The sequence below is a fragment of the Rhizobium sp. BK275 genome (assembly GCF_014193555.1).
In the GTDB taxonomy this organism is placed as follows: Bacteria; Pseudomonadota; Alphaproteobacteria; order Rhizobiales; family Rhizobiaceae; genus Rhizobium.
Window position 1 is genome coordinate 230,531 of record NZ_JACHZL010000005.1, and the last position, 333,612, is coordinate 564,142.

Below are 333,612 nucleotides of genomic sequence, written 5' to 3' on the forward strand. Positions count from 1 at the left end.
CGCCGCAGCCCTTTCCGCCATGCTGCTCGGGCTTTTTGTCGGCATGGCTGCCGGCTTTGCCGGCGGCGCGATCGACGAGTCGCTGATGCGTGTGGTCGATGCCTTCCAGATCGTCCCAGGTTTTTTGCTAGCGCTCGCCTTCGTCAGCATCATCGGTGTGTCGACGCCGGTCGTCGTCTTCGCGATCGCCCTCGGCACTTGGGCCGATCCGGCGCGGCTGACGCGAGCACAAGTGCTGTCCATCCGCGAGCGAGATTATGTGGCGGCCGCGCGGGTGATCGGCATGCATCCGGCCGAGATCGCCTTCAAGGAGATCCTGCCGAACGCATTGCCGCCGGTTCTGGCGTTGTCGGCCACTATCGTCGCCGGCGCGATCCTGACCGAAGCGGCCCTCTCCTTTCTCGGTCTCGGTAATCCCAATCTCGCCACCTGGGGCTCTATGATCGCCGAAGGCCGTAGCGTATTGCGCTCCGCTGCCTATCTTTCGGTTCTCCCCGGTCTGGCGCTGGCGATCACCGTGCTCGGCGTCCACCTTTTCAGCGAGGGCCTGACGAGGGCACTTGGTCATGAGGGAGGCTCCCAATGACTCCGCCCTTCTGCTGCGTGAAAAGCCTGTCGGTCCGCTATGGACTGGAGGTGGCGCTGAAATCCGTCGACCTCGATATTGTCAGGGGTGAGAGGCTGGCGATCATTGGCGAAAGCGGTTCGGGCAAAAGCACGCTTGCGCGGACACTTGCCGGCCTTTTACCGGAGCGGGCCAGAATCGAAGGCGAAATAACGTGGCCGGCGCTCGGCCATGCTCCGCTCCCCGGCCGTGATTTCGGTTTTGTCTTTCAGGACCCCGGCACCAGCCTCAATCCGGTGCTGACCATCGGCGAACAGGTTGCCGAAGTCGCCAGAAGACACCTCCGCCTCGACTGGCGGCAAGCCTATATGCATGCCGAGGAGCTTCTGGATCGCGTCCGCATACCGCAGCCCGCCAGCACCATGCGTGCTTTCCCGCATCAGCTTTCCGGCGGCCTGCGGCAACGCGTGGCGATTGCCGCAGCAATTGCGGCCAAGCCCGCCTTGCTGATCGCCGATGAGGCGACCAGCGCGCTCGATGTCGTGGTTCAGGCAGAAATCGTCAGACTGCTCGAAGGGCTGGTTCGTGAGGAAGGCATGACGCTGCTCTTCATCACCCATGATATCGCGCTCGCCTCCGGCTTCGTCGATCGCGTCGCCGTCTTCCGCAAAGGTGAACTGGTCGAGGCCGGCCCTGTCCGGTCGGTTCTGTCATCGCCAGCCGAGAGCTATACTGCCGCCCTCATCGCCAACCATCGCGATCTTTCCACGCAGCCACTGATTAGCGAGGTTGTGTCATGAATGGGCTTCTGACCGTAGATGCATTGTCCAAGGCCTATTACAGCTCCGGCCGCCAGGTTGCGGCTCTCGACAATGTTTCCCTGACAATCACGGCCGGCGAAACCCTGGGCCTGGTAGGAGCCTCGGGCAGCGGAAAATCGACGCTGTCGCGCGTCCTTCTGCGTCTGCTGAAGCCTGATGCCGGCTCCATCCGGTTCGAAGGGGAAGATTGGCTCGCACTTCGCGGCGTCGACCTGCGGCGCAGACGCGCGCGCATGCAAATGGTATTTCAGGATCCCCTCGGCGCCTTCAATCCGTTGGCCTCCGTCGCCTCGGTTCTCGACGATCCGCTGCGCATTCACGATATCGCGGACAGGAAACAACGGCCGACCGAAATCGCCGCCCTGCTGGAGCGCGTCGGCCTGCCCACCGCCTTTGCCTCCCGCCCAGTCCGCACATTGTCGGGCGGCCAACGACAGCGCGTCGCCATCGCCCGCGCCATCGCGACGCGACCCGCCCTGCTGGTGTTGGATGAGGCCGTCTCCGCACTCGATGTGACGGTTCGGGGCCGCATCCTTGAATTGTTGGTCGAGCTGCAGCGCGAGCGTGGCCTTGCCTATCTCTTCATATCCCACGACCTCGCGGTGGTGCGGGCGATCTCGCATCGCATCGCCGTTATGGATGCCGGCCGCATCGTCGAGGAAGGACCGGCAACCGATGTCGTCACCGCACCGCGATCCGATGCGGCGCGCCGGCTCGTTGCGGCCGTGCCGCGCCTCGTGACCGAACCCGCTTGAAGGAGCCGCCTATGACCGAAGCTTGGAACCCGCTCTACGGCGCGCCGGCCTATCCGGCAGAACGTTACGCCATTCTTGCCCGCCGCATCGGCGCAATCCTGAAGACGGATAACGACGTGCTGCTGGTGCAGGCCGAGGCGGTGGTGGCGCTTGAGGCCGTTGCGACCAGCCTTGCCAGACCCGGTCTTGCGGCGCTGAACATCGTCACCAGTTCCTATGGCGGCTGGTTCGGGCAGTGGCTGCGGCGTGGCGACGCTGACGTCATCGACATCGTCGCCCGACCCGGCCTGCCCATCGAGGTCGAAGCGATTACCGCTGCGCTGGAAGCCAATCCCGGTGTCCGTGTGCTGGCGCTCGTCCACGCGGAATCGGCAAGCGGCATCCTCAATCCACTGCCCAAAATCGTCGCGCTGGCGCGGACACGTGGCGTCGTAACGGTGGTCGATGCCGTAGCGTCCGTTGGCGGTCATGCGCTCGATGTCGCCGGATTGGGCATCGATCTTGCCGTCATCGGCGCGCAGAAGGCGCTTGGCGGACCTGCTGGCGTTTCTGCCCTGTCGGTCAGCCCGCGAGCCTGGGAGCTGATCATGCATGACGATGCGCCGCGCAACTCCATCCTGTCACTCGCCGACCTGAGAGCCTGGGTGGATGGCGGCCGCAGCGCTTTGCCCGGAACGCCCGCGCCGTTGGAATTTTTCGCATTGGAGGCGGCACTCGACCGGGTCGAGGCGGAAGGCATCGAACAGACCGTCGCTCGTCACGAGAAGGCCGCTTTCGCCAGCCGAGCCGGTTTGTCAGCGATGGGAGCAAGCCTTTGGGTGCCTGCCAAACAGGCGTCAAACCTGGTGACAACGATGTCCACACCGACAGGCGTGGAGCCCACATCGGTCATCCGCTTTGCTGCGGGACTGGGTGTCGACCTGACGGCCGGTGTCGGCACCGGCCTGTCGCATCTCATACGATTGAACCACACAGGCCGACGAGCGACGTTCCAGACCGTGCTTGCAAATGTCGTGGCCTATGGCGAAGCCCTGCGTCAAGCCGGTTTGCCGGCGGATCTCGGCGCCGCGTCGGAGGCAGTTGTCAGAGCCTATAGCGGCTGATCCTTAATACCAGGAGAGCGGCGTTGGCTGCCATTCCTCCCGCAGACTGTGCAGACGGTTTTCGAAATCCTCGCCCGTACTTCGAAAACCTCTTGCTCCTGGCTCCGGAAAAGCCTCGCAGAGATATATTGTCTATAAAATAGTGCTCTATTTTGCTGAGCCGCGGTGCACGGAGAGACCGCCGGAAGATTGGCTTGCGAAAAAGGCCTCCTCTCACCGTAGCGCCAATCTTCTGGCACCTCTTGAGAATCGAGCCTTTCCGATGCACGAAGGGAAAATAAAAGACATGCCGAGGATGACGGAATGGCAGACGCACGCGGACTTCGGATCGAGTTTGAGAACCATGCGACCCTGCTGAAATGGCACCGGTTGCGCCGGCGTATGGCCGATCCGCTGTTTTCGGCTGAGGTGATGGCCGAAGGCTTCAAGGCTGGTGCGTCGATGGAGCTCGATCTTCGGGTGCGCGCCGATGGCGGTTTTGTCGTGCTGCATGACAAGGACCTGGAAGGCGAGACGACCGGGCACGGTCTCATTACCCAAAACAGCCTCGCGGATCTGAGCGACCTGCGCATGAAGGACGGCAATCGCCCGCTCCTCTACAGTGAGGATCTGGCGGCCATGCTGCAATCGGCCCATCCGGACGCGTTGCTGCAGTTCGACATGAAGGACGATTACGAGGTGATCGGCGAAAAGGGGATCGCCCATCTGGCCGAACACCTGCAGAAGATTTCCGCCTCCGTCATCGTCAGTGCAGGCAGTCTGGACCTGATCCTGGCCGTCAAGGAGAAGCTGCCGCATCTGCGCCGTGGTATCGACCCCAGCGACAAGCTCGGCGACATCTACAGAACCGAAGGGTGGATAGCAGTTGAAAAGGAGCTGCTTGCCGATCTGCGCGGCCCGACGGAGCCGGAAACAATCTATCTTTACTGGCCGATGCTGCTCGATGCGGCAAAAGCAGGCCTCGATATGATCGCACTCTGCCACAGCGAAGGCAAACTCGTCGATGCCTGGACCTTCACGCTGAAGGATCCCGACGGCGGTTTCAGCGATGCCGAATGGGCGAATTTCTCAACACTGGTGGCGCTGAAGCCCGATCAGATCACCACGGACGAAGCCCCTGCGACCGAACGGGCATGGCTGAAGCGCATGGCGGGCTGATCAGCCCGCCAATCCCTCGAACTCGACGAGGAAAGCGAATTCTTCTGCCAATCCAGGCGAATGGGCGATGACAGGGCCGCCATCCTCCAGCAATCTATCGACTGGTGGAATGGCGACTTTCGCTCCAGCCTCGGCGGCGATCAGCGCACCGGCGAGCATATCCCAGGCATTCAGATGCCGTTCGTAAAAGAGGTCGGAAACACCTTCCGCCACCCGCACGAGATCGACTGCCGCTGCTCCCATGCGGCGATAATCCATGCCACGTTCGTAAAGCCGCTTGGAGAGCGCCGCATAGTCGTCAAAGCTCGTCTTGCGCGAATGACCGAGCACGACGATCGCATTGGCAGGATCGGTGGTCGGGGCGGCATGGATCGGCTCGCCCTCCTTGAAGGCGCCGCAGCCGCGGATAGCGGAAAAGACCTGATCATTGGCCGCATCATAGACCACGCCGATCTCCACCTTGCCATCGACGACGAAGGCGATGGAAACACCCCAGTGGCGGAAGCCACGGATATAATTGGTCGTCCCGTCGATGGGATCGACGACCCAGGTGCCTGCCAAGCCGGACTCACCGCCGGTTTCCTCGCCCATGAAGGTATCCTCAGGGAAGCGCGCGAGCAGTCCCTCGCGGATCGCCTGCTCTGCCTGCCTATCTGCGATAGTGACGAAATCCTGCAATCCCTTATTCTGGACGTTGAGCGCGCCCGGCTTTCCTTCACGCCGGAAGCTCGCAGCCTCGCGTCCAACGTTGCGGGCCACGTCGATTGCGACCTCCGCCCGCGCGGTCAGAGCAGAGGCATCGAATGCGGAATTCATCAAGCAGTCCTTCTTTTGATCAGCGTCACCGGGGTAAATTCGACGCGGGCGGTCATATCCGGTTCGGCTATCCTGGACATCAGCAGATTGACCGTTTGTTCAGCCTGGAAATCGCACGGCTGGCGGATGGTCGTGAGGTCGTAAGCCGCCCAGCTTGCCTGGGGAATATCATCATGGCCGATGATGCGGATCGGTGGCTGCTCCTCGCGGCCGTGCTCCCTCATCATCCGGTCGACCACGCCGCAAGCCATGTAGTCATTGGCGCAGAACAGGCCGTCGATGCCGAGCGAGGCAAGACCGGCAGCTGCGTCATAACCGTTCCGATAGTCGTTGACCTTCAGCTCCACCATGCGTGGATCGAGGCCGCGTTGACGGCAGGTCATCATAAAGGCTTCGCTGCGTCGCCTGGCCGTATAGGAGATTGCGGGCGCGGCCATGACCGCCGGCGCCTTGACGCCGCTTTCGATGAGATGCGTGGCGGCAAGATGCCCGGCCATGCGATCGTCGGAGATGATGCGATCGACGAAGGGAATATCATCGCCCTTGTTGATCAGCACGATCGGTACGCCTTCGGCAGCGCATTGCTCGCAGATTTCCGTCGGCGGTGCGTCCGACGTGACGATGACGCCCGAGACGGCATAGTGCAGCAGCTGGCCGATGACAGCAGAGGTGTCGGCTTCCTTTGAGGTCGGCAACAGGATCGGACGAAAATTGCGGGCGAGCAGAACACGTGCCAGATGCTCGATCTGCAGCGTACGGAACGGATTGTCGAGACCGGCGGCGACAACACCGACGAGATCGGAGCGCTTGTTGGTCAGGCTGCGGGCAAGATAGTTCACCCGATAGCCGAGATCCTTCGCCGCCTGATAGACCTTTTCGCGCGTCTTCGGCGAAACGCTCGCATCCGGCGTGAAGGCGCGCGAAACGGCGGCACGCGAGACGCCTGCCACACGCGCAACGTCGAAGGAGGTGACCTTTCTCGGCCCCTTGTTATCCTTGTCTGCCATGTCTTTCACTCCCAGCGGCCGGGCGCATCAGATCGGGCAGGTCCGTACAGATGCCGAGCACCGGAAGCTTTGTGATGTCGGAAAGAATGGCCGGCCGTTCCTCATGCCACAGCACGATCTCACGGCCTTCGCCGAAAGCCCGCTGCATCAGCTCGTCAGTCACGAGATCCTGCGGCCGTTCGCCGGCCCGCTCCCAGCAGAGATGCAGGATATCGGCACCGGCCTCGTCGCCCGCCGCATGCGGATCGTGTCCGACGCGGATCAACACCGAGAGCGGATAGTCGCAACCGGCATCGCGAAGCTCGCGCACCTGTGCCGTATCGAAGGAGCCGAGGCAGGCGAAGCGCTGGTTCTTTTCGTGAAGGTGCTTCCAGCACAGAAGCCCCGTGCCCGGCGCCTTAAGCTCGATGTAAAGTCCCGTATTGGTCCGCCGGCCGAGAGCTGCGACCGCCTCGAAGGTCGGAACATTGACGCCTTCGAGGACAGCAAGTTCGGCGGCCGTCATCTCGGAAATGCGTCGGTCGATGCCGAAGACACGCTCCAGATGGTCGTCGTGGGAGACCACGACCACGCCGTCCTCGGTGATCTGTGTGTCGAGTTCCCACATTTCCGCGCCAAGTTCAGCAGCCCGATGGAAGGCTTCGAGCGTATTTTCCCGCTCATGGCCGCTCGCGCCGCGATGGCCGATGCAGAAAGGCAGATATCCCTTGTTCGAGGGCCAACCGTAGCGTTCGAAGAAAGTCGAGAAGTCACGCATCGCTCAGAGCCTCCGGCCTTCTTCGTCGAAGACGAACACGCCCTTGCTGTCGATCGCCCACCTCACCTCATCACCGACGGTGATGTCATTGCGGACCGGCTGGATGGAACGCAGCAGCGAGCCGCCGGCAAGCCGTACGTCGTAAAGGTTCTCACGGCCCTGCGTTTCGGCGAAAGTAACCTTGCCGGGCACGGCGATATCGCCGGCCGGATTGAAATGTTCAGGGCGCACGCCGAGCGTCAGCTTGCTGCCCTCGGCAGCCTGGACCGAAACCGGCACGCGGATCTCGCTTTCAGGCATGGCAAAGGTGCCGTCCTTCATGACGCCGCGCAGGAAGGTGATCGGCGGATTGCCGAGGAAACCGGCGACGAAGGCGGTGCGTGGATCACTATACATTTCGGACGGCGTAGCGATCTGCACGATCTCGCCTTCCTTCATGATGGCGATGCGGTCGCACATGCTCATCGCCTCCACCTGATCATGGGTAACGAGGATCGCAGTGATGCCTGTCTCGCGTTGGATGCGGCGAATTTCCGAGCGCATTTCGAGGCGGAGCTTGGCATCGAGATTGGCGAGAGGCTCGTCGAGCAGCAGCACATCCGGCTTGCGGATCAGCGCGCGGGCAAGGGCCACACGTTGCTGCTGGCCGCCGGAAAGCTGTGCCGGTCGGCGCTCCATGAGATTGCCGATCTGCACGAGGCCGGAAATGCGCTCCACTTCCTTGCGGATATTGGCCGCATTGATGCCCTTTACCTTCAGCGGAAAGCCGATGTTTTCGGCAACCGTCATGTGCGGATAGAGCGCGTAGGATTGGAAGACCACACCGACATTGCGCATTTGGCTCGGCAGGTCGGTTACATCGCGATCGCCGAAGAGGATGCGGCCGCCAGTCGGCCGGTGGATGCCGCAGACGGCAAACAACGTCGTCGACTTGCCGCAGCCGGAGGGGCCGAGCAGCGCCAGCATCTCGCCGCTGCCGACTTCGAGTTTCATGTTCTCGATGACCTTGGTGGAGCCGAAGCTCTTCGAGAAATTGTCGAGGAGGATGCGCATCAGCCTTTGCTCCCGCCGCCGTAGATGTTCATGAGGTATTTGTTGAAGAGTGCGTAGGCGATCAGCACCGGAATGAGGTAGAAGAGGCCAACCGCCTTGAACATGTTGAAATCGTAATTGTTGTCGTCGGCAAGGAAGCCGGCGAGATAGACCGACAGCACCTGCACCTGATTGCCCGGCGCCAGCACCTGCGGCAGGATGAACTCGCCCCAGCCGGAGAGGAAGGAGAAAAGGCCGAGCGCCATGATGCCGGGTTTGACCTGCGGCAGCACGAGGCTGCGCCAGACCCGGAACCGCGAAGCGCCGTCGACGACGCCGGCCATTTCGATTTCCCAGGGCACCGTGTCGTAGAAGCCCTTCATCAACCAGATACCGAGCGGCAGATCGATCGCCGCTTTCACTAGGATCACGCCGATCAATGAATTGTAGAGACCGATCATCTGCAGCACGATGAAGATGGCGATGATGAGCGTGACCGACGGAAAAGCGTGCAGCACCATGACACCGGCAAGAAAGAAGCCGCGCGCAGGGACATTGAGCCGCGACAGCACGTAACCTGCCATCGACGAGACGATGAGCACCAGGCTTGTGGTGCAGGCCGAAAACAGCAACGTGTTCAGCGTCACCTGCCAGATGTTCGCCTTGCCCGCCGTCGTCTGCCACAGGAAGCGCCAGTGGTTGAGCGTCAAGCCGGAGGGCAGCAAGGCATCCGGCTGCTTCACCGTCACGGTGTCGAGGAAGAGATAGACATACATCAGGAGCAGCGGCAGACTGACGATGGTCAGTGCCGTTAGGACAGGCCAGCTGCGGTAATTTGCCGAGGGCTGCGAGCGTTCGGCCATGGTCAATCCTCGATCAGGGGCTTGGCGACAAGCGTGCCGTAGTTGAAGACGCGCAGATAAAGAAGCGACAGCGTCACGCCGATGACGACGAGCACCAGCGCCATGGCGGCACCCAGCCCGTATTCGAGATTGCCGGCATAGTTCCTGAGCGCGGTGTGATAGGCGGAGAGAGCCCAGACCTCGGTCGCGTTGCCCGGCCCGCCATTAGTGGCGAGCAGGATTTCATTGAAGGAGGCAAGCAGCGACAGGGTCTGATAGCAGGTGACGAAGAGGATCGGCCAGCGCATCTGCGGCAGGATGATGTAACGGATCTGCTGCCAGCGCGAGGCGCCGTCGACCTCGCTCGCATAGAACTGGCTCTTCGGGATGGCCTTCATCGCCGACGAGAACACCAGCATGCCCATCGAGGCGCCGATGAAGCCGTTGATCAGCACGACGAAGAACCAGGCATTATAAGCGGTATCGAGCAGGTAGTTCTTCGGGGGGTAGCCGAACTTGCCCATCAGGATCGAAATGAAGCCGCTGTCCCAGGCGAGCCACTTCCACAGCATGACATAGATGACGACAGGCGTGATGCGCGGCAGGAGCCAGATGCCGCGAAAGATCGAGGCTGGCGTCGGCGGCATGTAATGTGTCCAGATGGCGAGCAGCAGCGCATAACCGACATTGAAGAGCATCAGCACCAGCGCGACGTAGAGCACGGTATTGAAAAGCACACGCGCCATGTCGGGCGAGTTGGCCATGCGTGAGAAATTGTCGGTCGTCCAGGTCCAGCCGGTATAGGTGGTCTTGGCGACGGTTTCCTTCTGCTCCGGCGTCAGCTTGAAACCAAGCATATCGAGAGCGGAGAAGAGCTGGTTCTTGCTGTCGAAACGGGTGTTGAGGACGGAGCGGTTGAACTGTTCGGAGATCTGCTTGACCTCGCGTGTCGAAGGTCGCTCGGCGAGATCCTTGATCATGCGCTCGACGTCTCGGCGTGCCGGGAAGACCTCGCCTATATGTTTGGCGCGCAATTCCGCGGCAATCCCCGGCGCTATCCCGAGGCTCTCGACGGCCGTGAGGCCCGCCTCGTCGATCGTGTAGCGCGGTTCGGCCATCTCGGCGGCGATGTCGGGCATCGCCGATTTCAGCGCGATCAGGGAGTTGGGCGCGATCTGGTAGACACCGCCTGATATGCCGGTCGCGGTCGTCATGTTGGTCATCGAGAAGACCGCCGTCAGAACCACGGGCATCAGGAAGAACAGGACAATCATGATCGCCGCAGGCGCGATCATCACCAGTCCGAGCGTTCTGGACGATTTCATGGATGCCTCTTATCGCGGACCGACCAGGCGGCGGTGGCCGCCGCCCGGAAGAGTGCTTCGATCTTAGCGGATGACGATCTTGTCGCCGAGCGTGCTCTTCAGCTCGCCCTCAGCATCACTGACCGCGGCGTCTACGGTCTTGGCGCCGGTCCAGGATGCTTCGAGGTTCTTCCACATGATGTTCCAATATTTGCCGAAATCGGAATTATTCGGCATCGCATTGGCATGTGGCAGCAGGCGCTCGGTGGCTTCGCGGGTCCAGCGGTCGGCCGCGTAGAAATCGACGGTGGATTCCGACTTGGAGATGCCGAGATGGGCTGATTTGACCGCATGCAGCGCGTTGGTGCGTGGCTCGGAGGCGATCTTGACCAGCTGGGCGGCGATCTCGGTGTCTTCCTGGTCGTGACCTGCGGTAAGGAGGTAGACGAGCGGGTGGGTCAGCGTGTTGGCCTTGCCGCCTTCGCCGGCCGGGATCAGCGTGAAAACGATATTGCCGAAGAAGTCCTTCAGCCCTTCCTGATTGACCATGCGGGCATAGTGCCAGGTGCCCGCGTCCCAGATGCCGGCCTTGCCCGTGGAAACTTCCTTCCACCACTGGTCGCCCGGCATGCCGATATGGTTCTTCTTGGTAACGCCGGTCGAAACGGCATCGGCGAAGAACTGATAGGTACGGGTCATCGCCGCCTTGTCGAAGACGAGCTTGCCGTCTTCTTCCATCGTGCCGCCGAAGGACGTGTAGAACTGCCAGTAGTCAGGGCCGTTGCTGGTGCGCGGATAGAAGCCGTAGCCGGGCTGGACGAGGCCCTTGTCCTGCATCTTCTTGGCGTCTTCGAGCAGGTTCTTCATCGTGTATTTGCCGTCCTGGACACTCTGCGGCAAGGCATCGAGATCGGCATCGCTGTAGCCGATCGCCTTCATGTAAGGCTTCCAGAAGAACATCGGCCGGGATTCGGCATCCTGCGGAATGCCGTAGACGGTGCCGTTATAGGAGGCGATCTTCAACAGATTTTCATAGATGTCGCTGAGCGGCCAGGAGTCGAGATCGACGTAATCCTCGATCGGAACGATGAGGCCGGCCTGGGACCAGGGCGCGATGTCTTCATGGCCGCTGACGACGATGTTCGGGGCGGTCTTGGCTTCCGCAGCAAGGGTCAGCGCCTGCTTGAAGTCCTCCCAGGCCGAATAGGGCTTCTTCTCGACGGTGATCTTCAGGTCTTCGCCCTTCAGCGCAGCTTCGCGCTGGAGCTGCTGGGCTGCGATCTCGATGGCATCGAGGCGATAGACGTCGTTCGGGCCGGTACCGCCGGCCCAGACGCTGATGTGAACGTCCTTGGCAAGCGCGAGAGCCGAAGTCGAAGCCAGGATTGCGGCGGCGACGGTAAGGGATTTCAGTGTCGGCAAAAGAGTCATTTTCTTCATCTCCCCAGAAGAGCAGTGTGAGGCCTCTTGACGGGTCATCACTGGTGGTGACGGCCGTTCCGATAACCCCACGAAAACGTGGCGTATCCCGCTCTAGGGGGCGAACGTAACGGCCGAATGACAAAATTGAGCACGTGTGCAAAAATTATTATGACGATGTTCTCGGCGCGGTCAATCGTCAATGGAAAGGTGTCGGCGCCGCGCGACATCGCGCGTACCTGCACAGGGGGGGCGAACAGTGTTTTTTTGGAAGCGCAATCCCTCACGCCGCAGGAACTGTCATGCCGTATCCGTGATACCTTCACCTCTCGCGCGGCACCTCTTCCTTCAACCGGTGCAGTGACAGATGCGGCGCCTAGTTGATCCGTCCCACGAACCGTCCGATATGACTCCAGAACCCGCTTGCGGTGGCCGCCCATCTTCCCAGGCACGACAGATCCACTCGAACGATAACGCCGAGGTCACTCCACCGCTGAAGATACCGCAATACCAAACCGCGCCGGCACCGGCCTGCAGCGATTGCGTCAACAATATGCTCACGAAGATGATTTGAGATGACGTCGTGCCATTTGATGCTGGCCTCCACTCCAGCCAGCATCTTGGATCACAAAGCGGCCAAAAGCGGAATCCCTAGCGAGCAGCAGCCAGGGCTGCCACTCGCTGACGATTGTCAGACCTTGGTGCTGGTGGGCGCCGGCAGCAGGACGGGCTCGGCCGACTGCCTGGGCAGCATCAGTTGCGCAAGAATATCGTCGGCCGAATGGCTCGAGCCGCCAATGCCGGCTTCGCGCAGTTGACGATCGAGATCCCCGCCGTTTTCCAGTGCGGCCAGTTCAGCACCGGCTTCGATGCGGCCAGCAGTGATTTCCTGACGTTTCTTGATGCGTTCGAGACTTTCGACGGCGCTGCCGAGACGGGTATTGATGCCCGACTGGTTATGGGCGATCGCCGACTGCGCGCGCAGCAGTGACTCGTTGGCTTTGACGTTCTCCACCTCGCGCTTCATCTGGGCAATGCGTGCTTCGGTGTCCTGGATCGTGCGCAGCATCTGTTGCTGGCGGGGCAGCAGCCGATCGAGTTCTTCCTGGTCGCGCTGCACTTCGGTACGGGTCGTGGCGATGCGCTGGGCAAGGCCCTGAGCGAGATCCGTGCGGCCCGCGGAAATCGCGGCGCGGGCGCTGTCGGTATCCTTGGTCTCCTTCGCGCGATTTTCTTCAAGTCGGCGCATAACGCTCTTGTTGGACGCCATGATGCCGGCCAGGTCGGATCGCGCCCGCCGCAGCGACTGTTCGGCGTCGCGGATTTCCTGGTCAAGAATGCGAATGGACTGGCTGTCGGCGGCAGCTTCCGCTGCCTCGTTAATGCCGCCGCGAATGGCAGTGAAAATCTTTCCCCAGGTGCTCACGCTGCAATCTCCCCACTTTTCCATTCTTCGATCATATGTGCCGCATCGACGGCATTGGCCGCCAGAATTGCGACCTCTTCAACCACCGTGTCGGCAGACGAGCGTGCTGAAAGCGAGCCGAACAATTCATACCATTCCTCACCGTCGATCGCGGTAATGCCGAAACTGGAGAGCGGCACGAACTTGTGCGTCTTGAGCACCATGCGTTCGAAGGCTTCGCGATTGGGTATGTCCTTGCAGGGCACCAGAACGGCGCTGACCAGGATATCGCGCTCCCCGCTCACCGCCACGAAGACGTCGAGATCGCCTTTTTCCTTAAGAGTGACACATAGGACGTCGCCCTGCTCGGGTACGGCGACATCCACATCGCCGAGTGCCTCGGGATCGGCGGCGAACAGGCGCGTTAAGGTGGTGAGGTTCCAGGTCTCCAAAAAAGTCCTCCATCGATTAGAACGTCGAAAAAATATCTGGGTAGTCGAAATGCCACTTAAAGGTGGCGTGCTAAATAAATTTCGCTAGGTTACGCACGGGGAACGGGGACGAATCGCGTGCCATTTATCGCTTCAATACTGCGGCGTGTATATCTCTCGCTCAGCGAATTGGCTTGGTCAGCCCTTTTTCTTATCCTCGTGATCCATCTGGTCGCATCCTACCTGCTCTTTACGCTGGCGGGCGAAGGCGATCTTGTCGGCAGTCCGATCGATTTTCTTTACTACTATATGGTTACAGCAACGACTGTCGGCTATGGCGATCTGTCCCCAAAATCTGGGCTTGGCCGGATCATTGCCGTCCTGTTCGTTCTTCCCGGTGGCATCGCCATCTTCACCGCTGTTCTTGGCAAATTGTTGACAACGATCGGCACGATCTGGAGGAATCGTATGCGCGGCTTAGGCGACTACAGCGAACGCACCGGCCACATCATTATCCTGGGCTGGCAGGAGGGGCAGACATATCAGACGCTCCGGCTGCTGCATGCCGAACGACAGGCCAACGAACCAATGAGCGTTCTGGTTGCCAAGGACCTGTTGGAAAATCCCGCCAGCGACTGCGCCGACTATATCAGAACCGAAAGGCTTTCTGATGCCGATGCTCTGGTGCGAGCCGGAGCGGGGCAGGCGCGGGCGATCATCGCGCGCGGAGCAAATGACGACGAGACGCTGGCCGCGGTCCTGATTGCCGAAGACCATGCACCCAATGCGCATATCGTAGCTTATTTCACCGACGACCGCACGGCACAGATGGTCAAACAACTCCGGCCCCGCGTCGAGGCGGTGGGGTCGCTCGCCGAGGAGCTGCTGTCGCGTGCCGCCCGTGATCCGGGCTCTTCGGAAATCACCGCACGGCTGCTGTCGGCCGCCTCCACCGACACGGCCTTTTCCCTACCAGTACCGCCTTTGCAAACGCCGCTGCTCTATGGGGACGTGTTTTTAAGCCTCAAGCGTGAGCACAATGTGACGCTGGTGGGCTTGCTGAGCCAGGGTATTACCGACCTCAATTGTCGAGACGAGGTGCTGATGCGGGGCGGCGAAACCCTTTACTATATCAGCGGAATGCGGCTAGATCCCGCTGCCATCGCTTGGGCTCGAATGGGAGGCGTATCATGATCGGCTGGTTCAGCGGAGACAAGAACGAAAGGCCCTTGCCCAAAGAACTTGGCCCCTTGAGTGCTGCCATCGGCGGCGCATTGGAGATCGATTTCCTCTCCCTCGAGGCCGAAGCCTTGGGTGGTGAGCCGGCCATGCCACTGCCACGGAGCGGCCCCTTCATCATTGCCGGCTACGGTGAGGTTTCGCTCGATGCCGCGACGGTTCTGTCGCGTTACTACGATGAAGATCACCGGATGATTCAGGTGATGTCGACCTCGGGCCGGCCGGGTGATGCCGTTGACGACATCAGCTTTTATCAGCCTTGGGACAGCGTCGTGCCTGCCGGGCAGAGCGAATGGAACCGCTGGACCGGCCCGGAAGGCCTGATCGGCCAGCCATCCTACGATGCCGACGGTATCCTCTATAGTCGCTTCTGGGGAGAAGGTCCGGAGCGCGCGCCGCTGGCGGAGTTTGTCGAAAAAGTTGACGATGGTGAAGAGCAGCGCTCCATTCACCAGACCTGCATGTTGTATTATCGCCCGCTTGGATCGACGCGCGAAATGCTTCTGATCAATGTCGAACGCGACCTCGATCTCATGCAGAGCCAGGCGGGAAGCTCAGTGGAATTTCTGATCGGCTACGGACTCACTCCACCCGATGTTCGCCGCGTCTGATAGAGCCATCAATTTACAACGGAGAACTTTTTCAATGCTCGATTACGTGGCGGGTCTGCCCGCATTCCTTGGTTATTTTGCCATCGGTCTTGCCGCCTTTGCCGTTTTTTCGGTGATTTACACATGGTTGACGCCGCAAGAGGAAGTCCAGCTCATTCGCGCCGGCAATCTTGCGGCCGTTACCGCATTCCTGGGAGCGCTTGTCGGTTTCAGCCTGCCTCTCGCTTCGGCCGCAGCCAATTCGGTCAGCGTCGTCGACTACATCATATGGGCGGTGATCGGCATCCTGGCGCAGATCCTCGCTTACTACATCGCGAATTTCACTATGACGGACCTGCATAAGAAGATCACGGCCGGCAATATCGCCGCGGGCATATGGGGCGGCGGCATCGCACTGGTCATCGGTATTCTCAATGCCGCCTGCATGACCTATTGAGGGGAGGGAAAGATGCGCAGACGCAAGAGCGGGCACAAACGACCCTTCCTGGCCCTTGGCACCATCGCCGCCTCAACCTTGGCGTTATCCGGTTGCGGCGACCAGACGCCTTCGGAAACAATGTTCACCTCCGTCGACCAATGCGTGGAATCCGGCATGGACCGGCAGGTCTGTCAGGCCGGATATCAGGATGCCATGCGGGCTCATCTCGCCAACGCGCCGCGTTTCAACGGCATGGCCGCGTGCGAGGCCGAGTACGGTTCGGGCCAATGCACTGAACAGTCGGCCAATGCTTCACCTAACAATACCGGCGGAAGCGGCAGCTTCTTTGTGCCGTTCCTGGCAGGCTACATGCTGTCTTCGGCACTGAACAACATTGGCGACTACAACGTTTATCGTCGGCGCCAGGAGGAGAGCGGCAACTACTACGGTTCGACGCCGATTTATCGCAATCGCTCGGGGCAGACAGTAACAACGACGGTTCGCTCAGGCGGCACGCGCAGTGACACGACGCTTGCGCCCTCGCGCCAGAGTGTCAAGCCGGTCAACGTCAATACCCGCACCGTCGCCCGTCAAGGCTTCGGTGGCCGTTCATCCTTCAGTTTCGGCGGCTGATATGAAGCGCATCACTCTTCCGGCGCGTCCCGACTGGCGTGACAAGGCGCGCGCCGTAGGTTTCGGCTTTCATGTTATGTACGGCGAGCCCTATTGGCTCGACGATGCCGCCTATACCTTCACGCTCGATGAGATCGAGATGCAGATCGAAGAGCCGAGCCAGGAACTGCACGACATGTGCATGGATATGGTCGGTGATATCGTCAGCAGCGAAGAGTCACTCGACAGGCTGGCCATTCCGGAGGACCTGCGCGATGTGGTGCAGCGATCCTGGCAGCGCCGCGACAGGCATCTCTATGGCCGATTCGATCTCGCTTACGACGGTACCGGGCCGGCCAAACTGCTCGAATACAATGCCGATACGCCGACTTCGGTGTTCGAGACAGCCTATTTCCAGTTCAATTGGCTGACCGACCAGATGGCTTTGGGTGTCCTGCCCAAGGATGCGGACCAGTACAATTCCTTGCAGGAAAGCCTCGTCGAGGCGTTCGGGCAATTTTCCAAAGAGCCGATCTTCCACTTCGCGGCGATGACCGACAATGAGGAGGATCGAGGCACGACGGTTTACCTGATGGATTGTGCCGTGCAGGCCGGCCATCGCGTCGAGCTTATGGACATGCGCGAGATCGGCATCGATGCGCAGGGCCGCTACACTGACCTCAAGGATCGAGTAATCGACCGGTGCTTCAAACTATACCCATGGGAATTCATGCTGCGCGAGCCGTTCGCCCGCGAACTGGTGCGCTCGGGCGATGTTTTCATCGAGCCCGCCTGGAAAGCCGTCCTCTCCAACAAAGGGCTTCTGCCTCTGCTCTGGCAACGCCACCCCAATCACCCCAACCTCCTGCCCAGCTATTTCGCGGACGACCCGGCAGCCTCGGCCTTGACCGACTATGTGCGCAAACCGCTGCTGTCACGGGAAGGCGAAAACGTCACAATATTCAGAGATGGCCGGGAATTGATTTCCGCTCCCGGCGATTACGGCGACGAAGGCTTCATTGTCCAGGCGTATGCCCCGCTTTTCGAAAGCGATGGCGGCTTCGCCGTGCTCGGCAGCTGGGTCGTCGGCGATCGCGCCTGCGGCCTTGCCGTGCGCGAAGACCGCTCGCGCATAACGGCCAACCTGTCGCGCTTCGTGCCACACGTTATAGTAGAATAAAACGGGACGAATCGCGTCACTAGTTGTGCGACGCTGCCCGATTTTCCCGGCAGTATGCGAACATCAGCACACATTCCCATGATGAATTCTAGCTGTTTGATCCCGGATTTTGATGGCGCAATCTTCTCGCAAGCCTGAAGAGATTCGCTATGGGATGAATTCTACATGGGAGCGCGACGATCACGCTGTCGGCTTTTCGAAGAATGCGAGACCGCGCTCTTGCTTGTATCTTCGCAATCGGCTAAGGGTTGCGGCGGAGTAACTCAACAATGGAGGCGTGCAATGACAGATATTTCTTCGTCCAACGCCTCTTTGGCATAGGCCTTCGAAGCTCCCAACCCTCGATCATATCCGAGACCTTTCAAGCTTCCCCATCCAAAGATGGCATCGTTTCGCACGCAGCGTCTGGGCGCGGTGATGTCCGCGCTATGTCGCTGCGCACTTTCAGCTTGAAAGAAGGGCGGCTCAGGATTCTGACCGCTGATGATCATGACCAATCAACGCGCCGGCGAAAGCCTGTCGGCATCCATGCGCGAGCTTTGCTCGCGGTTCAGTTTCAGACAGATTCTTGTCGCAACCATCATTGCCCGGTGGAGACGTCGTCGCATCGTGAACGGCTTCGATACCTTCCCATCCTGGCTGCGCCGGGACCTCGCTTTATCCGATGAATAGATCGGACTCCTCGCTAAAATTGCCAAGGGAATATCCGGCAGGGAATGGTTTCAAGACGAGATCATCCCTGCCGGTTTTCGGCCAATGCGATATGGTAATCAAATCCTGGCCCAGAGATCGCGAAGTATCTGCCGAAGCAGTAGCGCCTCCTCCCATCGATCGGTGGCCGCGCGGCGATGATGACCTTTTCGACCAGTTCGGGACGAACCCTACCCCGGCCGTTCAGCACCCGTTCGACGGTGGCGGTTCCCACACCTGCCTGGCGGGCGATATCCCGATAGTTCGGCTTGCTCACTGCTCTGTCCCCAATCGCCGAAGGCTGCATCGTCAAAGACGCTTTTCCAGCAATATCCATGACTTAGGAATCGGGAGCAATCCAGATCGCCTTTCGAGACGCACAGAAATGCTTTCTCGGAAACTACGCGATTGAATTTTCTGAGATCTAAATATTAAGTTGGACCGCAAATACATGAATCCCACGTCGCATTCGCATGCGGCTCCAGATTGGCCGTTCATCCAAAAGTATCCCATCCCATGAGCCTTGAATCCGTCCGCGCCTTCTTCGCTGCCAACGCTCCCGACATCGCCATCATCGAAACGGCCGGAAGCTCTTCGACCGTCACGCTCGCGGCCGCGGCGCACGGCGTCGAGCCCGCGCAGATCGCCAAGACGATCTGCCTGCGCGTCGGCGACCGCACCATGCTGATTGTGGCGAGCGGCACGTCGCGTCTCGACAACAGGAAGTTCAAGGATGCCTTCGGCGGCAAGGGGCGCATGCTCGATGCCGAGGAGGTGCTGGCGGTGACGAGCCATCCGGTCGGCGGGGTCTGCCCTTTCGGCCTGCCTGCGCAGCTGCCTGTCTATTGCGATGTGTCGCTGAAGCAGTTCGACGAAGTCGTGCCGGCCGCCGGTTCGACCAATTCTGCGGTGCGTATTTCGACCGGCCGGCTGGCGGAAATCACCGGAGCCGAATGGGTCGACGTCTGCCAGTAGCAACGCACAACTTCACAGAGCGGAAAGAATACCTATATTAGGCCATGACATGCCGTTGAGCGCATGACCAGGAGGTTTGAAAATGCCCAGTGCCGTTTCGCGTTTTGCCAGGTTCGCGGCGATTGCCGTTCTTGCGAGCGCTACCGTTTTTGCTTCGATCGGTGATGCCGATGCGCGCCGCGCAGGCGGCTTTGGCGGATTCGGAAGTCGCGGCACGCGCACCTTCAGCCCACCTCCTGCCACCAGTACCGCCCCTGCCCCGGCTGCGCCCATCGAACGCTCGATGACGCCGCGCCCGCAGACGACCGCGCCCTATAACACGCAGCAGCCCGGCTTTGCCCAGCAGCGCCCCGGTTTGTTCGGCGGCTTCGGCCGTTCGATGATCGGCGGTCTGATTGCCGGCGGTCTTCTCGGCATGCTGCTCGGCCACGGCTTCGGCGGCGGCTTCGGTTTCCTCGGCATGCTCTTGCAGATCGCGCTGATCTTCGGTGCGATCACGCTTGCCATGCGCTTCTTCGCCAACCGCCGCCAGCCGTCCTACGGCGCAGGTGGCCAGAGCTATAGCGGGCCGCAGTCCTACAACATGTCGCCGGCCAATGGCGGTTCGACCTTCCATATTCCGGCCATCGGTTCGGGCTCCGGCTCCCAGCAGCGGAGCAATGCGCGCCCGCGCGATGAGATCGGCCTTGCCCAGGCGGATCTCGATCAGTTCGAGGAATTGCTGACCAAGGTTCAGACCGCCTATGGTGCGGAAGATTATGGTGCGCTGCGCCGCCTGACGACACCGGAAGCCATGTCCTACCTTGCCGAAGAGCTTGGCGAGAACGCCACCAACGGCGTCCGCAACCAGGTTACCGACGTCAAGCTGCTGCAGGGCGACATCGCCGAAGCCTGGCGTGAGAACGGTCAGGAATATGCGACGCTGGCGATGCGCTATTCCTCGATCGACGCGATGGTCGAGCGCGACAGTGGCCGCCTCGTCTCGGGCGACGACCGCCGCGCGAGCGAAAGCACCGAGATCTGGACCTTCGTGCGCAAGTCCGGCGCCGACTGGAAGCTTGCCGCCATCCAGGGCACCGGCCAGCGCGCCGCTTAGTTCACAGAAACGGGTTTGGAGCGCATACGGGACACCGTTTCGCGCTCCGCCCGCTTGCAGCGCATCGGCGGCAGGCCGCGATCCATCAGATCCATATCCTCCAGCACCATATCACCCATTTTCTTGAAGGCGCTGTCGAGCGCACCGGCGCGATGGGCCGAGCGGATAAAACCCTTGAGGCTGCGCACAGCATGGTCTGACGGCAGCGGCTCTTGCGGATAGACATCGCTTGCCGCAACGATATGGCCGGAGGCGACGGCGGCCATCAGCGCATCGAAATCCACCACATCGGCACGGCTGAGCAGGATGAAGGCGGCACCCTTTCGCATGCTGGCGAAGGCATCCGCGCCGAGGAAGCCCCTGTTTTCGCTGGTGACGGAGGCGACGACAAAAACAAAGTCGCTCTGCGTCAGCACGTCACTCAGGCTCGCCGGCTCCACGCCATTTTCCTCCAGGATCGAACGTGGCATCCACGGATCGAACACCCTGATCCTGGCCTTGAAGCCAGACAGGGTCCGCCGCAGTGCCTTGCCGAGATCACCAAAACCGACGATCCCGATCTCGGAGCCCGATATCAGCCGGGCGCTGGTATTGCCTTCGCCGCCCCAGAGTTCATTTCCCTCCCGGAAAGCCACATCGGCATCGACGATGCCGCGCGCGAGGCTCAGCGCAAAGCCGAGGCCGATTTCCGCCACCGGCTCTGCAAACACCTGCCCGGTCGTCACCACATGGATGCCGCGCTGGAAGAGGATGTCGTAGGGCATGTTGTTGAGGAGGTTGCTCTCGACATTGAGGATCGAGCGGAGCTGTGGCATACGATCAAGCGTCTCCGCCGACAGCGGAGGCTGGCCGATGATGTAGCGCGTCCTGCAGAGGATATCATCGCCGAGGCCGGCGATATCATCGGCATCGGCCTCTACGATCTCGTATTTCGCGTTGAGTTCGGCGCGCGCCTTGTCGCTGAAAATCAGGTCCAGCGTGCGCGGCTCCGGCGCGCTGATCGCCAGTGGCCTTTCGGTATTCGTCATGGGATCCTCCTCAAGATGCGGCGGCTCTCGCCTTTGCAAGATGATTGATAATCCGGTTGAGCGCCCCTTGTGAAGCCGCCTTTCAAAAAGGCAATTGCATACGATATAAGCAATTGAAATTCCTATCTATTCCTGTACTTTTCGTTGACGGGAAAATCTCGGTGGACTAGCTTGGTGACGCGACTTGAAACCGTGCCTGAGGTGTCGGCAGCCGCGGGATCTAAAAACTCAGAGGGAATTCCATAATGAAATCAATCTTCAAAAGCGGCGCTCTTGCGCTTGCCGCCGCGGCGCTTCCGGCAGTCGCCTATGCCCATACCGGCATCGGCGAAACGGCCGGCTTTGTGCACGGTTTCAGCCATCCGATTTCCGGCCTCGATCATATCCTTGCCATGATCATGGTCGGTATCCTCGCTTTCCAGCTTGGTGGCCGGGCCGTCTGGGCCGTGCCGACGACCTTCGTGCTCGTCATGGCACTTGGCGGCGCTCTTGGCATCGCCGGCATCAATGTACCCCTCGTTGAAATAGGCATCGCGCTTTCCGTCATCGTGCTCGGCGCAATCGTTGCCCTGAACATCCGCGCCTCCACGGCTGTCGCGATGGGTATCGTCGGCCTGTTTGCGATCTTCCATGGCCATGCGCACGGCGCCGAAATGCCTGAAAACGCCGGAGGTGCTGCCTATGCCGCGGGCTTCATGATCGCCACTGCCCTGCTGCACATGGCAGGTCTCGGTCTCGGTTTTCTGATTGCCCGCTTCGGCGAGCGTCAGGGCGCCTTCGTCACTCGCACCGCAGGCGGCCTTGCTGCCGTTGCCGGCGTCGGCATCCTGACCGGCCTGATCTGAGGCTCGCACCCCTTTCGACTAATTTATCCGAGATAAAACGCCCGGCAGACACTCATCTGCCGGGCGTTTTGTCTTTACGAAATTTGACTTAAATCAATTCCGGGCATGCGGTGTCCGTCTACTAAAAAGGCGGACCATCGAAGCATGCATCCAAATTGCCGCAGCCCTGCCTGCGCAATTGCGGCACAAATGCGAAAGTCTGTATAGTGATTTCAGAAATTTCTGAAATCACAGACGCAACGGAAACGACAATGAACCTTCCACCTCTCGTTCAGTCCTTCGTTCTGCACTTCGGTGAAATGGGCTCCCGCTGGGGAATCAACCGCACGGTCGGCCAGATCTATGCCCTGCTTTACGTCTCGCCCTCGCCGCTTTGCGCCGAAGAGATCGTCGATGCACTCGGAATATCACGCTCGAACGTCTCCATGAGTCTGCGCGAACTGCAGGCCTGGAACCTCGTGCTGCTGCGCCACAAGCCGGATGACCGGCGCGACTTCTTCACAACACCCGACGATGTCTGGCTGATCCTCAGAACGCTTGCCGAAGAGCGCAAGAAGCGCGAGGTCGATCCGACGCTGTCGATGCTGCGCGAGATCCTGATGCAGCGCCCGGCAAGCGAGGCCGAACGCCATGCGCAGGAGCGCATGAGCGAGATGCATACGCTCATCGAACAGCTGACGCACTGGTATGAAGACGTAAAACAACTTGAAACAGAAAGACTTGCAACGTTACTCTCGTTAGGTGCGAAGGTGACCAAACTTCTGGAGGCCAAGGACAAGGTCGTTTCGCTTGGCCGCCGCCGTCCCAATTCTGCCAGCAAGAGCTAGCGCCATGAGCAGTGCTTTCTTCGACGCGAGAGACCGGCAGATGGCGGGGGCGCCCGCCCGCGAGGCCGCGGCGCACAAGCCGAGCGGGACCAGAAGCCGTCTGCGCAGCGCCGCAATGTTACAGGCATTCGCAGCCACGCTCTGGATTCCGCAGGCAGGTCTGCTTGCATGGTCCGTCGGCCGGCTCGCCGATGGCGGCGGCCTTGCCGATATCCTCTGGCCAGCGGTCTTCGTATTGCTGCTCGGCGTCATCAAAAGCTGTCTCGACGCGGCTGGCGGCCGCCTTGCCTTCCGCGCAGCACGAGCCGAACTCAGTAAAAAGCGCGTTGCCGCAGTAGAGCTGCTTGCCCGTCTTTCGCCAGTCGATGCCGGCCGGCATGCATCCGGCGAGGCCGCCAGCGTGCTCGGCGAACAGGCCGAGCTGATCGTGCCCTATCTCTCCCGTTTCCAGCCGGTGCGGATGAAGGCGAGCCTCGTGCCCCTAGTCATCCTCGCCTGCATTTTTTCGATCTCCTGGATCGCTGCGCTCGTCCTGCTGTTTGCAGCGCCACTCATTCCGATCTTCATGGCATTGATTGGTTGGCGGGCGCAGGCTGCAAGCGAAAAGCAGCTTGTCGCAACAGGCGGCCTCAACGCTTTCCTGCTCGATCGCCTGCGGGGGCTTGCAACCATCCGCTCGTTCGATGCAGTCGATGCCACGGCGCTCCGGCTTCGCGCCGAAGCAGAATCACTGCGCATACGCACCATGGCCGTGCTGAAGATCGCCTTCCTGTCCTCGGCCGTACTCGAACTCTTCTCGGCGCTCGGCGTGGCGATGACCGCCGTCTATGTCGGCTTCAGCCTGCTCGGCGAAATCCGGTTCGGCGCCTGGTCCGGCGGTCTCGACCTTTCGCAGGGCCTGTTCGTATTGCTGCTCGCACCTGCCTTCTTCGAGCCATTGCGTGAACTCTCGGCCGTCTGGCATGACCGCGCCTCGGGTGAGGCTGTGCTGAAGGCGCTGGATGGGCTAGCCGCCGGGAGCTTGGTGCTTCCCGATCAGCAGAATGCCCAGGTTACCGCCGTTTCAGAAGCCTTCGATATACGCCTGGAAAATGTCGGCTTCCGCTATAGACCTGAGCACGTACCGATCTTCGACACATTCAACCTCGGTATCGCCGCCGGCGAACACGTGGCACTGCTCGGCGCCAGTGGTACCGGCAAGTCGACCCTCATGTCGCTGATCGCCGGCCTGGCGCCCTGCAATGAAGGCCGGGTTCTGATCGGCGGCGCGAACGAGGGTCGCGGCAAGATGGCCTGGATCGGTCAGAAGCCGCACATTTTCGCGGGCACCATTGCCGGCAATATTGCGCTCGGCAGACCCGACATCAAAAAGACAGACGTCTCCAAGGCACTCGATCTCGCAAAGCTTGGCAGTGTCGCGCAGGCCTATGGCCGTCGCCCGCTCGGCGAGGCCGGCATCGGTCTTTCGGGCGGCGAGGCGCTGCGGCTCGCTATCGCGCGGGCTGCCTGCGATCCCAATATCCGCATCATCCTTGCCGACGAGCCGACCGCCCATCTCGATGCTCAGACGGCGGCCGAGATCACCGAGAGCCTGCTCGCGCTCGCAAAAGGGCGCACGCTGATCGTCGCGACACACGATCCGCTGCTTGCAGCACGCATGCACCGCGCCATCCGCCTTGATGCGGATCGTGTTCAGGAGGCTGCCGAATGACCTCTTTCTTCACCGATATCAAACCGGTCTTGTGTCTCTTCATGCAGACACGCCGCAAAGAGCTGCTGCTTGGCGCCGCATTGTCGGCTGCGACCGTCACGGCTGGCATTGCGCTGCTCGGCCTTTCAGGCTGGTTCATCACCGCGACCGCGCTCGCAGGTCTTTCGGCAACCGTTGCCGCGACCTTTGACGTCTTTGCACCATCGGCCAGCATTCGTTTCCTTGCGATCCTGCGCACCGCGGCGCGTTATGGCGAACGGCTGACAACTCACAATGCAACGCTTGCTGTGCTTGCTGCCCTTCGCGAACGTCTGTTCCGCGGCTGGGCCGCCGCCGGCGCAGCACACGCGCTTCTCAACCGGCCAGCCCGGCTGCTTTTCCGCCTGACGGCCGATATCGATGCGCTGGATTCACTCTATCTTCGCGTTCTCGTGCCGGCAGCCGTGGCAGTCGGCGCGGCACTCGTTGCCAGCGTCACGCTCGGGCTGATGCATCCGCTGTTCGGCCTGCTCTTCGGCCTTTGTCTCGTTTTAGTGGGGCTTGGCCTGCCGCTCGCTGCCGGCCGGCTGGCGTTGAAGTACGCGCGCCGCCGCGCTTACGGCATTGAAACCATCCGGTCCCGGGCCATCGATCTCGTCGCCGGCCAGACCGATCTTCTCATGGCGAACCGACTTGCCGCACAGCAGCAGGCCATCGCCGCTGCTGACGCCTATACTGCAAAGGCCGACGACCGGTTGAACCGCATCGAGAGCGGCGTGACCTTCGGCTTTGGCCTTTTCTCCACCGCCCTGCTGGTCGCGTCTCTGCTGATCGTGGCCATGCTGATGCGGACCGGCGCGATCACCGCGCCTATTGCCGCGCTCGGCGTGCTCGTCGCATTTGCCGCAACCGAACCTTTCGCCGCACTGCGCCGCGGCGCCCTGGAATTCGGCAGGACGATGCTGGCGTCCAAACGCATCGCGCCACGGCTTTCGGCCGTCAAAGCAGACCTCACGCCTAAAGCTCCGGCCCATGAGCTTGCCTTCGCGCTCCAGGATATCACCGTCGCACATGACGGGGCGACACGGTCAGCATTGCGCAACGTGACGCTCGAGTTGCGCCGCGGCGAGCACATCGCCGTGGTCGGCAGCAGCGGCGCCGGCAAATCGACCCTGCTCTCGCTGCTTTCAGGCGAATTGCCGCCGGCAGCCGGCGTGGCCGCAGCACTGGATACAACCTTGCTCACCCAGCGGACCGAGCTTTTCCAGGATACGCTGCGCGGCAACCTGCTGCTCGCGGCAGCCGATGCCGATGACGATCAGTTGCGCGGCGCGCTCGCCGCTGCCGGCCTGCTTGCCGATGTCGACGCGTTGCCATCAGGTCTCGATACGCCGCTCGGCGAAGGCGGCATGGGGCTTTCCGGCGGCCAGTCACGCCGGCTGGCGCTCGCACGTCTCTTCCTGCGCGATACGCCGCTCTGGCTGCTCGACGAGCCGACCGAGGGGCTTGATGGCCGCACCGCGCGTGACGTGCTCCATCGCCTCGCGCTGAGAGCCGAAGGCCGCGCGCTTGTCATCGCCACGCATATCCGCCGTGAAGCGGCACTCGCAGACCGCATTGTCGTCATCGAGGACGGCCGCATCACAGAGGTTTCGCGCCGTGGAGAGGCGGCGTTCGAAAAGGCGCTCGACCGGCTTCGGCCGGATTGAGCGAACAGGCATGCCCTGCATGGCCGGCCGGCCATGCAGAAACTCTTGATACCCCGTGGGACCGTGGGAGAAAGACAATGGAACTAGACATCGTAGCGCTATCGCGCTTCCAATTCGCGCTGACCGCGCTTTATCACTTCCTGTTCGTGCCCCTGACGCTCGGCCTTTCCGTGCTGCTTGCCATCATGGAAACGACCTATGTCATGACCGGTCGCCAGATCTGGCGACAGATGACGAAATTCTGGGGCACGCTCTTCGGCATCAATTTTGCCATCGGCGTCGCGACCGGCATCGTCATGGAATTCCAGTTCGGCATGAACTGGAGCTATTACAGCTATTATGTCGGCGACATCTTCGGTGCGCCGCTGGCGATCGAAGGCCTGATGGCCTTCTTCCTCGAAGCGACTTTCGTCGGCCTTTTCTTCTTCGGCTGGGACAAGCTGTCGAAGGTCGGCCATCTGGTCGCCACCTGGGCGGTGGCCCTTGGGTCGAATTTCTCGGCGCTCTGGATCCTTGTCGCCAATGGCTGGATGCAGAACCCAGTCGGTTCGGCGCTCAATCCGCAGACGATGCGTATGGAGATAACAAGCTTCTTCGACGTGGTCTTCAACCCCGTCGCCCAGGCGAAGTTCGTCCACACGGTTTCGGCGGGTTATGTCTGTGCCTCGATTTTCGTGCTTGGCGTTTCTGCCTGGTACCTGCTCAAGGGCCGGCACGTCGAACTTGCCAAACGCTCGATGACGGTTGCCGCCTCCTTCGGCCTCGCCTCGGCCCTGTCGGTGGTCGTTCTCGGTGACGAAAGCGGTTATCTCGCCACCGAAAACCAGAAGATGAAGCTCGCCGCAATCGAAGCCATGTGGAAGACGGAGCCGGCTCCGGCCGCCTTCACCGCCTTCGGTTTCCCGGATCAGGAAGCGCGCGAAACACATTTCGCCGTCCATATCCCCTGGGTCATGGGCCTCATCGGCACCCGCTCGCTGACGACGGAAATCCCTGGTATCGATCAGTTGGAACAGCAGGCAGAAACCCGCATTCGCGATGGCATCAAGGCCTATGATGCACTGATGCAGATCCGCGCAGCACCTGCCCAGGACCAGGTTGCCCAGGAAGTCCGCAGCTCCTTCGAGGATCTCGGCCACGATCTCGGCTATGCCCTGCTCTTGAAGCGCTATGTCGACGATCCACGTCAGGCAACCGACGAACAGATCGCTCAGGCCGCACGCGACACCATCCCGCATGTGCCGACGCTCTTCTGGTCGTTCCGTATCATGGTCGGCCTCGGCATGTTCTTCATCGTGCTGACGGCAACCTTCTTCTGGCTGTCGGCCCGCCGGCATTTGGACAAATATCCGCTGCTCCTGCGCATCGCGGTATTTGCCATCCCGCTGCCGTGGGTGGCGATCGAACTCGGCTGGATCGTTGCCGAGTTCGGCCGTCAGCCCTGGGTGATCGAAGGCGTGCTGCCGACGGCCGTCGCCGTCTCCAGCCTCGGCGCCAGCACGGTGCTGCTGACGATCTGCGGCTTTGCCGTACTCTACACAACGCTGATCATCATCGAGATGAAGCTGATGCTGAAGGCAATCCAGCAAGGACCGGAACCGGACCACGAGCCGGAAGCAAGGCTTGTTTCCGAAACCCTCGTTCCAGCCGCGGAGTGAACCGTCATGATCCTTCACGAACTTATCGATTATGAAACCCTGCGCATCATCTGGTGGGTGCTGCTCGGCGTGCTCCTGATAGCCTTCGCCACCACCGACGGCTTCGACCTTGGCGTCGGTGCGCTCCTGCCCTTCGTTGCCAAGAACGATGCGGAACGCCGTATCGCTATCAATACGATCGGCGCCACCTGGGAAGGCAACCAAGTGTGGCTCATCCTAGGCGGCGGCGCCATCTTCGCCGCCTGGCCGCCGCTCTATGCGGTCTCCTTCTCGGGCTTTTATCTGGCGATGTTCGCAATTCTGCTTGCGCTCATCCTGCGCCCGGTCGCTTTCAAATACCGCTCCAAGCGCGAGAGCCCTCGGTGGCGCAGCAATTGGGACTGGGCACTCTTCGTCGGCGGTTTCGTGCCGTCGCTGATCTTCGGCGTTGCCGTCGGCAATGTGCTGCAGGGCGTGCCCTTCCGCTTCGCGAACGACATGCGCATCTTCTATGAAGGCTCATTCTTCGCGCTTCTGAACCCCTATGCCCTGCTCTGCGGCCTGCTCTCCGTCGCCATGCTCGTGATGCACGGCGGCGCATGGCTGATGCTGAAGGCAACGGGACCGGTTGCCGAGCGCAGTCGTCGCTACGGCAGTATCGCGGCGCTCGCCGTCATCGTGCTCTTCGCGCTCGGCGGCCTGTTTCTCTGGATGGGTGTCGGCGGTTATCGCATCACCAGCGATATCAACCCGATCGGCCCGTCGAACCCGCTTTTGAAAACCGTGACGCCGGAAGGCGGTGCATGGCTTGCCAATTACCACACCTATCCCTGGATGATTGCAGCACCGATCCTCGGCTTCCTGGGCGCAGGCGCGGCATTCCTTGCCATGCGGGTCCGCCGCGAGGTCGCAACTCTGCTCTTCAGCGACCTCGCGATAACAGGCATCATCTCGACGGTCGGTCTTTCGATGTTCCCGTTCATCCTACCCTCGTCGCTCGATCCAAGGGCGAGCCTGACGGTCTGGGATGCGTCGTCCAGCCACCTGACGCTGTTCATCATGCTGGTGGCCACGATCATCTTCCTGCCGATCATCTTTGCCTACACCGCCTGGGTCTACAAGGTGCTGTGGGGCAAGGTCGACGAGAAGAGCGTCACCGACAAGAACAGCCACGCTTACTGAGGAGACGAAACGATGTGGTATTTCGCATGGATTCTCGGCCTGCCGCTGGCAGCCGCTTTCGCCGTCCTCAACGCCATGTGGTACGAACTGGTGGATGACGAAGCCAAGAAAAAGGCGTCGGGAGAACATAGATAAAAGCCGAGGGCGCGGTTCACACCGCGCCCTTTCCTTTCAGCTCATCGCGATGGGCATGACGCTCTCAGGCGAGCCGGTTCTGCGACCGCTCCGCAAGCTCGACAATGATTCCATCCGGATCGCGGACAAACGCGATCCTGTTCAACATCTCGGAATGGACCGCAAAACGCGGCCGTTCCTTGATTTCTACACCCGCCGCTTCCAGGCGGGCGAAGGTTTCCTCGACGTTTTCGAAATGGAAGGTTATGTGCTTGACGCCGGCCGTTCCATCTTGAAGGTCGACAGCTCTTGCGGCACCGCCAGGCGGCGCAAAAACCTCCAGCATGCCACCGCCGGCGTCGAGGAAGGCGACCTGCATGCCGTCAGGCATCTGCTTGCGCAGATGCAGTTTCAGGCCCAGCAGACCGCAATAGAATTCGATCGCGCGATCCATATTGCTGACCGTCATGCCGATATGTTCGAATGATTTCAGCACGATCTTTGCCCTAAACCCCGGCGGCAAGACGCCGTTCTTCTTCCGGAAGCCAGGAACGATAAAGTGGATGATCGGCCGCAATCGGCATCGGCGTCGGCTGGCCGGTACGCTGCGAGTGATAGGCGGCAGTCACCAGCTCCAGGGAGTTGCGCGCATCCTGCAAGGTCACCGGCGGATCGCGGTCCTCGATGATCGCCTGATGGAAGAGCTCAAACTGACGCGTATAGCCGTCTTCCTTCACTTCGTAGCCGGCAAGCGCGGCGTCGATACGGACCTGATGCTCGTCTGTCCCGGCGATGAAAGTCCAGGGATCGCGGCCCATCGTGTAGGGTTCCAGAATGCTTTCGGCGACGAGATCGCTGAAGCAGAAGCGCAGCCTGGAGATTTCCTTGCGGGAGCCGAGCGTCATGGAGAGCGTGGCGAGCGAGCCGTTCTTCATCTTCACCGACAGCGAGGCAGTGTCCTCGACCTCGATCGGGTTGACGAGCGTCGCACCGTAGGAAAACACCTCGGCGCAGGCGCCGTGCACATAGTTCAACATGTCATGGGCGTGGATCGCATGGCCGAGTAGGCCGCCGCCGAGTTCCGTTGCCCATTTGCCGCGCCACGGCACCGCATAATAATCCGGCCCACGCCACCAATGCGTTTCGATTGTGGTGAGGAACGGCTTGCCGGCGAGGCCGCGCTCGATCAACAGCTTCAGCTTCTGCAGGCCGCTGCCATAGCGATACTGGAAGATCGGCATCAGCTTGCGGCCGTTCGACCGAGCGAGGATGCGCGCCATCTCATCCACTTCGGCAATCGAACCGAAGAGCGGCTTTTCGCAGATCACATGCTTGCCACTCTCGATCGCCTTTCTGCACAGCTCGAAATGCGAACTCGGCGGGGTGGCGATATCGATGACATCGAGATCGTCGCGAGCAAAGAGCGAATCCGTATCCTGCGTATATTCGGGAATCTTGTGCTCTTCGCAGAGCGCCTTGCCGCGATCCGCGTCGAGGGAGCAGAGAACGGGAACCTCGAAGAGATCGCTGTTCCAGCTGAAGCCTGTCAGATGCCGTTCGGCAATGCCCGCGCCGAGGACGCCGACGCGCAGTTTCCGTGTCATGCTGTTTTCCTTAGTGGGTACCGATGCGGGCGGCCTTTGTCTGGGCTTCGAGCGACAGGCGGCAAACCTCGTAAACGTGGCTCTGCGTCATCGCCGTTTCGCTGCGGTCGCGTACATCGGCTGCGAAGGCATCGAAATAGTCGAGCTTCTCGCTGCTGCAATCGATGTGCGTCATCTCCTTGCCGTTGACGAGGAAGAGGTGATCCTTGCCCGGCCGGCCGGCGATATCGATATATTTGCGCAATTCAATATAGCCCTCGGTGCCGAGGATCGTCAGGCGGCCGTCGCCCCAGGTCGGCAGCGCCTCCGGCGTGAACCAGTCGACGCGGATGTAACCGGTTGCCGCATCGGAACGCAGCAACACGTCGCCGAAATCCTGGAAAGCCGGTTTTTCCGGCATGCCGAAATTGCCGATCGAGCTGGCGATCACCTCGCCCGTCGTCGAGCCGGTATAGAAAAGGAACTGATCGACCTGATGCGAGGCGATATCGACGATGATGCCGCCGAAGGCTTCCGGATCGAAGAACCAGTCCGGCCGCGTCGGCAACTGCAACCGATGCGGCCCCGTGCCGAGTGTCTGAATGACCTTGCCGATCGCCCCTTCCCTCACCAGCTTGCCGGCCTTGACCGCGGAGCGCACGCAATGGCGCTCGGAGAAGCAGATGGAGAAGATCTTCCCGGTCTCGGCGGCGGTGCGCTTGACCTCTTCGAGCTGCGCGAAGGTCGTCACACCCGGCTTGTCGGTCATGACGTCCTTGCCGGCCCTCATGGCGCGGATGGCTAAGCCTGCGCGGTCGCGCGGAATGGCGGCAATGCAGATGACGTCGATCGAGGGATCGGCGAAGATCTTTTCCCGGTCGATCTGCGGGGCATCCGGATAGGTCTTCTCGAACATCTCGCGGATCGCGGGTACCGTGGTCTGTGGGCAGTAGCCGACGAATTCGGCGCCCGCGGCCAGCAATCCCTTCACATGATCGGCCGTGTGCCCATGGTCGATCCCGACGACGGCAAATCTCAACATCGCAGTATTATCCTCCTGGGAAAACTCTCGCAGGTCGGCATCCACCGACCCTCCTCCATGGTGCAAAACAGATAACGAAAGAGAGGCCCTGTCAAGACGAGATCCGCGGCAAAAGAGTTTTGCTTCCTTGGTAAATATATGAAATAGAAAGGTTATTTTGTATCTAAATAGTTATAAGTTATGATGAAATGCCGCTTCGGCACTTCGTTGTTTTGGACGAGCATAAAGCAAACACGAACCGCTTTTCGTCTGTTGAGACTTGCTCTTGCCAGACGAATGTGCTCGATTTTCGGGAGCCGTCGGGTAGGAGGACGGCAGCTATCCAATTTTGCAGGAGCGCTCCCGCTCCCCCTGTGACGGAAGATCACCATGTCCCATTTCCCCCTCGATGCTGCCGCTTCGGGCGGTCTCTTTGTCGGTCGCGCCTGGAACCCGGAGGTAGTCGGGCCAAGCATCGTGACACTGCGCGATGGCGCCCTCATCGACATCACCTCTGCCGAGGCCCCGACCCTCAGCGCGCTGCTGGAGCGAGCCGATGCGGCGGAGTTCGTCCGAGCCGCAACCGGCAAGCCGCTTGGCACGCTGGAGGAGATCGCAGCCAACAGCACCGGCAGGCCGGATGCGAGTAAGGCCTATCTTCTGGCGCCGGCAGACCTGCAGGCGATCAAAGCCTGCGGCGTGACCTTCGCCCAGTCGATGATCGAACGCGTCATCGAGGAAAAGGCCGCCGGCAACGCGGATCGGGCCGCTTCCATCCGCGAGCGCGTCAGCACGCTGATCGGAGGCAGCCTCACCAATATCAAGGCCGGTTCGCCGGAAGCCGCCAAGGTCAAGCAGGCGCTGATCGAGGAAGGCATCTGGTCGCAATATCTCGAAGTCGGTATCGGCCCAGACGCGGAAGTCTTCACCAAATCGCCGGTTCTCTCATCGGTCGGCTGGGGTTCCGATGTCGGTCTTCACCCGATCTCGACCTGGAATAATCCGGAGCCGGAAATTGTGCTGGCGGTCAACAGCCGCGGCGAGATCAAGGGCGTCACACTCGGCAACGACGTGAACCTGCGCGACGTCGAGGGCCGCTCCGCGCTGCTGCTCGGCAAGGCGAAGGATAACAACGCCTCCTGCTCCATCGGTCCCTTTGTCCGGCTTTTCGATGCGGGTTACAGCCTCGATGACGTGCGCAAGGCCGAGCTCGATCTCAAGGTCACTGGCGAGGATGGCTTCATCCTGCATGGCAAGAGCTCCATGTCGCAGATCAGCCGCGATCCGACCGATCTCGTCAAGCAGACGGTCGGCGCCCACCATCAGTACCCCGATGGTTTCATGCTGTTCCTCGGCACGCTCTTTGCGCCGACGCAGGATCGCGACGCAAAGAACCAGGGTTTCACGCACAAGATCGGCGATGTCGTGGAAATTTCGTCCGCCGGCCTTGGCGCGCTGGTCAATACGGTCCGGCTTTCCACCGAATGCCCACCCTGGACCTTCGGCATCTCATCCCTGATGGGCAATCTCGCAAAGCGCGGATTGCTCTAAGCTACTGGTTCCGCCGGATCCCCTGCAGGAGGTCGAGAACGGAGTTCGCGGCCTCCAGTACATTGGTACCCGGGCCGAAGACTGCAGCAACGCCGTGTTCATGCAGGAATTCGTAATCCTGTCGCGGGATGACACCGCCGCAGACGACGATGATATCGCCACCGCCCTGTTCCTTCAGCCGTTCGATCAGTTGCGGCAGCAGGGTCCGGTGACCGGCCGCCAGCGACGAGACGCCGACGACGTTGACCTTCTCGCCGACCGCCATGCCGGCCGCCTCTTCGGGCGTCTGGAACAGCGGGCCGGCGAGAACGTCGAAACCGACATCGCCGAAGGCCGAGGCGATCACCTTCGCGCCACGATCATGCCCGTCCTGGCCGAGCTTAGCGACCATGATCTTCGGCTTGTGGCCCATGGCTTCGGTTACTTCAGCCATACGGGTTTTCAGGACATCGAGCTCGGGTTCGTCGCGATAAGCGCTGCCGTAGATACCGCTGATAACCTTGGGCGTAGCGAAATGGTCGCCGAAGACTTCGCGCATCGCATCGGAGATTTCACCGACGGTGGCGCGTGCCCGGGCGGCTTCGACGGCTGCTGCAAGCATATTGCCGTCACCACTGCGGGCGACCTCAGACAGAGTCGCCAGCGCTTCCTTCACCTTCGCACCATCGCGGCGTCGTTTGGTGTCCTCGATGCGGCGGATCTGCGCGGCACGCACCGCACTGTTGTCGATCTCCAGAATATCGATTGGATGTTCGGCCTCCAGCCGGTACTTGTTGACGCCGACGATGACCTCGTCGCCTTTGTCGACGGCGGCCTGACGACGGGCGGCAGCTTCCTCGATCAGGCGCTTCGGCAGGCCTTCGTTGACCGCCTTCGTCATGCCGCCGAGCGCCTCGACCTCCTCGATCAACGCCCAGGCCTTGTCGGCCAGTTCCTTCGTCAGGCTCTCCACGTAATAGGAGCCGGCGAGCGGATCGACGACGTTGGTGACGCCGGTCTCGTGCTGCAGGATGAGCTGGGTGTTGCGGGCGATGCGAGCGGAAAATTCCGTCGGCAGCGCGATCGCCTCGTCGAAGGAATTGGTGTGCAGCGACTGCGTGCCGCCGAGCACGGCCGACATGGCCTCGAAGGCGGTGCGGATGATGTTGTTGTAAGGATCCTGCTCCTGCAGCGAGACACCCGAGGTCTGGCAATGGGTGCGCAGCATCAGCGAGGAAGTCTTTTTCGGCTGGAATTCCTCCATGATGCGCGTCCAGAGCAGCCGGGCAGCGCGGAGCTTGGCCGCCTCCATGAAGAAGTTCATGCCGATCGCGAAGAAGAAGGACAAGCGCCCCGCGAAGTCGTCGACATCAAGTCCCTTGGCGATCGCTGCCCGCACATATTCGCGCCCATCGGCCAGCGTGAAGGCAAGCTCCTGCACCAGCGTCGCGCCGGCCTCCTGCATGTGATAGCCGGAGATGGAGATCGAATTGAATTTCGGCATCTCCTTTGCCGTATATTCGATGATATCGGCAACGATGCGCATCGAGGGTTCCGGCGGGTAGATATAGGTGTTGCGGACCATGAACTCCTTGAGAATATCGTTCTGAATGGTCCCCGACAATTCCGCCTTCGAAACGCCCTGCTCTTCGCCGGCGACGATGAAATTCGCGAGAATCGGGATGACCGCACCGTTCATGGTCATGGAAACCGACATGTCCTGCAGCGGAATGCCGTCGAAGAGGATCCTCATGTCCTCGACGCTGTCGATCGCCACGCCTGCCTTGCCGACATCGCCGACGACACGCGGATGGTCGCTGTCATAACCGCGATGGGTGGCGAGGTCGAAGGCGACGGAAAGCCCCTTCTGGCCCGCGGCAAGATTCCGGCGATAGAAGGCGTTGGACGCTTCGGCGGTCGAAAAGCCGGCATATTGCCGGATCGTCCAGGGTCGACCGGCATACATGGTGGCACGCGGGCCACGTGTGAACGGCGCAAAGCCGGGAAGAGTGTCCGCGTCGGCACCGTCGAGATCGGCGGCCGTATAGAGCGGCTTGACGTCGATGCCTTCCGGTGTGTGCCAGGTCAGCGTTTCCGGCGCTGCGCGCAGCTCCTTTTCCGCCAGTTCCTCCCAGTCCGACAGCGTCTTCTTCGTCATTTCATCCTCCGGCATTGTGCGCGTGCCACGCTACCACCTCGCGGTCACGCGGCGCGATACAGCCTTAGGATAATTTGATCAGCAAGGCGATGATAGACCTTCAGCGATGTGCTGCCCAAGGCACGAAGAGCCGTTCGATCAAGCGCGCCAGCAATTCCAGCAGGAAGGCGATCGCGGCGATGACGATGATGCCGCCGATGACGATGTCGGTCACCAGAAACTGCGCTGCCGACTGGATCATGAAACCGAGGCCCTGGCTTGCCGCCACCAACTCGGCTGCGACGAGTGTCGACCAGCCGGCGCCGAGCGCAATGCGCGTACCCGTCAGGATCGACGGGTACGCGCCCGGAAGAATGACATGCAGCAGGAGCTGGAAGCGCGTGGCACCGAAGGAGCGGGCCGCATTGACGAAATCCGCCGGGGCGGATTTGACGCCCGAGACCGTCGACAGGATAATCGGCGGCAGCATGGCAAGCGAGATCACCGTGACCTTCGAGGCCTCGCCGATGCCGACCCAGATGATGATCAGTGGCAGATAGGCAAGCGGCGGCAAAGGACGCAGGAATTCGACGACCGGATCGAGGATACCCTTGCCGATACGGCTCGTGGCGATGGCAATGCCTGCGGGCACGCCGATCAAAAGTGAGACGGCGAGTGCCGCGAAGATGCGCAGCAGGCTCGCCAGAGTATGTTCGGCAAGCGTGGAATCGACGAAACCGTTAACCGCCACATTGGCGAGCGATTTTGCCACGACAAATGGTGACGGCAGGAAAACCGGTGAGACAGCGCCATAGGCCGAAGCGAGGCTCCAGGCGGCGATGATGACGGCGATTGTTACAAACGAGATCCGCAGCGTGCCACGACCTTTCGGCCGCATCTCGACCGGCTGGTCGGAAACTGCTGTCGTGAGTGTTTCTGCCTCGACGCTCATGCAGCAATCTCCTCTTCATCCGCGTGGATGAGCGCGGTCAGCTCGTCATGCAGGCTTTTGAATGCCGCCAGCGCCTTGATCTCCTTTGCGCTCTTGTTATCGAGCAGCGCCCCGCCGAAATCCGTCTTGATGTTAGCCACGATGCGACCGGGATTGGGCGCCAGCACGATGACGCGTGTGGCAAGCAATAGGGCCTCGTCAATGCTATGGGTAATCAGCAAGGCACCAGTCTTGCTTTCGGCCCAGACATTGAGCAGGAACTGCTGCATGTGGCTGCGCGTCAGCGCATCCAGCGCGCCAAGAGGCTCATCGAGCAAGAGAAAGCGTGGACCGGAGGCCAGGGCGCGGGCGATGCCGACACGCTGGCGCATGCCGCCGGAGAGTTCCCAGATATTCTTGTCGCCCGTACCGTCGAGCCCGACTTTCGCAAGCAGGTCCGCGGCACGACGCTGTCTCTCACCTTTCGAGATGCCTTGGAGCTTCAACGGAAGGGCGACGTTGCCGGCAGCGGTAAGCCAGGGATAGAGCGCATCGTCCTGAAAGACGACGGCCCGGTCCGCGCCTGGACCGTCGATCTCCCGGCCATCGACGAGGACACGGCCTTCGCTCGGCTCGGTGAACCCCGCCGCGAGATTGAGAAGACTGGTCTTGCCGGAACCCGAACGGCCGATGACGACAACGAATTCGTCTGAAGCGATATGCAGGTTGATGCCCTCAAGCACCCGTCTTTTTCGACGGCTGCCCGTCTCGATGTAATCGAGCGACAGGGATTGTAGAGAAAGTATGCTCATGGACATCACCTATGGATGAAAACCGGCGCGGCCGGAGCCACGCCGGGACCTTGGGAGGATTAGAGACCGGCCTTGGCGGCTTCCTTGACCCAGCGGTCGGAAACATAGGGGCTGTAGTCTTTCAGCACGCCGGGGATCTTGCCCTGTTCCAGAAGGAAGGCCGAGGTTTCGGCAACGGCCTTCACCGTGCCGCCGCCGAGCAGATCGGCGCTGGCCTGCTCCTTCAAAGTTGGGAAGGTATAACCCTTGAGGAGAGCGGGCACTTCATCGGCCTTGGCGCCTGTCAACTTGGCGATCTTTTCGGCTTCCGGGGACGTCGCGTTCCAGCTGTCCGGATTGGCGAGATAAGATGCGTAGGCCGCACCCGTGACCTTCACGAAGCCGGTGACGACTTCGGGATGAGCCTCGGCGAACTTCTTGCTGACGATCCAGGCGTCGAAGGTCGGGCCGCCCCACTTGGCAACGTCGGCGGAGGTGGCGAGCACGCTGCCGCTCTTCTTGAGGTGCGCCAGAACCGGATCCCAGACATAGGCGCCGTCAATATCACCCCGTTCCCAGGCGGCAGCGATTTCCGGCGGACGCAGGTTGAGGATCTGCACCGATTTCGGATCGACCTTCCAGTGTTTCAGCGCCGTCAGCAGGCTGTAATGTGCGGTTGAAACGAAAGGGGTGGCGATCTTCTTGCCCTTCAGGTCCTCCGGCTTGGTGATGTTCTTGACGGCAAGCGCTTCGGCCTCGCTGATCAGGCCGACGACATAAATCGTCTCGATCGGCAGTTCGCGGCTGGCAGCCGCAGCAAGCGGCGACGAGCCGACATAACCGATATCGATGGAACCGGAGGCGATGGCTGCGATGACATCAGCACCGCCATCGAATTTCTGCCAGTTGACCTTGGCACCGGTCTCTTTCTCATAGGTACCATCGGCCTGCGGCACGCGCGACGGCTCGACGATCGGCTGGTAGCCGATATTGAGAGTGACGTCGGCAGGATGGGCCGCATAGGTGGTGAAGGTGAGGACAGCGGCAGCAGCCGTGCCCAGCAGGTTGCGTCGGTTGATTTTCATATCCCTCTCCCGCAATGTTCAAATTCATTCCGCCCGGAATGTGAATAGATCATTGTAAAATTCATAGATTTTATAGAGATAGAAAATTTCCGGAATCGGGCATGAAGGATAATTTGCTTCTAAATTGGGGGAGAGAGGCGGTGTTTCCCGATCTGCCCGCCGATTCCGCCAATATGACCGACGAAAATCTCAGGACAGTATTCAATGAAGAAAATGCAGATCTACGCCTTCGACATGAACTGCGTCGGTCATATAAACCACGGTATGTGGACACATCCGCGCGATCGTTCAGTAAACTATATCGATCTCGACTATTGGGCGGATTTTGCGCGCACAGCAGAACGCGGCAAGCTGGACGGTATATTTCTTGCCGATATTGTCGGCGTCTACGACGTCTACAAGAACAGCCCCGCCCCAGTTATCGAAACGGGCGCGCAGATCCCGGTCAATGATCCGCTGATGCCGATTTCGGCGATGGCCTACGTTACGAAGAATCTGGGCTTCGGCGTGACAGTCAATACGACCTATGAGCCGCCCTTCCTGCTGGCACGACGCATGTCAACGCTCGATCACCTGACGAAGGGGCGCATCGGCTGGAACATCGTAACAGGCTATCTTGACAGCGCCGCCCGCAGCATGGGCTTTGACAAATTGCCGGAGCATGATGCGCGCTACGACGCCGCCGAGGAATATCTCGAAATCCTCTACAAGCTCTGGGAGGAAAGCTGGGACGACGATGCCGTGCTGCGCGACCGGGAGCGCGGCGTCTTTGCGGATGCCTCCAAAGTCCGCGCCGTCAGCCATCAGGGACAATATTACAAGATGGAGGGCATCCATCTCTCGGAGCCCTCGCCACAGCGCACGCCGCTGCTGTTCCAGGCCGGCGCGTCCGCACGCGGGCAGGATTTCGCTGCCCGCCATGCCGAATGCGTCTTCATCGCAGGGCCGACACCGCAATCGGCACGCCCGACTGTCGATGCGCTTCGTGCCAAGACGCTGGCGAACGGCCGCGGCGCGGACGCGATAAAGATCCTCAGCCTGATTACCGTCGTCGTCGGAAAAACGGAAAGCCAGGCACAAGAAAAGCTCGCCGAATATCGCCGACATGCGAGCGTCGAGGCCTCGCTGGCGCATTATTCCGCCTCCGTCGGCGTCGATTTTTCGAAATACGACCTCGACGACGTGATCGACCAAAGCTCGACAAATGCCAATCAGTCGGCGCTGGCGGCGATCACCAAGCAGGCTGTAAAGCCGGTCACCAAACGGCAGATCATCGACCAGATGGTGCTCGGCAGCCGGATGAAGCCGATCGTCGGTTCGCCGGAGCAGATTGCCGACACCCTGCAGCACTGGATCGAAGAGGGCGGTATCGACGGTTTCAATCTGGCGCGCACCGTGGCACCGGAGAGCCTCAATGATTTTGTCGATCTCGTGGTGCCCGTGCTGCAGGAGCGCGGCCTGTTCAAGGCCGATTATGCGGAAGGACCGCTGCGCCAGAAGCTGTTCGGCGGAAACGGCCGGCTGCCGGCCGGCCATCCCGCCGCACAGTTCAGGCGCTAGGCTGAGCGATGATCAAGGCGGGCAACCAGCCGGTCGCCCAGCCATTGAATGCCGCAGACGAGAACGATAAGGACGACCACGACTGCAATCATCACGTTGGTTTCGAACCGCTGGTAACCGTAGCGTATGGCGAGGTCGCCGAGGCCGCCAGCACCAATGGCGCCAGCCATAGCCGATGCGCCGATCAACGTCACCAGCGTGACCGTGAAACCGGCAACGATGCCCGGCAGCGCCTCGGGTACCAGAACCTCGCGAATAATCGTCCAGCGATTGCCGCCCATGGCCCGCACGGCATCGATCAGGCCGCGATCGACCTCGCGCAGCGACACTTCAGCGATGCGGGCGTAGTAGGGCGTGGCAGCGATGGCGAGCGGAACGATGGCAGCCCAAGTGCCGATCGCCGTGCCGACGATCAGCCGCGTCAGCGGGATCAGCGCTACCAGCAGGATAATGAAGGGCACGGAGCGGAAGCCGTTGATGACGGCGCCGAGGATGCGGTTGATCCAGGGATTTTCGGCAATGCCGCCGCGGTTCGTCAATACCAGCGCCAGCCCGAGCGGCAAACCGGCAACGAGCGATATCACACCGGGAGCCGCCGTCATCAACACGGTCTCCCAGAGTGAGCGTAAAAGCAGATTAATCATGATCGGTGTCATAACCAAGCACCTCCACCCGGGCGGACCGGGCCTTCAGAAATTGTTCGACCTTTTCGGCAAGCGCAGAATCGCGCGTGGGAATGGCAATGAAGAACCGCGCCACAGGCTGGTTCTGGATGTGGTCGATGCCACCATGCACGAGGCGGAAGGAATGCGGCAGCGTTGCCGACAGATCGGCAAAGAGAGCGCCCTGTGCCTCCGGCCCGGCGAGATCGACGCTGAGGATCGCTTCCGTGCCGCCCGTCTGCGACAGGCGCGCGGCGATGTGTTCGGGAAGCTGCGGGCGGATGCCGCCGAGCAGGCTCCTGGTGATCGCCGTCTGCGGATCGCCGAAGATCGACCAGACTTGCCCCTCTTCCACGATACGACCGGCATCGATGACGGCGACGCGATCGGCTATGCCGCGCACCACTTCCATCTCATGGGTGATCAGCAGGATCGTAAGCCCGAGCTTACTGTTGATATCCTTCAGAAGCGCGAGGATCGAGCGCGTCGTCTCTGGATCGAGTGCCGAGGTCGCCTCATCCGAGAGCAGCAGGGCCGGGCGGGCGGCGAGTGCGCGGGCAATGCCGACACGCTGCTTCTGACCGCCGGATAGCGAAGACGGATAGGCCTTGGCCTTGTCGGAAAGGCCGACCAGGTCCAGCAATTCATGCGCCCGCTTCAGCCGCTCGGCCTTGGCGAGGCCTTCAATCTTCAGCGGCAACGCGACATTCTCCTCGACGGTCTTGGCCGACAGAAGATTGAAGTGCTGGAAGATCATGCCGATGCGGCGGCGCAGCGGCTGCAGTTCCTGCTCGGCAAGGCCCGTGATGTTGCGGCCCTCGATGACGATCTCGCCGCTATCGGCGCGCTCGAGGCCGTTGAGGCAGCGGATCAGCGTCGACTTTCCGGCGCCGCTGCGGCCGATAATGCCGAGGATTTCGCCCTTCTTCACACTCAACGAAATGCCATCGAGCGCTGGTGTCGCGCCGAACCTGCGCCTGACATCCTTCAGCCGGACGACCTCTTCGGCATCAGCCGGCCGCGTCTCGATCCTTGAGGCGGAGACAATTGAATTCATGCTCGTTCCTTCACAAATGCTGAAGGCGGCCCTGGCAGAAAGACCCGGGCCGCCTCTGTTGTTGACGCCCTGCGGAGGGCGTGTGGATCAATAGGCGCTGAGGCCCGTACCTTTGTACACCTTGTCGAACTCGGCCTTGACCGTATCGTTCTGATAGGAGGAGACGAGGGTCTTCACCCAATCGGCATCCTTGTTTTCTTCCTTCACAGCAATAAAGTTACGATAGGGATTGTCGGCGATCGGCTCCTGCGCGACGCGCTCTGCCGGCGAAAGACCACTCTTCAGCGCCCAGTCGGTGTTGACGACGCCGGCGTCAAGATCATCGATCGAGCGTCCGACAATGCCGGCATCCAGCTCCTTGATCTCGATATTCTTCGGGTTTTCAGCGACATCGGCGATCGTCGCAAGAATGCCCGTGCCGTCCTTCAGCTTGATCAGGCCTTCGTTTTGCAGAACGCGCAACGCACGGCCTTCGTTGGACGGATCGTTCGGCACGCCGATCACGGCACCCTCGGGCAGTTCGGCAACGGACTTGTGCTTCTTGCTGTAGAGGCCGATCGGCCAGACGCCTGTATAGCCAACACGGACGATATGGTAGCCGTTCTGCTTGATCTGGTTGTCGAGATAAGGCTGGTGCTGGAAAGCGTTCGCGTCGATTTCGCCGCGCTCCAGTGCCTCGTTCGGCTGGGTATAGTCGTTGAAGGTGATCGTCTCGATCTTAAGGCCCTTCTTGGCGGCTTCGCTGGTGACGACACGCCAGACATCCTCATCCTCACCGCTCATGATGCCGACCTTGATCGACTTGTCTTCTGCAAAGGAAGGAGCCGGCGCGGCAAAGGCGATGAGTGCAGCCGCAGAGGCTGCAACAGTGAGGGCCGCGCGGCGCGAAAGCGAAATGGCGCTGAAATTCTTGTTCTTGGTCATTTTATATCCCGTCTGACTGATGAGGCCGAGCCCCGAGCAGGCGGATAATTGCAAATGCGCTCATTACGAGCGAAGCACGAACGTCCGATGTCTTCTCATCGCCGGAAAAACTCTTGCCGCCTTATCGATACCGGCAGGATAAAAATTCTATCAAATTTGTGGATTAATGTCAGCCTAAAATACTGTTCAAGCGAAAGCGGCGCCCATTGGGCGCCGCTGAAATCAGTCGCGGGATGGTATTCATTCCGCTGCGATCAGCGTGGAACTTCTACCCGGAAAGAAGGCGGTGAGTTCACCGATGACCTCCCCGATGCGCTTGGAAAGCTGTTCGGAGGAAACGCGGTAGTCGGTGAAATCGCGGTCCGAGGCATAGACGGCCGTCGGCAGGGTATGGGCCATGAAGAAGCCGAAGAGCGGGCGAAGCTGATGCTCGACCATCAGCGCATGACGGTCGCCACCACCGGTCGCGGTGATGACGATCGGCTTGGCGCGCAGCTCGTGCGGATCGATGAGATCGATGAGATGCTTGAAGAGACCCGGATAGCTGCCCTTGAAGGTCGGCGCGCCGATGACGAGAACGTCGGCATTGGCGATGTCGGCGATGATTTCCCTGGCGCGATTGTCGAGGTCGTCGCGGCGCAGCGCCTGACCGAGCGAGGGGCCGACATCCGTCAGGTCGTAGATCGTGTTGTCGAAGCCATATTTTTCGGCGGCGAGGCCGGCAATATTCTCGACCAGCGCAAAGGTCTTCGAGGGACGATTGAAGCTGCCGGCAAGACCGACCAGTTTGGGTCCAGACATGTCATTTCCTTCCACTATCGCGCCGTTACGGGCTGCGTCATGAGACGGATATTATCTATTAAAATAGTAGATTAAAGAAATGACGATCCGTCTTCGCCGAAGGCCGGGGAAAATATGTTCGTTCGAGTGCAACGCCGCGCCATGCGCTTGCCCGGATACCAAAGAGGCACCGAAACGCTTCTCGGTGCCTCTTTCTGAGCGCGAAACTTAAACCGCTCGGTTCTTCGGGATGCGCGGCAGGAAGATGGTGAACAGGCCGAGCAGGGGCAGGTAGGAGCAGATACGATAGACGAAGGCGATACCGTGCGAGTCGGCAAAACCGCCGAGCAAGGCCGCGCCGAGGCCGCCCGCACCGAAGGCGAAACCGAAGAAGACGCCGGCGATCAGGCCGACGCGACCCGGCACCAGCTCCTGCGCGAAGACGACAATAGCCGAGAAGGCAGAGGCGAAGATCAGGCCGATGACGACACTGAGCACACCCGTCCAGAAAAGGTTCGCATAGGGCAGCAGCAGCGCGAAGGGGATGACGCCGAGGATCGAGAACCAGATGACGAAGCGAGCGCCGAAACGATCACCGATCGGGCCGCCGAGGAAGGTGCCGGTGGCAACAGACCCCAAGAACAGGAAGAGCATGAGCTGCGCCTGCTGCACATCGAGCTGAAAACGGTCGATGACGTAGAAGGTGAAGTAGCTCGAGACGCTTGCCATATAGACGTTCTTCGTCGCCGTCAGCAACACGAGGATGAGCAGCGCCCAGACGACCTTGCTCTGAGGCAGAGGTAGCGTGCGGCTCGGGGCTGCCTTGCTCGCGTTCTGGCGGCGGTGGCTCATGTACCAGTTGCCGACCCAGCTCAGGACCACCATTCCGACCATGGCGATGCCTGAAAGCCAGGACACGCTGTGCTGACCGTTCGGCAGCACGATGAAGGCGGCCAGCAGCGGACCGATAGCCTGGCCAGCATTGCCGCCCACCTGGAAGAAGGACTGGGCAAAACCGTGGCGGCCGCCGGAAGCAAGACGCGCGACACGCGAGGATTCCGGATGGAAGACGGCCGAACCGAAGCCGATGAGGCTTGCCGCGACCAGCAGCAGCTCGAAACTGCCGGCATTGCCGAGCAGGATCAGTCCGCAGAAGGTGCTCGCCATGCCGACCGGCAGCGAATAAGGCATCGGCCAACGGTCCGTGACGATGCCGACGAGCGGCTGGAGCAGCGAAGCCGTCACCTGGAAGGTCATGGTCAGAAGGCCGATCTGCACGAAATCGAGGTTGTAATTGGCCTTGAAGAGCGGATAGAGCGAGGCAAGCAGCGACTGCATGATGTCGTTGAGCATGTGGCAGAAGCTGACTGCCACCAGGATGGACATTGCTGTCTTTTCAAAGCGGGGGGCGCTCTCGGCAACGGATGCCATGGATCTTCCTCCTGCGCGGCCGGAACCATGCCGGGCCGTCGTCGGTTTTCGTGCGGGCTGTTATTAAGGCGATCGGGGCTCGGGAAGTGAATTGTCAGCGGCGGTCGCTGGGAAAAGCATTTATCGTATGAAGAGAAACGATTACAGCCCAGTTTTGCGTGGATCGGTACGCAATTTTAAGATTTTTGTTCGTGATCCTGCAATTCGGCCACTTCACACACCGATCCCGCACTGGTGATCGGTCCGGGCCATTTGCCACAGTGCCGAGCATTTTTTGGATGCCTAATATGACATCAAAAACAAATCGTAGAAAAGCGGCGCGATGCCGTCTACAAGTCAATGGACTGAAAGCGAAAGAGACAGAAGGTAGGCCATGAACGTCAAGACACCGAACGCGATTGATACCTATGTCGGCATGCGCATGCGCAGGCGCAGGCAGCTTCTCGGCATGAGCCAGGAGCGGCTTGCCGAACAGATCGGCGTTACCTTTCAGCAGGTGCAGAAATACGAAAAGGGCATCAACCGCATCGGCGCAAGCCGCCTGCAGAAAATCGCCGAAGCGCTGCGCACCTCACCGGCCTTCTTTTTCGAACAGGATGATTCGGAAGCGCCGATTTTTGCCGGCCTCGACCTTTCCGCCCCCATCGATCCGGTCGCCGAATTTCTGCGGTCGAAGGAAGGCCTCGTCCTCAACAAGGCCTTCGTAAAGATCGAGGACCGTCGTATCCGCGAGACGATCATCTCGCTCGTCAAAGCGATGGCGCAGGCCGAAAGCAGCGACATTCCGCTGGACGCACTGAGGATGGACGAGCCGGAATCCCGCAGAGAGTGAAAGCGGACGATACCGGTCCATGACCTTCAGGCTCGAGTCATTTATGCCGATACGCTGCGGCATAGACCTGCCGGTCGAGGGAGCAAACGAAGATTCACCGGCGGGCCTGGTGCACTGAAGGCCGATAGTTTTACCCTGCCTGCGTCAGCGGATTGGGCGTGGCGAAATGGCAGGCCGAGAACTGGTTCGGCGAGACCTCGCGAAGCGCCGGCCGATCGACCTTGCAGATGTCCTTTGCAATCGGACAGCGGGTGTGGAAGCTGCAGCCCGGCGGGACGCGTGATGGACTCGGCACGTCGCCCTGCAGCACGATGCGGTTCGCCTTGCGATCCGGATCGGGCTCGGGAGCAGCCGACAGCAGCGCCTGCGTATAGGGATGCTGCGGCAGGGCATAGACGGATTTCTTCGGTCCGATCTCGACGATCCTGCCGAGATACATCACCGCGACACGGTCTGCGATATGCCGCACGACCGCGAGATCGTGGGCAATGAAGAGGTAGGAGAATTTTCGCTCGGCCTGTAAATCCTGCAGCAGATTGACGATCTGCGCCTGCACGGACACATCGAGCGCCGAGACCGGTTCGTCGGCGACGATGAATTGCGGGTTGACCGAGATGGCGCGGGCAATGCCGATGCGCTGCCGCTGGCCGCCGGAAAACTGACGCGGATAACGATCCATGAAGCTCGGCGACAGGCCAACCTGCACCAGCAGCTCCGCCACGCGCTCGCGCCGTTCTCTCGAAGATTTCGCCAGCCCAAAGACTTCGAGCGGTTCGGAAATGATCTGCGCGATCGAACGGCGCGGGCTGAGCGAGCCGTAAGGGTCCTGGAAGACCATCTGCATTCTGGCGCGCATCATACGCATCTCGGCAGCGCCGAGGGCGGTGATATCACGCCCCTCGAACAGCACCTCGCCATCGGTCGGCTGGATCAGCCGCAACAGAAGACGGCCGAGTGTGGACTTGCCGCAGCCGGATTCACCGACAAGCGCCAGCGTCTCGCCCGGTTTGACGGAAAAGGATGCGCCATCCACGGCGCGCACACTGCCGGAAGAGGAGCTTCCAAACGACAGTCTGCCCGCATCGGAAAAGGTCTTGCCAAGGTCTTTGACGGTCAACAGGTCGTCGACGCTGCTCATCTCTATCATGCTGTTGCTCCGGCGGTGACCCAGCAGGCCGCCTTGTGGCGTTCTGAAACGGTGAACATGGGCGGCATCTCGGCCGCACACTTGTCGATCCGGTCGCTGCAGCGGGCATAAAAGGGACAGCCCTGCTTGACCGTGCCGGCGAGCGGCACGGAACCGGGGATCTGATAGAGACGCGAGCGTTCGTCATCGAGACGCGGAATGGATTGCAGCAGGCCGCGCGTGTAGGGGTGGCTTGGATTCCTGAAGATCGAGCGGACATCGGCGTCCTCGACCACTCGCCCCGCATACATGACAATGACCCGATCGCAGACTTCAGCGATCACCCCAAGATCGTGCGAAATCAGCAGCACGGCCGTGTTCAGCGTCTTTCGCACCCTCGCCATCAGGTCAAGCACCTGCGCCTGGATGGTGACGTCGAGTGCGGTCGTCGGCTCATCGGCAATCAGAAGTTTCGGATTGCAGGCGACCGCCATGGCGATCATCACGCGCTGGCGCATCCCACCCGAAAACTGGTGCGGATAGGCATCGAGACGTCCCTTCGGATTAGGGATGCCGACGAGCTCCAGGAGTTCGATGATACGGGCGCGGCGCTCTCCGCGGCTCATCTTCTCATGCAGCATGATCGCTTCGCCGATCTGATCGCCGATCGTCATGACCGGGTTCAGCGAACTCATCGGCTCCTGAAAGATCATCGCGATATCGCGGCCGCGGATTTCGGGCAGCTTCGTCTTCGGCAGATCGAGAAGATTGACGCCTTCGAGCTCGATGCGCCCTTGGGCGATACGGCCAGGCGGGTTGGGGATCAACCCCATGATCGCCAGCGATGTGATCGACTTGCCCGAGCCGGACTCGCCGACGATGCCGACCGAACCACCGGCTTCGATCTCGAAGGATACGCCGTTCACCACACGGATCGGCGAATCCTTCGGGCCGAACTCGACGGCGATATTATCGACCTTGAGCAATGGAGACTGCGTTTTTGACGTCATTGGTTCGTCTCCGGGTCCAGCATGTCGCGCACCGCATCGCCGATCAGGTTGAAGGACAGCACCACGCAGGTGATGGCGAAACCGGCGGCAATGATTGGCCAGGGCGATCCGAAGAGATTGTTGAGACCATCGCGGATGATATTGCCCCAGCTCGGATTGGGAGCGCGGGTGCCGATGCCGAGAAAGCTCAGCGAGGCTTCCAGACGAATGGCGGAGGCGACCCAGAGCGTCATCAACACGACGATTGGTGCCGCAATGTTCGGAATGACGTGCCGGAAGATGATGACGGGCGTGCGCACGCCTACGGCAATGGCCGCCTCCACATAGGGTTCCTGCTTAACCGACAGGGTCGAGGCGCGGGCCACACGGGCAAAACCGGGAATGAAGGCGACGGTGATGACGGCAATGATGTTCCAGAAGGCGCCACCGAGCACGGCTGCGATGATGATCGCGAGCAGGAGCTCAGGAAAAGCAAGCAACAGATCGATGAGGCGGCTGATGATACGATCAACCAGCCCGCCGAAATAGCCGGCGGTCACGCCGAGCGCGGTGCCGAGCAGCGCGGCCAGCGCAGGCGAGATCAGGCCGAAGAGCAGCGAATTGCGCGAACCGTGGATCATGCGCGAGAGGACATCGCGCCCGAACTGGTCCGTACCCAACCAGTGCGCGGCCGATGGAGCCTTGTTGATTGAGAGGATGCTTTGGGCCAGCGGATCATAAGGCGCAAGCATCGGCGCAAAGACCGCAATCACGAAGAAGACGAGCGCGATCGCCAGCGCAAAGAGGGTCGATGGTCGTCGCAGCAGGGTTCGGGACAGAAGCGACAACAGGCCTGGCGCAGGTGCCAGCAAGGGCTGTTCTGCAACCTGCAAAGGTGATCCCGACGTTTGAGTGATGGTGCTCATTATTTCACCCCGATGCGAGGATCGATGACGATATAGAGAAGATCCATCACCAGATTGATGAGGAGGACGAGAAGCGCGAAGACAACGACGCCGCCCTGGATGATGCCGTAATCACGCTCATTGATCGCCTGTATGAGGAGGCGTCCGAGACCAGGCCTGTTGAAGACCAGCTCAACGGCAACCGAGCCAGACAGCGTGGCAAGCAGACTGAGACCCATGCCGGTCGAGAGCGGCAACAGCGCATTGCGCAGACCGTGGCGATAGATGACGCGAGGTTCGCGAGCACCCTTGGCGCGGGCGGTGCGGACATAATCCTTGCCAAGTGTTTCCAGAAGCGCCGTCCGCGTCAACCGGCCGATGAAAGCGGCCTTGACGAGTGCGAGCGTCAGCGCCGGAAGGGCGATATGATACATGCGGTCCATGAAACCATCGCCACCACCATTGATCGGGAACCAGCCGAGGTTCAGCGCAAAGCCGATCAGCAACAGTGCGCCGAGATAGAAATCCGGAATGGCATAACCGAGCAGGGCAAAGACGCGCATGCCGGAATCCGGCAGCCGGTCGCGGTGGGTTGCGGCCAGCACGCCGAAGGGCACACCCGCACCAACGCCGATGATCATCGCCGCAACGGTGAGTTCGATCGTGTAGGGAAGATTGGCGGCGATCAGGTTCAGCACCGGCTCGCCGTTCATATAGGACTGGCCAAAATCGAGGCTGAGCACGCCGATCAAAAAGTTGATGTATTGCTGCCAGAGCGGCACATCGAGCCCCATCTTGTGGCGGAAGGCTGCCAGTTGCTCCGGGAGAGCCATGTCTCCCAGAGCCGCAATCGCCGGATCGCCAGGCAGGATACGTATCGCGATGAACACGAGCGTGAGCACCAGCCAGATTGTCGGAATGGCATCCGCCAGCCGGAGGAGAAAATATCTAGCCATGGTCATTCACTCGTATTCATCACGACCTGTGATCAGGCCTTCTTGGTGGCGTGATGGAAGCGCCAGCGCGCATAGCCGCTCTGTACCTTGTAGCCGAGGTCAAGGCGTGCGTTGCGGGCGACTGTGAAGGAGAGCGTCGACATGCCAATCAGCGGCAGATCACGCAGGACCTGAAGTTCGATCTGCCTGCAATAGTCGACATAGGCCTTGTAATCGGTCGCCTGCAGCGCCTTGGCAAGCAGGTCGTCGATACCGGGCATGGCTACGCCGTAGTGGCTGTAATTGATGCCGCCCGTTCCGTCCGGCTTGACTTCCGCTTTCGTCGAAAGCTGCTGAACGTAAAGCTGGGTCGGGATCGGCGGATAGCTGGACGAATGCAGGGCGAGCGTATTCTTGTCGTGCTGATTGTCAGCGTGATAGGCGGTGTGATCGCCGATGTGCAGGTTCATGCGCATGCCGACAGCACGCAGTTGCTCCTGCACGATCAGCATGATCGACGCATAGTCCTCGCGCTGGCTGACATTGCTGTCGAAGTCGAAACCATCGGGGAAGCCGGCTTCGACGAGCAGAGCCTTGGCCTTGTCAGGATCGTAATTGTACTGAAGCTCCGGCGGCAGCTCTTCGGTCTTGAAACCGCCCGGGAAGGATTCCGGCTGAAGGTCGGCGGTAAAGCCCCCCATCGGCTTCATGGCCTCGGCAACCGCATGGCGATCGACAGCATACACAATCGCTTGACGCACCTTGATATTGTCGAAGGGCTTGCGTTTGAGGTTGATATGCAGCGTGTTGAACGAACCCGGCGACGTCATGTCGAACTGCAGGGTCGAGTCACGCTGCAACATGGAGTCGACCCAGCCCGGTGCGCGGACGGCCTCGATCATATCGACATCACCTGCCAGCAGCGCCAGCGTGCGCGCCGTCGTGTCGGCGATGTAGACGGATTCGACCTTGGCGACCTTCGCTTTCTCGCCCCAGTAAGTTTCATGACGCTTAAGCGCCGTGCCCCACTTGCTGTCGAAACGCGTAAGTTCGTAGGGACCGGTGCCAACCGCATCGGTCTTGAACTTCTCCGCACCCATCTGGTCGACAGCTTTCTTGGAGACGATCGCGGTATTGTTGAGGAAGATCGACGTGCCCAGGAGGTTCACGTCGGAATTCTTCAGCGTGACGACGACCTCATAGGGGCCGGTAGCGACGACATCGGCGATATTCGACAGGATCGGCTTGTTCGTGCCGTCGGCCATGGCGCGCTTGAAAGAGAAGACGACGTCTTCCGACGTCATTTCGCCAAAACCCTTGTGGAACTGCACGCCCTGGCGCAGCTTGAAAGTCCAGGTCTTGGCATCGGATGAGGCAAACCATTCGGTTGCAAGCGTCGGGCGATACTGATCTGGCGTGGTGGCGAAGGTGCCGTCATCCGGGCGCACGAGCTGTTCGTACATCTGCTCGGTCGCCCAATTGTCGCCGCCCTGCGTCGTGTAGTTCGGATCGCTGGTGCGCGGGCCGTTGGCGGCAATGCCGATGCGGATCGTATCGGGATCGCTCGCCGCACGGGCGAGAGCGGGGCGGAGCATACTCATCGCAGCTGTGGCTGCGCTCAATTCCAGAAATTGGCGTCTTCTCAGGTTCATGTCATTTCCTCCCATGTGTCAGAATATTCAGCTTCGCCGCTTGTCGAGTTCAGCATCGTTGACGATCAGGCCGAGGCCCGGGCCGGACGGCACCTTGAACTTGCCGTCTTCCGGAATCGGCGGATTGGCGAAGCCGACATGCATGCGTGTCGACGGATCGGAGAATTCGGCGGGCTTGGTGTTGTGCATCAGCGTTGCCAGCACATGCAGGTTCGCCACGTGGGCGATGGTCGGCTGCGTCTGGTGCGGAACGAGCTCGACGCCGTGGGCAAAGCAGATCGACGCGCACTGCATGAGACCGGTAATGCCGCCCATCTTGACGATGTCAGGCTGTACCATGCGCACGCCCGCATTGATCATGTCGACGACGGCCTGGGTCGTATAGGACTGTTCGGCGGCCGACACGGTGATGTCGAGGCGCTGGGCGACCTCGCCCATGGCGCGCACGTTATAGTGCTGGACCGGCTCTTCGAACCAGACATAACCGAGCTCTTCGAGCGCGCGGCCGACGCGGATGGCGCCGCCGACGGAATATTGGTTGTTGGCGTCGAAAGCGAGCGGGAAATCGTCGCCCACCAGCTTGCGCACGGCCTTGGCCTTGGCGATGTCGCCCGGAATGTCATAGTCCTGACGCGTACGGTCGCCGTCCCAGCGGATTTTGATAGCGGCCGGCTTTTCGGTCTTCCAGCGCTGCTCGACCAGGCGAACAGTTTCATCGACGGTGCGGCCGGCATTGTTGCCGATCGAGGCATAGAAAGGCAGTTCCGTGCACCAGGCGCCGCCGAGCAGCTTGTAGACGGGCTGATTGAAATACTTGCCCTTGATATCCCAAAGAGCGATATCGAGGGCGGCAAGCGCGCCGGTAACGGCGCCTTCCGGACCGAGCTTCACATATTTATGCAGCAAACGGTCGTAGAGGACCGCCTGGTCGAGCGCATCGGCGCCGATGAGCGAGGCTGCGAAATCTCGGACGACGCCGAGCGAGTGCTCGCCGCCCATCATCGGCGAGGCTTCGCCATGGCCGACGATACCGTCTTCGGTCGTCACGCGCACGAAGGCTGTGCGGCGACCCGGCGGCTCGTTGGGCTCCCACTTCACCTGAAAAGCTTCGACGGACTTGATGATCGTACCCACTGGCATTCCCTCGGAGAACGCGCCTTTTTCAGCGCCGATATTGTCGTTGATGGGAGCATCAACTAATTTGCATCCGTATGCAACATGGCGATTGGCTTGAAATCGGAACAGGTTTTATGTCAGAATCTGCAAAAATACCGGTTCCGGATATCCAACATAAGAAAGCCAGAGTATTCCTTATTTCTTGGGATGTTTTGACGCTGCAACGCACGCATCCATCTCTTTTCGAAGTCGAAAAGCTATCGAAATAAGAATTTTCAGCCATGCGTAGGAAGCGGTTGAAATTATTGCATCCGAATGCAAAAAGGATGGAAAGATAAGGACTGGCAACCGGGGAAATGGATCATGCGCAAACAGGGATTACCGTCCTTGCAGGGGGAGCCGTCCGGTGAAGCGCTGAGCCGCAAGCCGATGACGGCTCGTGAATTGGCGCGTATGCTCGGCGTAAGCCAGTCGGCCGTCTCGCGCGCATTTACCCCGGGCGCGAGCATCGCGGCGGATCTGCGTGAGCGGATCCTGAAATATGCGGCTGAAGTTGACTATCAGCCGAACGCGATCGCCAGCATGCTGTCGAAGAGCCGGACGAACATCATCGGCATCGTCGTCTCCGATATGCAGAACCCCTTCTATCCGGGTCTCATCGAGAAACTCTCCCGGTCGCTGCAGCGCATCGGCCTGCAGAGCCTTCTCTTCAACATCACCAAGGGCTCCAACCTCGAGGAGCAGCTCTCGGCGCTACGCCGCTATAACGTGGACGCCGTCATCGTCATTTCTGCTACCATCCTCTCGGGTTCTACATTGAGCTGGGCAACGGAAGGCCGTCCCGCCATCCTGATCAACCGCGTCATCGAAGATACCAACCTCAGCTGTGTCGCCTGCAACAATGCCGAGGGCGCCCGGGCGCTGGCCGATCATTTCTATCAGCAGGGCGCTCGCAGGGTCGCCTACGTCGCCGGCCTCAGCCACACGACCACCAACCGCGAACGCCAGAACGGTTTCGTCACGCGGATTGCGGAGCTTGGCATGACGCTGAGCGCCCAGATCGAAGGACAGGAATACAGCTATTATGCCGGCCGCAAGGCCGCACTCGAAATCGCGGCCAAGAAGAGCACCGACGCGATTTTCTTTGCCAACGACATCCTGGCAATCGGCGGCATCGATGCGCTGCGGGAAGAAGCCGGCTGCCGCGTTCCTGACGACATCTTCGTTGCGGGTTTCGATGACATTCCGATGGCCGGCTGGCCGCATTACAACCTCACCACCTTTCGCCAGCCGGTCGACGAAATTGTCCGGGTCGTCGTTGAAATGATCGAGGGAGATACGTCGGCGCTGCTGCGGGCAGCGACGATCATCCGCTTGTCGGGAGAACTCGTCGCAAGACGCTCGACCGGCGCAGAGCCAAAGGCGCAGTAAGACAGTTTGCACCCAAGCTCACATATGCAGCGCGTTCCCCAAGGCTTTGAGTGCGGCTTCCATCACCGCCTCGCTGCGGGTTGGATGAGCATGGATCGTGCCGGCGATATCTTCCAGCCGGGCACCCATTTCGATGGCGAGCGCAAAGGCGGCCGAAAGTTCCGAGACACCAGCGCCCACCGCCTGCAGGCCGAGCACGAGATTGGTATCTGCCCTTGCCACCACCCGCACGAACCCCTCCTCCGAAAGCATGGTCATCGCCCGCCCATTGGCGCTGAAGGGAAACTGGCCAGTCCTGATATCATAGCCCTGGGCGCGCGCTTCCGCCGGTGACAGGCCGGCGCTGACGATCTCCGGATCTGTGAAACAAATCGCCGGGATGCAGTGCTTGTCCCAGGCGCGTTTCCTGCCCGCAACGATTTCCGCGACCATCTCCCCTTGGGCCATGGCCCGATGCGCCAGCATCGGCTCGCCGGTGACATCGCCGATGGCATAGATGCCGCGCATGGAGGTGCGGCAACGATCGTCGATCCTGAGATAGGGGCCGGCGCGATCGAGGTCGAGCTCTTCGAGGCCCGAGCCCGCCGTTCTCGGACGGCGGCCGACCGTCACGAGAATACGGTCCGCGGCAAGTGCCTGCTGCCGACCGTCGGGCGTTTCTATGACAAGTCCTTCGCCGGTATCGGACAGGCCGATTGCCTTGGCACCGGTCAGCACGCGAATGCCCCGCTCGGTCAATTTGCGCATGACAGGCCGCACCAAGTCCGCGTCATATAACGGCAGCACCTGCTGCGTGGCTTCGACCACCGTTACCTGAGATCCCATCTTCGCAAAGGCTGTCCCGAGCTCCAGCCCGATATAGCCGCCGCCGACGACGACGAGATTTCTCGGCAATTCCCCCAATGACAGCGCCTCTGTCGAGGAGATGACGCGGCCGCCGAAAGGCAGGTTCGGGAGTTCCACCGGATCGGAGCCTGTCGCAATCACCACGGTCTCGGCGCGGATGATCTGCTGGCCGGTTTCTGTTTCGACCTCCACCGTCTTGCCGTCCCGGAAGTGCGCGCGACCGTGCACGATCTTGACCCGTGCCCTCTGTAAGAGACCGGAGACACCACTGGTCAGCCGGCCGACAATGCCATCCTTCCAGGCGACTGTCCGGGCGAGGTCGATGGAGGCGCCCTCGACACGGATACCCATCGGGTTCTTGCCCGCCAGCATGCTTTGCGCAGCATCGAATTCCTCTGCCGCATGAATAAGCGCCTTGGAGGGAATGCAGCCGACCGTCAGGCAGGTGCCGCCGGGCTTGCCGGCCTCGACGATGACGGTATCGATACCAAGCTGGCCGGCACGGATGGCGCAGACATAACCACCGGGGCCGGCGCCGATGACGAGGAGCTTGCAGACAATCTCTTTCATGGCTCAGCCTTCGATGAAAATGAGCGCCGGCGTTTCGAGCAGCGTGCGAATACGCTGCACGAAGGTTGCCGCATCCCAGCCGTCGATGATGCGGTGATCGAAGCTGGAGGAAAGGTTCATCATCTTGCGCGGCACGAATTGCGTGCCGTCCCAGACCGGCCGCGTGGCAATCTTGTTGACGCCGATAATCGCCACTTCCGGATGATTGATGACGGGTGTCGAGACGATGCCGCCGAGCGCGCCGAGCGAGCTGATGGTGATCGTCGAGCCTGACAGTTCGTCGCGTGTCGCTGTGCCGGAGCGCGCAGCCTCTGCCAGCCGGTTCATTTCGATAGCACAATCGAAGATGCCACGCGCTTCGGCATGGTGCACGACGGGCACGGTCAGGCCCGCCGGGGTCTGCGTCGCGATGCCGATATGCACGGCGCTGTAACGCGTGATAATGCCGGCATCGTCGTCGAAGGTGGCGTTGACATCGGGCTGTTCGGAGATCGCCTTGACCAGAGCCCGCATCAAGAAGGGCAGGACCGTCAGCTTGGGATGACCGGCCTTGCGGTCGGCATTCATGGTTGCGCGCAGTTCCTCGAGCGCCGTCATATCCACCTCCTCCACATAGGTGATGTGGGGAATGCGCGACGTCGAGAGCACCATCTTCTCTGCGATACGGCGGCGAAGGCCGGTCAGCTTGATCTCTTCGGTCGTCGTCTTCTTCGCCAGACCAGTTCGTGCCGAGACAGGCGCTGCACCCTGGTTCAGGAACTGTTCGACATCCTCACGCAGGATGCGGCCAGCCGGCCCGGTGCCCTGTACCTGCCGCAGATCCACGCCGCTCTCGCGCGCAAAGAGCCGTACGGACGGCGCGGCAAGCGGTTTTTCGGCAGGTGAGGATGGAGATGGGGTTGCGGGTGCGGGCGGCTTCGGAGCGGGTTTGGACGCCTCCACTTTCACCGGCTCGGCAAGCTGCGGCTGCGAGGGTGCTTCAAGCTTCGTTGCGCCGATCTCCCCCGATGTCTCGATGCGCACCAGCGGCGCCTTGACGGCAATGCGGTCGCCGATCTCTCCGGCAAGCCAGGTCACCCTACCGCTGACAGGCGACGGGATTTCCACCGTGGCCTTGTCGGTCATGACAGCTGCGATCACCATGTCCTCGCGCACCGGATCGCCCGTCTTCACATGCCATTCCACGAGCTCAGCCTCGGCGACGCCTTCGCCGACATCGGGCATCTTGATGGTGAATTCGCCCATGGCTCAGGCCTCCATGACTTCGGCGAGCGCCCGCCCGACGCGGCCGGGTCCAGGGAAATAATCCCATTCCTGCGCGTGCGGATAGGGCGTGTCCCAGCCGGCGACGCGCACGACCGGGGCTTCGAGCTGATAGAAGCAATGTTCCTGCACCAACGAAACGACCTCCGCGCCGAAACCGGAGGTCAGCGTGGCTTCGTGAACCACGACGCAGCGCCCGGTCTTGGTGACGGATTTGACGATCGTATCGAGATCAAGCGGAAGGAGGCTTCTGAGATCGATCACCTCGGCGTCGATGCCGACATCCTCGGCAGCGGCAAGCGCCACATGCACCATCGTGCCGTAAGCGACGACAGTCACGGCCGAGCCCGTGCGCCGCACCTCGGCCTTGCCGATCGGGATCGTATAGTGCCCCTCCGGCACTTCGCCGAGATCATGCTTCGACCATGGTGTCACCGGTCTTTCGTGGTGACCGTCGAAGGGTCCGTTATAGAGCCGCTTCGGCTCCAGGAACATGACGGGATCGGGATCCTCGATGGCTGATATCAGCAGGCCCTTGGCGTCGTAAGGATTGGAGGGCACGACCACTTTCAGGCCGCAGACATGGGTGAAAAGCGCTTCCGGGCTCTGGCTGTGCGTCTGGCCGCCAAAAATGCCGCCGCCGGTCGGCATGCGCACGACGATCGGGCAGGTGAAATCGCCGTTGGAGCGATAGCGGATACGCGCCGCTTCCTGGGTCAGCTGATCGTAAGCCGGATACATATAGTCGGCGAACTGGATCTCGACGCAGGGCTTCAGCCCATAGGCGGCCATGCCGATTGCCGTGCCGACGATACCGGATTCGCTGATCGGCGTGTCGAAACAGCGCGTCTTGCCGTATTTTGCCTGCAGGCCCTGCGTGCAGCGGAAAACGCCGCCGAAATAGCCGACATCCTCACCGAACACCACGACATTGTCGTCGCGCGCCATCGAGACGTCCATGGCGCTGCGCACGGCCTCGATCATCGTCATCCTGGCCATATCAGTACCCCGCCTTCTGCCGCTGACGACGAATGTGCGGCGGCATCTCGGCATAGACCCCCTCGAAGATATCGCGCACCGATGGCTTGCCGCCGTCATGCAGCGTGCCGTGCCCTTCGGCCTGACGTTGGGCCTCGATCACCTCATCCAGAATTTCCGCTTCGGCCTGAGTATGGCGCTCCTCCGACCAGACGCCCCTGACGATCAGGTGTTTCTTCAGCCGCAGGACGGGATCGCCGAGCGGCCAGGCTTCGGATTCCGTCTTCGGGCGATAGGCGCTCGGATCGTCGGACGTCGAATGGGCGCCGACGCGATAGGTGACATATTCGATCAGCGTCGAACCGAGATTGCGGCGTGCCCGCTCCGCCGCCCAGCGGGCGACAGCGTGAACAGCGAGATAGTCGTTGCCATCGACGCGCAGCGCCGGAATGCCGAAACCGAGACCACGGGCAGCAAAGGTGCCGGACCCGCCGCGGGCAATGCCCTGGAAGGTGGAGATCGCCCACTGATTGTTGACGATGTTGAGAATGACCGGTGCCTTGTAGGTAGAGGCGAAGACCAGCGCCGAATGGAAGTCCGATTCCGCCGTCGAACCGTCACCGATCCAGCCGGCTGCTATGCGGCTGTCGTTCTTGATCGCCGAGGCCATGGCCCAGCCGACCGCCTGCACATATTGCGTGGCGAGATTGCCCGAGATCGTGAAGAAGCCGTGTTCCTTGGAGGAATACATGATGGGCAGCTGCCGGCCGCGCAGCGGATCGCTCTCGTTCGAATAGATCTGGTTCATCATCTCGACCATCGGATAGTCGTCAGCGATGAGCAGGCCAGCCTGCCGGTAGGTCGGGAAGTTCATGTCGCCCTTCCGCAGTGCCTTGCGGAAGCCGCAGCTGACGGCCTCTTCGCCGAGATGCTGCATGTAGAAGGAGGTCTTGCCCTGGCGTTGCGCCATCAGCATGCGGGCATCGAAGGCGCGCAGCTTCATCATGTTGCGAAGCCCGGTCAGCAGTTCCTCGTCGGAGAGCGACCCTGCCCAGGGGCCAACGGCCTCGCCGTCGCGATTGAGCACACGGATGATCGAATAGGCAAGGTCGCGGATATCCTCGGATGCGACATCGACCTCCGGTCGGGGCACGGCACCGGCCTTTGCAATCTTGACGTTGGAAAAATCGGGTTGGCCGCCCGGACGGACGGCAGGTTCGGGGACATGCAGGCTCAAACGAGCAGATTCCACCATATGGTCTCCTTCCTCCCTTTATCGGCTCCGCCTCTCTCCTCCAGAAGCAGGCCTCGTTCTTATAAGTTGCGGGCAATCACCATGCGCTGCACGTCGCTTGTTCCCTCGTAGATCTGGCAGATACGGACGTCGCGATAGATGCGCTCCACCGGATAGTCGGCCATATAGCCATAACCGCCATGGATCTGGATCGCATCGGAGCAGACACGTTCGGCCATTTCGGAGGCAAAGAGCTTGGCCATCGAAGCCTCCGACAGACATGGCAATCCGGCCTCCCGGAGCCAGGCAGCATGGAAGACGAGTTGCCGGGCCGCCTCGATGCGCGTTGCCATATCGGCAAGCCGAAAGGCAACCGCTTGATGGTCGGCGATCGGTTTGCCGAAGGCGCTGCGTTCGCGGGCATAATCGCGTGCCGCCTCGAAGGCCGCCTTCGCCATGCCGACGGCCTGCGCCGCAATGCCGATCCGCCCGCCCTCAAGATTGGCAAGTGCGATCCGGTAGCCTTCCCCCTCCTCGCCGAGCCGAAGCTCGGCTGGAATACGCATGCCATTGAAGGCGATCTGGCAGGTATCGGAGGAATGCAGGCCAAGCTTTTCCTCGACCCGTATCACCTCGTAACCTGGCGTATCGGTCGGCACGATGAAGGCAGTGATGCCCTTCTTGCCGGCATCGGGATCGGTGACGGCAAAGACGATGATAACATGTCCGTTCTTGCCCGAAGTGATGAACTGCTTGGCGCCGTCGAGCACGTAGTGATCGCCGTCGCGTCGCGCCCGCGTCTTGAGGTTCGAGGCATCGGAGCCCGCCTGTGCCTCGGTCAGCGCAAAACCGCCAATCCACTCGCCGCTGGCAAGCTTCGGCAGGAAACGTTGGCGCTGCTCCTCATTGCCGAATTTCAGGATGGGCACGCAGCCGACCGAACTGTGCACACTCATGATGGTGGAGCAGGGACCGTCGCCGGCTGCTATTTCCTCGAGTGCCGCGGCATAGGCAATGACACCGGTATCAGATCCGCCATAAGCCTCGGGCACCAGCATGCCGAGAAGCCCGAGCTCACCCATTTCCTTCAGTTCTTCGCGGGGGAAGAGAGATTCCCGGTCGCGTTTTGCCGCTCCGGGCGCCAGGCGTTCCCGAGCGAAATCACGAGCCAGATCGCAGATTTGCTGCTGAAGTTCGGAAAGGATCATCTGTCCTCCCCTTTCCCTAATGCCGCTCGATCGCAACGGCGGTCGCCTCGCCACCGCCGATGCAAAGCGCCGCCATGCCCCGCTTCAGGTCATAACGCTCCAGCGCCGCCAATAACGTCACCAGAATGCGGGCGCCGGAAGCCCCGATCGGATGGCCGAGCGCACAGGCGCCGCCATGCACATTGACCTTGTCATGCGGTAGGTCGAGGTCGCGCATCGCCGCCATGGCAACGACGGCGAATGCCTCGTTGATCTCGAAGAGATCGACCTCGGAAAGCGGCAGGCCAGTGCGGTCAGAGAGTTTCTGCAGGGCGCCGATCGGCGCGGTGGCGAAGAGACTGGGTTCCTGCGAATGCGTGGCGTGACCGAGAATGGTGGCGAGCGGCTTCAGCCCGCGACGATCCGCCTCCGAACGACGCATCAGCACGAGCGCGGCTGCTCCATCAGAGATCGAACTCGAATTGGCGGCCGTGACCGTACCGCCGTCGCGGAACGCCGGCTTCAGGGTCGGGATCTTATCAGGCCTCGCCTTGCCCGGCTGTTCGTCGCGACTTGCCACCTGCTCGCCCTTGCCGGATTTCATCGTCACGGGCACGATTTCTCTGTCAAAATAGCCTTCGGCAATCGCCTTCTGCGCCCGCGTCAGCGAGGTCACCGCATAGGCGTCCTGCGCCTCGCGCGTAAACTGATAGGCTTCGGCGCAATCCTCTGCGAAGCTGCCCATCAAGCGCCCCTTGTCATAAGCATCCTCCAGCCCGTCGAGGAACATATGATCCACGACCCGCCCGTGGCCGAGCCTGTAACCGGCACGGGCACGATCAAGGAGATAGGGCGCATTCGTCATGCTTTCCATACCGCCTGCGATCGCCACTGAAGCGCTGCCGGCAGCGATCAGATCATGCGCCATCATGACCGCCTTCATGCCGGAACCGCACATCTTGTTGACGGTGCTGGCGCCTGTCGCAAAGGGCAGTCCGGCATGGATCGCAGCCTGGCGGGCCGGCGCCTGCCCCTGGCCGGCCGGCAATACACAACCGAAGACCACTTCCTCGACTGCATCGGCCGCAACGCCGCTGCGCTGAAGTGCTGCACGGATTGCCGTCGCGCCAAGCTCAGGGGCCGAGGCATCTCTAAGTTCGCCCTGGAAACTGCCGATCGGTGTACGAGCCACGCCTACGATGACGATGGGATCCTGCAAGGCCATTTGTCCTCCTTCGGGCCAGACGCTCAGCGCGCGCCCATGCGCAATGCCCCATCGAGGCGGATGACCTCGCCGTTCAGCATGCTGTTTTCCAGGATATGGCGCACCAGCGCGGCAAACTCCGCCGGATGCCCGAGACGCGGCGGGAAAGGCACGCTCTTTCCAAGCGCTTCCCGCACCTCCGCCGGCATGCCTGCCATCATCGGTGTTTCGAAAATGCCGGGCGCAATCGACACGGTACGAATGCCGTGACGCGCAAGCTCGCGGGCGATCGGCAGCGTCATTGCCGCAACACCGCCCTTGGAGGCCGCATAGGCAGCCTGACCGATCTGCCCGTCGAAAGCAGCGGCCGAAGCCGTATTGATGATCACGCCGCGCTCACCTTCCGCATCCGGCTCAGCATTCTGGATGGCAGCGGCGGCAAGCCGGATCATGTTGAAGGTGCCGATGAGATTGATGGTAATGGTGCGGGCAAAACTTTCCAGCCGATGCGGGCCGTCACGGCCGATCACCTTTTCGGCGGGCGCCACACCGGCACAATTGATAAGCCCGCGAAGCATGCCGAATGCATCCATTGCAGCGGCGATTACCGCAGCACCATCCTGATCATCGGTCACGTCAGCCCGGACGAAGCGCGCATCCTGCCCGAGCCTGCGGGCGGTCGCCTCGCCTGTATCCACGTTGAGATCGGCGATCGTCACACGCCCACCGGCTTCGATGAGCATGCGTGCTGTTGCTGCTCCGAGCCCGGAGCCGCCGCCGGTGACGATGAAACTTGCGCCGCTGATCTGCACGGATCGTTCCTCCCTGCCCGGCAGATATCTCCTCCAGAGCCCGCCGAAACCCGATTCTATTCCTTCGGCCTATTGCAAGCGATGACGCAACTGCTCCATTATTTCGGCCAGTTTTGCCATTTTCAATTTGTCATGATGGAGCGGCTATGGCTGAAATCGAGCGACGTATGATCGCATCAGGGTTTGTCGAGGAAGCTCTCGACAGCCTGCGCCGGCTTGGCAAACCGGTGGCGCCTCTTCTGGCCAAGCTCGGGCTCCCACCGGTAATCGATCAGCCGGTGTCGGCCGAGACCTATGGCGCGTTGTGGCTGGCTATTGCCGCAGAACTCGACGACGAATTCTTCGGCATGGGCGCCCGGCCGATGCGCAGCGGCAGCTTCACGCTGCTCTGCCATTGTGTGCTGCATGCACCGACTCTCGGCCACGCCTTGCGGCGGGCCTTGCGCTTCCTCGATGTCGTTCTGGACGATCCGCGCGGTACGCTCGTCATCAGTGACGGGCTCGCACAGATCGAACTTCGGGACGCCGGCGAGCCGCGTTCGGCCTTTGCCTATCGCACCTATTGGATCATCCTGCATGGCATTATCTGCTGGCTGGTCGGACGTCGCATCCCGATCCGCCTCGTCGATTTCCGTTGCCCGGAACCAAGCCAGGGCGCTGATTACCGGCTTTTCTTTGGCGCGCCGGTGCGCTTCTCGCAACCGATCAGTCGGCTCGGCTTCGACAGCTCTCTGCTCGATCTGCCGATTTCGCGCAGCGAACAGGCCTTGAAGCAATTCCTGCGGGGCGCTCCAGCCAATATTCTCGTGCGCTATCGCTACGATGCCGGCATCGCCGCCGCTGTCCGCCGCCGCCTCTCCCAGACCTCGCCAGCCGCTTGGTCGAGCTTTCACATACTCGCAGCCGACATGCGCATGCCGTCCTCGACGCTGCGGCACCGCCTGCATGACGAGGGCCAGAGCTATGCCGGCATCAAGGACGACATCCGCCGTGATCTCGCCGTCGACATGTTGATGAACACGTCGAAGACCATCGGCGAGATTGCCGTACAGCTTGGCTACTCCGAACCCAGCGCCTTCTTCCGGGCCTTCCGGAAATGGATGGGCAAGAGTCCCGAGGCATTTCGCAAGGAAGAAACAGGCAATCAGGACCTATCAATCTAGTCGGCTGACGCGGACCGATACACTTCGAGTTTTGACGAACAGGGCAGCAATCTGCATCACAAAGGATTTGCTGAAACGGCCAAGGAACTCCTGATCAGGTTCAAGATACCAGGAGCGCTCAGCAATATCGTAATTATATTCGTCAACGACGATCCAGCTCTGCTGAGGTCATCGAGACCGGCCCGCCGCCGCTCGATATCGGGAATTTCCAATGCGATCCGGCCTGCCTGCGGCGGCTGCGTCGTAATCGCCAGAAGGAGGATGTGTGTGTTTCCATCTGCCGCATTGCGGATCGCGATAACGACACAGACTGGCCGCTGTTTCCGTCCCTCGGTCTCGCCGCGCTCTTGCTGCCATGCCCAAAGATAGGGATAACTTATCACTTCCCCAGGACGAAACTCACGGCCCATCGTCATAACCTTCGCCGCGCGCCAGCTGCTCGATGGCCTCGCCGAATAACTCGACATGTTCATCCGGCATCTTCGAGACAAGATGGACTTGGCGTGGATCGCGACCGGTGCGCATTCGCTCATAGTACTCATAACTCATTAGTACGAAACGAGGCTTATTGTGGCGCGTTAGGATGACCGGTTCGCGGCTCGCAGCATCGGTGACATCGCCAACCTGCTTGTTGAGATCACCCGTCGTGAACTGTCGCATGTAAATAACCTCCTGACTTTATTTCCCTATATTCCATATTTTCCATATTTTCAAGAAATCGACGCTGGTAACGCTCGCTGAAAGACCGGAACTCTCATCATCAAGAGAGCTTTGAACCGGCCGCAACCCGCGCTACATATTTTAGCGGGAGGAGTGCCATGTTTGATTTTTCGCTCGGCGAAACCGCGGACGCGATCCGCGAAACGACGGCACGATTTGCCGCCGACACCATTGCTCCGCTGGCCGCGGAGATCGACGAAAGCAACACATTTCCACGCCAGCTCTGGCCGCAAATGGGCGCGCTTGGCCTGCACGGCATTACCGTGGAGGAGGAGTTCGGCGGTACAGGTCTCGGCTATCTCGAACATGTCGTCGCCATGGAGGAAATCTCGCGTGCGTCGGCCTCAGTTGGCCTGAGCTATGGCGCCCATTCCAATCTCTGTGTCAACCAGATCCGCCGCTGGGCAACGCCTGAGCAGAAGCACCGCTATCTGCCGAAGCTGATTTCCGGCGAGCATGTCGGCTCGCTTGCCATGTCCGAAGCCGGCTCCGGCTCGGATGTCGTGTCCATGCGGCTCAAGGCCGAGCGCAAGGGAGATCGTTACGTCCTCAACGGCACGAAATTCTGGATCACCAATGCGCCGCATGCCGATGTGCTCGTCGTCTATGCCAAGACCGATCCAACGGCCGGGCCGAAAGGCATTTCGGCCTTCATCATCGAAAAAGGCATGCCCGGCTTCAGCGTTTCGAAGAAGCTCTCCAAGCTCGGCATGCGCGGCAGCGACACGGCCGAGCTGGTTTTTCAAGATTGCGAGGTGCCGGCCGAAGCGCTGATGGGCCGGGAAGGCCAGGGCGTGAAAATCCTGATGTCGGGCCTCGACTATGAGCGCGCAGTGCTTGCCGCCGGCCCGCTCGGCATCATGCAGGCCTGTCTCGACGTGGTGCTGCCCTATGTGCGGGAGCGCAAACAGTTCGGCAAGGCGATCGGCGACTTCCAGCTGATGCAAGGCAAGATCGCCGACATGTATGTCGCCCTGAATTCGGCGCGTGCCTATGTCTATTCCGTGGCGCGGGCCTGCGACGCCGGCCGCACGACGCGCTCGGATGCGGCAGCCGCCATTCTCTTTGCCAGCGAGAATGCCGTGAAAGTGTCTCTGGAGGCGATCCAGGCGCTTGGCGGCGCGGGATATACCAGGGAATGGCCAGTCGAGCGCTTCCTGCGCGACGCCAAGCTCTACGATATCGGCGCCGGCACCAACGAGATCCGCCGCTACCTGATCGGCCGGGAGCTCATCGCATCATGACGGTGATTTCCTCTGCCATCGATCGCGACAGCGAAACCTTCAAGGCCAATGCAAGCAAGAACGGAAGCCTGATCGACGAACTCTATGAGCGTTCGGCGAAGACCCGCGAGGGCGGGCCGAAGACGGCGCGCGATCGCCACACCGGCAAGGGCAAGCTCCTGCCGCGCGACCGCATTCAGCTGCTGCTCGACGCCGGTAGCCCGTTTCTGGAAATCGGCACGCTGGCGGCGAACGGCATGTATGGCGACGAGGCGCCGGGGGCCGGCATCATCACCGGCATCGGCCGCGTTTGCGGCCGCGAGGTGATGATCGTTGCCAATGACGCCACGGTGAAAGGCGGCGCCTATTTTCCTCTCACTGTGAAAAAGCATCTGCGGGCGCAAGAGATCGCCATGCAGAACCGCTTGCCCTGCATCTATCTGGTTGACAGTGGCGGCGCCAATCTTCCGCATCAGGCCGAGGTCTTTCCCGACCGCGATCATTTCGGAGCGATCTTCTACAATCAGGCGCAGATGTCGGCCGAAGGCATTCCGCAGATCGCCTGCGTCATGGGGAGCTGCACGGCCGGCGGCGCCTATGTGCCTGCCATGTCCGACGAGACGGTCATCGTGCGCAATCAGGGCACGATCTTTCTTGCCGGTCCGCCTCTGGTGAAGGCTGCGACCGGCGAGATCATTTCCGCCGAAGAACTCGGCGGCGCCGAAACCCATGGCCGCCGCTCCGGCGTCGTCGATCACGTTGCCGAAAACGACGAGCATGCGCTGCTTCTCGTGCGCGATATCGTCGCCAGCCTCAACAGCGTGAAATCAGTCGATATCGACATTCAGGCGCCGCGCCCGCCGAAACTCGATCCGGAAGATCTTGGTGGTATCATCCCAGAGGACGTTCGTTCACCCTATGATGTGCGCGAGGTCATCGGCCGCATCATCGACGGTTCGGAACTGCATGAGTTCAAGCCGCTCTATGGCACGACGCTGGTCTGCGGCTTCGCCCGCATCTGGGGCATGCCGGTCGCCATCATCGCCAACAATGGCGTGCTCTTTTCCGAGAGCGCGCTGAAGGGCGCGCATTTCATCGAGCTCGCCTGCCAGCGCCGCGTGCCGTTGCTGTTCCTGCAAAACATCTCCGGCTTCATGGTCGGCGGCCGTTATGAGGCCGGCGGCATCGCCAAGGACGGGGCGAAGCTGGTCACTGCGGTTGCGACTGCCACCGTACCCAAGGTCACCGTCATCATTGGCGGCAGTTTCGGTGCCGGCAATTACGGCATGTGCGGCCGCGCCTATCGGCCGCGCTTCCTCTTCACTTGGCCGAACAGCCGCATCAGCGTCATGGGCGGCGAACAGGCGGCCTCCGTGCTCGCGACCATCCGCCGTGACGCGATGGAAGCACGCGGCGAAAGCTGGCCCGCGGCAGAAGAGGAAGCCTTCAAGGTGCCGATCCGGGCTGGTTATGAGGCAGAGGGCAATCCCTATTATGCCACCGCCCGCCTGTGGGACGACGGCATCATCGATCCGCGCCAGACACGCGATGTGCTGGGCCTTGCCTTTTCCGCCTGCCTGAATGCGCCGATCCCGAAAGGGTCGCGCTTCGGTCTCTTCCGGATGTGAGGTGGTGCAATGATGGAAAGCCTGCTCATTGCCAATAGGGGCGAGATCGCCCGCCGCATCATCCGCACGGCGAAAACCTTCGGCATCCGCACCATCGCCGTCTATTCCGAAGCGGATGCCGGCCTGCCCTTCGTGAGGGAAGCAGATGAGGCGGTCGCCATCGCTCCGCCGCCGGCGCACGAAAGCTATCTTTCGCAGGAGCGCATTCTGAAGGCTGCCCACAGGACCGGGGCTGCCGCAATCCACCCTGGTTACGGCTTCCTCTCGGAGAATGCCGATTTTGCGGAAGCGGTCGAGAATGCCGGCATCATCTGGATTGGTGCACCACCTTCCGCAATCCGCGCAATGGGTCTCAAGGATGCCGCCAAGCAATTGATGCAGGCAGCCGGCGTGCCGGTCACGCCGGGTTATATGGGAGAGGATCAGAGCGACGAAAGGCTCGCTGCCGAGGCGGATGCGACAGGTTATCCCATACTCGTCAAGGCCGTTGCCGGTGGCGGCGGCAAGGGCATGCGACGGGTGGACCGTCGAGAAGACCTTCCTGAATTGCTCGCCGCCTGCCGCCGCGAGGCAGCCTCCTCCTTCGGCGACGATCGTGTGCTGATCGAGCGCTACATCACCAATCCACGCCATATCGAGGTACAGGTCTTCGCCGACCGCTTCGGCAACTGCGTCCACCTCTTCGAGCGCGACTGCTCCCTGCAGCGCCGGCACCAGAAGGTGATCGAGGAAGCGCCTGCCCCCGGCCTCGACGCCGCCACTCGTTCGGCAATCTGCGAGGCGGCCGTCAAGGCCGCTAAGGCGGTGGATTATGTTGGGGCCGGCACCATCGAATTCATTGCCGATGCCTCGCAGGGCCTGCGTCAGGATCGCATCTGGTTCATGGAGATGAACACCCGGTTGCAGGTTGAACATCCTGTAACCGAGGCCATTACCGGCGAAGACTTGGTATTATGGCAATTGAAGGTCGCCGCAGGTGAGCCGCTGCCGAAGCAGCAAGAAGATATCACGATGAAGGGCTGGGCCTTCGAGGCTCGCCTTTATGCCGAAAACCCTGCCTCCGGCTATCTGCCCTCGATCGGCCGGCTCGATCATTTGCGTTTGCCGGACTACGTCCGGGTCGACAGCGGCGTCGAGGAAGGCAACGAGATCACCGCCTTCTACGATCCGATGATCGCCAAGATCATCGCTCATGGTCCGGACCGTGAAATCGCCCTCTCCAAACTCGCCAAAGCCTGCGAAAATATCGAAGTCTGGCCCGTCAAATCCAATGCCGGACTTCTGGCCCGCGTCGCCGCCGACGCAGATTTCCGTGCGGCAAAGGTCGACACCGGTTTCCTCGATCGTCACGGCGAGACCCTGCTTCCAAAAGAGCCCGACGAGGTGACGATCGATAAGGCCGCTACGGCGCTGGCCGTAAAGGGCGAGACCGATCCCTGGTCTGCGCTTGCCGGCCTACGCATATCGGGCACAAGCGATAACCGCACGCGCGTCCGCGTTGGCGGCCATCTCTATTGGGGCCGTGTCCGGCCCGGCCTCGAAACCAATGCCGTCAGGTTCGGTGAGACCATCGTCCTTTTCGATGCCGGCAATGCCTGGCCGATCGGCCTGCCTGTCGCAAGCGAAGTCGAAGCGCACCAGGGCGCCGGCGATGGTGCGATCCTCTCGCCCATGCCGGGCCTTGTCATCTCGGTCGATGTTGCGGAAGGCGACCATGTCGCCAAGGGCGATCGGCTGCTGACAGTGGAAGCGATGAAGATGGAACATACGCTGCGTGCGCCCTTCGACGGCATCGTCGGCAAATTGCCTGTCTCCGCAGGCGTAAGAGTTTCGGAAAACCAGCTAGTCGCCAGCATCTTGAAGGGAGAGGAGTGATGGCCGGCCGTTATTTCGAGGAATGGACGGTCGGCGATCGCATTGCCCACGAGATCCGCCGCACGGTCACGGAAACCGACAACCTGCTCTTCACGACACTTTCTCATAACCCGCAGCCGCTGCATCTTGATGCCGATTATGCGGCGGGCACGGAATTTGGCCGCATCGTCGTCAATGGCACGTTCACCTTCGCGCTCACTGTCGGCATCTCGGTCGGCGATACGACGCTTGGAACGCTGATCGCCAATCTCGGCTATGACAAGGTGACGATGCCGAAACCGGTCTTCATCGGCGATACGCTGCGGGTGGAAACCGAGGTGATGGAACTGCGCCGCTCCAACTCCCGGCCCGATGCCGGGATCATCACCTTCCGGCATGTCACGCTGAACCAGAAAAACGAGACAGTCTGCCAGTGTCTGCGCACCGCCATGCTGCAGGTGAAACCGTCATGAGGCTGCGCTCGCTGCTCTTCGTGCCCGGCGATCGACCGGAGCGTTTCGACAAAGCGGTCGCCTCGGGTGCCGATGCTGTCATCCTCGATCTCGAAGATTCCGTTTCCATACAGAACAAACCGAAGGCGCGGGACGCCGTGCACGATTTCACCATGCGCCGCGCGGCCGACACGGCTCTTGTCATTCGGATCAATCCCCTCGCCTCGCCTTCCTTCGAGGACGATATTGCTGCACTCAGCGATCTTAACCCCTTCGCGATCATGCTACCGAAGGCGGAAGGTTCGGCATCCGTGCACCAGCTCGCAAGCTGCCTCTCATCCTCCGCTCCCATCCTGCCGATCGCGACTGAAACGCCGGCGGCCATCTTCGAGATCGGCAGCTACCGGGATGTCGCGTCTCATCTTTGCGGACTGACCTGGGGCGCGGAAGATCTGCCTGCCGCGATCGGTGCCGCAACCGCCCGCGAGGTCGATGGGCGTTATACCGCGCCCTACGAGCTCGCCCGTTCCCTCATTCTCTTTGGCGCTCACGCCGCCGCCATTCCTGCCATCGAAACCGTCTACCCCGATTTCCGTGATCTCGACGGCCTCACGGCCTACGCGGCCCGCGCGCGGCGCGACGGTTTCTCGGCCATGATGGCGATCCATCCGAACCAGGTCGAAGCGATCAACCACGCCTTCACGCCGGATGCGGCGGAAATCGCCTGGGCGGAAAAAGTTGTGGCCGCCTTTGCCATCTCACCCGATATCGGCGTTATCCAGATCGACGGGCGCATGCTCGACCTGCCGCATCTGAAACTGGCGAAACGCATTCTGGCGTCGCAAGGCCTTGAATAGCCCGGTTCAGGGACGCCGGAAGCGCCCAATAAACAAGCAAAATAACCGCAATGTCGCAAAATGAATATCACGTGTCGCATTTCGATACCTCAACGCACAGCTGTGCAAAGCTATTTTTGAGGTCGAAATCTTCTGGCGACAGGTTGTTCTTGATTGAGCCTCCGTGAGATTTTCGAAATCAACCTAATAATAAAATCTATTAATAGAATTGAATAGCAGCAGTTGCTTTCGTAAACTCAGCTATATTTCTTATATATATGAAATATAGCCGACACCCACGACGAAGCGCGAGAAATCAATTTATCAGCCACTCACAGACGGTTCAGGAAATTACGACATGAATATTTTGTGACAGAAGCTTTCTACTCTATTCATGTCATAGAAACTTCATTGGTTACCGCAAATTGAACCAGTTAATACGGCGTGCGCTCAAGAGGGGGCGCGTCCTATTTTTCGAGGGTTCTCATGCAAGCCAAGCTTCTCGGCGCCGTAGGCGCCCTTCTCGCTTCAGCCTTCCTTGCTGCTGGTCCTGCCGCCGCCGCCGAAAAGACCAAGATCGACTTCTGGTTCGGTAACTCAGGCGACATCGCAAAGCGCGTTCAGGAACAGTGCGACCGTTTCAACCAGTCCCAGGGCGATTATGAAGTCGTCTGCACCAGCCAGGGTTCCTACGACGCCTCGCTGCAGAACACGATCGCTGCCTTCCGCGCCGGCAAGCAGCCGACCATCGCTCAGGTTTCGGATGCCGGTACGCTCGACATCATGCTTTCGGGCGCTTACTACCCGGCCAACAAGCTCATGAAGGACATGGGCTACAATGTTGACTGGAACGACTACTTCTCCGGTATCGCCGGCTACTACGCAACGTCGAAGGGCGAGATGTATTCGTTCCCCTTCAACTCCTCGACGGCGCTGCTGTACTGGAACAAGGACGCCTTCGCCAAGATCGGCAAGGACCATGCTCCGGCGACCTGGAAGGAAGCAGGCGAAGACTTCAAGGCTCTGAAGGACGCTGGCTACGCTTGCCCGCTCGGCTTCGACATCTCCAACAACGAAGTCTGGCAGTACATTGAGCAGTTCGAAGCCGTCAACGGCGAAGCGATCGCTACGAAGAAGAACGGCTTTGAAGGCCTCGATGCCGAGCTGGTGTTCAACAAGAATCCGCTCCTCGTCAGCTACGTCAAGGATCTGAAGTCCTGGTACGACAACAAGCTCGCCGTCATCAAGAACAAGGCCGTCGGCCAGACCTTCGTTGAAGCCTTCGCTGCTGGCGATTGCCAGGTCATCCTGACCTCCGTTGGCGACCATGGCAACATCGGCCGTACTGCCAAGCAGGGCATGAACTGGGGCGTTTCGATGCTCCCGACCTATGGCGATGCAACCCGTCACAGCTCCTACGTTGGCGGCGCTTCGCTCTGGGTTCTGAAGGGTCATTCGGATGCCGAATACAAGGCTGCTGCTGCTTTCTTCAACTTCATCGCAAAGCCGGAAGAAGCTCTCACCTGGTCGACGGTTACCGGCTATATCCCGGTTCGTAACTCCGGCTTCGAATACCTGAAGAAGCAGGGCTTCTACGACAAGGCACCCTATGCCGGTCGCGAACTTGCCATTCAGAGCCTGACCGCTTCCCCGGCTGGCGACACGGCTGCCAAGGGCATCCGCCTCGGTGGCCTGCTCCAGGTCCGCACCGAAATCGCTAACGGCCTGCAGGCAATCTTCGTCAACAATGCCGATGTCCAGGCTTCGCTCGACTCTGCTGCCGATCGCGGCAACCAGCTCCTGCGTCGCTTCCAGCAGACCTACAAGGGCGTTCAGCTCCCCTGATCGACTGATATGAGCCGCACCCGGCCGCTTTGGCGTGCCGGGTGCGTCTTTGCACGTTCCCCACAGGCTGCGGGAGCGACATCGCCGCCCGCGCCAGAACCAAACCAGGACGAAAACGACCACTCATGGAAAAGCGCGTCACTTTCTCCTCGACGACGATCGGCCTTCTCTTCGCATTTCCGATGCTGCTGCTGATCTTCGTCTTCTTCTACTGGCCAAGCGCGCAGGCGCTGTATTGGGCGTTCACGCTCGAGCAGCCATGGGGCGGCGGCAATGCCTGGGTCGGTTTCGACAATTTCAAACTGCTGCTCAGTGATCCGATCTATTGGGACTCCGTCACCCGCAGCATGATCTTCGGCTTCAGTTCGACTGTTATCGCCATGGGGCTGGCGCTCATCCTGGCGCTTCTGACGGATCGTGAACTGCGCGGCCACAAAATCTACCGGTCGGTCTTCATCTGGCCCTATGCGATTGCCGCTCCCGCCCTCGGCCTTGCCTTCCGCTTCATCCTGGCGCCGGAGGCTGGTCTTCTGTCGGTCATCAACCAGGTCTGGCCCGGGCTCTGGAACCCGGCGCTTGACGGCAAGGATGCCATGATCGCCGTCGTTATCGCCTTTTCCTGGAAATATATCGGCTATAATTTTATTTTCTTCCTTTCGGCACTGCAGGGCATTCCACGCTCGCTTATCGAGGCGGCCGCCATGGACGGCTCGGGGCCGCTGCGCCGGATGCGGGATATCCAATTGCCGCTGCTGACCCCGACCCTGTTCTTCCTGCTCGTCATCAATATCACCGAAAGCTTCCAGGATTCCTTCGGTATCGTCGACGTCATGACCCAGGGCGGTCCGGCGCGCGCTACGGATCTCATGGTCTACAAGATCTATTTCGACGGCTTCAGGGGCCTCGATTATTCGGGTGCCGCAGCCCAATCCATGATCCTGATGGGGCTCGTCATCCTGCTCACCATTTTCCAGTTCCGCTTCATCGAGCGGCGCGTGCACTACAAGTGAGGTCGCAAACATGATCGAACGCACGCCAATATTCAATTTCGTCTGCTACACCCTGCTCGCACTCGGCCTGGTGATCGCACTCCTGCCTTTCCTGATCGTCGTCGTCGCATCGACGCTCGATCTCGAGACCGTCAACCGCGTGCCGCTGCCGCTCACTCCGAGCAGCCATTTCTGGGAGAACGTGCAGACCGCCTGGGTCCGCGCCGATCTCGGCAACAAGCTGTTTCACAGCGTCATCTTCGCTGCCACGGTCGGCGCCGGCAAGGTCTTGCTCTCGGCCATGGCCGCCTTTTCGATCGTCTATTTCCGCTTCCGCGGCCGCTATCTGATCTTCTGGATTATCTTCATCACGCTGATGCTGCCGCTGGAAGTGCGCATCGTGCCGACCTATTCGATCGCTGCCAATGCGCTTCAGCCCTTCCAAACGATCCTCGATGTCACCGGCATCAGCTGGGTGATCGCGCAGGTTACCGGCATCCAGGTCAAGCTCGAATGGGGTCTTCTGAATTCCTATCCGGGTCTCGTGCTGCCGATGGTCGCCACCGCGACCGGTACCTTCCTCTACCGCCAATTCTACCTGACGGTTCCCGATGAGCTTGCCGAAGCATCGAAGATGGACGGCTCAGGTGCGGTCCGCTTTTTCTGGGACGTGCTGTTGCCGCTGTCGCGCCCGAACATGATTGCACTTTTCACCATCATGTTCGTCTGGGCCTGGAACCAGTATCTATGGCCGCTGCTGATCACCACCGATCCGAAGTTCGGCATTGCCGTCACGCAGCTCAAGACACTCATTCCCTCCGAATTCGGCCTGCCCGACTGGAACGTCGCGATGGCCGGAACATTGATCATCATGTCGCCGCCGCTGATCCTCGTCATCCTGATGCAGCGTTGGTTCGTGCGCGGCCTTATCTCCACCGAGAAGTGAAAGGAACAGACCCTTGGCACCGATCTCCATCCGTGGCGTGAAGAAAAGCTATGGCAAGAACGCCGTCGTTCACGGCGTCGATCTCGAAATCCAGTCGGGCGAATTCATCGTCATCCTCGGTCCGTCCGGCTGCGGCAAGTCTACGCTCTTGCGCATGATTGCCGGCCTGGAAGAAATCTCCGGCGGCGAAATCGCCATCGACGGTCGCGTGGTCAACCAGCTCGAGCCGCGCGAACGCGGCTGCGCCATGGTCTTCCAGAACTACGCGCTCTATCCGCACATGAGTGTCGCCGAAAACATCGGCTATGCGCTGAAAGTTTCCGGTGTGCCGAAGGCCGAGCGTGACCGTCGCATCGTCGAAGTCGCCAAGGCACTCAGCCTCGAACCCTTCCTCGAGCGTCGTCCGGCAGCGCTCTCGGGCGGTCAGCGCCAGCGCGTTGCCATGGGCCGCGCCATGATCCGTGAGCCGAAGGTTTTCCTCTTCGACGAGCCGCTCTCCAACCTCGACGCCAAGCTGCGCATCGCCATGCGTGCGGAAATCCGCCGCCTGCATCGCCGCCTCGGCGCTACCTCGATCTTCGTGACCCATGACCAGAACGAGGCCATGACGCTCGCCGACCGTATCATCGTCATGAACTCCGGTTATGTCGAACAGGTTGGCACGCCGGAAGAAGTCTATCACTATCCGGCAAGCCGTTTCGTTGCCGGCTTCGTCGGGACGCCGGCACTGAACCTGCTGGAAGGCCGCGTCAACGAAAACGGTGTCTTCATCTATGATGAAGGCCGTATGGTCGCCCTTCCCACCGAACGCGGCAAACAGCTTGCCGGCCAGCGCGTCGTTCTCGGCGTGCGCGCCGAAGCCGCCCGCCTCGTCTCTCCGGATGCGCCGGGCGCTCTCGTTGCGACCGCCGACTTCATCGAAGAGCTCGGCGCTAGCCGCGTCGTGCATGCTGATTTCGATGGCCTGCCTTTCGCCGTTGCCATGACCGGTTCGGTCTCACTGAAGACGGGCGACCGCATCGGCATCGCGATCGACCAGGATTCGATCCATCTCTATTCGGCCGACACCGGCGCAGTCCTCGTTGCCCCGGCTCGCACGGGCGCTGCCACCGTCGACGCCTGAGCCTGGCAGAGATGACGAGCTTTTCTGATCTCGCCACCGGCGATCGCAATCTCGTTGCGGTCGCCGTGGAGGTGCTTGCCGTTCCCTCGGCCGCCTTTTTCGATGAGGCGCGATCCGCGGACATGACGCAGGCTGAACATGACAGGCTCGCAGCAATCCTGCCGTCGCTTGCGACCATCGAAGTGGCGAAGATCTCCGGCGGCAGCGTTATTGGCAACAGTTTCGTCGTCGCGGCGTGGAATGCCGAGCGGCTGAAGTATCATGCCTCCTCCGTTGAACTCGTGCGCCAGAGCGCCGCCGATATCCTGCTTCTGACCGAGGCCGATCTCGGCACGGCGCGCGCTGGCAATCGTCATACGGTTGCCGATCTCGCTCGTGATCTCGGCATGTCCTATGTTTTCGGCGTGGAATTCGTGGAACTCGGTCTTGGAAATTCCCATGAGCGCGAACGGCATAAGGGGCAGACGAATTCGGTCGGCTTCCATGGCAATGGGCTGCTTTCCCGCCTGCCCTTGCAGGATGCGGCACTGATCCGTCTCGATGACGGCGGCACATGGTGGACGGATGCGAAAGACGGCCAAGGCCGCATCGGCGGACGCATGGCGATTGCCGCGAAGGTCGAAACCGCATTCGGACCGATCCTTGCCGTCAGCGTCCATCTGGAAAGCAAGACCGATGTCGAGGATCGCGCCAAGCAGACGAAGCGGTTGATTGAGGCCGTCGAAAGGCTCGCCGGCGACCTGCCCGTCGTGATCGGCGGCGATTTCAATACCAATATGCTTCCCAGTGGCCCACGCGAGCCGCGAGCACTTGAGCCTCTTTTCGGCCTGCTTGCTGAAGCCGGTTACCATTGGGAAACGGGCAATGATTTCGCGCATACGCGACGCGCCGGCCCGGACGGCGTGCCACAGCCGCCTTTCGCCCGGCTCGACTGGCTGTTCACGCGCGGCCTTGCGGTGAGCGATGCCGTGACCGTTCCGGCTGTCGATGCCGATGGCGCCGCGATCTCGGACCACGAACTGATCAAGGCGCGGTTCTCCGCACCGTGATCAGGCGCTTGCGAAGCGTCTCGAGCCGATTCAGCGCTTCGTCCCTTCACGCCCGCGGCCCTTTGGTCCACTTCTACGTCCTCGCCGCCACGAGCCCTTTGAGCCTCAGGACTTGGCTGATGAGACGACAATGGCAAAGCAGCCGCCCGGGCAACAAGGTTGGTGTCGAGGCTATCTATCTTCCCAGACCATTGGGTAAAGATGTCGTGAAAGTGAGAAAGCGAACGCCTATATAGATGCCGAATCTTTTTGAAAGGAACCCCATTATGACTATCAATGGAAGCCTGCTCGTTGCGGGATCGGAAAAGCGCGGCACGCGCGGCGAGCTTTATGGCGTCGAGGCAGCCACCGGCACGGCTTTGCCCGTTTCGTTCGGTGGCGCCTCCGCAGAAGACGTCGAAGAGGCGACTAAGCTCGCATGGGAGGCCTTCGCCTCCTACCGGGAAACCGACCTGGAAACGCGGGCCGCCTTTCTTGAAACGATTGCCAGTGAGATCGAAGCGATCGGCGATGAGCTGATCGTGCGGGCGATGGCGGAAACTGGACTTCCGCGCGGACGTCTCGAGGGGGAGCGCGCTCGCACGATGGGACAGCTTCGGCTGTTTGCAAGGGAGGTTCGCGAAGGCCGGTTCCAGGAGCTTCGTTTCGACGGCGCGGATCCCTCCCGTAAGCCGGTTCCGAAGCCCGATCTGCGCCTGCGCAACATTCCCCTCGGCCCCGTTGCGGTTTTCGGTGCATCGAACTTCCCGCTCGCCTTCTCGGTGGCCGGCGGCGACACAGCGTCTGCTCTGGCTGCCGGATGCCCTGTTGTCGTCAAGGCCCACTCCGCTCATCCGGGCACGTCGGAACTGGTAGGCCGGGCCGTACAGCGTGCCGTCGCCAAGGCCGGCCTGCATGTTGGCACCTTCGCGCTTCTCTTCGATACCGGCTTCGAAGTTGGACAGAAGCTCGTCGCCGATGCAAGAATTCGGGCAGTTGGCTTCACCGGTTCGCGCCGCGGCGGCACGGCGCTGATGAAGATCGCTTCCGAGCGCAAGCAGCCGATCCCGGTCTATGCCGAAATGAGCAGCATCAACCCGGTCATCTTCTTCCCCAACGCGCTGAAAAGCCGCGCGGCGGAGATTGCAACGACTTTCGTAAACTCGCTTGTCCTCGGTGCCGGACAGTTCTGCACCAATCCCGGCCTCATTCTCGCCGTCGACAGCGAAGGCCTGGACACCTTCATTGCCAAGGCGCGGGAGCTTCTCCCCGATGTCAGCGCCCAGACGATGCTGACAGGCTCCATCGCCAAGGCATTCTGCGATGGCGTTGCCCGGCTGGAGAAGCATCCCGAAGTCCGGCTCGTTGCCAATGGCAAGCCCGGCAGCGAATTCGAAGGCGCGGCCGCTCTCTTCGAGACGACGGCTGCGGCATTCCTCGCGCATCACGAGCTGCAGGACGAGGTCTTCGGTGCGGCCGGCCTTATCGTGCGGTGCCGCGATCTCACAGAACTCGAACGCGTCCTCGATGGCCTCGAAGGGCAGCTGACCGTCGCCCTCCACATCGCCAGCGAAGACGAGCCGGAAGCAAAGCGCCTCGTTCCCAAGCTGGAAATGCTCGCCGGACGCCTGCTCGTGAACGGCTTCGGAACCGGTGTCGAGGTCTCGCCCGCCATGGTGCATGGCGGCCCCTACCCGGCAACCGCCGACGGCAGGTCGACATCGGTCGGGACGCTGGCGATCTACAGGTTCCTGCGGCCAGTTTCCTATCAGGATTTCACCGCAAACCTGCTTCCAGCGCCGCTGCGTTGATTGGATCGGGGCTTGCCAAGCTCAAAACGCGGGGTCTTTTAAGGAGACCATACGAGAAGTTGGCAAGCTCCAACCCAGAACGATGGTGCCGGGAGTGATCCTCCTTCACAGAACCGTTATTTTGCCAGTGACAGCGGCACCATTCTCTGCAAGAAAGAGTGCCGTTGAGAGACAGGGGCGCCCATTCGCAAGAATGGGCTGAGAAGCACCCTTCGAACCTGAACCGGATAATGCCGGCGGAGGGAGTCGCTCGGGTCGCCATCTGCTTCATCGCATGATCGTTCCCGCGCCTGCCCCGCCTGAAAGGGGTACTATGGAGAACAAGACACCCGGAGCACTGTTGACGGCGATGCGGGCGAAGCCACCGCTCGTACAGTGCATCACCAATTATGTCGCCATGAACATCGCCGCCAATGTGGTGCTTGCGGCCGGGGCGTCGCCTGCCATGGTTCACGCCGCCGAGGAGGCCGGAGAATTTGCTGCGATCGCTGGCGCCTTGACCGTCAATATCGGCACGCTCTCCACCCAATGGATCGACGGCATGCAGGCAGCGGCAACGGCTGCGAACGCAGGCGGCAGGCCGTGGGTTCTCGATCCGGTCGCCCATTACGCGACTTCCTTCCGCCGCAAGGCGGTTGCCGATCTGCTGGCGCTTCGCCCGACGATCATTCGCGGCAATGCCTCGGAAATCATCGCACTTGCCGGCGGCGAAAGCCGTGGCCAGGGCGTCGACAGCCGTGACCCCGTTGAGCGGGCCGAGGCTTCTGCCCGGTTGCTCGCTGAACGGTATGGCGCAGTCGTCGCTGTCACCGGGGTCGTTGATTTCGTGACTGACGGCGCACAAGCGCTGCGCATCGAAGGCGGTTCGCCGCTAATGCCGCAGGTCACCGCACTCGGCTGCTCGCTGACCTGCCTCACCGGCGCCTTTGCCGCAACCATTGTCGACGATCCCTTTGCAGGCACAGTTGCGGCACTCGCCACCTTCGCGGTTGCCGGCGAAGAGGCGGCGAAAGATGCAGCCGGCCCGGGCTCCTTCTCCTGGCGCTTCCTCGATGCGCTCGCCGCGCTTGATGGCTCGACACTGGATGCAAGAACCAGGATCAATGCCGCATGAAACGCTTTGACCTCTCCCTCTATCTGGTCCTGGATCCCGATCTTTGCGCCGGTATCGGCATGGCCGAGACGACGCGGCTTGCCGTCGCAGGCGGCGCGACCATGGTGCAGCTTCGCGACAAGCACGGCGGAACGGCAAGAATGGTGGAAACCGGTCTTGTCCTGAAAGAGATACTGAAAGGCACAGGCGCGCTGCTGATTGTCAATGACGATGTGGAAGCGGCCGTTGCAATCGGCGCCGACGGGCTGCATATCGGACAGGACGATACGGGGCCAGCCGCCGCACGTTCGATGATCGGCCCGGACATGATCCTTGGCCTGTCGGTGGAAACCGAAGCTCTGGCAGCGGCAATCGACCCTGGTATCGTCGATTATGCCGGTATCGGACCGGTCTTTGCCACCCAAACCAAGACGGACCACAAGCAGCCGATCGGTTTTGACGGGCTGGCGAGACTGGTGAAGGCTGCACCCGTTCCAACGGTTGCGATCGGCGGCCTGAAAAGCGAGCATGTCGCTTCCGTCTTTGCGGCAGGCGCCGATGGGCTTGCCGTCGTCTCGGCGATCTGCGGCACGCCTGATCCGAAGGCCGCGACGCTTCGCATTGCCGATCAAATCAGAAAGGTGAGCCGATGATCCGCAACGTTTTGTCCATTGCCGGCTCCGACCCCTCAGGCGGCGCTGGCATCCAGGCCGATCTCAAGGCTTTTTCGGCCCGTGGCGTTTATGGCATGGCGGCGCTGACGGCATTGACGGCGCAGAACACGCTGGGTGTGACCGGCGTGCATCTCGTGCCGCCGCATTTCGTCGCCCAGCAGATCAAGGCCGTCTTTGCCGATGTCCGCGTCGATGCCGTCAAGATCGGCATGATCGCCAATGCCGGCATTGCCGAAGCGGTTGCCGAGGCGCTGGCGCCCCATCGTGGCATCCCCATCGTCGTCGACCCCGTCATGATCGCCAAGGGGGGAGCAGCCCTCCTCGACCCGCAGGCTGTCGATGCGCTCACACGGCATCTGCTGCCGCTCGCTACGCTCCTCACCCCTAATCTGCCGGAAGCTGCCGCGCTGCTGCACGAAGAGGTAGCCGAAAACCGTAAGCAGATGGCCTCGCAGGCCGAGCGCCTCCGGGCACTTGGTCCCGCTGTCGTGCTGGTCAAGGGCGGCCATCTCGAGAGCGACGAGAGCCCGGACGTGTTGTCGATCGCTTCCGGTCTTCACTGGTTCGAAGCCAAGCGTGTGCCGACGAAGAATACGCATGGCACAGGCTGCACCCTGTCCAGCGCCCTTGCTGCAGAGCTTGCTAAGGGCGTTTCGCCGCAGATGGCGGTCGCAACCGCCAAGGCTTATCTTGCGCAAGCGGTCGCTGCTGCGGACGAATTGACAGTGGGTTCCGGCCATGGGCCAGTCCATCATTTCCATGCCCTGTGGAAAGACGCCGGGCTCTGAGCCGGATCACATTTCAAAGATTGTCAGACGGCCCGGTCGAACCAGGCCGCGACCATTTCATGCGTATGGTCTGAGAGAGGTTTATTGGCATCGGCTGGTGGCCTATGCTAGTGGACGGTCCCTTTCAGCGAGACGAAACCGCCATGCTCCCCTGGATCCAACTCGATTCCGCGACCATTCCCGGCGAAGGCAGTGAGTTGCGGCTGAAGCAGCGCGGCGGCGAATTCTCGATCATGCTCGGCGCTAACGAGCTGATGAACAGCCGGCTCAGCGGTTCCGAAGAAGCGCTCGCCACGCTCTCTCACGAACGCATCAAGTCGCATCCAAAGCCGAAAATCCTGATCGGCGGGCTTGGTATGGGTTTTACGCTGCGGGCTGCGCTCGCGGTCCTGCCAGAAGATGCAAGCGTCGTCGTTGCCGAACTGGTGCCTGCGGTCATCGCCTGGGCGCGCGGTCCGATGGCCGAGGTCTTCAAGGGCTGCCTCGACGATCCGCGTGTCGCAATCCATCAGGGAGATGTCGGGGAAGCTATCCGCGCCGGCAAGGCCAGCTATGACGCTATCCTGCTCGACGTCGACAATGGCCCCGATGGCCTGACCCGCAAATCCAACGACCGGCTCTATGATTTTGCTGGGCTGAAATCCGCCCGCGAAGCACTCCGCCCTGGCGGCGTACTCGCGGTCTGGTCATCCGGACCGGATCCATCCTTCACCCGCCGGCTGAAGGATAGTGGCTTTGCCGTCGATGCCGTCAATACGCGTGCCAACGGCAAGCGTGGCGGAGCACGGCACGTCATTTGGCTCGCGGTCAAAGCTGGTCGCTGATCAGATCTCGAAGGCCTGTCGGAAAAATTGCATATTTATCCGAGGAGGCGACGGGAGCGCACTCAAGAGAGCTTGAGATTGGTGCAATAATAATCGTATCCCATAGGTCATGGATCGCGAAGACGAGGAGGTCTCGCGGCCGCTCATCGGCTGGAAGCATGACATGCCAGCCCTCGATTGGATACGAGTATGCGCCTTTCAGACTGCCATAATTTCCATGACTTCCGCCGCCTCGCCAAGCAACGCCTTCCTGGGCCGATCTTCAACTATATCGATGGCGCAGCGGATGACGAGGTTACCTACAGGCGCAATACATCTGCTTTCGAGAGCTGCGATCTTCTGCCGAGCGTGCTGCGTGGCGTAAGCGAGGTCGACATGTCGGTTACCGTCATGGGCCAGAAACTCGCCATGCCGGTCTATTGCTCGCCGACGGCCCTGCAGCGGCTCTTCCATCACGAGGGTGAAAGGGCCGTCGCCCATGCTGCAGGCAAATTCGGCACGATGTTCGGTGTTTCATCGCTCGGCACGATCAGCCTGGAAGAAGCGCGGCAGATCAGCAACGGGCCACAGGTCTACCAGTTCTATTTCCACAGGGATCGCGGCCTCAATCGCGAAATGATGGCGAGGGCCAAGCAGGCAGGCGTCCAGGTGATGATGCTGACAGTCGATAGCATCACCGGCGGCAACCGCGAGCGCGACAAGCGTACCGGCTTTGCCATTCCCTTCAAACTCAATCTCTCTGGCATGGCGCAATTCGCGGTCAAGCCCGGCTGGGCCATCAATTATTTCACGCATGAGAAATTCCGCCTGCCTCAGCTCGAAAGCCATGTCGATATGGGCAGCGGCACCATGTCGATCAGCCGCTATTTCACCGAAATGCTCGATCCCGCAATGAACTGGGATGACGTCGCCGACATGGTGAAAACCTGGGGCGGGCAATTCTGCCTCAAAGGCATCATGACGGTCGAGGATGCCAAGCGCGCCATCGATATCGGCTGCACCGGCATCGTGCTGTCCAATCACGGTGGACGTCAGCTCGATGGATCGCGCAGCGGCTTCGACCAGCTCGCGGAAATCGTCGATGCCGTAGGCGACCGTATCGATGTGATGGTCGATGGCGGCATTCAGCGCGGCACCCATGTGCTGAAGGCCCTGTCGCTCGGCGCTAAGGCGGTCGGCGTCGGCCGCTACTACCTGTTCCCGCTTGCCGCCGCCGGTCAGGCCGGCGTCGAACGGGCGCTCCTGCAGATGAGAACGGAAATCGAGCGCGGCATGAAGCTCATGGGCTGCGCCACCGTCAGCGAGCTTTCTGCAGCCAACCTGCGTTTCCGCGCCTCTTGAGACAACGGCTTGGCTGCACCTTCTGTCGGGTACGGCCAAGCTCTGACCATCGGGGGATCAGGTGCGCGCAATCTTACGGGGCACCGATGCGCCGGTATCCTGCTGGCGCTGGCGAATGATCGCCGACGCCTCATGCGGATCGGGCGGCAGGACGGCATTCTTCAGCGCGATCGAGTATTCATGCTGCGGATTGTCGAGCACGGTGCGCGCGTCACCGCTTTCCACCACCACGCCCTTACGCATGATGATGACCCGATCGGCGATGTAATAGGCAGTCGCCAGGTCGTGGGTGATGTAGATGATGGACACCTTGAGCGTATCACGCAGCTCGCGGAAAAGATTGACGATCGACATGCGCAGCGATGCATCCACCATCGAGACCGGCTCGTCGGCGACGATCAGCTTCGGCTCCGGAATGAGCGCACGCGCCACCGCGATGCGCTGAAGCTGGCCACCCGACAATTCATGCGAATAACGTCCGCGGACCTCCGCAATGGAGAGGCCGACCCGCTGCAGGGCCGCGTCGGCAAGCGCCTCCCTCTCAGCGCGGCTCTTGGCACCCTTGAAGCGATGAGCGGTGGCAAACAGGTATTCGTCGATGCGCGTCAGAGGATTGAAGGCTTCGAACGGGTTCTGGAAAACCGGCTGGACCCTGGTCATGAAGGCTTCGCGGGCACTGCGGCTGCGAATATCGCCGATGTTGGCGCCGTCGAAGTGGATCGTGCCGCGGTCGGCCTTTTCACTGCCGAGAATCATCTTCGCAATCGTGGACTTGCCGGAGCCGGATTCGCCGACAATGGTGAAGATCTCGGGCCGGCCGGTCTCAAGCGCGAAACTGACGTCGTTGACCGCCGCCATCTTGGCACGCGAGAAGAAGCCACCGATCGGAAACAGCTTGGTGACGTTTTCAAGTTCGAGAAGGTGTTCGCCGCTCATTGGATCTTATACTCCCCTGCCCTGAAACAGGCGACGCGCCCGCCGGTCGCGCTTGGCTGCATGACGGGCACTTCTTTCGAGCATCTCTCGATCGCGATCGGACACCGCGGGTGGAAGCGGCAACCAGACGGCGGATTGGAAAGCGCCGGCGGTTTGCCCTGCAGGCTCTTTCTGATTTTCGTATCGCCGATCCGCGGCAGGCTGCCGATCAGATGAACCGTGTAGGGATGCTGCGGATTGTCGAAGATCGCCTGGGTCGGTCCTTCTTCGGCAAGCCGCCCGGCATACATGATGGCCAGGCGATCGGTGATCGCAGCATGCACGGACATATCGTGGGTCACAAAGATGACCGAGGCCTGCATGCGCGTCTGGACTTCCTTGATCAGCGCAAGAACATCCTGCTGCACCAGCACGTCGAGCGCCGTCGTCGGCTCGTCGGCAATGATGAATTCCGGTTCGCAGACCGTTGCCAGCGCAATGGTCAATCGTTGGCGCATACCGCCGGAAAGCTGATGCGGAAAGGCTTCGAGCACATGCGGGTCGAGATGCAGGCGGGCAAGATGCGCCTCGACGCGCTGACGAAAGGCAGTTGGATCGAGATCCATATGCCGGGAAGCAAAATCGTTGAAGGCATGCTTCACGCGCCGAACCGGGTTCAGCACGTTCATCGAGCCCTGCATGATATAGGACAGATGGCGCCAGCGTGCGGCCCGCATCTTCTGCGGTTCGCCATAGACGTCGATCAGGTTGCCATCAAAATTGAAATTGACCGTGCCGCCCACCACGCGCATCGGCGGGCGAATGGCGCCGGCGAGCGTCTTGATCAGCGAGGTCTTGCCGCTCGAGGATTCTCCAGCGATGCCGTAGATCTCGTTCTTGCGCACCGTCAGGCTGATATCGTCGACTGCGCGGATCTCGCGCCGCACGCCGAAATAGTCGTTGACGTAATAGCATTTCAGCCCGTCGATCGTCAGCGCGTCCCGGGAATTTTCGACGAGGGTCAAGGGCGCTTTCCTCAAAAGGTTCTGCATCGTCTCAGGCTCCCATTCGGGCGAGCCGCGAGCGCGGATCGATATATTCGTTGACCGACATGGCGAGCATGAAGAGGCCGAGGAAGAGGATCACTACGAAGAGCATCGGGAAGGCGATCCACCACCAGACACCGGCGACCATGGCGGAATGGGCATTGGCCCAATAGATCATGCCGCCGACGGTCGGCCGGTTAATGTCGGAAAAGCCGAGAATGGAGAGCGTCACTTCAAGGCCGATCGCCCAGATCAGGTTGTTCATCGTGGTGAAGAAGACGATCGGCATGACATAGGGAAGATGCTCGCGGATGAGGATCTGCGACGTGCGCATGCCGGAAAAGACCGCATGCCGGGTGAACTCCCGATGGCGCAGCGAGAGCGCCACCGAGCGGATGAGGCGGCTGTCATGCGTCCAGCCGAGCAGGGCCGCGACGATTGCGAGCATCGACCATGTCATCTGGTCACGCAGTACGAAGACCAGAAGGAGCAGGATCGGAATATTGGGCAGCGCGCCGAGCGTATCGTTGATGCCCATGATGACCTGGTCGGTGCGCCCACCGATGTAACCTGAGACCAGGCCGACGACCAGCGCAATGAGGCGGCTGATGACGGCGACGATGATGCCGAAGATGAGCGTATTGCGCAGCGACGCGCCGATCTGCCAGAAGACATCCTGTCCGCGCGACGTCGTGCCGAACCAGAACTCGGCAGACGGCGGCATGTCGGGGATTACGACGTAGATGGCCGTCTCGTCATAGGGCGAGAAGAAGGATGAGACGATCAACCCGACAATGATTAGGATCAGGATCGTCCCGAAGAGGAATTCCTTGTTGTAGCGGAGCAGGTCTCTGAGGATCTTGAACATCGCAATTATCCCAGTTTCACGCGCGGATCGATCAGCGGGTAGAGGATGTCGATCACGAAGACGGCGGACGCGACGGCAATGATGGCAATGGTCGTCACGCCGAGCACCAGGCTGTAATCGCCAGAATAGATGCCCGAGATCAGGAGCTTGCCGATACCAGGGTAATTGAAGACGAATTCGACAATGACGGCGCCGCCGAAGACATTGCCGAGGCTGAGCGCCAGGCCTGTGACCTGCGGCAGCATCGCATTGCGGGCCACATAATGCGAAAAGATGCGGCTTGAGCGCACGCCACCCAACTCGGCATAAACAACATGGTCGTCGGTGACGATGTTGGAGACGAGCGAGCGCATGGAAATGAACCAGCCGCCGATACCCACGAGCACCAGGGTCAGCGCCGGCAGGATTCCGTGCTCGATCACCGAGCTGATGAAGGCCCAGTTGAAGGCCGGCGCAAGGTTGACCTGGGCGCCGTCACTGATTGGCAGGATCGGCCAGATGAAACCGAAGAGAATAACAAGACTGAGGCCGATAATGTAGGTCGGGATCGGCTGTAGCGCCATGATGACAATGCCGGCGAGCTTGAGCAGCCGGCTGTTTCGGAAATAGCCGGCAAGCGCGCCGAGCAGGTTGCCGATGATCCAGGCGATGATGGTCGCGAGCGTCAGAAGGCCGACAGTCCAAGGCAAGGCGCGGCCGATGACGGTCATGACAGGCGTCGGGAAGGAGGACAGCGAGGGACCGAAATCGCCAGTCAACACCCGCCCCCAGAACGTGAAATACTGATCGAGAAGCGGGCCGCCCGTTCCATAGAGCTCCCGCAGCGATTGGCGCAGGATTTCGACCGCCTGCGGATCGGTCGAGCCGAAGCTCGTCAGCAGCGACACGGTCTGCTCCACCGGATCGACCGGCGAGAAATGTGCGATCAGGAACGCAAGCGTAATGCCGGTAATGACAACGAAAAGGAACTGCAGGAAACGCTTGCCCGCATAGATCAGAAAGCCATTCATGGCATCCACCCTCCAATAGCAGAAAGGGGCGGCCGGCTGCCCGGCCACTCCCCATGTCGACGCTGTCAGTTCTTGGGAGCGTCCGGGTTGGCCTTCAGGCCGACGACCATGTAACGAATGTTCGACCAGTTCGGCCCCGAAGCCGAATAGGGGTTCTCAGCGCTCGGATAGTTGGTCCAGTAGGTCGTGTCGAACGGCGCGAACTTGTTATAGGCCATCAGCGGGATCATCGGCATCTCCTCGACGGCGAGCTTCAGGAAGTCCTGGCCGACCTTGGTGACATCGGGAGAATCGAAGGCGATCGACCGGTTCTTCGCGATGATCTGATCGAGGCGCGGATCCTGCCAGCGCTGCAGGTTGCGCGGCGGCTGGATCTGGCCGAGCGGCTTGATGAACTCCGAATGGTAGCTGTCCAGGAAGAAGGACAGATCCGGATGGCCGCCCCAGGTTTCGATGCTCCAGTAGATCGCGGCTTCGTAATCGCCGGTGCTGAGGCGCTGGCCGTTGGTCGGACCGGCAACATCCACCTTTGTGGCGATGCCGTTCTGGCTCCACTGCTGGGCGATGACCGTGCCGGCACGTGCCAGCGTCGGGATGGCATCACCCTCCACCTGCAGGCGGATCACAAACGGCGTGCCGTCAGGCTTCAGCCATTGATTGCCGCTCTTCTTGAAGCCGGCTTTCTGCAGCAGTTCGCTTGCCGCCTGAACGTCCTGCTTCCACCAGCCAAAGCCGAAGGTGCGCTGAAGCTGTTTCGGATCGGTCGGGATCTGGTCACCCCACTGGCCACGAACCATGGTGGCGATCTGGGCGGAGATATTGGGATCATAGGGCTTGATCTTGCGACTGCCGGTATCGAGCTCGAAATTGGTGAGCCAGTCCTGCATCGGCGCATAATAGTCATCGGGCGCCGAACCCGTCGGCGGCGTGGCAAGGGCAGCAAGATTGGCAGCGCCACGGTAAGAACCCAACGCCACTGCGCGGATATCGATCATCAGCGCCAGCGCCCAACGAACGTCCTTGTTGTCGAAGGGCGCCTTCTTGGTATTGAGCAGCACCGACGGCAGGGTCGGATCGGGATGGGCGAAGGGGAAGCCCTTCAGCCAGGCGGCGGCGCTCTTGCTGTCGCGCATCATCGCAAACATGCCCTCGGGCGCCATGTCGTTGATCACATCGAGATTGTGATTGCGCTGCTCGATGACGCGAGCCTCGGGATTTCCGGCGGCACGATAGACGACATATTTCACCTGCGGCGGCTCTTTGGCGGCCATGCCGATCGAGGTGCGCTGCCAGTCGTCGCGCAGTTTCCAGATCGTCCAGTTGCCACCCTTGTCGTAGCTCTGCAGCACATAGGCGCCGAGCGAGACCGGCGGGTTGTTCTTGAATGACAGCGGATCGCCAGCCTTTTCGAAGACATGTTTCGGCATGATCCAGGCGGCGTTCCAGCGCACGGTAAACAGCGTGTGGAAGCGCGAATTGGGTTTCTTCAGATGGAAGACGACCGTCTGCGGATCGGGGTTTTCCATGCTCGCGACATTGACGGTGAAAGGTGCGCTCCAGGACATGCCTGGATGGTCGATCTGCGTCTTTACCGTATAGACCACATCGTCGCTGGTGAATTCGACACCATCGCTCCAGTAGATGCCCTTGCGCAGCTTCACCGTCATCTGGGTGAAATCGGCATTATAGGCTGGAGGCTCGGTGGCCAGAGCATTCTGCCATGCATCAGGGCCGCCTTCAGGATTGATGAACCACAGCGTGTCGGTCGTCAGCTGCTGCAGGCCGTTGACATTGGCAGCACCGCCGCCACCCGGCGCCCACACGTTGAACCAGTCTGCATTCTGTTGCGGCGTGCCCTGAATGATCAGCGTTTCATTGCGCGGAATGCCGGCAATGAAATCCTGCGCATAGGCAGGGAGGGCGGCGAGAGACAATAGGGCAATCACTGCAAATCTAGGGAACTTCATCGGACGCTCCTCCTCCTCGGCCCGCACGGGCGGGCGCTTCCTGTAATCCGTTATCGATCGCGTTCCGGCGACAGCGCCTGCATAGGGATCGAGAGATCCATATGACTCCTCCAGACGTTCAGCTTCGCCGCAACATTTATCGACAATTTTTCACCAAACGGCAACAGGTAATTTTTAAAATGCCAAAAACTCTCGGAATTACCGGCATTTTTTCACCGCCTTACAAGCGCGACTTTTTATATTATTGACAAAATGGTCATTTCGCATAGCTTTTGCGACGAGCGCGGCACCCTCCCAAGACAGCCGCACCTCATCACCATATTGGTCGGTTGGCCTTCGGGAGGAGGCTGAGGCGTGACCGTTCAAGAGGAAAAGACGATGACGAGTTCCTATGACGTGACCATCAACGTTCACGCCAGCAAGCCGACAGGGCCTTACAAGCCGCTGTGGAACTGGTTCGGTTATGACGAGCCGAACTACACCTATTCTCCGCATGGCAAGAAGCTTCTGAAGGAGCTGACGGAGCTCAGCCCCGTTGCACCGCGCATCCGCGCGCATAATCTATTGACGAGCGGCGACGGTAAGCCGGCGCTGAAATGGGGCTCGACCAATGCCTATACAGAGGATGCCAACGGCAATCCCGTCTATGACTGGACGATCATCGACCAGATCTTCGATGCCTATGTCGAAGCCGGCAACATCCCGCTGATCCAGATCGGCTTCACGCCGGAAGCGCTTTCCGATTTCGATGGCCCTTACAAGCATCATTGGGAGCCGGCCGACCGTTACGCAACGATCACCACCGGCTGGACCGCCCCGCCGAAAGACCTGAAGAAGTGGGGCGACCTGATCGAGGCCTGGGCGCGGCATCTGGCCGATCGCTACGGCGAGGACGTCGTCTCCTCCTGGCCCTGGGAGGTCTGGAACGAACCGGATGGCCACTACTGGACCGGCACGATCCCGGAATTCTGCGCCATGTATGATGCGAGCGCCCGCGCCGTAAAGCGCGCCCTGCCCAAGGCCCGCGTCGGCGGACCACACACCTGCGGCGCCTTTGCCAATGAGAAGGCACAGACCTTTCTGCGCGCCTTCCTGCGACACGTCGTCGAAAACAAGCCGCCGCTCGATTTCATCGCCTTCCACGCCAAGGGAAATCCGGTCATCTTCGATGGTCATGTGCGCATGGGCCTGCACAAGCAGTTGCGCGATATCGAGACCAATCTCGCCATCATCAACGAGTTCCCGGAATTGCGGCATCTGCCCGTCGTCATCGGCGAATCGGACCCTGAAGGGTGCGCCGCCTGCTCGGCGCGTGTTCATCCGCAGAACGGCTATCGCAACGGCCCGCTCTACAGCGTCTATGTCGTCGAGAGCATGATCCGCACCTATGAACTGTCGCGTCGCGCCAATATCGAGATCGAGGGCGCAGTTACCTGGGCCTTCCTCTTCGATGACCAGCCCTATTTCGACGGCTTCCGGGATCTGGCAACGAACGGCGTCGACAAGGCCGTGCTGAACGGCTTCCGCATGCTCGGCAAACTCGGCGGCGAATGGCTCGAATCAGAAAGCGACTATCGCCGCGATATCGAGGACATCATGAGCCACGGTGTTCGCGACAAGCCCGACGTCAATGTCGTGGCGACCCGCGACGACAAGGGTATCTCGGTTCTCGTCTGGCACTATCATGACGACGACGAGGCAGGCCCCGCTGCCAATGTCAGCCTCTCCATCGACGGCTGGGACAACCGACCGGCCTCGCTCGAGCACTTCCGGATGGATGAGCAACATTCCAACTCCTTCCGCGTCTGGAAGGAAATGGGCAAGCCGCAGGATCCGCAAGGCGCCGATTACGCCAAACTCGAAGCCTCCGGAAAGCTCGTACGGATCGACGAAAAGGCCTCGATTTCCGTCAAGGACGGCAAGATCGATCTGCATTTCTCCCTGCCGCGTCAAGGCGTGTCTCTCCTGCGCCTGGACTGGTGAGACGGCAGGTCAGAGGGAGCGCAATCCTCCAAATTGCGCTCCCCGATTCCCCAAAAGATAAGGCTCGCGGTCCTTCATTTCTCGATCATGCGCCGCCGTAACGAACCGCTGATGGAGACATCAGCCGTCTGCCAGTGACATTTCGCTCTGCGCCGAAAGAACCAGCCTCCCGGCGCGTTGTAGTGCCGCGCACCTGCAAACCCACCTATCGCAACACCAGCAGCAATGCCCCGCCGATGGCCAGGCCGCACCGTTGCAATAATCCACAGGTCATTCACATTAACCGGCGACCGTTCACCACAAACAGGTTTACACTCCATAACTGACATGTTAGTCATCCTGCACTGACATGAAGGAGATCAATTGGTGACGGGGTTTGGTTTGTCGGTCGCATTGGCGACGCCTTTCGAGAGCAGCGGCGCGATTGCAGCAGAGGTCATGCTCACTCAGGCAAAGCGGAGCCTGGATGAGGGTTGCGCCAGCGTCACCCTGTTCGGGACAACGGGTGAAGGCGCCTCCATCGGCGGCCAGGAGCGGGAGCGGATTCTCACCACTTTCATCGCCGCCGGCATTCAGCCCCGCCAGATCGTCGTCGGCGTGCTCGTCGACGCAGCCGAAGATGCGGCCCAGCAGATGTCGCAGGCCTTGTCGAAGGGTGTGCGCAACATCCTGCTCGCACCGCCCTCCTATTTCAAGAATGTCAGCGACGACGGCCTCTTTGCCTGGTTTGCGGATGTGTTTGCGCGCCTGGGCGACACGGCTCGCGACGTGCTGGTCTATAATATTCCTTCGGTGACGATGGTTGCCTTGAGTATTGATCTGATTGGCCGCCTGCGAACTGCCTTCCCCTCCATCGTCACCGGCGTCAAGGACTCCTCCGGCGACTGGCCCTATACGGAAGCGCTGCTGCGCCAGCATGGCGACCTTATCATCCTGATCGGCGACGAGCGGCATCTCGCCAAGGGCGTGCGCATGGGCGGCCAAGGTGCGATTTCGGGCATGGCCAATTTTGCGCCACACGAAGTGCGGGCGATGGCAGTCGACGGTGATGACGATCCGCGCGTCGAAGGCTTCGTCTCGGAGCTTCTCAAACATCCTGTCACGCCGGCGGTGAAAGTCATGGTGTCAAAGATGACGGGCGATGATACATGGCTTGCGGTTCGCCCGCCGTTGACGTCAATCTCCGCCGACGGCAGGCGCGAGCTTGCCCTTGCCTTTGACGGACTTTTTCGCACAAAGGCAGCGTAGCGCTTATGTACGAGGAGAACCCGATGGATGGAGCCGACGAGCAGCCGACGCTGAGAGAAAAAGCTTATGAGAGCTTTACCCGGCATCTGCTTGCGCGTGACGTCCGTCCCGGGCAATTCGTCTCTCAGCGCAGGCTCGTCGAGCTGACCGGCCTGACGCTCGGCGCCATTCGCGAGCTCATTCCGCGGCTTGAAGCCGAGGGCCTTATCAAGACCGTGCCGCAGCGCGGCCTGCAGATTGCCCATATTGACCTCAATCTCATCCGCGAAGCCTTCCAGCTCCGGCTTTTCCTCGAAAAGGAAGCCGTCGGGATCTTCACGGAGACGGCAAGCGACGAGACGATTGCGGCACTCCTGAAAGAGCATCGCGAGATCGTGGCGGCGATCGAGGGTGGCAATCATTCGCATGAACTGGAAGCCCACGCCCAGGCTGTCGACTGGGGTATGCATGATGCCTTTATCGACGCGCTGGGCAACACGATCATTTCCAATGCCTACCGCGTCAACTCGATCAAGATGCGCCTGATCAGCCAGGAACGCTTCCGCATCGACGGGCGCGTCGGCCCCGTCATGGGAGAGCATCTTCGTGTGCTAGAGGCGATTGAACGAAGAAATGCGCAAGAGGCTGTCGATGCCCTTGCCGCACATATCAACCACGCGCGAAGTCGCGCGCTGAGAATTTAGATTGACGCCTGCGGTGAGGAGATCGCAGGCCACACAAGAGGAGGAGAGCAGCATGTCATCATCATTCATTCGTCCCACGCGTCGAAACTTCCTGGCGGGTTCAGCAGCGATCGGTGCTGCAGGGCTGCTCGGCATCAAGCCTGCTTCGGCAGCTGTCGACTGGAAGCGTTTTGCCGGCACGACACTCGAGGTCAATCTCGTCAAGAGCCCGCGCAGCGAAACGATCCTCAAATATCTGAGCGAATTCGAAGCGCTGACCGGCATCAAGGTCAATGCCGAAGCCACACCTGAGCAGCAGCAGCGTCAGAAGACGACGATCGAGCTCAGCTCCGGCAAGCCGAGCTTCGACGTCGTCCATCTCAGCTACCATGTCCAGAAGCGCCAGTTCGAAAAGGGCGGTTGGCTCGCCGACATCAGCGGCTTCGTCAAGGATCCTTCGCTGACCGACCCGTCGCTGGTCGAGAGCGATTTTGCTGAGGCCGGCATGCAGTTCGCCAAGGATTCAAAGGGTGTACTGCGCTCCCTTCCCTTCTCGGTGGATTACTGGATCGTCTATTGGAACAAGGACCTGTTTGAAAAGAAGGGCCTTTCCTATCCCTCGACCTTCGACGAAATGGTCAATGCGGCAGAAGCCCTGACCGATAAATCCTCCAACACGTACGGCTTCGTCGCCCGCGGCCTCAAGAATGCCAACGTGCCCGTCTGGACGACCTTGCTGCTCGGCTATGGTTCGACACCGCTTGGCCCTGATGGCAAGCTTCGCACGACATCCGACGAAGCCGTCGAGGCGGCCAAGATGTATCAGCGCCTGATGACGAAGGCGGCGCCGGTCGGCGTTTCCGGCTTCAACTGGGCGGAGGCACAGTCCGCCTTCCTGCAGGGCAAGGTCGGCATGTGGCTTGACGGCGTCGGCTTTGCTCCGCCGATCGAGAACCCTGAAAAGTCCCGTGTTGTCGGCAAGGTCGGCTACGGCATCATGCCGAAGGGACCGAAGGCCCAGGCTGCCGCAACGACCGGCGACGGTATCGGCGTGACGGCGGCAAGCAAGAACAAGGAAGCGGCCTACCTGTTCTGCCAGTGGGTCGTCTCCCACGACATGGGTGCGCGCCTTCTGCAGGCAGGTGCTGGCGTTCCGTTCCGCAACTCTGTTCTCGAGGATGCGAAGGTTCGCGAAGGCGTCACGATGCCGAGCGCCTGGGTCGACGCCGTTGCCGGTTCGGCGAAGGTTTCGCAGCTCGCCCTGCCGGTCATCATTCCGGTCACCGAGTTCCGTGACATTTATGGCGTCGGCCTCACCAACATGATCAGCGGCGCCGATCCGGCAGCGGAACTGAAAAGCGCCACCGCGCAGTTCGAACCCGTATTGGCGCGCAGCGAGGGATAATGGCGTCCGTGAGCATGGAAACCACGCGGTCGAAGAGCACCGCAAACGGAAGGAGCAAGCCTGGCAGGCTTGCTCCGAACTACTGGCCCTTCGTCGTCCCGGCACTGGTCGTCATTGCCGCGGTCATCGTATTCCCCTGGGTGTTCACGCTCTGGATGAGCGTGAACAGTTGGACGCTGGGCCAACCGGTCGTTTTTGCAGGGCTGGACAACTATACCCGGCTGCTGGTGGACATGCGCTTCTGGGAGTCTCTTTGGCACACGGCGCTCTATACGCTGCTTGCGGTCGTTGCCCCCTTGTTTCTGGGCACGCTCGCAGCCCTGATCTTCGACGCGCAGTTTCCGTTCCGCGGGTTGCTGCGCGGCGTCTTCGTCATGCCGATGATGGCGACGCCCGTCGCGATCGCGCTGGTCTGGACCATGATGTTCCACCCGCAGCTCGGCGTGCTGAACTACCTGCTCTCCTTGATCGGCATCGAGCCGCAAGAATGGATCTATAATCAGAACAGCGTCATTCCCTCGCTCGTGCTGGTCGAAACCTGGCAATGGACACCGCTGATCATGCTCATCGTGCTCGGGGGCCTCGCAGCCGTTCCCCGCGAACCCTATGAGAGTGCCGAGATCGACGGGGCAAACGCCTGGCAGAAATTCCGCTACCTGACTCTGCCGATGATCGCGCCCTTCCTGATGATCGGTGTCATCATCAGGAGTATCGATGCCGTTAAAAGCTTCGACATCATCTATGCGATGACACAGGGCGGCCCCGGCACGGCCTCCGAGACGATCAACATCTACCTCTATAACACTGCCTTTTCCTATTACGACATCGGCTACGGATCGGCGATGGCGGTTGTCTTCTTCATCATCATCGTCGCGCTTTCCTTTGTGCTGATGATGGTCCGTCAGCGCGCCAACTGGTCCGACATGGAGACACGCTGATGAAGCGCAAAACGATCGACCGTATCGGGCTGTTGTTTGTCGCCCTCGTCATGGTTTCGCCGGTCATCCTGTTTTTCCTCTGGATGATTTCTCTCTCGCTGAAATACGAAATCGACAACGGCGCCTATCCGCCGATCTTCATCCCCGAGCGCTTCGCGTGGTCGAACTACATGAAGGTCTTCGAGGAGAACAATTTCTTCCTCTATTTCTGGAATTCGATCCTGGTGACTGGCGGGGCGACGCTGCTTGCGCTGCTGATCGGCGTACCTGCCGGCTACGGCATCGCACGGCTGAAAGCGGAGCGGTCGGCCATGGTGATCATGATCGCCCGCATGACGCCCGGCCTGTCATTCCTCATCCCGCTTTTCCTGCTGTTCCAGTGGCTCGATCTTCTCGGAACACTCTGGCCGCAGATCATCATCCATCTCGTGGTGACCGTGCCGATCGTCGTCTGGATCATGATCGGCTATTTCGAGACGACGCCGATGGAGCTTGAGGAAGCTGCCAGCATCGACGGGGCGACATCCTGGCAGGTGTTCCGCCTGGTGGCGCTGCCGATCGCCAAGCCCGGCATCGTCGTCGCCTTCATCCTGTCGGTGATCTTCTCCTGGAACAACTTCGTGTTCGGCATCGTGCTTGCAAGTCGCGAAACGAGAACCCTGCCCGTCGCCGTCTACAACATGCTGTCGTTCGAGCAAGTCAGTTGGGGGCCGCTTGCAGCAGCTGCGCTCATCGTCACCCTGCCCGTGCTCGTGCTGACGATGTTTGCGCAGAAGCAGATCGTAGCAGGCCTCACGGCTGGCGCCGTCAAGGGCGGCTGACCCAAGCATTCAAAGGACAACCAACATGGCCAATGTGAATATTCGAAACGTCCAGAAGCGCTTCGGTGCTGTCAACGTCATCAGCGATATCAGCGTCGATATCGCCGACGGAGAATTCGTCGTCCTGGTCGGCCCCTCCGGCTGCGGCAAGTCCACCCTGCTTCGCATGATTGCCGGTCTCGAGGAGATGAGCGACGGCGAGATCCGGATCGGCTCTCGCGATGTCAGCCATCTGCGGGCACGCGACCGGGATATAGCGATGGTTTTCCAGAACTATGCGCTCTACCCGCACATGAGCGTCGCCGACAATATGGGCTTTGCCCTGAAGCTGAAGAAGGCAGACGCCTCGGAGATTTCAGAACGGGTCAACAAAGCAGCCGGTATCCTCGGCCTCGAAAAGCTGCTCGACCGCTTCCCGAAGCAGCTCTCGGGCGGGCAGCGCCAGCGCGTCGCCATGGGCCGCGCTCTGGTGCGCGATCCTCAGGTCTTCCTGTTTGACGAACCACTTTCCAATCTCGATGCCAAGCTGCGCGTGCAGATGCGCGCCGAAATCAAATCGCTGCACCAGCGCATCAAGACGACGACGATCTATGTCACCCATGACCAGATCGAAGCGATGACGATGGCCGACAAGATCGTGGTGCTGCATGATGGCGTGATCGAGCAGGTCGGCGCTCCGCTGGAACTCTACGACCGGCCGGCCAATCTCTTCGTTGCCGGCTTTATCGGCTCACCGTCGATGAACTTCATCGACGGCAGGATCGAAGAGGGTGTTTTCCGCACGGAAAAAGGCCTGACCCTGCCGCTGCCCGAAAACATCAAGAGTGCACCGCCCGCAGGCCAGCTGGTCTATGGCATCCGTCCCGAGCATATCCGCGCCAGCCAGGGGGGAATTACCGGCCGCGCCGAAATCGTCGAGGGAACCGGGTCGGAAATCTTCGCCAAGCTGGACTGCAACGGCGAACAGATTTCCTGTCTCTTCCGTGAACGGCTGGCGATTGCTTACGGCGACACCGTCTCGATCTCGATCGATCCGGCAAATGTCCACCTCTTCGACAAGTCGACTGGTAGACGCGTTTGAGGCCGCCCTCGCCGCACACAAGCAGCAAGCCGAACCATGTCCTGTGTGTCGGTGCCGCCGTGCTCGATACGCTGTTTCGTGTCCGGGCAATTCCGCAGACGCCGGGCAAGGTCCTGCCCTATGAGATGCTGCAGGTGGCCGAGGGAATGGCCTCCAGCGCCGCTTACGCCATTGTCCGTCTCGGCGGGATGGCAAGCCTCTGGGGTGCCGTTGGTGACGACCAGGCCGGTCAGCAGATCCTATCGGAGCTGGAACAGGCAGGCATCGATGTCAGCGGCAGTGTCCGGGTTACCGGCGCCCGTTCGGCCGTCTCGACAATCCTCGTCGACGACGACGGAGAGCGGTTGATCGTTCCCTTCTACGATCCGCGCCTGCATGAAGATGTGAGGGACGTGAGGGCTGACGATCTCGCCGCATTCGATGCCGTCATGGTGGACGTGCGCTGGCCCGCCCTCGCCCTCAAGGTGCTGAAGGCCGCAAGGGAAGCCGGCAAGCCCGCGATCCTCGACGGCGATGTCGCACCGCCTCACGTCATCGACATGTTGGCGAGGCATGCCGATCACATTATCTTTTCCGAACCCGCAGCCCGAAGCCTGTCACAGATCGATGACCCCGCTGCCATGGTGCCGTTTCTGAAGAAGCAGTATCCGCAGGCATTGGTCGTCGTCACGGCTGGAGAGCGCGGCAGCTATTGGTGGGACGAAGAAACAGGCGATATCGCCCATATGCCGGCATTTCGGGTCAAAACGATCGACACACTCGCCGCCGGAGACATCTTCCATGGCGCCTATGCGCTGGCGATAACAGAGGGATTGCCGACCGACGCCGCCATCCGAATGGCCTCAGCCGCAGCAGCGCTGAAATGCGGCGTCTTCGGCGGACGGCTTGGTGCCCCCGATCGCGGCGAGGTTGCGGCCTTGCTGGGGGATGTCGTTCCAACGGAAGCGGCCGATATGACCGCTGACCAATCCGTTTAGCGCCTCAGTGTTCGCTCACATACGCGAGATAGCGCTTCTTGCTCGGCTGCAGGTGATCGACGCAGAGCTGGGCCAGAACCCAGTTATCCCTGCCCTTCAGCATCTCGATCATCAGCCGGTGATGCTCATGCGAGATCCGCAGGGATTCCTTGCTCGACATCGAGTTGGCGCGCACCGGCAGGCTGAGGCGCATGTAAAGCTCGATCGACTGAACGAGATGGGAATTGCCGCAGGCGCTAAAGAGTGTGAGGTGGAACTTGTCGTTCGTCTCGTGCACACCGCGAAGATAGCCGGCTTCGACGTGCCGTCCATGCTCCTCATGCAGGGCCGTCAATTCCGCGATCAGCTCGTCGGGCGCCGGCAGCGGAATCCAGAGTGCGGCCTGCCTTTGGAGCAGTTCGCGCACGTCATAAATCTCCTGCACCTGCCGCGGCGTCAGCGAGCGCACAGTGGCGCCCTTGTTGCGCTCGCGCACGACGATGCCCATCGTCTCCAGCTGGACGATCGCTTGACGGGCGAAGTGCCGCGTGACGTGGAAGCGCGCGAGCAGCGTGTCCTCGGTCAGACGCGTGCCGGGCGCCAGCCGCCCGAAGATGATGTCTTCTTCGAGCGCACGCGCAATGCTGAGATCGTCGTGTTCGATCTCGTCTTCACTGATATCATTGAGCGTCTGCATGAATAGGTCCTCCGGCGGCGGGCCATCTTATCGCGGTTTGTATTCAGGGTCGAACCGGCTCAGCCTATAGATCTCTTCGACCAGCGCCAGCGTCTTCAGATTATCGTCAGGCACCGTCTCCATCGCCGCCCGGCCGTCCAGCCCGTCGAGAAAGTGCGCGATCGTTGCATCATAGGCACCCTGATAGACAGCATCCGCATCGAACTCCTCCACGCGCGGGACATTACCCTTTGCCGAAAGACGGTTTCCATTCAGTTCCAGCGTGGCCTGCGTACCGAAGACCCGCAAATGATCCCGCGGCGCCGGGGGCGCACCATGCACTGCGAGATTGGCATTTACAGTGACGATCACCCCGTCGTCCAGACGGCGTAGAACGACAGCAGCGACATCCTCGGCAATAATATCGTCATTGCTGCGCTCGAGCCGTGCGGCAACCACCTCCATCTCGCCAAACAGGTAGCGAAGCGTATCCAGGTGATGGATCATCACCTCCATGACCAGCAGACGCTGCTGCCTGCGGAAAAACGGCTGGCGGATGAGCGCCGGCCTGTTCCCCTCGGCATCGGCGATCATGCCGCTCGAGAAAAATTCGAACTGGACCTGCCTGATCTCACCGGCAAACCCCTCCTGCAGCCACGCCTTCAGCCGGCGGTAATAGGCGCGAAACCGCCAGTTCTCATGCACCATCAGCCGGATTGATGAGGGCAGACCGGTGACGAGGGCGACCGCCTGATCGTAATCGGGCGCCAAGGGCTTCTGGCAGAGAATATCGATGCCCCTCGCCGCCGCTAACCGCACAAGCTCCACATGGGCCTCACGCGGGGCACATATATCGACGGCATCCAGTGTTTCCTCGGTCAACATATCCTGCGCGCTCTCATAATTGCGAGGGATACCGAAAGTCCTGCTTCTGGCTGTCCGGGCTTCCGCTGAAGGGTCGGCGATCGCGACGACCTCAGCACGGGCCGACTGCTTCATCCAAGCCGGCAGGTGATACTCGCTGACCCAACCGGCGCCGATGACCCCTATCCGCCTTCGACCGTTCTCCACCATGCTTCGCTCCATCTCATTTTATCGATAATTTAGCCATCATCTCTCCGAAAGCCAATGCGAAAGGCAGAATAAAAATTGAAATTATCGCGAATTATCTTGAGTTTCTTCCAAAGATTCTGTGGCGACGGCGACAGAGAAGTCTACGGCCACATCTTCTTTATTGACAATCCTGCATATCCAACTAGGCTTGGCGTCGATTTAGAGGACGAGGGAGGAACAATGTCGAGCGGTCTTCGTCGCAAGCTGACGAGTTACGGCGATCAGGGTTTCTCCCTTTTCCTGCGAAAGGCCTTCATCAAGGCGATGGGCTATTCGGACGATGCTCTGGATCGCCCGATCGTGGGGATTGCCAATACCTACAGCGACTTCAATCCCTGCCACGGCAACGTGCCGCAGCTTATCGAGGCGGCCAAGCGCGGCGTCATGCTGGCCGGCGCCATGCCCATGGTTTTTCCGACCATTTCGATCCACGAAAGCTTCGCCTCACCGACCTCGATGTATCTGCGCAATCTGATGGCGATGGAAACCGAGGAGATGATCCGCGCCCAGCCGATGGATGCGGTGATCCTGATCGGCGGCTGCGACAAGACCTTGCCGGCACAGATCATGGCCGCCGCTAGCAGCGAGATCCCGGCGATCTTCCTGCCGACTGGGCCGATGGCCGTTGGCCACCACAAGGGCGAGCGGCTCGGCGCCTGTACCGATTGCCGCCGCTTCTGGGGACGCTTCCGCGCCGGTGAAATCGATGAAGCAGAAATCACCGACGTCAACAACAAGCTCGCCAGTTCGGTCGGTACCTGCACAGTCATGGGAACGGCAAGCACCATGGCCAACCTGACCGAGGTGATGGGTCTTTGCGTGCCGCGGGCGGGATCGGCGCCGGCAGCCGAATCCGAGCGTGTGCGGCTCGCCGAAGAGACCGGCCGCATCGCCGCCGGACTTGCAGCCAACCCGGACGCGCCGACCGTACGCGATATCCTGACACCCGCAGCTATCCGCAACGGCCTCGTCGCACTGCAGGCGATGGGCGGCTCGACCAACGCCGTCGTCCACCTTGCTGCCATTACCGGACGGCTCGGCCTGCGCCTCGACATGGCCGAACTCGACAGGCTCGGCAAGATCATTCCGCTGCTTGTCGATCTCCAGCCCTCCGGCCAGCATTATATGGAACAGTTTCATGAAGCCGGCGGCGTGCAGACGCTGCTGAAAGCCCTGCGTCATGAAATCGACGGGAGCCAGCGGACAGTCTACGGCAAGACGATCGGTGAGGTCATTGATGCTGCGACGGACGAGCCCGGCCAGACGATCATCCGTACCATGGAAAAACCGCTGAAGCCGATCGGCACGATTGCCGTGCTCTACGGCAATCTCGCGCCCCGCGGCGCCATCATCAAGCAGTCTGCTGCATCAAAGGATCTGCTGCAGCATGAAGGGCGCGCGGTCGTCTTCGAATCCGTCGAGGACATGACCTTGCGGATCGACAGCGACGACCTCGACGTCACTGCAGACGATATCCTCGTTTTGCGCACCGCTGGCCCGAAGGGTGCGCCAGGCATGCCGGAAGCCGGCTATCTGCCGATCCCGCGCAAGCTCGCCCGCCAAGGCGTCAAGGACATGGTGCGCATTTCAGATGCCCGCATGAGCGGCACCGCCTTCGGCACCATCGTCCTGCATATTGCCCCGGAAGCGGCAGCCGGCGGACCGCTGGCGATCGTCCGGACAGGAGACCGTATCCGCCTCGACGTCAAAGAGCGGCGCATAGACCTTGCCATAGACCAGAGTGAATTTGACCGGCGCATGGCGGAGCTTGAAACGATATCGGCGCCCGAGCCGGCGCGCGGTTATGCAAAGCTCTATCACACGCACGTGCTGCAGGCCGACGAAGGCGTCGACTTCGATTTCCTCCAGCACGAGGAATTGGAAACGAAATGAGCATGGTGGATAGCGAAGCCCCGCTCTGCCTGCCGCGATTGCCATTGACGCGTCTCCCGGCTTACCCCTTGCCACAAGGCACGATCGACACGCATTTCCATGTCTTCCGGTCCGGGGCATCGCTGAATACGCCGCGCAGCTACACGCCCGATATTACAACGATAGCCGACTGGATCGCCTTTGCCGACCGGCTCGGCATCGGCAGGGGCATTCTCGTGCAGCCGAGCGTTTATGGCCTCGACAACCAGGTTCTGATCGAGGCGTTGACTGCCTTTCCGGACCGCCTGCGTGGCATCGTCGTCATCGATCCCGAAACAGTCCCCGAGGAGATTGCCCGTCTCGACCGGCTCGGCGTGCGCGGCGTGCGCATCAATACCCGCAACAAGGGCGGCCTGCCGCTTGCAGCGGCCGAGAGACTTGCGGCGGCCATTCACGATTTCGGCTGGTCGCTGCAGCTGCAGATCAGCCCCGATCAGATCGGCGATCTCGCCGGTCGGCTGCCGCAGCTTGGCGTTCGTTTCGTCATTGATCATCTGGGCTTCATACCGCTCGCCGATGGGGCCTGGCGCGAACATGTTCCCGCCCTTCAGCGGCTGGCGGACATCCCCGGCGGCTACATCAAGCTCACGGCACCCTACCGCCTGACACGCGAGCGCAACTATGCCGATTTTGCCGAGGTGGTGCGGACGCTTGCGGCCAGCCATCCGCAAAAGCTGCTCTGGGGCAGCGACTGGCCGCATACCGAGCTTTGGAGCAATATGCCTGACGACGCCGACCTGATCGACAGCATGCAGGAAGCGATTGGCACACCCGAACTTACCCGGAGAATCTTCATCGACAATGCCGAAACGCTGTTCTTTGGCCGCGGACACGGCGATAGGCTCCTAGGCGGCCGAGATGATTGGGAGCGATTGCCGAAATAGCCGTGGACCATTGAATGCCGGTTATTTTGACGCTATATATCGTCAGAATAGCTGGCATGGAGATAGATCATGGGCCTCGCACAATATGCAGATGACGGTCTGTTTGCCCCGCGCAAGATCGCCGATGCCTTTCGTACGACCAGCGAGGAGATCGCCCGCACGGCCGGTCTCGGCAAGGATGCGATCCAGCGCAAGGATCGCCTGCGCTCCGACAAGACGCAACGGCGCCTGCGCGAAATGATCGAGATCGTCAACAAGGTCGAGCAGCGCTTCGGTTCGGCGCTGATGGCCTATGCCTGGTATCGTTCCGAGCCCCTGTCCGGCTTTTCGGGCCAGACGGCCATGCAGCTGGTCCGCGACGGACGGGCCGAGGAGGTTATGGATTATATCGATGCGGTCGACGCCGGCATTCATGCCTAGTCGCGATGCGCTATGAAGGAAAGCTCTATCGAGCGCTGAACCCGGTCTATGCGCGCGAGCCGCTTTCCGGCCGCGGCGCCGAGCTCTATGGCGGTCGGTTCAATCCCAAGGGAATGCCGGCTCTCTACACGTCCCTGTCTGTGCTGACCGCACTTCGGGAAGCCAATCAGGTCGGCAGCCTGCAGCCGACGACCCTCGTCTGCTACGAAGCTGACATCGAACGCGTCTTCGACACGAGAGATGAGGCCACCATCGAGGCGGAAGGCATGGATGCGGCAGCGATTGCCGCGGCACGCTGGCGCGACGAGATGAAGGCAACCGGAGAAGCCAGGACGCAGAATTTCGCCCGCCGGCTCGTGTCCGACGGCTATCACGGTCTCCTGGTCAGAAGTTTTGCTCCAGGAGCCAGAGGCGACGATCTCAATCTCGTGCTTTGGCGGTGGAGTGATATGGCCCCTTGCCGCTTGACCCTGATCGACGATGAAGGCCGATTGTCGTAACCATCAAGCGTGATCAGCGCCGGCATGATGGCCGGCGCTGATCATATTGGTGCGCCTCAGGCCGCGCGGGCCTTGCTCGGCCGCGCCCATTCCGGCAGCCAGTCGCCATGGGCGGCAAGCAGCTCGTCCACCAGCGACCAGATCTGGTCGAGGTCGAGCTCAGCAGCCGTATGCGGGTCCATCATCGCGGCATGATAGATATGCTCCGGGTTTTCCGTCATCAGCGCCTGAACCGTCAGTTCCTGGACATTGATGTTGGTGCGGATCAGTGCCGTCAGCTGCGGCGGCAGGTCGCCGATATAGGTCGGCTGGATGCCGGAGGCATCGACGAGGCAGGGCACCTCGGCAGCGCAATTTGATGGCAGCGAGGTGATGCAGCCATTGTTGCGGACATTGCCGTAGATAACCGAGGGTTCACCGGTCCACACCGAATTGATGATCGAGGAAGCATATTCCTTCGATTCATCGACCTCGATCTTGTCGGCCGAACGATAGGCTTCTGCCTGCCCCTTCCAGCGGGCGATCTGCTCGATGCAGCGCTTCGGATATTCGTCAAGCGGAATGCCGAATTTCTCGATCAGATCCTCACGACCTTCCTTGATGAAGTAAGGCGTGTATTCGGCAAAATGCTCCGAGCTCTCGGTGACGAAATAGCCGAGCCGCGTGAGCATCTCGTAGCGCACCTTGTTGGGGCAACGCGGGTTCCAGCCGGGCTTCGGCGCGCGGCCTTCGCGATAGGCCCGCACCAGATCCGGATAGAGGTTCTTGTAGGAACCATCCGGCTGGCGATGCTCGAATTTCAGGTAGAAGGCCATGTGGTTGATACCGGCCGAGCGGTAGCGGATCTCTTCATAGGGAATGTCGAGATCATGGGCGAGTTCCATCGCCGTGCCCTGCACGGAATGGCAGAGGCCGACCTGTTTGATATCAGGATATTTCTCTGAAATCGCCCAGGTATTGATCGCCATCGGGTTCACATATTGCAGCATGATGGCATTGGGGCAGACGGCGCGCATATCCTCGCAGATCTTCCAGAGATGCGGCACGGTTCGAAGACCGCGCATGATGCCGCCGACGCCGAGCGTATCGGCAATCGTCTGGCGCAGGCCGTATTTCTTCGGCACTTCGAAGTCGGTCACCGTGCAGGGTTCGTAGCCGCCGATCTGGAAGGCAACAACGACGAAATCGGCGCCAGACAGTGCCTTGCGCTGATCGGAGCAGGTTTCCGCCTTCGCCTTCACGCCGAGCGTCGAAATCAGCTTGTTGACGACGATGACACTTTCTTCCAGCCGCTGCGGATTGATGTCCATGAGTGCGATCGTGGCGCCCGAGAGCGCCGGACGCTGCAGGATATCGCCGACGATATTCTTCATGAAAACTGTGGAGCCAGCTCCGATGAACGCTATTCTGGGATTTGCCATATGAACCTCCGGCATTCTGAAATCAGGCTACCTCGAAAGCGGCTTTGACGAGCCGTTCGGTGTAGGGTGTCTTGGGATTGGAAAGGACTTCGTTGACAGGACCCTCTTCCATGATCTTGCCGTGCTGCATGACGATGACACGGTGGCAGAGGGCACGCACGACCTTCAGGTCATGCGAAATGAAAAGGTAGCTCAGACCCCGCTCATCCTGCAGCTTGCGCAGGAGCTCTATGATCTGCGCCTGGACGGAGAGATCGAGCGCTGAGGTCGGCTCGTCGAGCAGGATGAATTCCGGCTCCAGTGCGATCGCCCGCGCAATAGCAATGCGCTGGCGCTGCCCACCGGAAAATTCATGCGGGAAGCGCGAGAGGATGTTGCCTGGCATGCCAGCGGACACCAGCGCTTCGCGGACCCTGTCCAGACGTTCGCCTTTGGTGGCGCCGAGCTTGTTGACGACCAGCCCTTCCTCGATGATCTGGCCGATCGTCATGCGTGGGTTGAGCGAGGAGAACGGATCCTGGAAGACGATCTGCATGCGTGAACGCAAGGGGCGCATTTCGGCCCGCGACTTGCCGTGGATCGGCCGGCGGTCGAAATAGATTTCGCCATTGTCAGTATCGTTGAGCCTGAGGATAGCCTGGCCGAAGGTCGTCTTGCCTGAGCCGGATTCGCCGACGAGGCCCAGCGTCTCATGCCGCCGCAGTGTCAGATTGAGGCTGTCGACGGCGACCAGTTCGCGCAGCTCCGGTCTGAAGAAGCCGCCATGGCGCAGCATGAAGGAGACGCGCACGCCGCGGGCATCAAGAATGATATCCGATCCCTCCGGCAGCGGATTGGCCTGGCCGCGCGGCTCGGATGCCAGGAGATGCTTGGTGTAAGGGTGCTGTGGATTGGCGAAGAGCTGCTCGGTTATATTGTGCTCGCGCATCTCGCCATGCTGCATCACATAGACATAGTCGGAGAATTTGCGCACGACCGTCAGGTCGTGGGTGATCAGGATCACCGCCATCCGCAATTCCGTCTGCAGGTTGCGGATGAGGTTCAGGATCTGCGCCTGGACGGTCACGTCGAGTGCGGTTGTCGGCTCGTCAGCAATCAGGACATCGGGATCATTGGCAAGCGCCATGGCGATCATCACGCGCTGGCGCTGACCGCCCGAAAGTTGATGCGGATATTGCCGCAGGCGCGCTTCGGGATCGGGGATTTGCACCTGCTTCAAAAGCTCCAGCGCTTTAGCGTCTGCCTGTCTGCGGCTCATTTTGCGGTGGACGCGGATCGCTTCGACGATCTGGCTGCCGATCGTATAGATCGGGTTCAGTGAACTCATCGGCTCCTGGAAGATCATCGAGATCCGGTCGCCGCGCAGCTTGCGGCGGGCCTTCTCGGAGAATTTCAGGATATTGTTGCCGTCATATTCGACACTCGAGCGCGGCGAGATCACCGCACGCTTGGAAAGAAGCCCCATGACAGTGCGTGCCGTCACCGATTTACCGGAACCGGATTCACCGACGATGGCGATGGTTTCGCCGCGGTATAGCTGGAAGGATATATCCTTCACGGCTTCGACGGTGCCATGCTCGACCTTGAAATTCACGCCGATATTGCGCGCGTCGATAACAGGGCTCTCCTTTCGGCCGTCATGATCGTGACGGACCGGCGGGGCGAAGGAACTGACGAGAGCAAGGGCCATCTTCATCACCTCAATAGGGATCGACCGCATCGCGCAGACCGTCGCCCAACGCATTGAAGGCAAAGACGGTGATCAGCACGAAAGCGACAGGAGCGAGAATCCAGGGGTAGGTTCCGATGACGGAATAGTTGGCCGTATCCTGCAACATCAGACCCCAGGAGATCAGCGGCGGCTTCACGGCAAAACCGAGGAAGCCAAGGAAGGATTCCAGCAGCACGACGCTTGGAATATGGATGGTGACCGCAACGATCACATGGCTCATCACATTCGGGAAAATATGCTGGAAGATGATGCGCCGGTCGGTGGCACCGACCGCCATCGCCGCGCGCACATACTCGATGCGCGCCAGCGCCAGCGTTTTGCCGCGCACCTCGCGCGACATCTGCGCCCAGCCGAGCGCCGACATGACGAAGATTACGAAGGCGAGAAAAACGTTGGTGGGTGCCGTGATCGGGATCAACGATGTCAGCGCGAGATAAAGCGGCAGTTGCGGGAAGGCGAGCACCAGCTCGACGAAGCGCTGCACCCAGACATCGAAGGCGCCGCCATAATAGCCCGACACCATACCGACCGTCGTGCCGACGACAGTGACGATGAAGACCACCGTCAGTGCGATCATCAGCGAGATGCGCGAGCCGATGATGGCGCGCGACAGCACGTCTCGGCCGAACTTGTCGGTGCCGAGGAAATGCACCGGCTGTCCATCGACCGTGCCGAAGAAATGGCGATTGGCCGGGATGAGACCGAGCAGATTGTAGTCCGAACCCTTGACGAAGAAGCCGAGCGAACGCGGATTGTCATAATCCAGGCCGACGACCGGCTGGAAGGTAACCGGATCGAGCTCTTCGGAATCCGCCAGCGCATAGACGCGCGGCCAGACGAGGTTGCCTTCTTTGTCGTGGATGCTGATCATCTGTGGCGGCGCAAAGCCGACATCGGTCGCCTTCGGATCCATCGGCGCAAAGAAATCCGCAAAGATCGCCATGATGATCAAGAGGCCGACGAGGATCAGGCCGATCATGCCAGTCCAGGAGCGCCGCAGCCGGCGCCAGACCAGCGCCATATAGCTCTCATTGCCGTGGCTGGTATTCTTGACCGTTTCCTCGTGTGGCGGCGGCGGTGTGGAAGAGTCGAAGGCAAACATATCAGGCTCCTCCATATTGACGGACCCGCGGATCGAGCATGGCAAGCAGCATGTCGGCGATGATATTGCCGACGATCAGCGTGGCCGACAGCACCAGCATGAAAGTCGCGGTAACGTAGACGTCACCGATCGCCATGGAGCCGACGATCGCCGGACCGACGGTCGGCAGGGCGAAGATGATCGCAGTCTCGATCTCGCCGGTCAGCATGTAGGGAAGTACGACGCCTTGATACATGACGAGCGGATGCAGCGCGTTCGGAACGGCGTGGCGCATGACGACCGCGCCGCCCGAAAGCCCTTTGGCACGCGCCGTCTCGACATATTGGGCATTCAGCGTATCGAGCAGATTGCCGCGCATGACGCGCATGTTGTAGGCGAGCCCGCCGAAGGTGGCGATCGCGACGACCGGCCAGACGTGGCTGACGAGATCCATGAATTTCGCCCAGGACCATGGCGCTCCGCCATATTGCGGTGAGAAGAAGCTGCCGATTTCCGTCACGTTGAACTGGAAGACGAGAAGGTAGACGATGATCAGAGCCATGAGAAAGCGCGGCACTGTCATGCCGAGGAAAGAGACGCCGGAGAGCAGGCTGTCGATCCAGCTATACTGGCGGGTCGCTGCCCAGATGCCGAAGGTGATGCCAAGGATGGACGCGAAAATGTGGCAGACCAGCGCCAGGGCCAGCGTGCGCGGCAGGCGCTCGCCGACCACGTCGGCAACCGGCTTGTTGTAGAACATGCTATAGCCGAAATCGCCCTTGGTCACGATTCCGGTGATCCAGTTGACGTACTGGACGACCAGCGGCTGATCGAGGCCATGTTCGATGCGGTAGGCCTGGGCCTGGGCATCAGCTTGCGCGAAGGAAGCTCCGCCCTGATTGATCAACTGCGAACGGATGTAATCGGCATAATCTCCGGGGGGTGCCTGGATAATCGCGAAGGTCACCACGCTCAGGATGAAGAGGACGGGGATCGCCGAGGCGATGCGCATGAGCAGGAATCGTAACATCAGACGGTTCGCTTCTCCTTGCCGCCAGTCGCTCGTCTCAGCGCGGCCGGCTTGTTGATTCTGACCGGCCGCGCGCAGCACGCGCGACCGGAAGCTCTTGTCGTTCGGGAGGGAGCTCTTAGTTTATCGGACCCTTGTCCCCGGGCTTACCGGGAAGCTGTTGAGGGAAGAGTTCGTATTTACCCTGCTTATCGGCAGCCACCCACACACGCTCGCGGATGACGGAATCCTCGGCCCAGTTGAACATCATGATCGGCGTACCCTCGGGAATGTTCGAGAAACGCTTGTTGATGATCAGCGCGCCCGGATATTCGGTCAGGCCGACGGTATCGACATGTTCTGTCGCCATCTTCTGGTACTGCTTCATGAGCGCGACGCGTTCGTCATTGTCCTGGCTCGTGCGGAACTTGTTGACGATGTCTGCAAGCTCCTTTTCGTAAGGCAAGAGGTCGAGCTGATTATCCTTGCCGGCGCGATGGTGCCAGCTGGTACGCGGGCCGACAGCGGCAAGCTGTTCGGTGTTCTGCACCACGGAGGCGAGCTCGGTTGTGTTGCGCTGGATCAGCCAGTCGAACTGGCCGGCATAATGCGCATTGTCCCGCTTTGGGCCATCAAGAGCATTGATGATGATCTTGATGCCGAGCTTTTCCATCTGCCCAACGACACCTTCGGCAAGGCTCTTGTCGGTGGTGTAGTCATTGTTGACGAGAAGCACGATCTCGACGTTCTTGCCATCAGCTGTTCCGGCCGGGAAGTTCACGAAGCCATCGCCGTCGGTATCCTTCAAGCCGACCTTGGCGAGCAGCGCCTTGGCACCCTTTAGATCGAAGGGATAGTAGACGGTCGAGTTGCGATCATAGAAGCTCGTGCCGGAGGAGAGGCCGCCTGCATAGATTGCCGTGAACGGTCCCTTGACGAGGGAGTCGCCGATCGCCTTGCGGTCGACCGCCATGGTTATGGCCTTGCGGAAGTCCTCATTGCGGTCGAGTTCGCGGATCGCCTGGCTACGGGCATCAGGATCACCCCAGCCATTGGCCGAGAGATTCATGCGCAGGTTGTAGCCGATGAGGCGCGGGCCGAAGGCGAGACGCGCTGGAGCGGTCTTTTCGGCGGCACGCTTCAGCGAGGCCACGAAGTTTTCCGGCTGTTCGAGGTTCGAGAAGTCGGCAGAACCGGCAACGGCCTGCACATCACGATCGGCCCAGGTCGAGAGCTTGTAGTGCAACTCGTTGAGATAAGGTAGCTGATTGCCCTTCTCGTCGACCTTCCAGTAGTAGGGGTTGCGGCGCATGACGATGATATCGTCCGGCCGGTATTCGACCGGTACCCAGGCGCCCATGACCGGCATGTTCATGAATTCCGGCGGGAAGGCGTTCTTGAACTGATCGTAGGTGTTCTTCGAATATTTCGGATGCTGGGGTTTAAGAATATGCGACGGACCCGGGCAGAAGTTCGGGTAAGCCATCGTATAGAGATACTGCTTCGGGAAGGCTTCCTTGAAGGTCCATTCGACCGTGTAGTCATCGATCTTCGTGAGTGTCGTTCCCTCGCCGAAGGCTTCCGGCGATGCGCCGCCACCGAGCGGAGAAACGTTCGGGTCGATGACTTCGTCTTCCCAATAGAACATGAGGTCATCGGCATTGAAGGGTGCGCCGTCGGACCACTTGGCACCTTCGATCAGGTGCATGGTCAGCTTGTGGCCGTCCTGCGACCACTCCCAGCTCTTAGCAAGGTTCGGCAACGGCTCAGTATCTTTGGCTTCCACCTGGAAGAGCGGTGCCGTGCGTGTCAGGCATTCGGAGAGGCCGATGTCTATGCCGCCCCAGCCCTGTGTCTGGCCGGCGCCATAGTTCCAGCCTTCCGGCCGGCCACCGATGACATGGCGCATCACGTCGCCATAGCCGCCGATACCGTCAGGCATGTTCTCGGTCTTGAAGACCATCGGTTCCTTGGGCAGGCGATCCTTGACCGCCGGCAGCTTGCCGCTGTCGACGAAGTTCTTCGTCACCCAGTCCGGCTCGTGATATTCGGGTAGCGCCTTGAACTCCAGGATGGAGTCGCGCGACACATATTTGATCTTGCCTTCCGCCGGGAACGCCGGCGGTGCCGGCGGTACCGTCGGCTCGGACGCATAGGCATTCAGGGCCGCGACTGAAACGCCAAGCGCCAGTCCTGCCAGGATGCCGATCTTACGGAAATTCGTCATCGTCTCTCCCTCTTGTTCCGGAGCGCTTGTACGCGTCTCCGCTTCTCCTCAAACGACGATGAAGGAAGCTTGTGCGCGGGCGACCTTCCTCCCGAAGAGCCGCCGCAGCCTCCCTCACCCTGACTTTAGACGGCCTGCTTCAGCGCCGCCTTTTCAACACGAAGCTCCTCGATGGAGCGGACATGGCGGCGCGCGGCCCCTTCCCACTCTCGCGTCTTCACCTTGGCATTCGCCAGCCGCTCCTTGGCAGCCGGAACGGCATCAGCATATTGTGGCAGCCAGCGTGCCTGGGCGACCACCATTTCATCGACCATCTGCCAGACCTCTTCCGGCGTCGAGACGGCACCGACCAGCGGATCGTGCAGCACCGCGAGCTTCAGGAGATCGATATCGCCGGAAATTGCCGCATGCACCGACATGCGCTGGACATTGATCGACGAGATGCAGGTCGCAGCACAGGCTTCCGGAATGGTGACGCCGGAGACCATATTGATGCCGAAGCGATCGACGAAGCCGGGCGACTCGATGATCGCGTCGGATGGCAGGTTGGTGATGACACCGGTATTCTTGACATTGAAGTGACCGCGATAGACTCGACCGGTTTCCAGCGCCTCGAGAATATGGCTTGCATGTTCGTTGGAGCGCTTGGCCGGATCGATCGGCTTTTCGGCTGAAGCAAGGAATTGCGGGAATTCCGTTTCGAACCAGTTGCGGGTCTCGGTCGAGTGGCGCAGATAACCGCCGGTTTCGCCATGGATCCAGTCGGACATGTCGATCCAGCGGGTGATTTCGTCCGGCCGCTTGCGGTACCAGGGCAGATATTCGGAGAGATGGCCGTTGCTTTCGGTCGAATAGACGCCGAAGCGCTTCAGCACGTCGATGCGCAGCTTTTCCTGCTGCGAATAGACGGGATGCGCCTCGAAAGCGGCGACCAGTTCGTCCTTGCCGATCTTGCGGCCGTTGAGCCGCAGATCGACGAACCAGGTCTGATGGTTGATACCCGAGCAGATATAGTCGAGTTCGCTCTGAGACTTCGCGCCGAGCACTTCGGCGATCTGTTCGGCGCCATGTTGGACGCCGTGGCAGAGACCGACCGTATCGACCTTGCCGTATTCGATGGCAGCCCAGGTGTTCATCGCCATCGGGTTGGCGTAGTTCAGGAACTTCGCGTCCGGTGCTGCGACCTCGCGGATGTCCTTGCAGAAATCGAGGATGACGGGAATATTGCGCTGGCCATAGAGGATGCCGCCGGCGCAGATCGTATCGCCGACGCACTGGTCGATGCCGTATTTCAGCGGAATGCGGATATCGTCGGCATAGGCTTCGAGGCCCCCGACGCGAACGCAGCTGATGACATAACGGGCTCCTTCCAGCGCCTTGCGGCGATCCGTTGTCGCCGTCACCTTCGTCGGCAGCTTGTTTGCTTCGACGATCTTGTCAAGAATTGCCTTGATCATCTGAAGGTTATGTTCGCTGAGGTCTGTCAGCGCGAATTCAATGTCCTTGAATTCCGGCACGCAGAGAATATCCGTGAACAGCTTCTTGGTGAAGCCGACGCTGCCTGCCCCGATAATAGCGATTTTGAAACTCATATCCTTCACCTCGATCCGATCAAGTGCTAGGGAGAAAGACAGCAAGGGAGGACTGGACGGCACGCTAGCGCATACCGTCTAAAAATACCAGAAAATGGTGTTTATATTCCTCCCGGCCATTCTTTCGACCGCGATCTCTTCCTCTTGTGAGACGGGATTATGCGCATATTCGCAGGAGCGGCCAGAGAAGGATTATGCTTTCGAGGGTAATTTTGTGCTGCAGGATTTGATCGCCAACGGCCAGTCGATGAGAACCGTTTCGCTGCCGCGCGGACGCCAGCGCCTGCATGCGATGCCAACAAGCGCCGGTTACGAGGTGCGTGAAAACGAGACCTATGACTGGGACGGCAGAAAGCGTGGCCAGACGCCTTTCACGGTGCTGCAGCACACGATCAGCGGCACCGGCCACCTGCGATATCAGAACCGCAACTACAAGCTCCAAAGTGGCGATACGATGATGGTGCTCGTGCCGCACAATCATCGCTACTGGCTCGAAAAGGGCGAACGCTGGGAATATTTCTGGATCTCGATGAACGGCGAGGAGACGCTGCGCATCCACCAGATGGTGCTGGCCCTGGCAGGCCCGGTCTTGAAGCTGCAGCAATCGACCATCGATCATCTGGCCGATTGCAGCCTGCGCCTCGTCAAGGGTGCGAACACCCCCGGCTCAGCCTCGGCGATTGCCTATGAAGCCGCCATGGCACTTTACGACGATATTTTCGGTGCGCCCGCCTTCATGGCCGAGCAGAGCGCGATGCAGCTCGTGATCGACCATATCAACGCCAATCTGGAAAAATCGCTCCCGGTCAGCGAGCTTGCAGCGATCGTCGGACTGAGCCGCGCCCATTTCTCCCGCAGCTTTGCCGAAAGCGAGGGCGTGCCGCCGGCCGAATATGTCCTGCAGCAGCGGCTGCAACGCGCCGCGAAGCTCTTGACCAAGGCCGACTTCCTGCCGGTCAAGGAAGTCTCGATCATGTGCGGCTTCGAAGACGCCAATTACTTCGCCAAGGTTTTCCGGCGCGTCTACGGCATCACGCCGACTGAATTTCGCACGACCGGCATGTATGCGAGTATCGGCCGCAGCCGATGAGGGAACGGTTGAAGATAGAGAGTAGCCTACAGCTGATGCCCTGGGCCAATCGGACCTGCGAAATCCAAAACATAACCACAGTGGTACCGAGGAGCAGATCACCTTTGGAGGTGGCGCCTTCGTCCGATGGTCCGCACCTACCTCTGCGACACGCAGACTGCACGTCGAGATTGTAGGTCGCGAAATTTTGGACCGTCACCCGAATTAGGGTGAACTGTCGCCAATCAGACGACCAAGAAACCTTCATAGGTGTCCTTGACCTGATTGTTCAGTTTTATCGCAACCCATAAGGGCTTTTTGGGGTCGGTCGGTTTAAGGCCAAACGCCGGCTTGGCAACGACTGGCCACACCTTGTCCGTACTCACCACCTTGTCATCAGGAAGTACTTCCACGTCAACCTTGTCGCTGCCGTCCTGCTTGGTCGATATATACACGACCATATCCTGAACGAACCCGCTGCCGCCGAGTTTAAAATAGGTACTTTTAAAAGTTGGCGCTTTCACAGGCTCGTCGCTCAGATACTTGATTTTAATCTCAGGCTGAGCTGCAGATTTATCCGGCATGTTAACCTCCCTTGTTCGTCCGTATCCGCAAATCAATCACTGTCGCCTGATCTGCGAGGTATGAATCCACCTGATCTTGACATCACTCCGCCGGAGCGGGACAAGGCTCCACCCGATCTGGACATTCCACTCGCCATTCCTCTGGGATCAGCGGAGACTTCGGCCGAGAGCAGGATCTGCTCGAAGGTTCCCGTTTGGGCATCGAGTCTCATCGAAAGATCGCTCTTCTCATAGATCCAGACCCTAATATCCTCGGCGAGAGCTCCGATTTGGGAACTGAGGCCTGTTAGCGCACTTGCACCGGGAGATCGGTACAGTCTCTCGTATTCGATATCTCCATCGGCGTTCCTCGGAGGGGAATTGTCCGGATCCATGCCGCCGCCGTGAACAAGCAAGATTGCTGGCCTTGCCAGTTCAATGAAAGTTCCCTCGAAAGAGAAAGCGTAGATCCGCGCAAGTGTCGCGCTCGGCTCAGCGAGTTGATTCCTCAGGAAATTGTTCGCACCTGCTTGAGGTGGGCCTAGAGGTCCGGAAGTAGCGCCTCTGAGGACAACGTCTTGAAGTTCACGCCCGAACAGATATACAGATGATATACTAAGCAAGTTTTCCTGGTGCGCCACTTTTTCCTCCATCAACCTGACTATTGACCGATACCTGATCTCGACAGCAGAAATTTCTCGCGATAGCTCATCTTAGGAAGCTCCAGATAATCTATCGGCAGCAAAATTCGCCCGGAATGGATATGGCTGCGATGCTTGCCGCCCTTCAGATGCACGCCGGCGTGCAACTCGCCGATCGCCCTTTGCCTGAAATTTCGGGTGATGATCCTGGCAAACTGACCGTTGCTTTCATGCCGCTCGACAGCAAGCATCGTTTCCGCGACATCGCCATAATCCAGAAAGTCGGGAGCAAGAGCCCAGAGCGTTTCCGCCAAATAAATGCCGGCAATGTCTCGTGCCTCAATCAATGCCCCGACGAATCCGTCTGCATTCCGCTCGAAGGCGCGATCGAAAGCGTACTGTACAGACGCCTCAACGGTCGGATCGAATTCGGCAATATCTGCCAGATCTTCAACAGCCCGCGAGATCAGGCCGCGCGCGACCAGTCTCTCATGAAAGATATCGACGAGGATATCGAATATCGCACCGGTCAGCGGCTGTGAAAGCTCGTGCTCATCCTTCCAGCCATGCGCGAACTCGTCCATCGTCCGTTTGTTGTTTGCCGAACGTATCTGACGATGCGGCGAAAACTCCGAGAAGCGCGAGAGGCGATTGGCTCGGTACAGATTACCGTGCGTCTCCTCGAGAACGTTGTCGATCACGGACGGAAAATGCATGGCTGCGATCAGCGACACGCAATCCGAGAAAGCCTCCTGGAAACCGAGATACTCCGGATATTCGGCTCCCGGGTCCGGCACGCCCAAGACGCTGAAGATGATCGCGTGCCCTACTTCATGGGCAACGACGTCGAAATCCAGGCTGAAGGGGAGGATGCTCCCATCCTTCTCGAACTGACTGCCCACTTCGAGGAAGCCGTAGCCATATTGGGCGTTGTCCCATTGCGGCAGGATCGAGATCTCCAGACGGTCATAATGATCGCGGAAATGCCAGGTGATCGGCTGACCGAGATAGCGTTCCCACACATCAAGCGTGAAACGCACGCAACCGAAAACATGCGCGGCTTCGAAGCCGGGCATCGAAGGCCGCAGGTAGTCGAAATTGCCCCGCGCGTCAGGCGTGGCCGGCTCGATGATCCTTCCGGTCCAAGGCGGCAGATACATAAAAGGCGTTCCGAGCGGTCCCCGGTTCACACCGTAGGGACCGACCTTCCCGACCGGCTCCACGACAAACATGCGATCGTCGGCCGGGCCAGCGGTCAGGCTGCCCGACGGCGACGACACTTCCACAATCTCAGGTCTTGCCCGAGCATCTTCAAATGGAGGCTGCACAAAAAGTCTGAACCGGGTGCCCATCCGCTTCCCCTCAATAGACTTTCATGAATGCCAGTTTAAGTTGATCTTCGCTGCGCGCAGAAAATTTAGCAAGTAATAAAATAGGGCTAGAAATATCCGCTGCCCCGCCGCAGGTTTTATTCAGATAAGTCGAGCAGGTTCAAATAACGCGGATGGTTGCGGATGGGGTCGAGGTCGGAATCGTTCTTGAACCACAGCCGCATCTCGACACCAACCTGGGGCATCCATACTTCAAGCAGATCTATCGCCCTGTCGATCTCGCCGAGCAGCGAATAGGTGCAGGCGGCATTGTACTGAATGTTGATGTCGGTGGGATCAGTCGCGAGCGCGCGCGCCAACCATTCCAATGCCTTACCCCCTTCACCGAGAAAGGCCAGCGCCGTTGCGCCGAGGCAGGCGGCATTAGCGTTCTCCGGATGAAGCCGAAGCTCCTCCTCTGCCTTCTTCAGAGCGATCCGGGCATGCGTACTGGCCTTATCCATTTGCCCGAGTGAGCGGAAGACGTTCACAAGCATGATCGGCGCGCCGTAGTCGGTCGGCTTGATTTCCATAGCGCGCTGAAAATACGTCGCCGCGAGTTCGAACTGACCGTCGGTGACGCAGAATTCGGCATAGTATCTGTTGGCCTCATGACAATTCGCGTCGAGCGACAAAGCCTGTACGAATGCCGAAATTGCCGCGGCGCGATTGCCGGCCACCGCCAGAGCAAACCCCTTGGCCGCATGGGCTTCTGCCAGATTGGGATCGATCGTCAGCGCTGTTGCGGTATTGGCGAGAATATCCTCCACTGAAATCTCCGCGCCGAACTGAGAGCGCAGGCGCGCATCGCAAACCGCAATACCGGCATAAGCGCGGGCATAGCCCGGATCCAGTTCGATGGCTCTGGCGAAACTCTGCCTGGCCATCAGGTGATTGGAGCGCGAGGCGATGTGATAGTATTCGCGACCCCTGAGGAAATGCGTATAAGCTTCGACATTTCCTGTCGGCGCCTGCTCGATTGCCTTCTTCTCCTCCGGGAGCAGCTTGACCTTCAGTTGCTCGACGATCGCCTTCAGGATCTCGTCCTGCATTTCGAAAATATCGGTGAGTTCGCGGTCGTAGCGCTCGGCCCAGACATGACCGTCGCTGGCCGCTTCGATCAGTTCTGCATTGATCCGCACATGGTTGCCTGCCTTGCGGACGCTGCCTTCCACGATATAGGCAACGCCAAGTTCGGCGGCGATGCGCTGCAGGTTTTCGCTACGGTTTTTCCAGGCAAAGACGGTATGGCGGCTCAGCACGAAGAGGCCTGAGACGTTCGACAGGTCGGTGATGAGATCCTCGGTGATGCCGTCGCTGAAAAACTCCTGCTCCGGATCGTTGCTGATATTGGCGAATGGCAGGATTGCAAGCGACGGCCTGTTGGCGGGCGCCCGTGTGTGGCCGACCGCGGCAAGCGGAGACGCCTCGACGGAAGCGATATTGCCCCAATCGGCAAAATAGACGTGGACCGGACGGGCAATGTTCTTGACTGTCACCGCGCCCTGGTCTGCGAAATCGATGTCGAGCTTGTTTGCGACTTCGTGGCGCACGGCCGCTGAACAGGCTATACCGCCAGGAGCTGCAAGGGCTTGCAGCCGGACCGCCACATTAATGCCGTCCCCATGAAAGTCGTCCTCATCGAAGACGATGTCGCCCAGATTCAAGCCTATTCGGAACGAAAAATGCCTGTCCGGCGGAATTCCGGTATTGCGCTCCAGCATGCCACGCTGGATTTCGACCGCGCAGCGTGCAGCGCTCAGCACGCTGCCGAACTCGACCAGGAAACCATCGCCCATTACCTTGATGATATGCCCGCCATGGGTTGCGACAGCAGGATCGAAGAGCTCCCGGCGATGTTGACGAAGGGCATTGAGCGTGTCTTCTTCGTTCGCCTCGAGGAGGCGGCTGTAGCCCACCACGTCGGCAGCCAGAATAGCCGCCAATCGACGTTCAACAAGCTCAGCGCACATGCCCGTCTCCTCAACGCGCTGGTGGCAATACTTCTCAATTCTAGCAGCTAACCAGCGATGTTGCCGGACGATTGTATTACTGACAACTAAAATCTCTCTCTGCCGCCCAAGCGGCAATTAACACCTTCCACATTTGATCGTTTGGCTAGAATTTTACTGTGCCGGCACGCCCTATCCCAACATCTGCATCGACCCCAAGCCCAGAATATCGTTCAGCAACGCGATCCCCATTCCAATCGCCACGATGACGAGGCCAATCAGGAACAGTCGCCGCGAGCGGTCGTATTTTGCTGCGATCAAGGAATCCCGCGCCAAGAGGTCAGCGAACACTTTCACCTGGAGCGCGATGCCAATGGTGAGCAGCACCATCGGCGCAATGTCGATGGTGCTCCAATCGTTGGGGTTCGACACCCAGCGACCGATGAAGCTCAGCGAAAAGCCGAGAATGATCCCCGCAGCCGTTAGAGAGCCGTTGCGGAACGTCGCGTCGATCTTCTCCTCTGGATCGGGCTCTGGCATCTCGCTTCTCCGGATGGTGTTTCTACAAAGAAAGGCAGAAGTGACTGAGATGGGCAAGGCTTCTGTGTTCAGAAGCTTATCCGTCACGGCGAGACCGCTGACGATGCGCTCACTGACCGCAACAAGGCACACGAGCCGACAAAACCGACCGTTCGATTGCTCCTCCCCGATCGATGCCGGACCCGCTGGAGTCAGGATCATACGCGGTTGGAACTGTGAGGCGTTCCGGCAGCAATTCGATCGAGAAAGCCCGGCATAACTACCCAGCACCGTCGATGATTTCGGAGGGAGGGACCTCAACCCACTTTGAGAATGTCGCAGCCTGACCGAAATCCTGCCCTTCCGCGTTGCGGAGCTGCCAAACTATTCCGTCTTCCATCCAGAAGCGGCTCCCCGATTTTGTGACCCGCATGCCATGATAGCCCGTCATGAACCCGTTTTGCGTCACCGCATCGAGTAACGCCTGGCGCGCTCCACGCTCGCTGGGGCCAGCCGACAGCCGGGATTGCAGCTTTACGAACTCGCTCCAGCTATACCCGAACCGCCTCTGTGCTGCGCCATTGGCATAGACGAAGACGGGATCCGGCGCGCTATTATGGGCAAGAACCACAAAAGGGGCATCGCCGTAGAGCCACTCCGGCCCCCGATCCTCGGGCACGAGAGCTCTGCCGACAAGGCGCCGGAAACTGCCTGTGAGGAGTTCAAAGAATTCGGGATCGTTCGGGTTCAGTTCGCCGTTCAACTGCATCTCGTCTCCTTCTCCAATGCGGCCGATGTGCAGGCCTTTGTTCCCATCTAGTCAAGGGATATGGCACCGGTGCGGCAAGTCGCACCGGTGGGAGCCGGCCCTAATTCGGCAGGAGGTAATTCTTGCGGATATAGCAAAGCTTGAAGCCTGCCTTGGTCAGGTTTCCAAACGATATGTTCGGCTGCCCCTCCTGAGGTTGGGCCGTCTCCACAGCGAAGAGAGAAACACCCTGCGCGAGGCCCTCGTTCAACCGAGCATTGATCAGCGCCTTTTGCGCGCCGCGATTCCGGTATTCGGCAAGTGTCGTTCCGCCTCCCAGCCAGGCGCATCCGTCCTCGATGAACATCGCCCCTGTACCGACCGGCGCCCCCTCCAACTCCGCAATGAAGCAGGCCCAGCCCTTCTTTCCGACCAGGCATGACCACAGCGGCTCAAGCCCGGTCGGGAAACCAAAGCCGGCGCACATCAGCTTCCCGAAAATCGCGGCGTCATCGATACCGGCCAAGCGCGTGCGCACAGGCCCCTCGATTGCAAGCGGAGCCGATGGGGCAGGTCGCGCAAGTTTTACCCAGGCACCGTTTTCAACCAGTCCCTTATCCAGTAGCCATCCACGCAGCTCATCGGACGCAGACGCTTCGCTGATCTGGACGTGCCGCCTGCCCGTTTTGGTCTTCATCCAGTCGACTGCGACATTAAGTTTATCTATGTCATTCAAAGCAAAAACACGATTGAGCCCAATGGCGGGCGCCGACGGCAGCGAAATGGCGCAGCCATCATCCAACGGCATGCAGTCGAACTCGACACTGCCCTTAAAAGGTTGAGGCGTTATCCTGGCCAGGTCAACGAAAGCCCTGGCTTCGATCATCTCTTCCCTGGCAATTCTATCGCTTGAAATACTCAACTTATTTCCTCTTTTTACTGACGGGTCGCTGAACCGCAAACTCAAGGTCAATGACAAAGCCTGGGCGCGACCTTCAGGCAGAGCCTTTTTTGGTGTTCTTCAAGCGCTTGTCTTCGGAGCGGTCGTACTGGGCGTTCACCAAGACATCCTTGCAAGAAGCGAGGAGTACCGGAACTTTAATCACAGTGGGCTGGCAGCGACGCTGATTGAGAATGCGCCGTCGCTTACTTCAAACTGACTGACGCAGTGACAGCTTCTATTGTTTCGTCGTTCTGTCGTAAGCTCCTGCGCGTTGTGGAACAACAAGATCTCAGCCATACGGAGCTCTCTCCCGACGATCGGTATCTATTGCGTGGCACCGAAGAAGGCAAGCCTGGTGAAGATCATGTAATCCGCTTCCGATACCATCAGGGCGACAAAAAATCAGCACCAGCCGTTCCCAGGCCATGTGCATGAAGACGGCGACGATCAGGCCGGTGCGATGATGGAAGCCTCCGTCGCTTCCTTTGTCGGCTATGGAAAGCCGCTCGACGAAACCGATCTCGCCCGTTACCGGACCATCACTGACAAGGCGGGCATTCCGGTCATCGCGCCAAGCCAGAGGAAATTTGTGCCCGATGATATGCAGAGGCTGAAGGTCCTGGGTATCGCGCCTCTGCTCCGGTCATCGTTACTGGCACGACGCCCGAGAGCATGAGAGCGGCGGTGACGCCAATCGTCGCGCCAGCGCGACGGTAGCGCTGACTGGACGCCGGCCAGCCAGCCCAACGCCGCCGCGGTCTTACTCCGCGGCCAGTCTTGCCTGGTCGTTAGCTTCGACAATCGCCTGCAGAACGGAAAGCTCCTCGGCCGAAAGGTCCGTGAGAGGAGCCCGCACGGTGCCCGGATCGCGGCCGATGACCTTCAGACCCGCCTTAATGATGGAGACGGCATAGCCCTTCTTCCGGTTGCGCAGCGCGACAAAGGGGAAGAAGAAATCCTTGAGGATTTGATCGACGGTCTTCTGATCGCCTGCCTTGAGCGCCTTGTAGAAGCGTTGCGAAAGGGCCGGCACGAAGTTGAAGACCGCCGAGGAATAGGTGGTAACACCGGCGGCGAAATAGGCCTGCGCATAGACTTCGTGGGTCGGCATGCCGCCGACATAGACGAGCCGGTCGCCGATCTTGGTGGTGATCTCGATGACACGATCGACATCGCCGACGCCGTCCTTGAAGCCGATGAGATTGGGGCAGTCGCAGAGCCGGGCAATGCTGTCGGCCGACAGGATCGCGTTATCCCTGTTGTAGACGATCACGCCGATCCCGACCGACTGGCAGACGGCCTTCACATGGGCGACGAGTCCGGCCTGCTCGGCAAACATCAGATAGGGCGGAAGCAGCAGCAGACCATCGGCCCCGGCCTTTTCCGCAGCGCGCGCGATGTCGATTGCAAGCGACGTGCCATAGCCCGTGCCTGATATGATCGGTGTTTTGCCTGCGGCAGCCTTGGCGGCGCGGATGACGGCGGGGATTTCGGCCGGATTGAGGGAGAAAAATTCGCCCGTGCCGCCGGCGGCAAAGAGTGCGCTGGCTTCAAAACCGGCAAGCCAGTTCACATGGTCGCGATATGCGGCTTCGTTGAACTTGTTCTCGCTGTCGAAATGCGTCACCGGGAAGGAGAGGAGGCCGTCGCCCACGGCTTTCTTGATGGCGTTGGGATCCATGTTGAATTCCTTGAATAATTGCTGATTTGAAGGTGAGCGCCTTGCTCACATATGACCGGCTTTCATCGCCTCGAGCACCGCGGCGATGTAGCCGTAGCAGAAGCTGAAGGCGACGCCCGTCGCGTCGCGGCCGCTGATGCGCGGCACGTGGTCCGGCATGACCATGTATTTGTAGCCGACCTCCCGATAGATCTTCAGCGACCGCACCATGTCCATGTCGCCTTCGTCGGGGAACGTTTCCATGAAAGAGAGCTTGCCGCCGCTGATGTTGCGGAAGTGCAGGTTGAAGATCTTTCCGCGCGTGCCGAACCAGCGGATGATGTCGTCGATCTCCTCACGCGGATTGTCGAGCATCTCGCCGATCGAGCCCTGGCAGAAATTCAGGCCGTGATAGGGGCTCTCGCGCATCTGCACGAATTTCTTCAGCCCATCGACAGTGCCGAGGACCCGCGTGACGCCCCGATAGCCCGGCGGCGTATAGGGATCATGCGGATGGCAGGCGAGGCGCACCCTGTTGCTTTCGGCAACGGGTACCACGCGCTCGAGGAAATAATCGATACGTTCCCAGTTCTCGTCCTCCGACAGGACACCGGCAAGGCCGGGTGCGGCCTGCTGATCGGCCTTGTCCCAGCGAAAGGCCTCGTTCAGCGAGCCGCCGCGGCCTTCTTCAAGCTCCGTGCGCGGAATGCCGATGAGGTTGAGATTGTATTTCGCGGCAGGGATCCCGGCCTTTGCGCAGTTCTCGATCATCCGGCAGACGGCATCAATCTGACGGTCACGTTCCGGTCCTGCCAAAAGGATGTCGGGATAGGAGGCATTTTCGATCGGCTTGGAGGGCAAAGGAAGCTGGATCATGTCCAGCACGAGACCGAAGCTCTCCACATGATCACGATGACGCTCGAGATCTTCCAGCGTCCAGCTCGACGGCGCGCCCGGCGGATCGGCCGAAATATGCTTCACGCCCAGCTGGGCAAAAACGCGAAAATCATCATCGTCCCGCGCGGCGACCTGGGTTCCCAAATACACTGCCAATCTCCCGATCATTCAACTCACATCATATGACATAATATGAATTCTCGAGGTTGTCGAGCTTCATTGCTGCTCCGCAAGCATCCGATATCGTCGTTGACTCGCAATCATATGCGCCCGCATGGCCTGCCGCGCCCGATCGGGATCCTGCTCGGCAATGGCCGCCAGGATCTCTCCGTGCTCCGCATGGACCTTTTCAAGATAGGCGCGATCATTGGCTTCCGGCAGGGTTGGGAATTGTCCGCGCGGGATTGCGCGTGGCCCGAAATGGCGCAAGGCGTCGATATAGAACCGGTTGTTCGAGGCACTGGCGATAGCGGTATGGAATTCGTAGTCAGCATCAACAGTGGGCTCGCCGCTCTCGATAAGCTGGGCCATTTTCCGGTGGGCAAGCCTGATTGCCGCCTCCTGTTCGGCCGTTCTGCGATAGGCCGCAATGGCCGCCGCCTCCCCTTCCACAGCCATGCGGAACTCCAGCAATTCCAAGGTTTCCGGTATGCTTTTGACCTCGACGGGCGTCAGAATCAGTCCGCCATGCGCCTTGGGATCGGAGACGAAGACGCCCTTGCCTTGAACAGGCCGCACGAAGCCAGCGGCACGCAGGTCGGCGATCGCTTCGCGCACGACCGTGCGGCTGACGCCGAAAGCCGCCTCAAGCTGAGGTTCGGTCGGGAGCTGGTCTCCCTCGCGAAACTTTCCCGTTTCGATCTGCATGCGCAGCTGGTCGATGACCTGCTGCGCCAAGCGCTGTCTGCCGCGCGTGCCCGCTACCATTCCATGGCTCCCCATTTTATCCGCCCTCGCCCGCATGGCGCTTGCAAAGCGCGTCGAAAAATCATAATACGACATACGGGCGACATATTATGTCTAGTATAGTAACTCAGGGAGGAGTTGCAATGAAGCATTTTTCCAGAAGCCTGTTCGTCGGTGTCGCATTCTGCGCGCTGACCCTGGCAGCGCCGGCACTTCGGGCGGCCACGCCCGCCGATCAACTGGTGATCGGCACCTCGCTCGCGCAAGTCCTTTCGCTCGACCCGCAACAGGCGACGGAAGCCAAGGCCAACGAGATCATGTCGAACCTTTACGATCGGCTCGTCGCATCGACGCCCGACGGCAAGATCGTGCCGCAGCTTGCCGAGAGTTGGCAGGTCGATGACAAGGGGATCACGTTCAAGCTACGGGATGCGACCTTCGCATCCGGAAATCCGGTAACCTCCAAGGACGTCGCCTATTCGCTCGGCCGTTTGCTGAAGCTCGATCAGGCCGCGGCCGCCAACCTGAAGCGCGTCGGCTACACGAAAGACAATGTCGATCAGCTGGTCAAAGCCGTCGACGACAGGACCGTACGCATCGATCTCTCCGGTGAGGTGACTTCGGAGCTTCTGCTTTATCGTCTGGCCATGGTCGTTGCGAGCGTCGTCGACAGCGTCGAAGTCCAGAAACATGTCGCCAATGACGACTATGGCAACGCCTGGCTGCGCACCCACTCGGCCGGCTCCGGACCCTTCACGCTGAACCGCTGGACGCCCAACGAACTCGTCATTCTCGACGCCAACAAGGACTATGTCGCCGGCGCTCCGAAGATGCGCCGTGTCATTGTCCGTCATGTTCCCGAAAGCCAGGTCGAGCGCCTGATGCTGGAACGCGGCGACATCGACATAGCGAGCGCGCTGACCGCGTCGGATCTCGCCACCTTCGACAATAAGAAGGGCTTCGAGATCCAGCGTGTGCCCACCGGCGGTTTCTACGTGCTGTCGATGAATGCCGGCAACAAATACCTGTCGAACCCGAAAGTACGCGAAGCCATTGCCTACGGTATCGACTACAAGGGGATCGAAAAGACGATCATGGGTCCCTACGGGCGGGCGCGTGCTGTGCCGGTCCCGGAAAACTTCGAATACGCGATCTCAAGCCCCGACTGGCACCTCGATGTCGCCAAGGCGAAGGAACTTCTCGCCGAGGCCGGTTTCAAGGATGGTTTCACCGTCAATCTGAAGACTATCGCGCAGACGCCCCGCATCGATCTTGCCACAGCGATCCAGGCTTCGCTTGCTCAGATCGGCATCAAGGTCGACATCCAACAGGGCAACGGATCGGACATCATCGCGGCCCACCGTGCGAGAAATTTCGACCTCCTCATTCCCCAGACGGGCTCCTACATGCCGAACGTGCTTGGGGCGATGGAGCAGTTCGCCTCCAACCCCGATAATTCTCTCGAGGCAAACAACGCCGGCAACTTCGTCTGGCGCTCGGCCTGGGACATTCCCGAACTCACGGCTCTGACGGCGAAGGCATCGCTCGAACCCGATCCGAAGAAACGCGGCGAACTCTACATCGAGATGCAGAAGATGTTCGTGGATCAGAAGCCCGCGGTCTTGCCGATGTTCGAACGGTTCGAGCCCATCGTGCTGAGCAGCAAGGTTCAGAACTATGTCGGCCATCCGAACCAGACGACGCGCCTTGAGGCTGTCACGAAAGCCGAGACCGATTAAGCAAGGTCGCCGATCATGAAGGAACTCTCCGTCAAGGAACTGGCGCGCCGGGTGGGACACCTGGCCGTCAGCCTGTTCATCCTGCTGTGCGTCACCTTCGTGATCGGCCGCGTTCTTCCCGCCGATCCGGTCGGAGCGATCGTCGGCGAGCTTGCGGACCCCACAGCCTACGCCGCCATGCGCCAGAAGCTTGGTCTGGACCTGCCGATGTACCAGCAGTTCCTGATCTACTTGAATGGCCTGGCGCATGGCGATTTCGGAACGGCGGTGCTGACAGGCAATCCCGTCTCGTCGGATCTTGCCCAGGCATTTCCCGCAACCTTCGAACTCGCCACCCTGGCGATCCTGATCTCAACCTTCGTCGGCGTTCCGCTCGGGCTGATGGCGGCGCTTTTTAGAGATACATTTATCGACAAGATCGCCCGTATCGTGGCGCTTGTCGGTCATTCAATTCCGGTTTTCTGGTTCGGGATCGTCGGCCTGGTGATCTTCTATGCCGGACTGAACTGGGTCGGCGGTCCCGGGCGTGTCGATGTGTTCTACGAAGGCATGGTGACGCCGCAGACGGGGCTGCTGCTTATCGACAGCTTGCTGCAGGGAGAGACGGAGATCTTCTGGAATGCGCTTAGGCACATCATCCTGCCGGCCGTCATCCTCGCCTATGCCGCCATGGCCTATATCACCCGCATGACCCGCAGCTTCACCCTTGAGCAATTGAGCCAGGACTACGTGATCGCCGCGCGCGCCAAGGGTGTCGGTCCGGCCCGAACCGTCATCAGTCATGTCCTGCCGAACATCGCCGTCCAGTTGATCACCATTCTGGCGATTTCCTATGGCGGGTTGCTGGAAGGCGCCGTCGTGACCGAGATCGTCTTTTCCTGGCCGGGAATCGGCCAGTACATGACGAACGCGCTGATGATCGGCGACATGAACGCCGTCGTTGCCGCCACCATCATCATCGGCTTCATCTTCATGTTCCTCAATTTCCTGGCGGACATCGCCTATGCGATATTCGATCCGCGGACGCGGGAGGCTGTGCAATGAGCGATGCAATCCAAACCGATCTCACGGTACGTCCGCCGAGCCTTCCTGCCCGGATTGCCGCCTCCACGATGCGGATCATCTCCAGGCTGGGACAGGAACCGCTCGGCATGGTGGGGTTTATAATCCTGGCGATCCTTTGCGTCGTCGCGATCCTCGCACCCTTGCTGGCACCCTACGATCCCAACATCCAGGTCCTGTCGGACGCGCTGCAACCGCCGAGTGTTGCTCATTGGGCGGGCACCGACGAGTTCGGTCGCGACATCCTGAGCCGGCTGATCCACGGAACGCGGATCACCGTCCAGACGGTGCTTTCGATCTCGCTGATCGTCGGTCCGATCGGTCTTTTGATCGGTGTCGTCGCAGGCTTCTTCGGCGGTCGCACCGATGCGCTCTTGATGCGGGCGACAGATATCGTCCTGTCCTTCCCCTCACTGATCCTGGCGCTGGCATTTGCCGCCGCGCTCGGCGCAGGGCTGACGACGGCGATCATCGCCATTTCACTCACGGCATGGCCGCCCATCGCGCGCCTGGCGCGCGCCGAGGCACTGGTCGTCAGGAATGCCGATTATGTTGCCGCAGCCCGTCTCTATGGCGCCTCGCCATTGCGCATCCTGTTCGTCTACATCGCCCCCATGTGCATTCCCTCGGTGATCGTACGCCTGACCTTGAACATGGCCGGCATCATTCTGACGGCAGCCTCGCTCGGCTTCCTTGGATTGGGCGCGCAACCGCCGGCGCCTGAATGGGGCGCGATGATATCGAGCGGCCGCAAGTTCATGCTCGACTATTGGTGGGTTGCTGTCATGCCGGGTCTCGCCATTCTCATCACCAGCCTTGCCTTCAACGTCGCAGGCGACGCGCTTCGCGACATTCTCGACCCCCGTCATGCCAGATCCTGATATGAAGCCAGTCCTGTCCATCGAAGACCTCAATGTCAGCTTCGGCAAAAATGCCGTGCCTGCCGTTTCCCATGTCAGCTTCGACGTCGGGCGCGAGCGTGTCGGCATCGTCGGCGAGTCCGGCTCGGGAAAATCGACGACCGGCCGCGCGATCATGCGCCTCCTGTCGGCAGGCGCCACCGTTTCGGCAAAGCGCCTCGACCTCGACGGCAGCCCGCTCCTGTCGCTGTCAGAGCGGCAGATGGGAAAGATCCGCGGCAAGGATATTGCATTGATCATGCAGGACCCGCGCTATTCGCTCAATCCGGTGCTCACCGTCGGCAAGCAGATCGCCGAAGCGGCTCGCCTGCATCTCAACCTGCGTGGTGCAGCGGCGACCGCAGCGGCTAAAGCCATGCTCGAGCGCGTCCGCATCCGGGACGCCGAGCGTGTGATGGCGCAGTATCCGCATCAGATATCCGGCGGCATGGGTCAGCGCGTCATGATCGCGATGATGCTGCTTGCCAAGCCGAAGCTGGTCATCGCCGACGAGCCGACCTCGGCGCTTGATGTCAGCGTGCGCAAGGACGTGCTGACGCTCCTGGACGAACTCGTCCGCGAAAACGATTCCGGATTGCTGCTGATCAGCCACGATATCCGCATGGTCTCCGCCTTCTGCGAGCGGATCATCGTCATGTATTCCGGCCGCATCGTCGAGACGCTGACGCGGCTGGAAGATGCCAGCCATCCCTATACGAAGGGGTTGATCGCCGCGATGCCGGATCCCAGGCATCCGGTCCGGCGGCTTGCTGTCCTCGACCGCTCGAAAATCGACCTGGAGAAAGCGTGATGATCGAAGTGCGCGACCTCAACGTCACATTCTCCTCCGGCAAACAGCAAAACCATGTCGTCAAAGACATCAGCTTCAGCGTCGCGCGCGGGGAAACGCTCGGGATCGTCGGGGAATCCGGCTGCGGCAAGTCCACTGTCCTGCGATGCCTGTCAGGCATGGAAAAAGGCTGGTCAGGCGAAATCGCGCTCGCCGGCCGGACGGTCGGCAAGTCGAGAAGCCTCGATGAGCTCAAATGCGCCCAGATGGTGTTCCAGGATCCCTACGGCTCGCTGCATCCGCGACACCGGATCGGCACGGCACTTGCCGAGCCCTTGCGGGCAATGGGCAGACAAGACATCTGGCAAACCGTGGAACGCTCCCTTCGCCAGGTCGGCCTGCCGAGTGCATTTGCGAACCGTTTTCCCCATGAACTTTCCGGCGGCCAGCGCCAACGCGTTGCCATCGCACGCGCGCTGATCCTCTCCCCGCCGGTCCTGCTTCTCGACGAGCCGACCTCGGCGCTCGATGTGTCGATCCAGGCAGAAATCCTGAACCTCCTGGCAGACCAGCGCGACGAGCGGGGGCTGACCTACGTGCTCGTCAGTCACGATCTCGCCGTGATCGCCCATATGTGCGATCGCGTACTGATCATGAAGGACGGCCGCTTCATCGATGAACTTTCGAAAAGCGACCTCGAAACCGGCACGACCCACGAGGCGTATTCCCGCGAGCTGTTCGAAGCCAGCTTCATGTAGCCGGATCGCCGTGGGAAACCTCTGCAATCATGCCGCTGAAAAAGATGTGATCGCAAAGCGGTGCATACTGTTGCGCCGATCATGTATGACTATTTTCCGCCTGTGCTTGCCGATGGCTTTGTGGCTGCCTTTAGCACGCCTGCCTGCAAATCCGCCTCGTCGGCAAGAATGGCGGCGGCCTCGTTCAGCAAGACGTCCTTTGCATTCTTGCGGGCATTCTCAATGGCAATATCAGCACTCAGGCTGCGCTCGTCTGACTGCAGGCCATCATCTCCACCAGGATCTTCGCCAACGCTTCCCTGCGCTCGGGACTTGAGCCGATTTTCGCGAGCAGTCGCTTCTTTGCGACGTTCGGCTTCATTGAGGGAGATGATCCCTTTCTCGCGCTGCGCCTTCAGGTCGGCAATGTCTTTCAGCAGGCGCTGAAAATCCGGATCGCTTTCAACCCGCGCATCATGGCGGCTTTGCAATGTCGGCAGCAGCGTCGTGACAGCGTCGGAGGGGGTGTAGTTCGCCGGCTTGATCTGTGCCCACGGGAGAGCATTGTCGTAACTGGTCTCGCCGAAGCTTGTCGGATCGGAAAGTCCCGGCAAGCTGATATCAGGTGTCACGCCGCGCAGCTGCGTTGTACCGCCGTTGACCCGGAAAAACTGGGCAATGGTCACTTTCAGCTCCCCGAATTCGGGTTTGCTGTTGCGGACCATCCGGTCGAGATTGAGGACGGTTTGAACGGTACCCTTCCCGAAACTGGGTTCGCCGACGATGACGCCTCGACCGTAATCCTGGATTGCCGCGGCAAAAATCTCCGAAGCCGACGCCGACCCGCGATTGATCAGGACACCCATAGGGCCTGTCCAGACAGGCGCTGCAAAATCAGCATTTCTGACCGCGACCTTACCGTCGCTGCCGCGTTGCTGAACAACCGGACCATTGCCGATGAAGAGACCGGTCAAATCAATCGCCTCGTCCAATGAACCACCGCCATTGTTGCGCACGTCAATGAGAACGCCTTCGACCTTTTCCTGCTTCAGTTCGCCGAGAAGCTTGGCCACATCGCGGCTTGCGCTCCTGTAGTCATTGTCTCCTCTGCTCTTGGCTTCAAAATCCTCATAGAAGACCGGCAGAGTAATCACCCCGATTTTACGCGTGGCCTCGCCTACGTTCACGGACAGCACGGCCTTGCTGGCAGCCTGCTTTTCGAGACTGATCTTGTCACGCACCAGGCTGACAACGCGATGCTGGCCATCTGCTCCAGCATCCGCCGGCAGGATGTCCAGGCGCACGACGGAGCCTTTTTTTCCTCGTATCATCTGCACGACTTCATCAAGGCGCGTGCCCACCACTTCTTTGATCGCCCCATCCTTGCCTTGACCAACACCGGTAATGCGGTCTCCGACTGCGAGCTTGCCGGACAACTGCGCCGGCCCGCCAGGCACGAGCTCACGGATCGTCGTGTAGTCGTCGCGGTCTTGCAGCACCGCACCGATGCCAAACAGCGAGAGCTTCATCGAGATATTGAAGTCGGCCGAAGCGGCCGCACCGAAATAGTCCGTGTGCGGGTCGATCGACGTTGCATAGGCGTCCATGAACGACTGGAAAACGTCGTCGCTTTTAAACTTGTAAACGCCTTCGAGAGTGTTTGCGTAGCGCTTGTCGAGCGTTTCGCGAATAGCCGCGTCGGTCTTGCCACCCAGTTTCAACCGCAACCAGTCGCTTTTGACACGCTTGCGCCAAAGCTCATTGCTCTCGGCCTCCGACTGTGGCCAAGGCTCCTTATCGCGCAACACTGAATAATCTTCCTGCGCACCGAAATCGAAGCCCTGCTTAAGCAGGTTGCGTGCGTAGCTCATACGGTCGACAACGCGCTGTTCATATGCGTTGAAGATCGCAAATGGGATCTTCAAGTCCTTCCGTTCGATGGCATCATCGATCTCGCTGCGGTCAGACATGAACCTGTCGATATCCGCTTGCAGGAAGAGCACGCGGTCCGGATCAAGTGATTTGATGAAGCGATCCATGATCCTGGCCGACAAGGCGTCATCGAGTGTAACGGGCTTGTAGCTGAAACGCGTGAGAACTTGTGCACTCAACTGAGCAGCTTGCGCCTGTTGCTTGAGCGGCGCCAAAGCAGGCGGTGACGCCACTTCAGCATAGGCGGTCTGTACGATTGCAAGAAATGCACCAAGAAAAACGTAGTGTATGCGCATCCAGCGTTGATCCAATTCTTCATGCCTGTTGTCGATGTGTGATTTAGGTGGGCAATTGTGGTTTTTTGGCAGGCAGGTGGCAAACGGCATGGTTTGCAAAGCCGCGAAAAGTATGCGGCGCGACCCCAGTGTTCCGCTTTCAGGCCGTTCTAGCCATGAGTCGCCACCATCGCAACAGACAGCCACCCAGCTTCTATACTCGCGCAGCGAGGGACTAGTCGCGGGTCTTCGGCGCGATCGTCAGTTCCGAACCATGGGCGCCACGCATTTCTGTCGCCTCGGCTGGGTCGCGGTCGCCAGCCTTGTGCAGAAGCATCGAGCGATAGCCTTGCGCATGCGAGCCCTCGATTAGCGTCACATCGGCGTTGCCCGGATTGTCGGAGCGCTCGAACCATTCGACGCTGTAATGCAGGAAATTCATCTCGAAAGCACGGTTGGTGACGCCGTGACCGACGATGATCACGGTGTCGTTACCGCCGCCGATGTCATGCATCACGGTCTGTAGAAACAGCCGCACCCGCTGGGCAACGTCCGCCCGGCTCTCGCCGTCCGGTGGGCGGGCATAGAATTTGCCGCTGTTGTTGCGAAGCCTGGCCCATTTCTCGAATTCTTCCGGAAATTTGCGCCGCTGCTCGGCCCGGTCGTAGATCTCGGTAAACAGGCCGAAATCCTGCTCCCGCAGCAGATAATCCTCATGAACATCGCCGATGGCGTCCGCAGGCGAGGCCTCGATGATTGCGTCCTTGGTCTGGCGCGTCCGCAGATATGGCGAATGCCAGATGGTCGCCTTCGGCGCGGCGCGAGGCAGCGCTGCCAGATGGGAAGCGATGCTGCGCCCCGCGGCCAGCGCCTGCTGGTAGCCCCATTCCGTCAGCGGAACATTGTGATCGCCGAACAGCCGGTAGGCGCTCTCGCTGATGTTGCCGAGAGATTCGCCGTGTCGAACCAGAAAGATGCGCATGTCTGACCGTGTATGCTGAGGGTAAGGGCATCATGAAGGGCGCGAGAGTGGTGTGCAATGGCAGAGCGGGCTGGATCCACATCGGCAGCTCGGTTCTCGTCACGGTTCAGGCTCCGTTACGGTCTCACACGGTCGGGATGCGCCGCCTGGAAGGCCGGCAGGTTGGCGCATTTGGCGTCGATATCGACGATACGCTTGAAATCGGTCATATCAACGCCCCAGCGGCGGGCATTGTAAACTTGCGGAACAAGACAGAGATCCGCCATCGTCGGCGTATCCCCAAGGCTGAACTCTCCGTCGAATTTGCCGATCATGGCTTCCAGCTTGCAAAGTCCGTCCGTGATGAAATGTTTCATCCATTCTTCCCGGGCGTCGGCCTTGTCAGTCATGGTCATGAGATGCGCCACGACGTGCATGTTGCATATCGGATGGATGTCCATGGCGACGGCATATGCGAGGGCGCGCACGTTCTGGCGGTCGGCAATATCCGATGGCAGCAATCCGCATTCCGGCCGAAGCTCGGCCAGATATTCAATGATTGCCAGCGACTGCGTCAGTATTCTCCCGTCGATCACCAACGTCGGCACGAGCCCCTGCGGGTTGAGCGCAAGATATTCCGGCATCTTGTGCGCTCCTTGCAGCAAGTTGATCGACACTATCTTATAGTCGATAGCCAGGAGATTGAGCGCGATACGGACGCGATAACTCGCGGACGATCTCCAGTAGTCGTAGAGAACGACCTCGTTCATCGCAGCCCGGTCCCCCTGTATTCTTCGACCGTCTGCTCGATCGCCCCAAAGATCGAGTGGCCGGCATGATCCTTCATCTCGATGCGAACCTGGTCTCCGAACCGCATGAACGGCGTCTTCGGCGATCCGGTCTCGATGGCCTCGATCATCCGCAGTTCGGCAATGCAAGAGTAGCCGGCTCCTCCGTCTTCCACCGGCTTACCCAGGCCGCCGTCCAGCTTGTTGGAAACCGTTCCCGAGCCGACGATCGTCCCAGCCACGAGATTGCGCGTTTTGGCGGCATGGGCGATCAGCTGGCCAAAATCAAACGTCATGTCGATGCCGGCATTCGCCTTGCCGAATACCCTGCCGTTCAAGCTCACGAGCAGTGGAAGATGCAGCTTGCCGCCGTCCCACGCCTTTCCGAGTTCGTCCGGCGTCACCGCGACCGGGGAAAATGCCGATGCCGGCTTGGACTGGAAGAAACCGAATCCCTTTGCCAGTTCATCCGGTATGAGACCACGCAGCGACACGTCGTTGACGAGCATTACCAGCCGGATGGCGTCGCGCGCAGCTTCCGGACTGGAACCCATAGCAACATCGCCGGTGATGACGGCAACCTCGCCCTCCAGGTCGATCCCGTAAGCCTCGTCAGCCACCAGGATCGGGTCGCGCGGCGCGAGGAAGCCGTCCGAACCACCTTGATACATTAGCGGATCGGACCAGAAGCTCGCCGGCATCTCCGCGCCCCGCGCCCTGCGCACCAGTTCGACATGGTTGACGTAGGCCGAACCGTCGGCCCATTGGTAGGCCCGCGGCAAGGGCGATGTGGCGTCATGTTCGTGAAACCTGATCGTCGGCTGAGCTCCGGTCTCAATGCCTTCGGCAATCAGTTCGAGTCTCGGAGCCACGTGTTCCCAGTCATCGAGTACTGCCTGCAGGGTCCGGGCAATGTGACCGACTTCACAACAACGGGTAAGATCACGGGAAACGATGACGAGGCGGCCGTCTCTCGTGGAGTCTCTTAATGTCGCAAGCTTCATATTCCGTTCCCACGCCAGAGGATGCTTGGCCGATCATCACTTGATGCCATCATTTGATACCCGGGGTTCCGTCGAACTTGCGTTCCAGGCCGTCCCAGCACTCCAGGTAATCGTCCTGCAGCGTTTCAAGCTCGGCTGCGTATTTCGTCAATTGCTGCGGGTACCGGGTCTCGAACATGAAGGCCATGGTGTGATCCAGCTTCACCGGTTTGAGCTCGGCATTGGATGCCTTTTCGAAGGCGAGCGCGTCCGGCCCGTGGGGAAGCATCATATTGTGCAGGCTCATGCCGCCCGGCACGAAGCCCTCCTCCTTGGCGTCGTACTGGCCGTGGATCAAGCCCATGAACTCGCTCATGATGTTGCGATGGTACCACGGCGGACGGAAAGTATGTTCGGCGACCAGCCAGCGCGGCGGAAAGATCACGAAATCGACATTCGCCGTGCCTGCATCTTCGGTTGGGGCGGTCAGCACCGAAAAGATCGACGGATCGGGATGATCGAAGCGGATCGCGCCGACCGGCGCAAAGGTCCGCAAGTCGTATTTAAAGGGGGCGTAGTTGCCGTGCCAGGCCACCACGTCGAGGGGCGAGTGGCCGATATCGGTGACGTAGAACTTTCCGCACCACTTCACATGGACGCGGCAAGGCTTTTCCTTGTCCTCGAAAGCGGCGACAGGCGTCTTGAAGTCGCGCGGATTTGCCAGGCAGTTCGCACCGATGGGTCCGCGATCCGGCAGCGTGAATTTTGCGCCGTAGTTCTCGCAGATATATCCGCGCCAGACCGGCTGCTCGCCGCTGCGCAGCACCTTGAACATCATGCCGCGGGGTATGAGGCATATTTCCAGGGGTTCGACATCCATGATGCCCATTTCGGTGAACACCCTGATGGCGCCGAGTTGCGGCACGATCAGCAGTTCACCATCGGCGTTGAAGAAATAATCATCGACCATATCCTCATTGAAGACGTAGGCATGTGCCGACATGCCCACCTGGGTCGTGACATCGCCTGCCGTCGTCATTGTCCGCACGCCCTGGAGAAACGTCAGCTTCTCGGTGGGGGCGGGAATGGGATCCCAGCGAAGCTGGCCCAGGGGAAGCGAATGCTCGTCCAGGCAAGGCGCGGTCTTCCAGAGCGGATAGGACGCGTTCGAAAAGCGGCTTGTGTGGCGAACGCTCGGGCGAATGCGATAAAGCCAGGACCTTTCGTTCGTCCCGCGCGGCGCGGTGAACGGCGAGCCGGAAAGCTGCTCGGCATAAAGACCGTAGTTGCATTTCTGGGGGCTGTTTTGGCCTTGGGGCAAAGCGCCGGGAAGCGACTCCGTTTCGAAATCGTTGCCGAACCCCGGCATATATTTCAGCTTGTTTGCCGTCGCGGCTTCACCGTCCGACGTCTGGATCGATGTCTGGTCCATGCTCAACTCCTCCCCCGAAAACTCTCCGGCGCTAGCGCGTCTTTTCAGACGCGCGAGATGGTCCCACGAGTTTACTCCGCCGCAGTACCGATGACACCACGTTTGATCTGATCGGCCTCGATCGACTCGAAAAGCGCGCGGAAATTGCCTTCGCCGAATCCCTCGTCGCCCTTGCGCTGGATGAACTCGAAGAAGATGGGTCCGATGACGGTTTTGGAGAAGATCTGGAGCAGGATTTTCGTCATGCCGCCATTCACCACGCCTTCGCCGTCGATGAGGATGCCGTGCTTCTTCATGCGGTCGACAGGTTCGCTATGACCGTTCACGCGTTCATAGGACATGTCGTAATACGTTTCCGGCGGACCCGGCATGAAGCGCAAACCATTGTCGGCAAGCCTGTCGGTCGCCTCATAGATATCTTCCGTTCCAACGGCGATGTGCTGGATGCCCTCGCCCCGGTATTTCTTCAGATATTCCTCGATCTGGCTCGTGTCGTCCTTCGATTCATTCAACGGAATGCGGATCTTGCCGCAGGGCGACGTGATGGCGCGGCTCACCAGACCGGTGATGCGCCCATCGATGTCGAAGAAGTGGATCTGCTTGAAATTGAACAGGTTGCGGTAAAAATCCCACCACTTGTCCATATTGCCGCGGAAGACGTTGTGAGTGAGATGGTCGAGATAGTAGAAACCGATCCCCTGGGGATACGGGTTGCGCTCACCAAGCCAATCGAACTCGGCATCGTATGCCGATCCCTTTGCTCCATAGGTCTCGACGAAATAGAGCAGCGAGCCGCCAATGCCGACGATTGCCGGAACGTCGAGCGCCTTGTCATCGCCGTCATAGGGGACAGCGCCTTTTGACACCGCGTGATCGAAGGCATGTCTGGCGTCGACAACGCGCCACGCCATCGACGGGGCACAGGGACCATGCTCTGCGACGAAACGAGCGGCATGGCTGCCGGGTTCGGCGTTCAGGACATAGTTGATGTCGCCCTGACGCCAGACAGTGATGTCTTTCGTCTTGTGCTTTGCGACGGCAACATAACCCATGCGTGTGAAGAGCTGGCGCAGCTTCTCGGGCTCAGGATGAGCGAATTCAACAAATTCGAAGCCATCGGTGCCGGCCGGATTGTCGGCGGTGATTTCCGAAGGCGGCGCATCATGCGGGAAAGGACCCATTTTCTCCTCCTGAAGAATTGGACTTTGACTGTGCAAAGTGTGGCCCAAAACGCATGCAAAGTTCTTGCATTCTTCATGCCAGGGGAAGACATTATGCACGATTCGTGAGTGTTTTGGAGATTTCGCGCAATGGATGAACAGCTCGACAAATTGGATTTGCGCCTGCTCCAGGAACTTCAAAAAGACGGCCGATTGACGAACAACGAGTTGGGGGAGCGGATCGCGCTTTCACCCTCGCAATGCTCGCGCCGGCGGACGAGACTGGAGTCCGAGGGATATATTCGCAGCTACCGGGCCTATCTGGATCAACAGAAGCTGGGTCTGGATATGCTGGTAGTGATTTCCGTGACGCTTGCGACCCACAATAGAGACAATGCCCGCAGATTTTCGCAGCTGATCAACGGCTTACCGGAAGTTCTCGAAGCCTATGCATTGACCGGTGAAATGGACTATCACCTTAAGGTGGCGACCCGCGGGCTCGCCGACCTCTCAAAATTCGTCAACGACGTTCTATTACCCCACGAGTCGGTGCAGCACGTGAAGACGTCGATCGTGCTCGATACACTGAAGACATTCGAAGGCTTTCCGATACACATGCCGGGTAGCTGGCATGGCGACAGCACGCGGTGATCTCGCACCAAACGTCAGATCGGCAGTTCGGTCGAGAATTTCAGCTCGCGCAGCACGAAGCTCGAGACGACCGTGCGCACATGCGGGTTGCGCATGAGGTAGCGGGTCATGAAGGCTTCGTAGCTTTCCACGTCCCTCGCGCGGATCTTCAGCATGTAGTCGAAGGCGCCTGACAGAGCGTAGCACTCCATGATCTCCGGCCGCTCCAGCACCACCGAAGCGAAGGATGCCACCGCCTCTTCGTGATGATCCTCCAGTGTCACATGCGCGATGACGCAGAGCTTGAGATCGAGTTTTCCGGGATCGAGCAGCGTCACGCGCTTGCGGATGACGCCGTCTGTTTCCAGCTCCTGGATCTTCCGCCAGGCCGAACTCTGCGACATGCCGGCCTTTTCCGCGAGGTCCGCCAGCGAAAGACTGCCGTCGGCCTGGATGAGTTGCAGAAGCGTGCGACGAAAATTCCCAGGTTCTTTCATTTTCTGCATCATATCAGGGAATATTTCCCACCATTATGGCAATTGCCTCCGGGAAAGAAAAGAAAATCCTCCAAACCCGGATCATAATGGCGGGAATAGCGCCGGCCTAGGAGGATCAGCCTATGACCAAGGAAAGCACCTACACCGCCAAACTGCCCGGCCCGGATGGTTTGTATTCCTACACTCCCGAAGAAGATGCGATATGGGGTGAGCTCTACCAGCGTCAGATAAAGCTGCTCGCCGATACGGCCTGCCGCGAATACCTTGATGGCGTCAAAATGCTGGGGCTGAAACCGGACAAGGTGCCTCAGCTTCGCGATGTAAACCGACGCCTGAACGAGACCACCGGCTTCGGCGTCGAAGGCGTGCCGGCGCTCATTCCGCCCTCGCGCTTTTATGAACTCCTGTCGCAGGGCAAATTCCCGCTCGCAACGTTCCTCCGCCGTCGCGAGCATATCGACTATATCGAGGAACCGGACCTGTTCCACGAGGTTTTCGGCCACTGCCCCATGCTGACCAACCAGAGCTACGCCAATTTCGTGCGGCATTTTGGCGAAACGGCCGTCCGCCTCGGCAAGGGCTATTCATGGCATCTGTTCCGGATTTTCTGGTTCACGGTCGAATTCGGCCTGATCAATACGCCGCAAGGCCGCCGCTGCTTCGGCGCGGGCATCGTCTCATCGCCAAGCGAAGCGAAGGCGGCAACGGAAGGCAAGGCGTGCGAATTTCGACCGTTCGATCTGTTGAGCGTGCTGAGGACACCCTACCGGATCGATATTCTGCAGCCGATCTACTATGTCATCGATAGCTTCGCCGATCTTGAAGCGATCGTGGAGCAGGATATCGAGGGCACGATCCTCAAGGCGAAATCGCTGGGTGATTTTGCTCCCACGTTCGAGGCCAAAGCTTCGTGAATCGCTGACAATACGGCGATCACGATGCAAAGGCGCGAATACCCTGGCAGAAGAGTCTCTTGATGCGGTTGACGCGGAGAACGCGCTCAGCAACCGGCGCTTTTCGCTCGCAACCAATGCGGCGGCGACCCTGTTCCTCAGGCTTCGTATCTTGCCCCCCGAACAGACGCATGGCTCTTCCCGCAGACAGCAGCATGGGCACGGCACCGCGATCAACGCTGCCTCGAATTCAGATGTTTTCGCCATGACCGATCGCCAAGGATCGCAGCGATCCGACCATTGCAAGATTTTATAATGCCTGCAGTTTTGCTCCTACGGCACCATTGCATTCGATTGTCTTGCCGCCCGGCGGCGACTCGCTAAGCTATTGATGTGTGCTTACGAGGTGGACTTTGGCGGGTGGAGGTTTCTCATGCACGAGCAGGTCACGAGTGTTGCAAATTACGGCGCCGAGCCGGGTTTGCGTTTCGCCGTGCTTCTGGACGGACGCGGCGGCTGTCGCACCCTCGACATGGAAGCAATACGTCGGTGGACGCCGGATGACGGCGTCGTCTGGCTGCATTTCGAGCGCGATCACCCGGCCGCTGCAGAGTGGGTGACAACGAAAGGCGGCTTCGACCCGCTGGTTGCCGACGCCTTGCTGCAGGAGGAGTCGCGCCCACGGGTCGAAAGCATCGATGACGGACTGCTGATCATTCTTCGCAGCGTCTGCGCCGCGCCACCGGAAGAAGAAAAAGCCGGGCCTGCCGAAATCGATCTCGTTCCCCTCCATATATGGGCCGACGAGCACAGGCTGGTGACCCTGCGCGACAGTGGCCATTATATAACCGCCTTGCGCGATATCCGCCTTGCCCTGGACAAATGCAAAGGCCCTAGACAGACGGGGGAACTGCTCGCCCTCGTCAGCGAAAAGCTGGTACGCGACCTCGAGCCGGTGCTCGACACGATGGACGAAGAGGTCGATGAGCTGGACGAGCTGATCTTTCACGGCGAAGCCAGCGAGGTGCGCGAGCGGCTGAAGCAGCTTCGCCGCCGCTCCGTGCAGCTTCGGCGCTATCTCGCACCTCAACGCGATGCCTTGAACCGTATCGAACATGACGACGCCCCATGGCTGAAGGAGCGTGACAAGCTGCGTTTTCGCGAGGTAATCGACAAGCTGATGCGCTTCATCGAATATCTCGACGCCATCCGCGACCGCACCGGCATTCTTCATGACGACCTGTCCACTGTCATCAGCGAACGGATTGCCCGCAATTCCAACCGACTTGCAGCGCTCGCCGCCCTCCTGCTGCCGCCGAGCGTGGTGGCTGGTCTTTTCGGCATGAATGTCGGCGGAATCCCCGGCGTCAACGATACCTGGGCTTTCATCATCATCGTTGCCTTCGTCGCGGTCACGTCGGTCGCAACGCTGATGGTCCTCAGGCGGATCAAGTGGCTTTGAGCGACAGAACGCAACGCCTCACTGATCGTGGAGGCGCTCGAAAACACCAAAATGTACACACCGACGATTTCCCGCATCGCTGCGTCCGCGGGCTAAGTAGGACGAGGGTAGTTCCGCAACATGGGGGCAATATTCTTGTAATTGCGACGCAACTAGCCTATGGGACGGTCAGATCTCGGTGCCGAAAGGATCCGTGAAGAATACAGATAGAGGGCGCACCATATGAACAAGCCCCCGAGCACGGATATCAGACAGGTCTGCAGGGAACATGGGCTGCGTCTGACCGGCCCCCGCAAAATTATCATGCAGGTTCTGCTGAAATCCAACGACCATCCCGACGCGGTCGAACTTCATCGACGCGTGACAAAGATCGATCCTGGGATTGCGATTGCAACAGTCTACCGGACGCTCAATATGCTGCAGGACAAAGGCGTCCTTGAGCGTCACACGTTCGCGGATGGCCGCGCCCGCTACGAGACAGCCGATCACGAGCATCACGACCACCTGATCAATGTCGAGACGGGAGATGTCGTCGAATTCCGGTCCGACGACATCGAGCGGCTGCAGGACGAGATCGCACGGGCGTACGGTTTCGAAATCGTGAGCCACCGGCTTGAGATCTACGTCAAGCCTTTGAAGAAGGCAGCCAAGGAAAGTCGCGTGGTTACACCCAAACCGGCTCGATGACTTGCATCAAGATCGGGCGTCCCATTTCGTTGATGAGACCCGCAGTTCAGCCAGACCGGCATCATTGCCCGAAAGAAGCGTAGATTCCTGCGGCCTTTCCTGTCAGGCGGATCTGCGGGAACGAGCCTCAGGCCGACTGTGACGTCTCGACCCGCGCCTCCTTGCGCGTGGCGTGAATGAACGCCAGCACAAAGACGATCGAGAGCAGGAGAACGATGGTGGGTGCCGGTGCGCTGTCGATGAAGAACGACAGATAGACGCCGAGGAAGGAACCGACCGCTGCGATGACAACGGAGAGAACCAGCATCGTGCTGAACCGCCGCGTCAGCAGAAAGGCGATGGCTCCGGGCGCGATCAGCATGGCGATAGCCAGGATGATGCCGACGGCCTGCAGCGCCCCGACAATGGTTAGCGAGATCAGGGAAAGCAGACCATAGTGCAGCAGGTTGACGCGCAGACCCACGGCTCTCGCCTGGGCCGGATCGAAGGCATGGAGCAAAAAGTCCTTCCACTTGATGCCGATAAAACCGGCAGTGATCGCGGCGACGACGGCTGAACCGCCGATGTCGCGCCAGGAGACGCCGAGCATGTCGCCGAACAGAATATGGTCGAGATGCACGTCCGACTGGATTTTGACATAGAGGACGAGGCCGAGGCCGAACATGCCGGAGAACACGATGCCCATCACCGTATCCTGCTTGATGCGACTGTTGTCCTTCAGGAAACCGGTGGCGACGGCGCAGAACATCCCGGCGACGAAGGCGCCGATCGCATAGGGAAAGCCGACGATGTAGGCGATGACGACGCCGGGGAAGACGGCGTGGCTGATCGCGTCGCCCATCAGCGACCAGCCCTTGAGGACGAGGAAGCAGGAGAGCAACGCCATCGGGATTGCGACCAGCACGGAGATAACAAGCGCGTTGACCATGAAGTCGAACTGGAAGGGCGACAGAAGCGTGTCGATGAAGCTCATAGTCCAGCCTCCAGCGCTTGTGTCGCGCGACGCCGAGCTGCCAGCATTCCGTGCTTGGGTGCGAAGAGGAAGGCGATCAGGAAGATCAGTGTCTGGAGGCAAACGATGATGCCGCCGGTCGCGCCGTCGAGGAAATAGCTCGCATAGGCACCGGTGAAGCTGGTGATTGAACCAATTGCGACGGCGATGGCCAGCAACCGCGGAAAACGGTCGGTCAGCAGGTAGGCAGTTGCGCCTGGTGTGACGACCATGCAGATGACGAGGAAAGCGCCCACAGTCTGGAGCGCAGCCACCGTCGAAGCCGACAGCAGTGTGAAGAACATGATCTTGAGGGCGGTTGGGTTGAGGCCGATCGAGTGCGCATGACTCTCATCGAAGAAGGTGACCATCAGGTCTTTCCATTTGACGAGGAGGATCGCAAGCGAGACGAAGCCGATGATGGCGAGCTGGATCGTATCGCCGGGCGTAATCGCCAGGATGTTGCCGAGCACGATTGTCTGGATGTTCACCGAGGTCGGCGAGATCGAGACCATGAACAGGCCGAGCCCGAAGAATGCCGAGAAGATCAAACCGATGATGGCATCTTCTTTCAGCTTGGTGCGCTGGTTGAGGAAGAGCATCGCGGCCGCAGCCAGTGTACCCGAGAAGAAGGCGCCGATGGCGAAGGGCAAGCCAAGCATATAGGCGCCCGCCACGCCTGGCACGATCGAGTGGGAAAGCGCGTCGCCGATCAGCGACCAGCCCTTGAGCATGAGATAGCAGGACAGGAACGCGCAGACACCGCCGACAAGGGCGGAGACCCACATGGCGTTCAGCATGTAATCATAGGTAAAGGGTTCGAGGAGACCGGTCATCATTCCCGGTCTCCGTTACCCTGTTCCGGCTTTCGTATCGTCGCCTTGCCATCCTGAAGCACCAGCGGACGTTCATCATCGGTAAGGACGCCGATCGCGTGAGGCTTGCCGCCAGTGGCCTCGTTCAGCACGAAGTGACGCAGCACGCCTCCGAACGCCTGCTCGAGATTCGCTTGCGTAAAGGTCTCCATTGTCGGGCCATAGGCAAGCACCGTACCCTTGATCAGGATTGTCCGGTCGCAGAATTCCGGTACGCTGCCGAGATTGTGCGTCGAGACCAGCATCACTCGGCCCTCGTCGCGCAACTCCCGAAGCAGTTTGATGATCTGATCTTCGGTCTTGACGTCCACGCCGGTGAAGGGCTCGTCGAGCAGGATGACGCGGCCGTCCTGTGCGAGCGCCCTGGCGAGAAAGACGCGCTTCCTCTGCCCGCCCGAAAGCTCCCCGATCTGACGCTTGCGAAACTCGCTCATATTGACACGGGCAAGCGCCTTCGAAACGGCGTCGTGGTCGGCCGCTTTCGGTAGGCGCATCATGCCCATATGGCCGTAGCGGCCCATCATCACGACGTCTTCGACCAGGACCGGAAAATTCCAGTCAACCTCTTCGGCTTGCGGCACGTAGGCGACAAGGTTCCTGCGGAGCGCTTCAGCGACCGGTACGCCGAGCACCCGGATCTCGCCCTTGGCGAGGCGGACGAAGCCCATGATCGCCTTGAACAGGGTCGACTTGCCGGAACCATTGACCCCGACAAGTGCTGCGATAGTGCCTGTCGGGATCTGGAAGTTGGCATCCCGAAGAGCTGTATGGCCATTGCGGTAGGTGACGGTGGCGCCCCTCACCACGATGCCTGACCCCGCATCCGAAGATGCGAGGCGGACGAGGTTCGTGACCGGCGCCGTCACTGGATCAGACCTTTGGCGATCGTGTCCGAAGTGACACGGAGCAGATCGATATAGGTCGGAACCTCGCCATCGGCTTCGGTCAGCGAGTCGACGTAGAGCACGCCGCCATATCTGGCGCCGGTCTCACGTGCCACCTGCTCGGCAGGCGCGGACGAGATCGTACTTTCGGAGAAGACGACGGCAATCTTGTTCTTGCGCACCGCATCGATCACCTTGCGGACCTGCTGTGGCGTACCCTGCTGATCCGCGTTGATCGGCCAGAGATAGAGTTCCTTCAGACCGAAGTCGCGGGCGAGATAGGAGAAGGCCCCTTCGCTCGAGACCAGCCAGCGCTTGTCTTCCGGAACCTTGGCGAGCTCCGCCTTGATCGGGTCGATGACAGCCCTGATCTTTGTCTTGTAGGCCTCGGCATTGGCCTTGTAGGCATCGGCGTTATCAGGATCATACTTCACGAAGGCGTCGCGGATATTGTCGACGTAGATCAGAGCCGCCGTCGGCGACATCCAGGCATGCGGGTTCGGCTTGCCGGTGTAAGGGCCTTCGGTGATGCCCATCGGCTCTACGCCTTCGGATACGACAACTCCGGGAACGCTCTTCAGGTTCTGGAAGAACTTCTCGAACCAGAGCTCGAGATTGAGGCCGTTCCAGAGGATCAGCTGCGCACCCTGCGCCCGCCGGATGTCGCCCGGTGTCGGCTGATAGTTGTGAATCTCCGCACCAGGCTTGGTGATCGATTCAACGACAGCAGCATCGCCGGCGACATTCCTGGCGATGTCGGCGATGACTGTGAATGTCGTGACCGCCTTGAATTTCTCCTGGGCGGCGGCCGGGACCACCGTCAGCATGGCCGCTAATGCCGCCCCCATCATTCCGGTCAGCACCGACCGCTTTACCCCGTCGAGCATGATGTCTCCTTTTGCGAATAGGACTTAATTGCACCTCATCATCGATCTGACCTTTTATGCAATTCAGAATCATTTGCAATAATGGTTTACGCCAGAAGATCTTCTCTTATTCTGCAATTGCGAGTGAATTGCAATAAAGATTCGATATGAACGTCGAAAATGGTTGCGGCCAACTCGAACGATCTTGTCGCCGCGCAACCAGCCGAGACGCCTGCCACCTATATGACGGACCCGCCGCCCTGGCGCTGCATCTCGAAGAACTGAAACGGCTGCGATCCTTCCCCATCAACCGCATCCTTCCCTGCCACGGCGACCCGGAGCGGATTCTTGGCGGCGGCTACGAGCCTTCCTTCATCGATGCAGCGATCCGTTATGTCGAAGCGATGAATGACCAAGCGCCCGAACGGGAGATCTGGCGCAAGCCTTTGGCTCAAGCGGTCAGCGAGGATGTGAAGAGCGGTGCGCTGATCTATATCCCCGCCTATGAGAATGTGCACGCCTCCAATGTCGCTCTGCTGAAAGCCTATCGCGGCAAGGGCTGACGGACGGCAAAACAGCGTTCGCTGCAGGAGTGGTTCGGATGGGAGAAGGAAATGATCTTCTCGTGGCGCAAGTCCTCCACGCCGGAGCCGGACCATCGGCCTACGCCTTTGGGGTGAAAACCTGCAAAGCGCCTTTTCTCCGCCAATGACAATGCTAGAGTTTCGATTGGTGATCCGGCTAACATCAACAGAGTGGTGAATGAAGGCTTTGCTTACAACGGCCGCGGCGACGGTAATCGTACTGTTCGCACGCGCGGTCACGGCGGTCCGCGCCGTGTGGCCCGAGGAAGGCCTGCCTTCCCGCCCCTGCGTTTACTACGCCAACCACTCCAGCCACGGCGATTTCGTTCTGGTCTGGACGGTATTGCCGCCGAGACTGCGTCATCGGGTTCGTCCGGTTGCTGGCGCCGAATATTGGCTGAAGTCCTGGCTCAATCGCTTCATCGGCAGCGATGTCTTCAATGCGGTGCTGATCGCGAGGGATCGGGACAAGCGGACGGAAGATCCCGTCACGCAGATGGCCTCGGCCATCGATGCCGGTTCGTCCCTCATTCTCTTCCCGGAGGGCACGCGAAACCAGTCCGACGCACGGCTCCTCCCGTTCAAAAGCGGCATTTTCCATCTGGCTGCGGCGCGCCCTGATGTCGAGCTCGTGCCGGTCTGGATCAGCAATCTGAACCGCGTCATGCCAAAGGGTGAGATCGTTCCGATACCGCTGATCTGCACAGTGACCTTCGGCAGCGCTTTGCAGATCGCGCCTGGCGAAGGCAAGGATGCTTTTCTCGAACGGATGCAAGCCGCTCTCCTGGCTTTGTCTCCCAACATTGTAGGCGGTGGGGAATGAGCGGCGCGAATTCCGATCTTATGACGCTCGTAGCCGGGATCTTCGGCTTGCTCATCGTTGCGTCGGTCATCGGTTACATATTGCAGCAACGCCTCTCGCCCAACGGTTCGAACGCTGCGGTCGAAAACCTCAACGCGCGGATCAAGGCCTGGTGGGTCATGGTCATCCTGATCGGCATTGCTTTCACAGCGGGCCGTATCGGCGTTTTGATCCTGTTTGGCTTTTGTTCATTCGCAGCACTTCGTGAATTCGTAACCCTCATCAATACAAGAAGGGCGGATCACTGGGCGCTTGCGGCAGCCTTCTTCGTCGTCGTTCCGATCCAGTATTTTCTGCTCTGGGCTGAACAATATGGCATCTTTTCGATCTTCATCCCGGTCTATGCCTTCCTGCTGATGCCGATCATCTCGGTACTGCGAGGCGACACGGAGCGCTTTCTCGTTCGCATCGCGGAAGTGCAGTGGGCGCTGATGATCTGCGTCTTCTGCGCTTCCCATGTCCCTGCTCTGCTGACCTTGAAGATAGCGGGATACGAGGGCCGCAATGTGCTGTTGATTGCCTTTCTGGTGATCGTCGTCCAGCTCAGCGATGTCCTGCAATATGTCTGGGGTAAACTCTTTGGACGCACGAAGATTGCGCCAAGACTGTCACCATCGAAAACGGTCGAGGGCTTTGTCGGCGGCATCATCAGCGCCACCCTGATTGGAACGGGCCTCTGGTGGATTACGCCCTTCACACCGTTTCAGGCAGGGCTTCTCGCCTTTGTCATCACGTTGATGGGCTTCTTCGGGGGTCTGGTCATGTCGGCGATCAAACGCGACCGCGGTGTCAAGGACTGGGGCAATCTCATCGAGGGACACGGCGGACTGATCGACAGGCTGGATTCCGTCGTCTTCTCGGCACCCATCTTCTTCCATCTTACCCGCTACTGGTGGTCGCTTTGATGCCCGTTGTGCTGCAACGTCTCTTGCGCAGCGGCGTGTTCCACGTCCTGTTCGCTTTTCTGGCGATGGGCAGCTGGGCCATCTTCGCCAATCACGCTCATGTCATGCCGGCGCCGCTCTATGCCGGTCTCGTGCAGGGGACGATATCCGCCTGCCTGACGCTTTTCCTGAAATCGGTGATCGACTGGCTTTCCAGCCGCTTCAGCGGTTCAACACGATTTTGGGCGCCGCCGCTGATTGCCTGCCTTGGCTCGACCAGCATTCTCGTGGTGTTCCATGCGGCGAGCGGCACACCGGAGATAATCAAGACCATCGCGCTGCCGCTGCTTGTATCGACGACTTATGCAGCGATCTACAATTATTCGATCTCCGCAAGACGAGGTTTCGACACATGATGGAGACAGGAGACAGGAGACCCCTCGCGAGCCGCAACACCCGCTGGGCGGGCACAATTGCCCGATGGATGGCCGCACGAGCCATCACGCCGAACCAGATCTCGCAAGCCAGCATGCTGGCGGCAGCAATCGCCGGCGTCACTTTCTATCTGGCGGGACAGACAACAGGCTTGCCGCGCGCCGGCTACCTGCTGCTGGCTGTTCTATTCTGTCAGGCACGCCTCCTTTGCAATCTGTTCGACGGCATGGTCGCTGTCGAAGGCGGAAAGGGAGAGGCTGACGGTCCTTTCTGGAACGAGTTTCCGGATCGCATCGCCGACCTGATGATATTCGCGGGCGTCGGATATGGCATCGGCATGCCGGGGCTCGGCTGGGCGGCCGGAGCCTTCGCCGTATTGACGGCCTATGTCCGGGAACTTAGCCGCGCCACCGGCAATCCCAGCGATTTCTCCGGCCCGATGGCCAAGCAGCACCGGATGGCGACGATCACGGCGGCGGGATTGGCATCCCTTATCGAGCCATTGTGGGGCGGGCAGAACCAGATCCTGACGATCGGTCTCGGCGTAATAACGGCGGGAGCAGCCTTCACGGTGATCCGTCGTTCGAAGACATTGGTCACGCGCCTCAAGCTTCGCTGACGAGGTGGTCACAGGGCCGACGCCAAGTTCTCTGCGGGGAGGAAGCGAACGAGACCCACTTCCTTATGTGTGACGACGCTGGCCTCGACAGTCGTCAGGCGCCTACGGCAGTCGCGCCTGAAATCCTGCCCTTCTCAGCCTTTGGCAAGCTCGATCGTCGACTGCAGCAACACTCTCGCTCCTGAAACGACATGCTCGGGCGCGGTATATTCGGCCTCGTTATGACTGAGGCCATCGCGGCAGGGTACGAAGATCATCGCCGAGGGCGCGATCCGATTGACGAAGAGAGCATCGTGGAAAGCGCCCGACACCATCCTTTTCGTCGGCAGCCCGGCGACTTCGGCGGCGCTCTCCAGTATCCCCAGCAGCTTTTCGGGGAAGTTTGCCGGCGCCATGTCAAAACTGCGCTTGAACAGAACCTCGCAGCGCTGAGCCTTGGCGCGCTCGCGAAAGCATTGCTCGATCGTCGCGTTCAGTCGATCGATCTCCAATGAATCGGGATGGCGGATATCGATGGTGCAGCGTGCCAGCTCCGGAATGGCGTTGATCGCTCCCGGCTCCACCTCGATGCGCCCGACGGTAAATCGGGCGCTTTCATCCTGCGGCATGACAGTGGAATAGAGCGTGTCCAGCGTCGAGATCATGGCGCGCAGAGGGTCCCGGCGGTAGGAAAGAGCCGTCGTGCCGGCATGAGCCGTCTGACCCGACACCTCCACCTGCAGCCATCGGGTTCCCTGGATACCCGTCACGATGCCGATGGAGATATCCTCCTTTTCCAGCGACGGCCCCTGCTCTATGTGCACCTCGAGATAGGCATGGACCGGCATGCCTAGGTCGCGCATCATGGCCTGTGGAAGAGCCTCGAGCGTTGCCTTCAGTTCGTCGCCGAACATTGCGCCGTCGGTCGAAACAAGCTCGGACCATGCGGCTGGGATGACACCCGCCGAAAAGGCGGACGACCCCATGCAGCCGGGCGCGAAGCGGCATCCCTCCTCATTGGTCCAGCCGACAACCTCGACCGGCCTTTCCGTTTCGATACCCGCATCCTCTAGGCTTTCGAGAACCTCGAAGGCCGAGAGCGTTCCGAGCGCGCCATCGAAACGACCGCCGGCTGGCTGGCTGTCGAGGTGACTGCCGATCAAGAGTGGCGGCGCCCGGTCGTCTTTGCCGGAACGGCGGATGAAGAGATTTGCGACGGGATCCTGGAACACGCCAAAACCACGCGCGGCGGCCAACTCAGCCAGCAGGGATCGGGCCTCCCGATCCAGTCCGGTCAGGGCCTGACGATTGACCCCACCGCGCACGGTCGCGCCGATCTCGGCAAACTGATCGAGGCGACCCAGCAGACGCGCGCCATCGATGTCGATATCCGCAGTCATCGCACGACCTCTCAGGTATAGGCTGCTTCGTGAAAGTCGATCTCAAGACGCTGCGCACGCCCGAATATGGCGCTCAACCGCGTGCGCTCGGCAGGAGCCATGGTCTCGCCCGCTTCGTCCAGAACAGCCTTCAGCCAGCGCGCCTGCGCCTCGAACTCGGGTTCTGCGTGAAGCTTGACCCACTCCTTGAGAAGGGGATCGCTGATTGCAGCCGAGTTCGCCGCACTCGACCAGGTCCAGTACATCCATTCGGCTGCGAACATGGCAGCAATCGTGTCGAGAAAACCGCCGTCACGGGCAATTGCCAGCATGCCGTCGCGGAAGGCTGCGACATCGGCCCGGCCGGTATCATAGCGGGAAGGATCGATGCCGCGTGCCGCAAAGGTCTTTTCGAAATAGGCGATCTGTTGGTTTGCGAGCGCATCCAGAACGCCGATCAGCCACCGCTTCTGGGCGATGGTTTCGGCTTTGGCGGTAGCATAGGCAAAGATCGCAATCGCCGTATCGACGAAGGCGCCTTCGAAGACGAGGTATCGCTCGAATGCCTCGTTCGAAAGGCGGTCAGCCTTGATATCCTCGACGAAGCGATGGTTCACCATGGCTTCGAAAACGTCATGGTTTTCATCGAGCATCTGTTGCGAGAGGGTGCCGCCCATGATCGTTACGCCTCCAGGCCGGGCTTTGCAGCTTCGACGAAGGCTGCCACACGGGCCGGTTCCACGGGGTTCCACCAGACGCCACCTTCCTTGAGCGACGAGGCGACGATGACGCCGTTGGTGCGCTTCAGGATCTCGACGATATTGTCCTTGGTCACACCCGAGCCGACGAGCAGCGGAAGATGGGTGGCGGCACCGATTTCCTCGATCTCTTCCATCGTTGCGCTGTTGCCCGTTCTTTGGCCGGTCGCAATCACCACGTCCGCATCGAAGAAGGCCAGGTCACGGGTCAATTCGTCGATCGTGCGATCAGCGGTAATGGCATGTGCGCCGTGCTTCACATGGCTGTCGGCAAACACCTTGATATGTTCGGCGCGCAGAGCCGAGCGATAGCGCATCGCCTCGGCCGCCCGGCCCTCCATAAAGCCTTCATTGGCGACATAGGCGTTCACCCATTGATTGACGCGGATGAAGCGCGCACCGCCTGCCGCCGCGATCGCGAAGGCCGGGATCGGCGCATTGGCAAGCACGTTGATGCCGAGCGGCACGCCGGCGGCGCGCGCGATGCGGTCGGTCACGACCGACATGAAGGCTGCGGTCTCGTGGCCGATATCCTCTGGCTTGGAAAAGGGAATATCGCCGTGATTTTCCACGATCAATCCATGGATGCCGCCTTTGACGAGCGCGTCCGCGTCGCGCATGCAGGTGTCGTAGATCGTATCTATCGCCGCGCTGCGATAGCGCGGAGCACCCGGGAAAGGCGGGCAGTGAATCATCCCGATCAATGCCTTGTCAGTGCCGAATATTTCCCGTATGGCGCTTGTGGCCTTATCCGATATCTGCTGCATTTTTCTTTCCTTTCCGAAAGCCAGCCATGCGTGCCTATGTCATCGGTAACGTCGCCATCGACGAAACCATTTCCGTAATGTCCATGCCCGAAGCGGGCGCCTCGATCCTCGGTCAGGAGGAAACCCGCGACCTTGGCGGCAAGGGCGCCAATCAGGCCGTCGTGATGGGCCGCACCGGCCTTCCCACGACGCTCGTCACGGCTGTCGGCGAGGATTTCCGCGCCCAGACGATCCGCGACCAGCTTGCCGGTGAACCGCTGGACGCCCGTCTGCTGGGTAGTCCGCGCCGCACCAGTGACTTCTCCATCATCTTCACCACGCCGGACGGCGAAAACGCCATCGTCACCACGACGGAATCGGCCGAAGCCTTGACCCTGTCGGAGGCGCTTGCCCCGCTTGACGACGCCATCAGCGGCGACCTCGTCGTGCTGCAGGGCAATCTCAGCGAAGACGTCACCCGCGGCATTCTCACTGAAGCCAGACGCCGCGGCCTGACGACTGCTTTCAACCCCTCGCCACTTCGACCCTACTTCGCCGAACTCTGGCCACTTATCGACATCGCCTTTCTCAACAGGGGCGAGGCTGAAAGCCTGACCGGATCCTCCGGCGAGGCAGCGATCCGTCGCCTGGCCGAAGCCGGCGTGTCACAGACCGTCCTGACGCTCGGCGGCAGCGGCGCTATCCTTGCAAGCGGACACGAAGTGCTTGCAACGGTTCCCGCCCGTGCCACCGAAGTCGTTGATACGACCGGCGCCGGTGACACGTTCATGGCCGTTGCCCTTGCCTCGGCCGCGCTTCGCTCCACCGCACTCGACACCAGAGCCATCCATCACGCAACCGCGGCCGCTGCCATCACCGTCAGCCGCCGGGGCACACGCTCGGCCTTCCCAAGCAAGGCGGAACTCGCCGGCATCCTTGCCGGCGAGTAACGGCTATTTCGCCTCCGTCAGCCAGCCGAGGATGTTCTTCCAGAGACGTCCGTAGCCTTCCCATTCGCAGAAGGCAGGTGAAAGCCAATGCGGACCGATATCGGACGTCCATGCGGCCGTCTTGCCCTTGCCGAAGCGGCCGGTCACCAGGAGCGGGTGACCGCCCTCCTCATCAGGCAGACGAGCGACGACTTCCACATCCTCACGCTCGCGCACTTCCACCTCATTGACGCCGAGAAGCAGTGGCCATTCGCCCGAGAGGCCGGCGACCGTCTCGTGACCGGACTTGACGAGAACGGGCGTCGTCCCCTCGGGAATTTCGACCCGGTCATCATAGGGAAGGCAGGTGACGGGAAGAACATCCTCGACCGGCGTGCGCCGCCAGCGCGCCTTGCCATCGATGCCTTGGAACGAAAAATAGCCGCCGACCATCAACAGGCCACCACCCTTCTCGACCCAGGCCTTGATAAGTTTCAGGCGGTTCGGAACGGTCTTCGAATGCAGCCAGACCGCAGGCGGAAGAAGCAGGGAATTGGCGCCGATATCAGACAGGATGATCGCGTCATAGGCATCGAGCCCTGCCATATCGAAAGGAAATTGTTCGACCGCCTCGTGGGCCGGCATGTAGGTGAGTTCGAATACGCTGCCCTCGAGCGCCTTGACGAGTGGTTCGGCGCCGAGATGGAAGGTAACGCTGCCGAACTGATCGAAGCCCTTGTAATGCGTAGCCGAGCTGACCCAGCTTTCGCCGACGAGAAGAACCTTCTTTGTCATGATGTTTCCATTTCTTTTTATGTTTGCACTCAGGCAGTTGCCTGAAAGACCGATCGCGGGTTGGCGCGCATGAAAATGTCAAGCGTTGCGTCATCGAGACCGTGGCGCTTCAGGCGCGGCAGGAAGTGACGCAGGATATAGGCGTAGCCATTGCCCCCATAATGCTTGAGCATCATCTTCAAGAAGACGTCGTGGGACAGGAGAAGACGGTCGGTGTGCCCCATCTCGACGAGCTTGACGAGTGCCCGCGCCGCCTCCTCGTCGCTTGGGCATTGCACCTGCTGGTCCGCATAGAAGAAATCCATGCCGATCATGTCATATTCGAGAAATGCGCCGCGGGCGGCGAGTTCCGACTGATAGTTGAGATCGTCATGTGACGGGTTCATGTGGCAGAGCACCGTGTGCCTGAGATCGCCGCCTTCGGAGGCAACGACATCCAGAACCCTGTGCCCCAGGCGGAACCAGCCGGGAAGGTGAACCATCAAGGGCAGACCGGTGCGCACCTGTGCCTGGGCGGCACCCCGCAGCGATTTTTCTTCCTCGGCGGTGAAATCCGACGACACCCCGATCTCGCCGATCAGACCGATCCTGACATCGGTGCCGTCAGCGCCGATGATCGCCTCAGACACGATCTCGTCGGCGATCTGCCCGACCGACATGCCTGCAACCTTTTCCGGGTGCGAGGAGCCGAGATAGAAGCCGGCCCCCATGATAATGTTCAGTCCCGTCGCCTTGGAGATCCGCCGCAAGGCCAGCGGATCGCGGCCAATGCCCTGGCATGTCGGCTCGACGACCGTCTGGCCGCCGAGACCGGCAAAATCCTGAAGCTCTGTCACCGCAAGCGTCTCGTCGTCGAGCGTGATGTTGTGCTTGTTGACGAAAGGATCCTGCCGGAGCTCACCGAGGATTTCCATGCAGACGAAACCTTCGGCAAGATATTGCCGTTCGGGTTCTTTCGGGGCATGCCACCAGCAACGGCAATCATTGAGGATATGCTCGTGCATCAGCGTGACGCCGATGTCCGACACCGGTACAGGCCCCTGGACCGCCATCACATTGCCGGACCGCACGTGACCCGGCGAAAGCTCGTTTGTCGCCATCAGCTCTTCCTCCTGCCTGCCAAGCGGAAGTTGGCAGTGAAGATGCGGGTATTCAGCCAGATGGCAACCAGGATGATCGCTCCGGTGACGATCTGGGTGAAGAAAGGCGAGATATGCATTAGGATCAGGCCGTTGCCGATGACGGCAATGGTCATCGTGCCGAGGACGGTCCCGATCATGGTGCCGCGCCCGCCCATCAGCGAGGTGCCGCCGAGCACCACGGCCGCGATGACCTGCAGTTCGAAGCCGACGGCCGCATTCGAGGAGCCGGAGCCGAGACGGGCCGCGATCAACAGGCCCGCCAATGCCGAGGCGACCCCGGAGACGAGATAGACCGAGGCGACGATCCATTTGGCAGGCATGCCGACCCGGCGCGCGGCCTCCATGTTGGATCCGACCGCCACGATCTGCCGTCCGTATTTTGTAACCGCCATGACGACATATCCGACGATCGCGACCAGGATTGCGATGAGCGCCGGGACGGGAAAACCGGCGAGTTCGCCGCGTCCCAGATAGAAGAAGCCGGGCTCGTTGTTGATCGGGATGGAATAACCCTGTGTCAGGTAAAGCGCCACGCCGCGCAGGATGGAAAGCCCTGCAAGGGTAACGATGAAGGCGGGAATATTCTGGTAGGCGATGAACCAGCCCTGCAAAAGGCCGACGATGCCGCCGAGAGCGAGCATGCCGAGGCAGACGACCGGCCAGGGAATGCCGGTGGCGAGCGCAATTGCCGCGACGGCATTGATCAAAGCCAGCATCGAGCCGACCGACAGATCGATGCCGCCGGTGACGATGACGAGCGTCATGGCGACCGCAACGGCGAGGATGGGCGCGGCCTGACGCACGATGTTCAGGATGTTGCCCATCGTCATGAAGGTGGTGGTCGTCAGCGAAAAGAAGACGAGGCATGCCAGGAAAAAGAAGGCGATCGACAGGACCTGGGCGTTTTCGCTCAGGAAGTCGGCCATCGGCGAGCCCTTGGCGCGTTCGGTGTAGACGGTCAATGTCTTTCTCCCCCGACGATGAGCTTGACGAGATCCTCGAGATTGGTCTTGGCGATATCGCGCTCGGCGACCTTCGTGCCCTCGTACATCACCGCGATCCGGTCGCAGACCCGGAACAGGTCCTGAAGGCGGTGGGTGATGAGGACGACGGACACACCCTTTGCCTTGACCCTGTTGATCAGAGCGAGCACGGCTTCGACTTCGGCGACCGCAAGGGCCGAGGTCGGCTCGTCCATGATCAGGACCTTGGGGTTGAATGATGCCGCTCGGGCGATCGCAATCGCCTGCCGTTGCCCACCCGACAGCTTCTCCACCTTGGCAGAGAGGCGCGGAATGCGGATTTCAAGCGCGTCCAGCATCCGGCGTGCCTCGCTCATCATTCTCTGACGATCGAGAAACGGACCTTTGGTCAGCTCACGCCCGAGAAACAGATTGCCGACGACATCGATGTGGTCGCAAAGGCTCAGATCCTGGAAGACCATTTCGATATGGCGGTCGCGAGCATCTGCAGGCCCGGAAAGGCGAACCTCTTCGCCGTTGAGCGAAATCGTTCCCTCATCCGGCAGGTAGGTTCCGGAGATGATTTTGGTCAGTGTCGACTTGCCGGCAGCATTGTCGCCGACGAGGCCGAGGCATTCGCCGGGAAAGAGGTCCAGGTCGACGCCGCGCAGCGCCTGGTGCGAACCGAAGGTCTTGCGGATACCGCGCAACGACACGGCAGGCGTTCGCGCGGACGAGCCGGAGGAATGCGGGGAGGCTTGCGCCTCCCCGGCTCCGGCATAAACAGGCCGGTTGTCACTCATCATTTGAAGACGGCCCGGTACGGCTCGACATTTTCCTTCGTCACGATGGTGATCGGAACGGAGATGCTCTTTTCGACACTCTGACCTGCAGTCAGCTTGGCGAGAGCCTCGACCGCAGCCTTGCCTTCGCCGGCAGGATCCTGCTGGACGACGGCAACGACATAGCCGTCGTCAAGGCCGGAGATCGCCTGCGCGGTCAGATCCCAGCCAAAGACCTTGATGCTGTCCTGCTTGCCCTGGCTCTGGACAGCGGCGATCGCGCCAAGGAGAGCCGGCTCGCCCGTTGCGTAGATCGCCGTCATGTCCGGATTGCCGGTGATCAGGTTCTCGGCAGCGGCAAGCGCATTGTCCTGGATATTCTGGCCATCGACGACCCCTGACGTCTCGATGCCATCGCTCTTGATGGCATCCTCGAAGCCTTTCTGGCGAAGGTTCTGAATGTAGGAGTTCAACGCGCCGACAATGCCGACCTTGGCCTTGCCGCCCATGTTCTTCTTCACATAGTCGAGGAAATAGGCGCCCATGTCGGCGCCGGCCTTGCCGTTGTCGACGCCGATCTGCGACTTCTGAGGGCCTTCCGGCAGGACCGCGTCGATGGCAACGACCGGGATGCCGGCATCCGAGGCCTGCTTGACGGCCGGCATGATGCCGTTGACGTCGATCGCCACGACGATCAGGCCATCGACCTTCTGCTGGATGTAATTTTCGATGGCGCTGTTCTGGGCGGAAGCGTCATTATTGGCGTTGAAGATGACAAGCTTGTCGCCGGATGCATCGGCCGCCTTCTGGGCACCTTCGTTGATCTGATTGAAGAAAAGCGCCTGCTGATTGATCTGCACAAGCGCATAGGTCTTGCCGGCCGCCTGGGCAAGCGAGGCTCCGAGTGTGGCACCGGCGAGCGCGGTAAAGGCAAGAGCGGCGGTAAACGCCCGACGTCTGATCTGTTTCATGTTCTCATCCTCTGGTTCTGTTCTCGTTGCTTATTATGGGTCGACGGCGGCGCAACGGAGTTCCGCACGACGATTTCGACTGGCACGAGTTCCTCGGTGGCGAGCGATTTTCTCTCCTGCCAGTTTGTCTCGAGAAGAAGGGATAGGGCACGACGGCCGATGGTGCGCACCGGCTGCCGGATCGCGGTCAAAGGGGGCGCAAAGAGGTGCAGCGGGCTGACGTCGTCAAAGCCGATGATCGAGAGGTCCTCAGGGATTGCAATCCCTCTTTCCCGCAGAACTTCGATCATGCCGATCGCGATTTCATCGGAACTGGCAAAGATGGCCGTCGCCGGCATGCCTTCGTCGAGAAACCGGCGCGCCATGTCGCGCCCGCAGCCCACGGTATATTCGCCGCTGTAACGTCTTATCGATATATCGTCGCCAAAACGCTCGCGTAGCCCTTCACGCAAGCCGTTGAAACGCCGCTGCGTGCTGATCATCGCATCGGGGCCGCCGACATAGAGCACGTGGCGATGGCCAAACTCAGCCAGATGACGGCCCGCCAGATGACCACCCTGAAAATTGTCACAGAAGAGCTTGGGAACGGCTGCAAGCGGAACGTCTTCGTCGACGACGATGACCTTGCCGGTCCGGTTGATAAGCGCCGCCAGATCTCCGTTATCGGGATGGTTGGTGACGAACACGAGGCCGTCGACGTGATTATGCTCAATCAGTTTGAGATAGGCGACCTCGCGACCGGTGCGGTTGAGCGTCGCATAGAGCGAAACGGCAAGCCCGCGGTCGTTCGCCTCCTCCTCCACAGCCGCCACCATGGTCGCAAAGAACGGGTTGGCAATATCGGGGACGACGAGGCCGATCGTGTCGGAGCGACCACGGCTCAGTCGCCGCGCGTGCGGGTTCGGCTGATATTTGAGGGAGGCGATTGCATTCTCGATGCGCTGCTTGGTCAGGGCCGGAAGATCCAGCGAACCATTCAGCATGCGAGAGACCGTCGTCACCGAAACGCCGGCGGCTCTCGCAACATCTTTCAACCCTGGGGTCCGTTCCTGCGCCATCGAGCTTGTAAACCGCTTTAGTAAAACGCTTTACTTACACTCCATGAGAAGAGATGAGCTGTCAAGAGCCGTAGGCAGAAGGTCGCATAATCCATCTGCACGATGAGGCTGGCGACCATTCCGACGCGTTTAGGCAGGTCGTCATCCTAATGCGTCGGGCTGACCGCCCACGGCCATTACGCCGGTGCGCCAACCTCTTGCTCCGATATCGAAGATTGCATTGTCCTTGGCCGTTGTGGCAGAGACCAGAGATATCGTTGACGGCTGGAAGGTAGTCTTGTCGGGTGTAAGCCGCGAGACTGCCCACCGTTGGCAAGAATTTTAGGGCTGATGCCCTCATTGTGGATCCGTTATGACAGCCTCTCTCTATGCCGATTATGTTCAAGATCTGAAGGCGACCTTGGACGACCTCTTTGAGCGGTCTGATCGATATCAAACGTTCGACCTGCATGTCGAACTCGCGATGGGCGAGGCCCTTCTCGTTTATCAGACGAAACGGCAAAGAGGGCAAACGGATACGATCGCCTACGCCCGAACGCCCAAAGGCAACGCGCAGATTTCGCCGGCAACTGCCTATCAGCGGGTCTCGGCCTTCCTGACGATGCAAGACCATATTGCATTGACAGGCGATCCCATGATCAGCCTCAACGCGGAATATCCGCACGCCGCCATCAGCTTCGAGCACAGAGCCAAGGGCGCACCATTCAAAAGCTCGATGAAGATGATCTTCATCGGGGTCAATGGAACGGAGGACGCCAGCCGTTACCTTGCGATGACGAAAGAACCAGCTGCCGTCGTCACGACGCGGCCGCACCATTCGACGAGGCTCTGGGAATGGAAATAGGAAGCCTGCGTCCATCGCACGGTTCAGCCGGTCGGAGCGCTGGGATGAGACTATCAACTACGATAATTCCGGTTATTCATGTTTTGTCTCGTTGAGCCAGTCACGCTCGAGGCGACGATCAAGAAAAGCAGATTTATCGCGTCCGCTTTTCCTGTCGTCGATGAAGCCGAGGCGACAAAGGTCATCGCGGAGAATTCCTCGGCGACGGCAAACCACAATTGCTGGGCATGGCGTATCGGGCAGGGCTATCGCTTTAGCGATGACGGTGAGCCCACCGGCACAGCGGGCAAACCGATACTGGCTACCATCGACGGCCGATCGCTCGACAATATTGTCGTCATCGTTACCCGTTGGTTCGGAGGCGTTCTGCTTGGCACAGGCGGCCTCGTTCGGGCCTATGGCGGAACTGCCGGAGCCTGTCTGAAAACAGCCACCCTTGCGCCCATCGTCACGATGGTCGAACGAAAACTCAATCTGCGGGTCTCCGATCTGTCGATGGTGAAGGCTCGCCTCTCTTCCTTTGAAGGTATGCGTATCGTCGCACAGCACTTCGACGGGATCAGTGCCGAAATGAACCTGCAGATTCCAGAGGATGACCTGGAGACAATTTCTCGTTTGATCGCCGATCTGACACGGGGGCGATCGAAGCTGGAGCCTTAGCGATCATTGGCAGTTCTCACCTGCCGGCATCGCATCGAGGGCCGACCCGAATTCATGGCGCTCGATGAAGCCATGCTTGGTGCGGTAGTCATAGGCCTCGACGGAAGACATGCAGGGCATCGCCCTTTCTCACGGCGAAGGGATCGGCGAGAAAGCGCCTCGGCCGGCGCCGGCACGATGCCGACCTGCCAGAAATCACTCTTGGCTTCAGACGCATGGATCAACCGCGGAGGATCGATATTGCTGGCGGCGTGCGCAGTGCTTCCTGTGCGACCTCGGAATAGAAATGCAGAACGTTGCCAACGCCCGCCAATCGAGAGAAGGGACGCATGTCGTAGGTCACGCGCGCCGAAGCGGTCACGTCGTCGGCCCGAAACCAGTCAGCCAGGGCCTCGGACAGGCTCTCAACGGAGCCCGGATCGACGAATCTCACCGGATGCTCGCGCAGATATTCTGCCGGCCCCTCCGTCGCCGTGGTGATGATCGGCAGCCCCTCGTTCATGGCTTCGAGGATGGCAAGCCCTGCCGACTCCTCACGGGATGGGGAAACGAAGAGATCCAGATTGCGCAAAAAACCTGCGACATTGTCAGAATATCCGAGAAGGTGAATCCTTTTATCGCCTCTTGCGAGTTTCTGCAGGGCAGCATGTTGCGGCCCCTTGCCGACGATGACAAGAGCCGCGTCTTTGGGTGCCGTCTGCAGAAAGGCCGATATCAGAATGTCATTTCCCTTGCTGGGATGAAGACGTCCGACGGCTCCAACGAGCCTGGTCACAGGTGGCAGGTTCAACTGACGCCGCAGGTCGAGAGGGCGGTCCGCGCCGCGCTCCGGTAGCCAGTTCGAAATGACGGCCGACCGCCCGGCATAGACGCCGAGGCGCGACGTCTGGGCTCGGTTGACGCAGATTACGCCGTCGAGATGCGCATGCTGTTTGGCCTTGAACCCGACATGCAGGGTCGCAACCCTGGTTACTGTATCCGAAACCGTCGCAAGCGCTTTGCACCCTGAACTGAGATGTGCATGAGCGACTTCGATTTTCGAGCTCGCTATAAGACGCCGCAGCCGCAGACGGCGCAAGAACGGCGTTTTCAAGCGATGGAAAATGACCCGATCGGAGACGAGCGCAGCCATGTTGGGGCCGCGTGCCGCGAGGTGAACTTCGTGCCCGAGAGCGGCCTGCCCATTGGCGAGATCGATGCAATATCTTTCTGACCCTGCGATTTCCGAAGCGAAAAGCACATGCAATATTCGTAGTTTCGTCGAAACACCCGTGCGATCAGCCGCAGCATCGTCGCCTTTGAAAAGCAGCGGATGCCGGGTGTCCTCGAAGTTCAAGTTTTTGCCGCTCATGACCATGTTCCCAATGACACAGGAAAAGTACGGCCGATGAGAATGAAAGTATGTGAAGTATTGTTTAGAGTTGTTTCGGGTCGCGTGCGTGAGAAGTTAGCAAGCGTTAAATTTGAACCTCGTTGGGCGCGCCCCTCAATTAAGAAGCAGCGTTGATCAAATCCGGAGAAGGCAGCTTAATCTCGACGATCAAGCCATGCGGCGCGGCATTCTCGAGCGTAAGTGTCCCGAAATGGCTTTGAACAATGTCTTGAACGATCGACAATCCCAAACCGAACCCGCCATCGTTGCGCGCACTATCAAGCTTGTAGAAGGGCTCCAATACGTCGGCTCGGAATTCAGGAGGAATTCCCGGCCCATCGTCCGTGACGCTGATGCTGACGGCTCGATCAGGTTTAACGTGAAGCTCCACATTCACATGTCGAGCAAACTTCGTTCCGTTGTCGATGAGATTTGCAACGGCGCGCTTCAGGGCATGGGGTTTGCAGGGATATGCAAAACGATCGGGTCCGCGATATGTCACCGAGTGCCCCATGTCCGCAAAATCGTTGCAAGCCGTGACAATAAGGCTCGGCAGGTCCGCTCGGAGCTGATTTTCCTTCGATATGTCTTTCCTGAGATAGACTAGGGTCTCCTCGACCATGAGCGTCAGGGCGTCGATATCGGCCAGCAAGGCTGCCCGCAGCGGGGGCTCACCCGAGCGCTCCGCCCTGAGACGCAGGCGCGTGAGCGGCGTCCTGAGGTCGTGACTGATCGCCCGCAGCATGCGCGTGCGCGCTTCGATCATTGCGCGGACGCGGCTGCGCATGTCGTTTAACGACTTTGCGAGCGTGCGGACTTCCGGAGGGCCGATCTCGTCGAAGGGACGCTCCGGGCCTTTGTCTGGATCAAGGTCTCGGGCCGCCTGCGAAAACCGTTGGAGGGGCAATGCGATCATCCGGCCTCCGTAAAGCGACAACAGAATGACGGGTACGAACATTGCCATCGTTGCGAGCAGATCGCTGATCTCCCGATCGGTGATGCGCGAGTCGGGCACCGCGGATGGGAGCGCGAAGGAAAGCGCATAGTCGCGATCGATCCCCACGATCAACTCCTGCTCCAGGTTGCTCGTGGCTGATTGCGGGCGAAGTTTGACGTCGATGGCCGGCGAGAGATTGTTCTCGATCTCCGAGCGAAAGCTTCCTATGTCGTCCGGCGGTTCAGCACCGCGTAATCCCGTTGCCGATACTTCTTCAGCCTGAAGCCCGGCCCTCGCTGCAGCAGCAAGGATTGTCGCCTTCTGTTCTGGCGTCTGTGCCGACCGCGTCATGTCCACCACGAACTCGATTCGCATGGCGACGGCACGCGCTTGCGACACGCTTTCTGGTTCCTTGATCGTTAGATGCTCGCTGATGATGCCCAGGATGGCAAAAAGCGCCACCGGACCGACAGCAAGCAAAGCAACCTGCCTCTGAATGGAATCTGCGAAAAATCGCGCCAGCCTCATCACACGTCCTCATACCCGCTTAGCAAACCACCGGTCGGCTGACCGGCTTTTTCATCTCGCCATGCGCGGATGAGTCGTTCCGTGGGCAGGCAACTGAGCCAATGCAATTATCTGTAGCAATTGCGCCGAGATGTCAGTTGGAAAGATGTTTTTATTTGTTAACGCCATTTTCCGTGCGGCTGTTCGAGCACCGATCGAGCACGTCGGCGAGAGTTGTACCTATGCCTTTTGCATCCTGCCTCGTCCGCAGCGTTCGATCAGATTGCGCAGCAGGACGGCGGCACTTAGTTGACGAACGGCGCGCCATAGCGGGATGCGCCTGACGGATACTTGTTGTTGTCTCGGACCCGTTCGAGAAAAGCCTGTCTGTCGAACAGGGCCGACTGTTCACCTGCCGACGCGTCGTGGTTCGGCAAAACGAAGGCCTGGATGTTGACGACGGGAATATTGGCGAGCCCTCGAACTTCTCCGATCTTCGATGTGACCGTGACGACGACGCAGCAAGCCAGAAGTTCCAGTGCAAGCTCCAGTTCAGTTATATTCCCGACGCTTCTGACGTCGAAGCCGCCGCTGCGCAAAACTTCGCTGGCAAGGTACAAGCCCCGGTGATCCGGAATATAGACAAGAACTGGATGGAAGGCGCTTTCGCTGGACATGAATCGTTTCCTTTCGGTTGAACCTCCCTTCTTAAGCTATGGGTTTCTTTTCAAAAGTGGGTTTCGTTATATTAAGTTTTGTGTCCAGGAATGCTTTTTGTTGCCATATCTCGCGACGAGGAGTGGGCGCTTTCTCTTCCGGATCTCTTCGCGCGATTGCCGGTGTCGATGAGGAAGCGACTCTTGCTTTAGCGAAGGCATTAGGCGGGCCATCGCCCGACCTGCGGAAGCCGTAGCCTACCCTGTAAAAAAACTCACCTGCGGCGGCCCGATCCTTATAAACAACGCGCCGTTCCACCGGACCGATGTTCTCGAACCATGCGGCCAGGCCATCGGAAGAGAGGCTGTCATCCTTCAGGCCGTACATGATCACGACCCTGCCCTCTGGTGAGCTTCCGGATTGCCAGAGCTCGAACATCAGGCCAGCGTCCCCGAAGAGGTTTCGACTGGTGATGTCGTCCAATAGCATTCGGCCCTTGCTGTAAAAGCCAAGTTCGCTGGCCACATTGTACTTGTCCATTCCGACAAGGAGCGGCGCGGCCCCTGTTTCGGCAGCAACCTTTGTCTTGATCTCTTCGGCAGCAGAGACGAACTCTTCCCAGGCAATCGGCATCCCCCGCAAGCCGTTGGAATATCCGACAAACGGAAGGCCGAGCGCGAGATAGTGGAGCAGGAGCGAAAAGAACAGGATACTGCCAATAGTGGACACCTTCACGGCTGTCACGACGCGGGACATTGTGCCGGATTTCAGGGCGGTTTCGGTAATATTGGCCATGATCGGAAACAGGGCCAGCCAGGCCGGCCCGGTCCAGTTCAGCTTGACCGCATGAAACAGGCTGAAGAAAGTGAAGACGGTAAGCGGCACCAGGGTGAAGACGGCAAGGAATGCGTCCTGGCCGCGCAAATTGCTTCTGTCGGAAAGCCGCGCCCTCCAGCCCGTTGCAGCAGCAGCCAGAAGCAGGCCGGCGGGTCCCAGCAACATTGCAATGAACATCAGAAGGGTGGGGGTCGAAAAGACAATATCGTCCGATAGCCACCGACGGCTCCCCTGGAATTGGAACGACGCCCAGTCGTGAGTGGCATTCCAGGCGATGACGGGCGAGAATAACAGCGTCGCCGAAATGACGCAGAGATATGGCCAGCTCGTTGAAAGCCATCGCCGAGACTGCGGATGAAGGATTAAGAAGACGAGGGTCGCCGGCCCAAGAAGAGCAATCGTATATTTCGACAGCATCCCGAGACCGATGCAGATGCCTGCGCCGAGCCAGGCTTTTCGACGATTTGCGAGAATTGCCTGCTGCAAAAAATAGAGCGCTCCCGCCCATGCAGCGGTCAACGGAGCATCAGGGGTCGTCAGCGTGCCAGTGGCAAAGAAAAATGGAAGGACTACCAACAACAGCAGCGCCAGAAAAGCGGACATGCGGCCAAAGACTTCGCTTGTGAAGCGGAACATGAAATATGCGGTTGCAAACCAGCACAGGCTGGCGCCGATCCGAACACCAAACTCAGTGTCGCCGAAAACTGTCGTTCCAAGCCATATCAACCAGGCGACCATCGGCGGATGATCGAGATAACCCCAGTCCAAATGTTGAGCGTAAGCCCAGTAGTAGGCTTCCTGCGGCATGAGATCGATGGCCCCCTGGTAGAGCAGCCGCAGAACAGCAACATAGGCGGTGAGACCAATTGCCGCCAACTTCCATCGACTCGTGACGGGGAGCAGGTCGTTGCCGCGAAAGGCGTAAAGATCGTTTCCGATGTAGCTGACGATGCCGCCGCCAATGATGCCCGCCGCCAGGACCACGGGCATCGGAAAACCAAGTTCCGATGCTGCCGAGATGAAACCGCCGCGCATTGCCAGCGCCAGGATCAAAACGATCGCAAAACGCGCCAATTGCCCCCTGTCCTTCCGGCGGTCGCCGAAGGAGTAACGGGCATGTCCGATATAATTGCAGGCTGATGCGACGCAGAAGCCCCAGATGTGCGCAACCATGATGTTTGCGCCAAGTGCCTGTGCAAAGGACACGATCAGAAAGTCCAGCATGAAGCCCGCCATGCCGACCAGCAAGAAGCGTTTGAACGTGCCGGAGAACGTCGTGCCTCGGGAATATTCCAGCAACTGTCCGAGATAGGCGAGCAACTGGCTGCTTCCGATTTTCGATTTGCCCGACTGCCGCTCGAAGAACGATATTGGCACCTCGCAAACGCGGAACCCAGGACCGCCTGCAAACAGCGCCGCCAGTCCGATCTTGAACCCCTTGGTGTGAGCGCCGGCAGCCAGGAGGGAGGACCGGCGAATGGCGAAAAAGCCGGATAGCGGATCTTTGACCTCGGTGAAGGGAGAGGCAAAGGCCGCGCCCAGGCGCGAAAGCGCGCGGCGATGCAAAGGCCAACCGACCGTGACACCACCATCCACATAGCGGCTGCCGATGGCCATGTCATAGCGACCGGACGCAACGTGATCGACCAATTCCCTGACGGAAGGAGCAGGATGGCTTCCGTCGGCGTCGATCACGACGACAACAGGATATTTGGTCCGCGCCGATGCCGATAGGACATCTTCGGCCAAACCACCGCCCCCTTCGTTTCGCATAAGCACAACAGGATGCTGTGATCCCCATCGCTCGACCTTTTCGCATGTTCCGTCGCTCGAGCCGCCGTCCGCCACGATGATCTCAAATTCAAAGTGGCCACGAAGATTGGCGACGATTTCGCCGATCACACGGTCGACGTTTTCCGCCTCGTTCAAGGTGGGAAGGATAATCGAAACCGATGGATGGGGGCCAAATCGGTACAGTCCCGAGGACGCCGGCGTTTCGACCGCCTCGCCCTCCGGCAATGGCTTCACATGCGACAACATGAATCTCTCCAGGCTATTTTTCTCGGCGCGATCGGGGAACCCCGGCGGCACGACGGCCTGGAAGTAGCGGTTCGGAGGATGGAGCAGTTTTAAGTGATGTTAACGCCCGCTGCGATTTGTTGCCGGACGGCAGGCGACCTGCGGGAGCGGACCGCCGATCCGCGAAGTTTCGAGCCCTGCTTCAGCAGAAACATCTCTTAACAAGACAAAATTCATTCCAAAGCCGTTTTCACGCACCTTCCGCGCGGTCGCAGCGCGACGTGGCAAACAAACATCCCAGGAGCGAACGTTGTCTTTTATGATTAGAAATACCGGCTTGATCATAGTGTCGGCGCTGGCTATGCCCCTGGCAACGAGCAATATGGCTGAAGCCGCGGATGCCGATGCGTACAGTGCCGGTGAGCCGATGGCACCGGGTTCGGATGGCGAGCGCCCGAGCGGCTGGCGCGGTAAATTTCACGATTGGGACGTCGTCGTCGGTGCCGGAGCCATATACGGCCCGAAATTCGAGGGATCGAAAGACTTCAAGGTCATGCCGGTCCCTTTCATCTCGGCGACGTTCTTCAATGATTATGTTCACCTCGGCCCGGGCGGGGTGTCAGTCGATCTCTACAAGGTGGAGAATTTCAAGGTCAGCGCCAGAGGTGGCATTGAGTTCGGGCGAAACGAAGATGACAGCAGTCATCTGGAGGGACTTGGCGATATCGACGACGCCGGCGTCGTCGGAGCCGCCATCTCCTATGAGCTTGGACCAATCGAACTGAGCGCGGGTATCGACAAGATCATTGGCGGCAGCGACGGTCTCACCGGCAAGTTCGGTGCGGAATACTCGCATTTTGCCGGGCGGTTCATCTTCTCCGCCGGCGCCGGCCACCTGGGCTGACGGCAAGTACATGAGATCCTACTTTGGCGTCACTCCGCTGCAGTCAGCGAGATCCGGCCTTGACGAGTTTGACGCTGGGGCCGGCTTCAAGCGCGTCGACCTCAGCGCCTCCGTCACCTATATGGCGTCCGAGCACTGGTTTATTCGCGGCCAGGCCGAACTCGGGATTTTGACCGGCGACGCCAGGAAAAGCCCGGTAAGCCAGAAAGATATCCAGCCTTCCATGATGATGTTCGTCGGTTACAAGTTTTAGCAGCGTTACCGGACCAGATCGTGCGGGGACGTGGAGGAAGGTCGGCTACCGAGATAGTCAACGTCATGTTAGGGTCGCAGTCGGAATTGGCTCGGTCGCGCTCAGGCGTGAACGGCGCAAACCTCCCAGGCGGCCAAGAGGCTTTGCCTTGCTTCGCTTCGACTATCGCCGAGCCACGACACTTTCGGCAACGCCCCGCATGTCCGTGAAAACATGGAAACCAGATGCATACGACTTTGCTGATAAACGTGATCCGAAGCGAACGCTTTCTTGAATTCAGGCGCCGATAATGAACAGTACCGCAATCAACGCTTCCACCCATGCCCCTACGCGCATCCTCATTGTCGAGGACGATCGCGATATTGCGAGCATGTTGATCGACCTCATGAAGGAGGCGGGCTACGCCGCCGAAGCGGTCGGATCGGCAATGGAAATGGATCGGCTCCTGAAAAAGAAGGAATTCCAGGTCATCGTTCTCGACGGCATGCTGCCTGGCGAGGACGGCTTCAGCATCTGCCGGCGGATCAGATCGTCGAGCACGGTCCCGATTTTGATGCTGACGGCCTTGACGAAGGAAATCGACAGGGTCATCGGCCTGGAATTGGGGGCCGACGACTATGTCACCAAACCATTCAACTCGAGAGAACTCCTTGCAAGGATAAAGGCGCTCCTGAGGCGGTCGTCATACGCGCTGCAGGTAAAGCCGGTCCAGGAGGCAATGACGTTCGCGGGCTGGCGCATCGACCCGGTCACACGGGAATTGACCGACAGCGAAGGTGTGCATGTGTCACTGACGACGGCGGAGTTCGACGTGCTGCTGGTGTTTTGTCAGAACCCGCGGCAGGTTATGAATCGCCAGGAAATTCTTGCCCGCACCCACGCCGGTTCCGCCGGCCCGGTCGAGCGCAGCATCGATGTGCATGTCAGCCGCGTGCGCCAAAAGATCGAGCCCGACTATAAGGACCCGACCTTCATCAAGACCGTGCGGCTCGGCGGTTATATATTCACCCCCGAGGTTGCGATAGCGCAGGACTGACTGCCCTTCCCTCCCGCTGAAGGCGACCGGGATTTCGTGAAGCGGACTGCGAACGTGCTGCATTCAGAAGCAGGATTTCGAATTCTTCGACAGACACGCCGTCGGCGCGCAGCAATTGTCCTATCAATGGGTCGTTCAACACATCGGCGATTGTCATCTCGACATGGGGCATGATCGTCTCCTGCTGACTTGTTCTCCTCATCGATAGGCGCTGCAGGAAGCGCACGCATGTCGAACCCGCGGCGAAAGCAAGGCGTTTGTTCAAGATTTGTTGCTAGGGACCGGGCGAGGATTTCGCATGTCCGCCGCAGCCGTGGAGCGGACGGCCGGACACCCTGCGGAGCGTGATACCATCGATCCGCAGGGTGTCGGATTCGGTCGCGCAACAACTTTTAACAACACGTAATCCAAGGCAATCCGGAATCCGGATTAATGCCATCAGGTGCGATCCGAAAGGATGTCTGCGGGACGACGCTCCACGGCCGGTGGCGATTCACTAGCAACCTGCTCCGTGGCCGAACACAGGGCGACAAACTTGATTCGACTGATGGCCATCTTCGTGCTGGTCCTTCTGGCCGGCTGCATGGCGCCGGACCGGGTTGCCTACAGCCCGACCGCCGCGGCAAACGCCAGTATCGCTGGCTTTGGCGACATCCGGACCTACGCCGACACGACCGGGCAGATGTCCGACGCACGTGCCTGGCTGAGCGTCCCGAGGCACAAGGACGTCAACTATCTGGTGCTATCGGGTGGAGGTGCGGGAGGCGCGTTCAGCGTCGGCGCGCTGAAGGCCTGGTCGGACAAGGGAGACCGGCCGCAATTCGATATCGTCAGCGGCGTCAGCACGGGTGCGCTGATTGCGCCCCTGGCCTTCCTCGGCCCTGCCCATGACGACACGCTCGTCAGTCTTTATACCAGCGGTATCGCCAAGGAACTGGTCGACGCGGATTTCCTCCCGAAAGGCCTGCTGGGCGCAAGCCTCCTGAAACAGCAGCCGCTGCGCCGCATGGTCGAGCGGCATCTCACCGACGAAATCCTAGAGAAAATCGCAGCCGAGCACCGCAAGGGGCGACGCCTGCTTATCCTGACCTCCAATCTTGATTCCCAAAGAGCCGTAATCTGGAACATGGGCGCCATCGCCGCCAGCGGCCGGCCCGATGCACTGAAGCTTTTCCAGGATGTCATCATCGCCTCGGCGAGCATTCCCGGCATTTTTCCGGCAGTGCTCATCAAGGTCAAGGCCAACGGCCAGGAGTTCGAGGAGATGCACTCCGACGGGGGCTCGTCCTCGCAGATCCTGACAATCCCCGAAGGATGGATGGCCAGTCCGCAGCAGAATGCGTGGTCAAAGGGCCTGAAGCTGAACATGTACGTCATCGTCAACAACGCGCTCATGCCGGAGTTTTCGACGACAACGAACAACACGCTGGCGGTCATGGCGAGGGCAAGTTCGGCCCTCATCAAATCCCAGACGCGCAGCGCCCTGGTTGCCACCTACGTCTACGCCCAGAAAAACGGCATCCGGTTCCGCGTCGCCGCGATCGACACGCAGCTCCCCTACAAAATGACCGACCCGTTCAACACCAATTACATGCGCGCCGTCTTCAACCTCGGCTACGCGAAGATGGCGAGCGGCAGTCTTTGGAAAGACAAGCCGATCTTCACCGATCTGGCAGCGGCCCTTCCCCCTCAGCCGACGCAATGACCTCACCCGCCCTTCCCCATGAACCACAGGAGAACGAAATGTCAAATTCCCGTATCGGCCCGGCAAGCACTCGCGCCCAATGTAGTCCGGCCGCTTCGGCTCTCATTTCTTGCCTTTTTTTATCGGTTGTCGCGGGTTGCGCCGCCGTACCGCTCGAAGAGGCAAACACGCTGACCTCCTATAGCGGTCTGACGTCGAACAACGGAAAATTCACGAAGGCAAAATTCAAGGTCGATCCAGGCGACCTCGTCGTCAACAAGACGGTCTACATAGAGCCGACACAGATTTCGCCGAACGCTGCACCTTCCATCAAGAAGCCGTCCGACTCCGCGCTCGTCGCCAACGTGATCAGCCGCGCCCTCTGCATTGGCGTCAGCGATCGCTTCCAGGTCGTCGACCAGAGGGAGAACGCCGATATCGTCATCCACGCGACCGTCACCCGCATTGTCCCGACCAACGCCACCGTGGCCGGCCTGTCGACGGCGACCTCGCTCGGGGCGTCGCTCGTCTCTCCCGTTCCGGTTCCACGACTTCCAATGGGCCTCGGTGGCCTTGCGGTTGAGGCCGAAGCGACGACGAGGGACGGCAAGCAGGTGGGCGCCATGGTGTGGTCCAAGGGTGCGAACGCCATCACCACGGGCGCTCGTGCCTCCCAGATCGGAGACGCCTACTCGCTGGCATCGAGCTTCGGCGGCGATTTCTCTAAAATGCTTGTCACCGGAAAGACGCCGTACAAGGGTCTGCCCAGGATCCCGTCGGGACAGAAGATCAAGTCCAGCCTTGGCGGGAAACCGAAATATGCGGCCTGCGAGCGGTTCGGCCGGTCACCCGGCGTGAAAGACTTCGCGGCCTCGCAAATCGGATTGCCGCCGTCCTGGACCGACAAACAGCCTGCCGTTGTGGGCCAATGGACACCGTGAGCCTGGTCGACGAAAACTCCTGCTGGTCTCTCGTGCCGATTTATCGGCTCGGATCGCCGATCGACACACCCGGCACCCGATGCAACACACGGCCGCATTTCATACTCGTCTGATCTGTCACCGCCGACATCCTTGATGTCGGCGGATTTCGTCGTGCCCGGAACAGAAGCGATCAGTTCCGGCGCATGACCCCACTACCCGCAACGGTACCGGATGTATGTTCGGCACGGGCAGATACAAAAAGAGATTGAGATGTCGATCATCAACGTCGCGCGATGGCGTCTGGCCCGGCATTTGTCTGGACCGGATTTCTTTGCACACAGACAATCCTCATTGCCGCGGTGCGACATCGCTCGTCTAGGCCCGTGAAAGGTACAGATCGTTCGATGGAGCCGAGCATGGAGGCTCCGGACTTGGCCGATTTAGTTGCCTATGAGCGCGCCGGCGACCTTTTTAAGCCGACGCGACCGGTGCGATCCCTGGCGGGCCGCCGCCATCAACTCATCCTCGGCAGCGGCGATCGGCCCGTTTCCATCTTTCACGCAGCTTCATTCCGCCGCGCGCATTATGTTGCTCCGGTCCTCCGGATCGACCCCACTTGCTGTCCGTTTGGCATCTGTCGGCAAATCCCCGCGCTGTCCCGTCCCGGTAGATCGCTTGAGAAACTGGAGAAAGTCATCGACGAAAGTGAACATGACAGGGATGACCACGAGGCTGAGAACGGTTGAGGTCATCAGGCCGCCGATGACGACGATTGCCATCGGCTGACGAAAGCTCGCATCGCCGCCGCTCAGGCTGAACGCCACGGGCAGCATGCCGCCTGCCATGGCGATCGTCGTCATGACGATCGGGCGGGCGCGTTTGTGGCATGCGTCGACAAGGGCATCGAAGCGCGAGAAACCTGCGCGCCTTGACATGATCGCGTATTCGACCAGCAGGATCGAGTTCTTCGTCACGACGCCCATCAGCATGAGCAGGCCGATGACCACCGGCATCGAGAAGGCGGTGCCGGTCAGCACGAGCGGCAGAAGAGCCCCGCCAAGCGACAAGGGAAGCGCCATAAGGATCGTCAGCGGCTGAAGGAAGTCATGGAAAAGCAGGACCAGGACTGCATAGATGCAGAACACGCCGATCGCCATGGCAATGCCAAAACTGTCGAAGAGTTCGGAGCTTCGCTCCAGTTCGCCCTGCTCGACGAGCTTTACGCCTTCGGGAAGGTTGCGGAGCGCCGGCAACCCCTCAGCCTCGCGATAAACATCGCTAAGGATGCGACCATTGAGCTCGACCGAGAGCGTGACGTTGCGGGATCGATCGACCCGGCTGATCTGCGATGGGGTGCCACCGATCCGGATGTCGGCAACCGAGCCGAGATCGACACTGCCCCTGCTGCCGGCAATGCGAAGATTGGCGATGTCGTCGAGCGTTGTCCGGTTGCTCGGATCAAACTGTACCCTGATGGCGAGCTGGCGTTGCGGCAAGTTGAGCTTGGGAAGGAATGACGAATAATCGCCGCTTGTTGCCACGCGGACCGCCTCGGAGATCGACTCTGCGGTAATCCCGAGGGCTGCAGCGCGATCGAGATCTGGAACGATCTGTATCTCCGGCGCCTGGAGCGAGGCGCTGGATGTCACGGCGCCAATGCCCGGCAAGGTTCGCAACTGTTCTTCGAGGGCGCTTGCCGCCTTGTCGAGAGCGTCGGAATCGTCGCTCGCGAGTGTGATTGCGAGTGTCGTGCCATTGCCGCCCGTGCCGACCGCAATCCTCGCGCCGGGCAGAACGGCAAGCGCCTGTCTGATTTCGCTTTCGATGGTTCCCTGGCTCTGCTTTCGCTCGTCGACCCTTCTCAGAGTGACGGTCAGGGATGCGGTCGCCGTGTCGAGCGTCGTGGACGATTCCAGAAGATCGCTCGAAGAGACGCTTCCGACCGCGGTAAAGACATGCGTCACGTCCGGCATGCCGGAGACGATATCGGCGGCGCGGCGCGCGGTCGCATCCGTCTGCTCGATCGTTGTGCCGGGTTGCAGCGTAACGGTCACCTGCGTCTGTGCATCATCCGAGGCCGGCAGGAAGCCGGAACTCAGCAGGGGAATTGTCGCCAGTGAGAGGCCGAGGAAAAGCAGCACGCCGACCGTGGTCAGCTTGCGGCGACGCAGGCAGGTTTTGACGAAGGCCATGTAGGTGCGCATGATGCGGCCATCCCTGGCCTCGACCGGATGTGCTTTCATCACGTAGGCCGCCATCATCGGCGTCAAAAGGCGCGCGACGACCAGCGAGGCAAGCACTGCGACGGCTGCCGTCACGCCGAACTGCCGGAAAATCAGACCCGGAATGCCGCCCATGAAAGCCGTCGGCAGGAATACCGCGACGAGCGTCAACGTCGTGGCAATGACGGCAAGGCCGATCTCGTCTGCTGCCTCGAGCGCAGCCTCCTTTGCCGATTTGCCCATCTTCAGGTGGCGCGCGATGTTCTCGATCTCAACGATCGCATCGTCGACGAGGATGCCCACCACCAGAGAAAGCGCAAGCAGCGTGATGGTGTTGAGGCTGAAATCTGCCAGATACATGACAAGGAACGTCGGAATGACGGACAGCGGCAGCGCCACTGCAGACAGAAGGGTCGCGCGCCAGTCGCGCAGGAAGAACCAAATCACGACGACTGCGAGAATCGCACCCTCGTAGAGCATGTGCATGGAGACGTCGTAATTTTCAATGATCGGCCCGACGGTGCTGTAGGCCTCGACGATCTCGACATCGGGATTGCCCTTGGCGAAGTCCTTCATTGCCGTCGCGATGGCCGCGGCGACGGCCGTGTCGGAAAAGCCGTTCGAGCGTTTGACCTGGACCGCAATCACGGGTTCGCCGTCCAGATAGGCGATGGACGAGCGGTCGGCGAAGCTGTCCGTCACCGTGCCGATTTCGTCAAGGCGCATCAAGGCGCCGCCAGGAAGCGGAATTGCGAGCGCCTTCAGCTTCTCGATCGAGGAAACCGCGCCGAGTGTCCGGATCGCTTGTTTGCTTCCTCCGATATCCCCTCGTCCGCCTGACGTGTCGGATTGCACGGATCTCAGCCTTGACGAAATGGTCGCGGCGCTGATGTTGAGCGAACCCATCAGTTGCGGGTCGAGATCGATATGGACCTCACGGTCGACGCCGCCGACACGGCTGACATTGCCGATGCCCGGAACGGCAAGCAAGGCCTTTGTCAAATCGTTGTCGACGAACCAGGAAAGCTCCGTCCGGTCGAGTCGTGTCGATCGCACCGCGTAGGCGGCGAGCGTTGACCCTTGAACCGTCTCCCGCATCACGCTCGGCGCCTGCATGGCCTGAGGAAGATCTCCGCTCGCGCTGTCGACGGCGTTGCGCACTTCATTGAGCGCTTCCTCCCCATCCTTTCCAAGCTGAAACGATACGTTGATGGCGACGGTGCCGTCCGTGATCGTGGTCGCGACGTGATCGAGGAGGTTGAGCGAGGCTAATTTGTCCTCGATCTTGCGAGCGACTTCCGTTTCAAGTTGGGCGGGTGCTGCCCCCTCGAGGGTAGCGTTGATCCGGATCGTCGGGAGATCCATGTCCGGAAAATTCTGAACCCCAAGTCGAGCAAAGGCGATGAGACCACCGACGGTCAGGAGGATGAACAGAAGGATAGAGGGGACCGGATTGCGAATTGACCAGGCGGAGAAGTTCACCGCGCTGCTCCTTCCAGGCGTACGAGCGCCCCGTCCGAAAGGAAGGCACCGCCCGCCGTCACGACTTCAGCCGAGCGGTCCAGGCCGGAGGCAATCTCCACCTCTCCTTCATTGCGACGACCGGTCTCGACGCGGATGCGCGTAGCGCGCTGCGCTCCATCGACGGTAAAGACGTAGCTGAGGCCATCGCGTACGACGATGGCGGCCTCGGGTACCGTGAGGGCGGGCTCTATCCCGAGCTTGATCTGTCCGGTCGCATAAAGACCTATGGGCGGATGCGCCTCGGCCGGTAGAGAAATATAAATGAGCGCCCGGCCGGTATCGGTGCTGACGGTTGGCGCGACGAGCCGAACCGTTCCCTCTATCTGCTGGCGTCCCGCACCGAAAATCGTCGCAGACAACCCTTCCCCGATGAGCGGCCTGTAACGCGCCGAAACCTCGGCCTGCCACTCGACGCGCTGCTGGCGCACAAGGCGGAACAGTTCCGTGCCGGACGCGACGACGGCGCCGAGCTGCGCGGAGCGAGAGGTGATGAGACCATCGTCGACGGCCACTATAGTGGTCTGGGAGAGCTTGATCCGCTGGCTCTCCAGTAAAGCCTCTGCGGACTCGACGCCGGCGATGGCAGTCTGCTCGATGCTCAGATACTCGGTGATCTTCTCATCCGAAAGGGCGCCGCTTCCCTTCATCCTTCGGGCGCGCTCGGCATTGGTTTCCGCCTTGACAAGATCCGCCTTCGCCGTCGCGAGCGCGGCCTCCTCCTTTCGCAGATCAGCGCGGACGGTGTCGTCGGCAAGTCGCGCAAGCGGCTGGCCCTTCGTCACCACAGAGCCGACATCGACCATGACATCAGTGATACGCAGGCCGCCGACTTCTGCGGCGCTGATCGCCTCATGCCAGGGTTTCAGCCAGCCGCTGGCAGGCACCGTTTCCGGCCACTCCCGCTCGGCCGGCCTCGCGACGGCAACCGTGAGGGCTGCGCCATCGTTCGCTTGCCCAAACGCCGTCCCTTCCTGGCAGGCAAGGAACGCGCCGACAACAGGGCCAAGAATTAAGGAGACACGTCGCATCAGAGCGGAATTCCTTTCGTGATTTTCAGTCAGCCGGCGTGGAAAGCAGCGGTTGCGTCCGGGATGGCGAGCGGGCTGGTAGCGCATCAGGTCGCGACCTCGTGTGCTCTTCTGAGCCGGGGTCATTCCGAATGGGATGTAGCGGATCGGTATCGCGATGCGGTCAAAGATCGGCAAAGTTCGATTAAGTTAAATTAACTGGCGAAGATCCCGAGCCGTATCCGGTGCCCTCCAGGACCATCGCCGGGCAACAATCGTCGGCACGCGATCGTTCGGCAAGGGTGTTGTTCGGACAGTCGTTCCACTCGATGACAACGCCGCCATGAGCCTTACAACGTCGCGCGTCTACACACCGTCGGGCCGCTCGATCCAGGCCTTGGGGATCGCGCCGGATATCGAGGTCGTGCAGAGCATTCCGGCGGCATTGCGCGGCACGGAAACGGTTGCCGGCGAAGCCGGGCTCGAGCGGCATCTGCCAGGCGAACAAGGCGAAGCCACCGTCAAGTCGTCCGTCTATGTTCCCGCCAGTCGAACCGAGGACGATCAACTCCGATATGCGGTGAAGCTCGTTCTGGGAGATGTGCACCAAGAGGCGCTCCCGTGAAGGCAATATGCCGGCCATTCATTGCCGCGACATGCTCACTGAAAACAAGGTTTCAACGTCGGCCCATCGTGAACGAGCCCGCTACATGAGAAAGGAACATCTCATATCCCCCGTGCGCTTGTTGGGCGACTTCCCTCTTCACGGATCCTTCATCGTGTCGCTTGTGCCCCGAGGGATTTGCGAGCTGTAACCGGCCCGGCCGGCAACCAACAAAACTCAACATTTTTTAAAACCCAGAAATCCGCATTCATGATCTTCTGCTGACAAATGAAGACGACCGGTGTGCGGCTTGATACCGAGCCCGCCCACGCAAGGGTCGCGCAACGTCCGCATAGCGGGCTGTCGTCGCAGGTCGAAAGGATGATTTGCGACGCAATATATCGGGCGAACTCCCCCGATTTCGCTCGATATGAGCTGGCCGGGCTGTAAACCCCAAGCCCGGCCAGTTGCTTCGAGCCTCGAAACCGCGAATACGGATATTTCGCTCGAGGCGTGGAGCCGCACGATTGAACCCTCAATACGACCCGATGCTTCGCAGAATGACCGGCTGTGATGCAAAAAAACCGCCGAAAGCGACGATTGCGATATAAAACCACTGGAGCAGCAAAAGCGTCTCGGCCAGATGGGACAGCAGATAGTCCGTCATGGCAGGCCGCCTTTTATCGGTGCGCGAGCACCTGCGGTGGCGCCCGATGGTGGCGAGGCACGATGGAATCCACAACGACGCCGAAACCATGTAATGGGCATAGCTCGCCCCGGCGACGCTCAGCACAAGGGCAGCTATCGAGAATCCGATGATCTCTCTCAAAATGAGCTTGACGTAGGATTGTGCTCCCGAGGCGTTGCCCGCCTTCGCTCCGTTCGATATCCGCGGTGTTCGCCGCGCGAGTTTGCCAGTCATGTTCATCCTTCCGATGGATGAAGCAAGTACGCCACAAACCGGCGTCAAGATGGGTGAACTAATGTTAAGAGATGTCGCCGTCGCTCCTGTTGGAAGCCAATCTCGGAAGTTCTACAAACGTCTCTTGCTCAGGTCTGGAGCGCCCGCACCGGCCCGGTGGACTCGCGCAGGATAAGCTCGACCGGCCAAAGCTCGTGAATTTCCAGCGGCGAACGCCCAGCCAAAAGCTGCAGCACGAGATCGGCGCACCGCGTGCCTGCGGCACGCATCGACGAGCGGGTCGCCGACAGCGACGGGACCATGTTATCGGCCGTCAAATAGGGAAAGACGTCATCGTGAGCGATAACCGAGACGTCGCTGCCGATCTGAAGGCCGAGCGAACGCGCGGCCCGGTAAATCCCGAGCGCCGTCATCATGGACCCGGCGACAAACGCGGTTGGCGGCTTCGGTTGTTCGAGAAATGACCGTGCAAAGCGGAAGCCGAGTTCGTCGGTGAAATTGCCGTTGGCGATCAGTTGCGGATCAACCTCGATTCCATGGCTCTGCAGCGCACTGCGATAGCCGATGTCGCGATGCAGCGCATAGGTCGCTCCTTGGCGGCCATTGATCATCGCAATCCTGGTATGACCAAGATCGATGAGATGCGAAGTCGCACGGCGCACGGCCCCTTCATTATCGATATCGAGCCAGGGATGCGGCACCTCGATGTCAGAACGACCATGAACGAGAAACGGCATTCCCAACTCATGCAGCAGGGCGATGCGCTGGTCATTGGGCCGAGGCGAATGCACGATGATCGCATCGACCCGCTGGCTTTCCGCCAGCCGCCTGTAAAGCTGCATCTCGGCATCGTATTCGGGATCAGCCATCGGAATGACCAGAATGTCGGTGTCTTCCGTAACAAGACGCTCCGCCATGCCGGCCATGAATTCCGCGAAATGGAACTCGCCGGCGCGCCCCATGACGACGCCGATGGCGCCCACCCGGCCGGTTTTCAGCCTGACCGCATTGACGTTCGGTCGATAGCCCAACCGCACCGCCTCCTGAACGACGCGGGCGCGCGTTACCTCGCTTACCTCGGGATAGCCACTAAGCGCACGGCTGACGGTCGTTGGAGACAGTCCAAGTTGTTTTGCGAACTCTTTGAGTTTCATTGACCGAAATGACTTTCATCGCCTGCGCTGCCGGGCATCTATACCATCGGCTCCGCAAATTCCACATTCTATGCCGTCGATTATATTTTCTCAAATCGATTTCAATTTCCTTGATCGCAGAAATGAATATCGGCGCGATTTGGGAAATCATACCATTCGGGTTTCGCGTTGGTTTTAAATGATATTCTTCATTTATAAACAAGCGAAGGTCGCAAATTAGAACCTCCCTTGACATGATATCGACCTTCTGACAGTTTTTCATAACCAAATCGATTTCAATTTGGTCTTTGGGAGGAGAAAATGAAGTTTCGTTTCACGGCGGTCGCCGTCGCGGCCGCGCTTATTGGCGCGTCAGTGCCGTCCTATGCCGCCGAGATCAGCATTTCAGCGAGCTCTACCGGCAAGAACCTCGATCTGTTCCGCAAGCAGCTCGATGCTTTCGAGAAAGCCACCGGCAATACGGTCAAGATCGTCACCATGCCGCCTTCGTCCACGGAACAGTTCTCGCAGTATCGGCTCTGGCTCGCGGCCGGCAACACGGATGTCGACGTCTACCAGACGGATGTCATCTGGGCTCCGCAGCTGGCAGACCAGTTCGTCGACCTGAAGGATGCCACCAAGGACGTTATCGGCGACTTCTTCCCGGCGATCGTCGGATCGCAGACCGTGAACGGCCGCCTGGTCGCAGTGCCGCTCTACACGGATGCACCGGCTCTCTTCTATCGCAAGGATCTGCTTGAGAAATATGGCAAGCAGCCGCCGAAGACCTGGGACGAGATGGAGGCCACCGCCAAGGAAATCCAGGATAAGGAACGCGCCGCCGGCCAGAAGGATCTGTGGGGTTACGTCTTCCAGGGCAACGCCTATGAGGGCCTGACCTGCGATGCCCTGGAATGGGTCAAGTCCTCGGGCGGCGGCCAGATCATCGAGACCGACGGCACGATTTCAATCAACAACGAGAAGGCTGCGGCAGCACTCAATCGCGCCAAGGGCTGGATCGGCACGATTTCACCGAGCGGCGTGCTCGCCTATCAGGAAGAGGAATCCCGCGGTGTCTGGCAAACCGGCAACGCCGTCTTCATGCGTAACTGGCCCTACGCCTATGCGCTGGGCAACGGCGCCGACAGCCCGGTCAAAGGCAAGTTCGACGTAACGACGCTTCCCGTTGCCGCAGAAGGCGACAAGCCCTCGTCGACGCTCGGCGGCTGGAATCTCGCCGTCTCGAAATATTCGAAGAACCCGGATGCGGCGATCGAACTCGTCAAGTTTCTGACGTCGAAGGCAAGCCAGAAGCAACGCGCCATCGAGCTTTCCAACCTGCCGACCTTGTCGGCGCTTTACGACGACAAGGACATTGCTGCTGCGCAGCCGTTCATGCCGAATTGGAAGCCGATCTTCGAAAACGCGGTGCCGCGTCCGTCGGCTGTTGCCAAGGTCAAGTACAATGAGGTTTCCGCCAAGTTCTGGACAGCCGTGCACAACACGCTGTCCGGCAGCGGCACCGCCGAAGAGAACCTCGAGCTTCTCGAAGCCGATCTGACGACGCTGCAAGGCAGCGGCTGGTAACAAATCGAGGCGGCAGCGTCGGATATCCCGTCGCTGCCGCTTCCGACAGCGCCGTCGTCGATTGTCTCATGAAGCGGATATTCCATGAGTGAAGTTGCAGTCTCCCAAAATCTGAGCACGGGCGCGCGCGCAAAGGCGATCTCTTCGGATCTGCGCTCGGAACGCATCCGGTCTGCCTGGATCTTCCTGGCTCCGACCCTGCTGATCCTGGCCATCGTTGCCGGCTGGCCGCTGTTCCGCACCATCTATTTCAGCTTCACCAATGCGTCGCTGACGAACCTCGGCAATGCCCAGTTCGTCGGCTTCGACAACTATCTTTCCTGGGTCACCCTGAAGAGCGGCCGCACGATCTATAGAGGACTGCTGGCCGATCCCGCTTGGTGGGGCGCGGTCTGGAACACGGCAAAATTCACGCTGTTGTCGGTGACGATCGAAACCGCGCTCGGCCTCATCGTCGCTCTTGTGCTGAACGCGCAGTTCGTTGGCCGCGGCATCGTGCGCGCCGCCATCCTTATTCCCTGGGCGATCCCGACCATCGTTTCGGCCAAGATGTGGGCCTGGATGCTCAACGACCAGTTCGGCATCCTCAACGACATGCTTCTCGGCCTGGGGCTCATCAGCCAGAAGATCGCGTGGACCGCTGATCCTCAGACAGCGATGATCGCCGTTCTGATCGTCGACGTCTGGAAGACGACGCCGTTTATGGCACTGCTTATCCTCGCTGCCCTGCAGATGGTTCCGGCCGACATCTACGAGGCTGCCAAGATCGACGGGATCAACCCCGTCAGGGTATTCTGGCGGCTGACCCTGCCGCTGATACGCCCGGCGATCATGGTCGCAGTGATTTTTCGCATGCTCGATGCCATGCGCATTTTCGATCTGATCTATGTGCTGACGCCGAACAACGCCCAGACCAAGACCATGTCGGTCATGGCGCGCGAGAACTTGTTCGATTTCGACAAGTTCGCCTATGGCGCGACCGCCTCCACCGTTCTCTTTCTCATCATCGCGTCAGTCACCGTGCTCTACATATGGCTCGGCCGCGTCAAACTCGGGGGGCGCGAACACTGATGCTGCTCACAGCCACCAAGAATACCCTGTTCTATCTGCTGGTCGCCGTCATCGTCGTCATCGCGGTCTTCCCGTTCTACTATGCGATCCTGACGAGCTTCAAAGCCGGCACAGCTCTCTTCGAAGTCACCTACTGGCCGACCTCGATCTCGCTCGAAAACTATACCGGCGTGTTGACGACAGGCAGCTTCATCCGCAGCCTCGGCAATTCCCTGCTCATTGCCTGCCTCGTGGTCGCTGCCTCGCTGCTGCTCGCCGTGACCGCATCCTACGCGCTTGCCCGTGTGCATTTCCGGGGTCGGGCGCTTTTGATGCTGACCATCCTGTCCGTGTCGATGTTTCCGCAGATCGCGGTGCTGGCGGGGCTTTTCGAACTCATCCGCTGGATCGGCATCTTCAACACGCCCTTCGCGCTGATCTTCTCCTATATGATCTTCACGCTGCCCTTCACGGTCTGGGTGCTGACCACATTCATGCGCGATCTGCCGATCGAGATCGAGGAGGCGGCCATCGTCGATGGCGCCTCCCCCTGGGTGATCATTACCCAGGTATTCATGCCGCTGATGTGGCCGGCGCTCGTCACCACCGGTCTGCTTGCCTTCATCACCGCCTGGAATGAATTTCTGTTCGCCCTGACGTTCACCTCGTCGGATGCGCAACGGACGGTGCCGGTGGCGATCGCTCTGCTTTCGGGCGGCAGTCAGTTCGAAATCCCCTGGGGCAATATCATGGCGGCATCGGTCATCGTTACCGTGCCCGTCGTCATCCTTGTCCTTATTTTTCAACGCCGGATCATTTCCGGGCTGACGGCCGGCGGCGTCAAAGGCTGAGGAAAGCGAGATATGGCACAGATTAGACTCGATAATATCCGCAAGAGCTTCGGCGCATTCGAAGTCATCAAGGGCGTTAGCATGGACATCCGCAAGGGCGAGTTCATGGTCTTCGTCGGCCCGTCCGGTTGCGGCAAGTCCACCTTGCTTCGACTGATCTCGGGACTGGAGGACATAACGTCAGGCACGCTTTCCTTCGATGGTCAGCCGGTCAATCGTCTTTCCCCATCGAAGCGCGGCATCGCGATGGTCTTCCAGTCCTACGCGCTCTATCCGCATATGACGGTCTACGAAAACATGGCTTTCGGCATGAAGCTCTCCGGCCGGACGAGGGAAGAATGCAAGGCGCGCGTCGAACAGGCGGCCGGCATGCTGCAGCTCTCGCCCTATCTGGAGCGCCTGCCGCGCCAGCTTTCGGGCGGCCAGCGTCAGCGCGTCGCCATCGGCCGCGCCATCGTTCGCGACCCGAAGGTCTTCCTGTTCGACGAACCATTGTCGAACCTCGATGCCGCACTGCGCGTCGCCACAAGGCTGGAGATCGCCAAGCTTCATCGCGGCATGCATGACACGACGATGATCTATGTCACCCACGATCAGGTCGAGGCCATGACCCTTGCCGACCGTATCTGCGTTCTTCGCGACGGCGTCGTCGAACAGGTCGGAACTCCGATCGAGCTCTATGAGACCCCGAACTCAGTCTTCGTCGCCGGCTTCATCGGCTCGCCGAAGATGAACTTCCTCTCCGGACCGTTCGCGGCTCCCTACAATGCCCACACGATCGGAGTGCGGGCCGAACATATCGAGTTTCGAGATCAGGATCCTGCCTGGACAGGCACCGTCATCCACTCGGAAATCCTCGGCTCGGACAGCTTCGTCTATCTCGACATCGGCTCGGGCGAACCGCTTACCGTTCGCGAAACCGGCGTATCGAGCCACCAGCCCGGCCAGCAACTGGGCGTGTCGCCGCTCGGCGATCGCATTCACCGCTTCGACCAATCCGGACGCGCGCTCGAAAGGCTCCCTTTCAAGGGCGCTGCCTGAACAACCCATCAAACAAACAGGATCTGACCGCCTCCCATCGGTTCCGGTCCGCCACTTGCTGTGAAGGAGCAGAAACTTGTCTATTCGCACCATCGTCTGGGGTGAGAACATCCACGAGACAACCAATGAGATCGTCCGGAGCATCTACCCCGAAGGCATGCACACGACCATTGCCAAGGCGCTGAACACCGATCCGGCGATTTCCGCGACGACGGCGACGCTGCAGGAGCCGGAGCATGGGTTGAGCGAGGCCCGGCTTGCCGAGACCGACGTTCTGACCTGGTGGGGTCACAAGGATCACGGCGCGGTCTCCGACGTCGTCGTCGAGCGCGTCGCCAAGCGTGTCTGGGAAGGCATGGGCCTGCTGGTGCTGCATTCCGGCCATTTCTCGAAGATCTTCAAGCGGCTGATGGGCACGCCCTGCGCGCTCAAGTGGCGCGAGGCGGGTGAGCGTGAGCGCCTGTGGACGATCAACCAGCGCCATCCGATCGCCGCCGGCATCGGGGAGCATTTCGAGCTTGAGAACGAGGAGATGTATGGCGAACAGTTCTCGGTGCCGGAGCCGTTGGAAACGGTCTTCATCTCCTGGTTCCAGGGTGGTGAGGTCTTCCGATCGGGCCTGACCTGGCGGCGCGGTGCCGGGAACATCTTCTATTTCCGTCCCGGCCACGAAACCTACCCGACCTATCACGACGCGAATGTGCAGAAGGTGCTGATCAATGGCGTGAAGTGGGCCTATAACCCGCAAGGCGACCTGAAGAGCATCACCGACGCTCCAAATGTGCCGGTAGAAAAAGCACTGGAGCCGATCGTCGAGCGCGGCCCGAGACTGCATCAGGCCGGCGAAGCCGGTTACCGCTGAGGAGAAGAGAAATGCGTCTACTCGTTCTTGGCACCGGCATGATGGCCAAAAGCCAGGTTGCAGGCTTCCTCGCGATCGATGGTGTCGAAGTGGTCGGTGCCGTCGATACGGATCGGACCCGACTCGATGAATTCGCCGATCATTTCAACATCGAAAAACGCTTCAGCACACTCGACGAGGCGATCGCCTGGGGTGAATTCGATGCAGCCACAAACGTCACGCCCGACCGTGTCCATCACGCAACCAGCCTGGCTCTGATCGCCGCCGGCAAGCATGTCTTTTGCGAAAAACCGCTGGCGGAAAACTATGCGCACGCGCTGGAGATGACGGAAGCGGCGGAAGCGGCCGGCGTCATCAACATGGTCAATCTCACCTACCGAAATGTTGCACCACTGCAGCGCGCCCGCGAGATGGTGCTATCAGGCGAACTTGGCACGATCCGTCACGTGGAGGCCTCTTATCTGCAGAGCTGGCTCGTATCGCGCGCCTGGGGCGACTGGCGCACGGAATCACGCTGGCTGTGGCGTTTGTCCACCGGTCACGGTTCGAACGGGGTGCTTGGCGATGTCGGCATCCACATCCTCGATTTCGCCGCCTATGGCGCGGCGACCGATATCGATCATGTCTTTGCGCGGCTCAAAACCTTCAACAAGGCGCCGGGCGGGCAGATCGGCGAGTATATGCTCGATGCCAATGACAGCTTCACCATGTCGGTCGATTTCGCCAATGGCGCGCTCGGCGTCATTCATGCGACCCGTTGGGCAACCGGGCATCTGAACGAGCTGAAGCTGCGCATCTATGGCGAGAAGGGCAGCCTCGAAGTCACCCACCGCCCTGACGGCTCGGATCTTCGCGGCTGCTTCGGCGACGACATTGAAAGCGCCACCTGGCGTGACATCGAAGTGCCGGCAGTGCTGACCAACTATCAGCGCTTTGCCGAAGCGGTCAGAACCGGCAAGCAGGACGACCCTACCTTCCGCCATGCTGCCAACCTGCAGAAGGTCATCGACCTCGCGATCGTGTCGGAGAAAGAACGTCGGGAGTTCAATCTGCTGGCCTCGGAGACTCTGGAAGCCACGGCCGGTCAGGAGCAGGAAGGCAAGGCGGACGATCAGGGGCCGGCGCTGGCACTCGTCGTGTGACGGCCTGGTAAAATATCGAAGGCCCGAATGATCGGGCCTTCTTTGAACCGACAGAGCGCGCTCTGCCTACTGCACAACCGGCAGCTAGGCAGCCTTACCGGGTGCACTCACACCCCGATAGGCAATGAGATCCTCGATTGTGATCAGGTGAAGGCCATGCCGTTCGGCAAACTGCTCGAGCTCGGGCAGGCGCGCCATCGTGCCATCATCATTGGCCACTTCACAGATGACGCCCGATGGCGACAGGCCGGCAAGCCTCGCGAGGTCGACAGCCGCCTCTGTATGGCCGGGGCGAGAAAGCACGCCGTTCGGATGTGCTCGCAACGGGAAGATATGGCCCGGCCGCGCAAAATCCTCAGGGCGGGAATTCTCGCCGATGAGCGCGCGAACCGTTGCTGCGCGGTCAGCCGCCGAAATTCCGGTCGTCGTTTCAGGGATATAATCAACCGACACGGTGAAAGCGGTTTTCAGAAGTTCGGTATTGTTGGGGACCATCTGCGGGATCTGCAGTTCGTCCAGCCGCTCGCCTTCCATAGCCACACAGATGAGGCCGCGGGCATAATTCATCATGAAGGCGATTGCCTGCGGGCTGATCGCTTCCGATGCAATAACGAGGTCGCCCTCGTTTTCCCGATCACGATCGTCGACGACAACCACGATCTCGCCCCGCGCAATCGCGGCGATCGCATCTTCAATTTTGGAAATTGCCATTTCTCTGCCTTTCAAGGGTTAGCCGCGTGAGCGGCATTCATGGCCTGTCAAAAGCCACCATTTTCCCTTGGGCGAACAAGCATATGAAACGCCGCGTGCCGAGCGGCGTCCTCTGCGTTGCTCTCTTCCATCCGGACTGTGACCGTCGGCTCCGGCGTCTCACCGGATCTGCTGACCCTTCGCTTTCACGAAGGCGCTCGCGGGCTCCGAGTTGCCTCGATACCGCCGGTGGGGAATTGCACCCCGCCCTGAGAACATTGCTTATGTAAATGACGAATGGCTTGTTCTGCAAGAGGTTGGGTACAGATCATCTTGCGAGAATTGCCTCTCGGTGATGAAAGCACCGTTTCCTATTGTCGAACAGCGCTAGGACATGATCAGCCCGCCATCGACATTGATGGTCTGGCCGGTGATATAGGCCGCGTCGTCACTTGCAAGAAAGGTGACAAGGCCGGCGACGTCTTCGCCCGATCCGGCGCGTTTCATCGGGATGCCTTCCACCCATTCTTTCATGAGTTCGCCAGGGGCGTAATTGCCGAGCAGCTTGCCCCATGCCTGGTCGTTATAGGCCCACATGTCGGTTTCGATTATGCCCGGGCAGAAAGCGTTGACGGTGATGCCGTCGGTTGCGACTTCCTTGGCAAGGCTCTGCGTGATGCCGACGACACCCATCTTCGAGGCAGCATAATGCGGCGTGTAGATGAAGCCGTCGCGTGCCTGGCCGGAAGCCGTGTTGATGATGCGGCCGCCGCGGCCATGTTTGCGCATACGGGCGATCGCTTCCTGGGCGCAGAGGAACACGCCCTTGGTGTTGACAGCCATGACCTTGTCCCATTCGCCCTCAGTCATATCCTCGATGCGGGCGATGGTGATGACGCCGGCATTCTGTATGGAGACGTCGACAGCGCCGAAGGCCTCTTCGGCCGCGTCATAGAGAGCCTTGACGCTCGCCTTGTCGGTGACATCGCCGACAAAGGAGATCGCCTTTCCGCCATCGGCCTTGATCTGCCCGGCGACGGCATGCACGCTCTCCTCGTTGGCGGAGACTACGAGATTGGCGCCCTCGCGTGCAAAGCGCTTGGCAATCGCCGCACCGATACCACGGCTTGCGCCGGTAATGACCACGGTCTTGTTTTCGAAGCGTTGCATTCTCTTTTCCTTTCAGGGATGACGCCGTCAGCACGCCAATCTGCAAACCGACGACACTTGCCTCGTCACCCAGATTTCAAACGGCTGCAGAAATAATCCCGGCAAATTCCGATGCCTTCAGCGAAGCGCCACCGACCAGCGCTCCATCCACATTGCGAAGCCCGAATATAGCCGCGGCATTGGATGCCTTGACCGAGCCGCCATAGAGGATCTTGACCGAATGACCATCCTTGCCCAGCTGCTCTTCGAGCATCTGCCGGATCGCGGCATGGACCTCCTCGATCTGTTCGTCGGTCGGCACCAGCCCGGTTCCGATCGCCCAGACGGGTTCATAGGCGATGACGAGATTTTCGCTCGTCGCTCCCTCGGGGACGGATTCTCTCAACTGCCCGCCAACCACTTCGATCGCCCGGCCTTCATCGCGCTCATGCCGCGTTTCGCCGACACAGACGATCGCGATCAGCCCTGCCCGATGCGCAGCGACTGCCTTTGCACGGACGATCTCATCATCTTCGCCATGAGACACACGGCGCTCGGAATGTCCAAGGATGACATAACGCGCACCGATATCGGCGAGCATTTCGGCAGAGATATCGCCCGTATGGGCGCCTGACTGCTGCGCATGACAATCCTGCGCGCCGATGACCAGGTTCGAAGCCTTGACCCGCTCCACGGCGCGATCAATCAGCGTGAAGGGCGGGCAGACGACGATATCGCACGTCGCACTGCCCGTTAATCCCTTCAGCGCCTCGATCTCAGCTTGGGAGGAGACGAGACCGTTCATTTTCCAATTGCCTGCGATCAGCTTGCGCATGAGATCACCAGCAGCAGAAGCCGCCGTCGACGAGCAGATCGACGCCCGTCACGAAGCTTGCGGCATTCGACAGCAGGAAGACGGCCGGACCGACCATCTCGTCGACATTGGCCATGCGCTGCATCGGTGTCTGCTCTTCGAAGAGCTTGGTCTGATGCACCATCTCCGGGCGGGTGTTCATCGGCGTTGCGGTATAGCCTGGCGAAATCGTGTTGACGCGGATGCCGCGCCCGACCCACTCCATGGCGAAGGACTTGGACATGTGGATCACGCCAGCCTTGGAGGCATTATAATGAGCCTGGCTGAGACCGCGATTGACGATGACGCCGGACATGGAGGCGATGTTGACGATCGACCCGCGGCCGTTTTTCAGCATGACGCGCGCTTCGGCCTGGCAGGACAGGAAGATGCCCTTCAGGTTGATGTCCATCAGCGTCTGATACTGGTCCTCTTCCATTTCCTCGGCGGGATTGGCATTGGCGATGCCGGCGGCATTGACGGCAAGCGAGAGAGCGCCGAGATCGGCTTCCGTGCGGGCGACGGCATCCGCCAGAGACCCTTTGCTGGTGACATCAGCGGCAATTTCGATCGAACGGCGGCCGGCAGCCTGGATATGGCTGGCAGTTGCGGCAAGCCCGTCATCGGTGCGGCGATCAAGAAGCGCTACGTCGGCGCCGCACTGGGCAAGACCGATCGCGATCCTTTGCCCGATACCGCTGCCGGCGCCCGTCACGATGGCAACCTGGCCGCTGAGATCAAATAGTTTCGGTGCGTTGAGAGAGATGTCGGACACCGCTCTTCCTTTCTGTCTTTGCCTAGATTGTCGCCAGTTCCATGACCGAGACGTCGTTTGCCTCGTCACGCTTCAGAATGCCTGCCTGCTTGCCCTGCGCCAGCACGAGAATGCGGTTCGATACGCCGAGAACCTCCTCAAGATCGGAGCTCACGACGATGACCGCGACACCCTGCTTGGCGAGGTTGACGATGATGTCGTAGATGCCGGCGCGGGCGCCGACATCGATGCCGCGCGTCGGCTCGTCCAGCACCACGACCTTGGGATCACGCATCAGCCATTTGGCGATGACGACCTTCTGCTGGTTACCACCTGAGAGATCGGAGGCGAATTGCTCCGCGCGCCCCTTGACGCCGAATTTCGCCACTGCCTTTTCGGCGAAGACACGCTTCATGCCCGCAGTGATCCAGCGCCCGCCGAGCTTGTCGAGATTGGCGTAGATAATGTTCTCGCTGATCTTGTGCGCGACGACGAGGCCCTGCTCCTTTCGGTCTTCAGGAACCATCACGATGCCCCTGGCAATCGCATCCGCCGGGCTGCGCAGCTTCAGCGGCTGGCCCTCCAGCCTGACCGAGCCGGCGCTGATCGGATCGGCACCGGAAATGGCACGCACAAGTTCGGTGCGGCCAGCGCCGACAAGGCCGGCAATGCCGAGGATTTCACCCGCATGGACGTCGAAGCTCACATCACGGAAGGAATCGTCCGGCGACGTCAGGCCGGACACCTCAAGCACGGGCCGGCTGGTCGGCTCGGGAAGGGTCGGAAACATGCGATCGAGCGAGCGGCCGACCATGCTTTCAACGATCGTGCGCACCGGCGTCGCACTGTCGGCAAATTCATGGACACGCTCTCCGTCGCGCAGCACGACGATGCGGTCGGTGATCTTTTTGATCTCCTCCATGCGGTGGGAGATGTAGATGATGCCCACACCTTCGGAGCGGAGCTTGCGCACCTGTTCGAACAAAGCTTCCGTCTCCGCGCTGCCAAGGGCTGCGGTCGGCTCGTCGAGGATCAGGAGCTTTGCATTGAGTGCCAGCGCCTTGGCGATCTCGATGAGCTGCTGGTTGGCGGTCGAGAGACCGGCAACCTTTCGGGTCGCGGGGATGTGCAGGTTCAGCCGCGCGAGCTGTTCCTGGGCGCGGCGGACCATCTGGGTGCGGTCGACCACGCCATTCTTCATCGGCCATCGACCGATGAAGACATTTTCAGCGATGGAGAGATGCGGCAGAAGCTGCAGTTCCTGGTGGATCAGCACGACGCCCTTGTCGATCGCCTCGCGTGGAGCGGCCGGGGCATAAGGCTGCCCCAGCCATGTCATCGAACCCTCGGAAGGTGCGCGCGATCCGGCAATGATGCCTGACAGCGTCGACTTGCCGGCGCCGTTTTCACCGAGCAGCGCCACCACCTCGCCGGGATAGACGTCCAGGTCCACGTTTTTTAGAACCTGGAGCGGTCCGTAGCGCTTGGATATGCCCCTCAGGGAAAGAACCGGCTCGGTCACAGCACACCTCCTAACGATTTCGGCTGATTACGGATGGTTGGCGATGAAGCCTGCCACGTTTTCCTTGGTCGTCAGCGTGGCATCCATCAGCTGGACCGGCGGCACCTTTTCCTTGGCAGCGAGCTTGACCGCGTTCTCCACCGCATCGCGGCCCATTTTCTGCGTCTGCTGTGTCGCGGTCACGTTGAACACACCCTTGCTGAGGGCCTCGAGTGCCGCGGTGTCGCCGTCAAAACCACCGACCACGATCTTTTGCGATGGATTAGCGACCTTGATCGCCTGAGCCGCACCGAGCGCCAATCCGTCTGCCTGGGCAAATACGATCGAGACATCCGAATTCGACTGAAGCATGTTCTGCATGATCTGGAAGCCCTCGTCCTGGCTCCACATGTTGGAATATTGCTCGGCGACGACGCTCACGTCCGGATAGGCTTTCAGGGATTCCTGGCAACCCTTGGAGCGGTCCAGTTCAGGCGTGGTGCCCTTCTGGCCATGGATGATGACCATTTTGCCCTTGCCGCCGGCTTCCTTGAGGATGTAGTCGCAAACCGCCTTGGCGGAGGCGACGGAATCGGTCGCCAGGAAGGTATCGCCCGGAGCGCCTTCGGCATTGCGGTCGACGTTGACGACCGGAATGCCGGCCTGCTTTGCGAGCTTGACCGGCACACTGGCTGCAGCAGCGCCTGCCGGGATGTAGATCAGTGCGTCGATATTCTGGGTCAGCAGATCCTGGATCTGGTTGACCTGGGTCGGGCCATCGCCCTTGGCATCGACGGTGACGACCTCGATGCCACGCTTCTTGGCTTCAGCTTCGACCGACTGCTTGATCTGGTTGAAGAAGTTTGCCTGCAAATTGGCGACGGCAAGGCCGAGCTTCTTGACTTCGGCCGCCTGAACGGATCCGAGGCTGAGGCCAAGCAGGGCGGCAGACGCGAGCAGAGTGCGCGCAAATTTCATGTCAGTTCCTCCGTTGTTAATGAACCCTCGGGTATCCTCCCCCTCGGGCAATAGCTCCGCTCCAAACCTTTCGGAGAGGAATTTCTGGCGGCCCGCACATCTGCGGGCCGAATGATCAGGCAGCCCGCCGCTTGCGGATCGTTTCCGCACCGACAGCGAGAACGATGACGACACCGATGATGACCTGTTGCAGGAAGGGCGAGACGTTGAGCAGGTTGAGACCGTTGCGCAGCACGCCGATGATCAGGACGCCGATAAGCGTGCCACCAATGCCGCCTGCGCCTCCCGACAGAGACGTTCCGCCGATGACGACGGCCGCAATCGTGTCCAGTTCGTAGCCAAAACCGCTGGACGGCTGAACCGAGTCCAGACGGGCGGCAAGAACGATACCGGCAAGACCCGCAAGCGCGGCACTCACCACGTATACAAGAATAGTCACAAGCTGGACGTTGATGCCGGCAAGGCGGGCAACTTCGGGATTGCCGCCGACCGCATAGAGCATGCGGCCTTCTGCGCGGAAGTGCAGGAAAACCCAGGCGGCCGCGACGACAGTCAACATCAGGAACACGGTTGCGGTCAGGATGCCGAAGTGACGGTCAATGGCCAGCATCATGAACCAGTCGGGGAAGCCGACGATCTGCTGGCCATCGGTGATCATGTTCGCCACACCGCGGGCGGCCGACATCATCGCGAGCGTCGCGATAAAGGCGGGTACCCTGAACCAGGTAACCATGATACCGACGATCAGGCCGCTGATCATCGAGGCAATGAGCGCCAACACGATCCCGACGCTGAGCGGCAGGCCGGCGATATTCGCCGTCCAGCCCATCACCATCATCGCGAGAGCGAGAACCGAACCGACCGAAAGGTCGATACCGCCGATCAGGATCACGAAGGTCATGCCAACAGCCATGATCCCGAGCACGGTGATCTGGTCGAGAATGTTCAGACCATTGCGGACGGAGAGAAAGGCATCGGTGCTGAAGGCCAGGAACAGGCAGAGCAAAAGCAACCCGATGAGCGGACCGGTTGCTCCCGTGAGCTTGCTGACGAACGTGCCGGACGGACGGCTCTGTTCATTCACGTCGATCGCCACCATCATTCCTCCCTGAAGATTAAGGCCGGCGGCCAATATTTCATCAAGCAAGAATAAATATTCATGCCTGCTGGAAAATTCATTAACAACTTGCCTAAGTGCTGTCAACCGGCTTTTCAGGTGACGACTAGCGCATAATGATTAAGAGGGGGCTTGACTAAGCCAACGCCTGTGCAAAAATATCAACATATGAATATTTATTCACAAGAGGAAACGATGCAGCCTTCCGAACTTGAACGTGTTGCTCGCCAGATCCGTCTGCGCGACCTCCAGGCCGTATACGAGGCGGGCGCCGGCCATATCGGTGGCGAGATGTCGGTGATCGATCTCCTCACCGCGCTGTACTTCCGCGTGCTGCGCGTCTGGCCCGACCAGCCCAGACATCCCGATCGCGACAGGTTCGTGCTTTCGAAGGGCCATACGGCCTGCGCGCTCTATGTCGCGCTCGCCAAGCGCGGCTTCATTCCGGAAGAGGAAATCTCGACCTTCCTGAAGCCGCATTCCCGCCTGAACGGGCACCCGAACTGTAACAAGGTGCCGGGCGTCGAAACGAATACCGGCCCGCTTGGACACGGGCTACCGGTCGCTGTCGGCATGGCGAAGGCGGCAAAACTCTCGGGCGCGAAATACCATACCTATGTCATCACCGGTGACGGCGAGATGCAGGAAGGATCCAACTGGGAGGCCATCATGGCCGCATATCAGTTCCGCCTCGACAATCTGACGCTGATCATCGACCACAATAGATTCCAGCAGGGTGCATCCCTCGCGGACACCAACGATCTCGCGCCGCTTCGCCCGAAGCTCGAGGCCTTCGGCTGGGAAGTCAGCGAAATCAATGGCAATGACATGCACGCGATCGTGCCTGCTCTCGAGCATCGCAGCGACCGCCCCCATTGCATCGTTGCGCATACGAACAAGGGCCATGGCATTTCGTTCATGCAGGACCGGGTCGACTGGCACCACAAGGTTCCGAGCAAAGAACAGTATGAAACCGCATTGGCAGAACTGTCGGAGGCACTCTAATGAACGCGCCCGTAAACCCAACGAAGCTCTATGACTGCCGCGATGCCTTTGCCGCGACGCTTGAGCGCCTGGCGGCCGAAAACGAAACGATCGTCGCCGTCTGCAATGACTCCGTCGGCTCGTCGAAACTCGGTGGTTTCAAGTCGAAATTCCCTGATCGCCTCGTCAATGTCGGCATCGCCGAACAGAACATGGTCGGCGTCGGCGCCGGCCTCGCCAATGGCGGACGCCTGCCCTATGTGTGCGGTGCGTCGCCGTTCCTGACCGGCCGGTCGCTCGAGCAGATCAAGGCCGACATTTCCTACTCCAATGCCAACGTCAAGCTCGTCGGCATTTCCTCGGGCATGGCTTACGGCGAACTCGGCCCGACCCATCATTCGATCGAGGATTTCGCCTGGACACGCGTTCTGCCGAACCTGCCCGTCATCGCCCCCTGCGACCGGATCGAGACTGCCGCCGCCGTCGAATGGGCCGCAAGCTACAATGGTCCCTGCTTCCTGCGCCTGTCGCGCGTCGGCGTTCCGGATCTGCTGCCCGAAGGCCACAAGTTCGAAGTCGGCAAGGCGAACCTGCTGCGCGAAGGCTCCGATGTCACCCTTATTGCCAACGGCACGCTGACCCACCGCATGGTGAAGGCCGCCGAAATCCTTGCCGCGCGCGGCATCAAGGCGCGCGTGCTGAACATGGCGACCGTTCGTCCGATCGACGAAACCGCCATCATCGCCGCGGCCCACGAGACTGGCGCGATCGTAACGGCGGAAGAGCACTCGATCTTCGGCGGTCTCGGTTCCGCCGTCGCCGAAGTGGTGGTCGACAACGCCCCTGTGCCGATGAAGCGTCTCGGCGTTCCCGGCGTTTACGCGCCGACGGGATCCGCCGAATTCCTCCTCGACGAATTCGGCATGGCGCCGGTGGCGATCGCCGATGCGGCCCAGGCGCTGATCAAGCGCAAATAATCTGATAGCAGGTCTTTTGAGCCGGGGCGCGCATCCGCCCCGGCCATTCGTTTGAGGAGAAGATGATGCGGGCAATTCTGGCGATCGACCAGGGCACCACCAATTCGAAGGCCGTCCTGGTTTCCGAGACAGGCGACGTCGTTGCCAGAGGATCGGCCGCCGTCGGTATCTCCTATCCGCAGCCGGGCTGGGTCGAGCAGAATCCCCGCCGCATCTTTGCCTCCGTCTGCGAAGCGATCGAGGCATGCCTGAAAAACGCCTCCGGCGTCTCCGTAGAGGCAATAGCGGTGTCCAACCAGCGTGAGTCCGTCACCATGTGGGATGCCGAGACTGGCGAAGCGCTCGGACCAGTGCTCAGCTGGCAGTGCCGCCGCACCGCGCCGGACTGCGAGCGTCTCATCGCCGAAGGGCATCTGGACCGTGTGGAGGCACTGACCGGCCTGCCCCTCGACCCGATGTTTCCCGGTTCGAAATTTCGCTGGCTGCTCGATCGCGTTCCGGCCGGACGCCGGGTGCGTCTCGGCACGATCGACAGCTGGCTGATCCATTGCCTGACGGGCGGCAGCCGCCACGTCTGCGATGCCTCCAATGCCGCCCGCAGCCAGTTGTTCGACCTGCAAGGCCAAGTCTGGAGCGAAGAGCTCGGCCAAATCTTTGGCGTCGACATCAGGCTGCTGCCCGAAGTGCTCGACAGTTCCGCCGACTTCGGCACGGCACGGGGAGTTCCCGGCATTGCCGATGGCACGCCGATCCGCTCCGCCATCGGTGACAGCCATGCGGCGCTCTTCGGTCATGGCGCCTTCAAGCCGGGCGATGGCAAGGTGACTTTCGGCACCGGATCGTCCGTCATGACGACGCTGCCGCGTTTCGTTGCGCCGCGCAACGGTATTACTACGACGATTGCATGGCGGATTGCCGGCGTGCCGACCTTCGCCTTCGAGGGTAACATCCTCGTTTCGGCCGCAAGCCTTCCCTGGATGGCAGACATTCTGGGCCTTGCCGATGTGGCCGCCCTCGTCGATCTCGCGGCAAACGCCGAGCCGGGCGGACCGGGCTTCGTACCGGCTTTCGTTGGTCTGGGCGCACCCTACTGGAGCTCCGACGCCCGCGCCCTCTTCTCCCAGATCAACTTTTCCACGACGCGCGCGCAGATGGCCCGCTCGGTAACGGATTCGATCGCCTTCCAGGTCCATGACGTGATCGCTGCCATGCGCGCCCAGAGCGGCGGCCAACTCGGCGCCCTCTACGTCGATGGCGGACCGAGCCAGAACCGCTTCCTGATGCAATGCGTATCGAACCTGATCGAGCATGCCGTGATCCAGTGCGAAGCTCCCGAAGCCTCCGCCCTCGGAGCCGCGTATCTCGCCGGACTGTCGCTCGGTCTGTGGAAAGATCTCGACACGATAGAGGCGCTCCCGAGAAGCACGCAGGTGATCCGTCCCGAGGAGATCGATCGGACCGGTCTTCTGAATACATGGAATGATGCGCTGGCCCGCTCGACGTCGCGACCGACACCGGCTAAATGTGAATAAAAATTCAAGCCGGTATCGCTCATGTCCCGCCTCAATGAACTCCGCCTGATTTCAAGAGTGGCCCAGATGTATCACATCGAAGGGCGACGGCAGGCGGAGATCGCCGAGCATCTGCGCCTTTCCCAGGCGACCGTATCGCGAATGTTGAAACGGGCCGAGGCGGAGGACATCGTCCGCACGAGCGTGATCCCCCCTGTCGGAACCTATAGCGAACTTGAAGGCGGGCTCCGCGACAAGTTCAAGCTGCCGGAAGCGATCGTGGTCGAATGTACCGAGGACCGTGACGGCGCCATCATGGCCCGCATCGGCGAAGCGGCCGCCCACCTGCTCGAGGTCACGCTTTCACCCGGCGAGATCATCGGCGTGTCGAGCTGGAGTCAGACGATCTTCAAGATGGTCGAAAACATCCATCCCCAGAAAAGCGCCCAGGCGAAATATGTCGTCCAGACCCTCGGCGGCATGGGCGACCCTTCCGTGCAGACACATGCCACGCAGCTCACCACCCGCCTGGCCCGGCTGACGGGGGCCGAACCGAAATTGCTTCCCGTACAAGGCGTAACGACATCGCGGGAAGCCAAATTGCTGATGCAGGCAGACCCTTTCGTTCGTGAGACGATGGATCTCTTCGGAAGCATCACGCTCGCCATCGTCGGCATCGGCGCGGTGGAGCCGTCCGAATTGCTTGCCCGCTCCGGCAACATCTTTTCGTCGCGCGAACTCGCCGATCTCGCAGAGGCCGGCGCCGTCGGAGACATTTCTCTGCGTTTCTTCGACAAGGACGGCAAACCGGTGAAGACGCCTCTCGACGACCGCGTCATCGGCCTGCCCCTTGAAGACCTTAGCCGGGTGGACCGCGTGATAGCGCTCGCCGGCGGCGCAAAGAAAACAGCCGCAATCGCCGGCGCTTTGCGTGTCGGCGTCATCGGCACGCTGGTAACCGATAAGTTTACCGCTCAACGATTGATCGACGCATAGATACCGGACCGCTCCGGACCAGGATCGTCGAGAATCGTCTGGCGGATCGACCAGATATCAACCGGGGCATAATGATCATTGCGCTTCATTATTCTCACGCCGAAAACGAGCGACCGGCGGACGGCCGGCCACTTGTGTCCCGCTCTCAACGCGCATTGTATTTTGCATCAAGCTCATCGATCGCGGAGACGTTGCCGGCCGAACGGCCGTTCTGGTCGAATGTCTGAGCGAGAAATGCGTCGGCGATCGACTTTGCGAGTTCAGGTCCAATGACGCGCGCGCCCATCGTGATGATCTGCGCGTTGTTGGAAAGAGCAGCACGCTCGGCCGAATAGGTGTCGTGCGTCAGGGCCGCGCGGATGCCAGGCACTTTGTTAGCGGAGATGCAGACGCCGATGCCGGTGCCGCAGACCAGGATTGCCTTGTCATAGGTGCCATCGACCACGCCCGAGGCAACACGATCCGATAGGTTGGCATAGAACGGGTCGAGCCCGTCATCGATGCGCGACACCTCATGAACGTCGAAACGGTCCTTGAGGTGTTCGGCGAGCACCTTGGCGAGACCTTCGCCGGCGCTATCTCCCGCAATTGCAAGCTTCATCTTTCTTCTCCTTGGAGTTTGGCGGCGCATTTCGCGAGAATGTCGAGATAACCCTCGACGTTCCAAGCAGAACGGCCGATGAAGAGCCCGTCGATATGAGGGCTCGAAATCAGTTCCTCGCAATTTTGCGGATTGACCGACCCGCCATAAAGGCAGGGGATTTTCCGCCCGAGCGCCGCTTCGGCGACTGCGATGATCTCAGCCTGGCGCGCATTGGCATACTCCGCCGTCGCCGGAATGCCTTTTTCGCCGATCGCCCAGACGGGCTCATAGGCAAGCAGGATTTCGGCTGATCTCTGCTCGTCAGAGAGCTTCGACAGCGCCCCGCGCACCTGCACCGCCAGGATCTCTGCAGCTTTTCCACTTTCCCGGTCAGCAAGGGTCTCGCCGATGCAGATGAGCGGAATCAGGCCATGGCGAACGGCGGCTTCCGTCTTCAGCCCGACTGTCTCATCCGTCTCTCCGAAAAACTCTCGACGTTCGGAATGTCCGAGTTCGACGATGTCGAGATCGCAATCCTTCAGCATCAGCGGAGAAATCTCCCCCGTCCACGCACCCTGGTCCGCCCAATGCATGTTTTGCGCACCGACCTTGACGGAGGTCTTCGCAAGTATGCGCTTGACCTCCCGCACGGACGTAAAGGACGGGATCACGAAACGCTGGATGAGCGGATCGCGCGCAGCATCGGCCGCCCCGAGGCCGCGGGCAAAATGCTCGGCCTCCGCAAGCGTCTTGTTCATCTTCCAGCTGGTGCCAATCCAGAAGTTCGGTTTATCGGTCATGCCTGATCCTGTGCCGCAGCGATGGTGAGCTTGATGCCCGCCCGGTCGAATTCGTCGAGGACAGCGGCCGCTGGCGCGCTATCGGTGATGACAGTGTCGAAATCGGCCAGATCCGCCATGACGTGCAGCGCCGTGTGGCCAATGCGCTGGTGGTTGACCAAAAGGCAGCTTTTTGTCGAGGAAGAGATCATCGCCCGCTTGGCGCGAACGACATTGTCGTCCATGTGATAGGCAAGCCTGCCGCTGACCGCCGGCGTCGAGATGAAAGCGATATCGGCCCTCAGGCGCGACAGCGCCTCTTCGGTAACGACGCCGAAATAGGCGTTGAATTTTGCGGAATAAATGCCCCCGAGCGCAATCAGGGTTATGCCGTTTTCGCCCTTCAACCGCTCCATGACTGCCGCGTTGTTGGTAATCACCGTCAGTGGTCGCTTACGCAACAACATCTCGCCGAGAACCGCGGCCATCGAACCGTCGTTGACCATGATCGTCATGCCAGGTTCGATGATGGCCAGCGCTTCTTGCGCCATGGCAACCTTGGCCTCGCCATCCTGACGCTCGCGAATGCGAAAATCACTTTCGAACTGTGTGCCGGCATCGATCGTCGCTCCGCCGCGCACCTTACGCAGGACACCTGCCTGTTCCAAGTCGTCGAGGTCGCGGTGGATCGTCATCTTGGAGACGGAAAAGCGCTCGGCAAGATCGTCCACGTCGACGGTCTTGTCCTCGACGAGCAGATTGACAATCAGCTGCTGGCGTTCTTCCCGTTTCATAAGCAACAATATAACATAAAAAATGTGAAAATCAACAAAAGGAAATGTGATTATGCGGTCGAATGGCTGACAACAAGATCGTCAGGCCAGAAGGGCTTGCGCGGTCCGTTCGTCGGTGATGAGCCCGTGAAGGCGTCGGCTTCGCAGGATGGCCCGTATGGCGGCCACCTTCGCCTGTCCGCCTGCCAGGGCCACGAGGCGCTCCTTCTTCGTCGTCGGGAAGGATGCCGAAAGCGTGCGCGCAGTCAGAGCTGTGTCGAGAATCTGGCCATCCGCATTGAAAAAATGACCGAGGATTTCGCCGATGCCGCCCGCGGCCGCGATATCCTCGATCTCGCCTGGCTCGACTATGCCGGAGAGCACCAGTTGGGCCTCGGCGTCCACAGTCCCCAGGCCGACGAGCTTCAGGTCGGCGGCGTTGGCGAGGTCGAACACTTCCTTGACACCGCGTTGCGCCCTGAGAACCTCCCGGTCCTCGGCAGTGTTGGCGAAGAAGGGAACCGGCATGACATAGGCATGTGTGCCGGTCTTTTCCGCAATGCGGTGCATGACATCATAGGGATTGGCGCCGTAGTTTCGCGTGAGGCCCCCAAGCAGGGAAACGAAGCGCATATGCTTGGCGTTCGTCCGCGGCATGTATTGAACGGCGGCCGAAAGCGTGCGGCCATGGCCAAGACCAATGACCGAGTGATCACCATGTTCGATCTCGCGCTTCAGATAGCCAGCCCCCGCATGACCGAGCGCGCGCAGCGGCAGACCCTCTTCGCCAAGATCGGGCGCGACCTCGCAATATTGCAATCCGAAGCGCTCGGCGAGGCGCGTCTCCAGTTCGACGCATTCGACGATATCACCGTCGATCGTGACCTTGACGACACCATCGGCGACGGCACGTGCGATCAGCCGATGCGCCTTGACCGAGGGGATGCCGAGGCGCCGGGCGACGTCGGACTGCGTCAGTCCGCCCGCGTAGTGAAGCCAGGCGGCCCGCACGGCAAGCGTATCATCGGCATCCGTCATTACCGCATCCTTCCCATTTCTTCGACGGCTATACCGCCTGATAACAACCAGCCTTTGTAAATCGCCGGATCATATCTTCAAGTCTGCGGCGCCGGTGTCGATATGCGGCGCCCAGAAGGCGACGCTTTCGGCAATCTGCGCGATGACCTCGCGATCGTTCGGCTCGCGTTCCTTGAAGGAAAGTTCGAGGCAGATCTCATTGTCACTGGCGCCGCCTGCCGCAAAGGCGTCCAATAGTGGCGCGGGTTGAATCCGCCCCTTGGCATTGAATTCCGCCGTGAACGGCCGGTGGCCGCCCTTGTCCATGAGGCTCTGCTTGATGTGGATGATCGGCGACAGCTTCGGCACGGCCCGCGCCCAGGCGTAGGGATCGTAGTCGTCGGGATTGGCGGACGTGACGTCGCCATGGTCGATATCGGCCATCATCCACATCGGCACCGCCATATCGGCGGCAGCCAGCTGTGCCTGCAGCGAAAGGCAGGATTCGATCGTATCGCCGAATTCCCGGCCGATGCTCATGGGCTCCCAGAAGATGTAGGAAAGCCCGGCAGCCTCGGCATGCTCTGCGACTTCGCGCCAGCAGTCGATAGCGATCTTGATCAGTTCCTCGCGCCGGCTTGCGTCATCGAAGTCCTTGTAGGTGAAGATCGCAAACTGCGTGCCGACGGAATGTCCGCCGAGATCGGCGGTAATGTCGGCGAAGGTCTTGAACCAATCTACATAGTAGCGGCGCACCTCGGCATCCGGGTGCCCGAAATGGTTCAACCGTCCGTAAGGTCCGGTCATGCCCGAGGTGACGCGGACGCCGGTGCGCGCCAACGCCGCCTTCATCTGGCGGGTCAGGCGGCGGGTGACGGGGGCCTGCCAGCTCGGATTGATGAATTCATGCGTCAGCTGGAGATCGCGGATGCGCAGGTCTCGCGCCACCGTCTCGATCAGGTCGTCCGGGTCGGCAAAACGGTTCACCAGCGGATTGGTATTCAGCGAAAGCGAAAGCGGCATCAAGGCCTCCTCAGGCGGCGGCAAGATGGGATGAAGCAAACCAGTCGGCAAAAGCTGCCCGCTCTGCCTCGCTCAGATGCAGGTAGTGCTTGGTGCGACGATAGAGGATGTCCTCGGCTGTCTCCGCCCATTCGGCGGTGGCGAGGTAACGGGCTTCCGCCTCATAGAGCTGCCCACCGAAGTGGCGGCCGAGACCTTGCAGATCCGTTGCCCCGGCAACCAGGTTCCCCGTGCGTGTGCCATAGAGACGGCCGTAGTGATGGACGAGCTTGCGCGGCATCCAGGGATAGGTGTCACGCAGGCTGTTGGCGAAGGTCTCGTAGTCGGCATTGGGCATTTCGCCGCCCGGCAGCGGCGCCTTTTCCGTCCAGTCGCCGCCCATGTTGGGAAAGACATGCCTGAGGCGCTGCATGCCGCGTTCGGCGAGTTCTCGGAAAGTCGTGATCTTGCCGCCGAAGACATTGAGAAGCGGCGCTCCCCCGGTCTCGTCGAGATCGAACACGTAGTCGCGGGTCACCGCCGACGGATTGCCCTTGCCGTCGTCAAACAGCGGACGCACGCCGGAGAAGCTGTGCAGCACGTCCTGCCGGCGCAGCTTCTCCTTGAAATAGCGGTTCACCGCCTTCAACAGATAGTCGATTTCCGCCTCGTCGGCCGCCACGTCCTCGGCCCGGCCCTCATAGGCGATGTCGGTCGTTCCGATCAGCGCCTTGTCGCCCTCATAGGGATTGATGAAGATGACACGCTTGTCGTGGTTCTGGACCAGATAGGCGTTGGAGCCGGACCAGAACTTCGGCACGATGATGTGGCTGCCCTTGACCAGACGCACATTGCGGCTGGAATTGGAGCCGGCGACGCGGTTGATGATGTCGGTGACCCACGGGCCGGCGCAATTGACGAGACATTTGGCACGGAAGGTCCGCGTCTTACCGCTCGTGCTGCTTTTCGTGGTGATCATCCATTGGCCATTTTCCCGGCGCGCCGACACTGCCGGCGACCGGGTGAGCACCAGGGCGCCTTTCTCAGCCGCGCTCACCGCATTCAAGGTGACGAGGCGGGCATCGTCCACCCAGCAATCCGAATATTCGAAGCCGCGGGTATATTGATCGAGAATGGGTGTGCCTTCGGGATCGCGCAGCAGATTGAGCGTGCGGGTGCCTGGCAATTTCTTGCGGCCGCCGAGATGATCGTAGAGGAAGAGGCCGAGCCGGACGAGCCAGGCGGGCCGATCCTCGGGACTGTGCGGCAGCACGAAACGCATCGGCCAGATGATGTGCGGTGCGGCGTTGAGCAGCACCTCGCGTTCGATCAGCGCTTCCCGCACGAGGCGGAACTCGTAATATTCCAGATAGCGAAGCCCCCCATGCACGAGCTTGCCAGAGCGGGACGATGTCCCCTGTGCCAAATCGTCCTTCTCGCATAAGGCGACTTTCAAGCCACGCCCCGCCGCATCGCGGGCAATTCCTGCGCCGTTGATGCCGCCGCCGATGACGAAAAGATCCAGGATTTCGGGTTCGGTCATGTCATGCTCCCTCGGATGCCTGTTGCATCAACGATCTATTTGATGGGCGGCATCGCCGCGGCTCTAGCCAGCGTTTCCCAGGCGGCGGGCATGGCCTTTCGAATATCGCCATAGGCGGAAAACAAGAGATCGAAGCGCTGGACTTCCTCCGCAACCGGCTCTTCGGCTTGGCCGAGGAGCGGCGTCACCCAGTCGGCGATGCAGTCATCCATCGTGTCGTAGGCGCCGATCGCGACAGCTGCCATCATGGCTGCACCGGCCGCTCCGGTCTCTTCACGGCGAGACAGGCGGATCGGCGCATTGATGGACGCGCTGAGCGAATGGCGAAGCGCACTTGAGCGTACGGCGCCGCCAGTGATGCGCAATTCCTCGGGCATGTCGCCCATGGCGGCGTAGCAATCACGCGTCGCCAGCGCCAATCCTTCGACCACCGCGCGAACAAGATCCGGAAATCCGTGGCGAACCGACAAGCCGGAAAATCCCGCGCGGGCCTGCGCATTGACGAAGGGGCCGCGCTCTCCGGCCTCGGAAATATAGGGATGATAGACGACCGAACCTGGCCGGCTTTCGGAAAACCAGCGGTCGATCCGTCCGACAAGTTCGGCATGGGTGGCGGGCTTTCCGGCCTCCGCCATCAGGTAGGTGGCCATATCCAGCAGCCAGTCGATATTGATCGTCGAGCCCATATTGGTCTGCACCTGCGTGACGGTGCCTGGGATCGGCAAGGCAATGACATAGCCGGTGCCCTCCTGATTGAGATGAACATCGGCCACCGGCTTTGCCCGCAGATGCACGCCGGTGGACCCGATCGTCGAGCAGGCCGCGTTGCGTCCGCCGCTGCGAACGCCGGCACCGAGCGCGGTCATCACCATGTCGACATAGCCGAGACTGACCGGCGTGCCGGCAAGAAGTCCGCAGGCACGCGCGGCCTCCTCCGTCAGCGGATGGGTGATTTCCGTCCCGTCGAGGATATCGGGCAAGAGCGCACGGCGATGCGTCAGTCCGAGCGCTTCAATGGCAACAGGCGAATAACGCCGCGTCCTGAAATCGCCGAAGGTAAAGCTTGCCTCTGAGGGGTCGGTCGCCCGCACGCCGGTAAAATTGAGATAGAGCCAATCCTTGCAATGCAGCGCGGTCTCCGCCTGGTCCAGGAGCTCCGGCACCACCCGGTCCATGTGAGCAAGCTGCGCACCCTGCTGGCACGTATTCAGCCCGGTGCCCGTTTGTTCAAAACGAGCCCGGTTCGACACTTCGCCAGCAAGCGAAACCACTGTCGGCGCAGCGCGAGCATCGAGCCAGAGCCAAGCATCGGCGACCGGTCGATTTCCCTGACCGACCAGCCATGTCCCGTCGCCCTGTCCCGTCACCGCGATGGCGGCCGCGCGCGAAGCAAGATCCTCGACCTTCTCGCCAAGGCCACGAAGGGCTGTCACGCAATCCTGCCAGGTCTGGGCAAGCGGCTGCGTAGCCGAGCCGTCGCTACCGCTCACATATTTGTTGCGAACAGATGCGGTCGCGATCTGGCGACCGGAAAGATCGAAGGCGACGGCCTTGATGACCGACGTACCGGCATCGATACCGATGATGAGCTGGCGGCTGGTGGTCATCTGAGATTATCCGCCTGCCAGGTCGAACGTCGCGAGGGGCAAAGCGCGCGTCGATGTCATGTCTCACATCCTCCTGATCGCCACAGACTGCAAATAGCGTAGACGACCACACTTCGAATCCAGGAGCAAAGCCGGCATCACACCTTGGCGGTTTGCAGACTTGATGCTCTTCGAAACCTCCCAGGGCCTCATCAAAAACATAACACAAAGATATCATTGTTCCAGTAAGATTTTGCTGACTGTGAAATTTTTTTCATGTAGAATATTATTCATGATAAGAGCAAGGCGTAACCACTCTCTTGAACCATTTCGCCAGCGATCGAATGTGCAGAGTGTTGGATAAGATTTATTTTATGATTTATAATCAATTATATAGATAAATTTTGCGCGAAGGCCCCGGCCGCCTTGGTGACGGCGAAACATGCGGAAAAGCTCCTTAAATCGCTGTGCACAGAAGCTGCGTATTTCATACCATAGGAGCTAGCCGACCAAAAGACCTGTTGACAGACGCAGAATTTGATAACATGATTTTTGACATAAATACCACTTACCTATCACGCGGTCATCGCCGCTGATAGAAAATCACGGTCCTAGCGGTTGGAGGAGACAATCGCCGGTTCGGTATTGAGGAGGTTCGGATGCACATTCTTTCCGCTCATCATCGCGCTTTGCAGCTCGGCATGTTTTTGCGCGCCGATGCGGGTTTCGACACGCACCGTCTTCGATGAAGCAGCCGTAAGGCTTTCACCGGTTTCCTCCTCTTTCGACATAGATCCGACCAGCCGCAAAGGTCGCCAGCAATGAATACTCAACCCGCTCACGCAGCATCTGCGCCAGGCAAAGGCAGCTTCAAGCTCATCGTCAGTGCCGTTGTGGCGGCCGCGCTCGTCGGCGCAATCGCGCTCGACACCAAGGTCGTCAAGATCGGCTCGGAGAGCGATGTGCGGCAGCAGGCCTTTTCTCCGGAATCCTTCGGCGCCGAGCAATTTCCGAAGATCCAGGCGGATGTCGAGAAGAGAGCCGTGGCCGCGCAGGACCTCGCAGCGGCGATCGCTGCGGACAAGAAGGCGGCCGGTGAGAAATACGGCGTTGCCACGAGCACAGGCCCGGTCATCCCGGTGACGCTGACCGGCACCTTCGGCGCACGCAAATCCAATACAAACGAGATGAAGATCGACGGCCTTCCCCCCGAGACGGTGGTCCGTGTCCAGACCGGCCCTGCGGTCAATGGCACGGACCTCCGCGATGCCACGGGCGCGATCGAGTTCGGCCAGTTCACGAACCAGATCCAGTATCAGGATGCCGGTTCGGCGATCAATAACGAGATGAAGAAGGCCGTATTCGCCGGCCTCGATCCGGACCAGCTCGATGGCAAGACGGCGACCGTCGTCGGCGTGTTCAAACTGATCAACCCCAAGAACTGGCTCGTCACTCCGGTCAAGGTCACCGTCAAATGAGCGAGCCGATGCCCATATCAGAGACCCTTGGCGAGGTCGTCCTGGCTGCCCGCAACATAGCCAAATCCTATGGCAATGTGCATGCTCTCAAAGGCGTCAATTTCGATATTCATCGTGGACAGGTGACGACGCTTTTCGGCGAGAACGGCGCAGGCAAGTCGACCCTGATGAAGATCCTTTCAGGCGTCGTCCAGCCGACGTCAGGCGAGATCATTCTCGATGGCGCGCCAATCAGCTTCAGCTCTTCCACTCATGCACGCGAATGCGGCATCTCGATCATTCACCAGGAGCTCAGCCTCGCGCCCAATCTCAGCGTTCGCGACAACATCTTCATGGGCCGCGAAATCATCAAGGGCGGCGTCGTCGACTTCGCGGAGGAAGAGCGCCAGACGCGCATTTTGATGGAAGAACTGGAAGAGGAGATCGATCCGCTGACCAAGGTGGAAGATCTGCGTCTCGGCCAGCAGCAGATCGTCGAAATCGCTCGGGCACTGTCCGTCAATTCGCGTATCCTGATCATGGATGAGCCGACTTCAGCGCTCAGCGCCACCGAAGTCGAGGTACTTTTCAGGGTCATCCATGACCTGACCGATCGCGGCGTGTCGATCGTCTATATCTCGCATCATCTTGAGGAAGCGCTGCAGATCACCCACCATGCGGTCGTGCTGCGCGATGGCACGATGACTGCCTATGCGCAACGCAGGGACATCGATCTCGAATGGATCGTGCGAAACATGGTGGGCGACAACTTCGATCTCGGCAGCCCGCCCGAGGGTTATGCGTTCGGTAAGCCTGCGCTTTCGATCGGCAATCTCACCGTTTCCGGCCCCTCCGGATCGGCTTTCAATTCGGTCGACCGCCTGTCGCTGGACGTGCGGGCCGGAGAGGTCGTCTGTATCTACGGCCTGATGGGCGCCGGCCGTACCGAGCTTCTGGAATGCGTGGCCGGACGGTTGCGCGCCAGTGGCGGGACCATTCGTCTTGAAGGCCGGGATGTCGGGCATTTGAGCATCGCCGGACGTATCGCAAGCGGCCTCGTGCTGGTGCCAGAGGATCGCCAGCGCGACGGCCTCGTCCAGACGATGACGGTCGGCTCCAACCTGTCGCTCGCCAGCATCGGCGCCTTCACCAAGGGGTTGTTCACATCCGGCCGTCGCGAGCGTGAGCTCGTCGATGCCTCCATTCGCAAAGTCCATGTGAAAACCGATGGAGGAGAGGCCGCCATCGGCTCGCTGTCGGGCGGCAACCAGCAGAAGGTGGTCATCGGCAAGATGCTGGCGACCGACCCGAAGGTCATTCTTCTCGACGAGCCGAGCCGCGGCATCGACATCGGCGCCAAGGCGGAAGTCTTCAAGCTTCTTGCCGAACGCGCCCGCCAGGGTCTCGCCGTCATCTACTCGACGTCCGAGGTCAACGAGTGCCTGAGCATCGCGCACCGCATCATCGTCATGCATCGCGGCCGGATCTCAGCGGAATTCGGTGCTGACGTCACCAAGGAAAAGATCATGGCCGCTTCAGGCGAAGCCGTGGTCGCGCACTAGCCCGGAATTATGGAGCACTGATTATGTCAGTCACGAACATTACCGAACAGAAGTCAGTGTCGCATGGGCAGAAGCGCAACACCAATCTCGTGCGCCTGATCCTGGAGGGCCGCGCCTTCTTCGCGCTGATCGTCATCATCGCTGTCTTCTCCTTCCTGTCGCCCTATTACTTCACCCTCAGCAACTTCCTGACCATGGCCTCGCATGTCGCGATCTTCGGCATTCTGGCGATCGGGATGCTTCTGGTGATCCTGAATGGCGGCATCGACCTGTCGGTCGGCTCGACGCTCGGGCTTGCGGGTTGCATTGCCGGCTTCCTCATGCAGGGCGTCACGCTTAACGCCTTCGGCGTCATTCTCTATCCGCCCGTTTGGGCAGTTGTGGTCATCACCTGCGCTCTCGGCGCTGTCGTCGGCGCAGTCAATGGCGTGCTGGTTGCCTATCTGAAGGTTCCAGCCTTCGTCGCCTCGCTCGGCGTGCTCTATGTCGCCCGCGGCATTGCGCTGCTGATGACCAACGGCCTGACCTACAACAATCTCGGCGGCCGTCCGGAACTTGGCAATACCGGTTTCGACTGGCTCGGCTTCAACCGCCTCGCCGGCATTCCGATCGGCGTCATCGTGCTCGCCGTGCTCGCGATCATCTGCGGCATCGTCTTGAGCCGCACGGCTTTCGGCCGCTGGCTTTACGCCTCCGGCGGCAACGAGCGCGCGGCCGATCTCTCGGGCGTGCCGGTTAAGCGCGTCAAGATCATCGTCTACGTGCTGTCGGGCGTCTGCGCGGCAATTGCCGGTCTGGTCCTGTCGTCGCAGCTGACCTCTGCCGGTCCGACGGCGGGTACGACCTACGAATTGACGGCAATCGCAGCCGTCGTCATCGGCGGCGCGGCGCTGACCGGCGGTCGCGGCACCGTGCGCGGCACGATGCTCGGCGCCTTTGTGATCGGCTTCCTGTCGGACGGCCTCGTCATCATCGGTGTGTCGGCCTACTGGCAGACGGTCTTTACCGGCTCAGTCATCGTCCTCGCGGTCCTCATGAACAGTATCCAATACGGGCGTCGGGCAAAATCGTCCTGACGTCAGCAGCAGAACTTATCCACGACGGCACCTGGATTTCCAAAAGGCCGATCGCGGAAAGCACCGCCGGTTTCCGGCAGCACCTGAACTCACAAAGGGAGAGAGACTATGTTTAAGAAAGGCATGCGCATTCTTCTGGCAGCCGCAGCTGTTGCCCCGATCCTCGTCAGCTCCGCCTGGGCGGCGGGCCAGATGACGATCATCGTCAATGATCCATCCAATCCCTATTGGCTGACGGAAGGCAATGTCGCCAAGGCGACAGCCGAAAAGCTCGGCTACACCGCCTCGGTCAGTGCGCATAAGGGCGACACCAACACCGAAAGCAACCTGATCGACACGGCTATCACCAACAAGTCGGTCGCCATCATCCTCGATCCGGCCAATGCCGACGGTTCGATCGGCGCGGTCAAGAAGGCGGTTGCCGCCGGTATCCCGGTCATTCTCGTCAATGCCGAGATCAACCAGGAGGGCCTCGCCAAGGCGCAGCTCGTTTCGAACAACGCCCAGGGCGCGGCGATCGGCGCGCAGCAGTGGGTCGAAGCGGTCGGCGACAAGGGCAAGTATGCCGAACTCTTGGGCGCACCGTCTGACAACAACGCCGCCACGCGCTCCAACGGCTACGAGACCGTCCTGACACAGTATCCCGACCTTCAGAAGGTCGCCCAGGAAGTCGCCAACTGGGACCGCACCCAGGGTCACAACAAGATGCAGTCCATGCTGCAGGCCAATCCCGACATCATCGGCGTGATCTCCGGCAATGACGAAATGGCACTCGGCGCGATCGCAGCGCTGAAAGAAGCCGGCAAGCTCGCCAACGTCAAGGTCGGCGGCTTCGACGGCTCACCGGATGCGGTCGCCGCGATCAAGGCAGGCGAGTTGCAGTACACCGTCCTGCAGCCCGTTGCCGTCTTCTCCGAAGAGGCCGTCAAGCAGGCTGATAACGTCATCAAGACGGGCAGCACCGGCGCCAAGAGCGAAAAGCAGCTGTTCGATTGCCTGCTGATCACCAAGGACAATATCGACAAGTATACCGGCCCGTTCGTTCTGGCCCAATAATGCGACGGAGGGCGCCCGACCGGGCGCCCTCCTTGACCTTTTAACCACGTCAAGCCGCTTTCGCCTTCTTTGCCTTGGCACGGCAATCACTATACGAAGCTGGGGTATGGAATTCAGCGACAAGGGTGACCCGTGACACAGAAGACCAATCAGGGCGATGAGCTGTTGGACCAGTTGACTAGCGACAGCCGCCAGACACGCCAGGTCGCCCGCCGGCGCATGATCGCGGAGGCCGTCATGAGCGAGGGTTCGATGCGGATCGAAGATCTGACCGACCGCTTCGGCATCAGCCTGATGACGGCGCATCGCGATGTGGATGAGCTCGTGAGCCGCGGGATCTTCAGGAAAACGCGCGGGATCGTCACTGCGGCGGCCACCAATCTGATCGAGTCCAGCGATGTCTACCGCTCGAGCCGACAGTCGGCGGAAAAGAAGGTGATTGCAGAGGCGGCAATGCAATTCGTGGAGCCGGGACAGGCGATCTTCTTCGACGACTCGACGACCGTATTACAGATGGCATCGCACCTTTCCGCAAAAGTGCCGATCACCGCCATCACCAACTCGCTGACGTTGATGAATGCGCTGACCGGCATGCACGATGTCACCCTGCTGGCGCTCGGCGGCCAGTATTACAACTGGTGCAATGCTTTCATGGGGCGCATGACGATCAGTGAGATCAAGGGTCTGCGGGCGGATATCGCGTTCATCTCGATGTCCGCCATCAGCGACGGGATCGTGCTGCACCAATCGCCCGAAACCGTCGATACGAAGCGTGCCATGTTCGACTGTTCCGTCAAACGCATCCTGCTTGCCGACCATACAAAGTTCGAACGTCGCGCGCTTCACAGCTTCGCGGCGCTCGATGAATTCGACGTCGTCATCGTCGACGACAAGACGCTGCCCGTTCACATCGATCGGATGCGGTCCAGGGATATTAATGTCGTCGTTGCCAGGACCAGTGGCGGGCGCATGTGACCGGGCTGCCCGGTCGCAATAGAAAGGTGAATACGCATGCCGAGCCTTCTCGGGATCGATAGTGGCCTGACTGTCACGAAGGCCGTCATTTTCGATATAGACGGCACACCCATCGCTGTCGCCAGGCGGCGCGTGACCCAGCTCATCCCGAGGCCGCGGTTCGTGGAACGGGACATGCACGAATTGTGGATCGCAACGGCCGAAGCGATCCGCGAGGCCATCGCTCTCAGCGGCCGGCCGGCAAACGATATCCAGGCCGTCGCGGCCACGGCGCATGGCGACGGAATCTATGTGCTGGATCAGTTGTGGATGCCGCTTGGCAACGGCATCGTATCGCTGGACAGCCGCGCAGGCGATATCGTCGATCAGTGGATGAAGAATGAGGTCGCCGAAGAGGCGATCGATCTGACAGGTCAAGTCCCGCATGTCTCCGCGCCGTCGGCGCTGCTGGCCTGGATGCGCGACCATGAGCCGGAACGGTTCAGGCGTATCGGCCACATCATGAGCTGCAAGGACTGGCTGCGCTTTTGCCTGACCGGCACTGTCGGTACAGATCGGACCGAAGCCAGCACCTCATTCACCAATGTAAGGACACAAGACTATAGCGAGGACGCCCTGCGTCTGTTCGGCTTGCAGGCGCTTGTTGGCGCTCTGCCGCCTGCTGCACGCTCGGACGAGATCGTTGGACACATCACAGCCGATGCGGCGCGCTTGACCGGCCTTGTCGAGGGCACGCCGGTGGCTGCCGGCTTGCACGATGTTACGGCATCCGCCCTTGGCGCGGGTGGCTATGCCGATGGTGTCGTTGCCGTCATTGCCGGCACCTATTCGATCAATGAGACGCTGTCTTCTGAGCCGCGCGTCGATCGACGCTGGTTCTGCCGCAACGGAATTGCACCGGGCGTCTGGAACAGCATGTCGATTTCGCCTACATCAAGCGCGAATTACGAATGGTTCATCGAAAAACTATGCGCGGGCGATTGGGCACGTTGCGAAGCCGAGGGCACATCCATCCACGCTCTGCTCGCATCCGAGATCGACGCGGCTTTCGAGCGCCCCTCTCCCGTACTTTTCCATCCCTATCTCTACGGATCGCCTTATGGCGCTTCGGCAAGCGCGGCTTTCTTCGGACTCGGCGGCTGGCATGACCGCGGCGACATGCTGCGCGCCGTGCTGGAGGGGATCGCATTCAACCACCGCATCCATGTCGATGCGCTGCGCGACGGCTTTGCCTTCACGGAGGCGCGGCTTGCCGGCGGAGTATCGCGCAACCCCGCTGTCGTCCAGATGTTTGCCGACGTTCTTGCAATGCCGGTGACGGTGACCGGCGCCGACGAGGCCGCTGCCTGGGGAGCCGCACTTTGCGCCGGCGCAGGCGCCGGTATCTACACAGATCCGCAAAGCGCGTCGACGACGGAAAAACAGGGCGAAACCTGCAGGCCAAATCCTGTCCGCAGCGCCGACTATGAGAAGCGCTACCGGCTGTTCCTGGAGATCGCCGAAACAATGAAGCCGCTCTGGCCAAAGATCGCTGGCCTTGCACCGGAAAGCGCGGCAGGTGCCGCAGTTTAGGACGACAGTGCCATGACCCTCAACCCTCTCGAGCGCAGCCCGGATACAAGCGAGAACGACATTGACGTCGTCATCCTCGGAGCCGGCATCAATGGTGCCGGCCTGTTTCGCGACCTGGCGCTGCAGGGCGTCAGCTGCATGATCGTCGACAAGTCGGACTTCGGTTCCGGAACGAGTGCCGCACCCTCCCGCCTCATACACGGTGGATTGAAATACCTGGAAACCGGGGAATTCGGCCTGGTCGCCCAATCCACTCTGGAGCGTAATCTGCTCTTGAAAAACGCACCGCATTGCGTCGAGGCGCTGCCGACATTCATTCCGGTCTTTTCCTGGACTCGAGGCATCTGGGCGGCACTCAGGACATTGGCCGGTTCCAAGACCGCGCCCCGCAGCCGCGGAGCCGTGCTCATCAAGATCGGTCTTTCCCTTTATGACTTCTTCGGTTCGCGCGATCGTGTGATGCCGCGCCACCGCCTGATCCTGAAAAGGAAGGCCAGGCAGGAAATGCCACATGTCACGCCGGACATCGTTGCCGGCGGGATTTATTACGATGCAAAAATCAGCCGGCCGGAACGCCTCGTCTACGAACTCGTCAGGGATGGACTTGAGGCGAACCCACATTGTGCCGCGGCAAATTTTGCCACCCTGACGGCCAGATCCGAAGGCCGCTTGTCTTTCCGAAAAGAGGATGGAGCTGAATTCTCGGTCCGGCCCAGGCTCGTCGTGAACGCGGCCGGGCCGTGGATCGATCATGTCAACGAAGCACTCGGCGCGCCCTCGCGCCTGATCGGCGGTACGAAGGGCTCCCATGTCCTGATCGATCATCCAGAACTGGTGCGCAGCCTGAACGGCCATATGATCTATTTCGAGGCCGATGACGGCCGCATCTGCCTGGTCTACGGCTATCTCGGACTGGCGCTCGTCGGCTCGACGGATATCCCAAGCCGGGATCCCGACAATGTGCGCTGCGAGGACCCGGAAATCGATTATTTCCTGCAGAGCTTGCGATCGCTGCTTCCGACATTGCGCTTCGATCGCGACCAGATCGTCTACACCTATAGCGGCATCCGGCCGCTTCCGGCCTCCGACGGAACTGCCCCTGGCCTGATCAGCCGCGACCATTCAGCCCCGGTCATCGAACCGGACGGCGAAAGGCCTTTTGCCATCCTGTCGCTCGTCGGCGGCAAATGGACGACGTTTCGCGGTTTTGCCGAGGAGGTTGCCGACACCGTTCTCTCCCGGCTGGAGCGTTCGCGCAAGCAGTCGACCCGTTACCTTCCGATTGGCGGCGGAAAGGCATTTCCGGCCGACGCGCAGGCGAGACGGGTCTTCGTCGACAGGATCGCGAAGGCTGCCGGCATGACTGCCGCACGCGCGGAACAACTTCTGAACCGCTACGGGACGACGGCCGAGGCGATGGCAATGTTCCCTTCCGATCATTCCGACGAGCGGCGCCTATCAGCTGCCGAACACTATAGTTTCCGGGAGATCGACTGGATCGCACGCAATGAGCTTGTGGTCCACCTCTCCGATATCGTGCTCCGGCGCACGACGATCGCAATCGAGGGCCAGCTGACCTACGAAGGGTTGACGGATATTGCCGGCATTGTCGCAAAAGCACTCGGCTGGGATGCTCCGCGTGTCGAGCGTGAGATCAATGATGTCGTCTCCCTGCTCAAGGCGTTTCACGGCCAGACGCTGGCAGCCGGGACACCGGATATCGAAACGGGAAAAAGCGTCCGCCCCGTCAGTCGATGAGATCTAGGAGAACACCGGGTCGAGCGCGCCGGATGCATAGCGCTTTGCCATCGCCGAAACCGGAAGGGGCGTAATCCGATCGGCCATGCCGGCGGTGCCGAACTGTTCGAAGCGCTCCTTGCAAAGCCTGGTGAGCGCGGCCATTGCCGGCTTCAGATATTTGCGGGGATCGAATTCGCTCGGATCTTCCTGCAGGACCCGGCGGATCTGCCCGGTCATGGCCATCCGGCCATCGGTGTCGATGTTGACCTTGCGCACGCCGTTCTTGATGCCGCGCTGGATCTCTTCGACCGGTACGCCCCAGGTGGGTTTCATCTGGCCGCCGTATTTGTTGATGATCTCCTGCAGCTCGACCGGCACCGACGACGACCCATGCATGACGAGGTGCGTGTTCGGCAGCTTGCGGTGGATCTCTTCGATGACATTCATCGCCAGCACCGAACCATCAGGCTTGCGCGTGAACTTGTAGGCGCCGTGCGAGGTCCCCATGGCGATCGCCAGGGCATCGACCCGTGTTTCGCGCACGAATTTCACCGCCTCGTCCGGGTTGGTCAGCAGCTGGTCATGAGACAGCTTGCCTTCCGCGCCGTGTCCATCCTCGGCCTCTCCCATCCCGGTCTCCAGAGAGCCAAGCACGCCGAGCTCGCCTTCAACGGAAATGCCGCCGAGATGGGCCATCTCGGTCACCCGCTTTGTCACGTCGACATTATAGTCCCAGTCGGCGGGTGTCTTCGCATCCGCCTTCAGCGAGCCATCCATCATGACCGAGGTGAAGCCCGCCTGGATGGCTGTCATGCAGCTGGCCGGGTCGTTACCATGGTCGAGATGCACACAAACCGGGATATGCGGGTAGATTTCGACGACCGCATCCATCATGTGCTTGAGCATGATGTCATGCGCATAGGCGCGCGCGCCGCGTGATGCCTGCATGATGACGGGGGCGCGGGCCGCATCAGCGGCCTCCATGATGGAAAGCGCCTGTTCCATGTTGTTGATGTTGAAGGCGGGAACGCCGTAGCCCTCCTCTGCCGCGTGATCCAGCAACTGCCTGAGCGTAATGCGCGCCATTGAACACCCTCTCACGTGAAGCACGTCGAAATCGTTGGCTTCAGTCTAGAAGGATCGCACACTCACAAAATTGGAACAAGTATAAATCACAATATCACAAATTTTCTGATGATTTTCTCCTTGTCCAAGCATTCAGCGTCGAAAAGGGGCTAGGCCGGCCTCAGGAGATCAGCACTGTTGTTGCTGGGTTCCATCCTGCAGGCAGCGGTTCGGGCCGACGGATCGTTATATCTTCCAACTCGAGGCCCGTCACATTTTGTGCAAAAACACCCGGCAATCCCTCTGGATAATCGAAAAGCCCGACGATCTTTCCGTCCTGTCCTCGCACCCAGGCGTTGCCACGCCCCTCTGCGCCCTTCGGCGGCGCCAGATCGGCATTTGTCGGTCGCAAGTCGTACCGCTTTGCGGTGCCAAGCGGCCCTTCGTCCATTTTGATATCGATCCCGCGCAGAACGATCCCATCGATACCGCCCGGCTCCTCGGCAAAGAGATTGACGGCGCCGTGACTTCGCCCCGAGACGTTCTCGACCAGCACCGTCCGGATTGCTCCTGAGGGGCGCTCCGGGCGGCGCGTGAGCTTGGTTATCGTGAACGGTTCGCCGGAGCCCCAGAACCCATCAGGCGTCTCGCTGCAATCGAGTTCTATGTCGCGGAAGACGACATCTTCAATCTTGCCGCCATCGCGCGAAAAGATGCCAAGACCACGGTTCGAATTCTCGATCCGGCAGCGCAGGAATCGGATCTGAGATATATCGCCGAAGCTCTCCGTGCCGATTTTGAGAGCACAGCTCTTGCTCTCGATCACACTATCGGAGATCTCGATCCGCTCGCAGCGTCCAATTCCTTTGTCGCTCAAGCTCGTCTTCAGGCACACACCGTCATCGGCGGTGCGAATGACGGCTTCAGAAATCGTGACGTCGCTGCAACTGTCGATAACGATCCCGTCCGTATTTGGGAGCTGGCGGTTATTGGAGACGCGAAGCCCACGCGCGACGATATCGCGGCAGCGCACGAGATGGATCGTCCACATAGGCGAATCCGTTATGTGGACGTCTTCCAAACGAACGTTCGTGCAATCCTCAAAAACGATCACGCGCGGGCGTTCGGCTACCGGAGTGAAGGTGCCCACCCCCTCGTCGAAGCCGGTGTGGAAGGCATCGCCGCATCCATCGATCGAGCCCTTGCCGACGATGGCAATATTCATTGCGCCCTGTGCGACGATATAGGCGCGGTTTGAGGACTCAGCGTACACGCTGACGGTATTTTCGGAATAGCGCTCATAATCGGCCACGAATGCGAGGACAGCGCCGTCCTCGATATGCAAGGTAACATCGCTTCCCAATCGGAGCGCGCCTGTGGAGTGACGGCCCGGACGAAGGAAGACCGTTCCCCCTCCCGCTGCCGCGATCGTATCAAGCGCCATCTGAATACCGCCGTCCACCGCTTCGACTGATATCTCCATCACATACCTCCGCCTATTCTGGCCTGCGCTTATTCTGGGGTTTTCATAACATGCGCCATTTATTCGTCAACAGGACGAACTAAATCTCGCCGGACCGAATGTGTTGTGTTGACAGTCCGCAAAACTCGTATTTAATTCGTCATGGTTACGAACAAAGGCCTGAGGGAGTTCAGTTGCAGGCCGTTCATTTCGGATGTCAGAATGACAAGCCAGAGAGGGAGAACTATGAAAACGCTAAAGACAATTCTAATGACCGCCAGCGCCCTGGCGATGACAATGTCCTTCGCCGCGGCCTCTGAGCTCAAGCTCGTGTGGTATGTCGAAAACGATCAGGAGGAAGCGGATACGCGCGCGCTCCTCGATCAGTACACGAAGCTGCATCCCGAAACGACCTTCGACCTGGAAATTACACCTTATGACGGGATGATCCAGAAATTCCAGCAATATGCTGCATCGGGGATCATGCCCGATCTGTCTCTGACATCCTCCATGGAGCCGGTCATCAGGCCCTTCCTGGCAGACCTCAGCAAGGAGATCGGACCGGAATGGATCAACGACTTCGTCAAGGGTTGGGCCGATGGAGCCAAGCTTGGCGACAAAGTGATTGCCGCGCCCCTGCGCGTCACGTCGACTGGCATCTTCCTGAACGTTGACGCCTTCAAAAAGGCAGGCGTTGCCATCCCGGACCAGGCGACCGGCTGGACATGGGAAGAGTTCATTCCGAAGATCAAGGAGGTCGCAGAGAAATCCGGCACCCGCTATCCGCTGGTCTGGGATGTTTCGGCGAGCCGTTGGATCGTTCACGAATATCAATACGGCAATCACATCTACACGGAGAAGGAACCCGTCAAGGTCGTGATGGACGAGGCGGCCTGGACGAGCACACTCGACAAATTCATCGACATCACCAAGGCAGCCATGCCACCCGGCCTATGGAGCGGCGCGAGCTCGGACAATCCAAAGGAGCTTTTCACTGCAGGTCAGGCAGCAGCCTATATGTCCGGCAGCTGGCAGATCGCCGGCCTGGCTACCAATGCGCAATTCGCCTGGCAGGCCGGACCGACGCCGCGCGGAACGGTTGCTTCATCGATCTACGGGGGCGATTACATCGTCGCCTTCAACACCAGCCAACATCTGCCGGAAGCCGTCGAGTTCATAAAGTGGGTCGCCTCGCCCGAGATCCAGGCGCAATACGCCAAGACCTTCGGCATGATCCCCGCCAACCTCAAGGCACCACCGGTCAAGTATGACAATCCGGCTGCGACGGCGGCGATCACCGCGATGCAGAACGAACTGAACGCGAGCCCCGTCTATGCGGCGACAGATCAGGCCTGGCCGCAAATGCAGGCCGTCTGGGGTACGGTCAAGACCGCCGTCACTCAGGCTGTCGCCGGTCAGATTTCCTCGGCCGAGGCGATCGCGCAGATCAAGAAAGCCGCCGACGGTTCGCTTGAGGCGAGCAAGTGACGGCGGCGATCCCGCAACAAGGCAGTTCGGCACTGGGTTTCCACCCGGTGCCGAAAGGCCGGCGCAACAGCCTTTTCAATCTCGGTTGGCCGTATCTGCTGATGCTGCCGACGATCGCATTGCTCGTTACTTTTACTCTCTATCCGCTTGTCCAGGGCCTCATGATGGCATTCTTCAAGCGAGGCGTTGTGGTCGTTCCGCAGGTGCCGAGCACTCTTCCGCAATATGTGGGCTTTGATAATTTCCTTGGGCTTTTGAGCGATGCCGACTTTCAGACGTCGCTCGTCAAGACGCTTGTCTTCGTTGTTATCGCGGTACCGCTGAACATCGTCGCCTCCCTGGCACTGGCGCTGCTTCTCTCGCCTCAGACGAGGTTCTTTGCGGTTATCAGGACGATCGTCTTTTTTCCCTCGATGATCAGCCTACTGATCATCGGCGTCTCGTGGCGCTGGCTTTTCGGCCTGAACAACGGTCTCGTCAACTATTTGCTGTCGCTGGCGGGAATCGCTCCCGTTCCGTGGCTCGAACAAGATACCATGGCTCAGATTGCGATGATCATCGCCTGGGTGTGGGCTCAAGCCGGTTTCAACATGATGATCTTCATTGCCGGCCTGACCGCGATCTCGGCGGATTACTATGAAGCCGCATCAATTGATGGCACCAGCAAATGGCGCCAGTTCACACATATAACGTTGCCGCTCCTCAGGCCGACAATGGCGGTGGTTCTGGTTCTGTCCTCGATCGAGGCCTTCAAGGTCTATGAGCTTGTCGTATCTCTGACGGGGGGCGGGCCAGGAAAGGCGACGGTCTATCTGATCCAGACGATCTACGACACGGCATTTCAAAAGCCGATGCAGGCCGGCGTTGCTGCTGCCCAGTCGATGATTCTCTTTGCAATTCTTCTGCTGCTGACGATCGTCCAGTTGCGCCTGTCGAGGAGCCAGACATGACACAAATCTATTCGCCCTGGCGGCTCGCCTTCGTGGCCTTGACACTCTTCGTCTTCCTGATGCCGCCGGTGTGGCTCTTCCTGTCGTCGCTGAAATCGCAACAGGAAATATTCCAGTGGCCGCCGACCATTTTTCCGGCCCATGTAACGCTGCAGAATTTCATCGAAACGGTGTCGCGGGCGAAATTCCTCATCTTCTTTCGCAATTCGGCGATCGTCTCCGTGCTCTCGGCACTGCTGTCCGTCACCATCAGCGTCATGGCGGGTTATGCGCTTGCGAAATTCAGGTTCAAAGGCGACACCCTGTTTTTCCTGCTGATCATGTCATCGCTGATGGTGCCGCTGCAGATCGTCATGATCCCGGTATTTCTTGTTCTGCGCGATCTTCACCTCCTCGATACGCTCGCTGGCATCATCATCGCCCCCGCCGCGACGCCGACCGGGGTGTTCTTGATGCGACAGTACATTACGAACATCCCCGACAGTCTTCTGGAGGCCGCCAGGATCGACGGAACGCCCGAGTGGCGTATCCTCCTGCGCATCATCGTACCGCTCTCGATCCCAGCGATTGGTACCCTTCTCGCGTTCAACCTCGTCTGGCGCTGGAACGACTACCTATGGCCGTTCCTGATCATCACCGATCAGGACAAATGGACCGTCCAGGTCGCGCTCGCCAATACGGTTGGACGATTCGGCATCAATTGGCCCCGACTGCTATCGATGTCGGTACTCTCGGTCTTGCCGGTGCTCGTCATGTTCGCCGCCCTTCAGCGGATGCTGATGAGCGGGCTGATGGCTGGAGCGACCAAAGAGTAGCCAAAGCCGGTCCCGAGCGAATGAAAAAGCCGCCTCCGGGCGGCTTTTTTTGCATTGTTTGCCCCGCCTCCACAAGGTCGTGGCGATGTCCTGCGGAGCCGACGTCTCAGCTCATCGCTAAACACAGCTTGTCTTTGTGGGCAAGGGCAGCCATCGCCGGCATGCTGCTCCATCCCTGGAGCAGCGAGCCGCGCCCCCATGGCGGCGAAAAATATTCGACGGCGCCCATCCACCCTTCTTCCAGGCAGGTTTCCCACCAGCGCAGCAGCGGATATTCCGCATCCTCAAGGCCGTGTACCAGGCGCTGTTCGGCATAAAGACCCGACAGGTAAGGCCAGTCCGATCCATTATGGTAGCGATATGCAAAGGCCGATTTCGAGCGGGTGTCTTTTGGACGCTTGAAGGGCGGGAAGGCACACATGACGCCCCAGTCACCATAGGGCTGATCACTGTTGCTGCGGCTTTCCAGGGTCGACGCCACCTTGGCCAGAACCCTTGTTGCGCTTTCTGCCGAAACGGCTCGGTAACGAAGCAGCGTGAGACTGTCGAGCGTCAGATGATCCTCGACGAAATCCTGTTTCGTCCCATAGTCGGCATAGGTTCCGCTGGCCTGAAGAAGGACGTCGTCAATCGATGCGCGAGCTTTTTTGGCGGTTGCGGCAGCCTTGGCGGCAATATTTTCGTCAATTGCCCCGCCGTAAGCGGCAATCACGTCGAGAGCACCGACCCACAGGCCGATATCATATGAAACGTAGCCGTGGCGGTAGACGTTGTCGGCCCAATCGCGATCGTGGGCAGGCTTGACCGGCAGGCCGTTTCCGGCCGTATCCAAAGCGCAGTAGCGATCAAGGATGGCAACGACCTTGCCCCAATGGGCAGACAGCGGAGAATTGTCACCCGTCGAACGGATATAGTCGCCGATCGTCAGAATGAAGAACAACGGACTGTCGAAGTGATCGCTCCACCAATCTCCTGGACGCAGGTGCTCCTCTTTGATCTGTGGATGCGATCTGCGAACCTTCTCCCATTCTTCGGCCTGTGCCGGCCCGGTCAGGATGACACCGCTCGGCGCCTCCCCATCGGGCTGTATGCCGCGCGCCAGCAGCTCGATCTGCGAGCGTATGGCATCCGGTGTGCGCGCCAGCAGGGCCTGAAGCGTCCAGTACCCGTCGCGATAATAGGTTCGTGCCGGTGCGCTGTAGGCCTGGCCGGCAGCAAGGCCGCCAAAATCACCATGTTCGTCCTGACGAATGCTTGAAAGTGCCGCATGGAGGCTCTGCGAAACCATGCTGCGCATCAGCGGAGAGGCCTCAGGCATCTCATCGCAACGCGCTACATAGGCGTTGGCTTCCGCAATCACGTCCTCCTGAGCGAGGTCGAGAGCCCTGGTGGCTTCTTCGATCGATGCGCCTGCACTGAGGAATATGCCGGCCGGCCGTTGCTCGGCGATTGCGACACCCCACCCCGTTCGGGCAATGCGCCGTTCACCCAGCCGCTCGACCGGTTCGCGTTTCATGGTGCTTCCCCACCAAGCGCAACGACGCGAGGGTACGAGTGTTCGCAGTTTCGCCCCCTTCAAAAACAGCACCGGTGCCGACTGGGCCACATAAAGGCCGCCGCCGCTGGTCTCGATGCGGTTCGGGGCATAGGTGAAAGGCCCACGCCAACCGCTGAAGGTCAGGTTCGCGATCTTTCCACAACCCCAGACAGAGATTTCGATCTTGCCGTCCGGCCAGCAATCACCCTGCAAGCGCGGTGCCATGAACGGCAGCAGGACCGGCTTTTCCGATACGAGTTGCCCATCGGCAAGCGGGCTAAGGACACGCGGTTTTGGACGTGGCTTCGTCATGGGCGAGCTCCTGTTCCTATGCGGCCGTCTGGCTGGAAAGTTCGTGCAAACCGAGCATCAAGGCACCGCGCATTCCGGCCTCCGGACCGAGAGAAGTCGGTTCAATCTGCACCGCAAACGGCAGCAGGGACGACATATGCTGGGAGACGAGTTCGACGAATTCCGGGCGCGAGCCGATGCCGCCTCCGAGTACCATCAATGCCGGATCGAAGACCGCCTGAATGGACGCGAGGCCGACCGATGCGGACTTTGCGAGCGTTGCGATGGCAGCGGCCGCCTCCCCGTCCCCTGAACCCGCTCTGAGGAAGATCTCGCTCACCGGCACGGTTCCATCTCGATAGAGAGCACGAACGGCCGGCGAATCGACTTGGTCCTCGAAGAGGCCGGCCCTTGCTTTCGGTGCGGCGTCGTGCGGATTTGTGCCGAGCGGCAGAAGACCAAGCTCCCCGGCGCGGCCGTGGTGACCGCGAAAAAGCCTGCCGTCGATAACAAGCCCCATACCAACCCCGGTCCCGAAGGCGATGAAGGCCACGGAAGCGCAATCTCGCGCCTTTCCGAGGGTCGCCTCGGCAAATGCTGCCAGATTGACGTCATTCTCGACAACCACGCCACAGGGCAACCCGGCCTCAAGCAGCCGAGCAAGCGGCTGCTCCGCAGGGATTGCGAGATTCGGCGACAAGGAGGCAAGACCAGTGGAGGGCGAAACGGCGCTCGGCACGCCAACGACCGCCTTGAGCAGCGGACCACGATCGCGGTGCCTCTCCGCAAGGGTCAGGATCATGCGCACAATTTGCTCGAGGACGGGAGCGCCTTCGCCGTGCGCCGTCGGCTCTTCCATGGTCGCCAGCAGGTCGCCGTCAAGGTCAGACAGGCCTGCGAGCACCTTTGTGCCACCGAGATCAACACCGGCGACGAGACCCAGAGCTTTCGTGCGGCGATTGCCAACCGCCGGCCGCAGATCTGGCGCGATAGTTGAAATATTTGACAAACGCAGCTCTCTTTATATATTTGTTCGGCAGGTTGACGAATTTATTATTGGTGAGCCTTTGGTCTGTCAACAACCAGTTTGAAATTGGCGGGCATTCGTGGAAAAAGCAGAAGCAGACGAAAAGCGGAACCGTATATCGACCGGAATATTTGGCTCATGGCATTGACTGAGAACGCACCTCCCGTGCTGCGACAGATTTCGGTTCGCGCCGTCATGGACGTATTGCTGCATACCGGCCCAACATCCCGGGCGGACCTGTCGAAGATCACCGGGCTCTCCAAGCAGACAATGTCCGAGGTCATCAGAACTCTGGAAGAAGCCGGCTGGGTTCGCGAAAAAGGCGTTACGACTGGCCGCATCGGCCGCAGCGCCATTACCTACGAGGTGAACGGTACCGCCGGCTATGCCGTCGGCGTCGATATGGGCGCAACGACAACGCGGGTCGTGCTCGGCAACATCGTAGGCCACATCGTTGGAGAGGTTGAATATCCCTCCGACCGTCGTGGTGGCTATCATCAGCTGGAACAGGTTGAGGCAGCGCTCGCTCGAATCCTTGCCGAGAGCGGAGTGGCGCGCGAGCATGTCCTGGTGGCCGCTATCGCAACCCCTGGCGTCGTCGAACCCACGACCGGCGCGTTGTCGATGGCCCCGAACCTTGTCGATCTCGACAGCATCAACATTGCCAGGACGCTCGCAGATCGGCTTGCCTGTCCAGTGGTCTTGGAGAATGACGTCAATGCAGCCGCTATAGGCGAGTCTTGGCAGGGCCACGCCGTCGCCATCGATACGGTGGCATTCATCTCGCTTGGTACAGGTATCGGCCTTGGCGTGCTTCAGGACGGCAAATTGATGCGTGGCGCGAGCGGCGCCGCCGGCGAGATTTCCTACCTGCCGTTCGGAGCCGATCCCTATTCCGAGGACAGCCTAGAACGCGGGGCGTTGGAATGCGCCATTGCAGCGCAAGGAATCAGCGACTTCTACCAGCGTTCGGGTGGCGCCAAGGACACGTCCGTTCGAGATATCCTAAGGCTTGCCGAAGAGGAAGATCCGATTGCAGCCAAAGTTATCCGGAAAGTCGGGGACATCGCGGCGCTATTGATCGTGTCCGTGAACGCCATCGTCGATCCTACCATCATTATCATTGGGGGCAGCATCGGTCGCCATCCGCTGATGGTCCAGCGCATTCGCGAAGGCATCGCCAAGGCTAGCCGGCGCAGGATAACGGTCGAAGCCAGCGCCCTCGGCAGCCGCGCGACACTAATCGGAGCGCTCGCCATCGGTCTCAACCACCTGCACAACCTTCTCTTTTCTCCGCAGGCCCTTCCAGAGCAACGGCGTCTCCCGCCGCCGGTCTGAGTACGATCCGCAGCCGGGAGCGACGCGTCCGCCCATCTCATTTGAAAGCGAATCCGGACGGAAGCGCTCTGGATGGAAACATCTGCAAACGCAAAATTCATGTTCGTCATCTTGACGAACTAATTCGATCCTCGCAAAGTGCCGGCTGAATTATGCCTCGATCAGCGACCTTCGCTTGAAATTGCTTACTGGGAGAACAGTGGACATGGCCGGTTTGAGATTGAACGATGTCAGAAAAAGCTTTGGCCACCTCGGTATTCTGCATGGCATCGATCTTGATGTGAACGAGGGTGAATTCGTTGTCTTGGTCGGCCCATCCGGCTGCGGGAAATCGACGCTTCTGCGATTGATCGCCGGACTTGAGAACGTCACAGGCGGACGTGTCCTGATCGGCGACAAGGATGTTACGCAGGCAGCCCCTGGCGAACGGGAAATTGCGATGGTGTTTCAATCCTATGCACTTTACCCGCACATGACCGTCGCGAAAAACCTATCATTCGGCCTCGAAAACCTCAAAATGACGCGGGCCGAAATTGATGCCCGTGTCATGGAAGCGGCCCGGATGCTGGCGATTGAACCACTTCTTGAGCGGCGTCCAAAACAGCTGTCGGGAGGACAGAGGCAACGTGTCGCGATCGGACGAGCCATCGTTCGAAACCCCAAGCTGTTCCTTTTCGACGAGCCGCTGTCCAACCTTGACGCAGCACTTCGCGTACAGACGAGAGGCGAGATCAGCCGGCTCCACAAGCGCCTGGGCGCGACGATGATTTATGTCACGCACGATCAGATCGAGGCGATGACGATGGCGGACCGCATTGTCGTGCTCAATGCCGGCCGTGTCGAACAGATCGGCACGCCCCTGGAGCTTTTCGAGACGCCGGCGAACCGGTTCGTCGCGGGGTTCATCGGATCCCCCCAGATGAATTTTTTCGAAGGCGAATTGCTTTCCTGCGGCCCGGGGGGGATAGCCCTGCAGGTGCCCGGATTCGGTGCGCTCAACGTGCCGCTGGAGGCCCCTGATGCCCGGATCGGCCAGGCAGTCACGCTTGGCGTCCGTCCCAGTCATTTCGGATTGGCGCGTGATCGAACCCGCGGCGGTCTTCGCGTCCGTTATCATGTCGACTATGCCGAAAGCATCGGCACGGAAACCTATGTCTATGGCACGGTCGAATCCTGCGAAACCTCTGCGGTTATCCATCTTCCCGATCATGTGGCGATCGCAGACGGATCAACTCTCGAGCTTGTCGTCGAGCAGCATCGTGTCCACGTATTCGACAAGCTTTCGGGTGCGGCATTTCCGAGACTGAAAGCTGATGCTGTGTAACAATCCTTGCCCCGGAGTAAGCCATGACGATGGCAAATAGCGGCTTCGTCGGAAGCTCCACGATGCGCTTGACCGGGTTCTTGCCCGCATTGAGGGCCGTCCCTAGAAGGTCGGGGGTGTGCAGGCGCTGACGACCTCACAGGCAACGGGACCGACGCATCGGAAGCGATGCGGACGACGGCTCTCGAAATAATAGGCGTCGCCCGGCCCGAGGATCCGCCGTTCATTGTCGACAGTGACTTCGAGCCGCCCCACGAGGACGATACCGCCTTCTTCGCCTTCATGGACGAGGGGCACCTTCCCTGTGTCGGTACCCGGCTGATAGCATTCCTTCAGTATTTGCAGGTTCCTGCCGAACATGCTCTCGCCGACCTGCCTGTATGAGATGCCGCCCTTGCCGATCTCTACCAGTTCCTCGGCAGCGTAAAAGGCCTTTTTGGGCCTCTCCGGCTCCAGCGCAAAGAATTCCGCAAGCCCGATCGGAATGCCATCCAGGATGCGCTTCAACGCGCCGACCGAGGGATTCGAAGCGTTCGATTCGATGAGCGAGATCGTCGAATTTCGCACCCCTGTCTTCTTTGCCAGTTCGCGCTGCGAAAGCTTGTGGGCGGTTCGGACATAGCGAAGACGATTGCCGATATCAAACGACATGCATGCACCGTTTGCGTTGTTCAAAATACCGAAAACTCTACGAACACAAGTTCGTAAAATCAATAGCTTATGCACCCAATGAAAAAGACTTGTTCGATCAGGGAAATTAGCGGACGTTTCCTGCAACCAATGGAGGACAAGATGGATCAGATCAGCAAGACGAACGCTCCGGTGCTCGACAATTTCTGGATGCCGTTCACGGCAAACCGCCAGTTCAAGGCGGCACCCCGTATGCTCGCGTCCGCCGAGGGCATGTACTACACCGATGTCGACGGCAACCGCGTTCTCGATGGAACGGCGGGCCTTTGGTGCTGCAACGCCGGGCACGGCCGCAAGAAAATCTCTCAGGCCGTCGAGCGCCAGCTATCGACGATGGATTTTGCGCCGACCTTCCAGATGGGGCATCCGATCGCCTTCGACTTCGCCGTCAGACTGGCGAAAGTTGCACCCGGCGGCGCCGATGCGAAGCTCGACCGGATCTTCTTCACCGGTTCCGGCTCAGAATCGGTCGACACTGCCCTGAAGATCGCAATCGCCTATCAGCGGGCAATCGGCCAGGGCACCCGGACCCGCATCATCGGCCGGGAGAAGGGCTATCATGGCGTCGGTTTCGGCGGCATCTCGGTTGGCGGCCTCGTCAACAATCGCCGGATGTTCCCGCAGATTCCCGCAGACCATATGCGCCACACGCTCGACGTTGAACGCAATGCCTTCACTAAAGGCCTGCCGGACCATGGCGTCGAACTTGCAGACGATCTCGAACGTCTCGTCCAGTTGCACGGGGCCGAGACGATCGCCGCCGTTATCGTCGAGCCGATGTCAGGTTCGGCGGGCGTCATCCTCCCTCCGAAAGGATACCTGGAGAGATTGCGCGCCACGGCCGACAAATACGGCATTCTCCTGATCTTCGATGAGGTCATTACCGGCTTCGGTCGGCTTGGAACACCATTTGCAACCGACTATTTTGGCGTCGTTCCGGATCTGGTCACGACGGCGAAGGGCCTGACGAACGGCACGATCCCGATGGGCGCGGTCTTTGCCAGCCGGAAGGTCCATGACGGTCTGATGGTGGGTCCGGAAAACGCGATCGAGCTCTTCCATGGTTATACCTATTCCGGCCACCCGGTCGCTTGCGCTGCAGGCATCGCCACGCTCGACATCTACGAGGAGGAAGGGCTGCTCACGCGTGCCGCGGACCTGTCCGACCACTGGCAGGAAGCCCTGCATTCGCTGAAGGGCCATCCCCATGTCACCGATATCCGCAACCTCGGCCTTGTCGGTGCAGTCGAACTCGCACCTCGAGACGGAGCGCCGGGCACGCGTGCCTACGACGTCTTTGTCGACTGCTTCAGAAAGGGACTGCTGATCCGCGTCACCGGCGACATCATCGCCCTATCCCCGCCTCTGATCGTCGAGAAGAGCGAGATCGAAACGATTGTCTCCAAGATCGGCGACGCGCTGAAGCGCGTGGCATGAATTCGGCTCGGGCTTCCAGAGGAGCCCGGAAGCCCGATTGTGAGGCGGCTGACATAGCTGCCCTTCCCCGAGAATTGTGGTAGTCTAAGAAATATGATCGTCCTTGGGGAGGCAGTTGATGGTCGTGCGAAGGGACATGACGAACGACGAATGGAAGTGGCTGGTGCGGCTCTGCCAGCACGAAGCAGATAGCGTTCCCCGGATAATCGAGGCGAGGTTAGTCGAGCTCGGACTATCCGGGCCGAATGGCCTGTCGAACGAAGCGAGAGAGCTGGTTCAACGTGAATTGTTGAGTGAGCGGCGAAATCGGCTGCAGGGCCTTCATTGAGTATCGATCGGACGCCGCCGAGCATGAGCGTTTCCTTAGGCTCGGCTCCATTGCAGGCAGGATCGTGGACACGGTCTTCAGCACCGGGCCGATCGTCGTACCGAGCTGTTTGAGCGAAGCATTGAGCCAGATCGAACTCGCCAACCCATTCTGAACGCGCGCGAAACCGCCAACGCTCCCCCTGGAGCTGCGCGTTTGGTTGGTCGCGACCGGAGAATATGTTACGACCTTTTAGTGTGGTAGCCTCTCCTGATTGCAGAATTGATAAGCGTTAACCTTTCATTAACCATGGCTCCTTAGCGTCCGGAAAGCGACGCAATATTGTCCTGCTATTTTCGAGGAGGGTGCCATGTCGCTCGTAACTGTGCCCGGTAAAATTCGCCTCTATGGCGGTCACGCTGTCCTGATCATGACGGAAGGAAACCTGCACCAGGCTGTATGCATTACCGACGATGCAATGCCTGCCGGTGAAGGCGACGTTATGCAAGGGCTCCTTCAGTATCTTCATGTTTATGAGGATATCGCCGATCGCAAGTTCTCAGACGGCGAACTGGCATATGATGGACGGGTGTGGATTACCTCCTCCGACATCAAGCCACACTGAAGAGCGGAGCCGATTTCGACTTCGCCAGTCATAAATGGCGTGCGTAGCCAAGCGGCGCTGATCCGCACGCTGCTGAGGACTGACGGTCCGGTGCGATAAGCAATCCGAAGCCGGTCATCGGCCGCTCTTTCCGCAGGTCACCTCACCTGCCCGGCTGCACCGCGATCGTGCGATATCGATGATGCCGTCGCGCGCGGCGGTCGGATCCTCCCTATCCAGGCGACAACCAGCCCTATTCTGAAATCGATGCCCCTCACCTTCTTGAGATCGAAGCCGCGGTTCGACAGATCCTGCGTCCATTCCGGCACGAAGCCGACGCCAAGACCGGCAGAGACCAGCGACATCAGTGAAAACGTGTCGTCGCGGGTATAGCTGACATCGTCGGTCAGATCATGCTCCTCGAATTTTTTCGCGAAATGGCGCTCGCTGTAGGGGAGGCTCTGACGTGGGAATGAGATGATCTTCTCACCGCGCAGATCCTCGATGTCGATCTCGCTCTTGACGCCTGCGCTCACGCGGGCCGTACGTTCCTCACCGTGCCGGTTGTCGGCGAGACTGCCGCGAATACCAAAAGAGGTAAAACCCCCCTGATGGCATTGACAAAACTCTCTTGTGCACAAATGTTTGAGCCTTACCGCGGTTGAGTTCAGCTGGCTTTTCCGAATTTTCATTGAAGATCCAATCTCGAATAAGGCTCCTGTCGTCGTTCAATACTGCATATCTCAAGGGGGTGGGATGTCGGTTCCTATACGTAGCAAAGCCATATACGTGTTCACGGATGCGCGAATGCTTCCGGCAGCCTGCTGCGCGCTTCTGTCTGTCGGACGCAACAGTCAAAGGAACGATATCAAGCCGATCATTGTCGGCATCGATTTGCCTGAGGACCAGAAAGCTCGGGTTGCGACCTTCAACGCCGTCAACGGCATCGATATCGACGTCGTCGATTTCACCTTTCCCACCGATACGCCCGAGACAGCAGGCCGCTGGCACAAGTCGACGCTTGCGCGCCTCTATCTCGACAAGCTGATGGGCGAGGAGTTGGAGCGCGTTCTTTACCTTGATGCGGATATATTGGCCGTCGATAATGTCGATCCACTCTTCGATATCGATCTCAACGGCAAGGCGATCGGTGCGGTTGAAGACTACCGCATTGCCTTCCCCGACAAGATCGGACAGCTGGAGCGGGAGCTCGGCCTCGACCCGGGGTCGGGATATTTCAATGCCGGGGTCCTTCTCATAGATTGCGCCGCTATCCGGGCCGGCGGCTTTTTCGAGATGGCGCGTTCCCTGCTCAGATCAGGGCGATCCTTTGCCTCCAACGACCAGGACATTCTCAATATTGCCTTTCGCGGGACGTGGCAAAGGCTGGACAACCGCTGGAATGTGCAGACCGGGATCATGCCGTATGTCCGCAATGCTGCGCTCCTGCATTTCACCGGACGCCGCAAGCCGTGGCAGTTTTCGGTGCAGGCTGGACAGTCGGTCTATGCCGAGATTTATAAGAATATGCTTTCGAAAACGCCGTGGTCGGGATTTGTCAGCCAGCGCAGCGGCTTCCGAAAGGCGGCCGACTATCTCCTGGCGCTCGGCAAGCGCGCCGGCGCGATGAACCGCGCCCGACAACTGAAAGCACATTTTGGCGCGAGTGAGGTCCCTAGGGCTGAAAGGAGCCCCGGATCCGAAAACTCCGGAAGCCCCGTCTTTCACACGCAAGGCCCCGATGCGTGGCGCGCATTCTTCAATCGCTATTCGCACATCGTTCTGGTCGCCAATAGCGAGGCGCTCGATCCGCAGTCGATGAGGACGGAGTTTCCTAGCGATACGTTGTTCGTCTTCTTCAACAAGGTCTACAAGGTTCTCGATGACAGTTTCCCCGGGCATGCCATTCTTGTGGCGCGCAGCGGTATGATGGGCGCCAATATCGTCCATCGGCGGGAGGTGGACGAGGTCCTGAAATTCTTCACTTCCGACAAGTTTCTGGGCGTTCTGAATGTCCGTACGGCACCGGAGGAGCGCTTCAGCCCCGTCGGCGCATTCAAGGGTGCGACAGTCATGTACAGTGATCTGGAGACGCTGATGTCGGGCCACTATCCGCCGGATAAAATCCCGACGAGCGGCTTTGCGCTGGTTGCGTGGATGCGGGAGCTTCAGCTGACGCCGAAGATCGTGCTCGCCGGATTCTCCGGGAAACGGAGTGCGCGCTGGAAGGTCTTCGATGTTCATGACTGGACATTCGAACGGATCTATTTCAGGCTTCTGGCGCAAAGGGGTCTCATCACAAGCGCCGAACATGCCGGGTCGTCCCGCTTCGATCTTCTGACCCGGCAATTTCCGGATGCGAAAAACGAGGAGATCCAGGCGGCGATCAACGACGCGCTTTCGACGCGGCTCGATCATGCGCTGACCCTCATCGACGGCCTGATGTCACTCACCAAATGGCAGCGGGCGCTCGATCAGGCGTTCCGCAAGGTGCGACCAAAGACCCGCAAGCAGCGCGCGCTCGACCGCCAGAAGAAGCAGGCTTCCTGAATGCAATCACCGATTTGTGCCGAGGAGAAATTGATATGACCGATATCGTCAACATCTATGTTGGTTTCGATTCAAAGGAAGTTGTCGCCCATCACGTGCTATCGCAGAGCATTCTGGAAAAATCGAGCGTGCCGGTGAGAATTACGCCAATCTACCTGCACAATATCGAAGGCACGTTTACGCGTGAACGCAACGCCCTGCAGTCGACCGAGTTCTCCTTCTCGCGCTTCCTGACGCCCTATCTCAGTCGGTATGAGGGATGGAGCCTGTTCATGGATTGCGACATGCTTGCGCGCACGGATATCGCCGAGCTCTGGGCGCTGCGCGATGAGCGCTATTCCGTCATGTGCGTGAAACACGATTACCAGCCGAAGGTCGAAACGAAGTTTCTCGGCCAGGTACAGACGAAATACGAAAAGAAGAATTGGTCGAGCCTGATCCTCTTCAACAACGCGAAATGCAGGGCGCTGACGCCTGATTATGTCAACACCGCAACCGGACTGCAGTTGCACCAGTTCAAGTGGCTCGACGGCGACCATCTGATCGGCGAGCTACCCATCATCTGGAACTATCTCGTCAACGAATATGACAAACGCGATGACGCCAAGATCGTGCATTTCACAGATGGCGGACCCTATTTCGACGAATACAGGAACGACGATTACGCCGAGGAATGGTTCGCGACACGCGAGCGCATGCTACACGTCCAGCAGCGTGGCTGACCTGCCGCAGCAAGGCTGGGCTGAATCCGCCTGAGGCTCGCCGAATCACCTTTGATGATGCATCGGCCGTACCACATCACCCTGACGATTCAGGGTTGCAGCTTATAAACTTTTCGCGGAGGATGGGTGGCGACCTATAGCGCAGCGAGCGTGGAGGTTCAATCGTGAACGATGGAAACCCCTTTATTGAAGTTGTGCTGGACGGCTTGGTAGCCGTCGTTATCTTCCTCAGTGCGGCAACCGTAGTCGCGATGGCAGCAGCATTTGCCTCCCTCATCAGTCATGTTGCTGGAATTGCGGAAGAAGCAGGCGCGACAGGTTCGCTAATTGCAACATCCTGCATTCTTTTACTGTCAACTATCTTGTCGGTTCTCGCCTCAATAGCGGCTCAACGTCTCAGCTTCGGCTGATGGGCGATGTCGATTTTATCCCGACCATGGTTTCTGACACCAGCTTCGGCACGAGAGAGAATTGCCTGCCTGATTTGTCAGCTCATGGGTAATCGCCTGCGGTCGCGTCGAGTGTGAGAGGTCCTTCCGCCTCCAGCTTTACCCGGCCCCTTCCGACGCGGACGAGGCGTATGGGCGCCTGCTTCTCTTCGAGCCGGCGACGCAACAGCAGGAGCCGGGTTTCGAGATTATCCTTGATCTCCGGCATGCGGGCACCGGCCGCGAGCCGCATTTCCCGGTTCGTGAATTCGCTTCTGCCGTCGCTCAGATGCCAATCGAGCATCAGCCGCAGCAGGGTGCCGGCAACGCCCTTCACTATGTAGGTGCCGTCGACGAACACGCTGTCGTCGAAGCGGTGATGAATGACGCGGACTTCTCGCCCGGCGGCAGCAGGTTCGGGCAAACTGACCACCGGTTTCAATTCGGCGGCTGCCGCCTCCCGTTCACTGGCCCTGAGGGCGCGGGCGGCCTGTCCCACCAGAATTTCGAGAGCAGCCTCGTCCTCTTCACGGAAGGCGAGCCGCTCCGTGCTCTCGACGAAGAGTACGCCCGTCACCGCGCCGCGGACGGTCATGGGAACGGCAATCTGGCTCATAGCCGTCGGCAATTGCGGGAAAGCGACGATGCGCGTGACATTTTCAGCCCCGTCCGCCTCCAGACCGATCGCTTCGCCGAATCGACGCACGCGGCTCATGTCGCTGACCTTGATCGTCTGGCCACTCGTTGCCGCAGCGCCGATCAATCCCTCGCTGCCGGCGATTTCCGATCCGAGGCCCGAGCGCTCGTAGCCGATGCTGCCGGTCGTGGTCAGGCAGCCGCGATGGTTGTCATGGATCAGCACAAGCGCATGATCGTATCCGAGAACGTGCTGGACGCCGCACAGCAGGCTTTCGATGATCTCATCGGCCTCCGCCTTTCCCTCGATGGCCTTGATCGCCTCGGAAAGGGCGGGAAGGCTGACAGGCGCACGGCCGGTCATGGGCGGAGCCGTTTCCACCGGCGAGGGAACCTTTTCGATCCCGTGCACCCGGAAAATATCGGCGCTCCTGAGCCGCATGACATCCGACATGCCGACCTGCGCGCTGCTCGCCTTGAGCTGGCGGGCGATCTTGTCGAACAGTGCGCCGGCATCGACAGAACGCACAAAACCGATGTCGAGCAGGAACTGATCTCCGGTAAGCCCGTCGACGACGATCAGCGTGACCTTGGGATTGGCGCGCACATTCGCCGCCGTCTTGGCGAAGAACTGGTTGGAGAGCGCGACATGCTCCTCATCGACCCGCACCACATGGGAGAGATAGGATATGTTCGGCATGCCATCGGCCGAGGCCGTGGCGATGATGGAGGGAATGACACCCTCGAAGCAGGCGGAAAGATCGGAAAGCCGCAGGTTCATTGAGACCTCGTGCCAACCTGGGTGCCTGCCAGCATGCCGGCGAGCGGGCCGGGCGTCTGGATATAGATTTCACTGATCACCAGCCGGGCGACCCGCGCTTGGCGCGCCGTCAGCCAAGGCGCGATAAGGCGTCGCGGCACGCCGAGGGATTCGAGCTCGTCCGTCGCCGCGGTCATAAAACGGTCGGAGCGATCGAGGTCGGGTGTTTCCGTCTCTCGCATCCCGGCGGACCCTTTCAGCTGAAAACTGATGTAATCCGACGGGCTGACGAAGGTGGCGGCGACCCGCCCGGTCTGCCGGATACAGGATTCGAGCCGTGGCCACTGCCAGGCGGAAAAGATGACGTCGATTGTCTCGCGGTCTTCCAGCAGATGGAAGCCGACGCCGCGTCCTGCCGAAGGACGGCCGGTCTCGTCAGCCACGGCGATGATGCACATCAGCGGCCGATTGAAAAAATCGAGCAGCTTGTCGTCGACCTGCATTGCTGTCCCCTTTGCCTATCCCTGGTCTTCTTAGCAAACTTTTAGGATATTCGGCACGGCTTGCACATTCATTTAGGAACGCCGGTTTTCACAGTGCGCTATTGAAGCGCGGTACCGGCTGGACGGCCTCAAAATCATCATCTGCCCGTCTTCGGCGGCCTTGTGCCACCGGGCGACAGACATCGGCCCCGCCCGCATGCCGGAGCGCGGCAGGGATTTCTGCGTCCCGCCACAAGAATGAAAGCATCAACGATCGATGCAGCCCGAACCTGGAGAGTAAGATGAAAAAGTTCACCTATGCGGCGGTTTCGCCGCCGGGGCATGGAACGCCAGCGATGGCGTTCGGTAAACATGTCATCCGCATGATGGCGGCCAATACTGGCGGTTCGTTCGGCATGTTCGAGGCCTTCGTGCTGGCCGGGGAAGGCCCACTACTGCATACGCACGAGCGCGAGGACGAGTTCTTCCGCGTCCTTGCCGGCCGCTTCGGCTTCTGGTGCGCCGGCGACTATGTCGAACTGACGGAAGGCGGCTGCATCGCTCTGCCGCGCGGTGTGCCGCACCGCTTCCGCAATGTCGGGAAGACCGAGGGCCGCCTCATGGTCGTCGTCACGCCGGGCGGGTTCGAAAGCTTTTTTCCGATCATCGAACTCTGCAAGCCCGAAACGCCCGAACAGATCGCTTCGGTCGCCAGGGATTTCGGTTTGACCTTCCCGCAAGAGGACGACCGCGAGGTCGCCTGAACCACCCCAAACACACCATCAGAACCTGAACAACGGTCCATCGAAAGGAGACCGAAGGATGACATATGTACCTTCGCACGAAAACGGAATGACCCTGACAGCGACGCAACTTGATGCCTATCTGGCCCGGATCGGGGTCGAGCGGCCGTCGCGTCTCGACATCCGCAGCCTGTCGCAGCTGCACCGCGCCCATCTCATGAGCTTTACATGGGAGGCGCTGGACGCCTTCATGGGATGGCCCTCCGCGATCACCCCGGCCGCGGCCTTCACCAAGATGGTCGAGGGGCGGCGCGGCGGCTGGTGCTACGAGATGAACGGCCTCTTCGGCGCAGCGCTTGCAGCACTGGGCTTCCGTGTGACCCGTCTTTGCGGCGGCGTCGAGCGGGAAAAACTCGGCGACATCGCCGTCGGCAATCACCTGACGCTGCGTGTCGACCTCGACCGTCCCTATCTCGCCGAAGTCGGCGTGGCGGACGCCATCGTCGAGCCGGTGCCGATTTCCGCCGGGCCGATCAGCCAGCGCGGCTTCGACTTTTCGATCATGCCGGCGGACGGCCGCTGGCTGCGCTTCAACAACCACGTGCGCGGCATCGCGAAAAGCTTCGACTTCCAGCCCGACCATAGCGACGAGGCTGCGATGACCGCAACGCATGGCTGGCTGATGCAGGATCCCGGCTCCCCGTTCACAAATGCGCTCGCGGTCCTGCGGCACACGGCGGACGGCTATGTAGCCCTTCAGAACGACTGTCTGCGCCGGGTGACGGCAAACAGCCTCAGCGAGCAGCGCATCACGAGCGCCGATCATCTCTGCGACACGTTCGAGACCGTATTCTACCTCGACATTCCACAACCCGGCCGCGTCTGGGAACGCCTCAGAGCCATCAGCCGCGACAAGGCGGCCTGAGCCGATACCCCCGCAACATTCCATATCCAAGGAAACATCCATGCTTCGTGTAACTGCATTCGTCCTTGCTCTTGCCTTGAGCACGATCCCCGCCCTTGCCTCCGATCCGGCGCCGGGCGGGGCCTATAAGACCGACCCGTCGCATTCGAGCTTCAGCTGGTCCTTCAACCACTCCGGCTTGTCGCACTACACCGCGCGCTTCACCAAAGTCGATGCGCGGCTCGACTGGAAGCCGGAAAAGCCGGAAACCTCCACGCTCTCCGTTACGATCGATCCGCTTTCGGTCCGCACCGACTATCCCTGGCCGGAAAAGGTCGACTTCGATGCGGAAATCGGCAGCGGGGAGACCTTCCTGGCAGCCAAGCCGATCACCTTCGTTTCCAAGAGGATCCACGTGACGGGCAAGAAGACCGGCACCATCGAAGGCCTCCTCTCCTTCCGCGGTGAGACGCACCCTGCAACGCTCGACGTCACGTTCAACGGCTCGATGGCCGAGCACCCGATGATGGGCGTCCCGAAGATCGGCTTCTCGGCGACCGGCAGGATCCGCCGCAGCCAATGGGGAATGGATTTCGCAATACCCGAACTTGGTGACGTCGTCACCTTCGCCATAGAAACGCAGATGGTGCCCGCTGATTACTCATTCCAGTAGAAACGAAATGAGATGCAGATCCGGCGGGACCTGCATCTCAATCTCTGCATCTCAATGATTGTGGCGGGTCACACTTTTTCGCTTTTGAAGGGATCTCAGAACTGGCAACCCCCCTTTTGACCACTCGACAAGAACGATTTATTGACCTTACGCTCAGGCAATCTCGCCTTCGCCCAAAAAATCATTCGTTCAGACGACCAGCCAAACGCGTCATGAGATCCATGCGTTCATGAAGAATTGCCACGATAAGGGCAGGCGCATCCTCTCGAAGCAGACAAAAGACGGTATCGGTGAACGAGTAACGGCCCTTTACCCCGGCGAAGCCGTCTACCCAGTTGCCTTCGTCTGAACGGGACAGGCCTCCGATTAGTCCGCCGTTCAGCGAAATCGTCGTCTCCGCATGCCAGTAGCGAGCCCCGGCGAGGACGTCGAAGCGAGTCTGCCGATCTTCATAAACTGTGTAGGCAGCGCCAAGCATCGCGGTGAATGTAACCGACTTGAGACTGACGTTGTCGGCGAGGATACCTCGTGGTGTGGCTTCGTCGATCGCTCCATCTAACGCCCGCAGTTCGGCGCTGGTGTGGCTTGGCCGCACATCGCCGAAACAGCGGACCCCGCCTTAGTGGGGCCTGACAGGCCTCCAAGATGGCCGGCGTAGTTGTCGCGAGTATCCCGATCGACAACGGCGACGGGCGCTGCAAGAACAAGGCCAGCGACATTTCCGGCTGCCGTGGCCGCCCCCGTTGTCGCGACAAGTATTTGATCGCCGAGCCCAACCCGGCTGTCCGTCAACGTCTGGCCCTCGGAAATGCGTTTGCCGATCAGCTGAACGATCTGCGGCGATTCCGCAAACTTCCCGTGGTTCATGCTGTCACCGGATTTGATCTTGGTAAGATCGATGACCGCAATGTCGTTGTCCTCCAGCTCTTTCTTGTAGGGAGCCGCCTCCGGGTCGATAGCCCCCAGCCTGGAAACATCTCCCCAGACCCGACGGGAAACCGCCAGCGCTCTGTCGTCGCGCGAAACAAACAGCGTGAACTGCGGGTGCTGGTTGCCCATGTCGGCGATCTGCTGGCGGAAGACGTCGACGTCGACGTCGGGTGCCGCGAGCATCACGTTCTTGAATTTTTTCGGCAGACGGCCGTTCCGGATGGCCATTTGGCGCAGGGATTCCAGCGCAAGCCAGTTGCCCATCGAGTGGGCGAGGATCGACACGTCCTTCACTTGGGGATCTTTGGCCAGATATTGGAACAACGTCTCCAGTGCGTTGCGCGTATAGTTGGTGCTCTCGCGATCGTAGCCGTACGAAAGCAGACTGCCGCGGGATGGCCACGTTACCAGGATCGGCGCGCTGTGGACGCCGGAATCATGAACGATCTGAGCGAAGCGGTAGACCGCATCCTCGAACCGATTGTTGAAGCCGTGAATGAACACGAGGACACTGCCGTCCGGGGTCTTCGTGACGTTCGCGTTCAGCCATTTCCTCGCTTGATCGACGCTCAGGTCGTCGGCCTTGATCGTCGCGAAATCGGTGGCTGGATTGGGCGGCAATCTCTTGGGCCAGGCGACCTGTCCGGCCTTCCGAACGGTGCTGGGCGGAATCGAGATCGTCATGTCCGCGAATGCGGGGGCAAGCGCACGTTCTCCGTTGAACATCTCACCGGGCACGGTCGAACGGCTGCGGGTTGTTGCGATCAGCATGTCCACTTTCGGCGACTGCGGCGCCGTGTCCGCCACCGGGCTAAGCACATCCTTGGGGTGACCACCGCAGGCTGGTAGCATGGAAAGGACCGCAAGCAGAGCAGCCCAACGAAGCCAACTCATCGGGACAAACACCCGCCCAACGCTACTTTGACTGCCCACTGATCGCCCTCATTCGAATGTTCGCCCAATGACAGATACATGCTGCATCATGTTTTCGTCGTGTAACATCGGGTATGCTCTGTGCCCCGCAGCTACGTGCTGTTGCCAACGCACCACATGATCTATCAAGGCTGAAGAGGGGCGGCAGGGGCGACCGGCAGCGTTGTCGACACCAACTCATCCAGCGCCGGCAACCCCGCCTTGCGGATATCCGCAATCAATCGAGCACGATCGGCGGGCTGATAGTTGCGCGATTTTAGTTCTGCAACAATGTTCGGAATGAAGTCCGGTCGTAACCTGTTGAACAGCTCGGCCTCTCTGCGGGCATCGTCCGTCAATCCGGCATTGATATAGATGACTGCGGCGACGGCGTGATAGAGCGGAAATTTCTGCAAGTCCGCCTTTCTGATTTCGGCCAGCGCCAGGTCGTCCTCATACAGCATGTACGCCGCCAGCGCGCGCATGCCGTGGTAGTAACCGCCCGCAGCTGGATTGAGCGCCATTGCCCGATCCAGCAAATCGGCTCCCCGCCGCCATTGCCCGCTCATAGCAACGCGGGTTCCGAACTCACCCAGAAGTTCGGTGTCGTTAGGGTTGATCTTCAATGCCTGCTCGCCGACCTTGAGGGCTTCGGCAACCTGGTTGCTGAAGAACAAGGCGGTCATCAGCGCCTGCTGGCCGCGGGTATTGTTGACGTCCTGCCGTACCGCACGACGCGCGGCTTCAAGGCTACGCTCGGTCGGAGTAGTCGGACCACTCCTTGTGTTGAATTTGAAGCGGCCCTCGTCCAGATAAATCAAGGAGAGCATCGCCCAAGCAGTCGGGAAATGGGGTTGTCGAGTGACGGCTTTTTCAAGGCAATCACGGACCTGCGCATGCCGCTCTGCGCTCAACTCGGCGCGATAGGTGTAAAAGCCCGACATACAGGCCTGAGCGCCGAGATCGTCGGACGGTGGTTCAGCGGCGCCTGCGCGCGCGATGATGCCGTATGGTTGCGCTACGGAAGCTGCGATTTTGCCGGCGACGTCGGATTGCGTCGCGAACAGGTCCCGCGTCGAGATGTCGTCTTCATAAATCTGGGACCAGAGGATTTCCCCTGTCCGTGTATCGAGCAGCCGTGCCGTGATCCTCACCAGATTTTCGGAGATACGCACACCGCCCCCGACCATGAAGCGCGCGTCCATTCCCGTCCCGACGACCTTTGACGTACCTTGGCCGATAACCTTGATCTCCTTGAAGCGAGGCAAGGCCGTGAGCAGTTCCTCGGTCAACCCCCTCGCGTATCTCTCCGCAATCTCGCTATCTCCGAGGTTGGAAAACGGCTCAACAACAAGAGCGGGCTCCGTGGCATCCGACTCCCTGTCGGATGTGAAGAGCGGAACATGAAGCCACCAAAGAATAGTCAGCAGGGCGACAACTGCACTCGCCACAAGTGAAAATGACCGCTGGCTGATAACGCCCTTCGGCCTTTCCGTGGGACTGAACTCCACTGTCTCGGCTACCCGCGCGTCAGGAGACGGGCGGTTCCAAGCTATTGTCGGGACATAACCGCCTTTTGGAATATCGATGCGGATTGGGTCCTCAGAGCCGGCAACGAGATAGTAGCGCTCGAGGACCCGGCGCAGTCGCCCCGCCTCGATGCGGACGACAGGGTCCTCTTGGGTGAAGCTTTCGTTTCGCTTGAATACCGAGATCGCGATCGAATAGCCCTTGATGCGGTCGGCCCGACCAGCAAGCGTTTCCTCGACGACATACGTCAGAAAGGCTGCGCCGCGACCTCCGCTGGGAAATTCGGAGCTGGTGACAATGCGCTTCAGCTGGGCGCGAATGTCCTCGGCGCTCAGCTCCGGATGCGGCGTCACGACCTTGCCCTGCGATGGTAATTCTTCATGCACGGCCTGCTCCTCACCCACCCTTGAGGGATGCTGCCACCGATTTACCTTTCGATCACCTAATGTAACCTATCCGATAAGTTAATCGCAATCGAAGTTTATCTGCACGTATTTATTGCACTGTCCACCAAGGTTCCAAGGGCCGAGATTCCGGTCCTTGTCAGCAATCATAAAATCACTTCCAGCGCGAGTGAAACGAGACGTATCCCCGTAGGTTACAGTTACATACCTTGCGCTTTTTCGGCCAGCGCTCACGATCTGACGGAAAAGCAGCGCCGAGGGTTTTCCTGAAACTCAGGCCTACATGAACGGATAGACCGGATGGGAAACGGTGTTGAATTCGTAACGAGCTACTTCAACACGAGCGATAAGAGAGTCGAGAAACTCGCCGCCCAAAGCGAGGCTTTCCGCGACCTCTGTACCGATTTCGCCATCGCCAACGAGGAGAGGGACCGATGGGAGCGCTCCACATCTTCTGATCGGCAAGAGCGGATCGCCGAGTATCAGGAACTCATAGACAGCATGCGGCTCGACATCGAGCGGGAGCTGGAGAGGGTCGGGAATGAACCCTTCTCAAGGCAAAACTAATCCGAGGAAATCACCTTTCAGATTACGCTACAGGAGAGTCAACGGTATGATGAAAAGATTTTGCATGCGAGCGGGAGCGGCCCTTGCTGTTTTCCTTTCCTTGACTGCGATCGCACGGGCCGACACGATCAGCTACGCCGACGCTGTAACGACGCTCGCCGAGGAATGTGGCTCCGACATCAAGAAGTTCTGCGGCGGCGAAAATCTAGGAAATGGCCGCATTCAGGCCTGCCTCGAGAAAAACTCTTCGAAGGTCTCGCCGACCTGCACGTCCACGCTTGGCAGCGTGTTGACCTCGATCGCTCAACGCCAAGCCGCCCAGGCGTCGGTGTTCAAGGTCTGCCGGCATGACATCTCCCAGTACTGCAATAGCGTCAAAGGCGACGGCTATGTCCTGTCTTGCCTGATAGAGACGAAACGCGTCGACAACAGGGAATGCAACCAGGCAATCACCGACGCTGGCTGGCGTTAACAGTGATCAAAGACAGGGACAACACAATGATCGTTCAACGTATAGCGGCGGCAATGTGCTTGGTTATGGCTACCAGCGTCGCATTTGCCCAACAGCTCGACAACCGTCAGATCATAAGCACGCTTGCCCAGGTGAGGTCGGCAGCGCCTGCTGTTGATGTCGCCCTTCTCGTCGAAGAAGCCGGCGCCAACGTCGGCAAGGGTGTCGCGGCGCTTCCCAATTGGAGCAAGCTGTCGGAACTCTCCCAATTGATCGTTGAGATCGATTTCGAGAACAACTCGACAGCGATCGAGCCCAAATCCTACCGCACGGTCGGGCTGATCGCCGATGCGCTCCACCATCCCGATCTGTTCCGCTACAAGTTTCTCATCGTCGGGCACTCGAGTGCCACCGGCAGCGCCAAGCACAATCTCGAACTTAGCCAGAAACGCGCTGACGCCATCAACGAGGCGCTATCGACCACTTTCGCGGTATCGCCGGATCGCCTCTTTTCCGTGGGGGCCGGCGAAGAGTGGCCAATCGACCCCGGCCATCCCGAGTCAGCCGACAACAGGCGCGTGCAACTGATCAATCTGGGGCTTCTGAAATAGAGCCATCCGCTAACAATACGGAGTGACCCGATGAACAGATTATCCGGTATATGCCTGGTCGCTCTGGCGACGGGCCTGCTATCCACCGCTCCAACGTTGGCACAGGACGCCATGTCAGCGCCAGCGCAAAAGACGATCGGCGCAGCCAAATCGCAAATGGTTCCGTCTCTTGCCGTTCTCAATTCGGCGGGAGCCAAACTCGAAGACGGCAAGCTCACGATGACCGACATCACCGCCAATTCGATCGTCTTCGCCGATCGGCCGGTGCGATCGGCCGGCCATGTCCTGACCTCCGAGTTCATCAAGCAATGGGGGGAAGGGACGGACAGCTTCGCTAAGGACCCTCCGAATGCGACGATTTCCGTCCTGAGCAGCGAGGGAGATTCGGTCGCCGACGCGGTAGTTGTCCTCAAGGCGCCCAAGCTTGAGGGCGGAAACCTGACATTCGAGGTCGCCGTCCTGGAAGGCGATCTCGCTGGAGCCGATGGCCCGGCATCGTTGTTCATCGACTGGTTTGCTGCCCGAGGTCCGTACGGCGGGGTCGCGGTCGGTGGTCGCGCCCCAGTCTGGCGCGCGGGATGGTATGCGCACCCGGGGGCCTATTACGGTGCGGGCGTTGTCGCCGGAGCCGCGCTCGGCGCGGCTGCCGCCGAGCGACGATACTACCCGCCGCCGGCCTGCGGCTACTATCCCTACCCGCCCTGCTACTAGGACTAGTGGTTGGACACGAACCGACCCCAACCGGCTGCTCGCCGTTGGGGTCCGCGAAAAATACCATTGAACGCTGCCGGTCCGAAGCCCGCCGCAAATCGGAGGGTCCAGTTACTCAACAACGGATTGGTCAAATGCCGCTATTAAAAGGAGCTCATGATGAATATCACCCGTCGAACCCTGACTTTCGCTGGCCTCAGCCTTCTCGCTGGAACGGCAATCTCTCCCGCCCGTGCCGAATTCGGCGAAGGAGGGTTGCAGATCGGTGCGGATCTGGAAGATTTCTGGATTGCCACCGATGCATACATCTACGGCTACCCTCTAGTGACCATGGAGATGACGCGCCGGGTCATGACCAACGTGGCGGAACTCAAGGGCACCCGTGGTCCAATGGGACATATCATCAAGCTGCGGCAGTATCCGGATGCGTCCTTCAAGGATGTTACGGCACCGAATGCCGATACGCTTTACACCACCTCCTGGCTTGATGTCGGCAAGGAGCCCTACGTGTTGAGCGTGCCCGACATGAAGGGGCGGTATTTCCTGCTGCCGATGCTGGATGGGTGGACGAACGTCTTTCAGGTGCCGGGCAAACGGACGACAGGCACGGGGGCGCAGACATATGCCATTACAGCCCCCGGCTGGAGTGGCAAGCTTCCCGACGGTGTCGTGAAATACGAGTCCCCAACCAACATTGTCTGGCTGCTCGGCCGAATTTACTGCACGGGAACCCCCGAGGACTACGCCGAGGTTCATAAGTTGCAGGACGAGTTCAAGCTGGTCCCGCTGAGCGCCTATGGCAAGGACTACACGCCGCCTCCCGGCAAGGTCAACCCGTCGATCGACATGAAGACGGCTGTGCGCGATCAGGTGAACCGTCTGACAGCGGTCGAGTATTTTACTCTGCTCGCTGAACTCATGAAGACCAACCCGCCATCAGACGCAGATGCGACCGCACTGGAGCGGTTTGCGCGCATAGGATTGGTCGCGGGCAAGGATTTCGACGCCAGCAAGCTGAAGGCTGACTTCCATAAGCGGATCCCCACCGTCGGGTTCGATCGGATCATGCTGCAGTTCAAGATTAACAGCAATATCAAGAATATTAATGGCTGGGCATTTACGACCAAGACCGGGCTTTACGGAACTGACTACCTCATGCGGGCGCTCGTCACGGCGATTGGTCTCGGTGCCAATCGTCCCCAGGACGCTGTCTATCCGACGTCTCAAAAGGACGCACACGAGCGGGCCTATGATGGACGGAAGAACTACGTCATCCACTTCGACAAGGGCAAGGCGCCGCCGGTCTCCGGCTTCTGGTCGATCACCATGTATGACGAGAACTACTTCTTCGTCGCCAACCCTATCAATCGCTACTCGATCAGCCCCCGGCAGGATCTGAAGTATAACGCCGATGGGTCGTTGGACCTTTTCCTGCAGCACGAGTCGCCCGGCGAGGGTAAGGAATCTAATTGGCTGCCGGCTCCGGCAGGCAAGTTCATCCTGATGTTGAGACTTTACTGGCCGAACGAAAACGATCCGTCGATCATCGACGGCACCTGGACGATCCCGGCCGTCGAAGAACTCGGCTAACACCGTTGGCCCGTCGTTCGGAAACCGAGACGGCGGGCTAGACAGTCTTCCTATGGAAAGGGCATGGGTTCGATAGCCAATTTGACCACGCAGTCTTCCTTTGCTCAGATCATGCATGATCCGGTGGACCTGACGGGCCGACTGTGGCTAGGACCGCGAACGTATCCTACCGAAAGTTTGTTTCCGTATTTGGGATACGATCCCCGAGAAGAAAATGTCGATCATCGCTCCCCTCCCTGGGCAACTGACTGACCGCAGAATTATTAGGCGATATGGCTGTTCGCAGCGGTGGGATGCGAAGTTGAAGAAAGTTGTAGGCGAAGGCGCCCGTCGGCGCCTTCGTCTACAACTCGGGCAGTTGCGATCCCGATGGTTATTGCGCCCGTTGCCATCGTCGATCAAAACATGCGGCAGACCTACGGCGCTTGCCGGATCTCGGTGAATCAAAACCGCATATCGTCGCCCAAGCAGGTGTTGATCATGCCGCCAGACTTCAAATCGAAGCCGGACGCCGAGCGCCGAGCCGTGGGATGGGAAGACGATCGACCTCTCGCCATGCGCTCAGGTTAGGAGAAGTAATGCTGAGCGAAATTACAACCGCGGAACAGATCTCTCGCGTTATCTCACAAGCGACTGCGCCGGCCTTTCTGTTGGGTGCCGTGGCAGGATTCATCTCAGTTTTGATCACACGCATGCACCGGATCGTGGATCGCAGCAATGTTTTGAGCGCTCTCCCGGAGGGGGACCCCGACCGCAGGCATCTAATAATTGTTCTTTCACGATTGAAGCGTCGAGCAAAGTTGCTCAATAGGGCAATAGAATTTGCGGTGATAAGCGGAATATGCACGACCTTGCTCGTCATATTGGCATTTGCGAGCTCGTTTCTTAGCTTCAGGCACGAATATGGCGCGGGGATTATGTTCTCGGCCGCGCTGCTGTTCTTCGCAGCTTCCTTGTTAACATTGCTACTCGAAGTACGGGCCGCACTGCACGACCTCGATTTTTACGTATAGGCGACGTCCGACGGCACGGTGATATCCTGCGACAGGCATGTCACGTTGTCTGCAACAGGCGGTCGTCGCAACGCACGACGAAGTGATGATAATGATCGATCGTCACGGCATTTTCGGTATGGGCATCGGCTATACAGATGCCCACTTACTCGCCTCGATACTGCTTGACCGACGAGCGGCGCTATGGACCAGGGACAAGCGTCTGCAGGCGGCGGCCGAAAAGGCAGGCGCTTCATTGCATAAGCCGGCCAATGCTCGCAACTAAACACCTAATAGTCCTGCCGAGTTTTCCGATCTCTCGCCTTGAAAGGACTCGAACCCAAAAGATGCCGCTAGGGCTTCAGCGCATCGAGAAACAATCTCCCGAAAGCTTCAGCGTCCACGATGGTGACGATCGTGCAGTTCGGTGATCGTCCCGCTAGATGCCGCTCGCTGACGGATGCCACCACCTGACCGGCGGCCGGGCCGCTATCCGTGCAGATGGCCACATGACCGTGCACGGTCTTGAATATTTCCGGCGCCAGCATCCAGGCGATTGCGGCAGGGTCGTGCAGGCACGGATCCTTGGAGCCGTAGTTGACCAGAAGATGCGCCGCTTCCTGCGCGACAGGTGTGCCGATTGCCTGTGCGTCGCGGATCATTTGCTCGGTTACAACAGCTTGTCGGGTAACATCGAGACCAAGCATCGTGATCGGGATACCGCTGTCGAAGACGATCGCCGCGGCATGAGGGTCGACGGCGAAGTTGAACTCGGCGAGCGGCGTCGTATTGCCAGGGCAGAAGGCCGCACCCCCCATGATGGTGATGGCACTGACGTAAGCCGGCAGTTCGGGATCAAGAAGCAGAGCCAGTGCCAGGTTGGTCAAGGGACCGGTGGCACAAATATGAAGCTTGCCCTCCGCGCGCGCTATCCGGGAGATTTCGTTGGCGGCATGGCCATCGGCCACAGGCATGGTTGGCGGCTGCAATGTGCTTCCGGCAAGGCCATCCGATCCATGCATGATGGAAACCCGGCCGCGAGGAGCCATGATCGGCCCGGCTGCACCAGCATAAACCGGGATGTCGCGGCGCCCGGCAAGCTCGAGAATTCGCCTTGCGTTCGTGACGACCGGATCCAGCCCGACATTGCCCGCAACGCATGTCACGGCAATCATATCAAGCGCGTCCGGACGCCCAAGCGCCAGAAGCATGGCCAGCGCATCGTCAGCGCCCGGATCGCAATCATAAAGGAAACGCACGGCGCTCATGGTTCAATTCAATCCCTGTCAACGAGAAAGCGGGCAGCGTCTGATGCCCAGCCGAAGCGGATGGTGGACCCCACCTTCACCTCCATTGCCTGTGACGGCGCGCGGGCGATGATCTCCTGGCTGCCGGCGTCGATGATGACGCGCAATTCCGAACCGCCATAGACGGTTTCACGCACCCGTCCCTCGCAAAAGCCTTCGCCAAGGGTGATGACCTCGGGGCGTACGACAAAGGCGCCCATTGTCCCGTCAGCCGGTATTTCACCGGCGATAGGCAGCGTGCCAATCGCGGTTTCGAGCGCGCCGGCCTTGACCGTGCCGCGTAGGATCGAGGACACACCGATGAAGTCCGCGACGAACAGGTTTTGCGGCTCGTCGTACATCTGGCGCGGCGTGCCGAGCTGCGCGATCTTGCCATTGTTCATCAGGCAGATCCGGTCTGACAAGGCCAGGGCCTCCTGCTGATCATGGGTCACGAAGATGATGGTAGCGCCCGTTTCACGGTGAATACGCTTGATCTCGATCTGCATCACTTCGCGCAGTTTTGCGTCGAGGGCGCCGAGTGGCTCGTCCATCAGGATGATGGCGGGATCGTAGACGAGGCAGCGCGCAAGAGCGACGCGCTGCTGCTGGCCGCCTGAAAGCTGCGACGGAGAGCGCTCGGCTGCATGGGCAAGCCCGACAGTTTCGAGCGCCTTGGCAACCTTCGTGTTGATCTCGGCCTTGGGCAGCTTGCGCATCTTCAGCGCAAAGCCAACGTTTTCGGCAACCGTCATGTGCGGGAAGAGAGCATAATTCTGAAAGACCACGCCGATATCGCGCTTGTTGACCGGAGCGTGTGTCTGGTCCTTGCTGTCGATGACGATCGTGCCCGCGGTTGGCTCCTGCAATCCGCAGATCAATTGGAGAAGCGTCGTCTTGCCGGAGCCAGAGGGGCCGAGAAGCGTCAGGAGCTCCCCCTTGCGAACATCGAGGTCGACGTGATCGAGCGCGATGGTGTGGCCGTAGAGCTTGGCGAGGCCCTGAACCTTGAGTTTGATTTCAGGCGTGCTGGCAGAAGCGGCTGACATGTCGAAATTCGTTCCTTTGGTCGTGATGGGATCGGCAGGCATGCGCATGTCAGCGCGGCCTTGCCTTTTCGGCGATGACGAAGAGCACTGTCACCACCGCCACGATGAAGACCGAGGCAGCAGCCAGGGTCGGGGAAATACTGAGGATGATATCGTCCCACATCTGCTTGGGCAGCGTCTGCTTGACTCCGGCCCCGACGAACAGCGCGATCGTAAGCTCCTCGAAGGAGTGCAGCAGGCCGAAAAGGAACGCGGCAACCGCACCACCCTTGACCAGCGGCAGAAGGACGAGACTGATCTGCTGCCAGCGGCTGGCTCCCAATGTCGCGGCCGCCTGCAGCAGACGCCAGTCGACGCTGCGGAATGTTGTCAAAAGGATGACGAAGACAACCGGCATCGCAGAGAGCGTATGGCCGAGGACAATGCCGGTATCGGTGGCGATCAATCCAACCTTTGCCAGCACGTAGAACAGCGATACGCCGATCACGATATTGGGCACCACCATCGGCAGCATGAAGGACAGAAAGATCAGCCCACCCGCCTTTCGCTGTGTCCGTGCCAGACCATATGCCGCCATGCCGGAAATGATCGTGGCAATGACGCCGGTGACGATCGCAATGACGGCCGAACGCGCTGTTGCGCCCATCCATTGATCCGAACCCATATAGGCCTGGAACCAGCGTAGGGAGAAGCTCTTCGGCGGAAATTCCAGGAAACTCGAGCCGGAGAAGGCCATCGGCGGAAACGCCAGGACCGGCACGATCAGCACCAGAATGACGATCCAGACGAAGACCGTGAAGGCGCCGCGCCCGAGACGCGCCGGAAGCAGGCGCGCAATGATATCGCTGATCGCTGCACCGGACTCGATGATCACACCACCGGTCGCACCAATGATCCCGCCGCGTTTCGTAACAGCGCCGTTGCCCGATACCGCCGACATGCCGAAAAGACGGTCATAGATGGCGATGGTGATCAGTGTTACGGCAAGAAGCAGTGCTGCGAGCGCACCGGCAAGACGGAGATTGAAGAGCTTCTGTACCTGAGTGATCATCATCTGGCCGATGACGGTTTCGTTTGGTGAGCCAAGCAATGCGGGCGTGATGAAGAAGCCCAGGCCCATCACGAAGATCAAGAGACCGGCAGCAGCAACGCCCGGCATCGACAGCGGCAGGAAGATGCGCCAGAACGACTGGCTGCGGCTTGCGCCCATCGTCATTGCGGCAGGCATCAGACGGCCATCGATTGCAAGCATGGTCGGCAGCATGGTGAGGATCGCGACCGGCAACATGGCATGTGCCATGCCGAAGACGACGGCTCCACGTCCATAAAGCAGGTTCAGCTCGGTATCGAAACCCATGCCAGTCAGCATCTGCGCGACTATGCCCTTGCGCGCCAAAAGCACGATCCAGGCGAAATTCTTCAGAAGCGGACTCACCCAGAAGGGGAGCAGCACCAGCCACATGGCCATGCGCCTGCGGCGTTCCGGCATGCCCGCAAGCCAGACCGCGATCGGATAGCCGACGAGGAGACACACGATCGTGACCTGCGCGGAGATCGCGAAGGTGTTGGCGAGAACCTTCACATAAACACCGGCGGAAAACATCTGCTGGTAGACCGTCAGGTCGAAAGCGCCGGTTTTCGGATTGACGAAGGATTGCCAGATCAGTGCGCCGGCAGGAAGGATCAGCAGCAGCGCCATATAGACGAGCCCGGGCGTCGAAAGCCACAGGCTGTCAAGCCGGAGGCGCTGCCGTGCATAAGTGTCTTTGGCGAAGAGTTCAGCCATGGTGGTTCCGTTCGTTGAAATGGCCCGTCCCGCAAGTCGCGGAACCGGGCCACCCATTGTCAGATAAGCTGCCCCGCCGAAACGCGGGACCTGAAGCTCAGGTGGTCTCTTCAGCCGAAAATCAGCTCAGGATCCACTGCTCGAAGCGCTGGGTGAGTTCGTCCTGATGCTCCGCCCAATATGCCGCGTTGAGGGCGGTCAGACCCTTGATGTTCTGCGGGGCGGTCGGCAGAAGAACTGCCTTTTCCGCGCTCAGATGATCGTAGGCCTTCATGTTGGTCGGGCCGCAGGCCAGGATGTCGGTGTAGGCAGCCTGACGCTTGGCATCCAGGCACCATTCGATGAACTTGCGGGCCAGATCAGCCTTCTCGGTGTTGCCGGCAATCGTCCAGCCGTCGATATTGAAGAGACCGCCGTTCCAGACGATGCCTGCAGGGGCACCGGCGTTGATCGCAGCCTGGGCGCGCGTCGACCAGGTAGACATCAGGTCAAGCTCGCCATCCTTGAGGAGCTGCGTGGCATGGGCGCCGGAGGTCCACCAGATGTTGATCTGCGACTTGACCTTGTCCAGGCTCTTGAAGGCGCGCTCGACATCGAGCGGGTACAGCTTGTCGAGTGGAACGCCGTCGGCGAGAAGCGCCATTTCCAGCGTCGTTACCGGGCTGCGCCACAGGCCGCGGCGGCCCTTGAATGTCTCGGTATTCCAGAAATCCGCCCAGCTCGTCGGAACGGTCTTCACCGTATCCTTGCGATAGGCCATGGCAAGCGCGAAGATCGCGACGCCGACAAAATCGGGCTCGAATGTGTTCGGCGCGAAATCGCTCTTGTTGGGAACGTCGATATTGAGCGGCAGCATGTACTGGTCGCCGAGCTGGCGGATGCGTAGCACATGTTCCGGCGTCATCAGTGCCACGTCAAAGAGCTTCGTGTCGGTATCGATCGCCATCTTGTACTGCGGGATCGGGTCCGGCTCGTTGGTGTTGGTCTGGATGGTGACGCCCGTCTCAGCGGCGAACGTGTCGTAGAATGCGACCTTGAAGCCTTCGTAAAACGCACCGCCCATGTCGCGCACGACAAGGGTTTCGCCAGCGAAGGCTCGATTGCCCTTGAGAAGCGTCGGGGCAGCGAGCGCGACAGCGGCGAGCCCCGTGGTCGCCTTCATAAAGCCACGGCGCGAGAAATTTTCGTTCATAGTACCCTCCGGGTTCGTTTTGATATTTATCAGCCTACATTTCCCAACGGTGCGGCTTCGGTAAATTACAATTTTCCGTTCATCTGCTTTGGGACATGCGAAGCAATCTTTTCGCTGCCACGGCAGAACCGATGAACAATCTCAAGAAGCAGGCTGTCGCATGCGGCAAGCTGGCTCGTCTCGATGAACTCGTCCGGCCGATGGCCCTGCTCCATGTTACCCGGCCCGCAGATCACGACAGGAACCTCGAGCGCCTGCGCAAATAATCCGCCTTCCGTACCGAAACTCACTCGGCATTCGGGCGTACCCTCCGGCAGACAGGATGCAAAATCTTGCACCGCGGGATCATCGCTCTCGGTCGCCAGGCCCGGATAGCTGCCGCTGTCTTCCACCTCGATTGCAGCCTCTGGGAACCTTGCCCGATGCGGGGCAACGGCAGCGGCCGCGATCTTTCGGATTCGTTCGGCCATGGCCAAGGGATCATCCGCCGCCATCAACCGGCATTCCATCAGCAATTCGGCGCGATCGGGCACCAGGTTGACAGCGGTACCGCCGGAAAGCTTACCGACATGAACGGTTGCGTGGGGTATCGAATATCCAGCCTCGCGCGGCCCCCTGGCCGTAATCTCATCCTGCAGCTTGCGGATGCCGGCAATGAAATCCGTCGCCAGATGAAGAGCGTTGAGCGCCAGCGGCGCCTCCGCGGAATGTCTGGGCACGCCCGTGGCAGTGACACGGAAGGCCATCTTGCCCTTGTGCCCCAGGCCGAGCTGCATCGACGTCGGCTCTCCGACCATGATCAGATCCGGGCGGATGCCGCGATCGGCGATTTCCTCGATCATCGGCCGAACGCCGACGCATCCGATTTCCTCGTCGTAGGAAATGGCGAGCCAGAGTGGTGCCGTAAGGGTTTCAGGCTCCAGCCGCTCGGTGAGCGCCATGATCGAAGCAACGAAACCCTTCATGTCCGCACTGCCGCGCCCGTAAAGGCGCTCGTCGCGCCGGGTCATCTGGAATGGCGGCACCGTCCAGTCCTGGCCTGCGACCGGAACGACGTCGACATGGCCGGACAGCATCAATCCGCCGGTCGCATCCGGCCCGAACCTCGCAAGCAGCGATGCCTTTCGACCCGTCTCGTCATAGAAGCGCTCACAGACCGCGCCGAGCTTCATCAACGCCGTCTCGATCTCGTCGATCAGCGGCAGGTTCGTGTCGGCACTGACCGTGGGATGAGCGATCAGTCGGCCAAGCCACTCTTCCGTCAGCGTCACAGCTCGGCCTCGGCTGCATCCATCGCTGCATTGACGTCAGCAATCAGGCCTGCGACTTCGGTCTCGGGGATCGACAATCTCAGACGGCGTTCGAGCGATGTGAAGATACCATAGAACGAATTGGAACAATGGTTCAGCATCCGCATCGCATCTTCCGCCGAGATGCCGCAGCGGGTGGTGAGATAGGCGCAGATCCGCTCGCAGGCGATCACATTCGGAAGCACGTAGGCGGGCTGGGTATCATATGCCAGCCGGCGGAAGGGCAGGACCGACGGCTTCAAGGTGAGGTCGCCCACAAGTCTGGGGTCGCGCGACGAGGCGCCAACGACGATACGGGCATCCACGCGTTCAAGCACCCAGCGTCCGAGGGCCGGATCCCAGACCGCCAGATCGGTGCCCTTGATCACGATCTCGACGCGCTTGCTTTCGCCGGGCTGCAGCATGGGCTTGGCGAAGCCCTTGAGCTCCTGGGGCGAGCGCTTCAGCCGCTTGCCGGGGGCCTGCAGGTAGAGCTGCGCGACTTCCGCGCCGGCACGCTCGCCGGTATTAGTGATCGTGAAGCCGACGCTGATCTCGTCGTGCAGGCCGATTTCGGATGCCGAGAGCGTCAGGTCGGAATAGGCAAAAGTCGTAAAACTCAGGCCATGACCGAAAGCAAACAGCGGCTCGATTTCGCGCAGATCATAGGCCCGATAACCGACATGAATCCTCTCACCATATATGTGGCGACCGTTCTCGCCCGGATAATGCATGAAACCGGGGACATCGGTCAGGCGCTTGGGGAAGGTGACGGAGAGCTTCGCCGACGGATTGACCTTGCCGGTCACGAGGTCCGCAACAGCCCCGCCCATCGCCTGGCCGGAATAGAATGTCACGAGCACGGCGCCAACCGCGTCAATCCACGGCATTTCCACCGCATCCGGGCAGGCGATTACGACCGCGACCTTTTCCGAGGCGGCAGCCAGGGCGGCAATCATCTCGTCCTGTCCCGGACCAAGTGCGAGCGTGGTTCGGTCCGACCCCTCCCCGTCATAGGCGCCTTCCGTGGACGTATAAACCAGGACGAGGTCGGCCTTGGCCGCGAGTTCAAGGGTTTCGGCGTCCGCTTCCGCCCTGACAATTATGGTGTGGTGTCCGTCAAGCGCCTTTTCCAACTCCTCCAAGGGCTGGTCGACCATGGTCGGGGTCGTCGTCGCGCATCCGGAGCCCTGGATGACGGGCGTTGCCGCATCGCGGCCAACGACAAGGATAGTCTTCATGTCGGAACGAATCGGCAGCAGTCCCTCGTTTTTGGCGAGAACCATGGAGGCGGCTGCCATTGCCCGTGCCTCGGCGTGATGTTGCTCGGCGGTATAGACAGGAACCGGAGCCGAGGCGCCCTCGTTGCAGAGCTCGATCAGGTCCAGCATCCGCCTGCAGGAAAGATCGACAATATCAGAAGATACGGAACCGGCGTTGAGTGCCGCCAGCAGATCAGCCTTGCGGCGCGGGCTTTCCGGCATATCGAGGTCGCCGCCCGATATCAGAGAGGTCGGCCGATCCTTGATGCCATGCCAGTCCGAGACGACGACGCCCTCATAGCCCCAGTCACCACGCAGGACCTCGTTCAAAAGCCAGGGATCTTCCGAGGCCTGGACACCGTTCAAGCGGTTGTAGGAGGACATGATCGTCCAGGGCTTCGACTGCTTGATCGCAATCTCGAAACCCTTCAGATAGATCTCGCGCAAAGCGCGCTCCTCCACGATGCTGTCCATCGTGGTGCGCTCCACCTCGGAATTGTTGCAGGCGAAATGCTTGAGCGAGGTGCCGACACCCTGCGACTGGATGCCTTCAATCACGGCTGCCGAAAGCTTGCCGGTAACGAACGGATCTTCGGAATAGTATTCATAGGAGCGGCCCGCCAGCGGCGTGCGGCGAATATTGATGCCCGGGCCAAGCAGCAGGTGCACGCCCATCGCGCGGCATTCCTTGCCAAGCAATTCGCCGAGACGCAGCATCAGTGCTTCGTCCCAGCAGTTGCCCATGGCCGAACCATTCGGGAAGCATGTTGCCGGCTTCATCTCGCCCCAGGCGACCGCGACGTCGCTTGCGCGCTGGTTGACGACGGAAAGGAAAGCGTCGATGTCCATGCCGCCGCGTTCATCGCCGTCGATCTGCGGGATCGAATAACGCACGCCATAAGTGCCGTCGGTCATGACGATCGGCTTGATACCATAGGCGGGGATCCCTGCCGTCTTCCACATGCCGAAGCCGGAAAGAAGATCGACCTTTTCCTCGTTTGACATTGAGGCCAGGACGGACTCGATCTGTAGATCGGCGGATGCGGCAGTATTGGGCAAGGGAACCTCCGGATACGACTTGCCCGGCGGCGCGCCGGGCGACGGCGCGCACACTCTCACCCGAGGACAGAAAAGGAAAATAGGATATTCGGAACTGATGCTTTGAAAAAAACGAGTTAGTCCGGCTGGCTCCGACGGAGATTGAGAATGGGCGCTTCCATTCCAGGCACATAGCTGTCGGAGATCAGGTTTTTACAATGATCTTCGAAGCTTCGCACGATGCGCGTCGTCACCTGCTGACCGACCCGGATCAGTCCAATTCGCATCGGCTTGTGATTGCCGGCAAGGCGCAACGAAACGAGGCGTCGCCCGTCGAGCGCTGCCTTGTTCTTGGGCCGGACGTTCGCCAAAGTATATCCATAGCGACTGCCGACCATCGTTCGTATGACTTCCTGATGCTGGAGCTGGGCAACGATGTTCGGCGTCACGCCGGCTGCGGCAAACAGGCCAAGAAAATAATCTCGCGACAATGGCAGATCGAGGAGAATGAAATCGTGCTTCTCCAGCTCTCCCAATGTCACGGCCGACAGCTGCGCCAAAGGGTCGGTCTCCGCCACCTGGACGTAAGGCGGAAGCTCCGCAAGCGGGGTGAACTCAAAGCCCTCCGGAACAGAGAGATCGTAGGATAAGGCAATGTCGAGTTCCGCTCTCTCCAGCTTGGACAGGAGTACGCTGTGATCGGCGACGGTCGGGCGAACATGGGCGCCGGGGTAAGCCGCGTTGAAACTATGGCTGACCTCCGGCAGGACCATGGGCGCGAACGTCAGCAGGCAGCCGAGCGAGAGCGTTCCCCGTACCTGATCGGTCGCCTCCGAGGCAGCGGTATACATGTATTGAACGTCTTCGATGACGGTTTTTGCCTGCGCAAGAAGCTTCTGCCCTGCCGGGGTGAGAGACAGCCCCTGCGCGTGGCGCCGCAGGAAAAGCTGGGTCTTGAGCTCGATCTCGAGCTGAGAAATCGCGGTCGAGATCGATGGCTGCGAAACTCTGATGCGTTCGGACGCAAGGGTGATCGAACCAGCTTCCGCCGTAGCGATGAAGTATTCGAGCTGGCGAAGCGTAAACCGCATATCTGACCTTTATGCCGATGCCCCAGGATCGGGTTGCGTCCAATGGTGCATGACCCCGGATGGTCTGCGCCTGCAATACATGCTCAATATTTATCATTTGCTAAAGTGTAAACACCGACGGCGCAGGCTGCAGGGCGAAGCAGGCGCATTGCTTCCGCCAATCCTAATCAGTGCTGAAGGAAATCGTAATTTTCCCAAACCACCCCATTCGCTAGACCAAGGACATGCAATCGCAGGATCACTGGATCCGGTGAGCCACAGAAGGACTATTCATGTCGGTCGAAAAAATTCACACGCTCGTTATCGGGGCGGGCCAGGCCGGTGTCGCCATGAGCGAGCATCTCAGCAGGAACGATGTTGAGCACCTCGTTCTGGAGCGGGGCCGCATCGCCGAACGATGGCGCTCTATGCGCTGGGATTCGCTGGTCGCCAATGGGCCTGCCTGGCACGACCGCTTTCCCAACATGGACTTTCCCGGAAGCGCAGATGCCTTCGTCCCCAAGGAACGCGTCGCCGACTATTTCGAAGCCTATGCCAGGAAATACGATGCGCCGATCCGCTGCGGTGTCGACGTCACCAGTGTCGAGCGGCTCGAAGGCCGTCCCGGCTTTCGCATCGAGACATCAAACGGCGTGATTGAAGCCCGCAACGTCGTCGCCGCGACCGGCCCATTCCAGAAACCCAACATTCCGCCGATCGTCCCGAAAGAAGCCGGCGTCCACCAGATGCATTCGAGCGACTATCGCAATCCGAAGCAACTTCAGGAAGGCGCCGTACTCGTCGTCGGTGCTGGCTCTTCCGGCGTACAGATCGCCGAGGAGCTGATGCGTGCCGGTCGCAAGGTCTATCTGTCGGTCGGGCCGCATGATCGTCCGCCCCGCGCCTATCGCGGCCGTGACTTCGTCTGGTGGCTCGGCGTTCTGGGCAAATGGGACGGGCAGCCCCAGGCCCAAGGCACCGAACATGTCACGATCGCCGTCAGCGGCGCGCGCGGTGGCGAGACCATCGATTTTCGCCGCCTTGCGGCGCAGGGAATGGTATTGGTCGGCATGACGGGCGCCTACAACAAGGGCAAGCTGTCATTTGCCGATGACCTTGCCCGCAATCTGGACCGAGGCGACCAGAACTATCTCTCGCTGCTCGACGAGGCCGACGCCTTCGTGGCTCGCAACGGCCTTGATCTACCGGAAGAACCGGAAGCACGCCTTCTCGGACCCGCGGTCGACTGTGTCACCAATCCGCTCGTCGAACTGGATCTCAGGGGTGCCGGTGTCACCACGGTCATCTGGGCCACCGGCTTCACCTCCGATTATAGCTGGATGAAGGTGAACGCCTTCGACGAAGCAGGTCGTCCGAAGCACCTCAGAGGCGTTTCGCCGGAAAAGGGCATCTATTTCCTCGGCCTTCCTTGGCTCTCCGGTCGCGGCTCAAGCTTCATCTGGGGTGTCTGGCATGACGCCAAGCACGTGGCCGACCACATCCTCATCCAGGAAAACTATCTCGCTTACGCGCCTCAGGACTGATCACAGCCGATTGGCCCACCCGCATACACCCACACGATACACTGCTTTCCCGACCCGATGGAGAAGACAATGGCGCATACCCGCATCCGCAAGTTCAACACCAAGGAAACCTACCCCGAGCAGAACCTCGACAACGATCTCTGCCAGGCTGTCGTTGCCCGTGGCACGGTGATCTTCCTGCGCGGCCAGTGCCCGCAGGATCTCGATACCGCCAAGAATATCGACAGCCACGATCCGGTCGAACAGACCCATAAGGTAATGCAGAACATCCGGCAGCTCGTCGAGGAATCCGGCGGCAAGATGGAGCATGTCACCAAGCTTGTCGTCTACCTGACCGATGTGCGCCACCGCGAGGCGGTCTACCGGACCATGGGAGAATATATCAAGGAGGTGCACCCGGTCTGCACCGGCCTTGTCGTCGTTGCTCTGGCCCGTCCCGAATGGCTGGTCGAGATTGATGCTACGGCCGTCATTCCGGACTGACGCGAACTCACGGCGCACGAAACGAGCCGACCGGGCAGACTGACGGTCGGCGTTCCATCGAAACATTGGCTGAAGGGTCTCCACCCAGGCCGCCGATACAGGAGTTTTGAATGACGTTTTCCATTGTGGCGCGCTGTGCGCAGACCGGCCAGTTCGGAGTGGCGATCTCGTCCTCCTCCCCTGCAGTCGCGGCACGATGCGCCTGGGCGCGCGCAGGCATCGGTGCCGTCGCCACGCAGAATGTGACAAACCCGGAACTCGGTCCCTTCGTGCTTGACAGGCTGGCGGATGGCGGGAACGCGGACGAGGCCGTCAGCGCTGCCCGTAAGCACGATGCCTATCCGGACTATCGTCAGGTTCTCGCTGTTGATGCGAACGGCACGACGGCCATCCATTCCGGCGAAAAAGCGCTCGGCATCTGGACGTCCGCGTCCGGCAAGGACTGCGTCGCCGGAGGAAATTTGTTGGCAAACGATGGCGTGCCGGCTGCGATGATCGGGGCGTTCGAAAGTTCAAAGGGCTCGCTCGGAGATCGGTTGATCGCAGCGCTGAGAGCCGCCGTCGTCGCCGGCGGCGAGGCTGGCCCGATCCATTCAGCAGGCCTGATCGTGGTCGACAGCCAAAGCTGGCCCTATGCGGAGCTGCGGGTCGACTGGCTGGACGATGGCTGCCCGGTGGCTGCCGTCGGACGCGCTTGGGAAGTCTATCAGCCACAGGCGAGCGCCTATGTCACCCGCGCGCTGAACCCTTCGGCAGCGCCATCCTACGGTGTCCCAGGCGACGAATGAGGATCAAGGCCGGTGGCTTGCTGGGTAGTGTCATGTCGTCTGCGGCTTACCGATCGAAGGGTAATGCGGCTGAAATGACGCCACAGACAACGTGACATCACCGTACCCCACAGTTCATCAGTCTCTCGACTGAGCCTTGGGCTAAGCCAGACAATGGTTCGTTTTCAGCTCTTCACCGATCCGGCAGCCATTCCCGCGAGAAAGTAGCGTTGCGCAATCAGATATAGGACCAGAAGCGGGAGCGATCCGAGCACGCTCATCGCCATCATCTCGTTCCACTCGAACGCATGTTGGCCCATAAGCAATTCGATACCAATGGGAACGGTTCGCATGTCCATCGACTTCGTCAACGTCAAGGCAAAGAGGAATTCGTTCCATGCCAACAGAAACGTATAGACCGCGGTCGCGACGATGCCAGGCACCGACAGCGGGATGATCACACGCCACAGCGCCGTCCAGCTTGAGCCGCCGTCGACAAGCACTGCCTCATCGAGCTCCCTTGGCAGGGTATTGAGATAGCCGGTCATGAGAAGGATCGCATAAGGCAGGGTGAAGACCATGTAGGTCAGAATCAACGCGAAATACGTGTTGAAAATGCCGAAGGCGACGACCATGCCGAAATAGGGGATCAAAAGCGTGATCGGCGGCACGGTCTGCGTGCTGATGATGAACACGTTCAGCGTTTTCTTGAGCCGGAATGAATACCGGCTGAAAGCATAGGCCGTCAGGATGGCGATCAGCACCGTCAGAACCGTTACCACTCCTGCGACGAGATAACTGTTGAGAAAGAAGCGAACCTTCGTTGGATCGTTGAAGATGGCAAGATAGGCGACGCTGGTGAAACGGTCGGGCAGCAGCCGCGGCGGGAGGGCAAAGATCTCGGTGTTCGACTTCAAGGACGTGAAGAACATCCACAGGATCGGAAAGCCCGCGAAGACCAGCCCGACCGCCAGCCCGAGATATGTCAGCAGGGTCGGTACGATGGTGCGACTGAGAGAGCGTTTTGCCATTGCCGGTTACCTGGCCTTCTGATGTTTGATGTAGAAATATGTGGCGCCCATCGAGATGATCAGAATGAAGATCGCGCTCGCCGACGCGCGCGAAAATTCATAGCTCGAAAACGCCAGTTTGTAGGTGTATGTGCTGAGCACCTCGGTCGCGTAGATCGGACCGCCTCCCGTCGTCATCCATACGAGGGGGAAGACCTGCATCGTCCAGATGAAATCAAGCAAGGCGATGCTGATGATGATCGGCATCAGTTGCGGGATGGTGATGTAGCGGAATTTCTGGAACTCGTTGGCACCGTCGATGCCGGCGGCCTCGTAAAGATCCTTGGGAATGCCCTGAAGACCGGCGAGAAGGCTGACCATGTAGAGCGGGTATCCCGCCCAGATATTCGCAAAGGTCAGCGCATGCAGCGCGGTTGTCGTCGAAGAAAACCACTCGACCTTGAAGTCAATGATATGCAGCGTCATCAGGATGCTGTTGACGACGCCATTGGGATCCAGCAGCAGCCGCCAGATGATGGCGATGATGACAGCTGTGAAGAGCCACGGCAAAATGTAGAGAACCCGCAGGATGCTTCTGATCAACGGATCGACACGCTGGCTGTTGAGCAAAAGGGCGAAGGCCAAACCGATCAGAAGATGGAAGATGACGCTCATCAACGTGAAGTAGAGGGTCTGCCCGACCGATTGCCAGAAAATCGGATCTTTGAAGATCGTCACATAGTTCTGCAATCCGACGAAGGACGCGTCCTTTTTCGTGATCGCGCCGTCCATGAGCGAATAGCGCAGGACGGTGATCATGGGAAACAGCATCAGGAGGCAGAACAGAAATGTCGCTGGGGCAACATAGAAGTAGGGAACCAGCCTCTTTCTTATCTTGTAAGACAGTATACCACGCTTGCGCGTTTTTGCTTGCGTCCGGATCATAGTTTCTGTGGCGAGGCTCATGAGAGGTAATTTTCTCCCTGGTCGTAACGCATTGCTTCGTCGCGATGCGGCGGCAGCGTGATAGAAGTCTGTCACGCTGCCGCCACCGTCTTGGGAGACTACTTGCTGAACTCGACCAACCATTGCTTCTGCGTATTGGCAGCCGCGTCCTTCGCGCTTTGCTGACCGTCGAACATCTTTTGAACTTCGACGTTCATCTGGCGCATGAGATCTTCGGCCACCGGCAATCCGACGAATTCGTTGGCCAGCTTCCCGCTTTGGAATATCTTGAAGGCTTCTTCAAACAGCGGGTCCGACTTGGAGAAATCGGGTTTGGCGTGGATATTGCCCGGGAAGGCGTTGGCGATCGACACGAGGCGGCTGTTCACCTCCGGGCTCATCAGATATTCGACGAGTTTCCAGGCTTCCGCCTTGTGCTCGCTTTTGTCGCTGATGCCGATACCCCAGGAAGCATAGGGCAGCCCGCGCTTGCCGGTATAGCCGTCGACGGCCGGAAGGGCGGAGATGCCGAACTTCAGATCGGGGTTTCGCTGGCGAATGAGATTGATGTGCGCCAAGGAGTCGATCATCATGCCGACACGCCCGTTGACGAATTCTTCGACCTTGTCCTGTTCCTTCTTGGCAAAAATACCAGGCGAGATGAGGCCGGCGTCCTGCAGTGACTTGATGTATTCAAGCGTGCCGACGACGGAGGCATTTTCCAGATCGGGCTTGCCATCCTTCAGCATGGATGCTCCGGATGCCCACACCCAGGACATCACGTCATTCTGGATGCCACCGGGATTTTGCAACGACAGCGGCAGCACCCAACCATATTGGTTCTTGTCCGCATTGGTCATCTTCTTCGCGGCAGCGGCGAACTCCGTGCGGTTTGTCGGCATCTTTTCGACGCCGGCGGCCTTTGCCAGATCGAGGTTGACGAAAACCGGGTAGACGAAGGAGGCAAGCGGGAACATGACGCTTTGCCCATTGACCTTGATGATGTCGGCGATCTGGCTCTGATCATATTTGGCGTCAGCCATCAAGCTGTCCATCGAGGCGATCGCGCCCTGCTTTGCCAAGCCGTTGACCCATGCGCCGTCCAGGCCGACGACATCGCTGAGTGTCCCGGACGCGGCGCCGACGACGATCTGATCATGGGTAGCCGAATAGGGACCGCTGACGAGCGTCACCTTGATGTCGGGGTTTTTGGCTTCAAAGTCGTCCATGATGCTTCGCAGAGCACCGGCGGGCATTTCTGGCTCCCACCATTGGATGAACTCGATATTGGTCTGGGCAAAGGCGCAGGTGGCGCATAGTGCCCAGGCGGCCACAGCCGACTGAGCCGCCACGATATATCTTCTGACGTTCATGTTTCCCTCCCTGAAACGATATTTCGCTCGATCCTCCCGATCGAGACCAAAGTAGGTTCCTTCAGGGGTCTGGCTGTCAATGAAGAACTGCAATCGGAAAAAGCAAGAAGACTGCGGGCGCAAGAAAAACGAAGCTAAGATATTGATTAATTTGGATTTTATCCTCGGATTTGGAGATGTTTTTTCTTTCTGAGACATTTTCTCGTGTCTCATTTTTTCTTTACTTTCGTAAACAAATGAAAGCTGCGTCGTCCAAAGGAAAACAAATGAAAGGCTTGGCGACCGAAGAAAAGTGGGGTTATCCTGGTTGTTCTATCCAACAACAACAAGCCTTTAAAGTTGCACTCAGGCATCAACAAACACCAGGGGAACCTGACATATGGCTGCAAGGTCACAGGGTTACGAGACGGTGTGAGATCTTGCGCTCTCGATGCGAGAGCGCGCCAAGCCGCTACGCAAAAAGCGAGGATCTTGGCGACGAATACGTCCGAGCAACGAAGCAAGCGTGTGCTTTTGCGATTGCCACCGACCAACTCCGCTATCGCGGTTCATCCTGGAGCGTTTCCGGGTTAGATTGCCAAATGCGTCCGGGGATCGAAGAAGTGCAACTTGGTCGTATCGATCGCCAGGTTGATCATTGCGCCCGGCTGGACCGCGCTGACGGCTTCGAACTTCGCTACGGCGTTTGCCGCACCGCTCAAGTCCTCGACGGCATCGGGGTCGCCGGAGTCGATACGCACCGCTTCGATCTTCAAATGAACGATCAGTTCCGAGCCCAATTCCTCGATCGATTTTGCAAGGGCCGGTATCGTCGGGTAGCGTGATCCCGATTCCAGACCGCTGTCGTAGAGATCTTCCGGGCGAATGCCGAAAATGATCGTCTGACCCTCGAATGCCGTCAGACCGGGAGAGTGCTCAAATGCACTTGTCGCGACCGGTATGGAAAAGGTCGGCAGCTCGATCCTACCGTTCTGCAAGCGGCCCTCGAACAGGTTCATGGATGGCGAGCCGATGAAACCCGCAACGAAGGCGTTGACCGGCCGGCTATACAATGTCTTCGGCGTGTCGACCTGCTGAAGGACACCGCCCTTCAAGACCGCAACCCGGTCGCCCATGGTCAAGGCCTCGGTCTGATCGTGTGTCACATAGATCGTCGTCACACCTAGCTGCCTTTGCAGGCTGACGATTTCGGCGCGCATTTGCACGCGCAGCTTGGCATCGAGGTTTGACAGGGGCTCGTCCATGAGAAACGCTGCCGGTTCCCGCACCATTGCGCGGCCCATGGCGACCCGCTGGCGTTGGCCGCCGGAGAGCGCGGCCGGTTTGCTGTCGAGCAGCGTATGTAACTGAAGGGTCTTTGCTATTTCGTGGACCCGCTTCGTGCGCTCTTCCTTGCTCTTGCCCGCAAGTTTCATCGAAAAGGCAATGTTATCGAACACCGTCATATGCGGATAGAGAGCATAATTCTGAAAGACCATCGCTATATCCCGGTCCTTCGGCGCGAGATCCTCGACATTCTCTCCACCGATGCTCAGGGTCCCGCTGCTGATCTCCTCCAGCCCGGCGATCATGCGCAATGCCGTCGACTTTCCGCATCCCGAAGGGCCGACGAGGATGAGGAACTCGCCATCATTTATCGTCAGGCTAAGATTCTTGATCGCGTGGAATTTGGTTCCAAAGGTCTTGCAAATCTTGTCCAGTACAACAACAGCCACGGCACTTCCTCCCTATTATCACCGCCATCCAATCTTCAGGACAGCCCCTCCCCGGTGCTGTTTCGGATCGAACCGAAACCGTCATCTGCGCAGCACAAATCCGATCGTCCAGGACACCAGTGTGATGGATTCTCAGCCTTGCGGCACAACCGGCCTGGGCACGGGTGCATTTTCCCTCGCCAGCCACGCGAGACAGGCGCTTTGATCCGGCAGCGCCATGCGGCCACCGGGGCCAGTCACAGAGATCGCGGCTGCGGCAGTTGCATAAATGGCGCAGTCGACAGGCTGCTTTCCCTGTGTCAGCGCAAAAGCATAAGCGCCGTGAAAGCAATCTCCGGCGCCCGTCGTGTCGACTGCTTTCACCTCGTAGGCCGGAACATGCCACAAAACGGCGTCTCCGGTCTGCCTGATATAGGATCCTCGCTCGCCGTCGGTTAAAACGATTGCGCTTCGGTCGTCAGACCACAACTTGCGCAGGATCAACGCCGGATCGGTTTCGCAGGAATAAGTCTGCGCAAATTTCAATGGCAATACCAAGTGGTTGGACAGGCTCATCAATCGTTCGGTTGCCGGCCCGATCGTCCATTCAATGTCTGCCACCACTGCCAAGCCCAGCTTGCGGGCGCGCGCAACGATCGTATCAGCGTGGGTGGCATAACCGTCGATCAAAAGCACCTGAGCTTGCGCAAGAGTGCTGTCGGTCAGCGACTCCGAGGTCCCGTGCGGCACATCATCGTCATAGGCGATAAATCTGTCGCCTTCAGGTCCGACCGTGATGACCGAACGTATTGGCCTGGCATCGGAGCGGCGCGGCGCAAAGGATATATCGACCCCGTGCCGTTCAAGCTCGCGGGCGCTGATATCGGTGAGAGGCTGATCGCTCAGCCAACCGATGAAACCGGCCCGTCCCCCCAGCTTTGCGACCGCGACAAGGGCCGTCGCGACATTGCCGCCGTGGTCCTGGGTACGATTTGTCACTTTCCCCTTGCCGGCACTCAGCGGGCGGTCGACATAGATGATATCGTCGATCGCCAGAGCCCCGAAGCCCAGAACCTGAAGGTTGTGTGTCACCTGTCAACCGCCCGCGGCAGCGAGCGCCTCTTGCGGCGCCATGCCGCTGTGAATGACAAGCTTGAAGGCGCGCGCCGCCATCGTCGTGTCGCCGTGTCCCCAAAGGTTTCGTCCCACCACGGCACCCTTCGCTCCGGCGCGTAAGGCATCGAAGGTCTGCGTCAGAGCTCCGAGCAGATTTTCCGTTTTCGGACCACCCGCGATAACGACGGGAACCGGGCAGGTGGCGACGGTTTCCTGGAAAGAGCCGAAGTCCCCGGTGTATCCGACCTTGATCACGTCAACGCCGGTCTCAAACCCGATCCGCACGGCATAGGCGATTTCGTGGGGGGTGAAGACGATCTTGCCGCCGTTTGAATAGTCGCGGGGATAGACATGGGCAACGACCGGCATTTCAAAGCGGGCAGCGGCGTTGACGGTATCGGTGAGCCAGCGAATATATTCGCCTTCCGTATTGCCGCGCACCGGAATGGCAACGGCCAGAGCATCGGCACCGTAGCGTACCGCATCCTCAGGGGTCGCGATCAACTGACGGATTCTGTCGTCCGGCGTAAAGCAGCCGGCTTGAATGACAAGTGCGGCCTTGCCGGCATAAGCGGGCCACAAGTGACGCGCAGCACCAGGCTGAATGCTGATATAGTCCGGCTCTCCGGCCATCACCCGCTTTAGAGCGCCCGGCAGATCCGCCAGGCCGCCCTCACGGACGTTGCCATAGCCAACGAAGTGGTCGACCGCGCCACCGAACAAATGCCCCGACGGATGTGAAAACAGCCGTGACAGGCGAATTTTGGTTCCAAGGCCCATATCGATACTGTCCCTCTACAAGTTTGATTTCGCGTTGAGACCCTAACTCGAAAATAAACGAATGTTCAATATTTCGATTTCTTTCGTTTTGATTTAAGATAAGTGGAACGTGGACTGGACATATGCTGATACCGCCCTTCATCGCGTCTTTTGACCACAATGGTTGCCCTGGATTTTCGATTTTCGAAAGTTCAGTACCGTCATCGAAAGGAATTTGAGGTAACACATGCTTGCGGAACAACGACGACATCAGATCATGCTGGAACTTCAGCGAACCGGCCAAGCGCGCACCACGCAGCTGGCGGAGAACTTCGGCGTCTCCGAAGTGACCATCCGGTCCGACCTGGAAATTCTGGATGCCAAGAAGCAGCTCATCAAGACGCATGGTGGTGCGATAGCTTTGCCGGCCAGTTCGCCCGCGGCAGCCTTCGAAGAACGGATGAACCGCAATTTCGATGCCAAGCGACGCATCGCGCAGATGGCGGCGCGCCAGATCATCGACAACCAGTCCGTTGTGTTCGACAGTGGCTCGACACTGCTGCAGGTCGCCATGCAAATGCCCCCGGTCAACAATGTCGTGGTGGCCACAACCGCCATGAACATCGCGCAGCATCTGATGTATCGGCCGGGGCTGGACGTGCATATGATCGGCGGCCGGGTCTTTCCAAGCACCGTCAGCACGATCGTCTCGGATTCCGACAAGGCCGTGGGCGGCCTTGTCGCCCACCAGGCGTTCCTCAGCGCTCATGCCATCGATCACGCATTCGATGTCGTCGATGTCTCGGAGGACATTGCACGCACAAAACGTAATCTGGTCCGCATGGCGAGGCGTGTCATCCTCGTGGCGGATTCCAGCAAGTGGGATATTGGCGCCTCGTCCAAGGCATTTTCGCTTTCACGTGTCGATCTGATCATCACCGACACCGGCATGCCGCACGGGATTCGCAATCGGTTGGACAAGCTGGGAGTCGAAGTGCGTTATGTGTAGAGGCGATCAGGCTGCCAATTGTGCTTTACGTAACAAAAAATTTTGCGCATGCGACATTGTCAGGCTACAAACGCAATTCGAAAGCCCCCACACTGATCGCCTTTGCGATATCGGCTGACGCAGACGATCCTCGGCGCAGTGCAACCAGAATTGCCAATGGCCAAGATGACGATCAAAACCATGGACGATTTCGCCCGGTCCTGTGGCGTTTCCCGTCCAACGCTTTCGAGATATTTCGATGACCCGAACAGCGTAAAGCCGGTGACGCGTAAACGTATCGAGGAGGCGCTATCGGCATCGGATTACCGTCCTAATCTCTATGCGCGCAACCTCAATCGCAAGAGGACACGCAACATCGGCATTCTCGTGCCTGTCATCACAGATCCATTCTATGCCGAAATGGTCAACCGTCTGGAATTGCTCGTCCGTGGTGAAGGTTACTGGCCAATCGTCATTTCGTCCCACGGCCTGCCGGATCTTGAAGCCGAGGCTGTGAACACGCTTCTGTCCTTGAAGGCTGCCGGCGCGATCATCGCGCCTCTGGGGCTTTCTTCCGAGCCTGGCATCTTCGAAAAACTCCGGGAGAGCATTCCCATCGTCTATTTCGATACGTTCATCGAAGGCGACACTCCCTTCATTGGCAATAACAACGCTCAAAGCGTTGCGACCATTGTCGACTATCTCTGCCGATCGGGGGAGCCGCCTGCATATTTCGACATTCCGCATGTCAATCACAATTCCGGGGAGCGGCTGGCAAGTTATATCGCCACGATGGAATCGCTCGGTTTCGAACCGGTCGTGTTTGGCGCCACAGAGAGCTATGGCTGGGATTTCGAACGTATGGGATATGAGCAGACCGACGCAATGATCGCGGCCGGTACGCTTCCGGGCAGGACGATCCTCTGTGCGAACGATCGCCTCGCCTTCGGCGCGATGGCAGCCGCCCATTCGCGCGGCCTTCGCGTCGGCCGCAGGAGCGATAGCGATCTCCGCATCGCCGCCCATGACGACCACCCCCTCAGCCGCTATACCTGCCCGCCATTAACGACGATGGCGCAAGACTTCACAGCCATGGCACGCAGCAGCGTCGACACACTGCTTTCGATGCTGGACGAAGACGATGACACCAAGCAGGTCGTTGCACGAAAAATCATCTTCGACGGTACATTGGTAATGCGTCAGTCGGCGTGATCGACGAGGCTGCGCCATCCGGCAACCGCCTCTTCCACCGCCCGCCGCGCCGCCGCAATGTGCCGCCCCATGGAAACGAAGCCATGGATCTGATCCGGCCAGCGCCGCAGGATTACAGGGACACCCGCCTCGGCAAGCCGGCGGGCATAGGCCTCGCCTTCGTCTGCGAGGATATCCTGGCCCGCAATCGCGACGAAGGCTGGCGGCACACCCGCGACATTTCCGACGCGCAGGGGAGAGACGCGCCAGTCACCGATATCAGCCGCATCGCGGACGTAATGATTCCGGAACCAGCGCATCGTCGATGCAGTCAAACCGTATCCTTCTGAAAATCTGGCATAGCTGTCGGCCGTCTGTCGGGCATCGGTGTTGGGATAGAGCAGAAGTTGCGCCGAGATTTTCCGGGCAACGCCATCCCGCGCGAGAAGTGAAAGGACAGCGGCCAGATTGCCGCCGGCACTATCGCCGGCAACCGCTATCCGATCTGGATCGATACCGAACGCGCTTGCCTGCTCCACCACATAGGCAAGAGCTGATACGCAGTCTTCCAGGCCGGCCGGGAACTTGTGCTCGGGCGCCAGCCGATAGTCCGGGCAAAATACGATGCAGGCGCCGATATTTGCAAACCACCGGCAGATCTCGTCATGGGATTCAAGCGTGCCGACGACCCAGCCGCCGCCGTGAAGATAGAGAAGTGCCGGCGCATCCGCGTCCGAAGCGCCCACGCCCCGATAGATCCTGACCGAGATCGGGCCGCCCGTCCCGGCAATTGTTCTGTCCTCGACGGCCGCGACGGGCTCGCGATCGCCCTGCAATGTCGGACAACCCACATCATAAGCAGCGCGCGCCTCGTTTACTGTCCCCCGCTCAAAGGGTGGCTCGTTCGCGGCGCGGCCGAGCGCCAGGACATGCGCGGCGCCGGGATCCAATCGATCTTTCATCGCTTCACCTCAAGCAAGCAGGCTGTGGGCTTCATCTTCGCCGAGCAGCGGCGGTTGTGCGACTGTGCCCGCAATGGCAACCGCGCTCCTCGCCTCGCTGGATGCCAGGGTCGCTTCCATGATCTCGAGAACATGAAGCGCCAAATCGCCGGAGGCGCGCGGCGCCCTGCCCTCGCCAAGCGCGCGGACGAGATCGGCAACGCCCAGCATGCGATAGTTGGCGCGGTCGGGAGCGCTATACGGCCAATTCAGGGCGCCATACAACTCGCCCTCGCTTTCGAAATTCTTCCATTCGGCGCCGCGCTCGGAAAGCGAGACCGTTCCGCCGAATGTATCGGGATCAGGCAGGCGCAACGAACCTTCCGTACCGTGCAACTCGATCGGATGATTGGAATGCCGGAAGACATCCCACGACGCACCGAAATTCACCGTTGCGCCCGATTGAAACTCGAGAAGCGAGAGCACGTTCGTCGGCGTGCCCACTTTGAACGCCGTGTTCTTGAAGGGGCCATCAGCCGTTATCAGCCGTTCTTCCTGACCTTTCGTCGCCATCGCCATGACGCTTTTCACCGGGCCGAGCAGATTGACCAGCATCGTCAGATAATAGGGACCCATGTCGAACATCGGCCCGCCACCGGGTTGATAGTAGAATTGCGGATTGGGATGCCAATGCTCCATGCCGCGGCCGAACATGAAGGCGGTGCCGCTGACCGGGCGACCGATCGCACCTGCATCCATCAAGCCTCGGGCACGCCGGCCGGCGGCGCCGAGGAATGTATCGGGAGCCGAACCCAACAGGAGACCGCGACCTCCAGCTTCCGCCACGAGCTTGCGGCCCTCGGCGGCCGACGTCGCGAGCGGCTTTTCGGTGAAGACGTGCTTGCCCGCGGAAAGCGCCGACATCGTCACATCAAAATGGACGGCAGGGATCGTAAGGTTCAGGACAAGATCGACTTCGGGGTCTGCCAAGAGCGCATCGACCTCCATTGCCCGGATGCCGTATTGCTTCGCCCTCAGCGCCGACATGTCGGATGAGATGTCGGCACAGGCCCTCAATTCGACTCCGGCAAACAGGGCGGCGTTACGCAGGTAGGTCATCGAGATATTGCCGCAGCCGATCACGCCGATACCCAGCCTGGTTCCCGAATATGCTTTCATAAACTGGCCTCCCCGCCAATTTCAGATATTTCGCCCATCATTGATGGGCATCGCTGACGCGACAATCGCTATAGAACATTTTATTTCTTGACGCGCGATAAATTTTTATAAACCATGCGGAAATAGCAATCCGACCATCACACGCAGCTCGCCAGGAGACGTCGCCGCTTCATCATCATGCCAAAGGCGCGGTCATACCGGTCCAGCGGCATATCAACGAAGGCCTGCGCAGGTCGAAGTCAAGGAATGGGCATGAGTATCAAAGACCTGAAAGTCGGCTGCCAGACATTCACCTGGGAAATGCTCGGGAAAAACTGGAATGGCGGTCCGGACGATCTGCTGGAAGCCATTGCGGAGGGCGGCTACGCGGGAATCGAGATTACCGACACGATGATCGGCCGCTACGCGGATAGCCCCGACGATTTCACCGCGAGCCTGAAAAAACATGGCCTGACGCTCGTGTCTTTTGCGATGGGCTCCAAAAGCGGCTTCACTGTCAGGCAAGAGATCGACAACGACCTCAGGACCACGCAGCGCTGGATCGATTTCGCGGCCGCCTTTTCCGGCGCCCTCGTTTCGATCGGCTCGGCGACGGTTGTCTCCGAAGGACCGCGGGAGGCGAAATTCGAAATCGCCGCGGAATTCTACAATCGGGCCGGCGAACTGGGCAAAGCTTCTGGCGTGGATATCGCCGTGCATCCGAGCTCGCACCACAATACGCTGCTGTTCGACCGTGCCGATTATGACAGGATCTTCTCGCTTATCGACAAGAACCTCGTCGGCTGGGTGCCGGATACCGGCCATATCCTGCGCGGCCACGACGATATTCTGGATACGCTGCGAACCTATCAGGACCGTATCCGCTATCTGCACCTCAAGGACGTCGATGCAGAGGGCAAATGGGCCATGCTTGGCAAAGGGGTCTGCGATACGCCCGCCGTGATCGACATCGTCGCTGCCGCGCCGCGCTTCAATGGCTGGCTGGTCCTGGAAGAGGAATCGGACACGGCCGCCGCCGATCCCGTGGCGGCCGTCCGGGCGAACCGTGAAACGATGCGCCGCTACGGCGCCTGAGGGAAAAGTCATGATCCGTAAAGAAGACCGTCGGCTGCGTGTGGGCGTGCTCGGCTGCGGCCCAATCGCACAGTTCGCCCATCTCGAATCCTGCGTGAAAGCCAAAAATGCCGACCTCTACGCCATCTGTGATGCGGCACCCGACCTGCTTGCGCGCATGGGTGCGACATACGAACCACAGAAGATGTACGCCGATTATGACACGATGCTTGCCGATCCCGAGCTCGAAGCCGTCATCATCGCCACGTCGGACGCCTATCACGTGCCGATGTCGGTCAAGGCGCTCGATGCCGGAAAGCATGTGCTCTGCGAGAAGCCGACCGGTGTGACGATTGAGGAGGGCCAGGCGCTCGCCGACGCCGTCAGACGCTCTGGTAAGGTGCTGCAGGTCGGCCACATGAAGCGGTTCGACCCGGCACTGGAGGCTGCCCGGGATTTCGTCCGTGACGATATCGGCGAGATTTTCGCACTGAAGGCATGGTACTGCGACTCCACCCACCGCTACACCAACACCGACGCGGTCCAGCCGCTGCCGATCACCAGCAAGTTCGCCAGAAAACCCTCCGGAAATCCCAAGGCTGACCTGCGCCAGTATTTCATGCTGGCGCATGGCTCGCATCTCGTCGATACCGCCCGTTTCCTGTGTGGTGAGCTCGTCGCGGTGCGAGCCCGCCTTCTCGAGCGTGCCGGCGCCTATTGCTGGTTCGTGGAAACCGAATTCGTCAATGGCGCGCTCGGTCATCTCGATCTGACGGTGGCCGTCCGCATGGACTGGCATGAGGGCTTCCAGCTCTATGGCGAAAACGGTTCGGTAATCGCTAAGACCTTCAATCCCTGGTACCTCAGGGCAAGTGAAGTCGAGATCTTCCACGAAAAGGACGCGACCACACGCAAGCCACTAGGCGCCGACGGGCACTTCTTCCGCCGGCAACTGGAAGGGCTTGCCGATACCGTGCTGAACGGAGCGCCCATGCGCGGCGCCGATATAGAAGACGGCATCGCCTCCATCCGCGCCATGGTCGCCATCGCCCGCTCGGTCGAAACGGGCGAACGTGTCGAACTCGCAACCGTCACGGGGTCCGTCTGATGCAGCTTGGCATCTTCGCAAAGACCTTCCCCGGCACCGATCCCCGGCAAGTGCTCTCGGCCGTGCGTGACAGCGGATTTGCGACGACACAGTTCAATCTCGCCTGCGTCGGCCTGCCGTCGATGCCGGATACAGTGGCGCCGGAAACGATCGCAGCGATCCGGGCGGCATCCAAGGAGAACGGCGTTTCGCTCGCGGCACTTTCGGGCACCTATAACATGGCTCATCCGGACAAATCCGTGCGGGAAAGAGGGCTCAGACAGCTTGGCGTGGTGATCGAAACGGCAGCGGCCTTGCAGATTCCGCTGGTGACGCTCTGCACCGGCAGCCGCCATGCCCAAGACCAATGGATGTATCATCCGGATAACGCGCTTCCGTCCGCCTGGGCCGATATGGCGGCCGAAATGGAAAAAGCGCTGGAACTCGCCGAGCGGCACGACATCGATCTCGGCATCGAGCCGGAACAGGCAAACATCGTCACCTCCGCCGCCGATGCGGTGCGGCTGATCGAAGAGATGGGGTCGAGGCGCCTGCGCATCGTGCTTGATCCGGCAAACCTCTTCGAGCAGGCGACACCGGCCGAAGTGTCCGACATCGTCGACAAGGCAATCGATGTCTCGACCGGGTACGTGGCGATGGCCCATGCGAAGGACCGCCATGCCGACGGTCGCTTCGCGACAGCAGGTCAAGGTATCGTCGATTTCCCTGCCTTCATCGACGGCCTGCGCGTGACCGGTTTCGACGGTGCGCTCGTCACGCACGGTCTTACGGCAGAAGAAGCACCCGCCGTCGCCAGATTTCTTTCGGATCTGATCCGATGAAGACGCGCATCGCCTTCAAACGAGACGATGCCGACCTTTCAGTCTACGACTGCGGGACAGGCAAAGCCTTGCTCTTTCAACACGGGCTCGGCGGCAATGAGGCGCAGGTCGCGCAGGTTATCCCCGAGGGGCTCGACTGGCGGCGGATCACGACCGAGTGCCGCGGGCATGGCAGCTCGACGCTCGGCACGCGGCACCCCTTCTCGATTGCGATGTTTGCAGCCGACGTCATCGCCGCTGCGGACGAAAAAGGAGTAGACCGGTTCATCGCCGGCGGCGTCTCGATGGGCGCTGCCATCGCGCTGCATCTGGCCAAAACATATCCCGAGCGGGTCATGGGCCTCCTCCTGGTGCGACCGGCCTGGTCGTTTGCCCGCGCCCCAGACAATCTCGCGCCGATCCGCGAGATCGCGGCATTGCTTCGATCTCATTCGCCTGCCGACGGCCAGGCACTTTTTGCCGGATCGGCGACGGCTGAACGTCTGCGGATGGACGCGCCAGACAATCTCGCGTCCCTGCTTGGTTATTTCGAACGCCCGGATGCGCCTGATTTCGCAGACGTCCTGTGCGACATCGCCTCGGATGGAACCGGCGTTTTGCAAGAGGACGCGGCAAAGCTTTCTGTTCCCGCTCTCGTCCTCGGCAACCGGCAGGATGCCATTCACCCTCTCGCCGTCGCACAGGTGATAGCTGACACACTTCCAAATGCGCATTTCCTCGAAGTCCCTGCGAAGGCGGCGGATGCCGAAGCGCATTTCGCCGCGGTCCGAGCGGTGCTCCAGCAATTCCTCACCACAGAATTCAAACATCGGAGCGTCGCTCAGCCATGACATCGAAACCTCTCTCGGGCGGCGCCATCGCCGCATTGCCCCGGCACAGGCTGCTCGGCGAGTTTTCGCTCTGGTCCGCAGATCTTGCCAATATGGAGCGCGACCTTCACCGCATCGAACCCTATGTCGATCTCCACCATATCGACGTTGCCGACGCGCGCTTTACGCCCGGCTTCCTGTTCTTTCCCGATTTCGTCGCCCGCATCGCCAAGCTGACGGCAAAGCCGATCCACGTGCATCTGATGGTCGAGGCCGAGATTGTCGAGGAGCAGACGCGCCAGTTCATCGAGGCGGGCGCCGGTCTCGTCAGCGTTCATGCCGAGAACGGCGAAGCCGGCCTGCGCGCGGTGGCACTCGCAAAGGAGCTCGGGGCCGAAGCCGGCGTCGTTCTGCGGCTGGAAACTCCGATCACCGAGGCAGAACCGTTCCTTGCCGATGTCGCCTTCTTCACGCTGCTCGGGACCTCGATCGGCGTCAAGGGACAAAGCCTTTCGGACAAAGCCTGCGACCGGCTGCGCGAAGCGCGGTCGCTGATGAAGCGTGTCGGACGCGAACAGGAGATTGTTCTTGCGGCAGACGGCGGCATCCGTGAACAGACGGTTCCACTGTTGCGGGCAGCAGGCGCCGAGACGGTCGTGCTCGGATCGTTGGCGTTCGGTGACAAGGATCTGCCGGGCCGTATCGCCTGGCTGCATGCTTTGGAGACCCAGCCCTGATGAGCAGGATTGCGCTTGCATTCGATCTGGGTGGAACGGAGTTGCGCGCAGCACTGGTCGGCGACGGCGGCAAATTGCTGGCCTTCGCGTCCGTGCCAACGCTCGCCAGGGATGGACCGAATGCGGTCATCGAGCAGATCGCGATGCTTGCGGAAAAAATCTGCTCGGACGTTCCCGACGCCAGGCCGCTCGGCATTGGCATCGGAGCGCCCGGCCCGCTCGATCCGGTCGCTGGCATTCTCACCGCACCGCCGACCCTCTCAGGCTGGCGTGAAGTGCCGCTTGCGCGCCTTCTTCAGGACCGCCTGAACCTGCCGGTGCGGCTGGAGAACGATGCGAACGCCGCCGCTCTCGGCGAATGGCGTTTCGGCGCCGGCCGCGGCGCGGCCTCGCTTGTGTTCGTCACCGTATCTACCGGCATCGGCGGCGGGGTGATCTCCGATGGCCGGATCGTGCATGGGCGCCGCGGGCTCGCAGGCGAAATCGGCCATATGACCATTACGAGCGAGAGCGAACGATGCCTTTGCGGGGCGGTGGGCTGCTTCGAGGCGGTGGCGTCGGGCACTGCACTCGGCCGGCGTGCGACGGCTCTTACAAAACCCGGCGACGGTTCGGCGCTGCGAACGCTGTCCCACGATGGCGAGGTGACCGGTCGACACGTTGTCGAGGCGGCGCGCGCCGGCGACGAAACGGCACTTGGGCTGATGGACCAGGAAGCCCGCTGGCTGGGCATCGGCTTTACCAATCTGCTCCATCTCTATTCGCCCGACATGATCGTCATGGGCGGGGGAATTTCCCACGGATACGATCTCCTTCGGCCAACGATTGAGGCTACCATTCATGAGCGAGTGATGCCCGCTTATCGCGACGTGCCCGTGGTGCCGGCACAACTCGGGAACCATGCTGGATTGATAGGCGCCGCAAGCCTGATTTTTTCAATTTAGATATGTCAGAAAACTGCCGTTTGCCGTCATGAATTGCATTCGCTATCGCTCATGCCCTCGCGCGTGAGCGCAGCTGAACCTCGAAACGTTGGCCCGATCTGGTCATTCAGAACTGCAGCGAGGCGCTCACGAAAAACAGATCCCACATGTTGGTATCGGCGGTGCTTTTGAAGACGTGGGAATATCCAAGGTCGGCGCTGACCGTCCCGCCCGAAAGCCGGCTTCCAACTGTCCAGCTGGCAATGTCACCGCTTTCAATGCCGAAACGCGCTTGCCCGAACACATGGCCGTAATCGATGCCGGCATAGGGACGCAACTCGCCCAGTCTGTCGGCGAGCATCGTATTGCCTGCCCATGGCTGCGTGCGCCAGACGATTTCGTTGCGCGTGAAGACACCGTTATTGCCGAAAAGCACGCTGTCGCGCGTGCCGCGCACATTGCTGTAGCCGCCAAGTGAAAGCTGCTCGGCCCCGAACAGATTATCCGGCGAATACTGTCCATTGATTATCGTCGCGACTTGCAGCTGCTGACCGGAAATCTCGAACGGCGTCGTGACATTGACTGTTGCGGAAAACTTGGAGAATTCCGGATCGGCCTCGGCGGCTGCAGGCTCACCACGCTGAACTGCGTCGAACAGATCGAGGCCCTGGCTGTAGCCGAGATCGAAGACCCAGACCCCGCCCAGCATGCGGCGGGAATGAGAGATACCGAGACTGCCGACCGTATATTGACGGCTGCCGACCTCGATGCGGCTTCCCATGAGAAAATTGTCGGTCTGCTTGTAATTGAGCGCCGCATTCAGCGTCGTGATGGAATTCTTGTCGCGCAGCAACACCCGATCGAGGCTGACGCCGAATTGGCCTGAATCACCCGAGGTCTCGATATCGGCGAAGTTACCTGGGATTTTGCTGTCATAGTGATACCAAGATCCGTTCAGCCCCAGCGTCCAATAGCCGTAGGGCACGCTGAACGCGCCGGAAATGCTGTTGCTTCGGCCCACCCCGTCGTTCGGCCAGGGATAATCCGGCCCTGTATGCTGATAGGAAAGCGAGATGAGGTCGTTCAGGTCGAAGAGGTTGTCCATGCCGAACGACAGCGAGCTTTGGGAATAACCCGTCGAAGCCTGGCCGAGATTGTTGTTTGCGACCGAGAAATGCCATGGCTTGTCCGGCTTGTTCTCGACGTTGAGGATCGACTCGCCTGGCTGCCTGCCCGGCAACATCGCCGTCTTTGCGTTGTTGGAGGATAGCCGGTTGATCTGGTCGAGACCTTGCTCGACATCGCGAATATTGACCGGCCTGCCGCGCATGCCGGGAAAGGCCGTTGCAAGAAGACCGCTCGAGGCGGCCGCCTTACCATTCAGATAAATATCCGAAAGCGATCCCTCCGCTGCGACAAGACGCAATGTCTTCGTTGCGGCGATGTCCTGCTCGGGAACATAGAAGCGTGAGGTTATGTAACCCTTGTCCACATAGAGAAAGGTCAAGCCCTTGAGCAGGGCGTTGATATCGGCAAGGCCGATGCAGCTGTTTTTATAGCGTTCGAGAACTGGCGCGAGCGCTGCCTGCGGCAGCAGCGTCACGCCCTCCACCTCGACATGTGTAATGCCGAAGCACGGTCCTTTTTCCTTAACGACCTGCGGCGGCGCCTCTGCCTCGGAACCACCGGGCGTGGCAGCCTGGAGGGCATTGAGCCGCTGTGCTCGTTTCAGGTCGGTTTGCCTGCGCATGAACTCATCTGCGGGCGATCTCGCTGGTTCGGCCGATTGCGCAAAAGCTTTGGCCGCCGCAAGGCTTGCCATGGCAAAAACCGCAAGCCACGACTTCAGGGGAATGCTTCGCATGATACGCTCTATGTCCTGGACGGTTCGCCTGATAACGCAACCTCATGCTTCACCGTCTTATCTTCGCAAATGCCCGACACGCTCGTCAGGCGAGCAATGTCTGCCTCATGGCAGATCTCGTAGAGATTGAATCTTTCGCCAGACTGGATGTCATCTCAACAAAAGGTTGCTCGCGCTTCCTGTGGTCGGGCCTCGCCGCGAACCTGGCACCGCTAACAGAATTATCATATTGATTTATCTACGTGATTCTTTCTTCGGCGAAAAATCCGATTTGGTATTGTCTGAAATCCTCGGCATCCCATTAAGTAAATCATCACCTTAAGATTGAGCAATATTCCAATACACGTTGACTCTCGCCGCCAGGTTGTCGCATTGCCTGATTTCCCGCTTGCTGCGCTGCAACCGGGTTGTCGGTAGCAGAGGTTGTGACAGCATGGGCAAGTTCGGGTCGCTTGTTTCCGTTCGGGGCGGAATTCCTGCCCGATACACCGAGCACAAAGAGCGATGCGCCCCTTCCGGTCTGGCCCGCAAGGCAGTTGCGACGTTTCTCAGCGCCCTGCTTCTGTTTCAGCCGGCCTTGCTGCAGGCCCAGCAGGTAACGCCGGATGCGGCAGCACCGGCCGCAAATCGCCCTGATATCGGGACGGCACCAAACGGCATTCCCTTAGTCGATATCGTGACGCCAAACAGCGCCGGTCTCTCCCACAATAAATACGGCGACTTCAATGTCGGAACGCCCGGTCTGATATTGAACAATTACAATGCCGAGATCGGCACGTCCAAACTCGGCGGCGTCACGCCAGGCAATCCGAACCTGCGGGGCGGCGGCCCGGCTTCGGTCATCCTGAATGAAGTCACCAGCAACAGGCGAAGCGCACTGGAAGGGCCGGTCGAAATATTCGGCGGCCGGGCCGATGTCATCATCGCCAATCCGAACGGCATCACCTGCGACGGTTGCGGCTTCATCAACACACCGCACGCCATGCTGACGACGGGCACCCCGGATATCGGCGCCGATGGACGGCTGAACGGCTTCACGGTCAGGAATGGGGATGTCACCTTCGGCTCGAATGGCGCGAACTTCGCATCCGGCGACGGTACGGTCGACCTCTTCGACGTCATATCCCGCACCGTAAAGATCGATGGCCCGGTCTACGGCAAGGACCTGCGTCTGACGGGAGGCCAAAGCAAGTTCGACTACGCCACCGGCGAGGCAGCAGCCCTCGACGCGGCATCGGGAACACCCGAATACGCAATCGACGGCTCGGCGCTCGGCGCCATGCAGGCCGGCCGCATCAAGATGGTCGTCACGGAAAAAGGCGCAGGCGTCCGCATGCGCAGCGACATGGCGGCCAATACAGGGGAGCTTTCGCTGTCGGCGGACGGCAAAATTTCGATCGGCAACGCGTCGGGCAACCAAGGCGTCAGCCTCGCCTCCAAGCGCAGCGTGACAGCCGGCCGGTTGACCTCGAAGAAGACGGTGTCGGTCAAGGCGGGCAAGGATGTCAGCCTGGCATCCGTCGGAGCCGAAGGCGATATCTTCATCGATGGCGGGGCAGGTCTGGTCGATGTCAGCGGCATGCTTGCCGGCAATGGCGCCCTCAGTGTCCTGGCCGATGGCAACCTTGCCCTGACCGAGACGGCAGCGGCGGGACCAATGTCGCTGTCGTCAGGGGCTGGCACCATCGCCATCACCGGCACGGCGCAGTCGGGCGCGGCCCTGTCGGCCACGGCCGCCTCCGGCGCGATCACAGCCGGCACCTTGCTTTCGCAGGGCGATATAGCTCTGCTCGCCGGTCTTGATCTTGGGCTTTCGGGCGGCGTTCTTGCCGGCGGCAATTTGCAGGCCTCCGCCGGCGGCAATATCCGCTATGGCAGCCTGGAGGCAAACGAGGCCATATCGCTGTCGTCGCTGTCAGGTGTCATCAGCCTCGACAAACGCACGGCCGCAGGCGGCGACATCACGATCAATGAACGACATGTCGATCTCTCCGGCAACCGGAGCGGGCTTGCCACCTCGGGCACGCTGCATATCGATGCCGAAAGCGCCAATCTCTCCGGCAGCCAGCTGACGTTCGGCGGAATCGATCTTACGTCTTCCGGGGCAGCCGATCTGACCGGAACGCGGCTCAATGCGGTGACCTCCAGCAGTACTGCCAGCGGTATCAGCGGCTCCGGCGATATCGCCATTGCCGCTGGCAACCTTGCCACCAGCGGCGCCACCAATCTGCTGGCCGCCCACGATTTGACGCTGTCCCTGGCGCAATTGACCAATGCCGGACAGCTTGCCGCTGGCAACGATCTCACCATCAACGTCTCCGGCAACCTTGCCAACACCGCCACCGGGCTGGTCTATGCCGACAATGACGCGGCATTGTTCGTCGGCGGCGTGCTTGCCAACGATCAGGGCGCTGTTATCGCCGGTCGTGATCTTAAGATTGCCGGCAACGCCGGTGAAGCGCGCAACGCTGCCATCATCAACCGGTCCGGCCTGATCACAGCAGACCGTAACATTGCGATAACAACCGCAAATCTGCGCAACGAAAAGCTTGTCGCTCCCACTGTCACAAGCCAGCTGATTTCCAGCGCGCCCGTCACCGCCTATGACAGTCTCAAGGGAAGTCTCTGCAATACCTGCTCTCCCAGCGGCGGTGTCGAATACAACGGCACGGTCTACATCGTCCAGGATGCCGATCACCACGTCTACCGGAATGTCACCGAGGACCGGGTTTCCTCTTACGGAAGTCCGGCGGCGCTGATCAAGGCCGGCGACATACTCTCGATCAATACTGTCGATCTCACCAACGCCTATAGCGCCATCGAGGCCGGCACGGGCATGACGGTGACCGGCACCGGCACCTTGACCAATCTCGGCCTGCAGTTGCAGCGCACGGTTTTGATGACCTGTGACCAGGCAGCAGGCTGCCAGTACTATCCCGCCTTCGTCTCCCAGGAGTGGCACGAGCGGATGACCGGCGATACCGGCGGCAACGGCGACGGCTATCTGGTCACGACGTACTCGCTCAATCCGTTCGGCACGCGCGATCCCTCGAAGGATCTCTTCCCCGGCAGCACGGTGGAAAGTGTGACGGCGATCGGCGGTGTTCCAGCGACGATCAAGTCAGGGGGAACGCTCGGCATCAGCGGCTTTGCCGCCGTCAACAATACCGCCCTTGCCGGAACGATCGCCGACCATGTCGCCGTTGCCTCGCCTGCGCCCTCCAGCAATCCGACCGCATTGCTGGCTGGCATGACGGCGAGCGGGGCTCTGTTCACGCTTGGCGCCGTTGCAGCCCCGCAATCCGGCGGCTTTGGCGGCACCATCCCCGGCCAGGCGTTTCTGTTCGAGACCCGTGCGGCCTTCCTCGACGTGTCGAAATTCTACGGCTCCAGCTACTTCCTGAACCGCATCGGCTACAAGCCGGATAGCGAGATCCTGTTCCTCGGCGACGCCTATTTCGAGAACCAGTATGTCGAGCAGCAGCTGAGACAGGTGACCGGCTCCGGCTTTGCCGGCGATGATACGGTCACCCAGATAAAGCGTTTGCTCGACAACGGGGCCGACTATCTCGGAGCGCATCAGCATGCACTCGGCGAGCCGCTGACGGCAGACGAGATCGCCGGCCTCACCCAATCCATCGTCGTCTACGAATGGCAGGTGGTGGACGGCAAGAGCGTGCTCGCCCCGGTGCTGCACCTTGCCCCTGGCGACAAGGAGCGGCTTGCCTCGGCCGGTGCTGTCATCGCCGGCAAGGACGTCACCATCGATGCCGGCGTGCTTGCCACTTCCGGAATGGTTGCCTCGAACGGCAATCTTGCCGTCTCCGGCACGTCGATCGCGGCCACCGGCGGGAGCTTCAAAGCGGGCGGCAACGCCAGCCTTGCTGCCGACAACGTCTCTGTTGTCAACGGCTCGGTCTCCACAGGCGGCAATCTCTCGATCAACGGCAATGACGCCATTCTCGTCGCCGGCTCGAAAGTGGCGGCCGGCGGCAATCTCGCTCTGAACTCGAACGGCGACATCAACATCTCCGCGACGGGCGAGACGACGACCAGGACGAAGCGCGACCGGCGCAGCACCACAACCACCGTCGAGACGACGGCGACCGGCTCCGAGATCACCGCCGGCGGTTCGATTACCGCCGAGGCCGGCGGCAACCTCAATGTCATCGGCAGCACGCTTTCAGCCGACGGAACGCTCGGCCTCAAGGCGGCCGGCGACGTGACGATCGCCGAAGCCGTCGAGACCACCACGACCGACTACAGCTACAAGAAGAAGGGCGGCCTGTTCGGCGGCGGCAAGAAGACGACCAGCCATGCCGAGACCCAGACGCTGGTCGGATCGTCGGTCAGCGGCGGCAAGGGCGTCGCGATCACCTCCGGCGGCGACACCGTCATCTCCGCCTCGAAGGTGACGGCCGGCGATGACACCAACAAGGCCGATATCAATGTGACTGCCGGCGGTGATCTGCTGATCGCCTCCGGCAGGGACACGAACGAGTTCGAACAGGCTTCCTCGAGCAAGGGTTTTCTGTCCAAGAAAAGCTCGACGCTCCACAGCTATGACGAAGCAACGGTCGCCTCCGCGCTCTCCGCATCCGGCAACGTCAATCTCAACGCCACCGGAAACGCCGTCATCGCGGGCTCGAAGGTGACAGCGGGCGATGCGATCAGCGTTGCTGCCGACAGCGTCTCCGTCATCGGCGCCGAGGAACAGCACCAGCTCGAAAGCAGCAAGAAGAAATCCGGCCTGTTCGCCGGTTCCGGCAGCGGCTTCATCTCGCTCTGGGGCAAGGAACAGAAGGACAGGAGCCAGGCCTCCGAATTCAACGTCGCCTCGGTGCTTTCGGCTGGGACGAATGTGACGCTCAAGGCGCGCGAGACCGACGTCAATGTCATCGGCTCCAGCGTCGAGGCCGGCCAGGACATCACCCTCGACGCCGCCCGCGACGTCAATGTCACGCCGGGTGCCGAAAGCGCCTCGCAGTCGAAGGAGGACAAGCGCTCCGGCTTCGGCATCGCCTTCTCGGCCGGCAACGGCAGCGCGTCGATCGGCATCGGCTACGGCAAATCGGTCGACAAGACCGCGCAATCCGCCGAGACCAACGCGATGTCCACATTGTCGGCCGGACGCGACGTCATCGTCACCGCTGGCCGTGACGCCAATTTTCAGGCGGCGCGGGTCGAGGCTGATTCGACGGTCGACATTCTGGCACAGCGCGACGTCAATCTTCTGTCGGCGCAGAACAAGACCAACTATGCCACCATGCATGAAGAACTGTTCGCCGGCGTGAAGGCGACAGTGTCGTCGAGCGTGGTAGGGGCCGCGCAGGACGTGGTGAGCGCCGCGAAGAACATCGGCGAGGGCAGTTCGAGCCAATCGATCGCAATGGGCGCGATTGCCGCCATCAACGGCTATTATGCCTATGATGCGCTGAGCAAAGCAAAGCCAGGCGACCTCCTGAAGAACGGCCCGCTTCTCTCCACGTCACTCTCGCTCGGGTTCGACTACCAGAAGAGTAGTTCTCAAGGGTCGGCCTCGACGCCGGTTCCAACCACGATCAATGCCGGCGACACGGTTGTGATCGAGGCTGCTACCGGCGACATCAACGCCGTCGGCGCGCAGATCGGCGCGGGATATAAGGCAGATGGCACGCTATCGGGCGGGGGCGGCGATATTTCCCTCATCGCCGGCGACGAGATCAATCTGACGAGCGCGCAGGCGACGACGCAGAACTCCAGCAAGAATGTCTCGGGCGGCGTCAGTATCGATCTGGCTAATCAGGGCGTCAGCTTCAACTTCGGCCAGGGCAAGGCCAATGGTTCGACGCTCACCAACCTCAACACCCATTTGGACGGCATCGGCGGCGTCTATCTGCAGTCAGGCGGCGACACGAGCCTTCGCGGCGCGACGGTCACCGGAGAGACTGTCATTGCCGATGTCGGCGGCGATCTCAACATCCAAAGCCAGCTCGATACCGCCTCGCAAAAAGCCAGGCAGTTCAATGTCAATGGCAACGTCGGTGCGGCGCCGACCGGCGGCGTCGCGGGTGGCATCTCCGGCTCCTACCAGACAGCCAAGGGGGATATGGCGATCGTCTCCGAGCAGTCCGGCATCCACGCCGGCAAGGGTGGCTTCGACATAGATGTCGAGGGCAAGACGAAGCTCGAAGGCGGCCTGATCACCAGCAGGGCGGGATCCGGAAACAACCGCCTCGAAACCGGCACGCTGGAATTTACCGACATCGACATGCATTCGAGGTGGAAGGCGGAAACCTTCGGCGGCGGCATCTCCGGTGCCGGCCCCCTCCTTTCGCCGCACCAGAAGGAAGGCGAGAGCGAGACGGGCAAGGCGCTCTCCGCCATCTCGCCCGGCGGGATCATCATCACCGACCCTGCCCACCAGCAGCAGAACATCGACGGGCTGCGTCGCGACACGACGGACACCAACACCTCGCTGCCCGGCATTCCCGACCTGCAGAAGAAGCTTTCCGAACAGCTGAAGACGCAGCAGCTTTATGACGCTGCGGCGGCACGCGCCGCCAAGCTGATCGGCGACAAGGCCGGCGAGCTGGCGCAGGCGGCATTGGAAAAGGGCGAAGCGGGCAAGGCGGAATACGAGTTCTGGAAGGAGGGCGGTCCCGGCCGCGCGGCGCTGCATGCCATCGCCGGCGGCCTTCTCGGTGGCGTCACCGACTGGCAGGGCGTGCTCGCCGGCGCGCTCGGCGGGGGAACCTCCTCGTTGCTCGGGCCGAAGGTGCGCGAACTGGTCGCCGACTTCGTCAGTCAGTCGGGCCTGACCGGCTCGGCCGCCGAGTTCATGATCAACACCGTCACCAGCTCCATCCTTGCCGGCATCGGCGGCGTCGCAGGATCAACAGGTGCGGCTTATGCGGGGAATGTTTATCAGTACAATTACCTGATGCATGTCGAGCGGGAGGAGTTTGATAAAGCCCGGGCCGATTGCACCAACGGTGATCAAAAAGCTTGCAAAACCGCAGACGAATTGCGGACACGCTCAGATGAAAGAGATGAGAAACTCGATCAATGCAAGGGTGATTATAGTATCGCCTGCCAGAAAGCGCGTGCCGAATTGCGCTATGCTGCTGCCGAATACATGGAGCTTGCCCGGCAAGGAAAGGTAGACCCTACAAGTCCCCTTTACTACAGCGAGCGTCATATGGTCTTTGTCGGCGCTGCGACGTATGCCGATGAAAAGGATACCTATACCCTTCCTCAAGATATGCTCGATAAGCTAAGCGATCCGCAAGCAATTCTGATTGCAACCGGCTCACCGAAGCAGGTGCAAGATGCGCTCAAAGGACCTGTGGCTCTTGGGATAACAGCTGCGGCGGCGTTAATCGAAGGTGGATCAAGGCCGAGAGGGACTGTAAAGTCGACCGATAAGGGTGAAGGCGTCGGCGCGTCCATTAAGACACTGGAAGAACTGATTGAAGGCGGACGGACCCGCTCCGCAAATTGGGCCAATAGCCAGTTTCCCGATGGATATTCGCCGCCATACACTCCGGGTACGTTCGTCAGAGAATTTGTATCGGATGGAAATCAGATGTTTGTCCGCGTAGTTTCGGGCAATCGCCCTGGCGGACAATGGATTATGCGTCAATCCGATATTGAGGGACTCACACCTCAACAGATAGCAGATAAATTCGCGCTTCCCGAAATTCCGACTGGTGTTACATCCATACAGCCGCCAGCTGGTATAAGGATAAGAACCGGTGAGGTTAATCCGAACTTTGGTCGTCCAGGTGGCGGTACTCAGTTCCAACTCTTAGATCGTGTTGATGATGGATGGGCTGATGTTAAACCTCTCAGATAAGCTCATAAATGAACTAAATAGCTTTGTTCCACACGCACGGTTAGAGCTGCCAAACGGAACTGTTGATCTTTATTCCTCTGATATGGGGGATAAGCTTCTTGATGCCGGTTTTCTAAACTTTGTTGTGCGGAATGCATCCAGTGTGCAAGGATATCCGCTCACCGAGTTTGAGGTTACAAAATTGACTGTCATCGGACAAGAAAACCTTAAGAAGCCGAACGCAAGCTATATAATGTATGTATGGATTGAAGAAGAGAGGTTATGTGCACAGCACTGGGATGGATTTATTTCATATTTCGACCTAAAAACTTTTGCGTTTCTGGAGCAAAAATTTATTAAGTAAAAAAGCAGATGTTTTATCCAAAGCACTATGGAAAATCTTAAGCGTTTAATTTTATACAAAGAGAGACGATACTCAAATCGATTACCAACTTCTCCGAGTATTGAGGACAACATGAATGCCATGCCCAGCGCGCTTGCTGAAGAAGTTGCTGCCTACCTCAGACGCGGATTGATTCTCATCGAGTTTATAAGCCCAACGCCAGATCCGTACTGCCATGATGACCTCGTCAGAAATGTTGCGTTATCAGATGGTGTATATGTTTGGGATGGCGTGTTATTAAATTGGGTGGAGAAATATAAAGTACGAATGCCGGAAGAATTCGTGAAGCATTTCTACGCTTCTAAGGCCCGACCACTGCCCGTCGATAACTCAGATTCACCAAGATTGCTTGCCGCTTTCAACATTTCTGATCCGATTATGGCAACGTAACGAGATGTTATACACGGATGAGATTTACGCGGAAATTTCAATTTAGCGAATCCTGGCCTTAGTAATCCTGCAACAGCCGGTCCCGCAGCCACCACGCAGCGACCCATTCGCCCGTGTCTTCGCACTTCTTTTTTTAAGTCAGGGGTTTTAATGGCAATTGTCGGTATTGATCTCGGCACGTCGAACTCGGTGGCGTCCGTCTGGACGGAGAAGGGTGCGGAGCTGGTCACAAACGCCCTCGGTGAGAGCTTGACGCCATCCGCAGTGAGTATTGCCGATGATGGGGTCGTGTTGGTCGGCCGTGCTGCGGCCGATCGCCTGATCTCGCATCCGGAGCGGTCGGTCGCTTCCTTCAAACGCTGGATGGGCAGCACCAACACCGCGAAACTGGCCGGCAGGACCTGGCGCGCCGAAGAGCTGTCGGCGCTGGTCTTGAAGACGCTCAAACAGGACGTCGAGGCCAGGCTGGGCGAGGAAATCGCCGAGGCGGTGATTTCCGTCCCGGCCTATTTTAACGACCCGCAGCGCAAAGCCACGCTGGACGCGGCAAGGCTGGCGGGCCTCAAGGTCGATCGCCTGATCAACGAGCCGACGGCGGCGGCACTTGCGCATGGCCTGGAGGCTGAAGGCGAAGGACGTTTTCTGATCCTCGATCTCGGAGGCGGAACGTTCGACGTTTCTCTTCTGCACAAATACGAGAGCGTCATGGAGATCCGGGCGTCGGCGGGGGACTCGATGCTCGGCGGCGATGATTTTCGCGACATAATCGTGGAGATCCTGATCAAGCGTCATGAATTGAACGCAACGACGCTCGCCCCCGTTGAGCGGGCACGGTTGCTGCACGAAGCCGAAACGCTCAAATTCAACCTCACCGAGCGGTCGGACGCGGCATACGATTTTGCGCTGGGTCAGACAAAGTGCGTGGGAGAACTGACCCGAACCGCATTCGAAGAGGCGGCGGTGCCTCTTGTCAAACGGATGCGTGCACCCATCGAAAGCGCCATTCGCGATGCGCGCATAGATCCCGGCAAGATAGACCAGATCGTGCTCGTCGGAGGCGCCACGAGAATGCCGCTCGTGCGCAACTTGGTCACCCGGTTGTTCGGCCGCTTTCCACTCGTGCATGCACGACCCGATCATGCCATTGCTCTCGGGGCGGCTGTACAGGTCGGCTTGAAACATCGCCATGGCGCACTCGATGAAATCATCATGACCGATGTCTGTCCCTTTACGTTGGGGACGGCAGTGGTGGACAGACGGGCGCCGGACGGCGCAGTGCTGTCGCCGATCATCGAACGCAATGCGGTCGTTCCCATCAGCCGGGAAGGATTTTACTGCACGGTAGACAACGGCCAGAGGCACATCGATATCGCCGTATTGCAAGGCGAGAACATGCGCCCGTCCCAGAACGTCCTGATAGGTACGATCCGGGTTCCTGTTCCACCGGGTCCCGCTGGGAGAGAGAGCGTCGCCGTGCGCTTTACATATGACATCAATGGGGCGCTCGAGGTGGAGATCAAGGTAACCTCGACCGGTCATATGGAGCGCAAGGTTTTTCGTAACCAATCGAATCTCAGTGACGAAGAGCTCGATAAAAGCTTCGCGGCTTTGGCCTCGATCAAGCTGGCGCCGCGCGACCAGCAGGAGAACCGGTCGTTGATCGCACGAGCGGAGCGACTCTATGCCGAGGCGCTGGGTCTCAGACGCGAACACATCGGCCAGCTCCTGCTCGAATTCGAGACGGCGCTGAACGATCGGTCGAACTTCGACCCTGACGAGCTGCGTTTGAAATTTGCAGACGCGTTAACGCAGTTTGAGCACTCCGTTTTCTGACAGCCATGATCGAATCTTTTTGGACTCTATTGGATATTGAACCCACACGGGACGAAGACGACATTCGCAAAGCTTATGCGCGGCGGCTTAAAGTCTTTCGGCCTGATGTAGATCCCGAAGGTTTTCAGCGCCTGGTTGGAGCGCGCGATGCTGCGCTTGCCTGGGCAGAAGCCTGGGTCGCGAGAATGCCGGCAACCAATCGGCAGATCAGTGAAGAGAAGAGGGAAGACGCGGCCGACCCGACATCCAGATCTCGTCCAAAGCCGGGCGACGCGAGCTCAGATCGCTCTGAGATTGACCATAGCGTCGAGAGATCTGCTGCATCGCAACTTCAGGATGTCCAGCGAGAGAGCGCCGACCGCGATGACCGCCTTGCCGTAGCCGAGTATGAGAAACACTGCAATACCACCGTCGATCCGACTTTCGGAGCAGTCCAGCCCAATGAGATCCCAACACAGAGCGAACTGGAGGAGCTTGTATTAAGGCGGCTGGACGACATCATGCAACCGGCCAGGCGTGGCAGAATGTCCGCAGATGTCGATGTCTGGGACGTGCGCACCTGGAACGATTTGTTCAACCGGGCTGCAAGTCTCGACCTGAAAAGCCATAAGCGGTTTCACGACACGATCGGTCGCTACTTCGTCAACTTTCTGCCCGACGGGCGAACGCGGACTTTTGAAGGCCTGCGGGATTTTGCGGCCGGCCACGGTGTGACTGCCGTGATCGAGGCAATCGAGCAGGAATGCCGGTTCGCCGAACAGCCGGGGAAGCTTGTCGATCTCAGCGGCCAGGACGCCGCGATGACATATCTCTCATGGCTGGCGGACGCGCAGTCGGGGCGGGACGTCATCAATCGTCGTTCCGCCGGGAAGCCAGCCTATGTCGACCAGACCACCGGCATTCCGATTTTTCCGCACGATGATCGCCTGGCTGCGTTGGGCAGCGAACAACTGGTCGCGTTTCACGATCTTGCCATCAGGCAGCGCAGGTGGCCCTTTCGGTTCGACTGGCTGGCGATGTTCGTTCCCGCGGAGAAATTGGTGGCAGCAGGCTGGACGCGGCTGGGCCTGGTCTTGCTGGGCGTAACGGTGCTGCTGGCCGCAATGGGCCTCAAGGCGGCAACGCCTGCTGAATTGATTGCGGTGCTCGTCAGCATATTCTTTTTGCTGACGGCAAGGCCCGTCATTGCGGCCTATTCGACGCGGCTGGCTGTCCGCGCTTCGATAAAGCGGGTCATGGACGCGGACAAATTGTTCCTTTGGCACCGAAGGGATCGTTTGAGCGTTGTCGTAAATCGACAGCAACGCACCGCGCGCATCGCCCGGATCATTGAAATTGCAGCCTCCTTGGTCGTGGTTGTCCCTTTTGCCCTCCATCTTTGGATGAGTTGGCAGATCCGTAACGATCTCGATAGACCGGTGGAAGCCGTCGTCTCGGAAACGGTGATCTCGGCATTCGAAGGCGTTGCGGACAACGACAGTATCCCTGCCGGTGACCTGTTCGATTTCCTTGCTCGCGTTCGCGAGGCCGAAGCAGAAGGCTTCGCCGGCCGAGGCAATGGGACGTCGGTGACCGTGCGTGACATCAGCGACATTTCCTGGCTCGTAGGATTGCGCTCGAACCGCGATCGGATGCTCGGGAAGGCCTTGCTCAATCCCCGCGAAGATCCGCGCCCGCGGGAAATTTCAGCGACCGAGGCCATGGAGCGGCAGCGCAAGCTGCACGCGATTGCCGACGCCTATCGGACCGCGACCCCGGCGGAGCGCATTCAGCTCGAATTTGGTTTTTATTCCTGGAGACAGCTGCTTCAGGCGGCAAAGGGTCCGCAGGCTACGGCGGCGATCTGGGCAACCATCCCGCCACGCGGTCCCAATCAGGACGCTTTCGCAGAGGAAATGCGCAAGCAGTTGCTTGGCAGCCTCTTGTCCGGCGCAATCGACAATAACGATCGCGACGAAACGAACCAATTGATTGCAAAGCTCCACTGGTTGCTGACAGTGCCAGACGGCGCCTTTCCATATATGAAGCTGACGGCTCAAACGGAGGCTGACCTCAAGGCGGAGGAGGCGATTATTAGCATCAACCGCGGCCAGGGGATATTCAGTTTTCCTCTTTCCATCGACCCGCTGCAACAGGCTCTTAAGACGAGCGGCTACACAAATTCGCAGATAAGCGTCGACCACTTTAACTCACCGGCCTATTTCGAGAACGTCATGGGCCGCGACGAGCCGCACTTCGAGGAGTCGAACCTGCCGTGGTCGGATTTTGTGCTGACACGTCGAACCTATTTTCAGACCGCCAAGGCCTGTCTCGACATGAGCGACGAACAATCCCGATTGAGAATACGACAGATCATCATTCACTCGCTGGCCACCCTTCCCCGCAAGTTCGGTGCAACTGCAGCGGACTTCTGGCAGAATTCAACGCGCGCACTCCTGGCCGAGCCGCAGTGCTACCGCAAGTTTTTCGCGTCCACGGCCAACGAAATGTCGCGGTGGAAATATTCTTCCAACACCGACACTCTGTATGAGAATGCCGCAAGAGATTTGAGGAAGTTTGTTACGACCGTACCCAATGCGGACGCAGCAGCGGCAGCAAAAGCATTTGTCGACGGCGTTGCCGATAAGGAACAAATTGGAGCCTACATTTCTTACGAGCGGGACAACCTGCTGGAAACGGCTCACACGCTGTTGGGCGCGGAGGCCTATGCGAGACGTGATTATCGCGGAGCGATACTTCATTTCGATCTTGCTCTAAGCTATCAATCTGTTTGCAACGAGGCACGCGCTCGCCGGGGGCAAGTATTGGATGCTATCGGCGAGCACAAGCGTGCAATCGCCGACTATAAAGCGGTGTTTGATAAGGAATCTGGTTGCAATCAGGATAGGCTTGCCGACCTGCGTCGGGCGCTCGGCGCCTATTGAATCGAATGCGTTATGTCGGATGTGATCGTCAGCCGAGAGGCCACGGATTGATGACGTTCAAGCTCCGCTTCAAGAGGGCTTCAGTCACGAGCGTGCTGGTGAGTTGATTGAATCTTCCTTCGGCGCTGCTGCTTTAAGAGATCTTTTAGAGCCGCGGTTCAGTAGATCCTGCGTCCATTCGCGAATGAAGCCGATACGAAGGCCGGCGGAGACCACCGACACCAGCGAAAAGGTGTCGTCGCAGGTGTAGGTGACATTGTCGGTCAGATCGTGCTCCTCGAACTTTTCCGCAAAACACCGCTCGCTGTGGGAGAGATTCTGGCGGGAGAAAGAGATGATTTTCTCATCCCGCAGATCCTCGATGTCGATGCCTGCCTCCACAGGCTGGTGAAAGCCGACATTGCCGGCTGTCATGCCATTGGGCAGGTCAACCATAGGGGTCGATATCCAATCAATAGGGATGGGTTGTATAAAGTTTGAGTTGACCGCTTCCGATGGCGAGGCGACATTCGCACCTGTGGCAAGGCAGGAGGAAAAACAATGGGCGAGTCGGACAGTTGGCGCCATATGGCAAGCGCACCAAAAGACGGCAGTCGAATCCTCGTCACGATACGCCCATCCGAACAGGGGCCGGCAGAAGTTGACCTCGCGTATTGGTCGAAAGGCGATCAGTTTGCGGGAGAAGGCTGGCGCGCATCGGATTCTTCGCCCGGACAGGTCATCGAATATGCCGAGCCGGAATTGAAGTGTTGGATGCCGATGCCGTCGGCCAACCTCAATCGCACCTCAATGCCCTCGCCCTGGGAAGGCGATGACGACCAGAACCTCGACGGGTCGGGGATTTAGAGCTCGCCCCGCATAACAACGGTTCCTGCCTCCGCAAAGACCGCTGAAAGTGACGATGACGTTCGCCATGGTCTGAAGTCGATCCAGAAATCCGCCCGTTTGGACCGAAGATGCGAGTGATCGGTCGCGACATCAGCGTTCGTGTTCGCACAAGGCGCTGCAGGGCTTAAGGCTCTGTCCACCTTCGACGGCGCGTCTCCCCCAGGACGGCTCTGCAGTTTACAGACTTTGGATGCTATTCCCGCCCTGTTGGGCTGGTCCCAAAACTCTCGCGAAACCGGCGGGAAAAGTGCGAACGCGACACGTAGCCCGCTGCCTCTGCGGCGGCGATTGCAGTAGCGCCGGATGTGATTGCGTGATGCGCAGCCTTCAGGCGCTCGCGCCGCAAGATTGCACGGAAGGAGGTGCCGTCTGTGGCCAACCGACGTCGCAGCGTGGACGCTCCAATTCCGAGTTTTCCTGCGACATCAGAAACGTTCCAAGCCTGCGAAGGGGCCGTTGCGATCAGCCAGGCGATGTCGTCCGACAGGCTTTGTCTGAAGAGTGGCCGTGCCTCGGCAAGTGGCCGCAATAGCGCCAGAACCTCTGTCAGCCTGAGCCGTTTGATCGTTTCGCCGACGCTGACATCGGCGATCGTGGAGGCGGCGTGACCAATCGTCTCGACGAGATCGATACTCAGTGGCACGGCGTCGAGATCGACGGCACTACGGGCGCGCTCCGCAACGGACAACGGCGGAATGCCCTCCGGCAGGAACGGCACGTCAAGCCGCAACGCTGCGTAGACGCCCGTTTTATCGTCTGGAATGTTGACGACGTCCATCGGCACACCACCGGGCAACACGAAGAGCGAGCCGGCCGGGAAGGACCGGGTGCGATCGCCAAGCCACACGTCCTTCTGGCCGTAAAGCACGACGCAGATCATGGGACAATCAAGCCGAAGAGCTGCCACCCGTTCGCGGTCGAAGCAACAATAGGCGAAAAGCTGCTCGCCATAAGGATGCATTCCCACATCGAGCTTTCCCGCCACCACGGGGCGGAGTCGATCGAGCAGGCGGTGGGAAAGCTCGTAACGTCGGTCGCGTATCATCAAGTTCATGAGCGCAATGTATGAGAAGGCGCGGCAGGAAAAAATACCGCGGGTGAGCGTTTCGGGCTCAAGTGATCACAAATCCGGCGCATAGCGTGCGACGGAGGACGGCACAAGGAGGGTCTTCGACACAAGGAGACCTTCATGAAGACCTTCAAATTTGCGCTTGCGATCGGGGCAACGGTCGCATCGCTGTCTTTCGCCTCAACGCCGACACGCGCTGCTCCGGACCTGGAACTCTGGCGTCTCGATTGCGGCGACGTCGTCGTCAAGGATTTGTCGATGTTTTCGGACACCTTCGCTTCTGCCGGCAAGAAGGGCGTGCTGACGGATAGCTGCTACGTGATCCGCCACGGCGGCGACTACCTGCTGTGGGACACCGGGCTTCCTGCCGGCCTCATCGGCAAGGCACTGGATCAGGATGCACCGATCGGCGTCTCGCTCAATAGCGACATCCCGACCCAATTGAAACAGATCGGCATCAAACCGGAGCAAATCGCAACCGTCGGCATCAGCCACAATCATTTCGACCATCTCGGGCAGGCCGCGACCTTTTCGAAAGCCACGCTGATGATCGGCGCCGTCGACTGGCAGACTTTTCACGACAATCCTCCGCCCTTCGCGGTCGTACCGGATCTCGTCAAACCCTGGCTCGATGGCAGGGCGAAACTCGACCTCGTGACAGGCGACCGTGACGTCTTCGACGACGGTTCCGTGATCATGCTGTCGATGCCCGGTCATACGAAAGGGGAAGCCGCCCTCCTGGTAAAGCTTGCAAAGATGGGGCCGGTCCTGCTTTCCGGCGATGTCGTGCATTTCGAGGATAATCTCGTCACTCGCGGCGTGCCGGGTTTCAATGAAAACCGTGCCGACACACTTGCATCGATGGAACGCCTCGAGGCGATTGCAGCCGGGCTGAACGCAACGCTCGTCATCCAGCACGATCCCACCCATATTTCCCGCCTGCCGGCCTTCCCCGAAAGCGCTAGATAAGCGACACAGATGCCATTGGCACAGGGTCACAATTGCCGCCGGCATCAACATGCCGGTGGCATCAACATGCCGGTGGCAGCAACCCGGTCGAGCTCGTCAACATCGTTCCCCGTGTCTCGTCCGTCGGCCGTGTCGCGCAATTGCTTCCACGATTTCACTGCCGTTCGGTGATCAGACTGTAGAGACGTGCGACCGAGGCATCATCGTCTTGCTCCATTCCCGCAGCGGCAGTCATCAGAAACAGTTGCAGGGCCTCTGCTGCCATTGGCGTCGGGAACCGCAATTCTCTGGCGATGTCGCCGACGATGCCGAGATCCTTGGTGAATATGCCGACGGCGCTGCGTGGCGCATAGTCCTCGTCAAGCACATGGGGGATGCGGTTTTCGAACATCCAGGAATTACCGGCCGACTTGGTGATGACCTCGTAGACTTTCGTCAGATCCAGACCAAGCCTCTTGGCAAAAGAGATGGCCTCACATGCCGCAGCAATATGCACTCCCGCCAGAAGCTGGTTGACGATCTTAAACGATGTTCCAATGCCCGCCTCGTCGCCGAGCGTGTAGACGGTTTCGGCGACCATATCGAGCGCCGGTTTTGCCGCTGCGAAAGCCTGCGGAGATCCGGACGCCATGACCGTCAGCCTGCCTTCCGCCGCCTTCGCGGCTCCCCCGCTGATCGGAGCATCAAGATAGTGAAACCCCTTTTCCTCAACCCTTGCGGCGAAGTCTCGTGCATCCTTCGGCGCGAGCGTAGCACAGGAAACGATCGCCGCGCCTTTGTTCAAATCCCTGATGATGCCTTCAGGGCCAAACATCACCTCTTCGGTCTGTTTCGCGTTGACGAGAACCAGGAAGACAACGTCTGCGTCCCGAACCGCATTCGCCAATGTATCACCGGACCTTCCTCCTGCGGCCTCGAAGGCGGCCCGGACGTCAGCTCGAATATCGTAACCGCGTATGGATGCTCCACGCGCCAGAGCCGATCTGGCCATGCCCATTCCCATCGAGCCAAGGCCCACAACCGCAATATCCATTGAACAATCCCTCCGTATTTTGACGTTCGAATTTCCCGCCGAATGCCTGAACCCGGTGGCTTGCAGTCAGAACTGGGAAACCGGAACCGCGATCACTGAAAACCAGCTGCATACTGCTGCCGCAATGGCCACTTTGGTGAGTGGTACCAGATCGATTGCTGAACGGTCGACGGAAAAAGCCAGCGCGTCGGAGGGGCATTTCCCCGCATCCGAGCTGCGCACGTCATTGTCGATATCATGCGAGGGCGGGCGAGCACGGAACGGAAGCCGAGGCGCTCCATCGCGTGCCGCCGATGAGCATCCGATCAGACCCCTGTTTCGAACAGCGCTGCATACACCAGCCGTTCTTCGATCACCCGGCGATTGAAGACCGCATTGCCGCGCCGTTCCGGAACGGTGCTGTCGGTGTAATAGCGTTCGAATTCACGCAGCATCAGCCGCGCCGGTTTGCCGCCGGTATCGGGCAGCGTCAGCGAAACCGACCATATTTCCGGATCGAGGAAGCCCGGGAGTATGACGGTGGGGTCAAGCACTGCATCTGTTGCTGCCGAGAGGTCCAGCGACGAGGACAGGGAGATGGCACTGCCTGCACGCGGCTCGACCGTCCGCGCGCCAGGTGCAGCAGCGGCCGGAAGGGCAAAGATGCCGCCCGGATTGATGCCTGGCGTCACCAACGGGTTGTCGCTCGCGTCACCACCGACGATCGCGCTCGCCAGGACGCTTTGGTCGCGCCAGGCCAGATCGGAATCGATCTCCGGGTCACGGGTCTGAAGCACCAGCTCGACGCGGTTGCGGCCGGTCTCGTGGACGCCGCCGATAAACGATATATTTGTGTACTCCGAATCGACAGGAAACTTCATCGGTCCAAAATGAGGCACCCTGCCCGTGAGCTTGAGGCTGATCTGGTTGCCGGTCATTTGAAAGTTGGCCTTGCGTCTGGGCAGAACCTGCGCGAACTCGGTCATCACCACTTTTGAAATCTTGGCGGATGACAACGCGTTGGGTTGGTAGCGTACCAGCGCAAGCCGGACAAAGGGCGTATAGGCAACGCCCGGATCGAGTTCGATATCGCAATACCACAGATGCCGGTCTGCATCCCAGTGGACCCGATGGCCGATCACTTCGACAAAGTTGCCGTCCGGATGTTCCTGAAGCTTGAGCTGCTCGGACGTCACGCGTGCTGCGAAGTCGCTGGCACTTGTCTTGGTCTTCGGCAGATCCGTATCCCAGAGCGGGTCCAGGCCCCATTGGGTCACGACGGGTTGCATCTTGGCCGGAATATCTGTGAAGCGGGCATTCTCGCCAAAGATGACGACGCCGAGAAGTTCGCCGTCCCCGGAGGTGAACCAGGGTCGGTCGAGCCAGACGCGCAGGCCGTTGCCGACGCGGGTGACCTGCTGACCGGCGGCAGTGGTTGTGCGTGTCCAGCGGAACGTCGGCACGACGTAAAGCACACGCGGATCATCCGGTGGGGCACTGGCGAGTACGAGCGTCTGGCCGGTGTCGCCTGCGGGATCGGTAAGAACCGGAGCTCCCGCATCGTCGTCAGCGGCAAGCTTGACGGGTGCGCCGGTGGCGACCGGGCCAAGGCGGGTGACAAGATCGCGGACGGCGAAAAGTGACGGTGGCAGATATTCGCGGAAGCGCGTCGTGGCACGCAGGCGATAATGGATCAATCGGAATTTCGTGTCGCCGAATTCATGGCGGTTCGCCGGGGCTCGCGGCCGAGCCGGATCATGGACCTGGCTATTGATGGCATCATCGAGATTGAATTCATTCTCGTGGTTTTCGGCAAGCTGGATCTCGCCGAGCTGGCCCTTGCCGACAATCCGCTCCGGTTCGGGCTTGCTGAGATCGTCGACCCATTCGTGCCAATCCGCCTCGATCTCGAACTTGCCGGTCGAAGGACCGTGCAGCCGAACGATACGGGAATGCAGATCGGTGAATTTCGAGCCCGGTTCTCGAAAGTTGGAGAACGCAATGAGTTCGGGCAGGCAGACCGGCTGCTGCGTGGCATGCACCATAACCAGATTGCGGAACGGCGTCAGGAGCCAATTGGCACCCATAACGGCCATGCCGGAAGCGAATTTGCGCTCTGCCGTGCTCAACGTCCAATGGGGCACACCGAACGTTTCGATCAAATGGGGATCTGCAAAACTCGAATAGACGAGCCGCACGATCCGTCCCTTGGCAACAAAAAACGTCAGTGTTCTCTCGTTCTCGTCCCATTTCGGCGCGCCGTCGTCAACGAATGCTTCCTTGCAAGGCAATTCCGTCAGATCCGCCTTTCTCTCGGCAACAATCAATCGGAAACCGCGGCTGTGCGGCCAATCCTCCTGGTTCGCCACCATGAGCACCAGTTCCTGATTGGGAGCGCGGCGCACCACGCAGCTTGGCCCGAGGATCATTTCGGTGACGACGCCAGGCAGCACGTGTCCGGCGGCGGCGCGCAGCGCGATACCGGCCGCCGCCGCGTCCGGCAGATAAGGGGTTTCAACCGTCGCTTCACGATGAATGACATATTGGCCGGCGGAAAGGCGGTCGCCTTCCGGATTGTCCGGCCCGGGCAGTGCCGGCGGCACGGCGTTGGTCTTGGCGATTTCGGTAAGCGAGGTAGGTGTGATCAGTTCGACTTGTGCGCCGGCTTCGGCATCGTAAAGCGTGCCTGCCTCACGAGCCGCGATTTCGTAGCCTTTCTTGATGGTCAGGGGGTCGGCAAAGAAAGGGTCGAAAAGGCCGTGCTGCTCACATTGCTGCTGCGAGGATTTCGGCGGCACCAAGTGACGCTCGTTGAGCGCTCTATATTCGAAGTCCTGCGATTCCGGCTTGGCGATGGCCGCGGAAAAATCCGCTGTGCCGAGATAGGCATCCGTGTCGCTGTCGAAGTTGCTGCGTACCACCATGCGTTCGAGAGATTCGCCTTCGCTCACCCGGTGACGCTGCACCAGCGCCGGTGGATCGATTGGCTCGAAGCGCCAGTAACCGACGGCATCGGTTGCCTGTTCGAGTTCACCGAGGGTCTGATCGTCCTTTTCGAGGCTATTACCGGCGCTGTCGACCAGGCGGGCTCTGAAACGATAGAGCTGGCCGAACCGCAACTTCGGCAATGAGCCCTTGGCAGCCTTGAACTGGGCGGCGATCCCATTGCCGTCGGCTGCCTCGTCGGTGATCACAGCGTGCTGTTCACTTTGCAGCTGCGTATCCTTGACCGGAGCGGATCGCAGCACCAGGCCCGGACGCGGGGCGCTGAGGCTCCAGCCGGTCCAGCGGAACAGCGACTCGTGCAGATAATAATCGTCGGGATCCACTCCGTCGCTCGCAGTGCTTGTTGTCGAAGCGCCTGAGACATAACCTTCGTCGGGAGGCAGAGGCAGCGACGTACCGGATTTGATCAACCGGTAGTCGCCGACGCGGGCGCAAAGCGAGAACCATTTGCTCGGCGTAACCTCATCCTTGACGGGAGAGACATCAACCCGGAAGCCGCGTATCACGTCCTCTGCAAAAAACACGATCTTGTTGCCGTTGGCCGATTCGACAGCCTGATTTTTCAGGGCGGCGGCAGCGGCATCGGCGGCAACTTGTGCCGCCCGGCCGTGACGAGATACACCAAGGCCGCCGGAGCGCAAGGCAGCAACAGCCTGCTTGTCGCCGGTCGTATAGGTCACCTCGCCATCGATCTGGCGCAGGCTGAGACTTTTGCCGACAAGGTTTTGTGCGCTGAGAGTGAAGCCCACCGTCTTGTGCACGGCCCCATCCGGGTCGACCTGATAGACGTCGAACAGACCGGGCTTGTCCTTTTCAACCAGACCCCAGTTATCGTCCGAGGCCTCGAGCCTGAGCAGGCCGCGCTGGAAGTCACCGCTGCGCGGCCGGGTGAAAAAGCGCTCCTTGTCGTCCTGCCAGGCCGTGCGTGGCGTGGTATCATCATTCGGGTCGTGGCCGCCCGGCAGGCTGACCAGCAGCGACATCAGCCCCTTGCCAATGCCGCCGCCGGCGGCGATGGCCTGGTCGAATGGCCCATCGTCTTCGATCACGCAATCGATCAAAAGCCCGAGCGCACGCAGCAGGGATGGATAGTCTGCATACGAAGCGACGATCCGGTGAAAATCGAAATCGGGCACTTTCGGCGGTGCCGGAATATCGGCATAGGACGGACGGCGCATGGCGCGCTCCGCAGCACTCGGCGGTTCACGGTTGTAAAAACGGTTGGCTTGATAGTAGGCATATTCGTCCGCGCTGGCGAACTGATCCATGAGCGAGGCGTCCGGCGCGCCGACAAGCGGCGTGTTGGGTCCGCCGGGCCGCGGGTTGAACCAGTCGGCCGGCAGGGTGCGCCGGACGACCTGCCCGGCCACTGAAGGACTTCCGCTTTCCTCTGCATCGATCGCGGCAACCGGGGTGCGGTATAGTCCACCGGGTCCGAAAACCACATCATTCAGGAAGTTCTCGATCGACCTTCCGTTTTCCGCCTCGCCGAAAAAGCGCGAAAATCCGGGCAAGGCAACTTCAATCGGGCGATCGCCCAGATTGAATTTCTGCGTTCGCGTGCCAATGCCGGTCAACATCTCCTTGAGATCGGGATGTGCGTCTTTCCAGGGCAGCAGGGTCGGATGGTTCGAGGCCGCCTGCACGGCAAGCCGCCCATAGTGGCGTCGGAGGAATTTGAGCACGTTGCGGACCTGGAACGAGCGCAGATTGACTTTGCTCATGTCTTTGAACTGGAAGCCGGCCACCGGGGTCGCGGTACCGAACAGTTGCTTCCAGAGATCGGAATCACCCAGATTCAAGGGTCTCAGCGGAACCTCGGCAGCCCCTACCCTAAGCCCGAATTTCGCATCTGCCATCAGCGCCGGCCAGTCGAGAAATTCCGGAAACGCCTTGAGAACCTGCTCGTCGGCTGCCTGCGGCCGAAGCCTTGGAGAAACAGATATCGTCACCCGGCGCCTGCCGCTATTCGGCCCGTCGGTAAAACGCCCATGAGGCAGAACCGTCCAAAGAAGTGTCTGGGTTGCCATCGATTATCCTCCCCGCTCAGGCAAAAGCTTCGCAATGGTCGCGCCATGCATATTCAGTATCGGCATCGATCTGGCCGAGTTCCTGATCCAGCGGGACAGTGGGATTAAAGCCGAGCATCTCGCGCAGGCTCGGATCGCCGTTGGCGCCCGAGAATTTGCGTTCGCAGGTTATCGTTACGCTACCGGAGAAAATAAACACCGATATCTCGATCGTCAGTTGCGCCTTGCCGACACATTTGCCCGACTGGAACTCGTAACGAAGCTCCAGATAGAGTTCGAGCGAGGCCGTGATGATGCCGAGCACGCTGACATGGCCGCCGAGCCGGAAATAGCCGGTGAGCGAGGCGGCGTCCTGTTCCATGCGGAAATAAATGCCGGCCATGACATGCACGCCACCCGAGGCGACACCGAGATCGATGGAAATGCTGGCGCCGAACTCGAACGACGCCTCGAGGATCTGGACACCGTGCGGATCGATGGTGACACCAAAGAAGCCGCCGCCGCCGAACATGTAGACCGTAAGGCAGAACGGCTGCTCGCGGGTGCAGAAGTTGAAGCGGACGCTGAGCGGCTGACCGATGAAGGGCACGGTAAACCCGGCGCCAAGACCCAGATTGCTCAGACTCATCACCCCGATGCTGATGCTGGGCAATGTGACCGAGAAGCCGGCATCGATGCCCTTGGTCGAGATATCGAGATAAGGCGGGTCGCTGAAACCATCGAGCGGGATGAGGTCGCGCAAGGTTTCGACAAAACTCAACGGACCGACGAACTTGATGTCGTTGAGCAGCACATCGACATCCATCTTGGCGGCACTGTCGATGGAAAATTCAATTTTCTCGAAGTTCAGCTCGAGAAAGCTGGCAGGCGCAATCAGCACGAGATCAAAATGCTTGAGGCCGCAGGAGACACTGATCTTGGGTGCCGAAGCACCGTTTTTCTTGACCTTGGCTTCCACAGCAATCAGGAAACCATGTTTGTCGTTGGCTCGAAACAGCGCCTTGTCAGGCGTGTGTGCCGTTCCCGGCAGCCACCAGCTGTCGATTTCCGGGTTCCAGTCGAAGCGAATTGTCAGTTCCTCGCCGACAAGCCCTTCTATCAGTTTGAGCAGATCGGCAATGCCCCCGAGGACCTCTTCGACGGCGGTCATCGCGTCGACAATGACCTTGCGCGGGGCACCGTCAAGCAGATCGAAACCGCTCACGGTCGTCTTGAGCGGACCGATGGCAGCAGCCACCGCCTCGACCCGGGTTTTCAGCGTCGCCGGATCGGAGAACAGGGCTTCGATCTGACTTGGATCGCCAACAATGGCTTCCAGCGCGTCGAACAGCGCCTTTCCCTGTGCCACAAGCACGGGCAGGGTCTGAAGGTCTTCAAGAACCGTATCGAGCTGGGCAACAAAGCCGAGAAGGCTCTGGCGGATACCTGATGGCAGATTGACGCCGCCGATATTCGCGTTAGCCGCGGTCTTGAGGTCGGCTAAGTGGGCACGGGCCGTCGCGATACTCACCGGGATATTGGTGAGATCCGGAGCTGTGGCGGCGCCATTGACGACGAGCGAGGCGAGAGCCTGCAATTTGGCTGCGACATCGTTGAGCGCCGTCATGAGCTGGTTGGCGGCTGCCTCTACAGGGGTAATTTGCGCGGCAGCATAGGCTTTTGCCTGCGCAAGCAGATCGTTCAGCGATGCCTTGAAGGCCGACATTGCAGCATCGCCGATGCTGCTTGGCTGCGAAGCGATGCCTTCAATGAAAGAATAGAGACGCACCAGGCCGTTGATGAAGGATTCGACCTGGGTGCTGGCTTCGCTGCCGAACTTCGGAATTTTTTCCGGCGAGTCGACGAGATTTGCAACGGCCTCGATGACTTCGCCGAGCGGAATGCAGCCGAAGAGCAAAGGCAAAGGCAGATCGCTGATCGACGTCGGGAAGCCACCGCCGGCAGGCACTTTGCCTTCGATAAACTGGCCGACATCTCCCATGACCGGACCGGCAAAACGGGACAAGGCGTTCGGCTTCAAATTAGGCTGGACAAAACCGCCCGACCGATCGCCTTGCGACGAAAAATCGAGCTTGGCCATGTTGGGATCGTTCTTTACGTCGGCAAAGACCTCGCCGACATTGGTGTCGAAGCCCTTCTTGAGATAGAACGCGTTCCAGACCAGAGCGTTCGATTTGGTGCTGCCGCTGAGATGGGCGAGCGCACCGATGCGAGCCCGTGTCTCAGCGACCTTGGGGAAAAATACCGGCCGGTTGAGCCCGTTGCTGAAATTGCGCAGTGTCTGGTTGTTGGCCTCAACCTCGCCGCCAAAATCGATCTCCTCGACCTGGACCGATGTATCGCCGGCCTTGACGCTCGTGGCCATCGCAACACGCTGCAGATTGAGACCAGCCGTATGTTTGGGGCCGGCATTGGTATAGCTCTGGTTCGCGATGGCTGCATTGGTTTCCGCCGCGGTAAAATCAGGAACGAGCTTGCTGCTGCCCGGGTTCAGAATACGCGGACATGCCAACGTGTTATCCATGAAAATCATCGGCAGATCAAAAGCCACGCGCCGCCCATCGAGATCGGTTGCGATGAACTGGAATTTAAATGGCTGGCCATTGACATTGGGCCAGAACATACGCTGCCCGAATCCGGCGACGTCCGAAGCCGTCGGCTGATCGAGATTTGGCGTTACCTGCGTGAGAACCCGTATGCTGGTGAATGGGAACTGGCGGGAATAGAACACATTTCCCGCATTGTTTCGCAGCTGATCTGCACCGGGCTCCGCATAGTTGCGCTCGCGTTCGCGTACGATGAGAAACAAGCGTTGACGCAAATATGCAGCGTTGCCCGGCATCTGCTCGATGACCGGTTTGCCCTCACCGTCCTTGGCGCCGTTGTGGAACTTGCGCTCGCTGACTTTGACCAGGGAAACACGATGGCCAAAGGGGAACAGGAAGCCGCGATAGACGACACGCACATAGTGGTCTCGCCCCATGCTGGCGCGATGACCCCACTCCTCGACCGAAAGACCCGGCGGATCCCAGTTGCCGCGTGATTCAAGCCAGCCGCCAAGTGCGGTCAGCATCATCAGATTGGTATCGACGGGCTGCGGCGTGTAGTTCGACACCGAGAAGTTCGATGAAAGATGCGTAATCTGGAACCGATCGTAATCGTCGAGCGGCATACGGAAGGGAGCGGTGCTGGGCGCCGGCAGTGCGGCGGCAACAGGGACGGGCCAGCCGCTTTGCATGGACTTGGTCGAACCTTCGCCGGTCAGCGCCCAAATGGCCCGCACGGTGCGGTTGGGATCGTCATAGGGCGGCTCGATCGTCTTGCCGTTGGCATCGGGAGCGACGAGCCTGGAGTGCCAGAGTTCAGTGCGGCTTGTGGCCGGCGAGGTCGCAGGGGCTGCCGCATGGCGCCATTTTTCAGCGGCATGGGGCGACAGGATCAGCCGCCACGGCAACTCGATCGACGTCGTTAGCGCCGCGGGCAGTGCCGGACGAGGCGCACGAGGTCTGGCCGGCACGGCAATATCGATATCGAAACGATCCCGTGGCAGCGCCTTAAGCGCAGTGCCGCCCGAAAACTGGCGCGCTCTCAATGTTGCGAAATCACTTTGGACAGCAGCAATCTGGGTGCTTCGTATCGCGAAACTGGCCAAGGCGGCACGCTTTGCGGCCGGCAAGGCAGCCAACCTGCGGCTATCGAACAGATCGGTCGTGGTAAATACGCGCCGCCCCGCACCGCGAGGTCCCGCATTTGCCGCCACGTTTAGACTGAGTGCCTGACAGGCGTCGAGAACGCCCTCCAATGTATAAGGGACGTCAAAGCCATCCGGCACCTGGAACACCAGTCGCGATTCCCCGGCAATGCGCGCCCTTATCGGAGGCGCACGCGGAGTTTCGGTACCACCCGCGGGGTCCTGCTTTACCTGCTCGTCAGGCCGCTGCGCGGCAGGGTTTTGAGTTCCGGCGGGCCGGGTCTCGAAAAACGTTTCCTCGGTGATCGACTGGGGCGGAAAATGCAAAATGATATTGGCAGCTCCCGATGCCTGCTTTTTCAGCCGGGGCGGAGTCCCTGCAACGATCGTCAGATTGCGCGTCTCGATGCGCAACGCAACCAGGTCATCGGGTCTGACAACCGCATCACCCGGGCGGTTTTGCTCAAAGAGATTGCCGACAAAATCGAGCGGGCGCGGGACGAATATCGTGCCCAAATCAATACCGGTCACGGGACCGGCGATTGTGCCTGGCGTGTCCGTCAGCACGCTCGTGCCGGCGCCTCCGGCACGTATTTGAGTGAGAGATGGAGACTGCGTTCCCGCTCTAATCGGTCGTTTTACCATCATCCGCCCTCCCCGCAGCGATAGAATAACATCTGCACAGGCAGTTGCGCCCGAGACCACCAATTCCCGAAAAAAGAAAGACAATTCGACTACGAAGAAAAAGATGGAAACGAACATTCACCTTCTCACCAAACAGCAGGCGATGAGGTGAATGTTCCATTTCTTTTTCTATTGCTGCCGCGGCAAACAACATAAATCCAGGGGCAATCTACACTAAATATTAGCATAATTGCGAATGCACTATGGCTATCGGTAACGAATTCCTATCAGAGATAATTGAACCAACGAGAATGTTTCAATTTGGCTCGCAACGGCAACGGCTTCTAAAGCCTTGCAAGGAGTTCGATACCCGTGTCTGACAGATGTCTTTGATCCTGAGCTTCAATTCGGCCTGCTCATCACGCCTGGACTTGTAGACCTAAAGCGACCGATCGATCTTCAACACCGAACATGCACGTCGGACGGCGATCATTGAAGAACCTTAGATAGCAGATTGCAGATTGCCGCTTCGCCCTTCATTTCGGTATCGCGACAACAACGCTGAGACCGACGGGATTGCGCTGTCGCAACTCCAATGTGCCTTGGTGGGCGTGAACGATATCTGCGACGATCGATAGACCGAGGCCGAAGCCGCCTCCAGCACGAGACTGGTCCGACTTGAAGAACGGCTCAAGGACCCGCTCTCTAAGTTCCTGCGGAATACCGGGGCCGTCATCTTCAACGATGATCATTACGGTTTCCGGCCGCTCTGCCATCGTCACCTCGACCTTGCCTGCAAATTTAACGGCGTTGTCGCAAAGATTGGTGACGGCGCGCGTGATGGAAAGCGGCCGGCACCTGGCCAGAAGCCGGTTCGGCCCGGTGTATCGGACGGCGTGGCCGATATCGGCAAACTCGCTGCAGACCGTCTGCAGGATGCTGGCGACGTCTACGAGCTCGATCATCTCGGTCGCATAGTCGTTTCTAAGATAGTTCAGGCTCTCCACCAGGAGGCTCTCGATCCGATCGATGTCGGAAAGCAGGGCGTCTTTCTGACCGCCGTCGCCCATCCGCTCCACACGCAGTTTCAGTCGCGTCAGCGGCGTGCGCAGATCGTGGCCGATGCCGCGCAGCATCCGGGTACGGGCTTCGATCATCAGACGGATGCGCCGACGCATGCCGTTTAATGCCCGGGCCAATGCAACGATCTCGACCGTTCCCCTCTCCTCGAAAACAGGGGAACCGGTGGTGATATCGGAAACCGCCGCCGCATGGGCAATGCGCTGTATGGGTTCCGTGATCGCTCTGATCGCGAATATGAAGAAAAAACCGATCAATACGAAAAAGGCGACGAAGTAATAGGGGCCGCGTCCCAGGAACGCGCTGCTCAGCATGGAATCCGGAAAACCAGAGGTGATGACGATCGTGCCGTCGTCGACACGCGCGGCAATCACCCGCCGGTCATCGAGGAAGGTCTGCCAGCCGCCGATGGGCGGCTCGTTGTCTGGTGGAAACAACCGCGCAGCGACTATGTCCAGAAAGCTCTGATGGCTCGAAGACTGTACAAACCGGCTCGCGGTCGCCTTCGGCGTGAGTTCGATGTCCCAGCCGGCGCGACGTGCGTTGGCGAGGATGATCTGCCGATCTTCAGGCGAGGCGGGTCCGAGAAGCTCGGCGATGGCGTTCAGCTTTTCGGCGATATTCTCGAGATCCGGGGCGGCAAGATCTTCCCTGGCCCAGCGCTCCACCGCATCACCCATGGTGATGATCGTCACCAGCGCAACCAGAATGATGATGGTGATCTGGCCGCGGATCGTCATCGTGACACGATGCAGGCGTCTAAACATCGGCCTCTTCCACCCGCGCGGTAAACACGTAACCGCCAAGCCGGACCGTCTTGATGAGAAGCGGATCGCGGGGATCCTTCTCGATCTTCTGTCTGAGCCGGCTGATATGCACGTCGATGCTGCGCTCGATAGGACCGGCGAGCCCCGCATGCGTGACCGCAAGCAACTGCTCGCGCGTCAGAACCCGACCGGCATTGCGGCAAAAGGCAAGAAGCAGATCGAACTCGTGGGTGGTCATGGCAATCCTAGCCTGGGCCGGATCGTGGACCTGACGCCGGGCCGGATCAATCCGCCAGCCCTCGAAACGCAACAATCGCGGCGCGGGTTTCGCCCCCCGCTGTGCCGACAAGCCCGACCGGCGCAGGAGGCCTTTGATTCGGGCCAGGAGTTCACGCAGAACGAAGGGTTTGGTGACGTAGTCGTCCGCGCCAATCTCCAGCCCGACGATCCTGTCGATGTCGGTGCTCAAGGATGTCAGCATCAGGATTGGGATGCCGCCACCTGCGCGCAGGCGCCGGCAGAGACTGAAACCGTCTTCGCCCGGCAGCATGACATCGAGGACAACGAGATCGAAGGGCATCGCACGCATCTTCGCGTCCATCGCTGCACCGTCGCCCGCGAGCTCCGCATCCATACCCTGCTCGACGAGACTGTCCCGCAGCATTTCGGCAATCTGACGATCGTCCTCGACGATCAGGATCCTCGGCCGTTCGACGGCCGCTCGTGCGCGCTCATCAACCAATCACGCCACCTCCGTTCTTCGGCCTCATCCTTATCATGACGGGCGAGGCCGTCCTCTCCCGCGATTGTGAAGAAATGTTTCTATGACGCAGAACCCGCCGCCCAAGCAGAAACAATTCTTAACAACATCCAACACGCAATGCCCATCGTGCATGGCACTGCTGAGGCGTGGCGTGCTTCCAGGTCGGTCTCGGGGGATGCACGCGAAGTCAACCTCGGAGCATTCATGTCTGCCTCTAACAAACTGACCGCCGATCGGTCCCGGCTGCTTTCCATCGCCGTGGCGTCGCTGTTCTTATCGCCCTTTGCCGTGCAAGCCGCCGACTTCACAAGCGACGGGCAGACCGCGCAGGAACCGCCACCGCCGGACCCGGAGCGTTTCGGCCCGGTCCGCCAGACGTTGCACGATTGGCACGTCGTCATCGGTGCCGGCGCTTCCTTCAATCCGAAATATGAGGGAAGCGATGAGTTTGAAGTCTCGCCTTTCCCCTTCGTTTCGGCCGAATTCTTCGACCGGATCACCATCGATCCGACCGGCATCGACATAAAGGCCTTCGAGAAGGATGCTTTCCGCCTCGACGTCAATGTCGGCTACGACATGGGCCGTGACGAAGACGATGCTGACGCGCTGCGCGGTATGGGCGACATCGATTTCGGCGTGACGGTCGGCGGCAAGGCCACCTATACGTTTGGACCCGCCAGTTTCTTCGTCTCGGTCGACAAGACGATCGGCGGAAGCGACGGCCTGCTCGCAACCGCCGGCGCGGCAATCTCGCAGCCCCTGTCCGAGCATCTCATCCTCGGCGCCGAGGCCTCTGCCACCTTTGCGGACGACAACTACATGGAAGCCTATTTCGGTGTCGACGCGGCCCAATCGGCCCGTTCCGGCTATGCGCAATACAAGGCCGGGGCTGGGATCAAGAGCGTCGATCTCTCCGCCTCGGCCACCTACCTGATCAACGAGAACTGGGTGGTCAGGGGTGAACAAGGCGTGGGCTTCCTGGTCGGAGACGCGGCAGACAGCCCAATCGTCAAGGAAAAGGTTCAGTCGAAAACCATGCTGATGCTGGGTTACCGGTTCTGACTCGGCTGGTCGAAGCATCCTGTTCAAAACCCAAGGGGTCGCCGACGCGGCGGCCTTGAATATCCGGCAATCAAACAAGAATCGCGCAGGGAATGAATAGATGACCTCCTTCATGCCGCTCTCTCGCACGCTCTGCCTGTCGCAGGGCGACCGACCGTTCCAAAACTTCAGAACGGGTCGCCTGGTATCGATCGCCCTGCTGTCTGCGACCGCGGGGCTGCCGATCCACGGTTTCGCCGCTGACATGGAGGCGCCGAAAGTGTCGGTCATCGCTGCGAGAGCCCAGGTTCTCGAACAGAGCGTTTCCGTTGTCGGCACGGTCGTTGCAAGGGAAACGACGCTCGTCAATACCGATCTCTCCGGAGCCCGGATAGTCTCGATCGCAGCCGAGGAAGGCGATCGTGTCAACCGCGGACAAGTGCTTGCGACACTGGATACATCGAGGATCGATGTCGAGCTTATGCAAAACGACGCGCAGGCGGCGAGCGCGGCAGCACAACTCGGGCAGGCCTCAAGCGCGCTCGACAATGCCTTGATTTCGCAGGAGGAAGCAGAGGCAGATCTTACGCGCGCGCAAAAGCTCGTTCCCAAGGGGTTGATGTCGCAAGAAGCGCTTGAGCAGCGACAAAAGGCGCTCGCGCGCGCAGAGGTGACGGTGCGAGCCAGCAGGCAGGCTGTCCAGTCGGCAGAAGCAGCCGCCAAAACTGTCGCTGCGGAGCGCAAGGATATTGAATTGCGACTGAGCTATGCGACGATTGTTGCGCCGGTGGCCGGCCGGATCATCAACCGGTCCGCCAAGGTCGGCGCGACCGCTTCCTCATCCAGCGAGCAACTTTTCGTCATCGCAAATGACGACCAGCTCGAACTGGAAGCGGAAATCCCGCAGGCCCAGTTCGATGTCGTGCCCGTCGGCGCCGTCGCTCATGTTTTTCTCGGCGACGGTCGTGATGGTTTGACAGGCACCGTCCGTTTCGTCGCGCCGGCGCTTGCCGACCGGACACGGCTCGGACGCGCCCGGATCACCCTGCCCCGTGGATTGGCGGCACCGATCGGCGCCTTTGCCTCGGCACGTGTCGAGATCGGAAGCAGCAAAAGCATATTCCTGCCCGCCTCGGCGATTGCCGGTTCCGGCGAGGAACCGTCGATCAAGATCCTCAGGGACAACAGCATCGAACGAAAGCCGGTTTCGCTCGGTTTTCGCCAAGCCGGTTTCGTTCAGATCCGCTCCGGCGTCGACGAAGGCGACTTGGTGGTGACGAAGTCGGGCGGCTTCATGGAGGCCGGCGATCACGCAGTCCCGGTCGTGGTGCAGACCGATGCAGGCCCGGTTTCCGAAAGCAACTGAGGTTATCCGATGAACATCTCCGCATGGGCGATCCGTACCCCGCTGCCCGTCATTCTCCTGTTCGTCATCCTCACAGGCCTCGGGCTGAAGAGCTACGCAACGCTGCCGATCACCTATTTTCCGGCCATTAATGTCCCGGCAGTCGGTGTGACCGTCGAAGAATCCGCGGCAGCACCCGATCAGATCGAAATCCAGATCACCAGGCTTATCGAGGACAGCGTCGCGGCCCTTCCCGATATCAAGCATATCGAGTCCACGATTTCGGAAGGTCGATCGGAGACCAAGGTCGAGTTTGAAATCGGCGTGCCGATCGACCGAGCCGTCTCCGACGTCAGGGACGCGGTCACGAAGATCCGTGATCGGCTGCCGGCGGCCATTGATGAACCTGTCATCGACAGGATCGATCCCGAAAACCAGCCGGTCGTCACCTATTCGGCCCATAGCGGCTCGATGTCAGCGGAAGATCTGTCCTTTTTCATCAGCGACGTCGTCGTGAGAAAACTCCAGGGACTGGCCGGAATTGGCCGCGTCGAACTCGTCGGCACCGTCAATCGGGAAATCCACGTTCTCCTGAAGGCGGATAGGCTCGCTCCTCTCGGCCTGACGGCGGCCTCGGTCAGCGATCAGATCGCCGCAAGCCAGTTCAATCTGCCGTCCGGGCGGGGCAGTGTCGACGCGCAGGACATGACGGTGGCAACCAAGGCAGCCGTTTCAACCCTCGACGAGCTCAGGGCCATTCGTCTTGCCTTGCCGCAGGGAAAGAGCGTCTCGGTCTCCGATGTCGCTGCGGTTGCCGACACGAGGGAGAAGCGGCAGGATTTTGCGCGCGTCGACGGCGAGCCGGCGATCGGCTTTACGGTCTACAAGGCGACGGGCGCAGGAGACGTCGACGTTGCCGAAAAAGTTGCCTCGGCTCTTGAGGAGATGGCCGGCTCAAGGCCCGGAACGGAGTTCAAAATCGTCGACGACAGCGTCACGCTGACGCTCGCCAACTTTCTGTCTGCCCGCAGCACGCTGATCGAGGGGGCCATTCTTGCCGTGGTCGTCGTCTTCCTTTTCCTGCGCGACTGGCGCGCCACCGTCATTGCCGCCATCAGCCTGCCGCTTTCGGCAATCCCGACCTTCTGGGTCATGGAACTGGCCGGCTTCTCGCTCAACATGCTGAGCCTGCTTGCGATCACCCTGGTGACAGGAATTCTCGTCGACGATTCCATCGTCGAGATCGAAAACATCGTCCGTCACAAAAGCCTCGGCAAAAGCGCCTACAAGGCTGCGATCGACGCGTCCGACGAGATCGGCCTCGCCGTCATTGCAATCTCGGCCGCCATCATTGCCGTCTTCGCCCCTGTCGGGATGATGCCTGGCGAAGTAGGCCAATATTTCCGGCAGTTCGGCCTGACGGTCGCGATCGCCGTCTTCTTCTCGCTCCTGGTCGCGCGCCTGGTGACCCCGCTGATTGCCGCCTACTTCCTGACGTCGCCGGGCAAAGCGCATGCAGAAGGGCGTCTGGTCGCACGTTATCGTGGGCTTGTCGGCTTGGCCATCAGATGGCGATGGATCACAGCCGGGCTGGCGGCTGGCCTCTTTGCCCTGACGATCCTGCTTGCCGGTTTCCTGCCGAGCGCGTTTCTGCCGGCGCAGGATACCGGCCGGATGACGGTTTCGATCGAGCTGCCGCCAGGCTCGACCCTTGCCGACAATGAAGAGGTGAGCGATCTGGTTGCCCGTCGTCTCAAGGCGATCGAGGATATCAAGACCGTGTTCGTGCGCGCCGGATCAGGGTCCGACGGCGTACGTGACATCCGCAAGTCGGTCATCGTGATGTCCATTGCAGATCGTCGCCAGCGCAAGCTTGGGCTTGAGCAAATCCAGGAAAGCGTCGAAGCTCTGTTGAAGGCCATTCCCGACCTTCGCTTCGAATTCATCAACGACCGCGGCGGCCGGGATGTATCGTTCGCAATCCTGAGTGCCAATGGTGAGCAGGCGTCGCGGGCCGCCCGGGCAATCCTGACCGAAATGCGCTCCAACGCGATGTTCGTCAATCCGGCTTCGTCGGAGGCGACACGCCAGCCGGAACTCGGGGTGATCGTGTCGCCGGAGCAAGCTGCCGATCTTGGCGTCAGTGCGAGAGAGGTCGCCACAGCAATCAGGGTCGCGACGTTGGGCGATGCCGATTCCAGGCTGCCATCGTTCAAGGACAGCGGCAGGTTGATCCCAATCCGCACGCTCGTCGAGGATGCCGGGATAGACCGGTCGGAGAAGCTGCGACAGTTGCGGGTCGTGACGTCATCGGGGACCCTCGTGCCGCTCGAGGCAGTCGCACGCCTGGAGGAAAGCGAAAGCGTGTCCGTCATCCATCGCATGGAGCGTCAGCGTCGGGTCGAAATCGGCGCGGACCTTGCAGCAGGGATCACGCAAGGCGAAGGCATTGCAGCGCTCAAGAACTTGCCGTCCGTCGGGGCGCTGCCAGCGGAAGTCGAAATGCGGGCTACCGGCGATTCCGATTCCACGGACAGCGTTTTTACGAGTTTTGCCTTCGCCATGATCGCGGGCTTGAGCCTTGTGGTGGTCGTGCTCATCTTGCTGTTCGGCAGCCCGCTCACACCGCTGACAATCATAACCCCTCTTCCGCTTGCGCTTTCAGGTGTCGTTGCCTCCCTCATCCTCACCGGCCATCCCGTGTCGCTGCCGGTCGTCATCGGGATCCTCATGCTGATGGGCATCGTCGTGAAGAATTCGATCATGCTTGTCGATTTCGCAATCGAGCTCGAGCGGTCGGGCCTGTCACGTATCGAAGCGACAATCGAAGCCTGTGCCGAGCGGATGCGCCCGATCGTCATGACGACGCTGGCAATGGTGGCCGGCATGGTGCCGGCGGCATTCGGCCACGAGATCGGCGGCGAGTTCAGGGCGCCCATGGCGGTCGCGGTCATTGGCGGATTGCTGGTTTCAACGGTCTTTTCGCTCGTCGTCGTTCCAGCAAGCCACGTCCTGATCGCCGACCTCGGCGATGCGATCAAACGCCTGGCGCAGAAGATGTCGGGTGGCAGAGCTGCCGCTGATGGCTCAGGCAACGCCTTCATCGAAAGGCCCGACAGTTTGCGCGGCTAGTGCTGCGAGACGATCCGACCGTCAGGATTCACAGGTGTCTCGCGATCGATGGGCAGTAACAGATGGTCGCAAGGGGATGGCTGTGGCGGCACTGTCTGCATCTCAAATCCCGAACACGTCAGCCGAGCGATATCGGGCCGGCGCTGAGCGGCCCAATACGGTTGCGAGTTGACGACGAGGCTTATGCTGCATCGAGCGCCAGGGTGAGATCGGCAATGAGGTCGTCTGGATGTTCGATACCGATCGATAGCCTGATCGTTGCATCGAGGACGCCGATGCGCTGGCGCACCTCGGCCGGCACGCCCGAATGCGTCATGGTTGCCGGATGCGATGCCAGTGATTCCGTTCCGCCGAGGCTGACGGCAAGCTTGAAGATCTTCAGCGCGTTCAGAAACCGGAACGAGGCCGGCTGGCCACCCTTGATATCGAAGGAGAATGTCGAACCGGCGCCGCTGCACTGGGCCGCAAATGTCCTGCCGACGGCGGAATCGGGATCGCTATATGGCAGGTAGTGGATCGTTTCGACCTTGGGATGCTGCCTGAGGAAGTCCGCCACCGCTTTGGCATTGCTGTCGGCGCGCTCCATGCGGATCTGAAGCGTTTCAAGCGAACGCCCGAGCATCCAGCATGAATGCGGATCGAGCTGCGTGCCGATTGCGCCGCGAAGCGCCTTCACCTGCTTGATCAGCGCCCGGCTGCCAAGCGCTGCCCCGGCGATCAGATCCGAATGGCCGCCGACATATTTGGTCAGGGAGTAGAGGGAAATGTCCGCGCCATGCTCGATCGGGCGCTGGAAGACCGGGCCAAGGAGCGTGTTATCGCAGGCGACGACAGGCGTATGGCCCTGTTTCTGACCGATTACATTGGCAATCCGCCGGATCATCGCGATGTCGACAAGGCTGTTGGTCGGGTTTGCAGGCGTCTCGATCAGGATGACAGAGACACGGCCCTTGGCCATTGCCTCCTCGGCCGCTGTCTTTACCGAGACTTCACTGACGCCATCGGCAAAACCGACTGCGGAAACGCCAAAATTGAGGAAGGTTTTCGCAAGCAAGGTTTCCGTCCCGCCATAAAGCGGCTGTGAGTGGAGGATTGTATCTCCCGGACGAACGAAGGCGAGCAGCATCGTTGCGATGGCGGACATTCCCGATGAGAATACCGCGCCGCTCTCGGCTTTTTCGTACACCGCCAGTCGATCTTCGACGATCTCGCTGTTTGGATGATTGAAACGCGAATAGACAAGGCCTGCCCCTTTTCCTTCCGGCGGCTCCTTCCGACCCGAGACGTAATCGAAGAAATCGCGACCGTCTTCGGCGGAGTTGAACACGAATGTGGACGTCAGGAAGACGGGCGGCTTGACCGCCCCTTCGGAGAGTTCCGGATCATAGCCATAGTTCAGCATCTGGGTTTCCGGATGCAGGGGATGATTGCCGATATGGGTTCTTGGAGGATGCGGTGCAGTCATGGAACGTCTCCCTCAATTGGCGCTTCCTGGCATCAACATGCCTGCGCCTCGCTAATATCTGGAGCGCTGCAGCAACAGAGAAACACCCCTTGGCAGATGGCTAGCAAATTTACTGAATTAAACGGCCTGGTGAGTGCAGCGGCCTGAGCTCAGGCATATAAGCGAGCGGTCGGCAGCCGATCTCCTTGGCTGTCGGCTTTCCAATTTCCGAGGTTGATTGATGACTGAGACTGCTGTTTTGACGAAGCTTTGTGACACCGTCGATGTAAGCGAGGATCTACTGGTCCGGGCCGAAATCGTGGAATTCGGATATGCGAATTTCAGGCCGGCGAGCAGTATTATGTGGCCACTGATCCGTGCCCATACGGGCCGGAGATCACACATGCAGATGCATCTAAAGTTCGTACCATATCCGCGGATTATCGCCTGACTGGATCATCAGCCACCGAAGATCCGTATCCGTCCAGCTCTTGATCTCATTCATGCGGTTGTCGAGCACCAGATCACCACGATCCGTCTTGACGACGAGAACCGCGTGGCCCTTGCCGGCGGGTGTCTTGGTCACGGCGATCCGCAGTGCCTTCGCCGACCAACCCATGGCGATGAGATGGTCGCGCTTCGTCAGCGCAAAATCCTCGCAATCGCCTGCCTTGACATTCACCTGCCAGACATCGCCCTGATCGGGCCGTTCGTCCACCGGGCGGATCGAGCGGTTGACCGAGGTGTTGACGGCATGAAGCTGCTTGTCCGCAAGGAGACTCAAGGAGACTTCGGACAGGTCGCCGCGAGCCTTGCACTCATCCGGATTTCGGGCGCAGAACATCACATGCGCAAAAGGTGCTGCAGTTCGGCGCTTTTCGGAAATATAGCTGAATACCGGCGCCGTCTTCAGGCCACGGGCCACACCGCCCGGACCGTCTGCATGGGCAGCCTGAACCACAAACAGAGATGCAAGCGTCACCACGACAACCAGTTCATGCTTGGACATTTTCTACCCCCGTGTGGCGGTTCATCGAACGATGATGAGGTCAACCCAGCGGCGATGAAGCATCTTCAGGCATGCGTCATTCGAACGGTTGGGCACATGATCGCGATCTCTTTTTTCCTGGACGTTTCCCGAGACGGTCATCATTCAGGTGTGTCCGTGTCTTCAGTCACAGCGGAGCTGGCGGCATGCGCATCGCGACCAGACGCATCGACGCCAACAGCTTGACAATTTAAACTAGCGCGGCAGGCAGCCATTTCAATTGTCGCGATAGCCGCAGTAACCCATTTGACAGTCTTCGCCGCCGCCAGTGGAAGGAGCGTAGGTCAAGGCGATCAGATAGAGATGTAGCCGAGTGCAACGGGATCGCTTTGCCAGCGCGAGACCTTGCTCTGCCCTGGTTCGAATGCGGATCTTTTGCTCGCTGGCAGGCGAGAATGAAAAAGCCAACTCGGGACAGGCGTGTCTTTGGGTACAGATATTCTAGTAAATATCTAGAGATACTTTAATTTAGCCTCGTCCTAGTCCGGAGAGTATGATGAAGATCACAAGACGAGCGTTTACAGCGGTAGTCGCAGGCGCCATCGCGACACCCCTAACACATGTCCGAGTAGCCGGCGCGGCCGACAAGGTCATTCGTATCGGCTACCAGAAATACGGAACCCTGGTGCTCCTGAAGGGCAAAGGAACACTGGAAAAGAAACTGGAAGCCATCGACTACAAGGTTGAATGGACAGAATTTCCAGGCGGCCCTCAGCTCCTCGAGGCATTGAACGCCGGTGCTGTCGATTTCGGATCGACCGGGGAAACGCCGCCGATCTTCGCTCAGGCCGCGAATGCTCCACTTGTCTATATCGCTCACGAACCGCCTGCCCCACGAGGGGAAGCCATCCTTGTCCCGAAGGATAGTCCCATCAAGTCCGTTGCCGAGCTCAAGGGCAAGAAGGTGGCCTTCAACAAGGGATCGAACGTACACTATCTGTTGGTCAAGGCGCTCGAAGAGGCTGGGTTGACCTATGAGGACGTGGAGCCTTCATTCCTCGCACCGGCCGACGGACGCGCAGCCTTCGAAAAGGGCGCGGTCGATGCATGGGTTATCTGGGATCCTTTCCAGGCTGCTGCGGAAGTGGCGATCGAGGCACGCGAGCTCCGAAATGGTGAAGGCATCGTTCCCAATCACCAATTCTATCTCGGCACGAAGACACTGGTCAATGGACATGCGCCGGTCATCGGTCTCCTGATCGATGCGATCTCCGAGATCGACGAATGGACCAAGTCCGACACCGCAGCTGCGGCCTCGGAACTGTCGCCTTCGGTCGGCATTCCTGAACCGGTTCTCGTCAAGGCGCTCGAGCGCCAGTCTTACGGCGTCAAGAGCCTCGATGATTCCGTCGTCGCCCAGCAGCAGGCGATCGCCGACACCTTCTTCCAACTTAGGCTGATCCCAAAGAAGGTGACGATTGCGGAGGTCGTTCACAAGAGCAAAGCATAAGCACCGTCGTCGCAATCTCAGACATCCAGCACAACGAGAAGGAGTGGCAACCTTCTCGCTTGTTGCACAAGCTAGGATTTAATCGTCAAGGAAGGCGCTATTCATTCAAACAAGCAGAGGCGGCGCAAGAGACGGTAACCGGTTCGCCAAGCCCCAACCGGTCAATACGTGCCATGCTGCTCCGTGCACGCTCTTGGGCTTGGCACAGGTTTGGTGCCCCAAATAGCTCACGCATCCGCCGCGACGCCTATCATAAAAACTATTATATTACTTTCGGTTGCATTTTTGCGCAAACCTCGCAATGATCATTCCATGATCGGAGGTACCAGCCATGAAGGCCAAATCGCCCACATCGATTGATGTCTATGTCGGCAGCAGAGTACGAGCGCGCCGCAAGCTGCTCAGGCTATCGCAGGCCGGTCTTGCCGAACGGATCGGCGTCACCTTCCAGCAGATCCAGAAGTATGAAAAAGGCATAAATCGCATTGGCGCGAGCCGGCTGCAAACGATCGCCGAAACATTGGGCGTACCCGTTCAATTCTTCTTCGAAAATCACACCGAGCCTGCCGCTTACAGCCTTGTCAGCAACGGCCGTGATGACGTGAATGCCTTTTTGATGTCGAAGGATGCCCAGGCTCTCAATCGCGCCTTCATGGCGATCGAGAGCCCAGAGATCAGGCAGAAGCTCATCGCCCTGGCCAAGAGCCTTGCCAGGAACACGACTTCTGACATTGATAACGTCACCCATCCAGAGGCCGGCGCCTGAGGACTTTTCGTGATTCATCTCCAGACCTTTGGCGAGTTGCGACTGACAGATGGCCTGGGCGCGCCCATCCGCTATCCGGTCAAGGCTCTGGTGATGCTGGCCTATCTGTGTTGCTCGCCGGATCATCAGCGCAGCCGACAAGAGCTTGCGCGGTTCTTGTGGAACGAGACCGGAGATCATCTTGCCGATCTCAATTTGCGGAAGCTGATTTCACGCATTCGCGATACAACGACCGTATCCGACGAACAGATACTGAATTTCGGGCCGCCTTTCGTCACCCTGAACAAGGCCGCCATATCGGTCGATCTCGACATATTGCGAACGAAAAAGCAGCCAGTGGCGCAACTGGCCGTCGTCAGCGACCTTGTGCAACGTGGCTTCATTCCCGGTCTCAGCGCATCAACCAAGGCGATCGATGGATGGATCGAGCGCGAACGGCAGCTGCATGTGCTCACCCTGAGGGATATCTTCGTCAGGGCTGCGGATCATATTCGCGATGATGAGGAACGTCGCCTTCTGCGCCGCTCGGGACTTCAACTTCTTGAAACCTTTCCCAACGACGAGCAGATCCGCTCCATCCTTCGCGGCACGGCGGATGATCATTCGCAAAGCCACCTGCGGGCGACGCGATCCGTGGCAGTCGCAAGCAGCCGCATCGCGGAGCAACAAGACACCACCCTGCCGCAGATCATAACCGCGACACCAGCGCCACGGCTTGTTCTCTTGCCTCCAGGCGCACCGGCCTTGACGCGGCAGGCGGCAATTGCCGACGCCCTTATCGAGGATGTCACGATAGAGCTCTGCGCGCTACGCAACATATCCGTCGTCGCACCCCATACAGCCGAGCAGATCCGCCGCGACTCCGACAAGGCCACGATCGTTCAACGGCATTCGATTTCCTACCTCCTGGACACACGGCTTTCTGGAGAAGGGCTTTATGCGCAACTCATTTATTTCCCGACCGACGAGATTTTGTGGGCAGCCCGATTTGAAATGGCCGTCGAGACGCTGCCGACGCAAAGGCGCTTGATCGCCCAGAAACTTGCCGACGCCGTTTCGGGACAATTGAGGCGAAACGAAAGCATTCGCCTTCGCAACGAGGCTGACCCGCAAGCCTATCATGCCTATCTCGTCGGCGCCGGCCTGCTCACCAAGCTTAGCCTGCCGGATATCCGGCGTGCACGGAAATCCTTCAAGCGCGCACTGCATTTTTCTTCGGACTATGCCCCTGCTTTCACAGGCCTGTCGCGGACATTCACCAGCGAGTGGCTGTTGACCACGCAAGGCGATCCCGCCCTGCTGAAGCTTGCGGAAGATCAGGCGCTCCGGGCGATAGAAAGAGATTCAGAATCGGCAGCCGGGCATCGAGAACTCGGAGTGACGAAGCTCTACCAGGGTGCTGTCGATGACAGTGTTGCGGCACTTGAGCTCGCCGAAAGCCTCAGCCCGCATTATGCCGACGTCATCTACAGCCATGCGGATACGCTGGTCCATGCGTCGCGGCCGCAAGATGCGCTCGAGAAAATCAAGAAAGCGATCTCACTCAATCCGATCGCACCCGACGCCTATCTCTGGTGCGCGGCCGGGGCGAGCTACTTCCTTGAACGCTACGAGGAGGCGCTCGCCTATGTCGATCAAATGAAAGACAAGGCACCGGCCTACCGCATCGCGGCAGCCAGCTGCGCGATGATCGGCGATCGAAAACGGGCACAGTTTTATCGGCAACGCGCCGAAATGCTCAACCCTGCTTTCGAGGTCGAGAAATGGCTCGCCTTGGTGCCCTTCAAGGAGCAGTGGCAAAAAGAGCTTTACCGGGACGGTCTTTTCAAGGCCGGATTTTCAAAAACCTAACGGAGAATATGATGGCAAAAGTTGTTGTATTGGGTGTATCGGGCGACAAGGGACTTTGGCTGGTGGACATTGACGCGGGAACTGTGACACCACTGCAGGTGCCAGCAGGCACCGACCTGGCCGCAGCCGTCAAGCAGCGAGAGGCCGGCGGCACATTGATCAAGAATGTCGATTTCGCGGTCGCCGTCTCGTCAGCGCAGACGGTTTTCTCCGGCCACGTGGATGGCTGAAGGCGAGCGACGCTGACCGGTCATTCCGATCCTTATTCTGACCGAACGATTGCGCCGCGGGACACGTTGTCCCGTGTCGCTCTTTATTTAGAGGCGATGGGCATCACGCGCCTGTCACGACAGACCGATCTCGATTGTGTCGGTCTTCCGGTCTGGTGCGCCTATACGCCGAACTCCCGCTCCATTGTCATCGCCCAAGGCAAGGGACTTGAGGATATCGACGCCAAAGTCTCGGCGGCGATGGAGGCCCTGGAACGTGCGGTGGCGGGCGACCCCATCACCGTCACCACGGTGTCGTCGGCACGAGACCTCAGACGCCGGGGCGATCGCGCCGAACCGCTCGATTGCCTAATCGCAAGCGGCGAACAGGTCGTGGGCGAAGACGAGGAATTGGCCTGGAGCCTGGCAACCGAGTTGCTGCACGACCAGCCGATCCATGTTCCGCAGGATGCCGCCGTCCTCGACCGAACGAGACATAACCGTTTCTGGATGTCGTCTGATGGACTTGCCTCGGGCAATACCCTGGAGGAGGCAATGTTTCATGGCATCCTGGAGCGCATCGAGCGCGATGCCCACGTCCTGTGGCAGATCGTCAGCGATGCCAAGCGTGATGCATGCTGTGTCGATCCGAGAAGTTTTGCCGACGCCGCGCTTACAGGCCTGATCGACAGGATCGAGGCGGCCGGGCTTGTCGTGAAACTTTTCGACATCACGAGCGATATCGGTATTCCCTGCTATACCGCGCTCGTCGCCCCATCAGCGGTCAACAGCAAGGCGCCGCTCCGGTTCGTTGAGGTCACCGGAGGAAGCGGCGCTCATCCCTGGGCCGTGCGGGCGGCAATCCGAGCCGTGACGGAAGCGCTTCAGTCGAGACTGACCTATATCAGCGGCGCCCGTGACGATGTCTGGCCTGAATTGTTCACGACGCCTCTTCCGGCGCAGACCCGTAGCGCCTTTCTTGCCGTCCCCGCGCCGGTATCTGCGGCCGCCATCACAAGACCAGCAGGGAACATATCGGTCCTGTTGCACGAACTGCTGACGAGATTTCGCGCCAGCGGAATCGGCTCAGTGATTGCCCTCCCCCTGACGCCTGCGAACCTACCATTTTCGGTAGTGAAGATGTTCATATCCGATCTTGAGAACCCCGAGGGCAACAGGCTCCATTGTTTCGGCCAACGTGCCCTTGCAAGGGCGATGCGCTGGTGAAGGTCGTTTTTATCGGCCCGAGTTTGCCGGATGCGGCAAGCCACGCCTCAGGCGACATCGTTCTCCGGCCACCTGCTGTTCAGGGCGATGTGTTAAGAGCGGTGGAAGATGGCGCCAACGTCATAGGCTTGGTTGACGGCGGCTTTGAAAATACCGCGCCGGTTTGGCATAAGGAAATCCTCTTTGCGCTCTCGCTCGATGTCACGGTGCTGGGCGCCGCCAGCATGGGCGCCTTGCGTGCCGCCGAATGCCAAGCGTTTGGCATGATCGGCGTTGGACGGATTTTCAACGACTATGTCAGCGGAACCATCGTCGACGACGCCGATGTCGCGCTTCTGCACGAGCCGATGGAGCTGGGCGGCAATGCACTGACCGTGCCAATGGTCAATGTGAGAAGCACTTTGGACGAGATGGAGCGACTGCAGTTCTTCGATAAAGCCTTTCGCCTGGCTCTCGAACAAACCGCTGCAAACCTCTTCTTCAAGAAGAGAAGCTGGGCTCTCATCGTTCGCGCATGTGCGGCAATACCGGCGTCCCAGAAGCAGTATTGGCTGGATATGCTGAAGGCCCGCACGGTCGATCAGAAGCGGATCGATGCTCTGGCGCTTCTCGAAGCTGTGAGCGGCGCAGCTAATCAGCGCGTGTCCAGAAATCGCCATTGGGAATTCAGGAAAACCACGCTTTGGTCAGAACAACTAGCCCGCTCAAAGGCTTAGATCCCATTGCACCCATAAAGTGTTTCACGCGTTTTTCACGCACTTTAGTACCGAACTGTCCCTATGGTCATCTACGCAATCTGGAGAATTGATATGACGGTCATAGGGTCGGGAAAGCTTCAGCACGCAGCGGCGGCAGATATGGATAATCTTGACGAGCTGGTGGCTTTGGCTCGAATGATCACCTATGCAAGGGCGCTAGCGGAAGATTTGAAGATCGAACTCGGCGCTCAGTCTCTCGACCTGGCCTTGACGGCGGTTACGCGGGAGCTGCGCAGGGCGACGGATGCAGATCTTCCCGGTCTGGAACCGCTGCTCGCGGACGTGAATATCGAGCTGCACTGATCGGTGCTGCGGCTGGTGTCTCAATCGCTGTTCATGGCTAACGCCAGAGCGACCAGCTTGCCGGCATCCGGGATGGCGCCCTCACGTGCCAAAGGCAGGAAAAGGCTTGACGAAAATCTCTGCCTGGGCCGCCCGATCTGTAGCTCAGCCGAAGCCCGGTCGCGCTTAGTGGTCAGGATGCGTCTTCCTGTCAAAGTAAGCTCATGTCGCAAACTTTGAGTTCACTCCGATACTTTCACGGCGAATGAACCGGCTCGGAATCACAACGCGCAGTTCCCGCATCTCATCCGACTTTTCCATCCTGGCAATCAGGAATTCTGTCGCGGTCTCTCCGAGAGCCTCCATGGGTTGCTTGATCGTCGAGAGCGGGGGCGCGCAATATTCGCAGACCGGAGACCCGTCGAACGAAACGATCGACAGGTCTTCAGGCACACGCCATCCCATCTTCTGAACCTTGCTCATGAAGGAGATTGCCATATCGTCGCTCGTCGCCACGACGGCGGTCGGCTTTTCATCGAGCCTTGCAAAGTCTTCGGCCGCCTGCAGACCCGTCTCGAAACCGAACTGGAAGGTGAACTGTCCACCTGAGCGCGTTACATGCTGTTCGGAGAGTCCTGCCTCGTGCAGGGCTTCGAGAAGACCGGCATAGCGTTCGATGTCGTGATAGTTTCCCGTCGGACCGGCGATGTAGAAGAAGCGGCGGTGCCCGAGCGCCAGAAGCTCCCGGCCCGCCTCTTTCACAGCCTGCCTGTCATTGGTGATGATGCTTGGAACAGAAGTGTCGCTCATGTCGAGCAAAAGCGAGACGATCGGCAGCCCCGCCTCGGCAAGCGACCTGTTGGCGACCACCGGCAACTGCGACGACAGGATCAGCGCCCCCCTCACCGTCCCTCCGAAGGCAAGATCGAGGATATGCCGCTCGGAACTTTCGTCGCGGTCGAGGTTGGCGATCATCAGATTATAGCCATTGCGGATGACCGTGCGATTTACAGCCTCCAGAACCTGGGGGATGATCTGGGACGCGCCGTAATGCAGCGAGCCCGGCAAGATGATCATGATTACGTTGGATTTGCCGATGCGCAGGTTGCGGGCCGCGGCATTGGGCGTGTAGCCAAGCTGTTCGGCTGCCGCTGCAATCCTTGCCCTGGTCTTTTCGTTGACTCGCCCTGGATTGGCCAGAGCACGACTGACGGTGGACGTCGCCACACCGGCAAGGCGCGCGACGTCGGCCATCAAGGCAGATGATCCCTCTGTGGATAGGCTCTCTACAGTTTTCTTCATCATTCCATCCACTTAGCCCAGCGCAACCGAACCCTGTTCGGCTCGCGAGTCCCGTTATAGCAAACGATTGCCAAAAACTCGAAGAAAAGCGTTGCATATTTTATCGGCTTGACTAATATCCAGGCATGGCAATCGATTGCCAATTGCCAATACATTGAATTCTCTGAATAAAATTCGACGTGGGAGGTGCCTCTCGTGACGGATGAGCTATGTCTGAATGGAGGGACTGAATAATGGCCGTGAGCGATAATCTGCGTTTTGGTGTCGACCTGGTCACCTTCTTCCATCCGGGCTTCTGGGGCGTCGACAGCTATGACGCAATCGTCGAACATGCGAAGGATCAGCCACGGCAGTTCTGGGACAAGATCCTCGACAGCGTACAAGCCTCGGGCGTGACCGGCGTCGAGCTCACCTTCTCCCCCTTCAACTGGCAGGACGCGATCAAGACCTACGGGTCTGTGGGGGCATTCAGCGCCGAGCTTTCCGCTCGCGGACTTCAACTGGCTTCCGGCTTCTTCGCGGAGTTGGAGGCTTCCGGCGATTTTACCGAGGCTGCCGCACAGGCAGCCATCATCGCCAAGGCCGAACAATATGCCGATTTCATCAAGGCCTGCGGCGGCGACGTCATGGTCATTGGTGTGCCAATGCGCCAGACACCGGGCGAAGAGCCAGTGCATTTTCGCGATTTCGACCAAGCCAAGGTCATCGCCGATTTCCTGAATCGGCTAGGTGCCATCCTTTACAAGAAGGGCGTCAAGCTCGCCGTGCATACGGAAGCACATTCCATCTTTGCCGCTGCCCGCGACGTCGATCTTCTGATGCTGCTGACGGACCCGTCTTACGTACATATGTGCCCGGACACGGCTCATATCATTCTCGAGGGCTCCGATCCGATCCAGCTCGTCGATCGACACCATGAGCGCGTCATCATCGCCCACTGGAAGGATGCGATCGGCAAAATGCCGGCCGACACGCCGATCGGCGCAGACATCCACGAGCGCCACCGTCCCTTCTTCTGTGGTTTCGGCCTTGGTCGCGTCGACTGGCCGGCCTGGATCCGCCTGCTTCGCGATCGCCAGTTCAGCGGCTGGGCAATCCTGGAACTCGACGCCGCAGCCGATCCCGTCGGCGACATCGCCAATGGCCTGACACTCGTACGGCAGGCGCTGCTGCCGATCTATCGCTAACCGATCCTTGCAACCAAACGGCTCCGCAAAGAGGGCCTATTCAAGAGGTGGAACAATGAAGAGAATGACGATGCTGCTTGCCGGCACAATCCTGCTTGGCGCTGCCGGCCTTGCCAATGCTGACGACAAACTGAAGGCGGAGGTCTTCACCTCCTGGACATCGGGTGGCGAAGGCCGCGCCGTCGACGCCATCAAGAAGGAATTCGAAAAGCGCGGCGGCGTGTGGGAGAGCTCCACGATTGCCGGCTTCGAAAATGCCAACGCCGCATTCCAGAACCGCCTCGTCGCCGGCGATCCCCCGACGGCCAAGCAGGTCGTCGTTGGTAAGGACCCGGCCGAATTCATCGAGCAGGGCCTGATGAACCCGATGGATGACGTGGCGGCAGCCGGCAAGTGGAAGGATGCGCTTCCAAAGGCGCTCTATGATTACATCACCTATGACGGCAAAGTTTATCTGACGCCGACCGGTATCCACGGTGAAAGCTGGATGTTCTATTCCAAGGACGCCTTTAGCAAAGCCGCGATCACCGAAGAGCCCAAAGACTGGGACGCCTTCTTCGCCGACATGGACAAGCTGAAGGCCGCGGGCCTGACGCCCATTGCCTGGGGCGGCCAGGGCTGGCAGGAGGTGAAGGTGTTCAACATGGTGCTCCTGTCCCAGGTGGGCATGGACGGCTTCATGAAGATCTATGCTGAAAAGGATCAGGCAGCCCTGACCTCCGACGGCGTCAAGAAGGCTCTCGAAATCTTCGGCAAGATGCGGACTTATGTCGATGAAGGCTCTGCCGGCCGTAACTGGAACGACGCGACCGCCATGGTCATCACCGGCAAGGCCGGCGTGCAGTTCATGGGTGATTGGGCCAAGGGCGAGTTCACGGCAGCCGGCAAAGTCGCCGACAAGGATTTTGGCTGCGCCATTTCCCCCGCCTCCCCTGGCCTCATTTATATCGCGGACGCCTTCGGCTACCTGAAGACGAACGATGCCAACCAGGACGCAGCGCAAAAGCTGCTGGCCGAGGTCGTGATGGACCCCGCAGTTCAGGTCGAGTTCTCGCTCAACAAGGGCTCGATCCCGGCCCGCATCGATGTCGACAAGTCCAAATTCGACGCCTGCACCCAGAAAGGCATGGCCTTCATGGCCGACGGCAAGATCGTTCCCGAACACGCCATCACCACGACGCCGGAGCAAGTAGGCGCTCTGACAGACTTCATCGGCGAGTACTGGGCCAATCCGTCCGCCGATATCGATGCATCGGCTGCGCAGTTCGCGGCGATCTTCGAGTAAGATCGACAAGCCTGTCGCCTGCCCCGCAACACCGGTGCAGGCGGCTTTCGAAGCCCCTTGCAAAGACGCTCTGATGAAACGGAAGCATAACCGCTCTAAGGCGGCGCTCATCGCTCTCATCCCGACCTGGGCTGCGGTGGTCGTCGTCTATCTCGGCACCATGGTCTGGTCGGTGACCCTCTCCTTCACCAATTCGCGGCTGTTCCCATCGTGGAATTTCGTTGGGTTCGAACAATATTCCAAGCTGTTTCAGACCGCCAAATGGCTGGTCTCCTTCCAGAACCTGATCATCTTCGGCGTGCTTTACGTCTTCGGCTGCCTGTTTGTCGGCTTCCTGCTTGCCGCCGCTCTCGATCGCAAGGTGCGCTTCGAAAGCGCCTTCCGGACGATCTTTCTCTATCCCTATGCCATGTCCTTCGTCGTCACCGGCCTGATCTGGCAATGGATGATGAACCCGACGCTCGGTGTGCAGGCCAGCGTGCGTGCGCTTGGCTGGCAGAGTTTCACCTTCGACTGGATCATCAACCGGGACCTTGCGATCTATGCGGTGGTGATCGCGGCCCTCTGGCAGGGTGCCGGCCTCGTCATGATCCTTGTGCTGGCCGGCATGCGCGGCATCGATGGCGAGCAGTGGTGCGCAGCCCGCATCGACGGCATTCCTGTCTGGCGCACCTATGTTTCGATCATCCTGCCGCAACTGACGCCAGCCTTTGCGGCGGCCGGCACGCTGCTCTCCATGGGCGTGATCAAGACCTACGATATCGTCGTGGCGCTCACCAATGGCGGGCCGGGATCGGCGACCGAGGTACCCGCGAAATTCATCATGGACAATCTGTTCCAGCGCCAGAATCTCGGCCTTGCGACGGCCGCGGCGACGATCCTGCTTCTGACCGTGCTGATCATCGTCGCGCCCTTCCGCTATGCCCAACATATCCGCGCCCGGCGGCAGGCAGGTACGCTATGACCCATCCTCGTGGCCCCAGGCCGACGCAGATCACCGTAGCGCGCATCGGCCTTTATGCCTTTCTCATCTCCGCTGCGCTGTTCTTCGCCGTGCCGCTTTACGTGATGATCGTCACGTCGCTGAAGACCATGGACGAGATTCGGCTGGGACAGATCTTCGCGCTGCCACTGCGCCCGGATTTTACCGCCTGGCAGACGGCCTGGGCCGGCGCCTGTGCCGGCAGCGAATGCACCGGCGTGCGCATGGGTTTCCTGAATTCGGTGAAGATCACCGTGCCGGCTGTCGTGATCTCCGTGCTGATCGGCGCGGTCAACGGCTATGCACTGTCCTTCTGGCGCCCGAAGGCAGGACGACTGATGTTCGGCCTGCTGATGGCCGGGGCGCTCGTGCCCTACCAGATCTTTCTCTATCCGCTGGTGCGGGCCATGGCGGTGATGGGCTTCTACAACAGCCTTGGCGGCATCATTCTCGTGCATGTGCTGTTCGGTCTGCCGCTGGTGACGCTGCTCTTCCGCAACTACTTCGTCACCATCCCGGAAGAGCTTTTCAAGGCAGCGCGCGTCGATGGCGCCGGCTTCTGGCGGATCTTCATCGAGATCATGCTGCCAATGGCGCTTCCGATGATCGTCGTCGCCTCGATGTTCCAGTTCACGGGCATCTGGAACGACTTCCTGCTCGGCGTCGTCTTTGCCGGACGCGACAATCTGCCGATGACCGTACAGCTCAACAACATCGTCAACACGACGATGGGCGAGCGCAACTACAACGTCAACATGGCGGCCACCATCCTCACTGCCATCATTCCGCTCGCCATCTATTTCCTGTCCGGACGCTGGTTCGTCCGCGGGATCGCGGCCGGCGCCGTCAAGGGATAAGCCGATGCATTCTGCTGTTTCCATCAAAGACCTGAAGATCAGCTATGGCGACCATACGGTGATCGAGCAAATGTCGCTCGATATCGCCCCGAAGGAATTCCTCGTCCTGCTCGGTCCGTCCGGCTGCGGCAAGTCGACACTGCTGAACGCGATCGCCGGTCTTTCCGACATCACCGACGGAGAAATCTGGATCTCGGGAGAAAACGTTACCTGGGAAGAGCCGAAGGATCGCGGCATCGGCATGGTGTTTCAGTCCTATGCGCTCTATCCGCGCATGACGGTGCGCAAGAACCTCTCCTTCGGCCTCAGGGTCGCGGGCCTGCCGAAGCCGGAGATCGACAGCCGGGTCGAGCGGGCGGCATCGCTTCTCCATCTTGAAAAGCTGCTCGACCGCCGCCCGGCCGAGCTTTCCGGCGGCCAGCGCCAGCGTGTCGCGATCGGCCGCGCGCTGGTACGCGAAGTCGACGTCTTCCTGTTCGACGAACCACTGTCGAACCTCGATGCCAAACTACGCAACGAACTGCGCGTCGAGATCAAGAAGCTGCACCAGCAGCTCGGCAACACGATGATCTACGTCACCCATGACCAAGTGGAGGCACTGACCCTTGCCGACCGCATTGCCATCATGAAGGACGGCGTGATCCAGCAGTTGGGCACGCCTGCAGAGATTTATCATCGGCCGGTCAACCTCTTCGTAGCCGGCTTCATCGGTGCCCCCTCGATGAATTTCATCCAGGGCAGCATCGAACGGGACGGCGACAAGGTGCTGTTTAAGGCGGGCGATCTTGTCCTCGATATGACCGACTACGGCTTCGCTTCTGCGCCGAAACCAGGGCCTGCAACGCTTGGCGTGCGTCCGGAGCATCTCGGCATTCGCCCGGATGCCGGGGACGCCGCGTTTCTGGCAACCGTCTCAGTCCTGGAACCGATGGGCTCCGACACGATCGTATGGCTCACCTGGAGAGATACGACCCTGTCGCTGCGCGTGATGGGCGATCTCACGCTCCAGCCGGGCGATGTCATCGGCATCGGTCTCGATCTCTCCAAAGCATCGCTTTTTGCAGGGGACGGCAGTCGCCTCTGAGCCGTGCTCTCCCGGCAGCAGAGAGATGGTGCTGCCGGTTCCATTCCGTTGATGAAGTCAGGTTTTGAACGACATGTCTGAAAAAGTGTATGATGCGCTGGTGATCGGCTCCGGCGCGGCCGGCTCTTTTGCCGCCATGGAATTGACGGCCAATGGTCTATCCGTCCTGCTTCTCGAAGCCGGCCCTGAGATCGGCAAGAAAGATTTCGATCCCACCCGCAAGAAACCGCCCGCAAGCGCCATCAACATCTGGGAGCGGGCACGGGCAACCATCAAGGGCCAGCCGGTGCAGGCGCGCGCCGCTTTCTTCACCGAACGCTTCAGCCGCTTCTTCGTCAATGACCGGAAGAACCCCTATACCACGCCGCGCGGCGAGCCCTTCCTGTGGATCCGCGGCCGGCAGTCGGGCGGACGCCTGCACAGTTTCGGGCGCGTGCTGCTGCGCTGGAGCGACGATGATTTCAGGATCGAGAGCCGCAGCGGCCGCGGTATCGACTGGCCCGTCTCCTATGACGAACTCGCCCCCTTCTATGCCGAGGCAGAAAGCCATCTTGGCCTCTACGGCAATCAGGACCATGTCTCGACCTTGCCGGACGGCGTCTATTCCCGCCCTGCCGGGCTGACGCCGGCGGAAGAACTCTTCAAGAGGACTGTCGAAAGCCGGGCGCCCGAACGGCATGTCGTATCTTGGCGCTATATTGCGCCGGACGCCGAGCGCGTACCGCGCCCGCTGCGCGAGGCGCTCGCAAGCGGTAATCTGACAATCCGTCACGATGCGATCGTGCGCCGCATTAGGACGGATGCGCAGACGGGCCGGGCAACGGGTGCAGAATATATCGATCGCAATTCCGGCGCCGTTCACTCTGCGCGTGCCGAAAACGTCGTCCTCTGCGCCTCGCCGATCGAAAGCGTTCGACTGCTCCTGAATTCGGCTTCGGCGGAGCACCCGAACGGGCTTGGCAATAGTTCGGGCACGCTCGGCCGCTACTTCATGGATCAGTTGCCCTGCCTGGCCTTCGGCACCTTCCCACCCGCCCGTGGCTGGTCGCATGACGAGTCGGCGCCGCAGGACCCATTCTACAATCCGTCGGGCGGGATCTTCGTGCCGCGCTTCGACAATGTGGAAGGAAAGGCGCCGCGCGGCGACTTCGCCTATCAGGGCAGCGTCGGCCGCGCGCCGGTGGGCGACAACGAGCCGTCGAGCCTTGCCTTCTTCGGCTTCGGCCTGATGCTGCCGCATGCCGACAATCGTATTACCCTTGATGCCAGCCGCAAGGACGCCTGGGGCATTCCGGTGCCGCACATCCGCTGCACCATGCACGAGCCCGAGCAGGAGCTGATCCGCAGACAGGAAAAGACCCTGATCGACATGGTGAAAGGTGCCGGCGGCGAGCTCGACTTCATCGGATCGCCGCTTGGCCTGAGGGAAATGGGCCGTGGGGCCTTCCCGGATGCCGACCCCTTAAGCCGTTTCCTGTTCCGCAAATGGTTCCGAAAGACCATGTGCATGGGTGCGGCAATCCATGAAAGCGGCGGCGCGCGCATGGGCACCTCGCCGGAAAATTCCGTCCTCAACGGCTGGAACCAGAGCTGGGACGTGCCCAATCTTCTCGTGACCGATGCCAGCGCCTTTCCCGGTGGCGGCACAGCGGGTACGACCTTGACCGTCATGGCTCTGACCCTGCGCGCCTGCCGGAAGCTCGCCGCGCAGTACCGCGGATCTGCTGACGTCTCCAAACACCATGAAGTGCTGGAATAACTGGAGCGACACTAAAGACTAGGCCGGGCTGGCGGCGAGGGCGATCGAGTCGGCCACGTCGTTTACCCGATCGGACAATATGGCCGTCGCCACGCGAAGATGTGCGCTTGGAAGGATGGAAAATTTGGCACCAGGATGAACCGCAATACCTCGCGCCGCCAGCGTGACCATCGCGAAGGGTTCGGATGCGACCGGCACCCAGGCACACAGGCCGCTGCCATGCTGCGCCTCGATCCCACGCTCACCCAGGGCATCGACCAGATCGGCCCGACGCAGGAAATAGACCTCGCGAGAGCGTTCAAGCGAGGTTTGTGTGGCGGGATCCCGCAGGAGCCATGCGGTGGCCGCTTGAAGAATGCGGCTTGTCCAGCCGGCGCTGAAGCTGCGGTAGGACTGGATCTGTTCGACGATCGCCCGCGAGCTCGAGAGCACAGCAAGCCTCAGATCCGGACCATGCGTCTTTGAATAGGAGAGAATGTGAATGGTCCGGTCGGCAAACCGGTCGCCGAGCGAATGACGCGGAGCCGTGGAAATATCGGCGACACCGTCATCCTCGACGATCAAGGTGTCGGTACCGTCGAGAATGTCTCCAAGCCTTTGCAACCGCTCGCTGCTGACGTGCTGACCGGTTACCGAGTGAAGCCGCGGCTGGAAAATGAAGGCGACGGGCCGCAGCTTCATTGCGGCTTGGAGAGACGCAGGCAGAGGCCCTTCCCGATCGCACTGGACCGGAAGGATCTGCACGCCGCGATCCTCCAGGATATCGAGAAGCCGCATCGCGGTCGGGTCTTCGATTGCAACGGACGCGCCGGGCATGACGAGCGCCTGGATGAGCGTGTAGACCGCGTTATAGCCCCCGTTCGTCGCCAGGAACGCCTCCGGTTCGTATGGCCAGGTCTTTCGGACAATCTCTTCGAGTTCCGGAAGAATGCGGCTTCGCTCGTAGCTGTTGAGATTTTCCGCCGACGCTCCGTAGGCCATGGCTTCGGTAAGCTTCGGCAAAAGCCTGATATCCGGCACGGCCGATGTCAGATCGAGCACGTCGGCTCCATAACGGCCGGAACTGCCGAGCCGTTCGGGTTTCGCCACGAAACGATCACCGCTCACCCAGGTGCCGTTCCGTCCCCTGCCGGTAATGATTTTCTGGCGTCTCAGCTCGCTCCAGGCCTCGGAGATTGTCGCCGGGCTGATCCCCAGCGCAAAGGCGAGATCGCGGATCGGCGGCAGCTTCGTTCCGACGGGAAGTGCCCCGGCCCGGATCAAAGCACTGGTTTCAATTGCAATTCCCCGAATTGTCCGATCGGTCAATTTTTGGGCAAACCATACCGCATCGACAGTATCGCTCATTTAATCACCACTTTTAATGTTCAATAACGTAATAACATTTGATCGGACAAATTTGAACATTTAATTGTTCCGAAAACAAGGTCTTTGCGAGTGAATGCCGATGCCCCTTAGCCTGCGACTTGCCCTGCGTGACTGGGACTACATGACGCCCCTGGTTCTCGGCGATGTCTCCTCTCCCAAGCTTGACATCACGGTCGACCGCGTCGGCACATTGCTCTCGCATCTCGGCAAGAGCGACCACTATGATGTCGCAGAAATGTCCTTCAGCCGCTATACGCAGCTGTGCATTGACGGCGACGAGAGCGTCGTCGGCATCCCGAACTTCATTATGCGCGGCTTCCGTCACCGCTGCGTCATCACCCGCAAGGACGGCCCTATCACCGAACTCGGCGAGCTCGCCGGAAAGCGCATCGGCGTCACCGGATGGCGCGACTCCGGAAACACCTGGACAAGAGCGGCGCTGCGCCGCGAGGGCGTCGGCGTCGAAGATGCCATGTGGTATGCGGGCCGCCTGACGGACGCGCATCCGATCGTCGATCGTCTGGACGGATTCGGCCGGCCCGGCCGTATTGAAGCGGCTCCCGGCGAGCGCCCCATGGTCGACCTGCTCAAGGAAGGCTTCCTGGACGCGATCTTCACGCCTTTCATGCCTGACGGCTATTTCGGCGGAGGATCGCCGTTCCGGCAGGTCCTTTCCGACTTCAGAGGTGCTGAACGTCGATATTTCGATGATGTGGGCTATGTTCCCGGCATGCATCTGATCGGCATCAAGGCGGGCATCGTCGCGCAGAACCCGTGGGTGATCGAAGAGCTCAGCAAGCTGATCGATGAATCGCAGCAGATGTGGCTGAGCAAACGCCGCAAATACGCCGACACCTCGCCTTTCATGCTGGACGAGCTTCTGAAGTCGGCGGCCGAGCTTCCAGTCGGCTGGGAGGCCAGCGGCTTTGCGGTCAACCGCAAAATGATCGCCGACTTCGCCAGCGAGCTTCACGTCCAGGGCATCCTGCCGCAGCTGATGACGCCGGAAGACCTCTTCTCCTTCGATGTGGACGGTAGCCGCATCGGTTGAGCGCAACACGAAACGCATAAATTCAAACCAAACAGGGGAACTAAATAATGTCGATCAGGAAAATTGCATGCCTTGCTCTGACGAGCGTGGTGATCTCGGGAACGGCCTTCGCTGAAGATGCGACCCTGCCCAAGCTTTCGGTCAACGACGCGCTTCATGCGCAGTTGCCCGAAGCGATCCGCACGTCCGGCAAGATGATCTCCGTCAACAATGGCTCGTTTCCTCCCTATGAAATCGTCACGGGCACCGAGATGACCGGCGCCAGCGCCGATCTGACCGATGCGCTCGGTCAGGTTCTCGGCGTCAAGATCGAGCATGAGACGGTCGGTGGCCTGCCGGCGCTGCTGGCCGGTGTCAATTCCGGTCGTTACCAGTTTGCCTTCGGTCCCGTCGGAGACTTCAAGAGCCGCGAGGAATCCAACGATTTCGTCGACTGGGTGCAGGAATTCGTGGTTTTCTCGGTGCAGAAGGGCAATCCGAAGGGCATCACCTCGCTCGATACCGCCTGCGGCAACCGCATCGCCGTCATGGCCGGCGGCTCGGCCGAAAAGGTCATCCAGGTGCAGGCCGAAAAGTGCAAGACCGATGGCAAGGGCGCGATCGAGGTGCAGTCCTTCACCGACCAGCCGAGCTCAATCCTTGCCGTCCGTTCCAAGCGGTCGGATGCCTTCTTCTCCTCCCAGGCGCCGCTCACCTATTTCGTGTCGCAGGCCAACGGCCAGCTGGAACTGACCGGTGTGGGACAGAAGAACGGCTTCGAGAACCTCTATCAGGGCGCGGTCGTCGCGAAGGGCTCGCCGCTCGGCCCCGTCCTGCGCGATGCAGTCAAGGTGCTGATGGACAATGGCACCTATGCCACGATCATGAAGAAATGGGGCCTTGAGAACAACATGATCAAGGAGCCCGGTATCAACCTCGGTGGGACGCTTCCGAAATGAGCACTCAAACGCAAACACTCGCATCGCCCTCCGGCGATGCGAGAAGCCGGGATGTGGCCCATGCCCACAAGCCCTTCCCCAAGGGCCGAGTCGCGGCCTGGGGCATCACGCTTGCGATCGTCGCCTATTGGGCCTGGTCCGTCGCGCATAACGAGAATTTCGGCTGGCCGGTCGTCGCTCAATATTTCTTCGACCCGACCGTCATCAGTGGCCTTTACGTCTCGCTAGGCCTCACGGTCGTGGCAATGATCATCGGCATCGCGCTCGGCCTCGTGCTGGCTGTCGCGAGAATGTCTAGGGATCGGCTGGCAAGCTCGCTCGCCTCGCTGTTCATCTGGTTCTTTCGCGGAACCCCGCTGCTGGTGCAGCTGATCTTCTGGTACAATCTTTCAACGCTGTTTCCGACTTTGTCTCTTGGCATTCCCTTCGGCCCGACCTTCATGAGCTGGGATACGAATTCGGTGATCAGCCCGATGACGGCCGCGATCGCCGGTCTCGCGCTCAATGAGTCCGCCTATATGGCGGAAGTCATCCGCGGCGGGCTGCTTTCGGTGGACAAGGGCCAGTACGAGACGGCAGAAGCCTTCGGCATGACGCGCATTCGCGCGCTTCGCCGTATCATCATTCCGCAGGCCATGCGCTCGATCGTCCCGCCGACAGGAAACCAGCTGATCAGCATGATCAAGGCAACCTCGATCGTCAGCGTCATCGCCATGGCTGATCTCCTCTATTCGGTGCAGTCCATCTACAACCGCACATTCGAGATCGTGCCGATGCTGCTCGTCGCCGTTCTCTGGTACCTGCTCATCACGTCGGTCCTGAATATCGGCCAGACCTATATCGAGCGCTATTACAGCCGCAGCGATCGCCGCACGGGCGCCGCCAAACCGGCAAAAGAAGAAGCTGTCATGGCACAGGCAACGGAGGCAGGCGAATGAACGCGATCTCCACCATCGAGCCCCTCGTCAAGGCCCGCAATGTCCATAAGTCCTTCGCGGATCTGGAAGTGCTGAAGGGGATAGATCTCGACGTCGCGCCTGGTGAGGTCGTCGTCGTCCTTGGACCCTCCGGCTCCGGCAAGTCGACATTCCTGCGCTGTATCAACCACCTCGAATCCATCAATCAGGGTTCGATCGAGGTGGACGGCGAACAGATCGGCTACCGCCTGCACAAGGACCGGCTGCTGCAGCTGTCGAACCATGCGATCGCCCTGCAGCGGCGAAAGATCGGCATGGTGTTCCAGCAGTTCAATCTCTACCCGCATATGACCGCGCTGCAGAACATCATCGAGGCGCCGGTCGGCATCCACGGCGAAAGCCGAAAAGTCGCGACCGAAAATGCGCTGAAGCTCCTGGAACGGGTCGGGCTTTCGGCCAAGGCCGACAGCTACCCGCGCCAGCTTTCGGGCGGCCAGCAGCAGCGTGTGGCGATTGCCCGCGCGCTGGCCATCAAGCCGAAGCTGATGCTCTTCGACGAACCGACCTCGGCACTCGACCCCGAACTGGTCGGCGAGGTTCTCGCCACCATGCGGGATCTTGCAAACCAGGGTCTGACAATGATCGTCGTCACCCACGAGATCGGTTTCGCGCGGGAAGCGGCCGACCGCGTCGTCTTCATGGATGGCGGCAAGGTCGTGGAACAGGGCAGGCCGGAAGACGTGATCGGCAACCCGCAGCACCCTCGCACCAGAAGCTTCCTGTCGCGCTTCATCTAGCGCGGCGGCTCCCCATGCTCTTGCCCTGCGGGCTCGCTCTACCGTGAGCCAGCCGGCGATACCGCGCCCATGAAACTGGAATTGCCATGTCCCTCGACAATGATTTTGCCCGCCTCTCCGATTTCGAACCGATGGAAGCGGAGCTGACAGCCATCCGCCGACATCTCCACGCCCATCCCGAGCTCTCCTTCGAAGAGGCCGAGACCGCGCGTTTCGTTGCCGAAAAGCTGGAATCCTGGGGTTATGAAGTGGCCCGCAATGTCGGCGGCCATGGCGTGGTTGCGCGCATGACGGTCGGCGCCGGAAAGAAGAGCATCGCCATCCGCGCCGATATGGATGCCCTGCCGATCACCGAGGAAACCGGTCGCCCCTATGCCAGCACGGTGGCAGGCAAGATGCATGCCTGCGGGCATGACGGCCACACGACGATCCTTCTCGGTGCCGCCGAATATCTGGCACGCACGCGCCGCTTCAACGGAACCGTCAATCTCATTTTCCAGCCGGCCGAGGAGGCGGGTGCACTCAGCGGTGCGCCCGCCATGATTGCCGACGGGCTGTTCGAACGCTTTCCCTTCGACGTTATCTTTGGTCTGCACAATCATCCCGGCGCGCCCGAAGGCACCTGGCTGATGCGGTCGGGACCGCTGATGGCGGCTGCCGACAGCGCCGAGATCATGATCAGGGGCAAGGGCGGCCACGCTTCGCGGCCGCACCTCACCGTCGATCCGGTGGTCGTTGCCTGCAACCTCGTCGTCAGCCTGCAGTCGGTCGTCTCCCGCAGCATCGATCCGACACAGACCGCCGTCGTCACGGTCGGGGCGATCCATGCCGGCGAGGCCGCGAACGTCATCCCCGAAAGCGCAAAACTGCTGCTCAGCATCCGCTCCTTCGATCCAAAGGTGCGCGACACGCTGGAGGCCAGGATCCGCAGGCTCACCGAAACGATTGCCGATGGTTACGACGCAACGGCGGAGATCGAATACACGCGCGGACACCCCGTGGTCGTCAATTCGGAGGCGGAAACCGAATTCGCCCGCGCGGTCGCAGAAGAGCTCGTCGGTGCCGACAAGGTAACCCTCTGCAACCTCATCCCCGGCAGTGAAGACTTCTCGCATTTCCTCGAGCACAAGCCCGGCAGCTTCCTGCGGCTCGGCAACGGTGTGGAATCGGCGATCCTGCACAGCGCCAAATACGACTTTGCCGACAAATCCCTGACGGTGGGTGCCGCGATGTGGGCGCGCTTGACCGAACGCTATCTCGACGACTGAGAGCTTTCGGCAGCAAGCAGTGAGCCGCCGCCTCACTGCGTTCGTGGCGCAAACATTGCACCCCCGCGCTACCAGGCCGGGAACGGATCTTCGAGAGCTGACCAGTCGCGTGGGTCCGCGCTGGCGAGGCAGTCGTCCAATGCGGCTCGCACACCTGTCTCGTCCATCCCAACGCCAATGAACACCAGTTCTTGCCGGCGGTCGCCCCAGGCGCTGTCCCACCGGCTCTGCAGGTGCTGATGAAACTGCTGATGGTTCGGCCAGTCTTGCCGCGGAATGGCCGCCCACCAGAGCCCCATCGGTTCGCAGCGCCGTTGTACCCCGGCAGCCGACATCAGACCCACATGACGCGGGCGCGTGGCAAGCCAGAAATGGCCCTTGGCGCGCAGCACCCCTGGCCAGGGCTCGTCCAGGAACGCGCGAAACCGCTTGGGGTCGAAGGGACGCCTCGTGCGGTAGACAAAGCTCGATACCCCGTATTCCTCCGTCTCCGGAACATGTTGGCCCGGGCTGTACAATTCCTTATGCCACAAAGGATGCGCGGCCGCCTTTTCTTCGTCGAAGAGACCGGTATCGAGGACAGTTGCCAGAGAAACCCTGCCGAGATCCGTCTCCACCTGACGCGCATCCGGGTTGAGAGACGCGACTATCTTGCGGATCTCCGCGCGGACTTCTTCCGTCGCGTCCGAGATCTTGTTGATCACGACGACATCGGCAAACTCGATCTGGTCGACCAGCAGATCGATGAGGGTGCGCCGGTCTTCACCGTCGCGTTGCAGGCCACGGTCGGCAAGTAGATCGACGCTACTGTAGTCGGCTAACAGGTTCGCGGCATCGACCACAGTGACCATCGTGTCGAGTCTGGCAAAATCGGAGAGCGAAACGCCGTTTTCGTCACAGAAAGAAAAAGTTGCCGCAATCGGGCGGGGCTCGGCGATACCCGTCCCTTCGATCAGCAGATAGTCGTATCGCCCCTCTTCGGCCAGTCGCCGCACTTCCGTCAGCAGGTCGTTGCGCAGGGTACAGCAGATGCAGCCATTGCTGAGCTCAACCAGTGTCTCCGTCGTATGCGACAGGTTGCAGCCGCCATCTCGAATGAGACTGGCGTCGATATTCACTTCGCTCATATCGTTGACGATGACGGCGACCCGCAGACCCTCGCGATTGTTCAGGACGTGGCTGAGAAGCGTCGTCTTGCCGGCTCCCAGAAAGCCGGCGAGCACTGTTACCGGGAGCCGATCGATCTTGGTTGTCGGCATCCTTTTGATATGGCCCTCCGCCGCGAGCGGCATTTGCTTCATCTTGGCCTCATTCGAAACCCGCCCCTGACCTCGTCCGATGCTTCACGCCGCGAGCTGCGGCCGGAAGACCACATCGGCATAGTAGTTGGCTGAATCATAGGTGCTGGTCGGGAAGAGCCCCGTAGTAGCCGATCCGCCATATGCATAGACGCCGTTGCCACCGGCGGCGGCACTGGACAGTGCCGACAGCGGACCGTTGCTGACACCGTTGGTGAAGAAACCATCGGTCGCCACATAGGCACCGGTCGTGTGGTAGGAGGCGACATAGGTGGTGTTGGCGGTGATGGTGACGGGTGTTGCGAAGTTCACCGTCTGCCAGC

292 protein-coding genes, 8 pseudogenes and 2 riboswitches (1 of these 302 running past the window's edge) are annotated in these 333,612 nt (G+C 60.1%); of the genes and pseudogenes, 154 read left to right on the forward strand and 146 right to left on the reverse strand.

The features are described 5' to 3' along the window. The 5 genes from FHT82_RS17450 to FHT82_RS17470 form a co-directional block, all read left to right on the forward strand. Positions 1–586, forward strand: the 3' portion of a protein-coding gene (locus tag FHT82_RS17450) for an ABC transporter permease (protein WP_183733377.1). It extends 245 nt beyond the left edge of the window; the window shows 586 of its 831 coding nt (coding positions 246–831); the start codon falls outside the window, past its left edge; it ends in the stop codon at positions 584–586. Beyond that, positions 583–1,365, forward strand: coding sequence for an ABC transporter ATP-binding protein (locus FHT82_RS17455; RefSeq protein ID WP_183733380.1), 783 nt, complete (start codon positions 583–585; stop codon positions 1,363–1,365). Before FHT82_RS17450 ends, FHT82_RS17455 begins: the two co-directional genes overlap by 4 nt. Beyond that, positions 1,362–2,141, forward strand: a complete 780-nt coding sequence (locus tag FHT82_RS17460) for a dipeptide/oligopeptide/nickel ABC transporter ATP-binding protein (protein WP_183733383.1) — start codon at positions 1,362–1,364, stop codon at positions 2,139–2,141. The genes FHT82_RS17455 and FHT82_RS17460 overlap by 4 nt, the downstream gene beginning before the upstream one ends. Positions 2,142–2,152: 11 nt before the next feature. Next, positions 2,153–3,244, forward strand: a complete 1,092-nt coding sequence (locus FHT82_RS17465) for an aminotransferase class V-fold PLP-dependent enzyme (RefSeq protein WP_183733386.1) — start codon at positions 2,153–2,155, stop codon at positions 3,242–3,244. A 303-nt stretch (positions 3,245–3,547) separates the two neighbouring features. Next, complete coding sequence (locus FHT82_RS17470) at positions 3,548–4,402, forward strand: glycerophosphodiester phosphodiesterase family protein (RefSeq protein WP_183733389.1); 855 nt, start codon at positions 3,548–3,550, stop codon at positions 4,400–4,402. Here FHT82_RS17470 and FHT82_RS17475 read toward each other — a convergent pair whose 3' ends face one another. The 10 genes and pseudogenes from FHT82_RS17475 to FHT82_RS17515 all read right to left on the reverse strand — a co-directional run bounded on the left by FHT82_RS17475 (position 4,403) and on the right by FHT82_RS17515 (position 13,436). Continuing rightward, positions 4,403–5,218: an inositol monophosphatase family protein gene (locus tag FHT82_RS17475; protein ID WP_183733392.1), complete on the reverse strand. Its 816-nt coding sequence runs from the start codon at positions 5,216–5,218 to the stop codon at positions 4,403–4,405. Continuing rightward, positions 5,218–6,225, reverse strand: a complete 1,008-nt coding sequence (locus FHT82_RS17480) for a LacI family DNA-binding transcriptional regulator (protein ID WP_183733395.1) — start codon at positions 6,223–6,225, stop codon at positions 5,218–5,220. Before FHT82_RS17480 ends, FHT82_RS17475 begins: the two co-directional genes overlap by 1 nt. Beyond that, positions 6,209–6,982 carry a glycerophosphodiester phosphodiesterase gene (locus tag FHT82_RS17485; protein ID WP_183733398.1) on the reverse strand — a complete coding sequence of 258 codons (774 nt, stop codon included), beginning with the start codon at positions 6,980–6,982 and terminating at the stop codon, positions 6,209–6,211. Before FHT82_RS17485 ends, FHT82_RS17480 begins: the two co-directional genes overlap by 17 nt. Positions 6,983–6,985: 3 nt before the next feature. Next, positions 6,986–8,035 (reverse strand): ABC transporter ATP-binding protein, encoded by a 1,050-nt coding sequence (locus FHT82_RS17490; protein ID WP_183733400.1) that lies wholly within the window; start codon positions 8,033–8,035, stop codon positions 6,986–6,988. Continuing rightward, positions 8,035–8,877 carry a carbohydrate ABC transporter permease gene (locus FHT82_RS17495; protein WP_183733403.1) on the reverse strand — a complete coding sequence of 281 codons (843 nt, stop codon included), beginning with the start codon at positions 8,875–8,877 and terminating at the stop codon, positions 8,035–8,037. Before FHT82_RS17495 ends, FHT82_RS17490 begins: the two co-directional genes overlap by 1 nt. 2 nt (positions 8,878–8,879) lie before the next feature. Next, positions 8,880–10,181: a sugar ABC transporter permease gene (locus FHT82_RS17500; protein ID WP_183733407.1), complete on the reverse strand. Its 1,302-nt coding sequence runs from the start codon at positions 10,179–10,181 to the stop codon at positions 8,880–8,882. A 63-nt stretch (positions 10,182–10,244) separates the two neighbouring features. Beyond that, on the reverse strand, positions 10,245–11,591 hold the full coding sequence (locus FHT82_RS17505) for an extracellular solute-binding protein (RefSeq protein WP_183733410.1): 1,347 nt from the start codon (positions 11,589–11,591) through the stop codon (positions 10,245–10,247). A gap of 291 nt (positions 11,592–11,882) precedes the next feature. Next, a pseudogene (locus FHT82_RS30395) lies at positions 11,883–12,198 on the reverse strand (hypothetical protein); the annotation flags it as partial. A gap of 72 nt (positions 12,199–12,270) precedes the next feature. Continuing rightward, the gene (locus tag FHT82_RS17510) at positions 12,271–13,005 is read right to left on the reverse strand and encodes a PspA/IM30 family protein (protein WP_183733413.1); all 735 of its coding nucleotides are present in this window, start codon (positions 13,003–13,005) and stop codon (positions 12,271–12,273) included. Then, positions 13,002–13,436 (reverse strand): YjfI family protein, encoded by a 435-nt coding sequence (locus FHT82_RS17515; protein ID WP_183733416.1) that lies wholly within the window; start codon positions 13,434–13,436, stop codon positions 13,002–13,004. The genes FHT82_RS17510 and FHT82_RS17515 overlap by 4 nt, the downstream gene beginning before the upstream one ends. A gap of 117 nt (positions 13,437–13,553) precedes the next feature. On the opposite strand from FHT82_RS17515, the gene FHT82_RS17520 reads away from it, so the two are divergent. The 6 genes from FHT82_RS17520 to FHT82_RS17545 all read left to right on the forward strand — a co-directional run bounded on the left by FHT82_RS17520 (position 13,554) and on the right by FHT82_RS17545 (position 18,147). Next, the gene (locus tag FHT82_RS17520) at positions 13,554–14,609 is read left to right on the forward strand and encodes an ion channel (protein WP_183733419.1); all 1,056 of its coding nucleotides are present in this window, start codon (positions 13,554–13,556) and stop codon (positions 14,607–14,609) included. After that, a complete protein-coding gene (locus FHT82_RS17525) occupies positions 14,606–15,265 on the forward strand; it encodes a DUF2491 family protein (protein ID WP_183733422.1) in 660 nt (219 codons plus the stop codon). The genes FHT82_RS17520 and FHT82_RS17525 overlap by 4 nt, the downstream gene beginning before the upstream one ends. Positions 15,266–15,299: 34 nt before the next feature. Further along, positions 15,300–15,701 (forward strand): DUF350 domain-containing protein, encoded by a 402-nt coding sequence (locus FHT82_RS17530; protein ID WP_183733425.1) that lies wholly within the window; start codon positions 15,300–15,302, stop codon positions 15,699–15,701. A 12-nt stretch (positions 15,702–15,713) separates the two neighbouring features. Next, positions 15,714–16,316 (forward strand): DUF1190 domain-containing protein, encoded by a 603-nt coding sequence (locus FHT82_RS17535; protein ID WP_183733428.1) that lies wholly within the window; start codon positions 15,714–15,716, stop codon positions 16,314–16,316. Position 16,317: 1 nt separating this feature from the next. After that, positions 16,318–17,475 carry a glutathionylspermidine synthase family protein gene (locus tag FHT82_RS17540; protein WP_183733431.1) on the forward strand — a complete coding sequence of 386 codons (1,158 nt, stop codon included), beginning with the start codon at positions 16,318–16,320 and terminating at the stop codon, positions 17,473–17,475. Positions 17,476–17,958: 483 nt separating this feature from the next. Next, positions 17,959–18,147 (forward strand): hypothetical protein, encoded by a 189-nt coding sequence (locus FHT82_RS17545; RefSeq protein ID WP_183733434.1) that lies wholly within the window; start codon positions 17,959–17,961, stop codon positions 18,145–18,147. Positions 18,148–18,313: 166 nt separating this feature from the next. On the opposite strand, the pseudogene FHT82_RS17550 reads toward FHT82_RS17545, so the two are convergent. Continuing rightward, positions 18,314–18,442 (reverse strand): annotated as a pseudogene (locus FHT82_RS17550) (LacI family DNA-binding transcriptional regulator); the annotation flags it as partial. 239 nt (positions 18,443–18,681) lie between these two features. On the opposite strand from FHT82_RS17550, the gene FHT82_RS17555 reads away from it, so the two are divergent. Both FHT82_RS17555 and FHT82_RS17560 read left to right on the forward strand, forming a co-directional pair. Continuing rightward, positions 18,682–19,140: a YbaK/EbsC family protein gene (locus FHT82_RS17555; protein WP_183733437.1), complete on the forward strand. Its 459-nt coding sequence runs from the start codon at positions 18,682–18,684 to the stop codon at positions 19,138–19,140. An 82-nt stretch (positions 19,141–19,222) separates the two neighbouring features. Continuing rightward, positions 19,223–20,236, forward strand: coding sequence for a Tim44 domain-containing protein (locus FHT82_RS17560; RefSeq protein WP_183733440.1), 1,014 nt, complete (start codon positions 19,223–19,225; stop codon positions 20,234–20,236). On the opposite strand, the gene FHT82_RS17565 is transcribed toward FHT82_RS17560, so the two are convergent. Beyond that, positions 20,233–21,264, reverse strand: a complete 1,032-nt coding sequence (locus FHT82_RS17565) for a hydroxyacid dehydrogenase (protein ID WP_183733443.1) — start codon at positions 21,262–21,264, stop codon at positions 20,233–20,235. The two genes, FHT82_RS17560 and FHT82_RS17565, sit on opposite strands and share 4 nt — an antisense overlap. Before the next feature lie 245 nt (positions 21,265–21,509). Here FHT82_RS17565 and FHT82_RS17570 point away from each other — a divergent pair, with 245 nt between their 5' ends. From FHT82_RS17570 to cydX, 7 genes are all read left to right on the forward strand, one after another. Continuing rightward, on the forward strand, positions 21,510–22,109 hold the full coding sequence (locus FHT82_RS17570) for a HupE/UreJ family protein (protein WP_183733446.1): 600 nt from the start codon (positions 21,510–21,512) through the stop codon (positions 22,107–22,109). Between the two features lie 251 nt (positions 22,110–22,360). Further along, positions 22,361–22,936, forward strand: coding sequence for a GbsR/MarR family transcriptional regulator (locus tag FHT82_RS17575; protein ID WP_183733449.1), 576 nt, complete (start codon positions 22,361–22,363; stop codon positions 22,934–22,936). Between the two features lie 4 nt (positions 22,937–22,940). Next, a complete protein-coding gene (gene cydD / locus FHT82_RS17580; RefSeq protein ID WP_183733453.1) occupies positions 22,941–24,647 on the forward strand; it encodes a thiol reductant ABC exporter subunit CydD in 1,707 nt (568 codons plus the stop codon). Next, entirely contained in the window at positions 24,644–26,335 is a 1,692-nt protein-coding gene (locus tag FHT82_RS17585; protein ID WP_183733457.1) for an ATP-binding cassette domain-containing protein, read from the forward strand. The genes cydD and FHT82_RS17585 overlap by 4 nt, the downstream gene beginning before the upstream one ends. 77 nt (positions 26,336–26,412) lie before the next feature. Beyond that, complete coding sequence (locus FHT82_RS17590) at positions 26,413–27,993, forward strand: cytochrome ubiquinol oxidase subunit I (RefSeq protein WP_183733460.1); 1,581 nt, start codon at positions 26,413–26,415, stop codon at positions 27,991–27,993. A 6-nt stretch (positions 27,994–27,999) separates the two neighbouring features. Next, positions 28,000–29,154 (forward strand): cytochrome d ubiquinol oxidase subunit II, encoded by a 1,155-nt coding sequence (gene cydB, locus FHT82_RS17595; RefSeq protein WP_183733463.1) that lies wholly within the window; start codon positions 28,000–28,002, stop codon positions 29,152–29,154. Positions 29,155–29,166: 12 nt separating this feature from the next. After that, on the forward strand, positions 29,167–29,289 hold the full coding sequence (cydX, locus tag FHT82_RS17600) for a cytochrome bd-I oxidase subunit CydX (protein WP_183733466.1): 123 nt from the start codon (positions 29,167–29,169) through the stop codon (positions 29,287–29,289). 64 nt (positions 29,290–29,353) lie between these two features. Here cydX and FHT82_RS17605 read toward each other — a convergent pair whose 3' ends face one another. From FHT82_RS17605 to FHT82_RS17615, 3 genes are read right to left on the reverse strand one after another with little or no spacing between them, the layout of a single operon-like run. Next, positions 29,354–29,764, reverse strand: coding sequence for a VOC family protein (locus FHT82_RS17605; RefSeq protein WP_183733468.1), 411 nt, complete (start codon positions 29,762–29,764; stop codon positions 29,354–29,356). A gap of 10 nt (positions 29,765–29,774) precedes the next feature. Beyond that, the gene (locus tag FHT82_RS17610) at positions 29,775–30,872 is read right to left on the reverse strand and encodes a Gfo/Idh/MocA family oxidoreductase (RefSeq protein WP_183733471.1); all 1,098 of its coding nucleotides are present in this window, start codon (positions 30,870–30,872) and stop codon (positions 29,775–29,777) included. 10 nt (positions 30,873–30,882) lie between these two features. Next, positions 30,883–31,893 carry a Gfo/Idh/MocA family oxidoreductase gene (locus FHT82_RS17615; RefSeq protein ID WP_183733474.1) on the reverse strand — a complete coding sequence of 337 codons (1,011 nt, stop codon included), beginning with the start codon at positions 31,891–31,893 and terminating at the stop codon, positions 30,883–30,885. A gap of 369 nt (positions 31,894–32,262) precedes the next feature. Between FHT82_RS17615 and FHT82_RS17620 the strand changes: the two genes are divergently transcribed. Then, positions 32,263–33,423: a fumarylacetoacetate hydrolase family protein gene (locus FHT82_RS17620; RefSeq protein WP_183733477.1), complete on the forward strand. Its 1,161-nt coding sequence runs from the start codon at positions 32,263–32,265 to the stop codon at positions 33,421–33,423. Between the two features lies 1 nt (position 33,424). Here FHT82_RS17620 and scpA read toward each other — a convergent pair whose 3' ends face one another. From scpA to tauA, 4 genes are all read right to left on the reverse strand, one after another. Beyond that, positions 33,425–35,560: a methylmalonyl-CoA mutase gene (scpA, locus tag FHT82_RS17625; protein WP_183733480.1), complete on the reverse strand. Its 2,136-nt coding sequence runs from the start codon at positions 35,558–35,560 to the stop codon at positions 33,425–33,427. 100 nt (positions 35,561–35,660) lie between these two features. After that, entirely contained in the window at positions 35,661–36,437 is a 777-nt protein-coding gene (locus FHT82_RS17630; protein WP_246698169.1) for an ABC transporter permease subunit, read from the reverse strand. Between the two features lie 50 nt (positions 36,438–36,487). Beyond that, a complete protein-coding gene (locus tag FHT82_RS17635) occupies positions 36,488–37,282 on the reverse strand; it encodes an ABC transporter ATP-binding protein (RefSeq protein ID WP_183733486.1) in 795 nt (264 codons plus the stop codon). Between the two features lie 59 nt (positions 37,283–37,341). After that, positions 37,342–38,346, reverse strand: a complete 1,005-nt coding sequence (gene tauA, locus FHT82_RS17640; RefSeq protein ID WP_183733489.1) for a taurine ABC transporter substrate-binding protein — start codon at positions 38,344–38,346, stop codon at positions 37,342–37,344. Between the two features lie 204 nt (positions 38,347–38,550). Here tauA and FHT82_RS17645 point away from each other — a divergent pair, with 204 nt between their 5' ends. After that, positions 38,551–39,906, forward strand: coding sequence for an LLM class flavin-dependent oxidoreductase (locus FHT82_RS17645; RefSeq protein ID WP_183733492.1), 1,356 nt, complete (start codon positions 38,551–38,553; stop codon positions 39,904–39,906). Here FHT82_RS17645 and FHT82_RS17650 read toward each other — a convergent pair. From FHT82_RS17650 to FHT82_RS17670, 5 genes are all read right to left on the reverse strand, one after another. Further along, positions 39,903–40,562 carry a methionine ABC transporter permease gene (locus tag FHT82_RS17650; RefSeq protein ID WP_183733496.1) on the reverse strand — a complete coding sequence of 220 codons (660 nt, stop codon included), beginning with the start codon at positions 40,560–40,562 and terminating at the stop codon, positions 39,903–39,905. The two genes, FHT82_RS17645 and FHT82_RS17650, sit on opposite strands and share 4 nt — an antisense overlap. Beyond that, on the reverse strand, positions 40,543–41,625 hold the full coding sequence (locus FHT82_RS17655) for a methionine ABC transporter ATP-binding protein (protein WP_183733499.1): 1,083 nt from the start codon (positions 41,623–41,625) through the stop codon (positions 40,543–40,545). Before FHT82_RS17655 ends, FHT82_RS17650 begins: the two co-directional genes overlap by 20 nt. Positions 41,626–41,712: 87 nt before the next feature. After that, positions 41,713–42,549 carry a MetQ/NlpA family lipoprotein gene (locus FHT82_RS17660; RefSeq protein WP_183733502.1) on the reverse strand — a complete coding sequence of 279 codons (837 nt, stop codon included), beginning with the start codon at positions 42,547–42,549 and terminating at the stop codon, positions 41,713–41,715. 240 nt (positions 42,550–42,789) lie between these two features. Then, positions 42,790–43,350 (reverse strand): FMN reductase, encoded by a 561-nt coding sequence (gene msuE, locus FHT82_RS17665; RefSeq protein ID WP_183733504.1) that lies wholly within the window; start codon positions 43,348–43,350, stop codon positions 42,790–42,792. A 207-nt stretch (positions 43,351–43,557) separates the two neighbouring features. Continuing rightward, entirely contained in the window at positions 43,558–44,760 is a 1,203-nt protein-coding gene (locus FHT82_RS17670; protein ID WP_183733507.1) for an MFS transporter, read from the reverse strand. A gap of 373 nt (positions 44,761–45,133) precedes the next feature. On the opposite strand from FHT82_RS17670, the gene FHT82_RS17675 reads away from it, so the two are divergent. After that, positions 45,134–45,592: a helix-turn-helix domain-containing protein gene (locus tag FHT82_RS17675; RefSeq protein WP_183733510.1), complete on the forward strand. Its 459-nt coding sequence runs from the start codon at positions 45,134–45,136 to the stop codon at positions 45,590–45,592. A 130-nt stretch (positions 45,593–45,722) separates the two neighbouring features. On the opposite strand, the gene FHT82_RS17680 is transcribed toward FHT82_RS17675, so the two are convergent. From FHT82_RS17680 to FHT82_RS17705, 6 genes are read right to left on the reverse strand one after another with little or no spacing between them, the layout of a single operon-like run. Continuing rightward, positions 45,723–46,739 carry an ABC transporter ATP-binding protein gene (locus tag FHT82_RS17680; protein WP_246698156.1) on the reverse strand — a complete coding sequence of 339 codons (1,017 nt, stop codon included), beginning with the start codon at positions 46,737–46,739 and terminating at the stop codon, positions 45,723–45,725. After that, positions 46,736–47,728, reverse strand: a complete 993-nt coding sequence (locus FHT82_RS17685; RefSeq protein WP_183733514.1) for an ABC transporter ATP-binding protein — start codon at positions 47,726–47,728, stop codon at positions 46,736–46,738. Before FHT82_RS17685 ends, FHT82_RS17680 begins: the two co-directional genes overlap by 4 nt. Beyond that, the gene (locus FHT82_RS17690) at positions 47,725–48,633 is read right to left on the reverse strand and encodes an ABC transporter permease (protein ID WP_183733517.1); all 909 of its coding nucleotides are present in this window, start codon (positions 48,631–48,633) and stop codon (positions 47,725–47,727) included. The genes FHT82_RS17685 and FHT82_RS17690 overlap by 4 nt, the downstream gene beginning before the upstream one ends. Next, positions 48,633–49,568, reverse strand: a complete 936-nt coding sequence (locus FHT82_RS17695; protein WP_183733520.1) for an ABC transporter permease — start codon at positions 49,566–49,568, stop codon at positions 48,633–48,635. Before FHT82_RS17695 ends, FHT82_RS17690 begins: the two co-directional genes overlap by 1 nt. A 32-nt stretch (positions 49,569–49,600) precedes the next feature. After that, positions 49,601–51,199, reverse strand: a complete 1,599-nt coding sequence (locus FHT82_RS17700; protein ID WP_183733523.1) for an ABC transporter substrate-binding protein — start codon at positions 51,197–51,199, stop codon at positions 49,601–49,603. A gap of 27 nt (positions 51,200–51,226) precedes the next feature. Continuing rightward, positions 51,227–52,333, reverse strand: a complete 1,107-nt coding sequence (locus FHT82_RS17705) for a mandelate racemase/muconate lactonizing enzyme family protein (protein ID WP_183733526.1) — start codon at positions 52,331–52,333, stop codon at positions 51,227–51,229. Positions 52,334–52,678: 345 nt separating this feature from the next. On the opposite strand from FHT82_RS17705, the gene FHT82_RS17710 reads away from it, so the two are divergent. Further along, positions 52,679–53,746 carry a LacI family DNA-binding transcriptional regulator gene (locus FHT82_RS17710; RefSeq protein ID WP_183733529.1) on the forward strand — a complete coding sequence of 356 codons (1,068 nt, stop codon included), beginning with the start codon at positions 52,679–52,681 and terminating at the stop codon, positions 53,744–53,746. A gap of 18 nt (positions 53,747–53,764) precedes the next feature. Here the strand turns inward: FHT82_RS17710 and lpdA are convergent, their stop codons facing one another. From lpdA to FHT82_RS17745, 7 genes are read right to left on the reverse strand one after another with little or no spacing between them, the layout of a single operon-like run. Further along, positions 53,765–55,162 carry a dihydrolipoyl dehydrogenase gene (gene lpdA, locus FHT82_RS17715; protein ID WP_183733532.1) on the reverse strand — a complete coding sequence of 466 codons (1,398 nt, stop codon included), beginning with the start codon at positions 55,160–55,162 and terminating at the stop codon, positions 53,765–53,767. Between the two features lie 3 nt (positions 55,163–55,165). Further along, positions 55,166–56,407 carry a dihydrolipoamide acetyltransferase family protein gene (locus FHT82_RS17720; RefSeq protein WP_183733535.1) on the reverse strand — a complete coding sequence of 414 codons (1,242 nt, stop codon included), beginning with the start codon at positions 56,405–56,407 and terminating at the stop codon, positions 55,166–55,168. Between the two features lie 3 nt (positions 56,408–56,410). Beyond that, a complete protein-coding gene (locus tag FHT82_RS17725; RefSeq protein ID WP_183733538.1) occupies positions 56,411–57,424 on the reverse strand; it encodes an alpha-ketoacid dehydrogenase subunit beta in 1,014 nt (337 codons plus the stop codon). A gap of 1 nt (position 57,425) precedes the next feature. Continuing rightward, positions 57,426–58,658, reverse strand: a complete 1,233-nt coding sequence (locus tag FHT82_RS17730) for a 3-methyl-2-oxobutanoate dehydrogenase (2-methylpropanoyl-transferring) subunit alpha (protein WP_183733541.1) — start codon at positions 58,656–58,658, stop codon at positions 57,426–57,428. A 59-nt stretch (positions 58,659–58,717) separates the two neighbouring features. Beyond that, positions 58,718–59,845 (reverse strand): acyl-CoA dehydrogenase family protein, encoded by a 1,128-nt coding sequence (locus FHT82_RS17735; RefSeq protein WP_183733543.1) that lies wholly within the window; start codon positions 59,843–59,845, stop codon positions 58,718–58,720. Positions 59,846–59,861: 16 nt separating this feature from the next. Next, complete coding sequence (locus tag FHT82_RS17740) at positions 59,862–61,049, reverse strand: acetyl-CoA C-acyltransferase (RefSeq protein ID WP_183733546.1); 1,188 nt, start codon at positions 61,047–61,049, stop codon at positions 59,862–59,864. Between the two features lie 23 nt (positions 61,050–61,072). Beyond that, positions 61,073–61,840, reverse strand: a complete 768-nt coding sequence (locus tag FHT82_RS17745) for a 3-hydroxyacyl-CoA dehydrogenase (protein WP_183733549.1) — start codon at positions 61,838–61,840, stop codon at positions 61,073–61,075. Between the two features lie 146 nt (positions 61,841–61,986). Between FHT82_RS17745 and FHT82_RS17750 the strand changes: the two genes are divergently transcribed. After that, positions 61,987–63,003, forward strand: a complete 1,017-nt coding sequence (locus tag FHT82_RS17750; protein WP_183733552.1) for an AraC family transcriptional regulator — start codon at positions 61,987–61,989, stop codon at positions 63,001–63,003. On the opposite strand, the pseudogene FHT82_RS30400 reads toward FHT82_RS17750, so the two are convergent. Both FHT82_RS30400 and FHT82_RS17755 read right to left on the reverse strand, forming a co-directional pair. Beyond that, positions 62,995–63,413: pseudogene (locus FHT82_RS30400) on the reverse strand (hypothetical protein). The gene FHT82_RS17750 and the pseudogene FHT82_RS30400 overlap by 9 nt on opposite strands. After that, a complete protein-coding gene (locus FHT82_RS17755; protein WP_183733555.1) occupies positions 63,403–63,663 on the reverse strand; it encodes a type II toxin-antitoxin system Phd/YefM family antitoxin in 261 nt (86 codons plus the stop codon). Before FHT82_RS17755 ends, FHT82_RS30400 begins: the two are co-directional and overlap by 11 nt. A 158-nt stretch (positions 63,664–63,821) precedes the next feature. On the opposite strand from FHT82_RS17755, the gene FHT82_RS17760 reads away from it, so the two are divergent. From FHT82_RS17760 to FHT82_RS17835, 16 genes are all read left to right on the forward strand, one after another. Continuing rightward, positions 63,822–64,967 (forward strand): isovaleryl-CoA dehydrogenase, encoded by a 1,146-nt coding sequence (locus FHT82_RS17760; RefSeq protein WP_183733558.1) that lies wholly within the window; start codon positions 63,822–63,824, stop codon positions 64,965–64,967. Further along, on the forward strand, positions 64,964–66,574 hold the full coding sequence (locus FHT82_RS17765) for a carboxyl transferase domain-containing protein (RefSeq protein ID WP_183733561.1): 1,611 nt from the start codon (positions 64,964–64,966) through the stop codon (positions 66,572–66,574). The genes FHT82_RS17760 and FHT82_RS17765 overlap by 4 nt, the downstream gene beginning before the upstream one ends. Positions 66,575–66,583: 9 nt before the next feature. Further along, positions 66,584–68,449 (forward strand): biotin carboxylase N-terminal domain-containing protein, encoded by a 1,866-nt coding sequence (locus FHT82_RS17770; RefSeq protein ID WP_183733564.1) that lies wholly within the window; start codon positions 66,584–66,586, stop codon positions 68,447–68,449. Continuing rightward, positions 68,449–68,901 (forward strand): MaoC family dehydratase, encoded by a 453-nt coding sequence (locus tag FHT82_RS17775; protein ID WP_183733566.1) that lies wholly within the window; start codon positions 68,449–68,451, stop codon positions 68,899–68,901. Before FHT82_RS17770 ends, FHT82_RS17775 begins: the two co-directional genes overlap by 1 nt. Continuing rightward, the gene (locus FHT82_RS17780; RefSeq protein WP_183733569.1) at positions 68,898–69,737 is read left to right on the forward strand and encodes a CoA ester lyase; all 840 of its coding nucleotides are present in this window, start codon (positions 68,898–68,900) and stop codon (positions 69,735–69,737) included. The genes FHT82_RS17775 and FHT82_RS17780 overlap by 4 nt, the downstream gene beginning before the upstream one ends. Before the next feature lie 465 nt (positions 69,738–70,202). Continuing rightward, the gene (locus FHT82_RS17785) at positions 70,203–71,561 is read left to right on the forward strand and encodes an extracellular solute-binding protein (RefSeq protein ID WP_183733572.1); all 1,359 of its coding nucleotides are present in this window, start codon (positions 70,203–70,205) and stop codon (positions 71,559–71,561) included. Positions 71,562–71,686: 125 nt separating this feature from the next. Next, positions 71,687–72,571, forward strand: coding sequence for a sugar ABC transporter permease (locus FHT82_RS17790; protein WP_183733574.1), 885 nt, complete (start codon positions 71,687–71,689; stop codon positions 72,569–72,571). A 10-nt stretch (positions 72,572–72,581) separates the two neighbouring features. Beyond that, positions 72,582–73,496, forward strand: coding sequence for an ABC transporter permease subunit (locus FHT82_RS17795; RefSeq protein WP_183733577.1), 915 nt, complete (start codon positions 72,582–72,584; stop codon positions 73,494–73,496). A 13-nt stretch (positions 73,497–73,509) separates the two neighbouring features. Then, on the forward strand, positions 73,510–74,619 hold the full coding sequence (gene ugpC / locus FHT82_RS17800) for a sn-glycerol-3-phosphate ABC transporter ATP-binding protein UgpC (protein ID WP_183733580.1): 1,110 nt from the start codon (positions 73,510–73,512) through the stop codon (positions 74,617–74,619). Positions 74,620–74,630: 11 nt separating this feature from the next. After that, positions 74,631–75,668, forward strand: a complete 1,038-nt coding sequence (locus tag FHT82_RS17805) for an endonuclease/exonuclease/phosphatase family protein (RefSeq protein ID WP_183733584.1) — start codon at positions 74,631–74,633, stop codon at positions 75,666–75,668. A gap of 266 nt (positions 75,669–75,934) precedes the next feature. Further along, positions 75,935–77,458, forward strand: a complete 1,524-nt coding sequence (locus FHT82_RS17810) for an aldehyde dehydrogenase (NADP(+)) (RefSeq protein ID WP_183733587.1) — start codon at positions 75,935–75,937, stop codon at positions 77,456–77,458. A 163-nt stretch (positions 77,459–77,621) separates the two neighbouring features. After that, a riboswitch (TPP riboswitch) is annotated at positions 77,622–77,720 on the forward strand. Between the two features lie 51 nt (positions 77,721–77,771). After that, positions 77,772–78,572, forward strand: a complete 801-nt coding sequence (thiM, locus tag FHT82_RS17815; protein ID WP_183733590.1) for a hydroxyethylthiazole kinase — start codon at positions 77,772–77,774, stop codon at positions 78,570–78,572. Beyond that, positions 78,569–79,204, forward strand: coding sequence for a thiamine phosphate synthase (thiE, locus tag FHT82_RS17820; RefSeq protein ID WP_183733593.1), 636 nt, complete (start codon positions 78,569–78,571; stop codon positions 79,202–79,204). The genes thiM and thiE overlap by 4 nt, the downstream gene beginning before the upstream one ends. Then, the gene (gene thiD / locus FHT82_RS17825) at positions 79,201–80,013 is read left to right on the forward strand and encodes a bifunctional hydroxymethylpyrimidine kinase/phosphomethylpyrimidine kinase (protein WP_183733596.1); all 813 of its coding nucleotides are present in this window, start codon (positions 79,201–79,203) and stop codon (positions 80,011–80,013) included. Before thiE ends, thiD begins: the two co-directional genes overlap by 4 nt. A gap of 143 nt (positions 80,014–80,156) precedes the next feature. Continuing rightward, a complete protein-coding gene (locus tag FHT82_RS17830; protein ID WP_183733599.1) occupies positions 80,157–80,837 on the forward strand; it encodes a hypothetical protein in 681 nt (226 codons plus the stop codon). 189 nt (positions 80,838–81,026) lie between these two features. Then, positions 81,027–82,178 (forward strand): alpha-hydroxy acid oxidase, encoded by a 1,152-nt coding sequence (locus FHT82_RS17835; protein WP_183733602.1) that lies wholly within the window; start codon positions 81,027–81,029, stop codon positions 82,176–82,178. 57 nt (positions 82,179–82,235) lie between these two features. Here the strand turns inward: FHT82_RS17835 and FHT82_RS17840 are convergent, their stop codons facing one another. From FHT82_RS17840 to FHT82_RS17860, 5 genes are all read right to left on the reverse strand, one after another. Beyond that, positions 82,236–83,114 carry an ABC transporter ATP-binding protein gene (locus FHT82_RS17840; RefSeq protein WP_183733605.1) on the reverse strand — a complete coding sequence of 293 codons (879 nt, stop codon included), beginning with the start codon at positions 83,112–83,114 and terminating at the stop codon, positions 82,236–82,238. Continuing rightward, on the reverse strand, positions 83,111–84,145 hold the full coding sequence (locus FHT82_RS17845; protein WP_183733608.1) for an ABC transporter ATP-binding protein: 1,035 nt from the start codon (positions 84,143–84,145) through the stop codon (positions 83,111–83,113). Before FHT82_RS17845 ends, FHT82_RS17840 begins: the two co-directional genes overlap by 4 nt. A gap of 4 nt (positions 84,146–84,149) precedes the next feature. Further along, positions 84,150–85,007, reverse strand: a complete 858-nt coding sequence (locus FHT82_RS17850) for an ABC transporter permease (RefSeq protein ID WP_183733611.1) — start codon at positions 85,005–85,007, stop codon at positions 84,150–84,152. A 5-nt stretch (positions 85,008–85,012) separates the two neighbouring features. Then, positions 85,013–86,017, reverse strand: a complete 1,005-nt coding sequence (locus tag FHT82_RS17855; RefSeq protein ID WP_183733613.1) for an ABC transporter permease — start codon at positions 86,015–86,017, stop codon at positions 85,013–85,015. A 65-nt stretch (positions 86,018–86,082) separates the two neighbouring features. Next, on the reverse strand, positions 86,083–87,984 hold the full coding sequence (locus tag FHT82_RS17860; RefSeq protein ID WP_183733616.1) for an ABC transporter substrate-binding protein: 1,902 nt from the start codon (positions 87,982–87,984) through the stop codon (positions 86,083–86,085). A 354-nt stretch (positions 87,985–88,338) separates the two neighbouring features. Between FHT82_RS17860 and FHT82_RS17865 the strand changes: the two genes are divergently transcribed. The 8 genes from FHT82_RS17865 to FHT82_RS17900 all read left to right on the forward strand — a co-directional run bounded on the left by FHT82_RS17865 (position 88,339) and on the right by FHT82_RS17900 (position 97,099). Next, on the forward strand, positions 88,339–89,967 hold the full coding sequence (locus FHT82_RS17865; protein ID WP_183733619.1) for a beta-xylosidase: 1,629 nt from the start codon (positions 88,339–88,341) through the stop codon (positions 89,965–89,967). Between the two features lie 363 nt (positions 89,968–90,330). Continuing rightward, complete coding sequence (locus FHT82_RS17870; RefSeq protein ID WP_183733622.1) at positions 90,331–91,215, forward strand: dihydrodipicolinate synthase family protein; 885 nt, start codon at positions 90,331–90,333, stop codon at positions 91,213–91,215. 23 nt (positions 91,216–91,238) lie between these two features. After that, entirely contained in the window at positions 91,239–91,898 is a 660-nt protein-coding gene (locus tag FHT82_RS17875) for a GntR family transcriptional regulator (protein ID WP_183733625.1), read from the forward strand. Positions 91,899–91,950: 52 nt separating this feature from the next. Further along, positions 91,951–93,282 (forward strand): sugar ABC transporter substrate-binding protein, encoded by a 1,332-nt coding sequence (locus FHT82_RS17880; RefSeq protein ID WP_183733628.1) that lies wholly within the window; start codon positions 91,951–91,953, stop codon positions 93,280–93,282. Further along, positions 93,282–94,220: a sugar ABC transporter permease gene (locus FHT82_RS17885; RefSeq protein ID WP_183733631.1), complete on the forward strand. Its 939-nt coding sequence runs from the start codon at positions 93,282–93,284 to the stop codon at positions 94,218–94,220. Before FHT82_RS17880 ends, FHT82_RS17885 begins: the two co-directional genes overlap by 1 nt. Further along, on the forward strand, positions 94,220–95,041 hold the full coding sequence (locus FHT82_RS17890) for a carbohydrate ABC transporter permease (protein WP_183733634.1): 822 nt from the start codon (positions 94,220–94,222) through the stop codon (positions 95,039–95,041). Before FHT82_RS17885 ends, FHT82_RS17890 begins: the two co-directional genes overlap by 1 nt. 25 nt (positions 95,042–95,066) lie before the next feature. Further along, a complete protein-coding gene (gene ugpC / locus FHT82_RS17895) occupies positions 95,067–96,122 on the forward strand; it encodes a sn-glycerol-3-phosphate ABC transporter ATP-binding protein UgpC (protein WP_183733637.1) in 1,056 nt (351 codons plus the stop codon). After that, on the forward strand, positions 96,119–97,099 hold the full coding sequence (locus tag FHT82_RS17900; RefSeq protein ID WP_183733641.1) for a sugar kinase: 981 nt from the start codon (positions 96,119–96,121) through the stop codon (positions 97,097–97,099). The genes ugpC (FHT82_RS17895) and FHT82_RS17900 overlap by 4 nt, the downstream gene beginning before the upstream one ends. 4 nt (positions 97,100–97,103) lie before the next feature. Here the strand turns inward: FHT82_RS17900 and FHT82_RS17905 are convergent, their stop codons facing one another. Both FHT82_RS17905 and FHT82_RS17910 read right to left on the reverse strand, forming a co-directional pair. Continuing rightward, complete coding sequence (locus FHT82_RS17905; protein WP_183733644.1) at positions 97,104–97,775, reverse strand: GntR family transcriptional regulator; 672 nt, start codon at positions 97,773–97,775, stop codon at positions 97,104–97,106. A 27-nt stretch (positions 97,776–97,802) separates the two neighbouring features. Beyond that, positions 97,803–98,828, reverse strand: coding sequence for a Gfo/Idh/MocA family oxidoreductase (locus FHT82_RS17910; protein ID WP_183733646.1), 1,026 nt, complete (start codon positions 98,826–98,828; stop codon positions 97,803–97,805). A 219-nt stretch (positions 98,829–99,047) separates the two neighbouring features. Between FHT82_RS17910 and FHT82_RS17915 the strand changes: the two genes are divergently transcribed. From FHT82_RS17915 to FHT82_RS17930, 4 genes are all read left to right on the forward strand, one after another. Continuing rightward, a complete protein-coding gene (locus FHT82_RS17915; protein ID WP_183733649.1) occupies positions 99,048–100,760 on the forward strand; it encodes an IlvD/Edd family dehydratase in 1,713 nt (570 codons plus the stop codon). Continuing rightward, positions 100,757–101,683 carry an amidohydrolase family protein gene (locus tag FHT82_RS17920; protein ID WP_183733663.1) on the forward strand — a complete coding sequence of 309 codons (927 nt, stop codon included), beginning with the start codon at positions 100,757–100,759 and terminating at the stop codon, positions 101,681–101,683. Before FHT82_RS17915 ends, FHT82_RS17920 begins: the two co-directional genes overlap by 4 nt. 69 nt (positions 101,684–101,752) lie before the next feature. Then, positions 101,753–102,103, forward strand: a complete 351-nt coding sequence (locus FHT82_RS17925; protein WP_183733666.1) for an antitoxin Xre/MbcA/ParS toxin-binding domain-containing protein — start codon at positions 101,753–101,755, stop codon at positions 102,101–102,103. A 5-nt stretch (positions 102,104–102,108) separates the two neighbouring features. Then, positions 102,109–102,603, forward strand: coding sequence for an RES domain-containing protein (locus tag FHT82_RS17930; RefSeq protein WP_183733669.1), 495 nt, complete (start codon positions 102,109–102,111; stop codon positions 102,601–102,603). A 56-nt stretch (positions 102,604–102,659) separates the two neighbouring features. Here the strand turns inward: FHT82_RS17930 and FHT82_RS17935 are convergent, their stop codons facing one another. The 6 genes from FHT82_RS17935 to FHT82_RS17960 form a co-directional block, all read right to left on the reverse strand. After that, positions 102,660–104,024, reverse strand: a complete 1,365-nt coding sequence (locus tag FHT82_RS17935) for an alpha-glucosidase/alpha-galactosidase (RefSeq protein ID WP_183733672.1) — start codon at positions 104,022–104,024, stop codon at positions 102,660–102,662. A 22-nt stretch (positions 104,025–104,046) separates the two neighbouring features. Further along, positions 104,047–105,714, reverse strand: a complete 1,668-nt coding sequence (locus tag FHT82_RS17940) for an ABC transporter ATP-binding protein (RefSeq protein WP_183733675.1) — start codon at positions 105,712–105,714, stop codon at positions 104,047–104,049. Positions 105,715–105,724: 10 nt separating this feature from the next. Then, positions 105,725–106,858: an ABC transporter permease gene (locus FHT82_RS17945; RefSeq protein ID WP_183733678.1), complete on the reverse strand. Its 1,134-nt coding sequence runs from the start codon at positions 106,856–106,858 to the stop codon at positions 105,725–105,727. Between the two features lies 1 nt (position 106,859). After that, complete coding sequence (locus FHT82_RS17950) at positions 106,860–107,867, reverse strand: ABC transporter permease (RefSeq protein WP_183733681.1); 1,008 nt, start codon at positions 107,865–107,867, stop codon at positions 106,860–106,862. A gap of 118 nt (positions 107,868–107,985) precedes the next feature. Continuing rightward, positions 107,986–110,073, reverse strand: a complete 2,088-nt coding sequence (locus tag FHT82_RS17955) for an ABC transporter substrate-binding protein (protein ID WP_183733684.1) — start codon at positions 110,071–110,073, stop codon at positions 107,986–107,988. Positions 110,074–110,198: 125 nt separating this feature from the next. Next, complete coding sequence (locus FHT82_RS17960) at positions 110,199–111,665, reverse strand: alpha-glucosidase/alpha-galactosidase (protein WP_183733687.1); 1,467 nt, start codon at positions 111,663–111,665, stop codon at positions 110,199–110,201. 214 nt (positions 111,666–111,879) lie between these two features. Here FHT82_RS17960 and FHT82_RS17965 point away from each other — a divergent pair, with 214 nt between their 5' ends. Next, positions 111,880–112,755, forward strand: a complete 876-nt coding sequence (locus tag FHT82_RS17965) for an AraC family transcriptional regulator (protein WP_183733690.1) — start codon at positions 111,880–111,882, stop codon at positions 112,753–112,755. A 224-nt stretch (positions 112,756–112,979) separates the two neighbouring features. On the opposite strand, the gene FHT82_RS17970 is transcribed toward FHT82_RS17965, so the two are convergent. The 8 genes and pseudogenes from FHT82_RS17970 to FHT82_RS18000 all read right to left on the reverse strand — a co-directional run. Next, entirely contained in the window at positions 112,980–113,318 is a 339-nt protein-coding gene (locus tag FHT82_RS17970) for a hypothetical protein (protein ID WP_183733693.1), read from the reverse strand. A gap of 32 nt (positions 113,319–113,350) precedes the next feature. After that, positions 113,351–113,950 (reverse strand): hypothetical protein, encoded by a 600-nt coding sequence (locus FHT82_RS30405; protein WP_246698157.1) that lies wholly within the window; start codon positions 113,948–113,950, stop codon positions 113,351–113,353. Between the two features lie 8 nt (positions 113,951–113,958). Further along, positions 113,959–115,290, reverse strand: a complete 1,332-nt coding sequence (locus FHT82_RS17975; RefSeq protein WP_183733696.1) for a hypothetical protein — start codon at positions 115,288–115,290, stop codon at positions 113,959–113,961. A 116-nt stretch (positions 115,291–115,406) separates the two neighbouring features. Next, on the reverse strand, positions 115,407–117,281 hold the full coding sequence (locus tag FHT82_RS17980; protein ID WP_183733700.1) for an adenylate/guanylate cyclase domain-containing protein: 1,875 nt from the start codon (positions 117,279–117,281) through the stop codon (positions 115,407–115,409). Positions 117,282–117,452: 171 nt separating this feature from the next. Then, on the reverse strand, positions 117,453–117,800 hold the full coding sequence (locus FHT82_RS17985) for a hypothetical protein (protein ID WP_183733703.1): 348 nt from the start codon (positions 117,798–117,800) through the stop codon (positions 117,453–117,455). Between the two features lie 259 nt (positions 117,801–118,059). Beyond that, entirely contained in the window at positions 118,060–118,548 is a 489-nt protein-coding gene (locus tag FHT82_RS17990; protein WP_183733706.1) for an MEKHLA domain-containing protein, read from the reverse strand. Positions 118,549–118,648: 100 nt separating this feature from the next. Beyond that, entirely contained in the window at positions 118,649–119,449 is an 801-nt protein-coding gene (locus FHT82_RS17995) for a GNAT family N-acetyltransferase (protein WP_183733709.1), read from the reverse strand. A gap of 345 nt (positions 119,450–119,794) precedes the next feature. Then, a pseudogene (locus FHT82_RS18000) lies at positions 119,795–119,930 on the reverse strand (cytochrome C oxidase subunit IV); the annotation flags it as partial. Between FHT82_RS18000 and FHT82_RS18005 the strand changes: the two are divergent. Next, positions 119,898–120,146: a hypothetical protein gene (locus FHT82_RS18005; RefSeq protein ID WP_246698179.1), complete on the forward strand. Its 249-nt coding sequence runs from the start codon at positions 119,898–119,900 to the stop codon at positions 120,144–120,146. The pseudogene FHT82_RS18000 and the gene FHT82_RS18005 overlap by 33 nt on opposite strands. 84 nt (positions 120,147–120,230) lie before the next feature. Here the strand turns inward: FHT82_RS18005 and kdgD are convergent, their stop codons facing one another. From kdgD to FHT82_RS18020, 3 genes are all read right to left on the reverse strand, one after another. Beyond that, entirely contained in the window at positions 120,231–121,151 is a 921-nt protein-coding gene (kdgD, locus tag FHT82_RS18010; RefSeq protein ID WP_183733713.1) for a 5-dehydro-4-deoxyglucarate dehydratase, read from the reverse strand. Between the two features lie 45 nt (positions 121,152–121,196). After that, complete coding sequence (locus FHT82_RS18015; RefSeq protein WP_183733716.1) at positions 121,197–122,177, reverse strand: mannonate dehydratase; 981 nt, start codon at positions 122,175–122,177, stop codon at positions 121,197–121,199. 66 nt (positions 122,178–122,243) lie between these two features. Further along, positions 122,244–122,954, reverse strand: coding sequence for a FadR/GntR family transcriptional regulator (locus FHT82_RS18020; RefSeq protein WP_183733719.1), 711 nt, complete (start codon positions 122,952–122,954; stop codon positions 122,244–122,246). A 122-nt stretch (positions 122,955–123,076) separates the two neighbouring features. On the opposite strand from FHT82_RS18020, the gene FHT82_RS18025 reads away from it, so the two are divergent. Genes FHT82_RS18025 through FHT82_RS18045 form a run of 5 tightly spaced genes read left to right on the forward strand, consistent with a single transcriptional unit; the run spans position 123,077 to position 128,181 of the window. Beyond that, positions 123,077–124,672 carry an ABC transporter substrate-binding protein gene (locus tag FHT82_RS18025; protein ID WP_183733722.1) on the forward strand — a complete coding sequence of 532 codons (1,596 nt, stop codon included), beginning with the start codon at positions 123,077–123,079 and terminating at the stop codon, positions 124,670–124,672. A gap of 15 nt (positions 124,673–124,687) precedes the next feature. Next, positions 124,688–125,716, forward strand: coding sequence for an ABC transporter permease (locus tag FHT82_RS18030; RefSeq protein ID WP_183733724.1), 1,029 nt, complete (start codon positions 124,688–124,690; stop codon positions 125,714–125,716). Next, a complete protein-coding gene (locus FHT82_RS18035) occupies positions 125,713–126,615 on the forward strand; it encodes an ABC transporter permease (RefSeq protein ID WP_183733727.1) in 903 nt (300 codons plus the stop codon). Before FHT82_RS18030 ends, FHT82_RS18035 begins: the two co-directional genes overlap by 4 nt. Further along, positions 126,602–127,444, forward strand: coding sequence for an ABC transporter ATP-binding protein (locus tag FHT82_RS18040; protein WP_183733730.1), 843 nt, complete (start codon positions 126,602–126,604; stop codon positions 127,442–127,444). The genes FHT82_RS18035 and FHT82_RS18040 overlap by 14 nt, the downstream gene beginning before the upstream one ends. Next, positions 127,444–128,181: an ABC transporter ATP-binding protein gene (locus FHT82_RS18045; RefSeq protein WP_183733733.1), complete on the forward strand. Its 738-nt coding sequence runs from the start codon at positions 127,444–127,446 to the stop codon at positions 128,179–128,181. The genes FHT82_RS18040 and FHT82_RS18045 overlap by 1 nt, the downstream gene beginning before the upstream one ends. An 89-nt stretch (positions 128,182–128,270) precedes the next feature. Here the strand turns inward: FHT82_RS18045 and FHT82_RS18050 are convergent, their stop codons facing one another. The 6 genes from FHT82_RS18050 to hppD all read right to left on the reverse strand — a co-directional run bounded on the left by FHT82_RS18050 (position 128,271) and on the right by hppD (position 135,712). After that, positions 128,271–130,388 carry a carboxy terminal-processing peptidase gene (locus FHT82_RS18050; protein WP_183734188.1) on the reverse strand — a complete coding sequence of 706 codons (2,118 nt, stop codon included), beginning with the start codon at positions 130,386–130,388 and terminating at the stop codon, positions 128,271–128,273. Between the two features lie 214 nt (positions 130,389–130,602). After that, positions 130,603–131,349, reverse strand: coding sequence for a phosphoglycerate mutase family protein (locus FHT82_RS18055; RefSeq protein ID WP_183733736.1), 747 nt, complete (start codon positions 131,347–131,349; stop codon positions 130,603–130,605). 116 nt (positions 131,350–131,465) lie between these two features. Beyond that, positions 131,466–132,098, reverse strand: a complete 633-nt coding sequence (gene maiA, locus FHT82_RS18060) for a maleylacetoacetate isomerase (RefSeq protein WP_183733739.1) — start codon at positions 132,096–132,098, stop codon at positions 131,466–131,468. Next, a complete protein-coding gene (locus FHT82_RS18065; RefSeq protein WP_183733742.1) occupies positions 132,095–133,120 on the reverse strand; it encodes a fumarylacetoacetate hydrolase family protein in 1,026 nt (341 codons plus the stop codon). Before FHT82_RS18065 ends, maiA begins: the two co-directional genes overlap by 4 nt. 49 nt (positions 133,121–133,169) lie before the next feature. Continuing rightward, positions 133,170–134,531, reverse strand: a complete 1,362-nt coding sequence (gene hmgA / locus FHT82_RS18070; protein ID WP_183733745.1) for a homogentisate 1,2-dioxygenase — start codon at positions 134,529–134,531, stop codon at positions 133,170–133,172. A gap of 71 nt (positions 134,532–134,602) precedes the next feature. Beyond that, positions 134,603–135,712: a 4-hydroxyphenylpyruvate dioxygenase gene (hppD, locus tag FHT82_RS18075; protein ID WP_183733748.1), complete on the reverse strand. Its 1,110-nt coding sequence runs from the start codon at positions 135,710–135,712 to the stop codon at positions 134,603–134,605. A 129-nt stretch (positions 135,713–135,841) separates the two neighbouring features. On the opposite strand from hppD, the gene FHT82_RS18080 reads away from it, so the two are divergent. Beyond that, on the forward strand, positions 135,842–136,342 hold the full coding sequence (locus FHT82_RS18080) for an Lrp/AsnC family transcriptional regulator (RefSeq protein WP_183733751.1): 501 nt from the start codon (positions 135,842–135,844) through the stop codon (positions 136,340–136,342). A 14-nt stretch (positions 136,343–136,356) separates the two neighbouring features. On the opposite strand, the gene FHT82_RS18085 is transcribed toward FHT82_RS18080, so the two are convergent. Next, complete coding sequence (locus FHT82_RS18085) at positions 136,357–136,818, reverse strand: Lrp/AsnC family transcriptional regulator (protein WP_183733754.1); 462 nt, start codon at positions 136,816–136,818, stop codon at positions 136,357–136,359. 122 nt (positions 136,819–136,940) lie between these two features. Between FHT82_RS18085 and FHT82_RS18090 the strand changes: the two genes are divergently transcribed. The 3 genes from FHT82_RS18090 to FHT82_RS18100 all read left to right on the forward strand — a co-directional run bounded on the left by FHT82_RS18090 (position 136,941) and on the right by FHT82_RS18100 (position 139,860). Beyond that, positions 136,941–137,732, forward strand: a complete 792-nt coding sequence (locus tag FHT82_RS18090; RefSeq protein WP_183733757.1) for a phenylalanine 4-monooxygenase — start codon at positions 136,941–136,943, stop codon at positions 137,730–137,732. 412 nt (positions 137,733–138,144) lie between these two features. Beyond that, positions 138,145–139,173 carry a zinc transporter ZntB gene (locus FHT82_RS18095; RefSeq protein WP_183733760.1) on the forward strand — a complete coding sequence of 343 codons (1,029 nt, stop codon included), beginning with the start codon at positions 138,145–138,147 and terminating at the stop codon, positions 139,171–139,173. Positions 139,174–139,395: 222 nt separating this feature from the next. Next, positions 139,396–139,860: a Fur family transcriptional regulator gene (locus FHT82_RS18100; protein WP_183733762.1), complete on the forward strand. Its 465-nt coding sequence runs from the start codon at positions 139,396–139,398 to the stop codon at positions 139,858–139,860. Between the two features lie 127 nt (positions 139,861–139,987). Here FHT82_RS18100 and FHT82_RS18105 read toward each other — a convergent pair whose 3' ends face one another. Genes FHT82_RS18105 through FHT82_RS18120 form a run of 4 tightly spaced genes read right to left on the reverse strand, consistent with a single transcriptional unit; the run spans position 139,988 to position 143,497 of the window. Continuing rightward, positions 139,988–140,833, reverse strand: coding sequence for a metal ABC transporter permease (locus FHT82_RS18105; protein ID WP_183733765.1), 846 nt, complete (start codon positions 140,831–140,833; stop codon positions 139,988–139,990). After that, the gene (locus FHT82_RS18110) at positions 140,830–141,690 is read right to left on the reverse strand and encodes a metal ABC transporter permease (RefSeq protein ID WP_281411194.1); all 861 of its coding nucleotides are present in this window, start codon (positions 141,688–141,690) and stop codon (positions 140,830–140,832) included. The genes FHT82_RS18105 and FHT82_RS18110 overlap by 4 nt, the downstream gene beginning before the upstream one ends. Further along, the gene (locus FHT82_RS18115) at positions 141,687–142,592 is read right to left on the reverse strand and encodes a manganese/iron ABC transporter ATP-binding protein (RefSeq protein WP_183733768.1); all 906 of its coding nucleotides are present in this window, start codon (positions 142,590–142,592) and stop codon (positions 141,687–141,689) included. Before FHT82_RS18115 ends, FHT82_RS18110 begins: the two co-directional genes overlap by 4 nt. Beyond that, positions 142,589–143,497 carry a metal ABC transporter substrate-binding protein gene (locus tag FHT82_RS18120; protein WP_183733770.1) on the reverse strand — a complete coding sequence of 303 codons (909 nt, stop codon included), beginning with the start codon at positions 143,495–143,497 and terminating at the stop codon, positions 142,589–142,591. The genes FHT82_RS18115 and FHT82_RS18120 overlap by 4 nt, the downstream gene beginning before the upstream one ends. A gap of 146 nt (positions 143,498–143,643) precedes the next feature. On the opposite strand from FHT82_RS18120, the gene FHT82_RS18125 reads away from it, so the two are divergent. From FHT82_RS18125 to FHT82_RS18145, 5 genes are all read left to right on the forward strand, one after another. Further along, a complete protein-coding gene (locus tag FHT82_RS18125; protein ID WP_183733773.1) occupies positions 143,644–144,039 on the forward strand; it encodes a hypothetical protein in 396 nt (131 codons plus the stop codon). Positions 144,040–144,238: 199 nt separating this feature from the next. Further along, on the forward strand, positions 144,239–144,883 hold the full coding sequence (locus FHT82_RS18130) for a lysophospholipid acyltransferase family protein (protein WP_183733776.1): 645 nt from the start codon (positions 144,239–144,241) through the stop codon (positions 144,881–144,883). Continuing rightward, the gene (locus FHT82_RS18135) at positions 144,880–145,827 is read left to right on the forward strand and encodes a phosphatidate cytidylyltransferase (protein ID WP_183733778.1); all 948 of its coding nucleotides are present in this window, start codon (positions 144,880–144,882) and stop codon (positions 145,825–145,827) included. Before FHT82_RS18130 ends, FHT82_RS18135 begins: the two co-directional genes overlap by 4 nt. Continuing rightward, positions 145,827–146,222: a hypothetical protein gene (locus FHT82_RS18140; protein WP_183733781.1), complete on the forward strand. Its 396-nt coding sequence runs from the start codon at positions 145,827–145,829 to the stop codon at positions 146,220–146,222. Before FHT82_RS18135 ends, FHT82_RS18140 begins: the two co-directional genes overlap by 1 nt. Then, positions 146,219–146,860, forward strand: coding sequence for a CDP-alcohol phosphatidyltransferase family protein (locus FHT82_RS18145; RefSeq protein WP_183733783.1), 642 nt, complete (start codon positions 146,219–146,221; stop codon positions 146,858–146,860). The genes FHT82_RS18140 and FHT82_RS18145 overlap by 4 nt, the downstream gene beginning before the upstream one ends. 134 nt (positions 146,861–146,994) lie before the next feature. Here FHT82_RS18145 and FHT82_RS18150 read toward each other — a convergent pair whose 3' ends face one another. From FHT82_RS18150 to FHT82_RS18160, 3 genes are read right to left on the reverse strand one after another with little or no spacing between them, the layout of a single operon-like run. Beyond that, positions 146,995–148,239 carry a Zn-dependent hydrolase gene (locus tag FHT82_RS18150; protein WP_183733785.1) on the reverse strand — a complete coding sequence of 415 codons (1,245 nt, stop codon included), beginning with the start codon at positions 148,237–148,239 and terminating at the stop codon, positions 146,995–146,997. Between the two features lie 11 nt (positions 148,240–148,250). Further along, on the reverse strand, positions 148,251–148,898 hold the full coding sequence (locus FHT82_RS18155; protein WP_183734192.1) for a TenA family protein: 648 nt from the start codon (positions 148,896–148,898) through the stop codon (positions 148,251–148,253). Between the two features lie 2 nt (positions 148,899–148,900). Then, on the reverse strand, positions 148,901–149,743 hold the full coding sequence (locus tag FHT82_RS18160; protein ID WP_183733788.1) for a BtpA/SgcQ family protein: 843 nt from the start codon (positions 149,741–149,743) through the stop codon (positions 148,901–148,903). A 26-nt stretch (positions 149,744–149,769) separates the two neighbouring features. On the opposite strand from FHT82_RS18160, the gene FHT82_RS18165 reads away from it, so the two are divergent. Further along, positions 149,770–150,672, forward strand: a complete 903-nt coding sequence (locus tag FHT82_RS18165) for a PfkB family carbohydrate kinase (RefSeq protein WP_183733791.1) — start codon at positions 149,770–149,772, stop codon at positions 150,670–150,672. 3 nt (positions 150,673–150,675) lie between these two features. Here the strand turns inward: FHT82_RS18165 and FHT82_RS18170 are convergent, their stop codons facing one another. The 6 genes from FHT82_RS18170 to FHT82_RS18195 are packed head-to-tail and all read right to left on the reverse strand — an operon-like array spanning position 150,676 to position 156,361. Continuing rightward, positions 150,676–151,446 carry a glutamine amidotransferase gene (locus FHT82_RS18170; RefSeq protein ID WP_183733793.1) on the reverse strand — a complete coding sequence of 257 codons (771 nt, stop codon included), beginning with the start codon at positions 151,444–151,446 and terminating at the stop codon, positions 150,676–150,678. Positions 151,447–151,475: 29 nt separating this feature from the next. Then, positions 151,476–152,546 carry a phosphotriesterase gene (locus FHT82_RS18175; protein WP_183733796.1) on the reverse strand — a complete coding sequence of 357 codons (1,071 nt, stop codon included), beginning with the start codon at positions 152,544–152,546 and terminating at the stop codon, positions 151,476–151,478. Next, positions 152,546–153,550: an ABC transporter permease gene (locus FHT82_RS18180; protein ID WP_183733799.1), complete on the reverse strand. Its 1,005-nt coding sequence runs from the start codon at positions 153,548–153,550 to the stop codon at positions 152,546–152,548. Before FHT82_RS18180 ends, FHT82_RS18175 begins: the two co-directional genes overlap by 1 nt. After that, positions 153,547–154,353 carry an ATP-binding cassette domain-containing protein gene (locus FHT82_RS18185; RefSeq protein WP_246698173.1) on the reverse strand — a complete coding sequence of 269 codons (807 nt, stop codon included), beginning with the start codon at positions 154,351–154,353 and terminating at the stop codon, positions 153,547–153,549. Before FHT82_RS18185 ends, FHT82_RS18180 begins: the two co-directional genes overlap by 4 nt. Further along, positions 154,353–155,303 (reverse strand): substrate-binding domain-containing protein, encoded by a 951-nt coding sequence (locus tag FHT82_RS18190; protein WP_183733805.1) that lies wholly within the window; start codon positions 155,301–155,303, stop codon positions 154,353–154,355. The genes FHT82_RS18185 and FHT82_RS18190 overlap by 1 nt, the downstream gene beginning before the upstream one ends. Then, entirely contained in the window at positions 155,300–156,361 is a 1,062-nt protein-coding gene (locus FHT82_RS18195) for a LacI family DNA-binding transcriptional regulator (RefSeq protein WP_183733808.1), read from the reverse strand. The genes FHT82_RS18190 and FHT82_RS18195 overlap by 4 nt, the downstream gene beginning before the upstream one ends. 352 nt (positions 156,362–156,713) lie before the next feature. On the opposite strand from FHT82_RS18195, the gene FHT82_RS18200 reads away from it, so the two are divergent. Next, positions 156,714–157,205 carry a hypothetical protein gene (locus tag FHT82_RS18200; RefSeq protein WP_183733811.1) on the forward strand — a complete coding sequence of 164 codons (492 nt, stop codon included), beginning with the start codon at positions 156,714–156,716 and terminating at the stop codon, positions 157,203–157,205. 78 nt (positions 157,206–157,283) lie between these two features. Then, on the forward strand, positions 157,284–157,865 hold the full coding sequence (locus FHT82_RS18205; RefSeq protein ID WP_183733814.1) for a YigZ family protein: 582 nt from the start codon (positions 157,284–157,286) through the stop codon (positions 157,863–157,865). Positions 157,866–158,085: 220 nt separating this feature from the next. Here FHT82_RS18205 and FHT82_RS18210 read toward each other — a convergent pair whose 3' ends face one another. The 4 genes from FHT82_RS18210 to FHT82_RS18225 form a co-directional block, all read right to left on the reverse strand. Continuing rightward, positions 158,086–159,216, reverse strand: coding sequence for a glycosyltransferase (locus FHT82_RS18210; RefSeq protein WP_183733817.1), 1,131 nt, complete (start codon positions 159,214–159,216; stop codon positions 158,086–158,088). Positions 159,217–159,355: 139 nt separating this feature from the next. After that, positions 159,356–160,654: an ATP-binding protein gene (locus FHT82_RS18215; RefSeq protein ID WP_183733820.1), complete on the reverse strand. Its 1,299-nt coding sequence runs from the start codon at positions 160,652–160,654 to the stop codon at positions 159,356–159,358. 332 nt (positions 160,655–160,986) lie between these two features. Next, positions 160,987–161,358: a hypothetical protein gene (locus FHT82_RS18220; RefSeq protein ID WP_183733822.1), complete on the reverse strand. Its 372-nt coding sequence runs from the start codon at positions 161,356–161,358 to the stop codon at positions 160,987–160,989. Positions 161,359–161,389: 31 nt separating this feature from the next. Next, the gene (locus FHT82_RS18225) at positions 161,390–164,215 is read right to left on the reverse strand and encodes a glycosyltransferase family 39 protein (RefSeq protein WP_183733824.1); all 2,826 of its coding nucleotides are present in this window, start codon (positions 164,213–164,215) and stop codon (positions 161,390–161,392) included. Between the two features lie 532 nt (positions 164,216–164,747). On the opposite strand from FHT82_RS18225, the pseudogene FHT82_RS18230 reads away from it, so the two are divergent. The 4 genes and pseudogenes from FHT82_RS18230 to FHT82_RS18245 all read left to right on the forward strand — a co-directional run bounded on the left by FHT82_RS18230 (position 164,748) and on the right by FHT82_RS18245 (position 169,012). Then, positions 164,748–165,351, forward strand: a pseudogene (locus tag FHT82_RS18230) (MipA/OmpV family protein). Between the two features lie 289 nt (positions 165,352–165,640). After that, a complete protein-coding gene (locus FHT82_RS18235; protein ID WP_183733827.1) occupies positions 165,641–166,387 on the forward strand; it encodes a response regulator in 747 nt (248 codons plus the stop codon). A gap of 535 nt (positions 166,388–166,922) precedes the next feature. Continuing rightward, a complete protein-coding gene (locus FHT82_RS18240) occupies positions 166,923–168,092 on the forward strand; it encodes a patatin-like phospholipase family protein (protein ID WP_348647635.1) in 1,170 nt (389 codons plus the stop codon). 38 nt (positions 168,093–168,130) lie between these two features. Then, on the forward strand, positions 168,131–169,012 hold the full coding sequence (locus FHT82_RS18245) for a DUF3313 domain-containing protein (RefSeq protein WP_183733830.1): 882 nt from the start codon (positions 168,131–168,133) through the stop codon (positions 169,010–169,012). 548 nt (positions 169,013–169,560) lie between these two features. On the opposite strand, the gene FHT82_RS18250 is transcribed toward FHT82_RS18245, so the two are convergent. Further along, positions 169,561–172,698 carry an efflux RND transporter permease subunit gene (locus FHT82_RS18250; protein WP_183733833.1) on the reverse strand — a complete coding sequence of 1,046 codons (3,138 nt, stop codon included), beginning with the start codon at positions 172,696–172,698 and terminating at the stop codon, positions 169,561–169,563. After that, positions 172,695–173,768, reverse strand: a complete 1,074-nt coding sequence (locus FHT82_RS18255; protein WP_183733837.1) for an efflux RND transporter periplasmic adaptor subunit — start codon at positions 173,766–173,768, stop codon at positions 172,695–172,697. Before FHT82_RS18255 ends, FHT82_RS18250 begins: the two co-directional genes overlap by 4 nt. 193 nt (positions 173,769–173,961) lie before the next feature. On the opposite strand from FHT82_RS18255, the gene FHT82_RS18260 reads away from it, so the two are divergent. Further along, positions 173,962–174,372, forward strand: coding sequence for a S41 family peptidase (locus FHT82_RS18260; RefSeq protein ID WP_183734196.1), 411 nt, complete (start codon positions 173,962–173,964; stop codon positions 174,370–174,372). Between the two features lie 514 nt (positions 174,373–174,886). Here FHT82_RS18260 and FHT82_RS18265 read toward each other — a convergent pair. Together FHT82_RS18265 and FHT82_RS18270 are read right to left on the reverse strand one after the other, a co-directional pair. After that, on the reverse strand, positions 174,887–175,273 hold the full coding sequence (locus FHT82_RS18265) for a hypothetical protein (RefSeq protein ID WP_183733840.1): 387 nt from the start codon (positions 175,271–175,273) through the stop codon (positions 174,887–174,889). 128 nt (positions 175,274–175,401) lie between these two features. Continuing rightward, complete coding sequence (locus tag FHT82_RS18270; protein WP_183733843.1) at positions 175,402–176,427, reverse strand: substrate-binding domain-containing protein; 1,026 nt, start codon at positions 176,425–176,427, stop codon at positions 175,402–175,404. A gap of 300 nt (positions 176,428–176,727) precedes the next feature. Here FHT82_RS18270 and FHT82_RS18275 point away from each other — a divergent pair, with 300 nt between their 5' ends. The 6 genes from FHT82_RS18275 (at position 176,728) to FHT82_RS18300 (ending at position 182,939) form a co-directional block, all read left to right on the forward strand. Continuing rightward, positions 176,728–177,993, forward strand: coding sequence for an ABC transporter substrate-binding protein (locus FHT82_RS18275; protein ID WP_183733846.1), 1,266 nt, complete (start codon positions 176,728–176,730; stop codon positions 177,991–177,993). Between the two features lie 84 nt (positions 177,994–178,077). Further along, entirely contained in the window at positions 178,078–179,064 is a 987-nt protein-coding gene (locus FHT82_RS18280) for a sugar ABC transporter permease (protein WP_183733848.1), read from the forward strand. Continuing rightward, positions 179,064–179,894, forward strand: coding sequence for a carbohydrate ABC transporter permease (locus FHT82_RS18285; RefSeq protein WP_183733851.1), 831 nt, complete (start codon positions 179,064–179,066; stop codon positions 179,892–179,894). Before FHT82_RS18280 ends, FHT82_RS18285 begins: the two co-directional genes overlap by 1 nt. A 12-nt stretch (positions 179,895–179,906) precedes the next feature. After that, complete coding sequence (locus FHT82_RS18290; protein WP_183733854.1) at positions 179,907–180,935, forward strand: ABC transporter ATP-binding protein; 1,029 nt, start codon at positions 179,907–179,909, stop codon at positions 180,933–180,935. 76 nt (positions 180,936–181,011) lie between these two features. Continuing rightward, positions 181,012–181,797 (forward strand): ThuA domain-containing protein, encoded by a 786-nt coding sequence (locus tag FHT82_RS18295; protein WP_183733857.1) that lies wholly within the window; start codon positions 181,012–181,014, stop codon positions 181,795–181,797. 11 nt (positions 181,798–181,808) lie between these two features. Next, positions 181,809–182,939 (forward strand): Gfo/Idh/MocA family oxidoreductase, encoded by a 1,131-nt coding sequence (locus tag FHT82_RS18300; RefSeq protein ID WP_183733860.1) that lies wholly within the window; start codon positions 181,809–181,811, stop codon positions 182,937–182,939. Positions 182,940–183,023: 84 nt separating this feature from the next. On the opposite strand, the gene ribB is transcribed toward FHT82_RS18300, so the two are convergent. From ribB to FHT82_RS18335, 7 genes are all read right to left on the reverse strand, one after another. Further along, complete coding sequence (gene ribB, locus FHT82_RS18305) at positions 183,024–183,650, reverse strand: 3,4-dihydroxy-2-butanone-4-phosphate synthase (RefSeq protein WP_183733863.1); 627 nt, start codon at positions 183,648–183,650, stop codon at positions 183,024–183,026. Between the two features lie 115 nt (positions 183,651–183,765). Continuing rightward, positions 183,766–183,910, reverse strand: a riboswitch (FMN riboswitch). Positions 183,911–184,016: 106 nt separating this feature from the next. After that, positions 184,017–184,799, reverse strand: a complete 783-nt coding sequence (locus tag FHT82_RS18310) for a glucose 1-dehydrogenase (protein ID WP_183733866.1) — start codon at positions 184,797–184,799, stop codon at positions 184,017–184,019. Between the two features lie 76 nt (positions 184,800–184,875). Continuing rightward, positions 184,876–185,613 carry a triose-phosphate isomerase gene (gene tpiA / locus FHT82_RS18315; protein ID WP_183733869.1) on the reverse strand — a complete coding sequence of 246 codons (738 nt, stop codon included), beginning with the start codon at positions 185,611–185,613 and terminating at the stop codon, positions 184,876–184,878. A 4-nt stretch (positions 185,614–185,617) separates the two neighbouring features. Further along, positions 185,618–186,406, reverse strand: coding sequence for an SDR family oxidoreductase (locus tag FHT82_RS18320; protein ID WP_183733872.1), 789 nt, complete (start codon positions 186,404–186,406; stop codon positions 185,618–185,620). Between the two features lie 22 nt (positions 186,407–186,428). Continuing rightward, on the reverse strand, positions 186,429–187,907 hold the full coding sequence (locus FHT82_RS18325; RefSeq protein ID WP_183733875.1) for a sugar ABC transporter ATP-binding protein: 1,479 nt from the start codon (positions 187,905–187,907) through the stop codon (positions 186,429–186,431). Between the two features lie 27 nt (positions 187,908–187,934). Continuing rightward, complete coding sequence (locus FHT82_RS18330) at positions 187,935–188,864, reverse strand: sugar ABC transporter substrate-binding protein (protein ID WP_183733878.1); 930 nt, start codon at positions 188,862–188,864, stop codon at positions 187,935–187,937. Between the two features lie 115 nt (positions 188,865–188,979). Beyond that, on the reverse strand, positions 188,980–189,963 hold the full coding sequence (locus tag FHT82_RS18335; RefSeq protein ID WP_183734198.1) for an ABC transporter permease: 984 nt from the start codon (positions 189,961–189,963) through the stop codon (positions 188,980–188,982). A 213-nt stretch (positions 189,964–190,176) separates the two neighbouring features. Between FHT82_RS18335 and FHT82_RS18340 the strand changes: the two genes are divergently transcribed. The 4 genes from FHT82_RS18340 to FHT82_RS18355 all read left to right on the forward strand — a co-directional run bounded on the left by FHT82_RS18340 (position 190,177) and on the right by FHT82_RS18355 (position 194,449). Next, positions 190,177–190,986: a transketolase gene (locus FHT82_RS18340; RefSeq protein ID WP_183733881.1), complete on the forward strand. Its 810-nt coding sequence runs from the start codon at positions 190,177–190,179 to the stop codon at positions 190,984–190,986. After that, a complete protein-coding gene (locus FHT82_RS18345; protein ID WP_183733884.1) occupies positions 190,986–191,942 on the forward strand; it encodes a transketolase family protein in 957 nt (318 codons plus the stop codon). The genes FHT82_RS18340 and FHT82_RS18345 overlap by 1 nt, the downstream gene beginning before the upstream one ends. A 65-nt stretch (positions 191,943–192,007) precedes the next feature. Further along, entirely contained in the window at positions 192,008–193,474 is a 1,467-nt protein-coding gene (locus FHT82_RS18350; RefSeq protein WP_183734200.1) for an FGGY-family carbohydrate kinase, read from the forward strand. A gap of 21 nt (positions 193,475–193,495) precedes the next feature. Beyond that, positions 193,496–194,449, forward strand: a complete 954-nt coding sequence (locus FHT82_RS18355) for a sugar-binding transcriptional regulator (protein ID WP_183733886.1) — start codon at positions 193,496–193,498, stop codon at positions 194,447–194,449. A 145-nt stretch (positions 194,450–194,594) separates the two neighbouring features. Here FHT82_RS18355 and FHT82_RS18360 read toward each other — a convergent pair whose 3' ends face one another. The 8 genes from FHT82_RS18360 to FHT82_RS18395 form a co-directional block, all read right to left on the reverse strand. Beyond that, positions 194,595–195,050, reverse strand: coding sequence for an RpiB/LacA/LacB family sugar-phosphate isomerase (locus FHT82_RS18360; protein ID WP_183733889.1), 456 nt, complete (start codon positions 195,048–195,050; stop codon positions 194,595–194,597). Then, positions 195,047–195,832 (reverse strand): triose-phosphate isomerase, encoded by a 786-nt coding sequence (locus tag FHT82_RS18365; RefSeq protein WP_183733892.1) that lies wholly within the window; start codon positions 195,830–195,832, stop codon positions 195,047–195,049. Before FHT82_RS18365 ends, FHT82_RS18360 begins: the two co-directional genes overlap by 4 nt. Beyond that, complete coding sequence (locus FHT82_RS18370; RefSeq protein ID WP_183733895.1) at positions 195,829–196,605, reverse strand: DeoR/GlpR family DNA-binding transcription regulator; 777 nt, start codon at positions 196,603–196,605, stop codon at positions 195,829–195,831. The genes FHT82_RS18365 and FHT82_RS18370 overlap by 4 nt, the downstream gene beginning before the upstream one ends. Before the next feature lie 81 nt (positions 196,606–196,686). Next, the gene (locus FHT82_RS18375; protein WP_183733898.1) at positions 196,687–197,622 is read right to left on the reverse strand and encodes a sugar-binding transcriptional regulator; all 936 of its coding nucleotides are present in this window, start codon (positions 197,620–197,622) and stop codon (positions 196,687–196,689) included. A gap of 69 nt (positions 197,623–197,691) precedes the next feature. Continuing rightward, positions 197,692–198,624 (reverse strand): TIM barrel protein, encoded by a 933-nt coding sequence (locus FHT82_RS18380; protein WP_183733901.1) that lies wholly within the window; start codon positions 198,622–198,624, stop codon positions 197,692–197,694. 10 nt (positions 198,625–198,634) lie between these two features. Continuing rightward, positions 198,635–200,146, reverse strand: a complete 1,512-nt coding sequence (locus tag FHT82_RS18385; protein ID WP_183733903.1) for a glycerol-3-phosphate dehydrogenase — start codon at positions 200,144–200,146, stop codon at positions 198,635–198,637. Between the two features lie 35 nt (positions 200,147–200,181). Then, on the reverse strand, positions 200,182–201,753 hold the full coding sequence (locus FHT82_RS18390) for an FGGY-family carbohydrate kinase (RefSeq protein ID WP_183733906.1): 1,572 nt from the start codon (positions 201,751–201,753) through the stop codon (positions 200,182–200,184). Between the two features lie 590 nt (positions 201,754–202,343). Continuing rightward, entirely contained in the window at positions 202,344–202,523 is a 180-nt protein-coding gene (locus tag FHT82_RS18395) for a hypothetical protein (protein WP_183733910.1), read from the reverse strand. Positions 202,524–202,553: 30 nt separating this feature from the next. Between FHT82_RS18395 and FHT82_RS18400 the strand changes: the two genes are divergently transcribed. The 7 genes from FHT82_RS18400 (at position 202,554) to FHT82_RS18430 (ending at position 211,188) form a co-directional block, all read left to right on the forward strand. Next, on the forward strand, positions 202,554–203,210 hold the full coding sequence (locus FHT82_RS18400) for a DUF2291 domain-containing protein (RefSeq protein WP_183733912.1): 657 nt from the start codon (positions 202,554–202,556) through the stop codon (positions 203,208–203,210). Next, a complete protein-coding gene (locus FHT82_RS18405; RefSeq protein WP_183733914.1) occupies positions 203,207–204,751 on the forward strand; it encodes a sugar ABC transporter ATP-binding protein in 1,545 nt (514 codons plus the stop codon). Before FHT82_RS18400 ends, FHT82_RS18405 begins: the two co-directional genes overlap by 4 nt. A gap of 23 nt (positions 204,752–204,774) precedes the next feature. After that, positions 204,775–205,827 carry an ABC transporter permease gene (locus FHT82_RS18410; RefSeq protein WP_183733916.1) on the forward strand — a complete coding sequence of 351 codons (1,053 nt, stop codon included), beginning with the start codon at positions 204,775–204,777 and terminating at the stop codon, positions 205,825–205,827. A 108-nt stretch (positions 205,828–205,935) separates the two neighbouring features. Beyond that, a complete protein-coding gene (locus tag FHT82_RS18415) occupies positions 205,936–206,883 on the forward strand; it encodes a D-ribose ABC transporter substrate-binding protein (protein WP_183733918.1) in 948 nt (315 codons plus the stop codon). Between the two features lie 132 nt (positions 206,884–207,015). Further along, positions 207,016–207,858 carry a DeoR/GlpR family DNA-binding transcription regulator gene (locus FHT82_RS18420; protein ID WP_183733921.1) on the forward strand — a complete coding sequence of 281 codons (843 nt, stop codon included), beginning with the start codon at positions 207,016–207,018 and terminating at the stop codon, positions 207,856–207,858. A 36-nt stretch (positions 207,859–207,894) separates the two neighbouring features. Next, a complete protein-coding gene (locus FHT82_RS18425) occupies positions 207,895–209,430 on the forward strand; it encodes an FGGY-family carbohydrate kinase (protein WP_183733924.1) in 1,536 nt (511 codons plus the stop codon). A 12-nt stretch (positions 209,431–209,442) separates the two neighbouring features. Next, positions 209,443–211,188, forward strand: coding sequence for a glycerol-3-phosphate dehydrogenase/oxidase (locus FHT82_RS18430; RefSeq protein WP_183733926.1), 1,746 nt, complete (start codon positions 209,443–209,445; stop codon positions 211,186–211,188). 3 nt (positions 211,189–211,191) lie between these two features. Here FHT82_RS18430 and fba read toward each other — a convergent pair whose 3' ends face one another. Next, the gene (fba, locus tag FHT82_RS18435; RefSeq protein WP_183733929.1) at positions 211,192–212,256 is read right to left on the reverse strand and encodes a class II fructose-bisphosphate aldolase; all 1,065 of its coding nucleotides are present in this window, start codon (positions 212,254–212,256) and stop codon (positions 211,192–211,194) included. Between the two features lie 160 nt (positions 212,257–212,416). Then, entirely contained in the window at positions 212,417–213,718 is a 1,302-nt protein-coding gene (locus FHT82_RS18440) for a glycoside hydrolase family 28 protein (RefSeq protein WP_183733932.1), read from the reverse strand. Positions 213,719–213,967: 249 nt separating this feature from the next. Here FHT82_RS18440 and FHT82_RS18445 point away from each other — a divergent pair, with 249 nt between their 5' ends. From FHT82_RS18445 to FHT82_RS18455, 3 genes are read left to right on the forward strand one after another with little or no spacing between them, the layout of a single operon-like run. Then, positions 213,968–215,185, forward strand: a complete 1,218-nt coding sequence (locus FHT82_RS18445; protein WP_246698158.1) for an extracellular solute-binding protein — start codon at positions 213,968–213,970, stop codon at positions 215,183–215,185. Beyond that, positions 215,182–216,135 (forward strand): sugar ABC transporter permease, encoded by a 954-nt coding sequence (locus FHT82_RS18450; RefSeq protein WP_183733938.1) that lies wholly within the window; start codon positions 215,182–215,184, stop codon positions 216,133–216,135. Before FHT82_RS18445 ends, FHT82_RS18450 begins: the two co-directional genes overlap by 4 nt. Further along, positions 216,132–216,950 carry a carbohydrate ABC transporter permease gene (locus tag FHT82_RS18455; RefSeq protein ID WP_183733942.1) on the forward strand — a complete coding sequence of 273 codons (819 nt, stop codon included), beginning with the start codon at positions 216,132–216,134 and terminating at the stop codon, positions 216,948–216,950. The genes FHT82_RS18450 and FHT82_RS18455 overlap by 4 nt, the downstream gene beginning before the upstream one ends. Positions 216,951–217,056: 106 nt before the next feature. Here FHT82_RS18455 and FHT82_RS18460 read toward each other — a convergent pair whose 3' ends face one another. Together FHT82_RS18460 and FHT82_RS18465 are read right to left on the reverse strand one after the other, a co-directional pair. Beyond that, entirely contained in the window at positions 217,057–218,799 is a 1,743-nt protein-coding gene (locus FHT82_RS18460; RefSeq protein WP_183733945.1) for a GH116 family glycosyl hydrolase, read from the reverse strand. 16 nt (positions 218,800–218,815) lie between these two features. Then, positions 218,816–219,787: an ROK family protein gene (locus FHT82_RS18465; RefSeq protein ID WP_183733948.1), complete on the reverse strand. Its 972-nt coding sequence runs from the start codon at positions 219,785–219,787 to the stop codon at positions 218,816–218,818. Between the two features lie 156 nt (positions 219,788–219,943). Here FHT82_RS18465 and FHT82_RS18470 point away from each other — a divergent pair, with 156 nt between their 5' ends. Continuing rightward, positions 219,944–221,143, forward strand: coding sequence for an ROK family transcriptional regulator (locus FHT82_RS18470; protein ID WP_183733951.1), 1,200 nt, complete (start codon positions 219,944–219,946; stop codon positions 221,141–221,143). Between the two features lie 205 nt (positions 221,144–221,348). Continuing rightward, complete coding sequence (gene ugpC / locus FHT82_RS18475; protein ID WP_183733954.1) at positions 221,349–222,467, forward strand: sn-glycerol-3-phosphate ABC transporter ATP-binding protein UgpC; 1,119 nt, start codon at positions 221,349–221,351, stop codon at positions 222,465–222,467. A 102-nt stretch (positions 222,468–222,569) separates the two neighbouring features. Here ugpC (FHT82_RS18475) and FHT82_RS18480 read toward each other — a convergent pair whose 3' ends face one another. Beyond that, on the reverse strand, positions 222,570–223,118 hold the full coding sequence (locus FHT82_RS18480) for a cupin domain-containing protein (protein WP_183733957.1): 549 nt from the start codon (positions 223,116–223,118) through the stop codon (positions 222,570–222,572). 141 nt (positions 223,119–223,259) lie between these two features. Here FHT82_RS18480 and FHT82_RS18485 point away from each other — a divergent pair, with 141 nt between their 5' ends. The 3 genes from FHT82_RS18485 (at position 223,260) to FHT82_RS18495 (ending at position 225,526) form a co-directional block, all read left to right on the forward strand. After that, positions 223,260–224,594 (forward strand): aspartate aminotransferase family protein, encoded by a 1,335-nt coding sequence (locus FHT82_RS18485; RefSeq protein ID WP_183733960.1) that lies wholly within the window; start codon positions 223,260–223,262, stop codon positions 224,592–224,594. Positions 224,595–224,887: 293 nt separating this feature from the next. Next, the gene (locus tag FHT82_RS18490) at positions 224,888–225,076 is read left to right on the forward strand and encodes a hypothetical protein (protein ID WP_183733963.1); all 189 of its coding nucleotides are present in this window, start codon (positions 224,888–224,890) and stop codon (positions 225,074–225,076) included. Between the two features lie 195 nt (positions 225,077–225,271). After that, complete coding sequence (locus FHT82_RS18495; protein WP_183733966.1) at positions 225,272–225,526, forward strand: hypothetical protein; 255 nt, start codon at positions 225,272–225,274, stop codon at positions 225,524–225,526. A 114-nt stretch (positions 225,527–225,640) separates the two neighbouring features. Here FHT82_RS18495 and FHT82_RS18500 read toward each other — a convergent pair. Continuing rightward, positions 225,641–226,026 (reverse strand): annotated as a pseudogene (locus FHT82_RS18500) (LysR substrate-binding domain-containing protein); the annotation flags it as partial. A gap of 286 nt (positions 226,027–226,312) precedes the next feature. Here FHT82_RS18500 and FHT82_RS18505 point away from each other — a divergent pair. The 3 genes from FHT82_RS18505 (at position 226,313) to FHT82_RS18515 (ending at position 229,187) form a co-directional block, all read left to right on the forward strand. Continuing rightward, on the forward strand, positions 226,313–228,055 hold the full coding sequence (locus tag FHT82_RS18505; protein ID WP_183733969.1) for a glycosyltransferase family 8 protein: 1,743 nt from the start codon (positions 226,313–226,315) through the stop codon (positions 228,053–228,055). Between the two features lie 35 nt (positions 228,056–228,090). Continuing rightward, positions 228,091–228,777, forward strand: a complete 687-nt coding sequence (locus FHT82_RS18510) for a glycosyltransferase (protein WP_183733972.1) — start codon at positions 228,091–228,093, stop codon at positions 228,775–228,777. A gap of 164 nt (positions 228,778–228,941) precedes the next feature. Next, entirely contained in the window at positions 228,942–229,187 is a 246-nt protein-coding gene (locus FHT82_RS18515) for a hypothetical protein (protein ID WP_183733975.1), read from the forward strand. An 82-nt stretch (positions 229,188–229,269) separates the two neighbouring features. On the opposite strand, the gene FHT82_RS18520 is transcribed toward FHT82_RS18515, so the two are convergent. After that, the gene (locus FHT82_RS18520) at positions 229,270–230,622 is read right to left on the reverse strand and encodes a GAF domain-containing protein (protein WP_183733978.1); all 1,353 of its coding nucleotides are present in this window, start codon (positions 230,620–230,622) and stop codon (positions 229,270–229,272) included. Further along, on the reverse strand, positions 230,619–231,104 hold the full coding sequence (locus tag FHT82_RS18525) for a pyridoxamine 5'-phosphate oxidase family protein (protein WP_183733981.1): 486 nt from the start codon (positions 231,102–231,104) through the stop codon (positions 230,619–230,621). The genes FHT82_RS18520 and FHT82_RS18525 overlap by 4 nt, the downstream gene beginning before the upstream one ends. A gap of 281 nt (positions 231,105–231,385) precedes the next feature. Here FHT82_RS18525 and FHT82_RS18530 point away from each other — a divergent pair, with 281 nt between their 5' ends. From FHT82_RS18530 to FHT82_RS18540, 3 genes are all read left to right on the forward strand, one after another. After that, positions 231,386–231,847 carry a cupin domain-containing protein gene (locus FHT82_RS18530; protein ID WP_183733985.1) on the forward strand — a complete coding sequence of 154 codons (462 nt, stop codon included), beginning with the start codon at positions 231,386–231,388 and terminating at the stop codon, positions 231,845–231,847. Between the two features lie 88 nt (positions 231,848–231,935). Beyond that, positions 231,936–232,751 (forward strand): arylamine N-acetyltransferase, encoded by an 816-nt coding sequence (locus FHT82_RS18535; protein WP_246698159.1) that lies wholly within the window; start codon positions 231,936–231,938, stop codon positions 232,749–232,751. A gap of 40 nt (positions 232,752–232,791) precedes the next feature. Next, a complete protein-coding gene (locus tag FHT82_RS18540) occupies positions 232,792–233,403 on the forward strand; it encodes a YceI family protein (RefSeq protein WP_183733991.1) in 612 nt (203 codons plus the stop codon). Between the two features lie 181 nt (positions 233,404–233,584). Here the strand turns inward: FHT82_RS18540 and FHT82_RS30410 are convergent, their stop codons facing one another. The 3 genes from FHT82_RS30410 to FHT82_RS18555 form a co-directional block, all read right to left on the reverse strand. Next, positions 233,585–233,998: a hypothetical protein gene (locus FHT82_RS30410; protein ID WP_348647637.1), complete on the reverse strand. Its 414-nt coding sequence runs from the start codon at positions 233,996–233,998 to the stop codon at positions 233,585–233,587. After that, positions 233,959–235,185: an alpha/beta hydrolase gene (locus FHT82_RS18550; protein WP_183734202.1), complete on the reverse strand. Its 1,227-nt coding sequence runs from the start codon at positions 235,183–235,185 to the stop codon at positions 233,959–233,961. Before FHT82_RS18550 ends, FHT82_RS30410 begins: the two co-directional genes overlap by 40 nt. A 206-nt stretch (positions 235,186–235,391) precedes the next feature. Next, positions 235,392–237,161: an adenylate cyclase gene (locus tag FHT82_RS18555; RefSeq protein WP_183733994.1), complete on the reverse strand. Its 1,770-nt coding sequence runs from the start codon at positions 237,159–237,161 to the stop codon at positions 235,392–235,394. Positions 237,162–237,479: 318 nt separating this feature from the next. Between FHT82_RS18555 and FHT82_RS18560 the strand changes: the two genes are divergently transcribed. From FHT82_RS18560 to FHT82_RS18590, 7 genes and pseudogenes are all read left to right on the forward strand, one after another. Further along, complete coding sequence (locus tag FHT82_RS18560; RefSeq protein ID WP_183733997.1) at positions 237,480–237,746, forward strand: hypothetical protein; 267 nt, start codon at positions 237,480–237,482, stop codon at positions 237,744–237,746. 46 nt (positions 237,747–237,792) lie between these two features. Next, positions 237,793–238,218, forward strand: a complete 426-nt coding sequence (locus FHT82_RS18565; protein WP_183734203.1) for a cysteine rich repeat-containing protein — start codon at positions 237,793–237,795, stop codon at positions 238,216–238,218. Positions 238,219–238,244: 26 nt separating this feature from the next. After that, complete coding sequence (locus tag FHT82_RS18570; RefSeq protein ID WP_183734000.1) at positions 238,245–238,808, forward strand: OmpA family protein; 564 nt, start codon at positions 238,245–238,247, stop codon at positions 238,806–238,808. 30 nt (positions 238,809–238,838) lie between these two features. Next, the gene (locus FHT82_RS18575) at positions 238,839–239,519 is read left to right on the forward strand and encodes a hypothetical protein (protein ID WP_183734003.1); all 681 of its coding nucleotides are present in this window, start codon (positions 238,839–238,841) and stop codon (positions 239,517–239,519) included. 159 nt (positions 239,520–239,678) lie between these two features. Beyond that, positions 239,679–241,109, forward strand: a complete 1,431-nt coding sequence (locus tag FHT82_RS18580; RefSeq protein WP_183734205.1) for a DUF1254 domain-containing protein — start codon at positions 239,679–239,681, stop codon at positions 241,107–241,109. Positions 241,110–241,687: 578 nt separating this feature from the next. Continuing rightward, on the forward strand, positions 241,688–242,122 hold the full coding sequence (locus FHT82_RS18585; protein ID WP_183734006.1) for a DUF2721 domain-containing protein: 435 nt from the start codon (positions 241,688–241,690) through the stop codon (positions 242,120–242,122). A gap of 52 nt (positions 242,123–242,174) precedes the next feature. Next, a pseudogene (locus FHT82_RS18590) lies at positions 242,175–242,387 on the forward strand (type II toxin-antitoxin system VapC family toxin); the annotation flags it as partial. A gap of 67 nt (positions 242,388–242,454) precedes the next feature. On the opposite strand, the gene FHT82_RS18595 reads toward FHT82_RS18590, so the two are convergent. The 7 genes from FHT82_RS18595 to FHT82_RS18625 all read right to left on the reverse strand — a co-directional run bounded on the left by FHT82_RS18595 (position 242,455) and on the right by FHT82_RS18625 (position 252,094). After that, positions 242,455–243,369 carry a nucleoside hydrolase gene (locus tag FHT82_RS18595; protein WP_183734009.1) on the reverse strand — a complete coding sequence of 305 codons (915 nt, stop codon included), beginning with the start codon at positions 243,367–243,369 and terminating at the stop codon, positions 242,455–242,457. Positions 243,370–243,377: 8 nt separating this feature from the next. After that, complete coding sequence (locus tag FHT82_RS18600) at positions 243,378–244,478, reverse strand: ABC transporter ATP-binding protein (protein ID WP_246698160.1); 1,101 nt, start codon at positions 244,476–244,478, stop codon at positions 243,378–243,380. A 7-nt stretch (positions 244,479–244,485) separates the two neighbouring features. Further along, positions 244,486–246,222 (reverse strand): ABC transporter permease subunit, encoded by a 1,737-nt coding sequence (locus FHT82_RS18605; protein ID WP_183734015.1) that lies wholly within the window; start codon positions 246,220–246,222, stop codon positions 244,486–244,488. A gap of 121 nt (positions 246,223–246,343) precedes the next feature. Next, a complete protein-coding gene (locus tag FHT82_RS18610) occupies positions 246,344–247,414 on the reverse strand; it encodes an ABC transporter substrate-binding protein (protein ID WP_183734017.1) in 1,071 nt (356 codons plus the stop codon). A 65-nt stretch (positions 247,415–247,479) separates the two neighbouring features. Then, positions 247,480–248,685 (reverse strand): acetylornithine deacetylase, encoded by a 1,206-nt coding sequence (argE, locus tag FHT82_RS18615; protein ID WP_183734020.1) that lies wholly within the window; start codon positions 248,683–248,685, stop codon positions 247,480–247,482. Then, positions 248,682–251,024 (reverse strand): glycoside hydrolase family 3 C-terminal domain-containing protein, encoded by a 2,343-nt coding sequence (locus FHT82_RS18620; protein ID WP_246698161.1) that lies wholly within the window; start codon positions 251,022–251,024, stop codon positions 248,682–248,684. The genes argE and FHT82_RS18620 overlap by 4 nt, the downstream gene beginning before the upstream one ends. A gap of 116 nt (positions 251,025–251,140) precedes the next feature. Beyond that, a complete protein-coding gene (locus FHT82_RS18625) occupies positions 251,141–252,094 on the reverse strand; it encodes a LysR family transcriptional regulator (protein WP_183734023.1) in 954 nt (317 codons plus the stop codon). A gap of 272 nt (positions 252,095–252,366) precedes the next feature. Here FHT82_RS18625 and FHT82_RS18630 point away from each other — a divergent pair, with 272 nt between their 5' ends. From FHT82_RS18630 to FHT82_RS18640, 3 genes are all read left to right on the forward strand, one after another. Then, on the forward strand, positions 252,367–253,617 hold the full coding sequence (locus FHT82_RS18630; protein ID WP_183734026.1) for an NAD(P)/FAD-dependent oxidoreductase: 1,251 nt from the start codon (positions 252,367–252,369) through the stop codon (positions 253,615–253,617). A gap of 69 nt (positions 253,618–253,686) precedes the next feature. After that, positions 253,687–254,100 (forward strand): RidA family protein, encoded by a 414-nt coding sequence (locus FHT82_RS18635; protein WP_183734028.1) that lies wholly within the window; start codon positions 253,687–253,689, stop codon positions 254,098–254,100. Between the two features lie 110 nt (positions 254,101–254,210). After that, the gene (locus FHT82_RS18640) at positions 254,211–254,888 is read left to right on the forward strand and encodes a DUF1028 domain-containing protein (protein WP_183734031.1); all 678 of its coding nucleotides are present in this window, start codon (positions 254,211–254,213) and stop codon (positions 254,886–254,888) included. Positions 254,889–255,052: 164 nt separating this feature from the next. Here FHT82_RS18640 and FHT82_RS18645 read toward each other — a convergent pair whose 3' ends face one another. From FHT82_RS18645 to FHT82_RS18670, 6 genes are all read right to left on the reverse strand, one after another. Beyond that, entirely contained in the window at positions 255,053–255,898 is an 846-nt protein-coding gene (locus FHT82_RS18645) for a carbohydrate ABC transporter permease (protein ID WP_183734033.1), read from the reverse strand. A 6-nt stretch (positions 255,899–255,904) separates the two neighbouring features. Then, entirely contained in the window at positions 255,905–256,843 is a 939-nt protein-coding gene (locus FHT82_RS18650) for a sugar ABC transporter permease (RefSeq protein ID WP_183734036.1), read from the reverse strand. 98 nt (positions 256,844–256,941) lie between these two features. Next, entirely contained in the window at positions 256,942–258,195 is a 1,254-nt protein-coding gene (locus tag FHT82_RS18655; RefSeq protein WP_183734039.1) for a sugar ABC transporter substrate-binding protein, read from the reverse strand. Positions 258,196–258,764: 569 nt separating this feature from the next. After that, positions 258,765–259,910: an ABC transporter ATP-binding protein gene (locus FHT82_RS18660; protein ID WP_183734042.1), complete on the reverse strand. Its 1,146-nt coding sequence runs from the start codon at positions 259,908–259,910 to the stop codon at positions 258,765–258,767. A 132-nt stretch (positions 259,911–260,042) separates the two neighbouring features. Then, positions 260,043–260,981, reverse strand: coding sequence for a PfkB family carbohydrate kinase (locus FHT82_RS18665; protein ID WP_183734045.1), 939 nt, complete (start codon positions 260,979–260,981; stop codon positions 260,043–260,045). Between the two features lie 3 nt (positions 260,982–260,984). Then, complete coding sequence (locus FHT82_RS18670) at positions 260,985–261,785, reverse strand: class I fructose-bisphosphate aldolase (RefSeq protein ID WP_183734048.1); 801 nt, start codon at positions 261,783–261,785, stop codon at positions 260,985–260,987. Positions 261,786–262,011: 226 nt separating this feature from the next. Here FHT82_RS18670 and FHT82_RS18675 point away from each other — a divergent pair, with 226 nt between their 5' ends. Further along, positions 262,012–262,773: a DeoR/GlpR family DNA-binding transcription regulator gene (locus FHT82_RS18675; RefSeq protein WP_183734051.1), complete on the forward strand. Its 762-nt coding sequence runs from the start codon at positions 262,012–262,014 to the stop codon at positions 262,771–262,773. 156 nt (positions 262,774–262,929) lie between these two features. Then, complete coding sequence (locus tag FHT82_RS18680) at positions 262,930–263,964, forward strand: LacI family DNA-binding transcriptional regulator (protein ID WP_183734054.1); 1,035 nt, start codon at positions 262,930–262,932, stop codon at positions 263,962–263,964. Here the strand turns inward: FHT82_RS18680 and FHT82_RS18685 are convergent. Then, complete coding sequence (locus tag FHT82_RS18685) at positions 263,952–264,905, reverse strand: alpha/beta hydrolase (RefSeq protein WP_183734057.1); 954 nt, start codon at positions 264,903–264,905, stop codon at positions 263,952–263,954. The two genes, FHT82_RS18680 and FHT82_RS18685, sit on opposite strands and share 13 nt — an antisense overlap. Before the next feature lie 9 nt (positions 264,906–264,914). Further along, on the reverse strand, positions 264,915–266,063 hold the full coding sequence (locus FHT82_RS18690; RefSeq protein WP_183734061.1) for a Gfo/Idh/MocA family oxidoreductase: 1,149 nt from the start codon (positions 266,061–266,063) through the stop codon (positions 264,915–264,917). Between the two features lie 252 nt (positions 266,064–266,315). Between FHT82_RS18690 and FHT82_RS18695 the strand changes: the two genes are divergently transcribed. The 6 genes from FHT82_RS18695 to FHT82_RS18720 are packed head-to-tail and all read left to right on the forward strand — an operon-like array spanning position 266,316 to position 271,535. Next, on the forward strand, positions 266,316–267,137 hold the full coding sequence (locus tag FHT82_RS18695; RefSeq protein WP_183734064.1) for a sugar phosphate isomerase/epimerase: 822 nt from the start codon (positions 266,316–266,318) through the stop codon (positions 267,135–267,137). A gap of 10 nt (positions 267,138–267,147) precedes the next feature. Further along, positions 267,148–268,224, forward strand: a complete 1,077-nt coding sequence (locus FHT82_RS18700; RefSeq protein WP_183734067.1) for a Gfo/Idh/MocA family oxidoreductase — start codon at positions 267,148–267,150, stop codon at positions 268,222–268,224. Then, a complete protein-coding gene (locus FHT82_RS18705) occupies positions 268,224–269,045 on the forward strand; it encodes a sugar phosphate isomerase/epimerase (protein ID WP_183734069.1) in 822 nt (273 codons plus the stop codon). Before FHT82_RS18700 ends, FHT82_RS18705 begins: the two co-directional genes overlap by 1 nt. Further along, a complete protein-coding gene (locus FHT82_RS18710; RefSeq protein WP_183734072.1) occupies positions 269,042–269,875 on the forward strand; it encodes an alpha/beta hydrolase in 834 nt (277 codons plus the stop codon). Before FHT82_RS18705 ends, FHT82_RS18710 begins: the two co-directional genes overlap by 4 nt. Continuing rightward, positions 269,872–270,591, forward strand: a complete 720-nt coding sequence (locus FHT82_RS18715) for a ribulose-phosphate 3-epimerase (RefSeq protein ID WP_183734075.1) — start codon at positions 269,872–269,874, stop codon at positions 270,589–270,591. The genes FHT82_RS18710 and FHT82_RS18715 overlap by 4 nt, the downstream gene beginning before the upstream one ends. Beyond that, positions 270,591–271,535 carry an ROK family protein gene (locus tag FHT82_RS18720; protein WP_183734078.1) on the forward strand — a complete coding sequence of 315 codons (945 nt, stop codon included), beginning with the start codon at positions 270,591–270,593 and terminating at the stop codon, positions 271,533–271,535. Before FHT82_RS18715 ends, FHT82_RS18720 begins: the two co-directional genes overlap by 1 nt. Positions 271,536–271,641: 106 nt before the next feature. On the opposite strand, the gene FHT82_RS18725 is transcribed toward FHT82_RS18720, so the two are convergent. Next, positions 271,642–273,378, reverse strand: coding sequence for a ShlB/FhaC/HecB family hemolysin secretion/activation protein (locus tag FHT82_RS18725; RefSeq protein WP_183734081.1), 1,737 nt, complete (start codon positions 273,376–273,378; stop codon positions 271,642–271,644). Between the two features lie 433 nt (positions 273,379–273,811). Between FHT82_RS18725 and FHT82_RS18730 the strand changes: the two genes are divergently transcribed. The 5 genes from FHT82_RS18730 to FHT82_RS18750 all read left to right on the forward strand — a co-directional run bounded on the left by FHT82_RS18730 (position 273,812) and on the right by FHT82_RS18750 (position 286,744). Further along, positions 273,812–281,215 carry a hemagglutinin repeat-containing protein gene (locus FHT82_RS18730; RefSeq protein ID WP_183734084.1) on the forward strand — a complete coding sequence of 2,468 codons (7,404 nt, stop codon included), beginning with the start codon at positions 273,812–273,814 and terminating at the stop codon, positions 281,213–281,215. Beyond that, positions 281,196–281,558: a hypothetical protein gene (locus tag FHT82_RS18735; RefSeq protein WP_210276807.1), complete on the forward strand. Its 363-nt coding sequence runs from the start codon at positions 281,196–281,198 to the stop codon at positions 281,556–281,558. The genes FHT82_RS18730 and FHT82_RS18735 overlap by 20 nt, the downstream gene beginning before the upstream one ends. Before the next feature lie 111 nt (positions 281,559–281,669). Next, positions 281,670–281,987 carry a hypothetical protein gene (locus FHT82_RS18740; RefSeq protein ID WP_183734089.1) on the forward strand — a complete coding sequence of 106 codons (318 nt, stop codon included), beginning with the start codon at positions 281,670–281,672 and terminating at the stop codon, positions 281,985–281,987. 150 nt (positions 281,988–282,137) lie between these two features. Continuing rightward, positions 282,138–283,820, forward strand: a complete 1,683-nt coding sequence (locus FHT82_RS18745) for an Hsp70 family protein (protein ID WP_183734092.1) — start codon at positions 282,138–282,140, stop codon at positions 283,818–283,820. 5 nt (positions 283,821–283,825) lie between these two features. Beyond that, a complete protein-coding gene (locus tag FHT82_RS18750; protein WP_183734094.1) occupies positions 283,826–286,744 on the forward strand; it encodes a J domain-containing protein in 2,919 nt (972 codons plus the stop codon). Between the two features lie 153 nt (positions 286,745–286,897). On the opposite strand, the pseudogene FHT82_RS18755 reads toward FHT82_RS18750, so the two are convergent. Further along, a pseudogene (locus FHT82_RS18755) lies at positions 286,898–287,122 on the reverse strand (LysR substrate-binding domain-containing protein); the annotation flags it as partial. A gap of 162 nt (positions 287,123–287,284) precedes the next feature. On the opposite strand from FHT82_RS18755, the gene FHT82_RS18760 reads away from it, so the two are divergent. Beyond that, positions 287,285–287,590, forward strand: coding sequence for a hypothetical protein (locus FHT82_RS18760; protein ID WP_183734098.1), 306 nt, complete (start codon positions 287,285–287,287; stop codon positions 287,588–287,590). 235 nt (positions 287,591–287,825) lie between these two features. Here FHT82_RS18760 and FHT82_RS18765 read toward each other — a convergent pair whose 3' ends face one another. Next, on the reverse strand, positions 287,826–288,686 hold the full coding sequence (locus FHT82_RS18765; RefSeq protein WP_183734101.1) for a helix-turn-helix domain-containing protein: 861 nt from the start codon (positions 288,684–288,686) through the stop codon (positions 287,826–287,828). 135 nt (positions 288,687–288,821) lie between these two features. Here FHT82_RS18765 and FHT82_RS18770 point away from each other — a divergent pair, with 135 nt between their 5' ends. Next, positions 288,822–289,670 carry an N-acyl homoserine lactonase family protein gene (locus FHT82_RS18770; protein WP_183734104.1) on the forward strand — a complete coding sequence of 283 codons (849 nt, stop codon included), beginning with the start codon at positions 288,822–288,824 and terminating at the stop codon, positions 289,668–289,670. Positions 289,671–289,824: 154 nt separating this feature from the next. On the opposite strand, the gene ltnD is transcribed toward FHT82_RS18770, so the two are convergent. The 5 genes from ltnD to FHT82_RS18795 form a co-directional block, all read right to left on the reverse strand. Beyond that, positions 289,825–290,703 carry an L-threonate dehydrogenase gene (ltnD, locus tag FHT82_RS18775; RefSeq protein ID WP_183734107.1) on the reverse strand — a complete coding sequence of 293 codons (879 nt, stop codon included), beginning with the start codon at positions 290,701–290,703 and terminating at the stop codon, positions 289,825–289,827. 305 nt (positions 290,704–291,008) lie between these two features. Continuing rightward, entirely contained in the window at positions 291,009–295,718 is a 4,710-nt protein-coding gene (locus FHT82_RS18780; protein WP_183734109.1) for a hypothetical protein, read from the reverse strand. A 16-nt stretch (positions 295,719–295,734) separates the two neighbouring features. Then, entirely contained in the window at positions 295,735–299,976 is a 4,242-nt protein-coding gene (locus FHT82_RS18785; protein WP_210276808.1) for a hypothetical protein, read from the reverse strand. 593 nt (positions 299,977–300,569) lie between these two features. Then, entirely contained in the window at positions 300,570–301,880 is a 1,311-nt protein-coding gene (locus FHT82_RS18790) for an ATP-binding protein (protein ID WP_183734110.1), read from the reverse strand. After that, positions 301,873–302,622 (reverse strand): response regulator transcription factor, encoded by a 750-nt coding sequence (locus FHT82_RS18795; RefSeq protein ID WP_183734112.1) that lies wholly within the window; start codon positions 302,620–302,622, stop codon positions 301,873–301,875. The genes FHT82_RS18790 and FHT82_RS18795 overlap by 8 nt, the downstream gene beginning before the upstream one ends. 225 nt (positions 302,623–302,847) lie before the next feature. Here FHT82_RS18795 and FHT82_RS18800 point away from each other — a divergent pair, with 225 nt between their 5' ends. From FHT82_RS18800 to FHT82_RS18810, 3 genes are all read left to right on the forward strand, one after another. Beyond that, positions 302,848–303,705 (forward strand): MipA/OmpV family protein, encoded by an 858-nt coding sequence (locus FHT82_RS18800; protein WP_183734114.1) that lies wholly within the window; start codon positions 302,848–302,850, stop codon positions 303,703–303,705. Between the two features lie 100 nt (positions 303,706–303,805). Then, positions 303,806–305,050 carry an efflux RND transporter periplasmic adaptor subunit gene (locus tag FHT82_RS18805; protein ID WP_183734116.1) on the forward strand — a complete coding sequence of 415 codons (1,245 nt, stop codon included), beginning with the start codon at positions 303,806–303,808 and terminating at the stop codon, positions 305,048–305,050. Between the two features lie 9 nt (positions 305,051–305,059). Continuing rightward, positions 305,060–308,161: an efflux RND transporter permease subunit gene (locus FHT82_RS18810; RefSeq protein WP_183734118.1), complete on the forward strand. Its 3,102-nt coding sequence runs from the start codon at positions 305,060–305,062 to the stop codon at positions 308,159–308,161. A 181-nt stretch (positions 308,162–308,342) separates the two neighbouring features. On the opposite strand, the gene FHT82_RS18815 is transcribed toward FHT82_RS18810, so the two are convergent. Continuing rightward, complete coding sequence (locus FHT82_RS18815) at positions 308,343–309,626, reverse strand: cystathionine gamma-synthase family protein (protein WP_183734120.1); 1,284 nt, start codon at positions 309,624–309,626, stop codon at positions 308,343–308,345. 394 nt (positions 309,627–310,020) lie between these two features. Beyond that, positions 310,021–310,614 carry a transglutaminase-like cysteine peptidase gene (locus tag FHT82_RS18820; protein WP_183734122.1) on the reverse strand — a complete coding sequence of 198 codons (594 nt, stop codon included), beginning with the start codon at positions 310,612–310,614 and terminating at the stop codon, positions 310,021–310,023. A gap of 535 nt (positions 310,615–311,149) precedes the next feature. Here FHT82_RS18820 and FHT82_RS18825 point away from each other — a divergent pair. The 7 genes from FHT82_RS18825 to FHT82_RS18855 all read left to right on the forward strand — a co-directional run bounded on the left by FHT82_RS18825 (position 311,150) and on the right by FHT82_RS18855 (position 317,217). After that, entirely contained in the window at positions 311,150–312,103 is a 954-nt protein-coding gene (locus tag FHT82_RS18825; protein WP_183734211.1) for a sulfonate ABC transporter substrate-binding protein, read from the forward strand. A gap of 331 nt (positions 312,104–312,434) precedes the next feature. Further along, a complete protein-coding gene (locus FHT82_RS18830; protein ID WP_183734124.1) occupies positions 312,435–312,869 on the forward strand; it encodes a helix-turn-helix transcriptional regulator in 435 nt (144 codons plus the stop codon). Positions 312,870–312,878: 9 nt separating this feature from the next. After that, the gene (locus FHT82_RS18835) at positions 312,879–314,720 is read left to right on the forward strand and encodes a peptide antibiotic resistance protein (protein ID WP_183734126.1); all 1,842 of its coding nucleotides are present in this window, start codon (positions 312,879–312,881) and stop codon (positions 314,718–314,720) included. 11 nt (positions 314,721–314,731) lie between these two features. Continuing rightward, positions 314,732–314,950 (forward strand): hypothetical protein, encoded by a 219-nt coding sequence (locus FHT82_RS18840; protein ID WP_183734128.1) that lies wholly within the window; start codon positions 314,732–314,734, stop codon positions 314,948–314,950. A 48-nt stretch (positions 314,951–314,998) separates the two neighbouring features. Further along, positions 314,999–316,156 carry a YcaO-like family protein gene (locus FHT82_RS18845; protein WP_183734213.1) on the forward strand — a complete coding sequence of 386 codons (1,158 nt, stop codon included), beginning with the start codon at positions 314,999–315,001 and terminating at the stop codon, positions 316,154–316,156. Then, positions 316,153–316,872, forward strand: a complete 720-nt coding sequence (locus FHT82_RS18850) for a TfuA-like protein (protein ID WP_183734130.1) — start codon at positions 316,153–316,155, stop codon at positions 316,870–316,872. Before FHT82_RS18845 ends, FHT82_RS18850 begins: the two co-directional genes overlap by 4 nt. Positions 316,873–316,935: 63 nt before the next feature. After that, entirely contained in the window at positions 316,936–317,217 is a 282-nt protein-coding gene (locus FHT82_RS18855) for a hypothetical protein (protein ID WP_183734132.1), read from the forward strand. A gap of 201 nt (positions 317,218–317,418) precedes the next feature. Here the strand turns inward: FHT82_RS18855 and FHT82_RS18860 are convergent, their stop codons facing one another. Beyond that, the gene (locus FHT82_RS18860; RefSeq protein ID WP_183734134.1) at positions 317,419–318,450 is read right to left on the reverse strand and encodes a LacI family DNA-binding transcriptional regulator; all 1,032 of its coding nucleotides are present in this window, start codon (positions 318,448–318,450) and stop codon (positions 317,419–317,421) included. A gap of 281 nt (positions 318,451–318,731) precedes the next feature. On the opposite strand from FHT82_RS18860, the gene FHT82_RS18865 reads away from it, so the two are divergent. The 6 genes from FHT82_RS18865 to FHT82_RS18890 all read left to right on the forward strand — a co-directional run bounded on the left by FHT82_RS18865 (position 318,732) and on the right by FHT82_RS18890 (position 325,652). Further along, positions 318,732–319,685 carry a sugar phosphate isomerase/epimerase gene (locus tag FHT82_RS18865; protein ID WP_183734136.1) on the forward strand — a complete coding sequence of 318 codons (954 nt, stop codon included), beginning with the start codon at positions 318,732–318,734 and terminating at the stop codon, positions 319,683–319,685. A 55-nt stretch (positions 319,686–319,740) separates the two neighbouring features. Next, positions 319,741–320,970 carry an ABC transporter substrate-binding protein gene (locus tag FHT82_RS18870; RefSeq protein WP_183734138.1) on the forward strand — a complete coding sequence of 410 codons (1,230 nt, stop codon included), beginning with the start codon at positions 319,741–319,743 and terminating at the stop codon, positions 320,968–320,970. A 73-nt stretch (positions 320,971–321,043) separates the two neighbouring features. Further along, a complete protein-coding gene (locus tag FHT82_RS18875; RefSeq protein ID WP_183734140.1) occupies positions 321,044–321,934 on the forward strand; it encodes a sugar ABC transporter permease in 891 nt (296 codons plus the stop codon). Beyond that, positions 321,931–322,809 (forward strand): carbohydrate ABC transporter permease, encoded by an 879-nt coding sequence (locus tag FHT82_RS18880; protein ID WP_183734142.1) that lies wholly within the window; start codon positions 321,931–321,933, stop codon positions 322,807–322,809. The genes FHT82_RS18875 and FHT82_RS18880 overlap by 4 nt, the downstream gene beginning before the upstream one ends. 4 nt (positions 322,810–322,813) lie before the next feature. After that, positions 322,814–323,893 (forward strand): sn-glycerol-3-phosphate ABC transporter ATP-binding protein UgpC, encoded by a 1,080-nt coding sequence (gene ugpC / locus FHT82_RS18885; RefSeq protein WP_183734143.1) that lies wholly within the window; start codon positions 322,814–322,816, stop codon positions 323,891–323,893. Positions 323,894–323,966: 73 nt separating this feature from the next. Beyond that, a complete protein-coding gene (locus tag FHT82_RS18890; protein WP_183734145.1) occupies positions 323,967–325,652 on the forward strand; it encodes a GMC family oxidoreductase in 1,686 nt (561 codons plus the stop codon). 18 nt (positions 325,653–325,670) lie between these two features. Here the strand turns inward: FHT82_RS18890 and FHT82_RS18895 are convergent, their stop codons facing one another. After that, positions 325,671–326,999: an aminotransferase class I/II-fold pyridoxal phosphate-dependent enzyme gene (locus FHT82_RS18895; RefSeq protein ID WP_183734147.1), complete on the reverse strand. Its 1,329-nt coding sequence runs from the start codon at positions 326,997–326,999 to the stop codon at positions 325,671–325,673. A gap of 100 nt (positions 327,000–327,099) precedes the next feature. On the opposite strand from FHT82_RS18895, the gene FHT82_RS18900 reads away from it, so the two are divergent. From FHT82_RS18900 to FHT82_RS18920, 5 genes are all read left to right on the forward strand, one after another. Continuing rightward, positions 327,100–328,071: a nitrate ABC transporter substrate-binding protein gene (locus FHT82_RS18900; RefSeq protein WP_183734149.1), complete on the forward strand. Its 972-nt coding sequence runs from the start codon at positions 327,100–327,102 to the stop codon at positions 328,069–328,071. Positions 328,072–328,118: 47 nt separating this feature from the next. Continuing rightward, the gene (locus FHT82_RS18905) at positions 328,119–329,009 is read left to right on the forward strand and encodes an ABC transporter substrate-binding protein (protein ID WP_183734151.1); all 891 of its coding nucleotides are present in this window, start codon (positions 328,119–328,121) and stop codon (positions 329,007–329,009) included. After that, positions 329,006–329,947 (forward strand): amino acid ABC transporter permease, encoded by a 942-nt coding sequence (locus FHT82_RS18910; RefSeq protein WP_183734153.1) that lies wholly within the window; start codon positions 329,006–329,008, stop codon positions 329,945–329,947. Before FHT82_RS18905 ends, FHT82_RS18910 begins: the two co-directional genes overlap by 4 nt. Beyond that, positions 329,944–330,723 carry an amino acid ABC transporter ATP-binding protein gene (locus FHT82_RS18915; RefSeq protein ID WP_183734155.1) on the forward strand — a complete coding sequence of 260 codons (780 nt, stop codon included), beginning with the start codon at positions 329,944–329,946 and terminating at the stop codon, positions 330,721–330,723. The genes FHT82_RS18910 and FHT82_RS18915 overlap by 4 nt, the downstream gene beginning before the upstream one ends. Positions 330,724–330,809: 86 nt before the next feature. Then, entirely contained in the window at positions 330,810–331,991 is a 1,182-nt protein-coding gene (locus FHT82_RS18920) for a M20 aminoacylase family protein (protein ID WP_183734157.1), read from the forward strand. 68 nt (positions 331,992–332,059) lie between these two features. Here the strand turns inward: FHT82_RS18920 and FHT82_RS18925 are convergent, their stop codons facing one another. Together FHT82_RS18925 and FHT82_RS18930 are read right to left on the reverse strand one after the other, a co-directional pair. After that, entirely contained in the window at positions 332,060–333,283 is a 1,224-nt protein-coding gene (locus FHT82_RS18925; protein WP_183734215.1) for a GTP-binding protein, read from the reverse strand. Between the two features lie 51 nt (positions 333,284–333,334). Continuing rightward, a partial coding sequence (locus FHT82_RS18930) for a DUF4082 domain-containing protein (protein ID WP_183734159.1) occupies positions 333,335–333,612 on the reverse strand: 278 nt, incomplete at its 5' end.

Bases quoted from the DNA above. Each gene is read 5' to 3' on its own strand.
- FHT82_RS17455 (WP_183733380.1), top strand. From the start codon at position 583: ATGACTCCGCCCTTCTGCTGCGTGAAAAGCCTGTCGGTCCGCTATGGA.
- FHT82_RS17460 (WP_183733383.1), top strand. From the start codon at position 1,362: ATGAATGGGCTTCTGACCGTAGATGCATTGTCCAAGGCCTATTACAGC.
- FHT82_RS17465 (WP_183733386.1), top strand. From the start codon at position 2,153: ATGACCGAAGCTTGGAACCCGCTCTACGGCGCGCCGGCCTATCCGGCA.
- FHT82_RS17470 (WP_183733389.1), top strand. From the start codon at position 3,548: ATGGCAGACGCACGCGGACTTCGGATCGAGTTTGAGAACCATGCGACC.
- FHT82_RS17475 (WP_183733392.1), bottom strand. From the start codon at position 5,218: ATGAATTCCGCATTCGATGCCTCTGCTCTGACCGCGCGGGCGGAGGTC.
- FHT82_RS17480 (WP_183733395.1), bottom strand. From the start codon at position 6,225: ATGGCAGACAAGGATAACAAGGGGCCGAGAAAGGTCACCTCCTTCGAC.
- FHT82_RS17485 (WP_183733398.1), bottom strand. From the start codon at position 6,982: ATGCGTGACTTCTCGACTTTCTTCGAACGCTACGGTTGGCCCTCGAAC.
- FHT82_RS17490 (WP_183733400.1), bottom strand. From the start codon at position 8,035: ATGCGCATCCTCCTCGACAATTTCTCGAAGAGCTTCGGCTCCACCAAG.
- FHT82_RS17495 (WP_183733403.1), bottom strand. From the start codon at position 8,877: ATGGCCGAACGCTCGCAGCCCTCGGCAAATTACCGCAGCTGGCCTGTC.
- FHT82_RS17500 (WP_183733407.1), bottom strand. From the start codon at position 10,181: ATGAAATCGTCCAGAACGCTCGGACTGGTGATGATCGCGCCTGCGGCG.
- FHT82_RS17505 (WP_183733410.1), bottom strand. From the start codon at position 11,591: ATGACTCTTTTGCCGACACTGAAATCCCTTACCGTCGCCGCCGCAATC.
- FHT82_RS17525 (WP_183733422.1), top strand. From the start codon at position 14,606: ATGATCGGCTGGTTCAGCGGAGACAAGAACGAAAGGCCCTTGCCCAAA.
- FHT82_RS17530 (WP_183733425.1), top strand. From the start codon at position 15,300: ATGCTCGATTACGTGGCGGGTCTGCCCGCATTCCTTGGTTATTTTGCC.
- FHT82_RS17535 (WP_183733428.1), top strand. From the start codon at position 15,714: ATGCGCAGACGCAAGAGCGGGCACAAACGACCCTTCCTGGCCCTTGGC.
- FHT82_RS17540 (WP_183733431.1), top strand. From the start codon at position 16,318: ATGAAGCGCATCACTCTTCCGGCGCGTCCCGACTGGCGTGACAAGGCG.
- FHT82_RS17545 (WP_183733434.1), top strand. From the start codon at position 17,959: ATGATCATGACCAATCAACGCGCCGGCGAAAGCCTGTCGGCATCCATG.
- FHT82_RS17555 (WP_183733437.1), top strand. From the start codon at position 18,682: ATGAGCCTTGAATCCGTCCGCGCCTTCTTCGCTGCCAACGCTCCCGAC.
- FHT82_RS17560 (WP_183733440.1), top strand. From the start codon at position 19,223: ATGCCCAGTGCCGTTTCGCGTTTTGCCAGGTTCGCGGCGATTGCCGTT.
- FHT82_RS17565 (WP_183733443.1), bottom strand. From the start codon at position 21,264: ATGACGAATACCGAAAGGCCACTGGCGATCAGCGCGCCGGAGCCGCGC.
- FHT82_RS17570 (WP_183733446.1), top strand. From the start codon at position 21,510: ATGAAATCAATCTTCAAAAGCGGCGCTCTTGCGCTTGCCGCCGCGGCG.
- FHT82_RS17575 (WP_183733449.1), top strand. From the start codon at position 22,361: ATGAACCTTCCACCTCTCGTTCAGTCCTTCGTTCTGCACTTCGGTGAA.
- cydD (WP_183733453.1), top strand. From the start codon at position 22,941: ATGAGCAGTGCTTTCTTCGACGCGAGAGACCGGCAGATGGCGGGGGCG.
- FHT82_RS17585 (WP_183733457.1), top strand. From the start codon at position 24,644: ATGACCTCTTTCTTCACCGATATCAAACCGGTCTTGTGTCTCTTCATG.
- FHT82_RS17590 (WP_183733460.1), top strand. From the start codon at position 26,413: ATGGAACTAGACATCGTAGCGCTATCGCGCTTCCAATTCGCGCTGACC.
- cydB (WP_183733463.1), top strand. From the start codon at position 28,000: ATGATCCTTCACGAACTTATCGATTATGAAACCCTGCGCATCATCTGG.
- cydX (WP_183733466.1), top strand. From the start codon at position 29,167: ATGTGGTATTTCGCATGGATTCTCGGCCTGCCGCTGGCAGCCGCTTTC.
- FHT82_RS17610 (WP_183733471.1), bottom strand. From the start codon at position 30,872: ATGACACGGAAACTGCGCGTCGGCGTCCTCGGCGCGGGCATTGCCGAA.
- FHT82_RS17615 (WP_183733474.1), bottom strand. From the start codon at position 31,893: ATGTTGAGATTTGCCGTCGTCGGGATCGACCATGGGCACACGGCCGAT.
- FHT82_RS17620 (WP_183733477.1), top strand. From the start codon at position 32,263: ATGTCCCATTTCCCCCTCGATGCTGCCGCTTCGGGCGGTCTCTTTGTC.
- scpA (WP_183733480.1), bottom strand. From the start codon at position 35,560: ATGACGAAGAAGACGCTGTCGGACTGGGAGGAACTGGCGGAAAAGGAG.
- FHT82_RS17630 (WP_246698169.1), bottom strand. From the start codon at position 36,437: ATGCGGCCGAAAGGTCGTGGCACGCTGCGGATCTCGTTTGTAACAATC.
- FHT82_RS17635 (WP_183733486.1), bottom strand. From the start codon at position 37,282: ATGAGCATACTTTCTCTACAATCCCTGTCGCTCGATTACATCGAGACG.
- tauA (WP_183733489.1), bottom strand. From the start codon at position 38,346: ATGAAAATCAACCGACGCAACCTGCTGGGCACGGCTGCTGCCGCTGTC.
- FHT82_RS17645 (WP_183733492.1), top strand. From the start codon at position 38,551: ATGAAGAAAATGCAGATCTACGCCTTCGACATGAACTGCGTCGGTCAT.
- FHT82_RS17650 (WP_183733496.1), bottom strand. From the start codon at position 40,562: ATGACACCGATCATGATTAATCTGCTTTTACGCTCACTCTGGGAGACC.
- FHT82_RS17655 (WP_183733499.1), bottom strand. From the start codon at position 41,625: ATGAATTCAATTGTCTCCGCCTCAAGGATCGAGACGCGGCCGGCTGAT.
- FHT82_RS17660 (WP_183733502.1), bottom strand. From the start codon at position 42,549: ATGACCAAGAACAAGAATTTCAGCGCCATTTCGCTTTCGCGCCGCGCG.
- msuE (WP_183733504.1), bottom strand. From the start codon at position 43,350: ATGTCTGGACCCAAACTGGTCGGTCTTGCCGGCAGCTTCAATCGTCCC.
- FHT82_RS17670 (WP_183733507.1), bottom strand. From the start codon at position 44,760: ATGGCATCCGTTGCCGAGAGCGCCCCCCGCTTTGAAAAGACAGCAATG.
- FHT82_RS17675 (WP_183733510.1), top strand. From the start codon at position 45,134: ATGAACGTCAAGACACCGAACGCGATTGATACCTATGTCGGCATGCGC.
- FHT82_RS17680 (WP_246698156.1), bottom strand. From the start codon at position 46,739: ATGATAGAGATGAGCAGCGTCGACGACCTGTTGACCGTCAAAGACCTT.
- FHT82_RS17685 (WP_183733514.1), bottom strand. From the start codon at position 47,728: ATGACGTCAAAAACGCAGTCTCCATTGCTCAAGGTCGATAATATCGCC.
- FHT82_RS17690 (WP_183733517.1), bottom strand. From the start codon at position 48,633: ATGAGCACCATCACTCAAACGTCGGGATCACCTTTGCAGGTTGCAGAA.
- FHT82_RS17695 (WP_183733520.1), bottom strand. From the start codon at position 49,568: ATGGCTAGATATTTTCTCCTCCGGCTGGCGGATGCCATTCCGACAATC.
- FHT82_RS17700 (WP_183733523.1), bottom strand. From the start codon at position 51,199: ATGAACCTGAGAAGACGCCAATTTCTGGAATTGAGCGCAGCCACAGCT.
- FHT82_RS17710 (WP_183733529.1), top strand. From the start codon at position 52,679: ATGCGCAAACAGGGATTACCGTCCTTGCAGGGGGAGCCGTCCGGTGAA.
- lpdA (WP_183733532.1), bottom strand. From the start codon at position 55,162: ATGAAAGAGATTGTCTGCAAGCTCCTCGTCATCGGCGCCGGCCCCGGT.
- FHT82_RS17720 (WP_183733535.1), bottom strand. From the start codon at position 56,407: ATGGGCGAATTCACCATCAAGATGCCCGATGTCGGCGAAGGCGTCGCC.
- FHT82_RS17725 (WP_183733538.1), bottom strand. From the start codon at position 57,424: ATGGCCAGGATGACGATGATCGAGGCCGTGCGCAGCGCCATGGACGTC.
- FHT82_RS17730 (WP_183733541.1), bottom strand. From the start codon at position 58,658: ATGGTGGAATCTGCTCGTTTGAGCCTGCATGTCCCCGAACCTGCCGTC.
- FHT82_RS17735 (WP_183733543.1), bottom strand. From the start codon at position 59,845: ATGATCCTTTCCGAACTTCAGCAGCAAATCTGCGATCTGGCTCGTGAT.
- FHT82_RS17740 (WP_183733546.1), bottom strand. From the start codon at position 61,049: ATGGCCTTGCAGGATCCCATCGTCATCGTAGGCGTGGCTCGTACACCG.
- FHT82_RS17750 (WP_183733552.1), top strand. From the start codon at position 61,987: ATGGCTGAAATCGAGCGACGTATGATCGCATCAGGGTTTGTCGAGGAA.
- FHT82_RS17755 (WP_183733555.1), bottom strand. From the start codon at position 63,663: ATGCGACAGTTCACGACGGGTGATCTCAACAAGCAGGTTGGCGATGTC.
- FHT82_RS17760 (WP_183733558.1), top strand. From the start codon at position 63,822: ATGTTTGATTTTTCGCTCGGCGAAACCGCGGACGCGATCCGCGAAACG.
- FHT82_RS17765 (WP_183733561.1), top strand. From the start codon at position 64,964: ATGACGGTGATTTCCTCTGCCATCGATCGCGACAGCGAAACCTTCAAG.
- FHT82_RS17770 (WP_183733564.1), top strand. From the start codon at position 66,584: ATGATGGAAAGCCTGCTCATTGCCAATAGGGGCGAGATCGCCCGCCGC.
- FHT82_RS17775 (WP_183733566.1), top strand. From the start codon at position 68,449: ATGGCCGGCCGTTATTTCGAGGAATGGACGGTCGGCGATCGCATTGCC.
- FHT82_RS17780 (WP_183733569.1), top strand. From the start codon at position 68,898: ATGAGGCTGCGCTCGCTGCTCTTCGTGCCCGGCGATCGACCGGAGCGT.
- FHT82_RS17785 (WP_183733572.1), top strand. From the start codon at position 70,203: ATGCAAGCCAAGCTTCTCGGCGCCGTAGGCGCCCTTCTCGCTTCAGCC.
- FHT82_RS17790 (WP_183733574.1), top strand. From the start codon at position 71,687: ATGGAAAAGCGCGTCACTTTCTCCTCGACGACGATCGGCCTTCTCTTC.
- FHT82_RS17795 (WP_183733577.1), top strand. From the start codon at position 72,582: ATGATCGAACGCACGCCAATATTCAATTTCGTCTGCTACACCCTGCTC.
- FHT82_RS17805 (WP_183733584.1), top strand. From the start codon at position 74,631: ATGACGAGCTTTTCTGATCTCGCCACCGGCGATCGCAATCTCGTTGCG.
- FHT82_RS17810 (WP_183733587.1), top strand. From the start codon at position 75,935: ATGACTATCAATGGAAGCCTGCTCGTTGCGGGATCGGAAAAGCGCGGC.
- thiM (WP_183733590.1), top strand. From the start codon at position 77,772: ATGGAGAACAAGACACCCGGAGCACTGTTGACGGCGATGCGGGCGAAG.
- thiE (WP_183733593.1), top strand. From the start codon at position 78,569: ATGAAACGCTTTGACCTCTCCCTCTATCTGGTCCTGGATCCCGATCTT.
- thiD (WP_183733596.1), top strand. From the start codon at position 79,201: ATGATCCGCAACGTTTTGTCCATTGCCGGCTCCGACCCCTCAGGCGGC.
- FHT82_RS17830 (WP_183733599.1), top strand. From the start codon at position 80,157: ATGCTCCCCTGGATCCAACTCGATTCCGCGACCATTCCCGGCGAAGGC.
- FHT82_RS17835 (WP_183733602.1), top strand. From the start codon at position 81,027: ATGCGCCTTTCAGACTGCCATAATTTCCATGACTTCCGCCGCCTCGCC.
- FHT82_RS17840 (WP_183733605.1), bottom strand. From the start codon at position 83,114: ATGAGCGGCGAACACCTTCTCGAACTTGAAAACGTCACCAAGCTGTTT.
- FHT82_RS17845 (WP_183733608.1), bottom strand. From the start codon at position 84,145: ATGCAGAACCTTTTGAGGAAAGCGCCCTTGACCCTCGTCGAAAATTCC.
- FHT82_RS17850 (WP_183733611.1), bottom strand. From the start codon at position 85,007: ATGTTCAAGATCCTCAGAGACCTGCTCCGCTACAACAAGGAATTCCTC.
- FHT82_RS17855 (WP_183733613.1), bottom strand. From the start codon at position 86,017: ATGAATGGCTTTCTGATCTATGCGGGCAAGCGTTTCCTGCAGTTCCTT.
- FHT82_RS17860 (WP_183733616.1), bottom strand. From the start codon at position 87,984: ATGAAGTTCCCTAGATTTGCAGTGATTGCCCTATTGTCTCTCGCCGCC.
- FHT82_RS17875 (WP_183733625.1), top strand. From the start codon at position 91,239: ATGGATGGAGCCGACGAGCAGCCGACGCTGAGAGAAAAAGCTTATGAG.
- FHT82_RS17880 (WP_183733628.1), top strand. From the start codon at position 91,951: ATGTCATCATCATTCATTCGTCCCACGCGTCGAAACTTCCTGGCGGGT.
- FHT82_RS17885 (WP_183733631.1), top strand. From the start codon at position 93,282: ATGGCGTCCGTGAGCATGGAAACCACGCGGTCGAAGAGCACCGCAAAC.
- FHT82_RS17890 (WP_183733634.1), top strand. From the start codon at position 94,220: ATGAAGCGCAAAACGATCGACCGTATCGGGCTGTTGTTTGTCGCCCTC.
- ugpC (WP_183733637.1), top strand. From the start codon at position 95,067: ATGGCCAATGTGAATATTCGAAACGTCCAGAAGCGCTTCGGTGCTGTC.
- FHT82_RS17905 (WP_183733644.1), bottom strand. From the start codon at position 97,775: ATGCAGACGCTCAATGATATCAGTGAAGACGAGATCGAACACGACGAT.
- FHT82_RS17910 (WP_183733646.1), bottom strand. From the start codon at position 98,828: ATGGTGGAGAACGGTCGAAGGCGGATAGGGGTCATCGGCGCCGGTTGG.
- FHT82_RS17915 (WP_183733649.1), top strand. From the start codon at position 99,048: ATGTCGAGCGGTCTTCGTCGCAAGCTGACGAGTTACGGCGATCAGGGT.
- FHT82_RS17920 (WP_183733663.1), top strand. From the start codon at position 100,757: ATGAGCATGGTGGATAGCGAAGCCCCGCTCTGCCTGCCGCGATTGCCA.
- FHT82_RS17925 (WP_183733666.1), top strand. From the start codon at position 101,753: ATGGGCCTCGCACAATATGCAGATGACGGTCTGTTTGCCCCGCGCAAG.
- FHT82_RS17930 (WP_183733669.1), top strand. From the start codon at position 102,109: ATGCGCTATGAAGGAAAGCTCTATCGAGCGCTGAACCCGGTCTATGCG.
- FHT82_RS17935 (WP_183733672.1), bottom strand. From the start codon at position 104,024: ATGGCAAATCCCAGAATAGCGTTCATCGGAGCTGGCTCCACAGTTTTC.
- FHT82_RS17940 (WP_183733675.1), bottom strand. From the start codon at position 105,714: ATGGCCCTTGCTCTCGTCAGTTCCTTCGCCCCGCCGGTCCGTCACGAT.
- FHT82_RS17945 (WP_183733678.1), bottom strand. From the start codon at position 106,858: ATGTTTGCCTTCGACTCTTCCACACCGCCGCCGCCACACGAGGAAACG.
- FHT82_RS17950 (WP_183733681.1), bottom strand. From the start codon at position 107,867: ATGTTACGATTCCTGCTCATGCGCATCGCCTCGGCGATCCCCGTCCTC.
- FHT82_RS17955 (WP_183733684.1), bottom strand. From the start codon at position 110,073: ATGACGAATTTCCGTAAGATCGGCATCCTGGCAGGACTGGCGCTTGGC.
- FHT82_RS17960 (WP_183733687.1), bottom strand. From the start codon at position 111,665: ATGAGTTTCAAAATCGCTATTATCGGGGCAGGCAGCGTCGGCTTCACC.
- FHT82_RS17970 (WP_183733693.1), bottom strand. From the start codon at position 113,318: ATGCCGGATAAATCTGCAGCTCAGCCTGAGATTAAAATCAAGTATCTG.
- FHT82_RS30405 (WP_246698157.1), bottom strand. From the start codon at position 113,950: ATGGAGGAAAAAGTGGCGCACCAGGAAAACTTGCTTAGTATATCATCT.
- FHT82_RS17975 (WP_183733696.1), bottom strand. From the start codon at position 115,290: ATGGGCACCCGGTTCAGACTTTTTGTGCAGCCTCCATTTGAAGATGCT.
- FHT82_RS17980 (WP_183733700.1), bottom strand. From the start codon at position 117,281: ATGTGCGCTGAGCTTGTTGAACGTCGATTGGCGGCTATTCTGGCTGCC.
- FHT82_RS17985 (WP_183733703.1), bottom strand. From the start codon at position 117,800: ATGCCAGAGCCCGATCCAGAGGAGAAGATCGACGCGACGTTCCGCAAC.
- FHT82_RS17990 (WP_183733706.1), bottom strand. From the start codon at position 118,548: ATGCAGTTGAACGGCGAACTGAACCCGAACGATCCCGAATTCTTTGAA.
- kdgD (WP_183733713.1), bottom strand. From the start codon at position 121,151: ATGGATCCCAACGCCATCAAGAAAGCCGTGGGCGACGGCCTCCTCTCC.
- FHT82_RS18020 (WP_183733719.1), bottom strand. From the start codon at position 122,954: ATGGTAGCGGGCACGCGCGGCAGACAGCGCTTGGCGCAGCAGGTCATC.
- FHT82_RS18025 (WP_183733722.1), top strand. From the start codon at position 123,077: ATGAAGCATTTTTCCAGAAGCCTGTTCGTCGGTGTCGCATTCTGCGCG.
- FHT82_RS18030 (WP_183733724.1), top strand. From the start codon at position 124,688: ATGAAGGAACTCTCCGTCAAGGAACTGGCGCGCCGGGTGGGACACCTG.
- FHT82_RS18035 (WP_183733727.1), top strand. From the start codon at position 125,713: ATGAGCGATGCAATCCAAACCGATCTCACGGTACGTCCGCCGAGCCTT.
- FHT82_RS18040 (WP_183733730.1), top strand. From the start codon at position 126,602: ATGCCAGATCCTGATATGAAGCCAGTCCTGTCCATCGAAGACCTCAAT.
- FHT82_RS18045 (WP_183733733.1), top strand. From the start codon at position 127,444: ATGATCGAAGTGCGCGACCTCAACGTCACATTCTCCTCCGGCAAACAG.
- FHT82_RS18050 (WP_183734188.1), bottom strand. From the start codon at position 130,388: ATGCGCATACACTACGTTTTTCTTGGTGCATTTCTTGCAATCGTACAG.
- FHT82_RS18055 (WP_183733736.1), bottom strand. From the start codon at position 131,349: ATGCGCATCTTTCTGGTTCGACACGGCGAATCTCTCGGCAACATCAGC.
- maiA (WP_183733739.1), bottom strand. From the start codon at position 132,098: ATGAACGAGGTCGTTCTCTACGACTACTGGAGATCGTCCGCGAGTTAT.
- FHT82_RS18065 (WP_183733742.1), bottom strand. From the start codon at position 133,120: ATGAAGCTTGCGACATTAAGAGACTCCACGAGAGACGGCCGCCTCGTC.
- hmgA (WP_183733745.1), bottom strand. From the start codon at position 134,531: ATGGACCAGACATCGATCCAGACGTCGGACGGTGAAGCCGCGACGGCA.
- hppD (WP_183733748.1), bottom strand. From the start codon at position 135,712: ATGGGTCCTTTCCCGCATGATGCGCCGCCTTCGGAAATCACCGCCGAC.
- FHT82_RS18080 (WP_183733751.1), top strand. From the start codon at position 135,842: ATGGATGAACAGCTCGACAAATTGGATTTGCGCCTGCTCCAGGAACTT.
- FHT82_RS18085 (WP_183733754.1), bottom strand. From the start codon at position 136,818: ATGAAAGAACCTGGGAATTTTCGTCGCACGCTTCTGCAACTCATCCAG.
- FHT82_RS18090 (WP_183733757.1), top strand. From the start codon at position 136,941: ATGACCAAGGAAAGCACCTACACCGCCAAACTGCCCGGCCCGGATGGT.
- FHT82_RS18095 (WP_183733760.1), top strand. From the start codon at position 138,145: ATGCACGAGCAGGTCACGAGTGTTGCAAATTACGGCGCCGAGCCGGGT.
- FHT82_RS18100 (WP_183733762.1), top strand. From the start codon at position 139,396: ATGAACAAGCCCCCGAGCACGGATATCAGACAGGTCTGCAGGGAACAT.
- FHT82_RS18105 (WP_183733765.1), bottom strand. From the start codon at position 140,833: ATGAGCTTCATCGACACGCTTCTGTCGCCCTTCCAGTTCGACTTCATG.
- FHT82_RS18110 (WP_281411194.1), bottom strand. From the start codon at position 141,690: ATGATGACCGGTCTCCTCGAACCCTTTACCTATGATTACATGCTGAAC.
- FHT82_RS18120 (WP_183733770.1), bottom strand. From the start codon at position 143,497: ATGCTCGACGGGGTAAAGCGGTCGGTGCTGACCGGAATGATGGGGGCG.
- FHT82_RS18125 (WP_183733773.1), top strand. From the start codon at position 143,644: ATGAACGTCGAAAATGGTTGCGGCCAACTCGAACGATCTTGTCGCCGC.
- FHT82_RS18130 (WP_183733776.1), top strand. From the start codon at position 144,239: ATGAAGGCTTTGCTTACAACGGCCGCGGCGACGGTAATCGTACTGTTC.
- FHT82_RS18135 (WP_183733778.1), top strand. From the start codon at position 144,880: ATGAGCGGCGCGAATTCCGATCTTATGACGCTCGTAGCCGGGATCTTC.
- FHT82_RS18140 (WP_183733781.1), top strand. From the start codon at position 145,827: ATGCCCGTTGTGCTGCAACGTCTCTTGCGCAGCGGCGTGTTCCACGTC.
- FHT82_RS18145 (WP_183733783.1), top strand. From the start codon at position 146,219: ATGATGGAGACAGGAGACAGGAGACCCCTCGCGAGCCGCAACACCCGC.
- FHT82_RS18150 (WP_183733785.1), bottom strand. From the start codon at position 148,239: ATGACTGCGGATATCGACATCGATGGCGCGCGTCTGCTGGGTCGCCTC.
- FHT82_RS18160 (WP_183733788.1), bottom strand. From the start codon at position 149,743: ATGCAGCAGATATCGGATAAGGCCACAAGCGCCATACGGGAAATATTC.
- FHT82_RS18165 (WP_183733791.1), top strand. From the start codon at position 149,770: ATGCGTGCCTATGTCATCGGTAACGTCGCCATCGACGAAACCATTTCC.
- FHT82_RS18170 (WP_183733793.1), bottom strand. From the start codon at position 151,446: ATGACAAAGAAGGTTCTTCTCGTCGGCGAAAGCTGGGTCAGCTCGGCT.
- FHT82_RS18175 (WP_183733796.1), bottom strand. From the start codon at position 152,546: ATGGCGACAAACGAGCTTTCGCCGGGTCACGTGCGGTCCGGCAATGTG.
- FHT82_RS18185 (WP_246698173.1), bottom strand. From the start codon at position 154,353: ATGAGTGACAACCGGCCTGTTTATGCCGGAGCCGGGGAGGCGCAAGCC.
- FHT82_RS18190 (WP_183733805.1), bottom strand. From the start codon at position 155,303: ATGAAACAGATCAGACGTCGGGCGTTTACCGCCGCTCTTGCCTTTACC.
- FHT82_RS18195 (WP_183733808.1), bottom strand. From the start codon at position 156,361: ATGGCGCAGGAACGGACCCCAGGGTTGAAAGATGTTGCGAGAGCCGCC.
- FHT82_RS18200 (WP_183733811.1), top strand. From the start codon at position 156,714: ATGACAGCCTCTCTCTATGCCGATTATGTTCAAGATCTGAAGGCGACC.
- FHT82_RS18205 (WP_183733814.1), top strand. From the start codon at position 157,284: ATGTTTTGTCTCGTTGAGCCAGTCACGCTCGAGGCGACGATCAAGAAA.
- FHT82_RS18210 (WP_183733817.1), bottom strand. From the start codon at position 159,216: ATGAGCGGCAAAAACTTGAACTTCGAGGACACCCGGCATCCGCTGCTT.
- FHT82_RS18220 (WP_183733822.1), bottom strand. From the start codon at position 161,358: ATGTCCAGCGAAAGCGCCTTCCATCCAGTTCTTGTCTATATTCCGGAT.
- FHT82_RS18225 (WP_183733824.1), bottom strand. From the start codon at position 164,215: ATGTTGTCGCATGTGAAGCCATTGCCGGAGGGCGAGGCGGTCGAAACG.
- FHT82_RS18235 (WP_183733827.1), top strand. From the start codon at position 165,641: ATGAACAGTACCGCAATCAACGCTTCCACCCATGCCCCTACGCGCATC.
- FHT82_RS18245 (WP_183733830.1), top strand. From the start codon at position 168,131: ATGTCAAATTCCCGTATCGGCCCGGCAAGCACTCGCGCCCAATGTAGT.
- FHT82_RS18255 (WP_183733837.1), bottom strand. From the start codon at position 173,768: ATGCGACGTGTCTCCTTAATTCTTGGCCCTGTTGTCGGCGCGTTCCTT.
- FHT82_RS18265 (WP_183733840.1), bottom strand. From the start codon at position 175,273: ATGACTGGCAAACTCGCGCGGCGAACACCGCGGATATCGAACGGAGCG.
- FHT82_RS18270 (WP_183733843.1), bottom strand. From the start codon at position 176,427: ATGAAACTCAAAGAGTTCGCAAAACAACTTGGACTGTCTCCAACGACC.
- FHT82_RS18275 (WP_183733846.1), top strand. From the start codon at position 176,728: ATGAAGTTTCGTTTCACGGCGGTCGCCGTCGCGGCCGCGCTTATTGGC.
- FHT82_RS18280 (WP_183733848.1), top strand. From the start codon at position 178,078: ATGAGTGAAGTTGCAGTCTCCCAAAATCTGAGCACGGGCGCGCGCGCA.
- FHT82_RS18285 (WP_183733851.1), top strand. From the start codon at position 179,064: ATGCTGCTCACAGCCACCAAGAATACCCTGTTCTATCTGCTGGTCGCC.
- FHT82_RS18290 (WP_183733854.1), top strand. From the start codon at position 179,907: ATGGCACAGATTAGACTCGATAATATCCGCAAGAGCTTCGGCGCATTC.
- FHT82_RS18300 (WP_183733860.1), top strand. From the start codon at position 181,809: ATGCGTCTACTCGTTCTTGGCACCGGCATGATGGCCAAAAGCCAGGTT.
- ribB (WP_183733863.1), bottom strand. From the start codon at position 183,650: ATGGCAATTTCCAAAATTGAAGATGCGATCGCCGCGATTGCGCGGGGC.
- FHT82_RS18310 (WP_183733866.1), bottom strand. From the start codon at position 184,799: ATGCAACGCTTCGAAAACAAGACCGTGGTCATTACCGGCGCAAGCCGT.
- tpiA (WP_183733869.1), bottom strand. From the start codon at position 185,613: ATGCGCAAGCTGATCGCAGGCAATTGGAAAATGAACGGTCTCGTCTCC.
- FHT82_RS18330 (WP_183733878.1), bottom strand. From the start codon at position 188,864: ATGAAATTTGCGCGCACTCTGCTCGCGTCTGCCGCCCTGCTTGGCCTC.
- FHT82_RS18335 (WP_183734198.1), bottom strand. From the start codon at position 189,963: ATGGTGGCGATCGACGTGAATGAACAGAGCCGTCCGTCCGGCACGTTC.
- FHT82_RS18340 (WP_183733881.1), top strand. From the start codon at position 190,177: ATGCAGCCTTCCGAACTTGAACGTGTTGCTCGCCAGATCCGTCTGCGC.
- FHT82_RS18345 (WP_183733884.1), top strand. From the start codon at position 190,986: ATGAACGCGCCCGTAAACCCAACGAAGCTCTATGACTGCCGCGATGCC.
- FHT82_RS18350 (WP_183734200.1), top strand. From the start codon at position 192,008: ATGCGGGCAATTCTGGCGATCGACCAGGGCACCACCAATTCGAAGGCC.
- FHT82_RS18355 (WP_183733886.1), top strand. From the start codon at position 193,496: ATGTCCCGCCTCAATGAACTCCGCCTGATTTCAAGAGTGGCCCAGATG.
- FHT82_RS18360 (WP_183733889.1), bottom strand. From the start codon at position 195,050: ATGAAGCTTGCAATTGCGGGAGATAGCGCCGGCGAAGGTCTCGCCAAG.
- FHT82_RS18365 (WP_183733892.1), bottom strand. From the start codon at position 195,832: ATGACCGATAAACCGAACTTCTGGATTGGCACCAGCTGGAAGATGAAC.
- FHT82_RS18370 (WP_183733895.1), bottom strand. From the start codon at position 196,605: ATGAAACGGGAAGAACGCCAGCAGCTGATTGTCAATCTGCTCGTCGAG.
- FHT82_RS18375 (WP_183733898.1), bottom strand. From the start codon at position 197,622: ATGACGGATGCCGATGATACGCTTGCCGTGCGGGCCGCCTGGCTTCAC.
- FHT82_RS18380 (WP_183733901.1), bottom strand. From the start codon at position 198,624: ATGCCGCTTTCGCTTTCGCTGAATACCAATCCGCTGGTGAACCGTTTT.
- FHT82_RS18385 (WP_183733903.1), bottom strand. From the start codon at position 200,146: ATGACCGAACCCGAAATCCTGGATCTTTTCGTCATCGGCGGCGGCATC.
- FHT82_RS18390 (WP_183733906.1), bottom strand. From the start codon at position 201,753: ATGACCACCAGCCGCCAGCTCATCATCGGTATCGATGCCGGTACGTCG.
- FHT82_RS18395 (WP_183733910.1), bottom strand. From the start codon at position 202,523: ATGTCGAAAGAGGAGGAAACCGGTGAAAGCCTTACGGCTGCTTCATCG.
- FHT82_RS18400 (WP_183733912.1), top strand. From the start codon at position 202,554: ATGAATACTCAACCCGCTCACGCAGCATCTGCGCCAGGCAAAGGCAGC.
- FHT82_RS18405 (WP_183733914.1), top strand. From the start codon at position 203,207: ATGAGCGAGCCGATGCCCATATCAGAGACCCTTGGCGAGGTCGTCCTG.
- FHT82_RS18410 (WP_183733916.1), top strand. From the start codon at position 204,775: ATGTCAGTCACGAACATTACCGAACAGAAGTCAGTGTCGCATGGGCAG.
- FHT82_RS18415 (WP_183733918.1), top strand. From the start codon at position 205,936: ATGTTTAAGAAAGGCATGCGCATTCTTCTGGCAGCCGCAGCTGTTGCC.
- FHT82_RS18425 (WP_183733924.1), top strand. From the start codon at position 207,895: ATGCCGAGCCTTCTCGGGATCGATAGTGGCCTGACTGTCACGAAGGCC.
- FHT82_RS18430 (WP_183733926.1), top strand. From the start codon at position 209,443: ATGACCCTCAACCCTCTCGAGCGCAGCCCGGATACAAGCGAGAACGAC.
- fba (WP_183733929.1), bottom strand. From the start codon at position 212,256: ATGGCGCGCATTACGCTCAGGCAGTTGCTGGATCACGCGGCAGAGGAG.
- FHT82_RS18440 (WP_183733932.1), bottom strand. From the start codon at position 213,718: ATGGAGATATCAGTCGAAGCGGTGGACGGCGGTATTCAGATGGCGCTT.
- FHT82_RS18445 (WP_246698158.1), top strand. From the start codon at position 213,968: ATGACCGCCAGCGCCCTGGCGATGACAATGTCCTTCGCCGCGGCCTCT.
- FHT82_RS18455 (WP_183733942.1), top strand. From the start codon at position 216,132: ATGACACAAATCTATTCGCCCTGGCGGCTCGCCTTCGTGGCCTTGACA.
- FHT82_RS18460 (WP_183733945.1), bottom strand. From the start codon at position 218,799: ATGACGAAGCCACGTCCAAAACCGCGTGTCCTTAGCCCGCTTGCCGAT.
- FHT82_RS18470 (WP_183733951.1), top strand. From the start codon at position 219,944: ATGGCATTGACTGAGAACGCACCTCCCGTGCTGCGACAGATTTCGGTT.
- ugpC (WP_183733954.1), top strand. From the start codon at position 221,349: ATGGCCGGTTTGAGATTGAACGATGTCAGAAAAAGCTTTGGCCACCTC.
- FHT82_RS18480 (WP_183733957.1), bottom strand. From the start codon at position 223,118: ATGTCGTTTGATATCGGCAATCGTCTTCGCTATGTCCGAACCGCCCAC.
- FHT82_RS18485 (WP_183733960.1), top strand. From the start codon at position 223,260: ATGGATCAGATCAGCAAGACGAACGCTCCGGTGCTCGACAATTTCTGG.
- FHT82_RS18495 (WP_183733966.1), top strand. From the start codon at position 225,272: ATGTCGCTCGTAACTGTGCCCGGTAAAATTCGCCTCTATGGCGGTCAC.
- FHT82_RS18505 (WP_183733969.1), top strand. From the start codon at position 226,313: ATGCTTCCGGCAGCCTGCTGCGCGCTTCTGTCTGTCGGACGCAACAGT.
- FHT82_RS18510 (WP_183733972.1), top strand. From the start codon at position 228,091: ATGACCGATATCGTCAACATCTATGTTGGTTTCGATTCAAAGGAAGTT.
- FHT82_RS18520 (WP_183733978.1), bottom strand. From the start codon at position 230,622: ATGAACCTGCGGCTTTCCGATCTTTCCGCCTGCTTCGAGGGTGTCATT.
- FHT82_RS18525 (WP_183733981.1), bottom strand. From the start codon at position 231,104: ATGCAGGTCGACGACAAGCTGCTCGATTTTTTCAATCGGCCGCTGATG.
- FHT82_RS18530 (WP_183733985.1), top strand. From the start codon at position 231,386: ATGAAAAAGTTCACCTATGCGGCGGTTTCGCCGCCGGGGCATGGAACG.
- FHT82_RS18535 (WP_246698159.1), top strand. From the start codon at position 231,936: ATGACCCTGACAGCGACGCAACTTGATGCCTATCTGGCCCGGATCGGG.
- FHT82_RS18540 (WP_183733991.1), top strand. From the start codon at position 232,792: ATGCTTCGTGTAACTGCATTCGTCCTTGCTCTTGCCTTGAGCACGATC.
- FHT82_RS18550 (WP_183734202.1), bottom strand. From the start codon at position 235,185: ATGCTACCAGCCTGCGGTGGTCACCCCAAGGATGTGCTTAGCCCGGTG.
- FHT82_RS18560 (WP_183733997.1), top strand. From the start codon at position 237,480: ATGGGAAACGGTGTTGAATTCGTAACGAGCTACTTCAACACGAGCGAT.
- FHT82_RS18565 (WP_183734203.1), top strand. From the start codon at position 237,793: ATGATGAAAAGATTTTGCATGCGAGCGGGAGCGGCCCTTGCTGTTTTC.
- FHT82_RS18570 (WP_183734000.1), top strand. From the start codon at position 238,245: ATGATCGTTCAACGTATAGCGGCGGCAATGTGCTTGGTTATGGCTACC.
- FHT82_RS18575 (WP_183734003.1), top strand. From the start codon at position 238,839: ATGAACAGATTATCCGGTATATGCCTGGTCGCTCTGGCGACGGGCCTG.
- FHT82_RS18580 (WP_183734205.1), top strand. From the start codon at position 239,679: ATGAATATCACCCGTCGAACCCTGACTTTCGCTGGCCTCAGCCTTCTC.
- FHT82_RS18585 (WP_183734006.1), top strand. From the start codon at position 241,688: ATGCTGAGCGAAATTACAACCGCGGAACAGATCTCTCGCGTTATCTCA.
- FHT82_RS18595 (WP_183734009.1), bottom strand. From the start codon at position 243,369: ATGAGCGCCGTGCGTTTCCTTTATGATTGCGATCCGGGCGCTGACGAT.
- FHT82_RS18600 (WP_246698160.1), bottom strand. From the start codon at position 244,478: ATGCCTGCCGATCCCATCACGACCAAAGGAACGAATTTCGACATGTCA.
- FHT82_RS18605 (WP_183734015.1), bottom strand. From the start codon at position 246,222: ATGGCTGAACTCTTCGCCAAAGACACTTATGCACGGCAGCGCCTCCGG.
- FHT82_RS18610 (WP_183734017.1), bottom strand. From the start codon at position 247,414: ATGAACGAAAATTTCTCGCGCCGTGGCTTTATGAAGGCGACCACGGGG.
- FHT82_RS18625 (WP_183734023.1), bottom strand. From the start codon at position 252,094: ATGCGGTTTACGCTTCGCCAGCTCGAATACTTCATCGCTACGGCGGAA.
- FHT82_RS18630 (WP_183734026.1), top strand. From the start codon at position 252,367: ATGTCGGTCGAAAAAATTCACACGCTCGTTATCGGGGCGGGCCAGGCC.
- FHT82_RS18635 (WP_183734028.1), top strand. From the start codon at position 253,687: ATGGCGCATACCCGCATCCGCAAGTTCAACACCAAGGAAACCTACCCC.
- FHT82_RS18640 (WP_183734031.1), top strand. From the start codon at position 254,211: ATGACGTTTTCCATTGTGGCGCGCTGTGCGCAGACCGGCCAGTTCGGA.
- FHT82_RS18645 (WP_183734033.1), bottom strand. From the start codon at position 255,898: ATGGCAAAACGCTCTCTCAGTCGCACCATCGTACCGACCCTGCTGACA.
- FHT82_RS18650 (WP_183734036.1), bottom strand. From the start codon at position 256,843: ATGAGCCTCGCCACAGAAACTATGATCCGGACGCAAGCAAAAACGCGC.
- FHT82_RS18655 (WP_183734039.1), bottom strand. From the start codon at position 258,195: ATGAACGTCAGAAGATATATCGTGGCGGCTCAGTCGGCTGTGGCCGCC.
- FHT82_RS18670 (WP_183734048.1), bottom strand. From the start codon at position 261,785: ATGGGCCTTGGAACCAAAATTCGCCTGTCACGGCTGTTTTCACATCCG.
- FHT82_RS18675 (WP_183734051.1), top strand. From the start codon at position 262,012: ATGCTTGCGGAACAACGACGACATCAGATCATGCTGGAACTTCAGCGA.
- FHT82_RS18680 (WP_183734054.1), top strand. From the start codon at position 262,930: ATGGCCAAGATGACGATCAAAACCATGGACGATTTCGCCCGGTCCTGT.
- FHT82_RS18685 (WP_183734057.1), bottom strand. From the start codon at position 264,905: ATGAAAGATCGATTGGATCCCGGCGCCGCGCATGTCCTGGCGCTCGGC.
- FHT82_RS18690 (WP_183734061.1), bottom strand. From the start codon at position 266,063: ATGAAAGCATATTCGGGAACCAGGCTGGGTATCGGCGTGATCGGCTGC.
- FHT82_RS18695 (WP_183734064.1), top strand. From the start codon at position 266,316: ATGAGTATCAAAGACCTGAAAGTCGGCTGCCAGACATTCACCTGGGAA.
- FHT82_RS18700 (WP_183734067.1), top strand. From the start codon at position 267,148: ATGATCCGTAAAGAAGACCGTCGGCTGCGTGTGGGCGTGCTCGGCTGC.
- FHT82_RS18705 (WP_183734069.1), top strand. From the start codon at position 268,224: ATGCAGCTTGGCATCTTCGCAAAGACCTTCCCCGGCACCGATCCCCGG.
- FHT82_RS18710 (WP_183734072.1), top strand. From the start codon at position 269,042: ATGAAGACGCGCATCGCCTTCAAACGAGACGATGCCGACCTTTCAGTC.
- FHT82_RS18715 (WP_183734075.1), top strand. From the start codon at position 269,872: ATGACATCGAAACCTCTCTCGGGCGGCGCCATCGCCGCATTGCCCCGG.
- FHT82_RS18720 (WP_183734078.1), top strand. From the start codon at position 270,591: ATGAGCAGGATTGCGCTTGCATTCGATCTGGGTGGAACGGAGTTGCGC.
- FHT82_RS18725 (WP_183734081.1), bottom strand. From the start codon at position 273,378: ATGCGAAGCATTCCCCTGAAGTCGTGGCTTGCGGTTTTTGCCATGGCA.
- FHT82_RS18730 (WP_183734084.1), top strand. From the start codon at position 273,812: ATGGGCAAGTTCGGGTCGCTTGTTTCCGTTCGGGGCGGAATTCCTGCC.
- FHT82_RS18735 (WP_210276807.1), top strand. From the start codon at position 281,196: ATGTTAAACCTCTCAGATAAGCTCATAAATGAACTAAATAGCTTTGTT.
- FHT82_RS18740 (WP_183734089.1), top strand. From the start codon at position 281,670: ATGAATGCCATGCCCAGCGCGCTTGCTGAAGAAGTTGCTGCCTACCTC.
- FHT82_RS18745 (WP_183734092.1), top strand. From the start codon at position 282,138: ATGGCAATTGTCGGTATTGATCTCGGCACGTCGAACTCGGTGGCGTCC.
- FHT82_RS18750 (WP_183734094.1), top strand. From the start codon at position 283,826: ATGATCGAATCTTTTTGGACTCTATTGGATATTGAACCCACACGGGAC.
- FHT82_RS18760 (WP_183734098.1), top strand. From the start codon at position 287,285: ATGGGCGAGTCGGACAGTTGGCGCCATATGGCAAGCGCACCAAAAGAC.
- FHT82_RS18765 (WP_183734101.1), bottom strand. From the start codon at position 288,686: ATGAACTTGATGATACGCGACCGACGTTACGAGCTTTCCCACCGCCTG.
- FHT82_RS18770 (WP_183734104.1), top strand. From the start codon at position 288,822: ATGAAGACCTTCAAATTTGCGCTTGCGATCGGGGCAACGGTCGCATCG.
- ltnD (WP_183734107.1), bottom strand. From the start codon at position 290,703: ATGGATATTGCGGTTGTGGGCCTTGGCTCGATGGGAATGGGCATGGCC.
- FHT82_RS18780 (WP_183734109.1), bottom strand. From the start codon at position 295,718: ATGGCAACCCAGACACTTCTTTGGACGGTTCTGCCTCATGGGCGTTTT.
- FHT82_RS18790 (WP_183734110.1), bottom strand. From the start codon at position 301,880: ATGTTTAGACGCCTGCATCGTGTCACGATGACGATCCGCGGCCAGATC.
- FHT82_RS18800 (WP_183734114.1), top strand. From the start codon at position 302,848: ATGTCTGCCTCTAACAAACTGACCGCCGATCGGTCCCGGCTGCTTTCC.
- FHT82_RS18805 (WP_183734116.1), top strand. From the start codon at position 303,806: ATGACCTCCTTCATGCCGCTCTCTCGCACGCTCTGCCTGTCGCAGGGC.
- FHT82_RS18810 (WP_183734118.1), top strand. From the start codon at position 305,060: ATGAACATCTCCGCATGGGCGATCCGTACCCCGCTGCCCGTCATTCTC.
- FHT82_RS18815 (WP_183734120.1), bottom strand. From the start codon at position 309,626: ATGACTGCACCGCATCCTCCAAGAACCCATATCGGCAATCATCCCCTG.
- FHT82_RS18820 (WP_183734122.1), bottom strand. From the start codon at position 310,614: ATGTCCAAGCATGAACTGGTTGTCGTGGTGACGCTTGCATCTCTGTTT.
- FHT82_RS18825 (WP_183734211.1), top strand. From the start codon at position 311,150: ATGAAGATCACAAGACGAGCGTTTACAGCGGTAGTCGCAGGCGCCATC.
- FHT82_RS18830 (WP_183734124.1), top strand. From the start codon at position 312,435: ATGAAGGCCAAATCGCCCACATCGATTGATGTCTATGTCGGCAGCAGA.
- FHT82_RS18840 (WP_183734128.1), top strand. From the start codon at position 314,732: ATGGCAAAAGTTGTTGTATTGGGTGTATCGGGCGACAAGGGACTTTGG.
- FHT82_RS18855 (WP_183734132.1), top strand. From the start codon at position 316,936: ATGGTCATCTACGCAATCTGGAGAATTGATATGACGGTCATAGGGTCG.
- FHT82_RS18860 (WP_183734134.1), bottom strand. From the start codon at position 318,450: ATGGCCGACGTCGCGCGCCTTGCCGGTGTGGCGACGTCCACCGTCAGT.
- FHT82_RS18865 (WP_183734136.1), top strand. From the start codon at position 318,732: ATGGCCGTGAGCGATAATCTGCGTTTTGGTGTCGACCTGGTCACCTTC.
- FHT82_RS18870 (WP_183734138.1), top strand. From the start codon at position 319,741: ATGAAGAGAATGACGATGCTGCTTGCCGGCACAATCCTGCTTGGCGCT.
- FHT82_RS18875 (WP_183734140.1), top strand. From the start codon at position 321,044: ATGAAACGGAAGCATAACCGCTCTAAGGCGGCGCTCATCGCTCTCATC.
- FHT82_RS18880 (WP_183734142.1), top strand. From the start codon at position 321,931: ATGACCCATCCTCGTGGCCCCAGGCCGACGCAGATCACCGTAGCGCGC.
- ugpC (WP_183734143.1), top strand. From the start codon at position 322,814: ATGCATTCTGCTGTTTCCATCAAAGACCTGAAGATCAGCTATGGCGAC.
- FHT82_RS18890 (WP_183734145.1), top strand. From the start codon at position 323,967: ATGTCTGAAAAAGTGTATGATGCGCTGGTGATCGGCTCCGGCGCGGCC.
- FHT82_RS18895 (WP_183734147.1), bottom strand. From the start codon at position 326,999: ATGAGCGATACTGTCGATGCGGTATGGTTTGCCCAAAAATTGACCGAT.
- FHT82_RS18900 (WP_183734149.1), top strand. From the start codon at position 327,100: ATGCCCCTTAGCCTGCGACTTGCCCTGCGTGACTGGGACTACATGACG.
- FHT82_RS18905 (WP_183734151.1), top strand. From the start codon at position 328,119: ATGTCGATCAGGAAAATTGCATGCCTTGCTCTGACGAGCGTGGTGATC.
- FHT82_RS18910 (WP_183734153.1), top strand. From the start codon at position 329,006: ATGAGCACTCAAACGCAAACACTCGCATCGCCCTCCGGCGATGCGAGA.
- FHT82_RS18915 (WP_183734155.1), top strand. From the start codon at position 329,944: ATGAACGCGATCTCCACCATCGAGCCCCTCGTCAAGGCCCGCAATGTC.
- FHT82_RS18920 (WP_183734157.1), top strand. From the start codon at position 330,810: ATGTCCCTCGACAATGATTTTGCCCGCCTCTCCGATTTCGAACCGATG.
- FHT82_RS18925 (WP_183734215.1), bottom strand. From the start codon at position 333,283: ATGCCGCTCGCGGCGGAGGGCCATATCAAAAGGATGCCGACAACCAAG.